Here is a 461,373-nt window from a genome sequence, read left to right on the forward strand (position 1 = left end):
CCCCTGTCAGACGGAGTCGAACTCGCCGCCCGGATCTGGCTGCCGGACGATCTCAATGACAGTCAGGTTCCAGCCGTCTTGGAATACCTCCCCTACCGCAAAAACGACATGACCGCTGGTCGCGACCAGACGATCCATCCCGAATTTGCCCGCGCTGGCTACGCCAGCATCCGCGTTGATATGCGCGGCTGCGGGGATTCGACCGGGATCATGACGGACGAATACTCCGAAACCGAACTTGATGACGGGCTTCAGGTGCTCAAATGGATCGCAGCTCAGCAGTGGTCAAACGGTAAGGCAGGAGTGATCGGAAAGTCGTGGGGCGGATTCAACGGGTTGCAACTCGCCGCACTGCAACCACCAGAATTGGCTGCCATCATCACAATCTGCTCCACCGACGATCGTTTTGCCGACGATGTTCATTACAACGGCGGTGCCATAGTCGGCGACCAAATGCTCTCCTGGGCCTCCACCATGTGGGGATACAACGCACGTCCACAGGATCCTGCGGTCATGGGCGAGGGCTGGGCGCAGGACTGGAAACGTCGGATCGACGAAGCACCGGTCAATATCAACGACTGGCTCAGCCACCAGCGCCGAGATGACTACTGGAAACATGCTTCAGTCTGCGATACCCCGGAAGCCATCCAGGTTCCGATCCTTGCCGTCGGCGGACTTCTTGACGAGTATCGCACTACCCTCTTCCGGCTGATGGAGAATGCGAACCACCAGCGTGAGACGAATCCCGACTACCCGCCGGTTCACGCACTGCTCGGCCCCTGGGCGCACAACTATCCGCACCAGGCAGCACCGGGACCGGGAATAGACTTCATCGCCGAAGCTGTGCGCTGGTGGGACCAGTGGATGAGTGGAATCGACAACGGAGTCAAGGACCAGCCGCAATTGCGTGCCTATGTCCCTGACAGCGCCCCCGTTCACACCGACCGGGAGACTCGACCGGGACGCTGGGTTGCAGAGAGCAGCTGGCCCTCACCAGGAATCGACGACGTCAGCTGGGACGTGCAGGACTCGACTCAGGCAGGTCCCCGTCAACTGCGCAGCACCGAGCTCATAGGCTACAACGCCGGCAGCTGGCTGCAGTTCGGCGAGGCAGCGGGCATGGCCGGTGACCAGGCCGTCGATGACGCACGTTCCTACACCGCAGACTGGGATCTTCCTGCGGGCCTGGAAATCGTCGGCACCCCGAGCCTCAAAGCGACACTGACTTCGAGTTCAGACCGCGGAGTCATCGCAGCCCGCATATGCGACGTCGCTCCAGACGGCACGTCACGACTGGTGACCATGGGCCTATTTAATCTGACTCATCATTCCTCCCATGAACATCCCGAACCTCTGGCACCGGGCCAAGACGTCACCATCGACTTCCCGCTCCTATCCACCGCCCACCGATTCCTGCCAAGCCACCGTCTGCGCTTGAGCATCTCCGCGAGCTTCTGGCCCATGCTCTGGCCGTCGCCCGAAGAGACTCTCCTAACGGTCACAGACGATCCGGAGCTTCGACTGCCCGTGCGCAGCGTCGACTCGGCCGAGGCCGACGCCGAGACGTCACGGGAACTCACCGACCACCTCGGCGTGCCTCCGACCCCGCCAGTCTCCACGATCGATGCGTCAGGGCCGCCCATGACCCGCACGTTGGAGACTGATTTGGTCAATCGCAGTGCGACCGTGACCACTGTGTCCGAGGGCTGGCAGACTAACTCGAGCGACGGACTCTTCTATTACACGCTCGAGCGTGATTCGTATGAGCGCAGTGAAACCGATCCTCTCTCGCCAACAGCAATCTGCGAACGAGTCATCCGCTACCGGAGGCCCGCGCTTGCGGATCCTGTCAGCAGTCAGGCATTGCTGCAGCAGGCCGATGCCGATGCGCTCACGAAGGATGATCAGGGATGGGATGTTGAGCTGCGGACACGCAGCACCATGAGCGGTGACACAGCGAACTTCCTCGTGACCAATGAACTCGTTGCCTACAAGGACGGAAGGCAATTCCATTCGCGGACGACTACGAAGACCGTTCCGCGCGACCTGAACTGAGCAACGATGTACAAACTGAATAGACACACACTCGATCGGCGCCGAGCACTGGGAACGCTCGGCGCACTCAGCGTTGGAATAGCAGCGGCTACGCTGAGCGGTTGTACCGCCACCACGGCCAGCGTCGGTGGTGCCAAATCAGGAGCTGCCAGGCGCAGGATCACCATCGGATCCAAAGGATTCGCTGAGAGCTGGATCATGGGCGAACTCTACGCTCAAGGGCTGCGAGCTCGCGGATACCAAGTGGATCTGAAGACGAACGTCGGGTCCAGTGACATCATCAATACCGCACTCCAGTCGGGCCAGATCGACATCTACCCCGAATACACCGGGGTCATCGTGGTGAATTGGGTTGGCACTGACACTGCGTTGGGCACAGCCGAGGAAACCTATGACATAGCGAAGAAGTGGGAGAACGAGCATGGAGTGACCACACTTCAGGCCACACCCTTCGAGAACAAAAACGCGATCGCTGTGCGTAAGGAATTCGCCGACGAACATGGGCTGAAGAAGGTGTCCGATCTCAAGGGCATCGAAGATTTCACCTACTCGACGTACCCGGACAATGTCTCCGGAGCAATCGGGTATGAGGGCATCGTCGACACATACGGTCTGACGAACATGAAACTGAAGACTCTGAGCATCGGACTGAACTACCAGGCAATCGAACGTGGCGAGATCCAAGCGGCAGACGTGTTCACCACCGATCCGCAGCTGCTCAGATCCGACCTCATCGTTCTCGAAGACGACAAGAAGCTCTTCGGATTCCAGAACGTCGTACCGCTGATCAGGGACGATGTCTTCAAAGACCTCAACGAGGACGCGCCCAAGTTCTTGAACAGACTTCATTCACTTCTGACGATCGACGCCATCCAGGCACTGAACGAAGCCTCCGCCATCAATAGGATCGACCCCGCCCAGGTGGCGAAGGTCTTCCTGCAAGAAAACGGACTGATGTGAGAACACAATGACACATTCCTCCACCGACCCGAAGACGACGTCGACCACGAACTCGTCCATCGTCTTCGACCACGTCACCAAGCTCTATCCAGGACAGAACGCACCCGCGCTCGATTCGCTTGACATCGAGGTGAAGTCAGGCGAACTCGTCTGCCTAGTCGGCCCGTCCGGTGGCGGCAAGACGACAGCTCTCCAGCTGGTCAATCGTCTTGTCGACCTCAGCAGCGGAGATATCCGCATCGGTGACCGAAGCATCATGGACATACCCGCCATCGAGCTGCGTCGAACTATCGGCTATGCAATCCAGCAGTCCGGTCTGTTTCCGCACTACACGGTGGCGGAGAACATCGCGATCGTGCCGAACATTCTCAAATGGGACAAGTCACGAACCACGCGCCGTACTGTCGAACTGCTCGAACTGGTCGGACTGACTCCGGTGGACAGCTGGTTGGGAAGGTATCCGTCCCAGCTCTCCGGCGGTCAGCAGCAACGAGTCGGAATCGCGCGCGCACTCGCGGCCGATCCTCCGGTCATGCTCATGGACGAACCCTTCGGAGCACTCGATCCGATCACCCGGATGGCGGTCCAGGACGAATTCCTTGAAATTCATAGGGCTGTCGGGAAGACGACCCTCTTCGTCACGCACGACATCGACGAGGCCATCAAAATGGCAGATCGGATTGCGATTCTCAAGCCCGGGGGCAAGCTGGCCCAGTACGACACTCCCGCCGAGGTGCTCACTCACCCTGCCGATGAGTTCGTCGCGGAATTCCTCGGTGCAGAACGTGGTCTCAAGCGCCTCGCCCTGACCACTGTCGCCGAGGTGCTCGTCGCCAAGGCTGAGCCCGAGCGGCCGGCTGAGTCCGATCTGCCTAAGGTCGAGGCCGACGTGACATTGAGGGAAGCACTGTCCGTGGTTTCCGCCGCTGGGGCACACGGTGCACGTGTGATGGAGCGGGGGAGCCACCTCGGCGACGTCACCCTGCACGATCTGGTCGATCCGCCAGCCAACGCCGTTGATGCGAGGAACGGGGAAGGTGTCGGATTATGAGCGGGATCGCACCTGCCGGCGATCCTGTCATCCCGGACTACGGACAGGCCTCCGAATGTGTGATCAACAATGGCCCGTTCTGCGGTGATTGGTTCGTCGACCAGTGGGCGACGGTCTTCTGGCCGCCACTGGTCGACCACATTTACATGGTCATCATCGCCGTCGTGATCGGATTCGTCATCGCATTCGCCGCCGCGCTGATCGCCTACCGAAAGAGGTGGCTGGCCGGGCCCATTGGGATCGTTGCAACGTTCCTGTACACACTTCCTCCTCTGGCTCTGTTTCAGCTGCTGGTTCCGTTCACCGGTCTGACGCTGCTGACCGTTGAGATCGCGTTGGTGTGTTTCACGTTGGTGATCATTTTTCAGGCAGTGCTCGCCGGTCTGGCGGCGGTCCCAGAAGATGTGAAGAGATCAGCGATCGGGATGGGTTTGAACCAGAGGCAACTCATGGTCAAGGTCGAATTGCCGCTGGCCTTACCATCGATCATCTCGGGTCTGCGCATCGCTACGGTGCTGACAGTGAGTGTGGCTACGATTGCGGCATTCGTTGTCGACAGCGGTCTGGGGTCGCCAATCCTCAAGGCCGTGTCGTCGCCGTTCAATACGCAGTTCATCGGGGCTGGAGCACTCGCGGTTCTCCTGGCCTTCGTCCTCGACGGACTGCTGGTGATTGTCGGCAGAGTCCTGACACCATGGATGAGAGCGAGGGTCTGATGAATGAAATATTCGGGGCATTTCCCTTCATCGCAGCCAACTTCGGGATGCTCATGGAGAAGACGAGCGAGCATATGCTCATCAGCCTCGTCCCATTGCTTGCGGCCATTGTCATCGGCGTGCCGATCGGCATCTGGCTCGGCCACATCCACAAGGGCGAATTTCTGGCAGTGAGCATCACCAACATCGGTCGCGCACTTCCCAGCTTGGCCCTCATCGCGATTCTCATCGGCTTCGTGGGCATCGGAATGCTCAACGCAATGATCGCACTGTTCCTACTTGCTTTCCCACCGATACTCAGTTACGCCTTCCAAGCCGTGAATTCTGCGGATCGTGATCTGACGAGAGCTGCGAAGGGAATGGGAATGACGCCTCTGCAAGTGCTGAACAAGGTGGAACTTCCCCTTGGCCTGCCGATGATCATCAGCGGCATTCGCACTGCGGCCGTGTTGACGGTGAGCTCCGCTACGATCGCTACGATCGCCGGCAGCGGCGGGCTGGGCGACGTTATTCTCAACCAAGTGGCATACGGGATCGAAGGCGTTCTCGCCGGTGCCGTTTGGGTTGCGATCTTGGCGATCCTCGTCGACCAGGTCTTCGCTCTGCTGCTGCGAGTGGCTGCGCCGACAGGGGTGAAACAGCTGCGGGCGACGACGGTGTGATGCCGAGTCCGCGATAGGAGACAGAGATACGTAACGACTCAACCAGCTGAGCATCAACTGCTCGATCATCTTTCACACACAGGAGTGAACGTGAAGAAACTTTTGACCACTATTGCAGGAGTTGCCGCGATGGCGCTCGTCGTGACCGGGTGTACGCCACCAGGGGGCAGCTCGGAGTCCTCCGGCACAGGATCGGTTCTCAACGTCGGATGGAATGAAGCATTTCGTTCGATGAACGACATGACCAATGACGGCAATGCCGTTGCCAACACGATCATCGCCTACATGATGAACGACAACTTCAAATATTATGATGATCAGCTTGAACTGCTCGACGGTGCCCTCGGCACCATCGAGAAAGTCTCCGAAGACCCGTTGAAGGTGAAATATACGTTCAACGAGGACTCCAACTGGTCGGATGGAACTCCTGTCGATGCCGTCGACCTGGCGCTGACCTGGGCTGCCCGCTCAACCAATTTCAATACCGTCGATGAGAACAATGACGACGACGGAATGGTGAAGAAGAATGACGCCGACACCGTCTATTTCGACTCGACGAGTGTTGGCGCGCCCCTGATCAAAGACTTTCCCGAGATCAGCAAGGATCGGAAGTCCCTTACCTTCACCTACTCCCAGCCCTTTGCCGACTGGGAGACAGAATTCGGCCTCGGCGCCTATGGATCGGGCGTTCCCGCTCACATCGTCGCTAAGAACGCCTTGGGCGCCGAATCTCCCGAAGAAGGAAAGACAGCGATCGTCGAGGCCATCAAGAACAACGATGTCAAAGCCCTATCGAAGATCTCGAATTTCTGGAACACAGGCTTCGATTTCACATCCATGCCGGACAACGAGGACCTTCTCGTCCACAGCGGACCGTACAAGATCACCGCTTTCGAAGAGGGGCAGTACCTCACCCTTGAACGCGATGAGGCATACACCGGGCCCGTTGACCCGAAAATTGACACCATCACGGTTCGCTACAACGGCGATCCCATGGGGATGGTCCAAGCCATTGAGAACGGCGAGGTCGACATCACTCAGCCTCAGTCGACGGCTGACGTCCTCAAAGCGGCTGAAGATATCGACGGAGTCAGCATCATCCCTGGTGAGGATGCTACCTTCGAACACGTCGACCTCACCTTCGACAACAATGGACCCTTCGACCCTGCTTCGTATGGCGGCGACGAGGACAAAGCTCTGCAGGTCAGACGCGCGTTCCTCAAAACACTTCCGAGACAGGAGATCGTCGATCGCCTGATCAAGCCGCTCAACGAGGGGGCAGGGGTCCGGGATTCCTTCAACCAGGCACCGGATTCCCCTCTGTACAAGGACATCGCGGAGGACTCCGGTATCTCGGATTACGACTCCGTCGACGTCGAGGGCGCGAAGAAGCTGCTCGATGAGGCAGGGGTGAAGGAGCCGACTGTCCGTTTCCTCTATGACAATACGAACGCGCGCCGTGAGCAGATCTTCCAGTTGGTCAAGGAATCGGCTGACAAGGCCGGGTTCGCCGTCGAAGATTCCGGGGACGTCAACTGGGGCACCCGCCTCGGTGATGGTACCTACGATGCGTCCCTCTTCGGCTGGGCCCTGACGACCACCGGTGTCACGGAATCGGATTCGTACTACCGCAAGGGCGCGCAGAACAACTACAGCGGGTATCACAACTCGAAGACGGCGAAGAAGCTCGATCAGATGCTCGTGAGCATTGATCCTGAAGAGCAGAAGACACTGGCCGCAGACATAGAGAAGCAACTCATCGACGATGGGTTCGGGCTGCCGCTCTTCCAGTTCCCTTCGCTGACTATCCACCAGGATTCAGTGAAGAACGCTTCGACGACCACTCTAGATCCGTCGATGTTCTGGAACTACTGGGAATGGGAAAAGGAGTAGCCGATGACGTCAGCGGCGCATGGCCTTTGACAAGGTGTCCAGTCCGAGCGACCCAAGATTGAGTGCCTTTGAGTGGAAGCCCTTGAGATCGAAAGTCTCACCGGCTTCCGCTTCGGCATCGTGTCGAATCTGCTGCCATAGGCGATGCCCGATCTTGTAGCTTGGGGCCTGCCCCGGCCAGCCCAGGTAACGGTCGAGTTCGAAGGCCAAGAATGTGCGATCCGTGGCGACATTGTCCTTGAGGAACTGCCATGCCTTGGCCCGGTCCCAGGTCCCGCCGCCCAAATGTGTCGGTGCTTTGAGGCCGAGGTGGAATCCGATGTCAAGTGCTACTCGTGTGGTCCGCAAGCGTTGGGCATCCAACATGCCGAGCCGGTCGGCAGGATCGTCCAAGAACCCGAGTTCTTCCATTAGCTGTTCGGCGTAGAGAGCCCATCCTTCGCCGTGACCGGATACCCAGCAGACGTGGCGACGCCAGCGATTGAGTGAATCGGCAAGGTAAGATGCCTGGCCCATCTGCAGATGATGTCCGGGGACTCCTTCATGATAGACGGTGGTCTTCTCCTGCCAGGTCGCGAATTCGGTGACGCCATGAGGCACAGACCACCACATTCGTCCGGGGCGGGAGAAATCCTCACTGGGCTGTGAATAGTAGACAGCGCCTGTGGCGGAGGGAGCAATCATGCACTCGATGGTCCGGAGCGGTTCGGGAATGTCGAAATGCGTCTGCCCCAGTTTCTCAATGGCTTCATCGGCGACGTCCTGCATCCAGGTTTGAAGTGCCTCGGACCCGTGCAGAGCGCGGTGCGGATCATTGTCGAGCAATGACATGACGTCGAAGAGCCCGACCCCTGGGGCGATGGCTTTCGCGATCGCTTTCTGTTCGGAGTCGATTCGGTTGAGTTCGTCGAGTGCCCAGCTGTATGTCTCTTCGAAGTCGATCTCAGCTCCCAGGTAGTTTCTGGAATGCAGTGCATAGTCGTCCCGACCACATGCTTCGTTCTCGTGCGCCCGAGTCATGAGCGTTGCGAAGTAGTCGCTCAGTTCTGCAAACGAGTCCTTGGCCGCAGCGGCCGTGGCAGCAAGGTCCTTTCGCAGCCCAGTCGAGAGGTTCGCGGCGCCTTCGATGAGTGTGTCGAATCGACTGTTCTCCTTCGCCAGGGCGAGTGACTGCTCACGAACACGTTCGATCTGGGCTTGAGCCGGGGTGCGGCCCATGCGCTGCTGCGCGTAGGTCAAAGATTCCTGATACCCAGATATTGACGCTGGCAGGCCGGCAAGCGTCGATTTGATCGTTTCCCAATCTCTCGTCGTTCGTGTCGGCAAGAGATCGAAGATATCTCTCATCTGTTGGACTGGAGACTCGATCACGTTGAGGACGGTGTGACTGAGGCCGCTGTCGAAGAGGTCATCGGCGACACTGAATCGTTCGCGCATAGCATCGATGGTCACACCATCAGTGTCATCCAGAATGGGAGAACCGTTCATCGGTGCAGTCGTTTCAAGGTCAGCGAGTCTGTTCAAGGCGCGGGCCCGGAGATCCTTCGCGGCTTCGAACCCGGCTGGGGAGTAGTCATCGAAACCTTTGTCGTTGTCAAGGCCAAGGAATAGGGGAATCGACGGATAGAGGTCTGAAAGTCCGTCGAAGTAGTCTTCGGCAATTCCATCGACGGTTGATGGCTCTTTCACTGTGTTCATTGAGGAACGGTATCGCAGGGGTGGAGCAGACGGCTGAAGGTTCCAGCTAGTGGATACTACTTTCGTCGGATGCCGACGCGGAGCCTAACCCTGTGCTTTCTGGGGCCGGCTCCACATCGTCGGGGAGAAGGGACAGGTCAGCTCACGGCAGACTGCGGCTTCGAGTGAGCTTTGAGGTGGCCGACGAGGATGAGGGCGATGCCCAAGGCGAACCAGCCGATGAGCGCCCACCATTGCATCGCCATGGGTGCATCCGGGAAGTAGGACAGATCGCGCAACAGGGTCCCCGAAGCGCCGGGGACGAAGAACTGGCCGATGTCTCCCCAGGCCCCTGCAAGGAACTCCTTCGGTGCCTGGAGTGAGGCGATCGGGTTGCCGATGAACATTGTGAGCACCGCGCCGATCGCTATGCCACCCGGACCTATCAGTGAGACGAAGCCGTTGATGAGTGCCGCTGTCGCCGCTACAGCAAGGCCGGCCGCCAGCACGTTGAGCCCGAAATTGCCCTGCAGAATGCCGAACCACGACTGCAGGACGAGAGTCAGTGCGAATCCGCCGATTGCGCCGTAGGCCACCACCGCGACGGCCCGCATGCGGCGTGAGTGGACGATCATGCTGGTCAGCACACCGCCGACAATTCCACCGATGGTCAGGGGCAGGCCGGCGATCGCGAGACCAGCACCGGTGGAGTCGTTGTCGTTGAGCGGCACGACGTCGGTGACCATGACCTGGGGTACCTCCATCGCCGAGGCGGCTGGGGCCTGTGTCAGGTTGCCTGGGTTTTGCTGTGGTGAGCCAGGATCGGGCTGAGACCCAGCTGGAGGTTGAGAGGCCGCTGCGAGTGCGTCCTGCATCTCCTTCATTCCGTCCTGCATGCCCGAGATCGCCTGCTTGTCGAGCCTCTGCTGCATCTGAGCGGCAATCCCACTCAGCTGCTGGGCAACAGGAGGGGAAGCGGCAGTCGAGGTGAGAATCTCTGGGTCGTCGCCAAGCACGAATGCCCCGTAGACCTCACGTTCACGGATGAGCTGCTGCGCCGCGGCGCGGGAGTCGACCTTCTTCAGATCGAGCATCCCATCGGGAGCATCGGCCGTGATCTGATCGATCTGTTCCTGATCGCCGACAGCCGCAATCGGAAGGTCTTTGGGATCAGATGTGACAGTCGGCCAGCTGAATGCGAGCAGGATGACTGTGACGATTGCCGCGGCGAAGACAGCGGCGAGCAGCGCCTGTTTGAGGCTGGGCTTGCGCGCACTCGTGGCGGCCGTGCTCGTTCTGCCGCGACTATCGTCGGTGCCGTCAGAGCTGCTGAGGATTCTCGTCTGCATGCCTGTCCAATCATTGAAAACGAATACTCGTTCTTTTTACTCTGTCGAGTATGATATATCAAGAATGATCATTCTTTTTTGGGGGTTTGGTGCCGAAGGTCACGGATGAGCACAGGGAAGCCATGCGCACGCGGATTCAGGATGCCGCGCTTGCGTGCTTCTTTCGCAAGGGCTTCGCCGGCGCTTCGATGGCCGACATCATCAAGGAGGCGGACCTGTCCGCCGGGGCAGTCTATGTCTACTACTCGTCCAAGGCGGAGCTCACACTCGACGCCGCTAGGCGAATCATGGAACAGCGCGCGGCAGAACTGCAGGACTTCGGAACAGCAGACGAGGTTCCACCTCCACACGAGGTCTTCCCGAAGCTTCTGGATACGATCCTCCATGACACCCCTTTCGCTCCGCTGCTGCTGCAGGTCTGGGGAGAGGCGTCGCATTCCCCCGATTTCGCCACAATCGCCGCTGAGATCTACCACGAACTCATCGGACGATTCGAGGCCTATCTGAATGTGTACTTCCGTCGGAGTGCGGGGCTTGCAGAAGGCGTCGCACAGGCCAGGGCGCATCAGATCGCGCCGGCCGTCCTCGCGCTCATGCAGGGTGCCATCGTTCAGACCGCGATCTTCGGTGACGCTTCGCATGCGCGGATCACGGATGCCGTCGAAGCGATGTTTGCCCAGCTCGTGGACTGAGGTTGCGCCGGTAGGGCGCGTGGACCGAGGTTCAGTCGGGACTGGGCCGATCTGCCGATCGCCACCGGAGCCTGCACGCTCTTCCTGGTCATGATGTGATCACTGTGCGCCGCTGTGCGAGGAATGATCAACAATGGCATCTGAAGCGCACGATCTCCCGATGAAAGGATCGTCACCACTGATGTCGACCGCCTACCTGCCCACCACGATCAATGATTCCGAGCACACTGTTCTACGCGGAGCCACCCTCATCGACGGCAACGGCGGTGACCCTCTCTCCAATGCTGAGATCGAGATCAGAGACGGACGCATCGTCTACGTCGGCGTCCAGCGCATGGAAGGGGCCACCTCGGCGGGGGAGGGCGACGACGCGGGTGGCGGAGCCCCCTGTGTCATCGAGTTGCAGGGCAAGACGATCATGCCCGGCTTCATTGACTCCCACGTGCACCTCGGACTCTCGATCGAGAACCAAGAGGCGAACCTCGCCCGCTTCGCCTCGGAGAGGATCGTGCGCAGCGCTGTCAACGCCCGGGCCACCCTCCTGGCAGGAGTTACCACTGCTCGCGACCTCGGCGGAACCGACCGCGGCGTGCGCGACAGCATCCAGCAGGGGCTGATCCTCGGGCCACGGATCCACCTGGCCATCACACCGCTGTCACCGACCGGCGGACACACCGATTTCACGATGCCCAACGGCTTGTCCACCATGCCTGCCATGCCTGTCGACCCGATCATCGACACCGATGACGACGTCCGCCGGACGATTCGCACCCTCGTGCGTTCGGGCGCGGACGTGATCAAGGTCTGCACCACCGGCGGCGTCTCGAGTCCCTCGGATACTCCCGATGACATCGGCGTTCCCGAGGAACATGTGCGACTCATCGTCGAAGAGACAGCCAAACGGGCAGGCCAGCCCGTCGCGGCCCACGCCCAGGGAGCCGAAGGCATCAAGGCAGCCATCCGCGGCGGCGTCCGGTCGATTGAGCACGGATACGGAATCGACGACGAGGGCATTGAACTCATGCTCGAACACGGAACGTTCCTCGTTCCGACGCTCAGCAGCGCATTGCGGATCCCGGACCCGAAGAACGTGCCCGACTACCTTTACGAGAAGAAGGTCAGATGGTCCGCGATCGCGCGCGAACGCGTGGCCGTAGCGATGGCCGCCGGCGTGAAGGTTGCGCTGGGAACCGACGCCGGCGTGTGCCCACACGGACTCAACCTGCGCGAGGAGATGCACGCCGTCGAACTCGGCCTGACACCGATGCAGGCGATCGTGGCGGGGACCAAGAACGCGGCGGAACTGCTGCGCCTGTCGGCTGACGTGGGCACCCTCGAGGAAGGCAAACTGGCCGACCTCGTCATCGTCGACTTCGACCCATTGGCCGATATCACGCAGTTGGCCGACCCGGCGAAAGTCAAGGTCGTCATGCAGGGCGGGGCGCTGATGAAGGACTCCGCGAGATGGTTCCCAGACGCGCCGGTCCGTTCGCTGCTCGGGTGAAATTGCGTCGACCGCTGAAACAGTCCGAGCTTCAACCGCACAGCGCTCCACCGTACACCGCTTCATCCACACACCGCTTCATCCACGATCAGAGAGGAACCACTATGACCCACGATTTCGCTGCCGAGGCACAGTCTCTGGCGACCGAACTCGTTGACCTTCGCCGCAACCTGCACCGCAACCCCGAGCTGGGTCTCGAGCTCCCGGTGACTCAGCGGATGATTCTTGACGCCCTCGACGGACTGCCCTTGGAGATCACAACCGGCAAGGGGCTGAGCTCCATCGTTGCTGTGCTCCGAGGCGGCAGGCCCGGTCCGACAGTACTCCTGCGCGGTGATATGGATGCCCTGCCCGTCGTGGAGGAGAACGATCTGGACTTCGCCTCGACCAACGGCAATATGCACGCCTGCGGCCATGATCTGCACGTGACAGGTCTGGTCGGGGCCGCGAAGCTGCTCAGCGCACACCAGGAGGAATTCGCCGGTACCGTGGCCTTCATGTTCCAACCCGGTGAAGAGGGTCCGGGTGGTGCCGAAGAGATGATAGATGAGGGCATGTTCGACACCATCGGCGCAGTCCCCGATGCTGCGTACGCCATCCATGTCGCTCCCGGGGCACACGGAATCTTCACCACGAGACCCGGCACCCTGATGGCCGGAGCGAACACCCTCCACGTCACCTTCCACGGACGCGGCGGCCACAGCTCACAGCCGCATGCCAGTATCGATCCCGTCCGGCCCACTCTCGAATTCGGCCAGGCGCTCTACTCGATGGTCACCGGCACGTTCAGCGTCTTTGATCCGGTTGTCGCCGAAGTCACGCAGCTGCAGGCCGGCGATGCCGTCAACGTCATCCCGCCCTCGGCGAAGATCGGCGCTTCCGTGCGGACGCTGTCAGCAGCTTCGACGAAGAAGTTCGCCGAGGTGGCCCCTCGTCTGGCCGAGTCGATCGCTGCCGCTCACGGATGCACCGCCGAGGTGATGTGGACCGAACAGTACCCCGTCACGGTCAACGATGACGGCGAGGCCGCGTTCGTCGCAGACACGATTAGAGAGGCTTTCGGTGAGGACCGGTACGTCGAGGCGCCGACCCCGCTCATGGGGTCCGAGGACTTCTCCTACGTGCTCAACGAAGTTCCGGGCGCGTTTCTGTTCTTCCTCGTGTCTCCGCAGGATATCGACCTGGAGACTGCGGCCTGGAACCATTCGCCACAGGTCCTCTTCGATGATGCCCATCTGCCGGACCAGGCCGCAGCCCTCGCCACCCTGGCGTGGAAGCGCTCGCGTCGAGACTGAGAGGCATGTGTGGTGCGGGGCGAGCGGCGAATCACACGGAGTCACCGTCGTCATCGACCGAATGGACACGGTCCTCGCGCATGCTCACCTTTTCCACACCGGGAAGGTCCAGCAGTGCAGGGACCAGGAGGTGCAGTGGCGGTCTGCCTTCGAACTTCACATCGATCTGGACCATCCGCACTCCGTCCTCGTCCTCGAAGCGTTTGGAATCGAGGATCGTGTTGGAATACCCCATGTCCCCGGCCACGGCGAGGATGTCGCGGAGGACTCCCGACCCGTCCTTGTAAGCGATGCGCAGCAGCTTGCGATGATCGCTGTCGGGAATTCTCCGGATCAGGGGAGCGATGACGAACAGTGTCAGCAGGTGCAGCGCGGTGAGCATCACGGCCAGTGACAGCATGCCCGCTCCGCAGGCCATGCCCACGGCCGCCGTCACCCACACGGTCGCGGCGGTCGTGAGTCCGCGCACCATATTCCGGCCCTTGAAGATCACGCCCGCACCCAGGAAACCGATGCCGGACACGATCTGCGCGGCGATCCGCGAGGGATCCATTCGAGCCTCGTCGCCGATCACTGCGGCGAATCCGTACGCGGAGACCAAGGTGAATGCGCACGTGCCGATGCCCACCAGCACATGGGTGCGATAACCGGCGCTCTTCTGCCGGAACTGCCGTTCGAAGCCGATCAGCGAGCACAGGATGAAGCTGGCCAGGAGCAGCTCGGCCTCGATGAGGCCGGTCGGACCGAAGAAATCGATATGTGAATCCATAGGTATCCGACTGTAGACCCAAAGCTTTCCAGGCTGAAGATCACGTCACATCAGAGACACATCTGACTGGCACGAGCATCAGTGTGCTGGTCGCCGACAGCAGTGCGCGGGACACGGGCTTTCGGCCGGCACACCCGCATCAGATGCGGCCAGCTGATCACACGGTGGAGGGGATCCGCTCCTGCTGATCCGCGGATTCGGGATCCGCAGCGTACCGACTGTCATCATCGGGATACTCAACCCCCACCTCGGCGGATCGATGCTTCATCCCGTCACCTGCAGTGGGCGCGGTCGTGTAGGCCCTCTGGTCCGTCGACTCTGCATGGTTCGCAGGCTCGAACCGGTCGTCGTCGACGATCGTCGAGCGCACGGTCGCAGTGGAGCTTGATTCCTCGAGGGCCTTCGCCTGCTTCCGGGCCTGCTTGTTCCGCTCCCTCTCCTGTTCGAGGTGGAGATTGCCGAAGTCATGTTCGGTGCGAGGAGGTTTGATGCTGTCGATGAGGAACACCAGTGCTAGGGAGATCAGGCCCCAGAGTCCGAGGACCTGCATATGCTCGGTGACGACATCACTGTCGAAGTAGATGATCGACCGGATAGTCTCCACAGCGGCTGCCATCGGCAGGAAGTCGTGCAGCGTGGTGAAGAACGACGGGATCATGTACTCGGAGATCGCCCCGTTCGAGGCCGGCATCCCGGCGAACATCAGAGTGCCGATGACCGGAATGATCGCGAGCATGCCGATGAGTCTCTCGAAGACCATGGCGAACATGGCGATGCAGAAGATCGCGATGATTCCGGCTCCCCACAGCTGAGCGAAATGACCGTCGACGGCCCCGGTGATCGGACCGGCGATGAGGGTGACGACCAGTGACATGAACGGTGCGTACACAGCGGTCAGAGGGATCATTCGCTTCAGTGGTCGGCTCCACGGGTTGGCGTTCGCACCGACGATGACCACCATGAATCCGGCGAGGGCCCAGCCCATGGCCACGTACATGACGACGACGCCGTTCTTGTCCCGGTCTGGCAGCGGTGCGACGTTGTCGACCTTGAGCTCCATGTCCTGCTGGGAGGCGACCTGGTCGAAGATCCGGTTGACGACCTGGTAGGCACTGTTGTTGCCGGCTTCGTTCGCAATCAGTCCGAACTCGGCACTCTTCTGAGTCGGCAGCACGAGTGCTGCGACCTCGTCCCGATCCTCGACCTGGGCACGTGCCTCTTCTTTGTCCGTCGTGGCAGTGAAGTCGAATATGCCCCTGCCCATTGACTTCTCGAGGTCGGCGATCGTGTCCTTGGCCTGCTCGGTCGAGGAACCGACGACGGTCACGGGCATGTCCTCGGGTGTGGGAGAGCCCATCGCACCGAGCATGAAGGTGAGCATCATCGTGACCATCGCCAAGGGGAAGATGATGAGTGAGATGTAGCGCCACACCTTCGAATCCGGGCGTCGGCCGCCGTGCAGTGACGGGATGTTGACATCGAGTGGCTTCGGATCGGGGTTGCGCCGGTGGGAGATGAAGTCGTAGGCCTTCGTCAGCAGCAGACCGACGACGGCGCCGATGGCCAGCACGAGGAGGTGACCGGTGACGCCCGCGCCATCGAAGTACAGCACGGAGCGCAGTGCTTCACCGATCGCGGGCATCGGCAGAATTTCGTGCGTGAAGCGGTAGAACGCCGGCATCGTGTACACGGGGTAGGACAGATTCGACGACGGCATGCCGAGGACCATGAGGAAGAAGATGCCGACGATCACTCCCAAGGCACCGACGATTCGGGTGATGAACAGCTGCACGCAGGAGATCGCGAACACACCCAGCCAGGCGACGCCGAGGACGGGGAGAGTGTCCTTGACATCGACGATGTCGAGGATCGGGCAGGCGACCGTCCAGACCAGCCCGGCGATCACCGCGGCCCAGGCTCCGAGAATGGGGACGATGCGTTTGAATTTCAGCAGTTCGGGGGAGTTCGAGCGCAGCACGCTGAAAGGCAGGTATCCGGCCATGACGATGGCTGTCATGAGGAACATCGCGCCGAGTCCGGAAGGATCGTCGTCCGGCAGGGATGCAATGTCCTCGGTGTCGACGTCGAGTCCCTCCTCCTGCAGGGCGGGCATGACGAGGCCGGTGACCGTCGTCTGCTGTTGGACTCCTGCACCACCCGCGGTGTAGAGGGTGGCCTTGTCACCCTTGATGACGACCGCCGCCGAGGCTTCGCGATCGTAGACCTTCTCGCGCGCGGTGTGAGCGTCCTCGACGGTATCGACGTCGAGGGCATCCGGTTCGGCACCGTCGAGCGCAAACTTCATGTCCGCGGCCTTCGAGTCCGAACCGGCCACGACGACGGGCATGTCATTGGCTGAGGGAGAGTGCATGGTGCCGAGGTATCCCGTGATCATCATGCCCACCATGATGAGCGGCATGATGAAGATCGCTGCCGTCCGACCGATCAGTTCTGCCTTGGCTCGCTTCGCGGCTGCAGCCTCTGCCTCTGTATCGGTGGTGTGCTGCTCGTCCGTCGATTCCGGAGGCAGGTCGTGGTCCGAGTCATGGTCATGGTCCGAGTCATAGCCGTCGTCTTGACTGTTGTCGTGTGAGTCGTGCTCACGGGCCTCGCGGCGGGTGAGCGGTGGTGGTGTGCCCACAGTCGTCCTCCTGATGGATCGGAAGTCGAGTGATCAACGTTGACCACCTTGAACTCGACCACTTTAAGACACGTGACTTAGTATTGTGAAATCAACATGGATTTGCCAAAGTGAGGGCGATGCTCGCCGAGGTGGTCAGGTCGCTGATATCGCGGCAGGGAACCGCATCGTGAACGGCTTGAAAATGGAAGAATGGGGACTATGGGAAGCCAGAGTGACAGAGCGCGCGTCGTGCTGCTCAACTCCGCCGAGGAGCTCTTCGCCATCCACGGCATCGATGCTGTGTCGAATCGCCGCATCGTCGACTATGCAGGGGCGGCGAATCATTCCGCGATCTCATACCACTTCGGGGGTCGAGACGGTCTGCTGCGCGCACTCGTGGAGCGTCATGTCGCCGAGATGTCCCTCCGCAGGGACGCTTACGTCGCAGGCCTGGCTGAGACCCCGAGCATTCATGATTTCGTCCGCAGCAGAATGGGCCCGCTGTTCGACGTTCTCGCTGATCTGCCGCGGCCCAGCTGGCGTGCACAGTTTCTCGCTCAGGTGGGGATCGTGCCCTCGGCTGTCGAGATCATAAAGTGCGTGATGGCTGAGTCCTCCCTGCCTGACGGGCTGAGATTCATCCGCGGCGAGATGGAGGGCATTCCCGAGGTGGTCCTGCGTGGCAGGGCCTATCTGCTGGCTCATATGGTCACCAGTGCGTGTTCGGACCAGGAGGTGAAGATGAATGAGGGGACCCACAAAGGCGACTGGGAGCAGGTGGGGCGGTTCCTCATCGATGCCGCCGCAGGCATGCTCGCAGGCCCTGTGACATCACCGGACGGTGCGATCCGCTATCCGTCGATGCCGTTTCTCTGACGGGTGTCTCTGCGGGACTGAACCAGTCGCAGCCTGTCGAATCAGCTGCAGCCTTCGGGGCCGCAGGCCGCGCCTTCACGAAAGGCTTCGTCTCCGCCGGCGAGTACCGTGAGCTTCTGGCTCTCGCCCCACGCTGTCTCGAGCGCCTGTGCGAATGCTTCGGGCGGTTGAGCGCCGGAGATTCCGTACTTGCGATCGATGACGAAGAACGGGACTCCATTTGCACCGAGTGCTCGTGCCTCTGCAATGTCGGACTTCACCTCGGCGGTGAATTCGTCGGTAGAGAGGACTCGACGGGTTTCGTCGGCGTCAATGCCGACAGTTCTGGCCACCTCGGCGAGGTACTCGACGTCACCGATATCGCGGCCCTTCTCAAAATGGCCGGACAACAGCTCTTCTTTGGCCTGGTTCATGGCCCCGTGGGTCTTGGCCAGGTGGAGGAAGCGGTGGGCGGTGAAGCTGTTGGCCACGATGATGGAATCGAAATCGTAGTTCAGCCCCTCACCGGCGGCCTGCGCGGTGACGTGATCGAACATCTGCCGGACCTGGTCAGCAGGCATTCCCTTGGCCTGGTTGAGGTACTCGGTCTCTGTTCCCGCGTAGTGGTCGGGCAGACTCGGGTCGAGCTGGTAGCTGCGCCATTCGACCTCGACATCGTCCTTGTGCGCGAAGCCGTCCAAGGCGGTCTCGAAGCGACGTTTTCCGATGAAGCACCAGGGGCAGGCGATGTCCGACCAGATTTCTATCTTCATGACAGCGTCAACCTTGGGCTGAAGGCGCTTATTCCCCGCATTGAAAGGTATACGAGTGGATCAGAACAGTGCTTCCTGGGGAGGGGGCGTCAGGCTGGCGGTTTGAGCAGTGGCCGAAGGCTTGGCAGGGGCTCGGGTGAGGTCTCCGCGCTTGGTCTTCGGGCAGTCGTCATCGGCGGAACCGCGCATGTCGTACTTGTCGATGAGCGGATTGATGCGCCGACTCAGCCAGGCTCGGTACTCTTTCGACGCGTACGAGGACTTTGCGTACATGCGACGGTAGCGGGGGAGCAGGTCCGGATGTTCGCGTTCCAGCCAGGTGAAGAACCATTCGCGGGCACCCGGCCGAAGATGCAGGGCACCGTAGACGACCCTGCTCGCGCCCGCCTCTTTGATTGTGCGGAGTGCGGTATCAAGATGCTCCATCGAGTCGGTGAGCTTCGGCATCACCGGCATGAGGAAGACCGTGACTTTGAATCCGAGGTTCGCGGCCGCCTTGACTGTGGCCAGGCGTGCTGTGGTCGTCGGTGTGCCTGGTTCGATCGTCTGCTGGAGGGCGTCGTCGAAGACGGCAATCGACATGCTGATCTCCACGTCGACGTCCTCTTTGGCGCGGGCGAGCAGCGGCAGATCGCGCCGCAGCAGGGTGCCCTTGGTCAGTATCGACATCGGAGTTCCATGCTCGGCCAGGGCGGTGATGATGCCCGGCATGAGTGCGTAGCGACCCTCGGCGCGCTGGTAGGGGTCCGTGTTCGTGCCCAGGGCCACCAGCTCACGTGACCACTTCGGTTTGGCCACCTCGGCGGTCAGCACTTCGGGGGTGTTGACCTTGACGATGACCTGCCGGTCGAAGTCCTCACCGGAATCGAGATCGAGATATCGGTGGGTGCTGCGGGCAAAGCAGTAGACGCAGGCATGAGAGCAGCCGCGGTAGGGATTGAGCGTCCAGGTGAATGGCATCGAGCTGGCCGCCGGCACCTTATTCAGGGCCGACTTCGCGAGCACTTCATGGAAGGTGACGCCTGCGAACTCCGGTGTTCGAACACTGCGCACCAGGCCCTTGAGTCCGAAGAGCTCGGCAGGAGGCGCGTCGGTGCCTGCGGCTGTCGTGCCTGGCGCTGCGTCGGACTCTGTAACTGTCTCTGCGGCCGACCCTGTGCCTGCCTCCGACCCCGTGCCGAGAATTGGGGTAAGTGTGCTCTGCTGATTCCACCTCATGACCCTATTCGAACACGTGTTCTAGTAGGCGTCAAGGCTGGACAAGGCTGGACAAGGCTGGACAAGGCTGGTCGTGGCGGTCTCGGGTGACTTGTCGGGTGGAAGAGGTGCGATCAGGAGACCGTTGTGCCCTTGAACTCGCTGCGATGGAAGACCAGTGCTTCGGTGCCTGAATCGGTGTCCTCGGCACTGTCTGCATCGAGGATCTCGAGCAGCGCGACGGTGTGATCTCCTGCCTCGACCTCGTTGTAGATGCGCGTCCACAAGTGGGCAGGGCTGCCCGGGATAGTCAGGGCGCCATCAGCCGTGACCTCGGGGTCGATCCCAGCGAAGCGCGAAGCACGGTCCTTCGAAGCCAGCTGCCTGGCCAGGAGTGATTGATGGGTGCCGAGGAGGGAGACTCCCAATGCGGGTGCGCTCCGCAGGAGGGGCCACGTACTCGAGCTGGTCTGGACTGCGAAGCTGATCAGGGGAGGGGCGAGCGAGACTCCTGCTGTGACAGTCGAGGCGACGAGTCCGAGAGGAGTCCCGTCCACCTCCGCGCCGATGAGCGCAACACCCTGTGGGAAGTGCGAAAAGGTCTCGCGCAGAGCATCCGGTGACACGGCTGCGGCTCGTGCGCTCGTCGTCATGAACTTGCCTCCGGTGGAATGTAGTTGTTGAGGGGGTGAGGATGCTGAGATGTTCCGCTCAACAATGCCTCACTGACCTCAAATGATCATCACAGATATTGCCACCAAGTGCATCCCGATGTGACATCGGTGAGTCTTCGTGTGTCCCCATATGACGATCAAAGTCCAACAGTGACGTGGCGGCGACATGAACCGCCACACAGTCCCTTGATTGCTCAACGAAACTCTGGACTTGAATAGGCATTCTGAGCACGTAGATGAGGGAGATTCCCATGGCACAGTCCTCCGTAGCGGAGACGATCCCCCAGGCCCCACCTCGGCGGCTCTTGGACGGGAAGAAGAGAGTCCTCGCCTCAGCCTTCGCCGGCACCACCATCGAGTGGTACGACTTCTACCTCTATGGCACAGCGGCGGCACTGATCTTCGACGTCCAGTTCTTCCCCAGTGGCAGCGAGCTCGGCAGCAGCCTGGCCGCGTTCGCCAGCCTCGCGGTCGGATTCTTCGCCCGACCGCTGGGCGGAATCATCGCCGGGCACCTCGGTGACCGCGTCGGACGCAAGGCGCTCCTTGTCGTCTCCCTGCTGTCCATGGGCATCGCCTCGACGCTCATCGGCCTGGTGCCGAACTTCGACTCCATCGGCTGGTGGGCCGCTGCCGCACTGGTTGTGCTGCGAATCGTGCAGGGGCTCTCGGCCGGTGCCGAATGGGGAGGGTCCGCACTGCTCTCGGTCGAACACGCTCCGCCCCGCAAGCGCGGATTGTTCGGCTCTTTCACACAGATCGGATCTGCCGCTGGCATGCTGCTGGCCACCAGCGCCTTCTTCGCCGTGCAGAATCTGCTCACACCCGAACAGTTCGAAGCCTTCGGATGGCGCATCCCCTTCCTGGCTTCGGCACTGCTCGTGGCACTGGGACTGTGGATCCGACTCGGCGTCTCCGATGCACCGGAATTCCAAGAGCTCAAGGCCTCCGGAAACGTCGCCAAGGCGCCCCTGCGCGACGTGCTGACCAAGCATCCGCGCGTCCTCCTGGTGACAATCGGACTCCGTCTGGCGCAGAACAGCGTCTTCTACCTCATCACCGTCTACATGCTCAGCTACCTGGCCGAGAACCGCAACGACTCGACCGCCGGCGTCACTGCCGTCATGATCGCCTCGGCCATCGGTCTGTTCACCGGGCCTCTGTGGGGGTGGGTCTCTGACAAAGTCGGTCGCAGACGCGTGACCATCGGCGGCATCATCGGGGTGGCTGCCTTCGGGTGGATCTTCTTCGCCTTCCTCGACGCCGGCCCACTGGCCTTCCTGCCCATCGTCGTCATCCTCGGCATGAACCTCGCCCACGACGCCATCTACGGTCCCCATGCAGCCTGGTTCGCCGAACAGTTCCCCATCGAGATCCGCTATTCAGGGGTGAACATGGGCTACCAGTTGGGCACTGTCATCGGCGGTGGCATCATGCCGATGGTCGCGGCCCTGCTCTACGTCGTCGGCGGCCACTCACCGTGGCTGATCTGCGGCTACCTCACGCTGCTGTGCCTGCTCTCACTCATCGCGGCGCTGGCGGCGAAGGACCCTGCCCGCGAGCTCGCGATCAGCGACCCCGCCCATGACAGAGAGCCATGACCTGGCATCTGCGACCTGACATCTGCCACCTGACACCTGCCACCTGACACCGACAAGGAAAGAGACACACGATGACGAAACCCATTATTCTCAACGCCTTCGACATGATGACCCCGGTCCACCAGTCACCCGGACTGTGGCGCCACCCTGACTCCAGGGTCGACGAATTCACGCAGCTGTCCTTCTGGACGGATCTGGCAAAGACCCTCGAAGAAGGAGGATTCTCCTCCCTGTTCCTCGCCGACATCCTCGGCGTCTATGACGTCTACGGAGGCAATGCCGACGTGACGAACCGCGGGGGAGTCCAGTTCCCCCTCCTCGACCCACTCGTCGCAGTTCCCGCTATGGCCGCAGCGACGAAGACGCTGGGATTCGGCATCACCGCCTCGGTGACCTACGAACAGCCCTACCTGCTGGCCCGGACCCTGACGACCCTTGATCACTTCACCAACGGGCGCGTGGCCTGGAACATCGTCACCAGCTACGTCGACTCCGCGGCCCGCAACCTCGGGCTCGAAGGCCAGATCCCACACGACGAGCGCTACGACCGGGCCGATGAGTACATGGACGTCATGTACAAGCTCTTCGAAGGCTCGATCACCCCCGAGGCACTGCGCGCCGACGCCGAGGCCAATGTCTTCGTCGACCCCGAACAGGTCCACGACATCAACCACGAGGGCAAGTTCTTCACCGTGCCCGGGCAGGCGCTCGCCGTGCCTGGACCGCAGGGAACACCGCTGCTGTTCCAGGCTGGTGCCTCCAAGCGCGGACAGGAGTTCGCCCTCGACCACGCCGAGGCGATCTTCTTCTCCGGACCCACGCCGCAGATCCTGCGCAGCTGGGTCGACAAGGTCCGCGACGGACTCGAAGAACGCGGACGCGCCCGCGACAGCGTGAAGATCTTCGCGCTCGCCACCGTCATCGTCGACGACACCGACGAAGCAGCCGAAGCCAGACTCGCCGACTACACACGCTACGTCGACACCGAATCCGCGCTCTCGCTCTTCGGCGGCTGGACTGGCGTCGACCTCTCCGGCGCCAACCCGGACGACCCGCTGGAATACGTTGCCACCGATGCGAACCAGTCCGCGCTCGCCTCCTTCACCACCATGGCCGGCGACAAGATCTGGACCATCCGCGACCTGGCGGAATTTGTCGCCATCGGCGGACGCGGACCCGTCATCACCGGCTCGCCCGCGACTATTGCCGACGAGTTCGAACGCTGGATGTCCGAGGCCGACATCGATGGCTTCAACATCGCCGCTGCCGTCCGCCCCGCCGACGCCGAGCGATTCACGAAGTACGTTTCGCCCGAACTGCGTCGCCGTGGTCTCCTGCCAGAACCGATCGAGGGTGCCACGGTCCGTGAACAGCTCACCGGACAGGGCCCCCGCCTGGCCGAGGATCACAAAGGTGCAGGGTTCCGGTTGGGAGCCGACGCGCTCGTATGACTCGGTACATGTGACCCTGTGGGCTCGCCGATGAGTGGGCTCGCCTGTGCAGGAGTTCGCCTGCGCAGGGGAGCTCGACCTGTGTGGGAGCTCGACCTCGTGACCGGTGGATGAACGTCTCGTGATTGACCTGCGAGTTCATCTGCCGACCACTTCTGGTGGATAATGGTCTGCGGCCATTTTCCGATCCGCCGATCACCTGAGGATCCCGCATGAGCGCAGCGACGCCACAGACTTCTGCCGAGGCTACCTCGGCACCCGCCTACAAACGCAAGGCGCTCTTCGCCGCAGCTGTCGGATACGGGCTCGACGGCTTCGACCTGCTCATCCTCAGCTTTGCCCTCGGCGGGATCATCGCCACCTTCGGACTCAGCGACGTCGAGGCAGGATCGCTGTCGACGATCACCCTCTTCGGTGCGGTCCTCGGTGGCATCATCTTCGGATCACTGGCCGACCGCTACGGCCGTGTCCGGGTTCTGACCTGGACCGTTCTCATCTTCGCCGTGTTCACCGGGCTGAGCTCAATTGCCCAGGGATACTGGGACATGGCCGCCTACCGGTTCATCGCCGGCATCGGCATCGGCGGCGAGTTCGGCATCGGCATGGCATTGGCCGCCGAGACGGTGCCGGCCAACCAGCGGGCCCGCGCGACCTCTTGGGTGGGAGTGGGATTCCAGATCGGCGTCTTCGCCGCCGCGATCGTCTCCGCTCCGGTCATCGCCCTGTGGGGTTGGCGGGCACTGTTCATCATCGGTCTCTTCCCCGCCATCTTCGCCTTCGTCATTCGCCGAGGTGTCGAGGAGCCCGACAAGTTCGTGCAGTCCCAGCGAGGTCATGCGGCAGGGGAGTCGGGAGACTCGAGCGAGTCGGCAGGCTCCCGGGACCTTCCGACCTTCGGTGCAAAGATCCGTGCGCTGGTCAAGGACAAGGCGACCGTGAAAATCTCCTTTGCCCTGATCGTCCTCTCGACGGTGCAGAACTTCGGATACTTCGGCATCATCGCCTGGCTGCCCAACTATCTGTCCGAGAGGATGGACCTCGGCGTGACGAAGGGATCGCTGTGGACGGCGGTGACGGTGATCGGAATGCTTGCGGGCATCCTCCTCTTCGGTCAGGTTGCCGACAGGCTGGGCAGGCGTCCGGCGTTCTGGACCTTCCAAGCCGGGGCGATCGTCTCGATCCTCATCTACAGCCAGATGACCGACCCGACCGCACTGCTCATCGGCGGCTTCTTCATGGGAGCCTTCGCCAACGGCATGCTCGGTGGTCATGGTGCCCTGCTGGCAGAAATGTACCCGACGCAGGTTCGGGCCACCGCACAGAACGTCATCTTCAATATCGGCCGTGCCCTGGGCGGACTCGCCCCCGTGGTCATCGCCCTTCTTGCTGACTCCTTCGGATTCGCGTTCGCACTTGCGCTACTGCCGACCATCTACATCATCCAGTTCCTCGCCATGTTCCTGCTGCCGGAGAAGCGCGGCATCGAATTGGAGTAGATGGACAGCGTCGAACTGAGTCAGTAGGGGAAAGCCTGTCCGACAAGGTGCAGTCGGTGCCGTGTTCCCAGCCCCGCGTCATTGTGGCCGCGCGTTCGACATTTCGCTGTATATCGCACGCCAGTCCACAACGACGCTCACTGGAGAGCTGGTTATGCGAGGTGGTGTTCGAGCAGCCTGGCGAATTGCTCCATGTTGGTCCTCTTGGACACTCTCAGGACCGTCCAGCCTTCGGCCGCCATTGCCGCGAGCCGACTGTTGTCTGTGGCGAACTGTTCGTCGGAGCTTCGGTGATGATCGCCTTCATACTCAATAGCCACCTTCTTGTTCGGATAACCGAGGTCCGGGTGGAGAACAGCATTCACGAGTGGGCAGGCGATGGCAGGATGGACAGCGGGCTCGGGGAAGCCTTGACTGATCAGCCAAAGCCTCAGCCAAGTCTCACGTGGGGAGTCGACGTTTCCGCGCATCAGCTCGAGAGCCTTCTCTGCGGTGTGTCTGCCATAAATGCGATCGCGGGCAGCGACCTCTCGTCTCAGCGCGGAGATCGAGGTGAGGGGGCCTGCGTGCCACCGACCGATGGCTGCGTCTCCGAGCGTGGTGAGTTCCTCGATCGTCAGGAGTGGGGCGAGTTCGAGGAACAGCTGCGGCACGGAGATGAGTGGCAGTTCGAAGAAATTCGAGGTTTTCAGCTCTTGGTAGCGATGGGACACGACGCCTTGTCGAACCTTCGCAGTATTAGGCGATGTGACCACATGCAGACTGTGTTCGTCGATGCGGGACGGAAGTGGAAGTCCGTAGAGGCGAGCTGCGGTGACATTGCTGGCGGCGATTTCGGCGTCGAGCTGGAGCAGGGCCTGCAGATGCGTCTGTCTCAGCAGCCACTCGTGATCGGCCCACAGCGGGGCGGGGACAGAGGTTTCGGGGCGAGTGTCGATCCACACGCCCCGATAGAGCTGGAGGTACCGGGAATCGGTTCTCAACCGATAGAGGCTGATTCCGAGGTCTGGAGCCTGGTGGCGGGTGAACGGCACGGGTGCAGTCAGGAACTGTACCGGACGGTTCCCCGCTAAGCGGAGCTGCTCCCAGCTCGCAGTGCTCGACTGCTTTCCTGGAACACGTTTGGTCTTCATGATCAACTACAGTGGCGCTCTTCGGCCGACGACGAAACAGAGACGAAAAGGCCTGTGGATGGCCTTGCGCCGTCCACAGCCCGTTCGCACATGAGTGCTGGTTCTCGCCGAAGGTCTGTGCACACGAGTTGAGAGTGTATTCGGCCCCGTCACCTCGGGCTGAGCCCACTGGAAGCTCCCCGCTTCTCGGGAGGCAAGCTCTTCAATGAGGGCTGGCGTTCGAAATATCCCCAGTTTTCGCACGCGACTCCACTATGACGGAGATTGCCGACTCGGCCGGCGGAGTGCAGTCGGCGACCGTGACATATTGTGACGACCGGGGGAGCGGGCGGGGACGTGGCCAGACCATACTGAGCGATTGTGAATAGTCCAGAACCAGCCGGCACTTCGGCGCACGCACCAGACACGACCGACTCAGGCCCCACCTCGGCAGCGGAGGGCACAGCCAGCGGGACGAAGTCTCCGCGGATCATCCGCAGCGCCTCCGACATCCACTCGGTTCTCGCCGAATTCGGATCCCAGGGCACGAAGACCAAAGCGGTCATCATCCTCGCCCTCGGCGGGATCTTCATGGACGCCTACGACTTCTCGTCTCTGGCGTTCGGCATCACCGCGATCAAGGAGCAGTTCGGGCTCTCCGGCTTCATGACCGGGCTCGTCAATGCCTCGATCATGGTCGGCGCGGTCATCGGGGCGCTTTTCGGCGGATACCTCGTCGACCGCTTCGGGCGGTACAAACTGTTCATGGCCGATATGGTCTTCTTCGTCATCGCCGCCATCGGCTGTGCCGTGGCTCCCAATGAATGGGTTCTCATCTTCTTCCGCTTCGTCATGGGCATCGGCGTCGGACTCGACCTGCCCGTGGCGATGGCCTTCCTTGCCGAGTTCTCCAAGCTCAAGGGCAAGGGCAACCGTTCCCAGCGCGTCAATGCCTGGTCACCTGCCTGGTACATCGCAACAGGGATCGGCTACCTTGTCGTCCTCATCATCTTCGTCATCCTGCCCTATGACCAGCATGCCATCCTGTGGCGACTCGTCGTCGGCTTCGGTGCCGTTCCCGCGCTCGTCGTGCTCCTCGTCCGTCGCCGCTACCTTGCCGAATCACCCGAGTGGCTGGCCAACCAGGGCGATCTGCGCGCGGCCGTCGACGTCATGCGCTCACACCACAATCTCGATGTCAGGCTCGCAGACGAAGTGGGCGGCACGAGGACGACGGCAGCAGCTGACGCCGATGGCGCCAAGCAGGAATCGACGAACCTTGCCGGGCAGACCGGAGATTCGGCAGCTACCGGGTCGAGTGCTGGGTCCCTCCAGACTCCCAAGCGCGGCGGCAAGTGGAGCGGGTTCGCAGAACTCTTCGCCCCGCAGTACCGCGTGCGCACGATCGTCGCTCTCTGCGTGTCCGTGTTCTCCACCTTCGGCTACAACGCCGTCGCCTACGGCACCCCGCTGATCATCACGACGCTGTTCCACCAGACGCCGCTGGTCACCATCATCGCCTCACTCGTCATCAACCTCGGCTTCGGTGCCATCGGCGGGCTGCTGGGCATGAGCATCATCAACCGCTTCGGCACCCGCCGCATCACCCTCGTCGGCTTCGTGATCCAGGCGGTGGCACTGGCCCTGCTGGCCATCGTCGGCATCCCGACCGGCGCCCTCGTCCTCGTCTCAGTAGCGATGCTCGCGGCCTTCGTCTTCGCGCAGGCAGGTGGGCCAGGGGCCAACCTGATGAACTACGCGACCCTGTCGTATCCGACGAGGCTGCGCGGAATCGGCATCGGCTTCAACCAGTCCGTGCTGCGTGCGTTCTCGATCGTCTCCCTCATCATGTTCCCGATCCTGGCCGGTTCCATGGGCACAGGGGTCTTCTGGATCGTCGCCTGCGCACCGTTGGCCGGAGCCATCGCCGTCGGCATCGTCAAATGGGATCCGACGGCCAAGGACGTGGAAGAAGAAAATGGTATGCCAAATAGGTGATGGCGGGATTGTTGCGATTGAGCCTGTGACCAGCCGTTGAGCCGCCCGCACGATCGCTGTAGTTGAGCGCGCAGGCGGCTCGATTGCGAATGTGTCGTTGCGCACCGTCTGTGACTGGGGTTACGCTGAGTTGGATAGAACTCGCCGTCACAGCGCTGTGGTCTCCCATTTGGTATCCCAGCTCTGTGCCCTTCAGATTTGAGTGACACCCATGTCAAAGACCGAGGCCAGGCAGGACTCCGCACCGAAGTGGATGGGGCCGAGCCCCGAGCAGTTGGCGGCTCACCGCATCAGCCCGCGGTTCTACAACTCGGATCTTGCGCCCAGTCGCAAAGAAGGCCGCAGTTGGACCGCCTACAGTGTCTTCACCCTCTGGGCCAACGATGTGCACTCACTGGGCAACTACGGGTTCGCACTCGGACTCTTCGCCCTCGGCCTGGGGGCCTGGCAGATCCTCGTCGCGCTGCTCGTCGGCGCCGCACTGCTCTTCTTCCTGCTCACACTCTCCGGTTTCATGGGCCACAAGACGGGAGTGCCCTACCCGGTGATGAGTCGCATCGCCTTCGGCATCCACGGTGCGCAGCTGGCGGCCTCAGTCCGCGGCATCGTCGCCATCGCTTGGTTCGGCATCCAGACCTATCTGGCCTCCAGCGTCCTCAACGTCCTGCTGATCACGCTCGTCCCCAGTCTTCAGTCGTGGGCCGACACCGAGTTCCTCGGACTCTCCGGACTGGGCTGGTTCTCGTTCACCCTGCTCTGGATCGTCCAGGTCATCATCGTCAGCTACGGCATGGAGATGATCCGAAAATACGAGGCGATCGCCGGACCGATCATCCTCGTCACCTTCGTCTCACTTGCCATCTGGATGCTCTCCCGCGTCGACTTCTCCATCTCCTGGGCCAGAGAGGACGCCCTGTCCGGCTGGCCGATGTGGATGCACATCCTCGGCGGTGGGTCCCTGTGGGTCGCGATCTACGGCACCTTCGTCCTCAACTTCTCCGACTTCACCCGCGCAGCGAAGAAGAAGGGTTCGATCGTCGTCGGCAATTTCTGGGGCATCCCGATCAACATGCTCGTCTTCGGTCTCGTTGTGATCTCGCTGGCCGGCGCTCAGTACAAGATCGACGGCACGGTCATCACCTCACCGGCCGACATCGTGCAGACCATCGGCAATCCGATCCTGTTGGCGCTGGCCTCCCTGGCGTTGCTGATCCTCACAGTCGCGGTCAATCTCATGGCGAACTTCGTCGCCCCGACCTACGCGCTGACGAATATGTTCCCGCGTCATCTCAATTTCCGCAGTGCGGCAATCATCAGCGCGGTCATCGGCTTCGTCATCCTGCCGTGGAACCTCTACGACTCACCGGTCGTCATCGTGTACTTCCTGGGCGGACTCGGCGCGCTGCTGGGGCCCCTGTTCGGCGTCATCATGGTCGACTACTGGGTAGTCCGGAAGACGAAGGTCAACGTTCCCGAGCTCTACACCGAGGCGGGCGACGGCGAGTACTTCTACCACCGTGGAGTCAACCGGCGCGCCATCGGCGCCTTCATTCCGGCTTCCCTCATCTCCCTCGTCTTCGCCCTGGTTCCCGCGTTCGCAGGACTCTCCGAATTCTCGTGGTTCAGCGGGGCAGGCATCGCGGCCATCATCTACTTCATCATCGCCCGCCGGAACTTCACCTTCCGCGAGGTCGACGGCGAGGAGATCGCCGTCCCCACCACACACTGATTGAGAGCTCATCGTGAAAATCCTCGTCGTCAACGTAAATACAACCGAGTCGATGACCGAGTCCATCGCCCGTGCGGCACGGGAGGTCGCCTCGGCGGACACCGAGATCATTGCGCTGACGCCCGACTTCGGAGCCGAGTCCTGCGAAGGCAATGTCGAGAGCTATCTTGCGGCGTTGGGGGTCATGGATGCGGTGATGAGATACCCGGGGGACTTCGACGCCGTCATCCAGGCCGGATACGGCGAACACGGGCGCGAAGGACTCCAGGAGCTCCTCGACGTTCCCGTCATCGACATCACCGAGGCCGGTGCCGCCCTGGCGATGTTCCTCGGCCACAGGTATGCGGTCGTCACAACGCTTGATCGCACGGTTCCCCTCATCGAGGACCGGCTCCTTTTGGCGGGACTCAACACGCACTGCACTTCGGTGAGGGCCTCCGGGATGGCCGTGCTGGAACTGGAGAATCAACCCGAGCGGGCCGTGGAGGCGATCGCTGATCAAGCCGCCGAGGCGGTTGAACGTGATCGTGCAGAGGCCATCGTCCTCGGGTGCGGGGGAATGGCAGACCTCAAGCGGGTCATCGTCGAACGCTGCGATGTCCCCGTCGTCGACGGAGTCACCGCCGCAGTGAAGCTGGCCGAGTCACTGGTGGGGCTGGGACTGAAGACCTCGAAGGTCCGTACCTACGCGCCGGCCCGTCCTAAACAGCTGAGCGGGTGGCCCTTCAGCGCTGCGTGAGGTCACTCCTCGTCGCCCTCGTCGACGGCCCGGGCGAGGCGTTCCTTGTGCTTGTCATGCTGGTCCTGGCTCGTTCCGAGGTGCCGGGCGGCCAGATCTCTGACTTTCGCCTGATCGCGATGGGCGATCGCGTCGTAGAGCTGAGCGTGCTCCGTGGCGACGAAATCGAGGTCGTCGTGCTGACTGAGCTGCCAGCGCATACGCGAGTCGAGGAGCTCGCCGATCTCGGCCAGGAGCCGGTTGCCGGAGAGTTCGGTGACGATGGCATGGAAGTCCGCCGCAGAGCGGTGGGCGCCGACGACGTCACCGGCCTTCGACAATTCCCTGCCCTTGGCCATGGTGGCCTCGAGCTTGGCCAGGCCCTCACGATTGTGTCGCTGCGCGGCGAGTTCGAAGGACAGAATGTCGAAGACGGTCCGCACTTCGTTGAGGTCGGCGATGTCACTGGGGGAGAACTCGCGCACCGTCGACCAGGTGTTGGGCCGATTCGCCACCAATCCCTCGGCGGCGAGCTGTTTGAGAGCCTCGCGGATCGGCACACGGCTGACCCCGAGCTCGGTGGCCAGGTTCCGCTCGACCAGTCTGCTGCCGGGCAGCCTGACGCCGTCGATGATCTCGTTGCGCAGCACTTCGGTGACCCGCACGGTCTCAGAGCGAGGGCCATCGCTGCGCGGACTGTCATTGTTCTTCACCAGGTCATTCTCCCACCAGTGTTCTGCGCAGCCTCAGCGCTTCATGGCTCGCCCGAGGGCATCGAGGCCGACCGATCCCAGGTTCAGCGCCTTGGTGTGGAAGGCCTTGAGGTCGAAGTCCGCTCCGGCTTCGGCCTTGGCCTCATCACGGAACTGCTCCCACAGTCGCTGTCCGATCTTGTAGCTCGGTGCCTGTCCCGGCCAGCCGAGGTAGCGGTCGAGTTCGAAGGCGAGGAACGACCGGTCCATCGCCACGTTGTCGGTGAGGAACTGCCAGGCCTTCTCCCGGTCCCAGGCCCCTCCGCCGAGGCTCTTAGGTGCCTCGAGTCCCAGGTGGAAGCCGATGTCGAGGACCACGCGGGCCGCGCGCAGACGCTGTGAGTCGAGCATGCCCAGGTAGTCTGCGGGGTCGTCGAGGAAGCCGAGGTCGGCCATGAGCTTCTCTGCGTAGAGGGCCCAGCCCTCACCGTGGCCGGAAACCCAGCACATGAGTCGGCGCCAGCGGTTGAGGGTGTCAGAGACATAGGTGGCCTGGCCGACCTGCAGATGATGGCCGGGCACGCCCTCGTGATAGACGGTGGTCTTCTCCTGCCAGGTGGCGAACTCGGTGACGCCTTCGGGCACCGACCACCACATGCGGCCCGGGCGGGAGAAGTCGTCGGTGGGTCCGGTGTAGTAGATGCCGCCGGTGGCCGAGGGCGCGATCATGCATTCGATCGTGCGCACGGGTTCGGGAATGTCGAAGTGGGACTTCCCGAGTTCCGAGATCGCCTCGTCGGCGACCTTCTGCATCCACTCACGCAGCCCCTCGGCTCCGTGCAGGGTCCGTTCGGGATCGTTGTTCAGCGTCTCCATGACCTTGAACAGGTCGGCACCGGGCTGGATTCTCGCCGCGACCTCACGCTGCTCGGCATCGATGCGGGCCAATTCCTCAAGACCCCACGCATAGGTCTCATCGAAGTCGACCTCGGCGCCGAGGAAGTCACGGGAGTGCAGGGCGTAGGCCTCGCGGCCGCAGGCCTCATTCTCCGGGGCTGCCGGGAGGAGTTCGGCAGCCAGGAAATCGGCGAGATGGGCAAAGGACTCACAGGCCGCCTCGGCGTGGGTGCTCAGCTGTGCGCGCAGCGACGACGGGACGTCGGTGGCGCGGGCGATGAGCTGGTCGAAGTTGCTGCCCGGTTCGGCCAGTGTGCGGGCCTGTTCGATGACCTTCTCGATCTGGATCCGGGCCGCGACCTGACCGCGGCTCTTGGCCAGAGCCAAGGACTCCTGATAACCGGTCACGGAGGTCGGGACGGCTTCCATCGTTGTCGCGATGGTCTCCCAACCCTCGGTGGTGTCCGTGGGCATGAGGTCGAAGGCGTCGCGGATGGACTGCAGGGGAGACTCGATGACGTTGAGGCTCGAATGCTTGAGCCCGGCCTCGAAATAGTCGCGATCAACACTCAGTCGGTCACGCATCGCATCGATGGTCACGAGGTCGACGTCGTCGAGTTCGGCCGTCTGCTCAACCTCGGCGAGCTTGGCCAGCGTCTCGACGGTGAGATCGTTGGCGGCAGCCAGGCCGGCGGGGGAGAAGTCATCGAAGCCCTTGGCACCCTCGATGCCGAGATAGAGGGCGAGGGAGGGGGAGAGTGCAAGCGATCTGTCGACAAATTCTTCAGCGACGGCGTCAACGGCCGAAGGGGTTCTCTTCTGGGTCATGATTCTCACCCTATATGACTGAGAACACAGTAATCAGGCGACTAGAGCAAGATCACCCTGGGATGGTCCGCCGGCAACGGGAGCCACCGGATAGCATGGATTGGTTCCCAGCCCGATCTCAGAGAATCACCGATCTCAGAGAATCACCGATCTCAGAGATTGACCGATCTCAGCGATCAGCCGATCACAGCCGATCAGCACTGACCGCGAAGCGCCGATCTCAAGGGGCAGCCTGGGGACGGAGCGCATCATTCGACAGGAAGAGAGACTGATCTTCAGTGGCACGGGCACAGCTATGGACCAAGGACTTCGTCGTCGGCATCGGTCTCAACCTGTCGATGTCGATGGTGTTCTACCTCCTCATGACGTCCATGGCAGGCTACGCCGTCGCCAGATTCTCCGCAGGTGAGGCAGCTGCCGGCTTCGCGTCCTCCTCCTTCATCGTGGGTGCCGTCGTCGCGCGTGTGCTGACCGGAAAGTACCTGGACTTCATCGGTCGACGGAAACTGCTCATCATCACGATGGCGATCTCGATCCTCGCCTCCGTGGCCTATATCTTCGCCGACACCTTGGTCTGGCTCCTCGCCATCCGCATCATCCACGGCATCGCCTTCGGAGCCGGCAACACGGCCATCATGACCGCGATCCAAAGCGTGATCCCTTCCTCTCGCCGAGGTGAGGGCACCGGCTACTTCGGCACCGCCACCACGCTGTCGACGGCTCTGGGGCCCTATCTTGGTGTCATCCTCCCGCGCGCCTACGACTTCCCGATGCTCTTCGCGGCCTCGGCATTCATGTCGCTCGTCGCCTTCATCCTCTGCGTCGTCATCAAGCTGCCCCAGCAGGAACTCAGCGAGGAGCAGCGTCGATCCAAGTGGCATCTGAAAGTCAGTACGCTCGTTGACCGCGATGGTCTGCGCATCGGTTCGATCATGCTCATCGCCGGCACAGCCTACGCCGCGGCTCTGGTGTTCCTCGCCGGGTACGCCGAGGACAACGGAGTCGCGAGTGCGGCTTCTCTGTTCTTCGTCGCCTTCGCCGTGGCCTCACTGATTGCACGACTGTTCGTCGGTCGCCTGCAGGACACCATCGGCGACAACTTCGTCATCTATCCCGTCTTCGTCTTCAACCTCGTGGGCAACGTTCTGCTGGCGATGTGGCCGACCATGACCGGGATCATCCTCGCTGGCGTCTTCGTCGGCCTGGGTTTCGGGTCCCTCATGCCGTGCATGCAGGCGATCACAGTGAAATCCGTACCGATGTCGAGGGTGCCGGTGGCCACGGCCTCGTTCTTCCTCCTCCTCGACGCCGGATCGGGTATCGGGCCGATCATCCTCGGCGCCATCATGCCGTTGACCGGCGGAAACGGCATGTTCATGCTGTGTGCGGGACTCGTGGCTCTCGGGATGATCGTGTACTACTTCGTCCACGGCCGTCGCCGAGGTGGTCGTCCGGGTCGCGAATACCTGCACTGAGGACGCCGTTGGCCAGACGGAGGACGCTGCCTGCCGGACGGAGAGCGCCGTTGGCCGGACGGAGGTCACAGCCGGGCGGACGGAGGTTTCTCCGCGCGCGGGATCGCGATAGTCTGAACGCACCGCTGACACTCCCGGATCGCAAGGACTGGCCATGAAATTCGCGCTCGCGCAGATCAACTCCACCACCACAGTTGCGGACAACCTCGACAAGGTCCGGGACTACACGAAGAGGGCCGCCGAGGCGGGTGCCGCGTTCGTCGTCTTCCCCGAGGCCACGATGTCCGCCTTCGGCCCGGGCCTACGCGATGTTGCCGAGGCGAACACCGAGTCCTGGCGGACGGCGATGGCTGAGCTGGCGACCGAGGCCGGAATCACCGTGATCGTCGGCGAGTTCGCCACCTCAGACGAGAAGGTGATCAACCTGCTTGCCGTCTACCCGCCGCGGGGTGAGCGCCGCGACTATGCGAAGATCCACCTCTACGATGCCTTCGGCTTCAAAGAATCCGATACGGTCGTCCCCGGTGCGGACCCGGTCGTCATCGACCTCGACGGTGAGAACGTCGGACTGACCCTGTGCTATGACATCCGCTTCCCGAAGCTGTATGCAGAGATCAGCCGTCGTGGTGCCAAACTCGCCATCGTCTCCGCGTCCTGGGGTGCGGGGAAGGGCAAGGTCGAACAATGGGAGACTCTGGCTCGTGCCCGGGCACTGGACTCCAACATGTTCGTTGCCGCCATCGGCCAGGCCGACCCCGAAGTCAGCGGTGTGGAGGTGCCGAAGAAGGGACCGACCGGCGTCGGCCACAGCCTCGTCTCCGATCCCTTCGGTCACGTCATCTCCTCACTCGAGGGCGAAGAGGCTCTTGACGTCGTCGAGGTGGACCTCGCCGTTGCGGACAAGGCTGCCGAAGCCATTCCGGTGCTGACGAACGCCAAGCTCGGGTACTGAGCCGCCGCCCGGAGTCCGGGTGCCAGCGAACCGACGGGATCCGAGAAGCGAGCTGGGAGAGTGCCGCAGAACACAATAGTTGCACTTGAGGCAAAAATGCACTGCGTGCAATAATGTGATTATGCATTCCACATCTTCTGGCGAGCCCACGCGCGCCGACTCGGCTGCGGCCGAGTCCGGACGCGCCGACGGCGCCGCTGACCCGAACGCCGCTAGCGCCGCGAACGCCGCCGGCGACCCGAACGCTACTGCCACCGACCATTCCGAGGGACTGCGCGAACGGAAGAAGCGCGAGCGTGGTCAGGCTCTGCGTCAGGCAGCCCTCGAACTGGCACTCGAGAACGGGTACGCCAACGTCACCGTCGAAGACATCTGCGAACGCTGCGGGGTCTCACGGCGCACCTTCTTCAACTACTTCTCCAGCAAAGAAGAGGCCCTGCTGGGCCGCGCCGACACCGTCTTCGACGATGAGGACCAGGCCGCCATCGAAACTTTCGAAGCCGGCGGTCCGAATGGACGACTCCTGGCCGACCTCCAGCACCTGCTGGCCTCGGTCGTGCGGACACGGCTGAATAGGCGCGAAGAGATGCACCAATACCACCAGCTGCTGAGGCAGGATCCCTCGCTCATGCAGGTTCAGATGTCTCGCATGGGCAACAATGAGCGCCTGTTCCGCGAGATGATCCAACGTCGCCTCGATGGGGGGACGACGACCTCGGGAGCCCCTGCGACCGACGAGAACCCGGCGGCCACCTCGGCGACCAAGGCCTCTCCCGATGATTCCGGCTCAGGTCACTGCCATGACGACGGCGACGGGGTGTCGGTGTCCATCCGCGCCGAGGCCCTGGCTGCATTGGCGATGATGTCGATCAAGGCGACGTTCATGCGTCTGCGCAAGGTCGAGGGCGACCCGGCCCCGGTCATCGAAGAACTGTTCGACGAACTACGAGATATCTTTGAGGAGGAGTCGGCATGAGTTCAGCAACCGAAACTGCTGAGAAGGCCCCGATGGTCTTGACCAAGAAGACGATCGTCCTGATCTTCTCCGCGCTCATGGCCGCCATGTTCCTGGCGACCCTGGACCAGACGATCGTGTCGACGGCAATGCCGACGATCGTGGGTGAACTCGACGGTGTCGAGCATCAGGCCTGGCTGGTGACCATCTACCTGCTGGCGATGACCATCGTCATGCCGCTGTATGGAAAGTTCGGCGACATGTGGGGCAGGAAGGTCATCTTCCTCGTCGCGATCGCGATCTTCGTCGTCGGCTCATTCGGGTCCGGCATGGCCCAGACCTTCTGGGAACTCATCGCCTGGCGCGGCTTCCAGGGACTGGGCGGCGGCGGTCTGATGATCCTGTCGCAGGCCATCATCGCCGACATCATTCCCGCCAGCGAACGCGGCAAGTACATGGGCCCGCTCGGCGGCCTGTTTGCGATCTCGAGCGTGCTCGGTCCGGTCCTGGGCGGATTCTTCACCCAGCACATGGACTGGCGCTGGTGCTTCTGGATCAACGTCCCGATCGGCATCATCGCCTTCTTCATCGCTCTCTTCGCCCTCAAGCTGCCGAGTCACAAGTCGGACAAGAAGGTCGACGTTCCGGGGATCATCTTCATGGTGGCAGCGACCTCGCAGCTGATCCTTGTCACCAGCTGGGGCGGTCACGACTATGACTGGAACTCGCCGCCCATCATCTCCCTGATCATCGGCACTGTGGTCTCCGCTGCCATCTTCGTCTTTGTCGAATCCAAGGTCAGCAACCCGATCATCCCGATCAACCTGTTCAAGAACAAGACCTTCGTCCTCTCGACAGTCATCGGCCTGCTGCTGGGCCTGGGCATGTTCTCCGCAATGGCGTTCCTGCCCACCTTCATGCAGATGGCATCCGGGACAGACGTGACAGGATCCGGCCTGCTCATGCTGCCGATGATGGCCGGTGTCATGCTGACCTCCATCGTCTCCGGCTTCATCGTGTCGAAGACCGGCAAGTACAAGATCTACCCGCTCTTCGGCACCCTCATCGCCGGCATTGCTCTGGCCTGGATGACCACGCTGACGGCCGATACCTCGATGGTGCTCATCGGATGCATGATCTTCACCATGGGCTTCGGCCTGGGCCTGGTCATGCAGATCATCGTCCTCGTCATTCAGAACTCCGTGGTTCCGGAGCTGGTGGGCACCGCAACCTCGACGAACAACTACTTCCGCGAGATCGGTGCCTCGGTGGGCACGGCACTGTTCGGGTCGATATTCACCTCCCGGCTGGCAGACAAGGTCGGCGAAGCGATGTCGCAGGCACCCGGCGGTGGTGCAGGTGCGGGTGGTGCAGGGGCTGGCGCTCCGACCACCGACTCGCTGACACCGGAGTCTGTGGCCTCGCTGCCCGGACCCATCCATGACCTCGTTGTCAATGCCTACGCGGATGCATTGGCACCCTCGTTCTGGTCCATGGTGCCGGTGTTCCTCGTGGCCTTCGTCCTCGCCTGGTTCCTCCCGCAGCTCAAGCTCTCCGACGTCGCCGGAATGGTGGCCCGCGGTGAAGCTGTCTACGGTGACGATATGGGCGGTCCGACACGAGGCGTGACGAGCGCTTCGGGGGACTCGGTGACGGGTTCGGGTGACTCGTCGATGGCCGATGGGCGCAGTCCTCAGCGTCTGAGCACGGTCACCGTCGAGGACGGATACGCACCTCATCCTGGAGTCGATACAGGAACCATCCACCAGGTGGGGGCCAACCATGAGGTGGGTACCAATCACCAGGTGGAGCCCGGAGCCGACCCGGCGAAGGACCAATACCGGCTGAGGTGAGCTGAGGCCCGATGTCACCGACCCGCCGGTGGCATCGAGGGGACTGCTTACCGTCGAGGGAGCCAGCTGTCATCTGCCCGCTCGACGGTATGTACTCCTCTCGGCGAACGGGTACAGGGTGACATGATTCGGGCGCCGACAGTTCAACTGTCGGCGCCCGAAGTGTGTCGTCCGAGTGTTCAGTGCTGGCTGTCAGCGACCTACTGTCAGCGTCCCAGCGTCTGCGTCCAGGCTTGGGGGAGACGTCGGCACACGTTGCGGCGTGGGGCATTGAACCCTGCGCGATCGTGCTTCGCCGTCTCCATCTGGTCCAATGCCGCCGCCTGATTGGCAGCATAGGCAAGGGCCACCTGGCGGATCGCAACGACGGCCGCCACCGCTGCGGCGTTGGCCAAGTCGTCGCTGACGGGCTCGCCGTCGTGTGCTCGCACCTGCGTCCGATCCTCGACCGGCGAGGTGGCTGTGGCCTCTTGTGCATCCTGGCTCATAGTGGGATGTTACCGTGCTTGCGCGCTGGAGCGTCAACATGCTTGTTCTTCAGCGCCCGCAGCCCACGCACGATCCGGTTTCGGGTCTCGCTCGGCTTGATGACCGCGTCGATGTAGCCCTCTTCGGCCGCCAGATACGGGTTGAGGAGGGCATCCTCGTAATCCTGGATCAGCTCGTCACGCAGCGCATCGACGTCCTCGCCCGCTTCACCGGCGGCCTTGAGCTTGCGCCGGTAGACGATGTTCGCCGCACCCTGAGCGCCCATGACCGCGATCTGCGCGCTGGGCCAGGCGAGGTTGATGTCTGCGCCGAGCTGTTTGGATCCCATGACGCAGTACGCTCCGCCGTAGGCCTTGCGGGTGATGAGAGTGATCAGGGGGACCGTCGCCTCACCGTAGGCGTAGATGAGTTTGGCCCCGCGGCGGATGATGCCGCTGAACTCCTGATCTGTGCCGGGCAGGAATCCGGGTACGTCGACGAAGGTGAGGATCGGAATGTTGAAGGCATCGCAGAGGCGCACGAAACGGGCGGCCTTCTCCGAGGCATCGATGTCCAAAGTTCCCGCCAGCTGCATCGGCTGGTTCGCGATGACCCCGACGCTGACTCCCTCGACGCGTCCGAATCCGGTGACGACGTTCGGGGCGAAGAGTTCGGAGACCTGCAGGAATTCTGCATCGTCGAGCACGGTGGTGACGACATCGAGGATGTCATAGGGCTGTGACGGCGAATCCGGCATGAGCGAATCCAGGGCCTCATCCTCAGGTGCGACGCTCAGGTCCGATTCGAATTCGTCGGCATCGGCCGGGTCAAGGTTGTTCTGCGGCAGGAATGAGAGCAGGTCGCGCACATAGTTCAGTGCATCGTCCTCGTCGCTGGCCAGGTAGTGGGCATTGCCGGACACGGTGTTGTTCGTGCGGCCGCCGCCGAGCTCCTCATGGCCGACCTCTTCGCCGGTGACGGTTTTGATGACGTCGGGGCCGGTGATGTACATGTGACTGGTCTGATCGACCATGATCGTGACGTCGGTCAGCGCGGGGGAGTACACGGCACCGCCGGCCGAGGGGCCCATGATGAGCGAGATCTGCGGGATCACGCCGGAGGAGGCCACATTGAGGCGGAAGATCTCTGCGAACAGGGCGATCGAGCCCACACCCTCCTGGATTCTGGCGCCGCCGGAGTCGTTGATGCCGATGATGGGGCAGCCCAGCTTGATGGCAAGCTTCTGGACCTTGACGATCTTCCGACCATTCGCCTCGGCGAGGGAGCCGCCGAGGACGGTGAAGTCGTGAGCGAACACGGCCACGGTCTTGCCCTCGATCGTGCCCAGACCGCACACGACACCGTCACCATCGGGGCGGTTGTTCTCCATCCCGAACTGGTGGTTGTGGTGGCGCGCAAACTCGTCGATCTCCTGGAACGAATCCTCGTCGAGGAGCGCTTCGATGCGTTCGCGAGCGGTCTGCTTGCCGCGTTTGTGCTGGTTCTCCACCGACTTCACATTGCCGGTGTGGGCCGCGTCCCGGCGCTGGACGAAAGCGTCGATGCGCTCGGCTGTTGTACGTGGGGTATCCGTCATGCCTCCACAATAACGACGCACGGTGCGATCATTGTGCACTCTCGCCAAAAGAATCTAAAGTGGACTGGTGAACAGCCAACACAATTCCTTCCTCGTCGATGTCGAATCACTGCGCCGCAAGGCTGCGGACCGTGGTTTCGATCTACCCACTGTCATCTGGGACGACGTGTGTTCGTCGACGAACGACGAGCTGGCTGCACTGGTGCGCGGACAATCCACCCTCACCGACGTCCCCACCGATCGCATGCGCCGGATCGCGTGCTCAGAGAGCAGCGACCTCGCCGAGGTGCCCGCCGAGTTCTCCGTCTACGGCACCGATCATCAGAACGCCGGCCACGGCCGTTTGGGTCGGACCTGGACAGTGCCCCCGCGCCGGTCCCTGACGTTTTCGATTCTGCTGGCACCGGGTTCCGTCTTCGACTCGTGGGGGTGGATTCCTCTGATCGCCGGTGAGGCCGTGCGAGCCGCCATCGCCGAGGCGGGTGTGCCTGCCGTACTCAAGTGGCCCAATGATGTGCTGACGCAGGACGGGAAGAAGCTGTGCGGGATCCTCGCTCGGGTCGAACCGCTGCCGACAGGGCCGCGAATCGTTCTGGGCATGGGAATCAATACCCGCCTGCAACGTGATGATCTGCCTCGTGAGAGCGCCAGCTCCATTGCGATCGAAAAGGATACGGACGGCTCAGAAGTTGCTCATGAAGACTTGTTAATCTCAATTCTGAGCACACTGATTCCTGCCTACAGGGAGCTTGTCGAGTATGACGATGACGATTTCAGCCGGAACACGGTCGGCGAAGAGGTGCGTGCGAATATGGTGACACTCGGGACACAGGTCAGGGTCGAACGGCCCGACGGAAGCAAGCTCTACGGCCGTGCCACAGGGCTCGACGCCGGTGGCGACCTCATCATCGACAATGACATCAGCGTCAGTGCAGGCGATGTCCACCACCTGCGACCAGCCGGTGACAGTATGGGGCCCGAAATCACAGGGACAGAAGCTGGGGGCCGCAGATGACAGGCGTCTCGGACTTCACAGCCGAATTCAACATCGTGCCCGACGAGGCTGCGGGTGGCACCGACGACACCGCGTCGAACGGCGTCGACTCGAACGACACTGCTTCTGACAGGGCAGCTTCGGACGACTCAACGTCGAACGGGACAGAGGAGCAGGACTCCGCCCAGCAGGACAGCAGCGACGCTCAAAGGTCGTCTGAAGCTGGGGAATCCAGCCAGGGACCCACCTCCTCCCAGGGACCCAATTCGATTCCGGTGATCACGGACGACCAGATCGACTCGTCGCCGAATGCCACTGAGCCTCCAGCCGCCTCGGCGCCACCCTCTATCCAGGGGATCGAGCACGGCGACGAGGACCTGCCCGCCACACTGCCGGCCACCTCGGCGATGTCGACGGTCCCCTGGGCAGAAGCTGAGGAATCAAGTGACGAGAACTCCTCAGGCGATCAGGCGGGCGGCGATTTCTTCGGAGGACTGCACGAAGATCCGCGCACCGCGGCCCTGCAGATCCTCGACGAGGCAGACGAAGACGAAACCATCTACGAAACCCGCACCGCGGCCGAACGGCTCGAAGAGATCCTGCTCGACGGCAAACGCGTGCTCGACCGGCGTGAAGCGGCGAAACTCGGGGGCATCTCCACGGTCTCTGCGCGCAAGATGTGGCGAGCGTTGGGCATGTCCCAGACGGACGGCACAGAGAAGGCCTACACCGTCAGCGATGCCCATGCGCTGCGCATGTGGGCCAAGCCTGTCGCCGACGGCCTCATCGACCAGGGCACCGCGCTGTCGCTGGCCCGCGCAATCGGCCAGACCACGGACCGTCTCGTCGTATGGCAGATGGAGACTCTCGTCGACTTCCTCACCGAGGAGAAGGGGCTGACCGATCCCGAAGCCAGGCGCGACGCGCTGCAGGTCGTCGAGGACATGGTCGACCCCCTGCAGAAGATGCTGACGTATTCCTGGCGACGCAACCTCGCCGAGGTGATGGGACGACTCAACGTCAACGTCTCCGATGGTCTGGCCATCGACAACAGGCAGGGCTGGTACGACTCCTCGATGCCGCTGGCCCGGGCGGTCGGCTTCATCGACCTCGTCTCCTACACGCGTCTTTCACAGAAGATGGAGCCCAGACAGCTAGCGAATCTGGTGCAGGAGTTCCAGGGCATGGCCTACAACATCGTGGCCACTGGAGGCGGTCGAGTCATCAAGACCGTCGGCGATGAGGTGTTCTTCGCCGCCGAGACGCCGTTGGCCGGAGCAGAGATCGCGATGACCTTGATGGAGCGTGTGACTGCGGCCGAGGATCTGCCGCAGGCCCGCGTCGGGTTCGTCTGGGGCAGGGTCCTGTCTCGCCTGGGCGACATCTTCGGGTCGAGCGTCAATCTGGCTGCCCGGCTGACCGCGGTTGCCGATCCGGGAACGATCTTCACCGATGAGGACACGGCTCGGGTGCTCTCTGCTTCGGATGCCTATGTGTTCGAGCGGCGCGAATCTCTGTCGCTCCAGGGGCTGGGGGAGACCGGTATCGGCGAGATGAAGCGTGGAACGGCTGCCCGAATGCAGCTGGACCTCGACGACGACGAAAACTGAGCCAGACGCCACGGCATCTCCCGCACCCTGAGGTCCACGCGGCACCGGTGGGCGCACTTCGCACTGTTAGCGCGAAGTCATACAGCTGCAGTGGGTGTCTATGCGAGTACGGGTATCACTGGTGAAGTGGTCTTTGATCGAGATCACTGCTGACGGCAGGGCAGCTTTTCCTCGCCAATTCCTCAGATTTCCTCGCCAATTCCTCAGAACAGCGCTGTGTCGTCGTCATCGTCGTCATGGGAGACGATGACGACGTCGTCGGAGTCGATCTTCGAACGGGCGATCTCTTCTTTCGCCTCATCGAGATCACGCCCGTCATCAAGGTCGAGATCGAGCTCGTCGAAGCTCGTCGCCAATCCCTGCGTGCGGGTCGCAGCCGGGGACGTCGAACCTCCGCCGGGCTCGCCACCCGCAGCGGAGCCGCCACCGGCAGCACCGTCGCCGACAGGATCTTCGGCGCCGCCGAGGCGAGGAACCGTTCCGATGACGTCGATCTTGGACTCGAGGGGCGAGCCTGTGGCATCGCGCTTGGACATCTCGGCTGGAAGGGTCCTGGCCCCTCCTGCCTGGGCAGCCGCCTGCGGGGTATCGCCGACCCAGGCCAGGGACAGCTCGGTTTCGCCCTTGAGGAATTTGTGGGCACGCACACCCGAGGTCGCACGGCCCTTGGTCGGATATTCGGAGAAGTCGCTGACCTTGATCGATGACGATGGTGCGCCGTAGAAGTTCTCGCCACTGGCGACTGTGACCACGGCGAACGTGCCGACGCTGGTGTCGGCGTCGCCGTCCTCGTCGGTCTTGGCTTCCTTGGGAGTCATGCCGAAGAACAGCGCGCGCGCATCGGCGGCGACCTTCATCCCAGCCACACCTGAGGCGTTCCAGCCCTGTGCCCGCAGCCCGGAGGCATCGAAGGCCAGCAGCTGCGCATTCGAGGTCACGAACACCGCCAGGGACTTATCGATGTCCTTCGGCTGAGCAACGCCGATGACGGAGTCCTTGCCCTTGAGTGTGATCGCTTCCCACTCGCTCTTGTTCGGCCTGGCAGCCACGGACACACGTTTGACGACTCCGCCTGCGGTGCCGACGACGAACTCACGGTCGAGGTCGATGAGACCGAGGACCGTCTCATTCTTCTCCAGCGTCACGTAGTCGGCGATCTTGACGCCGCCGGCGACGTTCGGACGTGTTGCGGCCGGCGGCAGAGCCGGCAGGTCGACGACATCGACCATGTGCAGACGACCTGTCGAGGTCACCGCACCGACCTTGCCCTGAGTCGTCGACACGATCTCCGAGCGCAGCGCATCATGGCTCGAGCGCTTCCCGATCCTCTGCAATGCCGAGGCATCAGCGGTTCGGGCGATGCGCCCGGAGGTCGAGAGGAGGACCCGGCAGGGAGCGTCGGCGATCTTGAGGTCAGACTGAGCCTTCTTGCCCTTGGCTGAGAGCTCCTTCATCGATCCTTCGATGAGAACCGTGCGCCGAGGCGAGCCGATGGCCTCCGCCGTCGCCTCGAGCTCCGTGGCGACGAGTTCGCGCAGCTTGGCCTCATCGGCGAGCAGGTCCTCGAGGTAGTCGATCTTCTTACGCAGCTCGTCACGCTCGGCTTCGAGCTCGATGCGCGAGAACTTGGTCAGCCTGCGCAGCTGCAGATCGAGGATGTAGGTGGCTTGGAGCTCCGAGAGCTCGAAGACGTCCATCAGACGTGTGCGCGCCGTGGCCGCATCGTCGGAGGAGCGGATGAGTTGGATGACCTCGTCGATGTCGAGGATCGCAATGAGCAGACCCTCGACGAGGTGGAGGCGGTCCTTGGCCTTGCGCAGCTGGAACACGGTGCGGCGGCGGATGACGTCGATGCGGTGGGCGAGGTAGACGGTCAGCAGTTCGCGCAGACCCAGTGTCCGCGGCTGGCCGTCGACGAGACAGACGTTGTTCATGCTGAACGATTCCTCGAGCGGGGTCTGCCGGTAGAGCTCAGCGAGGACTGCCTCCGGGTTGAACCCGTTCTTGATGCCGATGACCAGACGCATTCCGTTCTTGCGGTCCGAGTAGTCATCGATCGAAGCGATGCCGGTGAGCTTCTTCGCCCCGACAGCGTCCTTGACCTTGGACACAACCTTCTCCGGTCCCACGAGGTAGGGCAGCTCGGTGACGACGATGCCCTTGCGGCGGGCATTGATGTTCTCGATCGAGACCGTGGCTCTGGTGCGGAACGTACCGCGACCGGTCTCGTAGGCCTCACGGACCCCATCGAGGCCGATGATCCGTCCGCCGGTGGGCAGATCGGGGCCGGGGATGAAGCGCATCAGCTCGGCCAGGCCGGCCTCAGGATTGCGGATCAGGTGGCAGCAGGCGGCGATGACCTCACCCGGATTGTGCGGAGCCATATTGGTGGCCATGCCCACGGCGATTCCGGACGTGCCGTTGATGAGCAGATTCGGGAACGCGCTGGGCAGAACCTCGGGCTGGGTAAGTGTGTTGTCGTAGTTCCCGACGAAGTCGACGACGTCCTCATCGAGGCCTGCGATCATCTGCATGGAAGCCGAGGTCAGCCGGGCCTCCGTGTAACGCGGGGCGGCAGGACCGTCGTCGAGGGAACCGAAGTTTCCATGGCCGTCGACGAGCGGTACGCGCATGATGAAGCTTTGGCTCAGGCGCACCAGCGCATCGTAGATCGCAGTGTCACCGTGCGGGTGCAGCTTGCCCATCACATCGCCGACGATGCGAGAGGACTTCACATGCCCACGCTCGGGGCGCAGACCCATGTCGCCCATCTGGTAGACGATGCGACGCTGGACGGGCTTCAGCCCATCCCTGGCATCGGGCAGGGCGCGGGAGTGGATGACCGAGACCGCATATTCGAGGAACGAACTCTCCATCTCTGACGAGACGTCGACATCGATGACTCTGCCTTCGGTCATGGAACTCCTTTGACGCACGAATTTTCCGCTCCGGGTGCTCTCTCACACGCCGAGGTTCGGCATCGACAACGGAGAGCACCCGTCGATTCTAGCGTTCGATTTGAGTTCTACGGCTCAAGCCCGCATTTCCGGGGCGTCCGTGTCGTTGTCTGAAAGCGTCCGCGGTGTGAAGATCGGGGCGCGCGTGTGTTGTCGAAGTGTGTGAGCGTCTGTGCGTCGCAGCGGCTTCAGAACTGTGCCAGCGAGGAGCTCAGGTCCGAAGAGTTCAGGTCCGTTCGGAGAGGTCAGGCCTGCGTCGTGTTGAGGTCAGGCCTGCGTCGTGTTGCTGGCCACCCACGTGAGGAACTGCCCCATGAACGATTCTACGTGGGGGCGATCGGCCGTTCCTGCGATCAGTTCGGTGATCATCATTCCCATCACGGAGCTGTTCATCGTGCGAGCCATCTCAGCATCGACTTTGGCCAGTCGCATGACGAACTCGTCGATCTTCGCGGTGTTCTTCTGCTTCGCGGCCAAGGCTTCGTCGGGCAGGGCCGGGTCGAGGCTGAGCATGATCATCGTGTAGAAGCGGTTCCGGTCGGTGGTCAGCCAGTTCATGCAGAAATCGACGGAGATCTCCAGCGCGGACTTTCCGCTGTCCCGGAACATGTCCGGCAGACGGTCGAGCTGCTGCGAGTTGAGGTCTCCGATGCGCTCCATGATTCCAGTGATGAGAGCATCACGGGTGCGGTAGACATTCGATGTCGAGCCGACGGGCAACTCGGCGAGGGCATCGACTGCCCTGTGGGTGAGTCCACGAACTCCCTGTTCGGCGACTACAGCAATCGCGGAGTCGGTGACGACGTCTCTTCGTGAAATCATTTCTTTCAGGCCTCACTCTCGTGAGGCACCCGCAGTGCAGGTGCCTTTTGGATGGTGGATGGCCAGTGGCTGGCCACAGACTATGGCCAATGTATGGCCACACACTAAAACACGAATTCATAACGTTTCGTGCCGAACGGATACAGACACTACCTGCAATAGACAAGAATTGGTATAAGACTCGCCAAACTGACAGTCGGTTCTCACTAAATGGGCCGCATCTGAATTCCCCGGGCGGGTCAGCTGAGCAGTCTCCGCGTCGAATCGATCCGTGTGGAATCGGTGAGCAGATCAATCCTCACACTCAGAAGATGTCCGCCGGTCACGGTGGCGACCATGGGATGGACTTCGAGTTCGAGGATCTGCGGGTGCCTCTCGACGAGCACCGACAGGCGTTCGAGCACATCCTTGAGCGGATCGATATTCACCGGCGGCAGACCCCGATAGCCGAACAGCCTCGGCGAGGACTTGACCGATCGGATCATGTCCTCAGCATCTTTGTCCGTCAACGGGGCCACGCGATGTTCGACATCGCCGAGCAGCTCCGTCGTATCCCCGGCCAGGGAGAACGACAGCAACGGCCCCAGCAGCCGGTCCTCGCCGGCACGGATGACGCAGGGCACTCCCGGGGGAGCCATGGCCTGCACGTCGACCAGAGGGTCCTCGTCGACGAGTAGGGAGCTGATGGTCTCCTGGATCGCTTGGAAGTCCTCGCGCAGCTCCTCCGGTGAGTCGATGTTCAGTCGCACACCACCCAGCTCCATCCGATGGCGCAGCGTGGTCGATACGGCCTTGAGCGCGACCGGATAGCCGATGTCGTCGGCAGCGGACAGGGCTTCGTCCACCGAGGCGGCGGTGATGTGGGGCAGCACCTCGATCCCGTAGCAGGACAGCAGAGCCCTCGCCTGATCCCGCTCGAGCCGAACGGGTCGGCCTGTCTGGGCCTCGGAGAGTGCGGATTCGATGATAGTGCGCACGCCCTTGTCGTCGAGGTCTTCGACCTCAAGGAAACGGCCGTGGTCAGCGCCTCGCCAGCGGGCGTAGTCGGTGGCTCTGGCCAGGGACCATACAGCGTCTTCGGGGCCGACGTAGCTGGGTACGGTGTGCGAGTTGCGGTTGCCTTCGCTGTCGCTGAGATGAGTGGTCAGCTCGTCTTGGACACCTTGGATGCCGAGGAAGCAGGCCACGGTCGTCTTCTGCGAACGGGCCGCCGCCTCGGCGAGGTGGGCCGCGATCTCGGATTCCTCTGCTCCGGCCGAGGGGGTGAAGGTGACGATCACGGAGTCGATGTCCGCGCGGGCATACATCGCCTCGAGCTCGTCTCGGAACGTCTCTGCCTCGACCTCCGGGTGCAGAGACACCGGGTCGGCTTCGACGTGCAGACCCTCGGAGCGAGCTCGCTGGATGACGAGGGTGGCCATCGCCGCCGAGTTGCCGACGACTCCCAGGCGCCTGCCCGCGGGCAGGGACTGGGTCGAGAACACCTGGGCTAAGTCGAAGAGCTGGTGGATCGTATCGGCTCTGATCACGCCGGCCTGACCGAGCACCTGGTCGAGGGTGTTCGGTGCCAGGGACGAGGTGCGCACGATGTGCCCGGGCGGCAGCTCGCGGCCGGTGAGGTCGGATTTGATGACGACGACTGGTTTGACGCGTGAGACCCGGCGGGCGATGCGGGCGAACTTGCGCGGGTTGCCGATCGATTCGAGGTAGAGGCCGACGGTCTTCGTCGCCGGATCCTCCTCCCAGTATTGGAGGACGTCGTTGCCGGAGAGGTCGGCGCGGTTGCCTGCGGAGACGAATGTGGAGATGCCGAGTCCGCGCTTCTTCGCCGCCGCCAGCAGAGCGGTGCCCAACGCGCCCGACTGGCTGAACAGGCCGAGCGTGCCCGATGCCGGCAGGAACGGAGCCAGCGATGTGTTCAGCGAGATGTTCTCGGACTCGTTGACGAGGCCGAACGAGTTCGGGCCGACCACGCGCATCCCGTAGGCGCGGGCGGTGGAGACCATCTGGCGCTGCAGCTCGGCCCCGGCTTCACCGGTCTCGGCGAATCCCGAGGAGATGACGAGGACCGCTTTGACCCCGTGGGCCGCGCACTCCTGGACCACCTCGGTGGCGGACTCCGCAGGCACAGCGATGACGGCGAGGTCTGCCTTGCCGGGCAGATCATCCAGGCTCGGATACGCCTGGACTCCGGCGATCTGGTCCACTTCCGGGTGGACGACCCAGAGGTCGCCGGTGAACTTCGCCGAGGTGATGTTGCGGATCAGGAGATGGCCGGTGGAGTTGCGTTTGCGGCTGGCGCCAATGACCACCACCGAGGTGGGGTGGAGGACCGTGCGCACGCTCAGTGCCTCGGCGCGGTGCTCCCGAGAGGCTTGGACCTCGATCGACCGTGCCGTCGGGTCGATGTCGAAGTTCACGGCCACGACGCCGTCGTCGAAACCGCGTGAGACCTCGTAGCCGGCGGCCTGGAAGACCTGCAGCATGGATCGGTTCTGAGGCAGCACCTCGGCGGTGAACCTGCGGATCCCCAGATCCCGGGCTGCGGCGGCGAGATGCTCAAGGAGGATCGAACCGATGCCGCGTCCCTGGTGGGCATCGGCGATATTGAAGGCCACCTCGGCGGAGGTGGTTGAGATCTTGTCGAAGCGGCCGACGCCGATGATATCGGATCCGACCAGCATGATCATGGCCACTCGGTCGCGATGGTCAACGGTGACGAACCGGTCCAGATCGCGCTTGGGCAACCGGGGCAGCGGGGCGAAGAAGCGCAGGTAGATGGACTCGGGCGACTGGGCCTCATGCATCTTCGAGAGTGCGTCGGCATCGCCAGGGACGATGGGACGCAGATGGGCGGTGCCGCCATCGCGCAGGACGACATCGGCTTCCCACTCGGAAGGATAGTTTTCCATGCTCCCAGCATAAGCGGATGGCGAAGACCCCGGGCCGTACATGACCTGCAAGGTCGCAGAACGGGAGCCGAAGGAATGGGGCGAAGTGGGAAGAGGCGGGCGAGTACGGCACAATGGGAGTCATGGCTTTACCCGAAGTTCTCGTTCACGATCTGCAGTCGGCCGGATACTACCCACAGCTCACACAGGGGATTCTGGCTGATTCTCTGTTCGACGAACCGGTGCTCGCTCATTTCGTTCACATCGACACGCATGTCGACATCGAATCCATCCACCGTCACGTCACCGCCTTCGTGCTCACCGAGACACGTCTGCTGCTTGCGCACGTCGACGATGACCCGAACGCTGCACCCGGTTCCAAACCGCGGGCCGTGACGAGCAGCGAGGACATCGAACTCGAGCGTCTCGGCACCGTCATGGTCGGCCGGACGTTTGCCGACCCTGCTGCATTCATTCCCGGCGACAAGCCCGTCGAGGTGTCTCTGACCATGTCATGGGGCGCCTCTCGACGGATCGAAGCCTTCCCGGAGACCTGTGGTGACCCGGACTGCGCGGCCGATCACGGCTACGGTGGATCCATCTTCTCTGAAGACGTCATGCTGCGCGTGTCCGCCGAGGCCGAAGGTCAGGCGGCAGTTGATCGCATCGGAGAATTCGCCGGAAAGCTGCGTGCCGCGGTGTTCCAAGCCAGGCTGCGGTCTCGCCGCTGATGGCAGATGCGAGCACTTCACCCCTGACGGGGCCACCCGACTACTCCGGGCCTATCCTCTCCGACGTGGTTCCCGCCGCGGCCCTCAGCCTCGGCGCGGGGGACATCTTCGATGATTCGGCGCGTGCTCGGGCACAGTCGCTGGGCCTTGACCGGGATTCGAGGACGACGATCGTCGTCCTCATCGACGGTATGGGGGAGAGCCAGCTCAAGCAGTACAGCGGCTACACTCCATTCTTCCGGTCCCTGGCGGCCTCACGACGGACCCTGTCCACAGGGTTCCCCTCGACGACCGCGAACTCCTTGTCCTCCTTGGCCACAGGGCGTCTGCCCGGTGGCCACGGCGTCGTCGGATACCGCGTCCTCGACCCAGCCAAAGACGCTGTGTTCAACCAGCTGACCTGGGACCTCGACGTCGACCCGGTTGCCTGGGTGCCCGATGCGACCCTGTTCGAGCGACTCACCGCGGCCGAGGTCGACGTGGTCAGCCTCGGCGAGGCGAAGTTCGCCGGTCGCGGCCTGAATCGGGCTTCCCTGCGTGGGGGCCGGTTCCGGGCTTCGAAAACGCTCGAACAGCGCTGCGCTCAGGCCATCGAAGAGGCGAAGGCTCCTGGCCGTCGGCTGGTTTACCTCTACTGGGGCAACCTCGACAAGACGGGCCACGTCCACGGATCGAACTCCTCGCAGTGGACCGAGGAGCTCGAACACGTCGACCTGGCACTGTCGCAGCTGGCCAACGGTCTGCCTGCCGATTCGTCGATGATCGTCACCGCCGATCACGGCATGGTCGACATCGACCACAACTTGCGTCTCGACCTTGCCGATGCCCCCGAACTGCGGCAGGGCGTCAGGCATGTCGGCGGCGAACCGCGCGCCGTACACCTCTATGCCGAGGAGGGCGCCGAGGCCGACATCTACTCGGCGTGGACCGAGACAGTGGGGGACAGGGCGCTCATCCTCAGCCGCCATGAGGTCATCCGGCGCGGCTACTTCGGTCCCGTCGACCCCCGCTTCCGCCAGCGCATCGGGGACTTCGTGGTCATCTGCCAGGACGAATTCGCCATCGTCGACTCGGACAACGAGTCCGCCTCCGCTATCGCGCTCATCGGCCACCACGGGTCGACGACGGAACGCGAACTCCACATTCCCCTGCTCGTGGTGTGAGTCGGGTCCGTGAACAGAGTTGTGTGATGAACAGAGCCTTTCGATGAACAGAGCATTCAGGAACCCACAGTGACAGAACCCGAACCGTCGGCGACTGCACTCGGCTGGACCGAGGACGGAGCCCAACGATCGGCGACCTGGCATTCGGAGAACCAGTCGGCCGCCCCGGCACAGGTGACTGTCATCAGCGACGACATCACCGCCGATGCCGCCTACCGTCTGGCCCGATCGGGGACCGGGCTGCTGTGGCGCGGGGACTATCACAACGGCCGTCAGCTGCTGCAGGCGATGGACCGCCGCTTCAAACGCCACAGTGCTCGCCGCGGCGGCGGCAAACATGGAGCCGGCAAGCGCTCTCGCCGCAAGCTGGACAACCCCGGCGGCGATGCGGGAGGCCTCAGCGGTGCAGGTGCCTTCGAAGCACAGCGTCGCTACATTGCTGAACGAGCCCGTCTGCTTGGTGCACTGATCGTCGAACTCGACGGCGGCTACCTGCTGAACCTGCGCCGTGCTCCCGAGGTGAGCTTGGCCTGCGAGGCCGCCTACGGCCCATCGACAGGACCGATGTGCGTCTCGCTGACCGAGCTGAACGGGGTGCTCAGTGCTTACCAGTGGCAGCTGAGGGGCGTGGCCATTCCCGCCCTTGGCGAGGACATCCACCCGCGATACGGCGTGTTCTCCCCGATCCGCGGCGAATACGTCGACCTCGTCGCACAGACACCGTTTCCCGACTCCGGCACCGGCATCTCCTCCACACCGAACTCACCCACATCGAACTCTTCCGCACCGCAGACATGCGCACCGAAGACGGCCTTCGACCTCGGCACGGGCACCGGCGTCCTCGCCGCTGTGCTGCTGCGCCGCGGTGTCGACCGGGTCGTGGCCACGGACATCAATCCGCGTGCGGTGACGTGTGCACAAGAGAATCTGGGCCGCCTCGGTCTCGCCTCATCCGCCGAGGTGGTCGAGGCCGATCTCTTCCCGCAGGGACGCGCCGACCTCATCGTGTGCAACCCGCCGTGGCTGCCCGCCCGGCCGACGTCTGCCCTCGAGGCCGGCATCTACGACCCGGGATCCGATGTGCTCCACCGCTTCATCGACGGGCTGGCCGCGCACCTGAGCCCGGCGGGCGAGGGATGGCTGATTCTGTCCGACCTCGCCGAGCATCTGGGCCTGCGGGCCCGGGAGGAACTGCTCGAACGCATCACCGCTGCGGGCCTGCGCGTCCACGATCGACACGACACGACCCCGCGCCACCCCCGTGCCGCGGATGCCGAGGACGAACTCCACAGGGCTCGCGGGGCCGAAGTCACTTCGCTGTGGAGACTGCGTCGTTCCACCTGAGGCTGATCTCCTCATCCGAGCTCGAATGCTGAACCTGCGCATCTCATGTCCGCAGCGGACGATAGGATGGTGTACGTGACTTTTCCTCGTGTTGGTGTCATTGGCGGCGGCCAATTGGCACGTATGTTTGCCCCTGCCGCAGAAGCCCTCGGCGTCCGTTTCTCAGTCCTCGCTGAGACCGCTGATGCCCCGGCCACCCAGGTCATCAATGAGGTGAGCGTCGGAGACTATACGGACTTCGCGACCCTCAAGGCCTTTGCCGAGACGGTCGACGTGGTGACCTTCGACCATGAGCATGTTCCGCCAGAACATCTGCAGGCCCTCGCCGAGGCGGGCCACGCCGTCCGCCCGGGACCGCAGGCCCTCATCTTCGCTCAGGACAAAATCCTCATGCGCAGGAGAATGGACGAGCTCGGCCTGCCGAACCCGGCCTGGGCAGAGATCACCTCGCGCACCGATGTCGAGTCATTCGCACAGCGAGTCGGATTCCCCTTCATCCTCAAGACGCCTCGCGGCGGCTATGACGGCAAGGGCGTGCGTGTCATCGACACCATCGATGAGGCCGTGACCTGGCTCGAGGAGGTCGGGCAGCTGCTCGCCGAGGAGAAGGTGGACTTCACCCGCGAGCTCGCCGTCATGGTCGGACGCTCCCCGATGGGCCAGACTGCGGTGTGGCCCGTCGTTGAGACCTGGCAGCAGAACGGCGTGTGCAAGGAAGCAATTGCTCCCGCACCGGGACTGGCGGCCGACAAGTCCAGAGAGATCACCGAGGCGATCCTCAAGGTCGCCGGTGCCCTCGACGTCACCGGTGTGATGGCGATGGAGCTGTTCGAGACCGCCGATGGCTTCCTCATCAACGAATTTGCGATGCGTCCCCACAACACCGGTCACTGGACCCAGGACGGGGCCGTAACCAGCCAGTTCGAACAGCATCTTCGAGCGGTCCTCGACCTGCCCCTGGGCAGCCCCGCAGCCCGTGAGGACGTCTCTGTGATGGTCAACATCCTCGGCGCCGACCACGACGACCTCTATCACCCCTATCTGCATGTGATGGCCCACGACCCTGCGGTCAAGGTCCACCTCTACGGCAAGAGCGTGCGCCCAGGCCGAAAGGTCGGCCATGTCAACGCCTACGGACAGGACGCTGGTCTCGTGCTGGCTCGCGCCCGTCATGCCGCGGACTTCATCGCCGGCGTCGACGTCAACCCACATCCGCAGATGCCGGCCCCGGCAGATCTCGACGCAAACACGACGCCATCTGCCGATGACTCCGCCGGCACTGCCGCCACCTCCAGCGACGAAAGGGCCTGAAATGCCTCCAGCGAATGACGACGACTCCACGAGCAACGAGAACTTCGCAGCCGTCGGAATCGTCATGGGATCGGACTCGGATTGGCCGACGATGAAGGCCGCGGCCGAGGCCCTCGACGAACTGGGCATCGGCTCGACCGCTGAAGTCGTCTCTGCCCACCGCATGCCTGAGGACATGGTCGAATGGGCCAAGACCGCCGCAGACCGCGGCCTGCGCGTCATCATCGCCGGCGCCGGGGGAGCGGCCCACCTGCCCGGAATGATCGCTTCGATGACCTCGCTGCCCGTCATCGGCGTTCCCGTCCCGCTGAAATACCTCGACGGCATGGACTCCCTGCTCTCGATCGTGCAGATGCCCGGAGGCGTCCCGGTGGCCACCGTCTCGATCGGCGGAGCCAAGAACGCAGGACTCCTCGCCGCCCGAATCCTCGGCGCCGGTGACACCGATGCAGCGGCGGCAATCCGGGGTCGACTCGACGAGCATCGCACCCAGCTGCGGCAGGTCGCTCTCGACAAAGGGCAGGCACTGCGGCGATAATAGAAGTACTTAACGATCGATCAGTAATAGGAGAATGATGTTCGACCTCTACCAGCCCAGCGAAGAACACGAAGAGATCCGCGCCGCAGTGCGCAACGTCGTCGAGAAGAAGATCACTCCCTTCGCCGCCGAGGTTGACGCCGATTCCCGCTACCCGCAGGAAGCCCACGACGCTCTGGTCGAGACCGACTTCTTCGCCGCCCACATCCCCGAGGAACACGGCGGGATGGGCGCTGACGCGCTGGCAGTGGCCATCATCATCGAAGAGGTCGCACGCGGATGTGCTTCGTCATCACTGATCCCGGCCGTGAACAAGCTCGGCAGCATGCCTGTCCAGCTCGGCGGCAGCGAAGAGATCAAAGCGAAGTACTTCCCGCAGGTTGCTCGCGGTGAGGCCGGATTCTCCTACGGGCTCTCAGAACGCGAAGCCGGGTCCGACACTGCCTCGATGAAGACACGCGCCGTGGCCGATGGCGACGATTGGATCCTCAACGGTGTCAAGACCTGGATCACGAACGCCGGAGTCTCCGACTACTACACCGTCATGGCCGTGACCGACCCGGACGGTGCGCGTGGCCGCAACATCTCGGCCTTCGTCGTCGAGAAGTCCGACGAGGGATTCACCTTCGGTGAGAAGGAACGCAAGCTCGGCATCAAGGGATCGCCGACGCGCGAACTCCTCTTCGACAATGTCCGTCTGCCCGGTGACCGCATCATCGGTGACCCCGGTGAAGGACTGAAGATCGCTCTGCGGACTCTGGATCACACTCGCGTGACGATCGCTGCACAGGCCGTCGGCATCGCACAGGGCGCTTTGGACTACGCGGTGAACTATGTGAAGGAACGCCAGCAGTTCGGCAAGGCCATCGCCTCGAACCAGGGAGTCCAGTTCATGCTCGCGGACATGGGCATGAAGCTCGAAGCTGCTCGTTCGCTGACCTACACCGCTGCGGCCAAGAGCCAGCGCTTCGACGACGACCTCACCTATTTCGGTGCCGCAGCGAAGGCCTTTGCCTCGGATGCAGCCATGGAGATCACGACCGATGCCGTGCAGCTGCTCGGCGGTGCCGGATACGTCGTCGATCATCCTGTCGAGCGGATGATGCGTGATGCGAAGATCACACAGATCTACGAAGGCACCAATCAGATCCAGCGCATGGTGATGGGGCGCAAACTCATCGGCTGAGGCCAGACCTGCCTCGGCGGTGAGAAACCTACTTCGGCGGTGAGAAACCAGGCTTCGCGGAAGAGGGCCATCGCTGACGGGCGGTGGCCCTCTTAGGGCCTGGACTCCCAGACTGGGCCCCACAGATCGCGTGGCTGTGATCAAGTACACCTGCGACGACGCGACATGCGCAGGGCAAATGTGCCGGAATCCCGGGTTCGCACGCGCCACAATGGATGAACACAGTGGACTCTCCAGAAGGTTTGGCACAGTAGTCTGTGTCGCCGCGGGCTTCAGGTCCGCGCGGTGGCCATAACAGCAACGAGCGCGAGGTAAAGGTAGGTCAGTGGCCGAAACGAGATACGTCGACCCCATTCATCACCCGTCGTACGCCTCACAGCCGACGAGGGATGTACGGGCGTGGATTCTTCTCCTCGTCACAGTCCTCATTCCCGGGGGAGTGCAGCTGCTGTTCCGGTCTCGTCGCTGGGCCAAGATCTCGCTGTCGATCACCGCAATCACCTGGGTCCTCGCGATCATTGCGCTGATCGTGATTCTCATCGACAAGAAGTTCCTCTTCACGATCGGCACGAATCCCTTCCTGCTGACGTTCCTCACGATCTGGCTGCCGGTGATCGCCATCAACTGGATCGTGTGCCTCTTCGACACCTTGCGCCGGATCAAGCTGGTCACACTGTCAGCGAGGGCGCGCAAGCGCTTCCTGGCCGCGTTCTGCGCGCTGGTCCTCGTCGTTGTCGGCCCGCTGGCCTGGGGCACGACCCTGCTGGACTCCCAGCGCGGACTGATGTCTGACCTCTTCGCCTCCGGGAAGGCCGCGAAGCCCGTCGATGGTCGCTACAACATCCTTCTCCTCGGCTCAGACGCCGGCAAGGGGCGCACCGGCATCCGCCCGGATTCGCTGTCCCTGGTCTCGATCGATGCGAAGACCGGCAAGACGGTCATCGTCGGCCTTCCGCGCAATATGGAGAACGTGCCGTTCCCCAAGGACTCGCCGTTGCACCAGTACTACCCGCAGGGGTACAACTGCGGCGACGAGTGCCTGCTCAACGCGGTCTTCCAGCAAGGTGAGCGACACAAGGACGAGTTCGAGAACCCGAAGCGAGCAGGGGAGCAGGCCACGATGGATGCCACCTCGGCGATCACCGGCCTCGAAGTTCAGTACTTCGCCATGGTCAACCTCAAGGGGTTCGAGAGCCTCATCGATTCCCTGGGCGGGATCACACTCGTCTCGGGTAAGCGGGTGCCGATCTCTTCGAAGGTTGATCCGAACACAGGCGAGCATGGCCCGGTCAAGGGTTGGATCGAGCCGGGCAAGCAGAAGCTCGACGGTTTCCATGCTCTGTGGTTCGCCCGCTCCCGTGAGTTCTCCAGCGATTACGAGCGGATGGTCCGGCAACGCTGCGTGCAGACGGCGATGGTCAAACAGCTCGATCCCGCCACCGTTCTGACTCGGTATCAGGAGATCGCCAAAGCCACCCCAGGAGCGCTGGCGACGGACATTCCCTCCTCAGAGGTGGACGACTTCGTGGACCTGGCTCTGAAGGTCAAGTCGCAGAAGATCGAGTCCCTTGACCTCACTCCGCCCAACGTGACACCATCACAGCCTGACTTCGACGCAGCCAGGTCCTTGATTGCGGACACGATCGAAAAATCATCTAAGGATGCTGAGAAGGACAAAGGCGCCCAGAGCGTGCCTGGCGATACGTCCGGAGCCGTTGCAGGGGTGAATGCGAGCCGGGGGCTCACGGCTGGAAGCAACACCCAGGTCAGTGCGCAAAGCGGTAGTGAAGGCGGCTCTGACGAGGGCGAAGAGAGCGCAGAGAGAGCCATCTGCTACGTGCCCTGAGATGTCGATCACCTGGCCGACCTTGTGCGTTGGCCGTGAGAAGCAGGGAATTGCACAGGATTCCGGGAAAAACTTTCCCTCGGTGTGTCCCTTGCAAACACTGGGAACCACACCGGTGTAATTTGGTTATTTTGTTATTTGGCTAGTCTGACACGCCGTATATGTGTAACAATTTTGAGATGTTGGGATTACCCACCGTCCTACCAACGGTGAGATGATTCCAGGGCCTGAACTTCCCTGACTTCCTCGAAAAGGCTGTAACGATGAAATACTTATTGCCCACAGTCGCGGGCTGCGCTTCAGTCGCACTCGTCGGCACCTTAGCGGTCACGGCACCGACTGCCTTCGCGGCGTCGACTGAGCCGGAAGTGACCCAAGAGGCGCTGAGCGTGAGCGAAGACGGACTCAACGTCCCCGGCGCCCGTGATTCCAGTGACTCCTCTGCCAACGTCGCCAACCAGAGCGCAACCAGCAACCTGCCGAACATCTTCAAGTCGCCGACCGCTGCGGCCTCGACACAGGTGCCAGCACTCGTCAACGCAAGTTCGGGTGCCTCTGCTGCTGCCGGTTCCACAGGGTCGGTCAACCCCGTCTCTGCAGGACTGTCCGCACCTGAGGGTGAAAGCGAAGCCGCTGAATCGGACGCCACCACCCCGAAGGCTGACCCATCGGCACCCGCTGAAGATTCCGAGAAGAAGGATGACGCGTCCGAGGACGAGAAGTCCGAGGGCTCTGAATCATCTGAGGGATCGAAGGACAGCGACGACATCTCGGGCTCGGTGCGTCAGAAGACCGAAGACGGCGTCAACATCGCGCTGATCTCCGACGTCCTCGACGTTCCGTCCAAGAACCCCAGCCTGATCGGCTTCACCTTCTCCGAGTCGACGGCCAACATCCGCATCCAAGTCCGCGTCAAGAGCGGATCTGATTGGGGCAACTGGCAGTCGCTCGACGAGGAGAAACAGGAGCAGGCGAAGAACGAAGGTTCCGAGCCGTTCACCGTCAACCGGGCCTCCGGTGTGCAGATGCGCATTCTGGGCGACAAGGCACCCAGCGATGCCGAGCTCGTTCTCGTCGATCCGAAGCAGAATCCCAATGATGCTGCGGCCGTGGCCGAGAACGATCCGGTAGAGATCGAGCCGCAGAGCTCCGATCCGTCCGAAGACGCAGCAGATACCTCAGAGACGACTCCCGGCTCGACTGCGGGCTCGGCCGAGGCTGCCGCGAGCACCGAGACAGTGGCTGCATCAGGTCAGGCCGAGGTCACCAATCAGAACTACGTCCCCGGCTCCTCGTCCACGAACAACGTGGCCAAATCCGCCAAGGTGCCGAAGCCGAAGATCGGCTCGCGCGATTCGTGGGGTGCCAAGGCATACAACGGCAGCCCCGACTACGCCAGCAGCGTCAAGCAGGCTGTCGTTCACCACACCGCCGGTTCGAACAGCTACTCGGCTGAAGACGTTCCCTCGGTTCTGCGCGGTATCCAGTCCTACCACCAGTCGGGTCGAGGCTGGGACGACATCGGATACAACGTCATCGCCGATAAGTACGGCCGTCTCTGGCATGCACGCGGCGGTGACATCAAGAAGGCCGTCATCGGTGCTCACGTGGCCGGCCACAACTCCGGTACATTCGGCATCTCGGTGATCGGCTCCTATGACAAGTCGGCTCCGCCGAAGAAGACCAGGGATGCTGTCGCCTCGGCGATTGCCTGGAAGCTTTCGCTCGATGGCGTCAAGCCGAGCAAGTCGACCGTCGTCGCGCACCGCGACCTCGCGAACACCAGCTGCCCTGGTGACGCCTTCTATTCCAAGATGGGCGAGATCCGTTCAACTGTCACCGACATCATGAAGTCCGGCGATCTGCCGTCCGATGAGAAGAAGGACGACGGCAAGAAGGATGACAAGAAGAAGGATGACAAGAAGGACGACGGCAAGAAGGCAACGCCGAAGCCCAAGACTGCTATCGAGAAGTACGCTGCTGACCACAAGAAGGAACTCGGCAAGGCCACTGGCAAGGAACACGATGTCAAAGGCGTTGACGGAGCACGTGCTCGCGCTTACGAGAAGGGCAACGTCTACTGGTCCAAGAAGACCGGTGCGTACCACCTGACCGGAGCGATCAAGAACTCGTACAAGGGTGACGCTGTCACCCAGCTGGGCCTGCCCACCTCGCAAGAGAAGGGCGGCCTGAAGGACGGGGGATCGGCGCAGTCGTTCCAGAAAGGCAAGATCTACTGGTCGAAGGACACCGGTGCCCACTACACCACCGGCACGCTCCTGAACTATTGGGGTGACAAAGGTACCGTCAAGGGCCACCTTGGTTACCCCACGTCGAACCCGGTGTACAAGGACGGACGAGGAGAGCAGCTGTTCGAAGGTGCCCGACTCGTCTGGGCCGAGGGCTATGGAACTACAGAGTTCTCGCCCACCGGAACCATTGAAGGCGGCGTAGTCGACGACAATGGTCCGGGTGACACCGATGATGCCAACGCTTCCGGTGGTGCCGATGAGTCGGCACCACCGGGGGACAGCGCCACCGATGGCGGTTCGGCTGCAGACTCCGGGGAAGGTTCTACAGACGACAAAGACGCCAAGGGTGACGACAAGGATTCGAAGGACGAGGACAAGTCCAAGGACGAGGACAAGTCCAAGGACGACGATAAGTCGGACGCGCCTAAGGATGACAAGAAGGACGAGGACAAGTCCAAGGATGACAAGAAGGACGAGGACAAGTCCAAGGACGACAAAAAGGACGAGGACAAGTCCAAGGACGACGACAAGCCGTCCAAGGCTGAGAAGATCCAGGCTCAGCGTGACTCCATCGTCAGTGAAGCGAAAGCCCACCTCGGTGTGAAGTATGTCTGGGGCGGAACCTCACCGACGAAGGGCTGGGACTGCTCGGGCTACACCCAGTACGTCTACGGCAAGCACGGCATCAAACTGCCGCGCACAACAAGCCAGCAGCGCAACGCCGGCACGGTCATCCCTGCCAGTCAAGCCAAAGCAGGCGACCTGATCTGGATCCCGGGCCACATCGGCATCATCTCTGAGACCAAGGGGCAGATGTACGATGCGGGCTCGACCCGGACGAACACGACGAAGCGCAGCTACAGCTGGATGCTCGATCGTGGAGCGAAGGTCATTCGCGTGGTCGGCTGACGGCAGCACGGTGACATCCGTTCGAGTAGGACTCGGCAGATAGTTCCAATGCCTCGCGGTCGGTTCTGAAGAGAACCGGTCGCGAGGCATTTTTCTGTTCCTGTTCACCTGCGACTTGGGCCCGGATGTCCATAGACTCTCCTTGCGGCTGGCCCGCCTGTCTCGTGCGGTCAACCTCACGTGCCGCTTCACGGGCCTTTGACCACGCGGTGAACAACAGATGTCCGGGCCTGAACAGTCAGTGAAGCCACTTCGGAAAACCATGATTAGTCAAGATGGACGCGCTAACGTGGAGAAACACGCACGGCAAATGCATGTGTGTTCATCCGAAGAGTCCAGCCGAAGGGGACCAAGACAGTGCGTCGATTGCACAACACGGTCAAGAATTTTGCTTGGGGCAGCACGGACGCGATCCCGGCGATCCTGGGAACTGCGCCCGACGGCACTCCCTGCGCCGAGCTGTGGCTCGGAGCGCATCCTCTCAGCCCCTCCCGTCTGGACATCGGAGCGTCTGATCAGCAGCGCACGGCCTACCGTTCCGCGCAGCAGGGGTCATCGTCATCGCTGGACGTGAAGACGGACAGCAGCACTGTCGGACCCAATCTCATCGAATACCTTGCCGGTGACCCAGAGGGTCTGTTGGGCCACGACTCGCTGCAGGTATTCGGGCCACGTCTGCCGTTCCTGCTCAAGGTCCTCTCCGCGCAGAAGGCACTGTCTATTCAGGTTCACCCGAATCCAGAGCAGGCGGCCATCGGATTCACCCGGGAAGAGGCCGAGGGCCCCGATCTCGACGCTTCGACCCGCAACTACAAGGACCCGTCGGCCAAACCGGAACTCATCTACGCTCTCACCGAATTCCACGCGCTGACCGGATTCCGTTCGCGCAAAGCCGTGCGTGCAACCTTCGAACGTCTGCTGTCGCTGTCACTGTCACCGGCTTCCCTGGACTTTCTCGGTGACGTGATCTCGGCGCTGAAATCCGTGACTGAGGCTAAGGCCTTCGCCAAGGCAGTCGAGATCGTCCTCGGAGACGCCCGGTCCGCCGACTTTGTGGACGAGGTCGCCGGTCAGGATCTGGCAGAACTGCCAGAAGGACACATCAGCCGTTCGGGCACAGCCGTCGATCCTGCTGAGACCTTCCAAGAGCTTGTGGCTGACTATCCTTCCGATCCTGGAGTGCTTGTGGCACTCATGCTCAATCGCGTCCACCTGCAGCCCGGGGAAGCCCTGGCGATGGAATCAGGTGTGCTGCACGCCTACCTCGGCGGGACCGGAATCGAGGTCATGGCCTCGAGCGACAATGTTCTGCGCGGGGGACTGACGAACAAGCACATCGACATTCCGGAGCTGGGAAAGGTTGCGAAGTTCGCCTCCGCCAAGCCTCGTATGGTCGAACCTGACCGTGACGGAATCCTCCTCGGCGCCACCGAGGACTTCGCACTGCAGTCATTGCGGTGCCCGCGACTGACACAGGTCGAGCGCCGAGGCGCGAGCATCGCCCTGTGCACATCGGGAAGCATCACTCTGACCTCCCTCGGGTCCACAGTGACACTCACACGTGGCCAGAGCGTTTTCATCGCGGCAAATGAGCCCACAGTGACCGCAGATGGCCACGGTGACCTGTTCGTGGCCACCACCGGACTCGACACCTCGCTGCCCTTCGCCTGAATTGCCTGGCCTGGTCTGTTTGGGCCGGTCTGGGCTGCTCACCTCGTTCCTCAGGTGCCCTTTGCTGCTGAGGGGAGGGGCCGCTGAACTACCTGTTGCCTATGCAGCTAACGGGGTGCTTAACGACTGACGGTGCGCGGTGGTCCGAGGAACGACGTCTCTGATCGCCAAGACCTGTTTGCGAGGCACCCAGGTCCGGGGGTCACCCAAGCTCGGGCGCCATCTGCATTTGGTCCCGCGCACCAACGCGCCGACTTATCCGCGCGGGTGAAGGCTCCCGGACACATGAAAGAGGCCGTCCTGGTCCGAATTCCTCGGAAGGAATCGGCCCAGAACGGCCCCGCATCTCACAACTGCTCTGTATGAAACCGCCGGAGCAGCAGTGCCTCAGGCGGCGTCGACGCTGATGGTGGGGACGTCGTCGGGGACGTTCACCTCGGCGCCGGTCTTCTCCTTGACCTCTTCGACGGTGACTCCCGGAGCCAGTTCGACGAGGGTGAATGAGTCTCCGGAGACGTCGAGCACGGCGATGTCGGTGATGACGCGGCTGACGACGCCCTTGCCCGTCAGCGGCAGCCCACAGGACGACAGCAGCTTGTGTGAGCCGTCCTTGGCCACATGGTCCATGATGACGATGACGCGCTGGGCACCGTGGACGAGGTCCATGGCCCCGCCCATTCCCTTGACCATCTTGCCGGGGATCATCCAGTTTGCGATGTCGCCGTTCGTGGCGACCTGCATCGCGCCGAGGATCGCGGCATTGACCTTGCCGCCGCGGATCATGCCGAAGCTGGCGGCGGAGTCGAAGTAGGAGGCACCGGGGAGCATCGTGACGATCTCCTTGCCGGCGTTGATGAGATCAGGATCGACCTCGTCCTCGGTAGGGTAAGGGCCGACGCCCAGCAGTCCGTTCTCCGACTGGAGGACGAGGTCGACTCCCTCGGGCAGGTAGTTGGGCACGAGAGTCGGCATTCCGATGCCCAGGTTGACGTAGCTGCCGTCTTCGAGTTCCTGGGCTGCGCGGGCGGCCATCTGATTTCTTGTCAATGACATTTCGGCTCCTCAGGCTTCGCGAACGGTACGTTTTTCGATGGGCTTGTCGGCCACCTGTTCCGGGGTCAGCTCGACGACGCGGTGGACGAAGATGCCGGGAACGTGGACGTCATCGGGATCGATCTCGCCTGGCTCGACGAGCTTCTCGACCTCGGCGATGGTGATCCGGGCCGACTGTGCGGCCGGGGGATTGAAGTTCCTGGCCGAAGAGTTGAAGACGAGATTGCCGTGGCGGTCTCCGATGGCGGCGCGGACGAGCGCGTAGTCGGGAGCCAGGGACTCCTCGAGGACGTATTCCTTCTCTTCGCCGAAGGTGTCGAAGACGCGGGTGTCCTTGGCCGGTGACTCCTTGACGACGTTGCCCTCGGCGTCGTACTTCCACGGCATGCCGCCGTCGGCGACCTGAGTGCCGGCACCGGTGATCGTGTAGAACGCCGGGATTCCGGCACCGCCGGCGCGCATCTTCTCTGCCAAGGTGCCCTGCGGGGTCAGCTCGACCTCGAGTTCCCCGGAGAGGTACTGGCGGGCGAATTCCTTGTTCTCACCGACATAGGAGGCGATGATCCGGCGGAGGCGGTGGTCGGCGAGCAGCAGGCCCAAGCCCCGTCCGTCGACTCCGGCGTTGTTCGAGATCACCTCGAGGTCCTTGGCGCCCTGGTCCTTGAGCGCTCGGATCAGGAACTCAGGCACGCCCACGACACCGAAACCGCCCACGGCGATCGATGATCCATCTGCAATATCGGCTACCGCCTCGGCGGGAGTATCAACTACTTTGTCCATACGCCCAGTCTGCCACGGACCTCGCCGAGGCTGCTCGCCAGGTCCGCAATGCGAGCCTCGTCCATCCCGTTGGCCAGCACAGACTCACCCCCGAGAAGGAGGTGGCCCAGGAACGTCGCCCATTCGTCTGGGCCCGGAGTTGAGTTCGAGACGAGGATTCCGGATCTGGAATCGTTCGGGGAGTCGGTCCACTGGACCTCCTGGCCACCGACGATGAGAGTCCCGGTGGACTGGAGACGCCGAGGTGTCACGTCCGGGTAGGCGCGGATTGCTGAGTTGACGTCGATGAAGTCCGCATCGACCGGTGTGCTCAGCGCCAAAGCCGGTGGGTTGTAGACGAAGACCTCCTCGGCATCGGCCAGTCGCTCATCGTCCTCGTGGCCCAGCGGTACGAAGGCGTGGAAAACACCATCCGGGGCCGGTGACCCGTCCGTGCCGAGCACGACGCGACCGTCGGCGAGGAGGACGCTGAGAATCGCGACGAGCTCTCGCCAGTGCAGTCCGGCGGGCAGCGGAACGAAGAGTGTGAAATCAGAGCCGAGGTCGTAGTCGCCGAAGAGGCCGACACCCTTGTTCACCCAGTTCGCCACGACTGGACCGGTGAGGTCGAGTCGGTCGAAGTCGGGGCCGCGCCAGAAGAGGACGGGTCCGCCGGTGCGGCTGATGATGGATAGATCCACGAGGGATGACCTGCTTTCTCGATGGTGATGGGGCGTTCACTGGGACGGGAGCCCGATGGTCAGGGAGTCAGGAGACCGATGGTCAGGGAGTCAGGAGACCGATATTGATGCGGACCCCACGGGGGAACGCTCCGAGCTCTCCGTCGGCCCACTCCCACTTCGTGGTCGCGCTGAGGTCCTCGGCGAAGAGCGCAGTGTGCATGCGCTCGACGAGAGACCCGAGGCCGACCATCGCCTCCAGCAGGGGAGGACCACCGGCCTGCGGCGTTGCCGGAGAGTCGGAGGGGGCCAGGGTGATCCGGGAACCGGACCCTTCGATGCGCATCCGCCAGGCAGCCTGACCGGGGGTGCGTGACGCTCCGGCGCGGACGACGCGGATGGCGCGTGAGACGCGTTCAAGGATGTCGTCGCTGTTGTCACCGGCTGCGGCACGGCCGGGCAGCTCGGTGACGCCGAGGCCTCTGTGGATTGCTTCGACGTGGCCGTAGCGGAACCAGTCCTCTCCGAGGTCACGGCTCAGGGCCTTCGCCCCGGCTCGGCCGTTGTCGAGATATCCGCCGGCGCCGCGTACGAGTGCCATCGGCAGTCCGCGCGACGATCCCTTGACGAGATCGGCTGCGGCGGCGATCTCATCGGCCACCGCGCGCACGGTCACCGATTGCACCCTGCCATCGTCGTCTGGTCGGCCACGCTGATCGTCGAGGCCTGAGAATCCGGAGAGACCGAGCGCGAAGTCGCCGACGCCGATCCTCCACGGCCGCGAAATGGTGTCGGAGATGACGACCCCGATCCGCACGGAGAAGGACTCTTCGACCCGCAGCCGCAGCTTCTGCGCCGAAGCATCGCTGTCGTGAGGGTGGAGGACGACGGCGCCGCTGGAATTCGACTGGTCGAGTCCGGCCGCCGCCTGCACGGTTCCTGACTGGGTGCGCACGATCTGGACGGTGGACCCGGAGGCATAGGTCCGCTCGGCAACGAGGTGATTCGACGAATCCTTGACGAGGTCCTCGAACTCCGCCCGGTCCTTCACACTGCGCAGTCGTCCATCAGCTTTGGACACCACCTTCGAGGCGATGACGAGGATGTCGCCGTCCTTGAGGTCGATCCGATTCCGGCGCAGAGCGTTGACAAGGATCGCTGCCAGATCGGAACCGGGAGCGATGTCCTCCTCGACGGGAGGCGCATACACGGTGAGCAGTCGGTCATTCATCGCCGCGTCCCTGTCGTCGTCGGGCCGCCTCGGCGCCCGGATTCAGTGGACGGATACGGGGATCGGGCGACGATTGCGAGTGATTCGACTCTCATGTCTCCATATTCCCACTGACGGCGCATGATTTCGAAATTCTCCAGATTTGCTCAGCCGCTCACTACAGGTTGTGTCAATATCAGATAGTGGTCGCTACATGTGGTGTTCTCGGCGCGTGTGTATGTGAAGGTGTGTTCGATTAAACCTCAGATGCCCACTGCAATACTCCACAAGGGCTTGACGGGGCGGTAATGACACGCGTGTAATTTATACTTAACAGGGGAACGCACTTAGCACGAATCCTCGGATTCGAGCATCCACCACGCTGACGCGGTCAGCACGAGCTTCACCTCCGGAATCATCCGGGGAGCCGGTCGCACCCAGACCATTCGGCTCCTCGAACGGTACCGGAACCGGAGCTCGCAGTGGTAGGTGAGCTGAGAGTGAGAAAGGGGAAAACCGTGCAAAGCGCACAGAGCAAAAGGCAGGAGAGGGAAGACTTCTCCACAGTCGTGCCTGGAGTCACTTCTCGAAGTGCCGAAGACTGGTTCGTCGAACCAGGGGCCCGAACACCGGATACTCTGCCTGATCCATTGGCGATCGATCCGAACGATCTGACACCGCTTCCCACGGACAACTCCGCAGTATCGCCGCTCTCACTGCTCCTCGGGGCAGCCGAGGACGGCGAGCTGTCCTGGCAGGACCAAGCGCTGTGCGCTCAGACCGACCCCGAGGCGTTCTTCCCTGAAAAGGGCGGATCGACTCGTGAGGCCAAACGTGTCTGTGCCTCGTGCGATGTCCGGTCAGACTGCCTCGAATACGCGCTGGCGAATGACGAGCGCTTCGGAATCTGGGGCGGTATGTCTGAACGTGAACGCCGCCGACTCAAGAAACAGGTCGTGTGAAACCTGCCGTCACCGTTGTCCTCGCCTCAGGCGATGACAGCAGCAGGGTTGAGCTCGAAACAGCTCTGAGCAAGACCTATCCCGAGATCCCGATCGTGGATCTCGGGGGTCTTGCCGTCACAGAGGCACGTGCACTCCCCGAGGTTGCCGACAGCACCCATCTGTGGTTCCTCACCGCAGACTCACGTCCGGAACCCGATTGCCTCGAGGAGCTGCTCGACGCCATCGGCGCAACCGAATCGATCGCCGCCGTCGGTCCCAAGATCATGCACGGAGACCACATCGTCTCCGCCGGAGTCACCACCACCTCGGCGGGAGCCAGGGTCAACCCGGTTGCCGACGGAGAGGTCGACCAGGGCCAGCGCGACGGCCAATCGGAGACATTGGGCCTCGACTTGCCCGGCATGCTCATCTCCACCACCGAGCTCGAAAGAATCGGAGCTCCGTCACGCGTCCTCGGCGTGGCCTATCGCGGTCTTGAATACTCGCGTCGACTGCGCGACCTCGGCCGCCGAGTCGTCGTCGCCCCACGCGCCGGACTCACCGTGTCCGCACACTCGGCCGCCCAGCTGGGCTCCTCGCCTCTGCCGCCACTGTCGAAGTCTCAGATCCGGACAGAACAGCGCTACCGGCTCAGCCTCGCCACCCCCGGATTCGCCGGAATCTTCTGTCTCCTCATCCTCACCCAGCTGAAGAACACCCTGGCGGGACTTCTGTCGAACAACGTCCGCGCCGCCTCCTGGTACTTCTCCGCACTGCTCGGACTCGTCTCCGACGCCGGAACCACCTCACGGCTGAGGCGATCCAACGCTCGCCGCAACCGCTTGGCCAAACGCACCACCGACTCCCACGTGGCTCCGCTCTACGCGGACCCGGACGAACTCGCCGTCCAGCGCAGGAGCATGAACTCCGCCGAAGAAGCCCGTCTGGCTCAGGCCGATTCGGCCACTGGCAGCGGCCCCGGCGACATCGACGAAACCGAGCTCAACCCGGTCGGTGACACGGAAGAGGCCATCGACTCGTTCTCACGCCTCGAGGTCACCGGCGGTTCGGGACTCTTCCGCAGCCCCCTGACCTACCTCCTCCTCGCGGCCGCGGCACTGAGCGGCTTCGTCTCCTTCCGTCTCTTCGGCCCCGGCCACCTCGTCGGCGGTGCACTGGGATCCACCGACGTGACGGTGGGTGATCTCGGCGCCCGACTGCTCAGCCCTCACCTCGACGTCTCCACCGGTGCCGCCGTTCCCGCCGACCCCTACCAGCTGGTCCTCGCGGCCCTCAGCGTTCCGTTCCTGGGCCACGTCGACATCATGGCCCGGACCCTGATCCTCCTCGCCCCGGTCATTGCCGTCATCGCCGCCTACCGTGCCGCGGGCGCAATCGTGAAGCGACGATGGGTGCGCGGATTCGCCGGTCTGCTGTGGGTTGCGGCCCCACTCTTCGTCACCGCGCTCTCGGACGGCCGACTCGGAGTGATCCTCGTCTGGATTGCGGCACCGCTCTTCGTCATCGCCCTGCGGCGCAGCCTGCGCACAGGGTCGATCGCCGCTGCCGCGGGTGCCGGACTCCTGCTGTTCCTGATGATCGCGGGCATGCCGCTGATGCTTCCTCTGGGCATCATCCTCACCGTGGTGCTGGTGTGCACCGGACGCGGTCTGCGCCACCTGTGGCTGCTGGCCCCGACCCTGTTCCTGGCCTGGCCCTGGCTGATCGGCCTCGTGAGGGCCCCGGGCGCGCTCTTCGTCATGCCCGGACAGACCCTGGCTCCACCGGCACCGCCCAGCTACCTCCTCGCGGTCGGCTTTCCCTCGACGATCGACATGAGCTGGCTGGCCGATCTCCTGTCCGCTGTCGGAGTCAACGGCGTCAGCCCCGGGATGCTGCAGCTGTGGGCACCGGTTCTGGTGCTGCCGATGCTCATCCTCGCGTTCCTCACCCTCATCGAAGCTCACCTCAAACTCTCACGCCTGATGTGGGCCGTGGGACTCTACCTCGCGGGGCTGCTGCTGGCCACCGTCCAGGTCCTCATCCCGGCCCAAACCGGTCCCTTCCACCTCATCGGCTCCTATCCTGCAGCGGGACTGACCCTGCTCAGCCTCGGCGCGATCATGCTGCTCACACTCGGGGCTCAGACCACGACGACGAAATCGTCGAACTCCCGGCGACTGCCCATGCGCGGTCTGTCCGGACTCGTGGCCATCGCCGCAGTCGGACTCATCATCGTCAGCGCCGGACCCAGCACCACCTCGGCGGACAATGTCACCACCCAGGAACACGGGACCGTCCCGGCGCTGGCCGCCGACCGGGCTGCCGGTGATGCTCAGGCACGCACGCTGCGCCTCGATGTCGTCGACGGCGAAGTCCGGGCCCGCCTTCTCTCGTCCGCCGATGGGACCGTCATCGGGACCTCGACCATCCGGTCCGCCGAGGCGGTCGGCGGCTGGCCGTGGGAGCGCCGACCCCTGCCCATCAGCGAGGACCAGACGCTCATCGCTCAGGCCGCCGCGGCACTCTCGGCCGATGACGCAGGAGACGTCCGAGCCATCCTCGGTCAGCTGGGCGTGGACTTCGTCCTCGTCGATTCGGGTGCGAAGAATCTGACGAACTCAGTGGCCGCCGCCGACGGAGTCGTCCAGGTCGGTCCGACCGAATCGGGTGGCCTGTGGCAGGTCGACACCCCCTACAACGGCCGGTTCCTCGTCCGCGAACCCGACGGCACGATGAGCACCGCACCGATGCATGGCACCACCGCCGAGGTGGCTCCAGGTGAGGACGGGCGCACCCTGATCGTGTCCGACAGTTCCGACAACATCACCGCCAGCCTCGATGGCAAGGACCTGCCGAAGCCAGGGAAGTCGACGATCAGCTGGGCCTCCGAATACTCCTTGCCAGCTTCCGGCGGCGAGGTCGAACTCACCTACGGTTCGTCGCTCTATGCCCCGGGGGTCATCATCGGTTGGATTCTCGGTCTCCTGACCATCATCGTCGCGATCCCCTTCGGGTCTCAGCGCCAGACACGGGCCTGGTCACGAACGACTCGGGCGAATTCCGAGCCAGGGGCTCGGGCGAGATCCGAGCGACAGTCTGAACCCGCACTCGAGCATCCTGTGGAGGCGAAGTCATGAAACACATGCGCAGCATCGTGACCTTCGCGGCGATCGCCGTACCGGGAGTCCTCGTGGCCACGACCTCCTTCCTGACTCCGCTGACCCCGGGCACACTCGACCGCAGTCCCGAGCAGGTCAGAATGCCCACCGCCGACACCCGTGTGATCTGCCCCGGTCCGCTCCTGACCGATGACGAGGCAGAGGGCACCGACGCGGAGTTCGTCGACGACTCGAACGTGTCCACACGTGCTGTCTCCGCCTCCGCGCCGATCAGTGCCGCAGACGGCTCGGTCTCCGCGGCCCGTCTCCAGGTAGCGGATCTGGGTGGGTCGGCGAACTTCGACAACCCGAGCTCCGACGGCTTCGTCTCCGGTGACGATCCGATCGACAAGACCAAACTCATCACCGGGTTCGCCCGGCCCGGGGCACCGGCGCTGACGACCGGCGTCGAAACCGTCGAAGGCACCTCCGGAGACCTCACCGGGCTCGCGACACTGACCTGTGGTTCGGCGGCGAGCAACTTCCGGATCCTGGCTGGCTCCGGTGCCGCAGGATCGAACTCCCAACTGCTGCTGAGCAACCCCGGCGACGTTCCCGTGCAGGCCGAAGTCACACTCATGACACCGTCGGGAGAGCGGGGAGAGCCGACAGAGGTCAGCATCAAGGCCGGGAAGCAGCGAGCCATCCGATTGGGTGGACTCGCCGCCGGAGCGGAGTCGCTGGCCGTCGATGTCAACGTCGACGGGGGAGTCGTGGCCGGCTCCCTCCAAGAGACCGTGCTCGACGGTCTCACCCCTCAGGGCATCGACCTGGCCACGAGCGGAGCAGACGCCGATACGCAGCAGGTCGTCACCGGACTCGACGGGAAGGACGCACGCCTGCGCGTGGCCAATCCGAGCGATGACCTGGCAGAGGTATCGCTCAAGGCCTATGGGCCCGATGGGGAGATCGACATTCCCCGCTCATCGATGACCGTTGTCGCACACGGAGTCGCCGAGGCCGACCTCGGCGATCTTGACGCCACAAGCGTCGTCCTCGATTCGGACCAAGCCATTCAGGCCAGCGCATTCATCGGTCAGGACGGGAAGAAGGGCAGCACAGACTTCGGAAGCGTCAACGCCACCGACACCCTCGCCGACTCCCAGGTCATGGCCCTGCCGCGCACAGGCACCGGGAAGCTGTACCTCTCACCAGGACAGGGACAGGTGCAGGTGAGAGGCATGCTCGACGACGGATCGCTCACGGAGGCCCAGTCGATTGATCTCAATCCCACCGCCACCACCGAATTCAGCCCGGCCGAGGTCTCCCCAGACGCAGTCCGCGCCATCGTCATCAGCGGTGAGAACGCCTCAGGTTCCCAGTCCGACGGTGTCCACGCCAGCTATGTGGTCACCACGGACTCAGGGATCTCCGCGGTGCAGCCGGCCCCGGCACCTGCCGGTGTGGCCTACCGCGACATCCGCCTCGGCTAGGAATTCCTGAGGATCTCGACCTGGTCGGCGACGACTTCGGCGATGAGCGAATCCCGCTGCCCGCTGCTGTGATATTCGATGACCCGCCGGTAGAGGACGATGTGCGTGAGCCTGTTCGCGGTAGCCGGAAAGACCCGGCCGAAGGCGGGCTCGGTGGAACTCGCCGGTGGAACCGCATCAATGGCCAGCACCACCTCGGCGAGCAATGCCGGTTCCTGCGCCCGGAAACGGGCGAACTCCTCGGCCGCGACACGTGCGAAGCTCTCCGCCCGACGCAGACGCGCGGGGACATCGGCCAGGAACAGCGGGGACCGCAGTCCGCGGCCATGCCGATCACGATGACGCCTGGTACTCATGAGTCAATATTGTACTGACCATACGGCCCTGGCTGACCAGGACAGGCGGTACTCGCGTGTAAAGTGGTTGACTGTGTCAGCCGTGAGATTGTGTTCAAAAGTCAGCTGCTCGCGCAGTGCCGCAGCCACCATGACGTACGTGCACGCTGATGCCTGTGTCGTCATCGGTCCGCTGTCGCGTCGCGCCGAGCCCGGTGCCCATGACCTGTGCGCCGACCATGCCGAGAGACTGACCCCGCCTGTGGGTTGGCAGCTCATCCGCATCGAAGGTGAGCAGGCCCCGCCCGAGCGCACCCATGACGATCTGTTGGCCATCGCCGACGCCGTCCGGGAAGCTGCGGGACGTCCCGGAGAGGGCATCAGAGCAGGTGAGGCCGCATCGGCATCGTCGTCCAGGTCGCCCTCGAACTCCGGAGGTCGAAGCGACGGATCGATGCCGGGTCGCAAACACGGCCACCTGCGCATCATCGGCGACTCATGACCGAGTCCATGTCCGGCGCCGAACCCAGTCCCGAACTCGTCGCCGCCCGCACCGCTGCGCTCGAACCCGCAGTCGGTGCCTATGACATCCGCGGCCGCATCCCCGACCAGCTCGATGCCGATGTGCTCTTTGCCCTCGGCTGGGCCACCGCCACAGCCATGTCGGAACTCCATTCGAGCGCCGAGGTGGTCGTGGGACACGATATGCGACCCAGTTCACCCGGTTTCGCCCAGGCCTTCGCCGCTGGCATCGAGGCGGCCGGATATCGAGCGGTGCTGTTGGGTCTGTGCTCGACCGACCAGCTGTACTTCGCCTCCGGGATCTTCGACCTGCCGGGTGCGATGATCACCGCAAGTCACAATCCGGCCGACTACAACGGGATCAAGATCTGCGGGCCACGTGCCGCAGGAGTCAGCCTCGCTTCGGGGCTGGGACGGATCAAGGAATTGGCACCGCAGGCGCCGGCACATGTCGTCACTGACACCTTCCACAGCTCCGCACCCGAGGTCGACGTCGACGCCGATGCCGCCGTGGATATGCGAAAACGCTACGTCGAACGCATCCGGACTCTGACCCACGTCGGCGAGGTCACAGACCTGAAGGTCGTCGTCGACTGCGGCAACGGCATGGCGGGCAAACTCCTCGGAGAGGTCTTCGGCACCGATTCCGGTTACGCGAGTGTGCCCTTCGACGTCATCGGGCTGTTCACCGAACTCGACGGCACGTTCCCCAACCATGAGGCGAACCCGCTGAAGCCGGAGAACCTCCTCGATGTCTCCCGTGCAGTGCTCGACCAGGGTGCGGACTTGGGACTTGCCTTCGACGGGGATGCCGATCGCTGCTTCTTCATCGACGAAACCGGAGCGACCATGTCGCCCTCGGCCGTGGGCGCACTCGTCGCCGAACGTGAGATCGTTCGCGCCAAGGCCGCAGGCATTGCTGAACCTGTGGTCATCCATAATCTCATCACCTCCCGCAGCGTTCCGGCCACAATCGCAGCCGCCGGCGGGCGGGCCGTGCGTTCGAAGGTCGGGCATTCGGGCATCAAAACGCTCATGCGCACCGAACATGCCGTCTTTGCCTGCGAGCACTCCGCTCACTTCTACTTCGACGAGTTCTACGGTGCGGACTCCGGCATGCTCGCAGCCTGCCACCTGATTGCCGCACTGGCGAAGACAGGGGCACCGGCGTCACGACTCGTCGCCGACTACGACCTCTTCGTCCAGTCAGGAGAGATCAACTTCACCGTGGCCGATCCCGATTCGGTCCTCAGCGCCTTGTCGGCCGAGTCGGGTCACTTTCCGACCAACACGGTCGACGATCTCGACGGCATCGGGCTGCAGGGAGACGACTGGTGGATCAACCTGCGCAAGTCGAACACGGAGCCGCTGGTGCGACTCAATGTCGAAGCCAGCGATCCGCAGAGCCTGCGCGAACTGACCGCTCGGGTCAGTGAGTTCGTCGAGGCTCGCAGGCAATAGACTCGAGACAGACGACAACAGTTTCCGTTCCCGATGGAGGTACCGTGCTCGATTCCACCGACTTCAAGGTTGCCGATCTGAGTCTGGCCGAGGCCGGCCGACACCAGATCCGACTCGCCGAACGAGAGATGCCAGGACTCATGGCACTGCGCGAAGAATTCGGCCAGAGCAAGCCGCTGACAGGAGCCCGCATCGCCGGCAGCCTGCACATGACGGTGCAGACGGCCGTGCTCATCGAAACCCTCGTCGCACTCGGGGCTCAGGTGCGTTGGGCCAGCTGCAACATCTTCTCCACTCAGGACGAGGCGGCTGCCGCTGTCGTCGTCGGCACCGGCAGCGTCGATGCACCGGCCGGTGTGCCGGTCTTCGCCTGGAAGGGCGAGACCCTCGAAGAGTACTGGTGGGCCGCGGACAAGATCTTCGACTTCGATGAGGGCGCGAACCTCATCCTCGACGACGGCGGTGACGCCACCATGTACGTCCTCAAGGGCGCACAGGCCGAAGTCGACGGGAGAGTGCCCACCGCGGGCGAGGACGACCCTGAGGAGTTCACAGTCCTACTGGCACAGGTGCGGAAATCACTCGAGGCCTCACCCGGCCGCTTCGCTCGCATGGCTGCCGGCATCAAGGGCGTCAGCGAGGAGACCACGACGGGAGTCAACCGTCTCTATCGCCTGGCAGAGGAAGGGAATCTTCCATTCCCCGCCATCAATGTCAACGACTCGGTGACGAAGTCGAAGTTCGACAACCGGTACGGCATTCGCCATTCCCTGCCCGACGGTCTCAACCGCGCCACCGATGTCCTCATCGGCGGCAAGATCGCCGTTGTCGTCGGCTATGGTGACGTCGGCAAGGGAGCCGCCGAGGCGCTGCGTGGCCAGGGTGCCAGGGTCATCGTGACGGAGATCGACCCGATCTGCGCCCTGCAGGCGACAATGGACGGCTACCAGGTCGAACACCTCGCCACGGTGGCACCGACCGCTGACATCATCATCACAACCACCGGCAACACTCGTGTGGTCGGAGTCGAGGTGCTCCAAAGCCTCAAGCCCGGAGCGATCGTCGGCAACGTCGGACACTTCGACGATGAGATCGATCTGGCCGGGCTGGCCACGATCTCCGGCGTCTCCAAGGTCGAGATCAAACCGCAGGTCCACGAATGGCGCGTGCCCGTCCCTGCCGAACTGGGTCTTGACCGTGAGCAGACGGACTTCCTCGTCCTGTCCGAGGGACGCCTGCTCAACCTGGGCAACGCGACAGGTCACCCATCGTTCGTGATGAGTGCTTCGTTCGCCAACCAGGTGCTCGCCCAGATCGAACTCTGGGTCAGCCCCGATCGCTACGACAACGATGTGCACAGGCTGGCGAAGGAACTCGACGAGAAGGTTGCTCGCCTCCACCTGCCTGCTCTCAGAGCGAATCTGTCCGAACTGTCGAAGGAACAGGCCGAATACATCGGAGTCGACGTCGCCGGACCTTACAAGCCCGAGCACTACCGGTACTGAGCCGCTGATGAGGTGCCTGCCGAGATGGTGCTGAGTCGAATCTGAGCCTGTGGAACCCTAGCGGTTCTGCAGGCTCAGTCCATGTGGGAGGGTGTTGACTCCTGCGCGGAAGGCTTGGGACTGTTCGCTGCGGCGCTGCTGTTTGGCGAACTCGGCGGAGCGTTGCCGGTGGATCACCGCTGACAGGAACTGTTCGGGCATCGTGCCCTCCGGCGGTGCCGGTGCGACATAGGGATTGAGTTCGGTGGCGAGTTCCTTCGCCCGCTCCCAGCGCGATTCGCGGCCCAGGTTCTCCGACATCGACAGGAACTGCACCACCCGTCGGTGCAGTCCGGCAGGCAGAGTGGCGATGTCGGTCTCTGCCAGCCAATTCTGCAGGTGCGGTGAGACATACGTGCGGACCGGTTGGGGCGGGGCGGTGCGTTCGCTGACGGCCATCGTCCCTGCCATATAGTCGCCGAGGCGCTTGGACTGCGGCGAGACCAGCCCGGAGAGGGCAGCCAGGCCGCCACCGGTGGAGAGGATCTCGAAGGGCCAGAGAATGGCGCGGATGAAGGAATGCCTGGCTCGCACGGCTCCACCGTCGTCGCGGACGACGCGCAGGCCGAGGGCGAGCTTGCCGATCGAGCGGCCATGGGTGAGGACTTCGATGATCATCGGAAGGAGCACGAACACCGAGATGCTCATGATGGTCGTGACCGATGTCAGCAGGAGTTCGTTGACGTCGAGGATCTGGAGCAGGAACCAGAACATGGCGATGACGAGACCGATGTTGAGGATCGAGTAGACGATGAAATCGATGAGGCAGCTCAACGCGCGCGCCGCCAGGGCCGCGGGCTGGATGCTCAGCTCGACGGCTTCACCCGTCACCAAAGTACTCACGAATCCATCCTGTCATAATTCGCATCGCCACTTCATGGTGGATCGCCTCGGACACCGATTCTGGACGGGAGGAGTCTCCGATAGGGTTGAACCATGGACCCGAATCTGCTGGCCGAACTGCACGGCGACGAGTGGCGAGAACTGTCCATGCTGGCGAAGAAGAACACGCTCAGTCCGGCCCAGACCCACAGATTCCTCGACCTCTATCGAGACGCATCGAAGGATCTGTCGCGGATCATGACGGTGGCCCCTGACTCTTTGGAGGCTGCGCGGCTGTCGGCGATCGTTCACCGCTCACGCAACCATCTCTCGGCGGTTCCCGCCGGCGGGCTGAGCGGTCTCTCTCGCTTCTTCGTCATCAGTCTGCCGCTGTCGATCTACCGACTGCGGTGGGACTTCCTCATCGTCGCCGTGTGCTTCCTGGCGGTGGCGAGCTTGGCCGGGATCTGGGCTGGCATGCACCCGGAGGTCCTCGAGACCTTCGGCGACCACGCCTTCCGCAAACAGTTCGCCGAACATGATTTCGTCGATTACTACAAAGAGAACCCGAACGGCTTCTTCGCCGTCGGGGTGTGGACGAACAACGCGTGGATCGCCGTGCAGTTCGTGCTCTTGGGCATCACCGGAGTCTTCGTCGTCTCTGGCCTGTTCTCCAACGCAGTCAACGTCGGCTTCTCCGGTGCGATGATGTTCGAGTTCGACCGCGGCTCCGACTTCTTCCTATACATCCTCCCGCACGGAATCCCCGAGATCAGCTGCATCATCCTCGCCGCCGCGGCGGGACTGAGACTGTTCTTCGCCTGGGTGGTGCCGGGGCCGCAGCTGCGGCGGAATAAGCTCGCTTCGGAGGCCAGGTCGCTGCTGACCGTCGCCGGTGGTCTGGTCATCATGCTGTTCATCTCGGGACTCATCGAAGGATTCGTCACCCCGAACCCGATTCCACCGGCCCTGAAGATCGCCATCGGCGTGGCCTATACCGCGCTGGTCATCGCCTACGCCTGGTACTTCGGCAAACGTGCCGCCAGGGCCGGGCTCAGCGCCGACCTCGACGAGCACCAGGCTGGCTACTCGATCATCGCCACCGACCGGTAGAGATCCTCGCCACCGACCGGTCAAGGCCTCCACTGGCCTGTGAAGCGCCTACAGCTTCCCGGTGGCCTTGAGATTGATGTAGAGGTCAGCCAGCGCACCGGGCAGGTCATCGGGACCGGCTTCGACGGACTGGACACCGGCTCCGCGCAGACGAGTCTGCAGTGATTTCGACGTCAGCAGCTCCGCTTCCGCAGCGGCGGCCGTGAAGATCTCATCGGTACTCTCGCGCTTGGACGCCAGCTCACCCAAGCCAGGATCCTCCACCGAGGCCAGCACCACCCGGTGTCGGGCCGACAATGTCGGCAGAACCGGCAGGATCTCATCGGAGACGCTGCCCTCATCCAAAGCGGTGACGAGGACGACGAGGGCATGCTGGCGTGACGTGGCCAGAACAGTCGTCGAAATCTGCTCCCAGTCGGCATCGTAGAGTTCCGGGTGGACCGTCGTCAGCGCCACCGACAGGTCATGGACCGGGTCCTTCGACCGATGGCTTGAGGCGATTGCGCGGATGCGTGCATCGGCGACGACGACATCGACGCGGTCACCTGCGCCAGAGGCCAGGGCCGTCAGCAGCAGAGCAGACTCCAAGGCTGCATCGAAGATCGTGCCGTCTCCGCACCGTCGCGCAGCCAGCCGTGAGGAATCGACGACGATGACGACCCTGCGGTCACGCTCGGGACGCCAGGTCTTGACGACCAGGTCCTGGGAGCGGGCACTGGCGCGCCAATCGATTGAGCGCACATCATCACCGTCGACGTAGTCGCGCAGCGAATCGAACTCCGTGCCCATACCGCGGATCATCACGGCGGACCGCCCGTCGAGTTCTCGCAGCTTCTGCGTCTTCGAGGGAAGTTCGCGGCGAGAGATGAACGGAGGCAGGACCCGCACAATCGCCGGAACATCGAAGCTCTTCTGCCGGGCGATGAAACCGAGGACGCTGCGCGAGCGGATGGTGACCTTGTCTGCGTGCAGTGCCCCGCGGCGCACAGGCAGAAGCTGTGTCACCACCTGCGTGCTCTCGCCTGGGGGTAGGTCGAATCGTGAGCGGGTGTTCTTCGCCCCGGCACTCGGTGACCACGCATCACGGACCGCGATGCGCAGACGTCTGGGGGAGTCGTTGACCACGGTGAGGGCGCAGTCGGTGGCGTCACCCAGTCGGACCATGGGCCCGGGCGTGCGCTGGAGGGCGACCAGCCTCGGCGGGGGTACGAGGAAGAAGTCGAGCAGCGCGACGATGACGATGATGCCGGACACGATCAAGGCACTCGTCCATCCCGGCACGAGCATGACGGGGATGAGCCCGAGCAGGGCCAGCAGGAGCAGTCGTGAGGTCATTCAGCGCGGGACTTCGGTGGTCGCGATGATCGAGTTGAGGACCTGATCGACGTTGAGTCCGTCCATCTGCGCCTCGGGACGCAGGATCACGCGGTGACCCAGGGTCATGTGCGCCAGGGCCTTGACGTCATCGGGGGTGACGTAGCCGCGACCCGACAGCCAGGCATAGGCGCGTGCGGCACCGAGCATCCGCGTGGCACCGCGAGGAGAGACGCCCAGGGCCAATGATGGTGCCTGTCGAGTCGCTCGGGCCAGATCGACGATATAGGTGATGACCTGCGGCGCGATGTAGATCTCGGCGATCCGCTCCCGAGCCTGGGAGATCATGGCCGAATCGACGACCGGCGTCAGTCCCGCCTCGGCGAGGTGGGAGGCGTCGAAGCCGCGCGCGTGACGGTCGAGGATCTCGAATTCCAGGTCACGTTCGGGCAGTCCGAGCACGAGTTTGAACAGGAACCGGTCGAGCTGTGCCTCGGGCAGGGGATAAGTGCCCTCGTACTCGAGGGGGTTCTGGGTAGCTGCGACCATGAAGGGTTCGGGCAGGGCACGGGACCCGCCGCCGACCGAGACCTGGTGTTCCTCCATAGCCTCGAGGAGAGCCGACTGCGTCTTGGGCGGCGTGCGGTTGATCTCATCGGCGATGAGGATGTTCGTGAACACCGGGCCGGGGCGGAACTCGAAGTTCGACACGGATGCGTCGTAGACCAGGGAACCGGTGACATCGCTGGGCATGAGGTCGGGCGTGAACTGGATGCGGGCGTTGTCGAGGCTGACCGAGGTGGCGAAGCTGCGCACCAGCAATGTCTTGGCGACACCGGGCACACCTTCGAGCAGCACGTGGCCCTGGCACAGCAGAGCGATGAGCATACCGGTGACCGCTTCGTCCTGGCCCACGACGGCCTTGGCGATCTGCGTGCGCACATCGATGAACGAATCCCGCAGAGGATCGCGCTCCTGAGCCGGCTGGGGCTGCTGCGGCTGTGCGGGGTTCTGCTGCTGGGCGGAGTTCTCGCCTGGAGCCTGTGTCATGAGATCTCGCTTTCGATGAGAGTGAGCAGATGGACGATGTTCGCCAGATCTGAGTCGGTGCGGGGCACCGCGGAGGAGAAGACCGATTCGACCTGGGCCGGGTCGCGGCCGGTCGCGTTGACGATTCCGGCGATGATGTCGTGGCGGCCGGCCTCAGGACCCAAAGCCAACCGTTTCGCGATGCGCAGAAGGGCACCCGTGCGCAGAGTGTGCAGAGCCCCGGTCCGGTCATGGCTGCGAGCGGCCAGAGCAGCCCGCCCGTGCACCGTCTCCACCGCGGGAACGATGACCGGGAGGCGTTCGACGGCCAGAGGGCCGAACCTGCGGCCGAGGATGAGCAACAGGATCAGCACGCACGGAGCCAGCCACAGAGCCCCGGCGATGAACCAGCTGGGCACATAGTCCAGAGTCGACGGAGCCGACTCGGACTCACCGGATTCGGTGGGGTAGTAGACGACAAGATGGTCGGTCTGTGACAGCTGGGAGAGCACCAGCGAGGCATGGCCCTCCTCATCGATGCCGGCATTGGTCACCCAGTCAGAATTGCCGAGCACGGTGACAGGGAAATCGCCCTTGCCTCCGCCGCCCTCATCGACGATGAGCTGTCCGTGAGCCGACCCGGGGGTGACCTCACCGCCGGCGATCTGAGTGACGCCGGGGCCGGCAAACGGATAGCAGGTGCTCAGCCCCTGAATACCCTTCCGTGCCTCGGCGTACTGCGCATCACCGGTCTCCACCGCACCGGCAGCCTGGGCGGCCGGGACCTCGCAGTCAGGCTGTGAGATCTCATCCGGTGTCGCCAGGGGGCTGAGGCTGTCATCGACCGTGATGCGGTCGGTGAAGTCCTGGACCGAGTAGCCGGGATCGATGAGGGTCAGCCGGTTGTCATTGGCGGCGAGTTGGGACCGGAAGCCGTCGATGTCGCCCTGCGAGAGCAGATCGGCCTTCGTTGGGATCAGGAGTGTCGTCCCGGGCTGGCCCGAGGCTTCATGGGCCGTGTCGAAATCCTCGGTGGTGGTGACATCGGCCCCATGGTCGCGCAACGTCTCGACCATGGCCTTCGTGCCCTCGCGAGCCGTGGAGTCATAGTGCAGCGGTGCCTCGGAGTCACGATCGGACGTCATCAGCATCGTCGCGATCACGGTGATGAGGATGGCGACGGCCGCGACGATCCACACTCCAGCCGATCTCAGTCGAGCCGTCAGGGGCACAGCCGCACTCGACCGTGTGCCTCTGGTGGCGACGTCGATGAGGGCACTCATGATGCCACTGCCGATCGGTGCCGGGGTCTCAGGGCGCTCAAGACCTCATCGAGTGCAAGGAACTCGGTATAGGTCGCAGGCAGCGAAGCGGTTGAGGTCCGGGCCGAGCCCTCGCCGAAGAGGAGGTCGTTGAAGACCTCCGCAACCCGGGCCAGCTCCAGTCGGTGCTCGGGCAGTGCGTCTCCGGCCGTACGGCTGAGCTCGCTGGCCGTCGACGCCGAATCGAGTGTGACGATGTGCTTCTGGGAGAGCACGGCGAAGATGGCGCGTGCGGAGTCGATCACCGCGGACCTCATATCGCCGCGCTGCGCGGCGGCCCGCGCGCTGTCCCTCCAGGGACCGGGCTCAGGTGAGGCGACGACGGGATCGAAGGCCGACAGCGGGAGAGTCGTCTTCCGCAGCCCGACCCGTCGGACCCGCCAGATGATGAGACCGACGATGGCGGCCAGGGCCACGACGACGATGAGGATCAGCCACGGAGAGTTGCCCTGCAGTGCCCCGGAGACGATCGAGTTCCAGATGTCGCTCAACCATTGTCCGAGCTGTTCCAGAGGGGTGAGGTCGGTGTCGGAGTACTCCGTCCTCGACAGTTCGTGCTCGACCCACTCACGGCCGGTGTCACGATCGATGACCGAACTGCTCAGCAGGCTCATGCGGTGCCCTCCTCGCGACGGATGAGGACCAGGTCGAAGCCTTCGGAGCGCATGCGCTGGTCGAAGTAGCAGACACAGACGAGGCACGAGAAGTAGGCGAAGAGAATCGCCGAGGACACGGTCGTCAGGAGCAGGAGAATCGCTCCCGCGATGACGAGGATGATCGTCATCGACATGGAGCTGGCGTCAGCGGTGCCGATGGCGATCGTGGCGATCACGGTGATGACCGTGACGAGGGGCGTGATGACGAGCTGAACCAGTTGGTTGGACAGGAAGTAGCCGAGGCCCAGCTGTCCGAGGGTGCGCCAGAAACCTGTGCCGGTCAGGCTCCAGGAGCGCTTCAGCCCGGCACGTACACCCAGCCTTTCGACGGAGATCGCGGACCCGGTGAAGGCGAATCGCAGGTTGAGCCAGATCAGGGCGCAGAGCCAGAGACCCAAAGCGATGAAAGCGGTGACGATAGCGAGGACCATGTTGTCGAACAGTGCGAAGAGAAGAGAAGGCAGTCCGAGCAGAATGAGCAGACCCAGATTGATCGCGCCCAGGAGCGCTGCGGCGAGGATCAGTGACCACCGGCGCCCGCGCAGAGACATCCACGACTGCGTCAGCGTGGTCTTGCGTGCCCCGAACGAGCTCTCGGTACCAGCCGCGGCCAGCCCGGCAAGGAAATGGGCGACGCCGAGGCTGAGCAGGCTGATCGCGAACGATCCCATCTGCGCGAGCAGGAAGAACCCGGACATCGCATCGTCATTGCTGAGAAGATCGTTGAGGAAGGGCAGGAACTCAAGGACGACGAAGGTTCCGACGGCAGTGAGGAGGAGAGTCCAGAGCGTGAACACGATGAGTGCCGCACCGATGGTGAGGCCGGGGACGAAGCGCAGAAGCCGGAAACCGGAATCGAGCACCTCGAAGAAGGTCAGCGGTCGTTTGGCCAGGACTCCACGCGGGGAAGGCGGGTGCCATTCGTGATGCGTCGGGCCCTGACCTCGTCGTTGCCACTGACCGGTCTGCCAATCGACCTCGGAGGTCCACGCATTCGATCGTCCCATCACCAAGCAATCCTGCCATGTTTCGCAGTCCGCCGCCGAGTCGAATCGCCCCCTGAAGTCGAGTTCACAACGTCTGCGTTCACGGGTGGGGGTGTCGAGGTCGAAAGATTGGACTCTCATAAGCGACAATGGACAGATGAACGCTCGTATCCTCGTAGTTGATGATGACACGGCTTTGGCCGAAATGATCGGAATTGTGCTCAAAAGTGAAGGCTTCGAGCCCTTTTTCTGCGCTACCGGTGATCAGGCCTTCGGAGAATTCGAGAAGGTGAACCCGGACCTCGTCCTCCTCGACCTCATGCTGCCCGGAAAGGACGGACTCGAGGTCTGCCGAGAGATCCGCGAGATCTCCTCGGTGCCGATCATCATGCTCACGGCGAAATCTGACACCGTGGACGTCGTCCTCGGCCTCGAATCCGGTGCCGACGACTACGTTCCCAAACCCTTCAAGCCCAAGGAGCTCATTGCCAGGGTGCGAGCCCGCCTGCGGATCTCCGAACCTCAGGCGCCGGAGCTGCTCACCGTCGGCGATGTCGTCGTCGACGTTGCCGGTCACACCGTGACCAAGGGCGGTTCCCCGATCTCACTGACTCCGCTCGAGTTCGATCTGCTGGTGGCCCTGGCCCGCAAGCCATGGCAGGTCTTCTCCCGCGAGACCCTGCTCGAAGAAGTGTGGGGATACCGGCACGCTGCGGACACGCGCCTCGTGAATGTGCACGTGCAGCGTCTGCGTTCGAAGATCGAACGCGACCCGGAGAAGCCAGACATCATCGTCACCGTTCGCGGCGTCGGATATAAGGCAGGCAGAGCGGCGTGAGTCGCTCCTCGGCTGTGGGTGGAGCGATCCGCACCGCAGCCCCGGCGATCCGGACGTTCTGGAAGTTCCTCCTCCGCTCGTTCAGTCATTCCCTGCAGCTGCGGATCGTCGTCCTCACCATCGTCCTCACCTCCGTGGCCATCTTCGGGGTGGGGACGTACATGTCACAGCAGATTTCGCGTGGCCTCTTCGACACTCGGCTCCAGTCCCTGTCGTCCCAGGCCGGGACCATCGTCTCCGAGCTGCGCAGCCTCGCCCCCGTCGACGGACAGGCCGTCACACAGGAGAATCTGAGCTCTCAGCTGTCGTCGATCTACAACCGGTCGACCGGATCCGTGTATTCGCTGACCTTGGAGCCCAGCGATCCGAACTCCTCGTTTTCGACGGTCAGTGCCGGGTCGACAGACTCCGACGGTGCGGCAACCGAAGTTCCCATCACCGATGAGCTCAAGGACGCCATCGGCAAGGCGCCGACCGACGATATGCTCTACCAGTCGGTGGCGCTTCCCGATGGGTCCGGCCCCGGTCTCCTGATCTCCCAGGAGCTCCAGATCCCCAACGCCGGTCAGTTCCAGCTCTACTATCTGGGCGACTTGTCCGAGCAGCAGGACACCCTCGACTTCGTCCAGAGGTCGATGCTCGTCGCTGCCCTCGTTCTCGTCGTTCTCGTGGGTGCTGTGGCGTGGATCGTCACTCGACTCGTCGTCACACCTGTGCGCACCGGCGCCGAGGTGGCACGTCTGATCGCCGATGGTGACCTGGACGAACGCATGCCCGTCCACGGCAATGACGAAATCGCGGTGCTGGGGGAGTCTTTCAATGACATGGCCGATACCCTTCAGCACCAGATCCAGCAGATGGAGCGACTGTCAGTCCTCCAGCGCCAGTTCGTCTCCGACGTCTCTCACGAGCTGCGCACACCTCTGACCACCATTCGGGCTGCTGCGGACCTCATCTACGACTCCCGTGATGACCTCGATCCCGTCACGGCCCGAAGCGCCGAGCTGCTGAATTCGCAGGCCGAGAGATTCGACAATCTCCTCTCTGACCTGCTTGAGATCTCCCGTTATGATGCGGGTGCCGCTGCATTGGTGGCCAAGCCCGTCGACGTTGGAGCCATCGTCACCTCGATCATCGAGACAGTGTCGATGGTGGCCGATCAGATGCACACGAACATCGTCGTCCATGCCCCGTCTTCGCCTGTGATGGCCGAAGTTGATCGCGTGCGCATCACCCGGATCGTGCGCAACCTCGTCGTCAACGCGATCGAGCACGGGGAGTCGAACCCGATCGACATCTATGTCGCCTCCAACGCCGAGGCGGTGGCCGTGAGTGTGCGCGACCACGGTGTGGGAATGAACGACGAACAGGTCGAGCACGTATTCGACCGCTTCTGGCGTGCGGATCCCGCCCGCAAACGCACCCTGGGCGGATCTGGTCTGGGACTGGCGATCTCGCTCGAGGACGCCCACCTGCACAACGGTTGGCTGCAGGTCTGGGGCAAACCTGAAGAAGGCTCATGCTTCCGTCTGACGATCCCGCGCCGTCCCGATCAGGAGATCACCTCCTCGCCTCTGCCTCTGCCGCCTCGGGATGCCCAGATCCAGGGTGCAGCCCTCGTGGCCGGTCCGCTGTCCTCGGACGGTTCCGTGCGGATCCAGACCGGATCCATTCCCATCGTGGTTGAGACCGGTCAGACTCCTCCCACCGACGAAGGGTATGTTGATGTGCCCGAGGTTGTCCGCAGTCACGCTGACATCATCGATGACGACGCTGAGAGTTCGGATGCCGAGGACAGCTCCAAGAACTCCGAACCCGCAGACGACGTACTCGACGACGCCGACGCAGCCACCGATACCGACGAAGCCACCGATACCGCTGAATCCACCGAGCGCGCCAACGACGCAGACACCGATTCCGATGCAGACACCGAGCATCCAGTCGACGACACTGACCTTGACATCGACATGGACACCGTTTGGCCCCCGGATGCAGCACCCAAAGGAGGATCGCAGTCATGACGACGTCCCGAAGTAGGAAGGGTCTGCAGATGCTCATCCTCGCTGTCTTGGCCAGCCTGGCGCTGGGGGCCTGCTCCTCGATCCCGAGCAGTTCGCCGGTGGGACACATCGAGGCAGGATCCGGTGACCCGGGTGCCAGCAGCGCTCGGATCCCAGACGGACCCGAACCCGGCGACAGCGTCGGTGACATCGTCCGCGGCTTCCTCTCCGCCGGCGCGGGAACCGGAAACAACTTCTCTGTCGCCAAGTCCTTCCTCACCGAGGCCGAGGCACAGGAGTGGAACCCGCAGGAATCGGTGTCGCTGCTGCCCAATGACACCGATCTGGATTCGGTCAACCAAAATATCACCTCCGACCAGAAGACACTGACGATGTCTGTGCCGGTCGTCGGACTCGTCAACTCGTCGGGAATCTTCAACTCCGCCAAATCGGGTACCCAGTCGAACCTGGAGTTCTCCCTGCGCCAGGAGAATGGTGAATGGCGCATCGCCTCGGCGCCCGACGGTCTGCTGATATCCCAGACAGAGTTCCAGACGATCTTCCTCAACTACTCGCTGCAGTTCTTCACCTCCGACTACTCCTACCTGGTTCCCGACTCCCGCTGGTTCCTCCGCTCCTCGTCGACGCCGACAGCACTCATCAACGAACTCCTCAGCGGCCCGGCCTCATATCTCTCGGGCGCGGTCGTGACGTCGATACCCGACGGAGTGAAACTCAGCGATACGAACGTGGTGACCATCGAGAACGGCGTAGCGCACATCGCCCTGAGCAACCAGGGAGACGCGCCGACGGACCAGGAGAAGGGAATGATCCGACAGCAGATCGCATCGACGCTGAAGGTCATCCCCTCAATTTCGAGCATCGAACTGACCATCGGGGGACAGGCCGTGTCGGAGAGTCTGCAGCCGAAGACCGACTCCTCGGTCCAGGTCGACGGCCCCCCGGTGGTGCTGGCCAAAGACCGGCTCTCACGCATCTCGGGCACAACCGTGGCGAAAGTCGAGAACAGTCCGGACCTGTCTAAGGCCAAGGCCAGCGACCCGGCGGTCTCGTTCGACGATTCGCTCTACGTCTACCTGCAGAACTCCGGGAAGGAGCTGATGCGCCTCAAGGCCGACACCGTTGACGCGACTCCGATCCTCAAGGGCAAGAGGCTCGTACGCCCCAGCATCGATCGGTTCAACACGGTCTGGACCGGGGAACGCGACAATAAGGGAAAGCTCACGGCCATCGGCGAAGACAGCAAGGAGTACACGATCGCCGCGGACTTCCTCTCCGGTCGAGACCTCATCGATGTGGAAGTCTCCCGCGACGGCACTCGGATCGCGCTGTTGAGCAGGCACAAGGGAGAGCCCTCACGCATCGACGTCGTCGGCATCCCGCGGGACAAGGCGGGAAATCCGTCCAGCGCCGTGTCCGACGCGCCGATCGAGGTCGGGTCGAACTTCGACGAGATCAAGGACATCTCCTGGGCCGGATCGACCTCGCTGGTGGCGTTGGCCGCAGCGGAGGGCGAACGAGTCCAACCGTTCCGCATCGGGGTCACAGGGCCTCCTGCACAGCTGGGAGAGGTCCCCGACGGCAGTCGGATCGCCTCCGGTGAGGACGGTCGTTCGATCCTGGTGACGAGCTCATCCGGAGAGATCTACTCTTACAATTCCAATGCTTGGCAGAAGCTCATCGACATCTCGGCGAAGTACCCCTCCTACCCAGGCTGAGGCTTCGGAGAGTCGGAGACAGCGGCCCCGCCCGCAGACGCGGCATAGTAGATTTCTCCCATGGGACTGCTGACCGAATTCGGCGAACTCTTCCTGCCCCGCCGGTGTGCCGGCTGCGGGCGGGAGGACGTCTCCCTGTGCACTGCGTGCCTGAATCTGCTCGGGGGCATCCCGCGAGCCATGGAACCGAGATACGGTCAGATTCCCGTCGTCGGAGTCTCAGAATACAGCTCGCAGATTTCTCATATGGTGGTCAGCTTCAAAGACAACGGCCGCCGGGACATTCTCGACCCTCTTGCCCTGGCGCTGGCCCGTTCTGTCACAGCAGCCTTGGAGTTGGCTCATCATCCGGGAGGTCGGGTCAGGCTCTTTCCTGCGCCGAGCTCCCCGCGGGCTCTGAGACGCCGAGGAGGTTCCCACACCGCAGCCCTGGCTCGCCGTGCGGGAGAACTCGTCCCAGAACTGTCTTTGGAGGTGATCGACGTCCTCCTCACCAGACGCCATCACGATCAGGTCGGTCTGGGAGCCCATGCCAGGGAGCGCAACGTGGCGAAATCGCAGTATCTCAACCCGGCGATACTGCCTTCGATGTTGTCTGGGGAGGGCGGTGAAACCGCGCTGGAACCCGGTGTCGATCTTCTCGTCGATGACTTCGCGACGACCGGAGCGACTCTGGCAGAAAGCGCAAGGGTATTAGCATCGGTGCAGATCAGACCCGTTGCAGGAGCCGTTCTCGGTCTCGGCCGCGGGGGCACTCGATTTGTCTCTCCCTTTACTGTATAACGGGGGATACCCATCCAAGGGAATGGGATCGGATGAATCCGAAGAACGAGTCGCTAAGGACGCATCATGGACATTGTTGTCAACGGACGTCAACTGACCATCTCCGACAGCTTTCGCGCCCACATTGAGGACAAGATCGCGAAGGTCGAGCAACTTGCACCCCGAGCCCAACGAGTCGAGGTACACGTCGCTCATGAGAAGAACTCCCGTCAGCCGGAGACGAGCGAGCGAGTAGAGCTCACGGTCGTTGCGAAGGGCCCGGCCATCCGTGCGGAGGCCATGGCGAGCGACAAATATGCAGCGTTGGATCTGGCCTGGGCGAAGCTCGTCGAGCGATTACGGCGCGCCAGAGACCGCAACAAGGTTCCTCGAGCCGGTCACCACCGGAAGGAATCCACAGCCGAGGCCCTGGCGAAGATGCCCGTCGCCGAGTCTCTGGTTCCCGATGAGGGCCAAGCGATCGACGCGAACGAATCCGCGAACAACGATCAGACGAATGGCCGCATCAAGGCCGAAGGCGACTCACCCGTGGTTCTGCGTGAGAAGACATTCGACGGCGCTCCCATCGGCATCGAAGAAGCGCTCAACCGTATGGAGCTCGTCGGACACGACTTCTATCTGTTCATCGACGAGGAGTCGAGCAAACCCTCTGTCGTCTACCGTCGCAAGGGCTGGAGCTACGGTGTGATCACTCTTGATCACGAACTTCAGGGCGTCGCCGACTGACCTGAACACTCGAGAAGCACGATCGCCGAGGTGGGAACCCCACCTCGGCGATCTTCGTCTGCGGTCGAATCCGATCTCAGGCCCGAACACCCTCGCGACCCCAGGTGACCAGGCGCCAGAGCTTCTCCAGCGGTCCCTGTCCGATGAAGCGCAGCCACAGCGCCGAGACGACGATCTGGATGACCATGATGCCGACGCAGACGATCACGCCTGCCAGATATCCGCCATGGTCATCGAACTGAGCCAGGTCCGGTTCAACCGCCTTGACGGCGAGCATGAGCAGCGTGGCTCCGATGTAGTTGCTCAGCGCCATGCGACCCAGCGGTGCGAAGACCGGCCGCAGAACCGCCTCGGCGGGGGTGAGCATGAGCAGCATGACGATGACGACAAGGCTCAGGGCCATGGTGATGCCCAGTCCGGCAGTCATCCACTGGTGCAGTTGGCGGGTGTGGAAGTCGGTGAGGAGGAAGCCGAGGACGGAGATGGTCGCGCTCAGCGCACCGGTCAGGGCCAGCCAGCCCGGATGACGCAGAGCACGGCGAACCATGTCGGTGTACCCGAGGGGAAATCCCAGTAAGAACAGGCCCGGGATGATGACGAGTCCTCCACCGGACCACACACCTGCGGCCAGGAGCAGCGCTCCGCCGAGTGCGGACGACACTGCCAGGGCCCGGGCCGGTATCCAGGTCGAGGGAAGCAGGATGACGATCGCCGCGATCGCATACGGCAGCAGAGCTTCACCGGGCTGTAGGAGCATGTGGCCGGCACCGAGGAGTCCGAGGAACAGGAATCGGCGCAGCAGCGCCAGTCTGGGGCGGGGGCTGCAAGCCGTGGCGGAGTTCCACATGATGCCGAAGCCGATGCCGAAGAGGACGGAGAAGATCGGGAAGAACCGGTTCTGCACGAAGTCCTGCTCGAAAGCGCGGAGGCTCTCGACGGCGCCGGATTCGTCGAGAACGCCGAGGCCGAAGATCGGCGGGAGATTGACGATCATGATCCCGCACAGGGCGATTCCACGCAGCACGTCGAGAGTCGCAATTCGGGCCCTGCCTGCAGGGCGGCGCGTGGCGGTGGCAGGGGCGCCGATGTCGATGGCGTTGCCGGTGTCGATGTCGATAGCGGAGTAGGTGTTGGTGGCGGCGGCTGTGGGTGCGGACGATGGCTGGTCGTTGGTGTCTGAACTCATGACTTCCATCCTGGTCGAGGCCCGACGTTGCCCGGATCGGCACAATGGCTGGAAGTGTGAGCAGGGGTCAGCCGTTCGGCCGATTCATCACGCCCGACTCCCACATCCGAGCGGCGATCTCGACTCGATTGCGCGCGGCGAGACGTGTCTGGATATTGCCCAGGTGACTCTTCACGGTGCCCAACGAGATGGAGAGCTCGGCACAGATCTCCTGATTGGTCCGTCCCCGCGCCACAAGGCGAGCGACATCGTTCTCCCGCTCGCTGAGGCCGGCAACACGGTCCTCACCGCTTCTGCTGTCCTGGGAGCGGCGGCTGAGCAGATCCAAGGTCAGTGACGGTGAGATCAGGGCGTCACCGTTCGCGGCGGCTCTGACTGCGGCCAGCAGCAGGTCGGGCCCGGCATCTTTGAGGAGGAATCCGCTGGCACCGCCGGCCAGGGCTGCGTCGACGTAGTCGTCATCGTCGAAGGTCGTGACCATGATGACCTTGGAGATCGGCGTCAGGCGGGGCAGCGCCGCAAGACCGTCGAGTTTGGGCATGCGGATGTCGAGGAGGATGACGTCAGGACGTTCGCGCTTGGCCAGCTCGATGGCATCGACCCCGTCAGCGGCCTGCCCGACCACCGTGATCGACTCATCGGCGTCGAGGATGAGTGAGAATCCCATCCGCACCATTTCCTGATCGTCGACCAGTGCCACTGAAATCACGTTCGTCCTCCGTCGCCTCGTGTCGGACTCATCCCTGAACTCTCGAGGTCAAGGGTATCCGAGTCTCGAGCACCCAACCCCCGTCCCGGCTGGGCCCGGCGAACAGATCCCCGCCGAGGTGGTCGACTCGCGCGCGCAGACCGCGCAGGCCCGTTCCGCTGCCGGAACCGATCCCACCGGAACCGGGACCGTTGCCTACAATGAGGACGATGTCATGACCGGAGCGGTCCCCGGGCCTCGCCGAGGTGGTCGATCCGGGCCTCGCCGAGGCTGTGGTGAAGACGCGGACCATGATCGGCACCCTGGCTCCCGCATGCCGACGGATGTTCGTCAGCGCTTCGGCCAGCACACGGTCGAGCACGGGCCAGATGGTGGAGGGAACCGCCTCGGTGTCGGTGCCATCGATGTCGATTCTCAAGTCCTGGGCACCGGTGAAGCCGTTGGCCCGGTCGAGGAGGGCCTGGATGCTGGAGGCGACGGGGGCTCGGGCCCCGGACTTGCGTGAGTCGGTCGCGGTGTTTGAGACCAATGACCGGATCTCGTCCAGCGCTCGGGTCCCCGATTCCTCGATCTTGACCAGAGCGGTCTTGAGGACTCGGGGGTCCTCGCTGCGCACCGCAGCCTGGGAGAGGACGACGATGCCGGTCACCTCGTGGGCGACCAGATCGTGGAGTTCGGTGGCCATCCGACGTCGTTCCGCCTCGGCGGCGGTGGCATGGCGTTCGATGAGGGAACGGTCGATCATGCGCAACAGCAGGCCCAGGGCCAGGCTGACCACGATCGCGGTGGAGGCACCGAAGGCGAAGGTGAGCCCGTCGGCCCAGCCCATCAGGCCGGGTTCGACGATATTGCCCACGGACAGCAGGATGAGAACCAGCAGCTGCGTGCGGGTGGCGAACCATCGAGCGAGCATCACCACCGTCACCAGACTCAGCCACATCACGGTCAGGCTCAGAGTCGAGGCGAAGACGACGGGGACGAGGGCGAGGAGAAGGAGGAGGGCGGCCAGCGACAGCAGACCGAGGCGCGGGGTCCTGCCCCCGGTGAAGCGGGATTGGGTGAGTACCAGGATCGGCAGGACCGTGGCCAACGCGAACAGGTTGGCGATGACGAGCAGCCAGCCCGAACCGGTGAGCAGTTCGAGCAGGAAGGTCAGGGGCAGTGGAAGAAGCCACAGCCACGTGATCACAGTCTTCATCGATTCCCAGTCTAGTCGGGCCTGCTGCTCACCCTGCGGATCATCCTGCAGCGTCGCAGTCGGGGGAGGCGTATTCGAGTTCGACGACGACGCCGGAGTCCGTGACAGCAGCACCCTTGACCGTGACGTCCTGATCCAACTCGATCTGACCGGCGCGGTGGCCATCGGCGAACAGCTGCAATCGGTCGCCGGCGGTGTCGGCGGAGAAGGTGACTGTGGAACCGTTGATCATCGCGGCCTCTGTGAACGACCCGTCAGCCCGTTCGATCGGATCGACATCACCGTCCGGGTGGTCGAAGGTGACGAACCGTGACAGGCGGTCCGCATGACCCAGACTGAGTCGGTGGACGAGCAGCTGGTCCTTGTTCGTTCCGGCCTGCAGCCTGAGATCGACATAGGTGAGGTCTGCGGAGTCGGCCATGGCGTAGAGGATGTAGGGCCTGCCATGGACATCGATCGCCGTGGCATCGGTCCCGCAGGCGTCGAGGAAGTCCTCAACCTGTGCTTCGAGGGAGAGCTTCGACTGGTGTTCCCAGACGAAGAGAGCGCCGATGGCGGCGGCGATGAGGCAGAGTGCAGAGGCAAGGACGATGACGGCTTTCTTCATGGTGGGTGTTCGTTCCTTCTGTGAGCAGTTGCGGTGACAGTGACGATCCTTCCGGTCTGGGGGTGGGTCCGGCTTCGGCCGAACGGCTGATCCTGCTCGGCCGGATGGACGGATTCCGAGGCCGTGTCAGTGCGGTGTTCTACTGTGGGTCCATGCAGAAGATGACACTGTCGGCAGCGCGCAGGACGGCGATCGCTGCGACCGGCCTCGACAGGCAGCGCCCGGCTCAGGTGACTGCTCGGCACTTGAAGTCGACGTTCGCGAGAATGGGGCTGACCCAGATCGACTCGGTCTCCCGCGTTGTACGTTCGCACTACCTGCCCTACTATTCGCGCCTCGGACCGTATCCGCGTGAGACCCTCGATCGACTCTTCTACTCAGCACCCCGCATGGGCGTCGAATACTGGGCCCACGCAGCGGCCTTCGTCCCGCCGGAGACCTACCGTCATTTCGAACGCACCAGAGCCGAGTGGTGGCGCAACGACTACGGTCAACGGCACCCCGACAGCGGCCCGGAGTTCCGGGCTCTGCAGCGATCGGTCCTCGACGTGCTGGAGTCGGGACCGAAGACAGCACGCGGGGTCGCAGACCTCGTCGACCATGAGATCCCCGAACGCAACCGCGATCATTGGGGTTGGAACCCCAGCCAGGTCAAGATGGCGCTCGAAGCACTGTTCGCCGGCGGCGTCATCAGCGCCGTGGGCCGCAACGATCACTTCGAACGCGTCTACGCCCTGCCACACGATGTCAATCAGACGCTGCCGGCGCCTCAACTCGCATACGGTCCCGCTGGCGGCCCTGAGGTCGGTCTCGATCCCGAAGCCGCACGAGCTCGCGGAGTCTCAGGCACTGCCAACAATGTGCTCGAGCTGACACGGATTGCGGGCCAGGCACTGGGCATCGCCCGCCCGGACTGCCTGGCAGACTACTTCCGGCAGGCACGCGCCACCACCGATGAGGCGATCGGGTCGCTGGTGGCCTCCGGCGAACTCCTCGAAGTCGACGTTGAGGGGACTCGGGCACTGAAGTGGCATTCGGCGAGAACTCCTCGCTCCGTCTCGGCCAGAGCCCTCCTGGCTCCATTCGATCCACTCGTCTTCTACCGGCCGCGAATCGAATGGCTCTTCGGCTTCCACTACCGGATCGAGATCTACACTCCGGCCAAAGACCGGGTGCACGGGTACTACGTGCTGCCGTTCCTCCTCGGCGAACGTCTCGTCGGTCGAGTCGACTTGCACCGGGACCAGGCAGCCAACACACTTCGGGCGCTGAAGGTGACATGGGAACCAGGCGAAGAACACGAGGAGGAACTGGCACTGGAGCTGCGTGAAATGGCGAAGTGGCTCGGATTGGGGGCTGTGGATATGAGCGGTACTCACCTGCCATTAAGCTAGGGAATATAGAGTCGTTCGAGTTGTTGTCAGGCATTCATGCCGATTAGGAGAAAAGTGGCTAATTTCCTCGAGAAGCTTCTGCGCACCGGTGAGGGACGCACGCTGAAGAAGCTCCGCCAGTACACGCATGCGATCAACGCGCTGTCCGAGGAGTTCAGCGAGATGTCAGATGCTGAGCTGCGGGAGGAAACCGATCGTTTCAAGAAGCGCTATCAGGAGGGGGAGACCCTCGATTCGCTGCTTCCCGAAGCCTTCGCCGCCGTCCGTGAGGCATCGGGCCGAACCCTGGGCATGCGCCACTTCGACGTCCAGCTGATGGGCGGGGCGGCACTGCACCTGGGCAACATCGCTGAGATGAAGACAGGTGAAGGCAAGACGCTGGTCGCGACGGCGCCGGCCTACCTCAATGCACTCACCGGCGGTTCCGTGCACATCATCACGGTCAACGACTACCTGGCCACCTATCAGTCCGAGCTGATGGGCCGCGTGTTCAGGTTCCTGGGGATGGAGACCGGCTGCATTCAGGCCAACATGTCCTCGGACAACCGTCGTAAGCAGTATGCCGCGGACATCACCTACGGTACGAACAACGAATTCGGCTTCGACTACCTGCGCGACAACATGGCCTGGTCTGCCGATGAACTTGTGCAGCGCGGACACGCATTCGCGATCGTCGACGAGGTCGACTCGATCCTCATCGATGAGGCTCGCACCCCGCTCATCATCTCCGGTCCGGCCGAAGGCGATGGCAACCGCTGGTACGAAGAGTTCGCCAAGGTCGTCAAACGGCTCAAGACCGACCGTGACTACGAAGTCGATGAGAAGAAGCGCACCGTCGGTGTGCTCGAACCCGGCATCGAACGAGTCGAGGACTACCTGGGCATCGGCAATCTCTACGACGCAGAGAACACCCCGCTGATCAGCTTCCTCAACAATGCGATCCGCGCAAAGGAACTCTTCAAGAAGGACAAAGACTATGTGATCCTCGACGGTGAAGTCCTCATCGTCGACGAACATACCGGTCGTGTGCTCAAGGGCCGTCGTTACAACGAGGGTCTGCACCAGGCCATCGAGGCCAAAGAGAACGTCAAGGTCCAGGCCGAGAACCAGACCCTGGCGACGATCACCCTGCAGAACTTCTTCCGTCTCTACGAAAAGCTCTCCGGCATGACCGGTACGGCAGAGACCGAGGCCGCGGAATTCATGTCGACCTACAAACTCGGCGTGGTCCCGATTCCGACGAACAAGCCGATGCAGCGCGTCGACCAGTCGGATCTCGTGTACAAGAACGAGGTTGCGAAGTTCGACGCCGTCGTCGATGACATCGCTGAGCGCCACGAGACCGGACAGCCGGTCCTCGTCGGCACCACCAGCGTGGAGAAGAGCGAATACCTCTCCAAGCATCTGAAGAAGCGCGGCATCCGCCACGAGGTCCTCAACGCGAAGAACCACGCAGGTGAAGCCTCCATCATCGCCTTGGCGGGTCGGAAGAATGCCGTGACCGTGGCAACGAACATGGCCGGTCGCGGTACCGACATCATGCTCGGTGGCAACGCCGAGTTCCTCGCTGTGACCGAGATGGAGGAGCGGGGCCTGGACCCCCAGGAGAACGAAGAGCAGTACGAGGCCGAATGGCAGGACGTGCTCAAGGCAGCGGAGAAGCGAGTCAAGACCGAAGCCAAGGAGGTCGTCGAATCCGGTGGCCTGTACGTCCTCGGCACCGAACGTCACGAATCCAGGCGCATCGACAACCAGCTGCGTGGACGTTCCGGACGCCAGGGCGACCCCGGTGAGAGCCGTTTCTACCTGTCTCTGACAGATGACCTGATGCGGCTCTTCGGCTCCGGTGCCGCTGAGCGGATCATGGCCACCGCCAATGTTCCCGACGATGTTCCGCTGGAATCCAAGATGGTGTCAAGGGCGATTCTCTCGGCACAGTCACAGATCGAACAGCGCAATGCCGAACAGCGTAAGAACGTCCTCAAATACGATGACGTGCTCAACCGTCAGCGCACGGTGATCTACGACGAACGGCGTCGGGTCCTCGACGGGGCAGATCTGGAAGAACATGTCGCGAAGTTCCGTGAGGAAGTCATCGACGCCTATGTGGCGGAGGCAACCACCGGACCGGTCGAGGACTGGAAAGTGGGCGAACTCTTCGAGGCGCTGGGCAAGATCTATGAGCCGTCCATCACTGAAGAGGACCTGGCCGAAGAGGTCGGGGGAATCGGCAACCTGACGAAGAACCGGCTCAACCGGGAGATCCAGTCGGACATCGGGGTGTTCTACGAACAGCGGGAAGAGGCTCTGGGCGAAGAGGCCACCCGTGAACTCGAACGACGGGTCGTGCTCTCGGTCATCGACAAGCGGTGGCGCGAACACCTCTACGAGATGGACTACCTGAAGAACGGCATCGGTCTGCGTGCCATGGCGCAGAAGGATCCGCTGGTGGAATATCAGCGTGAAGGCTTCGACATGTTCAAAACCATGCAGGATGGGATCAGGGAGGACGTCGTCCGCCTCACCAATACCCTTGAGGTGACCGTGAACCGTGTCGAGGATGATTCTGACGACGATTCCGAGGTCGAAGTCGACGCGGCTGAACTGCGTCACACCACACCCAAGATGCAGCTGTCTGCCCCATCAGAGGCCGGTTCGACCTCGTTGTCCGAGTCTGAGGACGAAGATGCCGGGAACGCAGCCGATCAGCCGGCCAACCGTGCAGAACGTCGCGCGATGAAGAAGGCGAAGAGCTGACCAGTCTCTGACGGCGGCCTCACATCGTCTGCAGTGCCGTCATCGTCCACCGGGTGGTGAGCAGTTCCAAGCGAATTGCCACCGCCCGGAATCGATTCTGGGTGCGAACCACGACGGTGACTTCAGCGATCGCGCTGGTGACCCTGCAGACTCTGGCGTTGCCTGCCTGCAGGGTGCGTGTCGCGCCCAGGTCTCCGAATGGTCTGGTCGGTGCCACCTCTGCACGCAGCTGAGCGCGCTGGTCGATCTTCTCCAGCAGGGTCCGGTCGACCCAGCGTGAGATGGAATCGCTGCGTCGTATGCCGGCGAAGATCTCCAGGCACGCCACCGCCAACGATGTCGCGGTGGCGGCAATGCGACTGTCATCACAGTCTTCTGCGGTCTTGCCCTGCTTCGCAGCCTGAGCGCTTGCAATGGGGCTCGGTACGCCGCTGTTCAACGGCGTCGATGCCACCCGGGGACGTGAAAGCACCAGTGGGGCAGTCATGGCTGAATCTCCAATCGTTGGCCGGGCATGATGAGGTTCGGGTTCGCACCGATCACGTCTCGGTTGGCTGAGTAGATGTCGTCGACGATGTCTTGCGTAGTGCCAGCGGACGAGGGTTGATCGGCTGCGATCGACCACAGGCTTTCGCCGGCGCCGACGATATAGATGTCAGAGTCCTCATCATGATTGTCAGGGGTGTCGCTGACGGGATCGTCGATGTCCTGGTCCCGACCTTTGTCACTGTCGGCCGAACCGGCGTTTTTGGATGAACCGGCGTCCTGAGATGAACCGGCTTCCCCGGGCGGTCGATTCTGCGGTGGGGAAGGTGAGGGTTCGGCATCTGGGAGTTCAGGTTCAGCAGCAGGAGATCTCGGGTGAGTTTTCGGTGGGGCGATCGGCCAGCCAGGGTCAGGCGGGGGAACGTCGGGCAGCGCAGTCGGCCAGCCGGGATCGAGCGTGACACTCGCCGATCCAGCGGACGCAGCGTGAACTTCGTTCATGAGCGTATCCGTCGGCGGGGGAGAGGCCTGGGCGGCGTTGACAGCCAGGCTTGCTGAGGCTGCGGCGAGAACGCTTGAGCGCAGTATCGTCGGCACGATGCGCAGTACAGACTGGGTGACGATTGTTCTCATGCGCCCGTTGGGCAGCAGCCTGATCAGCAGCGTCAGAAGGGAGACCACTCCGAGGCGAGAAAAGAGCACGGCAGCAGTGCCGACGACGATGATGACAACGAGATCAGTGGTGCTGCGAGGCGTCGGCAGGTGAAGCCAGGTGGTGATGAACGCACCGATCAGACACAGCCACGAGACGCTGCAAGCTATCAACAGATACATGAGAGACGTCCTTCATTGGAAACGTATCTCAATATTGCCGTTAGACATCATTTGATGTCAATAGATAAATATAACTACGAGGCTGTAGTTCTGCTGATCGGTGCAGAAGCTCTTGCGTGTCGCTCTTCGCTGCGGCAGGCTTCACATCATGGACGATCGGATCGACGCTCTTCTCGCGGATGTCGAAGCAATGCACACGTCCCGGGAAGTCCACGCCAGGAGAGGGGAACTCGGTGACGAAATTGCCGCTCATGCCGCGCAGCACACTCTGCGCGAGCGACTGCGGGGTGCAATCGGTCAGCCGGTGCAGGTCGGTGTCGCCGCTCGTGAAATATCAGGGACAGGTGTCTTTCTCGGCCATGGGATCTTCGTGATCGCCGGCGCAGAGGCGAGCATTGTGGCGATCGACTGGATACGAGAGATGCGCACTCGATCCCGACGACACAGATGCGAATCCGGTCCCCTGGAGCGGTTGGGCATGGCGTCGGCTCTGAGGCGACTGGCCGCCGACCATGAGGAGATCTCCCTGGACTTGGCGGGCGAGGGTGGAACTGTTCGGGGGCGCAGCGACATGGTCGCCTCGGACTACGTCGAGATCTCCGGGCGGATCATCCCGCACCGTTCAATCGCTCTGGTCCGGGCACGAGTCAACCCCTTCGCATAGGCGTGGCTGATCGGAGGCGGTTGACGAGCCGATCGTTGATCGGGGAGTGGTGTGACCTGTCTTCTCTTCAGTCTTCGAGCGAACCGGTCTTGATCTCGTGCTCGGCGCGTTCGTACATCCGCTGGATGTACGCCTCGATCTCGGTCTTCTCCACGCGCCACTGTCCGCGCCCGCCTACCTTGATGGCGCGAAGATCTCCGGTGCGGACCAGGGCGCGGGCTTGAGCGATCGAGACATTGAGCAGATCGGCCACATCGGTGAGCGGCAGGAAGCGATTTTCGACGACCATGAGGGCCCCTTCTCATTCCAGGTGACTGATTGCTTGGTGACTAATTTTGTCAAAACCATTGCTTTGACCTCGTTTGGTGTTCAATACTATCACTCAGAAACAGTTCCTGTCATGGGAAATTTTCCAAAGGTGGAGATGCAATGGAGCTCTCGAAACGAATTCGTCGGCCGAAGTGGACCGATGCCAGGCTGCTGGTCGGGGCAGTCTTAGTTGTTGTGGCCATCGTCGCGACCTATCTACTCATCAGCGCGGCGAACGCAACCACCCGTGTGTGGGCCAGCGCGGTTCCTCTTGTCCCAGGTCAGGTGGTCAGCGCTGATGATCTGACTGTCGCTGAGGTGAATCTGGCTGATATCGGAGAAAAGTACCTTTCTGCGGATGCCGGCTTCCCGGAACATTCGAGTGTGCGGGCCGTCATCGCTGCCGGAGAGCTTCTGCCGGCCTCGGCCCTGGCCCCCATCGCCGAGCTCGAGGGCAGGGTCGTGGCGATCGATGTCGCCGGCTCCGTCCCCACAGTCGTCGACACCGGCAGCCTGGTCGACGTCTGGGCCCAACCGGAATCGAAGGGCCTCGATGATGAAGGAGTTGACCCGCAGCAGATCGTGACCTCGGCTCCGGTCTCGAACATCAGCCGTGAGGTTGGCAGCTTCGGCGTCGGAGATGGTGCCAGGATCGAAGTCTTCGTCGCCAGTGCGGAGCTCGGCGATGTCCTCGGCGCACTCGACGGCAACAGCGTCCTCTCGGTCGTCGGTGCCCCCGCTGAAGTCAGGGCCGAGGGCGGTCAGTCATGACACAGGTGCTCCTGGCCGTGGACTTCGAGTTCGATCTGATCCTGTTCGAGCTCCTCAGCGAGGTCGACGACGTCACCATTGTCGCCCGACCAGCAGATGACGTCGAACTTCTGGCGCTGTGCAGGACGGGCAGCGCCGACGTCGTCATCGTCGGTCAGTATTTCCCAGGATTGGATGCGCAGGTCATCTCCGCGATCCTCGCAGCAGGAACCGCGGTGCTGGGATTCGGCAACGACACGGTGGCACTGGAGTCCCTCGGCATCGTCAGCAGCGTTCCGTCCTCCGCAGATGCCGAGTCTGTGGCGCGGGCGATCGACGATACCCGCGATTCCACCGTCGTCCCGCCCCGACCCCTCGCTCCGCCCGGATCGCTGAAAGGGCAGGGGCGCATCGTCACGGTATGGGGTACGGGCTCATCTCCTGGTCGGACGCTGACGGCGGTCAACCTCGGCGATCATGCTGCCAGGCAAGGCCACCGCAGCGTCGTCGTCGACGCCGATACCGTGGCTGCGATGGTGGCCACGACTCTGGGGCTGACGGAGGAGTCGGCGCATCTGGCCAGCTTGTGCCGACTCGAGGTGGAGAAGACCCCGCCTGTGGACATCTCTGCCGTTCCGCATGCCGCCGTGCGCGATGACTTCCATGCTGTCACCGGACTGACCAGGCCAGACAGGTGGCCAGAAGTTCGCGCTTCGGTTCTGACAGCGGTGCTGTCCCGCCTGGCCAAGATGTTCGACCTCGTTGTCGTCGATGTCTCCGACCGGGTGGATCCCGACGATGACTTCGCCGATCCGTTCTACGACCGGCACTGCGCGACGCGCGCCGCGCTGGAAGCCGCGGACACCGTGCTCGTCCTGGCCGCAGGCGATCCGATCGGTCTGCAGAGGCTCGTCAAACTGCTGGGCACCGAAAGAGTGGAGTCGATGGGGTCCAAGATGCGCATCGGCATCACGAAGGTGCGCTCAGGGGCTGTCGGCCATCCTGCCGAGGTGCGGATTCGGGAAGTGCTCGCCAGATTCGTTCGCCGAGACCCCGACTTCATCTTCAGCGACGACCGGTCAACAGCCGATGCCGCCATGCTGTCCGGGCACACTCTCCATGAGGAGAATCCGAAATCTGTGCTCAGCCAGGAGATCGCTGCCGCGGTGACCGAGCTGCTGCCGCCCCGGAAGCGCTCACGGAAGTCGGGTGCGGGGCGACGGGCGAAGTCCCTTTAGGATTGGAGCATGTCCATTCGCTGCTATATCCCGACCACACTGACCGCAATTCGCAGAGGGCTCGGCTCCGTGCACGCGGTCGTCCCCGATGCCCACGGTCGAGAATTGGGCGGGGATGAACTCGAAGCACGAGAATTCGACGCCCTGTGCATCGCAGCCGCTCTCGCCGCCACTCAGTCCTTCGACGATGCTGCTGCAAGCGCCCAAGAGTCTGCATCGGACTCGGGGCCGGCAGCTGCCTCACCGCGAGCCGTCATCGCCTACGACGCACCTGATTCGAGCGCTGGCGAAGACCTGGCCGAAGGATTCGACGTGCTCACCCTTCCCGAGGTCGACATGACATCAGTTGCCAGCATCCACCTCGACGAGGTCGAGATCTGGGAAGAAGCGGCCGCTATCGCCGCCGACAGGGGACACGAGGCAGCGGAGGACCACCTCGGCGACTCCGATCTTCTCTGGTACGACGCGACCGAGTTGGCCGAGCTGCTGCGCGAACGCGGCTGAGTCCCGATCAGCCCGGACCGCTCAAGCCAGTGCCTCAGGAGTGCTCGAGCTTGGCCAGTCGGTCGGCAAGTCGCTTCTCAAGAATGGGCACAACTGCCTGCTCGATCATCGACCCGAAGAGGGGAATCGAGGAACTGACCTCGGCGCGCACCGCCAGAGAGGTTCCCGAACCATTCTGAACCAGCGCAATGAGCGCATCGATCTCAACGGGCACTCCGGCCGCATGAGCGGTCATCCGGATCTCTGCGCTGTCGCCGATCACATCGCCGGGAATCATATAGACCTCGACGAGTTCCGCATCCGCCGGAAGGCGAGAAGCCAGGGCGGAGGGCATTTCACTCTTGGGCATCGGCGTCTTCACCGTCACCTCGGTGTCGGGGTCGATCCGCTCGGCATGGGCCTCGGATCCCAGCGACTGCCAGGTCGAGACATCGGCAAGTCGGAGGAGAAAATCCGACAGAGCCTCCGAGTATTCATGGTTGAGTGTCAGAGTTCGCATGGCTCCAGTTTGCCAGGAGATCAGCGTCGTGGCGCGGCATGGCTGTCGGCGTGCCTTTCTCCGCATTTGAGCATAGTGTGGGTGGTGGCGGTTCGACGTCGAGCCGCTGTCAATTTTGCGCGCTGATCATAGAGGTGACATGGTGTCTCAGGTCTCATATTCGGACATTGCAGAAGAGTGGAGGAAGCAGAGGGGACAAGGTGCCCCGGAGAACTTCATCGAAGCGTACTATCCGCGTCTCGAACCTGGCACTTCCGAAGCAGGAACCCAGGCGCTGGCCGCAGCGGCCGCCTCACACTACGCTCTAGGACTTGAGTACGACGGCAGGTCACCGGTGATCTCCATCTACAACCCGGACGTCGACTCTCCCGAGTTCCGCGATAACCACACTGTCATCGCCATGGTCCTGACCGACATGCCCCACCTCGTGTCCTCGATCGTCAGCGATCTGGCCACCAGCGGTCGTGCCATCCGTCAGGTCCACCACCCCATCATCGCCGTCGAGGGACAGGGCTCGGACCTGTCCGTGCTGTCTCGGGCCGAGGCCCCAGCGGTCTCTGCCGATACAGCTGGCATCCCTCTCGTATCCGAACCCGCCGAGGCGAGCGGATCCCTCCTTCCGCAGCAGCAGTCCTGGATTCGCCTCGAGATCGATCGACTCCCGGAAGAGGATCTCGCCGGGCTCGAAGACCAGCTGCGCAGCGTCCTCGACTACGTTTCGGCCGCGGCCACCGACGCCAGCGCCATGGCGATCCGGGCCAAGGACATTGCCAAGGAACTGCAGGCGCAGCCGCCACGTTCAGAACTCGCCTCCGAGGCCGAGGCAGCCGCCGAGCTGCTCAACTGGCTTGACGGCCACTTCACGTTCCTCGGATACCGCGAATACGACTACTCTCACGACGAGAGCCAGAGCAGCCTCGAACCGATTGAGCACACGTCCTTAGGCATCTCCACTCTGCGGCCGCTGGTGAAGTCGCCGCTGAGTCGGGCTGTGGCCGATAAGGCCAGTGAACCGCATGTGCTGGTGCTGACGAAAGCGAACTCACGTTCACGCGTGATCCGCGGGTCATTCATGGACTACATCGGGGTCAAGACCTTCGACTCGGCCGGTGAGATCGTCGGTGAGCGCCGCTTCGTCGGCGTCTTCAAGCCTGAGTTCTACAACGACAGCGTTCTCAACATCCCGGTCATCAACCGCAAGGTGCGCAAGATCCTCTCCGCCAGCGGATTCCCGGCAGGATCACATTCGGCGAATGAGCTCCTGGGCGTCCTCGAGACCTACCCGCGCGATGACCTCCTGCACGACGAGACCACGACGATCTTCGATGTCGTCATGCAGATCGTGGACATGCAGGAACGTCGCCAATCACGGGTCTTCGTCCGCCGTGACCCCTACCAGCGGTTCGTCTCCGTCATCCTCTACCTGCCTCGCGACCTCTACGACACGGCGGCGCGCATGCGAGTCCAGGAAGTGCTGCGGAAGTTCTACCACGCTGAGAGCGTCGACTTCGATGTGCTGCTGACAGAATCCGCACTGGCCCGCATTCACTTCGTGGCCCGTGTCGCCCGTGACGTGGAACTGCCGCAGATCGAACCAGAGACCGTGGAGAAGCGGATCGTCGGCGCCGTGCGCTCCTGGTCCGAAGACGTCCACGCTTTCCTCGCTCCCACAGAGCGAGGTGACAGCGACAGCTCCGTGGCACGCGCGAACCGGTGGTCGAAGGCCTTCCCACCCAGCTACGAAGAACACCACTCTCCGGCCGACGCCATCGCCGACGTCGCCCGGTTCGAAGCGCTGGAGTCCGGTGACGGACCCGCCGTGCGCCTCTACAGTCCCGAAGAATCCACGGACGCTCCAGTGCGCCTGGCCCTCTACCGCAACGAACGTGTCGGGCTGTCGGAAGTGCTGCCATTCCTCACCGCCTTCGGAGCGACCGTACTCGACGAACGCCCCCATGAGCTGGACCTCGCCGACGGGTCGCACCGCTACATCTACGACTTCGGACTCACCTTCCCCGAAACCCTCGACGACGGTGACTGCGAACGGATCTCCGAGGCGTTCATGGCCGGCTGGGAGGGCAAGAAGGAGGCAGGAGTCTTCGACCGCCTCGTCGTCTGCGGAATGCATTGGAAACACGTGACGATCATCCGCGCGCTGGGCAAATACCTGCGCCAAGCCGGCTTCACCTACTCCGACGCCTACGTCGGCGAGGTCTACAGCGACAACCCGGAGATCTCACGGCTCCTGGTCGACTACTTCTTCGCGAAGTTCGATCCCACCGCTGACGGAGCCGCACGCGAAGACAGGATGGCCGAACTCAACGAGTCGATCGAATCGTCACTCAGCGATGTTGCCAGCCTCGACGCGGACCGTGTCCTGCGGTCTTCTCTCGAACTGCTGCGCGCCACAGTGAGGACGAACTACTTCCTCGACGAGACCGGCGAGCTGCCGACGGCACTCGTGCTCAAGATCCGCGCCAACGAACTCAGCTTCGTGCCCAAGCCCAAACCAGCACTGGAGATGTGGGTGTACTCGCCTCAGGTCGAAGGCGTGCACCTGCGCTTCGGCACAGTGGCCCGTGGCGGCCTGCGGTGGTCCGATCGTCGCGACGACTTCCGCACCGAGGTCCTCGGCCTGGTCAAGGCGCAGATGGTCAAGAACGCACTCATCGTGCCGACCGGTGCCAAGGGCGGATTCTTCCCCAAGCAGCTGCCCCCGATGAGCGACCGGGACGCGTGGATGGCCGCCGGCCAAGCCGCCTACGAGGTCTTCATCGAAAGCCTCCTCGAAGTCGCTGACAACCTGGTCTACGGCGCGAACGGCGCCCAGGAGGTCGTCCACCCGGACCGCGTCGTGAGACACGACGGAGATGACTACTATCTGGTCGTCGCTGCCGATAAGGGCACCGCTCGCTTCTCGGATGTGGCCAACGCGATCGCCGAACGCCGCGACTTCTGGCTCGGCGATGCCTTCGCCTCCGGCGGATCCGTCGGCTATGACCATAAGAAGATGGCCATCACCTCTCGTGGTGCCTGGAAGTCCGTGGAACGACACTTCCGGGAACTCGGAGTCAACACCGCCGCCGATGACTTCACAGTCGTGGGCATCGGAGACATGAGCGGTGACGTCTTCGGCAACGGCATGCTGCGCAGCGAACACATCCGCCTCGTGGCAGCCTTCGATCACAGGGACATCTTCCTCGACCCGAATCCGGACGCAGCACGCAGCTTCGTGGAACGCAAGCGTCTCTTCGACCTGCCGCGCTCAAGCTGGCAGGACTACGACCGAGAGCTCATCTCCACCGGAGGCGGAGTCTTCCCCCGATCGGCGAAGTCCATCGATCTCAGCTCCGAAGCCGCGGCCGTACTGGGACTCGAGCCCGGTAAGCGCAGCCCCGCCGAGCTGATGTCACAGATCCTCAAGGCCCCCGTCGACCTCGTCTACAACGGCGGCATCGGCACCTACATCAAGTCCTCGGACGAGAGCCATGCAGACGTCGGAGACAAAGCCAACGACGCCATCCGCATCGATGGTCGTGACGTGCGCAGCCGGGTCGTCGGAGAAGGCGGCAACCTCGGTGTGACCCAGCTGGGCCGTGTCGAAGCGGCGCTGAACGGCGTGGCGATCAACACCGACGCCGTCGACAACTCGGCAGGTGTGGACAGCTCCGACCATGAGGTCAACATCAAGCTGCTTCTGCGCACCCTGCTCCACAAGGGCGCCTTCGCCGCAGAAGATCGCGAACGTGTGCTGCTGTCCTTCACCGACGACGTCGCCGACCGGGTCCTGGCCAACAACTACGCACAGAACGTCGTCCTCGGTGAGGCTCGGGCCCAGACAGAGTCCATGTCGGGCACCTATGGTCGGATGCTGAGATACCTGGAGGAGAACGGCGACCTCGATCGTCAGGTCGAGTTCCTGCCCGATGCGCAGGAACTGACCAAACGTGAGTTCAGCGCCTATGTCTCCCCGGAACTGGCGGTTCTCCTCGCCTATGCCAAGATGCATGCCGCCGATGAGATCCTGGACAGCGTGGTTCCCGATGAGGAGTGGATGAAGCGGGAACTGACCTCCTACTTCCCCGACTCCCTTGTCGAGAAGTACGGAGAGCTCATCCCGGAACACCCCCTGCACCGGGAGATCGCGACAGCCAAGCTCGTCAACCGGATGATCGACCGCGGCGGACTCACCTACGTCTACCGGATGCTGGAAGAGACCCCCGCCTCGGTGCCGCAGATCGCCCGTGTCTTCGTCGTCGTCTCCGAGATCTTCGGACTCGATGACTTCTTCGAAGCGGTGTGCGCACTCGACAACAAGGTGCCGACCGCAGTCCAGGTCCAGCTGCAGCACGCCTATGTGCGTCTGCTCGATCGGTCGTCGCGCTGGTTGGTGCAGCAGGCACCGGACACCCTCGACGTCGATTCCGGCATCGAGCGCTACGGCAACGTCGTCGCAGCTCTGCGAGCTCGCGTGCCCGACCTCGTCGACGGCTTCGACGCCGAGAGCATGAGGGCAACGGCACAGGGCTACATCGACGAAGGCGTGCCGAGCGAACTCGCATGGCGCGCGGCAGCCCTGCTCGATGAGTTCGTACTTCTCGACATTGCCCAGCTGTCTGCCCGTGCGGGTGAATCCGCAGAGGACGTCGCTGAACTCTACTACGCTGTCAACGACAAGTTCTCCGGTTCGCAGGTGCTCACTCTCATCGGCGATCTCGACCGCAGCGACCGGTGGTCGGCCTTGGCACGGGGCTCGCTGCGCGATGACTTCTACTCATCGATCCTGTCGGTGGCCGGCACGGTCCTCGCCGCGACCGACTCGCCGATCTCCGGGACTCCAGACGAGCGAGCCGGTCAGCGTCTGACCGAATGGCTCGAACGCAATGAGACCGTGGCCGCACGGGTGCTGGATACGACCGAGACGATCCTCGGACTCGAGACCGTCACCCAAGCCCCGCTGTCGGTGCTGCTGCGCATGATGCGCGGTGTTGTCCGCTCCTCGGCATGGGAATCGGAGCAGGCCGTCTGAGCAGTGACCCCAACTGATCAGTGATAGCGTCAGATCATTACTGACGTCGACAGACTTCGCGGGCTTGGAGCCTGCGGGTCTGTCGGCGTCTGTGCCGCCATCATCGGCCTGTGCCGTTGCCCATCCGGAAGAAGAACACAGTGCTCAACGAACTCCTGGCCGCCGAAGGCATCACTGACGAAACCGATGTCGAACACATCCACCTGTTGGTGGGGGACTGGCAGCTCATCTCCGACCTGTCCTTTGCCGACCTCGTCCTGTGGGTGCCCTCGGCCAGCGGGGCCTACACAGTGGTGGCGCATTCGCGTCCGACCACGGGTGCGACCCTGTTCAATCGCGACCTCATCGGAGCCCGAGCCACCGGACTCGAACGGGAGCTCCTGGACACGGCAGCGAGCTCACATGAACTGGTCACGAAGGTGGCGCAGGCGAAATCCCTCGGCGTCAACGCCGGAACCGATGACACGGAAGTCTCCGCCGAGGCGGTGCCCCTCGTCCGTGGGGGAGTGACGATCGCCATCTTGGTCCGGTACTCCGAGGAGCTCCGTCGTCGCGGTTCCTCACGCCTGGAGAAGTTCTACACACAATCCGCGATGTCGTTGCTGATCATGATCGCGCAGGGTGCCTTTCCCGACCGGGAGGCACCCAGCGGAGCCCGGCACGGCGAACCGCGCGTCGGAGACGGCATCTTCATCCTTGATCGTGACTCCCACGTCCAATACGCCTCCCCGAACGCGGTCTCTCTCATGCACCGTCTGGGCCACCGCGGTGAGATCGAAGGGGACTACCTCGCTGAGGTGGTCTCGAGTCTGAGCACAGAGCTGCGTCAGGTCGATGAGACGCTTCCGCTCGTGCTCACCGGTCGTGCCCCCTGGCGGACCGAGCTCGAAGTCGGTCGGACGAGTGTGTCGCTGCGGGCGATCCCGCTGACCGATGACGGCACTCGCACCGGCGCGATCGTCCTGGCTCGGGATGTCTCGGAGATCAGACGACGCAAGCGCGAGCTGCTCTCACGCGATGCGATGATCAAAGAGATGCACCACCGGGTCAAGAACAACCTGCAGACCGTTTCGGCACTGCTGCGTCTGCAGACTCGTCGGATCGACAGCCCCGAGGCGAAGGGTGCTCTGACGGAGGCGATGCGCCGAGTCTCGATCATCGCCGTCGTCCATGACGTGCTCAGCCAGGGAGTCGAATCGGAGGTGGACTTCGACGAGGTCGTCGACAAGGGGCTGCGCCTGACGCCCGAGCTGACGAGTCCACTGGTCCAGATCAGCCTCAAGCGCTGCGGCAGCTTCGGCACCATCTCCTCAGCGGACGCCACCTCATTGGCCCTGGCGATCACTGAGCTCATCACCAATGCGATCGAGCACGGGTTCCCGGTCGCTGAGCAGGAGAACCTCGCTCCGGGCGAGACGCTCACCGGACATGTGTGGGTGACTCCGGAACGCGAGGGCGATCACCTGCATGTCACGATCGCCGACGACGGTGTGGGACTGGGGGAGGACCACAGTCCCGGCAACGGGCTGGGCACGCAGATCGTGAAGACCCTGGTCTCTGCCGACCTGGCGGGTTCGATCCAATGGCAGGAACGTGAGGGCGGCGGAACCGTGGCGATTCTCGACGTGCCTCTGCGCCCCGACTCCTACGACTGAAATCGGCAGAAACCGGCCTCAATCAGCGACTTCACGACAAAACACCCTGCGACCAGTGAATCACCCCTTGGCAAAGGGGTGATTCGGCACTGACAGTGCGGGTTCATGGCTGTGGGTCGGGTGCGGACACGATTGAGTCCCTTGCTCAGAATGCGAAGATCTCGTATTCCGAGCAAGGGACTCAATTGGCGAATATCTGCGACCGCCTGTCTCTAGCCGCTGAAGGATTCAGCCAGCGCGGCGGGCACGTGCGGCGCGACGTTTGAGCGCACGACGCTCATCTTCGCTGAGACCGCCCCAGACACCAGCATCCTGACCGGACTCCAGAGCCCACTGCAGGCAGGTCTCCACTACTTCACAGCGGCGGCATACAGTCTTAGCCTCTTCGATCTGAAGCAGGGCAGGACCGGTGTTTCCGATCGGGAAGAACAGTTCCGGATCCTCATTGAGGCATGCTGCACGATGTCGCCAATCCATGGTGACCTTTCGACGAATTAAGTGAACGCGGTTGACCACACCCAAATTCCAGGCGCGCAACTCTCTTACCCAAGGTTCACATAACCGTTTTGGGCACACAAGGGTAATGCAGTGTGAAATTTCTGACAAATATTTTGTTCATTGTCCTGCTATGGGGCCCTTGACGCAAATTCGTCCACTATCCGTCTTTTTCGAGGCAGCAGGCAACGATGACATCATGATGCGTCCTTCCTCTGAGGTATGCCAAGTTCACGGCTAGACTGGCGATGAAACGACTGGTCACCTCGGTGGCGGCTCCAATCACCGCTGACTCAGTCGAACACGAGAATCTGAACTCAACGTGAACCAATGGAGGACTCATGACAACGGACAATCTTTCCCAGGCACGCATCATCTCTGTCGGCGGGCACACCCCTCAGGTCGATCCCGGTGCGTTCATCGCAGCCGGTGCCACCCTGGTCGGGGACGTGAGGGTGGAGAAGGGCGCGAGCGTCTTCTACGGCTGCGTGCTCCGAGCTGAAGCCGCCCCGATCACCATCGGCGAGGACTCGAATGTGCAGGACAACACGGTCATGCACACAGATGAGGGCAAGCCAGTCGTCATCGGCTCACGGGTCTCCATCGGCCATCAGGCTCTTGTCCATGGTGCAGTGGTCGACGACGACGTCCTCATCGGCATGCACGCCACCGTCCTCAACGATGCCCACGTGGGCTCCGAATCACTTGTCGCCGCAGGCGCGATCGTCTTGGAAGGCACCGAGATCCCACCCAGGTCGCTGGTGGCAGGAGTCCCGGCCAAGGTGCGTAGGGAGATGACCGACGACGGCATTGAGAAGGTACGCCAGAACGCTCAGTCATACCTGCGTCTGTCAGCACTGCACCGAGATACTGCCGAAGTCATCGACGGACTCTGAGCCACCTCGGGCTCTGGGAGGTCCTGAGTCTCAGACTCTTCGAGTGGTGCTTGAGGCCCTGGTCATTGAGCGTTGTCAGAACCGAGGCGTCCATTCGCTCTGTCGTCCGCTATTTGAGAGGATTGCACTGTGAACACTGAATTTGAATCCACTGCAGATCGAGTCGTCATCATCGGTGGTGGCCCGGGCGGATACGAAGCCGCACTGGTTGCCGCCCAATTGGGTGCGGACGTGATGCTGATCGAGCGCAACCGCTGCGGTGGGGCCGCTGTCCTCACCGATGTCGTTCCGTCGAAATCGCTCATCGCCACGGCCGAGATGATGGAGGAGATCGGCCGTTCTGAGAGCTTGGGCATCCGCATCTACGACAGCGAGGGCGATGACGGCGATACGGTCGTCGCGGACCTCAAGGCCGTCAACAAGCGCATCCTGTCGCTGGCCGACGCCCAGGCCAATGACATCTACGAAGCGCTGGTTCGAGCAGGTGTCAAGGTGATCCAGGGAACCGCGACCCTGGCTGACCGAGATCATGTCAACGTCGTCGAAGAAGGCGGCACAGAGTACACGCTCGAGGCGTCGACGATCCTCCTGTCTGTGGGCTCTCATCCCCGTGAACTCGACTCGGCGAAGCCGGACGGAGAGCGCATCCTCTCCTGGACGCAGCTCTACGACCTCGATGAGATCCCCGAACACCTCATCGTCGTCGGCTCAGGTGTCACCGGTGCGGAATTCGCATCCGCCTACCGTGCGCTGGGAACGAAGGTCACACTGGTCTCCTCCCGTGAGAAGGTCCTGCCTGGTCAGGACGAGGACGCTGCCGACGTGCTGGAGTTCGTGTTCCGCAATAAGGGCATGAACGTCCTCTCTCGGTCGCGCGCCGACTCGGTGAAGCGGACCGAGAACGGCGTCGAGGTGACTCTGTCGGACGGCCGTCGTGTCGAAGGATCACACTGCCTGATGGCCGTCGGTTCCATCCCGAACACCGAAGGCCTCGGCCTGAGCGCCGCGAAGGTCAAGGTCGCCGAGTCCGGTCATATCAAGGTTGACGGCGTTTCGCGCACCTCTCGTTCCGGCGTGTACGCGGCAGGTGACTGCACCGGTGTGCTTCCCCTGGCCTCCGTAGCGGCGATGCAGGGGCGGATTGCGATGTTCCATGCGCTCGGTGATGCCGTGCAGCCGCTGAAGATTCGTCACGTGGCATCGAACGTGTTCACCGCCCCTGAGATCGCGACCGTCGGCTTCACCCAATCCGACTACCGGGAGAACTCGACCGACATCGATACGGTGATGTTGCCCCTGGACACGAACCCTCGCGCCAAGATGCTTGGCATCAAGGACGGATTCGTCAAGCTCTTCGCCCGCCGAGGTTCGGGTTCGATACTGGGCGGAGTCGTCGTCGGTCCTCGTGCCAGTGAGCTCATCCTGCCGATCACCATGGCTGTGGAGAACCGCCTGACAGTCGATCAGCTCTCCGCTTCGTTCGTCGTCTATCCGTCGGTGAGCGGATCCCTGACAGAGGCATCACGGCAGCTGCACCGACACCTGTAGAAGATTTCTCTCTCCGAACTGTCGATATCGGGACCAGCCACCCGTCAGTATGGTGTCAGGCACCTTCGCTTGACGTGCTCAGCAGATGCTGGCGCACAACTGACGTAAGGAGAGAGATATGAAGTACGCACTTCTGCTCATGGGAAATGTCGCCGACGCCGAATGCGGTGCGGACGAGGGACCTGATCCCAGCGAGTTCATGGCCTTCGATGAAGAGATCAACGCGGCGGGCATCGTCGTCGGAGGATTCGCCCTCGAAGGTCCTGAGACGGGTGTGCGCGTCAGTACTTCGGCCGCTGAAACCGTCGTGACCTCGGGACCGTTCGCAGAAAGCGGTGAATTCGTCGGCGGAAGCTACATCATCGAGGTCGCGAATATCGACGAGGCGATCGCGTGGGCGGAGAAGAGCCCGGGGTCCGCTCTGGGCCACATCGAGATACGGCCCCTCGCCGACTACTGATGGCCTCGGCAGGCAGCGCCGAGCAGCCCGCAGTCGCCGCGGTTCTCCACACAATCGATGTTGAGGACCGTGGGCGACTGCTTGCGGCTCTGGCAGCGAAATTCCATGATCTCGACCTCGCCGAGGATGTCCTCCAAGAGGCCATGGTGCGGGCCCTGGAAACCTGGACTCACCGAGGTGTGCCGCAGAATCCGCAGGCATGGCTGATGACTGCTGCGAAGAATCGGGCACTCGACATCATCCGGTCCGATGCGGTGAGGGCGCGTCGACTTGCCGGACTTCGCATCGAATCCGAGGCCGACAACGGTGATCATGTCGACCACGCAGTCCGCGTCGGCGAAGAGCTGAGCTCGGTGAGCATTCCCGATGAGCGACTTGGCCTGTTCTTCACCTGCTCTCACCCGACCTTGAGGGAACGGGAGAGGATCGCCCTCATCCTGCGCTTCCTAGCTGGTCTGAGCACCGCCGAGGTTGCGGCAGTCTTCCTTGTGGATACGACGACCATGCAGCAGCGCATCGTCAGAGCCAAGAAACGGATCACCACGACGGGCATTCCTTTCGGCACGCCCACAGCGGGGCAGCTGCACGAGCGCCTTCCCGGGGTCCTGCGAGTTGTCTATCTCATCTTCACTCAGGGGTTCACACCCACGACAGGTGTCGACCACAGCCGAACCGATCTGCAGCGGGAGGCAATAGCATTGGCGCGGCTGCTCGTGACGCTTTTGCCGCAGGTGACCGAGGCCAGAGGCCTGCTGTCGCTTCTGCTGCTCACGGGTGCGCGAGCCCCGGCACGAACTGACTCCGCCGGGGTGCCAGTGCCCTTGGCCGAGCAGGACCGCAGGCTGTGGGATTCGAAGCTCATCGCCGAAGGACTGGGGCTGGCGCTCACCGCCGCGGGTGAACCAGGGGCCGGCTCGTACACAGTCCAGGCTGCGATTGCGGCATTGCACGCTGAGGCCGTCACCTATTCGGAAACCGACTGGGCGCAGATCCTCGTCCTCTACGGCCTTCTCGCACGACTCGAGCCAGGCCCCGTCGTGGAGCTCAATCGGGCCGTGGCCAAGGGAAAGGCGAAGGGTCCTGAGGACGGGCTCACCGCGCTCGAGGACCTGGCCGCGGAACCAGGATTGGAAGGGTATCGCCCCTTCCACATCGCACGGGCCCTGACATTTGGTGAGCTGGGGATGCCCGAGCACGCAGAAGCCGCTTTCAGGAGGGCACTGGACTGCCCGGGCAATGATGCCGAGTCCGATTACATCGAGACACAGATCAGGGATCTGCTCTCCTGAGACCGTTTCAGGCGGCGCTGAACGGCCTCAGGCGGCGTTGAACGGCCTCAGGCGGCGTTGAACGTGAACGGCCTCAGGCGGCGAAGCGGATGATCGGCTCGCCCGACCTCACCGAGACGCCGGCATCGACGAGCACCTCGGAGACGGTCCCGGAATGACCGGCCTTGAGCGGCTGCTCCATCTTCATCGCCTCGATCACGGCCAGGGTGTCACCGGCTTCGACAGTGTCACCGGCTGCCACGGAGACTGACACGATCGTGCCCTGCATGGGTGCGTTGAGCGAGTTCGAGTCGTCGGCCAGCTGAGCGCCCTTGCGGCTGAGGCTGCGCTTGCGGCGCGGCACACTCGGGCTCGGGACATGCCCGAGGTCGGAGATGACGTCCTTGGGCACCGAGACGGTCATCCGGCGGCCATCGACCTCGACCACAACACTGAAACTATCGGTTGATGTGCTCATCTGATCTCCTGGTTGCGGGTCGGCAAGTGGATTGACGAAAGTGGTTTCGAGCCAATTGGTCCAGACCTCGAAGTCCTGGGCGAAGGCCTTCTCGGCGACAAGTACGCGATGGAGGGGAAGCAGGGTCGATACGCCCTCGATGCGATACTCATCCAAGGCTCGTCGTGCTCGTGCCAGAGCCTGGTTCCTGTCGGCTCCGGTGATGATGAGCTTGGCCAGCATCGGATCGAAGTCCGTGCCGACGACGCTGCCTTCGCCGATGCCCGAGTCCAGGCGCACGCCCGGCCCGGCCGGAGCCCGGTGGTTCTTCACCGTACCCGTGGCGGGGAAATAGGTCGTGGGGTCTTCGGCATTGATCCGGAACTGGATCGAGTGACCGCGAACCTGCGGGAACGCGTCAGGAAGGTGTTCCCCAGAGGCGATGCGCAGCTGCCAGGCGACGAGGTCGACGCCCGTGACCTCTTCTGTCACTGTGTGCTCGACCTGGATCCGCGCATTGGCCTCCATGAAGATGATTGTGCCGTCGGTGCCCAGGAGGTATTCGCAGGTGGCCGCCCCGACGTAGCCGACATGGGCGAGAACGCGGATGGAGGCCTCGGTGACGAGTCGCTCCTGATCGGGGGTGAGGAACGGCGCTGGGGCCTCCTCGACGATCTTCTGATTTCGGCGCTGCAGGGTGCAGTCGCGGGTGGAGAGGACCTGCACATTGCCGTGGGCATCGGCCAGACACTGGGTCTCGATGTGGCGCGGGCGCACGATCTGCTTCTCAATGAGGCATTCGCCGCGTCCGAAGGCGCTGAGCGCTTCACGGGTGGCGGCGGTGTAGGCGGTCTCGAGGTCCTCGGCCGCGGCGCAGGCGCGAAATCCGCGTCCGCCGCCGCCGTGGACAGCCTTGATGACAACCGGATAGTCGATCCTGTTGGCCACCTCGGCGGCCTCTGTCAGATCTGCGACGGCTCCGTCGGAGCCGGGAGCGACAGGAGCAGAGACAGCCTCGGCGACCTCACGAGCACCGGACTTGTCACCCAGGAGTTCGATCGCCGACGGGGGAGGACCGATCCAGGTCAGACCGGCATCGATCACGGCCTGAGCGAACAGGGCGTTCTCGGCCAGATATCCGTAGCCGGGGTGGATCGCATCGGCACCGGAGCGTTTGGCCAGGGCGAGGATCTTGTCGATGTCGAGGTAGGTCTCCCCGGGGCCGGCTCCGTCGAGGAGCCAGGCGTCGTCGGCCAGATGCACGAAATCGGCGTCCGAGTCCGCGCGGGTGTAGACGGCGATGGCTTTGACACCGAGGTCGTGGGCCGCCCGAATGATGCGCAGCGCGATCTCACCGCGATTGGCGATGAGGACGCGGCGCACAGCAGCTGTGGGGACGCGGGTGTGCAATGCTGCAGTCGACTGTTCGGGGAGAACTGTGGTCATGGCGCTCCTTTGTATGATCACAGAACAATTTAGAGATCGACACCAAGCGTTTGTAGGTCAGAGATAAAAACTTCGGCCGAAAACTTCAAAGTCTTCGGGCGTGTCCGTCTGCCCTCAGCGATTCTACTCGCGTGGTGACCACAGATCGGGCCAGAACAGGCCCGAGTCGCGGACCAGATCACGGATCACAGGGAGGCTGAGACCGAGGACGGTGAGATGGTCGCCGGCAAGGCGTTGGACGAACGCTCCTCCGTACCCGTCGATGGTCAGTGCACCGGCTACGTGGAAGGGCTCCTCGGTCGCGATGTATGCCTCGAGCTCCTCAGGAGTCGGCTCGCCGATGAGCACCGAGGTCGTCGATCGCTTTGAGCGGATGTCGACGAGCTCGAAGTTCGCCGTCGACGATTTTGCCGTCGACGAGTTTGCCCGTCTGAGCACGGCGAGCGTGTGTCCCGAGTGCAGCTCGGTCCACGCCCCTGCTATATCCGCCCACACCTCACGTGTGCGTTCGGCTGTTCCGGGCTTGCCGATCGCGTCGCCGTCATGTTCGAGCAGTGAGTCCCCGGCAATGATCACTGCGGTATCCGCTGCGGCCAGCTGCGGGGGAGGGGAGGCGAGCACACGATCGATGACGGCACGCGCCTTCGCCTCGGACAGGGCCGTGGTGAGATCGGCGACGGAACCCGCGAAACGTGACTCGATGGCGGACTCGTCGACCTCGGAGACGATGATGATCGGATCGATTCCCGAAGCGGTGAGGATCTCTCGTCGGGACGGGGACTGTGAAGCCAGGACGACAGGGATCACGAGGCTGCCTCAGCTTCGGGGACAGGATCGGCGTCTGTCTCAGGTTCCGTCTCCGACAGCGGTGCAGGGGCCGGCCTGCGTGCGCCCTCGCCCTTCTCCGGGATGTCGAGGCTGCGGTCGACCTCGATGGGGGCCTCGATGCGATCGGCGATCGCTGCGAGGACGGTCGAGGACAACTGGGCATAGCCCAAAGTGCTGGGGAAACGCCCGGACTCGTTGAGCAGAGATCTGCGTGTGGTCCCACTCAGCGAACCGGTGGCTCGCAGCGGAGTGGCGCGGGCAGCCAGGGCCGCCAGCCACTGCGAGCCGGCGAGCACACGTGAGGTCCTTCGCAGGGAGGTCTTGAGCGGATCCCGCAGTCCCGGAAGTCCGCCGAGGTTGGGGCAGACCAGCACGAAGACCGTGTACCTGCCCTCTCTCTGAAGCCGGTTGATCGCCTGGTTGAGCACGGGAATGCCGATGGTTCCGTGAATCGGGTGGATGATGTCGCCGGTCCCGATGGAGATGATCGCGAATCGACGCTGTTCGGTCCACGAATCGGAGAGCTGACGCGAGAGCCAGGCGGAGCGCAGGATCTCATCGACTTGCCTCGGCAGATCTTCGGACAGAGCTGAGGGGCGCGCGGTTGATTGGACGCGAACTGTGGTGCCCAGGATACGGCCGAGCCCCCGGGCGATGAGGTTGGGAGGAGCCAGCGTCGGGTCGTCGACATCGATTCCACACAGCCATGAGTCCCCGATGATCGCCAGCGCGGCGGAATCCTCGTCGTCGTAGTTGCGTGGGGGAGCGACCGCCTCGGCGAAGGTGGAATACGCCCGCTGGGCGTCGTCGTCGAACGCTTTGCGAAGCGCGCCTGCCTGGTGGCGGAGGAGACCGACGGCCGACGCGCCGACACCGACAGCGGTCCCCGTCATGGTGGCCAAGGTGTACAGCATGCGTTTTCCCACGAAACTCCCTCCTTTAACCGTCATCATTGCACTTGTCCGAGCTTCCCAACAACTATTGTTGAGTTATGTCTGACAATGAGAAGAAGCAATCCCCGAATCGGTTCCGTGGGGCCTGGGACGCGTTCCGCAAAGGCCGAGACGATGGCCGATCCAAACCTTCTGAGACCGCCTCTCGTGTGCAGGACGTCAGCGCCGAAGATATCGCGCACAGCCGTATCGAAGCCGAAGCTGTTCCCTATGTGGCACCGGGCCTCAAGCTCGCAGCCGCATGGTCGTGGCGTTCGCTCGTCGTGCTCGTTGCCATCGGCGTCGCATTCTGGTTGCTGGCGAAGATCTCGAGCGTCGTTCTGCCGGTCCTCATCGCCCTCCTGCTCACGGCCCTCTTGGCGCCGTTCACCAACTGGATGGTGAAGAAGGGGCTGCCCCGCGTCGCCGCCGCTCTCATCGCCTTCTTAGGGTTCATCGTCGTCGTCTCGGGACTCTTCACCTTGGTCGGGCAGCAGATCTACTCGGGTATGCCAGACCTCGTCGATCAGGTGATCACAGGATTCGCCGGCATCAGCGACTGGTTGGCCAGCAGGCCCTTCGGTCTTGATGCTTCCACGGTCTCCGGCTATATCGACGATTCACTCGATGCGGCCACGAACTTCTTCCAGAACAACAGCTCACAGCTCCTCGGCGGCGCGTGGCAGGCGACGTCATCGGTCGGCACCTTCCTCACCGGGGCCGCGGTGTGCCTGTTCGCGACCTTCTTCTTCCTCTATGACGGAGAGAAGATCTTCCGCTGGGCCATGCGTCTGCTGCCGCTGCCGGCTCAGCCCATTGCCACCGGAGCTTCGGAGCGTGGCTGGACCACCCTCGTCCAGTACGTGCGTGTCCAGGTCCTCGTGGCCGGCGTCGACGCCATCGGCATCGGCATCGGTGCGGCGTTCCTCGGGATACCGTTGGTCATTCCGATGACGGTACTCGTGTTCCTGGCCTCGTTCGTCCCCGTCGTCGGTGCGATCGCCTCGGGCGTCGTAGCGGTGCTGGTGGCCCTGGTCTCAAGCGGCCCGGTCAGTGCCCTGATCATGCTGGCCGTGGTCCTCGCCGTGCAGCAGATCGAAAGCCAGATCCTGCAGCCGTTCCTCATGGGCAAAGCCGTGTCCGTCCACCCGTTGGCAGTCATCCTCGCCGTGACCGCCGGTGGCTTCCTGTTCGGCATCGTCGGCGCGCTGTTCGCTGTTCCTCTGGTCGCCGTCCTCAATACGGTGGTGACCTACATCGTCCATGCCAAGAACCCGAACAGTGCCTCCGATGGTGAAGGCGATGAGGCCTCAGCCGTCCTCGAGCGGGCAAAGGGCAAGCTCGATACCGCTGTCCACGAGGCTGCAGTCGAGGAATCTGACGGTGACTCGACGAAGGGCGACAGCCGGACCGACTGAGCGGGTCCGAGCCAGTTGATCAGGACAATGAATGAAGCTGCAGCACAATGAATGAAGCAGTGGGCGGGTGATGATCACCCGCCCACTGCTTCATTCTGCTTGGTGGCTGCACCCCGTTCGGGGCCTTCGATCAGCCGGAGAAAGGCTCGATGCCCTTGACCTCGACCTTGATCTCCTTGCCGTTGGGAGCTTCGTAGGTGGTCTTTCCTCCGACGGCGACACCGAGCACCGCGGCGCCCAGTGGGGACTTCTCCGAAAACACGTCGATATCCGAATCGCCGGCGATCTCACGGCTGCCCAGCAGGAACCGCATGTCGTTTCCGGCCACCTTCGCGGTGACGACGGAACCGGGGGATACGGTTTTGCCATCGCTGTCGCTGGATCCGACCTTCGCAGACTGCAGGAGCAGCTCGAGCTGGCGAATGCGTGCCTCCTGCTTGCCCTGCTCCTCGCGCGCCGCGTGGTAGCCGCCGTTCTCCTTCAAGTCACCCTCGTCGCGGGCGGCTTCGATCTTCTCAGCAATCTCTGCACGTCCCGGTCCGGAGAGGTGTTCAAGTTCCTGCGACAGGCGGTCGAAGGCTTCCTGAGTCAACCATGTTTCTTCCTGGGTGACATCCTCGGTCATGACTTCTCCTTCTTCGGTTCGGTGCACTGACAGGCGCGTCAGGCAACGAAAAACCGGGCGTTGGGTACGCCCGGATGTTGAATGAAACTACAGTCTAACGCATCTGCACGCGAAAACGATGATCTCCGTCACGCGCTCTTACACCTGTTGTGGGCCTTGTGGGCGTGACGAATGCGAGGCGTATCGTGCCCCACGGCAAGCGTGCAGAAGCTGCTATTCGAACCAGCAGGCGTCGGCGTGTCCGGACGACGCGAACTGTGTCGTGGCCAGATCGACGTCCATCTGTCTGGGCGAGTTGGGGTCGGCGGCGGGATCGGCCGGGAGAGTGATCTCGGTGAAGCCGACGATGGCCTCATTTTCGTTCGTCGCCTGCACGATGCAGTGAACATCCCGATCCTGATCAGGAAATATTGCCACTGTGACCTGTGTTAAGGAAGAGTCGACAACTGAATAGTCGAGTGTCTTGGGGGTCGTGGGATTGGTCTGTGGACGAAATGCCACAAACGCAATCGCGATGATCAAGGCAGAGACGATGACGACGGCGATGATCTTGGCTGTTTTTCCGAGATGCCGTTTGGGCTCGCGGACACGGCCGTATCGATCATCATGCAGTGGCTTTTCCACTGTTACCTCAGTCATTGAATTCCTCATCTACGAACATTGCGCACTAATCTAGAGTAGTCGATCCGTCTCCCGCGATCATTTCAGCCATTGCGCAGGAAACGGAACGTCACCAGGCTGAATCGAAAGGGACACACCAAACATGACTTCGCTTCCGTACCATGGACTGCGTCTGCTGACGGTTCATGCTCATCCTGACGACGAATCCTCGAAAGGTGCGGCCACGAGTGCGAAGTACGCGGCACTCGGAGCTCGAGTCCTCATCGCCAGCATGACCGGTGGTGAAGCCGGCGACATCCTCAACCCTGCACTGCTGCAGAGCCCGAAGGCCAGCCGCGATATCGCAGGCCTGCGTCGCGAGGAGATGGCCACGGCCGCAGCGGCTCTGGGCGCCGAGCATGTGTGGGTCGGACACGTCGACTCGGGACTGCCCGATGGTGACTTCGACAACCAGACGCCTCCCGGCTGCTTCTACCGAGTCCCCGACGAGGTGGCCATGCTGCCCCTGGTGCACATCATCCGCAGCTTCCGCCCTCAGGTTGTGACGACCTACGACGAGCTGGGCGGGTACCCTCACCCCGATCACATCAAGAACCACGCCGTGACGATGGCGGCCGTGGCGGCCGCAGCCGACCCGGACAAGAACCCGGAACTCGGCGAGCCCTGGCAGGTTGAGAAGGTCTACTTCAATCAGGACCTGTCCGCGAAGAAGTGGGTGACCATCCACGAGAAGATGACCGAAGCTGGTCTCGAGTCGCCCTTCGCCGACCACATCGAGGACTTCAAGAAGCGCGATGCCCAGCGGGTCAACTGGCTGAGCACGACTATCGACTGCGCAGAGTTCTTCCCCTCACGTGATCGTGCACTTCTCTCCCACGCCACACAGATCGACCCGGAGGGCGGGTTCTTCTCCGCCTCGCGCAAAGCCGCGCGGACGTACTGGCCCACGGAGGAGTTCGAGCTCGCCATCGACAACACCGGTCGCACGGCTCTGACTCCCGGCGTCGATTTCCAAGAGACTGATCTCTTCGCCTCGGTGACCATGGATGACGGTCGCAAGGTGCCCGCAGAGGGCATGCTGCCGGCATCACCAGACGAAGATGACTACGACGAAACGACAGGTGAGAGTGCATGATTCTGGCTGCAGCACAGGACGCGACCCCCAGCGGAGGTCCCGATCCCGACCTGGTGACTCCCGGCACGATCGGCTTCGTGTCGACTTTGGTGATCGTCATCGTCGTGATCTTCCTCATTCGCGACGCGCTCAAACGAGTTCGTCGTGTACGTGCTCGCGCACATGCCGACGATGCGTATCCGATCCCGATGCGCAAGCACGCCGTGCCCAACCAGTCAAAGCTCTCCGGCGAGTCTGCGCCGGTCGCGGGTGAGAAGTCATCGACGGCCGAGGCCGAGAATTCGGAGACTGAGCACGGCGACGCCGGGCAGGGCTAACCAGAGCAGCGCGTCGAGCAGCACAAGCCCTTCAGCTGAGTACGAGCCCAGCCGCGTCACTGACCTAACGGGTCAATACACACCTAGTAGGCGGCCACCGCGGCGACAAGGAGTGCGGCAAGATGGCAGCCATAGCCGGCGACCGTGAGAATGTGGAAGATCTCGTGGAAGCCGAGCCATTTCGGTGAGGGATTGGGCTTTTTGATTCCGTAGATCACGGCCCCGACGACATAGCAGACTCCGCCTGCCACGACGAGGATTCCCACCGCAGGATTGCTCGCCCAGATCTGGGGAATGTAGCCGACTCCGGCGACGCCGAAGCCCACGTAGATGGGAACGAAGAGCCACCTCGGCGCCGTTGTGAAGATGGTCCTGAAGGCCGCCCCCAGAATGGCTGCGCCCCAGAGGACGGACAGGAGCAGGATCGTCTGGTCTGTCCGCAGGGTCAGCACCGCCAGGGGCGTATAGGTGCCCGCGGTGATGAGGAAGATGTTCGCATGGTCGAGTCGGCGCAGGATCAGTCGAGCTCGAGTGCGCCACCGTCCCCGGTGGTAGACGGCGGAGGTTCCGAAGAGCAGCATCCCGGTGATGGCGAAGATGGAAGCCGCGATCCGTGACTCGATGGTGGGGGAGATGATGACCAGAGCCAGGCCGCCGACCATCGCCAAAGGAAAGGCCGCTGCGTGGAACCAGCCACGCAGCTTGGGTTTGACCTGACCGGCCAATTTGTCCAACTCACGCCGGAGAGCGGACCGTCGGCGGGCAATGCGCACAGGGTAGCCGGACCGCGTCTTCGCTGAGGGTGTGGAGTCGACTGACCTCTGACCTTCGGAGCCCGGTGACGATGGTTCAGTGACTGGAGCGTTCATGGTTCCAGGATATCGACCTCAGCTGAGGGATCGTGCAACGGCATCCTCGGCGGAGTCGCCGACGGCGCGAGGCCGTTCGGGATAGTACTGTGTAAGGTGGTCGAACCGACCGGACATCGAGTGTGAAAGAGGACAGTGTGGCGCGACCGGTGAGCCTGCTCTACCGTCTCTATGAGCGGCGGCTCCTGCGCGAGCTGGACAAATCTGTACCTGTGCCCAGGCACGTCGGTGTCATCACCGACGGCAATAGGCGCTGGGCGAAGGAATTCGGTGCCACCACCGCCGACGGGCACCGGGCTGGGGCAGAGAAGATCGTCGAGTTCCTCGGCTGGTGCGACGAGATCGACGTCGATATCGTCACGCTCTACGTCCTGTCCAAGGAGAACCTCGCCAGATCCGCCGAGGAGGTCGAGGTCCTCATCGAGATCATCTCTGATCTGGTCGAGAAGATCGCAGCCCTCAAAGGCGTGCGGGTGCAGTTGGTCGGGGACCTGGAGATCCTGCCACCTGGCCTGCGGGCACGTTTGGAGGCGGTCACCTCGGCGGGGGACTGCCAGATGCGCGTCAACGTCGCCGTCGGCTACGGAGGACGGCAGGAGATCGTCAACGCGGTGAAGTCCCTGCTGCGACTGCGCACGGATGAGGGTACAGATCTGGAGACGATCATCTCCGAACTCTCCCCGCAGCAGATCAGCGAACATCTCTACACCAAGGGGCAGCCGGACCCTGACCTCATCATCCGTTCCTCCGGTGAGCAGCGCCTGTCCGGGTTCCTCATGTGGCAGAGCGCCTACTCGGAGTTCTATTTCTGCGAAGCGTACTGGCCCGACTTCCGTCGCACCGACTTCCTGCGTGCGGTCCGCGACTACGGACTGCGCCAGCGCCGCTTCGGAAAATAGGTCTCGGGCTCACCTCGGTTCATACGAAGTTCACGCCCACGACTCTCCCGAACACGCGTGCCGTCACTCAGTCGGCATCGATTCGGGGATAGGTTGGCAGTAGTTGGTCGACACCAACCCGAGATCAGGGGGATGTCAAGACTCGGATCTCGGCGGTACTCACGCCACAGGGGTCCTCATGACCGCACATACCCACACTTACGTTCTCGACACCTCGGTGCTGCTCTCCGATCCGGGGGCACTGTTGAGATTCGCAGAACACCATCTCGTCATTCCGCTTGTCGTCGTCTCCGAGCTGGAAGCCAAACGCAACCATCCGGAACTCGGTTTCACCGCCCGCAAGGCACTGCACATCCTCGATGACTTCCGTTCCGAATTCGACCGGCTCGATGAGCCGATCCCTGTCGGTGATGCCGGCGGCACATTGCGAGTCGAACTCAATCACGTCGATGCATCGACGATGCCGATCGGCTTCGATCGTTCGGAGAACGACACTCGCATCCTCGCCGTGGCCCGGAATCTGGCGGCTGAAGGCCAGGACGTCATCGTGGTCACGAAGGACGTGCCGATGCGCGTGAAGGCTTCGGCCCTCGGGCTGCACGCCGAGGAGTATCTGGCAGAGCTGGCCACCGATTCCGGGTTCACGGGGATGAGTGAACTGTCACTCGACGAGGCCGAGATGTCGCAGTTCTACGAAGAAGGGTGGGCCACCACCCAGGCGGTCTCCGATGAGGTCGTCAACACCGGCGTCGTCATCACCTCACCACGTGGTTCCGCACTCGGTCGTGTCCGCTCGGGCAAGCGGGTGTCGCTGGTGCGCGGTGATCGTGACATCTTCGGTGTCCATGGCCGCTCCGCCGAGCAGCGAGTAGCCATCGACATGCTCCTCGACGATGCGCTGGGAATCGTGTCCTTGGGAGGTCGAGCCGGAACGGGGAAGTCCGCACTCGCCCTCATGGCCGGCCTGCAGAAGGTCCTCGAGGAAGGCAAGCATTCGAAGATCATGGTCTTCCGCCCGATCTATGCCGTAGGCGGCCAGAGCCTCGGGTTCCTCCCCGGCAGCGAGGGCGAGAAGATGAACCCGTGGGCAGAAGCGGTCTTCGACACACTTGGGGCTCTGGTCAGTAAGAACGTCATTGAAGAGGTGATGAACCGTGACTTGCTCGAGGTTCTTCCACTCACCCACATTCGCGGCCGGTCCTTGCATGATGCGTTCGTCATCGTCGACGAGGCACAGTCGCTGGAACGCAATGTGCTGCTGACCGTGCTCTCACGCATCGGTATGAATTCGAAGGTGGTGCTGACCCACGATGTGGCTCAGCGAGACAATCTTCGAGTGGGTCGACATGACGGCGTCGCCGCAGTGATCGAGAAGCTCAAGGGCCATGACCTCTTCGCCCACGTCACCCTGACCAGGTCGGAGCGCTCCGAGATCGCAGCCCTGGTCACCGATGTGCTCGAGGAGTTCGATCCCTTCCGCTCCTAGACTGCGCAGCGCGCCGCACGCACCGGCGACTCGAGAGGCGACGACGCCGTCGATAGCCGACTTCAGCGTCGATGGGCGACCGTGGCCTTGAGGGGCGAGTTCAGGGAGTCTGCTCTCGACGCTGCGGTGTGCGCTCGATGAGGTGAACGCAAGGGGCCGGTTGCCAGGATGTGATGTCCTGGCAACCGGCCCCTTGCTGAGCGACGTATCTGCTGTGTGGCCTACTCGCAGTCTGTGTGACTTACTTGTAGTCGCCGATCATCGTGGTGACATCGAGTGCCTTGTCGAGGTCAGCCTCGGTGATGGAGCCGTCGGAGACGAAGCCGAGATCCATGGTGGCTTCCTTGACCGTCATCTTGTTGGCCACGGCGTGCTTGGCGATCTTCGCCGCCGATTCGTAGCCGATGACCTTATTCAGCGGAGTCACGATGGAGGGGCTCGCCTCGGCGAGGAAGCGGGCGCGTTCCTCATTGGCCTGGAGCCCGTCGATCATCTTCTCGGCCATCACGGTCGAGGAGTTCGCGAGCAGCCGAATGGATTCGAGCAGGTTTGACGCCATGACAGGAATGCCGACGTTGAGCTCGAAGGCGCCATTTGTCGACGACAGCGCAACGGTGGTGTCGTTGCCGATGACCTGGGCTGCGACCTGGATGGTGGCTTCGCAGATGACAGGGTTGACCTTGCCGGGCATGATCGAGGAACCGGGCTGCAGGTCGGGGATGGCGATCTCGCCGAGGCCGGTGTTCGGTCCCGATCCCATCCACCGCAGATCGTTGCAGATCTTCATGTAGCCGTAGGCGATCGTGCGCAGCTGGCCCGAGGCTTCGATGAGTCCGTCGCGGTTGGCCTGAGCCTCGAAGTGGTTGCGTGCTTCCGTGATGGGAAGTCCGGTCTCTTCGGCGAGGATCTCGACGACGCGTGCGGAGAACCCGGCAGGGGTGTTGATGCCGGTGCCGACGGCAGTTCCGCCCTGAGGAACCTCGGCCACTCGTGGCAGTGACGCCTCGATGCGCTCGATTCCGTAGCGGACCTGGGCAGCATAGCCGCCGAATTCCTGCCCCAGCGTCACCGGGGTGGCATCCATAAGGTGGGTGCGGCCCGACTTGACTACCTGAGCGAATTCCTTCGCCTTCTTCTCCAGCGAGGTCGCCAAGGTCTCCATAGCCGGGATCAGCGAGTTGACCAGTGCCTGGGTCACGGCGACGTGCACCGAGGTGGGGAACACGTCGTTCGAGGACTGCGAAGCGTTGACGTGGTCATTGGGGTGAACGTCGATGTCCTGGGACTCGAGAGCCTTCGTCGCCAGGGAGGCAAGAACTTCGTTGGTGTTCATGTTCGACGATGTTCCCGAACCGGTCTGGAACACGTCGATGGGGAAGTGGGCGTCGTATTCGCCGGCGATGACCGCCTCGGCGGCCTTCTGGATGGCTCCGGCCCGGTCAGCATCGAGGACTCCGAGTTCCAGGTTGGCCTTCGCGGCTGCCTTCTTCACCTGGGCCAAAGCGGCGATGTGCGCCGATTCCAGGGTCTTGCCGGAGATCGGGAAGTTCTGCACGGCGCGCTGTGTCTGTGCGCTGTACAGGGCATCTTTGGGAACTTTCACTTCTCCCATGGTGTCGTGTTCGATGCGAAATTCTTCGCTCATAGTTGTCCTTTCCGACAAGGTGTCTGGGCTGTTCGTCATTGTTAGTCGGCCGCAGATGCGGCCGTGGTCAAGCGAAGTGGGTCGAGACCGCGTCTTCGTCACCGCCGTGCTGCGCGACGACCGTTGTGCGACCGTCATGCAGCTGGTAGGTCAGGCCGACGATGATGAGGCGACCTTCTTCGACTGCGCGGGAGATGATGGCAGAGAGCTGCATAATCTTCTCGACGGTGTCCATGGTGTTCTGCGCGACCGTCTCATTGACGGTTGTGCGGTTGTGTTTGCGTGCCCTGGCCACTGTGGGCAGGATCCGGGCTACGACGTCGGAGATGAACCCGGGGGGAGTCTCTCCGGAGTCGTAGGAGTTGTACGCCGCCGTCACCGCGCCGCAATTGTCGTGACCGAGCACGACAAGAAGGGGAGTGCCGAGAATTTCGACCCCATACTCGAGGGAGCCGAGGGTCACGGGATCGACGACCTGTCCGGCATTGCGCACGACGAACATGTCGCCGAGGCCGACGTCGAAGATCATCTCTGCTGCGACTCGAGAATCCGAACAGCCGAAGAGGGTGACGAAGGGCATCTGGTTGTTCGACAGTGCCTCACGCCGAGCGGTGTCCTGATTGGGGTGCTGCGGGACATCATCGACGAAGCGACGGTTGCCTTCGAGCAGACGGTTCCATGCCTCGTTCGGCATCAGAGAGATCCTAACTTCCGGTTGTCAGGCCAGGGGGCGAATCGGTGGTGTCCGAATTCGACAGTGACCGGGGTGGATATCAGAGGGTGGGCTCAGATGAGTCCTCGGCGGGCTGCCTCCTCGGCGGCCTCGACATACGAGTGGGTCTTCGCTGCTTGATGCTCGGCGAAGACCGAACGCACGGTTCCTGACTTCGAGCGCATGACCAGCGAGTGAGTGGTGACGTGTCCGCCGTCGAACTTCACACCGTCGAGCAGGTCGCCGTTGGTGATGCCCGTGGCCACGAAGTAGCTGTTGTCACCGGTGACGAGGTCATCGGTGTTGAGCACCTTGTCGACGTCGAGTCCGGCTGCAGCCGCAGCCTCACGCTCGGAATCGTCCTGTGGCCACAGACGGCCCTGGATGACTCCGCCCAGTGCCTTGATCGCGCAGGCGGTGATGATGCCCTCGGGGGTGCCGCCGATTCCCATCAGCATGTCGACACCGGTACCGGGACGGCAGGCGGCGATGGCACCGGCGACATCACCATCGGTGATGAGCTGGATGCGGGCCCCGGCGGCGCGGATCTCGTCGATCATCGTCTGGTGGCGCGGACGATCGAGGATCATCACGGTCACAGAAGCTGGATCATTAGTGCCTTTGCCCTTGGCGACGCGGCGGATGTTCTCTGCCACAGGCAGGCGCAGGTCGACGGCATCGGCGGCAGCAGGGCCGGTGACGAGCTTCTCCATGTAGAAGACAGCCGACGGGTCGTACATGGCACCGTCTTCGGTGACTGCCATGACCGAAATGGCGTTGGGCATCCCCAGTGCGGTCAGGCGGGTGCCGTCGATCGGATCGACGGCCACATCGCAGTGGGGGCCTCCGCCGTCGCCGACCTGCTCACCGTTGAAGAGCATCGGCGCTTCGTCCTTCTCGCCTTCGCCGATGACGACTCGTCCGGCCATGCGGACGGTCGAGATGACGTTGCGCATTGCGGCGACAGCGGCACCGTCGGCAGCGATCTTGTCGCCGCGGCCCACCCAAGGAGCGGCCGCAATAGCGGCGGCCTCGGTGACTCTGACGAGTTCGAGGGCGAGGTTGCGGTCGGGAGCGTCGGCTCCGACCTGTGCTTTCTGGGACCAGGCATCCGTCACAGCGACGGGAGGAGCCTCGGCATCCACTCGGCCTCGGTCATGATGAGATTTCACGTCAGCAGATTCATTGGAGTCACTCATAAGTCCAATTGTGCCACCCCACACGTTCGGCGCCGACATCGGGACGATTTCGCGCCGTGACTGTGGCCGCCATCATGAAAGCCCGCCCAGGATTGGCCCTTGGAGCCTTCCCCGAGGACAATGGCGATGTGAACGCCCAATCTGATACCAACACTGTGGGAACGCAGGCGCCCGTGACGCGCATGGATGCCGGTCCCGAGGGAGTGCCAATGGCTGACGAGTCCGGAGTGATGCTCCCGGGGTCCAGGGAAGAGATGCGCTTCCTTCGGAAGAACTCGAACTGGGTCAATATGATCATTGCGATCTTCGCCTGCCTGGCCGTCGTCGCAGTGGTTCTGCTGATCGCCCCTCAGCCAGAGGTCGACTCCCAGCGTGTGGTCGACTACCAGACGATTGCGGAGCAGTCTCAGGACAGCGCCGACTTCGATCTCATCGTGCCTGAAATCCCGAGCGGGTGGACCTCGAACGAGGCGAACTTGGACCGTGTGGGCGAATCCGACCACACTTCGTGGTATATGTCCTTCGTCGGAACTGAGCGGCAATGGGTGAGCATTGAGCAGGCCAAGGCCACCGAGAACTGGGCCGAGAACCAGGTCGATGATGCGATTGCTGCTGAGACGGTGACCGTCGGCGGCTCTGACTTCCAAATCTATCGGACTGAGGACGCCAAGGAATATTGGGTCGCAGGCAAGGGCGACACTTTCGTCGTCATCACCGCAATCGCGACGCCCGACACCATCGACGCCTTCGCGAAGCAGGTCGCCGCACAGCTGAAGTGAGGCTCAGTCCTCGTCGTCCGAGGATTCTTCGCGCGCCTTGTCGAGGCGCTCACGTGCGCCATCGAGCCATCCCTGGCAACGGTCTGCTAGGGCTTCGCCGCGTTCCCACAGACTCAGTGAGTCCTCCAGCGGTAGGTTTCCTGCTTCCAGCCGTTTGACGATTCCGACCAGTTCTTCTCGTGCCTGTTCGTAGCTGAGGGTGCTGATGTCGGCCTGGTTCTGCTGGGCTGTTGGTTCTGTCATGATTGCGTCCTTTGCGAGATTGCTTGTGCCGATATCTGATCGAATGTGGTGGGGCCGGGAACTGTCATCACTCGGTTGCCCGGTTGCCATCTGTGCTCTCCTGTACGGCCGTCACCTCGGCATCGAAGCGGCCGTGCGCGACACGCACGTGGACGCCGTCGCCGGCTTTGACCTCGGCCGAGTCTCTGACGGCTTGGCCGTCATCGCTTTGAACGACGGCGTAGCCGCGTTCGAGCGTCCGTAACGGGGAGAGCGAGCGTGCTTGTGAACGCAGGTGGTTGATTTCGGTCTGCCCCTGCATGATGCGCGTCGTCGTCGCCTGAAGGCTGCGTCGACGGACCAGCCGCAGCTGCTCTTCGTGGGCGGTCACCATAGTCTGCGGCTCGGCCAGCACCGGACGTGATCGGACTGCGGTGAGCATCTCCTGCTCCCGGTCGATGATCCGGTTGACGGCGGCGTCGAGTTCCGCCCGCGCGCGCAGCAGGTTCATTGCTTCCTCGGCCACATCCGGCACGATGCGTTTTGCTGCGTCGGTGGGAGTCGATGCTCTCATATCGGCAACTTCATCGAGGATCGGGCGGTCGGCCTCGTGGCCGATCGCCGACACGACGGGAGTGTTCGCCTCAGACACGGCCCGGACCAGGGCCTCATTGGAGAACGGCAACAGGTCTTCCATGCTCCCACCGCCGCGAGCGATGACGATGATGTCGATCTGCGGATCGGCATCGAGTTCGGCCAGGTTCTTCATCACTCCGGGTACGGCGTCGGGGCCTTGGACGGCGCAGTTGCGGATTTCGAACGCGGCGGCTGGCCAGCGCAGGTGGACATTGCGAACGACGTCTTTCTGAGCATCGGAGTCCCTGCCGGTGATCAGGCCGATCCGATTGGGCAGGAACGGCAGACGTATCTTTCTGCTGGGGTCGAACAGGCCCTCTGCTCCGAGTTGCTTCTTCAGCCGTTCGAGCCGGGCAAGAAGCTCACCGAGGCCGACGGCCCGGATGTCATTGGCCCGCATGGTCAGACGACCGGTCTTCGTCCAGAAATCTGCCTTGAGGTTGGCAACGACATGGCTGCCTTCCGACAGCGGTGCACCGGTGCGCTCAAGGACGTTCTTCCAGATCTGCACCGGCAGGGACATCTCGACATCGGTATCACGCAGAGTCAGGTAGCTGGCCTTGCCCCGGTGATTGAGCTCGACAACCTGTCCCTCGATCCACACACTCGACATGCGATCGATATACGACTTCATCTTGCTTGAGAGCAGACTCAGGGGCCACGGGTTCTCCGCTGTCGTCTCGCCTGCCGTCGCAGCCAGTTCCTGAGCGTCGACTGTTTCGCCGAGGGTCCCGGGAGTGCCGGAAATTCGTTGCGCCATGTTGTCTCCCCTTCCAATCCACCACCCTAACGAACGGTGGTGACATGACGAATCATCGCCGCGCAGGAACTCAGGCGGTCGGGGATGGAATCCGGATGGTGGGCGCGTGTGATGTGGATTGCTTCACCTTTGTAGCCGTTGTTCAGGTCCCCGGCCTAAACTGAGCTTGTGACTGCGATATCTGTACCTATGCCCACCATCCCGCGCAAGCGTGTTGCTCCGGAGGACATCCGGACGCCCGAAGGCGCTGACCAGAAGGTGCTTCTGGCCGCCCCGCGCGGATACTGTGCCGGTGTTGACCGCGCAGTGATCGCCGTCGAGCGCGCACTCGAGCACTATGGTGCTCCCGTCTACGTGCGCAAGGAGATTGTGCACAACCGTCATGTGGTCGACACCCTCGCCGAACGCGGCGCCGTCTTCGTCAACGAGACTGATGAAGTTCCCGAGGGCGCTCGACTTGTGTTCTCCGCGCACGGTGTGTCTCCTGCGGTGCACGCCGAGGCGGCCGCTCGTGAGCTGTCCACGATCGATGCCACATGCCCACTGGTGACGAAGGTCCACCGCGAGGCAGTTCGATTCGCCCGTGACGGGTACCGAATTCTTCTGGTCGGCCACGCAGGTCACGAAGAGGTCGAAGGCACGATGGGAGAGGCTCCCGACGACATCACGCTGATCCAGAACCCTGAGGAAGCCAAGACTGTCGAGATCGGCGGTGCAGAGAGCCTGGTCTGGCTCTCACAGACGACGTTAAGTGTCGACGAGACGATGGAGACAGTCAACATCCTGCGCGAACGGTTCCCCCACCTGCAGGACCCTCCAAGCGATGACATCTGCTATGCCACCTCGAACCGGCAGGTGGCCGTGAAGAAGATCGCCCCGCAGTCCGATCTGGTTCTGGTTGTCGGTTCAGCCAATTCGTCAAATTCCGTGCGTCTGGTCGAAGTTGCTCTGGAGCACGGGGCCAAGGACGCACGTCGCGTCGATTTCGCTCGAGAGGTCGACGAATCCTGGTTCCATGATGTCGCAACGGTCGGCGTGACCTCAGGAGCGAGCGTGCCGGAAGGACTGGTCCAGGACCTTCTCGAACTGTTGGCCGAGTACGGCTTCGGCTCGGTCGAGGAAATCGTCACAGCGGAGGAAGACATCATGTTCTCCCTGCCGCGCGAACTGCGCAAGGATCTCAAAGCCGCCGGGAAGAAGACGTCGAACAAACGTGATGGCGCTGACCGGGATCACGACCTGATCTGACCGGTCTCTGGTCTAGTCGGAGCCCGTATGGCAACGTCTCAGATCAGTGGGATCCTGTGTTGCGAATGGATCCTGTCCCGCAGTGCTTGGCCGTGTGAGTTCTTCAGCGCTGACTCCGCGGCTGCGCGAGTCGAGCTCGGCAACTGCATCGAGTTCGGTGGCAACGATTCCCGTATTCGGAAATTTTCGGGCAGTGACGAGGAACCGCGACTCCAGTGAAGAGACGAAACGATTGTAGTCCTCAACCGATCGATCCAGGCTCGATCCCATCCGCGTCACGTGCGTGACCAGAGTGCCGATGCGTTCGTAGAGTTCGGTGCCGAGTTTGAGCACCTCCGCCGCGGACGTGCTCATGTCCGCCTGTCGCCAATTGAGCGCCACGGTCTTGAGCAGAACCAGAAGCGTGGCGGGGGAAGCGAGCACGACGTTCTTGCCGAGAGCATGATCAATCATCTTCGGATAGGTGGACGCGGCTGAGGACAGCAGCCCGTCCGTGGGGACGAAGCAGACAACGAAGTCCGGGGCGGAGTCGAAGGACTTCCAATACTCCTTGGATGCCAGCGAGTCGATGTGTCGCAGCAGTGCGCGAGCATGATCATCGGCGGTGGAATCAGTACTGTCCATCCGGGCAGACAGTGGGGTTTTGGCGTCGATGATGATCGTTCCGCCGCCGGGTAGGTTCACGGTCATGTCGGGGCGATGGCGTTTGCCATCACGCATACTGCTGACCTGAGTCTCGAAATCCACGTGGGGGAGGAGGCCTGCATATTCGACGATGCGTTTGAGCTGGACCTCGCCCCAGTCTCCACGCTGAGTCGTCGAGTTCAGCGCGCTTGCCAGTGATCCGGTGGACTCCTGCAGTCTGAGGTTCTGTTGGCTCAGGTGCCCGATCTGCGTATTGAGGCGCGTAATCTGTTCCAGCTGTGTTCGGTCCTGGGACTGAAGGTTCTCCTGCAGGTGATTGACACTTGCCGCTAACGGACCGATGGCCGCGGTGATCTCTCCTGCCATCTGCGCATCGGCTTCCAGATCCTCTGTCCGGCTGGTGAGGATCCGAGACGTCGTCTCCGCTCTCGTGAGTTGCTCGATATAGCGAGAACGCGTGTGCGCGCGTCCGAGGAGGAAGCCGAGGACGACGCTGATGATGATCGCCAGGATGAGGACGACGATCACTCCGGTGGCGGGGAAAGAATTCATGACTTAAGCGTGACAGACGGCACTGACACGAGATTTAGACCCGCACCTCGGCGCCGGGATAGACTTAGCTACCGTGGCTCTAACTATCGGAATCGTGGGACTGCCCAATGTCGGCAAGTCGACCATGTTTAATGCATTGACCAAGAATCAAGTTCTCGCGGCGAACTACCCGTTCGCGACGATCGAACCGAACGTGGGCGTGGTGCCGTTGCCCGACGCGCGACTGACTCGATTGGCAGAGATCTTCAGCTCGGAGCGAATCCTCCACGCAACAGTCGACTTCGTCGATATCGCCGGCATCGTCCGCGGCGCATCCGAGGGTGAAGGCCTGGGCAATCAGTTCCTGGCCAACATCCGCGAGGCTGAAGCGATCTGCCAGGTCATTCGCGGTTTCGTCGATGACGACGTGATCCACGTCGAAGGCAAGATCAGCCCCGCTGATGACATCGATACCATCAACACCGAGCTCATCCTCGCCGATCTCCAGACCTTGGAGAAGGCGCGGCCGCGGATCGAAAAGGAAGTGAAGGGCAAGCGAGCCCCGGCTGAGCAGCTGAGCTCGATCGACTCCGCTGTTGAGATACTCGAGAGCGGAAAGACTCTTTACCAGGCGATGCAGGCCGACAAGTTCGATGTCACGGAGTTGCGCGAACTTCAGCTGATGACCGTCAAGCCGTTCCTCTACGTCTTCAACGTCGATGACGATGTGCTGGCTGACGAGGAGAAGAAGGCAGAGATGCGTGCCCTGGTGGCACCTGTCGAAGCGATCTTCCTTGACGCCAAGTTCGAGTCGGAGCTCGCCGAGCTCGACGAAGAGGAAGCCCTTGAGATGCTGGAATCCACCGGCCAGGAAGAAGCCGGACTGGACAAGCTGGCACGCGTCGGATTCGACACTCTGGGCCTGCAGACCTACCTGACGGCCGGCCCCAAGGAATCCCGTGCCTGGACGATTCCGAAGGGCGCAACCGCCCCCGAAGCTGCCGGCGTTATTCACACGGACTTCCAGAAGGGCTTCATCAAGGCTGAGGTCGTCTCCTTCGACGATCTCGACGCCAACGGCTCGATGTCCGCAGCCAAATCAGCCGGCAAGGTCCGGATGGAAGGCAAAGAATACGTGATGGTCGACGGCGACGTGGTGGAGTTCCGGTTCAATGTCTGATCAGCTGCCTCCGTGCCCTGAATGTTCGGAGTCATACACCTATGAGCAGGGTGCGCTTCTCGTGTGCCCGATGTGCGCTCATGAGTGGTCGCCTGCTTCGGACGGCGGTGACGAACCGTTGTCTGTCGATGACGGTGGCATCCGTGACGCCGTCGGCAACCTGCTTGTCGACGGTGATGCGGTGTCAGTCGTCAAAGGCTTGAAAGTCGCCGGCAGCGGCGGTGGGACCATCAAGGTTGGGACGAAGGTCAAGAGCATTCGGCTGCTTGATCAGCCCGTGAACGGTCACGACATCGACGCGTCCGTGCCCAGCCTCGGGCGCATCTACCTGAAGTCCTCGGTGGTCAAGAAGGCCTGAGGCGGCTTTCGCCGGCTTCCACTTCACCGGCGGGGGATGACGCCACGAATTATGCGAAGTGCCGGCAAAGAATGAGACTGCAATGTCGTTCCATTCGATTGAACTGGGACCGTCGAGTGCAGCACAGCATTCGCGTCAACGCGTGATGGCGACTTTGTTTCGTGTGGAGAGATGGAGGTGCGGACGATGTCGAACTCGTCGACTACCTGCGCATCACACCCGGGGAGGGAGACCTTCCCTGCTGGTGATGCGTGATCAGGTGTCAGTTTGACCTATGCGCGCATCAGTCCCGGTCAAGCACTACATGTCGCTCCTGCTGAGGAAACTTCATCCCGCGACCGCGGTCTACTCGTCATCGCTGCCTATGACGCCGGGCTCGTCCTTCCGAGAAAGGACCCGGTCCGGCATCGGTGACATCATCCCGGGGGTTCGCTCCGGAAGTCTTGTTGGCACGCTCGGCCTTCGCCCAAAGGCCGGATAGTCTTACCGGCCCTGGCGGACCTGTACAACGCACAGGTTGCTCGGTGCCGGAACTCCGTCGAATTTAGGTTCTCGCATTAACCCCTGGGGCGAGCGAATACTACATACGTCGCTTCAGTGTTGAATACCTGGCACGTTGCGAAGCCCGAATTGCGGCAACTCGGCTTTCCGCATCATGAGGGAGTCGGCAACTTTGCGGTACGGCCGCCGTCGACGACGAGTACCTGACCTGTGATGAACGTCGCCCGATCGCTCGCGAGGAAGGCGGCGGTGTGTCCGATGTCGCAGGGCCTGCCGAGTCGACCAGCGGGATGCAGGCGGCGCAACTCGTCGCGCGCTGCGTCCGGGTCGCTCATCGACGCGATGTACGCCTTGCTCAAGTCGGATTCGATCCACCCTGGGGCTATAGCGTTGCAGCGCACTCCGTGCACACCGAGGTCAACGGCGAGAGCGCGGGTCATCGCGTGGAGGCCGCCCTTTGATGCGGCGTATACGGCGTGCCCGGGATTCGCGCTCAGTGCTTCCACCGATCCGATATTGACGATGCTGCCGCCGCCAGCGAGGTGTGGTAGCGCCGCTTGTGCCAGGAACAGTGGCGTGCGCAGATTGACGGACATCAACGTGGTCCAATCTGCGGCCGTGACATCGGCAGGCTCGCGCTCGGTCATGACGCCGGCGCAATTCACCAGCACGTCGAGTTGGCCGGATGCTCTGACTGCTTTCTCGACTAGCGGCGAGAAATCTGCTTCGGCGGAAAGGTCCGCGGCGAGGAACATGACGCGGGGGTCCGCGGCCAGATCATCGTCGAGTGGAGAGCGCTGTGCGATTACGACCTGTGCGCCTTGCTCAAGGAAGATGTCGACGACTCCGCGGCCGATCCCGCGCCCGCCCCCTGTGACGAGCGCTGTCTTGTTGCTTAGATCCATATGGCCCAGCCTAAGCGGAGCGGCACCGAACTTCAGGTCAGCAGCAGCTCGCACCAGAGTGTGTCGGATCAAGGGAATCGGCGTTGAGGCACTTGCCTACTTGAGGAGACGTCATGCTGCGGCGGTGATTGCGAGTGGCAGCATTCACGGGTGTGTATTGATTTTGAGGTTGGTCTGTACCGGAATGCGGTGGAGTTCCGGTTTAACGTATAGCGTTAATGACGGTGCCCGTCATGCATTGGTGTAGTGATCAGATCGTTCGGCAGCAAGGACACCGAGCGCATCTGGCATGAGCAGTACGCCAAGCGCGTCGACCGGACGGTGCAGAGGGCGACCTTGCGGAAGCTCGAGCTGATCCATCCGGGAGAGATCCTGATGGAGGATTTCATCGAGGGCTTCGGGATCACGCAGAACAAGCTGGCCGTGTCCATCGGTGTGCCACCGCGCCGGACCAGCGAGATCGTTCATGGTCAGCGGGGCATCACGGCTGACACTTCGATCCGGCTCGCGCGCTATTTTGGGACTTCGGAAGAGTTCTGGATGAACTTGCAGTCGAACTATGAGCTGCGCCTGGGGCGTCGTGCTCTGGGCGAGAAGGTTGCTGCGATCATGCCTCTGGCTGTCGCGTGATCGAGTTGCCGCCACGTCGTGTGATCGGCAAGGTCGTTGCATAAGTAGCGCATGAGGAACAGATCTTTGTGCTCACCCATGGTGACGCCCCGATGGAGATTACGGGCGTCCAGATTCCCGCCGGATCGACTGGGCAGGGTGAGACCCCTAGCGATGCGGCCGTGCGAGAAGTGTGGGAAGAGACGGGCCTGCGGGTGCACGCGATGTCTGTGCAGCCAGGGGTCAGGCCCGGGCCGCGGTGAGCTCCTCACGAATGATGTTGGTCCCAGCACTCAGTGCGCGCAGCTTCCCGAGGGCGACATCCCGCGAGAACGGTGCCATGCCGCAGTTTGTGCTCGGTATGAGCTTGTCCGAGTCGACGAATTTGAGTGCCTTGCGCAGGGTGTCGGCAACCTCCTCCGGAGTCTCGATGGTCTCATTCGCCACGTCGATGGCCCCGAGCATGACCTTTTTGCCGCGGATGAGCTCGATGAGGTCCATCGGGACACGGGAGTTATGGCACTCCAGTGAGACGATATCGATGGTCGACTGCCGCAGGAGCGGGAACGATTCCTCATACTGGCGCCATTCGGACCCGAGGGTTGCTTTCCAGTCATTGTTTGCCGTGATCCCGTAGCCGTAGCAGATGTGTACGGCGGTTTCTGCGCGCAGTCCTTCCGCGGCTCTCTCCAGCGTGGCAATTCCCCAGTCCTTCATCTCGTCGAAGAAGACATTGAAGGCGGGCTCGTCGAACTGGATGATGTCCACTCCAGCTGCTTCCAGGTCCCGCGCTTCCTGATTGAGGACTGCGGCGAACTCCCAGGCCAATTTCTCGCGACTCTTGTAATAGCCGTCGTAGAGCGTGTCGATCATAGTCATCGGGCCCGGGAGCGCCCATTTGATCCGTTGGTCGGTCTGCTGCCGGAGGAACTTCGCGTCGTCGGCGAACACCGGTTTCTCACGGCTCACGGCGCCGACCACGGTCGGCACGCTTGCGTCATAGCGATCGCGGATTCGAACCGTCTCCCGCTTCTCGAAATCAACACCGTTGAGGTGTTCGATGAATGTGGTGACGAAGTGCTGTCGGGTCTGCTCCCCGTCGCTGACGATATCGATGCCGCGGTTGGTCTGCTCGTGGACTGCGATACGCAGTGCATCGCGCCTGCCCTCGGCCAGGGCATCGCCCTGCAGGTTCCACGGTGACCAGAGGGTCTCGGGCTGTGCGAGCCACGACGGCTTCGGCAGACTGCCGACGATCGAAGTGGGCAATAGTGTCGGCGTCATCGATTCTTCTCCTGTGGTCATGCAGCTGGAACGGGATGGTCGGCGGCCCACTGTTCGAGCATTTCCCGGTGCGGGTTGACGAAAGCCTCTGCCGTGTACTTCCCCTGTTTGATTGCGAGCTGACTACGTTCGGCGCGATCGTAGGCGATCGGTGTCTCCGAGAAGTCCTGCCGTTTCAGCGTCGGTCGGTAGGTCTCTTCGGCGGCAACGTGTGCGTTGTAGATCTCCGGTCGATAGATCCTTTGGAAGGTCTCCATCGTGCTGATCGTGCCGATGAGCTGCAGATTGGAATAGTCGTTGAGCAGATCTCCGCGGAAATAGAATGCCAGCGGCGCGACACTGCCGGGCGGCATGAAGTATCTCACCCGCAGCCCCATCTTTCCGAAGTAGTCGTCGGTCAGCGAATACTCGTCTTGCTGGTACTCCACGCCGAGAATCGGATGGTGGTTCTTGGTCCGATGGTACGTCTTACTCGTCGACACACTGATGCAGACCACAGGGGCTATTGGGAAGCGTTCCCGATACGCTGCGGAATCGAGGAAGTGCTGGAAAAGTTTGCCGTGCAGATCGCCGAAGTCGTCGGGGACGGTGAATTCGCTCGCTGCATCGTTGACTGCTGGAAGTCGCACGCTGAAATCGAAATCGCGGACGTAGGACGAGAAGTTGTTTCCCACGATCCCGGGGTGGCGGTCACCAGTCTTTCGATCGAGGATCTGGATATCCAGAACCTCGAGCAATGGGAATTCCTGATCGCCGTCTGCAGCGGTGAACTGGAGCTCCCCGGAGACGATCTCGAGGTCGACGGTGTAGCGGTCCCTATCGGGGTTGTCCCAGTGGGCGAGGTCGTTGAACCGGCGATTGATAGTCGTCAGGGTGTTGCGGAGGTTCTGCCGACGATGCTCGCCCCTGGCGAGGTTCGCGAAGTTCGTCGTGGCTCGTGAACTATCCGATGGCGAGTAGTGCTCGTCGAATCGGGTGGTAGTGATGCTGAATGTGAACTCGGTTGTCATGGACGTCCAATTCCGTAATCGATCGGCCGGGCTTGGCCATGCGGAGGTCTTCGAAACCATCCTGCAGGCAACGGGCGGATATCGGGTAACTTGGCTCAACTATGGATTCATATAGTCTTTATCTATGGCTCGAGGATTGAGAAGCATCACGCTGCTGCAGCTCCACTACTTCATCGAGGTCGCGGCGGAGGGTTCGATCACGGCCGCTGCCGATCTGCTCTATGTCTCCCAGCCGACGATGTCTGCAGCTATGAAGGATCTTGAGACCCGGGTGGGTCGGGCGTTGCTCTTCCGATCCGCCCGCGGGGTGACACTCACTGTTGATGGTGCGGAGTTCCTCGGTTATGCGAGGCAAGTCGTTGAGCAGGCGGAGCTCCTCGAGCAGCACTATCTCGGGCGGCCCCCGTCGCGACGTCTGCTCGGGGTATCGGCGCAGCACTACTCGTTCGTGGTTGATGCGTTCGTGCGGATGGTCAAGGCCAGCGATGCGGCCGAGTATGAGTTCTCGCTGCGTGAGACTCGCACCTGGGACATCATCGAAGATGTTCGCACGCTCCGCAGTGAGCTCGGCATTCTTTACCGGAACGACTTCAATCAGAAGGTCATCGACAAACTGCTGCGAGACTCCGGGCTTGTCTTTCACCCGCTTTTCGTTGCAGTCCCGCACATCTTCATCTCCCGGAAGAACCCGCTTGCCGCCCGAGATCGCGTCACCCTTGACGATCTCGCCGACGTGCCACGGCTCACCTTCGATCAGGGAGCGAACAACTCGTTCTACTTTGCCGAGGAGATCCTGTCGACTTTGTCGAGCAAGCGGGAGATCCGGGTCTCCGACCGTGCGACGATCTTCAATCTCATGATCGGGCTCGACGGCTACACGATCTCGACGGGCATCATCAGCGATGACCTCGATCCAGAGATCGTTGCGATTCCGCTCGACGCCGAAGAACGTATCGAGATCGGCTGGATCGACCATTCCGGGATCCCGCTCACCGAGCAAGCGCGCCGTTACCTCGAAGAAGTGCGGGCCGTCATCACGGGTTTCGGTCTCGAACTGCTCGGCTAGCTCCGAGAATGCTGTCTGCGTCAATGATGCTCGCGCGCAAGGGAGATTGCTCACCTAGCCCGATCATGTCCTGCGCTAGAGTGACCCCTGGCGTCAGCATATGATCGCAACGGTGAGATCTGATGCAGGTGGAGTGTCAACCTGGAAGATCGAAAGTTGAGGACAGAAGATGACCAACAGCACGAGTTCGCTACCGCCCTCGGAAAGAGGGGGCGTGGCGAAGGTATTCCGGGTAATGGTCCTCGTTCTCGGTCTCATACTGGGCGTGATTGCAGCGATCTTCGGACTCGCATCGCTGGTTCCCGGGCTTGGGCCATTCAGCACGGTTGCGGCTCGGTTCGCGCCCACCGTGGCGCCGATAACGGCTCTGGCAGGACTGATCGTGCTCGTCGTCGGTATCGTCGTTATGCGCAGGGGGCGTCGGCGCACAGGTGCAGTCACGACAGGGATCGGCGGGATCGGCGCGGTCGCTAACATCGCTGTGGTGATAGTTCTCGTCGGCGCCATCACCTCGGCCGGCGGATCGGTCAACCTGTTCACCGCGACGTTCGGGCTCTCCGCAATGGACGCGGCGTCGCCCGACCGCCAGGAGGTGTACGACAAGACCAGCGCAGGGGATGACCTCTCCCTCTCGATCTACGAGCCGAAGAATGTGAAAGGCTCGACACCGACCATCATGGCCGTCCACGGTGGCGGCTGGATCGCGGGTGAGCCAGATGCAGTGAGCTCAGAGCTTCGCACCTTGGCTGACCACGGCTACTTGGTAGTGGCGGTCGAATACGAACTTGCCACCAAGGACAACGCGACCTGGCAGAGCGCGCCCTCGCAGGTTGCGTGCGCCGCGAGCTGGATTCAGGACCACGCCGACACGCTCGGTGCAGATATGGATCGTCTCGCGTTCTGGGGTGAGAGCTCCGGCGGAAACCTGGTCGCCAACACCGCCGGCGCCGCAGCGGACGGCACCGCCGAGTCGTCGTGTGATGGGAACGTCCCCGTTCCCGCTGCGGTTGTCGCCGACTACCCCGCGTTTGACGTGACGGGCCTCTACGAGAACGCCCCTGCAGGTCCGGGCGCGGGCACAGGCTCGCGCATATTTGCGACCAGTTACACGGGTGGCACCCCCAAGGAATTCCCGAAACGCTACGCTGCGGTGAATTCAGCCGCGCACCTCACGGCTGCGGCCCCGCCGACGCTCGTGATGACCGCGATGCGTGATGACGTCATCATCCCTGCTGACCAATTCGAATGGGTCGACGCGGCCCGAGAACGTGGAATCGACGTCGAGACTGTGCAGATTCCACTCGCGAACCACGCCTACTCTCAGAAAGCGAAGAACTCCATCGGCAGCCAAGGGCACCTCAGCATCGCAGAGGCCTACCTTTCGGAACAACTTCGATAACCCGGCAGTGCAGGCTCAGCAATCACCTCGGCGACTTAGCGTGAGAATCGGTTTCAGGTGGCTGTTCGACAACAGAAGCTGACGCAATCACTGTTGAGCGTTCGTGAGCGAACGCAGTGCTATCCTGCCGTATGGCCACCATCAGAGTGAACGGCATCGACCTCGGTGTAGAGAGCTTCGGCCGCGAAGAGGACCCCCTTGTGCTGCTCGCCGGCGGAACCACTCTGTTGTCGTGGCCCGACTCGCTCTGCGAACGGGTGGCCGAGGGCGGGCGCAGAGTCGTTCGCTACGACCTGCGTGATTCGGGTGCTTCAACCACCAAAGACCCGGAGAACCCGACTTACGACCTGCGCGATCTTGCCGATGATGCCGCGGACCTCGTCACAGCTCTCGGCGCGGAGTCCGCCCATCTCGGCGGGCAAGGTGTCGGAGGCATGATCGCCCAAGTTGCTGCGCTGGATCATCCGGAGTCATTTTCGGCACTGACGCTGGTGAGTACACGACCGGTTGCGCCTGGCCCTGTCGATGATGACCTGCCGGACCATGATCAGAAGGTGATGTCTGCCGTGTTCTCGAAACTTCAGCCTGAGTGGACGAACCGCCGAGCCGTAGCCGAGTATGCAGCTGGCAGCGCAGCTATTCTGGGCAACGATCCCGCACAGGCGCTCGAGATCGCAGCTCGGATCTGGGACCGAACTCCGACATCGGGGGCCTCGGTCCACCAGGCGAATCAGTTGGGCATGGCCTTCTCCCGGATCGACTGCTCACCACGCTGGCGAGAGCGCCTCGGTGACCTGCGAATACCGAGTCTGATCGTCCATGGTCGAGCCGACCCCTTCTTTCCCGTCGGCAACGGTGAAACGCTTGCCGCAGAGATCCCTGAAGCGCAGCTGTTGATACTTGAGGAAATGGGGACACAGATACCGGAATGGGGGACCGGCGACATCGCGAACAGTATGCTCGGCCTCTGAACCCGAAAGGAATCCCTTGCGCATCCTGCTTCCCGAGTCGCTCGTCCCGGTCTATCTCAAGGCCACCGGCGCGAATCGTCCGTTCGTGACCGAAGAAGGAGCGCGCCGACGCATCGGCGAGCGCTTTCTCCGGCCTGCCTCCTACGGTCCGCCCTCACGCTTGGAAGGCGTACGAGTGGACCGTCGGCTGCCCGATCCGAACGGATGGCCGGTCTATGACGTTGAACCATCGGCTCCCGCCGGCCACAAGACACGGCCGAAGTCTGTTGTGGTCTACGTCCACGGTGGAGGCTGGGTCAACGAAATCGCTCCCCAGCATTGGACGCTCATCGCCCGTATCGCTCGAGAGACGAATCAGCGCGTCATCGTGCCGATCTACCCGCTGCTGCCCTTCGGCACCGCGCGAGAGGTCCGCGACGGCGTCGTGGACCTCATTCGCGCCGAACTCGCCTCCGGTCAACAGGTGCGTCTGGCTGGAGATTCCGCCGGTGGTCAGATTTCGCTTTCTGCGGCACTGTGGCTTCGTGACGAGGGAGTGAAACTGCCGACCACGACGCTGTTGGCACCGGCTTTGGACCTGACGTGGAAGAATCCGCAGATCGACGTGGTCCAGCCCTTCGACCCCTGGCTGGGCCGTCCCGGTGGGCGAATCTTGGGCGAGGAATGGAGCGGTGACGATGAAATTGTCGATCCGGTGGTCAGCCCCCTGTTCGGCGACATGGTCGGGCTCGGAGCGCTGACGATCCTCACCGGAACACGGGACGTGCTCAACCCGGACGCGCATGTGCTGAGAGACAAAGCCCGTGATGCCGGAGTGCCAGTGGAGTGGCACGAAGGCGAAGGCCGGCTGCACGTCTATGCCCTCCTGCCGACGAAGGCGGGGGAGCAGGGGGCGCGGGCAATTGTGGAGAGCCTGAGGCCGACTACGTGAATCAGTCAAGCCCGAGCTTGCGGACTCAGCTCACCTCGGCGACGCGGGTGTATGGGTACTCAGATTCCCGGTTCTGAAAACTCAAGATGCTCGGATTCTTGACTTCACCGTTCTGGATCTCGATCGCCCGGGAGATGGTAGGGACCTGTGCCCATGCATCCGGTCCCTCCAGAACCGTGCTCAGATAGGGCAAGATCGCTTCGCTGATCTCCCACGTCGCGGAGTTCCACAGGTATGACGGGGTGTGGTCGACGGCGTAGTAGTTGACACCTTGTCCGACTGTGAACATCGGATTCTCGAAGCCTGTGGGCTTCGCCCATTCGAAGCCCATTCCCTCGTCGCATGAGACATCGATGATGAGGCTGCCGGGAGCGAACTCCTTCAGGTCTTCTGTCCGCAGGTAGGTCATCGGTGCAGAGACATCTTGGAGCGTGCAGTTGAGGACGATGTCGTGTGAGGCGAGGAAGGTCGGGAGGAGCACGTCGCCCTCGTCCGTGACCACCGTGGACAGGTGGGTCGGACTGTCGCCGGTGTTGAGCTGGGTGATGTGCGCGCTGTGAATCGGTGAACCGACAGCTGAGGCCCCTCTCTGCGTGAGGACCTGGATATCGTAGATCCCCTGAGCCTTCAGCGCAGTGACAGCACCGCGCGCGGTGGCACCGAAGCCGATGACGACCGCACTCATTCGCGGACCATAGTCACCGGTCGAGCCGCGAAGGCTCAATGCGTGCTGGACAGAACAGTAGCCGGCAAGCTCGTTGTTCTTGTGGAATACGTGCAGGCTGAAATCTCCCTGCCGAGTCCAATGGTTCATCGCTTCGAAGGCGATGAGAGTGAGCCGACGATCAATAGCGGTCTGCGCCATCGCCTCATCCTGCACGCAGTGCGGCCAGCCCCACAGAACGCGGCCTTCAGGAATCGCCTCCACATCTGCCGCCTGCGGTTTCGGCAGAAGGAGGACCTCAGCGGACTCGATGACTTCGGAGCGTTCCGCGACTCGTCCGACACGAGACTCGATGTAGCCGGGCTCCAGCTGGAAATCCTCAGCATAGCCGCGTTCGACGATCATTTTGGCTCGAACATCGGGGTCGACGCGATCGAGGTGATGAGGGTGAATCGGGAGTCGCCGTTCGTTCTCCATCGAAGAACCGGCAAGTAGGCCCAGAGTGAGAAGACCGCTGGCGGGCGTCCCATCATTCGCCGAGGCGGTGGAGTCGGCAGTGGTCGGTTGAGCGGTGCCGGTCATCCGGCCTCCCATCGTTGGGGAACCAGAGTCAGCTCCACCTTCGACTATACGCTGAGTCCTTCTGCCGTCTGCACCGGGCTACTTCCCGGTCAGAGAACCTGCAGCATAGGCGGCCTGACCGACGTGAACGGCAGCGTCGTCGATGATCGAAGCCAGTCGTACTCCGCGCGTGACCGGGGGAGTCCAGTTCTCGTCGATCACTTCGCCGAGGCCGGTCTCCGAGAGTTCGCTGACGTAGCGACCCAGCGCACTGAGCGTGGCTTCCAGATAGTCGATGAGCAGCTGCTGGTCATCGACCTTGATCCCAGCCGCCTGCTCCGGCGTGTGCCCGAGACCGACTGCATCACCGGATTCTCCCAACCCGAAGCGTTCACGGAACTGCTCCCACACCTGCTCGTCGCCGGTGAGGTCAGAGAGCTGGACATCGACCTCGCGTCCGCTGTGCCAGAGCAGCCATGCAATCGAATTGGGGTGGTCGCCAGGGTGGGAGTTGAGCTGTTCGGCGGTGAGGGTCGGCAGGCGCTTGGCTGCATCGACAGGGCGCTGAGCCAAATCGGTGAGAATCTCAATGCTGTTCATATGGCCCATTGTGCTCTTCGTGGCCGCTCATGTCATTCGTCGTCACTCACATCGTTCGCAGAGGCGGTCAGTCGTGCCGAGGTCGTCTGCGATTCTGTTTGATCTCGGAGCGACGTCGCTCGGCTCTGACTCTCCGACGCCGGGAGTTCCTCGACGGTCGGGTCGCTTTGCGCATCACTGGTGGGGCGAGTGCTTCTCGCAGGATCTCGGCAAGTCGTTGCCTGGCCGCGTTGCGATTGCGCAGCTGCGACCGCTGTTCCTCGGAACTGACGGTGAGGACTGACCCGGAGAGCTTGGACGAGAGAATATGCAGGACTCGCTCGCGCTGCTCGTCGGTCAGCACGGTGGTCGATCCTAGGTCGAGGCTCAGCTGCACTCGTGTGTCGGAGGTGTTGACGTGTTGTCCTCCGGGACCGGATGACCGTGAGAACTGTTCGCTCAGCTCGGCGCCGGGCACCACGAGACCATGGGGTATCCCGGGTCCGGCGGGCACGTGCAGATCATCCACGTGCTCAGTCTGTTTCGAGTTCTTCGCGCAGTCGTGGTTCGACTCGGTGGTTGGGACGAATGCCTGCCTTGTCGGCGTAGAACTCACGGATCCGGTCCATATCGGCAGCCACGTCCCCGGTCAGCTCGATGGTCGGCCCCAGCCCGGTGGTCATCGTTGTCCGATCGACGAAGCCGAGCGTCACAGGCATCCCGGTCTTCATAGCTATCCGGTAGAAGCCCGACTTCCAATGAGTGTGCCCTTTGCGGGTGCCGTCGGGGGTGACAACCAATCCGAAGACCTCACCGGCATGGACACGGTCGATCACCTCGGCGACGACGCGTTTGGGATCGGATCGATCGACAGGAATCCCGCCGAGTCCGCGCATGATCGGTCCACGCCACCCTGTGAACAGGCTCGTCTTGCCCAGCCAGTGCACCTCGATGTCCAGGCGCCAGGCGATGGCGAGCATGACCGGGAAGTCCCAGTTGGAGGTGTGCGGGGCACCGATGAGGACGGTGGGTCGGCTCGGGGCAGGTTCGGTGACCAGTTTCCAGGGGCCGAGGAACCAGAATGCGCGGGCGATGAGACGTCGAAGCATGCTCACTACGGTAGAGCACCCACTGGGCTTGCGCTCTCAGGCACGCGAACGACGGCGCATCCACCTGCACCGAAGGCGCATGACCTGTCCGACCGGGGCTTCGTTTCAGTCGCCGAGCCAGCGCCCGTCCTTCACCGGGTGGGCATTCGAGTCCGCTTCGGAATTGACGTCAGCCTGGTGTTCGGCGGCTTCGTCGGCAACAGTCTCAACGTGGTCAGCGGCCCATCCTTTCGTCCACAATGCCATTCGGCTCAATAGGCCGTCGCGCAGCACCAGTGTGTGAAAGAGGACGGCACACAAGTGAGCGGTGAAAGAGGCGAAGAGCAGGTATGCGAGCACTGAGTGGACAACTCGCAGTGCACCGAAGAGGCTCGTCTGCTCCGGTGCGATGGGAGGCAGGTGCATCGGCCCGACACTCAGAGGGTCACCTGCTGCGGAGAGCATGGCCCAACCGATCAAGGGCTGGATCAGCAGCAAGCCGTAAAGCAGGAATTCAGAGCCTTTCGCCACACGACGCTCCCATAGCCCCATCGTGTACATAGCTGGTGGAGGGCGGTGCAGGAGTACGTTGACAATGCGGATGACGATGAAGATGAGTATGACGATTCCGAGAGGTTTATGGAGGGCCAGAAGAAGGGGATAGTAGGCCAGTGAAGCCATCATCACCGCCGCGATGAGAAGTTGGACGACGACCATGACTGCCATGATCCAGTGGAGGAGTCGTGACGGTAGGGCGTAGCGCACGGTTGCTCCATTACGCACGGCGCACCGCCTCGGCGTCGATCTTGCTCGGGTGGTGGGTCTCTCTGGATCGGCGGGCGAATGACTGGGCATAGACCGACGACCTGGCGGCTAGGAGCGGATCGTCCAAAGGTGTGATCCCGTCGGGGAGAACGAGCGGGTCGAAATTGATATCGCGAGCATTCCCCGGAGCCTCGGCCCGCACCGAATTGATCGTCACCGTGCCCACATCGATCGTGCGCCGATCATCTGGCCACGGCTTGGTTGCATCATTCGTCGGATCTTCCGGCTGGCCAAGTGTCAGGATGAGATGCCACTGCAGCGGAGCACTCGAGGCGCGAACAAGGTTCTCAAACAGGTAATCCTCTGACGACTGCTCCTGCGGAGGTTTCTCTGAGCCCTCCGGTTCTTCCGGAACGAGCATCCACCGCACCGGAACCGTCTGTCCGTCCTCATTGGTGAACCCAAAGGCGTTGAGCCCTCGGTAGGTGGAGTTCTCGAATCCGGAGGTCGGTGGATGCTGGTGGACGATCTTCATTGCCGCGACAGTTTCGGGATGATCTTCCAGGTAGGCCTTGACCTTCTTCTGATCAGGCTTTCCCGTCTCGGGATCTGCTTGGGACGCGACCAGACGGTCGATGAAGTTCTGCGGCGTGCTGTCGAGGAAGACCGGGATGTTCACCATTGCCGTTCGCCATTGCTCGCCGTGGGGCAGGTCGATTTGGAGGCCCAGGCCGCGCACCACCGATGCGTTGTCAGGGGCACACGGCAGACCACCAGACAGTGAGAAGCGACCGGTCACCGGATATGTTCCCGACCTGAACACGGAAGCTGTGGACACCACAGTTCCGGCTCCGTTGCTGGTGAAGTAGCCAGTGGCGCTGAGCCCTTTGGCATGGTTGCGCCGGAACCCTTCATGTCTGCCGAAGACGTGTTCGAAGCGATCGGCGAATCGTGCGGGCGTCAGCTTCTCGGGAGTGAGCGCACCGCGCGCGAACCCGAATCCGCCGATGGTAGCTGCTCCGATGCCGCCGACGGCAGACAGGCCGATCAGCGCTCTGCGGCGGCTGACTGGTTCGCGCGACGGGGGAGGGGCAGGGGGTGTGTCTTCGTTCATCTGTTCTCTTCTCCATTCGATCTGTGCAGCTGTACACCTCGGACGGTGAGCGGCAGTGGTGCTTGTGCTCGTTTAACCGCCTTCCGCGCTAAGGCCAGTGAAGGGTCGATGATCCGAATATCGCTGTCGATCTGGTTGAGGATCACTGAGATTTCGGTACATGCAGCGATAGCCGCAGTGGCGGTGTCACCCAGCTGTTTCAGGATTGTGCTGACGTCGTCGCGCACCTGCTGGCCCGTGTTGCCGGCTTTGACCTGGCCGATGATGTTCTTCAGCAGGCTCTGCATCTCAGGCGAAGGAAGTATCGTCTTCAGCCCCCGGGCTTCGAGAGCCTGCTGATAGAGGCAGGACGCGAGTGTGGCGTCGGTGGCGAGCAGTCCGATGGACGTGTCGACTCGCGCATCCACCGCAGCATCGACAGCTGCATCGATGATGCTGATGAACTCGATGTCCTTGTTCCGCATCACTTTCGGCAGGTAGATATGAATGGTGTTGCAGGGCACAACGAGAATTTCGGCGCCGCAGGCGATGAGATGCGCGATGCCCTGTTCGAGCCACGGCGTCGGATCAGGACCGGTGCCTGCAAGGGCTCGAATCCGGTCTGGCACTGTCGGGTCGGCCCAGAGGGCCACTCTCAGGTGCTCTTGGTCTCGCGATCCCGGCGTGCACCGGACGAGCTTGTCATAGAAATCGACAGTTGCGGCTGGTCCCATGCCCCCGAGTATTCCGATCGTGCGGGAGTCTGCTGTGGGGTCAGGCATGAGTATCGGCGAGTGCGGCATCCGGGTAGGCATAGAGTGCAGGAGACCCGCCGGTATGAACGAAAAGGACTCTGCTGTCGTCGCCAAACGTGCCCGTGCGGACAAGGTCGATGAGCCCGGCGGCGGTCTTTCCCGTATAGACCGGGTCCAGGAGGACGCCTTCCTTCCTGGCGAAGAGTTGGATTGCTGCAGTCATCTCAGGAGTGGGAAGGGAATATCCAGGGCCGACGTACTCATCGCGGACGGTAACTGCCTCGGCGGGAACGAAGCCGAATCCGCCGCCAAGTTTGGAGACTGCGTTCGCCAGCTGGAGGATCTTGGCCTCTTGCGGTCGGCTGTCTGCGCGAACGCTGATGCCGGTGACTTGGGCAGAACTCTCATTCCCGTGGAAACCGGCGACCAGCCCAGCATGCGTGCCGCCTGATCCGCTCGAGCAGACGATGTGGTCGAAAGTCAGGGACTGGTCAAAGGATTGCTGCATGATCTCCTGCGCACACGCAACATAACCCAGGGCGCCCAATGCATTGGATCCCCCTCCGGGGACCACATAGGGCGTCCGTCCAATTCTTCTGACGTCATCGGCGGCATCGGACATTGCTTGCTCCAGATCGGTACCCCCGGAGACGACTGTGATCTGTTCAGCGCCGAGGAGTTTGAAGAGGAGATTGTTACCGCTGGCATCCGAATCGTATGAGCCTTCCACTCTCTCTTCGAGGATCAGCCGGCAGCTCAGCCCCTCTTTCACAGCGGCGGCTAATGTCAGGCGGCAGTGGTTGGATTGGACGGCCCCTGTAGTGATGATTGTGTCGGCTCCCTGTGCCAGCGCATCGGCGATGAGGAATTCGAGTTTGCGTGTCTTGTTCCCTCCCGAGGCCAAACCGAGCAGGTCATCCCGTTTGATATAGATGTCGGGTCCGCCGAGGTGTTCGCTCAGGCGGGGAAGCAACTCGATGGGTGTGTCCCCGTGCGTGTAGCGACGTCGTGGGAATTGTGAAAGCTGCATCGGCTTCTCCTAGGTGATATCAGCGATTGCTGCTGGTGGCGGTGTGGGCTGGGCTGTATTTTCTGTTCCATCCGGTGAGGACGGAGATCACGAGGACGATGAGGAGTCCCCAGGCGTAAGGATTGAGGAATGCGGCGCCGATGCCGGGAGCGGGAAGCCCGTGGTCCGTGGCCGTGGCCAGGACGGTGACGTACCAGACGATGACTGCGTTGTGCCAGGGGAGCATGTAGAAGACAGTGTTGGCACTGCAGTCGAGCAGATTCGCCGTTCGGGCGGGGGCCAAGCCGTGGCTCAGACCCAGCGGGCGGGCGAGGGTCGGTCCCACCAAGAGGATCGCGGGGGCATTGGAGCCGAGTGGAATCGTGAACAGGATCGTAATGCAGACGATAGTCAATTCGGCGCTGCGGACGCCTCTGGCGGCACGGGCCTGCAACAAGACGAGGACCTTGCCCATCAAACCGCTGTCGGCGAGCAGCTGAGCCAGCGCCAGAATGAAAAGCACGAGAACGACGGCCCCAGTGACTCCGGAGATGCCGTCTTCGATCAGCCCGGTGGAATCACCTTGGTCTGCAGGAATGGAGAATATTTGGCCCGGGTGGAGGAGGCCTGTCGCCAGGCCGAGGACAATGCTGCTCAGAGACCCCCAAGTCAGGGACGTGATGATGTGATGTCCACGGATTGCCAAGATAATCACCATGGCGAAGGGAATGAGCATCACGAGGCCCAGCGGCGTCGTATCTGGCATGAACTGTTCGGTGGGTTCGGAACCCGAACCACCGAATATCGCAAAGACCACAATGGAGATTCCAGCCGCTGTCAGGGCCAACGGCAGACGAGTCTTGACGACCTCGCCCATGCGAGCCATCTGGGTGTAGGCGGAACTGATGGTCGAATCAGAGACCGGGGCTATGTTGTCGCCGAAGGCTCCACCGGCAATGATAGCGACGGCCAGCATCGTGGGGTCTGCACCGAGATTGACGCCGGCAGGATAGAGCACGGGAACCATGGCGACGACCGTTCCGACGCTAGTCCCGGTTCCTGCGGCGAAGATGCAGGCTAATACGAAGGCGAGGACGGTGAACGGGCTGCCGTGCAGCCCTGTGGTCAATCCGAGCCACAGCAGCCCTTTGACCAAGCCGCCACCGCTGAGGAGCGAACCGAACACTCCTGCGAAGATGAAAGCGGTGATGATCACCGCTCCGGTCTGATCGCTGAGCCCCCGGATGATGGATTCGGTGAATTTTCGTTTGGTCGTGCTGAGAACAAGGCCGATCACGATCGCCGCCCATCCTCCGACCCAGAACCCGGAAATGGTGGCTCGTTCTGCGAGAGATAGCCAGACAAGCACTCCCACAAATACGAGGGCTGGAATCAAGGCGGCGATGGGGCCGCCCCGCATTCCGACCTTTTCATCCGCGGAGGGTCCTGGGAAGCCATTGTCCTGTGAAGTTCCTGCGGTCATGGAGCACATCCTTATGCTTTCAAATCAGATATTTGATTTGATTAAATTCAAAGATACGCATGACGATGTGCAGAGTCAATGGGTTGGGCAGGCGGAAGGGTCAGTTGTCGGGGGAAGCGCCGTCGTGTCGGGAGAGGTATTCGGCCAGGGAACGACTCGCCTCTCTCACATGTTTCCGGGTTGTCTTTTCGGCGTCCTTGGCGGAGCCGGACCGGATTGCCTCGATGATCGCGGAATGCTCGATGAGCGAGGTCTGGACTCGTCCGGGTACACGGGAGGAGACATTGTTTCCAATTCGGACTTGGCCCAGAAGGTTCTCGGCCAATGCCAGCAATCTGTGATTGCCCGAACTTCGCCAGATGGTCTTGTGGAATGCGAGATCGAGGTCGCGGTAGGCGGGGATGTCTCCTGCTGCCACCGCGTGAGACTGCCGGTCGAGCAGTTCTTCCAAGCTTGTGACGATGGCGTCTCGTGAGCTCAGTTGGGCAACACGACGAGAGGCTACGCTGTCGATGACTTCTCGGATTTCGTAGATTTCGAGAATGTCGTCTCGGCTGAGCTTGGGCACAAAGTATCCCCGATGTTCCAGCGCGACGAGGAGACCCTGTCTTTCGAGCGCGGCCAGTGCCGTGCGGATCGGCGTCGGTGACAGGCCGATGGAGTCGGTGATTGGTGCAACGGTGACACGGCTGCCGGGCGGCAGCTCGCCTGAGAGGATGAGGCTGCGGACATGATCGTAGGCAATCTCAACGTAGCTGTTGCCTCGAACCGGAGATGTATTCTCGAGTGACAAGTCCCAACTCCTCCCGCGGCCGACTGCTGGTGCGTCCAGTGCGGCGCAACAATGTGCTTCACACCTTAGTGACATTCCATTCATAATATAAATCACTTGTCTTCTCGGGCATCGACTGTGCCCTCGTGCTATGGCTCAAACGCTTTCTGAGTGACGATGGCAGCCTGGTCGGCATCGGTGCGAATGAGGGCCTTCGAATCAGCGGGCCGAGTGGCCAGTTCCCGAATACCTGGCGTGAGCCGCGGACAGGACCTCGTCAGGCGGCGCCGCTTCACGACATGAACGCCAGGTTACTCAGCGACGCGAGTGCACTGTGACCCGAGCCGAATGGGTGCCTCACAGATAAGATCTTCGTCAAGCTGACGAGCATGGGAGTCATAACGAATATCCTCATCGCCGGTCTGCCGGCCGACGTCGATGTCTTCGAGATCGAGGGCGAAGGATTCGACTCGATGTCGGACGACTCGGACGACTCGCGCCTGTTCGGAGGTTGAAGTCTCAACGACCGTCGTTCACATGTTCGGTGAGGAATCCGGCTAGTGAATGTGCGTCTGACGCTATTTTCGCCGAGGCACGGACCGAGTTCAACGGTTCCTCGACCTCGAACCGACCTCACATCTGGTGCGTCGGGGTGGAATAAATCCACCTGGCTTGTCGCTGTGATGAGGAGCAAGCGTCGCCAACAAAGGAGATTCACATGTCTGATGCAGATCGCGTAGTCATCCTCGGAGGCCACGGCAAGATTGCGCTCTTGGCCGCGCCGAAGCTGAAGGAAGCCGGATACTCGGTGGAGTCCGTCATCCGAAATCCGGATCAGACCGCTGAGGTGGAGGCTGCGGGCGCGAACGCCGTTGTCCTCGACATCGAATCGGCTGACACCGGCAAGCTCGCGGAGCTCTTCACCGGAGCAAAGGCCGTGGTCTTCTCGGCAGGTGCCGGTGGCGGCAATCCTGACCGGACCCGCGCTGTGGATCTTGAGGCAGCGAAACGCTCCATCGACGCCAGCGCACAAGCGGGAGTCGATCGCTACGTCATCGTGTCCTATGCCAGTGCGGGCGTCGACCTCGACCGAGTCGATCCGGAGAGCTCGTTCTACCCTTATGTTGAAGCGAAGCACGGAGCAGATGAGCACCTGCGTGCAAGCTCCCTGAACTACACGATCCTCGGGCCCGGCGGTCTGACCTTGGAACCGTCGAAGGGCAGCGTGCTGCTGGCCGATGGCTCCGGTGACGTCGACGGCGCGACCCCGGACAGTGACACGCGAGTGACCTCACGTGAACTCGTCGCCGATGTGATGACCCATGTCATCGCCAACGGGGCGGCGAAGCGAGAGACCGTGAACTTCTACGACGGTGACACTCCGATCGCCGAGGCTGTGAAGTAAGACTTCGCGACACCCATATTTCGCGATACACAGATGGGGAGATCGAACTCAGCGTTCGATCTCCCCATCTGTGTGTCATGCCCACGACGTCTTCACCCTCGATCCTTCCTGTTCCAGAGCTGGTGGGTCAGACCACTCGACGAGCCGATCGTCTCGATCGTGAAGCGGTCCTCGATGCCGCGGATGCCTTCCCACAGTGAGACACCCGTGCCCAGCGTAATCGGCACGATTGCCACATGCATGAAGTCGATGAGGCCAGCGGCGAGGAACTGGCGAATGGTCGACGGACCGCCGCCGATGCGCACGTCGAGGCCGTCCGCGGCGCTGATCGCCTGGTCCAGGACCGCCTCGGGGGTGTCATCGACGAAATGGAAGCTCGTCCCATTGGGAAACTTCATCGCCTCGTTCGGGTGGTGGGTGAGGACGAAGCACGGAGTCTTGAAGGGCGGTTCCTCGCCCCACCAGCCGCGCCACCCGTCATCGGGCCACGGCCCCTCCTGCGGCCCGAATTTCTTCCGACCCATGATCTCGGCGCCGATGCCCTGTCCCCACATTGCGAACAGCGCACGGTCGAGGGTCACCGGGGCGTCGACGGCGCCGATGCCTTCGATGCCGCGCCCGTCGAACCAGCCGAAGAGTGCTTTGGCGCCGCCGATCGGCTCGTCGAACGTCACATAGTCGCCGGCGGAGTAGCCGTCCAGTGAGACGAATTGACTGTGTACGCGTACTCGAACCATGATCACTCCGATGTGATAGTCAGCGATGAGTGAGTCAAGCGTAGAATGTAGTGATTGCCGATTGCAACTACTTGGGAGGGTGAATTGCGAAGCGAACCGCGCTCGGGCTGCGCGATCAACGCGGCCGTCGAAGTCCTCGGTGATTCCTGGAGCCTCATCGTGCTCCGCGACATCGTGTTCGGCAATCGCCGCCATTTTCGCGAGCTCCTTACTCTCAATGACGAGTCAATCGCCTCGAATATGCTCTCCAGTCGCCTGAAGAAGCTGGTCGACGAAGGCCTGCTAACCCGGGCAGACACGGTTCGCGGCCAAAAGGCCGCCTATTCCCTCACCGAGGCCGGAATCCAGGTGGTGCCGGTCATGGTCGCCCTCGGCACCTGGGGAATGAACCACCGCCCGACCTCTCACGAGCTGACGGTGAGAGCCCGAATTCTCGCTGAGTCGCCCGAGCTGGTCGACGATCTCATGGACGAACTGCGGGAGGCCCACCTCGGCGTTGCCCTTCCTGAATCTCCTCGGCCACGGGCTTCGGAGCGTCTGCAGGCCGAGTACGAGGCTGCAGTTCGCGGCACTGCTTAGGTGAGGTCTGAATGCAGGCGGTCGCCTGACTAGCGCCGCCTGCCGACGACTGTTTGCTAAGCGAACGGCGATCTCGCCTCTTGTCGGATTCGCATTTCTGTGGTTGCCTTGAATAAGTAGTTGCATAATGCAATTGCTTTGGATGTTGAACCCACTCATCGATCTCAAAGGAGCGATCATGTTCACCGGTCTGATGGCCAGCATCACCGTCAATGATCAGGACCAGGCGCACGGCTGGTACTCGACGGTCTTCGAGCGAGACCCTGATGTCGCGCCGATGCCGGGACTGCTCGAATGGCATTTCGGAAGCGAGTTCGGACTCCAGATCTGGACCGAGCCGAAGCGCGCCGGGTACTCGACCGCGGTCATCAGAGAGTCGGACCTCGATGCACTTGCCGATCGACTGTCCGCCGCCGGCATCGACCATGGCGGGCTGCAGCCGGGCGGTGGTCAGCGGATACTGCAGATCGCTGACCCCGACGGCAATCGAATCGTGTTCTCCGGTGAGTGAGTCTGCAATGAACCCCATGACCGACACCATCCGACTGAGCACGGAGATCGCACGTCCCCGCGGGGACGTCTGGGAGGCTTTCGCCGACACCGAAGCCAGGCAGGAGTGGAGCGTGCCCGATGGTGATGGCCTCATCTATGACTACGACGACTTCCGTACGGGCGGCAGCGCTCGATATCGGTGTGGGAGCCCCGAAGTGCTCGAGTTCAACGCGGCCATCGACTACGTCCGCGTCGAAGAGGAGACATTCGCCGTCCACACCGACACAGTGTGGCGCGGGGGCGAACTCCTCGCCACGGGACTGATCACTTGGTCCTTCACCGACGTCCCCCCGGGGACGTCGGTGACGATCGTCGACCAGGTTGTGTCGTTCGTCGGAACCGGCATGATCGAGGGCAGTCGAAATGGTCACCGAATCGCCCTCGAGCAGCTAGGCGCCTTCTTCGCCGGCCCAAGGCAGGTCCGCTCCAGCACGGCTGACGGTGATCGCCGCCCGACGTGAGGCATTCTCGCCGAGGTGTGTGAGCGCATCTTCGTTCATGTCCTGGAGTCGTGGACGAGCGCCCTGCAGGTCGTGCACAAGGGAGGCCATGAAGGTATCTCCGGCACCGATCGTGTCCCTCACCTTCACTGCTTCTGCCGGAACCCTCACCCTCGCCGAGGCGGTCGAGAGGATCGAGTCCTCCGATCCGCAGGTGAGTGCGACCAGTTTGGCCCCTAGGCGAAGGATCCGATCGATCTGGGCATCAGCACTCTGACCGGGATAGAGCCAATCTGCGTCGACATCGCTGAGCTTGACGACATCAACCCGTGAGGCGAGGGACTCGAACCGAGCCAGTGCCTGTTCTCGGTCTCCGATGATGGAAGGCCGGATGTTGGGGTCGAAGCTCAGTAACGCCGAGGACTCTCGTCCGCGCTGGAGAAGGGAATCGACGGCGCCGGCACCGGGGGAGAGGAATGCTGCGATCGAACCGACATGGATTGCCGCCCAGTCGCCGCTGTCGACCAGCGATGCATCGGGGTCCCAGCGCAGTGAGAACTCGTATTCGGCAGAGCCGTCCGCTGACAGCAGCGCTCGTGCCGTCGAGGTCGAGCCGGTCGGGCGTGCATGCACACGGACGTGCGACTCCCGCAGGTGAGCCAGAAAAAACCCACCGTGAAAGTCATCTCCGACATCGGTGAGCAGCTCGACATCGGCACCGAGGCGGCCCAGGCCGAGGGCGATATTCGCCGGTGCCCCGCCAGGAGCATAACGATCTGAAGATCCGGCCGAGCTGACGATGTCGATGAGAGCCTCACCGATGACAAGAATGCTCATGGGCTCGATTCTATGCGCACACGACCGTTCGGGTTCCTCATCAGCACGAATAGGACACATATAGTGCAGAGGTCGATTTTGCCATCAGTTCATGTCAGTGCCGTCTGGAATCGTTGACGCATGGACAAAGACACCATGGAATCAGAAGTCAGAACGATCGTCGATGCAGCCTCAGCTCGCATCCTCACGCCGAGGGCAGGCGAATGCTTGGTCTGCTACGTCTTTCGCCAGCTCGGAGAATTCGGCTGCGACGGAACACATCGCTTCGCCCTGACATTTCGGGACCGAACAGCTCCTCGGGCCACAGCGCTGATGGAACGCTTGGGAAGCATGGGCGCCTGCTGCTGCGACTGCGAGGTATTCAACAACGCTTACACGTTCGCATCACGACCGTGGATCACCGGGGCCTCATTCGGGGAAGCCATCGGCACAGGGTTCGAATCCCAAGAGCCGGTCGACCTGCGTGGGGAATTCGGCATCAACGAGCCACCCGCGAAGATCTTCTACCTGTGCTGCCAGTTCGTGCGTCGAGGCTCGACGCAGCCCTGCCCGAACTGGGTGCGAATGAGTCGGTGGTGAGAAGCAGGGCGATGGGATTCCGGCAGAATAGGACACATGCCTCCACGCCTGCCGCTGTTCCTCGACTGTGATCCCGGAATCGACGACGCCATCGCCCTCGGATATCTGCTGTGCCAAGACGATGTCGACATCATCGGCATCGCAGCCTCAGGCGGCAACGTGTCCACCGCCCAGGTGTGCGCCAACGCTCAAGGCTGGCTTGAACTTGCCGGACGGACCGACATACCCATTCACCCGGGAAGCGAGTTCCCCACAGCTTGGCCGACCGAAGGCACCGACGGACACTCTGCGATGTCGCCTAATGCCGAGCCCGAGTACGCCGACCTCACCCACGGACCCACCGGTGCCGGATATGCGCGGCTTCCACAACCGGCGACACCGGCCAGCACCATCAGTGCCGCTCAGGCCTGGGTGGATGCCGCACGGTCTCACCCCGGAGAGCTCATCGGCGTTGCCATCGGACCGTCGACGAACCTCGCCCTGGCCATTGCCATCGAACCCGAACTGCCCAACCTGATGAGACGACTCTTCATCATGGGCGGTGCCTTCAACTATCGCGGCAACACTCTCCCGACCACCGAATGGAACGTCACCTTCGACCCCGAGTCGACAGCGAGCGTCTTCGCCGCCTTCGACCACGCTCACCGCGAGGGTATTCACCGGGCTCTGCCGGTGATCGCCCCGATCGAAGCCACCGAGGCTCTTGAGATGACTCCCGCACGGTTGAGAACGATCCTCGACGCGGCACTGGAGCCTCTGGACGGGGCACCGGAGCCGCAGGACGGGACGGGGGAATCGTCTGGTGCTGGTGAGAGATGGGGCAACTGGCTGGCCCAGATGGCCGAAGCCCTCCGCTTCTACTTCGAGTTCCACGAATGGGACGGTCTGGGCTACATCGCCCACATCCATGACCCCTTCGTCCTCGCCTGCGCCCTCGAATGGGCACGCAGCGATGAGATCACAACCACCTCGGCGGGCGGCGACGAACCCAGTGCGAACGGAACTCGAGGCACACTGCCGTGGGCCACGACGATCTGTGCGCCCGTCGACGTCGAACTCACCGGTAAACTCACACGTGGCGAAACCGTCGCCGATTGGCTGGGACGGTGGGGGAAGGGCGTCAATGCCGAGATCATCCGCACGATCGACGCGCAGACCTTCCTCGACCACCTCGGCGAGACACTGAGCAAAGGACCCCATCATGACCACGAAACCCAGACAGTCTGGGCAGGGGCCGGCACACACCGTCGGTCCCGCACAAAACCAGAGCACTGAGAGTCACGGCGCTAAGAGTCACCAGAGCCACACGCTTCCTCTCGCACTGACCTTCCTCGGCACCATCGTCATCCTCGGCACATATATCGCGGTCCTCCTGACGCAACCGGCCAACCTCGGCACGAACTTGGGACATACGACCCTGTGGGTCATGCTCGGATACCTGCTCGGGGGAGTCCTCCTCGCAGCCGGCACACTGCCGCTCATCCCGCGCAGCATTCTCGCGCTCATCCCCGTCGCCATCGCCGCCAATATCGTCATCGGCCATGTCGTCGGCAATGTCACCCCCATCCCGCTCTACCTCGACTCGATCGGGACCGTGATGATCGGCGTCCTCGCCGGTCCTGCAGCCGGAGCGTTCACCGGCATCATCTCCAACCTCATCTGGGGAGTCACCCTGAGCCCCAGCGTCATCGCCTTCAGCTCCGGGGCGGCCTTCATCGGTGCAGCCGCAGGGTGGGCGGCACGGCTCGGTGCCTTCCGCACTCCCTGGTTCGCCGTCATCATCGGCGCTCTTGCAGGAATCCCTGCCGGAGCACTCGGCGCTCCTGTGGCTGCCTACGTCTTCGGCGGCGGTCTGGGCTCGGGCACCGGCGGCGTCGTCGCCGTCCTGCAGGCAGCTGGCCTCGAGATGCTCAACGCGACATTGGCGCAGAGCCTGTTCTCCGACATCATCGACAAGGCAATCATCTTCGCCCTGGCCTATGTGGTGGTGCGCACCCTGCCGCGGCGAATTCTCGACAGGTATCCTTTCACCGACCACAGTCTTTCGCGCAGTTCCCGCAATTCGGGCAATTCGCGCACGCCGGCGCGGGTCGGCTGAATGACCTCGTCTGTTCTCGACCGGGAACAGCAGGCCACACACCGTTGGCATCCAGCCACCGAGATCATCATCCTCGTATGCTCTCTGCTGCTCGTCTTCGGCATCCCGTCCCCGGTCGTGCCCATCGCCATCATCGCCGCCACGCTCATCGCCGCGGTAGTCTCACCTGCCGTGAGGCTGCGCACCTGGGCGATGGGCGTCGGCGTGCTGTGCCTGCCGACGCTGATCGTCCTCAGTATCGTGCAGGGACTCTTCTACCCCGGCGCCGAGGTGACCGTGCTGTGGGGATACGGTCTCGCCCAGCTCACCGTCGAAGGACTGGCAATCGCCGCTCAGATCTGGCTGCGGGTCAGTGCGCTCGTGTCCCTGTGCGCATTCTTCGGACTCGGAGTCGACTCGGCTCGCCTGTATGACGGGCTGCGGGCCTTGCGGCTGCCCTCCTCAGTGGCCTATATCTGTGCCTCGGCGATCGGCCTCATCCCACTCATGCGCACCCGCACTCAGCAGATGATCGAGGCCCGCGCCAGTCGCGGTTGGGACGTGAGCAGTTGGGTGGTTCGCACTCGGCTGCTGCCGAGCATCGTCACCGGCCTGTTCACTTCCGTCCTCATCGAGGTCGAACAGCGTCACGACGTGCTCGAACAACGCGGTCTCGGAGAATCAACGCAGGTGATGTCATTGCAGGATCACCACGACAGCCTTAGCCAATGGTTCCTGCGCCGAGGCGTTCCCCTCCTCACCTGCGTCCTCGTCGTGTGCTCCGTGGCCGATGTCCTTTCCCTGCCCACTGCCGACCAGATGATCTGGGGTGACTGAGGCCATGCTTCTCGAACTCATCGGCGCCGGCTTCACCTACCGCAGCGGTGCCTGTGCAGCACTGACCGACATCGACCTCCGCCTGGCCCCAGGACAGATGCATGCGATCCTCGGAGAGGTGGGCGCGGGTACGTCCACCCTGGGCCGGCTGATCACAGGGTTGTTGTCCGAACGTGGAACCAGCGTCGGGCACATCCGCGTTGCGGGGACCGCGGTGATGCTCGGCGATGACCCTGAGGCGCAGCTGAGTGGAATGACGAGCCTCGTCGGCGATGAGGTTCAGCTGTCCGGGCGGCTGCGCGGGCACGAGGTCTCAGCGGTCGAGAGGCGTGCACACCAGGCCCTTGACTCACTGGGCATCGACGAACTGTGGCGGCGACGCCTCGACACTCTCTCCGGTGGTCAGCGCCAACTCGTCGCACTGGCGGGACTGCTCACCGGGAATCCATCATTGCTGGTCCTCGACCAGCCCTCGCTGTCCCTGGACCCGGAGACTCGGCGGCGCCTCGGCGCAGCGCTTCGGGCCTTCTGCGTCGCTGGAGGTGCGGTCCTCATCACCGCCCATCAATTCGACGAGGTGGCCCAGGCCTGTGATCAGGTGAGCATCCTGGCATCCGGTCGGCTGATCAGGACCGGCATCCGCCCCTCAGCCAGCGAACTTGAACGACAAGGGATCTGGGACACTCGACCACGTGGGCAAGGAGAGCCACGTGAGCCACACCAGTCATATGAGCCACGCTGGGCGGACCGCTCTGAAGCTTCCGGACCGTCGGCCCCGGCTTCTGTCGCACTGTCGGTGCGCGGGCTGAGCGTCGCCCGCGCTGGGGTCACCGTCCTGACCGACATCGATCTCGATCTCGCATCCGGCGAGATCGTGTCGATCATGGGATCCAACGGCGCAGGGAAGTCCACCCTCCTGCGCAGTCTCGCTGGTCTTCTCGGAGCCGGGGCCAGCACATCGGGCATGATCACCGTCGATGGCAACGGACCTCCGGTCAGCCTCGGCGAGGCTCCTGCCCATGAACGAGCACAGCACCTCGGCTGGGTGGGACAGGACCCAGGCAGTCAGCTTTCCGCTGCGACCGTGCGCGAAGAGCTCATGCACGCCGTGCCGCTGCCCTCGCACAGACGCCGCGACAGGGCAACGATCCGCACTCGCCGACAGGAGGCGGTCACCTCGGCGATGGCGAGGACTGGGTTGGATTCTTTCAGCGAGACTCATCCCTATGATCTGAGCATCGACTTCCGCAAGGATCTGGTGATGGCCTCGGCACTCATCCTGAGCCCTCGGATTCTCCTCCTCGACGAACCGACTCTGGGCAGAGACCGCAAGGCCATCGACAGACTGAACATGTTCACCAAGGATTTCCGCCGCCGTGGTGGATCCGTCCTGGCCACCACCCATGACCGGCACTGGGCCGCAGTGACAGCCGATCGCATCCTGCTTCTGGACGAGGGGCGGGTGAATCAGGACGAGCAGTGCGGGGGAGCGGCCGGTTGAGGCCTCTCCAGGTGATCCGCTCAGAAGTCGTACGTGGCATCCGTGGTCGGGGCTTGTGGCCCGCGGATCCTCTGCAGATGCACGTGCCTGATCAAGCGGATGACCGGCCGGATGAGCATCTCAACGCTGCCGAGGACGAAGAGGCAGGTTCCCGTGAACACCCACGCCTCGGAGAAGAACATGAAACTGCCGATGAGGAACCAGATGCCGATGAGAACATCGTTGACGATGCTCAGCACCTGATAGCGCTGCCGGATGACGAGTTCGTCATGTCCGATGCGGATCGTCAGGTTGTGGTCGTCAGCGGTCATATCGTCCTCCTGGACTCAAAGCGTGTGGACTCGACTCGCAGCGCCGAGTTCGCTGCTCGCCCCTGACCCGATGCTAGGCGGGACCAGCGCTGCTTGGCCATGTCCGCAGGTGATTGCGACTGCCTCGGCCATGTCAGTGCCGAGTCGTAGCGTGAGGTCATGGATAAGAACGTGAATTCGTTTGATGCACTGTACGCCGAAGTCGGCAGTCACAGATCCGTGATGCCATGGGACGAGCTGCTCGGCTTCGTCCGCCGTTTTCCCCAGGTCGCCGCGTTCAACGCGGCTCTCATCGCGCAGCAGAATGCCGGAGCGATATTCGTCGAGACAGAGCACGCATGGCAGCAGAAGTTCGGCAGGCTCCTCACAGACGAAGCCGTGGCATTGATCGTGCTTCACCCCTTCGCTCCGGTGCGCTTCGTCTACGATGTCGAGGATACCCACGGGCCTCCGGTCCCCGATGCCGCACTCAACCCCTTCAAGGCAGTTGGGGCACCGACGTGGGACGGGCATCGTCTCGTCATGGACGTTCTGCACCGAACGGGGCTGGACCTCGCCGGTCAGCCGAAGACGCAGAGTCCCACTGTGATGTTGAAACATGTGCTCGATGAGCTCGCACTGGTCTATGCCGGACACCTCGGAGCTTTCCCGAAATTGGGGATTGCTGCCAGTGAGACGGACATCGATGGACGACAGTCCCGCTTCGAAGCCGAATGCATCACCTGGCTGATCGCCGGACGCCTCGGCCTGAAGATGGCGGCGACCGGATCGTTGAAGGGCTACCTCAAGCACGGTGAGCTCCTGCCCCCGCTGTCCAGGGATCGGGTCCTGCACTCTGTCAATGCCATCGAAAAGCTCTTCGGCGGGGCATTGGCCTTCGGCCGAACCATCCGCGAGGACGTGCCGAGCCTGTTCCCGCTGACCGAACAGTGGTCTCTCTCCTCCTAACGGGTGGCATCAACCCGCCGATCCTCGACGTTCCTGGGGCTGCTCAGGCACAAGATCTGGGAACCCGCCTCGGCGAATCGCAGATAGCGGTGAGGGAACTCCAAATCCATCGGATCGAGGAGTACGCCAGGCATTGCGGGCATGCTGACCTTCTCCGGGAGTGCATCGATGGCCGAAGGGGGCAGTGACCACGGAGCAAAAACAGGTACCCTTGATTGAACGATCTCAATGAGGAGACATCATGACCCGCGCAGTACAGATCACCTTCGATTGTCACGACCCGATCGGGCAAGCCACCTTCTGGGCAGAGACGCTCGGATACGTCATCCCTGGCCCTCCCGGAGTCAGCCTCAGCACCGGTGACGATCCTTTGGCCGCATGGAAGGAATTCGTCGCGGGGCTGGGCATCGACTTGAAGCCGGAGGACTTCCGCGCCGCGATCGAGGATCCGCACGGACGCGGTCCCCGAGTGTTCTTCCAGATAGTGCCCGAGGACAAAATCGTCAAGAACAGAGTCCATCTCGATGTGCGTGCTGCCCCCGGGCTGCAGAACAGCGAACGGATGCAGGCGTTGGAAGACGAATGTCAGCGTCTGCAGGAGCTGGGCGCACAGCGTCTCGAGCGGGTCGATCCCAACCCGCCGATGGAGACGGGATTCATCGTCATGGCCGATCCCGAGGGAAACGAGTTCTGCCTCGACTGACTAGGGCTCTGACCAGGATGAGAATCCTCTTAGCAAGGGGGCAGCGGGCGCACCTCCTTGTTACCGTTGAGAGCATGAAGACACAGAGATGGGCCACGCGAGCCGCTGCAGGAACCATGATCTTCGCCTTCGCCCTCACTGGCTGTTCAAATGGGGACTCAGGTGATGGTCAGGCTTCGGAGACCGAAGGCCAAACCTCAGAGTCACCTGAGGCCCAGAACGACTCTGACGACGACGAATCAGACGACGCTGAAGCAGGCGATGACGATGCCGGCAGCGATGACGGCGCTGAAGGCACGAAGTCGCAGGGCTCGACGAGAACCAGCTCCTCGGGGTTGGCCGCTGATGCCGATCTGAGCAGGGAATCACCATCAGTGGCACCCGAGGATGCCATTGCCACGGCGAAGAAGGAAGCGAAGGACGGCACCGTACACGGCATCGAACTCGACTTCGACGAACGCGACAAGGCCTGGCAGTACGAGGTCAAGGTCATCGCCGGCACCACTGACTTCGATATCGAGATCGATGCTGAGACCGGTGAAGTCGTCGACACGGAGAAGGACTCCTCGGACGACAAAGAGCAGGCCATCGACCTGAATGACCCGATGACCTTCGACGAGGCGCTCAAGCTTGCTCAGGACAAGGGCTCGGGCCGACTCGACGGATGGAAGCTCGAATCCGACGACAACCGTATCGAATACCAGTTCGATTTCGATGACAAGGGTGAGGAGATCGAGGTATCCGTCGACGTCGAATCGAAGAAGGTCACCGTCGACGACTGACCATTGCCGCATCCTGATCACCCCAGTGCCGCGTCCTGAGCACCATCACGACAGATGGGCACTGTCAGGACGGAGCATCGCGGCGTAGGCTGGCGCCATGCCCTTGAACCCAGTTGCTTCGCCTTCGCCGGCAGGGCGTCTCGACGTCATTGCCGGCCCCATGTTCTCAGGCAAATCCGAGGAACTCATGCGCCGCGTCCGGCGAGCAAAGATCGCCGGGGTCAATGTGCTCGTCCTCAGCCACTCTCTCGACACACGGTCCGATCTGTCGACGATCACCTCTCACGACGGGATCAATATTCCCGCGGTACCCGTCGGTGACGTCGAGTCCCTCGCCGAGGTCGCTCGCGCCGAGGACTATGATCTGGTGGCCATCGACGAGGCCCAATTCTTCGGACCTGACCTGGTACCGACCGTATTCGACCTCGTGGAACGTGGTGCTGCAGTCATCGTCGAAGGCCTGTGCGTGACGTTCGACGGCGGCCCCTTCGAACCGATGCCGACATTCATGGCCGTGGCCGAGGACGTTCTCAAACTCACCGCAGTGTGCACGATCTGCGGCAGGGATGCCGTCTTCCACCAACGTGTGGGTACTCCCGGGCTCAGTGTCGACGCCTCGGAACCGAGTGCCACAGACATCGATGCCAGCCATGTCGGGGGCCTCGAGTCCTATGTCGCACGTTGTCGGGAGCATTTCGCTCCACCGCACTAGAAGCAATCGGTCACGACCGCATCAGAGCAGCTGCTCAGTCCTCGATGCTCTCCCACACCTCACGCCAGATCCGGGCCAAGTCCGGAACCTGATAATGGGCATTGAGACCGCTGGGCTGAGGTACGACGTGAAGGTTGATGTCCTCGGGCCAGCCATCGATGAGAGACGTGTCCTGCTCGCCGAGATGGGCCTTGGGCTGCGAATATCCGATCCGGAACGATGTGATCCCAGCGACGGCGACTACCTTGGGGCGGATGTCGTCGAGTCGGCGGACAAGTCTGGCCGCACCCTCGCGCAGTTCGTCCTTGTCCAGCTCATCGGCCCGGGCTGTGGCCCGTCCCACGAGATTGGTGATGCCGATGCCGCGTGCCAGCAGCTGTGCCTCGTCCTCGACGGCCAGGCCCAGGGAAGCGTCGACGAGGTGATCGGTCAGACCTGCCTGATGCAGAGACGGCCAGAAGCGGTTGCCCGGTCGGGCGAAGGGTGCATTGACCGCGGCCGTCCACAGGCCCGGGTTGATTCCGACGATGAGCATCGAGAGTTCACCCGGGCGCCCGGGGAGAACGTCATCGATGGCGTCGGGATTGTCAGTGGCGAACTCAGCGAGGTCGTCCTTCGTCGGCTTTCGTCCGCCTAAAGGCGATGGTCGGCGGGAGCTGGTGAAACCTTCCTCAATCACGCTGTCCACACTACCGTCGAGTCAGAACGGACGAATCAGCGCCCGTCGACTCAGAACAGTCGGGAGACCCATGACGCGCGAATACGGGCAGCAGACTCATCAGCACGTGCGACCGCACGCCGGTGAGTCAGCCCCCTTCCACTTCGAAAGCACGTGGAGGGTCGATGCCAGTCCAACAGAGGTGTGGTCCGTGCTGTCCGATGTCGAGTCGTGGCCGCAGTGGTGGCCGGGTCTGCCCGTGGCGGTCCCCAACGATGACAGGATCGTGCCCGGCAGCCGCGCCGACATTCAGGTGCAGAGCCCGATCGGTGTCACCTTGAGGTTCGGAATCGAACTTCAGGACACAGGCCCGCCGCGCTTCGTCTCGTTCTTTGCCACCGGTGATCTGAGGGGAACCGGTGTGTGGTCGCTGGAGCAGACGGGCCCGATCACCACGATCAGCTCCGTGTGGTGTGTGACCATTTCGCGCTCGTCGATTCGCATGCTGCGTCCCGTGGCAACGTGGATGCACTCACGTGTGATGAGAGCCGGCCACCGCGGTCTGGCCAGACGACTGAACCGTCTCATGCCCTGAGGCCGACCACGCATCGATGCCGCCGGCCAGGGACCGCAGACGCACGGACTCGGGTGCCGCATCGCGCAGAAGCTGTACGGCCTGAGCGGAGCGGGCCCCTGACTTGCAGTGGATGACGACCTCGTGAGGCAGCTGCGTGACAAGAGCTTCCACCGAGGCCCACCCCTCGACCTGCAGCGCACCCAGCGGCAGGTGGACGGATCCGGGTATCGATGCCAGCTGGCGCTCCCAATCGGCCCGCACATCGATGAGGAGGGCGGAGGAAGGATCAGCCAGATACTCATCGACCCTGATCTCGTCCTCCCGATCTGCACCGTCACCGTCTGCTTCTGTAGGGGCAGCTGCACAGGCCACTGCTACCTCGGCGAGGTCGGTGACAGGTTCGCGATCAGGATCCGGTGAGAACCTCAGCGTGGAGTAGTCGGACTCCAGTGCGTCATAGCGCAGCAGGCGACCGATCAGGGGAGTGCCGATGCCGCAGATGAGTTTCACCGCCTCCGTGGCCATCGCCGAACCGATGGTGCCGCACAGGACCCCGAGGACACCGCCTTCGGCGCAGTTGGGCACGGAATCGGCCTCGGGGATGTCGGGAAACAGGTCGCGCAGCATCGGCCCGTGCCCGGGAACGAAGGTGCTCACCTGACCGGCGAAGCGAAAGATCGTGCCCCAGATCAGTGGGGTGCCGGTGAGTTCGGCCGCGTCATTGGACAGGTACCGGGTCGCGAAGTTGTCTGCGCCGTCGAGCACCAGATCATGGGACGAGAAGAGTTCGAGCACGTTGTCGGGACTCAAGCGCTTCGCAACTGCGTGGACCTCAAGCAGCGGATCGAGGCGGAGCAGGGCGTCACGGGCGGAATCGACCTTGGCTCGACCGATATCGGCATCGCGGTGAAGGACCTGGCGCTGCAGGTTCGAGGATTCGACCACATCGTCGTCGATGATCGTGATCGATCCGATCCCGGCCGCGGCCAGGTAGTGCAGAACCGGAGCACCCAAGCCTCCCGCACCGATGACCAGCGCCGAGGCGGCCCGTAACCGGCGTTGTCCATCGACCCCGATGCCCGGCAGGCTCAGATGCCTGGCGTAGCGTTCGAGTTCCCGTGGGCTCAGAGAATCGAGCGGTTCGACCAGCGGGCCCGGATTGTTCGCCGCGCTCATCTCGGGGTCACCATCCCGTCGAAGCTCGATGAGGCCAGGGCCAACGGTCGCTTGGGGATGCGCCCGGCATGGGCAGCCAGATGACCGGACTCCACAGCAAGGGACATCGCCCGAGCCATGGCGCTGGCATCATGTGCCCGGGTCACCGCAGAGGCCAAGAGGACGGCGGTGCAGCCGAGCTCCATCGCCAAAGCCGCATCAGAGGCGGTGCCGATTCCGGCATCGAGGATCACAGGCACCTGGGCGCGGCTGACGATCGTCTCGATGTTGTGAGGATTGAGGATGCCCAGCCCGCTGCCGATCGGAGCACCGGCAGGCATGACCACAGCAACCCCGGCATCCTCGAGCCTCTTGGCCAGGGCCGGATCGTCGTTTGTGTAGGCGAAGACCGTGAAGCCGTCGAGCACGAGCTCCTCCGCGGCCCGGAACAGCTCCACCGGATCGGGCAGCAAGGTCTCCTCATCGGCGATGACCTCGAGCTTGACCCAGTTCGTCTCGAGAGCTTCCCTGGCCAATCGGGCAGTCAGCACCGCATCCCTGGCCGTGTAGCATCCGGCCGTGTTGGGCAGGATGCGGATACCCAGACGCTGCAGCAGGGCGAACACCGAGTCGCGGGCAGTGCCGTCGTAGCGGCGCAGTGCTACGGTCGTGAGTTCTGTGCCCGATGCTTCCAGCGCCTGTTCGAGGATGCTCAGCGAACTTGCGCCGCCGGTGCCCATGACGAGCCGGGAGTTCAGAGTCACTTCGTCGATGTTCCAGGTCATATCAGCCTCCCTGCACTGCGGTGACGATGTCGACGCTGTGGCCCTCGGCCAGGGTGAAGCCCGACCACTGTCCGCGCCTGATGACCTCACCGTCGACGGCGAGCGCGATGCCCAGGCGGCTGCCGTCGATGGGGGAGCCGTCGGCGCCGATCTCCTTGTCGACGATGCCGGAGATGAGGTCCTTGGCTGTGGTGGGACCGGCGAGTGCGTGGCGCTCGCCGTTGAGCGTGATGGTGATGGTGTCGGTCACGGATGACTCCCTGCTGGTTGCTGAATCGAAACGGTGTGCTGCTGTGTGTCCTGTATCTCCTGTGCGTCCTGAGCTTCCGCTGGTGGGTGCTCTGAATCGAAGCGGTCCGGTCCCATCGCTGCCTGTGACCCCGATGGCGCCCATGCTGTGTCGGCTCTGGTGGCAAGGTCGGCGGTGAGGCCCGCACCCAGCGGTGCGAGGAGGATGCCGTGCCGGAAGAAGCCGGTTGACACCACACAGCCGGGATCGATGCGTCCGATGATCGGCACGTCATCTGGTGAGCCCGGTCTGGCACGGGTGGTGATGTCGGTGATCTCGCAGTCGAGGATGGCCGGGACGAGGCGCTCTGCGTCACGAAGCAGCTGGTGGACGCCGCCGGCGTTGGTTCCCGACCGGCCGTCCTCACGGCTCGTGGCACCGAGGACGAGCTCGCCATCGGGGCGAGGCACGATGTAGACGGGCCGAGCGTTGACCAGACCGCGGATCGTGCGCGCCAGCAGTGGGGCCAGTGCCGTCGGTGCCCGGAGTCTGATCACCTCACCCCATACTTGGCGCAGAGGCAGCGTCGGTACCCCCGCGATGTCATTGCACGAAGCGCCGGCGGCGACGATGACCTGATCAGCAGTCACCCTCGACCCATTGTCGAGTTCGACGCCCACGGTGCCCCCGGCTGCCTTGAGCAGACCCGTGACGCGGGCCTGGACGATGCCACCACGGAGGACCGATATCAGTGCACGGGTGACCCGGCGGGGATCGATCGAATGATCTCCGGGGATCGTGACGGCTCCGCACACCCCGGGTGCCAGGGACGGTTCCAGTTCACGGGCCCGGGATCCCGCGATGAGGGAGACGTCGAAACCGGCAGAGGACTGCAGGTTCATGAGCTCATGCAGGGAGGCGAGGTCGGCCCGGTCACCGGCACACACGAGGGTCTCGGTGCTCGAGTGCCCCAGGTCATGGCCCGAGACGGCAGTCAGCTCGGCGGCGAAGTCCGGGTAGAGGTCCGCCGAGGCACGCATGAGCGGATACAGGGGAGACTGTCCCCACACCACCTCGGCGGCCGGGGCCAGCATTCCCGCCGCCGCATGGGAGGCACCCATGGCAGGGGCAGGATCGACGATGGTGACGCTGACGCCGCGACGGCGCAGGTTCCAGGCAGTGGACAAGCCGATGATTCCAGCTCCCACAACAATGACGTGCACGTGCTTCTCCCTCCGGCGGCATGATCCGCATCAGGTTGAACGGTCGGCACTAAGCCCTCTCAGCCCCTTTATGAGGCTCCCGCGAACTCCTCTACTCTAGGAGCATGGTCGCAGATATGACAATGGACGCCGCAGTCCAAGACACAGACAGAGGCACAGACAGGGGCACACGCCTTGACCGGCTGCGCACGGCCAGGCTCTATGTCTGCACCGATTCCCGCAGCGTGCAGGGCGATCTTCCCGAGTTCCTCGATGCCGCCTACGCCGGTGGCGTCGACATCATCCAGCTGCGCGACAAGGGCCTCGAAGCCCAGGCCGAGATCGAAGCACTCGAGGTGCTCAGGGACGCAGCCCACCGGCACGGGAAGCTCTTCTCCGTCAATGACCGAGCCGATGTGGCCCTCCTCGTCGGCGCCGATGTCTTCCACGTCGGCCAGGGCGACCTCACCAGCGAACAGGCCCGCGCGGTCCTCGGCCCGGATGTGATCCTGGGCCGCTCGACCCATTCCATCGCCCAGGCCGATGCCGCCGAGGCGGACCCCGAGATCGACTATTTCTGCTTGGGTCCCGTGTGGGAGACCCCGACCAAACCCGGCAGACCAGCCATCGGCACCGACCCCCTGCGCGCGCTCGCCTCCAGCGCGTCCAAGCCCTGGTTCGCGATCGGCGGGATCTCGGCAGGCGAGCGCCTCGCCGAGGTGAGAACCGCCGGTGCGCAGCGCATCGTCGTCGTCCGTGCGGTGACCGCAGCAGACGACCCTGCAGCTGCGGCTGCGGAACTCAAACAGGCGTTGTGACAGCGCGCAGCGCAACAGCAAGGGAATCCATCTGACATGGGAGAGCACACAGTGAAGATACTCATCGCCGGAGCCGGCGCGACCGGCGGGGCGTTCGGCACCCGGCTGTTCGAAGCCGATCGCGATGTCACGTTCCTCGTCCGTGAGGCCCGAGCGCAGACGATGCGTGCCGACGGCCTGCGATTCGTCGCCCCCGGTGAGGACCGGACGAACCACATCCCCGTCCTCACCGCCGCCGACCTGGCCCAGGCTGATCCGGCAGCTGCCGATTCCGCCGCTGGCGAGCGCCCGGGTTCGGCTCCCTTCGACCTCGTGATCGTCGCGGTCAAAGCCAACGCCTTGGAGTCGATCATCGACGACATCAGACCCGCAGTGGGGGTGGACACGCTCATCATTCCGTTCCTCAACGGCATGGCTCAGATCGAGCGATTGGTCGAGGAATTCCCCGGCCAGGTTCTGGGCGGTCTGGTCAAGATCGTCGGAACGATCAAGGACGGAGCCATCCACCAGATGACCGACCTGGCCATCATGACCATAGGCGATCTCGATGGGGAAGTCGTCCCCGGTCCCATCGTCGAGGCTCTTGACGTTCCCGGCTACAGACTGCAGATCCTTGAGAGCATCACGGACGCCCTGTGGGAGAAGTGGATCTTCATCGCCGCGGCAGGAGTCGTGACATGCCTGTTCCGGGCCCCGGTCGGAGCGATCATGGCAGCTGGCGGACAATCGCACATCGTGGGCATCGTCGACGAGCTCGAAGCCGTTGCGAGCGCCGGGGGACACCCGGTCTCGGCCAAGGCCAGGGACATGACTCTTGACATGCTCACCGCCGAGGGCTCGTCATTCACCTCATCGCTCTATCGCGATGTGACCTCTGGTCTGCCCAGCGAAACCGAGCACATCCTCGGTCACCTCGCGCGTACAGCCGCTGACCTCGGTGTGCAGACGCCCCTGCTCGATCTCACACTTGTGCAGCTGCGGGCTGGGGAGTCGCTGCGACCGAGTTGAGCGTCGAGACTGAACCGACGGTTGAGACGGAACTGACCTCGTCGACGCCGAGGCGCAGCATCGTCAGATACGGTTCACCGGGGATGGTCTGGGTGACTGCATCCGATCCGTGCGGAGCCGTGAACGTCACCATCGGGATCGAATCTGCGCGGTCGAGAACAAGAAGGGTCTCGTACCCGCCTGGCCCCACCGAGTGGGCGGAGCCGACGGGAAGTTCGCAGGCCAGTGTCTCCAGCGGGTTGGCCGATGAAGGCGGCCGGTTCATCTCCTGATCGGCGACATCGGCGAACTGCTGGGCAGTGATGAGATATGCCTTGGCCGGTGTGGGGCCTGGTACATGATGGTCATAGAAGGCCATTCCTCCGCCGCCCCACACGGTGGAGCTGCCGGCGAAGTAGATGGATCCGGGAAGTTCGATGCCCATCTCTGCCAACGGCGGAGCGGAGTTCCGTGCGCCGGGATAGGTGACGAATGCACCTGGGGGACGGCCGCCCTGCAGGTAACAGGCGAGCCTGTCACGATGCATGTTCGACCCATAGCTGACATACCACACGAGTGCTTGAGACATCCCATTCATGATGCCACGTCAACGGCTGGGGCTGTCCAATCTGCAGAGTCTCGGTGTGGCGTTAGGTCCCCGTCTGATCGGGCTTTCCTCCTGGCCAGAAGTCTGCGCGTGAGTTCCGCAACACCGGTGATGGTGAGTGCGATGCCGATGCCCAACCCCACTCCGAGCAGCGGCTGGTCCTCGAACAGCACACCGCTGAGCAGGCCGATGCCCGTCGAATACAGCGCCCAGGCCAGGCATCCTGCCGCATCGAAGGCGAGGAACCGAGGGATCGGATACTTCAGCATCCCCGAGGTCACGGTGGTGGCCGTGCGTCCGCCGGGAACGAAACGTCCCGCGATGAGCACAGTGCCGCCTCGGCGAGCGAATATCTCCTCGGTGCGTTCGAGCAGTCGACGTGCACGCGGACGCCGGGCCCACCGAGACGCCAACGAGCCACCCCCGCGCCCGACTAGGTGGGCGGCGAAGTCGCCGGTGAGGGCACCGATTGCTCCTGCCAGCAGGAGTCCGACGGGGTTCGGTGTTCCGGTGGCCGCATAGGCCGCCGCGGTGATGAGAACCGTTTCGGAGGGCACGATCGGGAACAGGGAGTCGAGGCCGGCGATGATGAAGACGAGGAGGTACACCCACGGCGATTCGAGCGTGGCGGCGAGGATGTCGAAAGCGAAGTCCATACTCATCCACGCTATTGACCGACAGGCGAGCTCGGAACGCGGCGAAGAGCAGTCTCGCGTGCAGGAGCCCGGAGCGACAATGCGGAAAACCGGAAACGGAGACTGCGGTCGGACCCATGGGATCAGGCGCCCGGCGTTGCTACGATCGACCTATGCCCTGGCCGACCTCGCTGACCGCGCGGATTCCCCGAGAATCCCGCATGTTCGTCACACGCTGGAGCGCCTCGGTGCTGGGCATCCTGTGGGGCGTGTTGCTGTGCCTTCCGCTGCTGCTCGCCGCGATCCCCACCTCGACCTCGCGACTGAGCCGGAGGGTCCTGACTTGGGAACGTTCCCGGCAGGAGCGGGGATTCGGCATCATCATGGGTTCGGACCCGATGAAGCGCGGCTTCTTCGTCCTCAACGGTGTGGTCGCCGGCCTCATCGCCATTCCCGTGCTCAATCTGCTCACGGGTTTCCTGCTCGTCACCATCGGCTCGCTCATCCAGGGACTGTTCATCGGCGGCAGCGTCACCATCGGCTTCGACTTCTGGACTATCAGCCAGCCGACCCTGTTCGTCGGAGTGCTCTATGGAGCCGCGAACCTCATCGGGGTCATCGTCCTCGCCGAGTTCGCCAATTGGCTGCACGGCAGAATCGACGCCAGGTTCACCGAGACCAGCCGCCCCAACGCGCCCCACACCCGCATCACCCAACTTCTCATGACCCGTCACGGTGTGGTCATGGCCATCGACGAGGAGCGGCGCCGGATCGAGCGTGACCTCCACGACGGGGTGCAGCAGAATGTCGTGTCCCTGTCCGTGCTCATCGCACGTGCCCAACGAGCGAAGGATCAGGACAAGGTCAGCGCTCTCCTCGGCGACGCCCTCGTGCAGTCCCAGGACCTCATCGATGAGATGCGCGAGGTCGCCTGGCGGGTCTATCCCACAGCACTGGACGAACACGGCCTGGGCACCGTCCTCCACCGGGTCGCCGATCACAGCCCGATCCCGGTCACCCTCACCGCCGTCCCCGACCATCGGGTATCGCAGGCCAGTGAATCTGCTGCGTACTTCGTCGTCCGGGAGGCGGTGACCAATGTGGTCAAGCACGCGAATGCGTCGACTGTTCGAATCAGCGTGATCGCCGATGAACACAGGCTCATCGCCGAGGTGGTCGATGACGGCACCGGGGGAGCCGACCCTGCCGGCAGCGGGCTGAAAGGACTGTCGCGTCGGGTCGGAGCACTGGACGGGACGATGACGATTGAGAGCACAGAGAATGTCGGAACCACAGTGAGAGCGGAGATCCCCTATGTCTGAACCTGGCATGCCTGAATCCAGCGCCGAAACCCCGATCCTCGGCCCGATGAGAGTCGCCTTGGCCGATGACTCGGTGCTGCTGCGCGAGGGGGTGCGCAGCCTGCTCGAAGACGAGGGCATCGCAGTTGTGGCCTCTGTCGATGACGGGCAGCAGCTCCTCACCGCGGTCGCGGCTCAGCGCCCGAACTTGGCGATCGTCGATGTCAGGATGCCGCCGACCCACACCACAGAAGGACTCGAGGCCGCGCTGGAGATCAAGCGCCGCTTCCCGGACATCGGAGTCCTCGTGCTCAGCCAATACGTTCTGCGCGAATATGCGACCGAGCTGCTGAGCACCGAGACCATGGGAGTCGGCTACCTGCTGAAGAACCGGGTCACTGACATCGACCGCTTCCTCGAGTCCGTCAATCGGATAGCGGAGGGCGGAACCGTCATCGACCCCGAGGTCGTCCGGCAGCTGCTGAGCTCGTCCGAGAAGCAGAATTCCCTGTCGGCGCTCACCCCTCGTGAGAACGAGGTCCTTCAAGCCATGGCTGAGGGGCTGTCGAATCGCGGTATAGCCGAACGACTCTACGTGTCCATCAGCTCCGTGGAGAAGGCCATCAGCTCGATCTTCGACAAATTCAGGCTGCACGCAGGGGAGACCACGAGCCGGAGGGTCGCGGCGGTCCTGCACTACCTCGATCAGTCCTGAGCCGGCGGAGAGCAAGGTTCTCAGAGTTCGGAACGGGCGCGGGCACCGATGCGCAGATTGAGGTCTTCGAGCTCGGCCAGCACATCGCCGGCACCCCAGATCTGATTGCGTTTGCGACTGGTCAGGCCGCGCACGACCCCGGCGTCCATCAGCGCGGAGACCGCCCTGTTCGCCGAGGAGCTGGACAGTTTCAATGAGTCCTCAAGATCGTCGATCGTGAACACCGGGTCCGATGCGAGGTAGTTCAGGATCCTGGCTGCGGCGCTGTTCTCACGTGGATGGCCGAGGAGATCGGCCCACTCATCAGGCAGTCCAGCCAGCCTATGCGCGGTCAGCTGAGCTTCCTCCGCCGCGATCACCGATGATGTCGACCACAGCGTTATGACCGGTCCGGCGTCGCCTGAGTGATAGGAATTCAGCGCGGCGAAGTAGCGGTCTCGAACCTCGACCAAGGCAGCAGCCAGGGGAACGGTGATCCCGGTCGTGACGCCGCGTGAGTGGAGGATCCCAGCCGCCAAAGCCCGTCCGATCCGACCGTTGCCGTCGGTGAAGGGATGGATCGCTTCGAACTGTGAATGGGCGACGGCGGCCTGCGCGATCGTGGGAATGTCAACGCGGCGGGCGAAGGTCAGCAGATCATCCATGAGCTCAGGGACGAGCTCGGGGGGAGGGGGAACGTAGAGCGCGCCACGGGGCGAATGATCGGAGCCGCCGATCCAGTTCTGCATCGGCCGATGTCGGCCGGCCAGGTGAGCCTCACTGGCATCGTCCTTGAGCAGCAGCCGATGGGCGCGAGAGACCGAATCGGCATTGATCGCTCCCGATGTCAGCAGATCCAGCGCGCCCGTTGCAGCTGCCATCGCAGTTGCCGAAGAATTGGACTTCGCACCGTGGAGGGCTCGGACGAAGTCGTCGATAGGGGCCTCTTCGGCTTCGATCTTCGACGAGGCGATCGACTCGCTGCGCAGCAGCAGGTACGACAGCGGGATCAAGGTGCGACCGTGCTCGGCATCAAGCCGCGAGATCGCGCGGACCGCGGTTTCAGAGCGTGCGGCGAGCTCCGAGGGCAGGCGCAGGTCGACCGAGCCGATGCGAGCCGGAATGGAGACGGACACCTCGGCGAAATTTCTGTCGTCGATCGTGCCGCCGCGGAATTCCTGGCGCCACGGTCTGGTCTCTGCCTGCGCTGCTGGCACGTGAACGGCAGGATCGGGCACGGGAACGGCGGAATCGGACATGGGAATAGTCTAGTCGATAAGCCCATATAATAAAATAAATGGGAATATCTCTCATGGTGATCCCAGTTCCGGGGAACTTGGTTCCCTCGTTAGACTCGCAGCTCAGAGACGCCGAGGATACTAGGAGCGCCGGAGGCTCACAGTGCTCGCAGGGGTCTCGAACCCGATGAGATTCAGTGTCGAATATGAGGAGAATGATGAAACGGCAGCTGCCCGACGTGAAGGAACTCGCCCCTCTTCTGCAGTTCGGTTTGCCCAGGCTCGACAGGGTGGGTGCGCGACTCGACTCCGCCGCCGATGTCTGGGACCTGCGTCGCATCGCGAAGCGGGTGACCCCCACGGCACCCTTCGACTACGTCGACGGCGGCGCGCTCGATGAGCACACGCTGCGCAAGAACCGTCAGGTCTTCGCCGACGTCGAACTCCTCCCACGGATCCTGCACGGAGTCGAGGCACCGAACACATCGACGACGATCGCCGGTCAGCACACAGCACTGCCATTCGGCATCGCCCCGACAGGCTACACGCGGATGATGCATTCCGAAGGTGAGATCGGGGGAGTCCGCGCGGCGACAAAGGCAGGCATTCCCTTCTCGCTGTCAACGATGGGCACGCGATCGATCGAAGAGGTCGCCCAGGCGGCACCGGGATCCACCCGTTGGTTCCAGCTCTACCTGTGGAAGGACCGCGAGCGCAGCCTCGATCTGCTTCAGCGAGCCCAGGCCAGCGGGTACGAAACCCTGCTCGTCACCGTCGACACTCCGATCACGGGCCAGCGCCTGCGCGATAACCGCAATGGGCTCTCGATCCCACCGAAGCTGACCCTGAAGACGATCCTCGATGCCTCCTACCGGCCCGGCTGGTGGTTCAACTTCCTCACCACCGAACCGCCGAAATATGCCTCCTTGTCGAACACCTCGCAGTCCTTGGCCGAGATGACGCGGACCATGTTCGATCCGACACTTGACCTCGATGACCTCAGGTGGATCCGTCAGCAGTGGAAGGGCAAGCTCTTCGTCAAGGGAGTCCTCACCGCCGAAGATGCCGACAGGGCCCGGGCCATCGGCGCAGACGGCCTGGTCGTATCCAACCACGGCGGACGCCAACTCGATCGCGCACCTGACTCTCTGACCGCACTGGCGGAGGTGCGAGCGGCCGTCGGCGAGGACATGGAACTCATCCTCGACTCCGGAATCATGTCCGGCACCGACGTGGTGGCCGCTCTGTGTGCCGGAGCAGACTTCGTGCTCGTTGGCCGGGCCTACCTCTACGGACTGATGGCCGGCGGACAGCGCGGCGTGGAGAAGGCCATCGACCTGATCCGGGCAGAGATACTGACTGCCATGGGCCTGATGGGAGCCCGGAACATCTCCGACCTCGGACCGCAGCTGGCCAGGGGGCTGCCCGGTGTTCCCGGCTTGACCAAGGGAACCTCGGGAGAGCAGCTCACGCCTCGAGCAGGCGCTTGAGCAGACGGAACTGCTGACCGGCGGCGGCTTCGATGCTGTCGCCGGTTCGACTGTCGCGGCTGGTCTGCTGCAGGGTCCATTCGTCGAAGGCGCCCAGCATGCTCGCGGCCGCCACGGCCTGCAGGTCCGCCGGACATTCCGCATCGATGGCACCAGCCTCCCGCCCGATCTCCAACACCGACGAAATCCACTTCTGGTAGCTGCTCTCAAGGCGGGTGACCCCGGGATCGGCACGATTTTCATGCACGATCCGCCACAGCAGTTCGAGTGCCCGAACCTGCGGCCAGACACGCAGGGCATCGTCGAACACGTATGCAGCAGTCTTCCAGAAGTCTGAGGCGAAGTTGCTCGGGTCCGGCGGAGTCCATTCTCTCCTCGCCAATTCGCGAAGCTCATCGACGACCAGTGACAACAAGGATTCCTTGGAGTCGATGACGTGATAGAAGGAGCTCTTGCTCATCGAAGCTGCGGAGATGATGCTGTTGAGGGAGGCCTGTTCGAAGGGGCGGGAGGCGAATTCCTCGGCGGCGGCGACGATCAGCGCCTGCCGCTTGGCGCTCGGCATACGTGCGAATGCAGAAGCTGACACGATCTCTTCCTCGCAATCTCTGGACCAGGTGGTCCAGTCAATGCTACCGTGATTGGACCACCTAGTCCACTCTGCGCATGCTGACCGCGAAGACACCGCGCAGACAGAGGCCAGCTGCAGGAGATGACGACGCGAGGAGATGTCATGATCACGAACATGCCCTTCGACGAGCAGTATGAGGCCGCGAAGACAGAGGATCTGCGCATTCTCGTCGTGGGCGCCGGAATCGCAGGAGTCACGGTCGCCCAACTGCTGCGCAGGCAGGGCAGGCATCCCGTACTCATCGAGCGTTCGCGAGATCCTGAGACGATGACCGATGACGATCATGCCGGATACATGCTCGCTCTCATGCCGATGGTCGACCCGGTCTTCGACGATCTCGGCGTCCGCGAGCAGTACCAAGAGAACAGCGTGGCCATCGACCGGTACGCATTCCACGCCCATACCGGCGAAACGCTGCGCAAGGACCGTCTGGGCAGTCTGCTGGCCCGCTACGGGCAATACAGAGGAATTGCCAGGGGAGAACTCCTCGCCGTCCTCTCGGCCGGGACCTGTCCCGTGGCCTTCGACTCATCGCTGGTCTCCCTTGCCGCACTCGACCCTGCCGCGGACGGCGACCCCCGCCCGGCACGGGTGGAAGTGTCCACCGGGGTCCACAGCGAGGACCATTATCTGCATGGTGCGGAATTCGACCTCGTCATCATCGCCGACGGTCTGAACTCGCACAGCAGGCGCCTCGTTCCAGGCGGTTCAGCCGAGAGCTCTGTCGACACGGCATGGGGCGGGTGGGTCGCCTGGGCACCGGCAGATGCTGACACCGACCAGGTCGACGAACTCTGGGGCGAGGGATTCTTCCTCGGTGCCTACCCAGTCAAAGACAGGATCGGAATCTTCCTCGGCGTCCCGGACTCGAGGGAACCTCTCGGCCCCAAACGCTTCGTCACCGAGGTCCGCAGCAGACTCACCACCCAGAGTCCGAGGATCGACGCGGCACTGACCGCCGTCGCTGAGGCCGAGGATCCGTATTTCTGGGCACTGCGAGACTTCCGCAGCTGCCAGTGGGTCACGGGCACCACGGTCCTCCTCGGAGATGCCGCGGCAGGTTTCCTCCCCACGGCCGGAATCGGCGCCGGGATGTCGATGGAGTCTGCCTGGATGCTCGCAGCGTCCCTCGAATCCACCTCACCGGAGCGGCTGCCCGAGGCACTGGCTCGCTTCGAGGCCGCCCAGCGGCCCAGGGTCGAACAGGCGCAGTCAACCTCTCGTGAACTTGCACGATTCATGTTCTACCTGCCGCGGGCCGTCGCCGGTCTGCGAGACCTGATCTTTAAGCTGGTCAGCGTCAAGTCTGCATTGGCACCGATCGTCGACCTCCTCAAACACCCGGCCAGACCAGACGAAGTGCGCAGCGCCGACATCTGAATGTGGTAAGAATGGCCGGGGCCCGAACGGGACACCGGTCGCACGACAGTCAAGGGACACGATGAACGAAACAGCCGCCTCGGTGAGGGAGAACCGCGAACTCAAACGGGGGCTGAAGTCACGTCACCTGCAGATGATCGCCATCGGCGGTGCCATCGGCACCGGACTCTTCCTCGGATCCGGCGGCACGATCTCCCAGGCCGGACCCGGCGGCGCACTTCTGGCCTACGCTGCGATCGGCATCATGGTCCTCTTCGTCATGCAGTCCCTGGGGGAGATGTCGACACATCTGCCCGTGGCCGGTTCCTTCCACACCTACGGCTCGAAATACGTCAGCCCCTCATTCGGCTTCGCCATGGGCTGGAACTACTGGTTCAACTGGGCCATCACACTCGCCGCCGAACTCGTCGCGGCCGGGGTCATCATGTCCTTCTGGCTGCCGGACGTCCCCTCCTGGGTCTGGGCCGCGATCTTCCTGGCCCTGCTCACCGGGCTCAACTTCCTCTCGGCCAAGGCCTTCGGCGAAGGCGAATTCTGGTTCGCGGCCATCAAGGTCGCCGCTGTCCTCGCCTTCCTCGTCCTCGGCGTGCTCATGATCTTAGGTCTCATCGGTGGGCAATCGCCGGGTATGAGCAACTGGACGAGAGGCGAAGCGCCATTCGTGGGCGGCTGGGTTTCGATCATCAGCGTGTTCATGATCGCCGGCTTCTCCTTCCAGGGCACCGAGCTCGTCGGTGTGACCGCAGGCGAGTCAGCCGACCCGCGCCGCGATATGCCCCGGGCCATCCGCACCGTGTTCTGGCGCATCATGCTCTTCTACATCGGCGCAATCATCATCATCGGCTTCCTCCTGCCCTATTCAGACCCCTCGCTGCTGGCCTCGGCCAACAACGAGGACGTCACGGCCTCGCCCTTCACCCTTGTCTTCGAGCGCGCCGGCATCGCCGTGGCCGCATCCGTGATGAACGCCGTCATCCTCACCGCGATCCTCTCGGCCGGCAACTCCGGCCTCTACGCCTCGACCCGCATGCTCTACGCGATGGCCAAGGAGGGAACCGCGCCGAGGCTGTTCGCCCGACTCAACGAACGCGGAGTTCCCGTCATGGCCCTGCTGGCCACCGCGGTCATCGGGCTGTTCGGATTCCTCTCCGAGGTGATGGGTGACGGTGGGGCCTACACGTGGCTGATCAATGTCTCCGGGCTCTCCGGGTTCATCGTCTGGGTCGGCATCGCCTGGTGCCACTTCCGGTTCCGCCGTGCCTACGTCAAGCAAGGCCGAGACCTCGCGGATCTGCCGTATCGGGCGCCGCTGTTCCCGATCGGACCGATCATCGCACTGGTCATGCTGGTCATCGTCATCATCGGCCAGAACGTCCAGGCCATCGTCGAGGGACGGGTCCTCGAAGTTGCCTCCGCCTACATCGGACTGCCCTCCTTCCTGCTGCTGTGGCTCATCCATCGACTGGTCACGGGACGTCGCTCACGCACGGTGGGTCTCGATGAGATGGACATCGAAGGACTCGAGATCAGGCCCGAGCGGGAATCGGGCAGTTTCGGCTGACCGTCGCTGCGGTCCGCCGCGCCTGGCTGTCGCAGAAGCCCTCGAGCATACGTTAAGCTAGGCTTGCCTAACTCACGAAGAAGGATCTCATGCGCAGAATTCTCGCCCCCATGCTCGCCTCCGTACTCCTGCTCGCTGCCTGTGGCGGCGGGGGTGGTGAAGAGGAAGCGGCCTCCGGTATCAGCATCGACACCAAGTTCGGCTCCGTCGAGGTCCCGAAGGACCCGCAGAAGGTCGTGGCGCTGGGATGGGGAGATGCGGAAACCGCGTTGGCACTCGGTGTGCAGCCGGTCGGAGCCTCCGACTGGGTGGAGTTCGGCGGCAAGGGCGTCGGCCCCTGGGCCGAGGACCTCTACGACCAAGCCCCGGAGATCATCGAGACGATGGAGCCCGATTTCGAGAAGATCGCAGCTCTCGAACCTGACCTCATCCTCGATACGAAGAGCTCCGGTGAGCAGGAGCGCTATGACCGACTCTCAGAGATCGCCCCAACTGTGGGAGCGCCTGAAGGCGGAGACAACTACCTGACGACCATGGACCAGCAGGTCGACCTCGTCTCCCAGGCCCTGGGTAAGGAAGACGAAGGCAAGAAGGTGCTCAAGGCTCTCGATAAGAAGTATGAGGCCGCTCGTGAGGCCCATCCGGAGTTCGACGGGAAGTCCGTGAGCGTGGCCGCGAAGACCTCGGAAGGCTGGGGAGCCTACGTCGAAGGGTCGGAGCGAGTCCAGTTCATGGAACAGCTCGGATTCAAGCAGTCCGAGAAGGTCGCAGCCCTCAAGCCCTCGGGCTTCACCGCCACCGTGTCCGAAGAGAAACTCGATGATCTCGACGCGGACCTGCTCGTGGCCTTCCCGATCTACATCCCCGATTCCGAAGTCACCGAGGACGCTGCCTTCAAGCGCATCCCAGCTGTCGAGGACGGGCACAGCCTGGTGCTGACCGAGGACCTCAACGACGTGAGGCAGGCATTCTCACTCAACTCGGTGCTCTCCGCGTCGTTCGCCGCGGAGAAGATGCCCGACCTCGTCGCGGATGCTCTGAAGTAGCGGCCGCACTCAAGCAGCTCTCGCACTCACAAGGCCGTCACGCTTCCTCACACTGCGGCACGCCACGCATCAAGACCGATATCGATGATGCGGGCGTGCCGCACGTCTGCCAGAGAGTCGATGGCCAACCATTCGGCGCGGTCCGTGGTGCCGTCGACCTCGAGAGTCCCCAGCATGCCTCCGGTGATATGAGCCTCATAGACGACGCGGACTCCCTTGAATGGACGCGAGACCGATCTGCGGCGTGCGGAATTGCTGCGATTCTCAGTGAAGGTGTGTGTCGTCAGCGGCCGGATCAGCTCGGCGTCGAAGCCCGTCTCCTCTTTGATCTCCCGGATCGTGCCTGCCTCGATGCTCTCGTGGAACTCGATTCCACCGCCGGGCAGAGTCCACAGCGCATGGGCCGGTTCGTTGCCGCCGTTGAACCAGCTGAGAAGGATTTCCCGGTCCTGGTTGACGATCACCGCGTACCCGGCCAGTCGTGTGTCGTAATCGGAGAAGTGCATGGACTCAGCCTACCTGTGAGTATCTCTTCCCATGCCGCAGTCCGGTGAATAGGCTGATCAGATGGCTGAAGCAGCGAAATACCCGAACGAGCACATCATCGCCACCCGCACGATCGACGCCCCTGCCCATACGATCTTCACCGTGTTGGCTGATCCGGCTCGGCACCGGGACACCGAACCCACGGACTGGGTGCGAGGCGCCATTGATCCGACGCCGATCACGGCCACCGGACAGATCTTCTCCATGAATATGCGCTTCGATGAAGCCAGCGGTGATTACCGGATCGACAACACCGTGACAACGTTCGAACCCGATCACGCGATCGCATGGGATCCCGGACAAGCCGATGAGAGCGGTCATGTGGCCCCAGGTGGTTGGCGCTGGCGCTACGACCTCGACGAGAAGGACACCGGCACCGAGGTGAAGCTGACCTATGACTGGTCACGCACAACACAGGAGATCCGAGACGCATTCGGCGGCTTCCCCGTCGTCAGCCCCGACTATCTCGACCAATCGTTGCAGGCCCTGGAGCAGGCGGCCACCGACAGCAGATGACCTGGTGAGACGTGCCGGGTAGGCTGGAGGCGTGACTGATATCGCCAGCAGACTCGTCGGCAGCGCCGGTGAGCGCATCGTGTTCCTCCACGGACTTTTCGGCCGCGGCAAGAACTTCACCTCCATCGCCAAAGCCCTCGAGCCCGACTACTCGAGCCTCCTCGTCGACCTGCCCAACCACGGTGATTCGGACTGGACCGAGGATTTCAGCTACGTGGGCATGGCCGACTCCGTGGCCGCGATGATCGTCGAGGTGACCGATCCCGAAGATCTGCCCGTGCACCTGGTCGGTCATTCCCTGGGCGGCAAGGTCGCCATGATCCTGGCCCTGCGCCATCCGGAACTCATCGACCACCTCGTCGTCGTCGACATCGCCCCCAATGCAGGCGGGTCCCTCGGCGTCTTCGAACATCTGCTCTCGAGCCTCGCCGAACTCGATCTCAACGAGATCGAGTCGCGCACCGCTGCGGATGAAGCTCTGCAGGAGAAGATCCCAGAGGACACGATCAGGGGGTTCCTGCTGCAGAACCTGCGGAGCACCTCGGCGGGGTACGCCTGGCAACCCAACCTCACCCTGCTTCATGAGAGCCTGCCCGCGATCGGAGACTTCCCCGAGACGGGGGAGACGACCTTCGACGGTCCGGTGCTCTGGATCGCCGGTGAGACATCGGACTACGTCTCCCGTGACGATCTGCCTCTCATGCGCTCCCTCTTTCCCCGCGCAACCCTTCTCACCGTCAAGGGATCAGGCCACTGGGTCCACTCCGAGAAGCCGAAGACGTTCATCTCCTCCCTGCAGGCATTCCTCGCACGCACGTGACGCCGCGAACTCACCTGGGGTGCCCCGATCTCACCTGTGAGACCCCGGGATCGGGACACTCTTGGTGAGGAATATGCTGGTGGGCAGTGGCGTTGAGCCACACAGAGATCCATTGAGCCACAACATCACAATCTTCACGAGGAGGAACGAGTGAGCACAGCGATCCCGGCCGATACCACGGCCAAATTCGCCGACTACGCAGACGGATCACGACTGGTCAGCACCGAATGGGTGGCCGAGCATGCCGGTGAACCCGGACTGGTCATCGTCGAAAGCGACGAGGACGTCCTCCTCTATGAGACCGGGCACATCCCCGGCGCGGTGAAGGTCGACTGGCACACCGAACTCAACGACACCGTGACGCGTGACTACGTCGACGGTGAAGGCTTTGCCGCCCTCATGTCCGCGAAGGGCATCTCACGTGAGGACACGATCGTCTTCTACGGCGACAAATCCAACTGGTGGGCCGCCTACGCGCTGTGGGTCTTCTCGCTGTTCGGACACGAAGACGTCCGCCTCATGGACGGCGGCCGCTCCAAGTGGCAGGCCGAAGAGCGCGAACTGTCCACGGAGAAGCCACGCCGGGAACCGACCGAATACCCGGTCATCGACCGTGACGACTCAACCCTGCGTGCCTTCCTGCTCGAGGTCAGAGACAGCCTGGGCAAGCGTCCCCTCATCGATGTGCGCAGCCCCGAGGAATACAGCGGTGAGCGCACCCACATGCCCGCCTACCCCGAAGAGGGCGCACTGCGCGGAGGACACATCCCCACTGCAGCATCGGTGCCATGGGCGAAGGCCGCAAACGAAGACGGCACCTTCAAATCAGCCGAGGAGCTCAAGGCCATCTACACCGACGAGGCCGGGCTCGGCACCGCCGATGAAGTCATCGCCTACTGCCGCATCGGCGAGCGCTCCAGCCACACCTGGTTCGTGCTTCAGCACCTGTTGGGCTACACCAGCGTCCGTAACTACGACGGTTCCTGGACCGAGTGGGGCAATGTCGTCGGCGTTCCCATCGTCACCGGATCAGAGGCCGGCGAGGTGCCCAGCCGCTGATGACTGCCGATACAGACGCCGCGATGGCCGACAATTCCGATCTGCCGGAGAGCCTGGTCGAGATCGTCGAGGACTTCGCCGAGACCGAAACCGGTGATCGGCTTCAGCTGCTGCTCGAATTCGCCTCGGAGCTGCCCGAGGTGCCGCAGCGCTACTCCGATCATCCAGAACTGCTCGAGCCGGTGCCCGAATGCCAGTCGCCGATCTTCGTCGTCACCGAGGTCGAGAACCCCGAGCAGGGCGATGCCGCGATCGTGAAGCTGCATTTCTCAGCGCCTCCCGAGGCGCCGACGACACGTGGCTTCGCCGGGATCCTCCACGAAGGTCTCAATGGCCAGACCGCCGAGGTGGTCCTGTCCATCCCGTCTGACCTGCCTCTGCGGCTGTCGATGACGGAGATCGTGAGCCCGCTGCGGCTGCGGGGGATGAGCGGCATGCTGTCGCGGATTCAGCGTCAGACGTCCGAGAGGATCGGAAAGATCACAGGTCAGTGATCGGGAAATCGTTTGGATGGGCCGACGTTTTCGACTAGATTGTGGTTAGCCTGCCCTTAATTAGTCGATACTAAGGAACCCTCCGATGACCGGTCTCGCCACCACCGCCTCGGCGAATCCGTCTGAGGTGAACGGTCGGAAGGCGAGTCGGGCGCTGAAGATCAGAAGAACCGTCGGGCTTGTCATCGCGATTCTGGCCTTGGTCGTCGTGGTGCTGGCATCGCTGGCTATCGGCACCCGGGACATGCCGATCTCGGAGGTCCTCGGAGCGTTCTTCAACCCCAGCGGCAGCGACGACCAGCTGGTCGTCCTCGAACTGCGCTTCCCGCGGACCGTGCTCGGCATCCTCGTCGGCATGGGGCTGGGATTGGCCGGCGGGCTCATCCAGGCGCTGACCCGCAACCCTCTGGCCGATCCGGGCATCCTCGGCGTCAACGCCGGGGCCTCCTTCGCAGTGGCCGTCGGCATCGGGTTCTTCGGAATCACGTCGATCAACGGCTACATCTGGTTCGCCTTCCTCGGTGCTCTCGTGGCCACGACCGGCGTGTACATCATCGGTTCCTCGGGCAGGAACCACAGCGTCGATCCGATCCGCCTGACCTTGGCCGGAGTCGCGGTCGCCGCAGTGCTGACCGGGCTGACCAAAGGAATCCTGCTCACGAACGAACGAGCCTTCGACGCCTTCCGCGCCTGGGACGTCGGAGCCATCGCCGGCCGCGGGTTCGACACGGTCTCAGCGGTCGCCCCTTTCATCATCATCGGCATCGTACTCGCCTTGTTCCTGGCCCACTCGCTCAACGCGGTGGCACTCGGCGACGATCTGGCCGCCAGTCTCGGCACCTCGGTCAACCGCACCCGCATCATCACCATTCTCGCCGTCACCCTCCTCGCCGGCGGCGCCACCGCTGCTGCCGGGCCCATCGGCTTCATCGGACTCATGATTCCCCATATCGCCCGTTGGATCGTCGGTCCCGACCAGAGATGGATCCTCAGCTACTCCGTCATCCTCTCGCCCATCCTGCTCCTCGTCTCCGATGTGCTCGGACGCGTGGTGATGAAACCGGGTGAACTCCAGGTCGGCGTCGTCACCGCCTTCGTCGGCGCGCCGGTGCTCATCGCCCTCGTTCGCAGAAAGAAGGCGAGCGGACTGTGAAGACATCGAACTCACCGATCGGTGACGCCCCTGTGCTCGTTCCAGGACACCGCGTTCTGCCGGGGGAGCGGATCAACTTCGGTCGCCCCATGCTGCGAGCCTTCGGCTTCCGCATCGATCTGCGCGTCGTCGTCACAGCCGGCATCGTCACTCTCCTGGCCCTGGGCTGCGGATTCCTGGGGCTGCTGCTCGGCGAGTTCTCATTGACCCCGGGCGAAGTCTTCCAGGGGCTGTTCGGCCAGGCCGACAGACGCATCGTCAACACCGTCGTCGCCGAATGGCGGGCACCGCGCATCATCGCCGGAATCGTCCTCGGCGCCGGCCTGGGCATCTCGGGTGCGGTATTCCAATCACTGACCCGCAACCCGCTGGGCAGCCCCGACATCATCGGCTTCTCCACCGGTGCCTACACCGGCGGCATCGTCACCATCATCGTCTTCGGCTCCAGCTTCGTCTCCACCGCCTTCGGCGCGATCATCGGCGGACTCCTCACCGCCATCGTGGTCTACCTTCTGACGTGGAAGGGCGGCGTCCAAGGCTTCCGACTCATCATCGTCGGCATCGCACTGACCGCCATGCTCAACGCCTTCAACACCTGGCTGATCATGCGCGCTGACCTCGACCTCGCCATGGCCGCAGCCACTTGGGGTGCTGGAACACTCAACGGCATGGGCTGGTCGACCCTGCTTCCGGCCGCCATCGGCACGGTGCTGTTGGGGCTGGGATGTGGGCTCTTCTCACGGGGTCTGGGAACCCTGGAGCTCGGCGATGACACCGCCAAGGCGCTCGGCGTGCGCAATGAACCGGTCCGCGCCGGTCTCATCCTGGTGGCCGTAGCTCTCGTCGCCGTCGTCACCGCCGCCGCGGGACCGATCGCCTTCGTCGCACTTGCCGCCCCGCAGATCGGACGTAGAATCGCGAAATCCCAGGGCACCAGCCTGCTTTCAGCTGCGGCGGTCGGAGCACTTCTGCTCGTCGCTGCCGACCTCATCGCCCAGCATGCCTTGGGCGAGACCCAACTTCCCGTCGGAGTCGTCACCGTGTGCATCGGCGGCATCTACCTGATCTGGCTCCTCATCCAAGAAGCTCGGAAGGCACAATGAGCATCACACCTGATACGACTGACGCGACGCCGGACACGACCGACACGACGTCAACGGCAGCGTCGGCTCCGGCTCCGCTGGCCGCTCGCAATCTCGATCTCGCCTACGACCAGCGGCACGTCGTCGCCGACCTCGACGTGGAGATCGCACCGGGCAAGTTCACCGTCATCGTCGGCCCCAATGCCTGCGGCAAGTCGACTCTGCTGCGGGCACTGGCCAGGCTGATGACGCCGACGAAGGGCACGGTGCTCCTCGACGGTGGAAACATCGCGAAGTTGAAGACGAAGCAGATCGCCAAGCGCTTGGGGCTCCTCCCACAGACCTCGATCGCACCCGACGGCATCACTGTGGCAGAGCTCGTGGCTCGCGGACGTCACCCACATCAGTCGTTCCTCAAGCAGTGGACTGAGCAGGATGAGGTCGCCGTGCTCACGGCACTGCGTGCAACGAACACCGAAGAGCTTTCCTCCCGCCAGGTCGACGAGCTCTCCGGGGGCCAGCGGCAACGGGTCTGGGTGGCGATGGTCCTGGCGCAGGAGACGCCTCTGATGCTTCTCGACGAGCCCACGACGTTCTTGGATCTGGCCTTCCAGATCGACCTCCTCGACCTGTTCGCTCAGCTGAATCACGAACACGGTCACACCCTTGTCGCCGTCCTTCACGACCTCAACCAGGCCTGCCGCTATGCCGATGAGATCATCGCGATGAAGAACGGCGCGATCGTGGCCCAGGGCGCACCGGCTGAGATCATCACGACAGAACTGGTTCACCAGGTCTTCGGCATCGAGTGCACCGTCATCGATGACCCTGTCACCGGTGCACCCATGATCGTTCCCGGCAAACCGAAGAAGACCTTCGCTGATCGGTGACCCCCAATACCTGCTGATCTCCACTACCGGCTGGTCCCCACTAACTGCTGGTCCGACCGAAAGCACATCATGAAGAGAGCCAACATCGTCGTTTCAACTCTGGCCACGGGGGCAGTGGTCCTCAGCGGCTGCTCGGCGCCTGCCTCCAGCGGCTCGTCGGGAGAGAATGAGACAGGTTCGGTCGCACCGGTGACGGTGGACACTCTTAAGGGTGAGGTCGAGGTTCCGGCAGACCCGAAGAACGTGGTCGCACTCAACACACCCTCGGCGGACGTCTCTGCGCAACTGGGCACGACACCGGTGGCCGTGGCCACAAACGTCGATCAACTCAACGCCTGGCAACAGGGGGTTCTCGACGCTGTCGCAGACGACTCTCTGGTCAGCGACACCTATGAGGTCAACGTGGAGAAGGTGGCGTCGTACGAACCTGATGTCATATTCGCTGCTCCTTGGAACGTCACGGACAAAGCGGTATATGACCAGCTGTCCGATATTGCCCCGGTAGTGGTGCCGAAGTCGGAATCGACCAATCCCGACTGGGACGTCAGCGCAGAAGTCGTCGGTGAGGCGCTGGGCAAGAAGGACGAGGTCGATGAGATCATCGCGACGACGAAGAAGTCGATGAAGACAATGGGACAAGATCTCGGTGTGGCGGGCAAGACCTATCAGGTCATCTCGCCTCGTGCCGATGGCATCTATTTCGGCAATGCGGCCCCACTCGAGCTCCTCGGACTGGAACCGGGGCAGCATCAGGCTCCCGAAGAGGTCAACAAGTTCACGCTCTCGGCCGAAGAGCTGAACCAGCTCGATGCCGATTTCCTCTTCATCTGGGCCATGGGCGACGATGCGAGGTCGACGGTCGAAGACAACCCCAGCTTCGACTCTCTACCCGCAGTGAAGAACGGAACCGCGAAGTTCGTAGGCGCTGACTTCACGACTGCGATCAACGGTGCCAGCCCGGCCAGCCTCGACTGGCTCATGACCGAAAGCGACATCCAAGACGTGCTGGAGAAATAGGACTCAACTGTCCGAGGCGTCTTTGGCCTGGCCGGGTGCGTAGTTCGGCTTAGGTCCCGCCCCGTGATCGGCTGTTGAGGACGGGTCCGCGATCGAGGACGGGTCTGCCGAGTCGTCTGCAGGAGCCGTCTCAGCAGGCACTTCGGCGTCATTTGCGCCGGTGGCTGTGTCCTTGTCGTTCTTGTTCCCCGACTTCAGCAAAGCGGTGAAGCCGATAGCGATACCAGCCACGATTCCTCCCCAGACGGCGCCGAGGATGAGCGAGAAGAACGTGTTGACCAACCAGCCGAGGAATCCGCCGACTCCGGCGATCGCGGCCACTGGCTCTTCGAGGTGATGGACGAAATCGTAGAGGGCATGGAAGCCGAGCTCGTCAGTACCGACAAGGATGATATGTCCACCGACCCACAGCATGGCGAAGGTGCCGATGACTGATAGGCCTCCGAGGAGCTTGGGCATGGCCTTGACGAGGAACCGACCGAACTTCTGCGAGCTCGGCTTCTCCTTCTGCGCCATGTGCAGGCCGATGTCGTCCATCTTGACGATGAGAGCCACAGAACCGTAGACACCGACGGTGATAGCCAGGGCCACGACGACGAGGATAATGGCCCTTGGGAGCAGGCCCTCGCTGGCCACCTCGTTGAGGGCGATGACCATGATTTCGCAGCTGAGTACGAAGTCAGTAGTGATGGCCGAACGCACGATCTTCTTCTCGGCGTTGCCGTCATCCTTCTTACCGTGCTTGGACTCCTTCTTCGGCTCTTCATGGTGCTCGACCCACCCGAACTTCTCGAAGATCTTCTCCGCACCCTCGAAGCACAGATAGGTGCCGCCCACCATCAGCAGGGGAGTCAGCAGCCAAGGGACGAACTCGCTGAGCAGCAGGATGATCGGCAAGATGATGAGGATCTTGTTGATCAGCGAACCGAAGGCGATGCGCTTGATGATCGGCAGCTCCCGTTTCGGGTCGACGCCCTCAACGAATTTCGGAGTCACCGCAGCATCGTCGACGACGACGCCGGCGGCTTTCACTCCCGCCCGGGAAGCACCTGCGGCGACATCGTCGAGGCTCGCTGCCGAGAGTCTGACGAGTGCCGCTACGTCATCGAGGAGTGCGAACAGACCGCCGGCCATTTAACGTCCTTCGTCGGATTCGTCTGAAGCGGCGGCGCGATTCAGCACGCCGAGATGGTTGCCGCTGTGATCGAAAACGGTGAGTACGTCACCTTCGGCCTCAACCCGGTGAACCCGTCCCACCCAGGCTTCCATCCCCATGACGGCACGCTGTGTGGTGGCGAAGGGTTTGACGACCGCTCCTGGCTCTTCCGCTCCCCAGGTGGTCGAGATCCGGTTTCCGCCATCGCTGCCGGTCAACGTTCCGTCCTCCTCGAATTGGAGGAACGCGGAGGACCCGTCCTTTGTGCTGATCCACTTGCCGTTGACTGAATTGGTCATTTGTCTTCCTTCTCCAGCCCGCCGACGACTTTCCCGCTGGCGTCGGCGATCTTCATGACGTTGCCTTCGACAGTTGCCGACGATGCTTTGGACAGCCATGTGTCCACGCCTGCACATGCTTTCTGGGTCGTGGTGAATGAGGAGATGAGAATCTTGTCCCCATCGACTTCCCACGATGTCTTGATTGCATTGCAGCCATCGGTTCCCTTGACCTGTCCGTCTTCGGAAAACTCGAGATACGGATCTCCAGCTTCAGGAGAGGTCCATTTTCCGGTGGGATCAAGGGCCGCGGAGTCGGCCGAATCCGAGGGCGTGTTGGTTTCTGTGGGTGCGGAGCTGGTCGGTTCGCTGGGTTCGGAGCCTGTCCCGCACGCGGCAAGGGGGAGGACGAGGCCGAGAACAGCAACTCCGATCACACGTCTGAACGTAGCTGAAGGTCTGTTTTCAGTGAGATTGAGCATGCACCGATCATAACGGCCAGCCTTGAGCGCATCATGGAGAAGACGGCGAGTTGGGTGTCAATTCAGGTTTTGTAAGTTGTGTTCACCATCAACGCGCATTGTGCTTGCGTCTCATCGTTGCCAAACCGTAATCTTTCACGTGGTTGAAAGACTGTTCTCAGAAACGTCCGCGCGATTGTTGAGCTGCGGGTCGAAGAGGGCACAGGCAAACGCAACAGTGAATCCGATCAAGGGAACCAAAGAGTATGCAGAAGAAACTCGTGCAGAGTTCGCTGGCACTGACCGCCGCTGCGGCGCTCGGTCTCGGCAGTGCGTTCGTCGCATCCCCTGCCATGGCCGACAACGCCCCGCAGAAGCTGGATGTGCAGAACGACGCCCAGGTGCAGAAGGCACTGTCCGGCCTCTCAGGCGTCAACGCCTACGGTGCCAAGGACGGAAAGCTCAACCTCGGTGTTGAGAAGAAGACCGACGAAATCAAAGACCTTGAAGAGAAGTTCGACAACATCCACGTTGTGGACGGCATCAAGGAACTCAAGCCTTACGCCAAGAAGGACCTCGTCGGCGGCGCCGGCTACCTGGCCAACTCGCCTGCAGGCAACGGCGTTTGCTCCACCGGTTTCTCCGGCTGGGACGGCGAGGGCAACCCCGTCGTGCTGACCGCAGGACACTGCTCGAAGGTCATCGAAAGCACCGGCGAGATCACCGGCGACACCAAGGTCGGCGACACTGAGAAGCCTTCAATCGCAGAAGCCAATGGCGGCGAAGGATTCCAGCCTTCCACAATCGGCACCGTGGGAGAGTGGGGCTACCACAGCTACGGCAGCGGCGATCTCCTCGAGGGACCCAGCGACGACTGGACCGAGCCGAAGCCCACCGACATCGACTTTGCTGTGATCAACGTTGACAAGGACAAGTACAACGTCAAGAACGGCGTCACTGATTGGAAGAGCGCAGACTCCGACGATCTGTCCACGAGCCTCGCCACAGACATCACCGGCGTTGGGGCACACAAAGAGACGACCGTCGAGAAGTCCGGCCGCACGACTGGCCTGACGGAAGGCGACGTCATTCCGTTCGAAGAGTACCCATTTGAGTACTCGAACGTTGGTGGACGTTGGGTTCACGGCTTCGGCGTGACCTCACCTGAGTCCGATCCCTTCTCGCAGCCGGGCGACTCGGGTGGCGCCGTATTCCAGGGTGACACCGCAGTCGGTGTCATCTCCGGTGGCGGACCTGCTGCCGACGGCAGCCAGTTCGGCTGGGTTGCCGACCTCGACTACTCGCTCGAGCAGTCCGGTGTCGACTTCCAGGTTGAGAAGCCAGGCGAGGAGACCCCCACCCCTGAGACCCCAGCAGCACCCAAGGCTGAAGACCAGACCATTGAACCCACGGGCGATGTGACCGGTAAGGCCAAGGCCGGCGCTGAGGTTGAGGTCAAGTGGGAAGCTGCCAAGGGCACCCAGGCCGCTGAAGACGGATCCGAGACGGTCAAGGCCGACAAGGACGGCAACTTCACAGTCGAAGGCCCTAAAGCCGAGGGCGAATACGACTTCACCGCAACTGCCACCGTGGACGGCGTGGAATCCAAGCCTGCCGAATTCCAGGTCACAGTTGAAAAGGAAGAGACCGAGACTCCTGCTCCAGCCGAGCGCGAGATCAACGTTGACCCCAAGGAAATCGCCGCTTCTGACTTCGTGAAGGAAGACAAGGGCGTGACCGTCACGGTCAAGGGCTTCGACGAGGGAGAGAAGGTGTCCCTCAAGGTCGCTTCCGGTCCCGAGAACGTCGAAGGCATCACCCTCGACGAGACCGCCAACGAAAACGGTGCAGCTGCGTTCTCGATCTATGGCACGAGCGAAGCCAATCCTTCGGTCTACCTCGGCAAGTACGACGTGAACGTGACCGGAGCCAACGACACCGATGAAGAGAAGGCTCTTGCCGGCTCCTTCAACGTTGTCGAAGATGAAGATGGCAACGGCGGCGGCGGAAACGACGGCGGCGATGACGGCGACAACGGAAACAAGGATGACGACGGCAATGGTGACGGTGGAGACGGTGGATCTGATCTGCCTCGCACCGGTGCTGAACTGACCGGCCTTGCTGCCGGTGCCGGACTCCTCGTTGTCGGTGGAGCTGCAGTCGTTCTGACGATGCGTCGGAACAAGAAGAACTGAATATGACTCACACGGTCAGCACATGATCGCCTGAGAGTTCACTCGAGCGCCCCTGGTCTGCGGACCGGGGGCGCTCGTCTGTGTCTGGGGCTAGACCGAGGAATTTCTGGGGAGAACGAGCCAGCAGTGAGTCAGTAAACCATTTCAGCAACGTCTGTTGTTTCGGTCATTTAGTTCACAGTTTGCGGGCTACTTTCTTGGTAGTCGCTGTATGTAGGTCGTAACCTTATCGTGACCAAGGTCATTAAGTTGTGATGTTGCAACCTCCTGATAAGAGAAACGGAAACGTATGCAGAAGAAACTCGTGCAGAGTTCGCTGGCACTGATCGCCGCCGCGGCGCTCGGTCTCGGCAGTGCGTTCGTCGCGTCCCCTGCGCTGGCCGACGGCCCGCAGAAACTGGATGTGCAGAACGAAACTCAGGTGCAGAAGGCACTGTCTGACATCGAAGGTGTCAATGCCTACGGTGCAAAGGGCGGAGAGCTCAACCTCGGTGTGGAGAAGAAGACACCGGAGATGATCGATCTCGAGAAGAAGTATGACAATGTCAACTTCACAGAGGGCATCAAGGAACTTAAAGCGTATGCCGGCAATGACATCGTCGGTGGCGCTGGATACACGGTTGGAGAAGGCAGCGCAGTCAGCGGAGTCTGCTCGACTGGATTCTCCGGCTGGGACGGCGACGGAAACCCTGTTGTGCTGACCGCGGGCCACTGCTCAAAAATCATGGACGAGACTACCGGGGCAATCACCGGAGACAGCACCGTCAACGATACCGAGGCGCCGTCGAAGGCTCCCGCGAACGGTTCAGAGCAATCTGCGCTGAGCGGAATTGGTGTCCTTGGCAAGTGGGGATTCACCAGCTTCGGCGAGAGTGGTCAGCACGACGCTTCAGAAGATCCGTCCACGGCTCAGAGCAGCGACATCGACTTCGCAGTGATCAACGTTGATGAAGAAAAGTACAACGTCAAGAACGGTGTGACCGACTGGAAGAGTGCTGGCGACGACGATCTTTCGAAGAGTCTCGCGACTGGCATCACCGAGGTCGGTTCTCACACGGACGGCAAGATCCAGAAGTCAGGTCGCACGACAGGCTTGACCGACGGCGACGTCGACGCCGAGTACAACGCCAAGTTCGAATACGCCAACGTTAGCGGCTATTTCGTACACGGTTTCGCAGTGACTTCGCCCAAGGATAAGCCTTTCTCTCAGCCGGGCGACTCAGGCGGCGCTGTATTCCAGGGCGACACCGCTGTTGGTGTTATTTCCGGTGGCGGACCGTTGGACGAGACCACACAGTTCGGCTGGGTAGCAGACCTTGACCATTCGATCCAGGAATCGGGTGTTGACTTCAACCTCGAAGAGCCGGGTGACGAAACTCCTGAAGCTCCCGCCTCTCCAGTTGCCAAGAACCAGACCATTGAGCCCAATGGCACTGTTGCTGGCAAGGCTGCTCCCAATGCGGATGTGAAGATCAAGTGGGGCGCAGCTGCTGACGGACAGGTCGCAAACCAGATGGCGAAGGCCGAGCCGCACGGCGCACCTGCAGGCGAAGAGACTGTCACCGCTGACGTTGAGGGTAACTTCACCATTGAAGGTCCCGAAGCTGAAGGCAAGTACTCCTACTCTGCTATTGCGGTCGTCGACGGTCAGGAATCAGCTGTCACTGATTTCGAAGTAACTGTTGAAGCAGCTGACGAAGCTGAAGCCGATGCCACTGCAGAAGCCGAAGCCGATGCCGATGCCGGTGTAGAGGCCGACGCTGGTGTGGAAGCTGACGCTGGCGCCGAAGGCGACGATGCTAACGCTGATTCCGCTGCCGCTGCCGATGGCGCAGAAGCCGACGCTGAAGCTGAAGCTGACGCAGGCGCCGAGGCCGACGCTGGTGCAGAATCTGACGCAGGCGCCGAGGCAGACGCTGGTGCAGCTGCAGACGCTAAGAATGCAGAATCAAACGCTGATTCCGACGGATCGAAGGACGGCGAGGTTCCGGCCGAGCGCAAGATCTCCATCGAGCCTAAGGAAGTTGCTGCTTCTGACTTCGTGAAGAAGGACAAGGGCGTGCAGATTACGGTCGAGGGCTTCGAAGAGGGCGAAAACGTCTCTCTCGAGGTTGTCGCCGGTCCGGAAAATGTTGAGGGTATCACTCTCGACGAGACCGCGAACGAAAACGGCGTCGCCGCCTTCTCGATCTATGGAACCAACGCATCTGATCCTTCGGCCTACCTGGGCAAGTACGACGTGCAGGTGACCGGAGCCAACGACACGGATGATGAGAAGGCACTTGCCGGTTCGTTCACCGTGGTTGCCGATGAAGATGGCAACGGCGGCGGAAGTGACGACGGTGACGGTGGAGACGGTGGATCTGATTTGCCTCGCACCGGTGCTGAACTGACCGGCCTTGCTGCCGGTGCCGGACTCCTCGTTGTTGGTGGAGCTGCAGTTGTCCTGACGATGCGTCGGAACAAGAAGAACTGAACATAGCTCACCCGATCAGCCAATGATCGTCTGAGAGTTCATAAGAGTGCCCCTGGTCTTCGGATCAGGGGCACTCGTCTCATGGTCAGTACTACGGTGTCAGGGCACGGGTGACCAGTGGCTGGCCGATGAGCTCGTCATCACGCCGAGCGGATACGACATGAGCCGAAGACAGCACACTCTTATGGAGGGACACCGGGTCCTGTGTATACGTGGTCCGTCCCACCGAACGATAGAGCTCGATAAGCTCGGTGGCCCCGGGCACTGAATTCGACGCGTACTCGATACCTTCCTCGACCTGGGGAGTGAACATCGGGAAGTCGTGCCAATGAACATCGACCGACGCCCCATACTTCCATTCCTCGCGCAGAATGGCATAGGCGACTGAGTCTCTGGGCTACTGACCCGATGCGGCCACGCCCGTCGATAGTGTGCTTCCTTCGACCAGCCTGCGCGGATGAAGGTCGAACATGGGCGTGTCTTCAGTGAGGTCTTCGAGTCGCACTATGCCGAGGTTGCCCAACTGTTCATGCTGGAGCCAGAAAGTGTCGTAGTCATCACTGCGAAAGCACCGGATGCAATCCGCTCTTCGACCCCGGCAGCAGTCCATTGCTGTGGGCGGACGTAGAAGGGAAAATCATTGCTGGTGAAGAAATCGATGAGTCCGGAACGATCGGCACTATTGGGGTCGAGGCGTGACAGGGATATGCTCATGGTCACCAGGCTAACCAGCTGCGTGATGACAGGGGAGTGAGAGCATTGAGCCTCGATGATGACCCATTCGACTACCGCATTACGAAATCGGGCATGCTCATCATTACGCGCAACGGCCGAACCGTGATGGAGCTTGGCGGCAAGAAGGCGTCTGCCTTGATTCCCAAGCTCGGTGCCAGCGACGAATCCGATCAGCAGCTGCTTGCGCGTGTCACCGGCAACTACCGCCACGGCAATGAACGACAGGTCAACAAACCGCACTGACCGGACGATTGTTCAGTTCTTGGTAATGTGTGTCACATGAGTCAAAAGAATCCGGGCGAATCTCACCTGGGCGAGTTCGCCTCCGCCATTGCAGTCAAACGCGAGTCGGATACCAGCTTCAGCGCTGAGCTCGACGGAGAGTGGAGTGTCGCCGGCGCGGTCAACGGCGGATACCTCCTCAGCATTGCCGCGCAGGCCCTGCGGAGCAACAGCCCGAAGGCGCCTGACCCTTTGGTCCTTTCGACCTACTACCTGGGCCCCAGCCAGGGTGGCCGAGCCGACATCGCGACGCGACTCATCCGCGAGGGCCGATCCAGTGCCACCTTCGCCGTTGATCTGTCCCAGAACGACGCACCGACGATCACCGCCCTGGCGACGATGGGCAGCCTCGCTGATCTGCCCGACGATGTCGCGACCACAGCCAGCCCACCAGAGCTGCCGGACCCGGATCAGTGCATCAGCATCGCCGAGGCACCCGGAGACTTCGTCAAGTCCGCTCCTTTGGTCAAACGCTACGATATGAGACTCGATCCCGAGACCGCCGGCTTCGCAACTGGTCGACCCAGCGGCCGCGGTCTGCTCCAGGGTTGGATCCGCTGGGCTGACGGGACCGAACCAGACTCGCTGGCGCTGCTGGCATTCCTTGACGCGTTCCCACCGGTGATGTTCGATCTGGGCCGCTTCAACTGGGCCCCGACCATGGAGCTCACCGCTCATCTGCGTGCCGTTTCAGCGCCAGGCTGGATCAGGGCGAAGCTGTACACGCGTAACATCGCCGGCGGCATGTTCGAAGAGGATTGTGAGCTCTGGGACTCCGCTGGCCGATTGGTCGCCCAGTCCCGGCAGCTGGCACGACAGCCGCGAGGTTGAGAGCTGAAGTATGGCGGGAGGCCCGCGTCGAGTCAGAGCCTGCGTCTAGAGTGTGAGGTCAAACAGGCATCATTATGAAAGGACCACCAGCCATGGCGTCTCTGTCCTCGCTGAGCATCACCTTCGACTGCAAAGATGTCGACACCCAGTCGGTATTCTGGTCCGAACTCCTCAATGCCGAACTCGATGACGGCGCGAACGAATTCGTCGCCAGCATCGGCGGCGTCCACAGTGGCGAATCGACGACTCCCGGCATGCTCTTCCTCAAGGTCGAGGAACGTGGCGAGGGAAAGAACCCCTTGCACATCGATCTCGATGACCCGAACTATCCCGCCGATGTCGACCGTGCGGTGGCGTTGGGGGCCGAGAAAGTTGAGTCGTTTGCCGAGTTCGGCATCGAATGGACCACGCTGAAAGACCCCGAAGGAAATGTCTTCGACATCGGTCGGAAGACACCGAATGAAGAAGGCGAAATATGACCTGGAGCCCGCGGCCAGCAGACCCGACCGAAGCACCGAGGGAGCGACAGGGGTTGGAAGAGTTCCTCGACTACTATCGTGCGGTGCTGCGCAGAAAGGTCGAAGGGCTGGCCTCGGCCGACCTCAACCGTCGGGTCGGTGCATCGCCGCTGACTCTGGGCGGGATCATCAAGCACCTCAGCCTGGTCGAAGAACAATGGTTCGTCGAGGATATCTTGGACCAGGAACTCTCTGAACCGTGGGCGAGCATTGACTGGAAGGCCGATCCTGACTGGGACTTCGAGAGCGCAGCCGAGGACACGCCCGACTACCTGCTGAGGCTGCATGCCAAGGCCTGTGACCAGTCGCGGGAAATCCTCGCCGGCATCGATGACTTGGATACGCTCATGGCACGTAAACCGTCCTCGGGCGAGCGGTTCAACGTCCGGTGGGTGCTGATCCATATGATCGAGGAATACGCTCGACACGTAGGCCACGCCGATCTCATCCGCGAAAGCATCGACGGGGCCACCGGCGACTAAGACGCCACGACGGTGATATCGAGCCTATTGTTGGCACCTGGGAGTGTGAGTCTCGTAGGCTGAAGGAACTATGACTAACTCCAGCTCCGAGGCGGCCGCTTCCGTGAAGACCACTCGTTCCAAAGCTCTGATTCCCCTCGATCTGCTCCGCGGTTTCCTGATCGGCTCCGCCGAGCTCGTTCCCGGGGTCTCCGGCGGAACGATTGCTCTCGTGACCGGAGTCTACGATCAGCTCATCGACTCGGCCGCCCATGTGGTCAAGGCGGCGAAGACTGTGATCACCGGCCCTGACCGGTGGAGCGGTGCCTGCGCAGAACTGCGCCGCACAGACTGGTTCCTCGTCATCCCGGTCCTCCTGGGCATGGCGACAGCAGTCCTCAGCATCGCTGGAGTGATGGAAGGCTTCGTCACAGCCAACCCGGAACTTGCCAGGGGACTGTTCTTCGGACTCGTCGCTGCCAGCATCTGCGTCCCATTGCGCATGCTGCCGGCGCGCAGCGGGCAATCTCTGCTGCTGGGTATTCTCGTCTTTCTCGCCGCTGCAGCTCTCGCCTTCTGGATGACCGGACTGGCAGGAGGTTCCGACGTTGAGAACCCACCACTCATTGCGGTCTTCTTCGTCGCCTCAATCGCCATCTGTGCACTGGTCGTTCCCGGCGTATCGGGATCGTTCTTCCTTCTCGCAGTCGGCCTCTACGCCACCACGCTGCGCGCGGTCGACGACCGCGACCTCGTCTATATCGCTGTATTCGGACTTGGCGCGATCCTCGGCTTGGCACTGTTCGTCAACATCCTGCGCTACTTGTTGCACAACCACCGATGGTGGACTCTGGTCGCGATGGCTGGTCTGATGCTCGGCTCCCTGAGAGCCCTGTGGCCGTGGCAATCCGATGCAGAAGCCGGGGGTCTGCTCGCGCCCTTCGACCCGATCGCTGCCCCGATCATCCTCGCCGTCATCGGTGCGGCAATAGTGGTTGTCCTCATCGTCATCGAGTCCAAGTTCGCGTCGAAGGCTGCCAAGGACAACCTCGTCGAACAGTAGAGACAACATAGTTTGTGCAGATTTCGCTCAGGATTTGCTCAGGGTCGCCGGAATTCGGATTAGAGTGGGAGATCTGAACCACAACGACATCTGGAGACTCATGCGCTTGCGAAGCTTGGCCTCGTCCACTTTGGCACTGACACTCCTCGTTGCAGGCCCGGCAGCCGCCTCGGCGACGGGGCTGGGCAGCGGGCCTCCGGACGAGGAACAGGCAGCGGCCACGGGCGAACTCACCCTGTTGGCGACGACCGATGTCCACGGTCACGTCCTCAACTGGGACTACTTCGCCAATGCGCCCTACCCCAACGGGGAAGAACTCGGCATGTCGCGCGCCTCCACCCTGATCAAGGATGTCAAAGAGGCCAAGGGCGAGGACTCGGTGCTCCTCGTCGACAACGGTGACACGATTCAGGGCACCCCATTGACGTACTACTACGCGCAACAGGAACGCATCACCGAAACCGGTGAGACGCACCCGATGGCCAAAACCTACAACCATGTGGGCTATGACGCACAGGTCGCGGGCAACCACGAGTTCAACTACGGACTCGACCTGCTCGCCAAATACAAGGAGCAGGTCGACTTCCCCGTCTTGGGCGCGAACGTCATCAATGACGACGACGATCAGCCCCACCTCGATCCCTACACCCTCGTGAAGAAGAACGTCTCCGGTCAGGAGATCACCATCGGTGTGCTGGGCGTGACGACCCCAGGCAGCCGGATCTGGGACAAGAACAAGCTCTCCGGCAAGGTCCACTTCGATGACCCCGTCGAGACCGCGAAGAAGTACGTCCCGGAGATGAAAGACGCCGGCGCTGACATCGTCGTCGTACTCTCACACTCCGGCAAGGACCCCGAAGGCCAGACCTGGGACCCCTCGAAGCTTCAGGAGAACGTCAGCACCTCTGTCGCGAAGGTCCCCGGAGTCGATGTGCTCGTCGCCGGACACACCCACCAGGATGAACCGAGCCAGGTCGTGTCACGCGAAGACGGGACAAAGGCCCTCATCACCCAGCCCAACTACTGGGCGCGGTCCGTCTCCGAGGTGGACCTGCCCATCAATCTCGACGACATGGGGATCGACTGGGGGAGTACCGACCCCGAAGCCACTCCACTTGCCACGCAGGGCGATGTCGCTGAGGATCCGGAGATCAAAGATCTCATCGATTCCCAACATCAGAAGACTGTCGACTACGTCAATACGAAGATCGGCTCAGTGACCGAGACCATGAGCGCCGAGACCTCGTACTATGAGGACACTGCGATCCTCGACTTCATCTCAAAGGTGCAGTCGGAGACGGTTGAAACCGCGTTGGCAGACACCGAATACAAAGACGTGCCCGTCATCTCGCAGGCCTCACCATTCAGCCGCACAGCGAAGTTCCCTGCCGGAGACATCACCATCCGCGACGTCGCCGGACTCTACGTCTTCGACAACACCCTCGGAGGAGTCGAGGTCAACGGGTCGCAGCTGCGCGACTACCTCGAGTTCTCTGCCCGCTACTTCAAACAGACAGAAGAGGGCGCAAACTTCGACCCGGTCAATGGAACCAACGCCGTCGATGAGGGCCTTGACCGGCCGATTCCTGACTACAACTACGACGCGCTCTCGGGCATCGACTACGACATCAACGTGTCCAAACCGGTCGGCGAACGCATCGAGAACCTCACCGACAAAGAGGGAAATACCGTCGGCGATGACGAGACATTCATCCTCGCGATCAACAACTACCGTCAGTCCGGAGGCGGCGACTACCCGGTCGGAGACCTGAAAGAGGTCTACAACGAACAGGTCGAGGTCCGTCAGGCCCTCATCGACTGGGTCAAAGACAACGAGATTGTCGATCCCACGGACTTCTACGATGAGAACTGGCAGGTGGTCACGACTACGCAGGACCCAGGCGACGATGACGAAGCGTCGTCCGAGGCCACGGCAGAAACCGAAGCTGATGCCCAGGCAGAGGCGGACGGGACTTCCGACGGTGGCAACGCCGATGGAGCAGACGGCACGGACAGTGCCAACGGCGACGATACCGCTGCCGCCAACGACGGTGCGAATTCTGCGATCGACGCTGAAGCCACAGTCGACGCTGACGCCACGGTCGATGCCGACGGCGGGACCACCTCGGCGAACGGATCGGATTCTGACAGCGGCATGGACGATGCCAAGGGATCCGACTCTTCCAACAGCAGTGGGAATGCGGATGCCGGCGGCGATCTGCCACGCACGGGCGCGGAACTGGGGACATCGATCGGGATTGCAGCAGCCATCATTGCACTCGGCGCTGGGTTGGTCTGGTTCGCCCGCCGTCGTCGGATCTGAAAGAGCGATTCTCGTGTCGGTGAACTCACGTAGGGTGGGAACTGACAGCAGAGATCACGATAGAAAGTGAGCCAGAAGCATGGCGAAAACAGCATTCCAGGGCACACCGGTCAAGACAGTAGGCGAGCTCCCGGAGAAGGGCACACAGGCACCAGCATTCAGCCTCGTGGGCAACGACCTCGGCGAAGTCAACTCTGCCGACACAACGGGCAAGAGGGTTGTCCTCAACATCTTCCCGAGCGTGGACACCGGTGTCTGTGCGGCCTCGGTGCGCAAGTTCAACGAACTCGCCGCGAGCCTGGAGAACACCACAGTCCTGTGCGTGTCCAACGACCTGCCCTTCGCACAGGCCCGCTTCTGCGGCGCCGAAGGCATTGAGAACGTCGTCGCCGTATCCGGGTTCCGCAGCGCCTTCGGCAAGGAGTTCGGCGTGACCATGGTCGACGGGCCCCTGGCCGGACTGCTGGCCCGTTCAGTCGTCGTCCTCGACGAAAAGGGAACCGTCATCCACAAGCAGCTGGTCGACGAGATCGGCACCGAACCGGATTACGACTCGGCGGTCGCCGCACTCAGCGCCTGAGTGCATCGGATCCGGTCGCCGCTTCGGTGCGCCGGGTGCTACATGTCGAATACCTGCACGGGCAGCGCGTATTTCACGCCTGCCCGTGTTCCGGCTTCCGAGGCGATTCCGGGGATCATGTCTGAGGGCAGTGGATGGTCGGGCAAGGCCTCGAGATAGACGGCATGAGCCTCCAAGGAGCGCACGGCCCGGTCGACGTGTTCGTCGTCGAGGACCACCGCATGGGTGGGATCAGCCCCGTTGACCAACAGCTTGTCTGCCTTCCACGCTTCGAGACCGTCGTCCTTGAGGTCGGTGAAGACCCACGGATTGTCGGCATCACGGATGGCATCGATCGTGGCGATGCCGGCCGCCCGATGGTCGACATGGTTCAAGCCCCACGGCATCTTGAGTTCCCAGTTGGTCACCATCACGGCATCGGGTTTGAATTGGCGGATCTTCTTCGCGATCGCATGCCGGAGCTCGAGGCTGGGCTCGAGAAGACCGTCGGGGAAGTCGAGGATCTCAAGATCCTCTACTCCGACGATCGTGCACGCCTGTCGCTGCTCACCTTCCCGTAGAGGAACAACCTTCTCAGGGGACATTTCGCGGATTCCGGCTTCACCGCGAGTCAGAAGCAGATAGGACACGGACTTTCCCTGATCGGTCCATTTGGCCACAGCCGCTGACGCACCGTATTCCATGTCATCGGGGTGGGCAACGATACACAGGAGGCGATTGACATCATCGTCGTCGAAGATCGGAAGCTCAGTCATAGTCCAAGGCTAAGCCTCGCGCGGCACTTGTGCCAGAGCAGGCTGGGGTCGCGATGGGTACGATATGAGGGGCGCTGTTGAAAGAGCGCCGCTCCACAATTCGAAAGCGGGCCCATGTATCGGAGTCTCCTCCTGGCAAGTGTGATGGTGCTGGGCCTGTCCCTCTCCGGGTGCTCAGCTCTGCGTGTGAGCACAGACGAGGGCGATTCGCGTCCGGTCAGCGTCGGCATCGACGATGGATCCGAAGGAGAGACGCCCCAGGAGTCCGATGCCCCTGCAATTCCTGCGGGAATGACTCAGGTGACGGTCGATCTGGGTCCTGAATGCCCGATCAAGGTGCAGATGGCCATGGACAGCGAATGGAACGGCGACCTCGCCTACGACAGCTATCAACTCTACAGCCGCGATAACGGTGCCATCATCACCGTCAACTGCTATGAAGCCGACGACGAAACGGCACAGAGCATCATCGATACGGCACAGGAACAGACCTTCGGGGAATCGCGATCAAGCATTCTGGAAGAGAACTCCGGGACAGTGCCCGGTGGTGCGTACTGGACGGTCCACGGGCTGCTCGCCCGCCAGGAGATCCGGGCCATCGATAGAACCGAGTCCGTGCTCTATGGAGCCATTGCCGGGATCTCGGACAACGGTCGACTGTACAAGGTCAGCGTCGAGATGGTCACGGTGTCAAGTGACCAAGCCACCGCCGCGCTCTTCGCGCAGATGCTGCCGACTGTCAGCTTCGCCGATCAGGTCCTGGAATCGCCAGCACTTTCATAAGTACGTGTGTGCTGTGCTCCTTTGCGGCGTTTGAGCAGCTCTCTGGCCGCGATCCGTCCCGCACGGGTGGCACCGACAGTTGAACTCGCCGAGCCGTATCCGACGAGAAAGATCCGTCGGTCGTTCTTGACCGAGACTTCGGATTCCATCGAGATTCCTCCATCTGGTGTGCGCAGGCGCAGCGGTGCCAAATGGTTGAGAGCGGCCCGGAATCCGGTGTTCCAGAAGATGACATCGATCTCTTCGACACGTTCATGTTCAAAGGGCTGCCATGACTCCGGCATCGCCAAGTGATCACTTGCCGAGGGCCCAAGACCCTCCGAGGTCGTCTGAACCTCGGCGGCTCGCCCGGGGAAGTGGACACCGTGAGGCAGCACCGCATCGAACATTCCGCGTGAGACGAGGACCCCAGAATCGACGCCGTATCGGAAATCCTTTCGTATGGGCAGGCCCGTGGTGCGAACCACGCTGGCCGGGGCGAGGCCGGCCAAGGTCCGGGAACGCACGGCGCGTTCGACTTCGAGGCCCCAGCTGCCGTCGAATTCTCGTGAGGTGAAGTTCGGGGGCCGACGCGTGGCCCACAGCGTATCGGTGACTTTCGCGAGTTCGAGCAGGAACTGGGTTGCCGAGATGCCACCGCCGACGACCAAAGTCCTCAGGCCCCGGAACTCCTCGACGTCGCGGAAGTTTGCGGTGTGAAGTTGGCGGCCCTCGAACTCGGCGATGCCGGGGATGAACGGAACATAGGGATGAGTCCATGTGCCGGTCGCATTGATCAGATACCGGCTCGTGAGCTCAACACGTTCACCGTCGATCTTCGAGGTGATCTCCAGAGGCCCGGAACCGGGAGTGGGTGACTTCACGGTGACCACCTCGGCGGGGCGGACGACGCAGAGTTCGAGTTCGCGTTCGAAACGCGAGTAATAGTCGGAGACCACCGCCGAGGCTGGTATTGAGGGATCCGGTGTGCCCAGTGGGAACCCCGGGAGGTCTGCCACATGGTTCGTCGACCCCAGTGTCAGGGAATCCCACCGTTCCCGCCACGCGCCGCCGGGGCCGGCACCGGCATCGAGGACGATGAAGTCCTTGCCAGGCACCAGTCCGTCGCGCCAGAGATAGTGGGCGGCCGAAAGGCCAGCCTGACCTGCGCCGATGATGACGATCGGCCAATGAGAGTCGACCAGCAACTCCGAAATGCGGCACACCATGTGGCCATTGTTTCAGGTTCCTGCCGTCCCTGCCTTCGGGTCAGTGCCGCGGATGGTGATTCCGAAACGTGGAGAATTCGATGCCATGGTGAGCGGAGGGTCAGTTGCAATCAGGTCCTTGTGGGTTCATGTAGCAGTCCTCATCAACGAGGTAGCGGTGGAAGCGATAGACATCGATGGAGATGTCGTTGCTTGCCACGTGTGCGAATCCGTCGATGGGCAGCCATGGGCCACCGTCGACGGAGAATTCGCCGCTGAACGTCGCGGTCATGCCGACAGTTTTCGTTCCGGTCTTCTGATAGTCATGACCAATCTGCGGTTCGTCGCCTGGCCGCGGCTTCGACCCTGTCTTCGATGTGGTGCCGCCGGTGTCGTCGCCGAAGTCCCAGTAGTACTTTTCAGGGGTGACCTTCACCGTGACTGCATAGGTCAGCAGGGTCATGTCGATGTAGCTGGTGTCGGCATCCGTCCAGAAGGCAGCCGGCTTGCCGATGACGGCCCAATCTTTGGGCCAGGCATGAATCGTTGGGGCCGGAATGTCGAAGGTCTGGAACTGAGACTCAGGAATGCGGGTGGGTGGCTCGGGCCGCACAGGAGCACCGCCTCCACCGCCACCCGGGCCAGGGCCGGGACCTGGACCTGGAAGGTTCGCACAGATATGACCGACTTCCTCGAGGACACAGTCGGGTAGCCCGCTACCACCGCCGCCGTCCCCGCCACCGACGCCGGAGCCACCACCCCCACCACCGGAACCGCTGCCGCCAGCGCCCCCGCTGTCGCCTCCTCCGCCGTTACCTCCGCCATCGGAGCCGCCTCCACCTCCGGGACCTGGGGCAGGGCCGGGCGGCGCAGGCGGCTCAACGACACTACAGTCGCGGCCTGCCATTGAACCGCAGTCCGGGCCGGCCGCGAAAGCAGGAAACGGCACAACCATTGATAAGACAATAACTGCGCTGAAGATGATTACTTGAGTATTATCTAGGCGTCTGCGCACTCTTTGCTCCGCAGATATTGATTCGCGACCTTCCACTCACCGTCTACTTTGGTGACTACATGTTGCATCGTGATTCCCTGTGGCGAGACCGAGGGAAGCGGCTCTCCCTGAGCAACCACGCTCCAGTCTGAATCTCGGGTGCAGAATAGGATAGTTACGGCGTCATCGTCGGAATCACTATCAGGCAAGGCAACGGACTCAATTTGGATATCATAGAATTTGTAGTTTCCCGCCATATACTGGTCTTTGGAACGCATAGTTTGGGCTTCGGTTTCGAGTGATTTTAGTGAGCCATCGCGGGCGAACTGATCTGTGTTTTTATTATCTTTCCCGCCAGAAGAAAACACACGGTTGATGGTGGCGATGTACCCTTCGAACGCTACCAGCGCCCCTTCAACGGCTTCCGTCTCCTCGGGGCTCAAATCGAGTTCGGTCTCGTAAGCGGGGATCGTCGGCTGCGGATCAGCTGCTGGGGTTGCCGTGGAAGAATCCTTGGCAGGCAGTGTCGATGTCGGTGCGGCGACTGGGGAATGGTCTTCGCATCCTGAGAGTATGAGGGGCAGTGCAAGGGCCGCTGCCAACGTCAGTGCTGTCGTCGTTCGATAGCGGATACGTCCGCCATATCCAGTCTTCATTCCACGCCTCTGTGGTCGAGAACTCCGGCGCAGATGTGCGAATCGCGCCCGGAATCTCTACATTATGCGAGAACCGTGACTTTGAGAACAGGCGAAGTTGAATCTGTGGATAACTTGCCCGGGAGTGAGTGGACTTACTTCTTAGCGGCTTTCGCGGCGGCCTTCTGCTGCTTTTTGAACGCGCGGACTTCCAGCAAGGTGTCCTCATTGACCACATCGGCGATTGAACGACGGCTGTTTTCATCACCGTAGTCACCAGCTGCCTCACGCCATCCATCAGCGTTGAAATCGAACTGCTTTCCGAGGAGAGCCAGGAAGATCTTCGCCTTCTGATCGCCGAAGCCAGGCAGCTTCTTCAGGCGTTTGAGAACCTCGGGACCAGTCGGGTCTCCGGATGTCCAGATAGCTGAAGTGTCGCCATCGTATTCGTCGACGATCTCCGTCGCGAGCTTCTGCACCCTTGTGGCCATCGACTTCGGGAAACGATGCACCGCCGGTTTGATCGAGAATTTCTCCAGGAACTCATCCGGATTCATCTCAGCAATCTCGACCACATCGAGCTTGCCCAGACGCTCAGCAAGCTTCGCAGGCCCAGCGAATGCCACTTCCATCGGCACCTGCTGATCCAGCAGCATTCCCATCAGCAGGGCGAAAGGGTCATCGGCAAGGAGGGCGTCGGCATCGGAGTTGCCGGAGAGGAAAACTGAACTCATGCGTCCATAGTGGCATGTAACCGGCCCGCAAGCACCTCAGAGATACCATCGAGTCATGATCTGCCCTTGTTCTGGAATGCCGCCCGGCGCTGACTACGACGATTGCTGCCGTCCCGCCTTGGACGGACAGGCATGGCCAACGACTGCTGAGGCGCTTATGCGCTCCCGCTACACCGCATTCGCCCGCGGAAACGAAGACCATCTCTTCCGCACCTGGCACGCCAAGACCAGGCCGGCCGACATCGGGCTCGGCACCGACACCACCTGGTTGGGACTGAAGATCATCGGCACGACAGGTGGATCGGAATCCGAGGAAACGGGAACGGTGCACTTTCGCGCCACCTGCAGGGACCACCTCGGCGAACACACACTTGAGGAGAACTCCGCATTCGTTCGCAGAGCCGGTCGCTGGGTCTACCTCGACGCCATCGACTGATCGGCATCACTGACGAACTGTGTCTATACTGTTGGCAGCGGCGCATCCATCGCCCAACCTCGGTCGTGATCCCAGCTCACTGACCATTCGGTGAAGGGGAGAGAATCCTCGGACGAACCTGTCACGGTGATCTCCAGACCAGGTTTCGTGCTGGGGGAGACTTGGTTGTTGAGGATCAAACGCCATGACCAAGCACAAAGACTTCAAACATCTCGTTCGCCAGCGCATGAGCTCAACTGGGGAGAACTTCACCTCCGCCCGCGCTGTACTGCTGGAGGGCCGAGTCCACGAGCATCAGAGCCACAACGCATCACCGCCGACAGATCCCACGGCAGAAGCCTTCAGGGCCAAAACGTTGAGAACGTTCATGAGCGATGGCCGCCTGGAGTCGATCCCTGCGAAGCGCAAGGCGCTCGTCGTCATCCTGTTGGAGATCCTCAGAGTGTTCGAGACCGACCGGATCTACCGCGAGAAGGACGTCAACTCGATCCTCGACGCCTTCCATCCGGATTTTGCACGACTGCGTCGGGAACTCACCGATTACAGATACCTGAGTCGCGATGCGCACACCGGTCAGTACTGGGTGAACGATCCGCTGCCTGAGCGCAGTGTCAACCTCGTCCAGGAAACCGCGGCCTTCGAGACGTTTCTGCGCTGAGTCGGTGACCACGTATCCTTGAAGCTCGGGAAAACAACGGGCATTCACTAGGAGTCTTCATGGGCCAGGCATACCACGCCGATTCGACCGATCTCAACGACAAAGAGATCCTCACGTGGGACACATTCGGTACGTCGGCTAGGGAGATGGCGCAGACCATCGCCGACTCCGACTACGACCCCGAGATCGTCATCGCAATCGCCCGTGGCGGCCTGTTGCCGGCCGGTGCATTGGCCTACGCACTCGGTCTCAAGCTCTCCGACGCCATCAACGTCGAGTTCTACACCGATGTCCATGAGACTCTGCCCGATCCGATTCTCCTGGCACCGATGCTCGACATCGAGGCCATCAGAGGAAAGAAGCTGCTCGTCGTCGACGACGTCGCAGACTCAGGGCGCACCCTCGCGCTGGTCCTCGAACTGCTGAAGAAGCACGGCGCCGAAGCCCAGTCCGCAGTGATCTACGCAAAGTCAGCATCCATCATCGACCCGGACTTCGTCTGGAAGCGCACGGATCAGTGGATCGTCTTCCCCTGGTCGGCCGAGCCCCCGGTCGTCGCCTCCAAATAAGCTGCAGGCCATGATGAACGCCTGGCGGGACGTCGATGCCCCGTGCGGTCGGGTCCGAGCCTACGTCGACGGCAACGTGATCCGCGCTCGGGGCATCCGGTATGCCCGCGCGCGGCGTTTCGCCCATCCCGTCGATGAACCGCCCGCAGACGTCATCGATGGCAGAGAGCCCGGTCCCGGAAGTCCGCAGTACCGGCGCGACCCGAACGCGGGAATGACCTTTGACCAGCTCGGGGGCCTGCCCACCAGTGAAGACTGTCTGCGGGTGAGCGTGACAACTCCCGTGGACACAGACGAAGACCACTCAACGCTGCCTGTGCTCGTGTGGATCCACGGCGGTGCTTATGTCGCTGGCGCCGGGGATGCGGAGATCTACGATCCGCATACCCTCGTCGAGGAACAGAACATCATCGTCGTCTCGGTCACCTATCGCCTCGGCGTTTTGGGATTCTTGGGAACGGGCAAACCTGAACATTCCAATCTCGGCCTCCTCGACCAGATCTCGGCTCTGCGCTGGGTCCAGCGCAACATTGCGGCCTTCGGGGGAGACCCGCACAATGTCACGATCGCAGGGCAGAGCGCGGGTGCTGACGCCTGCGCGCACCTGATGATCGCCGAGGCGACCGATGACCTCTTCCACCGCGTGATCCTGGCCTCGGCGCCACTGGGACTCGCCGGTGGCACCGAACCGATGAACTGGGCCATGGCGAAGGTCGCAGAGAAGATCGACCCCGACGCCAGCGTCGACGACATCCTCGCCGCACAGGACGAAGTGCACAGGGCGGCATTGGTCGGTGGACTGCACGCCGGTATGTGCTTCGGCGTCCATTACGGCGCTTACCCGCTGCCGGCGAAATCCGACACCGACGCCGCATGGTCAGAAGCCGCACGCAAATACGACGTGCTCATGACCCGCGCCGAACGCGAGATCGCCTTCTTCGCTGGTTTCGTCCCGGCCTTCCGTCGACTCCATAATCGGCACCTGACCTCCCCGATGCTCGAATCGCTGATCTCCGGAATCACCTCGGCGGTCTACACTCGTGCAGCCAAAGAATTCTACGATCGGCACCGCATGGCAGGCGGCCAAGGCACACGCCTCCTCATCGTCTCCCGCGGCGATGGCAGCTTCTTCGACGCAGCACACTCGGGTGACCTCCCCCTGCTGTTCCCCGGCGACGTCTGGCATGACAGCTTCCTCGACTACGGCGAATCGGCACAGATCGCCGGTCCGGAGCTGCGCAGAATCTGGGGACAGTTCACGACCTCCGGCGCACTGCCGCGAGTGCCTGTGCCCGGGCTCATCGACATCCTCGGGTGATCCAGCTCCGCGGAAGCCCCGGGTCGCGTCAGTGCCGTGGACTATCGTGGGCCCATGGACTCACACCAGGTCTCAGCCGCCCGCCTGATCTCCCAGGGACTCATCGATTCTGCACGGTCGGACAACGTCACGGCACACTCGGTGGTCCGAGATCTCGGGTGCGTCCAAGCTCAGGCGCTGGGTGGTGCACTGGTCTCGATCGCGCTGCGCACAGGATCCTCGGTCGCTGCCGTCCGTGAGGCGATGGATTCCGGGCACATCATCCGCACATGGACGCAGCGAGGAACGATCCACCTGGCCGCGGCTGCAGATCTCGGATGGATTCTCGGGCTGACCGGACAGCGGACCTTGAAAGCCGTGGCGAAGCGGCGTGAGGTCTTCGGCATCGACGATGCCATGGTCGACGCCGCAGCGCAGCTGGCCGAAGAGGCGATCCGAACCCGCGGACCCCTGACACGCCAGGAACTGCTCGATGCCTTCGCACCCCTGCAAGCAGGCGAGGAATACGGACACGAACGCTACCTCATCACCACCCTGGCCCTGCGCAACATCATCGCGCAGGGACCGGTGGTCGACGGCAAAGACGATATGAGATACGTCCTCACCGGCGATTGGATCCCGAACCCTGTCGAACTCGACGCTGAGGCCGCTCTGCACGAATGGATGCGACGCTACGTCCTCAGCCATGGGCCCGTGACGATCGACGACGCCGCACGGTGGACGGGACTGCCCAAGACGCCGGTGCGCAAAGCCATCGCCGCAGCCCTCGCAGACGGCGAGATCGTCGAGGTCAGCATCGAGGACCGAGAGCACTACCAATCGCCTGAATTGGACGATCGCCTGCACGAGATCCAGTCACAGGCGAACGAACTCCTGCTGCTGCCCGGATTCGACGAGATCATCCTCGGCTACAAGGACCGCAGTGCCACCTTGGATCCGGCGCATGAGAAGCTCGTCGTCCCCGGCGGCAACGGCATGTTCAAGAACACCCTCATCGACGGTACCAAGGCACGGGCCACGTGGAAGCGTTCACCGCGCAAAACCGGTCCACGCCTGATCATCGAGCCCTTCGGCAACCAAGCAGTCGATCGTGACCGCGCCGAGTCTGTTGCCGCCTCTCATCCGGCCTTCGCCTGAGGCTGCGATGAAGGTCGGAGTCCTCGCCAACCCGAAGCACGCACGAACCATGCGGGCCTACGCTCGACTCGTCGAGGTCCTCAAACGGGAACGGATCACGTATCGCAGCGCAACAACTACGCCGCAGTGGCCGGGGACCGAGCAGACCTCGCAACTGCTTGACTGGGGTGCGGACCTCATCGTCGTGCTCGGAGGTGATGGCACACTGCGAGCCAGTGCTCCAGTGCTGGCCGCCGCGCGGGTGCCTGTGTTCATCATTCCGACCGGAACTGCGAATGTCCTGTCCAAGCACATCGGAATCCGATCGGCTGAGTATGCGCTGGAGCTGGCCGACATGCATTTGGGATCCCAGTCGATGCTGATCTGCCACGTTCCCGTGAACGAAGCAGACTGTTTCACCTCGACTGGTTCACGCCGTGAGCACTTCGTGTCATTGGCAGGAATCGGGGGAGATGCGATCGCAATCTCCGGGCACGCGCGATTGCCGGCGGCCCTCAGGTTGGGAGTTCTCGGCTATGCCTACGGTGCCAGCCGGGCGCTCTTCGCCCCACTGATCAAGGCCGGACTCAAGGACCCACACCCGGCCAGTCCACAGTTCGAGGGCACGACCGTCACCGAGGTGTGGTCGGTGATGGCAGCGAAGACTTCTCGACCTGCCGGACCAATCCCGGTATTCGACCACGCCGAGGTGGGCGCAGGTGAGTTCGAATTTCTGTCTGTAGAGCTGAGGTCGACACAACCCGGTGACCGCCTCGGCGAGTGGGTGCAAATCGGCTGGGCCTGTGTGAACCGCCGACCGGCATCCCACTCCTCGATGCACTATTGGCGAGGAACTGAACTCAGCATCCGCCTTGAGGCTCCGGCCCCGGTCCAGCTCGATGGTGACCTCATCGGTGATTGCAGCCGGCTGGACCTGCGGGCCGGGACGACCTCGCTTGCGGTCTTAGCGCCGAACTAGCGGCGACGACGGGAGGTGCCGAAGATTCCGCGTGTGATCTCTCGGACTGCTGTGCGAGTGAACTGCTTGAACGCCGAGGACTTCACGACCTTTGAGAACATGCTGTCATCCTCCTTCTGCTTCGACCCCGAAGGCGACCGCGAACCTGATCCCGACCGGGTGCCCTGGGCCGAGTCCTCCGGGAACGCAACCTTGTCCGTGGCTGCCTGCTCCTCGTCATGGGCCTCAGAGCCTGCCTCCAGGCGCTTCGTGAGGATCTCGCGAGCAGACTCATTGTCGATGGCAGTGCCGTACTTCTCATGCTGCGGAGAAGCCGCAACAGCGGCCTTGATCTCATCCTCGGACATCGGTCCCATCTGCGACTCGGGTGCACGCATCCTCGTCGGAGCCACGGGCGTGGGAGCACCCTCCGGGTCCATCACCGTCACGATCGCCTCGCCGATACCCAGCGAAGTGAGCAGCTCCTCGAGATCGTAGTCGGACTTCGGGAACGTCTGCACAGTCGACTTCAGCGCTTTGGCATCGTTGGGAGTATGCGCCCGCAGCTGATGCTGAATGCGCGAACCCAACTGGGCCAGCACATCATCGGGCACGTCCTTCGGAGTCTGCGTGACGAAGAAGACGCCGACGCCCTTCGAACGGATGAGACGCACAGTCTGCGTCACCGACTGCAGGAACGCCTTCGAGGCATCGGCGAAGAGCAGGTGCGCCTCATCGAAGAAGAACACAAGCGAGGGCTTCTCGGCATCGCCGACCTCCGGCAGATCCTGGAACAGATCGGCCAACAGCCACATCAGGAACGTGGAGAAGAGCGCGGGGGACTGATTGAGCTTCTGGAGCTCGAGGACAGAGACGATTCCCGCCCCGTTGTCGTCAAGACGCAGCAGATCGGCGGTGTCGAATTCGGGTTCGCCGAAGAACACATCGCCGCCCTGTGCAGAGAGCTCGGAGATCTTTCGCAGGATGACACCGACGGTGGCCTTCGACGCCCCACCGATGTCTTCCAAATCGGCCTTGCCCTCATCGGAGGTGAGGAAGTTCAGCACCGCGCGCAGGTCAGAGAGATCGAGCAGCGCCAGACCGGCAGTGTCGGCATAGTGGAAGACCAGTGAGAGCACCGACTCCTGGGTGTCGTTGAGCTCGAGGACCTTCGAGAGCAGGATCGGTCCGAACGAGGTGACGGTGGCCCGCAGCGGAGTTCCCAGTCCCGAATCTCCCAACGTGTAGAACTCGGTGGGGTTGGCCGATGACTTCCACTCCTGGCCCGAGGCCTCGAGTCGTGTGTTCAGCTTGTCAGAAGCCTGGCCCGCCGCACCGATTCCCGACAGGTCGCCCTTGATGTCGGACGCGAAGACGGGAACACCAGCGCGAGAAAGCTGCTCGGCCAGGACCTGCAGGGTCACCGTCTTACCGGTGCCGGTGGCGCCGGCAACAAGTCCGTGCCGATTGAGCATCGACAGAGGGATCGAGATGGGCGTGTCCTTGTCGGGGAGGTCCTCATTCAGCGCCACCCCCAGATCCAAGGTCTGCGCATCGAAGGTGTATCCGGACTTGAGTTTCTGCAGCGTCTCATTCGTCATGGTTCAATCTTTACACGGTCGCGCCGAGGCTGTGCAGGAATTCTTCGTGGATCCTCAGATCCGTCCCAAGCTCCGGATGGAAGCTGCCGCCCCAGATATTTCCCTGCCGCACCAGCACGGGAACCTCGGCGTATTCGCTGAGTACGTCGACACCGGTCCCCAGATTCAGAATCTGCGGGGCCCGGATGAATGTCGCGTCGAATGTGCCGTCGAGGCCGGTGACCTGTACTGGTGCACAGAAGGATTCCCGCTGCCTGCCGTAGGCGTTGCGAGCCACAGTCACATCAAGCCCGCCGAGGCGGTCGAAACCGTCCAACGAAGCATCCGTGAGTCGATCCGCGAGAAGAATGAGCCCGGCGCACGTGCCGAAGACCGGCAGTCCAGCACTGATCTTCTCTCCGAGTGCGGGGAAGAGCTCAGTCGTGGCGGCGATGCGCACCATGGCCGATGACTCACCGCCGGGCAGGATGATGGAATCGATGTTCTCAAGGTGCTCGGGTCTGGTGACCTTGCAGCAGTCGGCCCCCAGGGAGTCGAGGACACCGAGGTGTTCTCGGAAGGCTCCCTGGAGGCTGAGGACGCCGACTCTCACCAGCCGCGCTCCGCCAGGCGGTGGGGTGCCGGAACATCTGCGACGTTGATGCCGACCATCGCATCGCCGAGCCCACGAGAGGCCTTCGCCACGGCGATCGGATCGTCGAAGTGGGTGGTCGCCTCGACGATGGCCTTGGCACGGGCCTCGGGGTTTCCGGACTTGAAGATGCCTGATCCGACGAAGACGCCGTCGGCGCCCAGCTGCATCATCATGGCAGCATCCGCCGGAGTGGCGATGCCGCCGGCGACGAAGGTCACGACGGGCAGTCGGCCCAGGCCAGCGACCTGCTTGATCAGGTGGTACGGGGCCGCGTGCTCCTTGGCCGCGACGTAGAGCTCGTCCTCGCTCTTGGCGCCCAGGGCTCTGATCTCGGAGTTGATGGTCCGCAGGTGGCGCATCGCCTCGGAGACGTCACCGGTGCCTGCCTCACCCTTCGAACGGATCATCGACGCGCCCTCTGTGATGCGCCGCAGAGCCTCGCCGAGGTTGGTCGCACCACAGACGAAGGGAACCTTGAACACGGACTTGTCAATGTGATTGACGAAGTCTGCGGGGGAGAGGACTTCGGATTCGTCGATGTAGTCCACACCGAGAGTCTCGAGGATCTGAGCTTCCACGAAATGCCCGATACGGGCCTTGGCCATGACCGGGATCGACACGGCGGCGGTGATGCCGTCGATGAGGTCGGGGTCGCTCATTCGGGCCACTCCGCCTTGAGCGCGGATGTCGGCGGGCACTCGTTCGAGCGCCATGACGGCCGAGGCCCCGGCCGCCTCCGCGATGCGTGCCTGCTCTTCGTTGACGACGTCCATGATGACGCCGCCCTTGAGCATCTGGGCCAGGCCGGTGTTGAGCAGGGTCTGTGTCTGTGTCATTGTCGTGCTTTCAGTTGGCGGTGAGCCCGATGGAAAGGGCGAATTGATTCGTGAGAACGGCCGTTCACCACAACTCTAGATCCCTAAGTGGCTTATCAGGAGTGCCAGAAAACATGAAAAGTTTTAGGCCAGTATGATCGATGCATGTCTCCAGCTCAGCCGACGCACCCCGATGATGCCCCGCCAGACATAGCCCTGCCCCGGGCCGACGGGATCGCACTGCCCATCGACATCGACCGGGATGTGCCGACGCCGCTGCCTGACCAGCTGGTGGCGGAGATCAGGCGACTCATCGCCGCCGGAGCGGTTCGCCCCGGAGAGCCGGTGCCTGCCAGCAGGCGTCTGGCCGCCTACCTCGATGTCTCGCGTGGGACAGTCGAAACCGCGTACGCCCAACTCGTCGTCGAAGGGTTCCTCACCACGGCCGAACGCTCAGCCACACGGGTGAACCCGGAGCTGCCGAACACCGCGCGCACACGTGATCCGCGTATGCGCCCACCGCAGGTTCCACGACGCAGGCTGCGCAGCTTCGTCGACCTGCGTCCCGGATTCGGCGGAGACAACCCGCTGCAGGAACCCGCGTTTCGCAGAGCATGGCGTGATTCGCTCGACATCGATCCGGGGCCGATCGATCCGTTGGGTCAGCCGCAGACCAGATGGGCGATCGCCGACCACCTGCGCCTGACGCGGGGGATGAGCGTCGACCCCGATGACATCATCCTCACCAGCGGATCCCGTGATGGGCTCCGCCTGCTCCTCACGACGGGAGTCGAGGGTGCGATCGGCGTCGAGAACCCCGGATTTCCGGGACTGCGTCAGGCCATGTCGGATCGCGATCTCAAGCCGATCGACACGACACAGCTGCCTGCTGTCACCGCTGGCCACCTCGGCGCGGTCGTCGTGACTCCCAACCACCAGTTCCCTCATGGGACCACCATGCCCATCGACCGACGGGTCAGACTCCTGGAATGGGCACAGGCGACCGGCGTCATCGTCATCGAAGACGACTACGACAGCGAAGCCCGCTACGCCCGCACAGTGGTGCCCACCCTCTACGATCTCGCGGTGTCCACCGACGCTCCGGCACAGGTGGTCCACATCGGCACGTTCTCAACTTTGCTGACCTCTGCCGTGTCCACCGGGTACATCATCGCCCACGGGGAGCTCGGCCGCCGATTGAGCATCATGCGCACTGCCTTGGGCCCGGCGTTCTCACCGGTCATGCAGACAGCGATCGCGTCGTATCTGAGTTCGGGAGGGCTGCGGCGCAGAATCTCGCGTGGTCGGCGCAGGCTCAGAGCTGCCGAGGCGGTCCTTGCCCAGGTCGGTTCGATTCCCGGTCTCGTCCACGAAGGTCGAACCCTCGTCATCGAGACTGGAGAGGCCACCGCAGCACAGCTTCGCACCGACCTGGCAGAGCGAGGGATCCTTGTGGCCTCGCTGGCAGCCGGATGGAGTGCGGACAGCGACGTCAGGCACGGTATCGTCATCGCCCACTCGAACGTCGAAGCCGCCGTGCTGCACCAGGCGTTGGAGACGGTGCAGTCGCTACTGGGTGAGGCCGACGAGAGATGATCCGGCAGGAGTGGTTGAGTAGGATCGGGGAATGATGAAATTCGGGTTCGTCGCCGATGGCGTCTTCAAACTGCTCGTCGCGGTCGCACTCTGGGCGTTTCTTCCCGCGGTCGAGTCATTCCTGCTCGCGCCCAGGTGGCTGGCGATCACAGCGATCGTCCTGCTCTTCCTCAGCGCTGCCACGGAGATCTCGTACGGCGCCCGCAAGGGTGAGAAGAGCTATGTGAAGTACCTGGCGATATTCGACTCGCTCTGGGTGGTCTCGACGATCATCGCCGTGATCCTCGCCCTTGTCGACAGCTCGGCGGCAGGCTTCGTCTGGCTCGGCTACACGGCACTCGGCTCGTTGGCCATTGCCGTCGTGTTCACCACCGGAGCCAATGGCCCCGAGTTCGCCGAGGACGAGGCGTCCGGTGCTGCCACGAGGCGCAGCGAGTGACCGAAACCGTCTGGGACTGAGAACCCGACTGACCGAGAGTGACCCTCAGCAAGTGACCGTCAGCGGTTGAACGCGATGGCGGCGTGGTAGCCCGCGGGCAGACCTGACTCCAGGTCGAAGATCTCGACGTCGGGGTGCGGAGAGGTGGGTGACGCCCCGGCGCCGATGTAGTCCATCCCAGGGTCGCGTGCCAGGCCAGTGCTCAGAGCCTTGAGGAAGGCTTCTTTCCGGGCCCACACGCGCACGAAGTCTGTTGCCAGATCGGAGGCTACGACCTGCTCGAGTTCGACTCGCTCCTTCGGGTGAAGCAATGCCATCGCCTCGGCGGCAACCGCATGCTCGGGCACAGCTTCGAGGTCGACCCCGATGGGATCGTCGGCGACGGCGACGAGAACCAAGCGCCTGGCTCGAGTCACGGAGAATTCGCATTCCTCAACTCGCGGTTTGCCGGCCGAGTCGAGGCGAATCTCGATGTCGGCAGGGTCGCGGTCCAGGTGTGTGCCGAGGACATGACGGAGGATGACTCGACCTGCAGCCCAGGTGGCCGCGGCATCGGGTTCGAATTCCGTCGCATAATTCATCTCCTGCTTCGTCAGCGACGAGAGATCGATGCGCGCCCATTCGGCCTCGGCCTCAGTGTCGGCGAGGACGATGGTCGAATCGAGTTGGGTGGGCAGGAGTGTGAAACCGGGGTGGGACTCCATGTATCAGCGGCCCAGAGCCTTCGAGATCTTCTTCAGCTTGCGGTTGAGCACGAAGATTCGCACGGATCCGATGATGCCGGCGATGAAGATTCCGCCGATCGCGGCGAAGAGCATGGCAACGCCGAGGGGCAGTTGGAACTGCCAACCGAAGTACTGGAACTCGGCGGGGATGTTGTTCTGCAGGATGAAGATGAGCAGGAGCACGACGATGACGGCGCCGAGGATGAGGGATGCCCACATTCCCGCCGACATGCCGGAGCCGCCTTTGAGCTGTGCCAGTTCGGCTTCCTTGCCCGCAGGAGTCGGGTCCTGGCGCTGCGCCGGTTCGGTCTGCCGCTCGGATTCGATGCGCTGTGTCGGATCAACCTGCTGAGTCGGTGCGACCTCGCGGGTGCTGCCAGTCGCCGGATTCTCGTCGCCGAGCACGGACTGCGTCTCGGCCAGCAGCTCGTCGGGCGTCTGTGATTCGCCACGTGGGTCTTGAGTACTCATGCGCCCATCATAGTCGCTGATGGGCGCATGAGTGAGGTGTTGCTGCGTCTGACCTGAAGAAGTCAGATCAGACCTTTGCGCTCAGGGTGGAGATGATCTCATTGAGCGTAGTCGAAGGCCGCATGACCGAGTCGAGCTTGGCCTCCTCCGGGTAGTAGTAGCCACCCAGGTCGGCAGGGCTTCCCTGGACTTCGAGGAGTTCGGCCGAGATCTTATCGGCGTTGGTCTCGAGAGCTTCGGCAACAGGCTTGATGGCCTCGGCCAGAGGCTCGTCCGTGGTCTGCTGGGCCAGGTTCTGCGCCCAGTAGAGGGTGAGGTAGAAGTGGCTGCCGCGGTTGTCGATCTCGCCGACCTTGCGTGACGGCGACTTGTTCTCTTCGAGGAACTTGCCGGTTGCTGCGTCGAGGGTGTCGGCGAGAACACCGGCACGAGCGTTGCCGTGGACGTTGAACTCGTGGCGGAAGGACTCGGCCAGGGCAAGGAACTCACCGAGAGAATCCCAGCGGAGGTGGTTCTCCTCGACCAGCTGCTGGACGTGCTTCGGGGCCGAACCGCCGGCACCCGTCTCGAACAGGCCACCACCGGCGATGAGCGGAACCACGGAGAGCATCTTCGCCGAGGTGCCCAGTTCCAGGATCGGGAACAGGTCGGTGTTGTAGTCGCGCAGCACGTTGCCGGTCACCGAGATGGTGTCCTTGCCCTGGCGAATGCGATCAATCGAGAACTGAGTCGCCTCGACCGGGTTCATGATGCGGATATCAAGGCCCTCGGTGTCGTGGTCGCCGAGGTACGCCTCGACCTTGGCCCGCAGGTTGCGGTCGTGGGCGCGGGTCTCGTCGAGCCAGAACACGGCTGGGGTGTCGGAGAGGCGCGCACGGGTGACGGCAAGCTTGACCCAGTCACGGACTGGGATGTCCTTGGTCTGGCAGGCACGCCAGATGTCACCGGCGGTGACATTATGGGACAGAATGACCTCGCCGGCGGAGTTGACGACCTCGACGACGCCGTCCTGGGCGATCTCGAAGGTCTTGTCGTGGCTGCCGTACTCTTCGGCCTTCTGGGCCATGAGTCCCACGTTGGGAACGGTGCCCATCGTGGTCGGATCGAAGGCGCCGTTGGCACGGCAGTCCTCGATCACGGTCTGGTAGACACCGGCGTAGGAGGAGTCGGGGATGACGGCCAGGGCGTCCTGGGTCGCGTCGTCCTTGTTCCACATCTTGCCGCCCACGCGGATCATCGCCGGCATTGAGGCATCGACGATGACGTCGGAGGGCACGTGCAGGTTGGTGATTCCCTTATCGGAATTCACCATCGCCAGGGAGGGGCCTTCGGCGATGCCCTTCTCGATACCGGCCTTGACGCCGTCGGCCACGTCGGCCGGGAGAGCTTCGAGCCCGCCGAGGATGGCGGCCAGTCCGTTGTCCGAGGTCAGACCCGCCTCCGCGAGGGCTGCACCGTATTCGGCGTAGACCTCGGGGAAGAACGCCTCGATGACGTGACCGAAGAGGATCGGGTCGGATACCTTCATCATGGTGGCCTTGAGGTGGACGGAGAACAAGATGCCCTCGTCCTTGGCCCGTGCGATCTGGGCCTTGAGGAACTTGTGGAGTTCAGCCACATCCATCTTGGTGGCGTCGATGACCTCGTCGGCGAGGACCGGCAGCGATTCCTTGAGCACGACGGTCTCGCCCGAGGCGGGACGCAGACGAATCTGGAGGGTGTCATCGGCCGGGATGACAACGGACTTCTCATTGTCACGGAAGTCGCCGGCGGCCATGGTGGCGACATTGGTCTTCGAATCAGAAGACCACTCACCCATCGAATGAGGGTGGGCCTTCGCGAAGTTCTTCACTGCCTGTGGGGCGCGACGATCGGAGTTGCCCTCACGCAGGACCGGGTTGACTGCTGAGCCCTTGACCTTGTCATAGCGAGCCTTGGCATCGCGCTCATCATCGGTCGACGGCTCGTCCGGGTAGTCAGGCAGTTCGTAGCCCTGGGACTGGAGCTCGGCGATGGTGGCCTTGAGCTGGGGGACGGAAGCCGAGATGTTGGGCAGCTTGATGATGTTGGCTTCTGGCTTCTTGGCCAGATCGCCCAGTTCCGACAGAGAGTCAGCGACCTGCTGGTCTGCAGGAAGGCGATCGGTGAACTGTGCCAGTACACGCGCGGCCAGGGAGATGTCTCGGGTCTCGACCTCGACGCCCGCCGAGGTGGCGAAGGCTTCGATGATCGGCTTGAGCGAGTACGTCGCCAGGAGAGGCGCTTCATCGGTGCGCGTATAAATGATTTTGGCCATGGTGATGGACTACTCCACATCGTCTCGGGGTTTGACCACCCCATCCTACCGTTGCCCCGGTTGCGCTCAGCTTCCCGGTAGGGTTCTGTTTCGTCACACACAACTAGACAATGATCACGAACAGTTGAGAAATCATCACGAACACCAGTGAGAGGACGACGGTGGCCAAGCTCTACTTCCGTTACGGGGCGATGAATTCCGGAAAATCGACCGCCCTGCTGCAGGCCGCCTTCAACTACGAGGAACGCGGCCAGCGAGTTCTGCTGGCCAAACCCCACATCGATACGAAGGGCGCCGGTGAGATCGTCTCCCGCCTCGGTGTGACCAGAGAAGTCGACTTCCTCATCCCCGCAGGCTCCGACGTTGAGACTATCTACCGTGAGCACGCTGACTACGTCGATCATGATGCTCTGCTCGAATCCATCGACACGCCTAAGGCCCGCGTGGCCTGCCTGCTCATCGACGAAGCTCAGTTCCTCGAACCGCTCCAGGTGGATTCGCTCATGCGCATCGCCACCAACGCCTCGGTGCCGGTGATGTGCTATGGAATCAGGACCGATTTCCGCACCAAGGCCTTTCCCGGTTCTGCCCGACTGCTTGAGATTGCTCACACTTTGGAAGAACTCAAAACGATCTGCCGCTGCGGACGCAAGGCGATGTTCAATGGACGGCTCGTCGACGGTCAATTCATCTTCGACGGTGACCAGGTGGCCATCGACGGCAACGCGGTGACCTATGAATCACTGTGCCCACGCTGTTATCTCCAGTACTCGGACGGTAGGCTGAGTGCGGTGGTCTCCTGACCTTCCAACAGCACTCCTGACCTCGAACATCTCATCTGATCTCGAACCTCGCTAGGAGCACTCTTGCGCATTGCAGTCCACCCCCTCAATGACAATCCGGGTTCACCGGCCATCGTCTTCGGAAACGCCCTCGGCACCAGGGTCTCCCTCTGGGCAGCGGTCGCTGCCAGGTTGGCCGATGACTACCAGATCTACCTCAGCGATCTTCCCGGTCACACATTTCCTCGAAACGATGACGGGGCGGACTTCACGGTCTCCGACCTCGCAGCCGGGCTCGTCACCAGCCTGGCGGAGCTCGGAGTGGAGAAATTCACGTACTGCGGTGTCTCGATCTCGGGCGGCATCGGACTGACGTTGGCACTCGAACACCCTGACTCGCTGACCGGTCTTGTGGCTTGTGCGACGGCGACGAAGTTCGGCACCGACGAATCCTGGGCCGAACGAATCAAGGACGTCGCAGAGGACGGCACCCGCGGCCAGCTCGACGACACCGCCGACCGGTGGTTCGCCGCCGGTTTCCTCACCGAGGACATCGCATCGGGACCGGCCATCCTCACGGACCTGGCAATGATCGATGATGCTGCCTATATCGCCTGTGCAAGGGCTGTGACGCAGTACGACGTGACTGGGCGCCTTGCGGCTGTCACCACGCCGACCCTGTTCATCGCCGGATCACAGGATCCGGGCTTCACCCCCGAGGCCATGGCCGAGCTGTCGGCACAGGTGGCCGACTCAGCGATGGTCGTCATCCCGGATGCGGCTCATCTGCCGATGGCCGAACATCCCGATATCGTCTTCGACCACATCGAGGCGTTCTTGAGTAGGGTGTAGATGTAGTCCACAGCATCCGATCTTGCTCAATGAGGAGCGCAGATGACTCAGGAACAGCACTCACGAACTGACAACTCCGCCGAGCTCAATGAACTCTCACCGGGTGAGAGGGCCCCTGGGTTGTCCAAGCAGGCGGTGCGCATTCGCTGGACCGGGTTCCTGCTCGGGCTCATCCTGTCGACCCTCGTCTATGCGATCATGCCCGACGGGGTCGAGCACGGCGCGAAGCTGACAGCTGCTGTCGCCGTGTTGATGGCTGTGTGGTGGATGACCGAGGCGCTGCCGATCGCGGCTACCTCTCTGCTGCCGCTCGTGGCCTTTCCCGTCTTCGGCACCGAGGTCGAGATGGACACCGTCGGTGCGTCCTACGGCAATCCGATCATCTTCCTGTTCCTCGGTGGATTCCTCATCGCGCTGGCCATGCAACGATGGAACCTGCACCGGCGAATCGCCCTCGTTACGCTGTCCGTCATGGGCAACAAGCCGGGACCGATGATCGCCGGGTTTATGATCGCCACCGGCTTCGTCTCCATGTGGGTATCGAACACGGCGACGGCGGTGATGATGCTGCCCATCGGAATCTCCGTCCTGATGATCGTGAGCAAGGTCGTCGGAGGAGCCATCACAGACGCTTCGGACACCGACGCCGCGGACTCAGACGACAGTCAGGACGCCACCGGGCTCGACGCCGTGGTGAAGTCCAACTTCGGCACCGCACTCATGCTGGGCATCGCCTATTCGGCATCAATCGGGTCCCTCGGCACCATTATCGGCACACCGCCGAACCTCTTCCTCGTCGGATACCTCAAGGACAACCACGACATCTCCATCGGCTTCGGCCAGTGGATGCTCATCGGGGTCCCTCTGGCGGTCGTGATGATGGTCATCGCCTGGTTCCTTCTGGTCAAAGTGCTGTTCAAGCCTGAGATCGATGAGATCCCCGGAGGTCGGGAACTCATCCGTGAGGAATTGCAGAAGCTCGGTCCGATGTCGACCGGGGAAAAGCTGGTGCTGGGCATGTTCGTCCTCGCCGCGGTCAGCTGGATCTCCCTGCCGCTGATCTTCGAGGAGCCACCGATCAGCGATGAGGGCATCGCGATGGTCATCGGTCTCCTCCTCTTCCTCATTCCCGGCGGAGCCAATCGGGGAGTCCGCCTCCTCGACTGGGACACTGCCGAGAAGCTGCCCTGGGGTGTGCTCCTCCTCTTCGGCGGTGGTTTGGCCCTGTCCGGGCAGTTCTCCTCCTCGGGACTGACCGAGTGGATCGGCAAGTCCACGAGCGGATTGGGAGTCCTGCCGACAGTCTTCGTCGTCGCGATCTTCGCCTTGATCATCCTGTTCCTCACGGAGCTGACCTCGAATACCGCGACTGCGGCCACCTTCGTTCCCGTCGTCGGCGGGGTGGCGCTGGGACTTGACCTCGATCCGTTGCTGCTGACGATTCCGGTGGCTCTGGCCGCGACATGCGCATTCATGCTTCCCGTCGCAACACCGCCGAACGCCGTGGCCTACGGTTCGGGATATGTGACGGTGGCGCAGATGGTCAAAGGCGGACTGTGGCTCAACGTCATCGGGATCGTCCTCATCACGGTCACGGTGTATGTCTTGGCCGTACCAGTATTCAACATCGTGCTCTGAACCACGAGAAATCTTGGCAGACTGGTGGCATGACTCAACTCTTCTCACCCATGACAATGCGCGGAACTGAGATCGCCAACCGCATCTGGCTCGCCCCGATGTGCCAGTACTCCTGCGAATCCGAAGATGGGATGCCCAACACCTGGCATCTCGTTCACCTGGGCGCGCGTGCCCAGGGCGGGTTCGGACTCATCCTCACCGAGGCCTCCGCTGTCCTCCCCGAAGGTCGAATCTCGCCCCAGGACGCTGGCATCTGGAATGACGATCAGGCAGAGGCTTGGTCCTCGATCACTGACTTCGTCCATTCGCAGGGCAGTCGCATCGGTGTGCAGCTGGCACACGCGGGCCGCAAGGCCAGCACCTACCGTCCCTTCGAGGGCAATCCTCGGGGCAGCGTCCCCGAGTCCGAGGGCGGTTGGCCCACCCTCGGTGCCAGTGCCATCGCCTATCCCGGATACGAAGAGCCGCAGGAGATGACGAAGGACGACATCGCCGAGGTGGTCGATGCCTTCGCCGCGGCCGCTGTCCGAGCCGTTGATGCCGGGTTCGACCTCGTCGAACTCCACGCTGCCCACGGCTACCTGCTCCATTCGTTCCTGTCTCCGCTGTCGAATGAACGCAGCGATGAGTACGGCGGCGACCTCGCCGGACGTTCGCGAATGCTGACCGAGACCTACCAGGCCGTGCGCGCGGCCGTGGGCGAGGAGGTGCCCGTATTCGTCCGTCTCTCTGCCAGCGAATGGCGTGAAGGCGGCTTCGACATCGCCGAGGCCGTCGTGGTCTCCCGTGACCTCAAGGAACGCGGCGTCGACCTCATCGATGTCTCCTCCGGAGGCAACTTTCCCGTCAAGGTTCCCGTCGGTCCCGGATACCAGGTGCCGCTGTCGGCGGCGATCCACGCAGAAGGTGTGAGCACAGGCAGCGTCGGCCTCATCACGGACCCGGAGCAGGCGGAGACGATCCTGGCCTCGGAACAGGCCGACGCGATCTTCCTGGCCCGGGCGGCACTGCGTGAACCGGCCTGGCCGCAGCGAGCAGCCCACGATCTCGGAGTCGAACCGGGACCGTATCCACCGCAGTACACAAGAGGAGCATGGTGAACCGACAATGACGAACACTATCGAAACCGAACACGTCGTCATCCGCAGCATCGCAGTGTCCGAGATGGCGAACAACGTCTACCTGATCACGGCCAAGGAATCAGGGTCCCAGGTCCTCATCGACGCAGCCGACGATGCTGAGGCGATCAAGGATCTCATCGCCTCGGGGGCCGAGGACACCTCGGCAGATCCTGAGTTGCACGCGATCATCACCACACACCAGCACTGGGATCATATTCGGGCTCTTCCGGCCACCTCGGCGGCGTTCCCCGACGCGATGACGATTGCAGGCAGCGACGATGTGGAGGCGATCACAGCGGCTGAGGGCGTGGAGATCGCACGCGCGGTCGACCACCTCGACGTCGGAGACTTCGGCGGCTTCGTCCTGCAGGCGATCGTCCTCCGCGGTCACACGCCGGGATCGATCGCCCTGCTGCTGCGCGACGGGGGAGAGACCATCCTCTTCTCGGGTGATTCGCTGTTCCCCGGTGGGCCCGGCAAGACCTGGAGCACAGAGGACTTCACCTCCCTGATGGACGACTTGGAGGAGCGGGTCTTCGACCAGCTGCCCGATGAGACGAAGGTGCTGCCCGGGCACGGTGATGACACGACGTTGGGCGAGGAACGCCCGAAGCTGGCCGAATGGCGCGAACGCGGCTGGTGATCAGTCGGAACAGCTGATCAGCTGGGCAGGGCGGCGAAGCCGATGCCTGCCCAGATGATGGTAGCCACAAGTGCGGCGATGATGCCGAAATTCCACGTAGTGGTGATGGTGCGTTCGCCGCGAGGGTTCGCCAGCTCCTCGTCGCTGAGGCCGGAGTAGCGGTCGAGCACGGTATCGACAGCGGGATTCGGATTGTCCATCAGCCTGCGAATGCCGTGCTCGTCCTTCTCCATCTTCTTACCCCGGCTGGCCAAGGGCCACGACGAGAAGATCTTCTCATGGGTGCGCACTCCGAGCCCGAAGTGGATATCAAACCCGTCGACGAGGTTCCAGGGGATGCGCACCGACTTCAGGGGATTGATCAGTGCGATCTCCTTGTGCCCCAGCTCGACGCGAGGAAACCGGTAGAGGGCGTAGACAACGGTGATGATGGCGACCGGGATTCCTGCCACGGCCAGGCCTCGTGCTGTGAAGTCTCCGACGATGATCGAGCCCAGGCCGATCACACAGAGCCCCGCGATGACGAAGAAGAGCACTGTCGAGCTCGTCGTCCGCACGACCGTCGGCTGATTGTTCCCTGAATTGCGATCTATCTCACTGTTCACCACCTGAACATCCTATCCACTGAGACTCCGGGTTGTGTGCATGTTTCCTTGATCTCGAAACGGTAACGATTATGAAATATGCTCAGCATGTGGACTCCGTCACAGTGCCGCGTGAATTAACTTTGAGGCATTCCATGTGAAAAACATGAACGCGGTCACACTCCCGACCAGGGAGTGATCGAGCGCATCACGCCCCGGATTGTGGGCGTGGCTACACGGGCGAAACAGCCTCATGACAACAAGGAGAGAACGTGAAAAAGCGCTTCCTCGCGGCCGGAGCCTCAGTTGCCGCAGCAGCAATGGTGCTCACTGCGTGCACACCCCCCGGCGGCGGAGACGATGAGAAGTCGTCAGAGAAATCAAGCATCAACATCGGATGGAACGAATCCTTCCGGTCGATGAACACATTGACGGCCAACGGCAACGCCACATCGAACGCCATTCTCACCTACATGATGAATGACAACTTCGGATACTACGACGGTGAACTCGAGGTCCAAGACGGATCTCTGGGCAAGGTCGAGCAGATATCAGAAGACCCTCTGAAGGTCAAGTACACCTTCAACGACGATGCCAAATGGTCCGATGGCACTCCGGTCGATGCAGCCGACTTGGCTCTGACCTGGGCTGGAACATCGGCAAACTTCAATACAGTCAAACAGAACAACGCTGACGACGGATCGGTGAAGGAGAACGACGCGAAGACGGTCTACTTCGACTCGTCCACCGCAGGTTCGGCACTGATCAAGGACTTCCCGGAGATCTCGGAAGACGGCAAGGAGATCACCCTCTCCTATTCGAAGCCCTATGCCGACTGGCAGACAGAATTCGGCACCGGTGCAGACGGCGTCGGTGTCCCCGCCCACATTGTGGCCAAAAAGGCGCTGGGCGTCGACGATCCCGAAAAGGGCAAGCAGGCCATCCTCAAGGCGATCAAGGACAAGGACACCAAGAAGCTGTCCAAGATCTCGAACACCTGGAACACCGGCTTCGACTTCACCTCGATGCCCAAGGACAAGGACCTCCTCGTCCACAACGGTCCGTACAAGATGACTGACTTCAAAGAGGGCCAGTACGTCACTCTCGAACTCGACGATAAGTACACGGGACCGGTCAAGCCGAAGGTCGACACCGTCACGGTTCGCTACAACGGCGACCCGATGGCCATGATTCAGGCGATCGAAAACGGCGAAGTCGACATGACCCAGCCACAGGCCACGGCCGACGTCCTCTCCGCTGCTGAAGACCTTGACGGTGTGAGCGTCGATGCGGCCGACGGCGCAACCTACGAGCACGTCGACTTCACCTTCGACAACAAGGGTCCCTTCGACCCAGAGGCCCATGGCGGCGATAAGGAGAAGGCGAAGAAGGTTCGTCAGGCGTTCCTCAAGACCGTTCCTCGTAAGGACATCGTCGACAAGATCATCAAGCCGCTCAACGACAAGGCCGTCACCCGCGATTCATACTCGCAGGTTCCCGGCTCGCCGATGTACGACGCGATCACCAAGGAGAACGGAGTTGCCGACGCCACCGACGTCGACATCGCCGCAGCCAAGAAGCTTCTCAAAGAGGCCGGTGCCGATGCACCCAAGGTCCGCGTGATGTACGACAACACGAACTCGCGTCGTCAGCAGGAGTTCCAGCTCATCAAGGAATCGGCTGAGAAGGCCGGTTTCAAGATCGAAGACGTCGGAGACGTCAACTGGGGCACCCGCCTCGGCGACGGCACCTACGATGTCTCGCTGTTCGGCTGGCAGTCGGAAGGAACCGGAGTCACTGAGAACGATGCGAACTTCCGCACCGGCGCGCAGAACAACTACGGCGGCTACTCGAGCAAGAAGATGGACAAGATCCTCGATAAGCTGCTCGTGTCCAAGGAAGACGAGCAGGAGAAGCTGCTCGTCGACATGGAGAAGCAGCTGAGCGAGGACGCCTTCGGCGCACCGATCTTCCAGTTCCCTGAGCTGACGATCTACCGTGACAAGGTCAAGAACGTGAAGTCCACGGCCGTGTCACCGACCATGTTCTGGAACTACTGGGAGTGGGAGACCAACTGATCCGCGACTGACGCGGTCGGTTCTCCTTCACCCCCAGCTGCTGTGGGGATCACTCTGTGATCCCCACAGCGGCGTTTTCGGAAGATTGAAACGGACACCACCCAATGACAAGATTCATCCTCAGACGACTCCTCTCGACAGCACTCGTGCTCTTGGTCGTGACCTTCGTCCTCTACCTCCTGCTCAACGTCGCCCTCGACTTCTTCTGGGACTTGCGTTCGAGCACATCTCCCAATATCGAGTCACTCTACGAGTCCCGTCGCCGGCTGCTTGACCTCGACACTCCTGCGATCGTGCGCTACTTCAAGTGGCTGGCTGGCGTGGGCGGCTGTGTGGTCGGGCAATGCGATTTCGGCATCGCCTGGAAATCTGGCCAAGAGGTCACCTCTCAGCTGCAGGGAGCGATCGTCAATACGGTCAAGCTCATCACCGCTTCGACAATTGTGGCCATCGTGCTCGGCATCGCTGTCGGCATGGTCTCGGCGATTCGCCAGTACTCGGGCTTCGACTATTTCATCACCTTCGTCTCATTCCTCTTGTACTCGCTGCCTGTATTCTGGGTTGCGGTTCTGCTCAAGCAGTACGGCGCGATCGAGATCAACAACTTCATCAACGATCCGACGCTGAGCAGCTGGGTGCCGATCATCCTCGTCTGCGTTGCGCTGGGACTGTTCTGGATGGGTGCCTTGGGAGGCAGCCGCAGACGCAGACTCATCACCTTCCTCGCAGCCACGGTCATCACCTTCGTGACGATCTACTACATCCTTGCCAGCGGTTGGCTGCAGCAGCCGAGCATCGGCATCGTGGGAGTCGTTGTCATCGGCCTCGGTGCGGCTGTGGTCATGACCTTCCTGTCGACAGGTCTGAAGAACAAGCGAGTGCTCTATGCATCGTTGGCGATGGCTGTCATCGGGGCTCTGCTGTACATGCCGCTGCAATACCTCTTCTACTACCAGGAGATGAACTGGCTGTGGATGTTCGGACTCCTGATCGTGACGATCGGTGTGGCCGTCGGCGTGGGTCTGGCGTTCCGCGGACCCGATCCCTGGGACACGGTGCGCACCACCTTCTTCACCGGTGTCATCATCGCTGTGCTCATCTTTGCCGACCGTGTGCTGCAGGGTTGGGGCGACTACTCCGACCAGCCTGCGATCAACAATCGACCGATCGCGACGATCGGCGCATCGACGCCGAACCTCGAGGGTGACTTCTGGATAGCGAACCTGGACACGTTCACCCACCTCCTCCTGCCGTCGATCGCACTGATCCTCATCTCCTTTGCTTCGTACACCCGCTACACACGCGGTTCGATGCTCGAGGTCATGGGTCAGGACTACATCCGCACGGCACGGGCCAAGGGGCTCAACGAACGAACTGTCGTCATGCGCCATGCACTGCGCAATGCTCTGCTGCCGTTGGCATCGATCATCCCCGTCGACATCATCACGATGATCGGCGGTGCCGTGATCACTGAGACGATCTTCGGCTGGAACGGCATGGGCAAACTCTTCATCGATTCGATGAGACAGTCCGAACTCGATCCGATCATGGCCTACATCCTCATCACGGGCCTGCTCGCCATCATCGCCAACCTCGTCGCGGACTTCCTCTACGCAGTCCTCGACCCCAGAATCCGAGTGAACGCATGAGTACCAACAACGACAACGAAAATGCTCTCGCGCCCGACGACGTCGGGGACAACGCGATCGAAGCCAAGGAAACCGAAGGTCTGTCCCAGGGCAAGATCGTCTTCCGGAAATTCCTCCGCCACAAGGGCGCGATGATCAGCATCGGCGTCTTCGCATTCGTCGCCCTCTTCGCCTTCTCATCGGTGGGCTTCGGCCCGGTGCCAGGCTGGTGGATCTTCAACCACACAGCTTCGGGACCGGTCGTTAATCCGGGAGGCGCGCCCACGTGGTCGTTCTCGAACTTCTTCTCCTTGGGCCAACACCCCTTCGGACAGGACGAAATCGGTCGCGACAATTTCGCGCGTGTGATGAAGGGGACGCAGATCTCCATCATCGTCATGGTCATCATCGGCCTGGTCTGCCTTGTCATCGGCACGATCGTGGGTGCAGTCGCCGGTTACTACCGCGGATGGATCGACTCCCTGCTGATGCGCATCACAGACGGCTTCATCATCCTGCCCGTCATCGTCATCGGTTCGATCCTCGGCAAGATGGTCGGCGGCGCGAACGGACCGCTGCTGGGCTTGGCCCTCGGCGCAATTCTATGGACGGGCCTGGCACGACTGGTGCGCGGTGACTTCATGTCATTGCGTGAACGAGAGTTCGTGGACTCGGCTCGTGTGGCCGGAGCCAGCGACTTCCGTATCATGTTCAAACACATGCTGCCCAATGCCATGGGCGTCATCATCGTCAACACAACGCTGGTGATGAGCCAGGCGATCGTGCTCGAAGCGGCACTCAGCTACCTCGGCTTCGGCATCCAATCACCTGGAATCTCGTTGGGCCAGCTCATCAGCGAATACCAGACCTCCTTCGCCACACGTCCGTGGCTGTTCTGGTGGCCCGGTCTGTTCATCATCGTCATTGCTCTGTGCGTGAACTTCATCGGCGACGGTCTGCGCGACGCGTTCGACCCGCGAATGAAGACCATTCCCAGCTGGAGGAAGATGAAGAAGGCCGAGCGCATGACCCAGAAGAAGGTCGCGAACACGACGCAGAAAGAGGAGGCGAAGTGATGACTGAACAGACAAGCACAGCCAAATCACCGGTCCTCGATGTCAAAGACCTGGGAGTGAACTTCTGGGTCAACGACGAATGGTGGATGGCCGCTGAGGAACTCAACTACACGGTCAACGCCGGTGAAGTGCTCGCAATCGTCGGAGAATCCGGGTCCGGCAAGTCGCAGTCGAGCATGTCACTGCTCGGCCTGCTGCCCAGCAACGGACGGGCCACCGGCTCGGCCAAGATGGGTGGCACCGAACTCATCGGCATGCCGCCGGAGAAGATGCAGCAGATCCGAGGAAACGAGATCTCCGTCATCTTCCAGGAGCCGATGACGGCGCTCAACCCGGTCTACACGGCAGGTTTCCAGATCGTGGAGACACTGCGTGTGCACCTGGACGTGGGCCCCACTGAGGCCAAGGAGCGCGCTCTCGAACTGATGCGTCTCGTCGAGATCCCGGACCCGGAGGAGCGTTTCCACTCGTTCCCGCACCAGCTCTCGGGCGGACAGCGCCAGCGCATCATGATCGCTCAGGCTCTGGCCTGCCAGCCCAAGCTGCTCATCGCCGATGAGCCGACCACTGCCCTGGACGTCACGGTCCAGGCTGAGATCCTCAAACTCATGCGTGAGCTGAAGTCGAAGCTCGACGCCGGCATCATCCTCATCACCCACGACATGGGTGTGGTCGCCGATATGGCCGACCGCATGATTGTGATGAAGGCGGGACGCGTCGTCGAATCTGGCAATGCGGAAGAGATCTTCTACAATCCGCAGCACCCGTACACGAGACAGCTCCTCGAAGCTGTGCCTCACCTTGGCACAGCCATTGAGGGAGAGGCTTTCGGGGCCGACCTCGCCAACGTCGAGGACTCGGCGGTCGTGCACGAGACGGAAGCCTCCCACGGCACCGCCGATGACGTCACGGCGGGCAGCAACGATGACGGGGCTCACCCGCCGAATGCGACTCTCAGTCCCATGGTGACCGAGGGCGGAGCAGACCGAGTCTCGGGTCTGGCCGCGGCCGCGGAGGCGGCCGGACAGCCCAAGCAGGACCACGACGACATCGAGATGGACTCGACGAAGACGTACTACCACCCGGGATCTCAGGCTGATTTCTCGCAGCCCTCCGCACTGCAGCTGCGCGATGCCGCGATCGAGTATCCGGCGATCGGACGGAAGAAGGCGTTCCGGGCCGCCCATCACATCAACCTGATGGTCGCTCCTGGAGAGGTCGTGGGACTGGTCGGAGAATCCGGGTCGGGCAAGACCACTATCGGTCGTGCCGCATTGGGTCTTCTGCCCACTGTCGAAGGCGATATGGTCGTCAACGGCAAGAGCATCAAGGGCCTGAGCAACAAGCAGCTGCGACCGCTGCGCAAGGAAGTCGGGATCGTGTTCCAGGACCCCGGTTCCTCGCTCAACCCACGCCTGCCAGTGGGCGAGTCCATCGGCGAACCTCTGTATCTGCACGAGGGGATGAAGGGACCGGCGCTGAGCAAGAGCGTCGAAGAGCTGCTCACCGCGGTGGAGCTGCCGACATCGATGCGCAACCGCTATCCGCACGAACTCTCGGGCGGTCAGCGACAGCGGATCGGCATCGCCCGAGCACTGACGCTGCGGCCGAAGCTGCTTATCGCCGATGAGCCGACTTCGGCACTCGACGTCTCGGTCCAGGCGAAGGTCCTCGACCTGTTCGAGGGGCTGCAGCAGGAGTACGGATTCGCCTGCCTGTTCATCAGCCACGACCTGGCTGTCATCGAACGCATCGCCTCGCGTATCGCAGTGATGCGTCACGGTTACCTCGTGGAGATCGGGAAGAGCTCGCAGGTCGTCGCCAACCCGGTCCATCCCTACACCCAGCGGCTGCTGTCCGCGGTGCCGGTCCCGGATCCGCGCGAACAGCGCAAGCGTCGTGAAGCCAGGGACGCTGTCCTGGAGGCCACGGCCAACGCCTGATCTCCGGTCAGCACAGCGGCCAACGCGACCACTCGGTGGTCGCAGTGGACGGGTCGGATTCGCTTTCGAGCGGATACTCACTCGACACTGCGGCCACCGAGTGCATTCACATTCGGATTCCTCTCAGCCGTTTTTGAACACCACCTGTCATTTCCGGTAAGTGTGTGGCCGTATAATGGTCTGTTGGGTCCGCACCGGACCAATCTCTCTAGCTCATAAGGTTCTTGATGACTGAAGCCATCACGCGTCGGGAAAACCGTCGCAACGTCGCAATCGTCGCCCACGTCGACCACGGCAAGACCACTCTGGTCGACGCCATGCTCCGCCAGACAGGTGTGTTCAGCGAACACGGTGATTTTGCTGAACGCGTTATGGACTCCGGCGACCTCGAACGCGAGAAGGGCATCACCATTCTCGCGAAGAACACCTCGGTTCTCTACAACGGACCCTCAGCCGGTGACGATCCCATCGTCATCAACGTCATCGACACGCCGGGTCACGCTGACTTCGGGGGAGAGGTCGAACGCGGCCTATCCATGGTCGACGGAGTCGTCCTCCTTGTTGACGCATCCGAGGGCCCTCTGCCCCAGACCCGCTTCGTGCTGCGCAAGGCGCTGGCCGCGAAGCTGCCGGTCATCCTCCTGATCAACAAGACCGACCGTGCCGATGCTCGCATCGACGGAGTCGTCGAAGAGGCCCAGGACCTGCTCCTCGGTCTCGCCTCCGACCTCGCGGATGAAGTCCCCGATCTCGACGTCGACTCGGTGCTCGACGTGCCCACAGTCTTCGCCGCCGCCAAGGTCGGCGCCGCTTCGCTCGAACAGCCTGCCGATGGTGAGGCCCCGTCCAATCCGGACCTGGAGCCGCTGTTCAAGACGATCCTCGAGACCATTCCGGCTCCGGAGATCAACGATGACGACATCCTTCAGGCACACGTCACCAACCTCGACGCTTCGCCGTTCCTGGGCCGTCTTGCTCTGCTGCGCATCTTCGGCGGCACCCTGCGCAAGGGCCAGCAGGTCGCCTGGGCTCGTGGCGATGACATCAGCTCGGTCAAGATCACCGAACTCCTGGAGACCCAGGGCCTGGATCGGGTGCCGGCCACCGAGGCATCTGCTGGCGACATCGTCGCAGTGGCAGGCATCCCCGACATCATGATCGGTGACACGCTCACCGACTTGAACAACCCGAAGCCCCTGCCTGCGATCACCATCGACGATCCCGCGATCTCGATGACCGTCGGCATCAACACCTCGCCGCTGGCGGGTCGCGAAAAGGGCACCAAGGTCACCGCGCGCATGGTCAAGGACCGCCTCGACCAGGAACTCGTCGGCAACGTGTCCCTCAAGGTCCTTCCCACTGAGCGTCCCGACGCCTGGGAAGTCCAGGGACGTGGCGAGCTCGCGCTGGCCATCCTCGTCGAGCAGATGCGTCGTGAGGGCTTCGAGCTCACCGTCGGCAAGCCGCAGGTCGTCACCAAGAAGGTAGACGGCAAGGTCCACGAGCCCTTCGAAGAACTCCAGATCGACGTTCCTGAGGACTACCTCGGCGCCGTCACTCAGCTCCTGGCCAGCCGCAAGGGTGTCATGTCGACCATGACCAACCACGGCACCGGGTGGGTCCGGATGGAATTCACCGTCCCCGCACGTGGCCTCATCGGATTCCGCACCCGGTTCCTCACCGAGACCCGCGGAACCGGCATCGCGAACTCCTTCTCAGCCGGATACGGCCCCTGGGCCGGCAACATCGAGTTCCGGACCAACGGATCCCTCGTCGCCGACCGTCCCGGCTCTGTGACACCGTACGCGATGATCAACCTGCAGGAACGCGGCAGCTTCTTTGTTCAGCCCACCTCTGAGGTCTACACCGGCCAGATCGTCGGCGAGAACTCTCGCGCCGATGACATGGACGTCAACATCACGAAGGAGAAGAAGCTGACGAACATGCGTTCAGCCTCGGCGGACTCCTTCGAAAACCTCGTTCCGCCCCGCAAACTGACACTCGAGGAAAGCCTCGAATTCGCCCGCGAAGACGAATGCGTCGAGGTCACGCCGGGTACAGTGCGCATCCGCAAGCTGGAACTCGACCCGAAGGAACGCGCGAAGACCTACGCCAAGATGCGTAAACAGAACGCGTGAGTTCGAACAGCACAGTATGACCTCGAGCGCTCAGGACCCCATGACCGTCGTACCCCGCATCCTCTTCGTGCACGCTCATCCCGACGATGAGACGATCACGACCGGAGGAACGATCGCCGCATTGGTCGGCGAGGGGGCGCAGGTCACGGTTCTGAGCGCCACACGAGGTGAGGACGGTGAGGTGATCCCCGCCGACCTCAAAGGTCTTGAGGGAGATCGGGCAGGACTGGCCCGCGTGCGGGAATCAGAGATCGCCGAGGCGATGGCTGCCCTGGGCGTCCGCGAGCACCTGTTCCTGGGCGGCAGCGCCCACACCTTCGAAGACTCCGGCATGGAGTGGGGCGCCGATGGTCATGCCGTCGCCGCCCCGACCATGCCGGCCAATGCTCTCTGCGCGGCCGAACTGACGACCGTTGCTCGCTACATCGCCGCCGTCATCGACGAAGTCCGACCGCATGCGGTCATCACCTACGCTTCCAACGGCGGCTATGGTCACCCCGACCATGTGCGCGTCCACGAGGCCACCGTCGCTGCCGTCGACACAGCAGCCTGGAGCGCCGGGCGACTCCTGTTCGTCGATGTCCCGGCTGAAGCGGCCCGAGAGACATTCGACCCGAACCAGCCGGGATTTGCCGACACCGGTTTCGCACCGGCTCAGACGATCCCGACCAAGCCGCCTGTGAGCGATATCGTCGTCGCCCAGGACATCTCTTCTGTCCTCGGCGCCAAACGTGGCGCCTTGGCCGCCCATCGCACCCAGGTGACGGTCTCCGGGGCCTTCTTCGCCCTGTCGAACGGCATCGGCATGAAGATCCTCGACCACGAGTACTACTCCATCGGCGCAGGAGCCCCCATCTCTGACCTGCGGCTGCGTTCGGGTCCCGCACCCCATGTGCTCATCGACCTCGACATCGACGCCTGTGAGAGACAGGATTCAGGCGCCGGAATCGCGGCTGGAGCTGCCGGCGCCGCCGCTCTTCCTCTGCGCCGCCGACGTCGGGAGCCGAAGAAGCCGGGCTTCTTCGCCTACGCCCACGCGGTGGTGCTGGCCGTACTCATCGGCTTCCTCGGCGCCATGCAGCACCTCAACGTCAGTGTGTTCGACCTGGCAGGCACCCCGGTCATCCTGCCCTGGGGGCTTGCCCTGTCCCTTCTCCTGGTGGCCTGCGGACTCTGGCACCTCAAGACGATGTACCTGAGTTCCTCACCGATGCTCATCGCCGCATTCGTCATCGTCATCCTCTCGTATATCCTCGGCCAGCCGACGTGGCTGCCTGGCGCGGATATCATCGTGACCGGGATGCTGCGCTCAGCAGCCTGGTTGATCGGTCCGATGCTCATCGCTGCTGTCCTCGCGTTCATCAAGGTGCGGCGGCCCGAAGCAGCCCGTTAGAATCGGGAGAACTATGCCGACTCAGACCCTGTCCCACCCCTCACCGAACCCCGGCGGTCGCCCGCAGGGTACGACGGAGACCCCGAAGCGCCAGCCGTGGCTGATCGCGCTCTTCATCATCCTCGTACTCGCGGCCATCTATCTGGTGATCGGGTTCCTCACCGGACGAGTCCTGTCGCCTGGGACGACGGTCGCAGGCATCGATATCGGAGGCCAGTCCACCACCTCGGCCGAAGCGACTCTGCGAGAGGAGCTGGGTGAGACAGCCGGGGCGAAGATCGAGCTCAAGGCGGGAAAGCCCACCGCCGAACTCGACCCGGAGGAGGCCGGAGTCAGCTTCGACATCCCGGAGACCATCAGCCGGGCCACCGGATTCACACTGGACCCGACCATCATCTGGGACCGGCTCTTCGGCGATGACGAAATCGAACCCGTCATCAGCATCGACAACGAATCCTTCGAAGAAGCCACCGGCAAGGTGACGAATTCCCTCGAGGTTGAACCAGTCGACGCCGAGGTCAGCTACGTCAAGGCCAAGCCGGACATCAAAGACGGCACCAACGGTCAGACCGTCGATGCCGAACAGGTGCGTACAGCCATCGAGGATTCGTGGCTGCGTACCGAGGACGCACTGCCGGTCACAGCGAGCAAGGTCGAACCCGACATCACCACCGCCGAGGCGAAGGACGTCGCCGACGGCTTCGCTGAAGACGCAGTGAGCAAGGATCTGACGGTGCGCGCGGAACCTGCGAAGGACGCCGACTCGGATGTCGACGCCGGCGATCTCACGATCAGCCCGACAACGATCGCGAAGACACTGACCTTTGAGTCGAAGGACTCGAAGTTGGCCCCCGTCTTCGACGAAGAGGACCTGCAGAAGCGTGTCCTGTCGTCCAACAGGGACGTCGGCAAACCAGCGAAGGACGCCAGCTTCACGATCAAGGACGGCAAGCCTGAAGTGGTGGAGTCCGAAACGGGAATCGGCATCAAAAAGGACGAACTGACCACGGCCGTCACCGACGCCATCACGGGCAAGACCGACAAGCCCACGGTCACGCTCGCCTCGGTGAAGCCGGACTTCACCACGCAGGACGCGAAGAAGGCCGACGTGTCCGATGCGATGTCGGAATTCTCAACCGGCTATTCCTCGGAACCCAACCGCGACACCAACCTCAAGGTCGCCGCGAAGAAGGTCTCCGGCACAGTCGTTCAGCCGGGGGAGCAGTTCTCCCTCAACGAAACCATCGGGCAGCGCACCGCAGCCAACGGATACAAGGCTGCTGGAGTCATCTCTGATGGCCAGATGAAGGAAGACTTCGGCGGGGGAGTATCCCAGGTGTCGACGACGCTGTTCAACGCGGCCTTCTTCGCCGGCTTCGGACTCGACGAACACCAGGCTCATTCGCGCTATATCTCCCGCTATCCGGAAGGTCGGGAAGCCACGCTGGACTGGTCGACCATCGACATGAAGTTCACGAACACATCGAAGCAGCCGATCGTTCTCGACATGTATCTGTCCGGCGGTGAGGTCCACGCGACGGTATTCGGCGACAAGAAGCTCAAGGTCGGCTCAGATTCCTCCGACCGTTACAACTACAGTTCGCCCGGCTCGGTGACCGATTCGGGTCCTGAGTGCACGCCGCAGACTCCGAAACAGGGCTGGTCGATCAAGATCACTCGGACGATGAAGGACATCGAGTCGGGCAAGACCACGAAGGACTCATTCGTCACCGTCTACCGGCCGGTGAACAAGGTTGAGTGCAAGGACTGATCTGCCTCAGCCGCGACTGGCGTACCAGGACCGGTGTCGGACTGTGGCACCGAGTGATGTGAAGAGGTTCAACGAGGCCTCATTGCTGGCCTCCACATCAATGAGGTATGAACGGACTCCTCGCTGCGACAACAGTGCGGCAGCGGCCTGGGCCACAGAACGGCCTGCCCCGCGTCGGCGCAGATCCGGATGGGTGACGAGGTTCGTCAGCACACCCCATTTGCTGCGCTCAACTATTCGGGCACCGGCCACCATGGACCGGCTGCCATCCGGGTGGTCGGCATAGGCCGTGATGAACTGACAGGGATCCGAGGCTTCGATGAGCCCACGGAAGGCCTCCGCCGAACCCGGGTCGCGCTCACTGGCCCACGCCGCATAATGCATGGGACTCGGTTCCTCACTGACGTCGATCGACAGGCCGGGTGCGGCCGCGTCACCGGGATGCGTTGCCCCAGCTGCCGCCTCGACGGTGGAACCGGCCAGCAGAAATACCGGCTCAGAGGGAGAATAGCCCCGGGCCGAGAGAAGTGGTGCCAGACCTTCGCACGCCGGGGCAAGCGAGTTGGAATCCTCGCTCGAATAGATCTGGATGCAGCTTGGCTTCTGGCGTGCCGAGTACCAGGCCTCGACAGCATCGAGGCTCTGCTCCCAGTCCATTCCGGTGTCAGTGACCGGAAGGCAGCTGTTGGCACGCCTGGTCACCGATTCGGAGCTGCGCAGCAGCCAACCCTTCTGCAGCAATCCGATGTCGGCATCGGTCTCGGCGCTCTCATTGCGCAGATTCTCCATGTGCAGCCAGGAGATGTCCTGGGGCAGCCATGCCGCGGCAGAGATCCTGCGCAGGTCGACGGCGGAGACGATCTCATGGGTGCGACCCGATTTCGTCGGTGCCGGCGGAACTTCGTGGACGAGCATGATCTGCTCCCGGGGGATGCGGATCGGCCCGCGTTTGGTCCCGATCTCCACGGATGACTCGTCAGCGCTGTTGACGACGCCGAGGGCATCCGAGGTCGAGTGCGTGTCGCCGGGTTCGAGCGAATACCGTACGACCACTCTTTTGCCGGGCTGCAGATCGTCCACTTGTCGCCTTCCGTCGAACCGCCTCTAAGTACTGGAGCCTCCAGCCTAATCCAGGCTCTGCCGCAGTCGCTGCAGGCGTGACGGAGGACACGAATGTGAAAGCAGGATCACGTCGACCCGATGGGACCCTGCACAGTCAGAAGGCGTAGTCTTAGGCTGTATACGTGCAATCTCGTTGAGTCTTAATAGGAGTCGTACTCGTGACGTACATCATTGCCCAGCCTTGTGTCGATCTGAAGGACAAGGCCTGCGTCGACGAATGTCCGGTCGACTGCATCTACGAAGGCGAGCGCAGCCTCTACATCCACCCCGACGAATGCGTCGACTGCGGTGCCTGCGAACCGGTCTGCCCGGTGGAAGCGATCTTCTACGAAGACGACACTCCCGAAGAGTGGTCTGAGTACTACAAAGCCAACGTCGAGTTCTTCGACGAGCTCGGTTCACCAGGTGGTGCCGCGAAGCTGGGCAACACCGGCCTGGACCACCCGATCATCTCTGCCCTGCCCCTGCAGCAGCACGACTGAGCCATGCCTTCTCGCTTCGGCCTCAACCTGCCCGACTACCCCTGGGACCGGCTCACCGAATTTCGCAATCGGGCCGCAGAACATCCTGACGGCGCCTGTGATCTGTCCATCGGCACACCGGTCGATCCCACACCGCAGGTGATCCAGTCCGCGTTGTCCGACGCCGGTGATGCCCACGGCTACCCGACGACGGCAGGTACGGATGAGCTGCGCGAAGCCATCGCCTGGTGGTATCAGAACTGGCATGGGGTCACGCTCGACCCCGCCGCCGAGGTGCTGCCCACAATCGGTTCGAAGGAAATGGTCGCGTGGCTGCCCGCCCTGCTGGGGCTGCGCCAGGCCGGCCTGGACGTGGCCTGTCCGTCGGCGGCCTACCCGACCTACGAGATGGGCGCCACGATCGCAGGCGTCGACTGCCGCCGCCTCGACGCGGCAGACGTTGCCGCCGGAGCCTCCCTCGATGGGATCGGTCTGCTCTGGATCAACACCCCTGGCAATCCCACGGGGGAAGTGCTCGACACCGCTACCCTCGCCGAGGTCGTCCGCCGTGCCCGCGGCGCCGGAGTCGTCATTGCCTCAGACGAATGCTACGGACTCCTGAACTGGGAATCCGAGTCTCCTGCTCCGAGTATTCTCAATGCCGCCGGTGACGACCACAGCGGTGTGCTCAGCGTGTACTCGATGTCGAAGCAGTCAAACCTCGCCGGGTACCGTGCGGCCTTCGTGGCCGGGGACAGTGAGCTCATCGGTGATCTCACCAAGTCGCGCAAACACGCCGGCATGATCGTGCCTTTCCCCGTCCAGGCTGCGATGATCGCCGGTCTGCGGGACACTGCTCATGTCTTCGAGCAGAAGGAACGCTATCGGACTCGTCGAGAGCTGCTGCGCAGCGGACTCGAGGCCTACGGATTCCGCATCGATCACTCCAGTGCGGGTCTCTATCTGTGGTCGAGCGCCGATGTCAACTGTTGGGACTCACTGTCGGAATTGGCAGACATCGGCATCATCGCCGGTCCTGGCGAATTCTATGGTGAGGCCGCCACCGATCATGTGCGCATCGCCCTGACCGCAAGCGATGAGCGTATTCGCGCCGCCGCACAGCGCTTGCACCAGGCCGCCGGGTGAGCCGATCGGCAGCCAGAAGGCTGGTCACTTCAGTACCCGAATTTGAGCCCGAGAACCCTCTGTACGGCCAGTTCAAGTAGGTTACTGGCCGGTATCAACGGGTGGCTGTGATTTTTTGATTCTGACAGTTATCGGTAGTCTTTGAGGGAATTGTGCAAGACACCTCAGGAAGTTCTTGAGGTGGGTCCAAGCTGAGGAGAACATATGCCATCGGATGCGAGTCTGCAGGTCGGGGACACAGAACTGACACTGCCCGAGGTGGCATCCTCGGCGGGCAACAACGGATATCGCATCGGCTCTCTGCTGAAAGACACCGGGGCGGTCACCTACGACCCAGGGTTCGCCAATACGGCATCAAGCTCCTCGTCCATCACCTACATCGATGGTGACGCGGGCGTTCTGCAGTATCGCGGCTATCCCATCGAGCAGCTTGCCGAGCATTCCAACTTCGTCGAAGTCAGCTACCTCCTCATTCACGGAGAACTCCCGACCCAGGAGCAGTACGACGCATTCGATGGTCGGCTTCGCGGTCACACCATCGTCCACGAAGATCTGCGTCGCTTCTTCCGGGCCTTCCCCTACGATGCGCATCCGATGCCCATGGTGGCAGCTGCGGTCGCGGCTTTGTCGACTTTCTACCAAGATGACCTCGATGTCTTTGACGAGGGCCAGGTCGACACCTCCACATTCCGACTGCTCGCGAAGATGCCGACGATCGCTGCGCTTGCCCACCGCAAGAACATGGGTCTGCCGGTCATCCACCCAGACAACTCCCTGAGCCTCGTCGAGAACTTCCTGCGCGTGAACTTCGGCGTTCCCGCAGAGGAGTACGAGCCGGACCCACTGGCCGTCAAAGCCATGGACCAGCTCTTCATCCTCCACGCCGACCACGAGCAGAACTGCTCGACCTCGACGGTGCGCCTCGTCGGCTCGTCGCAGGCGAACCTGTTCCAGTCGATCTCCGCCGGTGTCAACGCTCTGGCCGGTCCGCTGCACGGCGGCGCGAACTCCGCAGTCCTGACGATGCTCGAGGAGATCTCGGCCTCCGACGATGGTCCCGAGAAGTTCATGGAGCGTGTGAAGAACAAAGAAGACGGCGTTCGTCTCATGGGCTTCGGTCACCGCGTGTACAAGAACTACGACCCGCGGGCGAAGATCATCAAGAAGACCGCCGACGAGGTCCTGGCCCGTTCCGGTGGCGACCCGCTGCTCGAGGTGGCACAGAAGCTCGAAGAGATCGCACTGGCCGATGACTACTTCGTCGAGCGCAAGCTCTATCCGAACGTGGACTTCTACACCGGCCTGATCTACAAGGCTCTCGGGTTCCCGACGAATATGTTCACGGTGCTCTTCGCCGTCGGTCGTCTTCCGGGCTGGATCGCCCAGTGGCGCGAGATGATCAACGACCCGGAGACCAAGATCGGCCGTCCGCGCCAGATCTACACGGGTGCCTATTCGCGCGACTACAAGGACATGAACGAGCGCTGATTCGCACCGTCATTCTCAACCGTCAGACTGGGCCGTAACCGGCACCGCTGGTGGCGATAGGCACCGCTGGTCAAATACGTCCTACACTCAGCACTGCTGCAACCCGCTGCAAGACGGTGTTCAGCAGCCGAGTGTAGGGCGTATTGTCATGTCTGCCCGGGCCGGCACGCTCACGCCGACTGTCCGAGGCTGAGACAGGGCGAGGCTGAGACACGACAAGGTTGAGGCACCACAAGGGCGCGCCCACTTTCGTGGACGCGCCCTCGTGGGTGTCAGTTCACGGCCTGCTCAGCAAAGAGGCCAGCAGCCTGAAGTTCAGTGAAGGTCGGGGTTGAGCTCAATGCCCTTGGACGAGCGTGAGATCGCCTCGACGGCGCCGGTGACGGAGTTGCGGCGGAAGAGGATGTTGTTCTGACCGCTGAGTTCGGAGGCCTTCACGACCGTCTCGTCGTCACCTGGAACTGTGACGCGTGTGCCGGCGGTGATGTAGAGCCCGGCTTCGACGATGCAGTCGTCTCCGATGGAGATGCCCACACCGGAGTTCGCACCCAGCAGGCTGCCGTTGCCGATCGAGATGCGGTGCGTGCCGCCGCCCGACAGGGTGCCCATGATGGAGGCACCGCCGCCGATGTCGGAACCGTCGCCGACGACGACGCCCTGGGAGATGCGTCCCTCGACCATCGCCGAGCCCAGCGTGCCGGCATTGAAGTTCACGAAGCCCTCGTGCATGACGGTCGTGCCCGAGGCCAGATGTGCGCCGAGGCGGACACGATCGGCATCGGCGATGCGGACGCCGGAGGGAATGACGAAGTCGGTCATACGCGGGAACTTGTCCAGACCGAAGACGGCGACAGGACCCTTGGCCAGCAGCTTAGCGCGGGTGGCTTCGAAGTCCTCCGGAGAGCAGGCGCCGGCGGAGGTCCACACGATGTTCGCGAGGTGACCGAAGATACCGTCGAGGTTGACGTCATTGGGTGCGACCACACGGTGAGACAGCGCGTGCAGGCGCAGGTAGGCGTCGGCGGCTGAGGCGGGACCGGCGTCGAGGTCGATCGTCGTGGTCACGACCTTGGTTCGAGTGCCACGGGCTTCATCGGTGCCGACGAGGGCATCGAGGCCGTCGGCGCTCGCACGGGAGGCGGCGGTCTCCTCGGCGGCGTCCGGGGTTTCTCCCGTGCTCAGGGTGGGGTACCAGGCGGTGAGGACTGAGTCGTTGTGCAGGGTGGCCAGGCCACGCGCGGAAACTATGCGTTCTGTCATGCCACCAAGACTAGTCGGTGGCGGCAGTACTAGGCTAAGCGGTATGACTGTCGATCCATCTGCTGAGACCGAATCCGTGTTCACCCCCACTGGTGACCTGGCCGATTACCTGTTCGACGCACTCAACAACCCTGCCGAGCTCACGGGTCGCCTGTGTGCCATCGAATCGGTCTCCGGCAATGAGACGACGATCACCGATGCCGTCGCCGAGGTGCTCAACCGTATCGGTGCAGGGCCCGGGCCGGACCTGGAGATCCTCCGCGACGGAGACACCATCGTCGCTCGCACCCAGCTGGGGCATTCCGAACGGATCGTCGTCGCCGGTCACCTGGACACGGTGCCGGTGGAGAACAACCTTCCGCCTCGGCGCACGCACCTGGACGGTGCCGACTACACAGACGACGAGGTCATCTGGGGCAGAGGCGCCTGCGATATGAAGGCAGGTGTCGCGATGGCGCTGGTCACTGCTGCGGCCCTGCGCGAACCGAACCGTGACGTCAGCTGGGTCTTCTACGACCACGAAGAGGTCGACGCCTCCCTCAATGGACTCGGACGGGTCTCACGCAACCACCCCGACTGGCTGGGCGGTGATTTCGCGGTCCTCGGAGAACCCTCGAACGCTTCCGTCGAAGGCGGCTGCAACGGCACCATCAGGGTCAACGTGTCCACGACCGGGGTCCGTGCCCATTCCGCACGTGCCTTCATGGGGGTCAACGCAATCCATGCCGCCGCAGAAGTACTGGGACGCCTGGCCGAGCACGAAACCGGGACCGTGAACGTCGACGGACTCGACTACCGTGAATCCCTGTCCGCTGTCTCGATCTCCGGGGGAGTGGCGGGCAACGTCGTGCCCGATGCCTGCACAGTCGCCGTGAACTACCGTTTCGCCCCGAGCAAATCCGCGGCCGAGGCGGAGGGCATCCTGCGCGAGTTCTTCACCGGCTTCGACGTCGTCGTCACGGATGCGGCAGAAGGCGCCAGGCCCGGTCTCGATCGCGAGATCGCTCAGGACTTCATCGACACACTTGGGCTCTCACCCGCACCGAAGCTGGGATGGACCGATGTCTCGAGGTTCAGCGCATTGGGAGTGCCTGCAGTGAACTTCGGGCCGGGCAACCCCCTGTACGCCCACAAGTCCGATGAGCATGTCGCCGTCGCAGAGGTCGAAGAGTGCGCCCGGACGCTGCGCGACTACCTCGAAGGGCGCTGAGACCCAATGGGCGAGCATGATCCGGCTGCCGGCGAGCCAACCGCCAACGAACCAGCTGCCAACGAACCGGCCGTGGCCGAATCCCCGAGCGTTGACCCCGCACCCATAGACGCTGCGTTCTACAGCAAAGGGCCCCTGCGTCTGCGCGGCTCTCAGGTGCCCACGACCACGGCGGACCAGAGCCTGCTCGAATCCCGCGACGCCTCCGACTGGGTCCACGAGGACCCCTGGCGAGTGCTGCGGATCCAATCCGAATTCGTCGAGGGTTTCGGCTCGCTGGCAGAGATCGGACCGGCCGTGTCGATCTTCGGCTCGGCCCGACTGAGCGCGGACACGCAGGCCTATCAGGATGCCCGTGAGATCGCCCGGCGAATCGCCGCCCGTGGCAACGCGATCATCACCGGCGGCGGACCAGGCATCATGGAAGCCGGGAACCTGGGTGCCCGGGAGGCGGGAGGAGTCTCGATCGGCCTCGGCATCGAGCTGCCCTTCGAATCCGGACTCAACGATCACGTCGAACTCGGCGTGAACTTCCGCTACTTCTTCGTCCGCAAGACGATGTTCCTCAAATACTCACGGGGCTTCGTCGTCATGCCCGGCGGCTTCGGCACCCTCGACGAACTCTTCGAAGCCTTCACCATGGTCCAGACCGGAAAGGTCACCTCGTTTCCCATCGTGCTCTTCGGCACCGCCTACTGGCAGGGACTCCTCGATTGGATGACCACGACCCTTCTGGCCGAAGGCACCATCGGCGACCGGGACATGAACCTGTTCACCCTCACCGACGACATCGATGAGGTCGTCGACATCATCGGCACCGCCATCGCCGAAGACGGAGACGGACAGTGAGGGGCGCAGCGCAGCCAAGCGCCCACCTCGGCGGCTTCCACCTGTCACAGGCCCGGCCAGGCAATCCTGCCATCATGGCCGTGATCAACAGGACCACGGACTCGTTCTACGAATCAGCGTCCACCGCCGAAGAAGCCATCGAGGCGGTCGCCGCAGCTGCGCAGGAGGGAGCGCACATCGTCGACATCGGGGGAGTGCGGGCCGGCCGGGGCCCGGAGATCTCCGTCGCCGAGGAGATCGACCGTGTCTGCCCCGTCATCGAAGCCGTCGCACACAGTCACCCCACCATGCTCATCAGCGTCGACACCTGGCGTCACGAGGTCGCCGAGGCGGCCTGCGCGGCCGGAGCCGGTCTGCTCAACGACACCTGGGCCGGTGTCGATCCCGAGCTGGCATCAGTGGCAGCGAAGAACGACGTGGGCATCGTCTGCTCGCATACGGGCGGTCTGTCTCCGCGCACCGATGCCCACCGCAACCGATACGGCCTGAGCGCCGGCGAAGTCGTCGACCGCGCCCTGGCCGGAGTGATCGGGCTGGCCGAGGCCGCGCAGGACGCCGGCGTCACGGCCGAGAAGATCATCATCGATCCGACACCTGACTTCGGGAAGAACACCTATCAGTCGCTGCGGCTGCTGCGTGAACTTCAGAGGTTCACCGAGACCCGATTCCGGGTGCTGCTGGCAATCTCCCGTAAGGACTTCGTCGGAGAGTCCATCGGTGACGTGGAACCCTCGCAGCGACTCAACGGAACGATCGCGGCCACCGCACTGGCCGTAGCCAAGGGTGCCGCGATGATCCGCACCCACGACGTCCGCGCCACTGCAGACGCCCTCGCTGTGACCCTGGCGATCACCGGAGATGCGGTACCCGAACACACCGTGCGCGGCCTGCGCTGAGCAGGTGAGCCCACTGTGAGAAAATGACCGTATGCCATTGTGGATTGTGATCGGAGTGGCCGCAGCGATCTTCGTGCTCGTGATCGTGCTGGCGGCAACATTCAACGTCTTCTCCGCCGAATCCGCTGAGGAGACCGAAGCGGCGTGGGAGCCTCTGCCTCACGACTTCACACCTGAGGATCTCGACGGACTCTCGTTCCGGCCTGCTCTGCGGGGCTATCGCATGGAGGACGTCGACGAGGCGATGAGAATGCTGCGCACCCGCATTCACGAGTTGGAAGCCGCACGCGGGCAGCAATGAGCAGAGCCCACGACCTCCCCGGAATCACCCTCGCCCCTGAAGTCTTCAGCTCCTCCCGCCTGTCACGATTCGGCAACCTGTTCCTCACCCTGCCCGTGTGGGTTCAGGCCATCGCCGTGTACTTCCTCTCACGAGTCGTGAGCATCTCGATCTTCGCCGCTGTCCTCAAGCGCCAGGACCCGGCGAACTGGTCCTCAAGTCCTGTCACCACCACCCTCAACGACTTCCTCAACTTCTGGGACGGCGGCTGGTACGGCCGAGTTGCGAAGGAGGGTTACCCGAGCATCCTGCCGACCGATGAATCGGGAGCGGTGACGGAGAACCAATGGGCGTTCTACCCGTTGCATCCGGCCGTGGTCGGCAACCTCTCGAGCGTGACTGGCCTGAGCTACGAGGTGATCTCACCGATCGTCTCGACAGTTGCAGCCGGACTCGCCGCCATCGTCATCCTTGCGCTGTTTCGCAGATACACGGACCCGGGACAGGCCCTGACAGGTCTGGCCCTTGTCATGTTCTTTCCCCCGGCCGCCATCTTCTCCACCGGGTACGCGGAGTCTGTGACGCTCCTCTTGCAGGCCACCGCGCTCTTCCTCGTCGTCGAACGCCGCTACCTGAGCGCGATACCCGTCGTATTCCTGATGGATCTGTCCCGCCCCATCGGCGTCGCCTTCTCCTTCTTCATGCTGCTGCACCTCATCGACCGTTTCGCTCACCGCAAGCAGGATGCGTATCCCGTCGCCGAGGTGGTCCGATCCTGGGCCTTGGGTGTGCTCTCGTGCGTCGCGGCCCTGGTCCACCCCGCCCACGCGTGGTTGACGACGGGATCGTTGACGGCATACACAGACACCGAGGCGGCATGGCACACGGGGGAGTCGACCTACCTTGTGCAGTGGTTGGCTCAGGCCAACAGTCTCATCGGTCCGCTGGGCCCGGTGCTCCTCTTCGTCGTCATCGCGGGCATGGTGGCCCTGATCTTCTCCCCAGCGGGGGCTAGGATGGGCCGAACCCTGCAGTACTTCTGCCTGGCCTACGGTGTCTACCTCCTCATCTTCTTCACTCCGCAGACCTCGACGCTGCGACTGCTGCTGCCGCTGTTCCCGATGGCGCTGACCCTTTCTCTGGTTCGCTCTCGGGGGTACCGGGCGGCGGTGCTGTGCGCGTTCGTCCTGCTTCAGATCGTGTGGGTCGCCTACCTGTGGCACTTCACTCCACCGGCGGACCTGCCGCCCTGACAGACAGGCTCAGATGTCATAATTCGATCGCGTTACCCGTCCTTGACCGGATCATGGAATAATCGTGTGTATAACATTCGGTTCATCGAGCGTGAACCGTCTTTGCATAATCAACGGAAGGAAGAGCCCACATGGCAGCCCAGAAACCCCGCACCGGCGACGGACCTCTGGAAGTGACCAAAGAAGGTCGAGGCATGGTGATGCGGCTCCCAGTCGAGGGCGGAGGCCGTCTGGTGATCGAACTCAGCAGAGACGAAGCCACAGATCTGCACGACACCCTGGCCGAGACCTTGGGCCAGTGAGCAGCACAGCACATTCTCCCAGCTGAGCAGACAGCTCAGCGAAACGAACAGCAGAGACTTCGCAGAGTCTCTGCTGTTTCCGCATTCACCGCCGGGTCTTCTGCACCATCAGCAGGCCCTGGCCGATGGGCAGCAGGACGCGTTCGAGGCGTTCCTGTTCGGCCAGTCGGTTGAGCAGTCCCCGCGCCGCCTGGGTCCGCGGCGAACGGTCGACGGGATCTGCTACGCCGCCCTTGAGCAGCGTCTGGTGGATGACGAGAAGCCCGTGCGCATCGAGCAGACGCAGTGCAGGTTCGATCATGCGTTCGAGATTGGTCGGTTCCGAGTCGATGAAGACCATGTCATAGGCGCTCGGTGCCAGCCGTTGGAGGACGTCTTCGGCACGCCCGCTCATCAGGCGCAGACGGCTGTGTCGGATGCCTGCCATGTCGATGAGATCGCGGGCGGCACTCTGAGCTGTGGAGTTCGTGTCGATCGAGGTCAGGATCCCTGCATTGGGCATTCCCCGCAGCAGCGCCAATGTCGAGGTGCCGGCGCCGGTACCGACTTCGACCGCGGCGACAGGTGTGAGCAGACGGGCCAGAAGAGTCAGCGTCGACGCCGTCGTCTGCGACACCGGGGCCAGGCCGTTCTCATGTGAGAGCGCCCGCGCGGCGTCCAGGAGCGGATCAGGCCCGTTGTACTGTTCGGAGAAGGTGAGATCACCTGCGTTCTCGCGTGACAATCGACCCTCCCTTTCGGCTGATATTTGGTTCCAAGTCTAACCGCTCCCGGGTTCGATTCCGTGGGTCCGCCACAGCTCCTCGAGATCTTCGACGTCGACGAAGGCAGATCTGCTGACCTTCTCATACGTGTGCGGGGTGCCCTCTTCGTCCCAGTGTTCGCGAGCCGTGGGAAGCAGGGCCTCCGGCAGCACTCCAGCGGCGTTGACGACCCTCCACCAGGTGACATTCGAGCCGAATTCCTTCATCACGCGCCCGACGTAGCGCGGCGAGCAGGAGGCGACCAGTCCGATGGCCCCGTAATTGACGACGTTGCCCTCCGGCACAAGTTCGACGATGCGCAGCACTCGTTCCACGACCACCTCGTCCATTCGCGCAGCTCCCTCCTGTGGCATGTGACCGATCCTGTGCTGACCGTGAGTCGAGCCTACTGTGCTGCACGGTAGACTTGTTCTCATGTTGGGTATCAACGGCACCGAGATGTTGATCCTGGTGGTAGTCGCTCTTGTCGTCATCGGGCCCAAACGCCTGCCCGAATATGCGCAGAAGCTGCGCGACCTGGTGCGCCAGATGCGTCGCATGGCTGAGGGCGCGAAGGACAGTGTGCGTCGCGACTTCGGGGATGACTTCAACGACGTCGATTGGCAGAAGCTGGATCCGCGCCAGTACGATCCACGGCGGATCGTACGCGAGGCTCTTGTCGAGGAGGATTCAGCCATCCGCGAGTCGAAGCTTCGGGAGCAGTCGACGGCGGCCAGCGACAAACCCGCTCAGGCGATCGATTCCGAAAGCTCCACAGAACTTGCAGATCCCCCTGCCGAGTCCCGCCCGAAGACCCTGTCGCCGATCGAACGCTTCCAGGCCCAGACCGTCCTGCGTGACCGCTCCGTCAACGCGCCCTTCGATACTGAAGCAACCTGAGTCAGAACGACCTGAGTCAGTACGACCTTGTTCGGGACGTGCTCAGATAGAACGGCTTGACTCAGAACGACCTGGGTCGGGACGAACAGACGGATCAGACAGGGCTGAGGCCCAGAGATCGTCCGGACAGACCGCGTGAGCGATGCGCCAGCGTCGAGGCCAGAGACGCGAATTCCCGCGCGGCAGGGGAGTCCGGTTGTGCCAGAACAACTGGGGTTCCGGAGTCCGAACCTTCGCGAACCTGAGTATCCAGCGGCACCTGTGCCAGCAGTTCGACCTGTGAGCCGATCGTCTCGGACAGATTCGCGGCCACTTGGGCCCCGCCTCCGGAGCCGAAGACATCCAGTCGAGTGCCATCGGGCATCTCCATCCAGGACATGTTCTCAATCACACCGGCCAGCCGCTGGTCGGTCTGAGTCGCGATCGAACCTGCGCGTTCGGCGACCTGTGCGGCAGCCTGCTGAGGGGTGGTGACGACGAGGAGTTCGGATCCCGGAAGCAGCTGCGCCACAGAGATCGCAATGTCGCCGGTGCCCGGAGGCAAGTCGAGAAGGAGCACGTCGAGGTCGCCCCAGAAGACATCGGTGAGGAACTGCTGGAGGGCGCGGTGGAGCATCGGTCCGCGCCATACGACGGCCTGGTTGGCCGGCACGAACATGCCGATGCTCATGACTTTCACATCGTGGGCGACCTGCGGAATGATCATGTCATCGACCCGGGTCGGCTTGCCGGAGAGTCCGAGCATCGCCGGGATCGAGAAGCCGTAGATGTCGGCATCGACGACGCCCACCCGCAGACCGCTCTGGGCCAGAGACACGGCGAGGTTCGCAGTGATCGAGGACTTGCCTACGCCGCCCTTGCCCGAGGCGATCGCATAGACCTTCGTCAGGGAGTCAGGCTTGTTGAACGGGACCTCGCGGCTCGTACCGGCGCCCTGGAGCTTCTCGCGCATCGCGGTGCGCTGCTCGGGAGTCATGGTGCCGAGGACGACCGACACCTCGGTGACGCCCTCGACCTTCGACACCGCCGCCGTGGTGTCCTTGGTGATCGTGTCCTTGAGAGGACAGCCGGAGATGGTGAGAAGAACGGTGACGGTGACCTTGCCGCCGTCGATGCTGATGGACTCGACCATGTCGAGTTCCACGATGCTGCGGCGGATCTCCGGGTCGATGACGCCTGTCAGAGCTTCCCGAACGTTGTCCTCGGATGGCCCACTCATGTGCTCACGTCCTTTCTCTTCCCGATCAGTGTTCTCGGGGCCTTCAGCCTACCTGTTCGTCGTCGGAGCGGTCACTTCGGATCGGATTGTCCTCAGGTGCCTTTGCGTCCTCTTCGAGTTCCTTGAGCAGGTCTTTGAGTTCGGAACGGATGAAGTCGCGTGTGGCCACCTCACGCATGGCGATGCGCAGAGCCGCGACCTCACGGGCCAGGTATTCGGTGTCGGCGAGGTTGCGTTCGGCGCGCTGCCTGTCATGTTCGAACTCGACACGGTCACGGTCTGTGCTGCGGTTCTCTGCCAACAGGATCAGCGGTGCGGCATAGGAGGCCTGCAGCGACAGGATCAGCGTCAGGAGTGTGAAGTTCAACGACCGAGGATCGAACTGCCAGGCCTCGGGCAGGAGAGTGTTCCAAATCAGCCAGACGGCGCAGAACACGGTCATACCGACGAGGAACGCGGGAGTGCCCATGAACCGGGCGAAGCCCTCGGCGCCACGGCCGAAGGTCTCCGGCGACATCGCGATGTTGGGGAGTTTGCGTTTGCTTGAACGGGGAACGTCGAAATCGTCAGCAGCCATTGCTATCCCCTCCTGAGATCATCACGACCGGTGACCCGCCAGTCGTCGGGCAGCAGCTCGTCGAGGACGTCATCGACGGTGACAACACCGATGAGGTGGTCGTTCTCGTCGGTGATCGGCACGGACACCAGATTGTACGCCGCCAGCAGTTTGGTGACCTCGCCCAGCGGCGAATCCGGAGGCAGCGCCTCGACCTCCGTGTCGAGCATGATGCCGACCGCCTCGTGCGGAGGATGTCGCAGCATCTCCTGAATGTGGACGATGCCCAGATACTTGCCCGTCGGCGTCTCGATGGGCTGTCGGCAGACGAAGACAGCTGCCGCCAGTGCAGCGGGAAGGTCCTCGCGTCGGACATGGGCCAGCGCCTCGGCGACGGTGGTCTCGGGGGTCAGGATGACCGGTTCCGTGGTCATCAGCCCACCGGCGGTGTCATCGTCGTAGGACAGCAGGGTGCGCACATCCTCGGCGTCATCGGGCTCCATCAGCGCGAGGAACCGTTCTGCCTGCTCATCGCTGAGCTCGCCGAGGAGGTCGGCCGCGTCATCGGGTTCCATCTCTTCGAGCACCGTCACTGCACGTTCGGTGTCGAGAGCGGAGAGGAGCTCGACCTGTGTCTCATCGGGCAGCTCCTCGATGACATCGGCCAAGCGCACGTCGTCGAGGGCCCGGGCGACTTGGAGTCGACGTTCGGGCTTCATCTCGAACAGGACATCGGCGAGGTCGGCGGGCTTCGTATCCTGGTAGGCGGCAATGAGCTGTGTGGCCTCCTGGTCGACGTCGGAGTCGGCCGGATGCTCGGTGTCGGTCCAGGAGATCTGCATCGTCTCACCGCGCCGTCGGAAGGCCGAGAACGCACTGCGTTCCTGGACTCTTCGCACAAAGAGGCGAGTCACCTCCCAGTCCTTGTTGACCTGCTGTTCGATGCCGACGTCTTCGATTTGGATGGGGGAGTCGTCCTCGCGCAGGCGCAGACGACGGTCGAGGAGGTCGTTGATCACCAGCGTCTCCGAGCGGCGCTGTTCGAAACGGCGCATGTTCACCAGTCCGGTGGTGATGACCTGACCGGAGTCGATTGATGTCACCCTGCCCATCGGCACGAAGACGCGTCTGCGACCGGGAACTTCGACGACGAGGCCGATGACCCGAGGGAACTGCCGCATGGTGGCGCGGTAGACGATGACGGCGTCCCTCACGCGCCCGACCTGGTCCCCGAGAGGGTCGAAGACGGGGACGGCGATGAGGCGCGCGACGAAGACTCTTTTCGGTGGACCACTCATGATCTCAAGCCTACGGGGTCATGGACGCAGTGTGAGAGAGGCGGCACGGGTCGGGATCGTCGAGCTCCGCCATTCCGACATCACTTGTTGTTCATTAACGGGCCGTGCCGAGGTCACACAGGAGTCTCTCAGCCTCCCTAGGGTCCTTTCTCGGCAGAACTTCCCACTACCGAATACAAGGAGACCTTTATGTCTGAAAGACGAATTCGTCCGCGTGCGGTGACGGGACTCAGCGCCTGCGCAGCTCTCGCCCTGATGGCGCCGCTGGTGGGCGCAAGCTCCGCAGCGGCCGCCGATTCCCCCGCCGAACTCTACGAAGGCCACGTGCAGGTGGACCGCGGCCAGGCCGATGACCCTGAGACTCTGAAGGGTCAGGTCTTCGATGACGTCAACGAGAATTCGAAGCTCGACGGAGACGAAACGGGCATCGCCGACGTCGCCGTGACCAACGGCGTCGACGTCGTGCAGACCGACGGCAAGGGTTCCTACGAGCTGCCCGTTCGTGACAACATGACGGTCTCCATCACCCAGCCGTCCGGCTGGCAGGTCCCGGTCGACTCGGACAACTTCGCGCAGTTCAGCTACAACCACCTGCCGAAGGGTTCGCCACAGCTCAAGTTCGGTGGAATCAAACCGACAGGGGACACCCCGAAGGCCGTGAACTTCCCGATGATCGAGTCATCGGCGACCGCCTCGGCGAAACAGGACTGCGCAATCGCCTCCGACACCCAGGCCTATGACAAGACCGAAATGGGCTACGCCCGTGACGGCGCCGTCGGCGACCTTGCCGATCGTGACGACTACAATGGCTGCGGCGTCCTCCTGCTCGGAGACAATGTGGGCGATGACCTCAGCCTCAACGACGAGCTCCGCGACATCTACTCTGAGATGAACGGCCCGGTTCGTGCCGCTCCCGGCAACCACGACCAGGACTACGACTCTCCGGACGACGCCCACGCACTCGACACCTTCCGTGACCAGTTCGGACCCGGCCACTTCTCCTACGACGTCGGCAAGACGCACTTCGTCGTCCTCGACAGCATCGAATACTCGGGCAACCAGTCGACGAAGAAGTACAAGGAGAAGATCGGAGCAGAGCAGCTCGAATGGCTCGAAAACGATCTCAAGAATGTGCCGAACAACGCCCACGTCGTCATCGCGACGCACGTACCGATCGTGACTCACAAACAGGTTGTCGCCGAGGACGCCAAAGAATTCTATGACGTCATCTCCGACTACCCGAACGCGGTGACCGTCGGCGGTCACACGCACACGCAGGAGAACCTCGTGGCCGGTGAGCAGCGCAAGGAATGGGCCGACGAGGGCATCGACACCCTCCCCAACACCCAGATCGTCGCCGGTGCCGTCTCCGGTGACTGGTACTCAGGCGGACTCAACGCGGACGGGCTGCCCTACTCCTTCACCGGTGATGCCTCCGAACCGGGCGTCCAAACCCTCTCATTCGACGGTTCCGACCGCAGCGAACGCTACACCGTCCGCAACGAGTCCGATGACCACCAGCTGCTGCTGGGCGTGAATTCACCAGAATGGCGCGATTGGGCACAGAAGGCACAGGACTGGCAGGACGCCGACAAGGCAGGCGAAGAGCCAAAGGCGATCTCCGAGCGCGTCGTGACCCGTGACGACCTCAAGCAGGGCGACTCCTGGCTGACATCGAGCTTCCTCGCCGGCACATCAGATGCTCGGGTCGAGGTCAGCTTCGACGGCAAGTCGAATACCGTCGCCGAGCACACTCAGCCCGGTAAGGGCGAGTCGCTGGCCAAGGGCTGGGAGTACACCGATCCGTACACGGCCTCGCAGAACCTGCGGACATCGGGCAGCGTCGGACAGTCAAGCTCGCACCTGTGGCGAGCCGAGTTGCCGACCGATCTCGACCTCGGCACCCACAGCGCCGAAGTGACCGGCACGGACCGCTACGGTCGTGAGTACACGGAGACCATCCGCTTCACCGTTGTCGAGGACGAAGCCGCTGCGGCGCAGACCTCGAAGAAGCAGCTGGCGAAGGACGGCTTCAGCACTCAGCAGGAGAAGAAGGTCGACGAAGACGACCGGCAGGGACTCGACTCGGACGAGGCCCGCCAGGCGAACTCGAACTGATCGGTTCCCCTGAGCGAGACTGCTGAATCAGAGCGAGACTTCTGAAGCAGATCTGCACAGCTGAGGGCGGGCGCCGGCATCATTGATGTCGGCGCCCGCCCTCAGTCTCTGTCTGCATTCGGCTGTTCGAGCCGCAGCTGTGATCTGCTCAGGGCAGTGCAGCGAAGGCCCCTGCAAATTCGGGGGCGACATCGCTGAGCGTCGGCGGCTGGCCCCACGCGTCTTCCACCGATGCAGCGGCGACGTGAGCATCGATGACCGCCAGGCTCAGGGCATCCGCGGCAGCAGCCGTGATCGTCACCTGATCAAGTGTCGAGGCCGCGAAGTCATCAGGAAGTGCCACTTCGCCGGTGGCGATGCCGAAGACCGTGTCGCCGTCGAAGAGCGTGTGCGAGGGCCGGATCGCGCGGGCGATTCCGGCCTGGGCACCAGCGGCCATACGCGTGACCTGGGCAGGATCCAAGGCCGCGTTCGTGGCCACGATGGCGATGGTCGTGTTCTTCGACGAGGTGGCCTCCACCATGGTTGTGGGAGCCGCGGGCAGATGCCCGATGCTCGGCAGATCGAACCCATAGGAGTTCAGGAGAGGGTGCGCCCACAGCGTGCCATCGGGCGTCCCGATCGTCCCGAACGGGTTAGCCACCACAAGCGCGGCAACGAGGTATCCGCCGGGCAGACGGATCGAGACGGATCCCAAAGAGCTGCGCATGCTCTGCATTCCCGAACGAGCACCGAGACCCGCGCCGAGGCTGCCCCTGACCGCGGTGGGCTCTGCCCCGTCGTGGGTGGATCGAAGCGCCGCACGGGCCGCGGTCGCCCCGTCGGAGTCCGTGGGCGGACGCACGGGCCCATCGCCTCGTCCGAGGTCGAAGATCGCGGCAGCAGGGACGAGTGGAACGACGGTGTCCGTCAGGCCCGGGGCAGGGAATCCACGCCCTGCCTCGGCGAGGGTGCGAACGACACCGCTCACCGACTGCAGTCCCAGGGCTGAGCCACCGGTGATCACGATCGCATCGGCACCGTAGGAGTGAGTGCCGGGAGCGATGACGTCGGTCTCATGGGTGGCCGGGCCGCCGCCGCGGACGTCGACGCCCACCCGGGCTCCCGGTGGAGGCAGGACGGCAGTGACACCGGTCAGCCCATCCGGGGCGAAGTGACCGGCGTGGCCCACAGCGATCCCCGGAATCTCCAGAATTCCCCCGCCCCGGATCGGGCCAATGGTCATCGTCCCTGAACCCAGGCCTCGACCTCGGCGCGGGTGCGCGGGAAGCCTGCAGAGAGGTTGTCGACGCCGTCGGCAGTGACGAGGACGTCGTCCTCGATGCGCACACCGTTGCCGCGGAATTCCTCGGGCAGGAGCAGGTCATCGGTTTTGAAGTACAGGCCCGGTTCGATCGTGAAGACCATGCCGGGTTCCAACGCTGCATCGAGATACATCTCGGCGCGAGCCTGGGCACAGTCGTGGACGTCGAGTCCGAGGTGGTGGCTGGTTCCGTGGACCATCCAACGGCGGTGATGCTGGCCTTCCGGCGACAGCGACTGTGCCGCGGAGACCGGCAGGATGCCGAATTCCTCGAGACGGGCGGCGATGACCTCCATCGCCGCTTCGTGGATCTCGCGGAACTTCACCTCGCGGTTGACGTGGTCAGCGGCGACGGCGAAGGCCGCGTCCGATGCGTCGAGGACGGCGTCGTAGATCTTGGCCTGGACCTCGGTGAAGGTTCCGGAGACAGGGAGCGTGCGGGTGATGTCGGCTGTGTAGAGAGAATCGGCCTCTGCCCCGGCATCGACGAGGACGAGGTCCCCGTCCCGGACCGCACCGTCATTGCGGATCCAGTGCAGAGTGCAGGCATGGTTGCCGGCGGCCGCGATCGTGTCATAGCCGATGCCGTTGCCATCGGATCGGGCAGCCGTTTCGAAGGCCGTCTCGATGACGCGTTCGCCGCGACGATGAGCGAGAGCGGTGGGCAGAGCGGCGATGACGTTGTCGAAGCCCGAGCGGGTGATGGCGACGGCTTCACGCAGAGCCTCGACCTCGTGCTCGTCCTTGAGGAGACGCAGCTCGGACAGCAGCTGGGCCAATTCGGCATCCCCGGCTTCCGAGGTCTCGAGATCGGCCTGCACCTGAGTGCGGGCGACGTCGATGACCGAGTCGATGCGGACATCGGCCTGGCGAACGACTCTCACGGAGATCGCACCGAGGTCTTTCGTGATCGCATCGTCGACCGTCGCCGAGCTCTCGGTGGCGATGCCCGTCATCGTCGACATCGCCTCGAGATCGGCGCGGGGTCCGACCCAGTACTCGCCGTAGCGGGAATCGGAGAAGAACTCGACGGTGTCCGAACCCGCGCGGGGACGGAAGTACAGGGTCACGCTGTGGGTGTCGTCCTCGGGTTCGAAGACGAGGACGGCATCCGGCTCGGAGTCGGCTTCAAGACCGGTCAGATGGATGAATGCCGAATGGGCACGGAACCGGTAGTCGGTGTCATTGGACCGGACCTTGTGGCCACCGGCTGGGATGACCAGTCGCTCACCGGGAAAGGCTGCGGAGACCTTCGCCCGTCGGGCGGGAGTGAATCCGGCTGCGGCGAGAGCCTGGGCGTCAAGCGGTGTTCGGTCCCACCCCTCGGCGACGAAATCGCGGAAAGCCTGCGAATTGGGGCGGTGGGAGCGGTTGTTGACGCGATCGTCGAGGGCCTGGGTCTTCGAGGTGCTGTCTGCATTCTGGGCTGTCATGCTTCCATTCTAGGCACTGCCTGGAGACCATGCCGGGACGAGGACCAGTATCCCGCGCGACTGCGGATAGACTGGGTGCATGGTCAACGATCTCCATGTGCACACTGCATTCTCGGACGGGACTCAAACCCCGTCCGAACTCATATCCGAAGCGGCGATGGAAGGCATCGATGTACTCGGCGTCACGGACCATGACACCACCGCCGGGTGGGCGCCCGCAGAGGCTGCCGCAAGGGTCTATGGCCTGGGTCTGGTTCGGGGAATGGAGATCTCGTGTCGGCATGAGGGAATCAGCGTGCACCTGCTGTCCTACCTCCACGACCCCTATGACACCGACTTGGCAGCGGTCGTCGAGGAGACTCGACGTGCACGTCTGGACCGCACACACCTGATCATCGACCGCCTCGCGGAGGACTATCCTATCGACATGGATGCGGTTCTCTCCGTCTCCGGCGAAGACGCGACCATCGGTCGACCCCATATCGCTGACGCTCTGGTGGCTGCAGGCCTCGTCGAGTCACGTACCGAAGCCTTCGCCTCGATCTTGTCCAGCCACGGAAAATACCATGTCAGCCTGCCGACGATCGACCCCATCACGGCCATCTCACTGATTCGAGACGCTGGGGGAGTCTCCGTCTTCGCCCACCCGCGTGCCGCGATGCGCGGCCTGGTCGTTCCCGATACGGCAATGACCGAATTCATCGCAGCCGGTCTCGACGGACTTGAAGTCGATCATCGTGACAACCCGCCGAGTGAACGTGAGGTCATGCGCAGGCTCGCCCACGACCACGACCTCATCATCACCGGATCGAGTGACTACCACGGCACCGGAAAGCCCAACCGCCTGGGCGAGCACGCGACCTCGGACCACATGTTCGCGAAGCTCCTCGACCGTGCGAACTCCCGTCCCGGGGGAGTCGACTTCATTCAGGGCTGAGACACAGCCGCTGGGTGCCGACCGGTGTCAACCGAGGATCCTGCGTAGGCGCAGCTTTCCCCATGTGAGGCTGAGCGCGTAGGACAGGACCGCGGTCAGTCCGAGGTAGCCCACATACTGCACGACCAGCAGCAGAGGCGAGGCTTCGACGACGAAGAGATGCTCGAAGAACAGTTCGAGGAAGAACACATGAACGAGGAATGCGCCGAATGAGGCCGACGCCAGTTTGGTGAAGAGGCGTTTCGTGCGTTCGCCCAGTTCGATGCGGGAGATGATGAGGATGACGCTGACCGCCAGTCCCACGATGAGCGGATTTGCATTGGCGATCGGATACTCGTAGTCCGATTCCCACCAGAAGACTCCGGCCGCGCAGACTCCGAAGGCGAGTACCAACGTCCACATCGGCGGACGAAGGTCCTTCGCATAGTGGATGAAGAATGCACCCATGCAGAAGTACACCACCTGGTAGGTTGCAATGCCCCACTTCCACGCGTCCTGACTGGAACCGAGCTGCTCGAGCACGAACGGCGCCCACACACTCGAACAGGCCAGCACGACGGACAGGCCGGCGAGCTTCCACGGCCGCTGTCCGCGCCAGAACAGCACAAGGGTCCCGAATACGAGGATGAGCGGGATATAGGCGTAGAGGTACCAGAGATGGAATGCAGGCCGGCCGGCCTCGAGGAAGGTTCGGACCAGATCGTGGCGAACGTCGACACCGTCGCTGTCGAAGAGATTGAAGCCGAGGATGAAGATGATCGACCATGCGAACAGCGGCACGAAGTGACGGATGATGCGGTCCCACACCTTCGCCCCCGACTTCGGAGGCGCACCCACGAGGGTCGCCCAGCCGGCGATCATGAAGAACATCGGGACCGCCCACGGATTGACCGCCTCGGCGAGGTGGCCCAACAGCCAGGCATTGCTGTCCGCGTCCTGACCTCGTCCGATGAGGACTCCACCGGAGTGACCGACCATCACGGTCAGTCCAGCCAGGACACGCATGACGTCGACGTCATCTCGGTGGCCCCGGGAGGCGAGAGGGAATTCCTGAGTCTGGATCTGGGGACGGATACCATCCTGTGCTGCTGCGACGGACTCCGCGTCCGGTCGGTGTGAACCGAACAAAACTCACTCTCGTTCATGCTCGACGACATGGGCTCCGCCATTGTCTGGGCACGAATTGAACGCAAGATGAACGAGCGGCCCCAACCATAGTGGTCGGAGCCGCTCGTTCATCTTGCGCCTGTGTGGGGCCTGTTGCCTATTCCGCGGAGGGCTGGCTGTCGCTGGGGGCACTCGAGGTGCGTCCCACAGGCCTGCCGCCACGGGTGCGTCGACGTTCGCGGTTGCGTCGTGGCTTCTTCGGTCCTTCGTCACCCGCGGAGGAACCGCTGCGACCTGAGGAACCGCCTCGGCGCTGTTCGGGCTTCTTGGGTCCGGAGTGGTCCTCGGTGCCTTCGGTCTGCTGTCGGCGCAGACGACCCTTTGTTCCCTTCGGAATGGAGAGATCGGCGAAGAAGTGCGGCGACGTCGAGTAGGTCTCGGCCGGCTCGTCATGGTCGAGTCCGAGGGCCTTGTTGATCAGTCGCCAGCGAGGCATGTCGTCCCAGTCGACAAGGGTGACTGCGATGCCGGTGTTGCCGGCACGGCCGGTGCGGCCGATGCGGTGGACGTAGGTCTTCTCGTCGTCTGGGCACTGGTAGTTCACGACGTGGGTGACATCGTCGATGTCGATTCCGCGTGCCGCGACGTCGGTGGCGACGAGGACATCGACCTGACCGTCGCGGAAGGACTTCAGGGCCTTCTCGCGCTGCGCCTGACCGAGGTCGCCGTGCAGCGGCTTGACCGCGAAGCCGCGGTCGCCGAGCTCGGCGGCGAGCTTGTCCGCGGTCCGTTTGGTGCGGGTGAAGATGATGGTGCGTCCACGTCCCTCGGCCTGCAGCATCCGGGCGACGAGTTCGCTCTTGTCCATCGAGTGGGCACGATAGACGTACTGAGCCGTGTTCTTGCCCAACAGCGACAGATCTTCGTTGTCGTGGGCGCGAATATGGGTGGGCCGGCTCATGTAGCGGCGGGCCAGGGTGATGACCGCGCCGGGCATGGTGGCGGAGAAGAGCATGGTCTGACGGTGCGCGGGCACAGCGTTGATGATCTTCTCGACATCGGGCAGGAACCCGAGATCGAGCATCTCATCGGCCTCGTCGAGGACGACCGTGCGAACCTTGTGCAACCGGAGGACCTTGCGACCATAGAGGTCGAGGAGGCGGCCGGGAGTGCCGACGACAACATCGACACCCGACTTGAGCTTCTTGATCTGCGGATCGAAGTCCATGCCGCCGTAGATCGTCATGATGTCGATGTCACGCTGTGTCGAGGCCGTCACCAGATCGGCAGCGACCTGCTTGGCCAGCTCACGGGTGGGCACGACGACCAGAGCCTGAGGGAGACGTGTCTCGGTGCTGTCAGACACGATGTCCGGCGTGTTCTCCGGGGCTGACGGGACAGCGCCGTCTTCATTCTTGCCGGTGACACGCTGCAGGAGAGGAATGCCGAAGCCCAGCGTCTTGCCGGTTCCTGTCTTCGCCTGTCCGATGATGTCGGCCCCGGACAGTGCCACCGGCAGCGTCATCGCCTGGATCGGGAAGGGATGTGTGATGCCCTTGGCAGCCAATGCGGCCACGATCGGTCCAGCGACTCCAAGCTCAGCGAAATCTGGTTCTGTCTCCGCCATGTTTCAAACTCCTTTTAGCGCCTTCGCGCTCGTCATGGTCGTGAACCGGTACTCTTGAGTTATGCCCGATTCTGCCCCATTGGCCGGTAATAATGCTGCTACGCTCGCGCTGCTGGCGTTCGGCGAGTTGACCGCTTTCGAACGAATGGCCACCAACGCGACTACCGCGGTGCACATGGACGATAAAGTCACTCTGGCGCGGCTCGCCTCTCTGTCCTTTGCGAACTTCGAAGAGCTCTCACAGCACATCAGTCGATTGGGCCAGGATGCGGTCGAGCTCTGTCAGCATTTCGAGCCGACCTTCACCGTGCTGGCTGAACGGACTCGTCCTCGTGACTGGCACGAAAGTCTCATGAAGGGATTCGTCTTCGACGGAATCATGAATGACTTCTACCGCACGGCCGTGGAGGAGCTCAGCGAGCCCGGATACAGCCTGGCAATTACAATTCTCGATGATACACGTGCGACCGAATATGTGCGCAATCGCCTGACGGCCGACGTCGCTGCCGACACCCAGCTGGCCTCGCGTCTGGCGCTGTGGGGACGCAAGCTCGTGGCCGAAACATTGGGGCGCGCACGCAGCCTTCTCACCGATCCTTTTCTGGGCATCGATGAGGAGCTGGTGGTGGCTTCGATGCCGGCAGTGACGGCCAACCACTCGAAGCGGATGTCGGCCCTGGGGCTGGTGGCCTGAAGCTCCTTGATTCCGCTGAGTGAATAGGCTGAGGGCCCGGTCAGAAACCGGGCCCTCAGCCTATTCACGGGGAATTCACCGAGATGCGGCGTTCATCCGCGCACGATGGGTTGTGCAGGCAGTCGTTCAGGCACCGAAGCCGACGCGACGGGCAGCTTCCGTGCCGATCTCGACGTAGGCCAAAGCGGAAGCCGGGACGAATACCTGGCGTCCCTTCAGGTCTGTGAAGGACAGCAGAGAATCGGCCTTGACGGATTCTTCGATGCGCGCGGCCAGATCCTTCGGTGTCTCGTCAGATTCCATGACGATTTCGCGCGGTGACTGCTTGACGCCGATCTTGATTTCCATTGTGCTCCTTGTACGGGTCGTGGTGTGAGTCGTCCTCAGCATAACGTCAGCGAGGTCGTGTTTTCTTCCCTCGTCAGATCAGAGTTCGCAATCACTTCGTCGTGAAGGACTGGAGGCCGCCCCAGCTCATCTGGGTGAGCAGGCTGACGGCGGTGTCGACGTCGATCTCCGGCGTCGTCTCGAGCTGCTTGACGACGACCTCAGCGGTGCCGATGAGAGTCCGGCACAGCATACGGGCCTGGATGTCATCGAGATCGGTGTAGCTCTTCAGCGCAGTCATGACACGTGAGGCGGTGCGTTCTCGCAGGCTGCGGATCCGCTCCTGTGCCTCCGGCTCGTAGACATCGGAGTTGAAGAGGATGATGAACTCCTCACGATGGGAGACAACGAACTCGAAGTAGGAGCGATAGGTGGCACGGACCTTCTCATGAGGATCATCAGTTGATCCGATCGCAGCGTCGAGCGTCGTGTCGAGGTGCGCGGCAGAATCGTCTATGAGTGCCAGGTAGAGGTCTTGCTTCGATGCGAAGTGCTGGTAGAGGACAGGCTTTGAGACACCGGCCGCCTCTGCGATCGTGTCCATCGAGGTGGTCCGGTATCCGCGAGTCGCAAAGACCGAACGTGCCACCCCCACCAACTGGTCACGGCGCTGTTCACGGGGCAATCTCTGTTGCGGGCTTGACATTCCTTCATGCTACGCGAAAACGAGGTCCGGGACCGGTCAACGCGCTCGGGTCTGGCCACATCGTTCTCATGTCCGTGGCTCATGATGGAATACGAGTATGGATGAAGTGACTGATGGGATCAGCGCGAAACTGCTCGCGGGGGAGTCGGTGACAGTCGTCGGACGTCCCGGGACGGGCAAGACCTGGATGCTCGAATCCGTGTATGCACAGCTGATGGCCGAAATCAGTCCCGCCTCGGTGCTGGTTCTCACGCCCAACCGCGATCATGCTGATGTGCTGCGCAACCGTCTCGCCGTACCCACAGACGCGGTGCTGGCTTCCGCCCCGGCTCGAAGCATCTCATCGTTCGCCTACGGAATTGCGCGCGCTGCTCACACGACGCAGACCGGCGATGACCTCGAGTTCATCTCGGGCGCTGATCAGGACGTGTTCCTCGCCGATCTCCTCGCCGGCCACGAACTCGGCCACGGCCGTGGACCGGCCTGGCCTGCCGAGATCACCGCGGAGGTGCGATCGACCTCGGCGTTTCGGACCGAGGTCCGAGATTTCCTCAACAGGGTCATGGAATTCGATTTCGGTGTGCGGGTTCCTGCCCCGACCGCCGGCGGCGGGCCCGCGCAGACACCCGAGTTCGTGTTCGACTTCGGGCGCAGCGTGCTCGACCGTGCGCTTGAGCGGCATCACGATCCGAGGTGGGAGGCGGTGGCCCAGGTTCTCGACGAATACCTCGACATCATGAGCATGCCCGGCTACGGAGGCACGGACTCTGCGACTGTCCTGGCGCGGGCGGCATTCGAGGTTCTGCGCGAACCCGCCGAGGTGACCGCGGGCCGATCCTGGACCTTTGCGCCCGATGCGGTGCCCACCGTGGTCCTTGCCGACGGGGTTCAGGACTTTCCCGCTGCCAGCTGGGGTCTGCTTGAGCAGCTGCGTGAGCGCGGAAGTGCTTTGGCGCTCTTCGGCAGTCCGGAGACCGTGACCGGACGTTTCCACGGAGCTGATGCCTCGATCATCGATCGCAGCGCCGCCGACGACGGATTCTCCACCGTGATCCTGCCTGAGGTGAAGGGCACAGGACCCGACATCGTCAACGTCAGCGATGACTTCGGCCGTCGCATCACCACTCGGTGGGGCCTGCACCATATGCCACGCCCCAGCGGCGTGCCTGACACCTCAGACGAGGCCTCGGTCGCCGTTGATGACGCTGTTCCCGCGTCTTCGCAAGACCTGCCGGATACGGTGGAGACCCATGTGTTCGAGGGCGCCGCTTCGAGCTACCGGTACCTGGCACGTCGAGTGACGAGCTTCGTCGAAGACGGACATGCATGGTCGGATGTGGCTGTCCTGTGTCGCAACACGTCGACAGCTCGAGTCGTCGCGAACGAACTGAGTGCCTCCGGCGTGGCCACCGCGAACATCATGCAGCCTCTCAGCGTCGACCCCGCCACAGCACCGCTGCTCGAGCTGCTCTCACGCACCCCGGACTTCGCCGACGACGAATCGATCGCCGCACAGGCCCTGGCCTTGGCCGGAAGCGTCTATGTCCGCCTCGACCCGGTGCAGATCAGGCGGTTCAAGCGTGTGGTGAGGAAGAATTTTCCGGCTGCGAACAGTTCGAGCTCGCTGGCACAGGCGCTGCGCAGCGATGTCGACGACGCATCCCCAACCGGGCTGGCCACGATCTCCCGGATGCTGTACGCAGCAGCCGAGGTGCGATCGGTCGACCCGCATCAAGCCCTCTGGATGATCTGGGAGGCCTCAGGCGTCGCAGAGAAATGGCAGTCAGAGGCCCTTCGCGACCCGGAGTCCGTGGCGAATTCGCACCTGGACTCGGTGCTGCGGCTGTTCACCTTGGCGCAGAAGATCTCCGATCGTGGCGGATTCACAGCCCGCTCGTTCGCCGGGATCGTGGCAGAGCAGGACATCGCGCAGGATTCCCTGGCTGCGCGGGCCGGCACAGACGATCACGTGCAGGTCGGCACCCCGTCATCCCTGGCACATCTGCGAGTCCCGCTCGTCATCATCGCCGAGGTGAACGAAGGAGTCTGGCCCAACCCGAAGATTCGCGGCGGCATCCTCGGGCTCGATGATCTCAGCTCTGTGCTGACAACTGGTGAGACCGCGACCGGTGACCCGGGCTACCACGCCCACGCCAAACGGAGGAATCTGCGTGAAGAGGGCGAACTCTTCTACACGGCGCTGACTCGCGCCGAAGAGCATGTCATCGTCACCGCAATCTCCGATGCCGAGAGCAATCCCTCGCCCTTCTTCGACGTGATCGCGGCGCGGACAGCGAAGGGCACAGAAGAAGCGGACAGCTACGCCATCACTCACGAGGACGAACTCCTGCCGCTGTCCCTGGCAGAGATGGCTGCACACACTCGGGCACGACTGCTGAGAGCCGCAGCTGAACCGGCTCAGGAAGAGCCCGACGAAGACGTGGATGCCTGGGCGCAGCTGCTGGCGGCACTGACTGCCACGAGCACTGCAGTCGAACCACCTGAACAGTGGCGCGAGATCGAAGACATCAGCTCCTCTGAGCCTCTCTTCACCTCCGAAGACACGGTGAGAGTCTCACCGTCCCAGGTCGAGTCCTTCACCGACTGCTCGCTGCGGTGGTTCCTCACTCGCAACGGAGGTGACAGGCCAGGTTCCCTGGCGCAGAGCTTGGGGACGATCATCCACGCCGCGGCGGAGAACTTCCCACAGGGCCCGCCCTCGGCGATCCGCGACTACGTGGACAAGGAGTTCACGACGCTCGAGTTCGACGCGGAATGGGAGCGAGATCGCGAACATACCTTGGCGATGAAGATGGCCGACCGCCTCGGCGAATACATCAAGACCGCGCCCGGTGAACCCATCGGCGTCGAAGCCCAGGTGTACGCCACCGGGGTTGATGACAAAGGCCAGGAATGGAAGGTCACCGGTCGCCTCGATCGGCTCGAGCAGACGCCGGACGGCATCCGGATCGTCGACTTCAAAACCGGAAAGAACGTGGTCAGAGGTCAGGAGATGCCCCGTCACGCCCAACTCGGCGTTTACCAGGAGGCGATCAACTCCGGGACCATCACCATCGGCGAGGACCAGGTCATCGAGGCCAAGGCCTATGGTGCCGAACTCGTGTTCCTGCGCAATTCCAAGCAGACGACGAGAGAGCAGGCCGCGCTCGAGATCGACGAGGATCCGGGCTGGGCCCGCGACCTCATCAACGGTGTCTCCGATCGTATGCGGGCTGCCCAGTTCCCAGCCAGGGTCGAGCCTCAGAAATGCCTGAGCTGTCCTGTCCGCACCTCCTGCCCGGCAATCGGGCCCCAGACCTTGGAAGAGTCCTGATGCGCTTCACCGCAGAACAACTGGCCCGCCTGACCGCCGCCGACCCTGCTCAGGCGTTCCCCCCGAGCGAAGAGCAGCGAATCATCATCGAAGCCGACCCTCAGCAGTCGATGAAGGTCACTGCCGGCGCCGGTTCTGGCAAGACGACAGTGATCTCCCAGCGGGTGGTGTGGCTCGTAGCCAACGGCTTCGTCGCGCCCGAAGAGATCTTGGGACTCACCTTCACTCGGAAGGCCGTGGGCGAACTGGGTGGTCGGATCAGGGTGCTCCTGGCCCGCCTGCGCCACAGCCTCGGGCTGGGTTCGGACATGAGCCTTCCCGGTCTCGACAACCCCACTGTCTCGACCTACAACTCCTATGCGGCTTCGATCGTCAGCGAGCACGGAGTCAGCATCGGCATCGAACCCGAGACGGTGCTCCTTGATGACGCCGCTGCTCACACCATCGCCGGCTCGATCATCGACTCAACCTCAACAGAGGAGATCCCCGGCTACTTCGCACGAGAGACGATGATCGCCGACATCATCTCGCTGGCAGCGGCGATGAATGACCACGGTCGCGACGTCGAGGAGGTCACTGACTATCTCGACCAGTGTCTGCAGGCACTGGTCTCAAGCAAGGGCAAACCCGTGGACCCCAATGGTCGCCGGGCCAAGCTCGAAGCAAAGATCAAGACAGCGAAACTGGCCGGCGCATACATGAGCGCCAAACGTCGCAACTTGGCCATGGACTTCTCGGACCAGGTTCGGTTCGCACAACGCATCCTCGACGAAGTGCCGGCCGCTCGCAGTGCCGAGCAGCAGCGGTGGTCAATCGTCCTCCTCGATGAGTTCCAAGACACCTCGGTCGCCCAGCTGAAACTGCTGCGCGATCTGTTTCATTCCACCGCGGTGACAGCTGTGGGAGATCCCCGACAGGCCATCTACGGTTGGCGCGGTGCCAGCGCCGACAATATGATCCGCTTCTCTGCGGACTTCTCAAACGTGGTGCCGCTGACCCTGAGCACCAGCTGGCGCAACGACCACACGATCCTGAAGGTCGCCAACCGAACAGCGGACGGACTGGACGGGAGCCGGGAAAAACCACTGACAGCTCGCACAGGAGCAGGAGACGGTGACGTGGCCATCGACATCAGCTCGGGAGCGCATGACCCCGACTTCCTCACCGTCGGACTCCGGTCACTGACCGAATGGGTCGCCACACTGCCCGCAGGATCGTCGACAGCGGTCCTGTGCCGCAAACGTGCCCACTTCGCACCCGTTGCCGCGGCGCTGGAGGCTGCGGGTCATGCCGTTCACGTGCATGGCTCATCAGGTCTCCTGAGCGACCCCTTCGTCGCCGATCTGCGGGCAGTCCTCACTGCCGCCGTCGACCCGATGGCCGGCGACAGTCTGATGAGGCTGATCAGCGGTCGTCTGCTGGGTCTCGGCGCCACAGACATCGCCGCTCTGCAGACATTCACCCGGAAGCAGAACGATCTGCGACTGACCGAGTTTCTGGCGGACAGCCCTGACGGCACGGGAATCGTGTCCGAGGCCATCGACCAGCCCACGATCGTCGAAGGCCTCGACGAACTCGTCGATCTCTCCGACGCACTTGCAGGCTCGGCAAACACCGGGGGCGCACGAGCCATGGTGAACAACTTCCGCAATTCGGGTCTCAGCTCGGTGGCACTGGAACGGCTGGTGAGATTGGCACGAGCTCTGCGTCATGTCCGTTCCGGTTCCGGCACCATCGCCTCGATCATCCGCACCGCGATGACCGAAACCGGAGTCGACTCCGACATCTGGGGGCTGAGCGATTCGCTGCGCAACCTTCATCGCTCAGCGATCGATTCCTTCCTGTCAGCAGCAAGCCAATATTCTGCAACCGATGACCAGCCATCGGTGCCGGGTTTCCTGGAGTGGTTGACCTTGATGGAGGCAAAGGACTCACTGAGCGTGGCTGAACCGAATTCCGCCTCAGACGCGATCGACATCATGACAGTGCACGCCTCGAAGGGCCTCGAATTCGATGCAGTCGCTGTGCCGTCACTTGTGGTCAAGGACTTCCCGACGGAACCGCGTGACAAAGAGGGGTGGATGGACAGAACCGCTCTGCCGTATCCGCTGCGGGGTGACCGAGCCCACCTGGTTGACTATGATCTTCGCACTGCCGACTTCGACACGAAGAAGGCACTCGACGAATGGGTCAGCGAATTCATCAAACCAGCCATCGCCGACGCACATGAGGAAGAAGAGCGGCGCCTCGCCTACGTCGCATTCACCCGCGCCAAGCACCATCTGTGGTTGGGCGCAGAACTGATGGGTGCCAGAGCCAACCCCGACGAGCCGTCCCCGTTCCTGACCGAAGCGATCGAAGTGCTGCAACGCGACGTCGAGATGCCGGAACCTGCCGAAGAATCCGCGGAGGACCGTATCGAGACAAGCATCTGGCCCGTGCCGCGAACAGAACGTGTGTCCACGGCCCGACGTGCGGCCGAATGGGTCAGCTCCGCCGCACCAGCCGGTCTTGGCGAACTGGCAAAGCGCCCGGGGCTCGTGGGCGAATATGCGCGACAGGCACTGCGGATCAGCAGCCGTCCAGGCACAGCAAGCACAGGAAGCGTCCCGGATCGGCTGTCGGCGACCGCTCTTGTCTCGTGGCGCAGAGACCCACAGCAGTTCATCACCCAGACCCTGCGCCCGATCCCGAATCCGCCGAGCAGAGCCGCCGAGATCGGGACCACCTTCCATTCCTGGGTCGAGCAGCATTTCGGACAGGCGAGCATCGACGTCGACGACGAACAGCAGGTCCAGGCCATCGACAAGACCACGATTGAGCGTCTGCAGCAGACGTTCATCGACTCCGAGTTCGCGAGCAGGCATGCCGACCACATCGAAATGTCATTCGAACTGGTCCTCGGCCGATTCAGAGTCCCCGGGAAGATCGATGCGGTATTCATCACCGGCGATCATGCTGAAGTCGTCGACTGGAAGACCTCCAAACAGCCGGATGAGAAGACGCTTGAGGTGATGAAATGGCAGCTGGCTCTCTACCGTTTCGCCATCCAACGTGTCCACCCCGAAATCACCGAGGTGACGGGAACCTTCTACTTCGTCGGCAGCGACGACATTGTGAAGTTCACTCAGCTTCCTGAGGAAGCCGAGATCATTGCGTGGCTGGAGGACAACGACAGCAGATGAGGTGGTGAAACGGCCTGGGCCGGCGAACGGATGCGGTCCTCAGCTCAGGACCAGGTCCGGATCAGGGGCGGTGAACTCCGTCGTCGGGCTCAGCATCGTCTGATTCAGCGTCATCCGGTTGAACATCGTCCGGTTCAGATTCCTCGTCGATGACGGTCTCGGTCTCGAGCCCAGCATCGGTCTGCGACTTGCTCTGTGACTCCGCCTCGCGCTCTTCCGGCGCCATACCCGCCTCTGGAGCTGAGCCGTGGTCGGTGCTCGCGGCGGCCGGACCGGGGGAAGCGGCATTGGGGGCTGCGGCGTCCTTCGCGAAGAGGACGTCGTTGAACGAGGACAGAAGTTCTCCCGCGTCCTGAACAGCCTCCTCATCGCCGGAATCCACCGCTTCGAGGAGCCAGTCGAGGACAGCGAACTCGGCCAGGAGTTCGGCACGAGTGATCACATGTTCGTCGGCGCGGGGTCGTGAGTTTCTGTACTCGCTGAAGAAGGTCGGCACAGCGGCAGGGTCGATGAGCGCAGAGGCTGCGGCCAGATCGATGGCAGGATCGGAGACCCGCAGACGTTCGATTCCCGATAGCGCGAGCACCCGCTCCTGGTCGGTGTAGACGCTCGTCTCGTCGATCGCTCCGTGGATGGGGGTGGCGAGGAAGCGCCAGAGGGAGACCTTCTCGAACTCCTCTTCCCAATGTTGGAGCAGATCCGCCGGCACCCGGCCCGTGGCTGCGGCCTGATCGAGGCGCTCCAAGATCTGAAACTGGAAACGAGACGGGTCTTCGACGGGGAACCCCGCCTCGGAGATCGATTCCGGAGCCGCCGAATGCAGGGTGGCCAGGGCCTGTGCCAACGAGCTCGCCCGCGCGATGTCAGCGATGGCCTGATCGCCTACGGGGGCACCGGGCAAGGGCTCGATGAGAGTCACCGTGATGGGCGCAGACGTATCGAAGTAGTCGGCCTCAACCTCGATGATGGCGCGCAGATGGGGCCAAGTGAACCCGGCATGCGGGTACATCGTGTCGTAGATTCGAGCAGCTTCAGCGGCCGAACCGGTGTCTGCGGATCGATCGAGACTCGTCTGTGCCGTCGCAACCAACTGCTGCTGACCATCGTCAAGCAACACTCTGATTCCCAACCCCAGTGACGGCAGGGGGACCCACTGCGTCGGGGTAAAGTCTTCGAGCATCGTTGCCGCGACAGCTGCCAACTTGAGCGCCTTGGTATTCACCCTCCCCAATCTACCGTCTGGCGCGGCCGGAGACCGGAGATTCGGCTGTTGAGCGTGTCAGCACCCACACTTCCTGCGTCAGGGCCCTGCGTTATCGTGGAGGGCATGAAGCCACTGCCACTCGTGAAGCCGATCAGTCTGGCCCGCCATGGAATCGATCGAGACCATCTCTCTCGTGGTCAGGACGGTGACCTGCAGGAACTGTGGGCCAGCGGAGCAAAACCCGTGTTCGAACATCGTGGGTCACTCCTCGTGGCGGCCGGGGGCCTGTTCATCAGTGACCCCGGAATGGTTCCGGGGGAGCAGACAGAGATCTACCTCGGCCGCGATGACGAAGGAAACCGGTACATCGGGGTCTCCCTTGATGATTCCGGTCGCAGCCAGCTCGACACCTCGCTGGCGACTTCTCGTGCCCGCGACGCCACAGATCTGCTGACCGCTCCGGGCGAGGGCATCGACAGCGCCGAGCCTGTGTGGATGCCGCTGCGTCAGCTGGCCGAGTCTCTCGACGACGTGCAGGTGTCTCTGGCATGCGAGATCGTGGGCCTGGGCAATTGGCACAGAGCCCACCAGTTCTCGCCCCGCACAGGGCAGCCGACCCGTCCCATCCTCGGCGGCTGGGTGAGAACGGACCCAGGCAACGGCAGCGAACACTTCCCTCGCACCGACCCGGCCGTGATCGTCCTCATCATCAACACAGACGAGGACGGGGTCGAAAGAGTGCTGCTGGGAAACAATGCGGCGTGGGAGGTCGACCGCTACTCCCTGCTGGCCGGATTCGTCGAACCCGGTGAGACCCTGGAACACGCAGTCATTCGTGAGGTGTTCGAAGAGGCCCACGTCGAAGTCGTGGACCCGAAGTACCTCGGATCCCAACCCTGGCCGTTCCCGTGCTCACTCATGCTCGGCTTCTCAGCTGAGGCTCCGAGCCTCGACTTCGCTGCCGACGAGGCCGAGATCGCCACCTTGACCTGGTTCACGCGTGAGGAACTGCGCGCAGCCATCGAACACGGCACGGTCCGGGCACCTGGACTCGTCTCGATCGCAGGGCAGCTCCTCTACAGCTGGTTGGACAACATTTGAACGCTCAGGCCGCAGCGCTGCTCGACGCTCTCGACGAGGAGCAGAAAGAGGTCGCCACCCAGTTCTCCACACCGGTGATCGTCCTGGCCGGAGCCGGAACGGGCAAAACCCGTGCCATGACCCACCGCATCGCCTACGGCATTGCCACCGATGTCTTCCCTCCCAACCACGTTCTGGCTCTGACCTTCACCGCCAAGGCAGCAGGAGAGATGCGGTCTCGTCTGCGCGACCTCGGGGTTCCCGCTGTCCAGGCCCGAACCTTTCACTCGGCAGCTCTTCGCCAGCTGCGCTTCTTCTGGGATCGATTCGCGACCGGCGACTTCCCCCGAATCATCGACAATAAGGCCGGGATCCTCGGTTCAGTGCTGCAGAGCATGGGGATCGAGACCAGCCGGGAACTGAATCGAGATGTGGCCTCCGAACTCGAATTCGCTGCCGCGTCCCTTCTCGGTGTCGATGACTATGCCACCCAAGCCGCAGCACGCGATCTTCCGGGACAATTGGGCGTCGAAGACATGGTGCGCATCTTCGAGGCATACAGCGAAGCGAAGACACGCGGCCGGTTGATGGACTTCGAAGACGTTCTGCTCGTTCTGGACGGAGTGCTCGCAGAATACCCGGCCATCGCAGCAGACATTCGTGATCAGTATCGACACTTCGTCGTCGACGAGTTCCAAGACGTCTCACCCCTCCAATATGATGTGCTCTCGCGCTGGCTGGGGCCACGGGACAACCTCTGCGTAGTCGGTGACCCGGCCCAGACGATCTATTCGTTCGCCGGAGCAGATTCTTCACTTCTGAGGACCCTCGACGCGTCACTGCCTACGTCGACGACGATCCAGCTGGTCCGCAACTACCGGTCGACGAAGGCGATTGTGTCGACGGCGAACAACCTGCTTCGGCATACATCCCGCTCGGCACTGACCCTGCGCACAGACAATCCCGAGGGACAGCAGCCGGCGATGACCGAGTATCCGACCGATGACGCTGAAGCCGCCGGGGTCGTCAAGGCCATCTCTGCCGAGATCAACGCCGGTCGCCGACCGCGAAACATCGCGGTTCTGTTCCGTACGAATGGACAGAGTCCCGCTTATGAGCAGGCTCTGGCGGCGGCCGGAATCCCGTACGTTCTGCGCGGCGGGGAAAGGTACTTCGCGCGCAAGGAGGTCAAAGAGGCCGTCCTCATGCTGAAAGCGGCCCGCGCCACCTCGAGCGGCAGGCCCCTGCCGGAGGTCGTTGCCGAGGTGCTGGTGTCCCTGGGATACTCGAGCAAACCACCCGCGGCAGGGGCAAGCAGACAGAAATGGGAATCTCTGAAGGCTCTGGTCGATCTGGCGGAGACCCATCAGTCAGGATCTGAGCTGCCGGTGCCATTGGAAACGTTTCTCGCAGACCTGAGCGATCGAGCCGAACACCAATTCGCCCCTGACATCGAGGGTGTCACCCTCGCCTCATTTCACGCGGCCAAAGGTCTTGAATGGGACAGTGTGCACCTCGTCGGGCTCAGTGAGGGCCTGTTGCCCATCAGCTACGCCCAGACGCCGCGAACGGTCGCTGAGGAGCGGCGTCTGTTGTATGTCGCACTGACTCGTGCGGGCCGTGACCTCAGCCTGAGCTGGTCACAGTCACGCCATGACTCCAAGCAGCGACCACGTAAGCCGTCCCGATTCCTCAGTGAACTCGGGCGAGTCGATCAAACAGCGGGCCAGGGCCGTCGGACTGCGACCTCGGTGGCGATGAATCGCTGCAGATCGTGTGGCAAGGTGCTCGTATCCCAGGTCGACCGAGCCCTGTCCAGGTGTGCGAACTGCCCTGCCGACGTCGACCTCGAACTCCTCGACAGACTGCGACGATGGCGGGCCCGCGTCGGTTTGGAACAGGGGCTGCCTCCCTATCTCGTTCTCACCGACACATCGATCTCCGCGATCGCAGAGATCAGACCGCAGGACATGACGTCATTGGCGAAGATCCCTGGAGTCGGCGCCACCAAACTCGAACTCTATGGGTCAGGGTTACTGAGCCTGCTCGTCGATTAGGTCGAAGTGGGGAACGGAAACGCGGCACTGGCAGCGAGGATGGAACGACAGAGCCTCGTCTGTGCCGATACCTGTGGCCAGAGAGACGCTTCTGCGCACCGGTTCGGTGTCTGGGCGCAGCAGAGCTCGTCTGAGGATCTGGACGGCGTTGAGTGCGCCCAGTCCACGTGACAAGGGATCGCTGAGACTCTCACGGTCTGGCAGGGCACGGACGTGGGGGTACTGGTCCAGCCAGGAATCATCGGCGTCTTTCCTCCGCAGGCACTCACACACGGCGCACGGCGTCGTCCCGGGCCGGATGAGACCGCTGATCTCGAGAGAGTATTCCCCGATCACGACCTGGCAATGCGGGACCTCACGATCCGTGAGCCAAGTGGCAGTGTGAATGTCTGGTACGAGGTACGAAGTTGTGATCACCAGCGGTGAGGACAGCAGATCGAGGTCTTCGACGCGATGCTGATCTGCGATGGCGAAACCGGAGGCTGAGAGATACTGTTCTGTGACGGCTCTCAGCGGCCCCACCACCAGAATCGGCGAATCTCCCAGAACCCTCGATACACGATCTGGTGAGAGGGCGAAGATCTGCGCAGTCGCCAACAGCGGCGAACTCTTCGTCATCATCACTGCATCGGAATCGTCGGGAACCATGACGCCTGCTTCATCGAGCAGTGTGATCAGCGAGCTCGCCCGGCCCAGGTCGGCACCGAGATCCTGTGCTCGAGAGTAGTACTGGGCTGAACCGACACCCATCCGCAGCTCCTCGACGAGAGCGACATCTGCGGGCAGGAGACCGTCGATGAGGACAGGATCATCGACGCCGAACTGCGCACACGATGGTGAACGCCATGTGATCGGCACACTGGGAAAAATTCGGAACATGTCTCCACCTCGCCTCGAACGCCTCGAACTTCCACAGTAGTGAAGGTGGACGACATCCGCCATGGACGAGATAGAACTGTGGAAAAGCCTGTGGAAAACAGTTGAGGGCAGGCCGGAAAATGCATTCCGACGTGCCCTCAACCGCTGTGTGCCCCAGGCGCTCGCGGAGACTCGTGCAGCTTCCCCTTCCGCACGCATCTCCGGGTTTTCCGGGGTCAATCATAGAACCTATTCTGCATTTGCCGCCCCGTCAATGTCGGTTCATGCACAGACGAGTCAACAGCGTGTGGATAACCTGTGGATATCCCGCCATGAGCTGTGGAGAAAAGGTGCCTTGAATGATTGAGGGAGTTGCTCCGCGGAGAGTGAAAGCGTAGGTCACTTCCGCACCTGGAGCCCATGGCGGGCAATTCGGCCTGTGGACAGCCCGGCAGACGGTGCAGAATATCGATACTCAGGAAACTCACAACTAGAGACGAGCGAAATAATGTCCGTTGAATTTCCTATGATGGGTCTGTGGCAACTCAACAGCGATGGACCGAAGAGGACGTGCTGCGGGCGATTGCCCGCGGAGAGATCGAAGTGCGCCGCTCGGCACGCCGGAAGAAGACCATCTCAGTCTCGAAGGAAGTGGATACATACGTTCTCAGCACGCCTGTGAGATACAGCGTGGAGCACAACATTCGGTCGTTGACCGATCTCTTCAATCGGCTTGCCGCCAGGGACCATTCTTCAGCCGCCGACCTCGTCTCTCTGGCGGATGAGATGAGCCAGCGCTATTTCGACGGACGTCTGCGTCCGCAGTCGATCAGGTGGGTGACGAATCAGAACATCAGTCGATGGGCATCGACGACGACGTCGTCAGGCGACATCAGGGTTTCCCACCGTCTGCAGACAGTGCCTCGTTGGGTGTTGGAGACAGTCATCGTCCATGAACTTGCGCATCTGCAGATAGGCCCGCACTCCAGGGCATTCCACGAGTTGGCGGACAGACACCCCAAGCAGGCGGACGCGAAGCTCTACCTTGAGGGTTTCAGTGCGGGGGAGCAGTTCAGCCGGGGTGGCGGTCGCTGAGCTGCTGGGATGCCACCCCTGCCCGGTAGAGCTTCGGCAGTCGCACGACGAGATCGGGCATGAGTGAGGATGGCAGCGCGCTGAGCAGGAACCACTTCACTGCGAGGGACTCGTCGGAGACGACGGGGACCTGGTCCACGGAAGCGACTGCGGCGAACACCACGTCGAAATGACGTTCACAGGCGCCGAACGAAGCCGAGAGATCATGCACATGGAGATCGATCGGGGCAGGTGAGAACCAGGTCAGCCGGCTCAGCCCGCTCTCCTCTATGGCCTCTCTGCGTGCCGCGGAGCGCAGACTGTCGTCCTCGGCCTCGAGGTGCCCACCGAACTGACCCCAGAGGCCAGCCTTGCGGTGGTGGTTGAGAAGCACGGACTCGGTGTCAGGGTCGAAGACGAGGCAGCTGGCAGTGACATGCTCAGCGCCGGCCCCGCGGCGCAGTGCTCCGTCACCGACGGCAGAGAACAGGCGTTCGAAGTCGGCCGCGAAGTCAGTCGGCGTTGATGTGGCACCGATCTCGGCGCGAGCTGTGTCGAGATGAATCATTCAGTTCTCGCTGCGACCGCCGGTCTCATCGCCGTCGTCTGATCCATCGTCGGAATCTGAGTCGGAATCGGATGCGTCGGTATCTGAGCCGGCATCGTTCTGCGGTTCCGATTCTTCGCTGGACTCGGTGCCTTCAATGCCTTCGTCAAGAATTCGACTCAGTGCTTCGTCAAGGGTGGATTCGCTTGTCCATTCGGCGTGCCGGCGTTCGGAGTAGCCCAACGGGTCGTCGAGGTCCTGTGTAGTCGGCAGCAGGTCGGGGTGGGAGAACACCTTGTCTCTGGCCTCGGTGCCTCCTTGGGTCTCGAGGTATCCGAACAGAGCCGCAGCGTCGCGCAGACGCCGTGGATTGAACTCCAAGCCGACCAAGGTTGAGAAAGTCTTTTCGGCAGGGCCTGCCGTGGCTCGGCGGCGGCGCAGGGCCTCACGGATCTGATCGCGTCCGGGAAGATGCGCACAGGCGGAATAGACGACCACGTCGACCCAGCCTGCGATGACTGCGAGGAGGTTCTCCAGATTCGTCAGTGCCTTCTTCTGATCCTCGGTGGTCGGAGGATTGAACAGGCCCTGACGGATATTGTCGCTGAGGTCGGAGATGTTGGACGGATCGACCTGCGAGGCCATGTCCTCAATCTGTGAAGTGTCGACCTTCAGGCCCTGCGCATAGCGGGTCAGTGCAGTTTCGACCTGTGCGCTGAGCCAGGGAGCGCGTTCGAACAGTGCGAGGTGCGCGAGTTCCTGGGCGGCCAGGTAGATCCTGACTTCCGAGGCGTCGACGTCGATCTCGGAGGCGAACTTCTCCACGTTGGTCTCCACGAGCACTGCGCTGTCATGAGGCAGCAGGGGCAGTCCCACCTCGGTGCCGGTGAGAACGCTCTCCGACAACGCACCCACTGCCTGACCGATCTGCATGGCGAACATCGAATCGCTCATCGAGCCGAACATCGATGAGGCACCGGCGAGGATGCCCTTCATCTCTGCCGGAACCTGGGTCTCAAGGGTCTCTGTCAGGGCAGTGGACATGTTCTCTTTGATCGGGAGAACGAATTTCTGCCACCCCGGCATGGTCTCGCTGACCCACTCCGCGCGGGTCAGAGTACGTGCCGTTCGATTGGCCACAGAGAATTCGGTCGCCTCGGCGAGCCACAGTTCGGCAAGTCGGAAGGCATCTGTGGTCGCTTTGACGGATTCCTGACCCACCGCAGGGTCAGGGGTCGGAACGGCCTTCTGCGCGATCGACGTCGCCTGCGCCTGGGGATCGGCTCCCTGTCCGAAGAGACCCTGCATCTGATTCATGATGGTCGACATCATCGCCGGGTCGATCTGGAATCCCTGCGCACCAGGATTGCCGTCCTTGTCATCGCCCTGACCGGAGCCGGGACCGTTCGCTCCGAACAGCATTCCGAAGATCTGCTCGAACGGATTCTGCTCGTTGTTGTTGTCATCGCTCATTTTTCTCAAAGCCCCCAAGGATCGGTTTGTCTTATACGTTAACGGTTCCGCATGTGGGAAGCTTCCCAATTCCGGGAGGTTTCGGATGATGTTCGCACCGGGCGAAAGGAGTCTGTGAAACTCACGGTCAGGTTTCAACTAGACTGGTTGGGCGGTGCAGCGAAAGGAACACATGACAGCTAATGCCCCTCGGGCCGTGCCGGTGCCCGCAACACCGACGCGTGGCGACACTCGACGACGCGCTCCACGTCTGACCACGACTTCAGGGGTCATGACATACATCCTCATCGCTCTTGCGGTTTTGCTGCCGGTGCCATACATGCTGCAGCTGCCTGGGCCGGTGTTCAACACCCTCGGTGACTACCAGGACAAACCCATGATCGACGTCTCCGGTGCCAAAACCTACCCCACCAGTGGCCGCATCGATATGCTCACCGTGGCTGTGAGCGGCGGCCCGGGCCGGGATACCTATGCTTCGCAAGCGCTGGGCGCTCTGCTCCACGGCAAGGAGACGGTCATCCCCACGGAGGCCTACTACCCGCTCGATACAACGCGGGAAGACGTGGCCGCGTCCAATGCGGTGGAGATGTCATCCAGCCAGGACGTGGCCGTTGCCGCAGCAATGGGACAGCTCGACAAACCGTATAAGGTCCACCTTCTCGTCGGTGATGTGGTTCCCGATTCGCCCGCCGAGGCGGAACTGCGCAAGGGCGACCGGATCATTTCCGTGAACGGGAAGAAATTGGATTCCGATCCGGCAGCTGCACAGGTGATGAGTGAGACGGTTCAATCCTCCGACTCGGTCGACCTCGTTGTCGAACGCGGTCGGAAGAACGTCGATGTCGCGCTGAAACCAGAGACGATCGACGGGCGCAAAGCCATCGGTATCAGCATGAAACAGGACTTTGAGTTCCCAGTCGATGTGGCCTTCAACGTCGAAGGCATCGGCGGCCCCTCAGCGGGCACCATGTTCGCATTGGCGATCGTCGACGAACTCACACCCGGTGCTATGACCGGTGGAAAGCATGTGGCAGGAACCGGCGAGATCGATCCTGCAGGAAAAGTGGGCCCCATCGGTGGGGCTCGACAGAAGGTAGCGGCCTCGACTGCGAAGGGGGCGAAGCTCTTCCTCTCGCCCGCAGACAACTGCGCAGAGGTCATCGAGGCTGCCGATCAGTCCAAGATCACGGTGGCGCGCATCGACACGCTCGATGACGCGCAGAATGCCGTGGAGCAGTACGCAGCCGGAGACACTTCGGATCTGAAGAAGTGTTCAGCTGGCAGCGCCGACAACAACGAGAAAGGGCAGTAGTGAGCTCTCCGTCCTCACCCACCTCCGCACGAATGCCGACGAACCGGCCCAGACGTTCGCCCCTATTGCTCACTCTCGTGTCAGTGGCGATTCTGCTCGTTGCTTTCATTTCATTCACGCAGGTGTACACCGAAATCCTGTGGTTCAAACAGATCGATGCCTCGCAGGTGTTCCGCACCATGTGGATCACCCGCGGACTGACATTCGCGGCCGGATTCGTGGTCATGGCGGTCCCAGTCTGGCTGAGCCTGCATCTGGCCTTCCGCAATCGTCCGGTGTACGCGCCGACCACTCCGCGTCAGGAGAACCTCGACCGGTACCGTGAAGCCATCGAACCGCTGCGCAGGGTCGCGACATTCGCCATCCCAGCAGTCGTCGGCGTGCTCAGCGGAATCACCGCTTCCTCGCACTGGAACACCGTTCTCCAGTGGATGAACTCGACCTCCTTCGGTTCGCAGGACGCCCAGTTCGGGATGGATAAGTCGTTCTTCGTCTTCGTTCTGCCCGGTCTGCGGCTGATCGGAGATCAAGTGGGGATGGCCGTTCTGTTGGCGCTTATCGCCGCACTCGTCGGGCATTATCTCTTCGGCGGCATCCGCCCAGGGGAGCAGAAGGGTGTCATCCTCACGAAGACGGCCCAGTGGCAGCTGGGAATCACCGTCAGCGTTCTGGTCCTCGTTCAGGCAGGCCGTCTGTGGCTGGCCAGGTACGATCGGATGACGTCAACCGGCGGCATCGTTCCCGGTGTGACCTACACCGATGACAGGGCGGCGCTGCCGGCCATGGCCATCGTTGCAATAGCAGCGGTGTTGGTGGCGTTCCTGTTCGTCTATACGGCTTGGAAGGGGAACTGGCGGATCTCATTGATCGCGACCGCGACGCTCATCGTCCTCGGCGGCATCTCGATCATCGCCTATCCCGCGATGGTCCAGCAGTTCCAGGTCGGCCCTTCTCAGCAGAGCCTGGAATCCGAGTACATTCAGCACAACATCGATGCGACTCGTGATGGCTTCGACTTCGATGACATCGATGTGACTGCGTATGAGCCGAGCACCAGCGGTGAGAAGGGCGCTCTGCGGGCAGACGCTGAGACCGCAGCGTCGATCCGTCTTCTCGACCCGAACCTGGTCTCGGACACGTTCCGCCAGCTGCAGCAGGTCAGGCCCTACTACTCCTTCCCAGAGCAGCTCGACGTCGATCGCTACGAGATCGACGGCGATATGCGCGACACTGTGATCGCAGTTCGTGAGTTGGCCCCGGGCTCGGTGAATAACCAGAGCTGGTACAACCGTGCGATCGTCTACACCCACGGGTTCGGTGTCGTTGCCGCCAATGGCAACCAGCGCAGCCCTGATGGTGAGCCGTTGTTCATGGAGTCCGATATTCCGCCTAAGGGGGAGTTCCCCGAATATGAGCCGCGCGTGTATTTCGGTGAGAACTCACCGGACTACTCGATCGTCGGCGGCGAGAAGGGCGCGACACCACGGGAGCTCGATTATCCCTCCGATGAGGAAAGCGGTTCGGGCCAGGTGAATAACACGTTCACCGGCGACGGCGGTCCGACCTTGGGCAACCTGTTCAACCGTCTGGCCTACGCGCTGAAGTATCAGGATGAGCAGATTCTGCTCTCCGATGCAGTCAACGATGAGTCGCAGATCCTGTACGAGCGTCACCCACGTGAGCGCGTGCAGAAGCTGGCACCGTTCCTCAAGATCGACGGCGACCCGTACCCCGCTGTCGTCGACGGCAAGATCAAGTGGATCCTTGACGGTTACACGACGGCAAAGGACTACCCGTATTCGACGCCTCAGCCGCTGCAGGAGGCGACCGAGGATTCGGTGACGGCAACTGCGCCCAACACGGTGGCCACACTTCCGGATGAAGAGGTCAACTACATTCGGAACTCCGTCAAGATCACGGTCGATGCCTATGACGGCACGGTCGACATGTTCCAGTGGGACAAAGACGATCCCGTCCTCAAGACGTGGATGAAGATATTCCCTGACCTCATCAAACCGTCGTCAGAGATGTCGGGTGACCTGATGAGCCACGTGCGGTATCCGGAAGATCTGTTCAAGGTGCAGCGTGATCTGCTCACGAAGTACCACGTGACCACGGCCAGTGAGTTCTACACCGGCCAGGACTTCTGGACGCTGCCGACGGATCCGACGAGGGAGGCCAACAGCGGTCTGACGCAGCCTCCGTTCTACATGACTCTGCAGATGCCGGGCCAGAAGACTCCGTCGTTCTCGCTCACGAGCTCCTACATTCCAGCGCGCTCTTCTGAAGGGCAGGCACGGAATAACCTGACCGGCTTCCTGTCAGCGGATGCCGACGCCGGCAGTTCCAAGGGAGAAGTGGCAGATGGCTACGGCAAGCTCCGTCTTCTGCAGTTGCCGCGTAACACGACGGTGCCCGGTCCGGGTCAGGCACAGAACAACTTCAACACTGCCCCCGATGTGCAGCGCAGCCTGAACCTGCTGCGTCAGGGCGAGTCTGAAGTTCAGAACGGCAACCTGTTGACGCTGCCCGTCGGCGGCGGCCTGCTCTACGTGCAGCCCGTCTACGTCCGGTCCGCCGGCGACACGTCCTACCCGCTGCTCCAGCACGTGCTGGTGGCCTTCGGCGAGGACATCGGATTCGCTCCGACCCTGGATGAGGCTCTCGACCAGGTCTTCGGCGGCGACTCCGGTGCCAAGGCTGGAGACGCCGGCACTGAGGACAGCGGCTCCGGCGAGTCGGGTGGGTCGAGCGGCGGCGGCGACTCCGGTGCCAAGCCTGCTGACCAGAACCTCAACGAGGCGCTGCAGGAAGCCAAGAAGGCGATGGAGGACTCCGACGCAGCCCTGAAGGAGGGCGATTTCGAGAAGTACGGAAAGGCTCAGGATCGTCTCAAGAATGCGATTGAGGATGCGGTGGCAGCCGATCCGTCTTTGGCCGAGGATGGTTCAACGGACGGAGCTTCGGCTCCGGCCAGTGCCCCGGCCGATCAGGGCGGAGGCAACTGACGTCTGCACCGGTCGACGCTGAATGAGTCGAGCCCTTGGAATTCGTTCGGATTCCAGGGGCTCGACTTCTGTGCTGGTTCTCAGAGGACGGTCAGCGCACTGGGGGAGGAGACGTTCTTCCCGTTCAGTCAGTCGGTCAGATAGCTGTCGAGGTCATCGACGATCTGCCCCGCGCCGATGGGACCCAATCCGAGGAACCATACGTCGTCATCGACTCGGAAGGCTCTGCCGTCCTCGACGGCCGACAGGCCCGTCCACCGGCTGCCGGAGAGTGCTGTGGTCTCACCGGTTGCCTCAGGGTCGCCATAACTGGTGTAGAAGACGTAGTCGCCACCGGCCTGATCGAGGTTCTCCGGAGAGATCTCCACCGCGAGTTCAGCAATGTCCTGGGCTTCGGGACGAGCGAACCCGGCATCATCGAGGATGACGCCGATCAGGGACTTGTTGCCGTATAGCCGCAGTCTCTCGGGCATGAATCGTACGAGCGAAATCGTCGGTCTGCCTTCGACTGCCTGGTCGAGATCGTCGGTGGCTCTCGTGTAGTCGTTGAGGGTGTCTGCTGCTTCATCTTCCATACCCAATGCTTCGCCGACGAGAGCGAAGTTCTCCTTCCAGGGGAATCCCGGACGAATCGAGAATACGGTGGGTGCGATGGAATCGAGTTCTTCGTAGAGGGTGTCGGCACGCAGCTGGCTGCCGAGAATCAGGTCTGGCTCGAGTTCGGCAATCGCCTCTAGGTTGAGTTCGTTGATAGTTCCGACCGTGTCGACGCCCTTGACCTGATCGGCAAGGTAGGACGGCACTGCGTGTGCTCCCTCGGTTGTGACCATGCCGACGGGCGTGATGCCCAAAGCGAGGACATCGTCGAGCTCACCGGTGTCGAGGACGACGACGCGTTTGGGCCGCTCTGCGATCTCGGTGGTGCCATTGGCATGTCTCACCGTGCGTGGAAATGCTCCGGGCTCGGCGTCGCTGCCAAGCTTCGCGGTTTCCTTGTCTGCCGTGGCGAAGGCTTTGCCACCGGTGGCGACGTCCTTCTTGCCGGTGCCCTCGCCCTTGTCGGTGTCGGCGCCGGAGGTGCAGGCGCTGGTGAGCAGGAGGACAGTCAGTGCGGTCGCGGCCACGGCGCGCGTGCTGCGGGAAGAAATGGTCACAAGGTAAGCATAACCTTGCCATTGCTGGAGCTCAGCCTTTTGAGATGCGTTGGGCGTCCATATCGAAGTGAAGACGAAGAATCCCCAGCCAGAAGAACTGACTGGGGATTCTGCCACTTTCGTGGCGGGGGCAAGATTTGAACTTGCGACCTCCGGGTTATGAGCCCGGCGAGCTACCGAACTGCTCCACCCCGCGGCGTTTGTTTACTCGTTAAATACTACGTCCTCGCAAGTCAGAAGCATAATCGGGTTTCGGGCAATTGCTCTCTGGTGCCCCGTGGAGTCGGACTCCCAGGAGAAGTGAGTCAGAAACAGAGGCGAGGCAGAAACAAAAAATGTGCCGCAACATCGAATCAACGATGCTGCGGCACATTCACAACGTGGCGGGGGCAAGATTTGAACTTGCGACCTCCGGGTTATGAGCCCGGCGAGCTACCGAACTGCTCCACCCCGCGGCGTGTTCTCTACTTTACACGAGCTGTTTCCTGCAGGCCAAACCGAAATCGGGTGACGTCCGCCACATGTCCACCTGCTGTTCACCTGAGGTGCGCAGTCTGAAATCAATGACGATTCAGGCTTGTAGATGATTGAAAATTAAACTATAGTCAAGCTTGTACTTCAAATTTCAACTACAAGGAGAAATCATGACTGCTCTTCCACAGGGACTCACCGCAGGAATCTGGAATATCGACCCTGTACACTCCGAGTTCACGTTCACCGCTCGCCACGCCGGCGTCTCGAAGGTCCGCGGACACTTCGAAGACATCGCGGGCACCGTCAACGTCGGGGAGAACCTCGAAGACAGCACGGTCACCGCCGAGGCTGACGTCGAATCGATCAGCACCCGCAATCCTCAGCGCGACGGTCACCTCAAGAGTGCTGACTTCTTCGAGGCAGAGACCAACCCGAAACTGACTTTCAAGTCCACCGGGATCAATGCAGCGTCCAACGATGAGTTCGAACTCATCGGAGACCTCACCATGCGCGGCGTGACCAAGGAAGTCGCCTTCGCCACCGAATTCAGCGGAGTTGCCACTGATCCCAACGAGAACCAGGTTGCAGGCCTCTCGGCTGTCGCCAAGGTCGATCGCAAGGACTTCGGAATGGAGTTCAATGCTGTTCTCGGCGGCGGCGAGCTGCTCGTCTCCAACAAGATCAAGATCGAACTCGAACTCGAGCTCGTCAAGGCCTGAACCGCCTGATACTGCCACCGGTGCACTGGCGCCGAGGCGGTCGCATCGAACAAAGAGGGGGGCGGATCGCAGCAATGCGATCCGCCCCCTGCTCTAACCGCGCTTGGCAGTTGTTTCAGTGCTCAAGCGGCGCCAGTGAGATCAGCGCTCCCTGCGCAACGCATCGGGATTCTGGTCCAACTCGGCGGCGAGGTCGTAGAACAGCTCTGCCCCGCGATCGACATCGGCTGCAGACTTGCAGAATGAATAGCGGATGGATGACCGGTATGCCGTATGTGCAGGGGACCCGGTCCGGCACAGGGCGGGAACGGGAATCCCGACGATCGAGTACCGCCTGGCCAACAGGTCGTTGAGCTCGAAGGCGTCAAGATCGGTCAGGGCCGAGAAGTCGACGACGGTGAAGTACCCGGCTGCCGGCGTTGACGCGATGATTCCGGCAACGGCACGACATGCCGGCACCAAAACGTCTGCGCGCTGCTGCAGCGAGGCACGGTTCTCGGTGATGAAGTCGGAGGTGTCGGCCAGGCTGCGCGCCACACCTATCTGCAGGGGGCCGCTCGCGGTGAACGTGAGGAACTGTTTGACTGCTTGGATGGCGCGGAGGACCTCGGGCTCAGCAATCACCCATCCGACCTTCCAGCCGGTGACGTTCCATGACTTTCCCGCCGAAGAGACAGTGACAACCCGTGAACTGTCGTCCATGGCAACCGCCGGAGCCACGTGCGGCGCGTCGTCGAGGATGAGCTGCTCGTAAACCTCGTCGGTGAGAACCCAAGCATCCGCGGCGACTGCCGCATGGCCGATTCGAGCCAGGTCTTCGGCGCTGAACATGAACCCAGTGGGATTGTGTGGGGTGTTGACAATGATGATCGAAGGAGTGGCTTCGGCATCACCGACAGCGTCGTCGAAGCGAACCCAGTCCGGTTCGAAGCCTCCCTTGTCGGTGGGCAGGATCGGCACAGTGACCAAAGAGCCTCCCGCCGCGGCGACAGCCGCCGGGTAGCCGTCGTAGAACGGCTCGAAAGTGAGAACGGTGCCTCCACGGGGCAGGAGCGCGAGAATGGCTGCGGTGAGGCCTTCTGTGGCCCCACACGTATACAGCACGTCCTCCGCCGAGATCTCGTGACCGAAGTCCCGCCGCCGCTGTTGAGCCACAGCCTCGAGCAGAGCAGGAAAGCCCCGACCCGGAGCGTACTGGTTGTATCCTTCGCGCATGGCATCAGCAGCGGCGTCGACGAGCTCGGCAGGAGGGGCGGTGCCCGGTGCGCCCTGCCCCAGATTGACGGCTCCGGTCCGCTCGGCCAATGCCGTCATCTGTCCGTAGATGGTTTCACCGATTGTTCCGTCGGTCCTGATCAGACCGGCTGCATCAGCCATAGAATGCCAGAGATCGGCACGCATCACATCGGGCATCGGTTCCTCTTCCTCTGAAATGATTGGGTTTCGGTGAGAACTCATGCTTGAGTGCGGGGAGGATGGGCGGCAGGAGCAATTCGTCCCAGCGAATCAAGGGCACGTTCATGCAGGCGCGAATTGCTGGCCAGGGCATTGCCGCCAAAGGGTCCGCTGACCCCTGCCGTGTTTGTGAACGTCCCACCGGCTTCCCGAACGATCGGAACCAGCGCACCCATGTCGTAGAGCTCGAGTTCGGGTTCGCATGCGATGTCGACCGCACCTTCGGCCAGAAGCATGTATGAGTAGAAGTCGCCGTAGCCTCGAGTCCGCCACAGGCTCTCACACAGGAGAAGGAATTCGTCGAGGACCCCGAGGGCCTTCCAGCCGGACAGCGAAGCGTAGGACATCGAGGCATCCCCGAGGGAATCGACGTCGGAGACGTGGATGCGTTTGGCGGCCTCTCCCAGCGCAGAGGTGAATGCTCCGTGACCTGCCTGGGCCCACCACCGGCGTCCGAGAGCGGGAGCGGAGACCATGCCGAGGATCGGCGTCTCGCCGTCGTAGAGCGAGATCAGGGTGGCCCAGATGGGGACTCCGCGGACGAAGTTCTTCGTGCCGTCGATCGGGTCGATGATCCACCGCCTCGGCGAACTTCCGTGGGAACCGAATTCCTCTCCGAGGACGCTGTCGGCCGGTCGTTCGCGGTGGAGGCGTTCCATGATCGCGGATTCCACAGCCCTGTCGCATTCGGTGACGGGAGTCAGATCGGGTTTGGTCTCGACGGTGAAGTCCTGGGCCACGAAATGACGGTAGCTGATGGAGTCTGCGAGGTCGGCGAGTTCGGTTGCCAGGTCGAGGTCGTTCATTCCTCCACCTTATCCAGTCGAGGGCAGCAGCCTGCGCAGCGACTCCAACCGTGAGACTCCGCCGGGTCCCGCATTGCCGGCAGCGACCCAGGCGTCGAGCTGACAGCCCGGCGCATCGGCCTGATGGGTGCACCCGCGTGGGCACTCGGCAGTGGCTTGGACGAGTTCAGGGAAGGCTGAGATGAGCGTGTCCCGATCGACGTGGGCGAGTCCGAAGCTGCGGACTCCGGGTGTGTCGACGAGCCAGCCGCCACCGTCAAGACGAAGGCAGATCGCCGACGACGAGGTGTGCCGACCGCGCCCGGTGACGTCATTGACATGGCCCGTGGCTCTCTCAGCGCGGGGGACCAGCGCATTCATCAGGGTCGACTTTCCGACACCCGAATGTCCGACCAAGACGCTGATCTGGCCCTGCAGACGATCGAACACGGTCGCATCGGTCAGCGTCCCGTCGGGTCTGAGCCCGGATGACACGATCTCGACTCCGGTCTGCGAGAACCGCTCAATGATGTCATCGGCCGGTCTCAGGTCGGTCTTGGTCACGATGAGCAGGGGAGCGATGCCGGCGTCGAAAGCCGCTGTCAGTGCCCGATCGATGAGCCCGTAGGAGGGCTCCGGATCCTCGGTGGCGGTGACGATTCCCATGACGTCGACATTGGCAACGATCACTCGTTCCGTCGGATCCGTGTCGTCGGCGCTGCGACGCAGCAGGGACCGCCGCTCTGTGATCTCGACCAGGCGCGCCAATGATCCCTTGCTGCCCGAGGTGTCACCGACGAGTTTGACGATGTCGCCGGGCACCACTGCGTCCTTGCGCAGGTGGGAGGCTCGTACAGCCGTGACGTTTGAGGTGGTGGCACCTGCCCCACTGGAATCACGAACGTCGCCGGTATGATCGGCGACGACTACTCGATATCGCCCGCGGTCAACGGCAGTGACGAGTCCCTCGATCGCTTCGTCGTGGTTCGGCCTGTTCTTCGTCCGTGGCCTGGATCCGCGCCTGCTCGGGCGAGGGCGGTAGTCCTCGTCGCGGTAGATCCGTGCCATCTCAGGCGCGCCGACTCAGCATGTCTTCCCACAGCTGGGTGAATTCGGGCAGTGTCTTCGCCACAGTGTCGGCGTTCTCGATGACCAGTCCATCGACGTGCAGACCGAGAATGGCTCCGGCCATGACCATCCGGTGATCGTTGTACGTATGCCACGTTCCGCGGCGCGGGGCCGAACCGGTGATCGTCAGAGACGTCGGCTGTTCGTCGACGTCGACGCCGATGGCACCGAGCTCGCGGCGCAGGGCCGAGAGCCGATCGGTCTCATGCCCTCGGAGATGACCGATCCCCGCCAGCTTGGACGTGCCGTCGGCCAGTGCCGCCAGGGCAGCTACGACGGGCGTGAGTTCACCGATGGCAGAGAGATCGAGGTCGACTGCTCGCAGGACTTCGGGCCCTTGGACCCGCAGACCGTTGCGGTCCAGGGTCACAGTACCGCCGAAGGCTTCGGCAATAGCTCGGAATCCGTCTCCGGCCTGTGTCGTATGAGCCGGCCAGTCGAGAACCGTGACGTCGCCGTTGGTGGCCAGTGCCGCGGCGACGAAGGCCGCTGCGTTCGACAGATCCGGTTCGACGTGGACGTCGAGCCCGCGCGGCAGGCCAGGCTCGACGATCCATCGTTCGGGTTCGGGCTCTGTGACGTCGACCCCCGCATCGGCGAGGACTTCGATGGTCATATCGACGTGGGCCCGGCTGGGCACAGAATCGCCGCGATTGACGAGCTCGATTCCCAGGGGCAGCGCAGGGGCGGTCAGGAGCATCCCCGACACGAATTGGCTGGAGGCGCTGGCGTCGATCTCAAGGTGCCCACCACGAAGGTGGGATTGTGCGTGGATCGTCATCGGCAGCAGATTGTTCTCTGCAGTGATGGAGGCGCCGAGGCGGGTCAGAGCGTCGATGATGACTGACATCGGCCTGACCCTGGCCTGCTCGTCACCATCGAGGACGATCTCACGTCCGGTGGCGGCGGCGAGCGGAGGAACGAAGCGCATCACGGTTCCGGCCAGACCGCAGTCGATGGTGATCGGAGGACCTTCGCGGTGTGCGGAGAAGTCAATGGGGGTGATGTGCAGACAGTCGTCGACTTCGTCGATGTCGGCCCCGAGCGCTCTCAGCGCCTCGACCATGAGCACCGTGTCACGGCTGCGCAGCCATCCGCGCACGATTGACCCGGATTCGGCCAGAGCCGCGAGGATGAGATAGCGGTTGGTCAGGGACTTCGAACCGGGAACGCTGACATTCGCGGTGACGCCGCCACCGGCGGTCGGGGCCAGCCAGTCGCCGGTGGCGGGTGCAGTGAGATCGGGTGTGTCAGTCAACGCCAAGCGCACTCATTGCCTGTTTCGAGGTGTCTTCGACCGAGGACCAGAGATCTTCGGCGGCATGCTGTGTGCGCCACCAGAGTCCTGGCTTGCCCGCTGTGTCGACACTGGCCAGCAGTGCGCCGCCGAGCATCGAGGTGCGGATCAGGGTGCGCTCTGTGCGCGCCCGTTTGTCTTCCTTCGACGTCGTCTTATCCGCAGCGATACGCTCACCGACGGTGTCGAGGAGGTAAGTGCCGACGAGGATCGTGGCGCTGACGCGGGGGAATCTGCCGATAGCCAGCAACGATCCCGCAGCGACCTGAGCCGCTCCTGTGGCGCGTGCCAAGGTAGGTGCGTCGATGGGCACGTCGATCTGTTTGCGTGCCAAATTCAGCAGCGGACCGATCGATGCGGCTGCCGCTTCTGGTCGGCGCAGACGGTCGACCCCGTTGCTGATGTAGCCGGCGGCCAGCATGGGCCGTGCGAGGAATCTGATTGGAGACACTATGGTCCTTCCTACGTGTCGGGCATCTCACTGGCAAGCATAACGGTTGTCCGGGAATAGTGGGGGCTCGCCCCGGTGTTGAATGAGGGAACACGCACTGGTGAGGCGATCCTGCCGGTGCCGAGTCGAAAGGCAGAAGGAGAAGTCTGTGAACGCCACTGCCGTCCTAGAGAGAACGGGCGTACCATTGACTACGATGACCGAATCAGTCAAAGAAGTCCCCGAGACCAAGGCCGAGCGTTCGGCCCGTTTCGAGCGTGACGCTCTGGAATATCTCAATCAGCTCTACGCAGCTGCGCTGCGGATGACCCGAAACCCTGCCGATGCCGAGGATCTCGTCCAAGAGGCCTACGCGAAGGCCTATGCGGCGTTCCACCAATACAAGCCGGGAACCAACCTCAAGGCATGGCTGTACCGGATTCTGACGAACACGTTCATCAACAACTACCGGAAGAAGCAGCGCCAGCCACTCGAACACGGCAGTGAGGACATCGAGGACTGGCAGATCGCCCAGGCCGCGAGCCATTCCTCCTCCGGGGGCCGCTCGGCGGAGCTCGAAGCACTCGACCATCTGCCCGACTCCGACGTCAAAGACGCGTTGTCGGAGCTTCCGGAGGATTTCCGCATGGTCGTTTACTACGCCGACGTCGAAGGTCTGCCGTACAAGGAGATCGCTGAGATCATGGATACGCCGATCGGCACCGTGATGTCGCGCTTGCACCGGGGGCGCCGTCAGCTGCGTGACAGGTTGGCCGATTACGCTGCGGATCGCGGCTTCTCCAAACCTGCGGGAGGTGCGAAATGAGCGATGAATGCTGTGAGAGTGTGCGTGCGGAGTCTCTGACGCGCATCTACCATTATCTTGACGGAGAGCTGACGACGACGGAGATCCGTGAGATCTCTGTCCACCTCGAACAATGTCCGTCATGTCACGACGAGTATGAGATCGAGGCACTGCTCAAGGAGCTGGTGCGCAGGTCCTGCAGCCGGGAAGAGGCACCGATGGGGCTGCGTGAGAAGATTCGTCAGCGCATCGCCACTGAACAGTCCGTCTGGCCCGGAGCCGGAACGTAGTCGCCTGTTACAGGCAAATGAAGAGGGCGGGGAGAATATCCATTCTCCCCGCCCTCTTCACGTATCCTCGTCGATTCGAACGAATCAGCCGAGGGGACGCTTGCCATGGTTCGCCTTGTTACGGCGGCGGTCGTGACGCTTACGGCTACGCTTGCTCATGATTTCACTCCTTCGCTAGATTCTTCATTCTTTCATGACCACTGTGCCCGGGCAAAGTGTCACTCGGGTCCCAGAGACCAGACTCGTGCGGCTGTGTGAAGGTCAGGAATCGCCCATGGCATCTTGGACACCGAGCCACGGGAACCACCCCCGGTGCAGAACCAGCCAGGCCAACAGACCGTAGCCTTCCTGTCCGGGAAGGTGGTCACGCGAGGATGCGATCTCGCGCTGCCACACAGGATGACCGAGCAGTGGCGTGAATGTATCGACATAGGCAATGCCGCGTCGTTTTGCGACATCGGAGAAACTCGTATTGAGCTCAGCGATTCCACGATTGCGTTCGGAGCTGTACTCAGGGGGAGGCCCGATGACGAACGCCGAAACCTTCCGTGCCAGTGCCTCGTCGAGAACATTGGCCACATCGAGACGGGCGCGTGCGACGGAACGACCCGAATCGAGATCGCCCGAACCCAAAGCCAGAACCAGCCGATTGTCACCGTCCGAGGTGAACCTCAGGGACGCCTCGGCGATGGTGCGAGAATGCAGACCTGATGAGTCCTCGTGTGGCACAGCCAAAGGGAAGACCCTGAGATCGGGCAGGCTGGGCAACGTCCTGGCAGTGACGCGTCCAACCCACCCGAGACCACGACCATCGCCGTGACCGGCGACCAGGGGGCCACCGATCACAGCAACAGTCGTCGGAGTCACGGTGCTCACCGGCGGAAGATCCTGTCGATGACTTCCTGCTGCTGGACTTCGTGGACATGCTTGAGTCCGGTGGCAGTCGCAGCGGAGGCGGGACGTGAGATCACGGTGATCTCACGGTCACCCAGCAGCTGTGGCATGTTCAGCGCCATGAACGGCCAGGCTCCCTGGTTCTCAGGCTCCTCCTGTGCCCAGACCAGCTGTGCGCTGTCAGGGTACCGGTCGACCAGAGCCGCGATGGAGTCCTCATCGAGCGGGTAGAGCTGTTCGACGCGCACGAGTGCAGTCTTCGTGTCTTCACGCTTCTCCCGCTGAGCCAGCAGCTCCCAGTAGAGCTTGCCGGAGACCATCACGACACGGTCGACCTTCTCTGGATCGACGACGGCATCGTCGATGACGGCCTCGAACGTTCCCGAGGTGAAGTCCTCGGGAGAGTTGGCCGCGGCCTTGAGCCGCAGCATCGACTTCGGTGTGAAGACGATGAGCGGACGCTTGTTCGTCGTCATCGCGTGGCGACGCAGCAGGTGGAAGTACGACGCACCGCTCGATGGCAGAGCCACCGTCATGTTCGACTCAGCACACAGCTGCAGGTAGCGCTCGATGCGAGCAGAGGAGTGGTCCGGTCCCTGTCCCTCGTATCCGTGGGGCAGGAGCATGACGACGCCTGAGTTCTGCTGCCACTTCTGCTCCGAGGACGAGATGAACTCGTCGATGACGGATTGGGCACCCTGCGCGAAGTCACCGAACTGTGCTTCCCAGGCGACCAGGGCATCCTTGCGCTCGACCGAATAGCCGTATTCGAAGCCGACTGCCGCATACTCGCTCAACAGCGAATCGTAGACCCAGAACCGGGCCTGTTCGTCGCTGAGGTTCTGCAGCGGCGTCCACTCGTTGCCGTTGACGGCGTCGATGAGAACCGAATGGCGCTGCACGAATGTGCCGCGACGCGAGTCCTGGCCGGCGAGGCGAACAGGAATTCCGTCCATGAGCAGCGAGCCGAAGGCCAGCAGCTCGGCGAAGCCCCAGTCGATGCCGCCGGACAGCGACATCTCCTTGCGTTTCTCAAGGAGGGCACGCAGCTTCTTGTGGATGGTGAAGTTCTCCGGAACAGCGGCGAAGGTCTCGCCGATGTGGTGCAGAGTCTCCGTGCTGATCGCGGTCTCAGCATTGTTGAATGCTTCGATGTCGCTGGGCACGTGCGGTGCATTGAAGGCATCACCGTCATAGGGGCCGGTCTCGGCTTCCTTGGTCTCGGCGAACGCCGATTCCAGCTTCGACTGGTAGTCCTTGAGCGCTTCGCTGGCCTCCTCATCGGTGATGCACTTTCTGCCGACAAGCGATTCGGTGTAGAGCTTGCGCACCGAACCCTTCTTCTCGATGAGGGAGTACATCAGCGGCTGCGTCATCGATGGATCGTCGCCCTCGTTGTGTCCGCGGCGGCGGTAGCAGACGAGGTCGATGATGACGTCGCGGTTGAATTCCTGACGGTATTCGAACGCGAGTCGTGCTGCTCTGACGACGGCTTCGGGGTCATCCCCGTTGACGTGGAAGATCGGCGCGTTGATCGACTTCGCAACGTCGGTGCAGTAGAAGGACGAGCGGGCCGAGGCCGGAGGGGTGGTGAAGCCCACTTGGTTGTTGATGATGATGTGGATCGTGCCACCGGTCCGGTAGCCGCGCAGCTCCGAGAGGTTGAGGGTCTCGGTCACGACACCCTGACCTGCGAACGCCGCGTCGCCGTGAACGAGGACGGGAAGCACGGTGAAACCGGCTTCTCCCTGGTCGATGAAGTCCTGCTTGGCGCGCACGATGCCTTCGAGGATCGGATCGACGGTCTCGAGGTGGCTGGGATTGGCCGCGACGTAGACATCGGTCGAATTGCCCGCAGGTGACGTGAAGGAACCCTCGGTGCCCAAGTGGTACTTGACGTCGCCGGAGCCCTGAACGCTGTCGGGAGACATCGTTCCGTCGAACTCACGGAACATCTGCGCATAAGACTTGCCGGCGATGTTCGTGAGCACGTTGAGACGTCCACGGTGGGCCATGCCGATGGCGACCTGTTCCATACCGGTGTCTGCCGACTGGTTGAGGACTTCGTCGAGGAGGACGATGGCTGATTCGCCGCCCTCGAGGCTGAAGCGCTTCTGTCCGATGTACTTCGTCTGCAGGAAGGTCTCGAAGGCTTCGGCCGCGTTGAGGCGACCGAGGATGTGTCCCTGCTCTGAACGAGTCAGCTCCTGATGAGGAACCTCGATCTTGGCCTGGAACCAACGGCGCTGCAGCGGATCGGCGATGTGCATGTATTCGAAGCCGATGGTCCGGCAGTAGCTCTCGCGCAGGAGGCCGAGGATGTTGCGGAAGGGCATCATCGGCTTGGCCCCGAAGCCGCCGGTGGGGAACTCGCGTTCGAGATCCCACAGGGTCAGACCGTGCTGGTTGATGTCGAGGTCCGGGTGCGAACGCTGACGGTACACGAGCGGATCGATGTTCGCCATGAGGTGTCCGCGGGTGCGGTAGGCGTCGATGAGTTCGATGACGCGGGCGGTCTTGTTGACATCGTCCTGATCTTCGGCCGAGACGTCAGGCACCCAGCGCACAGGCTCATAGGGCAGACGCAGCGACTCGAAGACATCGTCGTAGAAGCCGTCCTCGCCGAGGAGGTAGCTGTGGACGAGCTTGAGGAACTCGCCGGACCCTGCACCTTGGATCACGCGGTGATCGTAGGTGGAAGTCAGTGTCAGGACCTTGGATACGGCCAGCTTGTTGATCGTGTGCTGGCTGGCACCCTGGAACTCCGCCGGGTAGTCGAGTGCACCGACGCCGATGATGCATCCCTGCCCCTTGGTCAGACGAGGCACGGAGTGTACGGTTCCGATTCCGCCGGGGTTGGTCAGTGAGACCGATGTGCCCGCGAAGTCGTCAGCTGTGAGCTTTCCCTGCCGAGCCTTGTCGACGAGACCGTCGTAGGCATCGACGAACTGGCGGAAGGTCAGAGTCTCAGCCTTCTTGACGTTCGGCACAAGAAGAGTGCGCGAACCGTCCTTCTTCGGCACATCGATCGCCAGTCCGAAGTTCACGTGTGCGGGAGAGACCATGACGGGCTTGCCGTCGCGGACATCGTAGGACACGTTCTGCGAGGGGAAGTTCTGCAGAGCTCGGATGACGGCGAAGCCGATGAGGTGGGTGAAGGAGACCTTTCCACCACGGGTCCGCTTGAGGTGCGAGTTGATGACGATTCGGTTATCGATGAGTGCCTTTGCCGGCAGCGCCCGCACGGACGTGGCCGTGGGAACTTCGATCGAATCGTCCATATTCTTGGCGATCAGCTTCGCCGGACCGCGCAACGGGGTCACGGTCTCTTCGGGAGTCGGCTTCGGCTCGGTGTCCTTCACGACGACCTTGGGCACGGACTTGGTCTCGGCCTTCAGAGTCTCGGTCTGTGCCGATGACGGGGAGATTCCGCGGGGACTGTCATCCGCAACAGAGTCTGCGCCCGAGGTGTCTTTGGCGGACTTGTCGGCAGGCTTCGCAGGAGCCTTCGATGCTGATTTCACGTTGGACTTCGCGGCCGGCTTGGTACCGGTCTTTGCGGCGGGTTTGGAGTCTGCAGTCTTCGCTGCTGCTCCATCCCCGTTCTTTTCGTACTTGTCGAAGAACGGCCACCATGACTGGTCGACGGAGTTCTTATCGGACTTGTACTGTTCATACAATTCCTCGACCAACCACTCATTCGACCCGAAGTCGTCGACGGTGCGGTTCGGAGTATTGACGGACACGGCGTTGATCGCCTACTTCCTGATTCAAGAATTGCTGCTTAACGACATGACCAGCCTAACGCGATGTACCCGAGTATGTCCGCATAGGGGACAATAGTGTTATGCGTTTCATCTCAAATGACCCGAATAATGATCTGACCTACTCAGATGTGTTCCTGGTTCCCAATTCGTCCTCACTGACTTCCCGGTTCGACGTCGACCTGTCGACGACCGATCCGACCGGTTCCACGACACCGATCGTCGCCGCAAATATGACCGCCGTATCCGGTCGTCGGATGGCGGAGACCATGGCTCGCCGAGGTGGTCTCGCGGTACTGCCGCAGGACATCCCCCTATCGGCTGCCCAGGACACGATCGAGTGGGTGAAGAGTCGCGACCGCGTCTTCGATTCGGCACTGCGGTTCTCCCCGGAGGACACAGTGCTGAGCGCACTGCACGTCCTGGCCAAACGATCCCACGGCTACGGAGTGGTCGTCGATGACTCCGGCAAGCTCGCCGGAGTCATCGATTCGACGAACCTCAAGGGCGTCGACCGCTTCACTGCGGTGTCTGCGCTGCTCGAACCGTCGCCGCATGTCATCCGGGCCTCGGACATCGACTGGTCCGATGGGGCACAGCTGGAGTCTCTGTTCGAGTCCATGAACGAGGCCCGGACTCCGTTCGCAGCCGTGGTCGATGACAGCGACAGGGTGCTGGGATCCCTGACTCCCAAGTCGCTGCTGCGGTCATCGATCTACGCCCCCAACCTTGATGATCAGAACAGACTGAAGATCGCCGTGGCGGTCGGAGTCAACGGCAACGCCGTCGAACGAGCCTCTGCACTGGTCTCAGCCGGTGCCGATGTGCTCGTCGTCGACACTGCCCATGGCCATCAGGTGAAGATGCTGGACACCTTGAGCTCGATCGCGGCCGCTGATCTGGGAGTGCCCATCGTCGCCGGCAATGTCGTCACCGCTGATGGTGTTCGCGACCTCGTGTCGGCCGGCGCTCAGATCATCAAGGTCGGTGTCGGCCCCGGTGCTATGTGCACGACGCGCATGATGACGGCCGTCGGCCGTCCGCAGTTCTCGGCTGTCCGCGAATGCGCCGAGGCTGCCAGAGAGCTGGGCGCTCATGTGTGGGCGGACGGGGGAGTGCGCTATCCCCGGGATGTGGCGCTGGCTCTCGCCGCAGGTGCATCACAGGTCATGGTCGGCTCGTGGTTCGCCGGCACCCATGAGTCCCCGGGGGATCTTCTCGTCGACGGCGAAGGCCGCAGATACAAGGAGAGCTTCGGCATGGCTTCGGCGCGGGCGGTGGCGAACAGGACTCGGACGGAGTCTGCGTTCTCCCGCGCACGCAAGGGCCTGTTCGAAGAGGGCATTTCTTCGTCGACGATGTACATTGACCCAGAATCTCCTGGTGTCGAGGATCTGCTCGACGGCATCACTTCGGGCGTACGCAGCTCCTTCACCTATGCAGGAGCCCGCAACCTCGGGGAATTTGCCGAACTCGCAACAGTCGGAGTTCAGAGCGCTGCAGGGTATGACGAAGGCCGCCCTCTGTCCCGGAGTTGGTAAGATCTAGCCATGCACAGTGACAGTCCCTGCCGGCGGGAAGCCGGCGCCCCAGACGACGACCCTCACCCGCTGAGGCTCGATCGCATCACTTACCCTGATCTCCTGACCGCGAACGGCGGGGATCGTCACTGATGGAATGGCTCTACCTTGCCTTAGCCCTCATCCTCATCTGCGGCACCGGCGTCTTCGTCGCTGCCGAGTTCTCCCTTCTCACGCTCGATCGTCACACCGCAGACAAAGCGGTGGAAGACGGCAAGTTCGGGGCCAAGACGCTCCGTCGTTCGATGACCCACCTGTCCACGCAGCTGTCTGCGGCCCAGGTGGGCATCACCATCACAACCCTGCTGACCGGTTATCTGATGGAACCGTCCCTGGGCAAACTCTTGGCTCCGGTCTTCGAATCCTTGGGCGCGAGTCCGGGTCTCGCGGCTCCGATCGCCCTGACGATCGCTCTCATCGCATCCACGTTCCTGTCGATGATCTTCGGCGAACTGGTGCCTAAGAATCTGGCGATCGCAGTGCCGTTGGCAACCGGCCGCATTGCCGCGCCCATGCAGTATGCCTTCTCCCTCGTCTTCAAACCCGTGATCAGCGTGCTCAACGGCACCGCGAACAAGATTCTTCTGTCCTTCGGCATCGAGCCTCAGGAAGAGGGCTCGGTCGGTCGGTCGCCCGAAGAGCTCACATCTCTGGTGCGTCACTCCGCTGAAGAGGGAGTGCTCGATGAGCAGACCGCCGACCTCCTCGAACGGACGCTGAGTTTCTCCGAGCGCACCGCAGAGGACGTGATGACACCTCGCACACGCATGTCATCGGTGGTCAAGGATACGACCGCACGAGCGATCATCGAACAGGCCCGAGAGACAGGGTTCTCCCGATTCCCGGTGGCAGGCGAAGATAAGGATCATATCGTCGGAGTCGTCCATGTCAAACAGGCCTTTGCGGTTCCGCTGCCCAATCGTGACGATGCCTACGCCGGAGGACTGATGACCGAGGTGACAGAGATTCCTGAAACGCTGCGGCTCGATCCGCTTCTCATGGAGCTTCGGGCCAAGGGCCTGCAGATGGCCGTCGTCGTCGACGAATTCGGAGGCACCGCAGGTGTCGTGACGCTCGAGGACGTCGTCGAAGAACTCGTCGGTGAGGTCGCCGATGAGCACGACCGGATGCGTGTGGCGGCACGGCCGGCTCGGGATGGCACATGGATCGTTCCGGGACAGCTTCGTCCCGACGAAGTTTCGTCGACGATCGGACTCGAGATACCGGAAGACTCCGATTACGAGACTCTGGCGGGCTTCGTCCTCAAAGAATTGGGGAGGATCCCAGAGCCAGGGGACCAGATCCGAACTGATGACGCGCTGATCCGTGTCGAGCGGATGCATGGTCGCCGGGTCGAGAGATTGCGCATTCTCCTTCGTGCGACAGACGCAGCCGGCTATGAACAGGGCGGTGAATTCTGATGAGCGCTGACTGGTTCGGCCTGATCTGGCTCGTCGTTCTGCTTCTGGGCAACGCCTTCTTCGTCGCAGCCGAATTCGCAGTGGTCGCGGCCAAACGATCACAGCTCGAGCCCCGGGCTCAGGAGGGGTCGTCCGCGGCGAAGACTGCTCTCTACGCGATGGAGCATGTCTCGGTGATGTTGGCGATCTGCCAGCTCGGAATCACCGTCTGCTCTCTGCTGTTGGGCAACGTGGCAGAGCCGGCCATCCACCATCTCCTGGCAGGGCCGCTGGAAGGACTGGGCATTCCGGCTGGGCTGTCCTCGACTATCTCCTTCATTCTGTCTCTGGGCGTCGTCACATATCTGCATGTGGTGATCGGTGAGATGGTGCCCAAGAACATGGCTCTGGCAGCCTCGGCTCGCGCCGTGATGCTGCTGGCGCCCCCGCTCGTCTTCCTCTCCCGAGTCTTCGGCTTCGTCATCAAACCGCTGAACGGTCTGGCCAACTCGATCCTGCATCTGTTCAAGATCGAAGCACGCGACGAGGTCAACGAGGCGTTCACGATCGAGCAGGTTGAGTCGATCGTCGCCGAGTCCAAACGCGAGGGTCTGCTCACAGACGACACCGGGCTCCTCAAGGGCGCACTGGAGTTCAGCGACAAAACAGCAGCCGACATCATGGTCCCGATGTCCGAACTGATCACCATCTCTTCCAGTGTGACTCCTGATGAGCTCGTCACCCTGGTCGGAAAGACCGGGTTCTCGCGCTATTTCGTCACCGACGACGACGGGTATCCGCAGGACTATCTCCATATCAAAGACGTCCTCTATGCCGACAGCACGCTCGAATACGGTGCACCGGTTCCGACGAAGAGATTCCGTCCCCTGTTCACGGTGACTGCGGGTGACGAAGTCGAAGAGGCCCTCTCCCAGATGCAGAAGGTCGGCATTCACGTTGCCAGGGTCGTGTCTGCAGAGGGCAACGTGCTGGGACTGCTCTTCCTCGAAGACGTCTTGGAAGAGCTCGTCGGGGAAGTCCAGGACGCCATGCAGCGAGGTCGATACGAATACTGAACATGACATCACGCAGGCACGGCGAGGAATGTGTGACACGCGTCATCCAAATGCCCGTTCCTTTGTAACAATATGTTATCTAAGGCCCCCACCGGAGCCCGCAAATACGCGTTCTGCGGCGCCCTGGTGGGGGTTAAAACATGTTAAACGCCAGGTCACACGCCAAGTGTGAACGGAAAGTGACAATCTGTAACGAGCTCGTTATAGTGTTGTGACATAAGGTTTTCGTTCGCCCGGATACATGGCGGTCGAAATACGGACAACAGTACGGAGTAATATGTCGAGTGAGTCCTCGACCGCAGAGATGCCACTGGTTCGCCGTCGCGATCTGCGCAGGCAGCACACATCTTCACCTGTGACATCTGTCTTTTCGAAACAGGCCGCGACATCGGTGTCGCAGCATTCGAACCCGACTCCATCCGCACCCCTTTCGCCGCGTCGCGCCGCGATGGCTGCAGAAGCCAGGGCCGCCGCAGGATCGCCCCGTAGGGCCGCGATGGCCAAGGAGGCCTCGGCGCGTCCCGACGATGTCGGTTCGGCCTTCGTAGCCGCTCGCATGGGCAGCCGCGGATCCGACGGTTCACTGCTGCGTTCGGTGCGTCGACGTCGTGTGACGACCTTCTCGGCCTTGGCCACTGTCTCTGTCACAGGAACCGCGATCGCCGCCGTCATGGTCGCAGGCAACATGAGCGGCAATCAGGAAGTCAAGGTCGACGAGACTGCTGCCGACAGCCAGACTCGCGCCATCAATGCCGAATCCGTCTCCGCCGATATCAAGGCAGACAACGAGAAAACGAGCATGGCCATCGGCGCCCCGAGCGCCAAGCAGACCAAGGTCGAGGCCGCTTCGCGTGCCATCACCAAGACCGTGCTTCCCGGATGCGAAGGCGAGGTTCCGAAAGGCGAGGCATCCAACGGTGAGGTCCCCGAGGAATGGCTGTGCGATATCGGCGTCGGCAACCACCAGCTGCGTTCGGACGCTGCGGTGTCCTTTGCCAAGATGAACGCTGCGTTCAAGAAGGACACGGGCAAGGAGCTGGCTGTCACCGACTCGTATCGGTCGCTGGAATCTCAGATCTCCGTTGCAGAACGCAAGCCCGGATTCGCTGCTCGCCCCGGCACGTCCAACCACGGCTGGGGAATCGCGCTGGATCTCGGTGCAGGAACTCAGAACGGTACCGGCGTGCAGTATGAGTGGCTCGTCGCCAACGGTGAGAAGTACGGGTGGGAGAACCCCGATTGGGCCAAGCGCAACGCCTATGAACTCTGGCACTGGGAATACGTTCCAGGCCGCAAGGACCTCAAGGGCGCCTGATGCCGACATCCGCGTGCAATCGAGACTCGATTGCACGCGGATTCGTTTTGGGGAGCACCACAAGTCGGTGATAGCATTGCATCCGTTGCCCGCGTAGCTCAGTGGATAGAGCGTCTGCCTCCGGAGCAGAAGGTCGTAGGTTCGAATCCTGTCGCGGGCACCACACACCGTCCTCCTCATCAGCTGAGGTGGGCGGTTTCTGCTACCACCGCTTATGGTGGTTCCTAAGCAACCTCAACCAGCTGATGAAGGTCCTGATGACGACTCCTGCGGATGTGACGAACGCCGATGTCGTGCTCAGCGCACAATCGGTGCGAAAGAGCTTCGGTCGCGGCGACACCGCTGTGACGGCCCTCGATGACATCACGGTGAACTTCGAAGCCAGCAGGTTCAGCGCGATCATGGGACCATCGGGCTCAGGAAAATCCACGTTCATGCACGTCCTCGCCGGACTCGACAGAGTGGATTCCGGAACCATCACGATGGGCGGCCAGGACATTACTGGTCTCAACGACAAAGAACTGACCCAACTGCGACGGGACCGGGTCGGATTCATCTTCCAAGCATTCAATCTCGTTCCCACCCTGACCGCTGAACAGAACATCGAGCTGCCGGTGTCCCTGGCTCGCAAGAAGATCGATCCGGAGTGGAAAGCAGAAGTCGTTGAGCGTCTTGAGCTGGGGGACCGGCTCAAACACCGACCGCACGAACTCTCCGGTGGCCAGCAGCAGCGCGTTGCCGTGGCTCGTGCCCTTCTGACGCGTCCGGACGTGATCTTCGCCGATGAGCCCACAGGCAACCTCGACTCCCAGGCAGGAGCAGAAGTGCTGGCCCTGCTCCACGGTGCGACCACCCGCTACGGGCAGACGATCATCTTGGTCACCCACGACCCCGTAGCCGCCTCACACGCCGATCGAGTCGTGCTGCTCAAGGACGGACGAGCCGGGGGAGAAGTGCAGCAGCCGAGCAGGGAATCCGTGGTCTCCGCGCTGGGTGAGCTGAGCGATCTGTGATCGCAGTCGCTCTGGCGGAGATCCGAATCCACTGGGCGCGATTCCTCGCAGTGGGTCTCGGCATCGCGCTGGCAGCAGGCTTCGTGGCCTCGACCCTGATCATCAGCTCATCCCTGCAGACGAGCCTGAAGGAATCGGTCGGGCACACATTCTCCGAATCGGACCTCGTCATCGTTCCGGCCCAGGACGTCTTCGTCAATGGGCAGGAAGTCTCTCCTTTGGCGAAGCCTCTGGAGCGGGTCGACGGTGTGAGCGGTGCGGCCGTCAACGCTCGCACGACGACCACGGGTCGAGGTCAGTCCTTCTCTGAGAGCACGTTCGCTCTGAGTCCTGTACCCGCGGATACGCGCCTGGACACGTTCTCCATCACCGAAGGCACAAGGCCCGACTCAATCACCGACCTGGTCCTGGACGAGGCGGCTGCGAGAGATCTGGGTGTGGGCATCGGCGACGAGATCCGCTTCTCCGTTGCCGCAGTATCCGTCGGATCTGATGAAGATTCGATGCCCGTCTACCGGGGACCGAGCCAGAGCAACACGACATTCACCGTGGTCGGTCTGGCCTCCATGGGCAGCGGTCCTGCGACTGCAGGCATGCACCGAGGAATGACAACCTCGGCGAGCTATCAGGAGTACTTCGCTCAACAGGGCGACGTCATTGCGATCCAGATCGCGCTTGACGCGGGTGCGGATCCGGCCGAGGTTCTCCCGCGTCTGCAGGCGACGATCGACGACTCTGCACTGCAGGGGAGTCTGGAGGCGATGACGGTCTCCGATGCCGTCGACGTCAAAGCCGAACGGCTCTCCGGCGGCAACGAGGTCATCACCTGGCTGCTCCTGGCCTTCGCCGGCATCTCCGTCATTGTGGCGATACTGGTGGTGTCCAACACCTTCTCCGTCATCGTGGCCGGGCGCAGACGCGAACTGGCACTGCTGCGCTGCCTGGGAGCCTCACGCCTTCAGCTCTACGGGTCTGTGGTCACGGAGGGCACGTTCGTGGGACTGCTCGGGTCGATCGTCGGTGTGGCCGTCGGGGCAGGCGTCAGCTTCTGCCTCGCTGCAGGAGCGAAGCAGATCTGGCCCAACGAGTTCGACTACTTGAGCCTGAATGTGCCCCCGTCGGCATTGTTGATCGGCATTGCCGTCGGGGTGCTTCTCACGGTGCTCGCAACCATCCGACCGGCCCGCAGCGCCATCGCGGTGACCCCGCTGGAGGCGCTGCAGCCCTTCGACGAGGCGCTGTCTCCTTCGGGCCAGAGCAGGCTGCGCCACATCGTCGGGTGGTCGAGCATCGGCCTCGGAATCGTGCTCCTCCTCGCCTCGATCTATCTGGTTGAACAGTCGCAGGCATGGATCCTGGGCGGTGCACTTGGGGGAGCCCTTCTCGTCTTCGGCATTGTGCTGTGCTCCGTGATGATCATTCCCCCGATTGTCGCGGCCATCGGTGACCTGGCCTTCAGCCCCTTCGGCATCCCGGGTCGACTGGCCACCCTGAACACCTTGCGCAACCGCCGGCGAACAGCCGCGACCGCAACTGCACTCATCATCGGCGTCACCCTTGTGGCGACGATTCTCGTCGGCGGAATGTCAACGAAGGCAACGATGGGTTTCGGCCTCAACCAGCGTTATCCCATCGACATCGCTGTCCCGCTCGAAACCACCGTCGACCGCGACGAAGCCGATGCCGTGCGGGACATTGCGGGCGTGGAAGCCGTCGTCGTCGCTCATCGGGCACAGGTGATCGGCGATCACGGTGACTCGCCCCCTGAGCTCTATGTCATCGATCCCGAATCCGCGCAGACCGTGATCAGCGAGGGCGCCGAGGCTCCGGTTGCCGGGAAAGTGCTCGTCCCGAAGGACTTCGCTCCCGACAGCATCGGCATCAAGGGCCTCACAGAGGCGACGGTTCCGGTTGAGAAGGCCGGTGACTCGAGTCTGGTGTACTTCACTACCCCAGATGTCGGCAATGACCTGGGCGTGTCCGCAACCTCCACGTCGGTGCTGGTCAGGGTCGACCCGAATGTCTCGGTCTCAGACATCTTTCGGATCCAACAGGACGTGGCCGAAGCACTCGACGTCACCACCGACGAGGTCGCCGGTTCAGCAGTGGCTCGTGGCCAATACTCCGAGTTCATCGACGTGCTTCTCGTTGCTGCCGTGGCCCTCCTATTCGTTGCGGTCCTCATTGCTCTGCTCGGTGTCTCGAACACGGTGAGCCTGTCGGTGATCGAACGTCGGCGGGAGAACTCACTGCTCCGGGCCCTGGGTCTGAGCATCTCCCAGCTGAGATCACTTCTCGCTCTCGAAGCCACCCTCATCTCCTCAGTGGCTGGGCTCATCGGGCTCCTCCTCGGCGGGGCGCTCGGCATCGTCGGCACTCATCTGATCACGCACGACTATTCCAATCGGCTCATCGTTGACTGGTCTCTTGCCTCCACTTTGGGCATCCTGCTGGTGGCGATCCTTGCGGGGCTGCTCTCCGCTTTGGCACCGGCCAGACGGGCCGCGCGGCTGTCACCGGTGGAGGGACTCAAGCAGGAGAACTGACCCCGCCGACACTGGTGCGGTGGCCAGGATGATAGACATGCAAGCATGAAATCTGCGTGGGCATCCGGTCTGATCGTCCTCGGAATCGTTGTCGCAGCATTCAACCTTCGCCCGGGCGTGACCGGGCTGTCGCCGCTGCTGGACGCGATGGGCTCCGAGATCCATCTCAGCGCGGTGTTCCTGGCAATCATCGGGATGCTGCCGCCGCTGCTCTACGGAATCAGCGGCTTCATCACGCCACGGCTGTACAACCGGTTCTCCGGACTGACGATCTCACTGGCAGTGATGGTCATGATCACGGCTGGCCTGGGCCTGCGTGCGATCGTCGACTCTCCCGCACTCTTCCTGGCACTCAGCGTTCTCGCACTGCTGGGCATGGGCATCGGCAACGTCGTCGTGCCACCGATCGTGAAGTCCTACTTCCCTGACCGTGTCGCACTGATGTCGACAGTGCACGTGGGGCTGCTGCAGCTGGGGACTTTCATCCCACCACTCGTGGCAGTGCCGCTGGCATCGAAGTTCGAATGGCGCGGTTCTCTGCTCGTGTGGGCTGTCTCCGCGGCGCTGGGGATCGCCGTCTGGGCCGTGATCGCTGTGCTCAGACCTGCACCCCAGTCGCAGGTCTCGGCCACGGTCGTCGGCGGAAGCGAACTGCTGCGACTGGTCAAGACCCGCCGAGCCTGGGCACTGATGACGATGACCGGACTGACCTCATTCAACAATTTCATCCTGTTCACTTGGCTGCCTACCCTGCTGACACGATCGGGCTTCGACCCGGCATTCGCAGGAACCATGCTCGCCCTCGTGACCGCCATTCCCCTCGTCCTCGGGTTCGTCCTGCCGCTTCTCGCACAGAAGATGCGCACAGCTTCGCCGATAGTCGCGGCCTTCTGCGCCTGCCTGGCTGTCGGATACCTCGGCCTGTGGCTCATGCCTCAGGCAGCACCAGTGCTGTGGACGGTCCTGCTGGGCATCGGAATCTCGACCTTCCCGCTGGCTCTGACCCTGATCACCCTGCGCTCACGCAGCGCCGAGGCCTCGGCAGCGCTGTCCGGGTTCGTTCAGGGCGGCGGTTACCTGATGGCCGCTACCGGGCCCCTGATCTTCGCCTTCCTGATCCAGAGCTTCGAGGTGATGTGGCCGGCTTACGCTGTGGTGCTGGCCTCCACCGCGGTGAAGTTCGCGGTCAGCTTCTCCGCCTGTCGTCCCGGCTCGATCTGATCCAGACGACGACTATGACACCTGATTCGCCGTCGACAACCGGACACGAGTAATCTGAACGAGTGACCCCGGAACTTCTGCAGACCGCTCTGGCGCGTGCACTGGCGAGCAGCGCCGCCGCACGAGGAATCGACAGTGACCCTGTACCGGACTCGACCCTTCGCAGGGCGCAGGCACAGCCTCACGGCGACTGGGTCTCGACCATCGCACTGCGCAGTGCCGCATCTCTGGACACCGAGCCCAGAACCCTGGCAGCAGAGATCGCTTCACGACTGCGCGATAACACCGGAATCACCCGTGTCGACGTCGCCGGGCCCGGGTTCCTCAACATCACAGTGAGCCCCAGCAGCCTCGCCCAGGTCGCCGCCGACATCGTCGACGCAGGCACGGCTTTCGGCCCTGATCAGGACACGGCAGCGCGCATCGAAGCCACAGTCGATGAACGCATCTCTTCCAACCCCGAACTTCGGACTCTGCTCCCTGCAGTGGGAAGCGATGCGCTTCGCTTCCTGGCCGCACGCAGCAGCACGGCCTCATCGCCTGCGACAGACGTGGGATTGCTGCGCACAGCCCACCCAGACAACCCCGTGTACCTCGTCCAGGTCGCGCATTCCTCGGCCCGTCGTGTCGATCGCCGCGCGGCAGCGGCTGGCATCAGCGCCGCCGGCTTCGACCCGAACGCCCTGACCGATGCCACAGAGACCGCGCTGGCTGCGGCCCTGGCAGACTTCATCACCACGACCGATGCCGCCGCCTGCGCGGACGAACCTCGGCGCATCACCCACCTCCTCGAAGCCACCGCACAGCTGTTCCTGGACTGGGCGAACGCATGTCCAGTGACACCGAGCGTCGATGAGGACATCAGCCGACTCCACGCTTCCCGGCTGGTCCTCGACCGAGCCGCCATCATCGTCCTGGCCACAGGACTTCGACTACTGGGCGTTCGCGCCCCGGAGAGGATGTAATGCCTGCCCACATCGCCGGCACCATGCACGCCACCCCTGCACCCGTGTGGCTGCCCTACCCCGAGGACGTCAACGCCCTCCTACCCAGCTTGTGGTCGGACAACGTGACGAAGTCCGACTCCGGCGTCCTCACCGTCGCCGGGCACCCAGTCACTGATCTCGCTGAACGCTACGGCACCCCGACCCTCGTCATGGATGTCGCCGATTTCGCCGCTCGCGCCGAGAACTATGTCAGCGCGTATTCGGCCGCATTCTCCGCGGACAAGGGACTGTCTGGTGTCGACGTCTTCTATGCGGGCAAGGCATTCCTGTGCACCGCTGTCGCCCGGTGGGTCCACGAGGCGGGTCTGGGCCTCGACACCTGTTCCCTGGGAGAGATGATGGTGGCCCGCGCAGCAGGAGTTCCGGGGGAGCGGGTCGGTCTGCACGGCAACAACAAATCTGTGGCTGAGCTCGAATATGCCCTCGACTACGGTGTGGGACGCATCTTCGTCGACAGTCTCGACGAGATATCCCTGCTTGAATCGATCGCGGCCGCGAAGGGCGCCGTTGCACCTGTGATGCTGCGGGTGACGGTGGGAGTCGAAGCTCACACGCACGATTTCATCGCCACAGCTCATGAGGATCAGAAGTTCGGGCTCTCGGTCTCCGCGGGAACAGCAGCGAAGGCCGCCGCGGCAGTGGCGAACTCACCGCATCTGCGTTTCGACGGTCTGCACTCGCACATCGGTTCGCAGATCTTCGACATCTCCGGCTTCCAGGTCGCTGCCGCCCGAGTCCTGACTCTGCGAGCGGAGATCATGGACGAACACGGTGTCGATCTGCCCGATGTCGACCTGGGCGGTGGCTTCGGCATCCGATACACCTCACAGGACACGCCCATTCCGGTGGCCGAGATGGCCCAGGAGCTCGCCGCGGTGGTCGCCAAGGAGTGCCGCGGACTGGGCACGAACGTGCCGCGGATCTCGATCGAGCCCGGACGCGCGATCGTGTCCCCGTCAATGTTCACCCTCTACCGGGTCGGCACGGTCAAAGAGGTCGACACCGACAACGGTGTGCGCACCTACGTCGCCGTCGACGGGGGGATGAGTGACAACATTCGGACGGCTCTCTACGATGCCGACTATTCGTGTACCTTGGCCAATCGGAACTCCAGTTCCGAACCCGCCATCGTGCGCGTCGTGGGCAAGCACTGCGAATCCGGTGACATCATCGTCCGAGACGAATACATGGGATCCGATGTGTCCTCCGGGGATCTTGTTGCGGTCCCGAGCACCGGTGCCTACTGCCGGTCACTGGCCAACAACTATAACCACCTGCCCAAACCAGGCGTCCTGGCCGTGACAACGGATAAGGTTGAGTGGATTGTGACGCCCGAGGACCACTCTCAGATGTTGCGCAATGATCCGGGAATGAACGTCGGTGAGCGCGTGTGAGTGCCACTGAAGACAGCGAAAAGGTGAACAAATGCAGGCTTTGAAAGTTGCCATGCTCGGATGTGGGGTCGTCGGCACCGAGGTCGCCGCCCGCATCCAGAACCGGAGCGAGGCTCTGGCCGAACGGATCGGTGCGCCTCTTGAGCTGAGCGCAATCGTCGTCCGTGACACTGCGAAGCAGCGTCCGGGGATCGATCCGAGCCTGCTGACGACCGACGCAGAGACTGCCATCGCTGATGCCGACATCGTCATCGAGCTCATGGGCGGCATCGAGCCGGCCAAGACGCTCATCCGCTCGGCACTCGACCACGGCTCCTCCGTCGTCACCGCCAACAAGGCCCTGCTGGCCGCCAACTACGGTGAGCTCATGTCCGCGGCGGACACGGCAGGAGTCCGTCTCGAGCACGAAGCCGCCGTCGCCGGTGCCATTCCCATCATCCGTCCAGTCGGTGACTCGCTGGCCGGGGATCGGATCGACCGGATCATGGGCATCGTCAACGGCACCACCAACTACATCCTCGATCAGATGGACTCCGAGGGCTGGGGCTTCGATGAAGCGCTCAAGACCGCGCAGGAGCTGGGATTCGCCGAGGCGGACCCGACCGCCGACGTGGGTGGACATGATGCTGCGGCCAAGGCCGCGATTCTCTCGTCACTGGCCTTCCACGCTCCAGTCACGATCGACGATGTCCACGTCGAAGGCATCGAGGACATCACCCCCGAGATGGTCGCCACGGCTCGTGACCAGGGGTTCGTCATCAAGCTCCTCGCCGTCTGCGAACGAGTCAGCGAATCTCCTGCCGGGCCGGGGCTGTCCGCTCGCGTCTACCCGGCACTGCTGGGACGCAATCACCCTCTTGCGACGGTGCGCGGCGCCTTCAACGCGGTCTTCATCGAGGCCGAGGCCGCTGGTTCGCTCATGTTCTACGGTCAGGGCGCCGGCGGCGAGCCGACGGCGTCTGCGGTCCTCGGCGATGTGGTCTCCGTGGCCCGTCGCAAGGTTCTCGGCGGTCGGGGACAGTACGAACGTCCCTTCCACAAGGACTCGACGATCCTGCCGATATCGGCGATCACCACCCGGTACCACATCACGCTCGACGTCGTCGATCGTCCGGGCGTCCTCGCAGCAGTCTCTGAGGTCTTCTCCGATGAAGGCGCATCGATCGAACTCATGCGCCAGACGGTGGGAGAAGTCGACGAACAGGGCACACAGCACGCGAAGCTCGTGCTGGCCACCCACTCGAACACCGACGCGATCCTGCGGGGAACGGTCGACCGCCTCGGCGGCCTTCCCGTGGTGCGCGCCGTCAAATCCGTGATCCGTGTAGAAGGACAGTGAGAATGACCGAATTCCCCAAAAAGCAGTGGCAGGGCGTCGTCGAGGAATACCGCAGCCTCCTCGACATCTCCGAGACCACACCGGCCGTCACTCTGGGTGAGGGCGGAACTCCGCTCATCCACGCGGAGAAGCTCAGCGAGCTCACCGGCGCTGACGTATGGGTGAAGTACGAAGGCCTCAACCCGACGGCGTCCTTCAAGGACCGCGGTATGACCATGGCCATCACCAAAGCTGCGGCTCAGGGTGCGAAGGCCGTCATCTGCGCCTCGACCGGCAACACCTCAGCCTCGGCGGCGGCCTACGCCACCAAGGCCGGACTGACCTGTGCCGTGCTCGTGCCCACCGGCAAGATCGCCCCGGGCAAGATGAGCCAGGCCATCGCACATGGAGCCACGCTGCTGGAAGTTGACGGAAACTTCGACGACTGCCTGACTCTGTGCCGGAAGCTCTCCGAGTCCTACCCGGTTCACCTCGTCAACTCCGTCAATCCTGATCGCATCGAAGGACAGAAGACCGCCTCCTTCGAGGTTGTCGATGTCCTGGGCGACGCCCCTGACATTCACGTGCTGCCTGTGGGCAACGCGGGCAACATCACCGCCTACTGGAAGGGCTACCGCCAGTACCAGGAGATCGGCGCCTCGACCCGCCTGCCGCAGATGTGGGGCTTCCAGGCCGCAGGATCGGCACCGATCGTGCTCGGCCACCCCGTCGACGAACCCGATACGATTGCCACCGCCATCCGGATCGGCAATCCGGCCAGCTGGCAGCAGGCCATCGAGGCGCGTGACTCCTCCGGCGGAGTCATCGACTCGGTCACCGACGAAGAGATCCTGCGCGCACACAAGATTCTGTCCCGGGAAGAGGGAATCTTCGTCGAGCCCGGTTCGGCTGCCTCGGTGGCTGGTCTGCTGAAGATGTCCGAGGCGGGCAAGGTCCCTGCCGGTGCGAGAATCGCGGTCACCGTGACCGGGCACGGCCTCAAGGATCCCAGCTGGGCACTGCACACGGCCGACGGCTCCGAGATCGAGCCCAAGCGGGTCTCGGTCGACGCCGTCAGCGCGGCACGGGCCCTCGGGCTCGAAGACAGGTGAGCGTGAGGATCCAGATCGAGGTTCCGGCCACCTCGGCGAACCTCGGCCCTGGCTACGATGCCTTCGGCCTAGCACTCGGGATATTCGATACTCTGACCCTGACGATCCACGACGAGGCCGTCGATCCCAGCGCCTGTGTGAGTGTGACGGGGGAGAGCGCCGAGACCCTGCCGACGGATCGGTCCCATCTCATCATGCGCGTGATCGTCGATGTGCTCCATGCAGAGTATCCCGACGCCCCCGCAGACTTGGGGGAGAGGCTCAGCCTGGACTGTGTCAACCGGATACCGCATTCGCGCGGACTCGGATCTTCCGCGGCCGCGATCGTGGGCGCCATTGCGCTGGCCGGCGAGATCGGGGCCTACGCCGGCGGTGTCCGACTGAGCCGTCAACGCGTGCTTGAGCTCGCCTCCGAACTCGAGGGCCACCCTGACAATGCGGCTCCTGCCGTGTTCGGGGGACTGACCATCGCCCTGCCGGACCCTGCCCGCTCGTGGCAGGTGCCGTCCAACACCCTCGCCGAGGTGACCGTGCTGGTGCCCGAGGTGCGTTTGGATACGGAGATCGCACGAAGCGTGATCCCCATATCCGTCGAACATGAGGTCGCCGCAGAGAACTCCGCACGTGCCGCGCTGCTCATCCACGGCTTCGTCACCGATGCCTCTGTTCTGCTGGAGGCCACCGATGATCGGCTCCATCAGGAATTCCGACGCGACGCCTACCCCGAGTCGATGGCCATTGTCGATCGCTTGCGCGACGAGGGCCTGCCCGCCGTGATCTCGGGCGCGGGACCCACCGTCCTCGTCCTCGCGAGCACGGTCCCTCCAGCGCTGCTCCCCGCATCGGTGACACTCATTCACACCACGATTGACCTCGGCGGATATCGCGTCAAAGAAAAGAAATAGGTACCGGATTCGCGTGATCGGCGTTGAGCACGTAAACTGATGGTGTTCCGTCAGTGAGCGGATTCGATGATATGCATCGCGAATCCACAGTCTATTTCACAAATTCTGGAACGTCTCCTGCTCATTCTTAGGCAGGTTATCTTTCACAATGCACCGTCAACGGTGTTTCCGTCGCCGTGAGTAAACGGCTCTTGCCGCACGGCCGAAAGAGGGAGAAGGACCTTCGTGTCTGAAACCACTACTCAAGATTCCACGCCACGCACCGGCAGTCTGACCGCTTTGCGTCTGCCCCAGCTCCAGGAGATGGCAGCGGGTCTCGGGATCAAAGGGTACCGTCGACTTCGCAAAGGCGAACTGATCGACGCCATCAACAACCACAATGGCTCACAGGGCGGTTCGGGACAGGCTCAAGCAGCCCCGAAGACCGCACCGGCCGCTTCCGCAGGCTCCGAGAAGGAAGCCAAGGAAGACAAGAGCGATTCCAACGCAGCACCCGCTGAAGCCAAGCGTCGTCCGGCTCGTCGCAGCGCAGCTGCGACATCTGACGATGATGCCGTCGCCTCACAGGGAGCAGCTGCCGCAGCGACGTCTGCTGAAGCCCCGACCGTCGCCGATACGCCTGTTGCGGACGACTCTTCGTCCGAATCAGCCGGTGAGCCGGACAAACAGCGTTCGCGTCGCAGCCGTTCTCGCTCACGTGGTGCTGAGGCCCAGAACGAGGACAACGGACACAGCTCCGATGACTCGGGAGAGCGTTCGGACCGCAATGATCGCGGAAACGGTCGCAATCGTCAGAACGACGACAACGACCGCGGCAACGATCGCAACGGTGAGCGCAACGATCGCAACAATGACCGCAATGATCGCGGAAACGGTCGCAATCGTCACAACGACGACAACGACCGCAACAACGATCGCGGCAATGACCGCAACGATCGCGGAAACAACCGCAACCGTCAGAACGACGACAACGACCGCAACGATCGCAATAACGACCGTCGCGGACGCCAGGGCGATGACAACGATCGCAACAACGATCGCGGCAATGACCGCAACAACGACCGTCGGGGTCGCAGCAATAACGATGACGACGATCGCGGCAACCGTCGCGGACGCGGTCGTGACCGTGACCGCAAACGTCGCGGAGGACGCGGCGGCGACGAGCCCGAGATCCGCAACGATGACGTGCTCATCCCTGTCGGCGGCATCCTCGATGTGCATGACAACTATGCATTCCTGCGTACCTCCGGCTACCTTCCCGGACCCAACGATGTCTACGTCTCGGCTTCGATGGTGCGCAAGAACCAGCTGCGCAAGGGCGACGCCGTCGCCGGTGCCATTCGCCAGCCTCGCGAGAACGACCGCAACAGCAAGCGCGAGAAGTTCGACGCCCTGGTGCGATTGGACTCGGTCAACGGCCTGACCGTCGATGACGCCCGGAGCCGTGTCGAGTTCTCGAAGCTGACACCGCTCTACCCGCAGGAGAGGATGCGCCTGGAGACCACCTCCAAGCAGCATTCGACCCGGCTCATCGACCTTGTGACTCCCATCGGCAAGGGCCAGCGTGGTCTCATCGTGGCACCCCCGAAGGCGGGCAAGACGATGATCATGCAGCAGGTCGCCAATGCGATCACTGAGAACAATCCGGAAGTCCACCTGATGGTCGTCCTCGTCGACGAACGTCCCGAGGAAGTCACGGACATGCAGCGCGCGGTGAAGGGCGAAGTCATCGCTTCGACCTTTGACCGTCCCGCCGATGATCACACGACGATCGCCGAGCTGGCCATCGAGCGCGCCAAGCGTCTTGTCGAAATGGGTTCCGACGTCGTCGTGCTCCTCGACAACATCACCCGTCTCGGCCGCGCCTATAACATTGCGCAGCCAGCCTCGGGTCGTATCCTCTCCGGTGGTGTCGACGCGAACGCGCTCTACCCGCCGAAGCGATTCTTCGGTGCTGCCCGCAACATCGAGAACGGCGGCTCGCTGACGATTCTGGCCACAGCCCTCGTCGAGACCGGTTCCAAGATGGACGAGGTCATCTTCGAAGAGTTCAAGGGCACCGGCAACATGGAGCTGCGTCTGTCGCGCCAGCTCGCTGACAAGCGCATCTTCCCGGCAGTCGACGTCAACGCGTCGAGCACCCGTCGTGAAGAGATGCTGATGACCAACGAAGAGATGAAGGTCATGTGGCAGCTTCGGCGCGTACTGTCCGGACTCGAACAGCAGCAGGCTGTCGAGCTCCTGATGTCGAAGCTGAAGGAAACCGGCTCGAACGTCGAATTCCTCATGCAGGTGCAGAAGACGACGCCACTGCAGAAGTCTTCCACCGACAACAACTGAGATGGCCGACGATGACACCCTCAAAGCCAGCGTCAGCGCACTGCTCGACGAGCATGCACGCCTGCAGTCGGAACTCTCCGATCCTGCGGTGCACGCTGACGCTGGCCGCGCCAGGAAACTGACCAGGCGCTACGCCGAACTCGACAAGGTCGCAGTGACCGCTCGTCGGTTCGCTCAGCTCGAAGACGACGCCGTCGCCGCAGAGGAACTCGCGGACGACGACGCCGAATTCGCTGCTGAGGCCAAACGCCTGCACGAGGAGGCCTCGGAAGTCGAGGCCGAGCTCAGAGATCTCTTGGTTCCCAGCGATCCAGACGATGCACGTGATGCGATCATCGAGATCAAAGCTGGTGAGGGTGGTGACGAATCGGCGCTGTTCGCAGGGGATCTCCTGCGCATGTACCAGCGCTGGATCGACTCACGCGGATGGTCCTCGCAGATCCTGGATGCCACGCATTCTGATCTCGGCGGCTACAAAGACGTCACCCTGGCTCTGAAGGCCAAGGACGACGGTGCCTACGGTTGGGTGAAGTTCGAAGGTGGAGTCCACCGGGTTCAACGCGTGCCCGTGACCGAATCCCAAGGACGCATCCACACCTCGGCCGCCGGAGTGCTCGTATTTCCCGAAGTGGACGAGCCCGAGGAAGTCGCACTCGATGACAACGATCTGCGCATCGACGTCTACCGGTCCTCGGGCCCCGGCGGTCAGTCCGTGAACACCACGGACTCCGCCGTGCGCATCACCCACGTGCCCACAGGTATCACCGCCAGCTGTCAGAACGAGAAGTCACAGCTGCAGAACAAGGAAGCAGCGCTGCGCATGCTCCGGGCCCGCATCCTGGCCAAACAGGCCGAGGAGGCCGCAGCCGAGGCCGCGGACATCCGACGGTCCCAGGTTCGCACCGTTGACCGCTCTGAACGCATCCGCACCTACAACTTCCCCGAAAACCGCATCACCGACCATCGGACGGGCTACAAGGCCTACAACCTTGACCAGGTTCTCTCCGGCGACCTCGATCCCGTCATCGGCTCCTGCCGTGAAGCTGATAAAGCAGCACGACTCGACGCACTGGGGGACTGATCTGATTCCGCGCCCTCCCAGTCCCGAAGAGGACGTGTCGACGGTGCTGCGTGGAGCGGTGCAGCTGCTGGTCGATGCCGGCGTCGCCAACCCCGATCCGGACTCCGCAGCGCTGCTTGCCCATGCCTGGGGAATCAATGCCTCCGACCTGGCCCGCAGACGACTCCTCGGCGATGGTGTCCCCGCCGAAGTCACGGACGTCTTCGCGCAGCTTGTCGACCGACGACGTCAGCGCGTCCCACTTCAGCACATCATCGGAGTCGCGGCCTTTCGGCACCTCGAACTGCAGGTGGGCCCTGGAGTGTTCGTTCCCCGGCCCGAGACCGAGCTTCTCGTCACCGAGGTCCTCGAAGAGCTGGACAGGCAGCAGAACGCACATGAGCCCTTCGTCATCGACCTGTGCTCGGGCTCCGGTGCGATCACGCTGTCCCTGGCTACCGAACATCCGCAGCTGCGCATCATCGGCGTCGAGCGCGAAACCGAGGCCCTGAACTGGTCGCTGAAGAATCTGGACTCGATCAGCCTCGGCCATTCCAGCGTCGAGCTGATCTGTGGTGACGCGACGAGGTTCGCCGACGATCGACCTGACCTGTGGGGCAGCGCGGATGCCGTCGTGACCAATCCTCCCTATGTGCCCGATGAGGCTGTGCCGCGCGATGCCGAAGTGCGCGAACACGATCCGGCAGCCGCTCTCTACGGAGGATCGACGGGCCTGGAGATTCCAGGTCTCATCGTGAAGCAGGCGGAGAAGCTGCTGCGTCCCGGTGGCTTCTTCATCATGGAACATTCCGAGGAACAGGGGCCCGGCGCCTGCGAACTCATCATGTCGACGGCCAGTCTCAGACGGGCCGCCACCTACCCGGACTACACTGGACGCGACCGCTACACCGTGGCTCATCGTGTGTCAGGGGTCGACCTGTGACCTTGGACCACCCGGTTCGGGCCACTGACCACCGCGATCCGAAACGGAGGATTCGTGTCGAGACGATTCGACGTGACTCAAAGCGACATCCGTGACCTTGTCCTGGACGAATGCGCCAGGGTGAGTGAGACGGGCAATCTGCTCGTCATTCCCACGGACACCGTGTATGGGATCGCCGCAGACGCATTCAGCGCTTCGGCGGTTTCCGCTCTGCTGGCAGCGAAAGGCCGCGGACGTGACATGCCGCCGCCTGTCCTCGTCGCGCGTGCGGAGACCGTCTTCGGCCTCGTCGACGGTGTCGACGAGAGGATGCTTTCGCTGACCGCCCGTTTCTGGCCCGGACCGCTGACGATCATCGCGAATGCTCAGCCGTCGTTGGACTGGGATCTCGGCGACACCCATGGCACCGTTGCGGTGCGAATGCCCGACGACGAGTACGCCCTCGCCCTGTTGGGGCGGACGGGTCCACTGGCCGTGTCCAGTGCCAACACCTCCGGTCAGCCCGCCGCCACCTCGGCGGATGAGGCGATGGAGATGTTGGGCGACGATGTCGACATCTACATCGACGGCGGAGTGAGAGCGTCGGGAATCTCCTCGACGATCATCGACCTCACCAGCGAAGTGCCGCGCATTGTGCGCGAGGGTCCCGTGACCATCGAAGAACTGCGCGAGATCGTCCCCGATGTCATCGCCCTGGACGGCTGAGTGCGCGCCTACCTCTTCATCCTCATCATCTCGGCCCTCGTGGCCTACCTGCTGACCCCGATGGTCAGGCGGGTAGCCGAGCGAGGGCAGATCTTCTCGCCTCTGCGCGAACGCGATGTCCATTCCGTTCCGACGCCGAGGTTGGGCGGGGTGGCGATGTTCGGGGCGGTGATCGTGGGCCTCATCTTCGCCTCCCAGACACCGTTCCTGCAGAGGATCTTCTCGGATATGGGACCCATCATCGGCATCGCCGGTGCGGCCACCGTGCTGTGCGTGCTGGGCATCATCGATGACATCTGGGATCTCCACTGGATCACCAAGCTTGCAGGGCAGGCACTGGCAGCTGGATTCATGGCCATCAACGGCGTGGCACTGCTGTCGATCCCCTTCGGGGGCGTGATCATCGGTTCGCCGCGGATGTCGATCATCATCACCATCCTCGTCGTCCTGGTCACCATCAACGCTGTGAACTTCGTCGATGGGCTCGACGGGCTGGCAGCGGGAGTCGTCGCGATCGGCGGCAGCGCATTCTTCATCTACTCCTACGGTCTTGCCCGGGATGCATCGCCTGAGTCCTATGCGAACCTGGCCTCGCTGATCACCGCAATCCTTGTCGGCGCCTGCGTCGGCTTCCTCCCGCACAACTTCAATCCGGCGCGGATCTTCATGGGCGACTCCGGGTCGATGCTCATCGGCCTCCTGCTGGCAGCATCCACCATCCGCGTCACCGGCCAGGTCGACCCGGCGCTGCTCGGGGAAGAGCGAGTCTTCGCGACCTTCCTGCCCATCGTTCTGCCCGTCGCCGTGATGTTCCTGCCGCTGCTCGACCTTGGGTTGGCAGTCATCCGTCGTCTCATGGCCGGCCAGTCACCGTTCTCCGCCGATGCGAAGCACCTCCATCACAGGATGCTCAGACTTGGGCACTCTCATGCCCGGGCCGTCCTCATCCTCTATACCTGGACCGCGCTCATCGCATTCGGATCTGTCATGCTCCTGCTGTTGCCGTGGATCTACGTCGTCTGCATCGTCGGCGGGCTGTTCGCCATCACCCTGCTCTTCACCTTCTACCCCCTGCGGGTCCGTCAGAAAGCCAGAGAGGAAATCTCATGACCGATGAGTCACCGCGTCAGGAAACCTACGTTGAAGCAGCATGGACCAGAGTCTGGAAGACCATGTTGGTCCGCGGCGTCATCCTCGTCGCCGTTGTCGCTGTGCTCGGGATGGGCATCGGCTACCTGGTCTCCGGGATCGAAGGCTTCAATGGAGGGGCCGTCGGTGGGGGACTGGCCGCGGTGTTCATCATCGTCACTCTGGTCATCATGTATGCGGGACGCAACATGGGGCTGACAGCGATCGCCGGATTCCTCGGCATCGGCTTTCTCTTCAAGGCGTTCATCTTCATGATCGTCATCTGGCGGCTCAAGGACGCAAGCTGGCTGGATGGAAATGTGGCTTTCCTCACGATCGTGGTCGCTGTGATCGGCTCATCTCTCGTCGAGGCGATGACTGTGGTCAAGGGTCGCGTGCCCTATGTCGATCCCGACGCGAAATAGGCGAATTAGACGATTGCGCCGGGCCCTGCCAGAAGATGTACAGTCAAAGGTGATGAATTTGTCGGCAGCTCTCTACAATTGGTAGAGTTGTTGCGGTGCTGGAGCCAATTGTTGCTCCAAGTCGCTCCTGAACCTATACCCACACAATCAAAGTGTGGATCAGGCCAGGCCATTTAGGCTTTTGACCATGGGAGAGTAAAGGAAACGTGGGAACACTCAACGCTGCGAACACAACGATCCAAGCCGCTGAAAGTGGTTTTCACGCCCCATCCATGGCGGAGTTCTTTCCCGCCGCGTTCCTCTTCGAAGGCACTCCCTTTGAGATGAACCGCGTGATGCTCATTCGCGTCCTCGCCACTGTCGCAGTCGTTGTTCTGCTCGCGGTGTGGGCCAAGCGCATGAAGCTGGTACCCAGCCGTTTCCAGTCAGCTATGGAGCTGGCCATGGAGTTCGTCACCGTCGGCATCGCCGAAGACACCATGGGCAAGGAAAAAGCCAAGAAGTTCATGCCGCTGATCGTGGCCATCTTCTTCGGCATCCTGTTCTGGAACGTCACGAAGCTTATTCCGTTCCTCAACATGCCGGGCACCGGCGTCATCGGTCTCCCGATCGTCCTCACGCTGACGGTATACGTCACGTACCACTGGGCCGGCATCGCCGAGAAGGGGTTCGGCCGCTACATCAAGGACTCCCTGATCCTTCCCGGCGTCCCCTGGCCGATGCACATCCTGCTCATCCCCATCGAGTTCCTGACCAAGTTCGTGACTCAGCCGTTCACCTTGGCGATCCGGCTCTTTGCCAACATGATGGTCGGCCACCTTCTCCTGGTGCTGTGCTTCTCCGCAACGAGCTTCTTCCTGTTCGATGCCGCCAACGGGTTCCAGTTCTTCTCAATCATCACCTTCGCCGGCGGATTCTTCGTCTTCATCCTCGAGATGCTGATCGTCGTCCTGCAGGCCTACATCTTCGCCCTTCTGTCCTGTGTCTACATCAACGCCGCGATCTCAGACGATCACTGAGGCAGCGCCCCACATTCTGTAACCTCAGACGTTACAAGGGCCGGGCCAACCACCCGGTCGACATATGAAAGGAAAGCATTCAATGGATATGCTCGCTGAAGTCACCGGCAGCCTCAACACCGTCGGTTACGGCCTCGCCGCAATCGGCCCCGGCGTCGGTGTCGGTATTGTCATCGGTAAGACCATCGAGGGAACCGCTCGTCAGCCTGAAATGGCCGGCGCACTGCGCGGAAACATGTTCCTCGGAATTGCGCTGATCGAGGCCCTGGCCCTGATCGGCATCGCCACCCCGTTCTTCCTGCCCTGATCACGAAGAGGACTAAACGATGACTCCGGTACACATTCTTGCTGCGTCTGAGAATCCACTTCTCCCGGCGTGGTACGACATCATCTGGAGTGCCATCTGTCTGCTGATCGTCTTCCTGGTTGTCTGGAAGTACGTCCTCCCGGCCTTCAACAAGACCCTTGATGAGCGCGCAGAGCGCATTCAGGGTGGAATTGAAAAGGCTGAGAAGGTGCAGGCCGAAGCCGATGAGGCTCTGGCCGAGTATCAGAAGCAGCTCGCCGACGGCCGTGCAGAAGCTGCACGACTGCGCGCCGAGGCTCAGGAAGAAGGCGCCCAGATCATCGCCAATATGAAGACCCAGGCTCATGCCGAGTCCGAGCGCATCGTCGCTCAGGCCCAGACGCAGATCGAAGCCGAGCGTCAGTCCGCCATGGTGCAGCTGCGTTCGGAAGTCGGCACTCTGGCCACCGATCTGGCATCGCGCATCGTCGGTGAATCTCTCACCGATGACCAGCGTTCTGCCAACGTGGTCGATCGCTTCATCTCCGATCTCGAGTCGCAGTCTTCGGCACAGCCGGTCAAGGGGGCGTGATGCTCCAGTCGAGCAGATTGTCCCTGCAGGCCGTACTTGAAACCGCCAACGCTGAGATCTCCCGCGGTGACGCGCGAGAAATCGGTGCTGGTGAACTGGCCATCGTTGCCGTTCTCGCTGAGAACGTGACGTTGCGCAAGGCCTTGGCAGACTCGTCCGAGTCGGCTGAGAAGAAGCAGCAGCTGCTGCGGACTCTGTTCTCGACTCGGACCACCAATACGGCCCTGCGTCTGAGCGAACTGGCTGTGAGCCAGCGCTGGGCGAGGACTCAGGACTTGGTGACCAGCCTTGAGGTTGCCGGAGTGACAGCTATCGCAGCTGCTGCTCAGGCATCCGGTCAACTCGGCCAGGTGGAAGAGGAAGTCTTCCGCTTCGCCCGTCTGTGCGAAAGCGAACACGAACTGGCGCGGGCCCTGGAATCCGATGCGTCCGCATCGACTAAGCGCGCGCTCATCGCAGACTTGCTGGCAGGTAGGGCGCAGGCCGACACCATCACACTGATCGAGCAGGCGGTTCTGTACCCACGCGGCCTCCGCGTGGCGAAAGCTCTGGATCAGTACAGCGATATCCTCGCGGCGCGACAGCAGCGTTCAGTCGCCGATGTCACCGTCGCCAAACCGTTGAGCGAGGCTCAGACCCAGAAACTCGCGGCCGCTCTGTCCGCCAGCTACGGACGCGATCTCGTGCTCAACGTTCAGGTCGACCCCGAAGTCGTCGGGGGAGTCCGGGTTCAGGTCGGCGATGAGATGATGAGTTCCACAGTGGCTGATCGTCTGGCCGAAGTTCAGCGCAAGCTCGCAAGTTAAATCGAGGGGCCGGCCAGTCCGGCAGCACAGGCGGCCCACCGGTCGTCGGACACAAGTTTTGAGTAAAGGAAGCAGGGAAACCAGATGGCGGAACTGACAATTCGCCCGGAAGAGATCCGGGACGCTCTCGGGAAGTTCGTTGACTCGTACAACCCCGAGAGTTCGGTAAAGTCCGAGGTCGGCAAGGTCGTCACCGCAGGTGACGGAATTGCCCACGTCTCGGGTCTGCCCGGCACCATGGCCAACGAACTCCTCCGGTTCGAAGACGGCACCTTGGGCTTGGCACAGAACCTGGACGAGCGCGAGATCGGCGTCGTCGTCCTCGGAGAGTTCTCCGGGGTCGCGGCTGAGCAGAACGTCTACCGCACCGGTGAGGTTCTCTCCATCCCCGTCGGCGACGGATACCTCGGTCGCGTGGTCGATCCTCTGGGTCAGCCAGTCGACGGACTCGGTGAAGTCGAGACTGTCGGACGTCGTGAGCTCGAGCTCCAGGCAGCAGGCGTGATGGATCGCCAGGAGGTTCGCGAACCTCTGCAGACCGGCTACAAGAGCATTGACGCTATGATCCCTGTCGGCCGTGGACAGCGCCAGCTGGTCATCGGTGACCGCAAGACGGGTAAGACCGCCCTTGCGATCGACACGATCATCAACCAGAAGGCCAACTGGGAAACCGGTGACCCGAAGAAGCAGGTTCGCTGCATCTACGTCGCCGTAGGCCAGAAGGGCTCGACCATCGCGGGGGTCCGCCGTTCGCTCGAAGAAGCGGGCGCACTGGAATACACCACGATCGTGTCCTCTCCTGCTTCTGACCCTGCAGGCTTCAAATACCTCGCCCCATACTCCGGTTCGGCCATCGGTCAGCACTGGATGTATGAAGGCAAGCACGTCCTCATCGTGTTCGATGACCTCTCGAAGCAGGCCGAGGCCTACCGTGCAGTGTCACTTCTGCTGCGCCGCCCGCCAGGCCGCGAGGCTTTCCCAGGAGACGTGTTCTACCTGCACTCGCGTCTGCTTGAGCGTTGTGCGAAGCTCTCCGATGAACTCGGCGGCGGTTCGATGACCGGTCTTCCGATCATTGAGACCAAGGCCAACGACGTCGGTGCGTTCATTCCGACCAACGTGATTTCGATCACCGACGGTCAGATCTTCCTGCAGTCGGATCTGTTCAATGCGGGCCAGCGTCCTGCTGTCGACGTGGGCATCTCCGTGTCCCGTGTCGGTGGTGCCGCTCAGACCAAGGCTCTCAAGAGTGTCTCAGGCACATTGAAGATCTCCCTGGCCCAGTATCGTTCGCTCGAGGCGTTCGCGATGTTCGCTTCGGACCTTGACGAGACGACCAAGCGCGACCTGGCTCGTGGTGCACGACTGACCGAGCTGCTCAAGCAGTCTCAGTTCTCGCCGATGCCCTTCGAGAAGCAGACCGTGTCGATCTTCGCAGGTACGCACGGCTATCTTGACGAGATTCCCGTTTCGGATGTGCTCAAGTTCGAAACCGAGCTCCACGATCACATCGAACGCAAGACCGGAATCTTGACGACTATTCGTGAGACGCTCAAGCTCGATGATGACACTTCGGCAGAGCTGGACAACGTCTTGACGGAGTTCACCCGGAACTTCGTCAGCTCCGACTCCAGCGGATCAAAGGCAGGCAGCGAAGACACTGCCACCGCCTCATCCGATGAGGTCGAGCAGGAGCAGATCGTTCGGCAGAAGCGTTGAATCTGATCCGTAACAGCGAAAGGAAGAACTGATGGGAGCCCAGCAGAGGGTCTTCAAGCAGAAGATCCGCTCCACCTCGTCCTTGAGGAAGATCTTCAAGGCCATGGAGCTCATCGCTGCTTCACGGATTCAGAAGGCCATTGCTCGATCGCAGTCCGCCAGCCCATACGCCAACGCCCTGACCCGTGCGGTCTCGGCGGTGGCGAGTGAGTCCAACGTCGACCACGTGTTGACGACCGAGCCTGAGTCGGTCACTCGTGCAGCAGTGCTGGTGATCGGCCCAGATCGTGGATTCGCTGGCGCCTATTCGGCGAACCTGCTGCGTGAGGCTGAAGAGCTGAATCGCCTGCTGCGCAGCGAAGGCAAGGACGTATCGCTCTTCACCGTCGGAGGGAAGGCCAAGAACTACTACACCTTCCGCGACCGTGCGATCGAACAGTCCTGGACCGGGATCTCTGAGATGCCGACTCCGGAGAATGCTCGGGAGATCGGTGAGGCTCTGCTGCAGAGCTTCAATACCGATTCCGCGCAGACCGGTGTGGATGAGATCTACATCGTATTCACGAAGTTCGTCTCCAGCGTCAAACACGACCCGGAATACCGGCGACTGCTTCCGCTCGAGGTAGTCGACGCGGACGAGGTCGCAACCGGCGGTCCGTCCGAACCGGCGAAGGACGCAGCTGCGTTCCCTCTCTATGAGTTCGAACCCAGTGCCGAGGCCGTCTTGGATTCGTTGCTGCCGCGCTACATCGACTCACGGATTCTGTCCGCGCTGTTGAGCGCCTCTGCGTCCGAGCAGGCTTCGCGTCAGGCTGCGATGAAGACTGCGACCGATAACGCGGACGATCTGATCAAGACCTACACCCGGTTGGCCAATACGGCTCGCCAGGCGGAAATCACCCAGGAACTCACCGAGATCGTCGGTGGGGCCGATGCCCTCGCGGCATCATCAGCCGGCGACTGACCGGCGAGAGCAGAGAAGAAAGAGACCATGACTGCCACAGCTACGGATACCTCCCCGGCGCAGGGCACAGCCCTCGGCCGGATTTCCCGAGTCATCGGCCCGGTTGTCGACGTCGAGTTTCCGCTCGACTCCGTGCCAGCGATCTACAACTCCCTTTCCACCTCGGTGGAACTCTCCGAAGGCACGCGCAAGCTGACCTTCGAGACTGCACTGCACCTGGGCAACGGCCTTGTGCGTGCCGTTTCCCTGCAGCCCACCGACGGACTGGTTCGCGGCCAGGAGGTCGTCGACTCCGGCGCTCCTATCACCGTGCCGGTCGGCGACGTGACCAAGAACCACGTGTGGAACACCACCGGTGACTGCCTCAACCTCGAAGAGGGCGAGAAGCTCGAGATCAGCGAACGCTGGCCCATCCACAGGACAGCTCCTGCCTTCGACGAACTCGAGTCGAAGACCGAGATGCTGGAAGTCGGCATCAAGAGCATCGACCTCCTCACCCCGTATGTCCAGGGTGGAAAGATCGGCCTCTTCGGTGGTGCTGGCGTCGGCAAGACCGTCCTCATCCAGGAGATGATCTTCCGCATCGCTCACAACCACAACGGCACCTCGGTGTTCGCCGGTGTGGGTGAGCGCACCCGTGAGGGCAATGACCTCATCATGGAGATGGACGAGGCCGGCGTGTTCAAAGACACTGCCTTGGTCTTCGGCCAGATGGACGAGCCACCAGGCACCCGTCTGCGCGTTGCGCTGTCGGCACTGACCATGGCGGAGTACTTCCGCGATGTCCAGAACCAGGACGTACTGCTGTTCATCGACAACATCTTCCGTTTCACGCAGGCAGGCTCCGAGGTTTCGACCCTTCTGGGCCGCATGCCTTCGGCCGTGGGCTACCAGCCCAACCTGGCGGATGAGATGGGTGTTCTCCAGGAGCGCATCACCTCGACTCGTGGTAACTCGATCACGTCGATGCAGGCGATCTACGTTCCCGCCGACGACTACACCGACCCGGCTCCGGCAACGACGTTCGCACACCTGGACGCGACGACCGAGCTCAACCGTGACATCGCCTCGCGCGGTCTGTACCCGGCCATTGATCCACTGACCTCTACATCGCGTATCCTCGATCCGCTGATCGTGGGCGAAGAGCACTACCGTGTCGCCAACGAGGTCAAGGCCATTCTGCAGAAGAACAAGGAACTGCAGGACATCATCGCCATCCTTGGCGTCGATGAACTCGGTGAAGAGGACAAGCTCGTCGTCCACCGTGCTCGTCGCATCGAGCAGTTCCTGTCGCAGAACACCTACACCGCTGAGAAGTTCACGCAGGTGCCTGGCTCGACAGTTCCGCTGGCTGACACCATCGAAGGGTTCTCGAAGCTCTGCGCCGGCGAGGTTGACCACATCCCCGAGCAGGCGTTCTACAACGTAGGTGGGCTTGATGACGTCATGCGCAACTACGAAGAGATGCAGAAGTAAGCCATGGCTGCACTCGATGTGAACGTCGTAGCAGCCGACCAAAAGGTATGGGCTGGTGAGGCCAAGCGCGTCATCGCCCGTACCTTGGACGGCGAGATCGGCATCCTCCCAGGCCACGAGCCTGTTCTTGGTGTCGTTGCCGATGGTGAAGCACGTATTCTCACGACCTCTGATGAGACCATCCGGGTCAAGGCCGATGGTGGATTCCTCTCGGTCGAGAATAATCGCGTCATCATTGCCGCTGATCAGGCCGAACTTCTCTGATCCGTCAATTAAACTGGCAACCGTGAACCCTTCCGTCCTTCTGATCGTTCTGCTCTCGTTAGTAGGACTCGCCCTGGCTTTGATCGTCGTTGTGACGATTCGACGCAGGTCGATTTCGAAGCTCTCCGGTGCTTTTGACTGTTCCATCAACGTGGGCGAGGAATCCTCTTCTCGCCCACGTTGGCGTTTGGGTGTAGCAGTGTTCTCAGTGGCATCACTGGACTGGTATCCCGTATTCGCGCTGACTCGACGCGCCGCAGTTCGTCTCCCGCGTGCCGACCTCGATATTCTCGTCCGCCGCAAACCCACGTCCGGTGAACAGTACTCGGTGCTGCCCGACGCAGTGGTGGTGGACTGCTCCTACGGGAAGGCTGACGGCCGACCCCGTTCCGTATCTCTGGCCATGGACACCGAATCGCTGTCTACGATGGCCTCCTGGCTGGAATCATCGCCCCCCGGCTTCAACCCGACGATGGGAAGGTTCACCTGATGGATGTCTTTCGCTTGACCGGTCCGAGTCGACTGCGCGGCGAGGTCGATATCAGGGGAGCCAAGAACAGCGTCCTCAAACTCATGGCGGCCGGTCTGTTGGCCGTCGGCCGAACGACGATCACCAATGTGCCGGCGATCCTCGACGTGCGGATTATGGTTCAGCTCCTGATCCGGCTCGGCTGCAACGTCGATTACGATGCCGATCGCGGCATCGTCAGCATCGACGTCCCCGCCGAGGTCGGCATCCAGGCGGACTATGAACTCGTGCGAGCGATGCGAGCGTCGATCTCCGTCCTCGGGCCGCTGACCGCCCGGATGCGCGCAGCACATGTAGCCCTTCCCGGCGGCGATGCGATCGGCTCCCGGGGCCTGGATATGCATCAGGCAGGTCTCGAAGCTCTCGGTGCAACGGTGCATCTTGATCACGGCTATTTCGTCGCGGAGGCTCCCAGCGGTCTCCATGGAACGGACATCGTTCTCGAATTCCCCTCCGTCGGTGCTACGGAGAACCTGGTCATGGCGGCAACGTTGGCCCATGGCGTGACAACAATCTCGAATGCGGCCAAGGAGCCGGAGATCGTCGACATCTGCACAATGCTCGTCGATATGGGCGCCCAGATCAGTGGAATCGGCACCGCCGACCTCACGATCAGCGGTGTCGACGAACTCCACCCGGTCGACCACCGAACAGTGGGGGACCGGATCGTAGCTGGAACCTACGCGTTCGGCGCTGCTCTCTCGAACGGTGATGTGACCGTCAAGGGAGTCGGACTCGAGCTGATGCCCAATATCGCGATCAAACTCCGCGACTCGGGTGCCACTGTCGATGACCTCGGCGAAATCGAGCTCGGCGATGGGACGCGTGGAAATGGATTCCGCGTCATCGGTGCCGAGCGTCCGCACGCGATTCGCGTCGCGACTATGCCGTTCCCCGGCTTCCCCACGGATCTGCAGCCGTTCGTGATCGCACTGAATTCAGTCTCAGACGGTGTCGGACTGCTGTCAGAGAACCTGTTCGAAGCTCGTTGGCGGTTCGTCCAGGAGATTGCCCGACTCGGTGCGAAGGTTCGAGTCGACGGCAACCACGCCCTGATCTCCGGTGTCGACAGCCTGTCCGGCGCCGAGGTGGAAGCGTCAGACATCCGCGCCGGTGCCGGTCTGGTGATGGCGGGCCTGCGGGCCGCTGGAATCACAGAAGTCTCCGGCATCGACCACATCGAACGCGGCTACGAGAACTTCGTATCGAACCTGCGCAGTCTTGGCGCCAACATCGAACGCGTTGAAAAAGCCGATATCCTCAGCTTCGAGTAGGACTCAGAACAGACGCGAGTCAGGATCGTCCATACCGCGCAGCGCATCGTAGTCTAAGACGACACAGCGGATGCCACGGTCCTCGGCCAAGGTCCGAGCCTGGGGCTTGATCTCCTGAGCGGCGAAGACTCCCTGGACCGGCGTGAGCAGCGGGTCACGGTTCATCAGTTCCAGGTACCTGCTCAGCTGCTCAACGCCGTCGATATCGCCACGTCGTTTGATCTCCACGGCAACGGACTTGTGGCCGTGGTCGCGGGCGAGAATGTCGACTGGCCCGATGGCCGTCATGTATTCGCGCCTGACCAAGCTGTACCCGTCACCGAGAGTCTCTATATGTTCGGCCAGCAGCTCCTGCAGGTGGGCTTCCACCCCGTCTTTGACCAGTCCGGGATCGATGCCGAACTCATGCTGGTCATCGGCGATCACCTCGGCGATGGAGATGACGAGCTTGTCACCTGTCTTGGCCTGGGAGACCGTCCAGATCTCGGCTAGGCCTGCCTCCTCCTGTTCCTGGCTCGGATCAGTGACTCTGATCGAGCACGGGGGAGTCATCCAGTTCAAGGGCTTGTACGATCCGCCATCCGAATGGATGAGGATCGAGCCGTCGGCCTTGAGCATGATGAGACGGGTGGCCATGGGCAGATGGGCGGTCAGACGACCGGCATAATCAACGGAGCACTTAGCAATGACGAGACGCACGCGCTTCACCCTACGTGAGAGAATGGGCAGATGCCACGATCTACCTCCTCGCGTCGCAAAAACAAATGGCAGCAGGCCCCGCGTGAGCTCTCCGACTCTGTGAGTGGACTGCGCACAAGTCGGGATCTGCCCGACGGGACATGGTCGGTGCAGAACGTTGCCGGCAATTCTCAGGGCAAGGTCTATATCTGCCCAGGGTGCGGACAGGACGTGGCGTCGTCGACGGCACATATCGTTGCCTGGCGACAGACTGCGCGACACGGCACCGAGGTGGGAGTGGAGTCCCGCCGCCATTGGCACACGAGGTGCTTTCAGAAATTCAGGTGAGGGTACTCGTCGCGGGCCGATGGCAGGCGGACCAAGAATCGAGACCAGAAGAAAGGGCCAGTTCTTTGTGAACTGGCCCCTTCTCAATGGCGCAGGCTGTGGGAGGGTGAAGACCTCAGCGCAGCGAATTCCCGGACCGCGATGCCTTGCTGTTCTTGCTCTGCGACCCCGAAACCTGAGCATCGATGGCTATCGTGTCAGCATCGGTGGCTCCATTGGGCAGGTCGGAGTCCTCGGCTTCATCGGAATCGTCCGTCTCGGCAGGCTTCTCGGCCTCCGACTGAGCTCCCTGAGGCTCGGACGCCTCGGTAGGCACGGTCTTACCCGGTGTCTCCGCAGCGTCCGTGGAGTCCACTGAGGCAGCTGTGTCGGCTGGGCCGTCCGTGCTCTTCGCGCCGGCATCCGCGTCGTCAGCAGCGATGTCATCAGCCTTGTCTGTCTCCTCGGGATCCTCCGCCAGAAGGTCGGCGAGCTCCTGCTCATCGGCGATCTGCTCGGTGGCATGGGACGCGGACTCAGCCTTGGCCGGGTCGACGGAATCGCCGCCCATCACACCGGGCATGGCGAACAGGGAGCGGAGCTGATCGAGCTGCGCTGTGATCGTCTTGCGCTGCTTGGTCAACAGGTCGACCTGGGACTGAGCCGATGCCACGTTGCGCTTGGCTTCGGCCGCGGACTCCTCAATGGTGGCTTCGGCCGTTGCCCGGGCTTCACCGATGAGGGTCTGCGCGCGAGTCTTACCGTCGGCAATGATGTCGTCAGCCTTCTTCACCGCATCCGAGCGGGTCGTCTCTGCTCTCTCCGCGGCCTCCTTGGCTTCTGCATCTGCCTTCGCCGCACGCGCCTGAGCCTCGTCGATGAGTTTCTTATTCTCTATCTGAGCTGCGTCGTAGCGCTTCTTGCGATCGGCCTCGGCGGCCTGGCGCTTACCAGCCAGCTCGACCTCGAGTTCGTCAGAGGCCTTCGTCGATGCCGCGTCGCGAGCCTTCGCAGCGGCGAGGAGCTCGTCGGCTTGCGCCTGAGCAGTGCTGATCGACTCATCTGCCTGGCTCTTGGCTTCGGCCCGCAGATCCGCGGCCTGCTTCTCAGAAGTGGCCCTGAGCTCGGCGAGCTCGTGTTCGAGGCTTTCGCGGGCTTCCTTCGTGGCAGCCTCATTTGCCTCTTTGGCCTGGTTGTATTCGCGTTCTGCCGTCGCCTTGAGCTCTGCGGCACGCTTTTCGGCAGCTTTCACAGTCTCGTCGGCGCGCAGCTCGGCCGAACTGATGATGGCATCGGCCTCGGAGCGGGCATTGGACAGAGTGTCGTTGCTCTCCGTGTGCATGCGGGCACGAGCCGAAGCGGCTTCGGCTCGTGCCTTGTTGCGGATCGTCTCTGCGTCGGAGTTTGCCTGCGAGAGAGTCTCGCGTGCCTGGGATTCTGCGATCTTGAGCAGATGGTCGATGCGGCTTCCGGGAGGACCTGAAGCCTCGGCGCTGTCATTGGCAGCCTTCTTCAGCTGGGCCTTCGCCTCCGAGAGTTCTCCGGCGATCTGAAGTTTTGCGCGATCAGCGTTGATGACCTGACTTCGGGCATCGGAAAGGGCCTTACGAACGGACTCGACCTCGGTTCGCAGCTGCTGCAGGCGAGAATCAACTTCACTTTTTTCGTAGCCGCGCATCGCTGTGCGGAATTCTTCGGTGGGCGTCACTGAAGTGGACTCCTGTCGTGTCAAGGTATGTGGTCAAATCGTCCCACCACTACTCTAACGGACTCACTATGAGTGTTGGGTGCGAATTCCTAAGTCTGGACGTCTCCTGCCGCGATGTGACATAACCCCCGTGACCGAGGCCACAGACAGCTGGACTATCCTTAGAGCAGACAACACTTCATCGACTTCCCTCGCTGTCAGCGGGGTACGAATATCTGAGGAGGAAAAATGGCTGAAGCAGTGATCGTCGCGGGTGCGCGTACTCCGTTCGGGCGTCTGCAGGGAGGTCTGTCGTCGCTGACAGCTGTGCAGTTAGGCGGCAAGGCGATCTCTGGCGCACTCGGTCGCGCAGGGATCACCGGCGAGGACGTCGAGTACGTCATCATGGGGCAGGTTCTGCAGGCCGGGCTCGGCCAGGGACCTGCGCGCCAGGCCGCGGTCGAAGCCGGCATCCCGATGCACGTGCCCGGTGTCACCGTGAACAAGCTGTGTCTGTCCGGCATCAACGCGATCACACAGGCGGCCCAGCTGGTGCGGGCAGGGGAGTACGACGTCGTCGTCGCCGGAGGGCAGGAATCGATGAGCCTGGCTCCCCACCTGCTGGAGAAGTCACGTTCGGGCTACAAATACGGTGATGTCGTGATGAAGGACCATATGGACTACGACGGTCTATGGGATGCCTTCACCGACCAGGCCATGGGTGGTCTGACCGAAGATGCCAACGCCGGTGACTTCGAATTCTCCCGTGAGGACCAGGACGCCTTCGCTGCCCGCTCACATCAGCGTGCAGCGCAGGCCTGGGAATCGGGCGCATTCACCGACGAAGTCGAGGCAGTCACCATCTCCGGTCGCAAGGGTGACGTGACCGTCTCCACCGATGAGGGCGTGCGCGCCGAGACGACCCCGGAGTCGATGGCCAAACTGCGACCGGCCTTCCGCAAGGACGGCACGATCACAGCCGGAAACGCCTCGCAGATCTCCGACGGTGCATGCGCTGTCGTCGTCATGTCACGTGAGAAGGCTGAAGCGCTCGGTGCCCCCATTCTCGCCGAGATCCGCTCGCACGGGTGGACGGCAGGCCCCGACTCGTCGCTGCAGCATCAGCCTTCACAGGCGATTCAGGCCGCTGCCGCGAAGGAAGGGGTCGCGGCTGATTCGTTCGACCTCTATGAGATCAACGAAGCCTTCGCTGCAGTCGGACTCGCCAGTTCGAAGGACCTGGGCATCGATCCCGAGAAGGTCAACGTCAATGGTGGTGCTGTTGCACTGGGCCACCCGATCGGCGCCTCCGGAGCGCGCATCGTATTGACCCTTGCGCTCGAGCTCCAGCGCCGAGGTGGCGGCACAGGTGTCGCCGCCCTCTGCGGTGGTGGCGGCCAGGGTGACTCGCTCATCGTGTCCGTGCCCGCACGGAACTGACACAGATACGAAAGGAGAGCATCATGCTCGTCGCATTCTCCGTCGCTCCCAGCGGCGGTGACAATTCGGACGCATCGGTCCACGATGCGGTTGCCGCAGCTGTCGAGGTCGTTCGACGGTCCGGGTTGTCACACCGAACTGATTCGATGTTCACCACGATCGAAGGTGAATGGGATGAGGTGTTCGCTGTCGTCAAAGAGGCCACCGACGTCGTCGGTGAGTTCGGCCCGCGAGTGGCGCTGGTGCTGAAGGCTGATATTCGTCCGGGCTACACCGGTGAGATCGATGGCAAGCTCGAGCGTCTGGAAAGGGCCATCGACGCACGTGACGACGGCTGATCAGTCTGCTCATCACCGTCGATTGGTACCGACAGGTAAGTTGGGCACAGGTGAAACTTTCGGGAAATTCCTAGTGACGCAGGTCTCATTCGGGTCTACTCTTTCTTTAAGGAAGAAGGAGATGAACAATGAACGGTTCCACGTATTTCACTACAGCTACTGCACTGACGATGGTCGCCCTGCTCGGATTCATGGCTGCCGGATTCTTTCCGGTCATCGTCGACTTCGCCTTCGCCATCGAGGGAGTGGCCGTCATCCTCGCCCTCATCGGACTGGTCGCGGTCTCCTTCGTGACGGTGCGTAAGTCATTGGAGCGTGTCGCTCGCGAGTACTGATCCGCACGTCGAACACCCCTGATGCGGGGTGAGAGCAACTGCCCGGACACAGCGGCCCTCATCGATGCCTCGGAGTTCAACCTCTGAGACACTGATGAGGGTCGCTTTCTGTTCTCGTTCGGGCATCGGTTAGGATATTTGAGCCTCCGTAGCTCAGTTGGATAGAGCAACCGCCTTCTAAGCGGTAGGTCGCGGGTTCGAGCCCCGCCGGGGGTACTTTTGGGGTACTTCTTCTCAGACTGAGAGGCCAAGTGACGCTCCGAGTATTCGCACCAATGACCAATTACCTCACGTTACGGCGTGGCAATTGGTGCACGGCTGGGAAAACGTAGAGAGTGGATGCGTGATGACAGACAGTAAGAGTGCCGTGACGCCACCAGTGGGAGGGGCGCTGAGCGATATCGCGAAGCGAGTCTCAGAAACCCGCTTCACCCTGCAGACCGAAGACTTCGCTGACGGTCGCGAACTGCACCGTCAGCTCTCGTCGGAGTTGACTGACTACCTGCTGCCGCGGATCAATCGGACGCAGACGCCCTTCATGATCGCCGTGGGCGGTTCGACCGGTGCGGGCAAATCCACGCTCGTGAATTCTCTGGTGGGACGAGCAGTGAGCCCTGCCGGAGTGCGCCGACCAACGACGGGCAACCCGATCGTGGTCCACAACCCCGCCGACACCAAATTCTTCGAATCACAGTCGTTCTTGTCCGACCTGCCCCGCAGCACGGACCCCACGACCTCGACCCCATCTGTCGTGCTCATCCCCAACGACGACGTCGAACCCGGCACCGCCGTGCTTGACTGCCCGGACATCGACTCAATTGCCGAGTCGAATCGCGAGTTGGCCCGACGAATCCTGATGAGCGCCGACCTGTGGATGTTCGTGACCACAGCCAACCGCTATGCCGATGCCGCACCCTGGGCACTGCTGAGGGACGCCGCGGTTCGCAACACCTCCGTGGCCATCGTGCTCGACCGGGTGCCGCCGGAGGCGAACCGTGAGGTCAGGCACCATCTGTCCAGCCTGCTGTCGGAAGCAGGTTTGGCGAATTCTCCGATCTTCGCGGTGGCTGAGCTGGAGCTGGCAGACGGCCTGCTGCCTCACTCAGCGATCTATCCGATCCGATCCTGGATCAATCAGGTGAGCTCGGAGGGCCAGTCTCAGGAGCGCATACGACAGCGGACCCTCACGGGATCGATCGGCGCAATGCCGGCCCAGGTGAAGTCTCTGGCCGACTACGCAGAATCGCAGGAGTCGGCTTTCGACGAGCTGCAGCTCAGCCTTGATCAGACCTTCAATGCTGCGGGCGAAGGACTTGCCGAGATATTCTCCGACGGTCGCGTCCTGCATGGAGAGGTCAATGCCAGATGGCAGGACTTCGTAGGAACGGGACAGCTCTTTCGCGGTCTGGAACCCACGATGGCTCGCATGCGAGACAGAATCTCCGCTGCGGTCACAGGCAAGCACGATGCTGCTTCGCCGCTGCACATCGCGATTCTGCGCAGCGCAGCGATCTCACTGCGGGAACAGGCAATCGGTGTCGTTGACGAGATCAGTGCTCAGTGGCTGGGCAACCCGGCCGGATCGGCGTTACTGGACGCACACCCCGAACTCCGACAGAGCGCGAACGACCTTGAGGACTCGGTCAAGTCTGCCGTCAGCGGATGGTCCAACGAGGTGAACGCCCTCGTGCGAGACATCGGCCAGGGCAAGAAGTCTAAGGCCAGGATCCTGTCGTTCGGCGTCGGCGGAGTCTGTGCCGTGGTCGAATACGCGGCATTCTGGGACCCCAAGTACACAGATGCGGACAATCATGATTCGCGCAATGACGCGAATGTCGCCCTCAGCCTCGCCGGCACGATCTTCGGTGAACAGGAGGCCGTGAATATCATCGGATCGATCAGAGATCGCTTCCTGACTACAGCGGCAGGAATCGTCGGCGACTGCCGCGCGCCTTTTGACAACGTATTACGACTATCCGCGGTACCGGCGCGGCAAGCGGGCGTTCTGCGCGCCTCCGGTGATCGACTTGAGGTGGCATTGTGAACGATCCTGCACAGTCCGAGATCAGACGTCGGGCCGAAGGCATCCGAGAGACGCTGTCTCTGGGCCCCGACAAACTGAGTCCTGAAGTTCGCAGGGACGCGCAGAACCTGCTCGACCGCGCCGAGGACCGCCTCGGTCTCGGCGAGGAATTCACCGTTGTGGCCTTCGCAGGTTCCACTGGTTCGGGAAAATCGTCGCTGTTCAACGCCGTCGCCGGGCTGGACATCGCCCGGGTTGGTGTTCGCCGTCCGACCACTTCCCGCCCCACTGCATGTGTGTGGGGCGAAGGCGGTAACGACATCCTCAACTGGCTGCATGTTCCAGAGCGCAGCCGGACCTGGCGTGAATCGGCGCTCGACGGCGACGATCAGCGTAAACTCCATGGTCTGATTCTGCTTGATCTGCCTGACCACGATTCGACCGCTGTGAAGCATCGTGTCGAATCTGATCGACTCGTGGGCCTCGTCGACGTTGTCTTCTGGGTCGTTGACCCACAGAAATATGCTGACTTCTCACTGCACTCCGAATACCTGGCGAAGCTGGCAGAGAACAGCGCGAACATGGTCGTCGTTCTCAACCAGGTCGACAAGCTCAGTGACGAAGAGCAGAAAGCTGCTGCTGACCACCTGCAGCAGCTGCTCGTCGAGGACGGGCTCACCGACACCAAGGTGCACTTGACGTCCGCCGTGACACGAGATGGTGTACCTGAGGTCCGGTCGATTTTGGCTGACACAGTCGATTCCAAACAGGCCGCCTCAGAACGCCTATTGGCTGACATGCAGGCCATGGCGAAACGTATGCAGAACGAACTCGGCGAACCCGTGGTTCCACCCGATGAACGACCGGGAGCTTCGCGTCTCGTGGAGACGATGTCCGATGCCGCCGGCGTCGAGGCTGTCGCACAGACCGTCCACGATGACTATATTCGCCGGGCCTACCGCAAGACGGGGTACCCGGTGCTGGCATGGATGCAGAGAAATGCCCCCGATCCGCTGGGAGCCAAGCACGGTCAAGGCAGAGATGAACTCATCCGCGCGTCGGTGCCCGCGACCAGCAGAGCGCAAAGCTCTCAGGTGCGCCTGATGGCCCATGAACTCATCGCAGAATCAGTGTCGACAATGCCGCGACCATGGCAGAGCGCAGTCGCGGAGGCTGAGAAGGCGAGCACCGCCGAGCTGTCCGAAACGCTGGACTCGGCCGTGACGGCTGTGGATATCAAACCGCAGACTCCCGGTTGGTGGTCCTTGGCCAGGTTTCTGCAGATCATCTTCTTCATCGCCACGATCCTCGGTCTGCTGGGTGTCATCGCCACAGCGATCCTCGCCATCGTCGTGCCCGGAGCGCTTCCGGGATGGAGCTGGATTGTGAGTATCGGATTGCTGGTGGTGGGGATCATCGGATCCGTTGTGACTTCGGTGATCGCCAAGTCCGCGCGGAACAAGGGCGCGAACCAGGCGGCCAGCGACGTCGATCGCAAACTTCGCGAGGCGGTTGGGAGCGTGGCACAGAGCTCCTATCTGGAGCCCGTCAATGCTGTGATCGGTGAACACCGGCGCGCCTACGAGACGCTGCACTGACACTTCTGTGCACATGAGCGACGACTCATGTGCCAATGCCCTGTGGACGGCCAACAACCGTCCACAGGGCATTTTTCATGTCTGGACATCAGTGCTGCCTGGCACGCTCACTGGTGGTTGACGTGTTCGGCCGATTCAGACCGTTTCGTCCCCGATGGGCGATCCGGCAGGGCAGATCACGAAACTACCCAAGAAATGAGGCAACACGATGTCCATCATTCCGATCAACCTCAGCGGTACTGTGGCTGCCGATCCGCAGAGCCGGACACTTCCCTCGGGCAGAGCCTGCGCTTCCTTCCGTCTGGCGGTCAACCATTGGCGCCTCGACAAGGGGACCGGGGAATATGTCTCCGATACAACGTCGTGGTTCAGCGTCGACTGCTATGGACCCTTGGCCAGCAATGCCTCGATGAGCCTCCATCAGGGAATGTCCGTGGTGGTGCAGGGGACCCTGAAGATCCGCGAATGGTCGACAGAGGAGAAGAGCGGAATCTCTCCGACCGTCGTCGCCGAGCACATCGGTCCCGATCTTCGCTACGGAACCGCCCACTATCAGAAGGCCGGCAGTGTGAACCGGCAGCACGAGGGTCAGCAGCAGGAATCGTCAGGCAGCGACTCATCCTGGGGGAGCCTCGCCGGGACAGGCGCAGGCGAGGTCGGGCCCGATGCCTCCGAAGCGTCGAGCCTCGGTGCTGGGAACGAGGGAGAAGGCGACGCAGAAGGTGCAGAAGATGATGTGACTGCCGAAGCTGGAGGAGGAGACTCCGGAGACCTTGATGATGCCATCGTTCGTGACACGGTGAGCGCAGCGGCACCGTTCTGAGTGGGGCGGAACAGCGCCGCATCACCGTCATCGCACGGATCACGTGAACAGGTCGAGGCTGGAACACGTCGGATCTGACCGCGATAGTGCGAGCAATCGGTTAAGGTGAGACTGTTAATCGTTCCCACCTGCTGAGGTTGTTGATGCGTCTCGTTCCCCTCCTGAGCCTCGGAGCTCTGACCTTAGCTCTGTCGGGCTGTTCGCTGCTGGGCATCGGTGGTGACAATTCTGATCCGACGCCCGCCCGGACTCCGGCGAAACCGGTTGCCGAGGTCGACAAAGTCGTCAAGGCCCTCAAGCCGCTGACCGGCGATGAGGAGAAGGTTCCGTCGACGAAGAAGTTCTTTAGAACCATGATCGATGCAGGCTACGAAGCGGACCAGCTCGAAGCCACAATCGACGATTCGCCATTGGGCAATGACGTTCCCTCGAAGATGTTCGGCGTCAAAACCGACAAAGGCTGCGTCATCGGAGAGATTCGGAAGGGAAAGGCGACTGCAGAGTTGATGCCTCCCACAGAATCGACCGGGTCGTGTCTGTTCGGCGAGGTCGAACGTCCGAAGGGTGTGAAGGCACCTGAAGGTGACAAGCGCGAGAAGGACGGCGATTCCAACGGTGCCGGACATATGCCTGGTGAGGACATCAACGGCAAGGACGGAGCCTCAGAGAGTCCGGCGCCAGACGAAGGGTCGGAAGGCACCTCGTCGCAGGGAACATCATCAGACGGCTCTTCATCCGAAGGTTCTTCTGAGGGCACATCCTCCGAAGGCTCTTCGTCCGGAGGGACATCGTCGGAGGGCGGCTCCTCCGAAGGTTCATCTTCGGGTGAGGCACCGTCACTCGGCGGCGGTTGATCCAAGGGTTTCGAGCAGTGACTCAATTGGCACTTGTGCGTGCTGAACCGATAACCTGAGGTTATTATGGCCGAATTCATTTACACCCTTCACAAGGCGCGTAAAGCGCACGGCGACAAAGTCATTCTGGATGACGTGTCGATGTCCTTCTACCCCGGTGCGAAAATCGGCATGGTCGGTCCGAACGGTGCCGGTAAGTCAACGATTCTCAAGATCATGGCCGGACTCGAACAGCCGTCCAATGGTGAGGCGCGGCTCAGCCCAGGCTTCACAGTGGGCATCCTGCTGCAGGAGCCGCCACTGAACGAGGACAAAACTGTTCTCGGCAACGTCGAGGAAGGCGTCGGCGAGATCAAGGCAAAGCTTGACCGCTTCAACGCGATCTCTGAGGAGATGGCCAGTCCCGATGCAGACTTCGATGCCCTGATGGAAGAGATGGGCAAGCTGCAGGAAGCGATCGACGCTGCGGACGCCTGGGACCTAGACTCTCAGCTCGAGCAGGCGATGGATGCTCTGCGCTGCCCACCGCCGGACGCTGACGTCAGTGTGCTCTCAGGTGGTGAACGCCGCCGTGTGGCGTTGTGCAAACTGCTGCTCGAAAAGCCTGATCTGCTCCTGCTCGATGAGCCCACAAACCACCTGGACGCGGAATCTGTGCTGTGGTTGGAACAGCACCTGCGGTCCTACCCCGGCGCTGTCATAGCAATTACTCACGATAGGTACTTCCTCGACCACGTGGCCGAATGGATCGCTGAGATCGACCGCGGACACCTCTACCCCTACGAGGGCAACTACTCGACCTACCTGGAGAAGAAGCAGGAACGTCTGCAGGTCCAGGGCAAGAAGGACGCGAAGCTGTCGAGGCGCCTCAAGGACGAACTCGACTGGGTCCGGTCCAACCCGAAGGCCAAGCAGACGAAGTCCAAGGCCCGTCTGGCACGCTACGAAGAGATGGCAGCAGAGGCAGAGAAGACCAAGAAGCTGGATTTCGAAGAGATTCAGATCCCTGCCGGTCCTCGCCTCGGCGATATCGTCATCGAAGCCGACAGCCTGCAGAAGGGCTATGAAGATCGTCTTCTCATCGACGGGCTCAGCTTCTCATTGCCTCGTAACGGAATCGTCGGTGTCATCGGCCCCAACGGCGTCGGCAAGACGACTCTGTTCAAGACCATCGTCGGACTCGAAGAGCTCGACGGGGGAGACCTCAAGATCGGCGACAGCGTCAAGACCTCCTACGTTGACCAGTCCCGGGGCGGAATCGACCCCAACAAGAACCTGTGGGAAGTCGTTTCCGACGGACTCGATTTCATTCAGGTGGGCAACGTGGAGATGCCTTCGCGGGCATATGTCTCCGCATTCGGGTTCAAGGGCCCGGACCAGCAGAAGAAGGCTGGCGTGCTCTCCGGTGGTGAGCGCAACCGCCTCAACCTGGCACTGACCCTCAAACAGGGCGGAAACCTGCTGCTGCTCGATGAGCCGACCAACGACCTCGACGTGGAAACGCTGGGTTCTTTGGAGAATGCACTCCTGGAGTTCCCCGGTTGCGCCGTGGTGGTCTCTCACGACCGTTGGTTCCTCGACCGTGTGGCCACGCACATCCTTGCCTGGGAGGGCACAGAAGACAACCCTGCGGACTGGTACTGGTTCGAAGGGAACTTCGAGTCCTACGAGAAGAACAAGGTCGAACGACTCGGTGAGGACGCGGCTCGCCCTCATCGCGTGACGCACCGTCGCCTCACTCGCGACTGACTGATTGAGTTCTGCGCGCTGCGCGTTGCACGCTATCAGTGCGGCGCACAGAGCTGATTGCCTGCAGATGATGCCCCGGTCGTCGACCGGGGCATCATCTGTTGCCAGGAGTCAGTGGGTGGGGGTCAGCCAGCCTGTTGAGCTAAGTCAGCCTGTTGGGGTCAGTCAGCGTTCTGGCGCAGCTGACTCACGGGAGAACAGCTTGCTGAGGCGCAGCAGAAGCTTGAACAGATACCTCACAGCGATGGTGCCGACGATTCCGATGACGATTGATAAGAGCGCAATCAGTGCCAGGTTCATGTCCATCGCCTCGCGGAGGAACACCAGGGCCAGAATCGTGATGATGATGAAGAGCGCGACGTTGACCAGACGAGAGAGGATCCTCCCGAGGATCTCGATCATCGCGGTGTCTTGGTTCACTGAGGTGCCTTGATACGGACCATGCCCTCCTGGGCCACTGTGGCCAGCAGCTCACCGGTCTGGGCGAAGATCCGCCCGTAGCCGAGACCGCGACCTCCCTGGGCGGCAGGAGACTCCTGAACGTAGAGCATCCACTCATCGACCCGGACCCGACGATGCCACCACATTGCGTGGTCGAGACTGGCCACCCGGAGCCCCGGGCTCGTCCAACTCAGTCCCTGACGGCGCAGAACCGGTTCGAGCAGGTTGAAGTCGCTGGCATAGGCCAGTGCGGCAGCATTGAGCACCGGATCATCGCCGAAGGGCGAGCTGGCGCGGAACCAAACGTGCTGGCGTTCGCGCTGGCGGTCATCGGTGGAGCTGAGATACAGGGAAGCCTCGACCGGACGGATCTCGAAGGGTCGCTTATTCAACCATTCGGTGACCTGTGGTGTGTCCTGTCCTGCAAGAATATCGCGCAGCTCCGGGCACTCCAGTGGACCTGGCAGGCCCGATGGCATGGTCTCAGCGTGCTCAAGGCCCTCCTGCTCGACTTGGAATGAGGCGATCAGGGACAGGATCGGCACATCCTTCTGATAGGCGTGGACACGCCGAGCGGAGAACGATCGCCCGTCACGGAGTCGTTCGACACCGAACTCGATCGGTTCGCTGACGTCCCCGGCACGAAGGAAATAGCCGTGAAGTGAATGGATGAGGCGATCATCTGGCAGAGTCGCGGCGGCGGCCACTACGGATTGCGCCACCACCTGACCGCCGAAGACACGCCCATCAGGCTTGTACTGGTTCTGCCCGACGAAGTAGTCGCTCTCTCGAGACGCCGAGGCGGAACTCAGGCTGTCGAGTTCGAGCACTTTGCGCAGTGTGTCGACGTTCGCCTTCGCAGTCGTGGTTTCTACATCGCTCATATGGGCCTCCAGCCTGCGACAATGATTCTCGTCCTTGTGGTCACGATCCTATCGCGACCCTCACCGTCGCAGTGAAAGTGGCATGATGGGTCTTATGCGTACTGGCACCACAAATCCCCATCTGAACGAATTCACACGAGTACTGCTGGAGCTGAGATGGGGTGACATGGATGCCTACGGCCACGTCAACAATGTCACCCAGCTGCGCCTGCTCGAAGAGGCACGTGTCCGAGCGTTGGGGTCACCGACGCACAGCACCGATGCGCCCACAACCCCTGGCCAGCTGGGAATCTCCGGCACAGTATCGGGGATCTCGATTCCGGCGATCTTCGCCGAGGCTTCGAACACCACCGAGCTGCTCGTCGCCTCGCACGCGATCGAATATCGCCGACCGATTCCCTATCGCGCGGGACCCATTGCCATTGATCTGGTCATCAGCGAGGTCAAACCGGCGTCTGTGACGATCGGTTACGTCATCGCCGAACCCGATGGTTCGGTCGCCTATACGCTGGCGGAGACCGTCATCGTCTTTGTGGACAGAACAAGCTCTCGACCACGGCGTCTGAGCCAGGAGGAGACAGCAGCTATGACAGAAGTCATTCGACCAGCCGTTCCGATGCGGAGTCGCCGGTGACGGAACTGGAGATCGCCGATCCGCTGGCGATGAAGGACCTGGCCGCATTCACTTTGCTGGCGCATCGGCTGGACCCCGATGGAGCCATGCGTCTGCACGTATCGTCGACCGTGCTCGTGGTGACCATTGCACCCCTGTACCCGCATGGGATCGGAGACTCCACACCCCTGGTGCTGGCTATGCGCATGCTGCGCCTGAACGGACCGGAAATGGACGGTCTCGATGAGGTTGTGCCCTTGGCCAACCTCAAGGATCGTTTCGCCAGAGAGGAGAACGCCACCCGTCTGCCAGTCCCGCCGAACTCGGTGCTGGTGTCCTGGACCGGCATTGCACCCCCGAAGGGTCAGTGGGCGGCCCGTGACAGAATCACCGGTGAAGTTCTTCGTTCGACCGCCGAGGCGGGAGTCGCGGAGATCAGCGACGGTGCTCCCGAGGGTGCCGGCTCACATGCGGTGAAGGCGCTGCGTTCGCGTGTGTGGTCGAAGCCGATGACAGCCGTAGGAGGTACAGAGCTGCCCGGTGGGCTCGCATTCGCCGCGAGTGCGCTGCGGTTCGTACCGGAGGCCGAAACCGCCTCGGCGGGGGAGACCACCGAGGAATACAAAGTCTTCGCGACCTCCGGGTGGCTGCGTATCTCGACTCCAGGAGGGCATCTGCTCACCCGGGCCCGATGACTCCTCAGCAGTGACCCTCAGCGGTGATAGTTCGGCGCGGATCCCGCAGGCAGAGCCGCGCTGTCAGACCGGATTGCTGTTCGTGTTGACCATGGCCGTAGCTGCCCGTTGGAAATAGTCCCAGAAGATCTCGTCGTAGAGCGGCGGCAGCGCCACATCATCGAGTGCTGCCCGCATGGACGTCAGCCACCGGTCACGAGCGTCGAAGTCGACGGCGAAGGGGAAATGGCGCATCCGCAGTCGCGGGTGGCCGCGTTCTTCCTGGTAGGTCGTGGGACCGCCGAAGTACTGCTCCAAGAACATCTGCAACCGGTGTTTGGCGCCGGTGAGGTCGTGTCCCTCCGGGTACATCGCGATGAGCACCTCGTCGCGGTCCACATGATCGTAGAAGACATCGACGAGGCGGGTGAAGGTGGGATGGCCACCGACAGCGTCAAAGATGGTCTCGTTCGATGTCTGCGTCATGTTCAGCTCTCTCCGTCTGAGGTGTCGGTTCCGGCTTCATCCGTCGTCGACCGGATCTCGTCATCACTGGGCAGCGGCGAGGGCCCCTCGTCTTTGGTTCGCTGTGTCACATGGGTGGCCCGAGCCTGGTCATCGGCGTCGGCGTCGCCTTCGGAGGTGCTGTCAGGCGAGTCCGTCGACCGCGGAAGCGTCCTGAGGACGGTCTCCTGAATGATCGGGATGGTGATTCCGCGCCTGTCGAACTCATTCGTGAGTTCCGCCCGGAAGGCACGTTCGACCATCCACTGCAGGTTGGGCTTCGTCTTGATCATCGTTCTGATCACCCTGTACTCGGCAGAGAGAGACTGGACGCCGGCGATCTCGGGGAGTTCGAGCATTGCGGAGGCAACCTGCGTGTCCTTGGCCATTTCAGCGGTGACTGTTTGAGTGATCTCACGGTAGGTGTCCATGGAGGTGGAGTAGTTGACGGGGATCTCGAGCACTGCACGCGCCCAGCCCTGCGACAGGTTGCCGACTCGCATGATCTCACCGTTGCGCACATGCCACAGGGTTCCCGTGAGATCACGGACAGCTGTCTTGCGGAGACCGAAGTCCTCGACCTCGCCGACGGCTTCGCCCAGGTCCACGGTGTCGCCGATGCCGTACTGGTCCTCGATGACCATGAAGAACCCGGACAGGTAGTCCTTGACGAGTTCCTGAGCGCCGAAGGCCAGTGCCACACCGACGATGCCGGCCGAGGCCAGGATCGGTGCGATATTGAAGTTCAGCTGGTCGAGGACCATGAGGACCGCGATGACGCTGATGATGATCGTCGCCACGGATGAGAGCATCCGACCCACGGTCTTGGCCCGCTGCGCGCGGCGTTCACGGATCACAGTCGGCTCGATGCCGGTCCGCTGGGATTCCATGACCGTGCTCGAGAACTTGCTGTTATCCGCCTTCTTCTCGCTGCCGACGGTGCCCTTGGCCACTGCAGTGGAGAAGCGTCGGATGAACAGACGCATCACCATGTTGAGCACGATCGCGCCGATGATGATGATGACGATTCTCAGCGGAGCGTCGAGGAGGAAATCCCAATCGATCTTGGGCGCGGACATGAGGTCAGTCTTCAGTGCATCGAAAGTCATGATGCCATGAGCCTAACGGCCGAAGGTCAATGTGCCCTTGGAACTGCTGGACACTTCCTGAGCGCTCAGAGCACGCTGGGCATCGGCAAGATTCTCACGCATCAGGCGAAGCAGACCTTTGGGAGCCGCGGGGTGATCGTCCAACCACGCCCGGGTGGCTTTGACAGTGTGCTCGCTGACCGGGGGGAATAGCCGCAGCGTCATGGTCTGCGCCATCTCCAGGGTCCTCGTCTCCCACCATCCGGAGACCCGCTGGAAATATTCGGTGGAGAAGTCGCGCAGTGGTTCCTCTGAGACGAGGATCTCACCGGTCTCCGTCTGCAGGCCGGAGGCGAATCCCAGAGCCAGGGCCGCGAGTTCCGAGTTCGGGAGGTCAGCCTCGTCGAGGATGCGGATGAATGCCTTCGACTTCGCCGCCGAGGTGGGGCGTGCGCTGCGAGCGGTCGCTGCCTGACGCGCCCCCGTGGCCGAAGGGTCAGTCTTGGTCATGGCCGTGATTGCGGAGTCATCGATCGCATCGTGCGCCGCGAGTGCGATGATGATCTCCCAGGTGAGATCGGTGTCGATGGTGATCCCGTGGACTGTGTCCCCGGTCGCGTCCAACCAGGACTGCAGCTGGGAGATCTGGGCCTGGGATGAGGCATGTTTGATGAAGCCGCGGAGGAATTGGAACGCCTGGTCTGTGCCTCCGGGCACCGTGTCGAGGAGTTGTGCGAACCGGTCGGCGATAGACGTATGAGCCTCTGCCCGCGCTTCCGGGGACAGGTAGGCCCCGACAGCGGTCTCGAGCTGGCGCATCTGGGAGAGCAGTCCCGAGGAATGTGTCACGGCCGCACAGTTGTCCAGGACAGTGGTGATGTAGTCCTGGGCCGGACGCTGTCCGTCGCGGACAGTGTCCCAGAGGGTCCCGAGGATCAGCAGCTGCGTCAACGAGTCATCGAAGTCCCCGAGCCGCTTGGCCGCGACGTCCATGCTCTCGCGATCGAAGCGGACCTTCGCATAGGTCAGATCCTCGTCATTGACGATGATGACGTCGGGCTTGGACAGGCCGCGAGCCTCGTCGACGGTGGTCGAGTCCGAATCGATGTCGATCGGGAAGCTGTGGGTGCGGACCAGTCGGCCCTTCCCATTGTCGGAGTAGAACCCGATGGCCAGGCGATGCGGACGCAGCGACGGAGCCGGCTGTCCTTCGATGATCCACGGCTTCTGGGTCACCTGCAGCTTCGTCACCACCTCGGCGCCGTTGTCGGAATCGGTGTGGAGCTCTGCCTCGATGAGGTTGGCACCTGATTCCTCGAGCCACAGCTTCGACCAGGTGGCGAGGTCGCGCCCGCTTGTCGCCTCGAGCTCGCCGAGGAGGTCCGGCAGCTCCGTGTTCGACCACGCGTGCTTGTCGAAATAGCGTTTGAGGCCGGAGAAGAACTCTTCTCGACCGACCCACGCGACCAACTGTTTGAGCACCGAGGCGCCCTTGGCGTAGGTGATGCCGTCGAAGTTGACCTCGACATCTGCAAGGTCTTCGATGCTGGCGACGATCGGGTGTGTGCTCGGGAGCTGATCCTGGCGGTAGGCCCACGACTTCTCGATGGTGGCGAACGTGGTCCATGCCTCCGTATACTCGGTGGCCTCGGCGGTGGCCAAAGTCGACATGAATTCGGCGAAGGACTCGTTGAGCCACAGGTCGTTCCACCATTTCATCGTGACCAGATCACCGAACCACATGTGCGCCAGTTCATGGAGCACGGTCACGGTGCGGCGCTCGACGAGGGCCTCGGTGGGTCGGGACCGGAAGACGTAGTTCTCCAGAATGGTCACGGCACCGGCGTTCTCCATCGCACCGGCATTGAACTCGGGGACGAAGAGCTGATCGTACTTCTCGAATGGGTAGGACACCCCGAACTCGCGTTCGTAGAACTCGAATCCGGCTCGTGTGATGGTGAACAGGTTCTCGGCATCGAGATGGTCGAAGAGAGACTCGCGGCAGTACAGGCCAAGGGGGACAGGAGAGCCATCGGAGGAGATGAGCTCGGAATGTACGCTGCGGTACGGGCCAGCCACGATCGCAGTGATGTAGGAGGAGATCGGAGTCGTCGGGGCGAACTGCCACACTGCGGTGTCCTCGACCGGCGCTTCGTCGAGTTCGGTGAAGACTTCACTGGGATCACCGGGAGTCGGAGTGGGGGAGTTCGACACGACCGTCCAGCGCGCAGGCGCCACAACTGTGAAGGAGAACGAAGCCTTGAGATCGGGCTGTTCGAACACAGGGAAGACGCGTCTGGCGTCGGGAACCTCGAACTGTGAGTAGAGGTAGACCTCATCGTCGATGGGATCGACGAAGCGGTGCAGGCCCTCACCGGTGTTCATGTAGTAGAAGTGGGCATCGATGACGAGCTCATTCTCAGCGGCGAGACCCGGCAGAGTGATCCGGGAGGCCGAGACGACCTCGGAGGTCTCGAGATCGAGTCCGTTGAGCCGGATGCGTTCGACGCTGGCGGTGATGGCATCGATGAATGTCGTTGACTCCGGAGTTGCGGTGAAGCGGATGCGGGAGCGAACTCGGAAGCTGTCGCCCTCTCCTGTGAGAATCAGGGTGTTCTCGTAGCTCGAGACGTCGACGAGGGATGAACGTCTGCGAGCTTCCTCGCGGGTGAGGTTGTATTGGGGCACTTTGAGGTGACCTCCGCTTCGGGTCCGGGTGTACTTCGCCATTCTTTCATGGACGCATTCCTCTTCGGTGCCAAGGCTTGATAAATTGGCATCGGACATTGCGGGAGTTTCGTCGGATCCCGCGCCCACCCTAACGAGGAGTGAAATTGAGCAGAGAGACACTTGACCTGTGGTTCGACACGGCCTGCCCGTGGGCATGGATGACGTCGCGCTGGGGTCTGGAGGTCGCCAAGGTCCGCGACATCGATGTGAAGTTCCATGTCATGAGCCTGAACATCCTCAACCGGGACAAGGACATCCCTGCCGACTATCGAGAGCTGATGGATCGTGCTCTGGCACCCATGCGCATCGTCACTGCTGCAATCGCCGAACATGGCGAGGAGTTCACCGAGCCTCTCTACACTGCGATCGGAACCCGCATCCACCCGGGCGGCGAGAAGGACTTCGACAAGGCCGTCGCCGAGGCGTTGGATGAGGTCGGTCTTCCGGCCGACTTGATGAAGTACGGCGAACGCGACGACTATGACGCTGCTCTCCAGGAATCTCATGATGAGGCGCTGGCACTCGTCGGTGACGATGTGGGCACACCGATCTGCCGAGTGGCCGGGACGGCATTCTTCGGCCCGGTCGTCACCCCCGCGCCGAAGGGCGAGGACGCAGGTCGACTCTTCGACGGAGTTCTTGCAGTCGCCTCGACTCCTGGCTTCTTCGAGCTCAAACGCACACGCAATCAGGATCCGGTCTTCGACTGAGGCGCTGACCTCGACTCACACACGGCCCGAAGCACACACCACCACACGCACAGTCTTTCCCGGGCATCTGGCCCCGGACACTTCGAAGGAGTGACCACATGAAGGTTCATCTCGGCACCGACCACGCAGGATTCGAATTCAAAGAGGTCCTCAAGGCCCACCTCGGCGAGTCGGGTTACGAGGTCATCGACCACGGCGCGCTCGAATACGACGCACTCGATGACTATCCCGCGTTCTGCATCGCCGCGGCACAGGCTGTCGTCGATGACCAGGCAGCGGGTGTTGAGGCCCTCGGCGTCGTCATCGGCGGGTCCGGCAACGGAGAGCAGATCGCTGCGAACAAGGTCAAGGGAGCCCGGACCGCCCTGGCTTGGAACACTGACATCGCGAAACTTGCGCGCGAGCACAACAACGCCCAGATCGTGTCGGTGGGCGCCAGGCAGCACACAGAGGCTGAGTCGATCGCCATCGTCGATGCCTTCCTTTCGGAGCCCTTCTCCGGCGAAGAGCGGCACGAGCGTCGGATTCGGATCATGGACGAGTACGAGGCCACAGGCAAGGCCGGACTGTGATCAGGGGGGGACACGCTGTGAAGATCCGTGGAGCCGTGCTTCGGGACATGGGTGCCCAGCGCCCTTACGCTCAGACTCGGCCGATGTCATTCGAGGATCTCGAACTCGACGGGCCCGGTCCCGGTGAGGTTCTCATCCGTCTGAGTGCAGCCGGTGTCTGCCATTCCGATCTCTCCGTCGTCGACGGCAACCGGCCTCGGCCACTGCCGATGCTGCTCGGGCACGAGGGCGCAGGAATCGTCGAACAGCTCGGTGCAGGTGTCGATGACCTGGAGATCGGCGATCAGGTCGTCACCGTGTTCCTGCCGCGCTGCGGCGAATGCGCGAACTGTCTCACGGACGGCAAGCTCCCGTGCACTCCGGGCAGTACCACGAACGGTGCGGGAACATTGCCGTTCGACGGACACAAGGTCCGCCTTCACGATGATTCGGGTGCCGAAGTGCTCCACCACCTCGGTGCGTCGGTATTCGCCTCCCACGCTGTGCTCAATCGCGCCTCCGTCGTCCCGGTGGCCTCGGACGTTCCCGCATCGATCGCGGCAGTGCTCGGCTGCGCGGTCCTCACAGGCGGGGGAGCGGTTCTCAACGCGGGAGTTCCGGGACCTCAGGACGAGGTCATGATCGTCGGGCTGGGTGGGGTCGGGATGGCTGCCCTGATCACGGCCCTGTCCATTGAGACGGCCGGCGTCATCGGCGTCGACGCGAATCCGGACAAACTGCTCCGGGCACAGGAACTGGGCGCGGCCGAGGTCTACACTCCCGAGCAGCTGGGCCAGCGACGGGCACCGATCGTCATCGAATGCGTCGGCCATCCGCGGGCCTTCGAAACCGCGTTCTCCGCGACCGCGGTCGGCGGGAAGACCATCACGGTGGGCCTGCCTGCCCCGGACGCGCAGTCACACATCACCCCGGTCACTCTCACAGCCGAGGCACGCACCGTCATCGGTTCGTACCTGGGTTCGGCGGTGCCCAGCCGTGACATTCCCATCTACGCCGATCTGTGGCGGCAGGGCAAACTGCCGGTCGAGGAGCTGGTGTTGGACACAATCGGCCTCGAAGACCTCAATGAAGCCTTCGACGCTCTGGCGGATGGAACCGTTGTGCGGCAGGTCATCGACTTCCAGCGCTGAGGTCGGAAGGAATGCGGAGGATCCGGTCGTCGCCGTCGGCCGGATCTCCGCGCCCGTCGGTGTTGTTCGTCAGGATCCATACCTCGCCACTCGGTGTCGTCACCACATCACGCAGACGACCGAACTCACCGGCGTAGGAAACTTCGGCCGTGGCGACATCCGCCAATGGCACGGTCCGAAGGACCTGCCCGCGAAGGTTCGCGATGAGGATTGTGTCGTGGCTGATGGCGATTCCACTCGGGCTGGCCTGGTCGGGGCTCCACTGCTGGACCGGATCGATGAAATCATCGTCACCGGCGCTCTCTGAGATCCCTTCGACCTCCGGCCAGCCGTAGTTGCCGCCGGCCTCGATGATGTTGAGCTCATCCCAGGTGTCCTGGCCGAACTCGCTGGCATACATAGTCCCGGCCTCGTCCCAGGCCAATCCCTGCGGGTTGCGGTGCCCATAGGAGTAGACGAGGGAATCGTCGAAGGGGTTGTCCTCGGGCACACTGCCATCGGGTGTCATCCGCAGAATCGAACCCGAGAGCGACTCACGTTCCTGTGCGGCACTCTGGTCGCCGGCGTCGCCGACCGTTGCATAGAGCATTCCGTCTGGGCCGAAGGCCAGGCGCCCACCGTTGTGGAATCCGGCCTTGGCGATGCCGGAGACGATCGTCTCCGGCGAGCCGAGTTCGATCCCATCGGAACCGCGCGTGATCGGAAAGCGCTGAATTCGGTTGTCCGATTCGGCCGTGAAGTAGGCATAGAGACTGTCGCCGCGGACGCTCAGTCCCAAGAGACCACCCTCACCCGAGGCGGAGACGCCCGTAACCGTGGCGACCTCCCTGACGTCTGTCGGGCGCTGAGAGTCGATTTCGAGGATCCGAGCGGATTCCCGTTCACTGACCAGAGCAGTTTCCTCATAGAAGGCAACCGACCATGGGGCCTCGAGGTTCTGCGTCACCACCTCCGACTCGGCATCGGGCCGGCTGTCCTCATCGGCCCCGTTGCCGTTCTGCGAAGCGGGAGCCGTCGAGCCTGCTGAGGGTGAATCTGAGAGGGGCGTATCTCCCTGATCGGAGTTGCAGCCGCTCAGCGCCAGCATGAGTGTCGTCGCGATAGCGGCGCGTCTCCCAGCGGTGGCAGCAGCACGGTCCCCGATCTGTGGCGCGAGGTGGTGGGCACCCGTGCATGGTGGCACCTTGTGGAGGAGGGGTCTGTCGTGTCGTCGGATCGGCATCGGCGGCGCACCTTTCGGCCTCGGCAGTCTGCGAGCCTGCCTTCCCATTGTCCCCTGTACTGACGAAAGATGGGAGGCGAGAGAATCATGAGACTGAGTTCAGCACGCGGCAGTAGTGGGCCATAGATACGAAGAAAGCCGCCCGGACATTCAGTCCGAACGGCTTCACTATCGTCGGGATGACAGGATTTGAACCTGCGACCCTCTGTTCCCAAAACAGATGCGCTACCAAGCTGCGCCACATCCCGCGACGTAGACAATCTAACCACAGGCAGGGGTCAAGATGCACATCGATTCGGCTCCCCATCGCGAATGGGATGCAGGTCACAGGCCGCACGTGAAGTCGCAACAGGCGGTGTGACTCAGCTCATCTTCGGTCGATTTGGCGGCCGGTGCGGATGTCGACTATAGTCGTTAACGCAACACGGGGATGTAGCTCAATGGTAGAGCCTCAGTCTTCCAAACTGATGGTGCGGGTTCGATTCCCGTCATCCCCTCCGCTTCCCGGTCGGACCATACGGTCCGGCCGGGTCTTTCGGTTCCTGAACGATCTGTCGACCGCAGCACGGTGGGCTCCGGTAGAATCGCCTCCTGCCCAGCACCATGTGCCCGGGTACCCGCATCAATTCTGCACGACCGAGGCGGCACCATTCACAGCTGATGGTGGCCCACGGCAGAAAGCCAGTTCCCACATGAGTCCCGAGCCCCAGCAGCGTCGAGTGCCCTGGCCCCGGCTGAACCGCCGACAGGTCCTCACCGGTGCACTCGCAGGGGCAGGTCTCCTCGGCGCAGGCTTCGCGACGTCCTCAGGCACCGACATTCTCGCTCAGGCGGGCCGGAGTGATCCCCTCCGCTCCGCCACCGTCGCCTTCACCTCTGGGACCTCGCGCGAAGGCATCGGCATCGAGATGGTGCAGCGCTTGGCGCCGAACTCACGTGTCATGCCCGGAATAGAAGACCTAGGGCCGGCGGCACGGCAGCAGCAATTCCTGGACCGGTGCACTGCATGGATCACGCAGCTGCCCGATCATCGTCGCGATCTTGCCACCTCGGCGCTTCTCGATCTGTGGGTACTCACCGACTCCCTGCCGGCGACGGTGGCCAGCTGGGACCAGCCGTGGCGATACATCTGGCCGCGGGATGCAGCGTTCGCTGCGGTTGCTCTGGCCCGAGTCGGAATGGTCGACCTGGCGTGGCAGCACCTTCTTCACCTGCAGTCGCTGCAGTCGCAGGACGGGTCATTCGCGGCACGGTTCACCCCTGACCTCGGGCTGGCCCCGGACGAACGCCCATCTCAGTTCGACGCTCTTGGGCTCCTGCTCTGGGCCGTCAGCGACGTTCATGCTGTCGGGGCCCGGACCACGGGGCGAAAGGACGGAGCGGTCACCCTCGAGACGATGGCACCGATGCTGCGTCGTTCTTCCCGGCGCCTGCTCCACCTCACCGAGCGGGGCACAGTCCTGCCCCCGGTGTCGTCCGACTACTGGGAAGTCAGCGAATCCCAAGTCACGCTCGGCACTGCAGGACCCACACTGCTGGGCCTGCAGGCACTCGTCAGGCTGGCTGAGCACAGCAGCGGACTATGGGATCACATCGATGGGGGAGCCGAGGCACTCGGGGACAGCTGCAATGCATTCGAAGCGACATTCTCTCGAACATTCATCGCCAATGGGCTGCAGCGCTACCCGACCTCAGGAGGACTCGATTCGGCGGTAGCCTATCTGCCCGCGGCCGGAGCGGGCCTGGACCTTGGAGAATCGACCCTTGACCACGTTTGGGAGCGACTTCGCCAACCCGCCGGCGGGATCAAACCGGGGCACGGGTGGATCTTCGATCACACGAGCTGGACCCCGTCGACATCACTCATGGGAGTCGGGTTCGCCCGCATCGGCGCCACAGCACAGGCCGATGGGGTGCTCGACTGGTTGGGCAGCCATCGCACGCAAGCCGGCTCCTTTCCCGAGAAGGTCAGTGCAGAAGGCGCGGCAGTGTCCGTGGCGCCTCTGTCGTGGACGGCATCCAATGTGATCATCACTCTTGACGAGCTTCATCGCGCCCGACCCTGACTCGAGCTGCAGGTGCCTTCGCAGCGGCATGTGTTCACGGTGATTGGCTCAGCGCTCCATCAGAACCGGCATCGATTGCGCTCCTCGCGAACTCCGGGCCCGCGGTGGCCCGCCTGTTTCGTGTTTTGTCCCGTGTTTCGCGTAATATGGGTGACTGCGTCTTGCGGACGTGCGCGATCTCATCGTGGACTTTCGCTCCCTCCAGGTCACCAGATGACCGATTATGCATGACTGTCGAAATTGAAAGGTCGCACTGTGAAGAGCTCCGTCGAGCAACTCGACCCCACGCGGGTCAAGATCAGCGTGGATGTCCCATACGCCGAACTCAAGCCGAGCATCGACGAGGCATACAAGACCATCGGTGGCCAGGTCACCATTCCGGGCTTCCGGCAGGGCAAGGTCCCTGCGCGCATCATCGATCAGCGCGTTGGCCGACCCGCAGTGATCCAGGAGGCCGTGAACAACGGTCTTGACGGGTTCTACCGCGAGGCTGTCGAAGAGCACGATCTCAAGCCATTGGGCCAGCCCGAGGTCGAGATCTCCGAGGTTCCCGGCCTCGACGGCGCCGAAGACGGCGACCTGACCTTCACTGTCGAGGTCGACGTGCGCCCCACGATCGAACTGCCCGCCTACGACACCATCAGTGTCGAGGTCGACCCGATCGAGGTCACCGATGAAGACGTCGACGCCGAGCTTGAGCAGCTGCGCACTCGCTTCGGTACGCTGAGCTCCGTTGACCGTCCTGCAGCCAAGGACGACTTCGTGACCCTCGACCTCGTCGCCACCATCGACGGCGAAGAGATCGACACTGCCTCCGACATCTCCTACCAGGTCGGTGCCGGGACCATGCTCGATGGCATGGACGAAGCACTTGACGGTCTGTCGGCAGACGAGACCACCACCTTCGAGACCACCTTCGCAGGCGGAGAGCACGCCGGTGAAACCGGAACAGTCTCCATCACACTCAGCGCGGTCAAGGTTCGCGAACTTCCAGAGGCTGACGATGACTTCGCCCAGCTGGCCAGCGAATTCGACACGATCGACGAGCTGCGTACGGATCTGCGCGAGCAGGCCGCGAAGCAGAAGGAGACCGACCAGGGTGCTCAGGCACGCGACAAGGTCCTCGAATCACTGATCGAGACCCTCAACGTGCCCGTTCCTGAGAAGGTCGTCACCGACGAGGTTGAGCGTCACCTCGAGTCCGAGAGCCGCGTGGATGACGATGAGCACCGCAAGGAGGTCACCGAAGAGACCGAGCGCAATCTCCGCACTCAGTTCATCCTCGACTCGATCGCCGAGGCCGAAGAGGTCGAGGTGACACAGCCCGAGCTCATCGAATACCTCATCTCTGCGTCACAGCAGTACGGCATGAACCCGAATGAGTTCGCGCAGATGCTCGACAGCTCCGGACAGGTCAACGCACTGGTCGGAGAGGTCACACGCCGCAAGGCCCTGGCCGCTGCTCTCGCCGGTGCTGTCGTCAAGGACACTGCAGGCAACGTCGTCGATATGGAGGAGTTCACCTCTCCAGCTGAGGAAGAGGCGCCTGAGGGCGCCGATGACTCAGACGATGCCGTCGCAGCCGAAGGCGACGACGAGAACTGATTTCTTACCGCTTCGGCGGTGACAGAGCCGACAACGGTGGGCACGGGAATTATTCCGTGCCCACCGTTTCGCATAGGTGCATCAGACGGCCGCAGCCAGGCGCGGGTCTCATCCGGCACGAATCTTTCCAGCAGGCGCGGGCTAATCCGGTGCCCGATCACGCTGATGGCGAACACAGGCGTTCCGACGGACTAAATCCGACCGGTGAGCAGTTAGAGTCCATATCAAGCCAACCAAAGACCAACAGGAGTGAAACGTGAGCGCACATGAAATGACAGCGCCCGTCGGCCTCGACGCCGGTGGGGCAATGGGTCTCGATGACCATATTTTCAACCGCCTGCTCAAAGAGCGCATCATCTGGCTCGGTTCGGAAGTGCGTGACTCCAACGCCAACGCGATCTGTGCCCAGATGATGCTGCTGGCGGCAGAGGACCCCGACGCAGACATCTCGCTGTACATCAACTCCCCGGGTGGCTCGGTCACCGCGGGAATGGCGATCTACGACACCATGCAGTACATCAAGCCGGATGTCTCCACCGTCGCAATGGGAATGGCCGCATCAATGGGGCAGTTCCTGCTGTCATCCGGTGCACCAGGGAAGCGGTTCGCCACCCCTCACGCCCGTATTCTCATGCACCAGCCTTTGGGCGGAATCGGCGGCACCGCCACCGACATCAAGATCCAGGCAGAGCTCATCCTGCACATGAAGAAGCAGATGGCAGAGCTCACCGCCGAACAGACAGGCAAGACCCTGGAACAGATCCTCAAGGACAACGACCGCGACCACTGGTTCACCGCCGAAGAAGCACTGGAATACGGCTTCATCGACAAGATGGTGACCCGTTCGTCCGACGTCACCGACAACTGAGTGGGAGTCAAGGAAGAATGAATTCAATGAACTTTATGCCAGGGTCCACCGCCGGCAACATGCCGCAGTCCCGCTACGTCATGCCCCAGTTCGAAGAGCGGACTCCCTACGGCTTCAAACGCCAGGATCCCTACACGAAGCTCTTCGACGATCGCGTGATCTTCTTGGGCGTCCAGGTTGACGACACGAGCGCCGACGACGTGATGGCGCAGCTCCTGGTCCTCGAATCACAGGACCCTGATCGTGATATCACGCTCTACATCAATTCGCCGGGCGGTTCCTTCACTGCGATGACTGCCATCTACGACACGATGCAGTACATCAAGCCGGAGATCCAGACCGTCTGCCTCGGTCAGGCCGCCTCGGCTGCTGCCGTACTGCTGGCAGCCGGCACTCCTGGCAAGCGTCTGGCTCTGCCCAACGCTCGAGTCCTCATCCACCAGCCTGCGATGGAGGGCCAGGGCCAGGGACAGGCTTCGGACATCGAGATCCAGGCCGCAGAGGTATTCCGGATGCGCCAGTGGCTGGAGACGACCTTGTCGGGTCACTCCAACAAGTCACCGGAGCAGGTCTCCAACGACATCGAACGTGACCTCTTCCTCACCGCCGAACAGGCGAAGGACTACGGTCTCGTCGATCAGGTTCTGACCTCTCGCAAGGCGGTCTGAGACACACGAACATCTTCGGGCCCGGACAGCCATCGGCTGTCCGGGCCCGAAGCGGTCTGTGCTGCGAAGTTGCCACCTGGTGCGGCGCCGAGTAGTTTGGGCCTTCTCAGCAGCATGGGTGCGTCCATCTTCTCCGACACACCGAATGGCGGTTCTGGCCGCTCATGTCAGTCCCGTATGGGAAGCTATTGAGGTACAGGAAACACGAGCGGTAGAGTTGGGGCCAGGTGCCCCGGCGGAAGGTTGTGACAGTGGCTCGCAGTGCGGACGGAGCAGACCTGCTCAAATGTAACTTCTGTGGGAAATCCCAGAAGCAGGTTCGGAAACTCATCGCCGGACCTGGAGTCTACATCTGCGATGAATGCATCGGGCTGTGCAATGAGATCATCGAAGAGGAGCTCAGCGAAGGCACCTCCGAGCACACCGACATCGAACTGCCCAAGCCGCGCGAGATCTTCGACTTCCTCCAGGAATACGTCGTCGGTCAGGAACCCGCGAAGAAGGCCCTGTCCGTGGCCGTGTACAACCATTACAAGCGCATCCGCTCGCTGCAGAGTGATGAAGACACGAAGACTCTGGGCTCCGATGACACCGAGGTCGAGATTGCGAAGTCCAACATCCTCCTCGTTGGCCCCACCGGATCGGGCAAAACCTATCTCGCGCAGTCGTTGGCGAAGAGACTCGATGTTCCCTTCGCCGTCGCAGACGCGACAGCACTGACAGAAGCCGGCTACGTCGGCGAAGACGTCGAGAACATTCTGCTCAAACTCATCCAAGCCGCGGACTTCGACATTCAGAAGGCCGAACACGGCATCATCTACATCGACGAGATCGATAAGATTGCACGCAAGTCGGAGAACCCGTCGATCACTCGAGACGTCTCCGGCGAAGGTGTCCAGCAGGCGCTGCTGAAGATACTCGAAGGCACTCAGGCCTCCGTGCCGCCGCAGGGCGGACGCAAGCATCCCCACCAGGACTTCCTCCAGATCGACACCACGAATGTGCTCTTCATCGTCGCGGGAGCCTTCGCAGGCATGGAGGAGATCGTTGCCGGCCGTAAGGGCAAGCACGGCATCGGGTTCGGTGCGCTCCTGCAGTCGAAGAACGACGAAGAAGACCTCTACGCCGACATCCTGCCCGAGGATCTGCTGAAGTTCGGACTCATTCCCGAGTTCATCGGACGCCTGCCTGTACTGGCCACTGTCTCTACGCTGGATCGTGCGGCGCTGATATCGATCCTCACAGAACCGAAGAATGCCCTGGTCAAGCAGTACCAGCGCATGTTCGAGTTCGACAATGTCGAGCTTCGTTTCGAGACCGACGCACTCGAAGCCATCTCCGACCTCGCACTCCTGCGCGGCACCGGGGCACGTGGACTGCGGTCCATCCTCGAAGAGGTCCTGCAGCCGGTCATGTTCGATGTTCCCTCCCGTGAGGACATCGCCGAGGTGGTCGTGACCAGAGACGTCGTGGACAAGAACGTCGCACCGACTCTGGTGCCGCGCGAACAGCCTCGGACATCCAAAAAATCAGCCTGACTCGTCTCATTAGATGAGGCTGTTCGCTGATACCAGGCCTCTGAAGTACGACAACTATCGCCGCCTCTGGCTGGCCAACATTGTCACCGTCATCGGTGCTCAGATGACGGTAGTCGCCATTCCCGCACAGATCTATCACATCACCGGATCCTCCGGCTATGTGGGTCTCAGCGGTGTCTTCGGGCTGGTTCCGCTCATCGTGTTCGGACTGTGGGGCGGTTCCCTGGCCGACGTCATCGACCGTCGCCGTCTGCTCATCATCTCCACCGTCGGCCTGATCATCGCGAGCTCGCTGTTGGCTCTCATCGCAGTCATGCAGCTTGGGAACGTGTGGCTGCTGTTGTCCGTATTCTCTTTGCAGCAGGCCTTCTTCGGCCTGAACCAGCCGGCCAAGGGCGCACTCCTGCCGACCATCGTTCCGCTCGAACTTCTCCCGTCTGCCAACTCGCTCAATATGACGGTCATGACATTGGGCGCTGTCGCAGGACCGATCATCGGTGGCGCTCTGATACCGGTCGTCGGCTATCAGACGCTCTACATCTTGGATGCGCTGTTCCTGGCTACAACGCTCTACGCGGTGCTGCGTCTGCCCGCACTGGTACCTCAGAAACAGCCCGATACGCGTTCGGGCGTCAAAGGGGTCATCGACGGCTTCCGCTACCTGGCAACGAACACCGTTGTCATGGTGTCGCTGCTGGTCGACGTCATCGCCATGGTCTTCGGAATGCCCAGAGCACTGTTCCCGCAGATTGCGACCGAGTCCTTCGGTGGTCCTCCTGCCGGAGGCATCGTCTTCTCGCTGCTGTTCGCATCTTTGGCAGCAGGCAGCGCCTTGGCAGGGATCTTCTCCGGCTGGGTCTCTCGTGTCGAACGCCAGGGCCTTGCGGTGATCACAGCGATTCTCGTCTGGGGCACCGCAATGTCTGTGTTCGGTCTGTCCCTGGAATTCGCCTCAGGATTCTGGACGGCGGCCCTCATCGTCGCGCTTCTCGGCCTGGCCATCGGCGGCGGCGCCGACATCATCTCCTCCGCCTTCCGTTCCACGATGCTGCAGGAGGCTGCCAGCGATGATATGCGAGGTCGCATGCAGGGTGTATTCATTGTCGTCGTCGCAGGCGGTCCACGCATTGCCGATGTTCTGCACGGCACTGTCGCGGAGTTCACGAATACGACCATCGCCTCCGCAGGAGGGGGCCTCATCGTCATTGTGCTCGTCATCGCCTGTGCGTTGATCTTCCCGAAGTTCCGTCGCTATCGCGTGGAGCGCGGGGGAGCGGGGCAGCCACGGACGTCGGTGGCCTGAAGCGCTCGTCCAATGCGGAGAGCCCGAGGCAACCCGGTGCTGATTCGGGCGGCCTCGGGCTCGCATTGCGCTGGAGCTGGAACACCTCTGAGGGAGAGCGCTTCAGCCATGGTCCGGCTAGGCTTGGGCGGTGTACACGGCGTTCTCAGCAGGCTGGACGACGACGAAGCCGGGGCCGTGGAAGGCAAGCTGAATCGATTCACCCGAACCGCGACCGAAGAAGGTCCCCACGCTGACGTCGGTCTTGATCTGCGGTGCCAGAGATGAGGACCAGCACACCGCGGCCTGCGGGTCGACGAACGTCGGCTGCTGCGAGCAGTCGAGGACCATGGGCTCGCCCTTGCAGCAGATGGCAGCGGTGCCTTGCCCGTTGAGTTCGAGGTTGAACAGCCCGGAGCCGCTGGCCATGGCACCGATTCCGCCCTTGATCCGCTTGATCTCCCAGTTGAGAGCATCGTCGAAGGCCAAGAGGTTCGCGGTGTTGACCGTCAGCGCATCCTGCTGACCTTCCAAGGCCATCATGAAGATGTTCGAGGCCTCTCGAGCGAAGAACACCTCGCCGTGGCCCTCAACCTTCATCACATTGCCGCCTTCACCAGTGGCGGCCTTCTTCATGAACTGTCCCACCGACTTCGATCCCTGGTGAGCGAAGCGGACGTCGCCCTGGTAGGCGACCATGGCACCCTTTGTGGCGATCATGGGCGCGTTGGGCGTGATCACTGTGCGCAGCATCTTATTCGATTGCAGAGTCCAACGTTCCTGGTTCTGGATCTCTGCGTTGCGCTTCGAAAAGAGTTCACTTCTCATCGTTCAAGAGCCTTTCGTCCATGAAGAAGCTTCGTACTCCTTCAGTTGTCGAGTTCCATCGTAAGCGTCCGGCCACTCCACGTGCCGGAGAATTCTGTTCTGATTGTGGAACAGGCGTGGACGGTCAGTCCTGCTCGATGAAGTCGATCTCGGCGACTGTGATCTCTTCACCCTTCACCTCAGTGACGAGATTCTGGATGCGTCCAGCGGACGTCAGGTCGCCTTCGGCACTGTCGATCGCTGCGACGACAGCTGCCGGAGCATGGATGGTGAGGCTGCGCACCTGGGTCTTCTGGGAGACCTTGGCCTCGGTCTTCGACCTCCGGATCTCAGTGAGCACCGAGGCGACAGACATGAGCAGGTCCGGATCCACAGACGAGTCAGGCTGAGTCAGCTTCTCGTCTCCAGGCCACGGTGACCTGTGCACAGATCCCGTTCTCCACCATGACCACACCTCTTCGGTCACGAAGGGCATGATCGGGGCGAAGAGGCGCAGAAGCACGTCGAGGGCAGTTGCCAGAGTGACGTGAGCCGAAAGCTGATCGTCCTCGCCCTTGGCGCCGTACGACCGGTCCTTGACGAGCTCGACATAGTCATCGGTGAACTCCCAGAAGAAGCTCTCCGCGGCACGCAGAGCGTGTGCGTAATCGTAAGCCGCCATATGCGTTGAAGCCGTCTCGACGACCTCGGCGAGCTTCTTGAGCAGAGCACGATCGAGATCGTGCGTCACAGAACCAAGCTGGCCGACAAGCCCGGAGTGAACCCCCTGGGCAAGCGCGAACTTCGAAGCGTTGAGCAGTTTCATGGCCAATCGGCGCCCGATCTGCATCTGCGTCACGTCATAGGCTGTATCGGCACCGAGCTTGGCGCTGGCCGCCCAGTAGCGCACCGCGTCGGGGCCGAAGCCCGGTTTCGCCTCGCCGAGGATGTCAGAGGGGACAACGACATTGCCCTTCGACTTCGACATCTTCTTGCGATCCGGATCGAGGATCCAACCGGAGAGGCCGGCATGCTTCCATGGTGCAGCGTCATTGAGCGAGTTGGCACGGACGACAGTGGAGAACAGCCAAGTGCGGATGATGTCGTGGCCCTGAGGGCGCAGATCGAAGGGGAAGACCTTGGAGAAGAAGTCTTCATCGCGGCTCCAACCACCCAGCAGCTGGGGGGTCAGAGATGAGGTTGCCCAGGTGTCGAGGACGTCCGGATCGGCAGTGAAGCCGCCGGGCACGTCACGCTGGTCAGCGGTGAAGCCGGCCGGCACCTCGGCGATAGGGTCGGTGGGCAGGGACTCGGGAACGATCGGATCCGAGTAGTCGGGTTCCCCAGCCGAGTCCAAGCGATACCACAGCGGGATCGGCACGCCGAAGTAACGTTGGCGGGAGACCAGCCAGTCACCGTTGAGATTCTCCACCCAGTTCTCGTAGCGTGAGCGCATGAATGCCGGATGCCACTCGATCTCTCGACCGCGGGCGATGAGCGCATCACGGAGTTCGGCCGAGCGTCCGCCGTTGCGGATGTACCACTGGCGGGACGTGACGACTTCGAGGGGCTTGTCGCCCTTCTCATAGAACGGAACAGGATGCGTGATCGCTTCGATCTCGCCGATGAGGTCACCGGATTCGGCGAGCATATCCGCGATCTCCTTGCGGGCGGTGAAGGTTGTCTTTCCCGCCAGCTTCTCGTAGTTGGCCACAGCATCGGGCTTCGGCGACGACGCGATCCATTCGGGGACTTCGAGATTGAGGCGACCACCGCGGTTGATGACGGCGCGCGTGGGCAGGTCGAGTTCACGCCACCAGGTGACGTCAGTGAGGTCACCGAAGGTGCAGACCATGGCAATGCCGGTGCCCTTGTCCGACTTCGCAAGTTCATGGGCGCGAACTTCGACGCGCACGCCGAAGAGAGGTGAGACGTACTTGGATCCGAATGAGGAGGTGTAACGCTCGTCCTCGGGATGAGCCACGAGTGCCACTACCGCGGGGATGAGCTCCGGACGGGAAGTGAGAATGACGATCGGTTCCGCCGAGGTGTCGGCGAGGCCGTCGGTACCCTCGGGATAGAAGTTCACCGTGTGGTAGGCGCCGTCCTTCTCCCGGTCCTCGAGTTCCGCCTGCGCGACGGCAGTGCCGAAGGTGACGTCCCACATGGTGGGGGCGTCCTGGGAGTATGCGTGACCGTTTGCGAGGTCGGCGAGGAAGGCCTTCTGGCTGACCGAGCGTGACGTGTCATCGATGGTGCGGTAGGTGTACTTCCAATCCACGGACAGGCCGGTGGAGCGGAAGAGGTGTTCGAAGATCTGCTCGTCTTCCGCGGACAGGGTCTCGCAGAGTTCGATGAAGTTCTGACGCGAGATCTTGACGAAGTCACGAGAGTTCTTCGCAGGCTTTGCCGGCGGCTCGAAGTTCGGGTCGTAGCTCTGGGTGGGATCGCAGGTGACCCCGTAGTAGTTCTGGACGCGTCGTTCCGTCGGCAGACCGTTGTCATCCCAGCCCAGGGGGTAGAACACGTTCTTGCCCTGCATGCGCTGATATCTGGCGATGATGTCGGTCTGCGTGTAGGAGAAGACGTGCCCGACGTGCAGAGACCCCGAGGCGGTGGGCGGGGGAGTGTCGATCGAGTAGACCTGCTCACGATCCGTATCGACGTCGAAGGCATAGACTCCGCTGTCGCTCCAAGCGGCGTCCCATTTGTCCCGAAGTCCCTCAAGAGCCGGCTTATCCGGCAGGTTCACTGACTCGTGCGTCGAGTCCGAAAAGGCAGGTGTGTTCATAATTGTTGATTTTCTCACCCGGGCGGCCTGGGGCCAAACCGATGATCGGGCGTGAGCGGACTTCAGCGGTTCGAGCCTGTGGCACACGCTGCCAGGGACACACACTGAATGGAGCGTGAGATGCATCCGCGAACGAAAATGAGAATATTGGACCATGGCGCCCTTGGACAGAATCCGATCAGAGAACCTGCCGCCGACGTCGACCGCGTGGATGAACCCGGCCCGTGCGATCGCGATCGTGGCAGTCGTCGCCATCCATTCGCTGGGAACCGTCGTGGAGGAGAACTACGCGACCATGGGTCCCGGCTGGTGGGTCGCCAACGGCTTCGACTCCGCAGCTCGGTGGTCGGTTCCTGTGTTCATCATGATCTCCGGGGCGCTGGCACTGGACCCGGCACGCGGGAACAAACCGCGTAAATTCCTCAGCAAGCGCGTGTGGAGAATCGGAATCCCCCTCGTGTTCTGGACAGCCGTATACGTCGTCTTCAGGCGCTTCTATCTGCTCCCGACAGACGACGGATGGAACCCGGGAATCGCGATTCTGACCGGTTCTCCGTTCGTGCAGCTCTATTTCCTCTACGTGCTCGCCGGCCTGACGCTTCTGACCCCGTTCTTCCGGCTGCTCAGCGTTCACGGTTCGCGGCGCCTGCAATGGGGAACGGGTCTGATCTTTCTGGGCATCGGCATGCTCGACCAATGGGCGAGCATCGTCTTCGACGTGGGTGAGGCCAATATCGCCACACGTTTCCTGCCGATGGCCGGCTTCTACATCCTCGGGTGGGTGCTGCGGGACGTGGTGCTCTCCTCCCGCGGTGTGGTGCTGGCATGGCTGGCACTTGCCGGTGCAATCGCGATGACCATTGTGTGGGCGGGACTCGGCCCGGGCGAGAAGCCGTGGGTCTTCCCCTACGAGTACCTCTCACCGGGGGTCGTCATCGCCTCTGTGGCCGCCTACCTCCTGCTGCATCATCACTTGGATAGCGGTTTCCGGCTCCTGCACTGGTTCTACCCGTACTCCTTCGGGGTGTTCCTGCTCCACCCCCTCGTGCTCTACCCCTTGCGCAATGAGATGGGCCTGCCGACGACGGTTCCCGGTGTTCTCCTCCATGCCATCGCGATGCCGATCGTCTACACGATCATCTGCGCTGTCATCACCTGGCTGGCGGTCAAGATTCCCGGTGTGCGCGCCGTCTTCGGTGAAGGCGGTCCCCGCAACCCGCATTCGAAGCCGAACCCACGGGCGCGCCGAACGAAGAAGGCCGACCCGGACACCGCGAGCGCTTAGCTGCCACGGAATCTGCCGGACGGGGATGAAACTCCGTAGACTGACCGGTGTCCCCGACAGTCGTGTCCTCCACCAGTAGAGACACACCCAGATACAGATGTGACATGCCCAGGTCCAGACGGGTGCGCCCAGGTCCAGATGCGGTGAGCCCAGATCCGGGCCTGGAGCCACGAACAACGACGAAGAAGTACGGAGAGGTACAGCGATGGAAACACTCAGAGCAGTGGTGACAGGTGCGAGTTCGGGAATCGGCGCTGCTACGGTGCGCCGGCTGCGCGAGCAGGGCTGGGACGTCGTTGCCGTGGCACGGCGAGAGGAGAAGCTGCGGGCACTGTCCGAGGAGACCGGCGCCAGCTATGTTGTCGCCGACCTCACCGATGATGCCGCGGTCGCAGCGCTCAGCGCCGAGGTGCTGGCTGGAGGGCCGGTGCACTCCCTGGTCGCCAACGCGGGTGCCGCGTTCGGCACCGACACAGTCGCCGAGGCCTCGGTCGACGGCTGGCGTGACATGTTCGATGTCAATGTCCTCGGAGTCCTCCGAGTCGTCAAGGCATTCCTTCCCGCTCTGATCGAATCCGGGCGTGGAGACATCGTCGTCATGTCCTCGACCGCCGGTCACCAGGCCTATGAGGGCGGTGGCGGTTACGTCGCGACCAAGCACGGCACACATTCGATCGCCGCGACGCTGCGGCTCGAGCTCGCTGGTGAACCCGTCCGTGTGATCGAAATCGCCCCCGGGATGGTCGCAACCGATGAATTCACGCTGAAACGAGTCGGCGGCAGTCAGGACAAAGCCGACAAAGTCTACGAAGGGGTGAAGAACCCACTCACCGCAGATGACGTCGCCGATGCCGTGGTCTACTCGCTGACCCGACCGCACCATTTCAATGTCGACCTGATGGTGATCAGACCGATTGCACAGGCCGCACAGCACAAAGTGGCACGCCACCAGGGTCTCTGAGTTCGGAAGCCGGGCGGCTGCACCCAGCCTGATGGCCGACACCCTGGGCCAGGTGGTCGACACACCGGGCCAAGGTATACGATTGAGGGTGCAGCGATCCGGCCATCACCGGGGAGCATCCGGAAGAACAGTGCGTTCGTCCCGTGCCGAAGGCTTCGGCACGACAGAAGGCATTCAGTAGAACCGGACGGTTGGACCCGTCATCACTCCGGCTATGAGCGATCCGCTGATCGTCTGTCTCACCCGACAGTCGTTGAGGACGGATAAGCGAGGTGGTACCGCGGCAGACATGTCGTCCTCGTGACAGTGACCGCAGTGACTCAAAGGACGCTCATGACGCAACCGTTGTATCCCAAGGTATCGACCTCGGCCTTCGGCCTCAGTGCCTCGCCGGATTTCCCCGCCATCGAAGACGCCGTGCTCGACTACTGGAAACAGGACGATACGTTCCAGGCCTCGATCGACCAGCGCGACCCCGGCGAGAACGGTGAGAACGAGTTCGTCTTCTACGACGGACCTCCCTTCGCCAACGGACTGCCCCACTACGGTCACCTCCTGACCGGGTACGTCAAGGACGTCGTCCCACGCTTCCAGACGATGCGGGGCAAGAAAGTGGATCGCCGCTTCGGCTGGGATACCCACGGCCTTCCCGCAGAGCTTGAGGCCGAACGTCAGCTGGGCATCACCGACAAGTCGGAGATCAGCGGCATGGGCTTGGCCGCATTCAACGACGCCTGCCGTTCCTCAGTCCTGAAGTACACGAAGGAATGGGAAGAGTACGTCACCCGCCAGGGTCGGTGGGTCGACTTCGACAACGACTACAAGACGCTCAACGTCGAATACATGGAAAGCGTGATCTGGGCGTTCAAACAGCTCTGGGACAAGGGGCTCGTCTACGAGGGCTACCGCGTTCTGCCCTACTGCTGGAAAGACCAGACTCCGCTGTCGAACCACGAACTGCGCATGGACGACGATGTCTACAAGTCGCGCCAGGATCCGGCCGTGACCATCGGATACAAGCTCAAGGACTCCGATGAATGGGTCCTGATCTGGACGACGACGCCGTGGACTGTTCCGTCCAACCAGGCTGTCGCGGTCAATCCCGAGATCCCGCTGGCAGCCGTCGTCGCCGGTGAAGACGGTGCACAAGAGCTGCAGGGAAAGACACTGATCCTCGCCGAGGCACGCCTCGGCTCATACTCCCGTGAGCTCGGGGAGAACCCCGAGGTGCTGCGCACATTCTCCGGCAGTGAGCTTCTCGGTCGTGAATACGAGCCTCCCTTCCCGTACTTCGAAGGTCGCCAAGAGGAGTTCGGTGAACGGATGCACACCATCCTCGAAGCCGAGTTCGTCACCACGGACGAAGGCACCGGAATCGTCCACCAGTCTCCGGCTTTCGGTGAAGAGGACAAGGACCTCACCGATTCCTACGGCATCACCGCCGTGCGTCCCGTCGACGACGCAGGCTGCTTCGACTCCACGGTCGCCGACTACGCGGGACAGCAGGTCTTCGACGCCAACAAGGGCATCATCAAGGACCTGCGCAACGGCACCGGGCCGATGGCAGATCGTTCGGCACTGCTGATCCGGCACGAATCCTATGAGCACTCCTACCCGCACTGCTGGCGCTGCCGCAATCCGCTGATCTACCGCGCTGTGTCCTCCTGGTTCGTCCGGGTGACCGAGTTCAAGGACCGCATGGTCGAACTCAACGAGCAGATCAACTGGGTGCCCGACAATGTCAAGCACGGACAGTTCGGCAAATGGCTGGAGAACGCACGCGACTGGTCGATCTCACGCAACCGCTTCTGGGGTTCGCCGATCCCGGTATGGACCTCAGACGACCCCTCGTATCCGCGCACCGATGTGTACGGGTCCCTGGCCGACATCGAGGCCGACTTCGGTCGCCTGCCGGTCAATGACCAAGGTGAAGTCGACCTCCACCGCCCCTGGGTCGACGACCTGGTACGACCCAACCCTGACGATCCGACCGGTCAGTCGATGATGCGCCGCATCCCTGAGATCTTCGACGTCTGGTTCGACTCGGGATCCATGAGCTACGCACAGGTCCACTACCCGTTCGAGAACTCCGAATGGTTCGACAATCATTTCCCCGCCGACTTCATCGTGGAGTATGTCGGACAGACTCGCGGCTGGTTCTATCTCCTGCACGTGCTCTCCACAGCGATCTTCGATCGTCCTGCCTTCACCAATTGCATCTCCCACGGCATCGTCTTGGGCTCCGACGGAGCGAAGATGTCGAAATCGCTGCGCAACTATCCCGACGTCAACGAGGTCTTCGATCGCGACGGCTCCGATGCGATGCGCTGGTTCCTCATGGCCTCGTCCATCCTGCGAGGCGGCAACCTCGTCGTGACCGAGCAGGGTATCCGCGATGGAGTGCGACAGGTCGTTCTCCCGCTCTGGAACACCTGGCAGTTCTTCGCCACCTACTCCAACACCGCAGACGGGGCAGACGGAGAGAAGGCCGGCTACCGGGCCGATTCCCGCTATGATTCGAGCCAGGTCCTTGACCGGTATCTGCTGGCGAAGACTCACGACCTGATCGCAGAGTTCGCGGACGCCATGGAGGGCCTCGACATCTGGGCGGCCTGCGAACTCGTGCGCAGCTACCTCGACATGCTCACCAACTGGTACGTGCGTCGTTCCCGTCGCCGCTTCTGGGACGGCACCGAGGCGACCCACGAGTCATTCGACGTGTTCTACACCTGCCTCGAAGCCTTCTGCCGGGTCGCAGCCCCACTGCTGCCATTCACCGTCGAAGAGATCTACCGTGGGCTCACCGGCGAACGGTCGGTCCACTTGGCCGACTACCCGGATGCGAGTCTGTTCCCCGCCGATGATCAGCTCGTGTCCGCGATGGATCTGACCCGCGACATCTGCTCAACGGCTTCCTCCGTGCGCAAGGCCAACAAGCTGCGGGTGCGCCTGCCTCTGGCCAAGCTCACCGTTGCTGATGACACCGAGCTGGGCAGCGAGTTCACCGACATCATCTCCGATGAGCTCAACGTCCGCGAGGTCGAAGTGCTCGACGTCGCCGAGGCGGAAGCTGCAGGATTCTCCCTGTCGCAGAGTCTCGTCATCAATGCCCGCGCCGCAGGCCCCAGGCTGGGCAAGCAGGTGCAGCAGGTGATCAAGGCCTCGAAGACCGGCGATTGGTCGGTCGCCGACGACGGCACCGTCACCAGCGGTGGAATCGACTTGGTCGATGGCGAATACACCGTGGAGTCGGTGGCCGAATCCGGCACCGAGGGAATGGAGCTGGCTGCGCTCGACTCCGGCTTCCTGGCACTCGATACACGTGTCACCCCTGAGCTCGAGGCCGAAGGCGTCGCTCGTGACGCGGTCCGCGCCATCCAGGGAATCCGCAAACAGCTGGACCTGCACATCTCCGATCGGATCACCGTCGTCATCGAGGCGGAGACGGATCTGGCGGCCGCGCTGAGCGCCCATCAGGACCTCATCGCCGGTGAGACCCTGACCACCTCACTCGACTTCGCAGACGTCGAGAGTGCCGGGCAGGTCTTCACTCCTGAAGAGCTGCCTGCGGGAACGCGTCTCGCTGTGAGCCGAGCATGAGCACGGACGAGCGCGACGAGAAGTCGCAGGCCCAGCTCGTCCGCGTGTATGCGGCACTGCTGGCACGAGCGGGGGAGACCCAGATCGAGGTCCGACTCGACGCGACTCGTCGTGCCTGCGAGCTCCTCGGCGACATTCATCAGGCCGCACCGGTCATCACGGTGACCGGAACGAACGGCAAAACCTCGACTGCTCGCATGATCGACTCGATCGTGTCTGCTCACGACTTGAGAGTGGGCCGCTTCACGAGTCCGCATCTGCATTCGGTGACCGAGCGGATCTCTGTCGACGGCGGTCCTGTCGCCGCTGAGACCTTCGTCCGCATTCACGACGAGATCTCACCGGTGCTCGACCTCGTCGACGCGGAGCTCGTCGCCGAAGGGCGTGGAAAGCTGACCTTCTTCGAGGCGCTGACGATCCTGGCCTTCGCCGTGTTCGCAGACGCCCCGGTCGACGTGGTGGTCACCGAAGTTGGAATGGGCGGCGAATGGGATTCGACGAACGTTGCCGATGCGCAGGTCTGTGTCTTCACGAAGATCGGCCTCGACCATCAGCAGTTCCTCGGTGACACGCTCACCGAGATCGCCACCACCAAAGCAGGAATCCTCAATCGCAGTCTCGATCCTTCTCCAGCACCGAATCCGGTCGCTGTCATCGCTGCACAGACCGAAGAGGCGCAGACTGCTCTGGACGCCGAGGTGGAGCGGCGGCAGACTCTCGCGTTGACCGAGGACCGCAGCTTCCGGCTCCTCGACCGCACAAGAGCGGTCGATGGACAGCTCATCACCGTGCAGGGGGTTCGGGATGTCTACACCGACATCTTCCTGCCGCTGCACGGCATCCATCAGGCACACAATGCCGCCATTGCGCTGGTCGCGGCGGAGGCGTTTCTGAGTGATGAGGACAAGCCGCTGGTCCTCGACACCGTGGCCGAGGGCCTGTCACGTGTGACATCACCCGGCCGGGCCGAGCTTGTCCGGACAGGACCGGCAGTGGTCGTCGACGGGGCGCACAACCCCGACGCTGCCCATGTGCTGGCCGAGACCATCACCGAGGCATTCGACTTCGACTACACGGTGATGGTTCTGGCGATGTTCGCCGACAAGGACATCCTCGGCGTGCTCGAGGAGCTTCACCGCAGCGCCGATGTGTTCGTCGTGAGCCAGGCACTGAATTCTCGTGCACTTGATGCCCATGAACTCGCCGAGGCTGTCCGCGAATGGGTGGATGAGGACTCCGTGATCGAGACACCGGATCTCAACGCTGCCCTGATGAAGGCCATCGATCTGGCCAACAGCTCCGGGGCAACGAGCCCTGGAATCGTGGTCACCGGTTCTCTGCACACCGTGGCAGAGGCCCGTCTGCTGCTCGGCAAGGAGGAATGATCCGATGAAATCGAAGTTTCCCGTCCTGTGCGGCTCGATCCTCATCTGTGAGCTCTTCGTCGTCTACTTCGCAGTGCTCACTGCCTACGGCCTGGCGGTGAAGGCAGCAGGATCTCTGAGCTTGGGGCAACTGCTCCTCGGCGCGTCCGTGATTGCCGCTCTGGCCATCGTGTCGGTCCTGCTGCTGCCACGACGCATCGGTCAGAAGCGACCGGGTGTGGCACTGGGCTGGGTCGTGCAGATCCTCCTGCTGGCTTCGGGATTCCTCGTCACCTCGATGTTCTTCGTCGCAGCGATCTTCATCGCCCTGTGGGCGGTGTCGGTGTACTGGTCGGCGAGGATCGACAGGGAAGTGGCGGAGCGAGCCTGAACCGCCTCGGCGGTCAATGAACTCAACGGCGGTTAAACTGTGACCGCCGATCATCGCACTAACGAAAAGGACCGGAATGGAACGCACTCTCATCCTCATCAAACCCGATGGTGTCGCACGAGGACTCGTGGGACAGATCCTCGCTCGGATCGAATCCAAGGGATATGCCATCGATGCTCTGTCGCTGCGCACCGCGACCGCGGAAGAACTCTCCGCGCACTACGCAGAGCACGAAGGCAAACCCTTCTACCAGCCCCTCGTCGACTTCATGTCCGAAGGACCGATCGTGTCGATCATCGCCTCCGGTCAGGGAGTGATCCCTGGATTCCGTTCGCTGGCGGGTGCAACCGACCCGACAGCGGCGGCGCCGGGCACCATTCGCGGCGATCTTGGCCGCGACTGGGGCGAGAAGGTCCAGAAGAATCTCGTGCACGGATCCGATTCCGTTGAATCTGCCGAACGCGAGATCGGAATCTGGTTCCCCGCCGTATAGATCTCAGCGCACAGACGCGGGTGCCCTGCAGCTGTCCTTCCTCAGAGGGAACGGTCGCAGGGCACCCGCGTCATTTCATGGCAGTGGTGAGCTATTCAGGACGTGCTCAGAACAGGGTCGAGAAGAAGTTCCAGAACTGAACGACGATGCAGGCTGCGATGACGAGCATCCACAGAACGAAGATCGCCACGTTCTCCTTGGCGAGGACTCTGGCGATCGGATTCCGCGCGATCCGGGCGCCGAAACTGCCGGCCAGAACATTGTGGGCCGTGACAGCGACGAACATCGGGATCGTCATCGTCCACACCACCATGCACCAGGGACAGCCGACGCCGATCTTGTAGATCGAGACGTAGAACAGGAACATGACGAGAACGGTGCCGAGGGCGAGGCCGATGTTGAGTCCGACCATGATCCACTTCGGGATCCTCGTCCCTGCCAGGAGCAACACGCCGAGGAGCAGTGGGAATATGAAAGCGCCGATTCCCAGGAGCTGATTGGGGAAGCCGAAGAGCTGGCTCTCGGGAGACTCCATCACCGATCCGCAGGAGAAGAACGGGTTGAGGTCGCAGGAGAGCACCGCGTTCGGGTCCTCCAACTTCTCGTACTTCTCGACGGCAAGAGCGAAGGATGCCAAGTAGCCGACGACGGATGCAACGATGAGGAAGATGCCGAGACTGGTCGGCCGCAGGACCCAGGATCGGGTCTGCGGCACCACGTCGATATCGTCGTCAGGGAGAGTATCTGCGGTATTCACACTCCAAGAATGCCTCCCCGGACACTGCGCGGCAAACGGGGCGGCTGCGAATAGTCACATACCTGAAGTGACGGAGACCACAGACGGCGGACATCGACCGGAGCACTTCGGTTGATCTGTGACATAATGGCCAGACGGATACTTGCTCTCACACCGAGCAGGAGAAGTGCCTCCACCGAGTCGAGGGTACGACCTCGCAGGTCGACACCAAGAAGAGGCAGCACCGAAGGCCTACGCGCTGAGCGCGAGCTGGAAGTGCCATCCACAAGTTTCGGTCCGACTTGGACCATGCAAGGATCCGAAGATCCGTGAGGTGTGGACGGAGTCTTCGGACTGGGAGAAATCATGAATGACGCGTCGAATGACGGCAACGAAGCAACAGAGGGCATCCTCGCCGATCTCGCCAATCTGCAGCAGTCGGTGAATTCCGCAGACTCCTCTCATGGGGATGTCGACGAGAGCATCAGAGCGAAGCTCGACAACATCGCCGAGGCTGCGGAGTCTCTGCGCATGCCCGAGCCGAGCGATGACGACTCGGACGAGGACGTCGAGGACGTTCCCGAGCAGGGGCCGGGCACATCGAAGAAGGCCCAGGACTCCGCAGCCAACAGGGGACTCGTGTTCGAACAGTTCGTCCGCGAACCTGCCGGGGGTCCGCAGAATGCAGCGAGCAACGGCCGGGGGAGCGAGACGAACGATGCCTCGGAGGTCGATGACGACGATTCTGCCGACGCTGCCGCGGATACCGCCTCGCCGGCACCGGCCCCTACATTCGATCCCCGCAACCCCTTCGCGGCGCCCACTGTGGACCCTGCGCCTGCTCCGACCCCGCGCAGCGCACCAGCCGTGCCGCACGACGGTGGACTGATCTTCCAAGTGCCCAAAGCTGAACTGGCTCAGCCCGTCCAGGTTGAGGACGACACCGATGATTCGGATGACGGCGACGAGTACGACAACGACTCGGACTACGCGGAGGCATCAGACGCCGACACGAACGGCGCGAAGAGCGATGACTCCGAGGACAATGACTCCAACGATTCCGGCGGCCGTCGGCGTCGTCGTGGAGGACGCGGCCGCCGCTCCCGCGGACGCGATGACAACGGCAGCGAATCGGATCTTGAAGATTCACCATCGTCAGCGGAGGAATCTGCCGACGAGGATTCCGACTCCCACTCGAACAGCGATTCCCACTCGAACAGACGCGAGTCACGCTCCGGCAACCGGGCGGAGAAGAAGACTCAGCAGGCAGACTCGAACAAGTCCGCCGGCGCCAAATCCTCTGATGACAAGAACTCCGGCCAGCAGTCGGAGAATCTCACTGACTCCGGTGATGATGACAGCGATGACGATGACGACAATGGTTCGCGTCGCCGTCGTCGCCGTCGCTCACGGACCCGCAGCACGGACAACGATGAGGTGACCTCGCTGAAGGGTTCGACACGCCTCGAAGCCAAGAGGCAGCGCCGTAAGGAAGGTCGTGAGGCAGGGCGCCGCCGCCCCGTCATCACCGAGGCCGAGTTCCTGGCCCGTCGTGAATCCGTGGATCGGACCATGCTGGTGCGGGAAAGCGGCGAGCAGACACAGCTGGTCGTCGTCGAAGACGGGATCACAGTCGAGCACTACCTGAAGGAGAACCGCCAGCAGTCGTCCCTCATCGGCAATGTCTACCTGGGCAAAGTCCAGAACGTGCTGCCGAGCATGGAAGCCGCCTTCATCGACATCGGCAAGGGCCGCAATGCTGTGCTCTACGCCGGTGAAGTCAATTGGGACGCCCTCGGCATGGATGGCAAGGCTCGCCGCATCGAGGTGGCACTCAGCCCCGGCGACGCCGTCCTCGTCCAGGTCACCAAGGACCCGATCGGTCACAAGGGCGCCCGTCTGACGAGTCAGATCTCCCTGCCCGGACGTTTCCTCGTCTACGTTCCCGGCAACTCCATGACCGGAATCTCACGCAAGCTGCCCGACGTCGAGCGCAATCGACTGAAGAAGCTGCTCAAGGAACTCGTCGGTGACTCGAATGGAGTCATCGTGCGCACCGCAGCCGAAGGAGCAACGGACAAGGAACTCGGCCGGGACGTCGAACGACTGGCGAAACGGTGGGAGACCATCGAGAAGAAGTCGAAGTCGACGAAGGTGCTCGCGCCCCAGCTCCTCTACAGCGAGCCGGACATGATCGTGCGGATCATCCGCGACGTCTTCAACGAGGACTTCTCGTCTCTCGTCATCGACGGCGACGGCGCGTGGAACACGATTCACGAATACGTCGAGGCCGTGGCACCGGATCTGCTCGAGCGCGTCCACCGCTACAGCGAGGACGAAGACATCTTCGACCACTACCGGGTCGAGGAACAGGTGCAGAAGGCGCTGCAGCGCACCGTCAACCTGCCATCGGGTGGTTCGCTGGTCATCGACCGGACCGAGGCCATGACGGTCATCGACGTCAACACCGGCAAGTTCACCGGTTCAGGTGGAAATCTGGAAGAGACCGTGACCCGCAACAACCTGGAAGCGGCCGAAGAGGTCATCCGGCAGGTGCGCCTGCGGGACATCGGCGGCATCATCGTCGTCGACTTCATCGACATGGTCCTCGAATCGAACCGGGACCTCGTTGTGCGTCGCCTCGTCGAGTGCTTGGGACGCGACAGAACCAAGCATCAGGTCGCCGAGGTGACCTCCCTGGGTCTTGTGCAGATGACGCGTAAGCGCATCGGCACCGGACTCGCAGAGTCCCTTGTCAGTGCCGGGGCCGATCTCTCCGGTCGGGGACTGCTGCTGCCGGGCTCAGAAGAGGACGGCTCGAAGGCCCACCACGGCAATCGGTCCAACCACAACGACAACTCGAACAGCAAACGTGATCGCAAGCGTCGCAGCGACAATAAGTCGTCGTCGAAGTCCAACGACTCCGAAGGCCATAGCGACGCCAACGACGCCTCGCGTTCGGCCGTAGCCGCAATTGCCAAGGCCACGCTGAAGAAGGACGAGACGGAGTCCAAGGACGCGAAGAACTCTCAGGACAACTCGGTTTCGAGCGACACCGAGTCGACGCCGAACAGTGACACCACGAAGGAATCGCAGGGCAACGAGTCCGCCGATTCGAACGGCCGCGGAAAGTCGGGCCGATCCCGCAACAGCCGGAAGCGGTCCGATGCCAAGTCCTCGGAAACGTCAGAGCCAACGTATGACGAGTCTGCTCAGGCCAAGCCGGTCCAGGACAAGCCGGTCCAGGACAAGCCGGCCCGGGCGAAAAAGCCTGAGGTGCCTGCTGCCGAGCTACCGCTGATGATCGGTGCAGACACCGCGACCAAGGTGGCCAAGGCTGAACCCGTCAAGGCAGCACCGCGGCGGAAGCCCGCTGCCAAGGCTCAGGCTGCTGATGAGTCGGCGCAGCAGTCGCTGCCGACCTCATTCGTCATCATCGGCGAAGACTGAACATCATGTCCGCACTCATGTGAGTGATGCGGACAGACGACGAGGCGTTCCGCCACCGATCAAGAGGATCGGCGGCGGGACGCCTCAGTTCTTGGATTCCTGATTCCTCGTCGTGCTGATGGTCGGCTGCGCAGCCTGATCACCGCAGAGTACGATCATGAGATTCGATACGAGATCGCTGCGCTCGAGATGACCGAGCTTGACGATTCTACGTCCCTCGATCTGCTCAATGGCGGTCTCGACCATGCCGACAGCACCTTCGACGATGAGCTGGCGGGCTGCAACAACCGCTGTAGCCTGCTGGCGTTGGAGCATGGCGCGCGCAATCTCCGCCGCGTAGGCCAGTTGCGTGATGCGCGATTCGATGATGGTCACGCCAGCGGCAGCGACTCGTGCTGCGACCTCATTGGAGAGTTTCGACGTGATCTCATCGGCGTTGTCGCGCAGGGACATCCGGTTCGGATCCGAGGAATCGTAGGCATAGGAGTTTGCTATGTGGCGCACAGCAGTCTCGGCCTGGATGGCGACGAACTCCTCGAAGTCATCGACCTCGAACAGTGCCTGAGCCGTGTCTTGGACCTGCCAGACGACCACGGCGCCGATTTCGATCGGATTGCCGTCGAGGTCGTTGACCTTCAGTGTGGAAGTCTCGTGGTTGCGGATGCGTGTCGAAACTTGAATCTTCGAATAGAAGGGGTTGACGAAGCGCAGTCCGGATTGGCGAACTGTGCCGACGTACTTCCCGTAGAGCTGGAGCACGACAGCATTGCCCGGAGCCACCGAGGTGCACCCCTTGAACATGAACATCGATGCGATGAACATGACGATTGCGAGCACAATGAGGATGACCCCGACCGCGGCCTGGGCCACGGTCATGATGAATCCGAACACTGCGAGCAGAAGCGCCAGGATCAACAGAATGACCCCGCCGACGATAGCGAAGTATCCAGATACGCCGCCCGCCGAGGTCTCCCTGACACGTTCGCCCTCGACAGATGCGATTCTCGACGGCCCGGGTCGGCGTTGGCGCGGAGGAACTCCAGGGGACATCTGCGGTCCACCCTGCAGGGGCCGCTGCGGGTGACCCTGAGAACCGGAGCCGGGCTGCTGGCCGCGCCCGGGCAGAGGTTGCTGTGGTGTCGGCTGAGATCCGGGTGGCTGATTCGGAGGAGGACCGTGCTGATGAGGGCTCTGAGTCATGATTTCAGTCTAGGACACAGAATGAGACGTGCATCTCACCGATACCCCCAAGGTGTGACGCACGTAACAGTTGGATAACTGTATTCGTGTCCTGTGCTGTAGAGCTTGCTACCTTCCAAGGGGTACGGCAGGTTATTGCACCATGAACACTTTGTTATTGGCAGCAGATGCCCCCAAATCACCGGTTGATGATGCAATCAACTCCTGGTTCGATCCGATCGCCACCTTCTTCGGCGGGATCATATTCTTTCCTATTACGCTCGGACCGGTCTCCTTCCCCTTCGTGGTGCTCTGGCTGATCGGCGCAGCCTTAATCTTCACCATCTATTTCGGATTCATCCAAGCCCGAGGATTCAAGCTTTCGCTCGACATCATCCGTGGAAAATATTCGTCCAAGAACGACCCGGGCGAGATCACCCACTTCCAGGCACTGGCCTCCGCGTTATCGGGCACAGTCGGCCTCGGCAACATTGCCGGTGTCGGTGTGGCTATTGCCCTCGGTGGTCCCGGTGCTACCTTCTGGATGATCATCGCCGGGCTCCTCGGCATGTGTACGAAGTTCGTCGAGTGCACACTGGGAGTCAAATATCGAGAAATCGACGAAAACGGCGTTGTTTACGGCGGTCCCTTCAAATACCTGCCTATCGCGTTCCGTAAGTTCTCCAAGCCCATCGCCGGCCTGCTGACCGGAATCTTCGCAGTCTCCATCCTCATCTTCGGCGTCGTCGGCGGAGGAATGTTCCAGGCCAACCAGACTTTCGCTCAGGTTCGTACCGCCACCGGCGGTGCAGACGGCTTCCTCGCCGGTCCTGTGGCGTCATTGATCTTCGGCATCATCTTTGCTGGTCTCGTTGGTCTCGTGATCCTCGGTGGAATCCGGTCCATCGCCCACGTCACCGACAAGCTTGTGCCCGCCATGGGCATCTTCTACGTTCTTTCGTGTCTGCTGGTCCTGGCCATCAACTTCGGCCAGATTCCGACGGCCATCGGGCAGATCTTCGAGGGTGCGTTCGCACCGCAGGGAGTTGCCGGCGGCATCGTCGGCGTCATGATCATCGGGTTCCAGCGTTCAGCCTTCTCCAACGAAGCAGGCATCGGTTCGGCCGCGATTGCACACTCGGCGGTCAAGACTCGTCGGCCCATCTCGGAGGGCTTCGTAGCACTTCTCGAACCCTTCGTGGACACCGTGATCGTCTGTACGATGACCGCCCTGACCATCATCGTTGCCAACCAGCCCTCCTACACCAATGACCTTGGCGAGGGTGAGATCGGCGGCGTGGCGCTGGCGTCCGATGCCTTCTCCACGGTGGCCGGCTGGTATCCGGTGCTGCTGGCGATCGCGGTGGCGCTCTTCGCCTTCTCCACCCTCATCACGTGGGCCTACTATGGTGAGCGGGCCTGGGCCTATCTCTTCGGCAAGTCGAAGGGCGCGGTCACGGTCTTCCGTGTCCTCGTCTGCGTGTTTGTGGTCATCGGCTGCATCGCCAGCTTCAGCAAGATCGTCGAGTTCGCGGACGCCGCACTGTTCCTCTGCGCCTTCATCAATATCCTCGGCTTGTATATGCTGATGCCGGTGGTGAAGAAGGAGATGAAGAAGTATCTGGCCGACCGCAAGGCCGGTACGCTCATGGATCCCGACACGAAGGACGCCGTTCCTGTGGAGGAGCTGGTCTGAGCGCAGCTTCTCTGAGGCCGATTCCGCGAAGGCGCGGGGTCGGCCTCCGTGCGTCGTCGATGGATTGCCGTGAGTCTCGTTAGACTGGTGCACGTGGATCAGATCAACGACAAGACACATGCCCAGGAGCGACTGTTGGAACTGCGCGGAAGCATTGACAACATCGACGCAGCGCTCATCCATCTGCTCGCCGAGAGGTTCAAGCTCACGGAGACAGTCGGTGAGTTGAAGGCTGACCACGGTCTGCCTCCTGCAGATCCCGAGAGAGAGGGCAGGCAGGTCGCCCACCTCCGCAGGCTGGCCGAAGATGCGCACCTGGACCCGGAGTTCGCGGAGAAGTTCCTGACCTTCATCGTCGCCGAGGTGATCCGTCATCACGAACGGATCGCTGAGACCCGAGAAGCCTGAGTTGTCCAACTCGAGCGGTTTGCCCAACAGCGGTCGAATCCACTAGACTTGATCGTCGGTGCGCACGACGCACCACGGCTGGTGATTCCTCTCAATGGGACACCCGGGGAAAACGTTCCTCGGGAGCCAAGGGATCAACCGCCGTTCGTTTGTGTATGAACAGAAAGGGTTCGACCATGGTCTATGCCATTGTCCGTGCCGGTGGCCATCAGGAAAAGGTCAGCGTCGGAGACATCATTACAGTCAACCGAATGAAGGCGAAGGCCGGGGAAAGCGTCGAACTCGATGCAGTCCTCCTCGTCGACGGTGAGACTGTCACGACCGACGTTGATGCCCTGTCGAAGGTTGCGGTCAGCGCCGAGGTCGTCAATGAACTCCGCGGCCCCAAGATCATCATTCAGAAGTACAAGAACAAGACCGGTTACAAGAAGCGTCAGGGCCACCGCCAGGACCTCACCCGTCTGAAGATCACGAACATCAAGTAAGAGGAGACTTCACATGTCAAGCAAAAAGGGAGTCAGCTCGTCCCGCAACGGTCGCGACTCGAACGCTCAGTACCTCGGTGTGAAGCGCTTCGGCGGACAGGTCGTCAAGGCCGGAGAGATCATCGTTCGCCAGCGCGGAACCAAGTTCCACCCAGGCGCCAACGTCGGACGCGGCGGAGACGACACACTCTTCGCACTGTCCGCAGGAGCCGTGGAATTCGGCAAACGCAACGGTCGCAAGATCGTCAACATCGTCGGCGCTTGATCGACTAGTTCTGTTTTTCCCCTGGTAGGGGTCCATGAAGGGTGAGTCTCGAGACTCACCCTTCATCTGATATAAGGACATTATGGCCACCGAGTTCATAGACCGTGTCACAGTCCATCTTTCCGCCGGAGACGGCGGCAACGGCTGCGCCTCGATCAGGCGCGAGAAATTCAAACCCCTTGGCGGCCCTGACGGTGCCAATGGCGGTCAGGGCGGTGACGTCAAGTTCGTCGTCGACGCTCAGACCACAACGCTGCTCCCACTGCACCACCGTCCGCATCTGACTGCGAACGACGGCGGCATCGGCAAGGGCGATCTGCGCCATGGTGCGGATGGCGGTGACCTCATCATCGCCGTCCCTGAAGGCACGGTCGTGAAGAACCAGAACGGCGAGATCATCGCCGACCTCGTCGATGCCGGAACCGAATACGTCGCTGCCGCAGGCGGCCGCGGCGGGCTCGGCAACGCAGCTCTGGCCTCATCGAAACGCAAGGCCCCGGGCTTCGCCCTGCTGGGTGAGCCGGGCGAAGCACTCAGCTTGGTGCTCGAGCTCAAGACGATCGCTGACATCGCGCTCGTCGGCTACCCTTCAGCAGGCAAATCCAGTCTCATCGCGGCCATGTCTGAGGCCAAGCCGAAGATCGCGGACTATCCGTTCACCACACTCGTGCCCAACCTCGGCGTGGTCCAGGCCGGCGATGTGCGATACACCATCGCCGATGTCCCAGGCCTCATCCCGGGAGCATCAGAAGGCAAGGGCCTCGGCCTCGAATTCCTCCGACACGTCGAACGCTGCGCCGCATTGGTCCACGTCGTCGACATGGCGACATGGGAGCCGGGCCGTGATCCCGTCTCAGACCTGACCATCATCGAATCGGAGCTCGCTGCCTATGCCGTCGACCTCGACGACGGAAACGGTCTGCTGCCGCTGTCGGAACGTCCCAAGCTCGTGGCGCTGAACAAGGTCGACATCCCCGACGGCAATGACCTAGCCGATATCGTCCGTCCCGATCTGGAGGCTGCCGGTTATCGAGTATTCGAGATTTCCGCCGTCAGCCACATCGGTCTGCGGGAGCTGTCCTTCGCGATGGCTGAACTCGTCTCAGCCGAACGTGAGCGTCGCGCAGAGCTCGAGGCGACGCCGAAGCGTGTCGTCATCCGCCCTAAGGCCGTTGACGACCGCGGCTTCCAGATTCAGGCCGAAAGCGACGAGGACGGTCCGGTCTTCCGCATCCGCGGAGTCAAACCCGAACGTTGGGTGCGGCAGACGGACTTCGCCAACGATGAGGCTGTCGGCTATCTCGCCGATCGCCTGGACCGCCTGGGAGTCGAAGAGTCTCTGTTCAAGGCCGGGGCGAAGCCAGGTGACACGATCGTGATCGGCGGAGACGACGGCGTCGTCTTCGACTGGGATCCGACAAGCGTCGGCGGCGCCGAGCTGCTGGGCAGCCGCGGTACCGACCTGCGTCTGGATGAGGATACTCGTTCCACTCGGAAGGAACGCAAGGCCGCATTCCACGATCGCATGGATGCGAAGGCCGCTGTTCGTGCCGAGTTCGAACAGGAGCGTCTCGCAGAGCGTGCCGGTCGCGGTCGCGAAGGATCCGCCGATGTCACCTCCGATTCCGAGTCCGGTCAGGAATGAGCGACAGCCAGTCCACCGATTCTGGCAGCATCTCGGCGCGCACCGATATCGCAGCTGCACGCCGCATCGTGATCAAGGTCGGCTCCTCGTCTCTGACCACCCTCGACGGGGGGTTGGACGAAGCAAAGCTGATCGCGCTCACCGATGTCATAGGAGCCCATCGTTCTGCCGGACATGAAGTCATCCTCGTGTCCTCCGGTGCGATTGCGGCCGGGCTCGAACCGATGGGGCTCAACAAACGGCCCCGTGACCTTGCCACACAGCAGGCCGCTGCCGGAGTCGGCCAGGGTCTGCTCATGGCCGCCTACACCCGGGCGCTGGGTCGCTACGACCTGGTGCCCGGCCAGGTGCTGCTCTCAGCCGATGATCTGATCCGACGCACTCGGTACAAGAACGCTCAACGCGCCATCGACAAACTTCTGGCCCTCGGGACTCTGCCGATCGTCAACGAGAACGATGCGGTGGCGACAGAAGAGATCCGGTTCGGTGACAATGATCGCCTGGCTGCACTTGTCGCACACCTGTCGCACGCAGATGCCCTCGTCCTGCTCTCCGATGTCGACGCACTCTATTCGGGACCACCGAATCTGTCCGATTCTGTGTGCATCGAGCAGGTGTCCTCCATCGCCGATCTCGGCGACATCGCCATCGGTGGGACCGGGGCAGCCGGCACCGGCACAGGAGGCATGGCGACGAAGGTCGAAGCAGCGCTCATGGTTGCCGACTCGGGGATACCCGCGGTGCTGACCTCGGCAGAGAAGATCTCAGCAGTGCTCGGTGGTCAACATGTGGGCACGTGGTTCTCCGTGACGCACAAACGGCGGGGGACACGTCTGCTCTGGCTGCGCCATCTGGCCCGCACCTTCGGCTCGGTGACCATCGACGATGGAGCCGAATCCGCTGTGCTCTCCCGCGGAACCTCCTTGCTGGCTGCCGGTGTGACCGGTGTGACCGGGGACTTCGAAGCTGGCGACCCGATCGAGATTCGGAACCTGGGCGGTGAGGTCATCGCCCGCGGCATGACCAACTTCTCATCTCACGAACTGCCTGCGATGTTCGGCCTGTCCACGGACGAACTTGGCACCCGACTCGGAAATGATTACCGTAAAGAGGTCATCCATCGCAATGATCTCGTACTCACTCACGTGAGCGGGGGGAGATAGTCCATGACCGCTGTATCCGAGATACATCCCAAGACCGTCCGGGGTGTCACCAGAGTAGTCAGGAACGCTAAGAGCGCTGCCGCTCACCTGGCGACGTCATCGACGGCAGAGAAAGACGCCGGGCTGCACGCGATCGCCGACGCCCTGCGTGAGAACTCCGACCGTATCGTCAACGCCAATGAAGTCGACATCGCCGCGGGCATCGACAACGGAATGAGCGCAGGTCTCCTCGACCGCCTGCGACTCGACCATGATCGCATCGAAGCCATGGCCGCGTCAGTGGGAACGGTCATCGATCTTGACGATCCCGTGGGCAAAGTCGTTGTGGGACGAGTTCTGCCCAACGGCATCCGACTGACTCAGAACCGTGTGCCCATGGGAGTCATCGGTGCGATCTACGAAGCCCGCCCCAACGTCACTGTCGACATCGCGATCCTCGCGCTCAAGGCCGGCAATGCCACTGTCCTACGCGGAGGCTCAGCGGCCCAGAACTCCAACGCTGAGATCGTCTCCGTGCTGCGCAAAGCCGTGGAATCGGCTGGTCTGCCTGCAGACTCGATCAATGGAATCGACCAATACGGACGTGACGGAGCCAACGTGCTCATGAACGCGCGTGACTACGTCGACCTCCTCATTCCACGCGGTGGCGCTGAGCTCATCAACACAGTGGTGCAGGATTCGCTGGTTCCGGTGATCGAAACCGGAATCGGGAATGTCCATATGTTCATCGATTCATCGGCCACCGTCAAAAATTCGGTCGACCTCGTGGTCAACTCGAAGACACATCGTCCCAGTGTCTGCAACTCGCTTGAGACTCTGTTGGTCCATGAAAAGGCAGCCAAACGCGTTCTTCCCAAGATACTCGACCGACTCGACCAGGCCGGGGTCGTTCTGCACGCCGACACCACCGTCGCGGCGCTGGCACCGGAAACGATGAAGGTCAAACGTGTCTCTCGACGCGATTGGGCGAAGGAATATCTTGACCTCGAACTGGCAGTGAAGGTCGTATCGGGAATCGACGAGGCGATCGAGCATATTCGCGCCTATTCCTCAGGCCACACCGAAGTGATCGTGACCAAGGACATCGACAATGCTGAGACATTCGTCACAGCTATCGACGCCGCAGCTGTCGGAGTCAACGTGTCCACACGGTTCACCGATGGGGGAGAGCTCGGCTTCGGTGCAGAGGTGGGAATCTCGACCCAGAAGCTCCACGCCCGCGGACCCATGGGAGTCGAACAGCTGACGACCACGAAGTGGGTCATGATGGGCAATGGACAGATCCGCAGCTGACTCAGCTCGGCCCAGAGCGAACCGATACTCATGTCGATGCCCACTTGTCTCATTGTTCATGAGAAACTGAAGGCATAAGCACTGCGACGCAGACTGACCGCGTCATCATCATCGAGAAGGAGAGAGCACGTGAACGCAAGCCTGTTGACCACCGTTGCCGAAGGCGCGGAGAAGGCAGCCCACCACACCGAATTGCCGATGGATCCGATCTTCTACGGACTCATCACCCTCGCGATCTTCCTCTCGATGGCAGCAGTGAGCCGGTCGTGGAAGGGCATCTCCCACCGCCACTGATATGGCTAAGCAAACACGCAGGGTCGGTGTCATGGGTGGCACCTTCGACCCCATTCACCACGGTCACCTGGTCGCAGCCAGTGAGGTGCAGTCGACCTTTGATCTCGACGAGGTCGTCTTCGTGCCCACCGGACGCCCTTATCAAAAAGATGCCGGAGAAGTCACCAGCGCCGAACATCGGTATCTGATGACCGTCATCGCAACCGCGTCGAACCCGCGTTTCACGGTGTCTCGAGCCGACGTTGATCGTCCAGGGCCCACTTACACCATCGATACCCTGCGGGACCTGGCCAAGAGCTACGGATCCGACACAGAGATGTTCTTCATCACCGGCGCGGACGCTTTGGCTCAGATCCTGACGTGGAAGAATGTAGATGAGCTGTTTTCCTTGGCTCACTTCGTCGGAGTGAGCCGCCCGGGGCACGAACTTCGCAGTGAGGGTCTTCCGGTGGACCGGTTGAGCTTGGTGCAGATCCCTGCACTGTCGATCTCGTCCACGGATTGCAGACTACGGGTGATGGATGGGGCGCCTGTCTGGTATCTCGTACCGGACGGGGTCGTTCAGTACATCGCGAAATACGAGTTGTACAGGAGTGAAAATGGCTGAGGAGCAGTTCACGTCACGCCGTGCCAGACGAGAAGCCGAGCGGGTGGCTGCAGAACAGGCGTTCGAAGCACGAGAGACACCTGAGCAGCCAGAAGAGCCGTCATCGGGCAATCGGTCCGAACTGCTGAACCCGCCTCCAGCACGGGCCCAGGCACCCGAATCGCGGACGGACACCGAGTCACCGCATCAGACCGCCCCTGAACGCGGCGTATCATCTGCCGACCAGACGCGGGAGTCGCGGCCTCCGGTCGAAGCGGCAGAGCCCGTCGACCCGCAACAAGCCCCCTTGCCTCATTTCGATTCGCGCACCGCCCGTAAAAGCTACCTGCGCGATAACGGACTGTCTGTTGAAGGCGACCTCTCCACCGGAGCGACCCCTGTCATCGCAGGACCGGAAGCGACCTCGTCCGAGGAATCAGATGAGGCCGCAGCCGGTGAGGACGAATCCTTCGACACTGCTGGATTCGGCGGATCGGCCGACGAAGTCGCCGCACGAGATTTCGAGTCTCCGGTCACCGCGGCCTCCGCACCGCGACCGACTGCCTTTGACGATGCTCCGCACGATGCCCTCTCCCAGCCGATCGAAGATCTGGACCCGGGTGCAGCAGCGACGAGCTCCCCTTCCGGAGCTGCAGAATCGCCGGTCGAAGATTATGCTCTTTCGTCTGCTCCCAGGCGGCCCACTGCTGAACCAGCGCCGCCTGTACGGTCGAGGCCTGAACCGACCCAGCCTGAGCAGCACACGGGAGACTCATCAACACCGACCCAGTCACCAGCCACGCCGCAGTCATCAGGACTTGGAGAGTCGGCACCCGCCGGCGATGCGCTCAACGATGATGCCGTCGATGGAGGTGGCGGGACGGGCCGCTCACGGCGCATGCCCATCGTGCAGCCGCCGAGCAGCTCCGGAGTGCGGGTCGTCACGGCGGCCTCAGCCCAGATTCCGGAGGTCGACACCCCGGCGAGGACCCCAGATACCGGTACCGACCAGCCCTCGAGGGGCCGCACCGATTCCGGCCAAGGTCAGGACGCAGGGACGACATCAACGACCGACTCGTCTGCTGCAGGAACTGGCACCTCCTCCGATGACGCGGCTCGTGCACTTGCGGCCAACCCCGAGACTCGTCCGATGGAGACCGTGCCAGAGGCCTGGGCACTTCCCAATCCTGACTACGAGGACGAAGAGACTGAGAATCCTCCGGGGACACGTATTCGCGCCAGCGAGGTCACCGGTCACGACGGCCGGATCCTAGTTGGGGAAGAACCATCCAAAGTACCCTATGTAGTGCTGGGTGTCGCTGCGCTCTTCGCAGTCGCACTCATCGTCATTGCACTGGTCATGTTGCTGTAATCATCTGAAAGGCTCTTGTGAGCGAGACCGTTGAATCAACCCAAATGCTGAGAACTGCCGCACGTGCGGCAGACGAGAAGTTCGGCACCGATCAGGTGGCTCTCGATGTGAGTGCCACTCTCTACATCACCGATGCCTTCCTCATTATCTCGGCGGAGAACGATCGGCAGATCGCATCGATCGTCGACGCCGTTGAAGAGGCCCTGCAGACGGCCTATGGTCACACGCCTCTGCGCCGTGAAGGTCGGGGGAGCGGGGACTGGGTCCTCCTGGACTTCGGTGACATCGTCGTCCACGTCTTCTCGCAGGAGCAGCGCGAATATTACGCGCTCGAACGCCTGTGGAAGGACTGCCCGGTCATCGATCTGGAACTGCCGGCGCCGGCCGTCGCCGACGACTCTCAATGACCAGTACCGTCATCTTCTGGCGACATGGCCAGACCGACTACAACGTCGAAGGCAGGTTCCAAGGTCAAAGTGACATCCCGCTCAACGAACTCGGGCGGACTCAAGCCGCTCAGGCAGCGGGCTACCTGAGCCAACTGCAACCTGAACTCATCGTCTCCTCCGACCTGTCGCGGGCCGCTGACACTGCCGACGCACTTGCTTCGCTGCTGAACGTCGGTGTCACACGTGATGAGCGTCTGCGTGAGACCGCCTTCGGCGAGTGGGAGGGCCATACCCGGGACGAGCTCAGTACATCGTGGCCAGACGAGCTCGAACAATGGCTCAGCGGAGCTGACACGAACCCACCCGGTGGGGAATCCCGCACCGAGTCGGGTCGTCGAGTCGCCTCGGCGATCACGGACATCGTCGCTGGTTCGGAGTCCAAGACCATTGCCATCGTCGCTCATGGAGCTGTGCTGCGCGCAGCCGCAGAACTGCTGCTCGGCATGGACGGGCCAGGTCGCCTCGCCGTCCTGGGAAACTGCGGACATGGCGAATTCGGATTCACCGGCAGCAGCTGGATCCTGCGCAGCTGGGGCACAGTCCCCTCCTGACGAGGGCACAGTCCCCTCCTGACGCGTGCACTGCACAGTCCTGACCTGTGCACTGCACTGGACTGCACACTGACGACCCGTGCACTCACTGCCGTGAGGCGTGAACCTTACGAATCATGCCCACCAGCGCCTGGGCCGATGAGTCCCAATCAAAGCGTTTGGCCTGCCTCTGCCCGGCCGCTGAGAGTTCGGACCACAGTGTGGCATCGGTGAGACGTTCGATCGTTGTGGCCACGTCGCCGGAATCATCGGGGTCGAAGTAGACAGCAGCCTCGCCGGCGATCTCATGGAAGATCGGAATGTCCGAGACCGCCACCGGTACACCCTGGGCCATCGCCTCGATGACAGGAAGCCCGAATCCCTCCTCCTGAGAGGCTGTGACCAGTGCGGTTGCGCCATCGAGCAGATCTGCATACTCCGCATCGCTGACCCCCCGGTGGAAGATCACCTTCGCCCGGTTGGGGATCAGTGCACGCAACACGGCCTCACGTCTGCCGTCGATCCGACTGGCGATGTGCAGCGTCCATCCCGGCAGATGCCCCAGCGATCGAATGAGGGTCTCGACGTTCTTATAGGGCAGGAACGCGCCCATATAGACCAGCGAACGCGCATCATTCCTGTTGACCGAGCGAATTCCGGAAACAGCAGCCTCGGCGGCATTGGACACAACGGTCACCGGCTTCGATGACAGATGGTGCTCTGCGATCAGGTCCTTCGTCGTCTGACTCACGGCAGCGATCGCATCGGCGCGTCCCAGCAGCAGACGCTGCGGGGCGTAGCTGAGGTGGTAAGCCCGCCACAGCAGCCGGAGCGCCGCGGGCAGATCTGCAGGGGGCAGCGGATGCGAATAGTAGATGAGATCGTGGACGGTCAGAATGAGGCCGTAGCTGCGTCCCGTCGATCCCATCACCTGCATGGTGGAGAAGACCACATCGGCGCCGAGGTCGTTGAGCTTCTTCGCAATGAAGACCTCCTGCGGAGACGTGGGGGAGTTGAGTCTGACCCATGCACAGTCGGGGAGGAGATCCAGCTGAGCTTCATCGCTGATGATCGCAGTGACCTCGATGCCGGTTCCCCGCACGGCTGAGAGCAGAGCAGCGAGCAGGCAGGATCCGTAGCGGGAGATGCCATCGTGGTGGGTCGTTCGTGTGAAGCGGGCATCGAAGTAGACGCGGATCGTTTCGTTCGTCTGTGTGCTGTTTGTGCTTTTGCTCATGGAACTCCGAGTCGATAGTCTGTTGACCTGTAAGTCTGCGTTCATCCGAGATTGTGTTCATCGTGACGAAGGGTCAGTGAGTGAAGGAACCATCACCTGCGTCCGTGGCACTGAGGCTACGGACATGATCCTAACGGTTCTCGCTCTTGCCGCACTCATCATTCTGACCCCCATCATCACTCGCTGGCTCGGGCGTGCCAGCGGATGGCTCCTGGCCGCCGCCTATCTCGGCATCGCCGGCCTGTTCACCCCCACCGCCGCCGAGGTGATGGCCGGGGCGACTCCGGAAGTGACCTACCAGTGGATTCCCTCCTTCGGTGTCGATCTGGCCCTGCGCGCCGACGGCATCGGCGTCATCTTCACCTACATCGCACTGATCATCGGCGCAATCGTCTTCGTCTATTCGACCGGCTACCTGTCCCAGGGACGAAACACGAGCTTCTACTGGCTGATGGTCATCTTCACCTTCTCGATGGTGATGCTGGTTCTCAGCAACGACCTCTTGGTGCTCTTCGTGTGCTGGGAACTGACGTCTCTGGCCTCCTTCTTCCTCATCGCCCGGTCTGGCTCGCCCGGCCAGGGGCCCTCTCTGCGCACCATGTTCATCACCTTCATCGGCGGACTCTCCCTGCTGGTGGCCACCGGAACCATCATCGCGGTCACCGGAACCACGAACGTCCACGAAGCGCTGAGCTCGCCCGTCTGGTCGGGTCAGGCACCGGTGACGACGCTGGTCGCGATCCTCATCGCGGTCGCGGCGATGACCAAGTCGGCCCAGTTCCCCTTCCATTCCTGGCTGCCTGATGCGATGGCCGCAGCCACACCGGTCTCCGCGTATCTGCACGCGGCCGCCGTGGTCAAGGCCGGCATCTTCCTGCTCCTCCGCTTCACACCTGCCTTTCACGCCACCCCTGCCTGGAACACGCTCCTCATCGTCGCCGGCCTCATCACCGCCTGCATCGGCGGGTGGTTCGCTCTCAACCAGTACGACGTCAAGAAGCTGATGGCCTATTCCACGGTTTCGCAGCTGGGTCTCATCACCGCGGTAATCGGCGTCGGCTCCGAAGCAGCGATCGCCGCTGCGTGCCTGCACGTGATCGCCCACGCCCTGTTCAAATCCGGCCTCTTCATGATGGTCGGAGTCGTTGACCATCTCGCCGGGACCCGCGAACTGACTCGGATTCCACAACTGATGCGAGCGGCTCCGGGGCCCTTCTTCGTCATGATCATCGGCTGCGCCTCCATGGCAGGCATCCCACCTCTGCTCGGCTTCGTCTCGAAGGAATCCCTCTTCACCGCATTCGCTGACACTCCCGGTTCGGACTGGACCGGATGGGCAGCCCTGCTGGTGGCCGTCGCCGCCTCGGTGCTCACCTTCGCCTACTGCGCGAAGACTGTCTGGGGGGCATTCATCGATGGCAAACCGGTGGAGAAGGCGAGACTAGGCCACGGGTCACCCGTCATGCTCGTTTCCGCTGCGATGCCGATCCTCGCCTCGATTCCGCTGAGCTTCGTCTTGTTCGTCTTCGACAACCCTCTCGATCAGGCAGTCCAAGCGGCCATTCCCGACGCAGGCGAAGCAGTGCACCTTGCGCTCTGGCACGGGGTGAACAAGGAACTCATAGCCTCACTGCTGATCATCGCGATCGGCGTGATCATCATCGTCAACCGCTCCCGCGTCTTCGTCTTCTTCCACCGAGCAACCCTCGGCTTCGACGGAGCCAACGTGATGAGCGGTCTGACGTGGGTCCTGCGTCGAGCCGGCCGCGGTCTGAGCATCTTCGCCAAGCCGATGAACTCCGGCCCCTACCTGGCCATGTCGCTGGGCGGTCTCGCCGTTCTCGCCTTCTCAGCCGTCCCGCTCATCTATTCGGACCTGCCTCCTCTGCAGGAAGGTCTGTGGCGACCCATCGACATCGTCCTCCTCGTCCTCATCACCGTGGCCGTGCTCGTTGTCTGCAGCTCCCACTCTCGTCTGACCACAGTGGTTGCTCTGTCGGGAGTCGGCATTCTCGCTACTGTCCAGATTCTGGCTCTCGGCGCTCCGGACGTCACTCTGACTCAGCTGCTGGTCGAGGCGATGACGATCATCGTCATCATGTTGGTGTTGCAGAAGCTTCCACGTTCCTTCTGGAGATATCCGAAACGCCTGCAGGCCACCCGCGTGATCTTCGCCCTCATCGTCGGACTTGCCGCGACCGTGCTGACACTGGCTCTCAACGGACGTCGGGAGCGGTCAGATCTCGGTCTGTACTACATCGAGAACGCCCCCGACATCAGCGGCGGGCACAACATCGTCAACACGATCCTCGTAGAGTTCCGTGCCTTGGACACCCTCGGCGAGCTCACCGTCCTCGGTATGGCCGGAATCGCAATCGTTGCGGTGATGTCGACGGTCAAGGACAAGTTCATCGATCCTCCCGCGGAGAACATCCCCGAACCGCCGAAGAAGGCGTGGATCTCAGTCCGACCCCGGGGCACGACCGCCTATCGCGCTGTCCACGAGGCGTGGCCCAACGTGATTCCGCCGCAGCTGACGATCAAGGTCCTCGGACCGCTGCTGGCTATCAGCTCACTGGTGATCTTCTGGCGCGGTCACAACGAGCCCGGTGGTGGCTTCATCGCCGCTCTGGTCGGCTCTGCGGTCATCGGCCTCCTCTACATGTCCACGGCCAAGGACCGGGCGATCGGTCCGCCCAAGGCGCCCCTGTACCTCATCGGATCGGGAGTGGCCACAGCCGTCGGAACGGGATTCATCGGGCTCATCTTCGCAGGCTCCTTCCTCGAGCCCTTGCACGGCTATTTCCTGGGTCAGCATTTCACCACTTCGATGCTCTTCGACCTGGGTGTGTATCTCGCGGTGGTCGGCCTCATACTGGCGTCCTTCAATCTCCTCGGAGTCTCGGATTCCGCCGCCACGCCCGCCGGCGACGATGTCCTGACCAACGGAATCATCCGCCGTGACGTCGAACGCACCCGTGAACGCGCCGACGAACTGCTCTACGGGGAGCTGAGTGGACCGATGGACGCTATCAGAGGGGAACGCCCGCCCCGCGACCGTCGGTCCCGAGTCGCCGACCCGGATGCGAAGGTGCGAGCATCGTCGACTCATATCCTCCACGGCGACGCACCCACCGAACGGTCCAGAGGCGAAGCAGCCGAACAGTCACGAACCGATGAGCAGGAGGGTGTGAAATGATCCTGGCCCTCACAATCGGAGTGCTGACCGCCGGCGGTGTGTACCTCATGATGCAGCGATCGATGGTCAGAGGCGTCTTCGGACTCACTCTCATCTCCCATGCTGCGAACTTCATCCTACTCTCCGCCGGAGTCAGCGCCTGGCGAGTCGAGCCCATCAGCGGTCGCGGTGATCAGAGCCTGGCCGCCGACCCGCTGCCGCAGGCCTTCGTCCTCACCGCCATCGTCATCACCCTGGCGGTGACGATCTTCATGCTCGCGCTGGCCGTGCTCGGCCATGACGATGATCAGAAGCGGGCCCCTGAGACAGGGGAGGAACGAGAATCATGAACCCAGCATTCCTGCTCCTGCTCATCGGCGTGCCGCTCCTGTCATCGGCGCTGAGCGTGCTCATCACCTCCCGCACCTTCGACCGCATTCTGTTGTTGGCGACCCCGAGCTTCGTCGGCATCTCCGGCATCGTTCTGCTCTTCGTCCACCAACGGCAGCCGGTGCTCGCCCACTCCGTCGGCGGCTACGTCCCCGGTCTGGCGATCCCGTTCGTCTCCGATACCTTCACCGCTCTGATGCTGGTGCTGACCTCGCTCACAGCGATCGCGAGCTCCGTCTTCCTGATCACGACCGGTGAGGACCAGTACCGTTTCGTCCCTGCCCTGATCCTGATGATGCTCACCGGTGTCTACGGAGCACTGCTGACCGGCGATCTGTTCAACTTCTTCGTCTTCGTCGAGGTCATGGTGCTGCCGGCCTACGCACTCATCGCGGTGACCGGAACCTGGCGCCGCCTCGGCGTGGGTCGCATGTACGTCATGGTCAACCTGCTCACCTCGACGATTCTGCTCATCGGGGTCGGCTTCGTCTACGGTGCCACCGGCACCGTCAACATCGCGATCCTCGCACAGCTGGGGGCACCGACCGGGCAGGCGGCACTGGCAATCGGCGTCGTCCTCTTTGCGCTGATCATCAAGGCCGGCGGTGCACCGTTCCACGGCTGGCTGGTTCGCAGCTATCCGAACACCTCGGCGGGGATGATGTCGCTGTTCTCGGGGCTGCACTCGAAAGTGGCCCTCTATGCGATCTATCGGATCTACACTTCGGTCTACGGCGAACCTGCCGCTTGGGCCAATGTCATCGTCACCATCGCCGTCATCAGCATCATGATCGGCTCCCTGTCCGCATTCGGGCAGAACAGGGTTCGCAATGTCCTCGCCTTCCAGATGACGGCGGGAGTCGGTCACATCCTCGTCGGTGTGGTCCTGCTGACCTCGACTGCGCTGGGTGCCGGCGCCTTCTACATGGTCCACCACATGATCACGATGTCGGGCCTCCTGCTCATCATGGGCGCAGTCGAACAGACCTACGGCACTGGGTCGTTCAAGAAGCTGTCCGGGTTGGCTGGTCGCGAGCGGTGGGCGACAGTCCTGATGATCCTCGGTCTCTTCTCACTCATCGGCCTCCCCCCGACCTCGGGTCTGTGGGGCAAAGTCGGTCTCATCAAGGCCGCAACCGCCAGCTCGGACGCCCTGGGCTGGTGGCTGGTCGCGGCGATCGTCCTCGGCGCTCTGATCAGCCTGCTCGCACTCCAGCGGACGTGGCGCAACACCTTCTGGGGTCCGCCGATGCAGACCTACCGTCCCGATTCGGCAGAGACCGGGCGCGCTCCGGCCGTACCCATCGTGAGAAGCGTCCGGATCCCTGCGCGCCTGCTGGTGCCGGGAACGATTATGATCGCGATCTCCGTGGCCATCTTCGCCTACCCCGAACCGCTGCTCGAGATCACCGCTCGCGCCGCGGCCGGGCTGCTTGACCACAGCGCCTATATCGAGGCGGTGACGGCCCCATGATGCGTCTCATCCACGGCCTCTCGTACGTGTTCTATATCGGCTGGGCAATCGTGACCGGGTCGCTGACCATCGTGGTCCGGCAGTTCCTGCCGGGCAGATCGTACGCGCACCCGATGATCGTTGAGGTCCCGCTGCGGTGCGTCACCGATCTCGAGGTCACCCTGTTCGCCTCCTCGATCACGATCACACCCGGCACACTGGTCACGGCCATTGCCGCGGGCACCTCCACACAGCCGCCGGTGCTCTTCGTCCACGCCCTGTTCGAGGATTCTGAGGAATCCGCGCTGGAGGGCCTCTACGACATGGAGTCACGGCTGCTGGCGATGACGCGGGGCCGGGCTCCAACCACTGCCGCAAGCACCGTCACCGAGGTTGAACAGGAGGAAGGACGCCCATGACCATCGTCGTCAGCATCTGCATCGTCATCCTCGCCGCGGCCGTCATCGTCGGCCTGGTGAGGGTACTGACCGCCAAGGACCTGGGGTCGCGGGCGATCGTCAGCGATCTCATGTACTTCTCCGCCATCGGCATGCTCACGATGTTCGGCATCCTCGTCTCCTCGTCGATCGTCCTCGACGCGATCTTCCTCGCATCCATGGTCGGCATCCTCGCCACCATGGCGCTGTCACGGATCCTCACCAGGGGGCTGCGCTGATGAATGATGCTGTGGCAACCGCCCTCGTCGGTGTCTTCGGGATCAGCGGGTCCCTCCTCATGCTGTTCTCCGCGCTTGCGATGTTCCGGGTCCGTGACGCCTTGTCCCGGATCAATGTGTTCTCACCGGCCACTGGCTTGGGGATGCCGCTGATCGTGGCAGCAGTCTACGTCTATGACATCCACACGGAGGGCTTCAGCTGGGGCTCACTGCTCATGGCTGTCGCAGCTGTGCTGTGCCTGATCATCGTGTCCTCGGTGGCCAGCAACACGCTCTCGCGTGCCAGCGTGCTGTCCGGACAGCCCGTCTACCGCAAGACCGCACCGAACCGACTGGCCCGCCCACCTGCGGGAGTCGTCGACGAGGACCCGGATTCTCCTGATCAGCCGAGGGCCGGGGCCTGAACGGTTGGGCCCTGCTTGCAGGGCCCTTGCTGCTGAGATCGGGACCCCGGCAGTCTATTCCCTGCCTGTGGTGCGCATCGTGATGTTGATTCTGCCCCCGCCGAGGTGGTCCAGACGACCGTATTCAGGCGCGGTGGCCTGCCGGATGGAGGTCACCCCGTGATACGCGAAGCGGGCGGGCCCGCCGAAGATGAAGGCATCGCCGGAGGCCAGCCGAATGTCCTCATAGGGCTTGTTTCGGCTGACGGTGTTGCCGAACCGGAAGACACATGTGTCACCAAGTGAGAGTGACACGACTGGTGCAGGATCGGATTCGTCCTTGTCTTGGTGCATTCCCATCTTCGCCCGAGCGTCGTAGTAGTTCACTAAAGCCACGTCCGGACAGTACGCTTCGGGCACAAGACCCCAGAGGCTCCTGAAGTCAGCGGGGGAGTCGGGATCCTCAGCAACCACCTCGGCGGCGCTGGAGACGACCTGGCGGCCCAGACGAGTCATCCAGTCTGGGAACGAGAGCACCCGCTGACCGTTGACATCTCGGGCGTGGCGATCATAGCGGCCCGGCTGCCAATGCCACCCCAGGCCAATGGTTCTCACACTCATCGGATGCCCGGCGATCGTAGTCGCATGAGCTGGCACCGGACCGGACTGCCACTTTGCGTACTGTCTGATGATCCAGGTTTGAGCCGCCTCGTCGAGGAATCCGGGGAGCCAGACCGCCCCCGGTGCGATGACGCGGGGGCAGCGGTCGAAGGCCTCGTCGGCGAAGAGCGACTCCATGGCAGGACGAATCCGAACTCAGAGTTCGCCGAGCTCGATCGACTCGTCCTGCAGTCGCGCGGCAGATACGCTCGTGCCGATGAGTGCCCGAAGTTCGTCACCGACGTCCCAGATGTTGACGTTCATGGCCGCTGTGACGGTACCACCGCGAGTCCAGAACACGATGAACTTACCGCTCGACTTGTCGCCGCGAATGACGACATCGTCGTCACTGCTGCCATGCCCGACGTATTCCATGCCGAGATCGTACTGGTCCGTGTAGAAGTACGGTTCCCAGTCGTAGACCTTGTCCCCGCCGGTGATGGTGGCCGCTGCGACGTCGGCCTGGCGCACCGCGTTGTCCCAGTGTTCGACGCGCAGTCGCTGGTTCAGCAGTGTGTTCTGGGCTGCAGCGATGTCGCCGATGGCGAGGATATTGGCATCGCTTGAGCGCATATGCTCATCGACGATCACGCCGTCATCGGTCTCCAGGCCCGCAGCAGCGGCCAGCTCGATGGTCGGGTCAGCACCGATTCCCACGACGACCAGGTCGGCAGGAAGGTCACCGGCACTGGTCCGGACGGACTCCACGGCCTTCGTTCCCGAGAAGCCGGTGGTGTCAGCCTCGGTGACGAACTCGATGCCGTTGGACCGGTGGAGCTCTTCGAAGTACTCACCGATCTCCGTGCCGAGGGCCGACTTCAAAGGGGGAGTCGAGCGCAGGACGACGGTGACATCGCATCCGGCGTTCTGCGCTGCCGCGGCGACCTCGAGGCCGACCCAGCCACCGCCGATGATGACGACCTTATTGTCCTGAGCGAACTGCGAACGGATAGCCACAGCGTCACCGGCATCGCGAAGGGTGAGGATGTTGCCCAGATCGGCGCCGGGGACGTCCAAGGAGCGCGGAGTGGAGCCTGTGGCCAGGATGACCTGGCCGTAGACGAGGCTCTCGCCATTGTCGAGGGTGATGCGCTGCTTCTGCGCATCCAGTTCAGTAACAGTGGTGCCGAAGAACGTCGTCACATCGTGGGCGGGATACCAGTCAGCACCGCGCAGTGCCGACTCGGCGGGGTCTGATCCTTCGAGCATGACCTTCTTGGACAGATCCGGACGGTAATAGGGTGCGGCCGGATCGGAGCCGATGAGAGCGATCGACGCGGTGTAGCCGCCGTCGCGGAGTGCCTCGACCGCTGTTCCGCCGCCGATTCCGGCGCCGATGATGACAGTTCCGAATTCCTGAGCCATTGCCTGTCCTTCCGAGAGGGGATTTCTTCCACCCTGTACCGCCGGTCACAGAGAGTCAACTGGGGTGAGGGGCTCAGCTTCGCCGTTTTGTGCACCATGGGGGCTTCGGCGTAAAGTGAGAGCCGAAGGGGCTTTAGCTCAGTTGGTAGAGCGTTTCGTTCGCAATGAAAAGGTCAGGGGTTCGATTCCCCTAAGCTCCACAGGTTTTCACAGGGACAGGTCGGTCTCTTAGAGGCGCAGAGGTGGTCGCGGGTTGAAGCTGCAGACATTGACCATGACCGGCATTCTTGGACTTGCCGGCATCACACACTTCCTCAGACCCGAGACCTTCGATTCGATCGTTCCACCCCGTCTGGGCAATCCACGTTTCTGGACCTACGCCAGTGGTGTCGCTGAACTCGGCTGCGCCACGATGCTGGCTGTGCCGGCCACACGCCGACTGGGCGGAACGGCCTCTGCCGCGCTCATGGTCGGGGTCTTTCCGGCCAACATCTACACCGTGAAGAAGCACTGGCACAGTCCTCGGGGACGTGCGATCGCCCTGGCTCGTCTCCCACTGCAGGTTCCCCTCGTGTGGATGTCCTGGAATATCGCGGGTGGTCGGGCCGAAGCCTCACGCTGAGACCTGCTTGAACTCAGTGTTCACCCTGACCACGGTCTTGCGGCAAGACCCGGTCCGTGACATATTCTGAGCATGGCAGGGACATCGGAGTTCTCCCCGCAGACACTGCAGACATTGAGTGGTCTGCGCTTCTCAGCTGCCACCGCCGCTTTCCAGATCGAGGGTGCTCGGACGCTGGGCGGACGGGGCCGGTCCATCTGGGACGACTTCGTCGATGATCCCGGCAATGTCCTTGACTCCAGCACCGCTGATCCGGGTCCCGACAGCTATCACCGCAGCGCCGAGGACGTCGAGTTGCTGGCAGGTCTCGGCGTCGACCGATACCGGTTCTCGATCTCCTGGGTCCGAATCATCCCCGACGGGAAGCAGGGGACAAAGCCCAACGCCGTGGGTCTGGACTATTACGAACGCCTCGTCGATGAACTCCTGGCCGCCGGGGTGAGACCCGAAGCCACCCTCTACCATTGGGACCTTCCAAGTAGCCTCGAGGCCACGGGAGGGTGGCTGAACAGGGACACAGTCCATCGCTTCGGTGAATACGTCGAAGCTGTAGCGAACCGTCTCGGTGATCGAGTTCACCATTGGTACACGATCAACGAACCGGCCTCGACCTCACTGCAGGGCTATGCGCTCGGGGAGCTGGCGCCAGGACGCACGATGCTCTTCGACGCACTGCCGAGCGTCCATCACCAACTTCTGGCTCACGGCACCGCAGCGACGATACTGCGTGAGCATGGTGCCCAGCAGGTGGGGGCGGCGATCAACCACAGCCTCATCCTTCCCGAGACGGATGCGGAGGCCGATCACGCCGCGGCGGCGATCCTCGATCTCATCTACAATCGCCTCTTCGCCGATCCGCTGCTCCTGGGGGAGTATCCGGACCTCGACGCACTGGGGGTCCAGATGCCGATCTATGACGGGGACATGGAGCTCATCTCAACACCTTGCGATGTCTACGGGTTCAATTACTACAACCCGACCACGGTGCGCGGCGTCGACGATGGGCCATTGCCCTTCGAGATGGTGCCGACTCCGCAGGCTGCGACCACCGGGTTTGGACCACTGTGGCCGATCCGACCGGACACGCTGCGAGACTTCCTCATCGATATGGGCACACGCTACGGGGTGAGGCTGCCACCCATCGTGATCTCTGAAAACGGTGCGTCCTTTCCCGAACCCGAGATATGCACGGAACCGATCCGCGACGACGAACGGATCGCTTACCTGCACGATCATCTCGTGGCTGTCGCCGAGACGGTTGATGCCGGTGTCCGCGTCGACGGCTACACCGTGTGGTCGCTGCTGGACAACTTCGAATGGGCGCACGGATACACCCAGCGCTTCGGGCTCGTCCACGTGAATATGGAAACCGGTCAGCGAACACCGAAGTCTTCGTACGAGTGGTATCGGGACCTTATCGCTTCGGTTCGGGCATGAGCGAGATCTCACCGTGGACAAGCCCCCGGCCGGGGAAAAGGGTCGGGCCCCTGTGGATGGTGTGGTTTACGTTGGCGTGGCTGGCCATCTGGACGGTCCAGCTGACTCCGGTCCAATTGCTGCTGCCACTGCAGCTCGACACGCAGAGCGGTGACTGGCTCAACGGTGTCGTCTGGTCCGGAGTCGTCCTCTCCGCAGGTGGTCTGGCAGGCATCATCGCCGCCCCGATCGCAGGCAGCCTCTCTGACCGAACACGTTCACGATGGGGCCGCAGGCGTCCTTGGGCCATCGGCGGATCGCTGGGTGCCGCCATCGGTCTCCTGCTCACCGGCTGGGCACAGGGACCACTGTTCGTCGGTGCCGCCTGGATCGTCGTCTCCGTCTCGGTGGCCATCGCCTCCGCGGCGCTGACGGCTCTCATCGCCGATCAGCTCGACTCGCAGCGGGGGACGGCGTCGGCGTCTGCGAGCTCTGCGCAGGCCGTCGGCATCGTCGTCGGAGTCGGACTGGTCGTGCTCCTGGGACTCGGCCTCGGCGCCTCCTATGCGCTCCTGGCCGGGATCATCACGGTCGTCGGGGTGGGCACCGCTGTTCTGCTGCCCGATCCCGCACCGGTCCACCCGAGAATCCTCACACTGCAGGCGGGGCGGGAGCCGATCACCCGGGTTCGAATCTCGTCGCTGCTCGACCACAATTTCAAGTGGCTGCTCGTGTCACGGTTCGTCGTCAACGTGGGCAACGCCTTCGGTACCTCTCTGCTGCTCTTCTTCCTGATCTACGGAATCGGGGTTCCGGCAGAGAGCGCCGAAGACAAACTGCTCGTCCTGATCGTCATCTATACGGTCTTCGTCGTCATCTCGTCGATCGTGGTGGGAACCGTATCGGATCGCTCGGGCAACCGTCGCTTCTGGACGATCGCCTCGGCGCTGGTGCAGGCCTGTTCGGGAGTCATCATCCTCATCAGCCCCGAATTCGTCACCACCGCAATCGCCGCTGCCATCATGGGCACCGGCTACGGTGCGTACATGGCGGTCTCCCTGGCCTTCGCCACAGACCTGCTGCTCGATCCCGATGACCATGCACGAGACCTGAGTATGGTCAACAATTCCGCCGCATTGGGACAGCTCGCGGGGCCCTTGCTGGGAGCAGGACTCGTCGCTCTCGTCGGCGGATTCTGGCTTCTCTTCGCAGCCGCATCACTGGTCTCGATCGTCGGTGCGGTGATGACGTTGACGGTGCACCCGAAGTCGATGCTCCTGCGCTGACTCTGGACAGAAGAGGGTGTCAGGAGATGCCGAGGAGCTTCCCGCTCTTCGCCAGCTCAGGATCGGTGCAGGAGGCCAGATCGAAGCAGCAGGGGCGTCGCTTCCCCGACTCCAGCTTGGAGATCGCGACCTCCACACGGCGTGCGCGGGTATCAGCGTTCTTCGTCGCCTGGATCCACCGCACCCACTCCCACCGCGCCATCGGCGTCAGCCCGGCCCATACTTCGGTCAGATCGGGTGCGTCGTCAAGTGCTGCGGCGAAGTCATCGGGAATCGAGGTCTCCGGCCATTCCTTGGTCGGAGTCAGTGACACGTCGACGGTGTCGGCATGGTCTGCACTCAGTTGCGCAGACAGCTCGTCGGTGACATTGATCCAATGTCCGCGCATTCCGTCGGGTTCGACCACCGTAGTGACGTCGACCCCGCCGACCTGCCCATGCGCGGCGACCTGGCCACGGGAGGGCAGGTCCGCACTGGCATCGGCGGGCAGGCGCAGGATCGGTCTGTCGTTGATGATCTCCAACTGCGTGGAGAATGTGATGGTTGTGGGAGTGCTCTTCTTCGTGCTCATGGTCACCAGGATAGTCTCCTGGCACATGCGTGACTTCTCGATTCCTGACAGCCTGATGACTCAGCCTGTCTTCGTCTCATCCCAGTTTCCGTCCCACCCAGTCAGGAGATGCAAACCCGATCCTCCTGAGGCGTTCCGACACGTCGCTGGGGAACGGTGCGGCCGCGCCCGAATTCTGGTCCACGTGCACAGCAATGATCTCCTCGGTCGCGATGAGCTGCCCAGCGGCTCTCATCTCGTAGGCCAGATGCATCTTCTTCGACCCGGCGGAGACAAGGGTGGGTATGACTTCTACCTGTGCGCCGAGCCCGACCTCGTCGAGGTAGCGGATGTGCGATTCGACGGTGTAGAGCGAGGTGGAATGTGCCTCACGATGTTCCTGGCCGAGCCCGATCTGGTCCATCACCTGATCCGTGGCGAAACCGAAGATCAGAACGTAGAAGGCTTCGGACATGTGGCCGTTGTAGTCAATCCAGTCTGAAATCACCTGGGTCCGATAGGTCCCGAGTTCGATCGGCTGCGATTGACTCCGTGGTTCTGGTTGACCGCTCAGTTCGGTCTCGGTGGACACCCCTTCTGCTTCGGAGGCATCCGCCGAGGTTGTCCGCCGCTGCGTTCCATCTGCGGCTTCGAGGTCGGCCGTGAGCCTGCGCAGGGCGATGATGCCTGCGTCCCGCGTGGCGATGAGATCAGGAATCGTCTTGTCACCACTGGCCACTTCACAGCCGGCCACGACATCATCGCGCAGCTTCTGTGACAGCTCCGGAGCATCCAAACGGGTCCAGGGTGATTTCAGCGAAGGACCGAAGTGGTCGAGCATATGTGCCATTCCGCCCTCACCGCCGGCCAGATGGAAGGTGAGCATCGGTCCTTGGAACGGCCAGCGCAGGCCGGGACCATCGGTGATCGACCTGTCGATCTGATCTACCGTGGCCTCACCATGGTCGATCATGTGCAGAGCCTCTCGCCATTGCGCCTCTTGGAGCCGATTGGCGATGAACCCGGGAACCTCGTGGTCCATTCTGATCACGGATTTCCCGATCCGGGTGTAGAACTCGGCCGCCCAGTCGACGGCCGCAACGGCAGTGGACTCTCCGCCGACGACCTCGACGAGTGGGATGAGATAGGGCGGGTTGAACGGATGCCCGACGACGAGGCGTTCGGGATGCCTGGCGTTGACCGCCATCTCGGTCATGCTGTAGCCGGAGGTGGACGAGCCGATGACGACGTGTTCGTCACAGACGGCATCGATGCTGGCTAGGAGGCTGCGTTTGAGCTCGAGATCCTCCGGAGCCGACTCCTGAACGAAACCGGTCCCTGCCACAGCCTCGGCGAGGTCAGTGTGCACCGTCCAGGCATGACGGTCTGCGCCTGCGACCATGTCGAGTTCGGCCAGTGCGGGCCAGGCTGCATCGATGAGGCGGGTGAGCTTCTCGGCCGCATCCGGTGCTGGGTCCCAGACTCTGACCGTGTAGCCCTGGGCCAGGAAGTAGGCGGCCCAACCGCCGCCGATGGTGCCGGCTCCGATGCAGGTGACCGTGGTGATGGATGCGAGGTCAGGATAGGAGGGGGCATTCACAGCCGCGCTCACAGGTCGAGTCCCGTCACGATCGGTGCCTGCACCCGCAGGTCGAGGATGTTGCGGGCCTCGTCGGGTGTGGCAACCTCCGCGCCGAGGTCCTCGATGATGTCGACAGCGCGTTCGGTCAGCGAGGCGTTGGTGGCCTTGACCCCTTTTGCCAAGTACAGGTTGTCTTCAAGACCGACCCGGGCATGGCCTCCGGCGAGAACTGACTGGGCAACCCACGGCAGCTGATTGCGACCGATCGCGAAGGAGGTGAACTGCGCACCAGGCGGCAGCATGTTCATCATCGCCGTCAGGAGCCCGGCATCGACCGGTGCTCCGTAGGGGACTCCCATGCACAGCTGGTAGAGCGGCGGAGGATCGATGAGGCCCTCTTCGACGAGCACATTGGCGAACCACAGGTTTCCGGTGTCGAAGATCTCGAGCTCGGGGCGAACGCCCAGCGTCTGAATCTTCTTCGAGCCCTCACGCAGCATGTCAGGGGTGGACACATAGATGTTCGATCCGTCGCCGAAGTTCAGAGAACCGCAGTCGAGGGTGCAGATCTCGGGCAGCAGCTCTTCGACGTGGGGAAGGCGTTCAAGGGCATTGACGAGGTCTGTGCCCGGCATGTGAGTGGTCGGATCCTGGGGATCGACGACGAGATCTCCACCCATTCCTGCGGTGAGGTTGATGACGGGATCGACGTCGGAGGCACGTATTATGCGCACGACCTCGCGGTAGTGGGCGACTTCCCTGGAACCCTGCTTGGTGTCGAGGTCGCGGACGTGGATGTGCACGACGGACGCACCGGCACGAGCGGCCGCGATCGCATCATCGGCGATCTCCTGCGGTGTGACGGGCACGTGCTCGCTCTTGTTCGCTGTGTCGCCGGCGCCGGTGACGGCACAGGTGAGTATGACCTTGCGATTCATGATGACTCCTCATCAGGGTTGGTGTTGACGATTGCGCGTTTGAAGTAACTGGAGAGTCGACGGCGGAAGGTTGCCACGTCCATGATTCCGGTGAGGACCTTGACCCCGAGGCCGTCGAGCAGCGAGGTCAGCTCATCGGCCATGGCCTCACTGTCGCCGGGGCGGAAGAGCCCAGCGGACTGTCCGGCTTCGATGGTGGAGCGCACGGTGTGCGACCAGCGTTCGTAGTGAGCCGGGTAGTCAGAGGTATGGGCGTCTTCGAGACCGAGCCGAGCCCAGGTCTGGAGCCAGATCGACCACTCGCTGCGTGAGGTGCGGCCGATGGGCGACTGGAGTTCGAGCAGGCGTTCGAGCCGGCGGTGGGGGTTGGGAATCTCGTCGAGCCAGGCGATCTGACGGTCGAAGGCGAGCTTGACCGAATAGTCGAGTGTTGCGTCGAAGAGGTCGGACTTCCCATCGAAGTAATAGTGAATGCTCGCATTCGAGATCCCAGCGGCGTCTGCGATGTCTGCGATCCGCACCGTTTCGTAGCCATGGCGGGCGAACAGATCCCATGCCGTCTCGACGATGAGCCTGCGCGGCGAGGAGTCCAGGGACGGCCCAGGACTCCGGTCAGTTCCTCGTTGGAACCGCAGGGGAGTCGCGGACACCTGCGATTCGTCGCCGAGCAGCCACCTGACCGTCACTCCGGTAGCGGTGGCCAGAGCGAGGAGCTCTTCGGTGCCGAATCTGCGTCGGCCCGACAGAGACTTCGACAGCTTCGTCTCATCGATTCCAATGCTCGCGGCCACATGTCGTTGGGACAGATCGCTGGTGCGCAGTGCCTCTTTGGCCCGTTGGGCTGTGACACCGGCTCTGCTGACACCGGCGCCGTTGACACCGGCTGCGCTGCGATCCGTCATGGCTGCCAATCTATCTTCCCTATGCGCAGAACGCAAGTAATATTGGTGAAAAATCAATACTTGCGAGTGGCATTGTCCGGATCGCTTGCCATGTTCGTGCGCTGGAGACCGTCGGGATCAGAGGGGAGCGGATATTCTCGAAGGGATGAACCGATCGCCTGATGACACTGTTCCCACATCGGAGGGGCCCATGAACGACAATCTCCATTCACGCATGCACGTCGTATCCGACGAGACCCGAAACCTCGTCAACCTCGTCCTCGACTACTCGCGTCGGCGCACCTTGGCCGTCGACACTCCACTTGACCATCCGACGACCGAGACCGAACTCAGACGACTGGCCGGACCGACCATCACCGAGGATGGCGTCGGGTCATCTCGCGCGCTGGCGATCTTCGAGCACATCTTCGCTCCCGCCTGCATCACAACTGACCACCCGAAATACCTGTCCTTCATTCCGAGCGCGCCGACGAAGGCGGCCGTGGCGTTCGACCTCGTGGTCTCCGCCAGCGCGCTCTACGGAGGCTCGTGGCTCGAGGGGGCAGGCGTCGTCCATGCCGAGAACGAGGTCCTATCCTGGCTGGCCGGAGAGTTCGGGCTCCCGACGAGTGCCGGCGGAGTCTTCGTCCAAGGTGGCACGATCGGCAACCTGTCAGCTCTCGTCGCGGCGCGTGATGCGCGCAAGACCGCGCTCGGCGATGAGAGGCCGGGGCGCTGGGTCATCGTGTGCAGCGCCGAAGCACACTCCTCGGTCGCCTCGGCAGCAGCCGTGATGGACGTCGATGTGGCTCCCGTACCGACCGGAGACGACGGCATCCTGCGTCCCGACGGCGTCAGGGCCGCGCTTGAAGAACATGGTGATGCCGTCATCGCTGTGGTCGCGACCTCGGGGACGACGAATTTCGGCACCATCGACGACATCGCCGGAATTGCGGCGCTCAAGGATGACTTCGACTTCTGGCTCCACATCGACGGGGCCTATGGGCTGGCTGCGATGCTCTCACCCCTGGCGCGGCACAAGTTCGCCGGAGTCGAATCCGCCGACTCGGTCATCGTCGATCCGCACAAGTGGCTCTTCGCCCCGTTCGACGCCTGTGCGCTCATCTACCGCGACCCGACGCTGGGGCGGCGAGCGCACACACAGCGCGCCGAATATCTCGATACCCTCACCGACGCTGAGGAGTGGAGCCCTTCGGACTACGCCATCCAGCTGACCCGGAGGCCTCGGGGCCTGCCGCTGTGGTATTCCCTGGCCAGCTACGGTGCCGAGACCTATCGCGAAGCCATCGGCCATTCGATCGAACTGGCGATGCAGATCGGCACAGAGATCAAGAAGCGTCCGAATCTCAAACTCGTCCGCGAGCCCGAACTCTCGGTCGTCGTCTTCGAACGTGCCGACTGGTCCCGTGAGGACTATCAGCGGTGGTCGGACCGACTGTTGGAAGACCAGCGGGCCTTCGTCGTACCCAGCTCGCACCAGGGGCGGCCCAATGCCAGGTTCGCGATCGTCAATCCGCTCACGACCTTTGAGGATCTCGTCGACATTCTTGACACGATGGAGTGATTCGACGCTCTGAGACTGCTCAACTCAAGGCGTGGGTCCTGCTCAGCCCTTGGCGTGAGGGCGGGGCCGCGGCCTGAGCTCGACGGTGAATGTGGGCAGGAGGAACTGCGTGATCGGTCCGATGCCCACAGCATAGAGCGCGGTGCCGATGCCGAAGACGCCGCCGAGCAGCCAGCCGACGATGACCACACTGACCTCGATGAGGGTGCGCACCAGTCGGATCGACTTGCCGGTGGCCCGCGACAGGCCCGTCATCAGACCGTCACGGGGACCGGGGCCGAACTGCGAGCCGATGTACATCGCCGAGGCGACGCCGTTGAGGATGATGCCGCCGACGAGGAGTGCGATATTCCACCACAGTTCCTCAGGCTGAGGCAGGAAGAGCCGCGTCAGGTCGAGAGAGGGACCGATGAGGAGGGCGTTGAGCACCGTCCCGAGTCCCGGCTGCTGCTTGAGCGGAATCCAGATGAGGAGGACGAGGAAGGAAGTGATCGTGACGATGGTGCCGAATGTCAGCGGCAGGTGCTTGATGATGCCCGAATGCAGAACGTCCCATGGCATCATGCCCAGCCCGGATGTCACGATCATGGCCATCGATGCGCCGTAGAGGTAGAGGCCGAAGAGCAGCTGCGGCAGTCGACGGGGGAGTCGGCCGCTCTTGAGCTGCTGGATCGGTCCGATATTCGCGAGTTCGCGCTTCGGCACAGGTGTCGATGACATCGTAGGTCTTTCCGGTTCGTTCTGACTGATATGACCATCTTGTCTCGAACTGGCCTTGTAAAAAAGATCCAATTGGAAGAAAGTGGTCATATCGCCACCGGTCGGGTGGACGAGGCATCGACACAGCGAGGTTGCCATGAGCACGGCAGTGATGAGTGGACCCAGGTTGGCAGGCATCATCGGCACTGGGCCGTGGCCCGGACCAGCCTATGATTCGCTGACGGCAGGGATCTCGCGCGCCATCGGCGACGGCCGCATCCCGGTCGGGGCCAGGCTGCCCAGTGAGCGGGAGGTCGCAGCCGCGACCGGCCTGTCTCGGACGACGACCACCCGCGCATTTGCCAAGCTGCGCGAACAGGGGTTCGTCCTCACCCGGCGCGGTTCCGGAAGTGTGGTCCAGATGCCGGAAGTCCCGGGCGGTCGCATCGATCATCTCCTGACCCCGGCCGGAGCCGATGAGGCGGAGATCGACCTCACCTGCACCGCCTCGGTGGCGCCGCCATGGCTGGTGGGAGCCTATGAACGCGCGGTCACGCAGATCCACGCCTATCTGCCCGGTACCGGCTACTATCCTTCGGGCCTTCCCGTTCTCAGGGAGCTCATCGCCGAGAGCTACACGGCTCGCGGTGTCCGCACCGATCCGGATCAGATCCTCATCACTTCGGGAGCCTTCGGTGCCGTGGCCATCGCCGTGCGCGCACTCAACGAGGGTCGAGGCCGGGTGCTCATTGAGAGTCCGACCTACCCGAATGCGATCGCGACCCTGGAAGGTGCCGGTGCCTCCCTGATTCCCTATCCGCTCGAAGTGGGCCCGGCCGGACACCATTGGGACATCGAGGCCATGGACCACATCGCACGCCAGACCCGTGTGCGATCGGCCTACCTGATCCCCGACTTCCACAACCCCACCGGGGCACTTCTGCCCGAAGAGCAGCGCCCCGAACTCGGATCCATGCTCCGGCGCAACTCCATGGTGCCGATCTTCGACGAGTCCTTGGTCGAGCTGGGGCTCGATGGAGGTCCGACACCCACGCCGATGGCGGCCTTCGTGCCCGACTCGATCACAGCAGGAAGCACCAGCAAGATCTACTGGGGCGGACTGCGCGTCGGGTGGCTGCGAATTCCGGCCCACCGCATCGAGGCGATGGCGTCCACGCGTCTGAGTCTCGACCTCGGCGCTCCTGTGCTTGAACAGCTTGTCGCCGTCGAACTCATGCGTGACCATGACACGATCGTCGGCGCATACCGCGACAAGCTGCGTGCGGCCAGGGACAACCTCGCCGCGCAGGTGCGCGCTCATCTTCCTACGTGGCAGGTGATCGTGCCCAGCGGTGGCATGGCGCTGTGGTGCCGCCTGCCCGAGGACCGTTCGGGTGCCCTTGCCGTCGCCGCGAGACGACACGGACTCGGGTTGGTCTCCGGGCCCAATTTCGCCCCCGCCGGAGGCCTGGACCGCTGGGTCCGTCTGCCGTACACCGTCTCCGAGGCGCAATTGGATGAGGTTGGTCCCCGCCTCGCCGCTGCCTGGGAGGATGCTCTGAAGTCCACCGACCGTGTCCCGGCCGGACGAGCGCGGATCGTCGCCTGAGACGATCTGGGTACCATGAGGACATGGACGAGGATCAGGCCGCGAACGAGGGGCTCAACCACAACGGACAGTATTCGACTGCGACGACGGCTGAGGACTTCCGGATCAACATCGCCGAGGTGAATCGGCGCATCGAATCCGCGGCTGCACGGGCCGGCCGCGACTCCTCTGAGATCGAATTGCTGCCAGTGAGCAAGACGGTTCCTCAGGAGAGGATCCGGGAAGCCGTTGCCGCCGGGTGCCACAAGCTCGGCGAGAACAAGGTGCAGGAGGCCTTCCGGAAGTCGGCCGAGATGTCTGACCTGGACATCGACTGGGCCGTGATCGGTCATCTGCAGTCGAACAAGGCACGTGACGTCGCGAAGTTCGCCTCCGAATTCCAGGCTTTGGACCGGCTGAAGGTCGCAGCTGCTCTCGACCGACGTCTCGAAGCGGCGGGTCGCAGCTTGGACGTCTACGTTCAGGTCAACACCTCGGCAGAAGAGTCGAAGTTCGGGATGCCGCCGGACGAACTGCTGAACTTCCTGCGAGAACTGCCGCAGTTCCCGAACCTGAACGTACAGGGCCTGATGACTCTCGCAGTGTTCTCCTCCGACCTCGATCGTGTCCGCACCTGCTTCCAGGGTCTGCGGACGCTGCGGGACCAGGCGCAGGAGACCGACCCCGAGCTGATCGGTGCCGGGAAACTCTCAATGGGCATGTCCGGGGACTACGAAGTGGCCATCGAAGAAGGAGCGAACTGCGTTCGGGTAGGCCAGGCCATCTTCGGCAGAAGGGCACTGCCTGACAGCTACTACTGGCCCGAGAACGGCTGACTGCGCTCGCGTGTTCGCATCACTGACCAGACATCAGGTTCTCTGGTACCTCATCGCCATAGTCGCAGGTGCTCTCATCGGGCTGGGACTTCCGGTGGCATCATCGGTCGCCGCCGCTGCGATCACGCCATGCCTCATCGCGCTCCTGTTCGTGACATTCCTCGATATCCCGTTCGATGCAGTCCGTGATTCCTTCACCGACATGAAGTTCCTGGGCGCAGCTGCTGCCCTCGTCAACTTCGTTCTCGTCCCGCTCGTCGTCGCCGGCATCTATGTCATGATGCCTCCTGCTGAGCCCTTCATCCTGCCTGTCCTCATCGTTCTCCTCACCCCCTGCATCGACTACGTCCTCGTCTTCACCCGATTGGCCGGCGGCGACCACGTAAGTCTGCTGGCACTGACGCCGGTGCTCATGCTCGTCCAGATCATCCTCCTGCCGGTCTGCCTGTGGATCATTCTCGGCACCACCGGCGTCGGCCTGATCGCGCCTGGGCCCTTCATCGCCGCTCTCGTCATCTTCATCCTCCTGCCGCTGGGTGCCTCAGTCCTCGTGCGTCTCCTGTCTCGGAGATCGACGGTCGTGGATCGCTGCGTCCAGAGTGTCTCGGGGTTGATGGTGCCGCTGATGATGCTTACCCTGGCTGTGATCGCCGCGGCGCAGGTGCCCCTGATCGCTTCGCATCTGTGGGAACTTGGCGGTGCCATAGCGACATTCGTCGTGTTCGCGGTCCTCATGACCTGCCTCGGCGCGATCCTGGCTCGGGTGCTGCCTCTGAGCGTGGGCCAGGGCAGAGCCCTCGTCTTCACCGCTGTCACCCGCAATTCGCTGGTCATGCTCCCGATCGTGCGCGCCATCACCGCAGACGGCATCGGTCCATCGACCGTCGTCGCGCAGACGATGGTCGAGCTTGTCTTCATGCTCCTTCTGGTCCGTCTGGTCCCGCGAATCCTCCCGGACACCGCTGTGTCCGAAAACCGCTAGTATTGACCTTCTTCTGCGAGCAGAATGGAAACATGCTCACGACAGATCAGTGCTACCAGGCAGTGGCCGGGCGTGACAGGCGCTTCGACGGAATGTTCTTCACCGCGGTTCATTCAACGGGCATCTTCTGCCGTCCGTCCTGTCCGGCGAGAACTCCGCTGCGCAGGAACGTCGGCTTCTACCAGACCGCAGCGGCAGCGGCGGAAGCCGGATTCCGGGCCTGCAAACGGTGCCGACCCGATGCCAGCCCGAATTCGCCTGAGTGGGACATTCGAGCCGATGTCACCGCCCGAGCCATGAGACTCATCCAAGATGGCCTCGTCGATCGGGAGGGGATCTCCGGCCTCGCCTCGGCGTTGGGATACAGTCCACGGCAGCTGGGACGAGTGCTGCAGTCCGAGATCGGCGTCGGGCCGCTTGCCATCGCCCGCACCGAACGCGTCAGGACTGCTCGCACGCTGGTCGAATCGACGACCTTGTCGATGAGCGAGATCGCCTTCGCAGCCGGATTCTCGAGCATTCGACAATTCAACGACACCTTCCGCGCCGTCTATTCGTCGACTCCGCGTGATCTGCGCACCAGCGCCGGGAAAGCGCACACCGGACAGGACATCACTGTCCGCCTCGCCTACCGGCCGCCATTCGACCATGTTCACCTGTTCAGGTATCTGGGTGTGCGTGCGATTCCCGGAATCGAGGACGTCACCGGTGATCGCTACACCCGTTCACTGCGCTTGGCTCACGGACCTGCTGTCCTGACTCTGACACCGGGTGCCGGAGACTACATCGAATGCCACCTCCGTTTAGCCGATACCCGCGATCTGGGAAGCGCGGTCGCCAGGGCCAGGCGAATCCTCGACCTCGACGCGGACCCCATCGCTGTGCGAGCGACACTGACCGAGGCGGGCCTGTCCGCGCTCATCGACAGGTACCCGGGCATCCGCTCCCCAGGAACAGGCGACCCCGTCGAACTCGCAATTCGAACGGTCCTGGGGCAGCAGATCTCCGTCAGCGCCGCGCAGACTCATCTGAATCGCCTGGTGACCACCTATGGTCAGGTGCTGCCTGATGAGCTGAGAGTCGGCACCGTCGACCGGGTCTTTCCCACCGCAACCGCAATCGCGGAGATCCCCGACGAGCATTGGTCGCTGCCCGGCCGCAGGATCAGCACCCTGAGAACGCTGAGCTCACACCTGGCAGACGGCTCGATCGATCTGGGTCCGGGATGCGATCGGACGGAGGTCAACGACAGCCTGCTCGCCATCCCTGGAATCGGTCCGTGGAGTCTTGGCTACATTCGGATGCGTGCTCTGGGAGACCCCGATGTCCTTCTCAGTTCGGACCTCGGAGTCAGGAAGGCTATAGAGGAGCTCAACGGTTCAGGCACGGACATGACCGGTTGGACCCAGAAGACAGACCGCGCACGACCCTGGAGGTCCTACGTCACCCATCTGCTGTGGGCCCATCACTCGCAGCCACAACCATGAACAGCACAGCGAATCAGGAACGGAGAACACAATGACTATGACACTGACCCAGCCCACGGCGAACGCAGTGCGATACTCGATCATCGACTCGGGGTTGGGGAGGATTCTTCTCACCTCCGACGGCGATCACCTGACCGGACTCTACCTGGATGATTTCGATCAGATCCTGGAACGACTGGCAATGCCAGGCGATGCCGAGCCGGTCCTTGACGACGGACTCACGGTGTTCGCGGCGACGGGGGAGCAGCTGGCCGAGTACTTCGCGGGCTCCCGCGTCGCCTTCGACATTCCATTGGCCCCGAAGGGCACCGAATTCCAACGCGAAGTCTGGCAGGCGCTGACAACGATTCCCTACGGAGCAACCGCAGGATACGGGGAACTCGCTGCGTGGATCAGCAGACCGACAGCGGCACGTGCAGTGGGAGCCGCCAATGGGCGGAACCCGATCAGCATCATCGTTCCCTGCCACCGTGTGATCGGAGCGAATGGGGCACTGACCGGCTATGCCTGGGGTGAAGAGAAGAAGCGAACCCTGCTCAACCTCGAGGCTGGTCACTGACGGCAGCCTCCCACTCGAGCCTCGCACACGAAGAAGGACCCGGCCCCATTGTGATGGGACCGGGTCCTTCGTGCGGTGGAGGTAAGGGGATTCGAACCCCTGACCTTCTCCATGCCATGGAGACGCGCTACCAACTGCGCCATACCCCCGCTTGCTCGATCAATATTACTCAGGTGCACGCGGGACGACAAATCGGCGGAGAGTGACGCTGACCACACTCATGTGTCAAGCGGTGGCTGGGACGCGGAATCTGCGGGTGACTGGGACAGGGAGTCTGATGGTGGCCGGGGCAGGGGATCTGATGATGGCCGGGACCAGGCGATCTCCCGGTCCCGGCCATCGGACATCAGATCATGGGCCGAACATAGTAGAGGTACTTCGCGACTTCGCGTTCGCGCTGCTCCTTCACCCGCTCATCTCGAGCGAGTCTGCGAAGCTGCGCCTGACGACGGTCTCGACGAGTGATCCTATTGCGGTTCTTTGCGGCGGCAGCCGGACGGCGGGCCCATTGGATCAACTTGAGCCCGGCGTTCAGTGCCACACGCCGCGGATATGTGAAAGTGAATACCGTGGACAAAACGATTCCTTAATGTTTTCGGGCAGGGGAAATGCCCAAATGAGGGTTAGTGTTAATGTTCGAGGACAATGAGCTGAAGAAAGGCCCGAAGACTCGAATGAAAGCGACTTCTGGGAGATGAATTCACGGATCGATGTCCGCCATGATCTGAGCCTCGGTGAGGATCAGATGAATTGACGGCAGCAGCCCACAGGCAGGCTCAATCGGATGAGTGGTTCAAAGCCCCGAAGGTCGATGGTGTTCATGAATGAACGCACCTGGTGAACAACGGCGTCCTGGCCGAGGCCACTTCAGGCGTGAATGCACCGTGTGAGCGCCAACGGTGGCGACACAGCGGTATGGCCTGGGTGATCCTGCGGCAGAGAAAGTACCGGCATTCAGATGACCGGTGGAGAAAGACGTAAGATGCGGCTGGAATTCAGCCGACGAGCCCTTGTCCGCCAATCAAGCAGGCAGTGTTCCCGAGCCAGCGGTGCTGGGGCTTCGGAAATGCGATAATTTTCAGCATAGTTCTGCGCTCCCTTCTTGGTCGTGGATCTCGTTTGAGCGGCGTCAGTGCTCACAATGGACTATTGCAATTCTGGGGGTTGTGCGAATCCGTAATTGCACTGTCGAATTTATCACAGGTGAAGAACTGTGTGTAGGTTTTGTTCATTCTTTCTGAACTTTATTACGGCTAAGGAGATTCGTGGTCTATTCGGACCGGTCATCGATCCGCACTGTCCCGTGGAGCACCTTTCCATCGGGCTCGGAATGTGAGGTCGAAGAATGCCTAGCTGCCGACGTAGAATCTTCTCAGACTCGCGACTCACTGGGAGAAGATCATGTCACAGCCTGCTGCCACCCCTCGACGACTGGTCGTCGGATACATTGCCACCGACCGTGGACGCGACGCCATCGCGCTGGCCATCTCACTGGCACGTTCTGCTGGGATCGAACTCATTGTGACGATCGTGCGTCCGGAGTCATCGACCTTCACCGCAGGCAATTCGATTCCGCAGGACGGCACCGGGATCGTCTCGCAGCAGCTCGAAGACTGGCTCGACGAGGCACTGGCACTGGTGCCCGATGATGTCACGGCCCGCGGTGTCATCCACACCTCGTCCAATGAGTCCAAAGGTCTGATGGAGGTCGCCGAGACCGAAGGTGCGCTCGGTATCGTCATCGGTGCGCGGGCCACGACGCTGATGCGCTCATTCCGCATCGGGACTGTCGCGTCCTCGTTGCTCCATTCCTCAGTGGTCCCGGTGGTTCTGGCTCCGGCAGGCAACTCGGACATCGGTCCCGTCTCCCGAATCACCACACTCTTCGGCGCCCGCCCCGGAGCGGCAGCGCTCATCGGCGCCGCCGTGCAGTCAGCCGCTGCCCTCGACGTCGACCTGCGGCTGCTGTCTCTGATCGAGAACGACGGGCTCGGCGATGACGATACCGTGGAGATTCAGGAATTCGCCGAGGAGTACGGGGGAGCGGTGCTGGCCGGCCGCGCGGCCGAGATGTTCGAGTCGGGCCGAGCCGTCGTCAAGTCTCAGGCCGGAGCCGACATCGAGGACGCTGCCGCGAACGTGGACTTCCAACCCGGCGAGATCGCATTCATCGGTTCGAGCAGACTCGGCCGAGGCGGTCGCGTGTTCATCGGTGCTCGTGCCAGGCGACTGCTGCGTGTGCTGCCGGTACCTGTCGTCGTTGTGCCCCGGCGCCCGAGCAGCTCCGTCTCGACGAAGTGAGCCTCTCTGCTCCAGCGCGCACCGACTTCACCGTCGACGGTCACCCAACCGCCGTGTGGGTGCACTCCGCGGAATCGACCGCGCGTCCTGTGCTCATGGTCCACGGATTCCGCGGCGACCACCACGGAATGGACCTCATGGCAGGGGCAATCCGTGATCGCGATGTCATCGTCGGCGATCTTCCCGGATTCGGCCTCACGCCTCCGCTGTCGGCAGGTCTGAGCCTCGACAGCTACTGCGATCATCTCGTCGGACTCATCGCAGAGGTGACTTCGCGTTGGCAGGCCGCGCCGATCGTTCTCGGCCACTCCTTCGGGTCGATTCTGGTCGCGCATATGGCTGCGCGCCGACCGTCGACTGTTGGTGAGCTCATCCTCATCAACCCGATCACGACACCGGCGCTCGAAGGCTCCGCCAAAGTGCTGACGGCTCTGACCCGTCTCTACTACAAGCTCGGAGCCCGGCTGCCGGAGACGATCGGTCACCAGCTGCTGGCCAATCCGGTCATCGTGCGGGCGATGAGTGAGGTCATGGCCACGACCAGTGACCGCGGGCTGCGACGCTATATCCACGACCAGCATGCTCGACATTTCTCCACCTTCAGCGATCGGGATTCACTTGCAGCGGCCTTCGAGGTCTCGGTCGCCCACACCGTCACCGAGGTGGCCGGCGACCTGAGGATGCCCACGCTCGTCATTGCCGGAGACAAGGACGCCATCGCCCCGATCCCGGCGACTCGCGAATTCGTATCGGAGTTGGCGAGTGCACAGTTCGTCGAACTCTCCGGTGTGGGGCACTTGGTGCACTATGAACGTCCCGAGGCAGCCGCCTCGGCGATCATGGGATTCTGTCGCGGCAGGGACTGAATCAGGGACTGAACAGCGAAAGGGGGCCGATGCGAATCAACGCATCGGCCCCCTTTCGTTCATGCCAGGGTCTCAGCCCTTACGGTCGACGATCCAGTGATAGACCATGGGGACGATGAACGCAGCGGAGGAGGCGAGCAGACCGGCCCAGAAGAGCCAGAACTCGGTCCCCGGAGCGCCGTAGAATCCGGCACCGAAGAGGTAGAGACCGAACACGAAGAGGGCAAACGAGAAGATGAAGACGATGACGTCAGCGAACGATGCTGAGTTCCGAGTTCTCTTCGTGGTGGCGATGTTGGACATGTTCTCCTCCGACGGTCATTGGGGTGCAGACTGACACACTGAAATTAAGTCTACACGCAGTAGAGAAGATTCCGGGTGCGGCTGACGCCCGAGTCACAGTGGGCACCGATCAGTCGCGTGCGGAGCTCTTCTCCGGGACCAACCAGCCCAGGAGGGCGGAGACGATGGAGATGATGATCGCGGCGAAGATGGCCGAAGGGAAGAATGTGTCGATAGTGAACTGGAACGGGGTGAAGCCGCTGAGCCAACTGGTCAGCGCCAGCATGATCGCATTGATGACGATCGAGAACAGCCCCAGAGTCAGGCACGTGATCGGTGCGGACACGAAGCTGAGGATCGGTTTGATGAACGCGTTCGCCAAACCGAAGATCAACCCGACGACGAGGTAGGAGATGATCGTGGCGGCGATCGGCCCAGTCTGGTCTTCCACGACTCGGTTTCCTGCGATGGCAACGCCAGGCAGAATCCAAGCCGCAACCCAGATCGCACATGCGTTGACGACTACTCGAGAGAGGAAGTTCATGCAGATATCGTCCCATTCTCGTCTGCATTCTTACTGAGTCGCGGATGGGAATGAGGTCTGTGTCAGACGACGAAGGTGAGCAAGCTCAAACGCTTGAGTTCACGATCACCCTCGTCGGCAGGCTCCGATCCCGGTAGCCTGGAAGAAGCGCCCACTGGCGCCGACATAGACAGCAGAGTGCATCTACCGAGTGATTTTGATCCAGGTCACCACGGCGGCACCGACCCCCATCGCAATGATTCGGGGAGAAACTGGATTGATATGCCCAGCAACGAAACCCGCACCCGTCCCGATCAGATCGCAGCACCGACGCTGCTGAGCATCGTGGGACGCACCTACTTCCCGATCGCCTGCGTGGCCAGATTGCCCTATGCCATGGTGGTCATCGGTGTCCTCACCCTCGTCGTCGCTGGCCGTGACTCGCTGAGCCTCGGCGGAATCAACTCCGCCATGGTCGGCCTGGGAACGGCGATCTTCGGCTCCTTCATCGGCGCCGCGGCTGACCGTTGGGGACAACGCCGCGTCCTGCTGATCGTGGGTCTGCTCAACAGCATCGCCCTGATCTTCATGGCCTGGGTCGTCTTCAGCCCCCTCCCTGATTCCGTGGTGCTCATCGCCGCCTTCGCCATCGGCGCTACAGCCCCGCAGGTCGCCCCGATGTCACGCTCTCGCCTCGTTGAGATCATCATGTCCAAGCTCAACGGCCCCAGACAGCAGAAGATTTTCAACGGCACAATGGCCTATGAGTCGGCAGCCGATGAGTTCGTCTTCGTCTTCGGCCCCTTCATCGTCGGCCTCCTCGCCACGACACTCCACCCGGTCGCGCCGATCATCGGCGCGGTCATCATGACCTTGGTCTTCGTGTCCTCTTTCGCCCTCCACCCCACGGGCAGGGCAGTTGTGAGCACCTCAGCGCAGCCACGAGTCCAGGCTCCGGCCAAGGAGCTGTTCACCTTCGGCGTCTTCGTCGTCGTCCTCGGCGTCTTCGGCATCGGGCTCGTCTTCGGGTCGACGCTGACGGCGCTGACCTCACTGACGAATGACCTCGGACGTCCCGAGGAGGCGGGCCTCATCTACGGAATCATGGGCATCGGCTCTGCCATTCTGGCCATCACTGTCGCGGTGTTCTCCCCACGCTATGCTCTGTGGGCCAGGCTGCTGTCCTTCGCACCCCTGATGCTCATCGGAGCCGTGATCATGGCGTCGTCAACGTCGATGGCCATCGTGGTCATCGCCCTCCTGCTCATGGGCTGCGTGGTCGGGCCAACCTTGGTGACCCTGTTCAGCCTTGCTGCCGAACGCAGTCCGCTCGGACGCTCGGCGACCGTGATGTCCATGGCTGGTTCCGCGATCATCGTCGGCCAGTCGATGGCATCGGCAGTCAACGGGATCCTCGCCGAGGAGGCCGGAACCTCGGCCGCAATGGCTGTCCCGATGGCGGCTTCCGCACTCGTCCTCGTTGCCGGCCTGCTCAACCTCATCGTCGGCAAAGAAGCCCGAAAAAGAGACCTGGTTCACTCGTAGTTACCGCTTGTTGGGACGCGACGTCCCAGCATTGAGATCGTGTGACCTGAGCAATAACAGGGAGTAGCATTGCCGCTTGTTCACAGTGAATCGCGCATCGCAGTGCGCGTTTGCACGCCACAACGGAAAGCACGATATGTCATCAAGCACCTCAACGACTGAGGCCACGCGGAACGACACCCGATTCTTCGGGCACCCGCTTCCGCTCATGCAGCTCTTCAGCCTCGAACTGTGGGAACGGTTCTCCTACTACGGCATGAACGGCATCCTCGCCATCTACCTGTACTTCCAGGTGTCCGAGGGCGGCCTGGGCATGCCTCAGCCGACAGCCATCGGAATCGTCGGCGCCTACGGCGGCGCCGTGTTCTTGGCGACGATCCTCGGCGCATGGGTCGCAGACCGGATCCTCGGCGCGGAGAAGATCCTCTTCTACTCGGCGATCATCATCATGGTCGGCCACATCTGCCTGGCGCTCATCCCGGGCTTCGGCGGAGTCGCCGCCGGTCTCATCCTCGTCGCTCTCGGCTCCGGTGGCCTCAAGGCTAATGCGTCTGCTCTCGTCGGTGAGCTCTACTCGGAGAAGGACCCGCGCAGGGATGCCGGGTTCACACTGTTCTACATGGGCGTCAACCTCGGTGCGTTCCTGGGACCGCTCATCACCGGTCTCCTGCAGAAGGAGATCGGCTTCCATTTCGGCTTCGGTGCCGCAGCAGTCGGTATGGCTCTGGGATTGATCATCTATGCCACAGGTCGGAAGAACCTGCCGGACGAATCGCGGGGTGCGGTCAACCCGTTGCCATCCTCGAAGCTTTACCTCTTCCTGCTGGCCATCGTCGTCGCCGTCGTCCTGATCGTCGTCCTGTGGTTCTCAGGTGTCGTCAATCCGGAGAATCTGGACTGGTGGATCGCAGGGATCTCGGCCGGAGCAGCGGCCTGCTACTTCATCGTCATGGGCGTGAGCCCGCAGACGAATGCCGATGAGCGCTCACGTGTGCTGGCATTCATTCCCTTCTTCGTCACCTGTGTGGTCTTCTGGTCCCTGTACCAGCAGATCTTCGGGACGCTCACTGCCTATTCCGACTCGCAGATGAACCGTGAGATCTTCGGCTGGGAGATGCCGATCAACTGGCTTCAGCTCATCCCGCCGATCTTCGTCATCGCCTTCGCTCCGGTCTTCTCAGCCGTCTGGTTCAAGCTGGGCACACGCCAGATCTCGACCCCGGTCAAGGCAGGGCTCTCGCTCATCCTCATCGGCATCGCGTTCCTGCTGTTCCTGCCGTATGCGAATGCCGGCGAGCATGAGACTCCGCTGTTGTGGGTGGCCTTCATCCTGCTGCTCTTCGTCTTCGCCGAACTGCTCATCTCTCCGATCGGTCTGTCCTTCTCCTCGAAGGTCGCACCGAAGGTGTTCCAGTCGCAGATGATCGCCGTGTTCTTCCTCGCCTCCGGCGTGGGAACTGCACTGTCGGGTGTCCTCGGCGGCTACTACTCGGCCGACAATCAGACGCCGTATTGGACGTCGATCGGCGCAGCATCGATCATTCTGGGTCTGCTGGCGCTGACCCTGACGAAGCCGATGCTCAAGGCACTGCGCGGAATCCGCTGACACTTCGCACAGGGGACGCTTCCCGTGCGCGCATGCTCTGACTCGATGAGACGCCCTGGCTCACATCTCGTGATCCAGGGCGTTTCGTCATGTGCGCGGGAGAAGCCTGGCGCCGCTGGATGACAACTGCGGCTGGCGGTGGGCTCTCACACCCCGATGAAGATGGGCAGCGCCTCGGGATGATGTGCGTGGACGATCGTGAGGAAGACGAGCGCGTCGAAGAGGAGATGGACCGTCACGGTATAGGGCAGCGACTTCGTTCGAGTGAAGATATAGGCCTGAACGAGCGCGAAGGGGATCGTCAGCACCGGGCCGATCGATCGATAGCCCAACTCCCACAGGAAGGACACGAAGATGATGGTGGTGAACACGTTGGCAGTCCAGAAGGCGAAGTGCTTGCGCAGCAAGGCGAAGACCGTGCAGATGAAGAACAGCTCATCCCAGATGCCGACAGCGTTGACGCCGAAGAAGAGGCGCACAATCTCATCCCACTGAGTCACCGGTGGCCAGTTGAGATAGACCCCGGTGCGCATGAAGTACTGAGGGAGAACGAGCCAGGCGACGACGATGACGAAGGCCAGCCAAGCCCATTCCAGGCGCGACCACTTCTGCCCACGACGCAGAGGGAAGACGATGGTCCGGTCCTTGAATCCGTATCGGGTGATCAGCCAGGGCCCGATCACCACGGCGGACAGCACGACTCCCATCCGAGCGATGTTGGACCAAGAGATATCGGCTGCCACCGAGATTGAGGAGATCAGTCCCAGACAGCCGGCGATGACGCTGAGGTCGCGTGCGAACTCTCGGTCGGCCATCCATGCGACGATGAGAGAGGCCACCATCGGCACGTAGCCGAAGGTCCTCAGCTCAGGAAACGTGGTTCCGAGACCGAACAGGACGAAGGCGGACAGCGCCAACAGGACTGCGGCCAGCCCCGGCCAGGAAATGAGATCGAATCGTTTGGAATCAGGTTCGAATCGCGTTTGTGTGTCCACGCTTGACACTCTAAATCACCACAGTCCGAACACGAGCGCTGGAACCGGCAACTCCTCGTAGTATCTGACACAGGCGAAAGGACACCCGTGGAACCAGAGGAATACTGCCGACTCATCATCTCGTCGGCCCCGCCGCACACCGTGGAGACGATTCCCACAGTGTCGGCGATCGACAGAACCTCAGCCGCCGACGTGATCGCCGACGCGCCCATCCCAGCGTTTGCCACCTCGGCGATGGACGGCTTCGCATTCGATGAGTCGGCGCTGGGCAGCTCCCGGGCCGGCGCCGAGGTGGCCCTCAGCGGTGACATCCCCGCCGGTGCCGTGCCGGTGGACATCGCACCAGGCACCGCAGTGCGGGTGATGACCGGAGCGCAGGTGCCCTCCAGCGCTGTGGCGGTCGTTCCCGTCGAACTCACCGATGCCGAGGCCACAGGGCCAGCTCCCGAACACATCCGTGTCCCGTCGTGGCCCACGGGACTGCAAACCGGGTGGAACATCAGAGCAGTAGGGGAGGACACCCAGGCCGGAGACACCGTCATCCGATCCGGCGAGACGATCAGCTCCGCAGGTGTGGGCACACTGGCCATGATGGGACGCGAGACCGTCAGCGTCCTCCGCCCTCTCACCATCGGTCTCATCGTCACCGGGGATGAGCTGCGCACCGGTCTCACCACGTCGGTGCAGCCATTCATCCACAACTCGAATCTGCCCATGCTCAGCTCAGCGATCACGGCCGCCGGAGCCATCCCCGTCGATCGCAGCTGCGGTGACGATCCCGATGCCTTCCTCCAGATCATCGACGAGCTCTCAGGTCGAGTCGACCTCATCATCACCACCGGCGGCATCAGCGCCGGCGCCTTCGAAGTCGTCAGACAGGCCCTCAGCGGCGACCACTCGTCGTTCCTGCGTCTGGCACTGCGACCGGGCGGGCCCCAGGGGTACGGACGCTGCGGTGATGTCCCACTGCTCCATTTCCCGGGCACACCGACCGGAGCCTTCCTGTCCTTCCACCTCTTCGCACGCTCTCTGCTCGAGGCGCGTCCCCTCGGATCACGGTGGCAGAAGGCCGTCTACGCCGGTCCCGACATCATCGGACACAATAAGGCCGTCAGCCTGCTGCCCGGCAGATTCACCACAGCGGGAGATGTCGAAGCCCTGGACCGGTCACGACTGCGCGACTTCGCCGGCGCCGACGTCATCATCCGTGCACCTCGAGCCCCAGGGACGATTCGGACCGGGGACATCATCGCGGTCCTCGACTGCTGAAGCCAACTAGACTGAGGCACATGTCAGCACATGCACTCACCTTTGCGGACACGAAGCGCTATGCCCGTCAGATCCGCCTCAACGGGTTCGGCCCGCAGGCCCAGTCCGCACTCCTTGCATCTCATGTGCTCGTCATCGGCGCCGGTGGGCTCGGGGCACCGGTCCTGACGTACCTGGCAGCGGCCGGGGTCGGACGCATCAGCATCATCGACCCCGACACGGTGGAACTGAGCAACCTGCACCGCCAATTCATTCATTCCGAGGCGCGCGTGGGCCACCGGAAGGTCGATTCCGCCAAAGCACGGTTGGGCGAGCTGAACTCGACCCTCGACATCATCACCCACCCCGTGCTGCTGACACCGGACAACGCCCTCGAACTCATCGGTGCAGCCGATATCGTCATCGACGGCAGCGACAACTTCGCCACCAGGTACTTAGCCAACGACGCCTGTGAGATCCTGAAGAAGCCCCTCGTCTGGGGCACGATCCTCGGCTTCGACGGGCAGGTCGCCGTCTTCGACACGAGGCAGGGGGCAACGCTGCGCGACCTCTACCCGGTCGTCCCTGCCCCCGGATCAGTACCCGACTGCGCCACTGCCGGTGTCCTCGGAGCTCTCTGCGGAAGCATCGGTGCGGCCATGGCGATGGAGACGATCAAGGTCCTCACCGGTATCGGCACACCTCTCTACAACGCGGTCTCCATCCACAGCAGCCTCGACGCCAGCTGGGAGAGCGTTCCGGTTCGACGATTACCTGAACGTGAGTCGATCACGGAGCTGGGCAGCCACCTCGGCGACTATGGTGATGCACTCGGCAGCCTCGGTGCTGAGACGACCGCCGGGACGCCGGCGGGAAATGATCCGAGCGTGACGTGGGGGTCGATCACACCCGGCACTCACCTCGTCGACATCAGAGACGAAGACGAGGTCTCGGCAGGAATGGTTCCAGGCGCTCGGCACATACCGATGGACGTCCTCGTGGACGATCCCGGACTGATCGCGGGGCACGGGACAGTGGCTCTCTACTGCCGTTCGGGAGTGCGCTCTGCCCGGGCCTGCGCACAGCTGCGCGCGCAGGGTAGCGAGGTCAGCTCTGTCTCCGGGGGATATCTCGCGTATCTGTCACTGCCGCACTGACGAACTCAGCCGCCTGCGAAGGGCGGGAGGACGTCGACGGTATCGCCCTCGCTCAGAGCCGCGTGAGGATCCGTGGCAGCGATCGCGTTGACCAGGAAGCTCGAGCGGGAGATGACCGTCTTCGCCTCGGTGGCGGCATCCTTGGTCAGGGTCGTGATCAGCCCGTCGATGGTGGCGGCCTCGGCGCTGCATTCTTTGGTCCCGAAAGCCTCTCGCGCGGCTGCGAAGAAGCGGACTCTGATCTGGGGCACTTATCCTCCGATGGCGCTCATGGGACGTTGGGGCTGTTCGAAGCTCTCGGAATCCATGCCGTGGCCGGCCAGCTTCTTCCAATGCGCGCCCTTCCACAGGTTCGCGATGGCTTCATCATCGGCACCGCCCCGCATGGCCGTGAGCAGATCCACCTCCGTGTGTGAGAACAGGCAGGTGCGCACTCGTCCCTCTGCAGTCAGACGGGTGCGGGTGCAATCGGCACAGAAGGGTCGGGTTACCGAGGCGATGATGCCGACGTCGCCGATGACGGTCTCCGGATCGTCCCTGCTCGCAACCAGGAACTTCTCCGCTGGAGCACCACCCCGCGGTGCAGAGTCGGGGCTGAGGACGAAATCGGGTTCGAGCAGGGCGAAGATGTCGGCGGCCGTGATCATTGTGCCGCGTTCCCAGGAATGTCCGGCATCGAGAGGCATCTGTTCGATGAAGCGCAGCTTGAGCCCACGATCGAGACACCAGCGCAGCAGCTGCGGAGCCTGATGGTCGTTGACGCCGGGCAGCAGCACGGCGTTGATCTTCACCGGATCCATGCCGGCAGCCTGGGCGCCCTTGATCCCGTCGAGCACCCTGCCCAGGAACGGGCGTCGAGTGATCGTCGCGAAGGTCTCGGGGTCGACGGTGTCGAGAGAGACATTGATGCGGTCGAGGCCCGCGTCCCGCAGCTTCGCAGCACGCTTGTCGAGACCGATCGCATTCGTCGTCAGTGCGATATTGGGGCGGGGCTCAAGTGCGGCGACACCGGCGATGATGTCGGTGACGTCTTTGCGGGTCAGCGGTTCGCCACCGGTGAACCGGACCTGGTCGACGCCGAACTTCTCGACCCCGATGCGCACGAAGCGGATGATCTCCTCGGCCGTCATCGCCGCATCGCGAGACATGAACTCCACACCCTCCTCGGGCATGCAGTAGCTGCAGCGCAGATTGCAGAAGTCGGTCAGCGAGATGCGCATATCGCGGGCACGTCGACCGAAGGTGTCCAGGAGCGAATCCTCCTGATGGGCCGTAAACGTCTCGCCCGGGTCCACTGTCGGAGTTCTCAGAACGGGCGTGGGCAGGCTGATCTTGCGCATTCTGCCATCCTCCTTGATCAACATCTTCGCTATCATCGTCCCATGACTACCGCCATGATGCATCGTCGCCGTGTGCTCGACACGATCGGCCCACTCCTCGACACGCAGACAAGGCCGATCAGCGAACTCCTCGACTCACCGCGGCGCCTGAGCACTACCGTGAGCTCACCGATCGATGTTCCGGGTTTCGACAACTCCAGCATGGACGGATATGCCGTAGCCGCCTCCACGCTTCGCAACGCGCAGCAGAGGCACGACACAGACGCCAAAGGCATCGAACATACAGTCTACGGCCCCATTCGGGTACGCGGCAGGGTTGCGGCCGGAGCGCGCGGCGGAGAGGTGGCGCCCGGATCTGCGGTCGAGATCATGACCGGGGCACCGCTGCCTGCGGGCACCGACACAGTGATCAAGATCGAGGATACTCAGCCGGGGAACTTCGAGTCCTCGGAGATCACCATCACCCTGCCGGCCACGGATACAGGCCCTCAGCCGGGTGACTTCGTGCGGTCTCGAGGCAGCGACGTCGCCGCCGGAACCGCAGTGCTCAATGCCGGACTGATGCTCACGCCGGCCCACCTCGGCGTCGCAGCAGCGTGCGGGATCACCGCGCTCGAGGTCCAGAACCTGCCTCGTGTGCTCATCGTGAGCACCGGGGACGAGATCACCGCCGATGCCGCCGCCGGAATCCATGACGCAAACTCGATCACCCTGGGTGCCAGTCTCCGCCGCCTGGGCGTCGACACGACCATCATCACCGTCCCCGACGATCCGCAGGCACTTCTTCACGCTGTGCAGGCGTCCGAGAGTGACCTCGTCATCTCGACCGGCGGGATCTCGAAGGGGGCGCATGAGGTCGTCAAGCTCGCCGCCGACCTCGACGAAGCCTCGACCATGGTCTTCGAACCCATCGCGATGCAGCCAGGGGGACCGCAGGGATGCGGAACACTGGCCGGAACCGCATGGGTGGCGCTGCCCGGCAACCCGGTCAGTGCCCTGATCAGCTTCGAGATGTTCATCCGCCCTGCCCTGTTGGGACTCGACGTGGACGAAGACCCGCGCGAAACCGAATACCACCGTCTGCTCGGGGGACTCGACGAGGCCCCGCCGAGCGGAAAGCTGCAGGTGCGCCGGGCCGTGATGACCGGTGAGGGCCTCGAGCTCATGGGCGGATCCCGCTCCCACCTGCTCCACAACTATGCCCAGAGCACGCATCTTGTCTTCATCCCACCGGCAGCTTCCGGCGCGCAGTCGGATGAGACTGAGCCCGGCGCAGGCGATAGGCTGAAGACGTGGAAGATCACATGACACTGACGCACATCGACGATTCCGGCGCCGCCCATATGGTCGACGTCGGAGACAAGGACGTGACCAAACGTCGCGCCGTCGCCACCGCACTCATCACCACTCGACACGAGGTCATCGATATGATCGCCGAGGCGGGGCTGCCCAAGGGTGATGCTCTGCCTGTGGCCCGGATCGCCGCAGTCATGGGCGCCAAGCGCACCAGCGAGCTCATCCCGCTGTGCCACCCTCTGCCGCTGACCGGCATCGACGTCGACTTCGAACTCCTCGATGACGCCGTCCGCATCAATGGCGCCGTCAAAACCGTGTCGAAGACCGGTGTCGAGATGGAGGCGCTGACCGCTGTCTCCATCGCCGCTCTGACCATCTTCGATATGATCAAGGCCGTCGACAATCAGGCGATCATCGGCGATATCAAGGTCATCGAGAAGTCGGGTGGACGCAGCGGCGACTGGAGCCGGGACACATGAGCGTCATCCACACCGACATCGTCGAGACCCCGATCAGCACCGACGCACTCGAGCCCGATGTCCTCAACGACACCTGCGGTGCTGTGGTCAGCTTCTCCGGTGTCATCCGAGACCACGACGACGGGCGGGGCGTCCACAGACTGTCCTACGAATCCCATCCGCTGGCAACGACCCAGATCGCCGAGGTGGCCGCTGAGATCGCGTCGAAGCACCCGGTCGTGCGTCTGTCCGTCGTTCATCGTGTCGGTGCACTCGAGATCGGAGACGTGGCCCTGGCCGCCGTCGTCGCCTCACCACATCGTCATGATTCCTTCGCCGCGTGCTCGGAGCTCATCGACGAGGTCAAGGCGCGGGTCGCGATCTGGAAGCATCAGTTCTTCTCCGACGGAGACGATGAATGGGTGGGAGCACTCGAATGACGGAACTGCGCATCAATGATGCGGCCCGGTTCCTCGGGGTCAGTGATGACACCATCCGCCGATGGGTCAGCGAAGGAAAACTCACCCAGCACAAGGACGTATCCAATCGGGCAGTGGTTGAGGGGCGCGAGCTCGTGGCGCTGGCGCAGTCGAGTTCTGCGGCCCTCGATGATCCGACCGGTGTCGTGAGTTCTGCCCGCAATCGGTTCGCCGGTCTTGTCACCGATGTGGTCATCGACGGGGTCATGGCGCAGGTCAGTCTCCAATGCGGTCCTTTCCGCGTCGTGTCTCTGATGTCAGCGGAGGCCTGCAGACAGCTCCAACTCGAACCGGGCAGTCTTGCCACCGCCTCGGTGAAGGCAACGATGGTCTCCATCGACACTGCGGCAACCGGCTGACAAGTCCGCCCTCTTTGTCGTAGATGCTGAGATGAATGTGCATTTTATCCGCGAATGCGGGTTTAATGGACGAATGAAGCATCTATCTGCAGCGTGCATCGTCGCACTGCTCACACTCACCGCCTGTTCGACCGGCTCAGGCTCGGATTCGGGCTCGGAGGAGAAGACAACTCTGACGGTCTTCGCCGCCGCATCATTGACCGAGGTCTTCGACGATGTCGCTGAGGAGTTCAACAAGACCGAGCCCGACGTCGAGGTGAAGTTCTCCTTCGCAGGCTCCTCCGATCTCGTCGCACAGATCTCGGAAGGGGCTCCCGCAGACGTGATCGCCACCGCCGATGAGTCGACGATGAACACGCTCAACAGTGATGACCTACTGGCCGGGGCGCGCCAGATCTTCGCCTCGAACACGCTGGCCCTGGCCGTGCCGAAGGGAAACCCGGAGAACATCGCCTCGTCGAAGGACTTCACGGGCAAGGACCTCGTCGTCTGCGCGCCCCAGGTCCCCTGCGGTGCCGCCACCGAGAAGTGGGCGCACCAGAATGATGTCGCACTCGACCCCGTCAGCGAGGAGAACTCGGTCACTGATGTTCTGGGCAAGGTCAGTGCCGGCCAGGCCGACGCCGGCATCGTCTACGTCACCGATGTCGCCCGGGGGAACGGAGACGTCGAACAGGTCGCGCTCGACGGCGCGGACAAGGTCATCAACGAGTACCCGGCGGCGACGGTCGGAGCGAGTGAGAACCAGGAAGCCGCCGATGAGTTCGTGTCGTTCCTGAAGTCTGACGAGGCGATCAGTTTGTTCGACGACGCCGGATTCTCGACTCCCTGACCTGACCGTTCTGACTTGGGAGTCCTGATATGACGAATACGCGCAGGAGACGCGGCCACTCAACGGTGCCGTCGTGGCTCTGGATCCCTGCCGGGCTCGGCATCGCCTTCCTCCTCGTCCCGATCATCGGGATGATCACACGAATCGAGCCCAGCCACCTCGGCGAGATCATTCTATCGCCGGAATCTCAAGTGGCTATGGGACTCTCACTGCTGACCTCCGTCATCGCTGCTCTGGTGAGCGTGAGCATCGGCTTCCCCCTGGGCTACCTGCTCGCGACGCGCACCTTCCGCGGGCAGCGAGTCGTGCGCACGCTCATCCTGCTGCCACTCGTCCTGCCGCCGGTGGTCAGCGGTCTGGCACTGCTCTACACCTGGGGGAGAACAGCCTTCCTCGGGTCCCTGCTCACCGACATGGGACTGGGCTTGGCATATACAACGGCAGCCGTCGTGTTTGCGCAGATCTTCGTGTCACTTCCATTCATGGTCATGTCCGTCGAGACGGCGGTCGCCGCCCGGGGGCAGGACTTCGAACTCGCCGCGGCCGAGCTCGGCGCAGCGCCCAACCGCGTGTTCTTCCACATCACACTTCCGCTCCTGCGCCAAGGAATCATGACCGGCGCCATCCTCTGCTTCGCCCGAGCACTGGGGGAGTTCGGTGCGACTCTGACATTTGCAGGCTCCCTCTCGGGGGTCACGCGAACGATGCCGCTTCAGATCTATCTGGTCCGCGAATCCGACCCGCAGTCGGCAATCGCATTGTCCCTGCTCCTCATCGTCGTCGCCCTGGTCATCATCGTCCTCGCCTACCGTTCTCCTCACGCACCCAGACTGCGCGCTCCGCGTTCGGCCGCGGCACCGGCACCGGCCGTGGCACCGGAGGCGGTCGAGGCTTCGACACTCCGGCCGGGTCCGTCTTCGACGTTCTCTGGAGGGCACACCTCGGAGTCGCTCACCGAACGACCGCAGCCGGAGGCCTCCGCGGTTCGTCTCAGCGCTCGGCTGCCCGAGCGCGGTATCAACGTCGATCTCACGATGCCGACTGGCTCGACGACGGCGATCATCGGTCGCAACGGTGCGGGGAAGTCGAGCCTCTTCCAGCTGATGACCGGAGCGATCTCTGCCGAGTCCGGCTCCCTGCACATTGGTGCTGAGACCGTTTTCGACCTCGACGCGAACAGATGGCCGCCCGTTCACGCCAGAGGCATCGTCCACCTGGCTCAGAACCCGCTCCTGTTCCCGCATCTGAGCGTCATCGACAATGTGGCCTTCGGACTCAGAGCTCACGGACGCCGAACTGCGGACGCACGAAGACTCGCCGGACGCATGCTCTCGAACCTCGGCGTCGGTCATTGCGCGGACCGCAGACCCGATGCCGTATCCGGGGGACAGGCAGCCCGCATCGCTCTGGCCCGAGCACTGGTCACCGATCCGAAGCTGCTGCTCCTCGACGAGCCGCTGTCGGCCCTGGACATTGACGTCAGGGTCGAGACGCGAAGCGTGCTCGGCCAGGTGCTGTCAGATCGAAGCGCTGTCATCATCACCCACGATGTCGACGACGTCACTGCACTGGCGTCCACTCTGGTGCTCATCGACTCCGGAAGCGTTGCGTTCAGCGCACCCGTGGGAGAAGTCGGAGCCAGCCTGTCGACCGCTTCTCGCCAGTGGCCGGACTTACCTGGACACGACTTCCTCCACAGCTTTTGCGACGGGGACACAGAAGGCATACTGTGCAGTAGATCACGCTAGCACCATCGAACCTGCACAAAGGAGCACAACGACGTGGCAGAACTTTCCTATTCCTCAGGACCGTCAGACACACCACTGCTGGGAGAAACCATCCCCGCGCACATCAAGGCAACTGCCGCTGCTCACGCGAACGGTCCTGCGCTCGTCGACCGGTATTCAGACCGTCGGTGGACCTATGCCGAATTCGATCGCGATACCGATGCCCTGGCCGTCGGACTGCTTGAACGTGGAATCAAGAAGGGCGATCGGGTCGGCATCTGGGCGCAGAACGTTGCCGAATGGGCACAGATCCAGTACGCCACTGCGAAGATCGGCGCAATCCTCGTCAACGTCAACCCCTCCTACCGCAGCCACGAGCTCGAATACGTCGTCAAGCAGTCGGGCATGAGCATGCTCGTCTCCCAGATCACCGCCCCGCCACACTCGGATTTCCATGCGATCGCGAGCGAGGTCGCGGCGAAGGTGCCGGGACTCGAACTCGTCTTCCTCGATACGCTCCCGTCCGACCTCCTCGGCGATGCGATCATCGGCGAACGTGAATCCTTTGCCCGACTGATCGGCAGCGGTCGCAGCCTCCTCGACGATGAGAGCGTCAAGTATTCGGTCCGCCTGCAGAAGCTCATGGACGAGCTCGCGATGGACGACCCGATCAACATCCAGTACACCTCCGGCACGACAGGCTTCCCCAAAGGGGTGACGCTGAGCCATCACAACATCCTCAACAACGGGTTCTTCATCGGAGAGATGCTGGGCTACTCCTCGAAGGACTCCGTCGTCCTGCCGGTCCCGTACTACCACTGCTTCGGGATGGTCATCGGAAACCTCGCGGCTCTCAGCCACGGCGCTGCCGTCATCCTGCCCTCTCCCGGATTCGACCCTGTGGCGAGTCTGAGCGCAGTCTCCGATGAGAAGGCGACCTCGCTCTATGGTGTGCCCACGATGTTCATCGCCGAACTCGAACATCCTGACTTCTCGAGCTACGACCTCAGCTCGCTGCGCACCGGTGTCATGGCCGGCTCGCCCTGCCCGGTCGAGATCATGAAACGCGTCATCACCGACATGAACATGGAAGAGGTCGCCATCTGCTACGGCATGACGGAGACCTCGCCGGTGTCCATGATGACCCGCGTCGATGACACACTCGAGGCCCGCACTCAGACCGTCGGCCGTGTCATGCCCCATCTCGAGATCAAGATCGCCGACCCGGTGACAGGTCAAGCCCTCCCACGCGGACAGAAGGGGGAACTGTGCACCCGCGGATATGCTGTCATGCTCGGGTACTGGGAGAACCCAGAGAAGACCGCCGAGGCGATCGATGCGTCCCGTTGGATCCATACCGGCGACCTCGGCATCATGGACGATGACGGCTACGTCGACATCTCCGGCCGAATCAAGGACATGGTCATCCGCGGCGGAGAGAACGTCTACCCCCGTGAGGTCGAGGAGTTCCTCTACCATCACCCCTCGATCAGAGACGTCCAGGTCGTCGGGATCCCCGATGAGAAGTACGGCGAGGAGCTCATGGCCTGGGTGATCCTCAAAGACGGCGTCGAAACCTTGGACGCCGCGGCGGTCCGCGAGTTCTGCTCAGGCAAGCTCGCACACTTCAAGATCCCGCGTTACGTCGAGGTTCGGGAGTCTTTCCCGATGACGGTCTCGGGCAAGATCCGCAAGATCGAACTGCGCGAAGAAGGCGAGAAGATCGTCCACACCACGATCGCAGGCTGAGCGCGAATCGCCCTTTCGCGGACGGCGTGAGGGCCGCAGAAGAGACTGCAGCCGGCTCCTGACCCAGGTCACAAGTCGGTTGCAGTTTTTCTGGCAAGACGTCACGTTTTTCATGTGAGAACTTTATTCACTAAGATCAACTCTCATGAGAGCTGAATCACAACCGCTGGTGTCAGTCACAGATGTCGAGAAACACTACGGTGATTTTCACGCTCTGAAACACATCAACCTCCATATCAAAGAACGCGAAGTCGTCGTCGTCATCGGTCCGTCCGGATCCGGCAAATCGACGTTGTGCCGTACGATCAATCGTCTGGAGACCATCACCTCCGGTTCGATCACGATCGACGGCAAGGAACTGCCTGCTGAAGGCGCGGCCCTGGCAGAGCTGCGTTCGGACGTGGGCATGGTCTTCCAGGCCTTCAACCTCTTCGCCCATAAGACGATCCTCGAGAACGTCACCCTCGGTCCGATCAAGGTCCGCAAACTGTCCAAAGCCGAAGCCGAAGAGCAGTCAATGGCTCTGCTCGAACGCGTCGGAGTCGCCCACCAAGCCGATAAATACCCAGCACAGCTCTCCGGCGGGCAGCAGCAGCGAGTCGCTATCGCCCGTGCGCTGGCGATGAAGCCGAAGGTGATGCTCTTCGACGAGCCCACCTCGGCGCTGGATCCGGAGATGATCAACGAAGTCCTCGATGTCATGGTCGGACTCGCCGAAGAGGGCATGACCATGGTGGTCGTCACCCACGAGATGGGGTTTGCAAGGAAGGCTGCTCACCGCGTCGTATTCATGGCAGATGGTGAGATCGTCGAGGTCGCCGAGCCCGAAGAGTTCTTCACCAACCCCCAGACCCCGCGTGCCAAGGACTTCCTGTCCAAGATCCTCACCCGCTGATCACACCGAACGAAGTTGTCGGTCACACAGCACCACACTTACAAGGAGAAACGATGAAGAAGTTCAGACTCTCAATCGCATCTGTTGCAATCGGGCTGCTCGCGCTCAGCGGCTGCGGCCAAGGCGGAACCCCGGATGCTCCTGCCGAGGGCGACGGCGCCCAGGCGGAAGCACCTGAGTACACAGTCAACGACAGCGCCGATTTCAAAGATTCCAAGACCTGGAAGGCTGCCAAGGACGCCGGCGAACTGAAGGTCGGAGTCAAGTACGACCAGCCCGGCCTCGGCAACGTCAAGGCCGGCTCGGAACAGCCCGAGGGATTCGACATCGAGATTGCGAAGATGGTGGCCGCGCAGCTGGGCTTCAGCCCGGACCAGATCAAATACACCGAGACGGTCTCTGCCAACCGTGAGCCCTTCCTGCAGCAGGGAAACATCGACATGGTCGTGGCCACCTACACGATCAATGACGAACGCAAGAAGGTCGTCGATTTCGCCGGGCCGTACTACGTCGCCGGGCAGGATCTGCTCGTGGCCGCCGATTCCGACATCGCCAGCCCTGATGACCTGGCCGGAAAGAAGGTCTGCTCCGTGGACGGCTCGACGCCGGCACAGAACATCGAAGAGAAGTACAAGAAGGCTGAGCTCGTCGCCTATGACACCTACTCGAAGTGCGTCACCGACCTCCAGTCAGGCTCAGTCGACGCTGTGACCACAGACGACGCGATCCTGCGTGGATATGCCAAACAGTACGAAGGCGAATTCAAGGTCGTCGGCCAGCCGTTCACCGAAGAACCCTACGGTGTCGGTCTGCCCAAGGGCGATGACGCCATGCGCGACGCAGTCAACGATGCCCTCCAGAAGGGGATGGACGACGGTGACTGGAAGAAGGCATTCGAATACTCCCTCGGCTCCGCCGATGATGTCGAGATGCCCAAGATCGACCGTTACTGACCAGCCTTCAGATTGACATGATGCGAGGGCACCCAACGGTGCCCTCGCATCGATTAAGGAATCTGGAATGGATTTTCTGCAACTTCTCGAGATGTTCTTCTCAGGCATCTGGGGAACCATCAAACTCTTCACTGTCGCCCTGATCGGTGCCCTTGTACTGGGAACGATCCTGGCTGGAATGCGAGTCTCACCGACACCGGTCCTGCGGTTCGCTGCCTCAACGTACATCAACGTCGTGAGGAACACGCCGCTGACGCTGGTGATGTTCTTCTGTGCCTTCGGTCTGCCGTTCCTCGACATCCGATTCGGCTCGACCAGCTCCTTCAACTCCTTCATCTATGCAACGCTGGCGCTGACGGCCTACACAGCATGTTTCGTCGCCGAGACCCTCAAATCGGGCATCTCGACGATTCCTGTGGGCCAAGCCGAAGCCGCACGAGCAGTCGGGCTCACCTTCGGACAGACCCTGAGCCAGGTGATCCTTCCCCAGGCTTTCCGTACCGTCATTCCGCCCCTGGGCAGCGTCATCATCGCGCTGCTGAAGAACACCTCAATCGCCTCGGCGTTCAACAACCGAGAGCTCATCTCGGCCATGCGCAATGCCATTGAGGTCCGCGGAGACCTGGTGATCCCGCTGCTGTTCGGGACTGCCCTTGCTTACCTGATCCTGGCGCTGATCCTGGGTCGCGTCTTCGACTACCTCGAGAGGAAGCTGGTGATCCTGCGATGAGCGCACCGACTCAGGTCCTGTTCGACGAGCCCGGCCCCAAGGCTCGCCGCAACAACATCATCCTCTCGATCGTCTCGGCCATCGTGTTGGCCGGCCTCATCGCCTTCGTCATCTGGAAGTTCGCCGATGCTGGTCAGCTGGACTCGGCGAAATGGTATCCATTCACCTTCTCCCAGATTCAGCTGGTCCTCCTCAAAGGCATGGGGGCCACCCTCAAGGTCGCTGTCGTCGCTTCCGTGCTGGCGTTGGTCGTCGGCGTCGTATTCGCGCTGCTGCGGCTCTCGAGCAAAAGGGCCATCTCGGTACCGGGAACCATCGTCCTCGAGTTCTTCCGCGGGGTCCCTGTCCTGCTCCTCATCTTTGCGATGTTCCTCATCTTCGGCAACACGATCGGAGCGTTCTGGTCCGTCGTCATCGGCCTCACTCTCTACAACGGCATGGTTCTGGCAGAGATCATCCGTGCCGGTATCCTCGCCGTCCCGAAGGGGCAGAGGGAAGCCGCCATGGCCATCGGCCTACGCCCGGGGCAGGTGATGAGCTTGGTGCTGATGCCGCAGGCTCTGCGCGCCATGATGCCCACGATCATCGCGCAGATCGTCGTACTGCTCAAGGACTCGGCCTTGGGATTCATCGTCACTTACCAGGACCTGCTCTACCAGGTGAATCTCATCGGCCGCGAGTACAACAACCTGCTGCCGACGTTCCTCGTCGGTGCCGTGCTGTTCATCATCATCAATATGATCGTCGCCGGAATCGCCCGGTGGCTGGAGAAGCGACTGCAGCGCAAGGCCACCGCGCCCGTCGGGGCAGAAGGTCTGTCAGCGAAGACCGCCGCCTGATCGACCGGAACGGGGTGGCGTCGGTGAGTGAAGATCCCGGCGCCACCCTGTAATGTTCGTGACAAGGACGATGCCGCTGACAAGGAGTCCCATATGCAACCCGAACTCAGTTCCACCCCCGTCACGGTGGTCAAAAATCCCGGTCGTGAACGGTTTGAGATCTTCACCGCTGAGGAACCGGTCGAGTTCGCCGGCTTCCTCGGCTATCGGGTCATCGATGACGAGACCGTCGAACTCCAGCACACCATCATCTCCGAAGGCTTCTCTCGCCGCGGATTCGCGCGCACACTGGTCACCACTGTCCTCGATCAGATCCGGGACGAAGGCGGCCGCATCGTCCCGACGTGCAGCTATGTTCAGGATTATCTCCAACGCTTCCCGCAGTATGCCGACCTCGTGACGCAGGCTTGAGCACACAGACCACAGGACTCGAGACGTCGATCACCGGGGCAGGGCGATTCGCACCAAGCCCAAGCGGTGACCTGCATATCGGCAACATTCGTTCGGGGCTGCTGGCGTATGTCCGCGCGCGACAGACCGGGCGACGGTTCCTCTGGCGCATCGAGGATCTTGATCGGGTCCAACCCGGTGCGGCACAATCACAGCTCGAGGTCTTCGCTGAGCTGGGCGTGACCCCTGATGAGCCGCCGCTCGTCCAGTCGGAGCGTATCGACGTGTACACCAAAGCGCTGAGCCGCCTCGCAGGACAGGGCCTCGTCTACGAGTGCTACTGCTCACGCAAGGACATCCAACAGGCGCCATCGGCACCGCACTCTCCGCCCGGAGCGTATCCCGGGACCTGTCGTGATCTGCTGGAGTCCGAACGAGTTCAGCACAGACTGCGTCTTTACGATCAGGGGCGCCGCCCGGCACTGCGATTGAAGACCGACAACGCTGAAGTCACGGTGCAGGACAGGCTGCTGGGCGAGATCACGTCCCCGGTTGATGACCTGGTCCTCAAGCGCGGCGATGGAGTCTTCGCCTACAACCTCATCGTCATCGTCGATGACGGTGCCAGCGGTGTCGACGAAGTGGTGCGCGGGGACGACCTGGCCACCTCGGCGCCTCGTCAAGCTCATCTGGCCCACCTGCTGGGCCTGCCGCAGCCCTCGTGGCTGCATGTTCCACTGGTCGTGAACACAGCCGGCAGACGCTTGGCCAAACGTGACGGCGCGGTCACCTACCAGCAGCTGCGCGCCCAAGGCTGGAGACTCGAGGATGTCTACGCGTGGATGTGCTCATCCCTCGGGTTTGCAGGTTCAGCAGGATCGTGGTCATCTCTCGATGACATGGTGGCAGGCGTGGACTTCGATCGTCTTCGTACGGGGGAGACGGTGTTTGTTCCGCCGACACGCGCAGATGGCTGAAGGCTCAATCATCTGACTGTTTCAGGCCGCTGCATCCAGGCCTTCGGTGATGAGCTTGCTGTAGATAGATTCGAACGTGTCGAGCGTGTACTCGATGTCATGCTTGGCGACCACATTGAGCGATGCCCTGGCCATCGTGTCGAGATCGGTGTCCGAAAGCTCACAGATCTGGGTGAATCGCGAGGCCAGCTCCTCGATATCCCGCGGCGGGAACAGGAATCCATTGACCCCGTCCCTGACCAGGTGTGGAAGCGCAACCGCGTCAGCGAGGACGACGGGTTTGCGCGAAGCCAGTGCCTCCAGCGTGGCGATGGACTGGAGCTCGGCTGTCGATGGCATGCAGAAGAAGGTACACCGCTGGTAGGCATCCATGAGCTCTTTGTCGCTGATCTTGCCCAGCACATGGATGCGATCGGCGACTCCGAGCTCTGCGGCCAGCTCCTTGAGTGGCTCCTCCTGATCCCCGCCACCGACGATGTCGGCTTCGAGCCCGATCGCAGGATCGGTCTTCGCGACCGCTTCGACGATGTCGGCGGCGTGCTTCTCCGAAGAAAGTCGGCCGACGAAGAGGACACGCGGCGGTGCCGCGACCTCGGTGCCAGAAGCCGCAGTCGTTCGCTCAGACGTCGCCGGCGACCCTTCGGACGCCTGCTCAGGATGGGCAGTCTGACCGTCCTGGACGGCTTGATCGTCCTGGGCAGTCTGAACGTCACGCAGGTGCGCGAACCGTTCCAGGTCGATACCACAGGAGACTGCGCGAATCGGGGAGGTGAACCCGTTCTGCGTCAGCAGGTCGGCAGCGAGCTGCGTGGGCACCGTGATGAAGTCTGCTGACTGGAATTTTCTGCGCAGGTCCCACCAGGCCACGGCCGTGCCACTGTCGAGGAGGGATTTCGGCGCCCGCAGATAGGGTCGCACATTATCGGGCATGAAGTGGTTCGTGGCGACGACTGGAATGCCGCGCTTGCTCGCCTCCGAGAACGCGTAGCGACCGATGACGAAATGCGCCTGAGTATGCACCACGTCGGGCTGAAGAGAGTCGAGGAGGCGAGACAGTTCGGGTTTCGTCTGCCAGGGCATGCAGATGGTCCACGTCGGATGCAGCGGCCAACGATGTGAGGTCAGTCTGTGGACCGTGACACCGTCCTCGGTGCTCACCGAGGCCTTTCCTGTCGCGGAGGGACAGGCGACGTGAACATCATTGCCGCGAGCAGCTAGCCCGGCGGCCAGACGTTCTGCGAACTTCGCGGCGCCATTGACCTCGGGTGCGTAGGTTTCCGTCGGAATGAGAATGCGGCGGGCTGGGGTGTGGCTATGCGCGGACAGGATTCAACTCTCCTCGGTGTCGGTCAACTGGTCTGTGCGACGAGCGACTCGACGCTGGTGTTCTCGATCTTTGACATCGGGGTGATACCGCGACAATACAACGACGCCCAGACACGCGACCAATCCTGTGGCTGCGATCATGGCGACGAGCCATACCGGAGCAGATGACGCTTCCCCGAGGACGACCGAACCTAAGATCACTGCACCGATGGGATCAACGACAGTCAGGCCGGCGATGACCATCTCCGGGGGGCCGGCCGCATACGCGTTCTGGACGAACCAGGCTCCGATCGCAGTCGCAGCGGCGAGGCCGATGACGTTGAGCCATGTGACCTGGTCGATTCCTGCGCGGAGCAGCTGCACGCTCACGAGGTGTGTATTCGTGGCCACACATGCGAACAGCAGGCCCGCGGCCATGATGAGCACGAGTTGGGGCGCACTCCGGAAGAACAGCATAATGCCCAGGCCCAGCGCGAGGGTGACAGCGGTGATCCACACCAACGGCATCGCGTCGGATCCCAGATGCACCTCTGTTCGGGCGGTGGTGGCTGAGAGCGCAACGAAGATCGTCACCCCCACAGTGCACCAGATGACGGCCTGCACGAGACGTCGGTTGACCTTGAGCCCACGATGGCGCACACCCAGAAGGACGGACACGATGAGGGAGAAGGCACCGACGGGTTGGACGACCATGACCGGTGCCAGCGCCAGAGCGACGATGTTTCCCACGGTGCCCATACCGGTGATGATCAGTCCGACCAGCCATTTCCTGTTGCTCAGCAGCTCCTTGAAGTGAGCCCAGCTCAGTCCGTTGTGGGAGTCGTTCTGATCTGCGACGGCGTCATGTTGGTACAGCGCCCCATAGGCCAGTGCCACCGCCGCAAGGACGGCGAGGGCGATTGCCACTATGGTCACGTGCACTTCTTCCGCTGCATGGGTGGGGTGAGGAATCCCTTTGATTTTACAGTGCGGCCACCTCGCCGAGGTGGTTGTTGACTGGGTTTGTCCTGACTGTATGGAATCCAAGCAGTCTGGTGGTGGGGTTAACCGGAACTGTGATCTAAAGCACTGCTGCCCGCTTTGTCGTGAGCTGAGTGTCTTTGCTAAGCTGACACAACGTGCGCAGGCAACTGCGCCTTTCCTCCGTAGCTCAGTTGGCAGAGCATTCGACTGTTAATCGAAGGGTCGCTGGTTCGAGCCCAGCCGGGGGAGCAGCTCAGGCCCCGTCCAGAAGGACGGGGCCTTTGTCGTCCCCGCGGTTCTGGCGCACTGGCCTGGATCGCGCGCCGAGCAGGCGGGAATAGTTGATCGATCAAGTAGGTTGTCGAGGGTATGAAGGCATTCGGGTTCTTGAGTTTCGGTCACTACGGTTCGGGAAGTGCTCCGGGGGAGTACGGGGCGAAGGAGGCGCTGCAGCAAGCAGTCGAGATCGGCGTCGGGGCCGATGAGATCGGCGTCAACGGCGCGTATTTCCGGGTTCACCACTTCGCTGAGCAGGCGGCCTCGCCGATGCCGCTTCTGGCGGCGATCGCGGCCAAGACCTCTCGAATCGAGGTCGGGACCGGTGTCATCGACATGCGCTACGAGAACGCCCTCTATCTGGCAGAGGAAGCCGCTGCCTTAGACCTGCTCTCTGATCAGAGAGTGGCTTTGGGCATCAGCCGGGGATCACCGGAACCAGCCGACAGAGGTTGGGAAGCCTTCGGCTACAGCGACAGCGACGATGCGAAGGCCGCGAGCATGGCCCGCGAGAAGTTCGCGCAGTTCCTGTCAGCAATCAAGGGCGCAGAACTCGCCCCAGCAGATCCGACGCAGTTCGGTCCAGGCAGGAAGCTGCGTGTCGAACCTCATTCTCCAGGTCTCGATCAACGTGTCTGGTGGGGCGCCGGTACTGCGGCGACCGCCGAATGGGCCGCTGTCCAGGGCGTGAATATGATGAGCTCGACCCTGCTGACCGAAGCTACCGGTGCATCCTTCGGCGCGCTGCAACGCGATCAGATCGATCGCTATCGCGCAGCATGGAAGGACGCTGGCCATGACTGGACTCCGCGCGTGTCCGTCAGCCGCAGCATCTTCCCGATCACCACGAACCTCGATGACCTCTACTTCGGTCGCCGTTCAGGTGGAGAAGGTGATCAGATCGGGATCATCGATGGTACGCGCTCGACTTTCGGCAAGACCTATGCGGGCGAACCCGACGAACTCATCGAGGCGCTGAAGGCCGACCCCGCCGTCGAAGCCGCGGACACGGTCCTGCTGACGATTCCCAGCCAACTCGGCGTGGACTACAACCTCCACATCCTGGAGTCCTTCGCCAGCTATGTCGCTCCTGCTCTGGGATGGCAACCAAATACATCCGGCCCGGTGACCGGTTCCGCAATGTGATTTCGGTCGAGGTCTGAACACTGGCACGTATGATGAAACAGTTCCCACATAGGGGACTGTCGAATCGACTTGGTTCCGTACGGCATCCTCTGTGCGGAATGCGGTCTGAACAGAGGTGATCAGGTGAGCGACGGCCAGCGGATGAATCAGATTCAGAGACGAATCGTCCTCATCGGTCTCGTCCCGCTCTTCATGTCTCTGCTGTCGGTATCCATCATCAACGTCGTCCTGCCCGCCATTGAGGCGGATCTTCAGGCATCGTCCTCGGCTCTGCAATGGGTCCTGACCGGCTATGCCCTCTCGTTCGGCGTTGTTCTCGTCGCGGCAGGTCGAGCAGGCGACGTCTTCGGACGCGGCCAGCTGTTCATGATCGGAGTGGGCCTGTTCGGCCTGGCCTCACTCGTCGCGGGCATCGCGCCCGGGGCACTGACGCTCAACATTGCTCGCGTCTTCATGGGACTCGGATCCGGACTGCTCAATCCGCAGGTCGTCGGGCTGCTGCAGCAGTACTTTCAAGGGCCACAGCGCGGGCGCGCGTTCGGACTGATGGGCACCACCGTCGGCCTCTCCGTTGCCACAGGTCCTGTCCTCGGCGGCGTCTTCATCGCTCTCTTCGGCCCGGAGTTGGGTTGGCGTGCGGCTTTTCTGGTCAATGTCCCCTTCGCGGTCATCTCCCTCATCCTCGCCAAAAGCTGGCTGCCGAAATCAGCCTGGCACCCAATAGCCGCCGACGATGGCACCGATGCGAACCCGACGGCCGCCTGGGCGAATGAGGGATACGTCCCGAAAAGGGATCGAGACCTCGATCCCATCGGGGCGGTTCTGCTCGGTGTCGGTGTCCTCCTTGTGCTGCTGCCCTTCGTCGAGTCTTCTGTCGGGTGGTTCATCTGGCTCGGCCTGCCACTGGGATTACTCACCATCTGGGCCTGGATCCGTTGGGAGCGCCGGTACTCTGCCCGTGGACACGCTCCCATGGTCGATCTGAACTTGTTCAGCATTCGCAGCTTCAGCAACGGTTCGATCATCATCACCCTCTACTTCATGGGCGTGACGAGCGTCTGGGTGCTCATCGCCATGTACATGCAACAGGGCTTGGGCCACACTGCGCTGGCAGCAGGCATGATCGGACTTCCGGCTGCGTTGCTCTCCGCTGTATCGGCAGATGTGTCCGGACGTTTCGTATTCCAGATCGGACGCCGACTCGTCGTCTGGGGGATCATCACCTGCCTGGTGGGTCTGGTCTCGACAATCGGCGTGGTTTTCCTGCTCACCCAGGGCATCGGCAGCGAATGGTGGATGCTGCTGACTCTGTGCTTCATCGGTGCCGCGCAGGGCATGGTCATCAGCCCTAACCAGACCCTGACCCTGCAGGAAGTGCCACTGAAGTATGCGGGCTCGGCCGGGGGAGTCCTGCAGACCGGACAGCGCATCGGCACGTCGATGGGATTGGCCATCATGACCGCTTTGGCCTTCGCTGTCACGGCGGTCAGCGATTGGAACATCGGAATGATCGCCTCATTCGCAGCGATTGCGATCATCGTGGTTCTGGCCGGAATCGTCGGTTTGGCCGAGGTCAGGCGAGGCCGGCGCCGTCAGCTCTGAGCGCAATAATGTTACGGAATTTAGACAATCGCGTCTGTCCTCATGTGGAAGACTGTGAACGCACGTTTGCCCATGGAAGGACATATGGTGGTTGAGGCGGTACACGATCTGGACCTGGCTCTCGAAGAGTTGGTGCGCTCAGGTGGGATCGAAACCTATTTCGCCCCCGTCGTCGATGCGTACACCTTCGACAAGGTGGGATATCAGATCCTGCAGGCCCCCACCGATGACCCGGCACTCGGGCACGCTGAATCCGAGAATCTCCGCCGCGAGATGCATGCCTCGGCAATGATCGGCGACATCGATGCCTCGCTTCGCGCAACCGCTCTGAGGACCGCCGAGGCAGCCGGACTGCCCAAGTCGAACCGACTCTTCCTCCACGCCGAAGACGAATCCTTCGCCACCCTTGAAGATCGCACCGAAGAACCCGACCGTTCCGTCATCCTCCAACTCGATGCCTCCCGCGTCTCATCGTCCCCTGCATCTGTCCTCCGCGCAGTGCGTCAGGCGCGCTCGATGGGATGGGGTGTGGGCATGTCCTCGGTCGGGGCAGACCTGCGCAGCACCTCCTTCGTGCCTCTGGTCAATCCGTCTGTCGTCGGTCTTCATCCCGACGTGCTGCGCATCGACTGCGAATCCCACCTGGCCGAACTCAATCGTCTGCTCCACGCTCACCTCGAACGCACAGGCGCAGTGATCCTCGCCGAGGGTGTCACCACAGAGGACGATCTCGACCGAGTTCGCGCGTTGGGCGCACGCTTCATGTCTGGTCCGTTCTTCGGTCCCGCAACCAAGCAGCCCGAGCCATTCGCCGAGCCGATCGAGGACGGATTGATCGATCATCATTCACGTAATCTCGCGGCTCTGGGAACTCCCTATTCGATTGCCCAGGGCCTGCGACGCGAACCACTCGTGATGAATCGTGAGCTTCTGGTCGCCCAGATCGCTGCGCTCGAAGAGCGCGCCCTGGCTTCAGGTGCCGCCACAATCACCCTCGGTGTCTTCGGTGAAGATGAGACCTTCTCCCAAGACACCAGAGACCGCTATGAACGTATTCGCGACACGGTCGGACTGACGGCGATGTTCTCGGGTGGGTTCACGGAGCCGCCGATCCCGGGTGTGCGCACAGGAGTCGTGGACGCATCAGATCCCATGCGCAATGAGCACGGCGTCGTCGTGGTCGGTCCCGACTGGTCGGGACTCGTCGCGGCGTCCAAACGCAACGATCCCGGCAGTGACGGTCAGACTGTGTTCGACGTCTACATCACGACCGAGCGCTACACCTGTGTCGACGCCGCTCGAAGTGCGCTGACGCGCATATCACCGGTCTCCTCAGCGAGCTGATCGTCTCCTGTACCTGACCGGAGTCTGCCTTCGAGGGAATGGGGCAAGAACGGGATCTGACGATGCAGCCTTGCTCGGCTGCGCGTGAGCCGAATGGGTCCAGGCCGTCAGTTGGTGTTAATCTTACTTCTGCTCGCCCCCGTAGCTCAGCTGGTCAGAGCAGGGAACTCATAATTCCTTGGTCGTCGGTTCAAGTCCGACCGGGGGCACCACTGTTGCAGTCTTCATTCTTGACCGTTGTCGTTCGCTCCCCGGTCGCTGATGATGTCAAAGCGACGGCCAAGGTCGATGTCGAATCATGGCGGGAAACCTATGAGGCCATGACCCGACTGTCCGAATAGGGAATGCGCAACTGTATGTCAGTCACGATCTTCTGCTTGAGGGGCTTTCCTTTCCAAGGTGAAGACATCACCGGAAAGTGGCGCGTATGCCGTCCACTCGGCATTGGGACCGGCCTCGGCCACCAGTTGCGTCACGCGTTTCTGCTCGGCTTCGAGCTCTTCAGCGATAGTCGAAAAGGCTGTGGAGGCCCCCTCATTGTCGGCCGGTCTGCGGCTGTGAACCGTGTACGTCGGTGCAGCGGTTTCGTCAGAGGCGAATTCGATGACGAACTCCGCGCCGAGTTCGTTCGCGACCTGTCCGGCCAGATCGATGCCTGTCTTAATAAAGGCTCGAGCAAGCTCCGGTGATTTCCAGTTGAAGTCGGCGTCCAACGCTTCGTAGTACGACCGTTCCCACGTTTCCAGCTCGCGAATCAGTCCCGAGGACAAATCGGTGTCCTCATAGTCCACGGGCCCGTCGAGCCAAAGGACGGTGTCAGCATAGTCCGGGAACATTCGCACAGTGGTCGGTGCAGCGCTTTCCTGCAGCATGGCGCCATCGTAGCGCACAAGGTCGCTGGTCCTTACCGACCCTTCGTTCGTCTAGCTCGAGCAACCCGCGGACGCGCTCCCTTCCCGTCCTCGAGCAGAACCTGGCTACACGCGACGCCACCAGGTCATTCAGTGCTTGGCGCACAGACAAAACTCGTCTATCATTGGCTCTAGCACCTCCTTTCGGATCGTAGGGGAAGACGTATCCGAGGTAGGAGGCACAAATGGATATGACACAGGGCGTACTATTCGTCCACTCAGCACCTCGCGCGCTATGCCCGCACATCGAATGGGCAGCGGGCGGGGCAATCGGTGCACAGGCACGCTTCGACTGGACACCCCAGCCGGCAGCGCCAGGCCTTGTGCGTGCCGAAGTCTGCTGGCGTGCGCCAGCAGGTTCTGGTGCTCGCATCGCATCCGCTCTCCGCGGGTGGGACTCACTGCGCTATGAAGTGACCGAGGAGCCTTCTGTCGGAGTCGACGGCGGGCGTTGGAGCCACACTCCAGACCTCGGGATCTATCACGCAGTCACCGACTCTGCAGGCAACATTCTGGTTCCCGAAGATCGCATTCGCTCCGTCATGGAACGCGCTTCCGGTGATCCGACCAAACTCTCCACTGAGATGGCTCTGGCCCTAGGCGAAGCCTGGGACGAAGAGCTCGATGCCTTCCGCCACGCAGGCGAGGGCGCTCCGGTGCGCTGGCTGACCAAGGTCGGCTGAGGCTCGCACGGGCTTCCTGCGCCGTTGGTCCAACTGCGACGCTGAAGCTCCAGCAAAACGGCTATGGGCACACCTACCTACCTCGGGTGTGCCCATAGTCGTATGCAGATGCGCGAGCATACAGCTGTACCACGACACGAGTTCGGTCCCGGTGTCGCCTCGTTCAACGGGGAATCAGATGATCGCGTCTGAGCAGGCGCGATCATCTGACTCGGCGTTGATCGAACGCACGAGTGACTGAGTTATTCAGTGGCCCAGACGCAGATCAGGCCCCAGCATGATTGCTGGGGCCTGATCTCATCGTCGCTCAGAGGCACGACCAGTTGTGACTGGACCGCCGCCTCGAGAAGCGCTGACGCATCACACGGACTTGAAGGCGACGACGGCATTATGCCCGCCGAAGCCGAACGAGTTCGAAATCGCTGCGATGTCTCCGGCTGGAAGTTCTGCAGGGGTGTCGCGGACGATGTTGATGTCCACGACCTCCGGGTCGACCTCGTCGATGTTGATCGTTGGGGGAGCGGTGCGTGTCTGCAGCGCCTTGACCGTGAGGATCGATTCGACAGCGCCTGTTCCACCCAGCAGGTGGCCAGTCATCGACTTCGTGGCACTGACCAGAGCGTCACCGACGTGAGAGCCCAGCAGCTGGCTGATCGCCAAGGACTCAGGGATATCGCCGACCGGTGTCGAGGTTGCGTGAGCATTGACGTGTTTGATATCTGCGGGGCTGAGCTCCGCATTGTCCAGCGCGCTCTGCATCGCACGCAGCGCGTACTGTCCGCCTGGCTCACCACCGGTGATGTGGTAGGCGTCGTTGGAGATGCCCCAGCTGGACACCTCGGCGTAGATCTTCGCTCCGCGCGCCTTGGCATGCTCCTCGGTTTCAAGGATGAGGGTTCCCGCGCCTTCGCCCATGACGAATCCATCGCGATCGACGTCATAGGGACGTGATGCAGTCTCAGGGGAATCGGTGCGGCGTGAGAGTGCCTGCATGGAGTTGAAGGAGGCGATCGTGATCGGATGGATCGCAGCTTCGGAGCCGCCGGCGATGACGACATCGGCGTGACCGGAGGCCACAACGTCGTAGGCGTGGCCCAGGCTCTCGGTCGACGACGCACAGGCGGAGACCATGGTCTGGACACCAGCACGGGCCTTGAACTCCATGCCGATGGCTGCTGCAGGCCCGTTGGGCATGAGCATCGGAACGGTCAGGGGCATGACCCGGCGTGGGCCTTCTTCCTGGAGCGTGTCCCAGGCGTCGAGCAGAGTCCAGACACCGCCGATTCCGGTCGCCCAGGAGACTGCGGTGCGGTCTGGGTCCGTCTCCTCGAGGCCGGCATCAGCCATGGCCTCACGTGCGGAGATCAGAGCGAACTGGGAGGAGGGGTCGAGGCGCTTGGCCTGGACACGTTTGAGATTATCGGGCACGACCTGTGGGTCGACCTGTGCAGCGAAGTCGACGGCGAGGCCGTACTTCTCGGACCAGTCATTGTCCATTGTGTGGACGCCGGACTTGCCGGCCAGTATGGCTTGCCACGTGGCATCGGCCGTCGCGCCCAATGGGGTTACCGCACCAATCCCGGTGACGACAACTTTAGGTGTCATGGTACAAACCTCGTCGATAGTGTGGACACGGCCCGTCGGTGGACGGGCCGTGTTCGGCTAATTTCTCAGGCCTCTTGAGCCTTGTTGATGTAGTCAACAGCGTCCTGGACGGTGACGAGGTCTTTGACGTCGTCATCCGGAATCTTCACGCCGAACTTCTTCTCAGCGTTGACGACGATGGTCATCATCGAGATGGAGTCGATGTCGAGGTCATCGGTGAAGGATTTGTTGGCCTCGACTGCTTCCACAGCCAAACCGGTTTCTTCGTTGACGATCTCTGCCAGTCCAGCGAGGACTTCAGCTTCGGTGAATGCCATTTCTTTCCTACTTTCTAGTGTCAGCCGAGGGTTGTTCGACCGGTTGAGGAACTTTTCGACGAGTGTCCCGCCGAATATCTTAGGACATTCACGGAGAGTTTTCCGTGAATGAACCCGTTTAAGGGAGGCGGATCACTTGTGCGCCGAAGACCAGACCGGCTCCGAAGCCGATCTGCAGGGCGTATCCACCGCTGAGTTCAGGCTGTTCGCGCAGCAGACGTTCGGTCGCCAGCGGGATGGAGGCCGAGGAGGTGTTGCCGTTGTCGGCGATGTCGCGGGCGATGACGACGTGCTCGGGCAGCTTGAGCTGTTTGGCGAGTTCGTCGATGATTCGCATGTTCGCCTGGTGCGGGATGAAGGCAGCCAGGTCGGCGGCTTCGATGCCGGACTCGGCCAAAGCCTCTTTGGCCACCTCGGCGCCGTCCCAGACGGCCCAGCGGAAGACGGTCGGCCCATCCTGACGCAAGGTGGGGAACGGAGTGTCGCGGTTGTCGCGGACGTCGTAGAGAGACTCGGTCATGCGGATCGTCGACCAGTTCTCGCCCTTCGAGCCCCAGACGGTCTTCGAGATGCCCGGCTCGTCAGACGACGAGACGACGACAGCACCGGCTCCGTCACCGAGGATGAAGGAGATCGAACGGTCCTCGGGGTCGATGACCTCGGAGAGCTTCTCGGCACCGATGACAAGAATGTTGTCCATGGCGCCGGAACGGACTAATGCATCGGCCTGTCCGATGCCGTAGCAGTAACCGGCGCATGCCGCACTGATGTCCCAGGCGGGGATGTGGCCGGTTCCCAAACGGTCAGTCAGCGCTGCCGCCGCCGAAGGAGTGAAGTATTCGAAGGTGACGGTGGCGATGATGATGCCGCCGATGTCTTCGGGCTTGAGTCCGGAGGAGGCGATCGCTTCCAGCGCGGCCTCTTCGCACATGTCGATGACACCGACGTCCTTGCTGGCGCGACGCCGGGTGATGATGCCGGTGCGCTGGCGGATCCACTCATCGGAGGAGTTGATGGGTCCGGCGATGTCGTCGTTGGTGACGAGGTTTTCGGCACGGTAGGCACCGATGCCCATGATCTTGGAGAAGGTTCCGGATTCTGCGGTCTTCAGTGTTGGCATGATGGTCTTCCTTTGATGATCAGGCGTGGGCCGCGGCGAACTCACGCGCACCGTCGAGGTCTGCAGCGGACTTGATGGCGAATGTCTCCACGCCCTTCATAGCGCGTCGTGCGATTCCGGTCAGGGTGCCACCGGGGACGAGTTCGATCATTCCGGTGATTCCCGCATTCAGCAGCGTCTCCTGGCACAGATCCCAGCGAACCGGGTTCGTGACCTGCTTGACGAGGCGGTCGACATAGTCCTGACCGCTCTCGACGACCGTTCCATCGGAGTTGCTGAGGACATAAGTGGCTGGATCTGCGATCTCCAGCGCCGAGGCAGTGGCGGCCAGTTCCTGGGTCGCCGAAGCCATGTACTCGGTGTGGAAGGCACCAGCTACGGGCAGAGCGATGACGCGTGCTCTCTCCGGCGGGTTCTCCGCCAGCTTCTCCAGGTCCTCCAAGGATCCCGCTGCCACCGTCTGTCCGCCTCCGTTGACATTGGCTGGGCTGGCACCGGCTGCCTCGATGGCTGCCAGAACGTCGGCAGGTTCGCCGCCGACGACGGCTGACATGCCTGTGGGAGTCTGGGCCGCGGCCGCTGCCATCCCTGCACCGCGCACTGCGACGAAGCGCATGGCATCGGCTGGAGAGAAGATACCGGCGATCTGTGCGGCAGCGATCTCGCCCACGGAGTGCCCGGCGACATACTCTGCCTTGGCTCCGAGCTCAGCGGCGCATGCGATCGCTGAGGCGACGAGCAGCGGCTGTGCCAGTGCTGTGTCCTTGATGGTCTCGTCATCCGATTCGGTTCCGTGTAGGCGCAGGTCGATCCCGGATGCGGAGGAGAGTTCGTCGATCTGTGCGGCGAAGGCGTCGAGTTCCAGGAAGGAACTCAGAAAGCCCGACTTCTGGGCGCCTTGGCCCGGGCACGTGATTGCTAGCACTCAGTTCTCTTTTCACTCGACTTCGGTGTTCAATCTAGTGGATGGATCCTTCAAATCAGTGTGTTTTGTCGGTGTTCGACAATAGCCCGGCATCTGACAGTCGCCCGTAGACCAATGCGATGTGGATGACGAATGCGTCGCGGGAGACCGTGGGATCGAGTGAGATCGCCGAGGTGATCTTCCGGAGCCGGTATCTCACCGTATTCGGGTGGACCGAGAGTGCCTTGGCCGTGGCTTCCAAAGACGATCCGAATTCGACGTAGGCGCTGACCGTTTTGAGCAGTTGCCCGGTCCCCGAGGTCAATGGTTCGTAGTACCGGCTGATGAGTTCGTTCAGGGCGACAGTGTCTCCGGCCAGGGCGCGTTCGGGCAGGAGCTCTTCTGCCCTGACGGGGCGGGGGGAGTCAGGGCGGGCAGTGGCGGCCTTGAGCGCCATGATCGCTGCCTTCGCCGAGGTGGCGGCCTCTGCCAGGCTCGGAACGCTGGGTCCGACGATGACTTCGGATGGTCCGAAGGATTCGGAGAGTTCCTCAACGGCTTCATCGAGTTCGGTGGCACCGCCGAGGACGATGAGCAGTCGGTTGTCGTGAATGCCGACGAGGGCATCATCGGCCCACTTCCGGGCCTTGCGTCGGATGACGTCGAGGCCGCGCTTGGCTGACCTCTGCGGGGCCCGTCCGACAAGTACGCTGACGGGACCCTCCGACTGCCACCCGAAGGCAGCAGTGCGGCTGGCCAGTTCATCGACGGAGTCGCCGCGAACCAGAGCATCAACGACCATCGCCTCTAAGCGAGCGTCCCAACTGCCCCTGGCCTCGGCGGCTCGGGCATAGACGTCTGCGGCGGCGAAGGCGATCTCACGAGAGTAGACGAGAACGGCCTCCCGCAGCGCCGGCTGCTCGACCGCACGTGCAATGTCGGGCACTCTCTCCTCGACGACTTCGACGACGATCTTGAGCAGCTGAAGAGTCTGCTGGAGACTGATTGCTCGAATCAGGTCGCGTGGGGCGGATTTGAAGATCTCACTGACGACTCGCAGATCCGTATCGGGTTTGCGGTACCAGTCGATGAAGGACGAGATGCCCGACTGCGCCAACAGCCCGACCCAGGATCGATCAGAGGGGGACATGCTGCGGTACCAGGGGAGCCGAGCTTCAAGTCTCTGCAGGGTCACAGTGGAGAGGACTCCCACTCCTGCCCGCAGACGGCGTGCCGTCTCTGCCCGGCGCCGGAGCGTCTCGGCGTCAGTTGTCATAGCCACCACTTTAAACGCCTCGGCACAATTCGCTTGTATGCGACACACAAGTTTTTGTCGATTGAGACAAGTATGGCCGGAGTCTTAGAGACTCCGGCCATACTCAGAGCGGTGTCGAATTCAGTGTCGAATCCGCCGTTCAGCGCGATGCGATCAGGCGCCGGCACCTTCGGTCGAACCTGAGGTACCCGCGGTGACATCGTCGAGCTGGTACTTCCGTGCCGCCTCGGCGGCCTTGTCGATCGATATCGCCCCGGTGTCGGCCAGGGAGATCAGAGCCTGCGTCACGACCGAGGGCCCATCGACGTGGTAGTACCGGCGCGCTGCCGGACGGGTATCCGAGATCGCGTAGCCGTCGGTGCCCAGGGATGTGAAGTGGCCTGGCACATACTGACGGATCTGATCCGGAACCGCGCGCATGAAGTCCGAAGTCGCCACAACCGGCCCCTCAACCTCAGCCATCTTCTGAGTCACATAGGGCACGCGTGCCTCGGCATCTGGATCGAGCAGTCGGTCATCTTCGGCATTCAGACCATCGCGACGCAGCTCGGTCCACGAGGTCACCGACCATACATCTGCCGATACGCCCCAATCCTCGGCCAGAAGCTCCTGGGCTTCGAGAACCCAGGGGACGCCCACGCCGGAGGCGATGAGCTGGACCTTCGGGCCGCCGTTGTCCGGACCCTTCGATAGGAGATACATACCCTTGAGCACGCCGTCGACGTCGAGGTCCTCTGGTTCAGGGGGCTGGACCATCGGCTCGTTGTACATCGTCAGGTAGTACATGACGTTGGGGTCGCGCTCATCGGCCGGATCATACATACGGTGGATGCCGTCACGGACGATGCGGGCGATCTCGTAGGTGTAGGCGGGATCGTAGGACACGATCGAGGGATAGGTCGACGCCAGCAGATGCGAATGCCCGTCGCCGTGCTGCAGTCCCTCTGCCACCAGAGTGGTGCGCCCGGCAGTGGCGCCGAGGATGAAGCCGCGTGCCATCTGGTCGCCTGCCGCCCAGAAGAAGTCGCCGCTGCGCTGGAAGCCGAACATCGAGTAGAAGATGTAGAACGGGATCATCGGCTCGCCGTGTGTGGCGTAGGAGGTGCCGACGGCGGTCAGTGCCGCGGTGGCACCGATCTCGTTGATGCCCATGTGGAGCAGCTGGCCGTCGGTGGCTTCCTTGTAGGCGAGGAAGAGATCGCGGTCGACCGAAATGTAGTTCTGGCCGTGCGGGTTGTAGATCTTCGCCGTCGGGAAGAACGAGTCCATGCCGAACGTGCGGGCCTCGTCCGGGATGATCGGCACGATGCGTTTGCCGAATTCCTTCTCCCGCATGAGGTCCTTGAGTACGCGGACGAATCCCATGGTGGTGGCGATCGTCTGCTTGCCCGATCCGCGCTTGCCTGCATCGAAGGCTTTGTCGGCGGGCAGTTTGAGATCGATGTGCTTGCTGCGGCGCTCGGGGGAGTAGCCGCCGAGCTTCTGACGCCGTTCCTGCATGTACTTGATCTCCGGAGCGTCCTCTCCGGGGTGGTAGTACGGCGGCAGCTTGGGGTCTGCTTCGAGGTCCTTGTCGGAGATCGGGATCTGGAAGTGATCGCGAGCCAGCTTGAGATCGTCGATCGTCATCTTCTTCATCTGGTGGGTCGCATTGCGGGCCTCGAAGTGAGGTCCCAGCGAATAGCCCTTGACCGTCTTGACGAGGACGACCGTCGGCTGCCCGGTATGTTCGAAGGCTGCTTTGTAGGCTGCGTAGACCTTGCGGTAGTCGTGACCGCCGCGCTTGAGGTTCCAGATCCTCTCGTCGCTGTAGTCCTCGACCATGGCCTTGGTGCGCGGATCGCGCCCGAAGAAGTTGTCACGGACGAATCCGCCGGACTCTCCCTTATAGGTCTGGTAGTCACCGTCGGGGGTGGCATTCATGAGGTTGACCAGTGCGCCGTCGCGGTCCTTGCCCAGGAGGGTGTCCCATTCGCGGCCCCACACGACCTTGATGACGTTCCAGCCGGCGCCGCGGAAGTAGGCCTCGAGCTCCTGGATGATCTTGCCGTTTCCGCGGACCGGTCCGTCGAGGCGCTGCAGGTTGCAGTTGATGACGAAGTTGAGGTTGTCGAGCTCTTCGAATGCGGCGACCTGGAGCATTCCGCGGCTCTCCGGCTCGTCGAGCTCACCGTCACCAAGGAAGGCCCATGTCTGCTGCTGGGAGGTGTCCTTGATGCCGCGGTTGTGCAGGTACTTGTCGAACTGTGCCTGGGCGATCGCATTGATCGGTCCCACACCCATCGACACCGTCGGGTGTTCCCAGAAATCAGGAAGCTGGTGCGGGTGCGGATACGACGGCAGACCGGCGGGTTTGCCATTGATCTGGTGGGACTGCTGCTGACGGAATCCGTCGAGATCGTCTCCGCTCATCCGGCCTTCGAGGTAGGCGCGGGCGTACATTCCGGGGGAGGCATGACCCTGGTAGAAGATGTGATCGCCGCCGCCGGGATGGTCCTTGCCCCGGAAGAAGTGATTGAGTCCGACTTCGTAGAGCGTGGCAGACGAGGCATAGGTTGAGATGTGTCCACCGACCTCGACTCCGGGCCGCTGGGCACGGTGGACGAGCATTGCGGCATTCCAGCGGTTCCAGCGTCGGTAGCGGCGCTCAACCTCTTCGTCACCGGGGAACCATGGTTCGTTCTCAGGCCCGATCGTATTCACGTAGTCGGTGGCTGTCAGGCTGGGCACGCCGATCTGCTTCTCCCGCGAACGCTGAAGCATCCGCAGCATGACGTAACGTGCGCGTGACCGTCCGCCCTCGTCGATGAGGCCGTCCAGCGATGCCAGCCACTCATCAGTCTCTTCGGGATCGATGTCGGGCACCTGGCTGGGCAGCCCATTGAGTATCGGTCCGCCCTGTTTCCGATTGTCCACGGTGTGGTCCTCTCTTCCGCTCCACGATCTTCGTTGGTGTTGAGATCCAGGTGATCGAGTGGAATGGAAGATCAAATCATGATTGAGCCCAGGGTCCACCAGATACTCCCATCAGCCTAGTCCTCCCGCGCGAACTTCGCGGGGGCGAAATCTTGTGATCTCGATGACGAGTTCGTGGTCTTCGATGCTCTTTGACGTGGATTGCGCCGGGTTGGCGCGCCGTCATTTGCGCCTCCGGCACACTTGACGGAACAATAAGGGCATGAGTAACTCCTCTTCTGAAAGGACATCTTCCACGTCGACCCTCCCCAACGAGCTGGGCCAGAACCTTGGTTTGGCTGCGGGAGACTATGTGCAAGAAATCGGCTACGACGATGACGTCGACTTGGACCTGTGCCAGGCGATCGAAAACATCATCGGTGAGAAGATCGCGGACGGTGATGTCGATGATGTCTTCGACGTCATTCTGATGTGGTGGCGCTCCGACGACGACGACCTCATTGATGGTCTCGTCGACGCGCAGGCAACATTGAAGGAAGGCGGAGTCGTCTGGCTCCTGTCTCCCAAGGCAAGTCGCCCCGGGCATATCAGCCCGGCCGACATTTCTGAGGCAGCTCCCACAGCTGGCATGCATGTGACCTCGACGGTCAGCGCTGCCGAATACTGGGCCGGCTTCCGTTTGGTGGGCAAGAAGAACTATTCATGATCCTTCGGCCCGGAGACCGGGCCCCTGATTTCCGCGTGCCCGATCAGTTCGGGTCCACGCTCCACCTCGCCGAGGTTCTACGTCGCTCGGCTGTCATCCTCGTCTTCTTTCCGTTCGCCTTCTCACCCGTGTGCGGTGATGAGGTCAGCGCCCTTGATGACCTGCGACAGTCGCTGGAGGCTGAGTTTCTCCCGGTCGAGATCATCGCCATGTCCGTGGATTCGAAGTACACACTCGCCGCGTGGTCGGAGGAACGAGAGATCGGCCTTGATCTCGGCTCGGACTTCTGGCCGCACGGCGATGTGGCCCGGTCGTATGGGGCCTTCGACGCTCAACACGGTGTGGCCGAACGCGGAGTCTTCGTCATCTCCCGAACAGGTACGATCATGACCAGTCGACAGGTCGCACGAACCGAGACGCGTGACTTCTCCGTTGATGTCGCTCAAGCGCGAGCACTCTGCGGTTGAGCCAATGTGATCATCGGATCAGCAAGGAGGAATGAAACATGGCCACTATCTTCACCAAGATCATCAACGGGGAAATTCCGGGCACTTTCGTCTACCAGGACGACGTGTGCGTTGCATTCCTCGATGTGTCGCCGATGACAGAGGGCCATACGATGGTCGTGCCCCGGGAAGAGATCTCACACTGGATCGACGCCGACCAGGACCTGCTCGACCACCTGATGGCGGTGGCGCGACAGATCGGACGTGCTCAGCAGGAGGCCCTCGACTGTGAGCGCATCGGCCTGCTCGTCGTCGGCTACGAGGTCCCACATCTGCACATTCACGTCCTGCCGACGAACTCGATGGACGATTTCGATATCTCTGACCGTGCGCCCATGCAGACCCCTGAACAGCTGGCAGGGCCCGCCGAGAAGATTCGGCGAGCCCTGGAGCAGCAGTCCTGACTGCTTTTAGGAATCCGCGTGTGCGTCCAGGTAGAGATTGAGTGAGTCCCGGACCAGCTCGGCGCCCTCGGCGCCACCGTAATTGGCACCGAAACGCGGATCGCTGACGTACATCTCTGCCAAACCGCGGACATATCCGTCCATATCACCGTCGGGATCATTCGCCGGAGTCCCCGGCACGGCTGACAGCCACTGAACGTGGCGATGGGCCAGCTCCTGGCAGCGCTTCGTTTCGGGGCCGACCCCGGCCTCGGCGGCGTTCGCCCAGTCCTGACTCAACTGGTCGACTGTCGCCTTCCAAGCCTGCCTGTCTTCGGGCCTCATCGACTCCCACCATTGCGCAGACGACTCATAGGCGGCATGGCCCCAGCGTTGCGTCACTTCCTCTTTGTGTCTGCGATGGTCGAAACCGTCGAACATTTCCTCTGCCATGAGAGGTTCACCTGCTTCCAATCGTGCGATGGTCGCGGTGACGGCGGCGATCTGCCGCTCGACGCGGTCACGCTCGCGTCCGAGCATGTCCACGTGTTCGGACAATGCCGCGATCGGGTCCTCGGTGCTCTCGAGCACCTCGTCGATCTTCGTCAACGGCATCCCGAGTTCCCTGAGCAGGAGAATCCGCTGCAGGCGCACCAGCCCTGTCTCGTCGTAATAGCGATATCCGTTGTCGGCAGTGTACGCCGGTGGCAGTAGTCCGATTGCGTCATAGTGACGCAGCGTCCGGCTCGTCGTCCCCGTCATCCGCGCTGTTTCCTGTATGGACCAGTCCATGACGATCAGCTTAGAAGTTGACGTCGCGTCAATGTCAACGAGGACAAGAGCAGAGGCCCTCCTCGGATCGGCAGCGGCAGAAGGCCGGCCGGTTCAGGCTGCGGCTCGGCTCGCGTCGAGGGCGGCAATGAGATCGTCTGCCAGGTCATCGACGTGCTCGAGCCCGACGGAGAGCCGGATGAGACCGTCGCCGGGTTTCGCCGTGGCCGCAACCGGCCTGTGAGTCAGTGATGCCGGATGCTGGATGAGAGTGTCGACGCCGCCCAGGGACACCGCGTGGACGACGAGGCTGCAGTGTTCGACGAAGTTGCGTGCGGCCTCGAATCCGCCGGCCAGCTCCAATGCGATCATGGCTCCACCACCGGACATCTGGCGCCCGAGCAGTCCGCGTGGATCCTGGCCGTCCAGCCCCGGGTAGTGCACGGCGGCGATGGCAGGGTGCGCAGCCAGACGCTCGGCGAGTTCACCGGCGGTGGTCTGTGCCGCGCGCATGCGCACGGCAAGGGTGCGCAGTCCCCGATGGAGGAGGTAGGCGCCCATGGGGTGGAGAAGGGCTCCCGTGATGGCTCGGACCTGTCGCAGGCGCATCGCCCAGTCGGAGTTGGTGGCGATGATGCCGCCCATGGCATCACCATGACCGCCGAGATACTTCGTCGCGCTGTGCAGAACGAGGGCCGCTCCGTGGGAGATGGGCTGCTGGAGCACGGGGGTGCAGAAGGTGTTGTCGACCAGCACAGGCACGTTGCCGGCGGCTGCGACGACACCGTCGAGATCCACGAGGTCGAGACTGGGGTTGGCCGGGGTCTCCACGATGACGAGTCCGGTGTCGTCCTGGACCGCCGAGGCGATGTCGGATTCTTCGGCCCAAGTGACCCGCGTGCCCAGCAGCCCGGATTCGAGGAGGTGGTCGCTTCCGCCGTAGAGCGGACGCACTGCGACGATGTGCGGTGTTCCTGCGCTGACGGCTGCGAGGAGGGTCGCGGTCATTGCGGCCATGCCCGTGGCGAATGCGACCGCTTCGTCGGCGTGCTCGAGCTCGGCCAGGGCCGTCTCGAAGCGTGCGACACCGGGCTGCCACAGGCGCTGGTAGACGGCGGAATCGCCGTCTTTGAGCGAATGCCCGCTAGCCAGCCATTCGTAGGAGTCACCGCCGGTGGCGACATCGTTGACTGGGTTGGTGGTCGAGAGGTCGATGGCCGGAACGTGGACTCCTGCCTCGGTGAGGCCTTCCATGCCGCCATGGACCATGAGCGTTTCTGGGTGCAGTGAGGTCATGTCAGCATTCAAGCTATTCCTGTTATGAACCGCAATCATCAGTCAAGAATCCGTGATTTTCTGTATTCCTATCGAAGCTTCTTGAATCATGTATGCCAGACTGTCGGTCATGTCGCAGAAAGTGGAACTCGATGATGTTGATCGACAGCTGCTCAAGACTCTCAGCGATGATGCCAGAGCATCGGGCACCGCCTTGGCCTCAGCGGTCGGCATCTCCGAATCGACGGTTTCGCTTCGTCTCAAGCGCCTCAAGACGCTGGGCGTGATCAGAGGCTTTCGTGTCGACATCGATGCCGCAGCTGTGGGCATCCCGCTGCAGGCTCTGATCTCCATCCGTCTGGCCAAACATGACCGAGCTGAGATCGATGCCTTCACCGCCGCGGCACCGCAGTTCCCCGGGGTGGTGCGGATGTATCACATGGCCGGAGCCGATGACTATCTGCTCCACATCGTCGCCACCGACACCGAGGCGGTCCAGTCCTTCGTTCTGGACTACCTCACCCGCTACCCGGCGGTCGCCCACACCCGAACCAACCTCATCTACAAGGTTCAGGATGGTTCGGCCTGGATTCCCGACGGCGCCTGAGCCTCGCTGCGGTGCCTGATTCGCCGTCGAGAGGCCATAATTGAACCATGACCACTCAGAAGACACAGCCCACCGACGCTGACGTCAACGAGTTCCTCGCAGCTGCCGTTCCCCATAAGCGACGCGAGGATGGGTTCGCGCTGGCTGCGATCTTCACCGAGGTCACCGGCACGCAGCCGGTGATGTGGGGTCCGTCGATCGTGGGGTACGGACAGTATCAGTACGTTTCGCCATCGAATCCGCGCAACCGTGGTCACTGGCCAAAGACCGGGTTCTCACCACGTAAGACTCAGCTGTCGCTGTACGGGCTCAAAGACTCACCTGCCGGAGCGGCGCTGCTGACCACCCTCGGTACGTACACCGAGGGCGCCGGATGCGTGTATGTGCGCAAGTTGGAAGACATCGACGAGGCGGTGCTGCGCAGACTCATCGCCAACGCGTTTGACCGCCCAGACGATCCCGAGCCCGCGCCCTGATCACAGCCTGGACCGCAGAGTCGCACGAATGCTTCGGCTGAGTCAGTGTCGACTGGTGATCGTCAGTCCCTGTTTGCGCTGATGGACTGAGAAATATCGCAGGCCCTGGGACTCATCGGCGAGGAAGCGTCGACGAGAGAGACGCGGCAACCAGACTATCTGGCCCGGAGCGAGCGGGATCGTGGTCAGCTCTGTCTCCAGGGTTCCGCCGCCGTCGAGGATGTGGATGAGCACATCGAGGCCGGGCCCCATGTGTTCCTTGATCTCGCCACCGGGTGAGAGCGCGATGATGTTCGCATCGAGATCACGCGACTGAGGCTGGAGCTGCCATACAGAACCTGAGGTCTCCGCAGGCCCGTTGAGTTCCTCCACATCGGCAAGGACGCGGGGGAGAGGCGTCGCTGCCCGTTTGCTGATGAGAACCCGGAAATCCTCGTCATCTGATGACTGTGGTTCCCAGGCCATAGCCTCGGCGAACTCCGCCTCCATCTCAAGCTTGAGATTCTTGGGTTCGTGGTCGTTGACGAGGATCAGTCCGGAACCGACATCGAGTTTCTGATAGGCCGCCATGATGAGAGGATGCCGCTCAGGCTTGGGAACCGTCCGAACGTCAATGGTTTCGAATACTGGGCCATCGGCCATGGTCAACCTCCAAAGTCAGTCTCACATCGATCAACTACAAGTTAGCATCAGGACTGAGAGGTCTCAGCAGCAGAAATCGAACGAGCAGGACAGGACAGATGATGACTGACAATTCACACACCCATCACCTCGGCGAGCTGGCCGACGAACTTCTGGAAAAGGCACGGGGCGCCACCAGCGGGCGGGCAGCCCACAGCGTCTACAGCGGGCGCTATCTCAAGCAGGCCCTGCTGACGTTGACGGCAGGGGCCACGATGGCAGAGCATGACTCACCGCCAGAGGCGACGCTGCAGGTGCTGCGGGGGAGTGTGGCATTGTCATCAGCAGAGGACTCGTGGGACCTTCGCGTCGGAGACCTCATGACGATTCCTCCGGAGCGACACTCCGTGCAGGCGCATGAGGACTCAGCATTCATGCTGACCATTCGAACCGATGTCAGCTGATCATCCGGCGCAGTTCCAATGTGGATTCCACCAGTTCTGACCAGGCGGGATACCCACCGGGGCACCTAAGGACAAAAAATGTGCCCCAACATCGAGTGAACGATGTCGCGACACATTTCATTGGTCGGGATAGCGGGATTCGAACCCACGACCTCCTCGTCCCGAACGAGGCGCGCTACCAAGCTGCGCTATATCCCGTGACCAGGAACTACTATAGCGATGGCGACGCGTTCTGAAAAATCGGTACGGTCAACCGACTGTGAATGGAAGGAAAGTCTCATTGGCACTGACTGCCGGGAGCATCACGACAACCGCCCTCGACATCCTTTCACGCTACGGATTGGGCGATCTGTCGATGCGCAGGCTCGCGCGTGAGCTCGAGGTTCAGCCCTCCGCCCTGTATTGGCACGTCAAGGATAAACAGGAGCTCTTCGTCCTCATCGCCACACGGATGAACGCAGAGGTGGATGCGCGATGCCCGTCGACTTCTGACCCACTTGTCGCTGTGATGGCGCTGCGTGACATCCTGCTCACATACCGTGACGGTGCTGAGATCATGTTGCTCGGCTACTCGATTTCCCCCGGCGAAGTGACTCCTGGCGCGTTGAGCGTCGACGCATTGGGACAGACGGTCTCCCAAGGTGTGATGGCACATGCGCTCGGTGCCGTGGCGATCGAGCAGAACCGCAGTCTCTTCGGCATCGGGAATGACGATGCAGGTGAGAACTTCGCGACAATCGCGGCACGTCTCCTTCGCACCGAGGTCGTCTGAACGAACAAGTCGACAGAACAAGCAATTCGTCTGCCCGCCTGCCTTATGGCATACTGGTCAAGCGCGATCGAGAGCCATGGCTCTCGACTTGCTGTGGGGCCTATAGCTCAGTTGGCTAGAGCATCTCGCTTACACCGAGAGGGTCGGGGGTTCAAGTCCCTCTGGGCCCACCGTTGAACAATTGATAAGTTGCCTGGTGAGAAGCTTATATCGGCGATTTGAAGGCCTGCATGTGGGTCATTTGCCCACATCTTGCCCACATTCCATTCTCAACTGTTGTGATCTATGAGCATCCAAAGCCTCTGAAACTTGGTCCAAATCGTCGTCGAAAAGGTCCGAATACGTATCGAGAGTCATTGCCGCGGACGCGTGGCCTAGCATGTGCTGGAGCACCTTCACATGGGCGCCTGACTGAACAGCGAGGCTGGCAGCTGTGTGGCGCATATCGTGGATGCGCATTTGCGCCGGTACCCCGGACGATTCTTTGGCCAAAGCCCACCATGAACCGCCTGTTCCACCTTCGCTGCGACCCTTTGGTTTTGGACGCAAGATGAATCCGCTACGACGAGGTGCTTCGAACACCAAAGAGGAGGGTGTCTTCTCGGAACAAAATTCCTTGAACTCATTTGCAAGGAAGCCAGGCAGCGGTGCAGTACGAGTCTTTCCACTCTTCGGAGTTCCCACGTGGAACTTGCTCCCGGATTCAACCGCATTGCGCACGATCTTCACTCTTCGCCTGTCAAAGTCTAAGTCGCTTACTCTGAGCGCCGTGATTTCTCCCCACCTCATGCCGGTATAGCAAGCCAAGTAAACGAGGAGCCTCCACTGCCCACCAGCGGCGTCCGCCAGTCGTTGGACAGAAGCGTGGTCGAGGTAGATGTGTTCACCCTTCCTCTTCTTTGGGAGGTTTTTCACTCCCTGAGCCGGGTTCGTCTTGATCAACTTCGCTGAGACCGCATCGTCGAGGATTCCGCGCAGAACCCCGAATGCGCGCAGGACAACTGTGGCGGACTTTCCATCGTTGCTCAGCTCCGCGATCCACCGGCTGATGTCGAGTTGCTTGATCGATGACATCGATCGTTCTCCCCACCGGGGCTTCACGTGAACTCGCCAGGTTGTCTCGACGCTGCGCAGAGTGCTTGGCGCCAGATGCGTCTGACGCAACATCCAGTCGGCACCAACCGAGGCGATAGTGGTACGGCCAGCATTCGGCGCTACGTAGGTTCCTGACCGAAAGTCTCCTTCAAGCTCAGACTTGAAATCAATTGCATCCCGCTTACGGGTAAAGCCTCGCTTTTCTCGCTGCTTCTTGTTCTCGTCTCTCCAGCGGACTCGGTATTTCTTGCCGTTCGGAGTCGCGTAGGTTGAAATGTGAGCCACGATGTCGTCCTTCTGAAATGTGGAGAGTAGCCGGGCAGCTGCGCGAAGGGCGCATGTTGCTATAAGCCCAAGCTCAATATGGTTATGAACTCCGGTGTGTCATTCGGGTAGGAGTCTCGTCAGCTCACTCAGTACGAACCTTCGTGCGATCATCGAGCCACTCTTCGACGTCAGCTTTACGATAGCGAACGGCGCGGGGGCTGAGCTTCATGAAACGTGGCCCCTGCCCCGTGAAGCGAAGCTGGGCAAGATGCCCGGTGGTGACGCAAAGCTCGTCAGCCAACTGTGCCGGTGTCAGGATCTCGCGATCCGTAGCGATCATGCTCATGTGTATTCCTCACGTTCCTCAGCAGGTCAGACATCAACCTGATTTTTGCGGTCACCATTAATACGTGCGGCAAATCGCGATAGGAACACAGTGCAACGAAATTTTTTGTGAGACAGCTAGGCAACAACCGATTTCGACAGCAACCTCTGAACGGTTGACTTCGAGGTGCCTAGAGTATCGGCGATCTCCCGGTGAGATTTTCCGGCTTGCTTCATCTCGACAACAGCGTCGACATCGACGGGTCTGGACGAATCTGTTGCGGCTTTAAGGACCGGTGACTTGTGAGGCGAGCTCATTGCAGCCACAGGTGGCGCGGGAGATATTTCAGCCGTCGCCGTGGCGGATCGGTCAACTCGGGCACGTTCTGCACGGCGCCTGGCGGCATTGGAACCTTGCGGGGGTGCTACGGCGACAGATACTGCTGTGTGAGTGGAGATAAGGCACGCCAGTGGCATGAGACTAGCGATGAACGAGCCAACAACGAGGGCAGGGAGTGTCGTGGCTGTCGAGTTGCCGTCGCTAAGTGCGTGAGTGGCATTGGTGATCATCGACACGACGGTGAAGAAACCCACCGACGACCAGGCAAGCCGGACTCCTTCCCCGCGAGCTCTGGCAACGACAGCTGCGACGGTGAAGACGAGGATCGAAAGATCAACGACGATTGGTACTGCCGGACGCAACGGACGAGGGATTCCAGCCCAACCGGCAGCGGCGATGAGGCCGGTGAAGGAAACAGCGAAAGAGGCCACGGCGACGAGCACGGCCAGCAAGAGCGCCGAGGCCGCCATTGATTCTGATTCAGGTTTAATCCGCCGCACGTGAGCTGACAATAGCAAAACCGCCTGACATGAGACAGAATCAGGCGGTTTTCGTGTACGTAGGGGTCCTTAGTGCGCTCGGCCCGTGCAGGTCAAGAATCTTCGGGCAGAGCATCTCTATTCTCACGGAGCTCATTGATCCTGGCTGTGGCTTCTATCAGCTCGTCGTGGGGTTGCCATCCCTGATCGTAGGACACTGATGACAGCGATTTCGCTTGACGTTCCAGTTGATCGACCTTGTGTTGATCCACATTGATGTCCAGCTCGATTCTCTCGCGTGGAGTTCGGATATCTGGAGCATCGAACTTGTCCCAAATCTGCTTGCTGACAGGAATGACGCGTTCAGGATCAGTCGGGTGTTCGATGAAATGCTCAACTTTGTTTCCGTTGAAGTATGCGACTTTACCCGGCACTCCTTCGTTGATGACTGCATACATCGACTTGGGAGTGCCATCAATGTTGACGGCCGTTCGTATCAGCTTCTGTGACTGATTGGTGGTGAGCTTAGGTGTGAAGCCGGCATATTTTGAGCGAAGGCGGTGGGCCTTAGCTTCAGCATCGTGCTTTCGAGAAGACTCATCAAATTTGGCCTCCCGCTCGGCGGGCGTTCCGTAGAGCCGGACCTTTTCAGGATCATCATCATCTCGGAACTCGGGGCTGCGCTCGTTGTAGGGCACACGCTCGCCGTAGGCCGATTCGTATTCGTTCGGCGACCAATACCGCAGCGACTTATCCGCGATTTCAACCTGGCGATCGCTGAAGTCATCTGGGAACGTCTTAGCAACGACGGCCCACTCTGCGTCTTCCTCATACCAGCGCTCACGTGCCTGGCGGAACTCGCGTGGGATCTTGAGGTTGCGCTCCGGCGATAGCTTCATCCCTCCGTGGGAGGCTGTTGAGACGGACGCGATGCCAGTGGCTATCTGATCAGCGTGCTGAATCTTGCCCCACGGTGACTGAGAGCCTTCACGGGCATAAACATTCGCGGTAAACTCCTGCGCCGGTAGGTCGCCGGACTCGTCGAGGGCGTCGTAGAACCCTCCTAGACCATTGACGTTCGGCCTGGCCTTGGCTGATTCCGACCATTGGCCGCCTTCGGGGATTCCTGACTGGACTCGAGACTGGTTGCTCATGAGGGAAACTCCTCTTTCTCGATCTGGGATTCGTGTCTGGCAACCTCGGCCCGCGCCTGGGCCAACCTACTCGTGGTGGCAAGAGTGAGGTCCTGCTCTTGACGATGAAACTCGCGCAGCGGTCCGCGCCGGATCATACCTCCGTGAGACTGGGCAATAACCGTCTGACCGTCGGCGGAGATGTTCGTGACCGTCCACATTTCATATCCAGCCCCGACTTGGATCTCATCGCCTTTTGCCAGGCCGTCGACCGGCTGTCGTTCGGAGTTGAGTTCGTCAGCTCTCGCCGTGGTGATCTGGATCCTAAGTTCCTCGCGACGGCGGTAGTTGTCATCGGAGTCTCGATTGCGGATGAACTCACGCATCTGTGACCACTGTGCACCGTTCCGCTCATCTGCGTGATGCTGATCGAGCCTCACAGCCTCGGCTTCGAGGACGGCGCGCGGACTGAAAATCGCATCGTTGGGACGATTGTCCATGTCATCAGAATCATCGAGGTGGCCCGCAACCATCCAGGATCCCGCCTTCTCGGCGTTGAGACCAATATCGTCTGCCAGCGCAGCGTCGATGTGCGCATTGTCATCGGCTGGTATCTCAACCTGTCGGCCGTGATCATCGAAGGCGGCATCAAACGTGTACGGGGCATCAGAGAAGACGTCTTCGGGACCGCGGAGTCGAACACGGTCGATGGTCGAGCTGGTTTTTGCTAGCGTCTGGGCCAGGGCCGTCGCCTGTCTGGCATCACTAATCTCGACGTCAACAACTGCTCCGGGCAGT

At 62.4% G+C, this 461,373-nt stretch carries 425 protein-coding genes, 12 tRNA genes, 1 pseudogene and 1 riboswitch (2 of these 439 only partly in view); of the genes and pseudogenes, 274 read left to right on the top strand and 164 right to left on the bottom strand.

The genetic code is table 11. The features are described 5' to 3' along the window. The 6 genes from JFC13_RS01065 to JFC13_RS01090 form a co-directional block, all read left to right on the top strand. A protein-coding gene (locus tag JFC13_RS01065) for a CocE/NonD family hydrolase (protein ID WP_198395263.1) crosses the window boundary here: on the top strand, positions 1 to 2,055 show its 3' portion. It extends 78 nt beyond the left edge of the window; the window shows 2,055 of its 2,133 coding nt (coding positions 79-2,133); the start codon falls outside the window, past its left edge; it ends in the stop codon at positions 2,053 to 2,055. A 6-nt stretch (positions 2,056 to 2,061) separates the two neighbouring features. Further along, positions 2,062 to 3,015, top strand: coding sequence for an ABC transporter substrate-binding protein (locus JFC13_RS01070; protein ID WP_198395264.1), 954 nt, complete (start codon positions 2,062 to 2,064; stop codon positions 3,013 to 3,015). Between the two features lie 7 nt (positions 3,016 to 3,022). Further along, positions 3,023 to 4,066, top strand: a complete 1,044-nt coding sequence (locus JFC13_RS01075; protein ID WP_198395265.1) for an ABC transporter ATP-binding protein — start codon at positions 3,023 to 3,025, stop codon at positions 4,064 to 4,066. After that, positions 4,063 to 4,782 (top strand): ABC transporter permease, encoded by a 720-nt coding sequence (locus JFC13_RS01080; RefSeq protein WP_198395266.1) that lies wholly within the window; start codon positions 4,063 to 4,065, stop codon positions 4,780 to 4,782. The genes JFC13_RS01075 and JFC13_RS01080 overlap by 4 nt, the downstream gene beginning before the upstream one ends. Continuing rightward, positions 4,782 to 5,444 carry an ABC transporter permease gene (locus tag JFC13_RS01085; protein ID WP_198395267.1) on the top strand — a complete coding sequence of 221 codons (663 nt, stop codon included), beginning with the start codon at positions 4,782 to 4,784 and terminating at the stop codon, positions 5,442 to 5,444. Before JFC13_RS01080 ends, JFC13_RS01085 begins: the two co-directional genes overlap by 1 nt. 90 nt (positions 5,445 to 5,534) lie before the next feature. After that, entirely contained in the window at positions 5,535 to 7,337 is a 1,803-nt protein-coding gene (locus tag JFC13_RS01090; protein WP_332839303.1) for an ABC transporter family substrate-binding protein, read from the top strand. Positions 7,338 to 7,346: 9 nt separating this feature from the next. On the opposite strand, the gene JFC13_RS01095 is transcribed toward JFC13_RS01090, so the two are convergent. Together JFC13_RS01095 and JFC13_RS01100 are read right to left on the bottom strand one after the other, a co-directional pair. Continuing rightward, a complete protein-coding gene (locus tag JFC13_RS01095; RefSeq protein ID WP_198395269.1) occupies positions 7,347 to 9,035 on the bottom strand; it encodes a DUF885 domain-containing protein in 1,689 nt (562 codons plus the stop codon). A gap of 137 nt (positions 9,036 to 9,172) precedes the next feature. Beyond that, positions 9,173 to 10,363 carry an ABC transporter permease gene (locus JFC13_RS01100; RefSeq protein ID WP_198395270.1) on the bottom strand — a complete coding sequence of 397 codons (1,191 nt, stop codon included), beginning with the start codon at positions 10,361 to 10,363 and terminating at the stop codon, positions 9,173 to 9,175. 89 nt (positions 10,364 to 10,452) lie between these two features. Between JFC13_RS01100 and JFC13_RS01105 the strand changes: the two genes are divergently transcribed. From JFC13_RS01105 to JFC13_RS01115, 3 genes are all read left to right on the top strand, one after another. Beyond that, positions 10,453 to 11,055, top strand: a complete 603-nt coding sequence (locus JFC13_RS01105) for a TetR/AcrR family transcriptional regulator (RefSeq protein ID WP_198395271.1) — start codon at positions 10,453 to 10,455, stop codon at positions 11,053 to 11,055. 133 nt (positions 11,056 to 11,188) lie between these two features. Further along, positions 11,189 to 12,559, top strand: a complete 1,371-nt coding sequence (locus tag JFC13_RS01110) for a metal-dependent hydrolase family protein (protein WP_232488031.1) — start codon at positions 11,189 to 11,191, stop codon at positions 12,557 to 12,559. A gap of 104 nt (positions 12,560 to 12,663) precedes the next feature. Beyond that, entirely contained in the window at positions 12,664 to 13,854 is a 1,191-nt protein-coding gene (locus JFC13_RS01115) for a M20 metallopeptidase family protein (RefSeq protein WP_198395272.1), read from the top strand. 31 nt (positions 13,855 to 13,885) lie between these two features. Here JFC13_RS01115 and JFC13_RS01120 read toward each other — a convergent pair whose 3' ends face one another. Together JFC13_RS01120 and JFC13_RS19770 are read right to left on the bottom strand one after the other, a co-directional pair. Next, positions 13,886 to 14,623, bottom strand: coding sequence for an MgtC/SapB family protein (locus JFC13_RS01120; protein WP_198395273.1), 738 nt, complete (start codon positions 14,621 to 14,623; stop codon positions 13,886 to 13,888). Positions 14,624 to 14,780: 157 nt separating this feature from the next. Next, positions 14,781 to 17,264, bottom strand: coding sequence for an ABC transporter permease (locus JFC13_RS19770; protein ID WP_198395274.1), 2,484 nt, complete (start codon positions 17,262 to 17,264; stop codon positions 14,781 to 14,783). Between the two features lie 201 nt (positions 17,265 to 17,465). Here JFC13_RS19770 and JFC13_RS01130 point away from each other — a divergent pair, with 201 nt between their 5' ends. Beyond that, positions 17,466 to 18,122, top strand: coding sequence for a TetR/AcrR family transcriptional regulator (locus JFC13_RS01130; RefSeq protein WP_198395275.1), 657 nt, complete (start codon positions 17,466 to 17,468; stop codon positions 18,120 to 18,122). A gap of 41 nt (positions 18,123 to 18,163) precedes the next feature. On the opposite strand, the gene JFC13_RS01135 is transcribed toward JFC13_RS01130, so the two are convergent. The 3 genes from JFC13_RS01135 to JFC13_RS01145 form a co-directional block, all read right to left on the bottom strand. Then, complete coding sequence (locus tag JFC13_RS01135; RefSeq protein ID WP_198395276.1) at positions 18,164 to 18,874, bottom strand: DsbA family oxidoreductase; 711 nt, start codon at positions 18,872 to 18,874, stop codon at positions 18,164 to 18,166. Between the two features lie 60 nt (positions 18,875 to 18,934). Beyond that, positions 18,935 to 20,092 carry an Rv2578c family radical SAM protein gene (locus tag JFC13_RS01140; RefSeq protein WP_198395277.1) on the bottom strand — a complete coding sequence of 386 codons (1,158 nt, stop codon included), beginning with the start codon at positions 20,090 to 20,092 and terminating at the stop codon, positions 18,935 to 18,937. A gap of 113 nt (positions 20,093 to 20,205) precedes the next feature. Further along, positions 20,206 to 20,724: a flavin reductase family protein gene (locus JFC13_RS01145; RefSeq protein ID WP_198395278.1), complete on the bottom strand. Its 519-nt coding sequence runs from the start codon at positions 20,722 to 20,724 to the stop codon at positions 20,206 to 20,208. Positions 20,725 to 20,996: 272 nt separating this feature from the next. Here JFC13_RS01145 and JFC13_RS01150 point away from each other — a divergent pair, with 272 nt between their 5' ends. From JFC13_RS01150 to JFC13_RS01160, 3 genes are all read left to right on the top strand, one after another. Then, positions 20,997 to 22,346, top strand: coding sequence for an MFS transporter (locus tag JFC13_RS01150; RefSeq protein ID WP_198395279.1), 1,350 nt, complete (start codon positions 20,997 to 20,999; stop codon positions 22,344 to 22,346). Between the two features lie 71 nt (positions 22,347 to 22,417). Then, entirely contained in the window at positions 22,418 to 23,797 is a 1,380-nt protein-coding gene (locus JFC13_RS01155) for an LLM class flavin-dependent oxidoreductase (protein WP_198395280.1), read from the top strand. Positions 23,798 to 24,009: 212 nt separating this feature from the next. Further along, complete coding sequence (locus JFC13_RS01160; RefSeq protein WP_198395281.1) at positions 24,010 to 25,293, top strand: MFS transporter; 1,284 nt, start codon at positions 24,010 to 24,012, stop codon at positions 25,291 to 25,293. Between the two features lie 152 nt (positions 25,294 to 25,445). Here the strand turns inward: JFC13_RS01160 and JFC13_RS01165 are convergent, their stop codons facing one another. Next, complete coding sequence (locus tag JFC13_RS01165; protein WP_198395282.1) at positions 25,446 to 26,426, bottom strand: hypothetical protein; 981 nt, start codon at positions 26,424 to 26,426, stop codon at positions 25,446 to 25,448. Positions 26,427 to 26,786: 360 nt separating this feature from the next. Here JFC13_RS01165 and JFC13_RS01170 point away from each other — a divergent pair, with 360 nt between their 5' ends. The 3 genes from JFC13_RS01170 to JFC13_RS01180 all read left to right on the top strand — a co-directional run bounded on the left by JFC13_RS01170 (position 26,787) and on the right by JFC13_RS01180 (position 30,871). Further along, positions 26,787 to 28,403 carry an MFS transporter gene (locus tag JFC13_RS01170; protein WP_198395283.1) on the top strand — a complete coding sequence of 539 codons (1,617 nt, stop codon included), beginning with the start codon at positions 26,787 to 26,789 and terminating at the stop codon, positions 28,401 to 28,403. A gap of 211 nt (positions 28,404 to 28,614) precedes the next feature. Beyond that, a complete protein-coding gene (locus tag JFC13_RS01175; RefSeq protein WP_198395284.1) occupies positions 28,615 to 30,132 on the top strand; it encodes an NCS1 family nucleobase:cation symporter-1 in 1,518 nt (505 codons plus the stop codon). Positions 30,133 to 30,145: 13 nt separating this feature from the next. Then, positions 30,146 to 30,871, top strand: a complete 726-nt coding sequence (locus tag JFC13_RS01180) for an aspartate/glutamate racemase family protein (RefSeq protein WP_198395285.1) — start codon at positions 30,146 to 30,148, stop codon at positions 30,869 to 30,871. Between the two features lie 2 nt (positions 30,872 to 30,873). On the opposite strand, the gene JFC13_RS01185 is transcribed toward JFC13_RS01180, so the two are convergent. Continuing rightward, positions 30,874 to 31,563: a GntR family transcriptional regulator gene (locus JFC13_RS01185; protein WP_198395286.1), complete on the bottom strand. Its 690-nt coding sequence runs from the start codon at positions 31,561 to 31,563 to the stop codon at positions 30,874 to 30,876. Between the two features lie 33 nt (positions 31,564 to 31,596). Then, positions 31,597 to 33,267 carry a DUF885 domain-containing protein gene (locus tag JFC13_RS01190; protein ID WP_198395287.1) on the bottom strand — a complete coding sequence of 557 codons (1,671 nt, stop codon included), beginning with the start codon at positions 33,265 to 33,267 and terminating at the stop codon, positions 31,597 to 31,599. 278 nt (positions 33,268 to 33,545) lie between these two features. On the opposite strand from JFC13_RS01190, the gene JFC13_RS01195 reads away from it, so the two are divergent. The 4 genes from JFC13_RS01195 (at position 33,546) to JFC13_RS01210 (ending at position 38,502) form a co-directional block, all read left to right on the top strand. Continuing rightward, positions 33,546 to 34,742 carry an MFS transporter gene (locus JFC13_RS01195; RefSeq protein ID WP_198395288.1) on the top strand — a complete coding sequence of 399 codons (1,197 nt, stop codon included), beginning with the start codon at positions 33,546 to 33,548 and terminating at the stop codon, positions 34,740 to 34,742. 154 nt (positions 34,743 to 34,896) lie between these two features. Continuing rightward, complete coding sequence (locus JFC13_RS01200) at positions 34,897 to 35,694, top strand: carbon-nitrogen hydrolase family protein (RefSeq protein WP_198395289.1); 798 nt, start codon at positions 34,897 to 34,899, stop codon at positions 35,692 to 35,694. A gap of 121 nt (positions 35,695 to 35,815) precedes the next feature. Next, positions 35,816 to 36,670, top strand: coding sequence for a TetR/AcrR family transcriptional regulator (locus JFC13_RS01205; protein ID WP_198395290.1), 855 nt, complete (start codon positions 35,816 to 35,818; stop codon positions 36,668 to 36,670). Then, positions 36,667 to 38,502: an MDR family MFS transporter gene (locus tag JFC13_RS01210; RefSeq protein WP_198395291.1), complete on the top strand. Its 1,836-nt coding sequence runs from the start codon at positions 36,667 to 36,669 to the stop codon at positions 38,500 to 38,502. Before JFC13_RS01205 ends, JFC13_RS01210 begins: the two co-directional genes overlap by 4 nt. Positions 38,503 to 38,708: 206 nt before the next feature. On the opposite strand, the gene JFC13_RS01215 is transcribed toward JFC13_RS01210, so the two are convergent. Continuing rightward, complete coding sequence (locus tag JFC13_RS01215) at positions 38,709 to 38,990, bottom strand: hypothetical protein (protein ID WP_198395292.1); 282 nt, start codon at positions 38,988 to 38,990, stop codon at positions 38,709 to 38,711. After that, complete coding sequence (locus JFC13_RS01220; protein ID WP_198395293.1) at positions 38,987 to 40,567, bottom strand: acyl-CoA carboxylase subunit beta; 1,581 nt, start codon at positions 40,565 to 40,567, stop codon at positions 38,987 to 38,989. Before JFC13_RS01220 ends, JFC13_RS01215 begins: the two co-directional genes overlap by 4 nt. A 67-nt stretch (positions 40,568 to 40,634) precedes the next feature. On the opposite strand from JFC13_RS01220, the gene JFC13_RS01225 reads away from it, so the two are divergent. Beyond that, complete coding sequence (locus JFC13_RS01225; protein ID WP_198395294.1) at positions 40,635 to 41,582, top strand: biotin--[acetyl-CoA-carboxylase] ligase; 948 nt, start codon at positions 40,635 to 40,637, stop codon at positions 41,580 to 41,582. After that, on the top strand, positions 41,579 to 43,171 hold the full coding sequence (locus JFC13_RS01230; RefSeq protein WP_198395295.1) for an adenylate/guanylate cyclase domain-containing protein: 1,593 nt from the start codon (positions 41,579 to 41,581) through the stop codon (positions 43,169 to 43,171). Before JFC13_RS01225 ends, JFC13_RS01230 begins: the two co-directional genes overlap by 4 nt. Before the next feature lie 203 nt (positions 43,172 to 43,374). On the opposite strand, the gene JFC13_RS01235 is transcribed toward JFC13_RS01230, so the two are convergent. The 3 genes from JFC13_RS01235 to JFC13_RS01245 form a co-directional block, all read right to left on the bottom strand. Then, the gene (locus tag JFC13_RS01235; RefSeq protein WP_198395296.1) at positions 43,375 to 46,089 is read right to left on the bottom strand and encodes a DNA gyrase/topoisomerase IV subunit A; all 2,715 of its coding nucleotides are present in this window, start codon (positions 46,087 to 46,089) and stop codon (positions 43,375 to 43,377) included. A gap of 306 nt (positions 46,090 to 46,395) precedes the next feature. Further along, positions 46,396 to 46,950 carry a TetR/AcrR family transcriptional regulator gene (locus JFC13_RS01240; RefSeq protein ID WP_198395297.1) on the bottom strand — a complete coding sequence of 185 codons (555 nt, stop codon included), beginning with the start codon at positions 46,948 to 46,950 and terminating at the stop codon, positions 46,396 to 46,398. A gap of 239 nt (positions 46,951 to 47,189) precedes the next feature. Beyond that, positions 47,190 to 49,862 (bottom strand): bifunctional acetate--CoA ligase family protein/GNAT family N-acetyltransferase, encoded by a 2,673-nt coding sequence (locus JFC13_RS01245; protein ID WP_198395298.1) that lies wholly within the window; start codon positions 49,860 to 49,862, stop codon positions 47,190 to 47,192. Positions 49,863 to 49,984: 122 nt separating this feature from the next. Between JFC13_RS01245 and JFC13_RS01250 the strand changes: the two genes are divergently transcribed. The 9 genes from JFC13_RS01250 to manA all read left to right on the top strand — a co-directional run bounded on the left by JFC13_RS01250 (position 49,985) and on the right by manA (position 62,792). Beyond that, positions 49,985 to 50,572 (top strand): DUF5998 family protein, encoded by a 588-nt coding sequence (locus JFC13_RS01250; protein WP_143921215.1) that lies wholly within the window; start codon positions 49,985 to 49,987, stop codon positions 50,570 to 50,572. Continuing rightward, positions 50,572 to 51,735, top strand: coding sequence for an alkaline phosphatase family protein (locus JFC13_RS01255; RefSeq protein WP_198395299.1), 1,164 nt, complete (start codon positions 50,572 to 50,574; stop codon positions 51,733 to 51,735). Before JFC13_RS01250 ends, JFC13_RS01255 begins: the two co-directional genes overlap by 1 nt. Before the next feature lie 69 nt (positions 51,736 to 51,804). Then, positions 51,805 to 53,079, top strand: a complete 1,275-nt coding sequence (locus JFC13_RS19775) for a methyltransferase (RefSeq protein ID WP_198395300.1) — start codon at positions 51,805 to 51,807, stop codon at positions 53,077 to 53,079. 66 nt (positions 53,080 to 53,145) lie between these two features. Continuing rightward, positions 53,146 to 54,390 carry a 5-(carboxyamino)imidazole ribonucleotide synthase gene (locus JFC13_RS01265; protein WP_198395301.1) on the top strand — a complete coding sequence of 415 codons (1,245 nt, stop codon included), beginning with the start codon at positions 53,146 to 53,148 and terminating at the stop codon, positions 54,388 to 54,390. Between the two features lies 1 nt (position 54,391). After that, on the top strand, positions 54,392 to 54,928 hold the full coding sequence (gene purE / locus JFC13_RS01270) for a 5-(carboxyamino)imidazole ribonucleotide mutase (RefSeq protein WP_198395302.1): 537 nt from the start codon (positions 54,392 to 54,394) through the stop codon (positions 54,926 to 54,928). A 37-nt stretch (positions 54,929 to 54,965) separates the two neighbouring features. After that, entirely contained in the window at positions 54,966 to 56,114 is a 1,149-nt protein-coding gene (locus tag JFC13_RS01275) for an acyl-CoA dehydrogenase family protein (protein ID WP_143921457.1), read from the top strand. A 325-nt stretch (positions 56,115 to 56,439) separates the two neighbouring features. Beyond that, on the top strand, positions 56,440 to 57,960 hold the full coding sequence (locus JFC13_RS01280) for an LCP family protein (protein ID WP_198395303.1): 1,521 nt from the start codon (positions 56,440 to 56,442) through the stop codon (positions 57,958 to 57,960). Positions 57,961 to 58,223: 263 nt separating this feature from the next. Continuing rightward, on the top strand, positions 58,224 to 61,121 hold the full coding sequence (locus JFC13_RS01285) for an NlpC/P60 family protein (protein WP_232488033.1): 2,898 nt from the start codon (positions 58,224 to 58,226) through the stop codon (positions 61,119 to 61,121). Between the two features lie 318 nt (positions 61,122 to 61,439). After that, positions 61,440 to 62,792 (top strand): mannose-6-phosphate isomerase, class I, encoded by a 1,353-nt coding sequence (manA, locus tag JFC13_RS01290; protein ID WP_332839305.1) that lies wholly within the window; start codon positions 61,440 to 61,442, stop codon positions 62,790 to 62,792. Positions 62,793 to 63,179: 387 nt separating this feature from the next. Here the strand turns inward: manA and JFC13_RS01295 are convergent, their stop codons facing one another. The 4 genes from JFC13_RS01295 to JFC13_RS01310 all read right to left on the bottom strand — a co-directional run bounded on the left by JFC13_RS01295 (position 63,180) and on the right by JFC13_RS01310 (position 66,515). Beyond that, complete coding sequence (locus tag JFC13_RS01295) at positions 63,180 to 63,845, bottom strand: CoA transferase subunit B (RefSeq protein WP_198395305.1); 666 nt, start codon at positions 63,843 to 63,845, stop codon at positions 63,180 to 63,182. 9 nt (positions 63,846 to 63,854) lie between these two features. Next, a complete protein-coding gene (locus tag JFC13_RS01300) occupies positions 63,855 to 64,625 on the bottom strand; it encodes a CoA transferase subunit A (protein ID WP_198395306.1) in 771 nt (256 codons plus the stop codon). After that, positions 64,613 to 65,305 carry a hypothetical protein gene (locus tag JFC13_RS01305; RefSeq protein WP_198395307.1) on the bottom strand — a complete coding sequence of 231 codons (693 nt, stop codon included), beginning with the start codon at positions 65,303 to 65,305 and terminating at the stop codon, positions 64,613 to 64,615. The genes JFC13_RS01300 and JFC13_RS01305 overlap by 13 nt, the downstream gene beginning before the upstream one ends. Before the next feature lie 82 nt (positions 65,306 to 65,387). Further along, on the bottom strand, positions 65,388 to 66,515 hold the full coding sequence (locus tag JFC13_RS01310) for a coenzyme F420-0:L-glutamate ligase (protein WP_198395308.1): 1,128 nt from the start codon (positions 66,513 to 66,515) through the stop codon (positions 65,388 to 65,390). 497 nt (positions 66,516 to 67,012) lie between these two features. On the opposite strand from JFC13_RS01310, the gene JFC13_RS20080 reads away from it, so the two are divergent. Genes JFC13_RS20080 through JFC13_RS01325 form a run of 3 tightly spaced genes read left to right on the top strand, consistent with a single transcriptional unit; the run spans position 67,013 to position 72,032 of the window. Next, positions 67,013 to 67,456, top strand: coding sequence for a WhiB family transcriptional regulator (locus JFC13_RS20080; RefSeq protein ID WP_425546544.1), 444 nt, complete (start codon positions 67,013 to 67,015; stop codon positions 67,454 to 67,456). After that, on the top strand, positions 67,453 to 70,578 hold the full coding sequence (locus JFC13_RS01320; protein ID WP_198395309.1) for a glycosyltransferase family 2 protein: 3,126 nt from the start codon (positions 67,453 to 67,455) through the stop codon (positions 70,576 to 70,578). Before JFC13_RS20080 ends, JFC13_RS01320 begins: the two co-directional genes overlap by 4 nt. Further along, positions 70,575 to 72,032 carry a DUF5719 family protein gene (locus JFC13_RS01325; protein ID WP_198395310.1) on the top strand — a complete coding sequence of 486 codons (1,458 nt, stop codon included), beginning with the start codon at positions 70,575 to 70,577 and terminating at the stop codon, positions 72,030 to 72,032. Before JFC13_RS01320 ends, JFC13_RS01325 begins: the two co-directional genes overlap by 4 nt. On the opposite strand, the gene JFC13_RS01330 is transcribed toward JFC13_RS01325, so the two are convergent. Continuing rightward, complete coding sequence (locus JFC13_RS01330) at positions 72,029 to 72,388, bottom strand: metallopeptidase family protein (protein ID WP_198395311.1); 360 nt, start codon at positions 72,386 to 72,388, stop codon at positions 72,029 to 72,031. The genes JFC13_RS01325 and JFC13_RS01330 overlap by 4 nt on opposite strands. A 130-nt stretch (positions 72,389 to 72,518) precedes the next feature. On the opposite strand from JFC13_RS01330, the gene JFC13_RS01335 reads away from it, so the two are divergent. Genes JFC13_RS01335 through ahcY form a run of 3 tightly spaced genes read left to right on the top strand, consistent with a single transcriptional unit; the run spans position 72,519 to position 75,855 of the window. Next, on the top strand, positions 72,519 to 72,869 hold the full coding sequence (locus JFC13_RS01335; RefSeq protein ID WP_232488034.1) for a DUF3499 family protein: 351 nt from the start codon (positions 72,519 to 72,521) through the stop codon (positions 72,867 to 72,869). Continuing rightward, complete coding sequence (gene manB / locus JFC13_RS01340) at positions 72,866 to 74,350, top strand: phosphohexomutase domain-containing protein (RefSeq protein ID WP_198395313.1); 1,485 nt, start codon at positions 72,866 to 72,868, stop codon at positions 74,348 to 74,350. The genes JFC13_RS01335 and manB overlap by 4 nt, the downstream gene beginning before the upstream one ends. 44 nt (positions 74,351 to 74,394) lie before the next feature. Beyond that, positions 74,395 to 75,855 (top strand): adenosylhomocysteinase, encoded by a 1,461-nt coding sequence (gene ahcY, locus JFC13_RS01345; RefSeq protein WP_198395314.1) that lies wholly within the window; start codon positions 74,395 to 74,397, stop codon positions 75,853 to 75,855. Positions 75,856 to 75,912: 57 nt separating this feature from the next. Here ahcY and JFC13_RS01350 read toward each other — a convergent pair whose 3' ends face one another. After that, positions 75,913 to 76,737 carry an RDD family protein gene (locus JFC13_RS01350; RefSeq protein ID WP_332839307.1) on the bottom strand — a complete coding sequence of 275 codons (825 nt, stop codon included), beginning with the start codon at positions 76,735 to 76,737 and terminating at the stop codon, positions 75,913 to 75,915. 93 nt (positions 76,738 to 76,830) lie between these two features. On the opposite strand from JFC13_RS01350, the gene JFC13_RS01355 reads away from it, so the two are divergent. Beyond that, positions 76,831 to 77,829 (top strand): stage II sporulation protein M, encoded by a 999-nt coding sequence (locus tag JFC13_RS01355; RefSeq protein ID WP_198395315.1) that lies wholly within the window; start codon positions 76,831 to 76,833, stop codon positions 77,827 to 77,829. A gap of 48 nt (positions 77,830 to 77,877) precedes the next feature. On the opposite strand, the gene JFC13_RS01360 is transcribed toward JFC13_RS01355, so the two are convergent. Genes JFC13_RS01360 through JFC13_RS01380 form a run of 5 tightly spaced genes read right to left on the bottom strand, consistent with a single transcriptional unit; the run spans position 77,878 to position 83,157 of the window. Further along, positions 77,878 to 79,164, bottom strand: a complete 1,287-nt coding sequence (locus JFC13_RS01360; RefSeq protein WP_198395316.1) for a DUF58 domain-containing protein — start codon at positions 79,162 to 79,164, stop codon at positions 77,878 to 77,880. Continuing rightward, entirely contained in the window at positions 79,165 to 80,193 is a 1,029-nt protein-coding gene (locus JFC13_RS01365) for an AAA family ATPase (protein ID WP_198395317.1), read from the bottom strand. It abuts the gene before it with no gap. Further along, the gene (locus JFC13_RS01370) at positions 80,190 to 81,455 is read right to left on the bottom strand and encodes a DUF4350 domain-containing protein (protein ID WP_198395318.1); all 1,266 of its coding nucleotides are present in this window, start codon (positions 81,453 to 81,455) and stop codon (positions 80,190 to 80,192) included. Before JFC13_RS01370 ends, JFC13_RS01365 begins: the two co-directional genes overlap by 4 nt. Next, positions 81,452 to 82,108, bottom strand: coding sequence for a hypothetical protein (locus JFC13_RS01375; protein ID WP_198395319.1), 657 nt, complete (start codon positions 82,106 to 82,108; stop codon positions 81,452 to 81,454). The genes JFC13_RS01370 and JFC13_RS01375 overlap by 4 nt, the downstream gene beginning before the upstream one ends. Further along, a complete protein-coding gene (locus tag JFC13_RS01380; protein WP_198395320.1) occupies positions 82,105 to 83,157 on the bottom strand; it encodes a hypothetical protein in 1,053 nt (350 codons plus the stop codon). Before JFC13_RS01380 ends, JFC13_RS01375 begins: the two co-directional genes overlap by 4 nt. A 136-nt stretch (positions 83,158 to 83,293) precedes the next feature. Here JFC13_RS01380 and mtrA point away from each other — a divergent pair, with 136 nt between their 5' ends. The 5 genes from mtrA (at position 83,294) to hpf (ending at position 89,222) form a co-directional block, all read left to right on the top strand. Further along, entirely contained in the window at positions 83,294 to 83,974 is a 681-nt protein-coding gene (gene mtrA, locus JFC13_RS01385) for an MtrAB system response regulator MtrA (protein ID WP_143921237.1), read from the top strand. Further along, positions 83,971 to 85,995 carry an MtrAB system histidine kinase MtrB gene (gene mtrB, locus JFC13_RS01390; RefSeq protein ID WP_198395321.1) on the top strand — a complete coding sequence of 675 codons (2,025 nt, stop codon included), beginning with the start codon at positions 83,971 to 83,973 and terminating at the stop codon, positions 85,993 to 85,995. Before mtrA ends, mtrB begins: the two co-directional genes overlap by 4 nt. After that, positions 85,992 to 87,713, top strand: a complete 1,722-nt coding sequence (locus JFC13_RS01395) for an LpqB family beta-propeller domain-containing protein (protein WP_198395322.1) — start codon at positions 85,992 to 85,994, stop codon at positions 87,711 to 87,713. The genes mtrB and JFC13_RS01395 overlap by 4 nt, the downstream gene beginning before the upstream one ends. 60 nt (positions 87,714 to 87,773) lie before the next feature. Further along, positions 87,774 to 88,496, top strand: a complete 723-nt coding sequence (locus tag JFC13_RS01400) for a ComF family protein (protein WP_198395323.1) — start codon at positions 87,774 to 87,776, stop codon at positions 88,494 to 88,496. A 66-nt stretch (positions 88,497 to 88,562) separates the two neighbouring features. After that, positions 88,563 to 89,222, top strand: a complete 660-nt coding sequence (gene hpf, locus JFC13_RS01405; RefSeq protein ID WP_198395324.1) for a ribosome hibernation-promoting factor, HPF/YfiA family — start codon at positions 88,563 to 88,565, stop codon at positions 89,220 to 89,222. A gap of 76 nt (positions 89,223 to 89,298) precedes the next feature. Here hpf and JFC13_RS01410 read toward each other — a convergent pair whose 3' ends face one another. The 4 genes from JFC13_RS01410 to JFC13_RS01425 all read right to left on the bottom strand — a co-directional run bounded on the left by JFC13_RS01410 (position 89,299) and on the right by JFC13_RS01425 (position 92,922). Then, on the bottom strand, positions 89,299 to 90,408 hold the full coding sequence (locus JFC13_RS01410; RefSeq protein ID WP_198395325.1) for a DUF418 domain-containing protein: 1,110 nt from the start codon (positions 90,406 to 90,408) through the stop codon (positions 89,299 to 89,301). A 67-nt stretch (positions 90,409 to 90,475) separates the two neighbouring features. Beyond that, positions 90,476 to 91,117 (bottom strand): response regulator, encoded by a 642-nt coding sequence (locus tag JFC13_RS01415; RefSeq protein ID WP_198395326.1) that lies wholly within the window; start codon positions 91,115 to 91,117, stop codon positions 90,476 to 90,478. A gap of 28 nt (positions 91,118 to 91,145) precedes the next feature. Then, positions 91,146 to 92,315: a sensor histidine kinase gene (locus JFC13_RS01420; RefSeq protein ID WP_198395327.1), complete on the bottom strand. Its 1,170-nt coding sequence runs from the start codon at positions 92,313 to 92,315 to the stop codon at positions 91,146 to 91,148. Positions 92,316 to 92,355: 40 nt separating this feature from the next. After that, on the bottom strand, positions 92,356 to 92,922 hold the full coding sequence (locus JFC13_RS01425) for a hypothetical protein (RefSeq protein ID WP_198395328.1): 567 nt from the start codon (positions 92,920 to 92,922) through the stop codon (positions 92,356 to 92,358). Positions 92,923 to 93,074: 152 nt separating this feature from the next. Here JFC13_RS01425 and JFC13_RS01430 point away from each other — a divergent pair, with 152 nt between their 5' ends. Together JFC13_RS01430 and secA are read left to right on the top strand one after the other, a co-directional pair. Next, positions 93,075 to 94,316, top strand: coding sequence for a winged helix-turn-helix domain-containing protein (locus tag JFC13_RS01430; protein ID WP_198395329.1), 1,242 nt, complete (start codon positions 93,075 to 93,077; stop codon positions 94,314 to 94,316). A gap of 54 nt (positions 94,317 to 94,370) precedes the next feature. Beyond that, complete coding sequence (gene secA / locus JFC13_RS01435; RefSeq protein ID WP_198395330.1) at positions 94,371 to 97,073, top strand: preprotein translocase subunit SecA; 2,703 nt, start codon at positions 94,371 to 94,373, stop codon at positions 97,071 to 97,073. Between the two features lie 19 nt (positions 97,074 to 97,092). On the opposite strand, the gene JFC13_RS01440 is transcribed toward secA, so the two are convergent. Beyond that, positions 97,093 to 97,560 carry an Rv3235 family protein gene (locus JFC13_RS01440; RefSeq protein ID WP_198395331.1) on the bottom strand — a complete coding sequence of 156 codons (468 nt, stop codon included), beginning with the start codon at positions 97,558 to 97,560 and terminating at the stop codon, positions 97,093 to 97,095. Continuing rightward, positions 97,557 to 98,393: a LysM peptidoglycan-binding domain-containing protein gene (locus tag JFC13_RS01445; RefSeq protein ID WP_198395332.1), complete on the bottom strand. Its 837-nt coding sequence runs from the start codon at positions 98,391 to 98,393 to the stop codon at positions 97,557 to 97,559. Before JFC13_RS01445 ends, JFC13_RS01440 begins: the two co-directional genes overlap by 4 nt. A gap of 148 nt (positions 98,394 to 98,541) precedes the next feature. Here JFC13_RS01445 and JFC13_RS01450 point away from each other — a divergent pair, with 148 nt between their 5' ends. Then, positions 98,542 to 99,057: a hypothetical protein gene (locus JFC13_RS01450; protein WP_198395333.1), complete on the top strand. Its 516-nt coding sequence runs from the start codon at positions 98,542 to 98,544 to the stop codon at positions 99,055 to 99,057. Between the two features lie 67 nt (positions 99,058 to 99,124). On the opposite strand, the gene JFC13_RS01455 is transcribed toward JFC13_RS01450, so the two are convergent. Beyond that, the gene (locus JFC13_RS01455) at positions 99,125 to 99,346 is read right to left on the bottom strand and encodes a helix-turn-helix domain-containing protein (RefSeq protein ID WP_143921250.1); all 222 of its coding nucleotides are present in this window, start codon (positions 99,344 to 99,346) and stop codon (positions 99,125 to 99,127) included. A 140-nt stretch (positions 99,347 to 99,486) separates the two neighbouring features. Between JFC13_RS01455 and JFC13_RS01460 the strand changes: the two genes are divergently transcribed. The 3 genes from JFC13_RS01460 to JFC13_RS01470 are packed head-to-tail and all read left to right on the top strand — an operon-like array spanning position 99,487 to position 101,858. Next, positions 99,487 to 100,137, top strand: a complete 651-nt coding sequence (locus tag JFC13_RS01460) for a hypothetical protein (RefSeq protein ID WP_198395334.1) — start codon at positions 99,487 to 99,489, stop codon at positions 100,135 to 100,137. Continuing rightward, a complete protein-coding gene (locus tag JFC13_RS01465) occupies positions 100,134 to 101,354 on the top strand; it encodes an AAA family ATPase (RefSeq protein ID WP_198395335.1) in 1,221 nt (406 codons plus the stop codon). Before JFC13_RS01460 ends, JFC13_RS01465 begins: the two co-directional genes overlap by 4 nt. A gap of 9 nt (positions 101,355 to 101,363) precedes the next feature. Then, positions 101,364 to 101,858: a DUF6912 family protein gene (locus JFC13_RS01470; protein ID WP_198395336.1), complete on the top strand. Its 495-nt coding sequence runs from the start codon at positions 101,364 to 101,366 to the stop codon at positions 101,856 to 101,858. A gap of 34 nt (positions 101,859 to 101,892) precedes the next feature. On the opposite strand, the gene JFC13_RS01475 is transcribed toward JFC13_RS01470, so the two are convergent. Beyond that, complete coding sequence (locus JFC13_RS01475) at positions 101,893 to 102,357, bottom strand: DUF2505 domain-containing protein (protein ID WP_198395337.1); 465 nt, start codon at positions 102,355 to 102,357, stop codon at positions 101,893 to 101,895. Between the two features lie 139 nt (positions 102,358 to 102,496). On the opposite strand from JFC13_RS01475, the gene JFC13_RS01480 reads away from it, so the two are divergent. Together JFC13_RS01480 and JFC13_RS01485 are read left to right on the top strand one after the other, a co-directional pair. Then, positions 102,497 to 107,386, top strand: a complete 4,890-nt coding sequence (locus tag JFC13_RS01480) for an NAD-glutamate dehydrogenase (RefSeq protein ID WP_198395338.1) — start codon at positions 102,497 to 102,499, stop codon at positions 107,384 to 107,386. A 140-nt stretch (positions 107,387 to 107,526) separates the two neighbouring features. Beyond that, positions 107,527 to 109,041: a sensor histidine kinase gene (locus tag JFC13_RS01485; protein WP_198395672.1), complete on the top strand. Its 1,515-nt coding sequence runs from the start codon at positions 107,527 to 107,529 to the stop codon at positions 109,039 to 109,041. Positions 109,042 to 109,269: 228 nt separating this feature from the next. Here JFC13_RS01485 and JFC13_RS01490 read toward each other — a convergent pair whose 3' ends face one another. Then, the gene (locus tag JFC13_RS01490) at positions 109,270 to 109,518 is read right to left on the bottom strand and encodes a WhiB family transcriptional regulator (protein ID WP_009884680.1); all 249 of its coding nucleotides are present in this window, start codon (positions 109,516 to 109,518) and stop codon (positions 109,270 to 109,272) included. A 359-nt stretch (positions 109,519 to 109,877) separates the two neighbouring features. Here JFC13_RS01490 and JFC13_RS01495 point away from each other — a divergent pair, with 359 nt between their 5' ends. The 4 genes from JFC13_RS01495 (at position 109,878) to JFC13_RS01510 (ending at position 113,729) form a co-directional block, all read left to right on the top strand. Next, entirely contained in the window at positions 109,878 to 110,432 is a 555-nt protein-coding gene (locus JFC13_RS01495) for a gamma carbonic anhydrase family protein (RefSeq protein ID WP_198395339.1), read from the top strand. A 129-nt stretch (positions 110,433 to 110,561) separates the two neighbouring features. Next, the gene (locus JFC13_RS01500; protein ID WP_198395340.1) at positions 110,562 to 111,980 is read left to right on the top strand and encodes an NAD(P)H-quinone dehydrogenase; all 1,419 of its coding nucleotides are present in this window, start codon (positions 110,562 to 110,564) and stop codon (positions 111,978 to 111,980) included. A 118-nt stretch (positions 111,981 to 112,098) separates the two neighbouring features. Beyond that, positions 112,099 to 112,440: a YciI family protein gene (locus JFC13_RS01505; RefSeq protein WP_198395341.1), complete on the top strand. Its 342-nt coding sequence runs from the start codon at positions 112,099 to 112,101 to the stop codon at positions 112,438 to 112,440. Next, positions 112,440 to 113,729 carry an RNA polymerase sigma factor gene (locus tag JFC13_RS01510; protein ID WP_198395342.1) on the top strand — a complete coding sequence of 430 codons (1,290 nt, stop codon included), beginning with the start codon at positions 112,440 to 112,442 and terminating at the stop codon, positions 113,727 to 113,729. Before JFC13_RS01505 ends, JFC13_RS01510 begins: the two co-directional genes overlap by 1 nt. A gap of 73 nt (positions 113,730 to 113,802) precedes the next feature. Here JFC13_RS01510 and JFC13_RS01515 read toward each other — a convergent pair whose 3' ends face one another. The 3 genes from JFC13_RS01515 to JFC13_RS01525 form a co-directional block, all read right to left on the bottom strand. Further along, positions 113,803 to 115,611, bottom strand: a complete 1,809-nt coding sequence (locus JFC13_RS01515) for an acetyl/propionyl/methylcrotonyl-CoA carboxylase subunit alpha (RefSeq protein ID WP_198395343.1) — start codon at positions 115,609 to 115,611, stop codon at positions 113,803 to 113,805. A gap of 123 nt (positions 115,612 to 115,734) precedes the next feature. Further along, positions 115,735 to 116,418 carry a Maf family protein gene (locus tag JFC13_RS01520; protein ID WP_198395344.1) on the bottom strand — a complete coding sequence of 228 codons (684 nt, stop codon included), beginning with the start codon at positions 116,416 to 116,418 and terminating at the stop codon, positions 115,735 to 115,737. Beyond that, a complete protein-coding gene (locus JFC13_RS01525; protein ID WP_235351959.1) occupies positions 116,415 to 117,365 on the bottom strand; it encodes an SGNH/GDSL hydrolase family protein in 951 nt (316 codons plus the stop codon). The genes JFC13_RS01520 and JFC13_RS01525 overlap by 4 nt, the downstream gene beginning before the upstream one ends. Positions 117,366 to 117,430: 65 nt before the next feature. Here JFC13_RS01525 and JFC13_RS01530 point away from each other — a divergent pair, with 65 nt between their 5' ends. Then, on the top strand, positions 117,431 to 118,789 hold the full coding sequence (locus JFC13_RS01530) for an AI-2E family transporter (protein WP_198395345.1): 1,359 nt from the start codon (positions 117,431 to 117,433) through the stop codon (positions 118,787 to 118,789). A 130-nt stretch (positions 118,790 to 118,919) separates the two neighbouring features. Here JFC13_RS01530 and greA read toward each other — a convergent pair whose 3' ends face one another. Next, positions 118,920 to 119,414, bottom strand: a complete 495-nt coding sequence (gene greA, locus JFC13_RS01535; protein ID WP_198395346.1) for a transcription elongation factor GreA — start codon at positions 119,412 to 119,414, stop codon at positions 118,920 to 118,922. Positions 119,415 to 119,627: 213 nt separating this feature from the next. Beyond that, a complete protein-coding gene (locus tag JFC13_RS01540) occupies positions 119,628 to 120,053 on the bottom strand; it encodes a DUF4307 domain-containing protein (protein ID WP_232488036.1) in 426 nt (141 codons plus the stop codon). Between the two features lie 124 nt (positions 120,054 to 120,177). Here JFC13_RS01540 and mca point away from each other — a divergent pair, with 124 nt between their 5' ends. Together mca and JFC13_RS01550 are read left to right on the top strand one after the other, a co-directional pair. Next, positions 120,178 to 121,170 carry a mycothiol conjugate amidase Mca gene (gene mca, locus JFC13_RS01545; protein WP_198395347.1) on the top strand — a complete coding sequence of 331 codons (993 nt, stop codon included), beginning with the start codon at positions 120,178 to 120,180 and terminating at the stop codon, positions 121,168 to 121,170. Next, positions 121,167 to 121,487 (top strand): hypothetical protein, encoded by a 321-nt coding sequence (locus tag JFC13_RS01550; protein ID WP_198395348.1) that lies wholly within the window; start codon positions 121,167 to 121,169, stop codon positions 121,485 to 121,487. The genes mca and JFC13_RS01550 overlap by 4 nt, the downstream gene beginning before the upstream one ends. An 83-nt stretch (positions 121,488 to 121,570) precedes the next feature. On the opposite strand, the gene trhA is transcribed toward JFC13_RS01550, so the two are convergent. Beyond that, positions 121,571 to 122,356, bottom strand: coding sequence for a PAQR family membrane homeostasis protein TrhA (gene trhA, locus JFC13_RS01555; RefSeq protein WP_198395349.1), 786 nt, complete (start codon positions 122,354 to 122,356; stop codon positions 121,571 to 121,573). 137 nt (positions 122,357 to 122,493) lie between these two features. Between trhA and JFC13_RS01560 the strand changes: the two genes are divergently transcribed. Together JFC13_RS01560 and JFC13_RS01565 are read left to right on the top strand one after the other, a co-directional pair. After that, a complete protein-coding gene (locus JFC13_RS01560) occupies positions 122,494 to 123,255 on the top strand; it encodes an isoprenyl transferase (protein WP_198395350.1) in 762 nt (253 codons plus the stop codon). 178 nt (positions 123,256 to 123,433) lie between these two features. After that, on the top strand, positions 123,434 to 124,741 hold the full coding sequence (locus JFC13_RS01565) for a PhoH family protein (RefSeq protein ID WP_198395351.1): 1,308 nt from the start codon (positions 123,434 to 123,436) through the stop codon (positions 124,739 to 124,741). 241 nt (positions 124,742 to 124,982) lie between these two features. Here JFC13_RS01565 and JFC13_RS01570 read toward each other — a convergent pair whose 3' ends face one another. The 3 genes from JFC13_RS01570 to glpX form a co-directional block, all read right to left on the bottom strand. Further along, complete coding sequence (locus JFC13_RS01570) at positions 124,983 to 126,386, bottom strand: class II fumarate hydratase (protein WP_198395352.1); 1,404 nt, start codon at positions 126,384 to 126,386, stop codon at positions 124,983 to 124,985. A 67-nt stretch (positions 126,387 to 126,453) separates the two neighbouring features. Then, positions 126,454 to 127,080: a carbonic anhydrase gene (locus JFC13_RS01575; protein ID WP_198395353.1), complete on the bottom strand. Its 627-nt coding sequence runs from the start codon at positions 127,078 to 127,080 to the stop codon at positions 126,454 to 126,456. A gap of 92 nt (positions 127,081 to 127,172) precedes the next feature. After that, entirely contained in the window at positions 127,173 to 128,297 is a 1,125-nt protein-coding gene (gene glpX / locus JFC13_RS01580) for a class II fructose-bisphosphatase (RefSeq protein WP_009883708.1), read from the bottom strand. Between the two features lie 74 nt (positions 128,298 to 128,371). On the opposite strand from glpX, the gene JFC13_RS01585 reads away from it, so the two are divergent. Beyond that, the gene (locus JFC13_RS01585) at positions 128,372 to 129,076 is read left to right on the top strand and encodes a DUF4245 domain-containing protein (protein WP_232488037.1); all 705 of its coding nucleotides are present in this window, start codon (positions 128,372 to 128,374) and stop codon (positions 129,074 to 129,076) included. Between the two features lie 3 nt (positions 129,077 to 129,079). On the opposite strand, the gene JFC13_RS01590 is transcribed toward JFC13_RS01585, so the two are convergent. Together JFC13_RS01590 and xseA are read right to left on the bottom strand one after the other, a co-directional pair. Beyond that, the gene (locus JFC13_RS01590) at positions 129,080 to 129,319 is read right to left on the bottom strand and encodes an exodeoxyribonuclease VII small subunit (protein ID WP_198395354.1); all 240 of its coding nucleotides are present in this window, start codon (positions 129,317 to 129,319) and stop codon (positions 129,080 to 129,082) included. Positions 129,320 to 129,386: 67 nt separating this feature from the next. Further along, complete coding sequence (gene xseA / locus JFC13_RS01595; RefSeq protein ID WP_198395355.1) at positions 129,387 to 130,694, bottom strand: exodeoxyribonuclease VII large subunit; 1,308 nt, start codon at positions 130,692 to 130,694, stop codon at positions 129,387 to 129,389. A gap of 189 nt (positions 130,695 to 130,883) precedes the next feature. On the opposite strand from xseA, the gene JFC13_RS01600 reads away from it, so the two are divergent. Then, positions 130,884 to 131,942 (top strand): 4-hydroxy-3-methylbut-2-enyl diphosphate reductase, encoded by a 1,059-nt coding sequence (locus JFC13_RS01600; protein WP_198395676.1) that lies wholly within the window; start codon positions 130,884 to 130,886, stop codon positions 131,940 to 131,942. A 12-nt stretch (positions 131,943 to 131,954) separates the two neighbouring features. Here the strand turns inward: JFC13_RS01600 and JFC13_RS01605 are convergent, their stop codons facing one another. Then, entirely contained in the window at positions 131,955 to 133,139 is a 1,185-nt protein-coding gene (locus JFC13_RS01605) for a DNA recombination protein RmuC (protein ID WP_198395356.1), read from the bottom strand. A gap of 73 nt (positions 133,140 to 133,212) precedes the next feature. Between JFC13_RS01605 and ychF the strand changes: the two genes are divergently transcribed. Continuing rightward, complete coding sequence (gene ychF / locus JFC13_RS01610) at positions 133,213 to 134,298, top strand: redox-regulated ATPase YchF (RefSeq protein ID WP_198395357.1); 1,086 nt, start codon at positions 133,213 to 133,215, stop codon at positions 134,296 to 134,298. Next, positions 134,291 to 134,656: a zinc ribbon domain-containing protein YjdM gene (locus JFC13_RS01615; protein WP_198395358.1), complete on the top strand. Its 366-nt coding sequence runs from the start codon at positions 134,291 to 134,293 to the stop codon at positions 134,654 to 134,656. Before ychF ends, JFC13_RS01615 begins: the two co-directional genes overlap by 8 nt. A gap of 653 nt (positions 134,657 to 135,309) precedes the next feature. Here JFC13_RS01615 and JFC13_RS01620 read toward each other — a convergent pair. Further along, positions 135,310 to 136,062, bottom strand: a complete 753-nt coding sequence (locus JFC13_RS01620) for an SDR family NAD(P)-dependent oxidoreductase (RefSeq protein WP_198395359.1) — start codon at positions 136,060 to 136,062, stop codon at positions 135,310 to 135,312. A gap of 321 nt (positions 136,063 to 136,383) precedes the next feature. Here JFC13_RS01620 and JFC13_RS01625 point away from each other — a divergent pair, with 321 nt between their 5' ends. Both JFC13_RS01625 and JFC13_RS19980 read left to right on the top strand, forming a co-directional pair. Further along, positions 136,384 to 136,692: a HigA family addiction module antitoxin gene (locus JFC13_RS01625; protein WP_332839323.1), complete on the top strand. Its 309-nt coding sequence runs from the start codon at positions 136,384 to 136,386 to the stop codon at positions 136,690 to 136,692. Positions 136,693 to 136,784: 92 nt separating this feature from the next. Next, on the top strand, positions 136,785 to 136,934 hold the full coding sequence (locus JFC13_RS19980; RefSeq protein ID WP_408610722.1) for an NUDIX domain-containing protein: 150 nt from the start codon (positions 136,785 to 136,787) through the stop codon (positions 136,932 to 136,934). Here the strand turns inward: JFC13_RS19980 and JFC13_RS01635 are convergent. Together JFC13_RS01635 and JFC13_RS01640 are read right to left on the bottom strand one after the other, a co-directional pair. Beyond that, the gene (locus JFC13_RS01635; protein WP_198395361.1) at positions 136,915 to 137,955 is read right to left on the bottom strand and encodes a methionine synthase; all 1,041 of its coding nucleotides are present in this window, start codon (positions 137,953 to 137,955) and stop codon (positions 136,915 to 136,917) included. The two genes, JFC13_RS19980 and JFC13_RS01635, sit on opposite strands and share 20 nt — an antisense overlap. A 17-nt stretch (positions 137,956 to 137,972) precedes the next feature. Next, positions 137,973 to 138,965, bottom strand: a complete 993-nt coding sequence (locus JFC13_RS01640; RefSeq protein ID WP_198395362.1) for a putative oxygenase MesX — start codon at positions 138,963 to 138,965, stop codon at positions 137,973 to 137,975. Between the two features lie 124 nt (positions 138,966 to 139,089). On the opposite strand from JFC13_RS01640, the gene JFC13_RS01645 reads away from it, so the two are divergent. The 4 genes from JFC13_RS01645 (at position 139,090) to JFC13_RS01660 (ending at position 143,332) form a co-directional block, all read left to right on the top strand. Continuing rightward, positions 139,090 to 140,031: a LysR family transcriptional regulator gene (locus JFC13_RS01645; RefSeq protein ID WP_198395363.1), complete on the top strand. Its 942-nt coding sequence runs from the start codon at positions 139,090 to 139,092 to the stop codon at positions 140,029 to 140,031. A gap of 214 nt (positions 140,032 to 140,245) precedes the next feature. Then, entirely contained in the window at positions 140,246 to 141,430 is a 1,185-nt protein-coding gene (locus JFC13_RS01650; protein ID WP_198395364.1) for an alpha/beta hydrolase, read from the top strand. 131 nt (positions 141,431 to 141,561) lie between these two features. Further along, positions 141,562 to 142,401, top strand: coding sequence for an alpha/beta fold hydrolase (locus JFC13_RS01655; RefSeq protein ID WP_198395365.1), 840 nt, complete (start codon positions 141,562 to 141,564; stop codon positions 142,399 to 142,401). Between the two features lie 16 nt (positions 142,402 to 142,417). Then, positions 142,418 to 143,332 (top strand): alpha/beta hydrolase fold domain-containing protein, encoded by a 915-nt coding sequence (locus tag JFC13_RS01660; protein ID WP_198395366.1) that lies wholly within the window; start codon positions 142,418 to 142,420, stop codon positions 143,330 to 143,332. Between the two features lie 25 nt (positions 143,333 to 143,357). Here the strand turns inward: JFC13_RS01660 and JFC13_RS01665 are convergent, their stop codons facing one another. The 10 genes from JFC13_RS01665 to JFC13_RS01710 all read right to left on the bottom strand — a co-directional run bounded on the left by JFC13_RS01665 (position 143,358) and on the right by JFC13_RS01710 (position 152,122). Beyond that, a complete protein-coding gene (locus JFC13_RS01665; protein WP_198395367.1) occupies positions 143,358 to 144,578 on the bottom strand; it encodes a N(5)-(carboxyethyl)ornithine synthase in 1,221 nt (406 codons plus the stop codon). Between the two features lie 78 nt (positions 144,579 to 144,656). Beyond that, a complete protein-coding gene (locus JFC13_RS01670; protein WP_198395368.1) occupies positions 144,657 to 145,157 on the bottom strand; it encodes a mycothiol transferase in 501 nt (166 codons plus the stop codon). A gap of 67 nt (positions 145,158 to 145,224) precedes the next feature. Beyond that, the gene (gene arfB, locus JFC13_RS01675) at positions 145,225 to 145,665 is read right to left on the bottom strand and encodes an alternative ribosome rescue aminoacyl-tRNA hydrolase ArfB (protein ID WP_198395369.1); all 441 of its coding nucleotides are present in this window, start codon (positions 145,663 to 145,665) and stop codon (positions 145,225 to 145,227) included. Between the two features lie 4 nt (positions 145,666 to 145,669). Further along, positions 145,670 to 146,245 (bottom strand): 1-acyl-sn-glycerol-3-phosphate acyltransferase, encoded by a 576-nt coding sequence (locus JFC13_RS01680; RefSeq protein ID WP_198395370.1) that lies wholly within the window; start codon positions 146,243 to 146,245, stop codon positions 145,670 to 145,672. A gap of 105 nt (positions 146,246 to 146,350) precedes the next feature. Beyond that, on the bottom strand, positions 146,351 to 147,007 hold the full coding sequence (locus JFC13_RS01685) for a cytochrome b (RefSeq protein ID WP_198395371.1): 657 nt from the start codon (positions 147,005 to 147,007) through the stop codon (positions 146,351 to 146,353). Continuing rightward, positions 147,000 to 148,103, bottom strand: a complete 1,104-nt coding sequence (locus tag JFC13_RS01690) for a catalase family peroxidase (RefSeq protein ID WP_198395372.1) — start codon at positions 148,101 to 148,103, stop codon at positions 147,000 to 147,002. The genes JFC13_RS01685 and JFC13_RS01690 overlap by 8 nt, the downstream gene beginning before the upstream one ends. Next, positions 148,100 to 148,864: a cysteate racemase gene (cuyB, locus tag JFC13_RS01695; protein WP_198395373.1), complete on the bottom strand. Its 765-nt coding sequence runs from the start codon at positions 148,862 to 148,864 to the stop codon at positions 148,100 to 148,102. Before cuyB ends, JFC13_RS01690 begins: the two co-directional genes overlap by 4 nt. After that, positions 148,857 to 149,867, bottom strand: a complete 1,011-nt coding sequence (cuyA, locus tag JFC13_RS01700) for a D-cysteate sulfo-lyase (protein ID WP_198395374.1) — start codon at positions 149,865 to 149,867, stop codon at positions 148,857 to 148,859. Before cuyA ends, cuyB begins: the two co-directional genes overlap by 8 nt. 19 nt (positions 149,868 to 149,886) lie before the next feature. After that, positions 149,887 to 151,329: a Na+/H+ antiporter NhaC family protein gene (locus tag JFC13_RS01705; protein WP_198395375.1), complete on the bottom strand. Its 1,443-nt coding sequence runs from the start codon at positions 151,327 to 151,329 to the stop codon at positions 149,887 to 149,889. A 100-nt stretch (positions 151,330 to 151,429) separates the two neighbouring features. Next, positions 151,430 to 152,122, bottom strand: a complete 693-nt coding sequence (locus tag JFC13_RS01710) for a GntR family transcriptional regulator (RefSeq protein ID WP_198395376.1) — start codon at positions 152,120 to 152,122, stop codon at positions 151,430 to 151,432. A 368-nt stretch (positions 152,123 to 152,490) separates the two neighbouring features. On the opposite strand from JFC13_RS01710, the gene JFC13_RS19590 reads away from it, so the two are divergent. Together JFC13_RS19590 and JFC13_RS01715 are read left to right on the top strand one after the other, a co-directional pair. After that, a complete protein-coding gene (locus JFC13_RS19590) occupies positions 152,491 to 152,616 on the top strand; it encodes a hypothetical protein (protein ID WP_269769967.1) in 126 nt (41 codons plus the stop codon). 203 nt (positions 152,617 to 152,819) lie between these two features. Beyond that, positions 152,820 to 153,506, top strand: coding sequence for an SDR family oxidoreductase (locus tag JFC13_RS01715; protein WP_198395377.1), 687 nt, complete (start codon positions 152,820 to 152,822; stop codon positions 153,504 to 153,506). Positions 153,507 to 153,598: 92 nt separating this feature from the next. Here the strand turns inward: JFC13_RS01715 and JFC13_RS01720 are convergent, their stop codons facing one another. Then, positions 153,599 to 154,243, bottom strand: coding sequence for a dihydrofolate reductase family protein (locus JFC13_RS01720; protein ID WP_198395378.1), 645 nt, complete (start codon positions 154,241 to 154,243; stop codon positions 153,599 to 153,601). A gap of 54 nt (positions 154,244 to 154,297) precedes the next feature. Here JFC13_RS01720 and JFC13_RS01725 point away from each other — a divergent pair, with 54 nt between their 5' ends. The 3 genes from JFC13_RS01725 (at position 154,298) to JFC13_RS01735 (ending at position 155,835) form a co-directional block, all read left to right on the top strand. Next, complete coding sequence (locus JFC13_RS01725; protein ID WP_232488038.1) at positions 154,298 to 154,822, top strand: winged helix-turn-helix transcriptional regulator; 525 nt, start codon at positions 154,298 to 154,300, stop codon at positions 154,820 to 154,822. 178 nt (positions 154,823 to 155,000) lie between these two features. Further along, positions 155,001 to 155,333: a VOC family protein gene (locus JFC13_RS01730; protein WP_198395379.1), complete on the top strand. Its 333-nt coding sequence runs from the start codon at positions 155,001 to 155,003 to the stop codon at positions 155,331 to 155,333. Between the two features lie 16 nt (positions 155,334 to 155,349). Beyond that, positions 155,350 to 155,835, top strand: coding sequence for an SRPBCC domain-containing protein (locus tag JFC13_RS01735; protein ID WP_198395380.1), 486 nt, complete (start codon positions 155,350 to 155,352; stop codon positions 155,833 to 155,835). Here JFC13_RS01735 and JFC13_RS01740 read toward each other — a convergent pair. Beyond that, a complete protein-coding gene (locus tag JFC13_RS01740; protein WP_198395381.1) occupies positions 155,764 to 156,651 on the bottom strand; it encodes a carbohydrate kinase family protein in 888 nt (295 codons plus the stop codon). The genes JFC13_RS01735 and JFC13_RS01740 overlap by 72 nt on opposite strands. A 120-nt stretch (positions 156,652 to 156,771) precedes the next feature. On the opposite strand from JFC13_RS01740, the gene JFC13_RS01745 reads away from it, so the two are divergent. Genes JFC13_RS01745 through JFC13_RS01765 form a run of 5 tightly spaced genes read left to right on the top strand, consistent with a single transcriptional unit; the run spans position 156,772 to position 161,645 of the window. Further along, complete coding sequence (locus JFC13_RS01745) at positions 156,772 to 157,230, top strand: DUF2695 domain-containing protein (RefSeq protein WP_198395382.1); 459 nt, start codon at positions 156,772 to 156,774, stop codon at positions 157,228 to 157,230. A gap of 36 nt (positions 157,231 to 157,266) precedes the next feature. Further along, the gene (locus JFC13_RS01750) at positions 157,267 to 158,505 is read left to right on the top strand and encodes a nucleoside hydrolase (RefSeq protein WP_198395383.1); all 1,239 of its coding nucleotides are present in this window, start codon (positions 157,267 to 157,269) and stop codon (positions 158,503 to 158,505) included. Beyond that, complete coding sequence (locus JFC13_RS01755) at positions 158,432 to 159,328, top strand: histidine kinase (RefSeq protein ID WP_198395384.1); 897 nt, start codon at positions 158,432 to 158,434, stop codon at positions 159,326 to 159,328. The genes JFC13_RS01750 and JFC13_RS01755 overlap by 74 nt, the downstream gene beginning before the upstream one ends. Then, complete coding sequence (locus tag JFC13_RS01760) at positions 159,329 to 160,144, top strand: energy-coupling factor transporter transmembrane component T family protein (protein WP_198395385.1); 816 nt, start codon at positions 159,329 to 159,331, stop codon at positions 160,142 to 160,144. It abuts the gene before it with no gap. Beyond that, a complete protein-coding gene (locus JFC13_RS01765) occupies positions 160,137 to 161,645 on the top strand; it encodes an ABC transporter ATP-binding protein (protein ID WP_198395386.1) in 1,509 nt (502 codons plus the stop codon). Before JFC13_RS01760 ends, JFC13_RS01765 begins: the two co-directional genes overlap by 8 nt. Before the next feature lie 20 nt (positions 161,646 to 161,665). Here JFC13_RS01765 and JFC13_RS01770 read toward each other — a convergent pair whose 3' ends face one another. Continuing rightward, positions 161,666 to 161,956 carry a YrhK family protein gene (locus tag JFC13_RS01770; RefSeq protein WP_198395387.1) on the bottom strand — a complete coding sequence of 97 codons (291 nt, stop codon included), beginning with the start codon at positions 161,954 to 161,956 and terminating at the stop codon, positions 161,666 to 161,668. A 159-nt stretch (positions 161,957 to 162,115) separates the two neighbouring features. Between JFC13_RS01770 and JFC13_RS01775 the strand changes: the two genes are divergently transcribed. From JFC13_RS01775 to JFC13_RS01795, 5 genes and pseudogenes are all read left to right on the top strand, one after another. Next, the gene (locus tag JFC13_RS01775; RefSeq protein WP_198395388.1) at positions 162,116 to 162,904 is read left to right on the top strand and encodes a hypothetical protein; all 789 of its coding nucleotides are present in this window, start codon (positions 162,116 to 162,118) and stop codon (positions 162,902 to 162,904) included. Positions 162,905 to 162,945: 41 nt separating this feature from the next. Beyond that, positions 162,946 to 163,092 (top strand): annotated as a pseudogene (locus tag JFC13_RS01780) (mycothiol transferase); the annotation flags it as partial. A gap of 53 nt (positions 163,093 to 163,145) precedes the next feature. Continuing rightward, a complete protein-coding gene (locus JFC13_RS01785; RefSeq protein ID WP_198395389.1) occupies positions 163,146 to 163,607 on the top strand; it encodes a VOC family protein in 462 nt (153 codons plus the stop codon). A 74-nt stretch (positions 163,608 to 163,681) separates the two neighbouring features. Then, positions 163,682 to 164,389 (top strand): PepSY domain-containing protein, encoded by a 708-nt coding sequence (locus tag JFC13_RS01790; RefSeq protein WP_198395390.1) that lies wholly within the window; start codon positions 163,682 to 163,684, stop codon positions 164,387 to 164,389. A gap of 97 nt (positions 164,390 to 164,486) precedes the next feature. Further along, positions 164,487 to 165,101 (top strand): thymidine kinase, encoded by a 615-nt coding sequence (locus JFC13_RS01795; protein WP_198395391.1) that lies wholly within the window; start codon positions 164,487 to 164,489, stop codon positions 165,099 to 165,101. A 34-nt stretch (positions 165,102 to 165,135) separates the two neighbouring features. Here the strand turns inward: JFC13_RS01795 and JFC13_RS01800 are convergent, their stop codons facing one another. Next, positions 165,136 to 165,780, bottom strand: coding sequence for a mismatch-specific DNA-glycosylase (locus JFC13_RS01800; RefSeq protein ID WP_198395392.1), 645 nt, complete (start codon positions 165,778 to 165,780; stop codon positions 165,136 to 165,138). Between the two features lie 70 nt (positions 165,781 to 165,850). On the opposite strand from JFC13_RS01800, the gene JFC13_RS01805 reads away from it, so the two are divergent. Further along, entirely contained in the window at positions 165,851 to 166,354 is a 504-nt protein-coding gene (locus JFC13_RS01805; RefSeq protein ID WP_198395393.1) for an SRPBCC family protein, read from the top strand. On the opposite strand, the gene moeB is transcribed toward JFC13_RS01805, so the two are convergent. From moeB to thiO, 4 genes are all read right to left on the bottom strand, one after another. After that, positions 166,292 to 167,512 (bottom strand): molybdopterin-synthase adenylyltransferase MoeB, encoded by a 1,221-nt coding sequence (gene moeB / locus JFC13_RS01810; RefSeq protein WP_198395394.1) that lies wholly within the window; start codon positions 167,510 to 167,512, stop codon positions 166,292 to 166,294. The genes JFC13_RS01805 and moeB overlap by 63 nt on opposite strands. Further along, positions 167,509 to 168,276, bottom strand: a complete 768-nt coding sequence (locus tag JFC13_RS01815) for a thiazole synthase (protein WP_198395395.1) — start codon at positions 168,274 to 168,276, stop codon at positions 167,509 to 167,511. The genes moeB and JFC13_RS01815 overlap by 4 nt, the downstream gene beginning before the upstream one ends. 1 nt (position 168,277) lies before the next feature. Then, positions 168,278 to 168,526 carry a sulfur carrier protein ThiS gene (thiS, locus tag JFC13_RS19780; RefSeq protein WP_198395396.1) on the bottom strand — a complete coding sequence of 83 codons (249 nt, stop codon included), beginning with the start codon at positions 168,524 to 168,526 and terminating at the stop codon, positions 168,278 to 168,280. Further along, positions 168,523 to 169,728, bottom strand: coding sequence for a glycine oxidase ThiO (gene thiO / locus JFC13_RS01825; protein WP_198395397.1), 1,206 nt, complete (start codon positions 169,726 to 169,728; stop codon positions 168,523 to 168,525). The genes thiS and thiO overlap by 4 nt, the downstream gene beginning before the upstream one ends. Next, positions 169,719 to 169,821, bottom strand: a riboswitch (TPP riboswitch). (Overlaps the previous gene by 10 nt.) Positions 169,822 to 169,844: 23 nt before the next feature. Between thiO and thiE the strand changes: the two genes are divergently transcribed. Together thiE and JFC13_RS01835 are read left to right on the top strand one after the other, a co-directional pair. Further along, a complete protein-coding gene (thiE, locus tag JFC13_RS01830; protein WP_198395679.1) occupies positions 169,845 to 170,525 on the top strand; it encodes a thiamine phosphate synthase in 681 nt (226 codons plus the stop codon). Between the two features lie 36 nt (positions 170,526 to 170,561). Next, positions 170,562 to 171,533: a ketopantoate reductase family protein gene (locus tag JFC13_RS01835; protein WP_198395398.1), complete on the top strand. Its 972-nt coding sequence runs from the start codon at positions 170,562 to 170,564 to the stop codon at positions 171,531 to 171,533. Here the strand turns inward: JFC13_RS01835 and JFC13_RS01840 are convergent. Both JFC13_RS01840 and JFC13_RS01845 read right to left on the bottom strand, forming a co-directional pair. Beyond that, a complete protein-coding gene (locus JFC13_RS01840; protein WP_198395399.1) occupies positions 171,487 to 172,101 on the bottom strand; it encodes a histone deacetylase in 615 nt (204 codons plus the stop codon). The two genes, JFC13_RS01835 and JFC13_RS01840, sit on opposite strands and share 47 nt — an antisense overlap. Before the next feature lie 5 nt (positions 172,102 to 172,106). Next, positions 172,107 to 172,775 carry a DedA family protein gene (locus JFC13_RS01845; protein WP_198395400.1) on the bottom strand — a complete coding sequence of 223 codons (669 nt, stop codon included), beginning with the start codon at positions 172,773 to 172,775 and terminating at the stop codon, positions 172,107 to 172,109. 152 nt (positions 172,776 to 172,927) lie between these two features. Here JFC13_RS01845 and JFC13_RS01850 point away from each other — a divergent pair, with 152 nt between their 5' ends. Together JFC13_RS01850 and JFC13_RS01855 are read left to right on the top strand one after the other, a co-directional pair. After that, entirely contained in the window at positions 172,928 to 174,076 is a 1,149-nt protein-coding gene (locus JFC13_RS01850) for a sensor histidine kinase (RefSeq protein WP_198395401.1), read from the top strand. Between the two features lie 7 nt (positions 174,077 to 174,083). Next, positions 174,084 to 174,770 carry a response regulator transcription factor gene (locus JFC13_RS01855; RefSeq protein WP_269769969.1) on the top strand — a complete coding sequence of 229 codons (687 nt, stop codon included), beginning with the start codon at positions 174,084 to 174,086 and terminating at the stop codon, positions 174,768 to 174,770. Between the two features lie 20 nt (positions 174,771 to 174,790). Here the strand turns inward: JFC13_RS01855 and JFC13_RS01860 are convergent, their stop codons facing one another. After that, positions 174,791 to 176,008 carry a Fic family protein gene (locus JFC13_RS01860; RefSeq protein ID WP_198395402.1) on the bottom strand — a complete coding sequence of 406 codons (1,218 nt, stop codon included), beginning with the start codon at positions 176,006 to 176,008 and terminating at the stop codon, positions 174,791 to 174,793. A 197-nt stretch (positions 176,009 to 176,205) separates the two neighbouring features. Here JFC13_RS01860 and JFC13_RS01865 point away from each other — a divergent pair, with 197 nt between their 5' ends. Further along, positions 176,206 to 177,477 (top strand): alpha-hydroxy acid oxidase, encoded by a 1,272-nt coding sequence (locus JFC13_RS01865; RefSeq protein ID WP_198395681.1) that lies wholly within the window; start codon positions 176,206 to 176,208, stop codon positions 177,475 to 177,477. On the opposite strand, the gene JFC13_RS01870 is transcribed toward JFC13_RS01865, so the two are convergent. Further along, the gene (locus JFC13_RS01870) at positions 177,455 to 178,066 is read right to left on the bottom strand and encodes a TetR/AcrR family transcriptional regulator (RefSeq protein ID WP_198395403.1); all 612 of its coding nucleotides are present in this window, start codon (positions 178,064 to 178,066) and stop codon (positions 177,455 to 177,457) included. The two genes, JFC13_RS01865 and JFC13_RS01870, sit on opposite strands and share 23 nt — an antisense overlap. 144 nt (positions 178,067 to 178,210) lie before the next feature. Here JFC13_RS01870 and JFC13_RS01875 point away from each other — a divergent pair, with 144 nt between their 5' ends. The 3 genes from JFC13_RS01875 (at position 178,211) to JFC13_RS01885 (ending at position 182,095) form a co-directional block, all read left to right on the top strand. After that, a complete protein-coding gene (locus tag JFC13_RS01875; RefSeq protein ID WP_198395404.1) occupies positions 178,211 to 179,488 on the top strand; it encodes an FAD-dependent oxidoreductase in 1,278 nt (425 codons plus the stop codon). A gap of 61 nt (positions 179,489 to 179,549) precedes the next feature. Next, entirely contained in the window at positions 179,550 to 181,049 is a 1,500-nt protein-coding gene (locus JFC13_RS01880; protein ID WP_198395405.1) for an amino acid permease, read from the top strand. Between the two features lie 89 nt (positions 181,050 to 181,138). Continuing rightward, the gene (locus tag JFC13_RS01885) at positions 181,139 to 182,095 is read left to right on the top strand and encodes an iron-siderophore ABC transporter substrate-binding protein (RefSeq protein WP_198395406.1); all 957 of its coding nucleotides are present in this window, start codon (positions 181,139 to 181,141) and stop codon (positions 182,093 to 182,095) included. A 47-nt stretch (positions 182,096 to 182,142) separates the two neighbouring features. Here JFC13_RS01885 and JFC13_RS01890 read toward each other — a convergent pair whose 3' ends face one another. Next, positions 182,143 to 182,601: an NUDIX hydrolase gene (locus JFC13_RS01890; protein ID WP_198395407.1), complete on the bottom strand. Its 459-nt coding sequence runs from the start codon at positions 182,599 to 182,601 to the stop codon at positions 182,143 to 182,145. 61 nt (positions 182,602 to 182,662) lie between these two features. Between JFC13_RS01890 and JFC13_RS01895 the strand changes: the two genes are divergently transcribed. The 8 genes from JFC13_RS01895 to JFC13_RS01930 all read left to right on the top strand — a co-directional run bounded on the left by JFC13_RS01895 (position 182,663) and on the right by JFC13_RS01930 (position 189,672). Further along, a complete protein-coding gene (locus JFC13_RS01895; protein ID WP_198395408.1) occupies positions 182,663 to 183,157 on the top strand; it encodes an SRPBCC family protein in 495 nt (164 codons plus the stop codon). A gap of 31 nt (positions 183,158 to 183,188) precedes the next feature. Continuing rightward, positions 183,189 to 183,977 (top strand): alpha/beta fold hydrolase, encoded by a 789-nt coding sequence (locus tag JFC13_RS01900; protein WP_198395409.1) that lies wholly within the window; start codon positions 183,189 to 183,191, stop codon positions 183,975 to 183,977. A gap of 150 nt (positions 183,978 to 184,127) precedes the next feature. Beyond that, positions 184,128 to 185,036: a sulfurtransferase gene (locus JFC13_RS01905; protein WP_198395410.1), complete on the top strand. Its 909-nt coding sequence runs from the start codon at positions 184,128 to 184,130 to the stop codon at positions 185,034 to 185,036. After that, on the top strand, positions 185,036 to 185,530 hold the full coding sequence (locus JFC13_RS01910) for a SufE family protein (protein WP_198395411.1): 495 nt from the start codon (positions 185,036 to 185,038) through the stop codon (positions 185,528 to 185,530). The genes JFC13_RS01905 and JFC13_RS01910 overlap by 1 nt, the downstream gene beginning before the upstream one ends. 85 nt (positions 185,531 to 185,615) lie before the next feature. After that, the gene (locus JFC13_RS01915; RefSeq protein WP_198395412.1) at positions 185,616 to 186,683 is read left to right on the top strand and encodes an iron chelate uptake ABC transporter family permease subunit; all 1,068 of its coding nucleotides are present in this window, start codon (positions 185,616 to 185,618) and stop codon (positions 186,681 to 186,683) included. Further along, complete coding sequence (locus JFC13_RS01920; RefSeq protein WP_198395413.1) at positions 186,680 to 187,786, top strand: FecCD family ABC transporter permease; 1,107 nt, start codon at positions 186,680 to 186,682, stop codon at positions 187,784 to 187,786. Before JFC13_RS01915 ends, JFC13_RS01920 begins: the two co-directional genes overlap by 4 nt. Next, positions 187,783 to 188,655: an ABC transporter ATP-binding protein gene (locus JFC13_RS01925; protein WP_198395414.1), complete on the top strand. Its 873-nt coding sequence runs from the start codon at positions 187,783 to 187,785 to the stop codon at positions 188,653 to 188,655. The genes JFC13_RS01920 and JFC13_RS01925 overlap by 4 nt, the downstream gene beginning before the upstream one ends. A gap of 69 nt (positions 188,656 to 188,724) precedes the next feature. Beyond that, positions 188,725 to 189,672 carry an ABC transporter substrate-binding protein gene (locus JFC13_RS01930; protein ID WP_198395415.1) on the top strand — a complete coding sequence of 316 codons (948 nt, stop codon included), beginning with the start codon at positions 188,725 to 188,727 and terminating at the stop codon, positions 189,670 to 189,672. 3 nt (positions 189,673 to 189,675) lie between these two features. Here the strand turns inward: JFC13_RS01930 and JFC13_RS01935 are convergent, their stop codons facing one another. The 3 genes from JFC13_RS01935 to JFC13_RS01945 are packed head-to-tail and all read right to left on the bottom strand — an operon-like array spanning position 189,676 to position 191,543. Beyond that, complete coding sequence (locus JFC13_RS01935; protein ID WP_198395416.1) at positions 189,676 to 190,806, bottom strand: DUF808 domain-containing protein; 1,131 nt, start codon at positions 190,804 to 190,806, stop codon at positions 189,676 to 189,678. Continuing rightward, on the bottom strand, positions 190,807 to 191,127 hold the full coding sequence (locus JFC13_RS01940) for an META domain-containing protein (RefSeq protein WP_198395417.1): 321 nt from the start codon (positions 191,125 to 191,127) through the stop codon (positions 190,807 to 190,809). After that, entirely contained in the window at positions 191,124 to 191,543 is a 420-nt protein-coding gene (locus tag JFC13_RS01945) for an META domain-containing protein (protein WP_332839308.1), read from the bottom strand. Before JFC13_RS01945 ends, JFC13_RS01940 begins: the two co-directional genes overlap by 4 nt. Positions 191,544 to 191,833: 290 nt before the next feature. Here JFC13_RS01945 and JFC13_RS01950 point away from each other — a divergent pair, with 290 nt between their 5' ends. Beyond that, complete coding sequence (locus JFC13_RS01950) at positions 191,834 to 193,762, top strand: LPXTG cell wall anchor domain-containing protein (RefSeq protein WP_198395419.1); 1,929 nt, start codon at positions 191,834 to 191,836, stop codon at positions 193,760 to 193,762. A gap of 289 nt (positions 193,763 to 194,051) precedes the next feature. Beyond that, complete coding sequence (locus JFC13_RS01955) at positions 194,052 to 196,238, top strand: LPXTG cell wall anchor domain-containing protein (protein WP_198395420.1); 2,187 nt, start codon at positions 194,052 to 194,054, stop codon at positions 196,236 to 196,238. 91 nt (positions 196,239 to 196,329) lie between these two features. Here the strand turns inward: JFC13_RS01955 and JFC13_RS01960 are convergent, their stop codons facing one another. Further along, on the bottom strand, positions 196,330 to 196,551 hold the full coding sequence (locus tag JFC13_RS01960; RefSeq protein WP_198395421.1) for a hypothetical protein: 222 nt from the start codon (positions 196,549 to 196,551) through the stop codon (positions 196,330 to 196,332). A 191-nt stretch (positions 196,552 to 196,742) separates the two neighbouring features. Continuing rightward, complete coding sequence (locus JFC13_RS01965; RefSeq protein ID WP_198395422.1) at positions 196,743 to 196,952, bottom strand: hypothetical protein; 210 nt, start codon at positions 196,950 to 196,952, stop codon at positions 196,743 to 196,745. 36 nt (positions 196,953 to 196,988) lie between these two features. Between JFC13_RS01965 and JFC13_RS01970 the strand changes: the two genes are divergently transcribed. The 7 genes from JFC13_RS01970 (at position 196,989) to tpx (ending at position 203,031) form a co-directional block, all read left to right on the top strand. Further along, positions 196,989 to 197,216, top strand: coding sequence for a hypothetical protein (locus JFC13_RS01970; RefSeq protein ID WP_232488161.1), 228 nt, complete (start codon positions 196,989 to 196,991; stop codon positions 197,214 to 197,216). 36 nt (positions 197,217 to 197,252) lie between these two features. After that, a complete protein-coding gene (locus JFC13_RS01975) occupies positions 197,253 to 198,086 on the top strand; it encodes a thioesterase family protein (protein WP_198395423.1) in 834 nt (277 codons plus the stop codon). A gap of 92 nt (positions 198,087 to 198,178) precedes the next feature. After that, positions 198,179 to 198,565 carry a VOC family protein gene (locus JFC13_RS01980; RefSeq protein WP_198395424.1) on the top strand — a complete coding sequence of 129 codons (387 nt, stop codon included), beginning with the start codon at positions 198,179 to 198,181 and terminating at the stop codon, positions 198,563 to 198,565. After that, positions 198,562 to 199,086, top strand: a complete 525-nt coding sequence (locus tag JFC13_RS01985; RefSeq protein ID WP_198395425.1) for a DinB family protein — start codon at positions 198,562 to 198,564, stop codon at positions 199,084 to 199,086. The genes JFC13_RS01980 and JFC13_RS01985 overlap by 4 nt, the downstream gene beginning before the upstream one ends. Before the next feature lie 70 nt (positions 199,087 to 199,156). Beyond that, a complete protein-coding gene (locus JFC13_RS01990; RefSeq protein WP_198395426.1) occupies positions 199,157 to 200,128 on the top strand; it encodes a DUF368 domain-containing protein in 972 nt (323 codons plus the stop codon). 100 nt (positions 200,129 to 200,228) lie between these two features. Beyond that, positions 200,229 to 202,451 (top strand): bifunctional metallophosphatase/5'-nucleotidase, encoded by a 2,223-nt coding sequence (locus JFC13_RS01995; RefSeq protein WP_198395427.1) that lies wholly within the window; start codon positions 200,229 to 200,231, stop codon positions 202,449 to 202,451. 79 nt (positions 202,452 to 202,530) lie between these two features. Next, a complete protein-coding gene (gene tpx, locus JFC13_RS02000) occupies positions 202,531 to 203,031 on the top strand; it encodes a thiol peroxidase (RefSeq protein ID WP_198395428.1) in 501 nt (166 codons plus the stop codon). A 38-nt stretch (positions 203,032 to 203,069) separates the two neighbouring features. Here tpx and JFC13_RS02005 read toward each other — a convergent pair whose 3' ends face one another. Continuing rightward, complete coding sequence (locus JFC13_RS02005; protein WP_198395429.1) at positions 203,070 to 203,786, bottom strand: PIG-L deacetylase family protein; 717 nt, start codon at positions 203,784 to 203,786, stop codon at positions 203,070 to 203,072. Positions 203,787 to 203,972: 186 nt separating this feature from the next. Between JFC13_RS02005 and JFC13_RS02010 the strand changes: the two genes are divergently transcribed. Next, on the top strand, positions 203,973 to 204,569 hold the full coding sequence (locus JFC13_RS02010) for a hypothetical protein (protein WP_332839309.1): 597 nt from the start codon (positions 203,973 to 203,975) through the stop codon (positions 204,567 to 204,569). Here the strand turns inward: JFC13_RS02010 and JFC13_RS02015 are convergent. The 4 genes from JFC13_RS02015 to JFC13_RS02030 form a co-directional block, all read right to left on the bottom strand. Beyond that, positions 204,539 to 205,777, bottom strand: coding sequence for an NAD(P)-binding domain-containing protein (locus JFC13_RS02015; protein ID WP_198395430.1), 1,239 nt, complete (start codon positions 205,775 to 205,777; stop codon positions 204,539 to 204,541). The two genes, JFC13_RS02010 and JFC13_RS02015, sit on opposite strands and share 31 nt — an antisense overlap. Positions 205,778 to 205,877: 100 nt before the next feature. Continuing rightward, the gene (locus tag JFC13_RS02020; protein WP_198395431.1) at positions 205,878 to 206,369 is read right to left on the bottom strand and encodes a hypothetical protein; all 492 of its coding nucleotides are present in this window, start codon (positions 206,367 to 206,369) and stop codon (positions 205,878 to 205,880) included. Between the two features lie 386 nt (positions 206,370 to 206,755). Further along, complete coding sequence (locus tag JFC13_RS02025; protein WP_198395432.1) at positions 206,756 to 207,406, bottom strand: hypothetical protein; 651 nt, start codon at positions 207,404 to 207,406, stop codon at positions 206,756 to 206,758. A gap of 134 nt (positions 207,407 to 207,540) precedes the next feature. Continuing rightward, positions 207,541 to 208,119, bottom strand: a complete 579-nt coding sequence (locus JFC13_RS02030) for an HhH-GPD-type base excision DNA repair protein (RefSeq protein WP_198395433.1) — start codon at positions 208,117 to 208,119, stop codon at positions 207,541 to 207,543. A gap of 76 nt (positions 208,120 to 208,195) precedes the next feature. Here JFC13_RS02030 and JFC13_RS02035 point away from each other — a divergent pair, with 76 nt between their 5' ends. The 6 genes from JFC13_RS02035 (at position 208,196) to JFC13_RS02060 (ending at position 213,195) form a co-directional block, all read left to right on the top strand. After that, entirely contained in the window at positions 208,196 to 208,555 is a 360-nt protein-coding gene (locus JFC13_RS02035) for a YchJ family protein (protein WP_198395434.1), read from the top strand. Between the two features lie 184 nt (positions 208,556 to 208,739). Then, the gene (locus tag JFC13_RS02040; RefSeq protein ID WP_198395435.1) at positions 208,740 to 209,213 is read left to right on the top strand and encodes a DUF2087 domain-containing protein; all 474 of its coding nucleotides are present in this window, start codon (positions 208,740 to 208,742) and stop codon (positions 209,211 to 209,213) included. 59 nt (positions 209,214 to 209,272) lie between these two features. After that, positions 209,273 to 209,782, top strand: a complete 510-nt coding sequence (locus JFC13_RS02045; protein ID WP_198395436.1) for a phosphoribosyltransferase — start codon at positions 209,273 to 209,275, stop codon at positions 209,780 to 209,782. 10 nt (positions 209,783 to 209,792) lie between these two features. Continuing rightward, a complete protein-coding gene (locus tag JFC13_RS02050; RefSeq protein WP_232488040.1) occupies positions 209,793 to 211,100 on the top strand; it encodes a carboxylesterase family protein in 1,308 nt (435 codons plus the stop codon). Between the two features lie 54 nt (positions 211,101 to 211,154). Beyond that, a complete protein-coding gene (locus tag JFC13_RS02055) occupies positions 211,155 to 212,237 on the top strand; it encodes a winged helix DNA-binding domain-containing protein (RefSeq protein ID WP_198395437.1) in 1,083 nt (360 codons plus the stop codon). Beyond that, the gene (locus JFC13_RS02060; protein ID WP_332839310.1) at positions 212,191 to 213,195 is read left to right on the top strand and encodes a diacylglycerol/lipid kinase family protein; all 1,005 of its coding nucleotides are present in this window, start codon (positions 212,191 to 212,193) and stop codon (positions 213,193 to 213,195) included. The genes JFC13_RS02055 and JFC13_RS02060 overlap by 47 nt, the downstream gene beginning before the upstream one ends. Here JFC13_RS02060 and JFC13_RS02065 read toward each other — a convergent pair. Genes JFC13_RS02065 through pdxS form a run of 3 tightly spaced genes read right to left on the bottom strand, consistent with a single transcriptional unit; the run spans position 213,192 to position 216,245 of the window. Then, a complete protein-coding gene (locus JFC13_RS02065; protein WP_198395439.1) occupies positions 213,192 to 214,775 on the bottom strand; it encodes a helicase HerA-like domain-containing protein in 1,584 nt (527 codons plus the stop codon). The genes JFC13_RS02060 and JFC13_RS02065 overlap by 4 nt on opposite strands. A gap of 10 nt (positions 214,776 to 214,785) precedes the next feature. Beyond that, entirely contained in the window at positions 214,786 to 215,367 is a 582-nt protein-coding gene (pdxT, locus tag JFC13_RS02070; RefSeq protein ID WP_198395440.1) for a pyridoxal 5'-phosphate synthase glutaminase subunit PdxT, read from the bottom strand. After that, positions 215,364 to 216,245 (bottom strand): pyridoxal 5'-phosphate synthase lyase subunit PdxS, encoded by an 882-nt coding sequence (pdxS, locus tag JFC13_RS02075; RefSeq protein ID WP_101620309.1) that lies wholly within the window; start codon positions 216,243 to 216,245, stop codon positions 215,364 to 215,366. Before pdxS ends, pdxT begins: the two co-directional genes overlap by 4 nt. Before the next feature lie 144 nt (positions 216,246 to 216,389). On the opposite strand from pdxS, the gene pdxR reads away from it, so the two are divergent. Together pdxR and JFC13_RS02085 are read left to right on the top strand one after the other, a co-directional pair. Continuing rightward, entirely contained in the window at positions 216,390 to 217,820 is a 1,431-nt protein-coding gene (gene pdxR, locus JFC13_RS02080; RefSeq protein WP_198395441.1) for a MocR-like pyridoxine biosynthesis transcription factor PdxR, read from the top strand. 31 nt (positions 217,821 to 217,851) lie between these two features. Then, complete coding sequence (locus JFC13_RS02085) at positions 217,852 to 218,259, top strand: hypothetical protein (RefSeq protein WP_198395442.1); 408 nt, start codon at positions 217,852 to 217,854, stop codon at positions 218,257 to 218,259. A gap of 59 nt (positions 218,260 to 218,318) precedes the next feature. Here the strand turns inward: JFC13_RS02085 and JFC13_RS02090 are convergent, their stop codons facing one another. From JFC13_RS02090 to JFC13_RS02100, 3 genes are all read right to left on the bottom strand, one after another. After that, entirely contained in the window at positions 218,319 to 218,963 is a 645-nt protein-coding gene (locus JFC13_RS02090) for a 4'-phosphopantetheinyl transferase family protein (RefSeq protein ID WP_198395443.1), read from the bottom strand. A gap of 3 nt (positions 218,964 to 218,966) precedes the next feature. Next, positions 218,967 to 219,455, bottom strand: a complete 489-nt coding sequence (locus tag JFC13_RS02095; protein WP_198395444.1) for a LapA family protein — start codon at positions 219,453 to 219,455, stop codon at positions 218,967 to 218,969. Between the two features lie 67 nt (positions 219,456 to 219,522). Then, positions 219,523 to 221,751 carry an NADP-dependent isocitrate dehydrogenase gene (locus JFC13_RS02100; RefSeq protein ID WP_198395445.1) on the bottom strand — a complete coding sequence of 743 codons (2,229 nt, stop codon included), beginning with the start codon at positions 221,749 to 221,751 and terminating at the stop codon, positions 219,523 to 219,525. 161 nt (positions 221,752 to 221,912) lie between these two features. Here JFC13_RS02100 and JFC13_RS02105 point away from each other — a divergent pair, with 161 nt between their 5' ends. The 5 genes from JFC13_RS02105 to JFC13_RS02125 all read left to right on the top strand — a co-directional run bounded on the left by JFC13_RS02105 (position 221,913) and on the right by JFC13_RS02125 (position 226,787). Beyond that, positions 221,913 to 222,554, top strand: coding sequence for a thymidine kinase (locus JFC13_RS02105; RefSeq protein WP_198395446.1), 642 nt, complete (start codon positions 221,913 to 221,915; stop codon positions 222,552 to 222,554). A gap of 63 nt (positions 222,555 to 222,617) precedes the next feature. Next, positions 222,618 to 223,385, top strand: a complete 768-nt coding sequence (locus tag JFC13_RS02110; protein WP_198395447.1) for an alpha/beta fold hydrolase — start codon at positions 222,618 to 222,620, stop codon at positions 223,383 to 223,385. 42 nt (positions 223,386 to 223,427) lie between these two features. Further along, a complete protein-coding gene (locus JFC13_RS02115; protein ID WP_198395448.1) occupies positions 223,428 to 225,023 on the top strand; it encodes an SLC13 family permease in 1,596 nt (531 codons plus the stop codon). Positions 225,024 to 225,052: 29 nt separating this feature from the next. After that, positions 225,053 to 226,123, top strand: coding sequence for an NADH:flavin oxidoreductase/NADH oxidase (locus tag JFC13_RS02120; RefSeq protein WP_198395449.1), 1,071 nt, complete (start codon positions 225,053 to 225,055; stop codon positions 226,121 to 226,123). 7 nt (positions 226,124 to 226,130) lie between these two features. Continuing rightward, a complete protein-coding gene (locus JFC13_RS02125) occupies positions 226,131 to 226,787 on the top strand; it encodes an MBL fold metallo-hydrolase (protein ID WP_198395450.1) in 657 nt (218 codons plus the stop codon). 17 nt (positions 226,788 to 226,804) lie between these two features. Here JFC13_RS02125 and JFC13_RS02130 read toward each other — a convergent pair whose 3' ends face one another. Then, the gene (locus tag JFC13_RS02130; RefSeq protein ID WP_332839311.1) at positions 226,805 to 227,392 is read right to left on the bottom strand and encodes a hypothetical protein; all 588 of its coding nucleotides are present in this window, start codon (positions 227,390 to 227,392) and stop codon (positions 226,805 to 226,807) included. 251 nt (positions 227,393 to 227,643) lie between these two features. On the opposite strand from JFC13_RS02130, the gene JFC13_RS02135 reads away from it, so the two are divergent. The 7 genes from JFC13_RS02135 to JFC13_RS02165 all read left to right on the top strand — a co-directional run bounded on the left by JFC13_RS02135 (position 227,644) and on the right by JFC13_RS02165 (position 239,398). Then, a complete protein-coding gene (locus JFC13_RS02135; protein ID WP_198395451.1) occupies positions 227,644 to 229,449 on the top strand; it encodes an ABC transporter family substrate-binding protein in 1,806 nt (601 codons plus the stop codon). Between the two features lie 104 nt (positions 229,450 to 229,553). Continuing rightward, the gene (locus tag JFC13_RS02140) at positions 229,554 to 231,098 is read left to right on the top strand and encodes an ABC transporter permease (RefSeq protein WP_198395452.1); all 1,545 of its coding nucleotides are present in this window, start codon (positions 229,554 to 229,556) and stop codon (positions 231,096 to 231,098) included. Beyond that, positions 231,095 to 232,153, top strand: coding sequence for an ABC transporter permease (locus tag JFC13_RS02145; RefSeq protein ID WP_198395453.1), 1,059 nt, complete (start codon positions 231,095 to 231,097; stop codon positions 232,151 to 232,153). Before JFC13_RS02140 ends, JFC13_RS02145 begins: the two co-directional genes overlap by 4 nt. Further along, on the top strand, positions 232,153 to 234,096 hold the full coding sequence (locus JFC13_RS02150; protein ID WP_198395454.1) for an ABC transporter ATP-binding protein: 1,944 nt from the start codon (positions 232,153 to 232,155) through the stop codon (positions 234,094 to 234,096). The genes JFC13_RS02145 and JFC13_RS02150 overlap by 1 nt, the downstream gene beginning before the upstream one ends. 227 nt (positions 234,097 to 234,323) lie before the next feature. Beyond that, positions 234,324 to 236,234, top strand: coding sequence for a translational GTPase TypA (gene typA / locus JFC13_RS02155; RefSeq protein ID WP_198395455.1), 1,911 nt, complete (start codon positions 234,324 to 234,326; stop codon positions 236,232 to 236,234). 40 nt (positions 236,235 to 236,274) lie between these two features. After that, positions 236,275 to 237,627, top strand: a complete 1,353-nt coding sequence (locus tag JFC13_RS02160; protein ID WP_198395456.1) for a PIG-L family deacetylase — start codon at positions 236,275 to 236,277, stop codon at positions 237,625 to 237,627. A 13-nt stretch (positions 237,628 to 237,640) separates the two neighbouring features. Continuing rightward, positions 237,641 to 239,398, top strand: a complete 1,758-nt coding sequence (locus JFC13_RS02165; RefSeq protein ID WP_198395457.1) for a VanW family protein — start codon at positions 237,641 to 237,643, stop codon at positions 239,396 to 239,398. Positions 239,399 to 239,404: 6 nt separating this feature from the next. On the opposite strand, the gene JFC13_RS02170 is transcribed toward JFC13_RS02165, so the two are convergent. Further along, entirely contained in the window at positions 239,405 to 240,478 is a 1,074-nt protein-coding gene (locus JFC13_RS02170) for a GNAT family N-acetyltransferase (RefSeq protein WP_198395458.1), read from the bottom strand. A gap of 200 nt (positions 240,479 to 240,678) precedes the next feature. Here JFC13_RS02170 and fdxA point away from each other — a divergent pair, with 200 nt between their 5' ends. The 3 genes from fdxA to JFC13_RS02185 all read left to right on the top strand — a co-directional run bounded on the left by fdxA (position 240,679) and on the right by JFC13_RS02185 (position 243,615). Then, positions 240,679 to 241,002 carry a ferredoxin gene (gene fdxA, locus JFC13_RS02175; protein WP_143921374.1) on the top strand — a complete coding sequence of 108 codons (324 nt, stop codon included), beginning with the start codon at positions 240,679 to 240,681 and terminating at the stop codon, positions 241,000 to 241,002. Positions 241,003 to 241,005: 3 nt separating this feature from the next. Beyond that, positions 241,006 to 242,127 (top strand): succinyldiaminopimelate transaminase, encoded by a 1,122-nt coding sequence (gene dapC, locus JFC13_RS02180; protein ID WP_198395459.1) that lies wholly within the window; start codon positions 241,006 to 241,008, stop codon positions 242,125 to 242,127. A 204-nt stretch (positions 242,128 to 242,331) separates the two neighbouring features. Next, complete coding sequence (locus JFC13_RS02185; protein WP_198395460.1) at positions 242,332 to 243,615, top strand: citrate synthase; 1,284 nt, start codon at positions 242,332 to 242,334, stop codon at positions 243,613 to 243,615. 315 nt (positions 243,616 to 243,930) lie between these two features. Here JFC13_RS02185 and dapD read toward each other — a convergent pair whose 3' ends face one another. Beyond that, positions 243,931 to 244,875 carry a 2,3,4,5-tetrahydropyridine-2,6-dicarboxylate N-succinyltransferase gene (dapD, locus tag JFC13_RS02190; protein WP_198395461.1) on the bottom strand — a complete coding sequence of 315 codons (945 nt, stop codon included), beginning with the start codon at positions 244,873 to 244,875 and terminating at the stop codon, positions 243,931 to 243,933. A gap of 43 nt (positions 244,876 to 244,918) precedes the next feature. Here dapD and dapE point away from each other — a divergent pair, with 43 nt between their 5' ends. From dapE to JFC13_RS02220, 6 genes are all read left to right on the top strand, one after another. Beyond that, the gene (dapE, locus tag JFC13_RS02195) at positions 244,919 to 246,085 is read left to right on the top strand and encodes a succinyl-diaminopimelate desuccinylase (protein WP_198395462.1); all 1,167 of its coding nucleotides are present in this window, start codon (positions 244,919 to 244,921) and stop codon (positions 246,083 to 246,085) included. 6 nt (positions 246,086 to 246,091) lie between these two features. Next, complete coding sequence (locus JFC13_RS02200) at positions 246,092 to 246,934, top strand: LOG family protein (protein ID WP_232488041.1); 843 nt, start codon at positions 246,092 to 246,094, stop codon at positions 246,932 to 246,934. Beyond that, positions 246,931 to 247,830, top strand: coding sequence for a dihydropteroate synthase (folP, locus tag JFC13_RS02205; RefSeq protein WP_198395463.1), 900 nt, complete (start codon positions 246,931 to 246,933; stop codon positions 247,828 to 247,830). The genes JFC13_RS02200 and folP overlap by 4 nt, the downstream gene beginning before the upstream one ends. Before the next feature lie 31 nt (positions 247,831 to 247,861). Then, positions 247,862 to 248,131 (top strand): DivIVA domain-containing protein, encoded by a 270-nt coding sequence (locus JFC13_RS02210; protein WP_198395464.1) that lies wholly within the window; start codon positions 247,862 to 247,864, stop codon positions 248,129 to 248,131. Next, positions 248,128 to 249,363: a hypothetical protein gene (locus JFC13_RS02215; RefSeq protein WP_198395465.1), complete on the top strand. Its 1,236-nt coding sequence runs from the start codon at positions 248,128 to 248,130 to the stop codon at positions 249,361 to 249,363. Before JFC13_RS02210 ends, JFC13_RS02215 begins: the two co-directional genes overlap by 4 nt. A 131-nt stretch (positions 249,364 to 249,494) precedes the next feature. Next, a complete protein-coding gene (locus JFC13_RS02220) occupies positions 249,495 to 249,665 on the top strand; it encodes a DUF3117 domain-containing protein (protein ID WP_009881711.1) in 171 nt (56 codons plus the stop codon). Positions 249,666 to 249,750: 85 nt separating this feature from the next. Here the strand turns inward: JFC13_RS02220 and JFC13_RS02225 are convergent, their stop codons facing one another. Beyond that, the gene (locus JFC13_RS02225) at positions 249,751 to 250,389 is read right to left on the bottom strand and encodes an O-methyltransferase (protein ID WP_198395466.1); all 639 of its coding nucleotides are present in this window, start codon (positions 250,387 to 250,389) and stop codon (positions 249,751 to 249,753) included. Between the two features lie 36 nt (positions 250,390 to 250,425). Beyond that, positions 250,426 to 250,782, bottom strand: coding sequence for an MGMT family protein (locus JFC13_RS02230; RefSeq protein WP_232488042.1), 357 nt, complete (start codon positions 250,780 to 250,782; stop codon positions 250,426 to 250,428). A gap of 61 nt (positions 250,783 to 250,843) precedes the next feature. Here JFC13_RS02230 and JFC13_RS02235 point away from each other — a divergent pair, with 61 nt between their 5' ends. Next, positions 250,844 to 251,308 (top strand): twin-arginine translocase TatA/TatE family subunit, encoded by a 465-nt coding sequence (locus JFC13_RS02235; RefSeq protein WP_198395467.1) that lies wholly within the window; start codon positions 250,844 to 250,846, stop codon positions 251,306 to 251,308. A 94-nt stretch (positions 251,309 to 251,402) separates the two neighbouring features. Here the strand turns inward: JFC13_RS02235 and JFC13_RS02240 are convergent, their stop codons facing one another. From JFC13_RS02240 to JFC13_RS02250, 3 genes are read right to left on the bottom strand one after another with little or no spacing between them, the layout of a single operon-like run. Continuing rightward, positions 251,403 to 252,527, bottom strand: coding sequence for an Mrp/NBP35 family ATP-binding protein (locus JFC13_RS02240; RefSeq protein ID WP_198395468.1), 1,125 nt, complete (start codon positions 252,525 to 252,527; stop codon positions 251,403 to 251,405). A 43-nt stretch (positions 252,528 to 252,570) separates the two neighbouring features. Next, positions 252,571 to 253,104, bottom strand: a complete 534-nt coding sequence (locus JFC13_RS02245) for a DUF1003 domain-containing protein (RefSeq protein ID WP_198395469.1) — start codon at positions 253,102 to 253,104, stop codon at positions 252,571 to 252,573. 2 nt (positions 253,105 to 253,106) lie between these two features. After that, complete coding sequence (locus JFC13_RS02250; RefSeq protein WP_198395470.1) at positions 253,107 to 254,381, bottom strand: magnesium transporter MgtE N-terminal domain-containing protein; 1,275 nt, start codon at positions 254,379 to 254,381, stop codon at positions 253,107 to 253,109. A gap of 189 nt (positions 254,382 to 254,570) precedes the next feature. On the opposite strand from JFC13_RS02250, the gene JFC13_RS02255 reads away from it, so the two are divergent. Further along, a complete protein-coding gene (locus JFC13_RS02255; RefSeq protein WP_198395471.1) occupies positions 254,571 to 256,499 on the top strand; it encodes a calcineurin-like phosphoesterase family protein in 1,929 nt (642 codons plus the stop codon). 148 nt (positions 256,500 to 256,647) lie between these two features. On the opposite strand, the gene JFC13_RS02260 is transcribed toward JFC13_RS02255, so the two are convergent. Then, complete coding sequence (locus tag JFC13_RS02260) at positions 256,648 to 257,724, bottom strand: P1 family peptidase (protein ID WP_198395472.1); 1,077 nt, start codon at positions 257,722 to 257,724, stop codon at positions 256,648 to 256,650. Then, positions 257,721 to 259,235, bottom strand: a complete 1,515-nt coding sequence (locus JFC13_RS02265) for an aminopeptidase P family protein (protein WP_198395473.1) — start codon at positions 259,233 to 259,235, stop codon at positions 257,721 to 257,723. Before JFC13_RS02265 ends, JFC13_RS02260 begins: the two co-directional genes overlap by 4 nt. Before the next feature lie 79 nt (positions 259,236 to 259,314). Here JFC13_RS02265 and JFC13_RS02270 point away from each other — a divergent pair, with 79 nt between their 5' ends. Beyond that, positions 259,315 to 260,172, top strand: a complete 858-nt coding sequence (locus JFC13_RS02270) for a PHP domain-containing protein (protein WP_198395474.1) — start codon at positions 259,315 to 259,317, stop codon at positions 260,170 to 260,172. Positions 260,173 to 260,199: 27 nt separating this feature from the next. Here the strand turns inward: JFC13_RS02270 and JFC13_RS02275 are convergent, their stop codons facing one another. Beyond that, positions 260,200 to 261,300, bottom strand: coding sequence for an acyltransferase (locus tag JFC13_RS02275; RefSeq protein ID WP_198395475.1), 1,101 nt, complete (start codon positions 261,298 to 261,300; stop codon positions 260,200 to 260,202). A gap of 136 nt (positions 261,301 to 261,436) precedes the next feature. Beyond that, positions 261,437 to 262,906 (bottom strand): DEAD/DEAH box helicase, encoded by a 1,470-nt coding sequence (locus JFC13_RS02280; RefSeq protein ID WP_198395476.1) that lies wholly within the window; start codon positions 262,904 to 262,906, stop codon positions 261,437 to 261,439. Positions 262,907 to 262,967: 61 nt separating this feature from the next. On the opposite strand from JFC13_RS02280, the gene JFC13_RS02285 reads away from it, so the two are divergent. Further along, positions 262,968 to 263,600, top strand: a complete 633-nt coding sequence (locus JFC13_RS02285) for a ferritin-like fold-containing protein (RefSeq protein WP_198395477.1) — start codon at positions 262,968 to 262,970, stop codon at positions 263,598 to 263,600. A 126-nt stretch (positions 263,601 to 263,726) separates the two neighbouring features. Here JFC13_RS02285 and JFC13_RS02290 read toward each other — a convergent pair whose 3' ends face one another. Together JFC13_RS02290 and JFC13_RS02295 are read right to left on the bottom strand one after the other, a co-directional pair. Next, the gene (locus JFC13_RS02290; RefSeq protein ID WP_198395478.1) at positions 263,727 to 263,948 is read right to left on the bottom strand and encodes a DUF3107 domain-containing protein; all 222 of its coding nucleotides are present in this window, start codon (positions 263,946 to 263,948) and stop codon (positions 263,727 to 263,729) included. 91 nt (positions 263,949 to 264,039) lie between these two features. After that, on the bottom strand, positions 264,040 to 264,633 hold the full coding sequence (locus JFC13_RS02295; RefSeq protein WP_232488043.1) for a TetR/AcrR family transcriptional regulator: 594 nt from the start codon (positions 264,631 to 264,633) through the stop codon (positions 264,040 to 264,042). 97 nt (positions 264,634 to 264,730) lie between these two features. Here JFC13_RS02295 and JFC13_RS02300 point away from each other — a divergent pair, with 97 nt between their 5' ends. Then, positions 264,731 to 267,967: a PD-(D/E)XK nuclease family protein gene (locus JFC13_RS02300; protein WP_198395479.1), complete on the top strand. Its 3,237-nt coding sequence runs from the start codon at positions 264,731 to 264,733 to the stop codon at positions 267,965 to 267,967. After that, a complete protein-coding gene (locus tag JFC13_RS02305; RefSeq protein ID WP_198395480.1) occupies positions 267,967 to 271,152 on the top strand; it encodes an ATP-dependent helicase in 3,186 nt (1,061 codons plus the stop codon). The genes JFC13_RS02300 and JFC13_RS02305 overlap by 1 nt, the downstream gene beginning before the upstream one ends. Before the next feature lie 61 nt (positions 271,153 to 271,213). Here the strand turns inward: JFC13_RS02305 and JFC13_RS02310 are convergent, their stop codons facing one another. Beyond that, on the bottom strand, positions 271,214 to 272,374 hold the full coding sequence (locus tag JFC13_RS02310) for a protein kinase family protein (RefSeq protein ID WP_332839314.1): 1,161 nt from the start codon (positions 272,372 to 272,374) through the stop codon (positions 271,214 to 271,216). Between the two features lie 105 nt (positions 272,375 to 272,479). Between JFC13_RS02310 and nudC the strand changes: the two genes are divergently transcribed. Then, on the top strand, positions 272,480 to 273,457 hold the full coding sequence (nudC, locus tag JFC13_RS02315; RefSeq protein WP_198395481.1) for an NAD(+) diphosphatase: 978 nt from the start codon (positions 272,480 to 272,482) through the stop codon (positions 273,455 to 273,457). Next, positions 273,454 to 275,493, top strand: coding sequence for an ATP-dependent DNA helicase UvrD2 (locus JFC13_RS02320; RefSeq protein WP_198395482.1), 2,040 nt, complete (start codon positions 273,454 to 273,456; stop codon positions 275,491 to 275,493). The genes nudC and JFC13_RS02320 overlap by 4 nt, the downstream gene beginning before the upstream one ends. Here the strand turns inward: JFC13_RS02320 and JFC13_RS02325 are convergent. Next, positions 275,470 to 276,372: a hypothetical protein gene (locus JFC13_RS02325; RefSeq protein ID WP_198395483.1), complete on the bottom strand. Its 903-nt coding sequence runs from the start codon at positions 276,370 to 276,372 to the stop codon at positions 275,470 to 275,472. The genes JFC13_RS02320 and JFC13_RS02325 overlap by 24 nt on opposite strands. Positions 276,373 to 276,433: 61 nt before the next feature. On the opposite strand from JFC13_RS02325, the gene JFC13_RS02330 reads away from it, so the two are divergent. After that, positions 276,434 to 276,718 carry a hypothetical protein gene (locus JFC13_RS02330; protein WP_198395484.1) on the top strand — a complete coding sequence of 95 codons (285 nt, stop codon included), beginning with the start codon at positions 276,434 to 276,436 and terminating at the stop codon, positions 276,716 to 276,718. Positions 276,719 to 276,888: 170 nt separating this feature from the next. Next, positions 276,889 to 277,446 (top strand): M48 metallopeptidase family protein, encoded by a 558-nt coding sequence (locus JFC13_RS02335; RefSeq protein WP_198395485.1) that lies wholly within the window; start codon positions 276,889 to 276,891, stop codon positions 277,444 to 277,446. On the opposite strand, the gene JFC13_RS02340 is transcribed toward JFC13_RS02335, so the two are convergent. Both JFC13_RS02340 and JFC13_RS02345 read right to left on the bottom strand, forming a co-directional pair. Beyond that, positions 277,424 to 277,993, bottom strand: coding sequence for an NUDIX hydrolase (locus JFC13_RS02340; protein WP_198395486.1), 570 nt, complete (start codon positions 277,991 to 277,993; stop codon positions 277,424 to 277,426). The genes JFC13_RS02335 and JFC13_RS02340 overlap by 23 nt on opposite strands. Beyond that, a complete protein-coding gene (locus JFC13_RS02345) occupies positions 277,994 to 279,445 on the bottom strand; it encodes a zinc-dependent metalloprotease (protein WP_198395487.1) in 1,452 nt (483 codons plus the stop codon). Positions 279,446 to 279,617: 172 nt separating this feature from the next. On the opposite strand from JFC13_RS02345, the gene JFC13_RS02350 reads away from it, so the two are divergent. Then, positions 279,618 to 280,757: a YlbL family protein gene (locus JFC13_RS02350; protein ID WP_198395488.1), complete on the top strand. Its 1,140-nt coding sequence runs from the start codon at positions 279,618 to 279,620 to the stop codon at positions 280,755 to 280,757. 32 nt (positions 280,758 to 280,789) lie between these two features. Continuing rightward, positions 280,790 to 283,765: a UPF0182 family membrane protein gene (locus JFC13_RS02355; RefSeq protein WP_232488126.1), complete on the top strand. Its 2,976-nt coding sequence runs from the start codon at positions 280,790 to 280,792 to the stop codon at positions 283,763 to 283,765. A gap of 128 nt (positions 283,766 to 283,893) precedes the next feature. Here the strand turns inward: JFC13_RS02355 and JFC13_RS02360 are convergent, their stop codons facing one another. The 3 genes from JFC13_RS02360 to JFC13_RS02370 all read right to left on the bottom strand — a co-directional run bounded on the left by JFC13_RS02360 (position 283,894) and on the right by JFC13_RS02370 (position 285,374). Next, positions 283,894 to 284,919 (bottom strand): ABC transporter substrate-binding protein, encoded by a 1,026-nt coding sequence (locus tag JFC13_RS02360; protein ID WP_198395490.1) that lies wholly within the window; start codon positions 284,917 to 284,919, stop codon positions 283,894 to 283,896. A 122-nt stretch (positions 284,920 to 285,041) separates the two neighbouring features. After that, a tRNA-Met gene (locus JFC13_RS02365) sits at positions 285,042 to 285,115 on the bottom strand. Positions 285,116 to 285,300: 185 nt separating this feature from the next. Further along, positions 285,301 to 285,374 (bottom strand) — tRNA-Met (locus JFC13_RS02370). A 189-nt stretch (positions 285,375 to 285,563) separates the two neighbouring features. Between JFC13_RS02370 and JFC13_RS02375 the strand changes: the two genes are divergently transcribed. Next, positions 285,564 to 286,112, top strand: a complete 549-nt coding sequence (locus JFC13_RS02375; RefSeq protein WP_198395491.1) for a YceI family protein — start codon at positions 285,564 to 285,566, stop codon at positions 286,110 to 286,112. Positions 286,113 to 286,253: 141 nt separating this feature from the next. Here the strand turns inward: JFC13_RS02375 and JFC13_RS02380 are convergent, their stop codons facing one another. Genes JFC13_RS02380 through JFC13_RS02400 form a run of 5 tightly spaced genes read right to left on the bottom strand, consistent with a single transcriptional unit; the run spans position 286,254 to position 291,228 of the window. Next, on the bottom strand, positions 286,254 to 287,525 hold the full coding sequence (locus JFC13_RS02380; RefSeq protein ID WP_198395492.1) for an aminotransferase class I/II-fold pyridoxal phosphate-dependent enzyme: 1,272 nt from the start codon (positions 287,523 to 287,525) through the stop codon (positions 286,254 to 286,256). A gap of 41 nt (positions 287,526 to 287,566) precedes the next feature. Continuing rightward, a complete protein-coding gene (gene hisN, locus JFC13_RS02385) occupies positions 287,567 to 288,373 on the bottom strand; it encodes a histidinol-phosphatase (protein WP_198395493.1) in 807 nt (268 codons plus the stop codon). 9 nt (positions 288,374 to 288,382) lie between these two features. Further along, positions 288,383 to 289,420: a ribosome small subunit-dependent GTPase A gene (gene rsgA, locus JFC13_RS02390; protein ID WP_198395494.1), complete on the bottom strand. Its 1,038-nt coding sequence runs from the start codon at positions 289,418 to 289,420 to the stop codon at positions 288,383 to 288,385. Between the two features lies 1 nt (position 289,421). Next, the gene (aroA, locus tag JFC13_RS02395) at positions 289,422 to 290,738 is read right to left on the bottom strand and encodes a 3-phosphoshikimate 1-carboxyvinyltransferase (protein WP_198395495.1); all 1,317 of its coding nucleotides are present in this window, start codon (positions 290,736 to 290,738) and stop codon (positions 289,422 to 289,424) included. Further along, on the bottom strand, positions 290,731 to 291,228 hold the full coding sequence (locus tag JFC13_RS02400; RefSeq protein WP_198395496.1) for a DoxX family protein: 498 nt from the start codon (positions 291,226 to 291,228) through the stop codon (positions 290,731 to 290,733). The genes aroA and JFC13_RS02400 overlap by 8 nt, the downstream gene beginning before the upstream one ends. 82 nt (positions 291,229 to 291,310) lie before the next feature. Here JFC13_RS02400 and JFC13_RS02405 point away from each other — a divergent pair, with 82 nt between their 5' ends. Together JFC13_RS02405 and rsrA are read left to right on the top strand one after the other, a co-directional pair. Further along, positions 291,311 to 292,033 carry a sigma-70 family RNA polymerase sigma factor gene (locus JFC13_RS02405; RefSeq protein ID WP_408610718.1) on the top strand — a complete coding sequence of 241 codons (723 nt, stop codon included), beginning with the start codon at positions 291,311 to 291,313 and terminating at the stop codon, positions 292,031 to 292,033. Next, positions 292,030 to 292,302, top strand: a complete 273-nt coding sequence (rsrA, locus tag JFC13_RS02410) for a mycothiol system anti-sigma-R factor (protein ID WP_198395498.1) — start codon at positions 292,030 to 292,032, stop codon at positions 292,300 to 292,302. The genes JFC13_RS02405 and rsrA overlap by 4 nt, the downstream gene beginning before the upstream one ends. An 84-nt stretch (positions 292,303 to 292,386) precedes the next feature. Here the strand turns inward: rsrA and JFC13_RS19985 are convergent, their stop codons facing one another. From JFC13_RS19985 to JFC13_RS02420, 3 genes are all read right to left on the bottom strand, one after another. Then, entirely contained in the window at positions 292,387 to 292,461 is a 75-nt protein-coding gene (locus JFC13_RS19985; RefSeq protein WP_371860662.1) for a 50S ribosomal protein bL37, read from the bottom strand. Between the two features lie 102 nt (positions 292,462 to 292,563). Next, positions 292,564 to 293,178 carry a GDSL-type esterase/lipase family protein gene (locus JFC13_RS02415; RefSeq protein ID WP_198395499.1) on the bottom strand — a complete coding sequence of 205 codons (615 nt, stop codon included), beginning with the start codon at positions 293,176 to 293,178 and terminating at the stop codon, positions 292,564 to 292,566. Continuing rightward, the gene (locus JFC13_RS02420; protein ID WP_198395500.1) at positions 293,175 to 296,942 is read right to left on the bottom strand and encodes a multifunctional oxoglutarate decarboxylase/oxoglutarate dehydrogenase thiamine pyrophosphate-binding subunit/dihydrolipoyllysine-residue succinyltransferase subunit; all 3,768 of its coding nucleotides are present in this window, start codon (positions 296,940 to 296,942) and stop codon (positions 293,175 to 293,177) included. Before JFC13_RS02420 ends, JFC13_RS02415 begins: the two co-directional genes overlap by 4 nt. A gap of 101 nt (positions 296,943 to 297,043) precedes the next feature. On the opposite strand from JFC13_RS02420, the gene guaB1 reads away from it, so the two are divergent. The 29 genes from guaB1 to murA all read left to right on the top strand — a co-directional run bounded on the left by guaB1 (position 297,044) and on the right by murA (position 328,377). Continuing rightward, the gene (gene guaB1 / locus JFC13_RS02425) at positions 297,044 to 298,501 is read left to right on the top strand and encodes a GMP reductase (RefSeq protein WP_198395501.1); all 1,458 of its coding nucleotides are present in this window, start codon (positions 297,044 to 297,046) and stop codon (positions 298,499 to 298,501) included. 131 nt (positions 298,502 to 298,632) lie between these two features. After that, positions 298,633 to 299,961: a hemolysin family protein gene (locus JFC13_RS02430; RefSeq protein WP_198395502.1), complete on the top strand. Its 1,329-nt coding sequence runs from the start codon at positions 298,633 to 298,635 to the stop codon at positions 299,959 to 299,961. Further along, entirely contained in the window at positions 299,961 to 301,016 is a 1,056-nt protein-coding gene (locus JFC13_RS02435) for a hemolysin family protein (protein ID WP_198395503.1), read from the top strand. The genes JFC13_RS02430 and JFC13_RS02435 overlap by 1 nt, the downstream gene beginning before the upstream one ends. Before the next feature lie 355 nt (positions 301,017 to 301,371). Continuing rightward, positions 301,372 to 302,331, top strand: coding sequence for a M15 family metallopeptidase (locus JFC13_RS02440; protein ID WP_332839315.1), 960 nt, complete (start codon positions 301,372 to 301,374; stop codon positions 302,329 to 302,331). Positions 302,332 to 302,418: 87 nt separating this feature from the next. Further along, a tRNA-Arg gene (locus JFC13_RS02445) sits at positions 302,419 to 302,494 on the top strand. Positions 302,495 to 302,588: 94 nt separating this feature from the next. Then, a complete protein-coding gene (locus JFC13_RS02450; RefSeq protein ID WP_198395505.1) occupies positions 302,589 to 303,344 on the top strand; it encodes an ABC transporter ATP-binding protein in 756 nt (251 codons plus the stop codon). Beyond that, entirely contained in the window at positions 303,341 to 305,890 is a 2,550-nt protein-coding gene (locus tag JFC13_RS02455; protein ID WP_198395506.1) for an ABC transporter permease, read from the top strand. Before JFC13_RS02450 ends, JFC13_RS02455 begins: the two co-directional genes overlap by 4 nt. A gap of 45 nt (positions 305,891 to 305,935) precedes the next feature. Further along, positions 305,936 to 307,111, top strand: a complete 1,176-nt coding sequence (locus tag JFC13_RS02460; protein WP_198395507.1) for an MFS transporter — start codon at positions 305,936 to 305,938, stop codon at positions 307,109 to 307,111. A gap of 62 nt (positions 307,112 to 307,173) precedes the next feature. Then, positions 307,174 to 308,076 carry a DALR anticodon-binding domain-containing protein gene (locus JFC13_RS02465; protein ID WP_198395508.1) on the top strand — a complete coding sequence of 301 codons (903 nt, stop codon included), beginning with the start codon at positions 307,174 to 307,176 and terminating at the stop codon, positions 308,074 to 308,076. Beyond that, positions 308,076 to 309,512 (top strand): diaminopimelate decarboxylase, encoded by a 1,437-nt coding sequence (gene lysA, locus JFC13_RS02470; protein WP_198395509.1) that lies wholly within the window; start codon positions 308,076 to 308,078, stop codon positions 309,510 to 309,512. The genes JFC13_RS02465 and lysA overlap by 1 nt, the downstream gene beginning before the upstream one ends. A gap of 31 nt (positions 309,513 to 309,543) precedes the next feature. After that, complete coding sequence (locus JFC13_RS02475; protein ID WP_198395510.1) at positions 309,544 to 310,851, top strand: homoserine dehydrogenase; 1,308 nt, start codon at positions 309,544 to 309,546, stop codon at positions 310,849 to 310,851. Positions 310,852 to 310,853: 2 nt separating this feature from the next. Further along, positions 310,854 to 311,942, top strand: a complete 1,089-nt coding sequence (thrC, locus tag JFC13_RS02480; RefSeq protein WP_198395511.1) for a threonine synthase — start codon at positions 310,854 to 310,856, stop codon at positions 311,940 to 311,942. A gap of 2 nt (positions 311,943 to 311,944) precedes the next feature. Then, positions 311,945 to 312,847 carry a homoserine kinase gene (gene thrB, locus JFC13_RS02485; RefSeq protein ID WP_198395512.1) on the top strand — a complete coding sequence of 301 codons (903 nt, stop codon included), beginning with the start codon at positions 311,945 to 311,947 and terminating at the stop codon, positions 312,845 to 312,847. 225 nt (positions 312,848 to 313,072) lie between these two features. After that, positions 313,073 to 315,187: a transcription termination factor Rho gene (gene rho, locus JFC13_RS02490; protein ID WP_198395513.1), complete on the top strand. Its 2,115-nt coding sequence runs from the start codon at positions 313,073 to 313,075 to the stop codon at positions 315,185 to 315,187. Position 315,188: 1 nt separating this feature from the next. Beyond that, entirely contained in the window at positions 315,189 to 316,268 is a 1,080-nt protein-coding gene (gene prfA / locus JFC13_RS02495) for a peptide chain release factor 1 (RefSeq protein ID WP_198395514.1), read from the top strand. Further along, a complete protein-coding gene (gene prmC / locus JFC13_RS02500) occupies positions 316,225 to 317,190 on the top strand; it encodes a peptide chain release factor N(5)-glutamine methyltransferase (RefSeq protein WP_332839317.1) in 966 nt (321 codons plus the stop codon). The genes prfA and prmC overlap by 44 nt, the downstream gene beginning before the upstream one ends. A gap of 54 nt (positions 317,191 to 317,244) precedes the next feature. Beyond that, on the top strand, positions 317,245 to 317,895 hold the full coding sequence (locus JFC13_RS02505; RefSeq protein WP_198395515.1) for an L-threonylcarbamoyladenylate synthase: 651 nt from the start codon (positions 317,245 to 317,247) through the stop codon (positions 317,893 to 317,895). Next, positions 317,896 to 319,005: an MraY family glycosyltransferase gene (locus JFC13_RS02510; protein ID WP_198395516.1), complete on the top strand. Its 1,110-nt coding sequence runs from the start codon at positions 317,896 to 317,898 to the stop codon at positions 319,003 to 319,005. Further along, complete coding sequence (locus tag JFC13_RS02515) at positions 319,002 to 319,448, top strand: hypothetical protein (RefSeq protein WP_198395517.1); 447 nt, start codon at positions 319,002 to 319,004, stop codon at positions 319,446 to 319,448. Before JFC13_RS02510 ends, JFC13_RS02515 begins: the two co-directional genes overlap by 4 nt. A gap of 206 nt (positions 319,449 to 319,654) precedes the next feature. After that, positions 319,655 to 320,467 carry a F0F1 ATP synthase subunit A gene (atpB, locus tag JFC13_RS02520; RefSeq protein WP_260848173.1) on the top strand — a complete coding sequence of 271 codons (813 nt, stop codon included), beginning with the start codon at positions 319,655 to 319,657 and terminating at the stop codon, positions 320,465 to 320,467. A gap of 82 nt (positions 320,468 to 320,549) precedes the next feature. After that, positions 320,550 to 320,774: a F0F1 ATP synthase subunit C gene (atpE, locus tag JFC13_RS02525; RefSeq protein ID WP_009884049.1), complete on the top strand. Its 225-nt coding sequence runs from the start codon at positions 320,550 to 320,552 to the stop codon at positions 320,772 to 320,774. Between the two features lie 19 nt (positions 320,775 to 320,793). Further along, a complete protein-coding gene (locus tag JFC13_RS02530) occupies positions 320,794 to 321,345 on the top strand; it encodes a F0F1 ATP synthase subunit B (RefSeq protein WP_143923304.1) in 552 nt (183 codons plus the stop codon). Continuing rightward, positions 321,345 to 322,151: a F0F1 ATP synthase subunit delta gene (locus JFC13_RS02535; protein ID WP_198395518.1), complete on the top strand. Its 807-nt coding sequence runs from the start codon at positions 321,345 to 321,347 to the stop codon at positions 322,149 to 322,151. The genes JFC13_RS02530 and JFC13_RS02535 overlap by 1 nt, the downstream gene beginning before the upstream one ends. A gap of 84 nt (positions 322,152 to 322,235) precedes the next feature. After that, entirely contained in the window at positions 322,236 to 323,870 is a 1,635-nt protein-coding gene (gene atpA / locus JFC13_RS02540; RefSeq protein WP_198395519.1) for a F0F1 ATP synthase subunit alpha, read from the top strand. Between the two features lie 31 nt (positions 323,871 to 323,901). After that, positions 323,902 to 324,834 carry a F0F1 ATP synthase subunit gamma gene (locus JFC13_RS02545; RefSeq protein WP_198395520.1) on the top strand — a complete coding sequence of 311 codons (933 nt, stop codon included), beginning with the start codon at positions 323,902 to 323,904 and terminating at the stop codon, positions 324,832 to 324,834. A 27-nt stretch (positions 324,835 to 324,861) separates the two neighbouring features. Next, the gene (gene atpD, locus JFC13_RS02550) at positions 324,862 to 326,310 is read left to right on the top strand and encodes a F0F1 ATP synthase subunit beta (RefSeq protein ID WP_198395521.1); all 1,449 of its coding nucleotides are present in this window, start codon (positions 324,862 to 324,864) and stop codon (positions 326,308 to 326,310) included. A gap of 3 nt (positions 326,311 to 326,313) precedes the next feature. Then, a complete protein-coding gene (locus JFC13_RS02555; protein ID WP_198395522.1) occupies positions 326,314 to 326,574 on the top strand; it encodes a F0F1 ATP synthase subunit epsilon in 261 nt (86 codons plus the stop codon). Further along, positions 326,507 to 327,064 carry a DUF2550 domain-containing protein gene (locus JFC13_RS02560; RefSeq protein ID WP_232488044.1) on the top strand — a complete coding sequence of 186 codons (558 nt, stop codon included), beginning with the start codon at positions 326,507 to 326,509 and terminating at the stop codon, positions 327,062 to 327,064. Before JFC13_RS02555 ends, JFC13_RS02560 begins: the two co-directional genes overlap by 68 nt. Continuing rightward, the gene (murA, locus tag JFC13_RS02565; RefSeq protein ID WP_198395523.1) at positions 327,064 to 328,377 is read left to right on the top strand and encodes a UDP-N-acetylglucosamine 1-carboxyvinyltransferase; all 1,314 of its coding nucleotides are present in this window, start codon (positions 327,064 to 327,066) and stop codon (positions 328,375 to 328,377) included. The genes JFC13_RS02560 and murA overlap by 1 nt, the downstream gene beginning before the upstream one ends. Positions 328,378 to 328,380: 3 nt before the next feature. Here the strand turns inward: murA and nucS are convergent, their stop codons facing one another. Then, positions 328,381 to 329,076, bottom strand: coding sequence for an endonuclease NucS (gene nucS, locus JFC13_RS02570; protein ID WP_198395524.1), 696 nt, complete (start codon positions 329,074 to 329,076; stop codon positions 328,381 to 328,383). 442 nt (positions 329,077 to 329,518) lie between these two features. Then, a complete protein-coding gene (locus tag JFC13_RS02575) occupies positions 329,519 to 331,090 on the bottom strand; it encodes a coiled-coil domain-containing protein (protein WP_198395525.1) in 1,572 nt (523 codons plus the stop codon). Positions 331,091 to 331,318: 228 nt separating this feature from the next. On the opposite strand from JFC13_RS02575, the gene JFC13_RS02580 reads away from it, so the two are divergent. The 9 genes from JFC13_RS02580 (at position 331,319) to ettA (ending at position 340,229) form a co-directional block, all read left to right on the top strand. Next, entirely contained in the window at positions 331,319 to 332,509 is a 1,191-nt protein-coding gene (locus JFC13_RS02580; RefSeq protein WP_198395526.1) for an acetyl-CoA C-acetyltransferase, read from the top strand. A gap of 23 nt (positions 332,510 to 332,532) precedes the next feature. Continuing rightward, a complete protein-coding gene (locus tag JFC13_RS02585; RefSeq protein WP_198395527.1) occupies positions 332,533 to 332,847 on the top strand; it encodes a thiamine-binding protein in 315 nt (104 codons plus the stop codon). A 128-nt stretch (positions 332,848 to 332,975) separates the two neighbouring features. Further along, positions 332,976 to 333,182: a hypothetical protein gene (locus JFC13_RS02590; protein ID WP_198395528.1), complete on the top strand. Its 207-nt coding sequence runs from the start codon at positions 332,976 to 332,978 to the stop codon at positions 333,180 to 333,182. Between the two features lie 142 nt (positions 333,183 to 333,324). After that, positions 333,325 to 333,398, top strand: a tRNA-Arg gene (locus JFC13_RS02595). 130 nt (positions 333,399 to 333,528) lie between these two features. Then, positions 333,529 to 335,226 carry a dynamin family protein gene (locus tag JFC13_RS02600; RefSeq protein ID WP_232488045.1) on the top strand — a complete coding sequence of 566 codons (1,698 nt, stop codon included), beginning with the start codon at positions 333,529 to 333,531 and terminating at the stop codon, positions 335,224 to 335,226. Beyond that, positions 335,223 to 336,803, top strand: coding sequence for a GTPase (locus JFC13_RS02605; protein WP_198395529.1), 1,581 nt, complete (start codon positions 335,223 to 335,225; stop codon positions 336,801 to 336,803). The genes JFC13_RS02600 and JFC13_RS02605 overlap by 4 nt, the downstream gene beginning before the upstream one ends. Positions 336,804 to 337,011: 208 nt before the next feature. Continuing rightward, on the top strand, positions 337,012 to 337,626 hold the full coding sequence (locus JFC13_RS02610) for a single-stranded DNA-binding protein (RefSeq protein WP_198395530.1): 615 nt from the start codon (positions 337,012 to 337,014) through the stop codon (positions 337,624 to 337,626). A 143-nt stretch (positions 337,627 to 337,769) separates the two neighbouring features. Then, positions 337,770 to 338,480 carry a DUF6993 domain-containing protein gene (locus JFC13_RS02615; RefSeq protein WP_198395531.1) on the top strand — a complete coding sequence of 237 codons (711 nt, stop codon included), beginning with the start codon at positions 337,770 to 337,772 and terminating at the stop codon, positions 338,478 to 338,480. A gap of 66 nt (positions 338,481 to 338,546) precedes the next feature. Next, positions 338,547 to 340,229 carry an energy-dependent translational throttle protein EttA gene (gene ettA, locus JFC13_RS02620; protein WP_198395532.1) on the top strand — a complete coding sequence of 561 codons (1,683 nt, stop codon included), beginning with the start codon at positions 338,547 to 338,549 and terminating at the stop codon, positions 340,227 to 340,229. Between the two features lie 165 nt (positions 340,230 to 340,394). On the opposite strand, the gene JFC13_RS02625 is transcribed toward ettA, so the two are convergent. Together JFC13_RS02625 and JFC13_RS02630 are read right to left on the bottom strand one after the other, a co-directional pair. Then, entirely contained in the window at positions 340,395 to 340,649 is a 255-nt protein-coding gene (locus tag JFC13_RS02625) for a hypothetical protein (protein WP_332839318.1), read from the bottom strand. Continuing rightward, entirely contained in the window at positions 340,646 to 341,554 is a 909-nt protein-coding gene (locus tag JFC13_RS02630; RefSeq protein WP_198395533.1) for an acyl-CoA thioesterase, read from the bottom strand. The genes JFC13_RS02625 and JFC13_RS02630 overlap by 4 nt, the downstream gene beginning before the upstream one ends. A 166-nt stretch (positions 341,555 to 341,720) precedes the next feature. Here JFC13_RS02630 and JFC13_RS02635 point away from each other — a divergent pair, with 166 nt between their 5' ends. Together JFC13_RS02635 and JFC13_RS02640 are read left to right on the top strand one after the other, a co-directional pair. Next, entirely contained in the window at positions 341,721 to 342,188 is a 468-nt protein-coding gene (locus JFC13_RS02635) for an acyl-CoA thioesterase (protein ID WP_232488046.1), read from the top strand. Then, entirely contained in the window at positions 342,185 to 342,862 is a 678-nt protein-coding gene (locus tag JFC13_RS02640) for a hypothetical protein (protein WP_198395535.1), read from the top strand. The genes JFC13_RS02635 and JFC13_RS02640 overlap by 4 nt, the downstream gene beginning before the upstream one ends. 63 nt (positions 342,863 to 342,925) lie before the next feature. Here the strand turns inward: JFC13_RS02640 and JFC13_RS02645 are convergent, their stop codons facing one another. The 3 genes from JFC13_RS02645 to pepN are packed head-to-tail and all read right to left on the bottom strand — an operon-like array spanning position 342,926 to position 347,163. After that, positions 342,926 to 343,327, bottom strand: a complete 402-nt coding sequence (locus tag JFC13_RS02645; RefSeq protein ID WP_143923285.1) for a globin — start codon at positions 343,325 to 343,327, stop codon at positions 342,926 to 342,928. A 2-nt stretch (positions 343,328 to 343,329) separates the two neighbouring features. Then, entirely contained in the window at positions 343,330 to 344,424 is a 1,095-nt protein-coding gene (locus JFC13_RS02650) for a mechanosensitive ion channel family protein (protein ID WP_232488047.1), read from the bottom strand. Between the two features lie 42 nt (positions 344,425 to 344,466). Beyond that, on the bottom strand, positions 344,467 to 347,163 hold the full coding sequence (gene pepN / locus JFC13_RS02655) for an aminopeptidase N (RefSeq protein ID WP_198395693.1): 2,697 nt from the start codon (positions 347,161 to 347,163) through the stop codon (positions 344,467 to 344,469). A 104-nt stretch (positions 347,164 to 347,267) separates the two neighbouring features. On the opposite strand from pepN, the gene JFC13_RS02660 reads away from it, so the two are divergent. From JFC13_RS02660 to JFC13_RS02670, 3 genes are all read left to right on the top strand, one after another. Next, on the top strand, positions 347,268 to 347,873 hold the full coding sequence (locus JFC13_RS02660; protein ID WP_198395536.1) for a mycothiol-dependent nitroreductase Rv2466c family protein: 606 nt from the start codon (positions 347,268 to 347,270) through the stop codon (positions 347,871 to 347,873). Between the two features lie 98 nt (positions 347,874 to 347,971). Then, entirely contained in the window at positions 347,972 to 348,445 is a 474-nt protein-coding gene (locus tag JFC13_RS02665) for a ribose-5-phosphate isomerase (RefSeq protein ID WP_198395537.1), read from the top strand. A gap of 17 nt (positions 348,446 to 348,462) precedes the next feature. Further along, positions 348,463 to 349,575 carry an alcohol dehydrogenase catalytic domain-containing protein gene (locus JFC13_RS02670; protein WP_198395538.1) on the top strand — a complete coding sequence of 371 codons (1,113 nt, stop codon included), beginning with the start codon at positions 348,463 to 348,465 and terminating at the stop codon, positions 349,573 to 349,575. Here the strand turns inward: JFC13_RS02670 and JFC13_RS02675 are convergent. Next, positions 349,556 to 350,797: a PQQ-dependent sugar dehydrogenase gene (locus JFC13_RS02675; protein ID WP_198395539.1), complete on the bottom strand. Its 1,242-nt coding sequence runs from the start codon at positions 350,795 to 350,797 to the stop codon at positions 349,556 to 349,558. The genes JFC13_RS02670 and JFC13_RS02675 overlap by 20 nt on opposite strands. A 174-nt stretch (positions 350,798 to 350,971) precedes the next feature. Next, positions 350,972 to 351,045, bottom strand: a tRNA-Pro gene (locus JFC13_RS02680). A 178-nt stretch (positions 351,046 to 351,223) separates the two neighbouring features. Between JFC13_RS02680 and JFC13_RS02685 the strand changes: the two genes are divergently transcribed. The 7 genes from JFC13_RS02685 to JFC13_RS02715 all read left to right on the top strand — a co-directional run bounded on the left by JFC13_RS02685 (position 351,224) and on the right by JFC13_RS02715 (position 358,845). Next, a tRNA-Gly gene (locus JFC13_RS02685) sits at positions 351,224 to 351,294 on the top strand. 195 nt (positions 351,295 to 351,489) lie between these two features. Continuing rightward, on the top strand, positions 351,490 to 352,863 hold the full coding sequence (locus JFC13_RS02690; protein ID WP_232488048.1) for a hypothetical protein: 1,374 nt from the start codon (positions 351,490 to 351,492) through the stop codon (positions 352,861 to 352,863). A gap of 255 nt (positions 352,864 to 353,118) precedes the next feature. Next, positions 353,119 to 354,468: a trigger factor gene (gene tig, locus JFC13_RS02695; protein ID WP_198395541.1), complete on the top strand. Its 1,350-nt coding sequence runs from the start codon at positions 353,119 to 353,121 to the stop codon at positions 354,466 to 354,468. Positions 354,469 to 354,739: 271 nt separating this feature from the next. Beyond that, complete coding sequence (locus tag JFC13_RS02700; protein WP_101618803.1) at positions 354,740 to 355,336, top strand: ATP-dependent Clp protease proteolytic subunit; 597 nt, start codon at positions 354,740 to 354,742, stop codon at positions 355,334 to 355,336. Positions 355,337 to 355,362: 26 nt separating this feature from the next. After that, positions 355,363 to 356,004, top strand: coding sequence for an ATP-dependent Clp protease proteolytic subunit (locus tag JFC13_RS02705; protein ID WP_198395542.1), 642 nt, complete (start codon positions 355,363 to 355,365; stop codon positions 356,002 to 356,004). 251 nt (positions 356,005 to 356,255) lie between these two features. After that, the gene (clpX, locus tag JFC13_RS02710) at positions 356,256 to 357,542 is read left to right on the top strand and encodes an ATP-dependent Clp protease ATP-binding subunit ClpX (protein WP_198395543.1); all 1,287 of its coding nucleotides are present in this window, start codon (positions 356,256 to 356,258) and stop codon (positions 357,540 to 357,542) included. Positions 357,543 to 357,555: 13 nt separating this feature from the next. Then, entirely contained in the window at positions 357,556 to 358,845 is a 1,290-nt protein-coding gene (locus tag JFC13_RS02715) for an MFS transporter (protein ID WP_198395544.1), read from the top strand. Positions 358,846 to 358,962: 117 nt separating this feature from the next. On the opposite strand, the gene JFC13_RS02720 is transcribed toward JFC13_RS02715, so the two are convergent. Together JFC13_RS02720 and valS are read right to left on the bottom strand one after the other, a co-directional pair. Continuing rightward, positions 358,963 to 359,652, bottom strand: a complete 690-nt coding sequence (locus tag JFC13_RS02720) for an AIM24 family protein (RefSeq protein WP_198395545.1) — start codon at positions 359,650 to 359,652, stop codon at positions 358,963 to 358,965. A gap of 124 nt (positions 359,653 to 359,776) precedes the next feature. Continuing rightward, positions 359,777 to 362,422, bottom strand: a complete 2,646-nt coding sequence (gene valS / locus JFC13_RS02725; RefSeq protein ID WP_198395546.1) for a valine--tRNA ligase — start codon at positions 362,420 to 362,422, stop codon at positions 359,777 to 359,779. Between the two features lie 154 nt (positions 362,423 to 362,576). On the opposite strand from valS, the gene JFC13_RS02730 reads away from it, so the two are divergent. The 6 genes from JFC13_RS02730 (at position 362,577) to ndk (ending at position 370,516) form a co-directional block, all read left to right on the top strand. Beyond that, the gene (locus JFC13_RS02730) at positions 362,577 to 363,707 is read left to right on the top strand and encodes an acyltransferase (RefSeq protein ID WP_198395547.1); all 1,131 of its coding nucleotides are present in this window, start codon (positions 362,577 to 362,579) and stop codon (positions 363,705 to 363,707) included. A 205-nt stretch (positions 363,708 to 363,912) separates the two neighbouring features. Continuing rightward, complete coding sequence (locus JFC13_RS02735) at positions 363,913 to 364,668, top strand: SDR family oxidoreductase (RefSeq protein ID WP_198395548.1); 756 nt, start codon at positions 363,913 to 363,915, stop codon at positions 364,666 to 364,668. Positions 364,669 to 365,001: 333 nt separating this feature from the next. Beyond that, positions 365,002 to 368,268: an isoleucine--tRNA ligase gene (gene ileS, locus JFC13_RS02740; RefSeq protein ID WP_198395549.1), complete on the top strand. Its 3,267-nt coding sequence runs from the start codon at positions 365,002 to 365,004 to the stop codon at positions 368,266 to 368,268. After that, positions 368,265 to 369,653, top strand: coding sequence for a bifunctional folylpolyglutamate synthase/dihydrofolate synthase (locus JFC13_RS02745; RefSeq protein ID WP_198395550.1), 1,389 nt, complete (start codon positions 368,265 to 368,267; stop codon positions 369,651 to 369,653). The genes ileS and JFC13_RS02745 overlap by 4 nt, the downstream gene beginning before the upstream one ends. Positions 369,654 to 369,657: 4 nt before the next feature. Beyond that, positions 369,658 to 370,023, top strand: coding sequence for a DUF4233 domain-containing protein (locus tag JFC13_RS02750; RefSeq protein ID WP_198395551.1), 366 nt, complete (start codon positions 369,658 to 369,660; stop codon positions 370,021 to 370,023). Positions 370,024 to 370,099: 76 nt separating this feature from the next. After that, positions 370,100 to 370,516 (top strand): nucleoside-diphosphate kinase, encoded by a 417-nt coding sequence (gene ndk / locus JFC13_RS02755; RefSeq protein ID WP_198395552.1) that lies wholly within the window; start codon positions 370,100 to 370,102, stop codon positions 370,514 to 370,516. 106 nt (positions 370,517 to 370,622) lie between these two features. Here ndk and JFC13_RS02760 read toward each other — a convergent pair whose 3' ends face one another. Then, positions 370,623 to 371,273, bottom strand: coding sequence for a vitamin K epoxide reductase family protein (locus JFC13_RS02760; protein WP_198395553.1), 651 nt, complete (start codon positions 371,271 to 371,273; stop codon positions 370,623 to 370,625). A 345-nt stretch (positions 371,274 to 371,618) separates the two neighbouring features. On the opposite strand from JFC13_RS02760, the gene JFC13_RS02765 reads away from it, so the two are divergent. Next, positions 371,619 to 374,702 carry an Rne/Rng family ribonuclease gene (locus JFC13_RS02765; protein ID WP_198395554.1) on the top strand — a complete coding sequence of 1,028 codons (3,084 nt, stop codon included), beginning with the start codon at positions 371,619 to 371,621 and terminating at the stop codon, positions 374,700 to 374,702. Between the two features lie 84 nt (positions 374,703 to 374,786). Here JFC13_RS02765 and JFC13_RS02770 read toward each other — a convergent pair whose 3' ends face one another. Beyond that, the gene (locus JFC13_RS02770; RefSeq protein WP_232488049.1) at positions 374,787 to 375,902 is read right to left on the bottom strand and encodes an SPFH domain-containing protein; all 1,116 of its coding nucleotides are present in this window, start codon (positions 375,900 to 375,902) and stop codon (positions 374,787 to 374,789) included. A gap of 142 nt (positions 375,903 to 376,044) precedes the next feature. On the opposite strand from JFC13_RS02770, the gene JFC13_RS02775 reads away from it, so the two are divergent. From JFC13_RS02775 to JFC13_RS02830, 12 genes are all read left to right on the top strand, one after another. After that, positions 376,045 to 377,577 (top strand): alanine/glycine:cation symporter family protein, encoded by a 1,533-nt coding sequence (locus JFC13_RS02775; protein ID WP_198395555.1) that lies wholly within the window; start codon positions 376,045 to 376,047, stop codon positions 377,575 to 377,577. Positions 377,578 to 377,670: 93 nt separating this feature from the next. Next, complete coding sequence (locus JFC13_RS02780; protein ID WP_143921530.1) at positions 377,671 to 377,985, top strand: chorismate mutase; 315 nt, start codon at positions 377,671 to 377,673, stop codon at positions 377,983 to 377,985. Positions 377,986 to 378,161: 176 nt separating this feature from the next. After that, positions 378,162 to 378,470, top strand: coding sequence for a 50S ribosomal protein L21 (gene rplU, locus JFC13_RS02785; RefSeq protein ID WP_029417392.1), 309 nt, complete (start codon positions 378,162 to 378,164; stop codon positions 378,468 to 378,470). Positions 378,471 to 378,483: 13 nt separating this feature from the next. Beyond that, positions 378,484 to 378,735 (top strand): 50S ribosomal protein L27, encoded by a 252-nt coding sequence (rpmA, locus tag JFC13_RS02790; RefSeq protein WP_143921531.1) that lies wholly within the window; start codon positions 378,484 to 378,486, stop codon positions 378,733 to 378,735. Positions 378,736 to 378,817: 82 nt separating this feature from the next. Further along, positions 378,818 to 380,380: a GTPase ObgE gene (gene obgE, locus JFC13_RS02795; protein WP_198395556.1), complete on the top strand. Its 1,563-nt coding sequence runs from the start codon at positions 378,818 to 378,820 to the stop codon at positions 380,378 to 380,380. Further along, positions 380,377 to 381,543: a glutamate 5-kinase gene (gene proB / locus JFC13_RS02800; protein ID WP_198395557.1), complete on the top strand. Its 1,167-nt coding sequence runs from the start codon at positions 380,377 to 380,379 to the stop codon at positions 381,541 to 381,543. Before obgE ends, proB begins: the two co-directional genes overlap by 4 nt. A 3-nt stretch (positions 381,544 to 381,546) precedes the next feature. Further along, positions 381,547 to 382,836 (top strand): glutamate-5-semialdehyde dehydrogenase, encoded by a 1,290-nt coding sequence (locus tag JFC13_RS02805; protein ID WP_198395558.1) that lies wholly within the window; start codon positions 381,547 to 381,549, stop codon positions 382,834 to 382,836. A 129-nt stretch (positions 382,837 to 382,965) separates the two neighbouring features. Beyond that, positions 382,966 to 383,130, top strand: coding sequence for a hypothetical protein (locus JFC13_RS02810; protein WP_198395706.1), 165 nt, complete (start codon positions 382,966 to 382,968; stop codon positions 383,128 to 383,130). Position 383,131: 1 nt separating this feature from the next. Beyond that, positions 383,132 to 383,737 (top strand): nicotinate-nucleotide adenylyltransferase, encoded by a 606-nt coding sequence (nadD, locus tag JFC13_RS02815; RefSeq protein ID WP_198395559.1) that lies wholly within the window; start codon positions 383,132 to 383,134, stop codon positions 383,735 to 383,737. Beyond that, a complete protein-coding gene (locus JFC13_RS02820) occupies positions 383,730 to 385,088 on the top strand; it encodes a hypothetical protein (RefSeq protein WP_198395560.1) in 1,359 nt (452 codons plus the stop codon). Before nadD ends, JFC13_RS02820 begins: the two co-directional genes overlap by 8 nt. A 44-nt stretch (positions 385,089 to 385,132) precedes the next feature. Continuing rightward, complete coding sequence (gene rsfS, locus JFC13_RS02825; protein ID WP_198395561.1) at positions 385,133 to 385,495, top strand: ribosome silencing factor; 363 nt, start codon at positions 385,133 to 385,135, stop codon at positions 385,493 to 385,495. Beyond that, entirely contained in the window at positions 385,492 to 386,088 is a 597-nt protein-coding gene (locus JFC13_RS02830; protein WP_198395562.1) for a histidine phosphatase family protein, read from the top strand. The genes rsfS and JFC13_RS02830 overlap by 4 nt, the downstream gene beginning before the upstream one ends. An 85-nt stretch (positions 386,089 to 386,173) precedes the next feature. On the opposite strand, the gene JFC13_RS02835 is transcribed toward JFC13_RS02830, so the two are convergent. Then, a complete protein-coding gene (locus JFC13_RS02835) occupies positions 386,174 to 387,304 on the bottom strand; it encodes a glycosyltransferase family 4 protein (protein WP_198395563.1) in 1,131 nt (376 codons plus the stop codon). A gap of 124 nt (positions 387,305 to 387,428) precedes the next feature. Between JFC13_RS02835 and JFC13_RS02840 the strand changes: the two genes are divergently transcribed. From JFC13_RS02840 to JFC13_RS02865, 6 genes are read left to right on the top strand one after another with little or no spacing between them, the layout of a single operon-like run. Next, the gene (locus JFC13_RS02840) at positions 387,429 to 390,503 is read left to right on the top strand and encodes a DUF4040 family protein (RefSeq protein WP_198395564.1); all 3,075 of its coding nucleotides are present in this window, start codon (positions 387,429 to 387,431) and stop codon (positions 390,501 to 390,503) included. After that, positions 390,500 to 390,832 carry a sodium:proton antiporter gene (locus tag JFC13_RS02845; protein WP_198395565.1) on the top strand — a complete coding sequence of 111 codons (333 nt, stop codon included), beginning with the start codon at positions 390,500 to 390,502 and terminating at the stop codon, positions 390,830 to 390,832. Before JFC13_RS02840 ends, JFC13_RS02845 begins: the two co-directional genes overlap by 4 nt. Further along, entirely contained in the window at positions 390,829 to 392,346 is a 1,518-nt protein-coding gene (locus JFC13_RS02850) for a monovalent cation/H+ antiporter subunit D family protein (protein WP_198395566.1), read from the top strand. The genes JFC13_RS02845 and JFC13_RS02850 overlap by 4 nt, the downstream gene beginning before the upstream one ends. After that, positions 392,343 to 392,744, top strand: coding sequence for a Na+/H+ antiporter subunit E (locus JFC13_RS02855; protein ID WP_232488050.1), 402 nt, complete (start codon positions 392,343 to 392,345; stop codon positions 392,742 to 392,744). Before JFC13_RS02850 ends, JFC13_RS02855 begins: the two co-directional genes overlap by 4 nt. Next, positions 392,741 to 393,001 (top strand): monovalent cation/H+ antiporter complex subunit F, encoded by a 261-nt coding sequence (locus JFC13_RS02860; protein WP_198395567.1) that lies wholly within the window; start codon positions 392,741 to 392,743, stop codon positions 392,999 to 393,001. Before JFC13_RS02855 ends, JFC13_RS02860 begins: the two co-directional genes overlap by 4 nt. Further along, positions 393,001 to 393,405: a cation:proton antiporter gene (locus JFC13_RS02865; RefSeq protein WP_198395568.1), complete on the top strand. Its 405-nt coding sequence runs from the start codon at positions 393,001 to 393,003 to the stop codon at positions 393,403 to 393,405. The genes JFC13_RS02860 and JFC13_RS02865 overlap by 1 nt, the downstream gene beginning before the upstream one ends. A gap of 54 nt (positions 393,406 to 393,459) precedes the next feature. On the opposite strand, the gene JFC13_RS02870 is transcribed toward JFC13_RS02865, so the two are convergent. Together JFC13_RS02870 and JFC13_RS02875 are read right to left on the bottom strand one after the other, a co-directional pair. Continuing rightward, positions 393,460 to 394,182 carry an alpha-ketoglutarate-dependent dioxygenase AlkB gene (locus tag JFC13_RS02870; protein WP_198395569.1) on the bottom strand — a complete coding sequence of 241 codons (723 nt, stop codon included), beginning with the start codon at positions 394,180 to 394,182 and terminating at the stop codon, positions 393,460 to 393,462. 18 nt (positions 394,183 to 394,200) lie between these two features. Beyond that, positions 394,201 to 395,409 (bottom strand): NAD(P)/FAD-dependent oxidoreductase, encoded by a 1,209-nt coding sequence (locus tag JFC13_RS02875; protein ID WP_198395570.1) that lies wholly within the window; start codon positions 395,407 to 395,409, stop codon positions 394,201 to 394,203. Between the two features lie 127 nt (positions 395,410 to 395,536). Between JFC13_RS02875 and JFC13_RS02880 the strand changes: the two genes are divergently transcribed. The 4 genes from JFC13_RS02880 to JFC13_RS02895 all read left to right on the top strand — a co-directional run bounded on the left by JFC13_RS02880 (position 395,537) and on the right by JFC13_RS02895 (position 398,733). Next, positions 395,537 to 395,609, top strand: a tRNA-Ala gene (locus tag JFC13_RS02880). A 74-nt stretch (positions 395,610 to 395,683) separates the two neighbouring features. After that, positions 395,684 to 396,031: a DoxX family protein gene (locus tag JFC13_RS02885; RefSeq protein WP_198395571.1), complete on the top strand. Its 348-nt coding sequence runs from the start codon at positions 395,684 to 395,686 to the stop codon at positions 396,029 to 396,031. Positions 396,032 to 396,103: 72 nt separating this feature from the next. Then, positions 396,104 to 397,468: a GH1 family beta-glucosidase gene (locus JFC13_RS02890; RefSeq protein WP_198395572.1), complete on the top strand. Its 1,365-nt coding sequence runs from the start codon at positions 396,104 to 396,106 to the stop codon at positions 397,466 to 397,468. Continuing rightward, on the top strand, positions 397,465 to 398,733 hold the full coding sequence (locus JFC13_RS02895; RefSeq protein WP_232488051.1) for an MFS transporter: 1,269 nt from the start codon (positions 397,465 to 397,467) through the stop codon (positions 398,731 to 398,733). The genes JFC13_RS02890 and JFC13_RS02895 overlap by 4 nt, the downstream gene beginning before the upstream one ends. Before the next feature lie 19 nt (positions 398,734 to 398,752). On the opposite strand, the gene JFC13_RS02900 is transcribed toward JFC13_RS02895, so the two are convergent. From JFC13_RS02900 to JFC13_RS02915, 4 genes are all read right to left on the bottom strand, one after another. Further along, complete coding sequence (locus tag JFC13_RS02900) at positions 398,753 to 399,304, bottom strand: YdeI/OmpD-associated family protein (protein ID WP_198395573.1); 552 nt, start codon at positions 399,302 to 399,304, stop codon at positions 398,753 to 398,755. A 76-nt stretch (positions 399,305 to 399,380) separates the two neighbouring features. After that, entirely contained in the window at positions 399,381 to 400,895 is a 1,515-nt protein-coding gene (locus tag JFC13_RS19785) for a 3-hydroxyacyl-CoA dehydrogenase NAD-binding domain-containing protein (protein WP_198395574.1), read from the bottom strand. Next, complete coding sequence (locus JFC13_RS02910; RefSeq protein WP_198395575.1) at positions 400,892 to 401,803, bottom strand: BKACE family enzyme; 912 nt, start codon at positions 401,801 to 401,803, stop codon at positions 400,892 to 400,894. Before JFC13_RS02910 ends, JFC13_RS19785 begins: the two co-directional genes overlap by 4 nt. Further along, the gene (locus JFC13_RS02915; protein ID WP_198395576.1) at positions 401,800 to 402,705 is read right to left on the bottom strand and encodes a TetR family transcriptional regulator C-terminal domain-containing protein; all 906 of its coding nucleotides are present in this window, start codon (positions 402,703 to 402,705) and stop codon (positions 401,800 to 401,802) included. The genes JFC13_RS02910 and JFC13_RS02915 overlap by 4 nt, the downstream gene beginning before the upstream one ends. 190 nt (positions 402,706 to 402,895) lie before the next feature. On the opposite strand from JFC13_RS02915, the gene JFC13_RS02920 reads away from it, so the two are divergent. Next, positions 402,896 to 404,269 carry a pyridoxal phosphate-dependent decarboxylase family protein gene (locus tag JFC13_RS02920; RefSeq protein WP_198395577.1) on the top strand — a complete coding sequence of 458 codons (1,374 nt, stop codon included), beginning with the start codon at positions 402,896 to 402,898 and terminating at the stop codon, positions 404,267 to 404,269. A 42-nt stretch (positions 404,270 to 404,311) separates the two neighbouring features. On the opposite strand, the gene yczE is transcribed toward JFC13_RS02920, so the two are convergent. After that, a complete protein-coding gene (gene yczE / locus JFC13_RS02925) occupies positions 404,312 to 404,989 on the bottom strand; it encodes a membrane protein YczE (RefSeq protein WP_198395578.1) in 678 nt (225 codons plus the stop codon). 136 nt (positions 404,990 to 405,125) lie between these two features. Here yczE and yczR point away from each other — a divergent pair, with 136 nt between their 5' ends. The 5 genes from yczR to JFC13_RS02950 are packed head-to-tail and all read left to right on the top strand — an operon-like array spanning position 405,126 to position 410,420. Then, positions 405,126 to 406,577 (top strand): MocR-like transcription factor YczR, encoded by a 1,452-nt coding sequence (gene yczR / locus JFC13_RS02930; protein WP_232488052.1) that lies wholly within the window; start codon positions 405,126 to 405,128, stop codon positions 406,575 to 406,577. A gap of 23 nt (positions 406,578 to 406,600) precedes the next feature. Then, a complete protein-coding gene (locus tag JFC13_RS02935; RefSeq protein ID WP_198395579.1) occupies positions 406,601 to 407,392 on the top strand; it encodes a YggS family pyridoxal phosphate-dependent enzyme in 792 nt (263 codons plus the stop codon). A gap of 10 nt (positions 407,393 to 407,402) precedes the next feature. Beyond that, a complete protein-coding gene (locus JFC13_RS02940; protein ID WP_198395580.1) occupies positions 407,403 to 408,374 on the top strand; it encodes an arsenic resistance protein in 972 nt (323 codons plus the stop codon). A 32-nt stretch (positions 408,375 to 408,406) separates the two neighbouring features. Then, the gene (locus tag JFC13_RS02945) at positions 408,407 to 409,861 is read left to right on the top strand and encodes a DNA-3-methyladenine glycosylase 2 family protein (protein ID WP_198395581.1); all 1,455 of its coding nucleotides are present in this window, start codon (positions 408,407 to 408,409) and stop codon (positions 409,859 to 409,861) included. A 37-nt stretch (positions 409,862 to 409,898) separates the two neighbouring features. Continuing rightward, positions 409,899 to 410,420 carry a methylated-DNA--[protein]-cysteine S-methyltransferase gene (locus JFC13_RS02950; protein ID WP_198395698.1) on the top strand — a complete coding sequence of 174 codons (522 nt, stop codon included), beginning with the start codon at positions 409,899 to 409,901 and terminating at the stop codon, positions 410,418 to 410,420. 76 nt (positions 410,421 to 410,496) lie between these two features. Here the strand turns inward: JFC13_RS02950 and JFC13_RS02955 are convergent. Next, a tRNA-Ala gene (locus tag JFC13_RS02955) sits at positions 410,497 to 410,569 on the bottom strand. 197 nt (positions 410,570 to 410,766) lie between these two features. Continuing rightward, positions 410,767 to 410,997 carry a hypothetical protein gene (locus tag JFC13_RS02960; protein ID WP_198395582.1) on the bottom strand — a complete coding sequence of 77 codons (231 nt, stop codon included), beginning with the start codon at positions 410,995 to 410,997 and terminating at the stop codon, positions 410,767 to 410,769. Between the two features lie 824 nt (positions 410,998 to 411,821). Here JFC13_RS02960 and JFC13_RS02965 point away from each other — a divergent pair. Continuing rightward, positions 411,822 to 412,721, top strand: a complete 900-nt coding sequence (locus tag JFC13_RS02965; protein WP_198395583.1) for a universal stress protein — start codon at positions 411,822 to 411,824, stop codon at positions 412,719 to 412,721. Then, entirely contained in the window at positions 412,718 to 413,587 is an 870-nt protein-coding gene (locus JFC13_RS02970) for an alpha/beta fold hydrolase (protein ID WP_198395584.1), read from the top strand. Before JFC13_RS02965 ends, JFC13_RS02970 begins: the two co-directional genes overlap by 4 nt. Positions 413,588 to 413,659: 72 nt before the next feature. On the opposite strand, the gene JFC13_RS02975 is transcribed toward JFC13_RS02970, so the two are convergent. Together JFC13_RS02975 and JFC13_RS02980 are read right to left on the bottom strand one after the other, a co-directional pair. Beyond that, the gene (locus JFC13_RS02975) at positions 413,660 to 413,890 is read right to left on the bottom strand and encodes a hypothetical protein (RefSeq protein WP_198395585.1); all 231 of its coding nucleotides are present in this window, start codon (positions 413,888 to 413,890) and stop codon (positions 413,660 to 413,662) included. Positions 413,891 to 413,999: 109 nt separating this feature from the next. Beyond that, on the bottom strand, positions 414,000 to 414,413 hold the full coding sequence (locus tag JFC13_RS02980; RefSeq protein WP_198395586.1) for a phage holin family protein: 414 nt from the start codon (positions 414,411 to 414,413) through the stop codon (positions 414,000 to 414,002). Positions 414,414 to 414,674: 261 nt separating this feature from the next. On the opposite strand from JFC13_RS02980, the gene JFC13_RS02985 reads away from it, so the two are divergent. Both JFC13_RS02985 and JFC13_RS02990 read left to right on the top strand, forming a co-directional pair. Beyond that, complete coding sequence (locus JFC13_RS02985; RefSeq protein WP_198395587.1) at positions 414,675 to 415,937, top strand: MFS transporter; 1,263 nt, start codon at positions 414,675 to 414,677, stop codon at positions 415,935 to 415,937. A 136-nt stretch (positions 415,938 to 416,073) separates the two neighbouring features. Continuing rightward, positions 416,074 to 417,543 (top strand): peptide MFS transporter, encoded by a 1,470-nt coding sequence (locus JFC13_RS02990; protein WP_198395588.1) that lies wholly within the window; start codon positions 416,074 to 416,076, stop codon positions 417,541 to 417,543. 146 nt (positions 417,544 to 417,689) lie between these two features. Here JFC13_RS02990 and JFC13_RS02995 read toward each other — a convergent pair whose 3' ends face one another. Beyond that, a complete protein-coding gene (locus tag JFC13_RS02995) occupies positions 417,690 to 418,538 on the bottom strand; it encodes a CPBP family intramembrane glutamic endopeptidase (protein WP_332839320.1) in 849 nt (282 codons plus the stop codon). 87 nt (positions 418,539 to 418,625) lie between these two features. Between JFC13_RS02995 and JFC13_RS19790 the strand changes: the two genes are divergently transcribed. Continuing rightward, complete coding sequence (locus JFC13_RS19790) at positions 418,626 to 419,807, top strand: molybdopterin molybdotransferase MoeA (RefSeq protein ID WP_198395590.1); 1,182 nt, start codon at positions 418,626 to 418,628, stop codon at positions 419,805 to 419,807. Between the two features lie 20 nt (positions 419,808 to 419,827). Continuing rightward, positions 419,828 to 420,943 (top strand): ThiF family adenylyltransferase, encoded by a 1,116-nt coding sequence (locus JFC13_RS03005; RefSeq protein WP_198395591.1) that lies wholly within the window; start codon positions 419,828 to 419,830, stop codon positions 420,941 to 420,943. Between the two features lie 5 nt (positions 420,944 to 420,948). Here JFC13_RS03005 and JFC13_RS03010 read toward each other — a convergent pair whose 3' ends face one another. Beyond that, a complete protein-coding gene (locus JFC13_RS03010) occupies positions 420,949 to 421,194 on the bottom strand; it encodes a MoaD/ThiS family protein (protein WP_198395592.1) in 246 nt (81 codons plus the stop codon). Continuing rightward, positions 421,195 to 422,283 carry a GTP 3',8-cyclase MoaA gene (gene moaA / locus JFC13_RS03015; protein ID WP_198395593.1) on the bottom strand — a complete coding sequence of 363 codons (1,089 nt, stop codon included), beginning with the start codon at positions 422,281 to 422,283 and terminating at the stop codon, positions 421,195 to 421,197. It abuts the gene before it with no gap. Positions 422,284 to 422,325: 42 nt separating this feature from the next. On the opposite strand from moaA, the gene JFC13_RS03020 reads away from it, so the two are divergent. From JFC13_RS03020 to gluQRS, 13 genes are all read left to right on the top strand, one after another. Continuing rightward, complete coding sequence (locus tag JFC13_RS03020) at positions 422,326 to 423,591, top strand: molybdopterin molybdotransferase MoeA (RefSeq protein ID WP_232488053.1); 1,266 nt, start codon at positions 422,326 to 422,328, stop codon at positions 423,589 to 423,591. Then, positions 423,588 to 424,058 carry a cyclic pyranopterin monophosphate synthase MoaC gene (moaC, locus tag JFC13_RS03025; protein ID WP_198395594.1) on the top strand — a complete coding sequence of 157 codons (471 nt, stop codon included), beginning with the start codon at positions 423,588 to 423,590 and terminating at the stop codon, positions 424,056 to 424,058. The genes JFC13_RS03020 and moaC overlap by 4 nt, the downstream gene beginning before the upstream one ends. Continuing rightward, positions 424,055 to 424,477 carry a molybdenum cofactor biosynthesis protein MoaE gene (locus JFC13_RS03030; protein ID WP_198395595.1) on the top strand — a complete coding sequence of 141 codons (423 nt, stop codon included), beginning with the start codon at positions 424,055 to 424,057 and terminating at the stop codon, positions 424,475 to 424,477. Before moaC ends, JFC13_RS03030 begins: the two co-directional genes overlap by 4 nt. Beyond that, complete coding sequence (locus JFC13_RS03035) at positions 424,474 to 424,875, top strand: TOBE domain-containing protein (protein ID WP_198395596.1); 402 nt, start codon at positions 424,474 to 424,476, stop codon at positions 424,873 to 424,875. Before JFC13_RS03030 ends, JFC13_RS03035 begins: the two co-directional genes overlap by 4 nt. A 73-nt stretch (positions 424,876 to 424,948) precedes the next feature. After that, entirely contained in the window at positions 424,949 to 425,707 is a 759-nt protein-coding gene (gene modA / locus JFC13_RS03040; protein WP_198395597.1) for a molybdate ABC transporter substrate-binding protein, read from the top strand. A 29-nt stretch (positions 425,708 to 425,736) separates the two neighbouring features. Continuing rightward, the gene (locus tag JFC13_RS03045) at positions 425,737 to 427,455 is read left to right on the top strand and encodes an ABC transporter permease (RefSeq protein ID WP_198395598.1); all 1,719 of its coding nucleotides are present in this window, start codon (positions 425,737 to 425,739) and stop codon (positions 427,453 to 427,455) included. A 33-nt stretch (positions 427,456 to 427,488) separates the two neighbouring features. Further along, positions 427,489 to 429,183: an AMP-binding protein gene (locus JFC13_RS03050; RefSeq protein WP_198395599.1), complete on the top strand. Its 1,695-nt coding sequence runs from the start codon at positions 427,489 to 427,491 to the stop codon at positions 429,181 to 429,183. A 145-nt stretch (positions 429,184 to 429,328) separates the two neighbouring features. Next, positions 429,329 to 430,078 carry an amino acid ABC transporter ATP-binding protein gene (locus JFC13_RS03055; protein WP_408610720.1) on the top strand — a complete coding sequence of 250 codons (750 nt, stop codon included), beginning with the start codon at positions 429,329 to 429,331 and terminating at the stop codon, positions 430,076 to 430,078. A 53-nt stretch (positions 430,079 to 430,131) separates the two neighbouring features. After that, positions 430,132 to 431,031 carry a glutamate ABC transporter substrate-binding protein gene (locus tag JFC13_RS03060; protein WP_198395600.1) on the top strand — a complete coding sequence of 300 codons (900 nt, stop codon included), beginning with the start codon at positions 430,132 to 430,134 and terminating at the stop codon, positions 431,029 to 431,031. 67 nt (positions 431,032 to 431,098) lie between these two features. Then, positions 431,099 to 431,761, top strand: coding sequence for an amino acid ABC transporter permease (locus JFC13_RS03065; protein WP_198395601.1), 663 nt, complete (start codon positions 431,099 to 431,101; stop codon positions 431,759 to 431,761). Next, on the top strand, positions 431,758 to 432,600 hold the full coding sequence (locus JFC13_RS03070) for an amino acid ABC transporter permease (protein WP_198395602.1): 843 nt from the start codon (positions 431,758 to 431,760) through the stop codon (positions 432,598 to 432,600). The genes JFC13_RS03065 and JFC13_RS03070 overlap by 4 nt, the downstream gene beginning before the upstream one ends. 93 nt (positions 432,601 to 432,693) lie before the next feature. Then, the gene (locus JFC13_RS03075; protein ID WP_198395603.1) at positions 432,694 to 433,011 is read left to right on the top strand and encodes a GNAT family N-acetyltransferase; all 318 of its coding nucleotides are present in this window, start codon (positions 432,694 to 432,696) and stop codon (positions 433,009 to 433,011) included. Then, positions 433,008 to 433,967 (top strand): tRNA glutamyl-Q(34) synthetase GluQRS, encoded by a 960-nt coding sequence (gene gluQRS, locus JFC13_RS03080; RefSeq protein WP_232488054.1) that lies wholly within the window; start codon positions 433,008 to 433,010, stop codon positions 433,965 to 433,967. The genes JFC13_RS03075 and gluQRS overlap by 4 nt, the downstream gene beginning before the upstream one ends. 21 nt (positions 433,968 to 433,988) lie before the next feature. Here the strand turns inward: gluQRS and JFC13_RS03085 are convergent, their stop codons facing one another. Both JFC13_RS03085 and JFC13_RS03090 read right to left on the bottom strand, forming a co-directional pair. Next, entirely contained in the window at positions 433,989 to 435,293 is a 1,305-nt protein-coding gene (locus JFC13_RS03085) for a glycosyltransferase (protein WP_232488154.1), read from the bottom strand. A gap of 3 nt (positions 435,294 to 435,296) precedes the next feature. Then, positions 435,297 to 436,208 carry a DMT family transporter gene (locus JFC13_RS03090; RefSeq protein ID WP_332839321.1) on the bottom strand — a complete coding sequence of 304 codons (912 nt, stop codon included), beginning with the start codon at positions 436,206 to 436,208 and terminating at the stop codon, positions 435,297 to 435,299. Positions 436,209 to 436,432: 224 nt separating this feature from the next. On the opposite strand from JFC13_RS03090, the gene JFC13_RS03095 reads away from it, so the two are divergent. The 5 genes from JFC13_RS03095 (at position 436,433) to JFC13_RS03115 (ending at position 440,836) form a co-directional block, all read left to right on the top strand. Continuing rightward, positions 436,433 to 436,505: transfer RNA gene (locus JFC13_RS03095), tRNA-Asn, on the top strand. A 120-nt stretch (positions 436,506 to 436,625) separates the two neighbouring features. Continuing rightward, complete coding sequence (locus JFC13_RS03100; protein WP_198395604.1) at positions 436,626 to 437,678, top strand: LLM class flavin-dependent oxidoreductase; 1,053 nt, start codon at positions 436,626 to 436,628, stop codon at positions 437,676 to 437,678. Positions 437,679 to 437,801: 123 nt separating this feature from the next. Further along, on the top strand, positions 437,802 to 439,280 hold the full coding sequence (locus JFC13_RS03105; RefSeq protein ID WP_198395605.1) for an MFS transporter: 1,479 nt from the start codon (positions 437,802 to 437,804) through the stop codon (positions 439,278 to 439,280). An 84-nt stretch (positions 439,281 to 439,364) separates the two neighbouring features. Further along, positions 439,365 to 440,624 carry an EAL domain-containing protein gene (locus JFC13_RS03110; protein WP_198395606.1) on the top strand — a complete coding sequence of 420 codons (1,260 nt, stop codon included), beginning with the start codon at positions 439,365 to 439,367 and terminating at the stop codon, positions 440,622 to 440,624. A gap of 135 nt (positions 440,625 to 440,759) precedes the next feature. Next, positions 440,760 to 440,836 (top strand) — tRNA-Ile (locus JFC13_RS03115). A gap of 147 nt (positions 440,837 to 440,983) precedes the next feature. Here the strand turns inward: JFC13_RS03115 and JFC13_RS03120 are convergent. After that, on the bottom strand, positions 440,984 to 441,496 hold the full coding sequence (locus tag JFC13_RS03120; RefSeq protein ID WP_198395607.1) for a hypothetical protein: 513 nt from the start codon (positions 441,494 to 441,496) through the stop codon (positions 440,984 to 440,986). Between the two features lie 230 nt (positions 441,497 to 441,726). Between JFC13_RS03120 and JFC13_RS03125 the strand changes: the two genes are divergently transcribed. Next, the gene (locus JFC13_RS03125; protein WP_143921891.1) at positions 441,727 to 442,218 is read left to right on the top strand and encodes a DUF3145 domain-containing protein; all 492 of its coding nucleotides are present in this window, start codon (positions 441,727 to 441,729) and stop codon (positions 442,216 to 442,218) included. 360 nt (positions 442,219 to 442,578) lie between these two features. Here the strand turns inward: JFC13_RS03125 and JFC13_RS03130 are convergent, their stop codons facing one another. From JFC13_RS03130 to aceE, 6 genes are all read right to left on the bottom strand, one after another. Then, positions 442,579 to 443,823 (bottom strand): beta-ketoacyl-[acyl-carrier-protein] synthase family protein, encoded by a 1,245-nt coding sequence (locus JFC13_RS03130; RefSeq protein WP_198395608.1) that lies wholly within the window; start codon positions 443,821 to 443,823, stop codon positions 442,579 to 442,581. 65 nt (positions 443,824 to 443,888) lie between these two features. After that, a complete protein-coding gene (locus JFC13_RS03135) occupies positions 443,889 to 444,140 on the bottom strand; it encodes an acyl carrier protein (RefSeq protein ID WP_009882400.1) in 252 nt (83 codons plus the stop codon). Between the two features lie 118 nt (positions 444,141 to 444,258). Then, entirely contained in the window at positions 444,259 to 445,260 is a 1,002-nt protein-coding gene (locus JFC13_RS03140; RefSeq protein WP_198395609.1) for a beta-ketoacyl-ACP synthase III, read from the bottom strand. A gap of 19 nt (positions 445,261 to 445,279) precedes the next feature. Then, positions 445,280 to 446,185 (bottom strand): ACP S-malonyltransferase, encoded by a 906-nt coding sequence (locus JFC13_RS03145; protein ID WP_198395610.1) that lies wholly within the window; start codon positions 446,183 to 446,185, stop codon positions 445,280 to 445,282. Positions 446,186 to 446,240: 55 nt separating this feature from the next. Continuing rightward, positions 446,241 to 447,440 carry a PucR family transcriptional regulator gene (locus JFC13_RS03150; protein ID WP_198395611.1) on the bottom strand — a complete coding sequence of 400 codons (1,200 nt, stop codon included), beginning with the start codon at positions 447,438 to 447,440 and terminating at the stop codon, positions 446,241 to 446,243. Between the two features lie 153 nt (positions 447,441 to 447,593). Continuing rightward, a complete protein-coding gene (gene aceE, locus JFC13_RS03155; RefSeq protein WP_198395612.1) occupies positions 447,594 to 450,356 on the bottom strand; it encodes a pyruvate dehydrogenase (acetyl-transferring), homodimeric type in 2,763 nt (920 codons plus the stop codon). Between the two features lie 262 nt (positions 450,357 to 450,618). Here aceE and JFC13_RS03160 point away from each other — a divergent pair, with 262 nt between their 5' ends. From JFC13_RS03160 to JFC13_RS03170, 3 genes are read left to right on the top strand one after another with little or no spacing between them, the layout of a single operon-like run. After that, entirely contained in the window at positions 450,619 to 451,062 is a 444-nt protein-coding gene (locus JFC13_RS03160) for a DUF3052 domain-containing protein (protein ID WP_232488055.1), read from the top strand. Next, the gene (locus JFC13_RS03165; RefSeq protein ID WP_198395613.1) at positions 451,059 to 451,529 is read left to right on the top strand and encodes a peroxiredoxin; all 471 of its coding nucleotides are present in this window, start codon (positions 451,059 to 451,061) and stop codon (positions 451,527 to 451,529) included. The genes JFC13_RS03160 and JFC13_RS03165 overlap by 4 nt, the downstream gene beginning before the upstream one ends. Before the next feature lie 38 nt (positions 451,530 to 451,567). Then, complete coding sequence (locus tag JFC13_RS03170; protein ID WP_198395614.1) at positions 451,568 to 451,972, top strand: HIT family protein; 405 nt, start codon at positions 451,568 to 451,570, stop codon at positions 451,970 to 451,972. A 6-nt stretch (positions 451,973 to 451,978) separates the two neighbouring features. Here the strand turns inward: JFC13_RS03170 and JFC13_RS03175 are convergent, their stop codons facing one another. Further along, a complete protein-coding gene (locus JFC13_RS03175; protein ID WP_198395615.1) occupies positions 451,979 to 452,743 on the bottom strand; it encodes a MerR family transcriptional regulator in 765 nt (254 codons plus the stop codon). Positions 452,744 to 452,836: 93 nt separating this feature from the next. Then, positions 452,837 to 454,018, bottom strand: a complete 1,182-nt coding sequence (locus tag JFC13_RS03180; RefSeq protein WP_198395616.1) for a trans-sulfuration enzyme family protein — start codon at positions 454,016 to 454,018, stop codon at positions 452,837 to 452,839. A gap of 109 nt (positions 454,019 to 454,127) precedes the next feature. Between JFC13_RS03180 and JFC13_RS03185 the strand changes: the two genes are divergently transcribed. After that, entirely contained in the window at positions 454,128 to 454,604 is a 477-nt protein-coding gene (locus JFC13_RS03185; protein WP_198395617.1) for an Lrp/AsnC family transcriptional regulator, read from the top strand. Positions 454,605 to 454,651: 47 nt separating this feature from the next. Then, the gene (locus JFC13_RS03190; protein WP_198395618.1) at positions 454,652 to 455,080 is read left to right on the top strand and encodes a DUF1801 domain-containing protein; all 429 of its coding nucleotides are present in this window, start codon (positions 454,652 to 454,654) and stop codon (positions 455,078 to 455,080) included. Between the two features lie 42 nt (positions 455,081 to 455,122). Here JFC13_RS03190 and JFC13_RS03195 read toward each other — a convergent pair whose 3' ends face one another. Continuing rightward, on the bottom strand, positions 455,123 to 455,722 hold the full coding sequence (locus JFC13_RS03195; RefSeq protein ID WP_198395619.1) for a DUF2249 domain-containing protein: 600 nt from the start codon (positions 455,720 to 455,722) through the stop codon (positions 455,123 to 455,125). A 101-nt stretch (positions 455,723 to 455,823) separates the two neighbouring features. On the opposite strand from JFC13_RS03195, the gene JFC13_RS03200 reads away from it, so the two are divergent. Beyond that, positions 455,824 to 456,165, top strand: coding sequence for a cupin domain-containing protein (locus JFC13_RS03200; protein WP_269769970.1), 342 nt, complete (start codon positions 455,824 to 455,826; stop codon positions 456,163 to 456,165). A 121-nt stretch (positions 456,166 to 456,286) separates the two neighbouring features. Here JFC13_RS03200 and JFC13_RS03205 read toward each other — a convergent pair. Continuing rightward, positions 456,287 to 456,363: transfer RNA gene (locus JFC13_RS03205), tRNA-Pro, on the bottom strand. Positions 456,364 to 456,445: 82 nt separating this feature from the next. Between JFC13_RS03205 and JFC13_RS03210 the strand changes: the two genes are divergently transcribed. Next, positions 456,446 to 456,937 (top strand): TetR/AcrR family transcriptional regulator, encoded by a 492-nt coding sequence (locus tag JFC13_RS03210; RefSeq protein WP_198395621.1) that lies wholly within the window; start codon positions 456,446 to 456,448, stop codon positions 456,935 to 456,937. A gap of 96 nt (positions 456,938 to 457,033) precedes the next feature. Then, positions 457,034 to 457,107 (top strand) — tRNA-Val (locus JFC13_RS03215). A 67-nt stretch (positions 457,108 to 457,174) separates the two neighbouring features. On the opposite strand, the gene JFC13_RS03220 is transcribed toward JFC13_RS03215, so the two are convergent. The 5 genes from JFC13_RS03220 to JFC13_RS03240 form a co-directional block, all read right to left on the bottom strand. Continuing rightward, complete coding sequence (locus JFC13_RS03220; RefSeq protein ID WP_198395622.1) at positions 457,175 to 458,317, bottom strand: tyrosine-type recombinase/integrase; 1,143 nt, start codon at positions 458,315 to 458,317, stop codon at positions 457,175 to 457,177. A gap of 124 nt (positions 458,318 to 458,441) precedes the next feature. Then, positions 458,442 to 458,645 (bottom strand): helix-turn-helix transcriptional regulator, encoded by a 204-nt coding sequence (locus JFC13_RS03225; protein ID WP_232488056.1) that lies wholly within the window; start codon positions 458,643 to 458,645, stop codon positions 458,442 to 458,444. A gap of 116 nt (positions 458,646 to 458,761) precedes the next feature. Continuing rightward, a complete protein-coding gene (locus tag JFC13_RS19990) occupies positions 458,762 to 459,433 on the bottom strand; it encodes a DUF2637 domain-containing protein (RefSeq protein WP_198395623.1) in 672 nt (223 codons plus the stop codon). Between the two features lie 122 nt (positions 459,434 to 459,555). Continuing rightward, on the bottom strand, positions 459,556 to 460,596 hold the full coding sequence (locus JFC13_RS03235) for a DUF7007 domain-containing protein (RefSeq protein ID WP_198395624.1): 1,041 nt from the start codon (positions 460,594 to 460,596) through the stop codon (positions 459,556 to 459,558). Continuing rightward, positions 460,593 to 461,373 carry the 3' portion of a hypothetical protein gene (locus JFC13_RS03240; protein WP_198395625.1) on the bottom strand. 95 nt of this gene lie beyond the right edge of the window, so 781 of the gene's 876 nt are visible here — the last part of the coding sequence; its start codon lies off the right edge, out of view — the gene reads right to left on this strand; its stop codon occupies positions 460,593 to 460,595. Before JFC13_RS03240 ends, JFC13_RS03235 begins: the two co-directional genes overlap by 4 nt.

It is taken from the genome of Brevibacterium antiquum, assembly GCF_016107655.1.
GTDB lineage: Bacteria > Actinomycetota > Actinomycetes > Actinomycetales > Brevibacteriaceae > Brevibacterium > Brevibacterium antiquum.

Coding starts and splice junctions, on each gene's coding strand:
- JFC13_RS03110 (WP_198395606.1), top strand. CDS start 439,365: ATGGTGGTTGAGGCGGTACACGATCTGGACCTGGCTCTCGAAGAGTTG.
- rsgA (WP_198395494.1), bottom strand. CDS start 289,420: ATGGCACGGATCTACCGCGACGAGGACTACCGCCCTCGCCCGAGCAGG.
- JFC13_RS01550 (WP_198395348.1), top strand. CDS start 121,167: ATGATTCTGGCTGCAGCACAGGACGCGACCCCCAGCGGAGGTCCCGAT.
- JFC13_RS02030 (WP_198395433.1), bottom strand. CDS start 208,119: ATGAGTTCAGTTTTCCTCTCCGGCAACTCCGATGCCGACGCCCTCCTT.
- JFC13_RS01370 (WP_198395318.1), bottom strand. CDS start 81,455: ATGAGTGCCCTCATCGACGTCGCCACCAGAGGCACACGGTCGAGTGCG.
- JFC13_RS02210 (WP_198395464.1), top strand. CDS start 247,862: ATGCCATTGTGGATTGTGATCGGAGTGGCCGCAGCGATCTTCGTGCTC.
- cuyA (WP_198395374.1), bottom strand. CDS start 149,867: ATGCAGCTTTCACAATTCCCACGACGTCGCTACACGCACGGGGACACA.
- pdxR (WP_198395441.1), top strand. CDS start 216,390: ATGTCTCCAGCTCAGCCGACGCACCCCGATGATGCCCCGCCAGACATA.
- JFC13_RS03235 (WP_198395624.1), bottom strand. CDS start 460,596: ATGAGCAACCAGTCTCGAGTCCAGTCAGGAATCCCCGAAGGCGGCCAA.
- cuyB (WP_198395373.1), bottom strand. CDS start 148,864: ATGCCTGACCCCACAGCAGACTCCCGCACGATCGGAATACTCGGGGGC.
- JFC13_RS01300 (WP_198395306.1), bottom strand. CDS start 64,625: ATGGACAAAGTAGTTGATACTCCCGCCGAGGCGGTAGCCGATATTGCA.
- JFC13_RS03175 (WP_198395615.1), bottom strand. CDS start 452,743: ATGGACTGGTCCATACAGGAAACAGCGCGGATGACGGGGACGACGAGC.
- JFC13_RS01505 (WP_198395341.1), top strand. CDS start 112,099: ATGAAGTACGCACTTCTGCTCATGGGAAATGTCGCCGACGCCGAATGC.
- JFC13_RS03185 (WP_198395617.1), top strand. CDS start 454,128: ATGTCGCAGAAAGTGGAACTCGATGATGTTGATCGACAGCTGCTCAAG.
- JFC13_RS02350 (WP_198395488.1), top strand. CDS start 279,618: ATGACAGCTAATGCCCCTCGGGCCGTGCCGGTGCCCGCAACACCGACG.
- JFC13_RS01670 (WP_198395368.1), bottom strand. CDS start 145,157: ATGAACAGCATTGAGATTCTCACCGATTTGGCTCAGCGCCCTGTCGAT.
- JFC13_RS02095 (WP_198395444.1), bottom strand. CDS start 219,455: ATGAGTACTCAAGACCCACGTGGCGAATCACAGACGCCCGACGAGCTG.
- JFC13_RS01075 (WP_198395265.1), top strand. CDS start 3,023: ATGACACATTCCTCCACCGACCCGAAGACGACGTCGACCACGAACTCG.
- JFC13_RS02055 (WP_198395437.1), top strand. CDS start 211,155: ATGGACTCACACCAGGTCTCAGCCGCCCGCCTGATCTCCCAGGGACTC.
- JFC13_RS19980 (WP_408610722.1), top strand. CDS start 136,785: ATGGAGATTACGGGCGTCCAGATTCCCGCCGGATCGACTGGGCAGGGT.
- valS (WP_198395546.1), bottom strand. CDS start 362,422: ATGAACACACCTGCCTTTTCGGACTCGACGCACGAGTCAGTGAACCTG.
- rplU (WP_029417392.1), top strand. CDS start 378,162: ATGGTCTATGCCATTGTCCGTGCCGGTGGCCATCAGGAAAAGGTCAGC.
- JFC13_RS03140 (WP_198395609.1), bottom strand. CDS start 445,260: ATGCCAACACTGAAGACCGCAGAATCCGGAACCTTCTCCAAGATCATG.
- JFC13_RS01215 (WP_198395292.1), bottom strand. CDS start 38,990: ATGAGCCAGGATGCACAAGAGGCCACAGCCACCTCGCCGGTCGAGGAT.
- JFC13_RS01665 (WP_198395367.1), bottom strand. CDS start 144,578: ATGACCGGCACCGCTCAACCGACCACTGCCGACTCCACCGCCTCGGCG.
- JFC13_RS03135 (WP_009882400.1), bottom strand. CDS start 444,140: ATGGCATTCACCGAAGCTGAAGTCCTCGCTGGACTGGCAGAGATCGTC.
- JFC13_RS01470 (WP_198395336.1), top strand. CDS start 101,364: ATGTCCATTCGCTGCTATATCCCGACCACACTGACCGCAATTCGCAGA.
- JFC13_RS01140 (WP_198395277.1), bottom strand. CDS start 20,092: ATGAGGTGGAATCAGCAGAGCACACTTACCCCAATTCTCGGCACGGGG.
- moaA (WP_198395593.1), bottom strand. CDS start 422,283: ATGCGCAAGATCAGCCTGCCCACGCCCGTTCTGAGAACTCCGACAGTG.
- JFC13_RS01940 (WP_198395417.1), bottom strand. CDS start 191,127: ATGACCAATTCAGTCAACGGCAAGTGGATCAGCACAAAGGACGGGTCC.
- JFC13_RS02260 (WP_198395472.1), bottom strand. CDS start 257,724: ATGACCATTGGCCCGATCCGGGGCGGGGGAATTCTGGAGATTCCGGGG.
- JFC13_RS02200 (WP_232488041.1), top strand. CDS start 246,092: ATGGGCGAGCATGATCCGGCTGCCGGCGAGCCAACCGCCAACGAACCA.
- JFC13_RS02325 (WP_198395483.1), bottom strand. CDS start 276,372: ATGTTCCGAATTTTTCCCAGTGTGCCGATCACATGGCGTTCACCATCG.
- ileS (WP_198395549.1), top strand. CDS start 365,002: ATGACGCAACCGTTGTATCCCAAGGTATCGACCTCGGCCTTCGGCCTC.
- JFC13_RS01730 (WP_198395379.1), top strand. CDS start 155,001: ATGTTCACCGGTCTGATGGCCAGCATCACCGTCAATGATCAGGACCAG.
- modA (WP_198395597.1), top strand. CDS start 424,949: ATGAAGCATCTATCTGCAGCGTGCATCGTCGCACTGCTCACACTCACC.
- JFC13_RS02120 (WP_198395449.1), top strand. CDS start 225,053: ATGACTCAACTCTTCTCACCCATGACAATGCGCGGAACTGAGATCGCC.
- tpx (WP_198395428.1), top strand. CDS start 202,531: ATGGCGAAAACAGCATTCCAGGGCACACCGGTCAAGACAGTAGGCGAG.
- JFC13_RS01995 (WP_198395427.1), top strand. CDS start 200,229: ATGCGCTTGCGAAGCTTGGCCTCGTCCACTTTGGCACTGACACTCCTC.
- JFC13_RS02345 (WP_198395487.1), bottom strand. CDS start 279,445: ATGAGCGATGACAACAACAACGAGCAGAATCCGTTCGAGCAGATCTTC.
- JFC13_RS03160 (WP_232488055.1), top strand. CDS start 450,619: ATGAGTAACTCCTCTTCTGAAAGGACATCTTCCACGTCGACCCTCCCC.
- JFC13_RS02230 (WP_232488042.1), bottom strand. CDS start 250,782: ATGCCACAGGAGGGAGCTGCGCGAATGGACGAGGTGGTCGTGGAACGA.
- JFC13_RS01230 (WP_198395295.1), top strand. CDS start 41,579: ATGACAGGCGTCTCGGACTTCACAGCCGAATTCAACATCGTGCCCGAC.
- JFC13_RS02730 (WP_198395547.1), top strand. CDS start 362,577: ATGGCGCCCTTGGACAGAATCCGATCAGAGAACCTGCCGCCGACGTCG.
- JFC13_RS01805 (WP_198395393.1), top strand. CDS start 165,851: ATGACGCGCGAATACGGGCAGCAGACTCATCAGCACGTGCGACCGCAC.
- JFC13_RS01115 (WP_198395272.1), top strand. CDS start 12,664: ATGACCCACGATTTCGCTGCCGAGGCACAGTCTCTGGCGACCGAACTC.
- JFC13_RS02665 (WP_198395537.1), top strand. CDS start 347,972: ATGAAGGTTCATCTCGGCACCGACCACGCAGGATTCGAATTCAAAGAG.
- JFC13_RS03065 (WP_198395601.1), top strand. CDS start 431,099: ATGGATTTTCTGCAACTTCTCGAGATGTTCTTCTCAGGCATCTGGGGA.
- JFC13_RS01655 (WP_198395365.1), top strand. CDS start 141,562: ATGGCCACCATCAGAGTGAACGGCATCGACCTCGGTGTAGAGAGCTTC.
- JFC13_RS02530 (WP_143923304.1), top strand. CDS start 320,794: ATGACTCCGGTACACATTCTTGCTGCGTCTGAGAATCCACTTCTCCCG.
- JFC13_RS02515 (WP_198395517.1), top strand. CDS start 319,002: ATGACCGATGAGTCACCGCGTCAGGAAACCTACGTTGAAGCAGCATGG.
- rsrA (WP_198395498.1), top strand. CDS start 292,030: ATGAGCGATGAATGCTGTGAGAGTGTGCGTGCGGAGTCTCTGACGCGC.
- JFC13_RS02380 (WP_198395492.1), bottom strand. CDS start 287,525: ATGCCCGATGTGATGCGTGCCGATCTCTGGCATTCTATGGCTGATGCA.
- JFC13_RS03075 (WP_198395603.1), top strand. CDS start 432,694: ATGCAACCCGAACTCAGTTCCACCCCCGTCACGGTGGTCAAAAATCCC.
- JFC13_RS01590 (WP_198395354.1), bottom strand. CDS start 129,319: ATGACAGAACCAACAGCCCAGCAGAACCAGGCCGACATCAGCACCCTC.
- JFC13_RS03150 (WP_198395611.1), bottom strand. CDS start 447,440: ATGACAACTGACGCCGAGACGCTCCGGCGCCGGGCAGAGACGGCACGC.
- JFC13_RS02270 (WP_198395474.1), top strand. CDS start 259,315: ATGGTCAACGATCTCCATGTGCACACTGCATTCTCGGACGGGACTCAA.
- ettA (WP_198395532.1), top strand. CDS start 338,547: ATGGCCGAATTCATTTACACCCTTCACAAGGCGCGTAAAGCGCACGGC.
- JFC13_RS01930 (WP_198395415.1), top strand. CDS start 188,725: ATGAAGAGAGCCAACATCGTCGTTTCAACTCTGGCCACGGGGGCAGTG.
- JFC13_RS02820 (WP_198395560.1), top strand. CDS start 383,730: ATGGCTGAGGAGCAGTTCACGTCACGCCGTGCCAGACGAGAAGCCGAG.
- JFC13_RS01990 (WP_198395426.1), top strand. CDS start 199,157: ATGACTAACTCCAGCTCCGAGGCGGCCGCTTCCGTGAAGACCACTCGT.
- JFC13_RS02980 (WP_198395586.1), bottom strand. CDS start 414,413: ATGAACTTCCTCTCTCGAGTAGTCGTCAACGCATGTGCGATCTGGGTT.
- JFC13_RS01845 (WP_198395400.1), bottom strand. CDS start 172,775: ATGGACTTCGCTTTCGACATCCTCGCCGCCACGCTCGAATCGCCGTGG.
- JFC13_RS01570 (WP_198395352.1), bottom strand. CDS start 126,386: ATGAGCGAAGAATTTCGCATCGAACACGACACCATGGGAGAAGTGAAA.
- atpD (WP_198395521.1), top strand. CDS start 324,862: ATGACTGCCACAGCTACGGATACCTCCCCGGCGCAGGGCACAGCCCTC.
- JFC13_RS02250 (WP_198395470.1), bottom strand. CDS start 254,381: ATGAGTGGTCCACCGAAAAGAGTCTTCGTCGCGCGCCTCATCGCCGTC.
- JFC13_RS03170 (WP_198395614.1), top strand. CDS start 451,568: ATGGCCACTATCTTCACCAAGATCATCAACGGGGAAATTCCGGGCACT.
- JFC13_RS01615 (WP_198395358.1), top strand. CDS start 134,291: ATGTCTGATCAGCTGCCTCCGTGCCCTGAATGTTCGGAGTCATACACC.
- JFC13_RS02805 (WP_198395558.1), top strand. CDS start 381,547: ATGACCGCTGTATCCGAGATACATCCCAAGACCGTCCGGGGTGTCACC.
- ndk (WP_198395552.1), top strand. CDS start 370,100: ATGGAACGCACTCTCATCCTCATCAAACCCGATGGTGTCGCACGAGGA.
- JFC13_RS01205 (WP_198395290.1), top strand. CDS start 35,816: ATGCATTCCACATCTTCTGGCGAGCCCACGCGCGCCGACTCGGCTGCG.
- JFC13_RS01680 (WP_198395370.1), bottom strand. CDS start 146,245: ATGCTTCGACGTCTCATCGCCCGCGCATTCTGGTTCCTCGGCCCCTGG.
- JFC13_RS03120 (WP_198395607.1), bottom strand. CDS start 441,496: ATGCTGCAGGAAAGCGCTGCACCGACCACTGTGCGAATGTTCCCGGAC.
- JFC13_RS01070 (WP_198395264.1), top strand. CDS start 2,062: ATGTACAAACTGAATAGACACACACTCGATCGGCGCCGAGCACTGGGA.
- JFC13_RS02870 (WP_198395569.1), bottom strand. CDS start 394,182: ATGGAGTCGCTCTTCGCCGACGAGGCCTTCGACCGCTGCCCCCGCGTC.
- dapE (WP_198395462.1), top strand. CDS start 244,919: ATGACTGTCGATCCATCTGCTGAGACCGAATCCGTGTTCACCCCCACT.
- JFC13_RS02840 (WP_198395564.1), top strand. CDS start 387,429: ATGATCCTAACGGTTCTCGCTCTTGCCGCACTCATCATTCTGACCCCC.
- JFC13_RS02450 (WP_198395505.1), top strand. CDS start 302,589: ATGACGACTCCTGCGGATGTGACGAACGCCGATGTCGTGCTCAGCGCA.
- JFC13_RS02975 (WP_198395585.1), bottom strand. CDS start 413,890: ATGTCCAACATCGCCACCACGAAGAGAACTCGGAACTCAGCATCGTTC.
- JFC13_RS01100 (WP_198395270.1), bottom strand. CDS start 10,363: ATGCAGACGAGAATCCTCAGCAGCTCTGACGGCACCGACGATAGTCGC.
- JFC13_RS01440 (WP_198395331.1), bottom strand. CDS start 97,560: ATGACTGCCCCACTGGTGCTTTCACGTCCCCGGGTGGCATCGACGCCG.
- JFC13_RS02025 (WP_198395432.1), bottom strand. CDS start 207,406: ATGAAGACTGGATATGGCGGACGTATCCGCTATCGAACGACGACAGCA.
- JFC13_RS02830 (WP_198395562.1), top strand. CDS start 385,492: ATGACCAGTACCGTCATCTTCTGGCGACATGGCCAGACCGACTACAAC.
- JFC13_RS01240 (WP_198395297.1), bottom strand. CDS start 46,950: ATGATTTCACGAAGAGACGTCGTCACCGACTCCGCGATTGCTGTAGTC.
- JFC13_RS01120 (WP_198395273.1), bottom strand. CDS start 14,623: ATGGATTCACATATCGATTTCTTCGGTCCGACCGGCCTCATCGAGGCC.
- JFC13_RS01310 (WP_198395308.1), bottom strand. CDS start 66,515: ATGAATGACCGACTGCTCACCGTGTATGCGCCTCCCGTCGAGGAGGAC.
- murA (WP_198395523.1), top strand. CDS start 327,064: ATGGATGTCTTTCGCTTGACCGGTCCGAGTCGACTGCGCGGCGAGGTC.
- JFC13_RS01155 (WP_198395280.1), top strand. CDS start 22,418: ATGACGAAACCCATTATTCTCAACGCCTTCGACATGATGACCCCGGTC.
- dapC (WP_198395459.1), top strand. CDS start 241,006: ATGCCTTCTCGCTTCGGCCTCAACCTGCCCGACTACCCCTGGGACCGG.
- JFC13_RS01235 (WP_198395296.1), bottom strand. CDS start 46,089: ATGACCGAAGGCAGAGTCATCGATGTCGACGTCTCGTCAGAGATGGAG.
- JFC13_RS02235 (WP_198395467.1), top strand. CDS start 250,844: ATGTTGGGTATCAACGGCACCGAGATGTTGATCCTGGTGGTAGTCGCT.
- JFC13_RS01095 (WP_198395269.1), bottom strand. CDS start 9,035: ATGAACACAGTGAAAGAGCCATCAACCGTCGATGGAATTGCCGAAGAC.
- JFC13_RS02610 (WP_198395530.1), top strand. CDS start 337,012: ATGTCCATCATTCCGATCAACCTCAGCGGTACTGTGGCTGCCGATCCG.
- JFC13_RS01410 (WP_198395325.1), bottom strand. CDS start 90,408: ATGAGTTCAGACACCAACGACCAGCCATCGTCCGCACCCACAGCCGCC.
- JFC13_RS03130 (WP_198395608.1), bottom strand. CDS start 443,823: ATGACACCTAAAGTTGTCGTCACCGGGATTGGTGCGGTAACCCCATTG.
- purE (WP_198395302.1), top strand. CDS start 54,392: ATGCCTCCAGCGAATGACGACGACTCCACGAGCAACGAGAACTTCGCA.
- JFC13_RS02215 (WP_198395465.1), top strand. CDS start 248,128: ATGAGCAGAGCCCACGACCTCCCCGGAATCACCCTCGCCCCTGAAGTC.
- JFC13_RS02100 (WP_198395445.1), bottom strand. CDS start 221,751: ATGGCCAAAATCATTTATACGCGCACCGATGAAGCGCCTCTCCTGGCG.
- JFC13_RS02405 (WP_408610718.1), top strand. CDS start 291,311: ATGAGGGAACACGCACTGGTGAGGCGATCCTGCCGGTGCCGAGTCGAA.
- JFC13_RS01425 (WP_198395328.1), bottom strand. CDS start 92,922: ATGAAGAAAGCCGTCATCGTCCTTGCCTCTGCACTCTGCCTCATCGCC.
- JFC13_RS02555 (WP_198395522.1), top strand. CDS start 326,314: ATGGCTGCACTCGATGTGAACGTCGTAGCAGCCGACCAAAAGGTATGG.
- JFC13_RS02850 (WP_198395566.1), top strand. CDS start 390,829: ATGAACCCAGCATTCCTGCTCCTGCTCATCGGCGTGCCGCTCCTGTCA.
- JFC13_RS01465 (WP_198395335.1), top strand. CDS start 100,134: ATGACACAGGTGCTCCTGGCCGTGGACTTCGAGTTCGATCTGATCCTG.
- JFC13_RS02475 (WP_198395510.1), top strand. CDS start 309,544: ATGCAGGCTTTGAAAGTTGCCATGCTCGGATGTGGGGTCGTCGGCACC.
- JFC13_RS01915 (WP_198395412.1), top strand. CDS start 185,616: ATGACCGGTCTCGCCACCACCGCCTCGGCGAATCCGTCTGAGGTGAAC.
- JFC13_RS01760 (WP_198395385.1), top strand. CDS start 159,329: ATGACCTCGTCTGTTCTCGACCGGGAACAGCAGGCCACACACCGTTGG.
- JFC13_RS01475 (WP_198395337.1), bottom strand. CDS start 102,357: ATGCGAACTCTGACACTCAACCATGAATACTCGGAGGCTCTGTCGGAT.
- JFC13_RS03225 (WP_232488056.1), bottom strand. CDS start 458,645: ATGAGCATGATCGCTACGGATCGCGAGATCCTGACACCGGCACAGTTG.
- JFC13_RS02015 (WP_198395430.1), bottom strand. CDS start 205,777: ATGGTGTGCCGCATTTCGGAGTTGCTGGTCGACTCTCATTGGCCGATC.
- JFC13_RS01890 (WP_198395407.1), bottom strand. CDS start 182,601: ATGCACTTCTCCGATTACGACACACGACTGGCCGGGTACGCGGTGATC.
- JFC13_RS01395 (WP_198395322.1), top strand. CDS start 85,992: ATGACGACGTCCCGAAGTAGGAAGGGTCTGCAGATGCTCATCCTCGCT.
- JFC13_RS01420 (WP_198395327.1), bottom strand. CDS start 92,315: ATGAAGACTGTGATCACGTGGCTGTGGCTTCTTCCACTGCCCCTGACC.
- JFC13_RS01645 (WP_198395363.1), top strand. CDS start 139,090: ATGGCTCGAGGATTGAGAAGCATCACGCTGCTGCAGCTCCACTACTTC.
- JFC13_RS01160 (WP_198395281.1), top strand. CDS start 24,010: ATGAGCGCAGCGACGCCACAGACTTCTGCCGAGGCTACCTCGGCACCC.
- JFC13_RS02140 (WP_198395452.1), top strand. CDS start 229,554: ATGACAAGATTCATCCTCAGACGACTCCTCTCGACAGCACTCGTGCTC.
- atpE (WP_009884049.1), top strand. CDS start 320,550: ATGGATATGCTCGCTGAAGTCACCGGCAGCCTCAACACCGTCGGTTAC.
- JFC13_RS02355 (WP_232488126.1), top strand. CDS start 280,790: ATGCCGACGAACCGGCCCAGACGTTCGCCCCTATTGCTCACTCTCGTG.
- JFC13_RS01885 (WP_198395406.1), top strand. CDS start 181,139: ATGCGCAGAATTCTCGCCCCCATGCTCGCCTCCGTACTCCTGCTCGCT.
- JFC13_RS01960 (WP_198395421.1), bottom strand. CDS start 196,551: ATGTTCACTCCCCAGGTCGAGGAAGGTATCGAGTACGCGTCGAATTCA.
- JFC13_RS02285 (WP_198395477.1), top strand. CDS start 262,968: ATGCCCGATTCTGCCCCATTGGCCGGTAATAATGCTGCTACGCTCGCG.
- JFC13_RS01770 (WP_198395387.1), bottom strand. CDS start 161,956: ATGACCGCTGACGACCACAACCTGACGATCCGCATCGGACATGACGAA.
- JFC13_RS01335 (WP_232488034.1), top strand. CDS start 72,519: ATGACGTACGTGCACGCTGATGCCTGTGTCGTCATCGGTCCGCTGTCG.
- typA (WP_198395455.1), top strand. CDS start 234,324: ATGACTGAAGCCATCACGCGTCGGGAAAACCGTCGCAACGTCGCAATC.
- JFC13_RS02875 (WP_198395570.1), bottom strand. CDS start 395,409: ATGGCTCAGGAATTCGGAACTGTCATCATCGGCGCCGGAATCGGCGGC.
- JFC13_RS02885 (WP_198395571.1), top strand. CDS start 395,684: ATGACCGGCATTCTTGGACTTGCCGGCATCACACACTTCCTCAGACCC.
- JFC13_RS01330 (WP_198395311.1), bottom strand. CDS start 72,388: ATGAGTACCAGGCGTCATCGTGATCGGCATGGCCGCGGACTGCGGTCC.
- JFC13_RS02965 (WP_198395583.1), top strand. CDS start 411,822: ATGTCACAGCCTGCTGCCACCCCTCGACGACTGGTCGTCGGATACATT.
- JFC13_RS02340 (WP_198395486.1), bottom strand. CDS start 277,993: ATGATTCATCTCGACACAGCTCGCGCCGAGATCGGTGCCACATCAACG.
- yczR (WP_232488052.1), top strand. CDS start 405,126: ATGAGCACGGCAGTGATGAGTGGACCCAGGTTGGCAGGCATCATCGGC.
- JFC13_RS02690 (WP_232488048.1), top strand. CDS start 351,490: ATGAGTCCCGAGCCCCAGCAGCGTCGAGTGCCCTGGCCCCGGCTGAAC.
- JFC13_RS02765 (WP_198395554.1), top strand. CDS start 371,619: ATGAATGACGCGTCGAATGACGGCAACGAAGCAACAGAGGGCATCCTC.
- JFC13_RS02915 (WP_198395576.1), bottom strand. CDS start 402,705: ATGACGGATCGCAGCGCAGCCGGTGTCAACGGCGCCGGTGTCAGCAGA.
- glpX (WP_009883708.1), bottom strand. CDS start 128,297: ATGAGTGACTCCAATGAATCTGCTGACGTGAAATCTCATCATGACCGA.
- rsfS (WP_198395561.1), top strand. CDS start 385,133: ATGCTGAGAACTGCCGCACGTGCGGCAGACGAGAAGTTCGGCACCGAT.
- JFC13_RS03070 (WP_198395602.1), top strand. CDS start 431,758: ATGAGCGCACCGACTCAGGTCCTGTTCGACGAGCCCGGCCCCAAGGCT.
- JFC13_RS02650 (WP_232488047.1), bottom strand. CDS start 344,424: ATGTCCGCGCCCAAGATCGATTGGGATTTCCTCCTCGACGCTCCGCTG.
- JFC13_RS01380 (WP_198395320.1), bottom strand. CDS start 83,157: ATGGGACGATCGAATGCGTGGACCTCCGAGGTCGATTGGCAGACCGGT.
- JFC13_RS01165 (WP_198395282.1), bottom strand. CDS start 26,426: ATGAAGACCAAACGTGTTCCAGGAAAGCAGTCGAGCACTGCGAGCTGG.
- JFC13_RS03195 (WP_198395619.1), bottom strand. CDS start 455,722: ATGGCCGATGGCCCAGTATTCGAAACCATTGACGTTCGGACGGTTCCC.
- JFC13_RS02860 (WP_198395567.1), top strand. CDS start 392,741: ATGACCATCGTCGTCAGCATCTGCATCGTCATCCTCGCCGCGGCCGTC.
- JFC13_RS03020 (WP_232488053.1), top strand. CDS start 422,326: ATGACTACCGCCATGATGCATCGTCGCCGTGTGCTCGACACGATCGGC.
- JFC13_RS01840 (WP_198395399.1), bottom strand. CDS start 172,101: ATGTCTCAAGCACTCGTGTGGTATGTCAGCTATGGGTCGAACATGCAT.
- JFC13_RS01860 (WP_198395402.1), bottom strand. CDS start 176,008: ATGTCCGATTCCGCCGTTCCCGTGCCCGATCCTGCCGTTCACGTGCCA.
- JFC13_RS01085 (WP_198395267.1), top strand. CDS start 4,782: ATGAATGAAATATTCGGGGCATTTCCCTTCATCGCAGCCAACTTCGGG.
- JFC13_RS02585 (WP_198395527.1), top strand. CDS start 332,533: ATGCTCGTCGCATTCTCCGTCGCTCCCAGCGGCGGTGACAATTCGGAC.
- JFC13_RS02430 (WP_198395502.1), top strand. CDS start 298,633: ATGGAATGGCTCTACCTTGCCTTAGCCCTCATCCTCATCTGCGGCACC.
- JFC13_RS03030 (WP_198395595.1), top strand. CDS start 424,055: ATGAGCGTCATCCACACCGACATCGTCGAGACCCCGATCAGCACCGAC.
- JFC13_RS03190 (WP_198395618.1), top strand. CDS start 454,652: ATGACCACTCAGAAGACACAGCCCACCGACGCTGACGTCAACGAGTTC.
- JFC13_RS03180 (WP_198395616.1), bottom strand. CDS start 454,018: ATGACCTCACTGCACCCAGAAACGCTCATGGTCCATGGCGGCATGGAA.
- JFC13_RS02615 (WP_198395531.1), top strand. CDS start 337,770: ATGCGTCTCGTTCCCCTCCTGAGCCTCGGAGCTCTGACCTTAGCTCTG.
- JFC13_RS01490 (WP_009884680.1), bottom strand. CDS start 109,518: ATGGATTGGCGACATCGTGCAGCATGCCTCAATGAGGATCCGGAACTG.
- moeB (WP_198395394.1), bottom strand. CDS start 167,512: ATGAGCGCGGCGAACAATCCGGGCCCGCTGGTCGAACCGCTCGATTCT.
- JFC13_RS01875 (WP_198395404.1), top strand. CDS start 178,211: ATGATCACGAACATGCCCTTCGACGAGCAGTATGAGGCCGCGAAGACA.
- JFC13_RS02295 (WP_232488043.1), bottom strand. CDS start 264,633: ATGTCAAGCCCGCAACAGAGATTGCCCCGTGAACAGCGCCGTGACCAG.
- JFC13_RS01200 (WP_198395289.1), top strand. CDS start 34,897: ATGAAATTCGCGCTCGCGCAGATCAACTCCACCACCACAGTTGCGGAC.
- JFC13_RS02240 (WP_198395468.1), bottom strand. CDS start 252,527: ATGAGTGGGCCATCCGAGGACAACGTTCGGGAAGCTCTGACAGGCGTC.
- yczE (WP_198395578.1), bottom strand. CDS start 404,989: ATGTCATCGACACCTGTGCCGAAGCGCGAACTCGCGAATATCGGACCG.
- JFC13_RS02460 (WP_198395507.1), top strand. CDS start 305,936: ATGAAATCTGCGTGGGCATCCGGTCTGATCGTCCTCGGAATCGTTGTC.
- JFC13_RS01220 (WP_198395293.1), bottom strand. CDS start 40,567: ATGACGGATACCCCACGTACAACAGCCGAGCGCATCGACGCTTTCGTC.
- thiE (WP_198395679.1), top strand. CDS start 169,845: ATGACAATGGACGCCGCAGTCCAAGACACAGACAGAGGCACAGACAGG.
- JFC13_RS02985 (WP_198395587.1), top strand. CDS start 414,675: ATGCCCAGCAACGAAACCCGCACCCGTCCCGATCAGATCGCAGCACCG.
- JFC13_RS02005 (WP_198395429.1), bottom strand. CDS start 203,786: ATGACTGAGCTTCCGATCTTCGACGACGATGATGTCAATCGCCTCCTG.
- JFC13_RS01720 (WP_198395378.1), bottom strand. CDS start 154,243: ATGGTTCGAGTACGCGTACACAGTCAATTCGTCTCACTGGACGGCTAC.
- JFC13_RS02600 (WP_232488045.1), top strand. CDS start 333,529: ATGACAGACAGTAAGAGTGCCGTGACGCCACCAGTGGGAGGGGCGCTG.
- proB (WP_198395557.1), top strand. CDS start 380,377: ATGAGCGACAGCCAGTCCACCGATTCTGGCAGCATCTCGGCGCGCACC.
- JFC13_RS02090 (WP_198395443.1), bottom strand. CDS start 218,963: ATGGAGTCCCACCCCGGTTTCACACTCCTGCCCACCCAACTCGATTCG.
- JFC13_RS01430 (WP_198395329.1), top strand. CDS start 93,075: ATGCAGAAGATGACACTGTCGGCAGCGCGCAGGACGGCGATCGCTGCG.
- JFC13_RS02770 (WP_232488049.1), bottom strand. CDS start 375,902: ATGACTCAGAGCCCTCATCAGCACGGTCCTCCTCCGAATCAGCCACCC.
- JFC13_RS03045 (WP_198395598.1), top strand. CDS start 425,737: ATGACGAATACGCGCAGGAGACGCGGCCACTCAACGGTGCCGTCGTGG.
- JFC13_RS02040 (WP_198395435.1), top strand. CDS start 208,740: ATGACCAAGCACAAAGACTTCAAACATCTCGTTCGCCAGCGCATGAGC.
- JFC13_RS01080 (WP_198395266.1), top strand. CDS start 4,063: ATGAGCGGGATCGCACCTGCCGGCGATCCTGTCATCCCGGACTACGGA.
- JFC13_RS03060 (WP_198395600.1), top strand. CDS start 430,132: ATGAAGAAGTTCAGACTCTCAATCGCATCTGTTGCAATCGGGCTGCTC.
- JFC13_RS02265 (WP_198395473.1), bottom strand. CDS start 259,235: ATGACAGCCCAGAATGCAGACAGCACCTCGAAGACCCAGGCCCTCGAC.
- JFC13_RS02750 (WP_198395551.1), top strand. CDS start 369,658: ATGAAATCGAAGTTTCCCGTCCTGTGCGGCTCGATCCTCATCTGTGAG.
- lysA (WP_198395509.1), top strand. CDS start 308,076: ATGCCTGCCCACATCGCCGGCACCATGCACGCCACCCCTGCACCCGTG.
- JFC13_RS01850 (WP_198395401.1), top strand. CDS start 172,928: ATGCCCTGGCCGACCTCGCTGACCGCGCGGATTCCCCGAGAATCCCGC.
- JFC13_RS02085 (WP_198395442.1), top strand. CDS start 217,852: ATGATGAAATTCGGGTTCGTCGCCGATGGCGTCTTCAAACTGCTCGTC.
- JFC13_RS02280 (WP_198395476.1), bottom strand. CDS start 262,906: ATGGCGGAGACAGAACCAGATTTCGCTGAGCTTGGAGTCGCTGGACCG.
- pdxS (WP_101620309.1), bottom strand. CDS start 216,245: ATGACACAGACACAGACCCTGCTCAACACCGGCCTGGCCCAGATGCTC.
- JFC13_RS02705 (WP_198395542.1), top strand. CDS start 355,363: ATGAACTTTATGCCAGGGTCCACCGCCGGCAACATGCCGCAGTCCCGC.
- JFC13_RS03035 (WP_198395596.1), top strand. CDS start 424,474: ATGACGGAACTGCGCATCAATGATGCGGCCCGGTTCCTCGGGGTCAGT.
- JFC13_RS01325 (WP_198395310.1), top strand. CDS start 70,575: ATGAAACACATGCGCAGCATCGTGACCTTCGCGGCGATCGCCGTACCG.
- JFC13_RS02645 (WP_143923285.1), bottom strand. CDS start 343,327: ATGACGCAGACATCGAACGAGACCATCTTTGACGCTGTCGGTGGCCAT.
- moaC (WP_198395594.1), top strand. CDS start 423,588: ATGACACTGACGCACATCGACGATTCCGGCGCCGCCCATATGGTCGAC.
- JFC13_RS02220 (WP_009881711.1), top strand. CDS start 249,495: ATGGCAGCCCAGAAACCCCGCACCGGCGACGGACCTCTGGAAGTGACC.
- JFC13_RS01635 (WP_198395361.1), bottom strand. CDS start 137,955: ATGACGCCGACACTATTGCCCACTTCGATCGTCGGCAGTCTGCCGAAG.
- JFC13_RS02160 (WP_198395456.1), top strand. CDS start 236,275: ATGACCGTCGTACCCCGCATCCTCTTCGTGCACGCTCATCCCGACGAT.
- JFC13_RS02775 (WP_198395555.1), top strand. CDS start 376,045: ATGAACACTTTGTTATTGGCAGCAGATGCCCCCAAATCACCGGTTGAT.
- JFC13_RS03200 (WP_269769970.1), top strand. CDS start 455,824: ATGACTGACAATTCACACACCCATCACCTCGGCGAGCTGGCCGACGAA.
- JFC13_RS01750 (WP_198395383.1), top strand. CDS start 157,267: ATGCCTCCACGCCTGCCGCTGTTCCTCGACTGTGATCCCGGAATCGAC.
- JFC13_RS02675 (WP_198395539.1), bottom strand. CDS start 350,797: ATGCCGATCCGACGACACGACAGACCCCTCCTCCACAAGGTGCCACCA.
- JFC13_RS01450 (WP_198395333.1), top strand. CDS start 98,542: ATGGACGATCGGATCGACGCTCTTCTCGCGGATGTCGAAGCAATGCAC.
- JFC13_RS02910 (WP_198395575.1), bottom strand. CDS start 401,803: ATGAATCGCAAGGTCATACTCACCTGTGCCGTCACCGGCGCCGGCGAC.
- JFC13_RS02935 (WP_198395579.1), top strand. CDS start 406,601: ATGGACGAGGATCAGGCCGCGAACGAGGGGCTCAACCACAACGGACAG.
- JFC13_RS02580 (WP_198395526.1), top strand. CDS start 331,319: ATGGCTGAAGCAGTGATCGTCGCGGGTGCGCGTACTCCGTTCGGGCGT.
- JFC13_RS01715 (WP_198395377.1), top strand. CDS start 152,820: ATGTCTGATGCAGATCGCGTAGTCATCCTCGGAGGCCACGGCAAGATT.
- JFC13_RS01445 (WP_198395332.1), bottom strand. CDS start 98,393: ATGTATCTGTTGATAGCTTGCAGCGTCTCGTGGCTGTGTCTGATCGGT.
- JFC13_RS02630 (WP_198395533.1), bottom strand. CDS start 341,554: ATGAGCGATGTAGAAACCACGACTGCGAAGGCGAACGTCGACACACTG.
- JFC13_RS01740 (WP_198395381.1), bottom strand. CDS start 156,651: ATGAGCATTCTTGTCATCGGTGAGGCTCTCATCGACATCGTCAGCTCG.
- JFC13_RS01285 (WP_232488033.1), top strand. CDS start 58,224: ATGAAATACTTATTGCCCACAGTCGCGGGCTGCGCTTCAGTCGCACTC.
- JFC13_RS02035 (WP_198395434.1), top strand. CDS start 208,196: ATGCCGCCCGGCGCTGACTACGACGATTGCTGCCGTCCCGCCTTGGAC.
- obgE (WP_198395556.1), top strand. CDS start 378,818: ATGGCCACCGAGTTCATAGACCGTGTCACAGTCCATCTTTCCGCCGGA.
- JFC13_RS01295 (WP_198395305.1), bottom strand. CDS start 63,845: ATGTCATTGACAAGAAATCAGATGGCCGCCCGCGCAGCCCAGGAACTC.
- JFC13_RS01265 (WP_198395301.1), top strand. CDS start 53,146: ATGGTGTACGTGACTTTTCCTCGTGTTGGTGTCATTGGCGGCGGCCAA.
- JFC13_RS02920 (WP_198395577.1), top strand. CDS start 402,896: ATGAACGACAATCTCCATTCACGCATGCACGTCGTATCCGACGAGACC.
- JFC13_RS01375 (WP_198395319.1), bottom strand. CDS start 82,108: ATGAGCCTGCTGAGCAGTTCGGTCATCGATCGTGACACCGGCCGTGAG.
- rpmA (WP_143921531.1), top strand. CDS start 378,484: ATGTCAAGCAAAAAGGGAGTCAGCTCGTCCCGCAACGGTCGCGACTCG.
- dapD (WP_198395461.1), bottom strand. CDS start 244,875: ATGACAGAACGCATAGTTTCCGCGCGTGGCCTGGCCACCCTGCACAAC.
- JFC13_RS01955 (WP_198395420.1), top strand. CDS start 194,052: ATGCAGAAGAAACTCGTGCAGAGTTCGCTGGCACTGATCGCCGCCGCG.
- JFC13_RS02590 (WP_198395528.1), top strand. CDS start 332,976: ATGAACGGTTCCACGTATTTCACTACAGCTACTGCACTGACGATGGTC.
- JFC13_RS01775 (WP_198395388.1), top strand. CDS start 162,116: ATGGATAAGAACGTGAATTCGTTTGATGCACTGTACGCCGAAGTCGGC.
- JFC13_RS02560 (WP_232488044.1), top strand. CDS start 326,507: ATGGTGGATTCCTCTCGGTCGAGAATAATCGCGTCATCATTGCCGCTG.
- JFC13_RS02045 (WP_198395436.1), top strand. CDS start 209,273: ATGGGCCAGGCATACCACGCCGATTCGACCGATCTCAACGACAAAGAG.
- hpf (WP_198395324.1), top strand. CDS start 88,563: ATGGACATTGTTGTCAACGGACGTCAACTGACCATCTCCGACAGCTTT.
- trhA (WP_198395349.1), bottom strand. CDS start 122,356: ATGAACGCTCCAGTCACTGAACCATCGTCACCGGGCTCCGAAGGTCAG.
- JFC13_RS02065 (WP_198395439.1), bottom strand. CDS start 214,775: ATGACGAATGAGACGCTGCAGAAACTCAAGTCCGGATACACCTTCGAT.
- JFC13_RS02745 (WP_198395550.1), top strand. CDS start 368,265: ATGAGCACGGACGAGCGCGACGAGAAGTCGCAGGCCCAGCTCGTCCGC.
- JFC13_RS02700 (WP_101618803.1), top strand. CDS start 354,740: ATGACAGCGCCCGTCGGCCTCGACGCCGGTGGGGCAATGGGTCTCGAT.
- JFC13_RS01530 (WP_198395345.1), top strand. CDS start 117,431: ATGTCTGACAATGAGAAGAAGCAATCCCCGAATCGGTTCCGTGGGGCC.
- JFC13_RS01510 (WP_198395342.1), top strand. CDS start 112,440: ATGGCCTCGGCAGGCAGCGCCGAGCAGCCCGCAGTCGCCGCGGTTCTC.
- JFC13_RS01145 (WP_198395278.1), bottom strand. CDS start 20,724: ATGACGACGAGCGCACGAGCCGCAGCCGTGTCACCGGATGCTCTGCGC.
- JFC13_RS01815 (WP_198395395.1), bottom strand. CDS start 168,276: ATGACCTGGAACATCGACGAAGTGACTCTGAACTCCCGGCTCGTCATG.
- JFC13_RS01575 (WP_198395353.1), bottom strand. CDS start 127,080: ATGCCGAACGAGGCATGGAACCGTCTGCTCGAAGGCAACCGTCGCTTC.
- hisN (WP_198395493.1), bottom strand. CDS start 288,373: ATGAACGACCTCGACCTGGCAACCGAACTCGCCGACCTCGCAGACTCC.
- JFC13_RS01835 (WP_198395398.1), top strand. CDS start 170,562: ATGGGAGAGCACACAGTGAAGATACTCATCGCCGGAGCCGGCGCGACC.
- JFC13_RS01130 (WP_198395275.1), top strand. CDS start 17,466: ATGGGAAGCCAGAGTGACAGAGCGCGCGTCGTGCTGCTCAACTCCGCC.
- JFC13_RS01275 (WP_143921457.1), top strand. CDS start 54,966: ATGTTCGACCTCTACCAGCCCAGCGAAGAACACGAAGAGATCCGCGCC.
- JFC13_RS02835 (WP_198395563.1), bottom strand. CDS start 387,304: ATGAGCAAAAGCACAAACAGCACACAGACGAACGAAACGATCCGCGTC.
- JFC13_RS02635 (WP_232488046.1), top strand. CDS start 341,721: ATGGATGCCTACGGCCACGTCAACAATGTCACCCAGCTGCGCCTGCTC.
- JFC13_RS02945 (WP_198395581.1), top strand. CDS start 408,407: ATGCTCACGACAGATCAGTGCTACCAGGCAGTGGCCGGGCGTGACAGG.
- JFC13_RS03005 (WP_198395591.1), top strand. CDS start 419,828: ATGTCAGCACATGCACTCACCTTTGCGGACACGAAGCGCTATGCCCGT.
- JFC13_RS01190 (WP_198395287.1), bottom strand. CDS start 33,267: ATGACCCAGAAGAGAACCCCTTCGGCCGTTGACGCCGTCGCTGAAGAA.
- JFC13_RS02330 (WP_198395484.1), top strand. CDS start 276,434: ATGGACGAGATAGAACTGTGGAAAAGCCTGTGGAAAACAGTTGAGGGC.
- greA (WP_198395346.1), bottom strand. CDS start 119,414: ATGACCGAGGATGTCACCCAGGAAGAAACATGGTTGACTCAGGAAGCC.
- JFC13_RS01980 (WP_198395424.1), top strand. CDS start 198,179: ATGGCGTCTCTGTCCTCGCTGAGCATCACCTTCGACTGCAAAGATGTC.
- xseA (WP_198395355.1), bottom strand. CDS start 130,694: ATGGCGCAACGAATTTCCGGCACTCCCGGGACCCTCGGCGAAACAGTC.
- JFC13_RS01360 (WP_198395316.1), bottom strand. CDS start 79,164: ATGACCTCACGACTGCTCCTGCTGGCCCTGCTCGGGCTCATCCCCGTC.
- JFC13_RS02855 (WP_232488050.1), top strand. CDS start 392,343: ATGATGCGTCTCATCCACGGCCTCTCGTACGTGTTCTATATCGGCTGG.
- JFC13_RS01150 (WP_198395279.1), top strand. CDS start 20,997: ATGGCACAGTCCTCCGTAGCGGAGACGATCCCCCAGGCCCCACCTCGG.
- JFC13_RS01795 (WP_198395391.1), top strand. CDS start 164,487: ATGCCCTTGAACCCAGTTGCTTCGCCTTCGCCGGCAGGGCGTCTCGAC.
- JFC13_RS02890 (WP_198395572.1), top strand. CDS start 396,104: ATGGCAGGGACATCGGAGTTCTCCCCGCAGACACTGCAGACATTGAGT.
- JFC13_RS03055 (WP_408610720.1), top strand. CDS start 429,329: ATGAGAGCTGAATCACAACCGCTGGTGTCAGTCACAGATGTCGAGAAA.
- JFC13_RS02185 (WP_198395460.1), top strand. CDS start 242,332: ATGCCATCGGATGCGAGTCTGCAGGTCGGGGACACAGAACTGACACTG.
- manB (WP_198395313.1), top strand. CDS start 72,866: ATGACCGAGTCCATGTCCGGCGCCGAACCCAGTCCCGAACTCGTCGCC.
- JFC13_RS01705 (WP_198395375.1), bottom strand. CDS start 151,329: ATGACCGCAGGAACTTCACAGGACAATGGCTTCCCAGGACCCTCCGCG.
- JFC13_RS01950 (WP_198395419.1), top strand. CDS start 191,834: ATGCAGAAGAAACTCGTGCAGAGTTCGCTGGCACTGACCGCCGCTGCG.
- JFC13_RS02900 (WP_198395573.1), bottom strand. CDS start 399,304: ATGAGCACGAAGAAGAGCACTCCCACAACCATCACATTCTCCACGCAG.
- JFC13_RS02165 (WP_198395457.1), top strand. CDS start 237,641: ATGCCGACTCAGACCCTGTCCCACCCCTCACCGAACCCCGGCGGTCGC.
- JFC13_RS19990 (WP_198395623.1), bottom strand. CDS start 459,433: ATGGCGGCCTCGGCGCTCTTGCTGGCCGTGCTCGTCGCCGTGGCCTCT.
- JFC13_RS01785 (WP_198395389.1), top strand. CDS start 163,146: ATGACCCGCGCAGTACAGATCACCTTCGATTGTCACGACCCGATCGGG.
- JFC13_RS01210 (WP_198395291.1), top strand. CDS start 36,667: ATGAGTTCAGCAACCGAAACTGCTGAGAAGGCCCCGATGGTCTTGACC.
- JFC13_RS01135 (WP_198395276.1), bottom strand. CDS start 18,874: ATGAAGATAGAAATCTGGTCGGACATCGCCTGCCCCTGGTGCTTCATC.
- JFC13_RS02950 (WP_198395698.1), top strand. CDS start 409,899: ATGACACTGACCCAGCCCACGGCGAACGCAGTGCGATACTCGATCATC.
- JFC13_RS19590 (WP_269769967.1), top strand. CDS start 152,491: ATGGGAGTCATAACGAATATCCTCATCGCCGGTCTGCCGGCCGACGTC.
- JFC13_RS01175 (WP_198395284.1), top strand. CDS start 28,615: ATGTCAAAGACCGAGGCCAGGCAGGACTCCGCACCGAAGTGGATGGGG.
- JFC13_RS02050 (WP_232488040.1), top strand. CDS start 209,793: ATGATGAACGCCTGGCGGGACGTCGATGCCCCGTGCGGTCGGGTCCGA.
- pepN (WP_198395693.1), bottom strand. CDS start 347,163: ATGGCGAAGTACACCCGGACCCGAAGCGGAGGTCACCTCAAAGTGCCC.
- JFC13_RS03125 (WP_143921891.1), top strand. CDS start 441,727: ATGACACAGGGCGTACTATTCGTCCACTCAGCACCTCGCGCGCTATGC.
- JFC13_RS02990 (WP_198395588.1), top strand. CDS start 416,074: ATGTCATCAAGCACCTCAACGACTGAGGCCACGCGGAACGACACCCGA.
- JFC13_RS02150 (WP_198395454.1), top strand. CDS start 232,153: ATGACTGAACAGACAAGCACAGCCAAATCACCGGTCCTCGATGTCAAA.
- JFC13_RS03100 (WP_198395604.1), top strand. CDS start 436,626: ATGAAGGCATTCGGGTTCTTGAGTTTCGGTCACTACGGTTCGGGAAGT.
- prfA (WP_198395514.1), top strand. CDS start 315,189: ATGGCCGACGATGACACCCTCAAAGCCAGCGTCAGCGCACTGCTCGAC.
- JFC13_RS02735 (WP_198395548.1), top strand. CDS start 363,913: ATGGAAACACTCAGAGCAGTGGTGACAGGTGCGAGTTCGGGAATCGGC.
- nadD (WP_198395559.1), top strand. CDS start 383,132: ATGGCTAAGCAAACACGCAGGGTCGGTGTCATGGGTGGCACCTTCGAC.
- JFC13_RS01355 (WP_198395315.1), top strand. CDS start 76,831: ATGGACCCGAATCTGCTGGCCGAACTGCACGGCGACGAGTGGCGAGAA.
- JFC13_RS02245 (WP_198395469.1), bottom strand. CDS start 253,104: ATGGCTGCTGACGATTTCGACGTTCCCCGTTCAAGCAAACGCAAACTC.
- JFC13_RS01690 (WP_198395372.1), bottom strand. CDS start 148,103: ATGAACGAAGACACACCCCCTGCCCCTCCCCCGTCGCGCGAACCAGTC.
- JFC13_RS03165 (WP_198395613.1), top strand. CDS start 451,059: ATGATCCTTCGGCCCGGAGACCGGGCCCCTGATTTCCGCGTGCCCGAT.
- JFC13_RS02125 (WP_198395450.1), top strand. CDS start 226,131: ATGACGAACACTATCGAAACCGAACACGTCGTCATCCGCAGCATCGCA.
- JFC13_RS02535 (WP_198395518.1), top strand. CDS start 321,345: ATGCTCCAGTCGAGCAGATTGTCCCTGCAGGCCGTACTTGAAACCGCC.
- JFC13_RS02305 (WP_198395480.1), top strand. CDS start 267,967: ATGCGCTTCACCGCAGAACAACTGGCCCGCCTGACCGCCGCCGACCCT.
- mca (WP_198395347.1), top strand. CDS start 120,178: ATGACTTCGCTTCCGTACCATGGACTGCGTCTGCTGACGGTTCATGCT.
- JFC13_RS01745 (WP_198395382.1), top strand. CDS start 156,772: ATGGACAAAGACACCATGGAATCAGAAGTCAGAACGATCGTCGATGCA.
- JFC13_RS01455 (WP_143921250.1), bottom strand. CDS start 99,346: ATGGTCGTCGAAAATCGCTTCCTGCCGCTCACCGATGTGGCCGATCTG.
- JFC13_RS01460 (WP_198395334.1), top strand. CDS start 99,487: ATGGAGCTCTCGAAACGAATTCGTCGGCCGAAGTGGACCGATGCCAGG.
- guaB1 (WP_198395501.1), top strand. CDS start 297,044: ATGCGTTTCATCTCAAATGACCCGAATAATGATCTGACCTACTCAGAT.
- JFC13_RS01540 (WP_232488036.1), bottom strand. CDS start 120,053: ATGACTGAGGTAACAGTGGAAAAGCCACTGCATGATGATCGATACGGC.
- JFC13_RS01985 (WP_198395425.1), top strand. CDS start 198,562: ATGACCTGGAGCCCGCGGCCAGCAGACCCGACCGAAGCACCGAGGGAG.
- JFC13_RS01110 (WP_232488031.1), top strand. CDS start 11,189: ATGGCATCTGAAGCGCACGATCTCCCGATGAAAGGATCGTCACCACTG.
- JFC13_RS02375 (WP_198395491.1), top strand. CDS start 285,564: ATGACTGCTCTTCCACAGGGACTCACCGCAGGAATCTGGAATATCGAC.
- JFC13_RS02865 (WP_198395568.1), top strand. CDS start 393,001: ATGAATGATGCTGTGGCAACCGCCCTCGTCGGTGTCTTCGGGATCAGC.
- atpA (WP_198395519.1), top strand. CDS start 322,236: ATGGCGGAACTGACAATTCGCCCGGAAGAGATCCGGGACGCTCTCGGG.
- JFC13_RS01735 (WP_198395380.1), top strand. CDS start 155,350: ATGACCGACACCATCCGACTGAGCACGGAGATCGCACGTCCCCGCGGG.
- JFC13_RS01895 (WP_198395408.1), top strand. CDS start 182,663: ATGGCTGAAGCAGCGAAATACCCGAACGAGCACATCATCGCCACCCGC.
- JFC13_RS01365 (WP_198395317.1), bottom strand. CDS start 80,193: ATGACACAGGCTCCAGGCGAGAACTCCGCCCAGCAGCAGAACCCCGCA.
- JFC13_RS01605 (WP_198395356.1), bottom strand. CDS start 133,139: ATGAATTCTTTCCCCGCCACCGGAGTGATCGTCGTCCTCATCCTGGCG.
- JFC13_RS02435 (WP_198395503.1), top strand. CDS start 299,961: ATGAGCGCTGACTGGTTCGGCCTGATCTGGCTCGTCGTTCTGCTTCTG.
- JFC13_RS01255 (WP_198395299.1), top strand. CDS start 50,572: ATGGCAGATGCGAGCACTTCACCCCTGACGGGGCCACCCGACTACTCC.
- thrC (WP_198395511.1), top strand. CDS start 310,854: ATGACCGAATTCCCCAAAAAGCAGTGGCAGGGCGTCGTCGAGGAATAC.
- JFC13_RS01620 (WP_198395359.1), bottom strand. CDS start 136,062: ATGGATCTAAGCAACAAGACAGCGCTCGTCACAGGGGGCGGGCGCGGG.
- mtrA (WP_143921237.1), top strand. CDS start 83,294: ATGAACGCTCGTATCCTCGTAGTTGATGATGACACGGCTTTGGCCGAA.
- JFC13_RS01565 (WP_198395351.1), top strand. CDS start 123,434: ATGACCGCACATACCCACACTTACGTTCTCGACACCTCGGTGCTGCTC.
- JFC13_RS02300 (WP_198395479.1), top strand. CDS start 264,731: ATGGATGAAGTGACTGATGGGATCAGCGCGAAACTGCTCGCGGGGGAG.
- JFC13_RS01755 (WP_198395384.1), top strand. CDS start 158,432: ATGACCACGAAACCCAGACAGTCTGGGCAGGGGCCGGCACACACCGTC.
- JFC13_RS01935 (WP_198395416.1), bottom strand. CDS start 190,806: ATGGCCGGCGGTCTGTTCGCACTCCTCGATGACGTAGCGGCACTCGTC.
- JFC13_RS02720 (WP_198395545.1), bottom strand. CDS start 359,652: ATGAGAAGTGAACTCTTTTCGAAGCGCAACGCAGAGATCCAGAACCAG.
- JFC13_RS01975 (WP_198395423.1), top strand. CDS start 197,253: ATGAGTCAAAAGAATCCGGGCGAATCTCACCTGGGCGAGTTCGCCTCC.
- JFC13_RS02115 (WP_198395448.1), top strand. CDS start 223,428: ATGACTCAGGAACAGCACTCACGAACTGACAACTCCGCCGAGCTCAAT.
- JFC13_RS01250 (WP_143921215.1), top strand. CDS start 49,985: ATGGCTTTACCCGAAGTTCTCGTTCACGATCTGCAGTCGGCCGGATAC.
- JFC13_RS01880 (WP_198395405.1), top strand. CDS start 179,550: ATGAACGAAACAGCCGCCTCGGTGAGGGAGAACCGCGAACTCAAACGG.
- JFC13_RS02145 (WP_198395453.1), top strand. CDS start 231,095: ATGAGTACCAACAACGACAACGAAAATGCTCTCGCGCCCGACGACGTC.
- JFC13_RS02290 (WP_198395478.1), bottom strand. CDS start 263,948: ATGGAAATCAAGATCGGCGTCAAGCAGTCACCGCGCGAAATCGTCATG.
- JFC13_RS01245 (WP_198395298.1), bottom strand. CDS start 49,862: ATGGAAAACTATCCTTCCGAGTGGGAAGCCGATGTCGTCCTGCGCGAT.
- JFC13_RS02255 (WP_198395471.1), top strand. CDS start 254,571: ATGTCTGAAAGACGAATTCGTCCGCGTGCGGTGACGGGACTCAGCGCC.
- JFC13_RS01925 (WP_198395414.1), top strand. CDS start 187,783: ATGAGCATCACACCTGATACGACTGACGCGACGCCGGACACGACCGAC.
- JFC13_RS01600 (WP_198395676.1), top strand. CDS start 130,884: ATGCCCACCATCCCGCGCAAGCGTGTTGCTCCGGAGGACATCCGGACG.
- JFC13_RS02715 (WP_198395544.1), top strand. CDS start 357,556: ATGAGGCTGTTCGCTGATACCAGGCCTCTGAAGTACGACAACTATCGC.
- JFC13_RS01965 (WP_198395422.1), bottom strand. CDS start 196,952: ATGAGCATATCCCTGTCACGCCTCGACCCCAATAGTGCCGATCGTTCC.
- nudC (WP_198395481.1), top strand. CDS start 272,480: ATGAAGCCACTGCCACTCGTGAAGCCGATCAGTCTGGCCCGCCATGGA.
- JFC13_RS01585 (WP_232488037.1), top strand. CDS start 128,372: ATGAAAGCCCGCCCAGGATTGGCCCTTGGAGCCTTCCCCGAGGACAAT.
- JFC13_RS01865 (WP_198395681.1), top strand. CDS start 176,206: ATGAAACGGCAGCTGCCCGACGTGAAGGAACTCGCCCCTCTTCTGCAG.
- JFC13_RS02845 (WP_198395565.1), top strand. CDS start 390,500: ATGATCCTGGCCCTCACAATCGGAGTGCTGACCGCCGGCGGTGTGTAC.
- JFC13_RS01910 (WP_198395411.1), top strand. CDS start 185,036: ATGACTGCCGATACAGACGCCGCGATGGCCGACAATTCCGATCTGCCG.
- JFC13_RS02895 (WP_232488051.1), top strand. CDS start 397,465: ATGAGCGAGATCTCACCGTGGACAAGCCCCCGGCCGGGGAAAAGGGTC.
- JFC13_RS01495 (WP_198395339.1), top strand. CDS start 109,878: ATGACAACGGACAATCTTTCCCAGGCACGCATCATCTCTGTCGGCGGG.
- JFC13_RS01855 (WP_269769969.1), top strand. CDS start 174,084: ATGCCTGAATCCAGCGCCGAAACCCCGATCCTCGGCCCGATGAGAGTC.
- JFC13_RS01640 (WP_198395362.1), bottom strand. CDS start 138,965: ATGACAACCGAGTTCACATTCAGCATCACTACCACCCGATTCGACGAG.
- JFC13_RS01480 (WP_198395338.1), top strand. CDS start 102,497: ATGGTGTCTCAGGTCTCATATTCGGACATTGCAGAAGAGTGGAGGAAG.
- JFC13_RS01515 (WP_198395343.1), bottom strand. CDS start 115,611: ATGACCACAGTTCTCCCCGAACAGTCGACTGCAGCATTGCACACCCGC.
- JFC13_RS01790 (WP_198395390.1), top strand. CDS start 163,682: ATGAAGACACAGAGATGGGCCACGCGAGCCGCTGCAGGAACCATGATC.
- JFC13_RS02545 (WP_198395520.1), top strand. CDS start 323,902: ATGGGAGCCCAGCAGAGGGTCTTCAAGCAGAAGATCCGCTCCACCTCG.
- JFC13_RS01400 (WP_198395323.1), top strand. CDS start 87,774: ATGGGACTGCTGACCGAATTCGGCGAACTCTTCCTGCCCCGCCGGTGT.